General features: G+C 30.3%; 355 protein-coding genes, 9 tRNA genes, 1 other RNA gene, 1 pseudogene and 2 riboswitches. Of the genes and pseudogenes, 209 read left to right on the top strand and 157 right to left on the bottom strand.

Annotated features, from left to right (window positions below):
- Nucleotides 1–34: 34 nt before the first annotated feature.
- Together mce and IEW75_RS04625 are read right to left on the bottom strand one after the other, a co-directional pair.
- Complete coding sequence (mce, locus tag IEW75_RS04630) at nucleotides 35–439, bottom strand: methylmalonyl-CoA epimerase (RefSeq protein WP_134247257.1); 405 nt, start codon at nucleotides 437–439, stop codon at nucleotides 35–37.
- Between the two features lie 234 nt (nucleotides 440–673).
- A complete protein-coding gene (locus tag IEW75_RS04625) occupies nucleotides 674–1630 on the bottom strand; it encodes an NAD-dependent epimerase/dehydratase family protein (RefSeq protein ID WP_134247258.1) in 957 nt (318 codons plus the stop codon).
- A 140-nt stretch (nucleotides 1631–1770) separates the two neighbouring features.
- Between IEW75_RS04625 and IEW75_RS04620 the strand changes: the two genes are divergently transcribed.
- Nucleotides 1771–2376 (top strand): hypothetical protein, encoded by a 606-nt coding sequence (locus IEW75_RS04620; RefSeq protein ID WP_134247259.1) that lies wholly within the window; start codon nucleotides 1771–1773, stop codon nucleotides 2374–2376.
- 9 nt (nucleotides 2377–2385) lie between these two features.
- A complete protein-coding gene (locus IEW75_RS04615; RefSeq protein WP_134247260.1) occupies nucleotides 2386–2907 on the top strand; it encodes a nuclear transport factor 2 family protein in 522 nt (173 codons plus the stop codon).
- Nucleotides 2908–2922: 15 nt separating this feature from the next.
- Here the strand turns inward: IEW75_RS04615 and IEW75_RS04610 are convergent, their stop codons facing one another.
- From IEW75_RS04610 to IEW75_RS04590, 5 genes are read right to left on the bottom strand one after another with little or no spacing between them, the layout of a single operon-like run.
- Complete coding sequence (locus IEW75_RS04610) at nucleotides 2923–3393, bottom strand: regulatory protein RecX (RefSeq protein WP_134247261.1); 471 nt, start codon at nucleotides 3391–3393, stop codon at nucleotides 2923–2925.
- 54 nt (nucleotides 3394–3447) lie between these two features.
- Complete coding sequence (locus IEW75_RS04605) at nucleotides 3448–6873, bottom strand: efflux RND transporter permease subunit (protein ID WP_134247262.1); 3426 nt, start codon at nucleotides 6871–6873, stop codon at nucleotides 3448–3450.
- A gap of 25 nt (nucleotides 6874–6898) precedes the next feature.
- Nucleotides 6899–8032: an efflux RND transporter periplasmic adaptor subunit gene (locus IEW75_RS04600; protein WP_134247263.1), complete on the bottom strand. Its 1134-nt coding sequence runs from the start codon at nucleotides 8030–8032 to the stop codon at nucleotides 6899–6901.
- An 11-nt stretch (nucleotides 8033–8043) separates the two neighbouring features.
- On the bottom strand, nucleotides 8044–9384 hold the full coding sequence (locus IEW75_RS04595; RefSeq protein WP_134247264.1) for a TolC family protein: 1341 nt from the start codon (nucleotides 9382–9384) through the stop codon (nucleotides 8044–8046).
- 2 nt (nucleotides 9385–9386) lie between these two features.
- Complete coding sequence (locus IEW75_RS04590; protein ID WP_134247265.1) at nucleotides 9387–9995, bottom strand: TetR/AcrR family transcriptional regulator; 609 nt, start codon at nucleotides 9993–9995, stop codon at nucleotides 9387–9389.
- A gap of 164 nt (nucleotides 9996–10159) precedes the next feature.
- Between IEW75_RS04590 and IEW75_RS04585 the strand changes: the two genes are divergently transcribed.
- From IEW75_RS04585 to IEW75_RS04575, 3 genes are all read left to right on the top strand, one after another.
- Nucleotides 10160–11131, top strand: coding sequence for a polyprenyl synthetase family protein (locus IEW75_RS04585; RefSeq protein ID WP_134247266.1), 972 nt, complete (start codon nucleotides 10160–10162; stop codon nucleotides 11129–11131).
- Nucleotides 11131–11481: a hypothetical protein gene (locus IEW75_RS04580; protein ID WP_134247267.1), complete on the top strand. Its 351-nt coding sequence runs from the start codon at nucleotides 11131–11133 to the stop codon at nucleotides 11479–11481. The genes IEW75_RS04585 and IEW75_RS04580 overlap by 1 nt, the downstream gene beginning before the upstream one ends.
- Nucleotides 11482–11635: 154 nt before the next feature.
- Nucleotides 11636–11709, top strand: a tRNA-Ile gene (locus IEW75_RS04575).
- 229 nt (nucleotides 11710–11938) lie between these two features.
- On the opposite strand, the gene IEW75_RS04570 is transcribed toward IEW75_RS04575, so the two are convergent.
- On the bottom strand, nucleotides 11939–12523 hold the full coding sequence (locus tag IEW75_RS04570) for a riboflavin synthase (protein ID WP_134247268.1): 585 nt from the start codon (nucleotides 12521–12523) through the stop codon (nucleotides 11939–11941).
- Between the two features lie 61 nt (nucleotides 12524–12584).
- Between IEW75_RS04570 and pdxA the strand changes: the two genes are divergently transcribed.
- The 7 genes from pdxA to IEW75_RS04535 all read left to right on the top strand — a co-directional run bounded on the left by pdxA (nucleotide 12585) and on the right by IEW75_RS04535 (nucleotide 18102).
- Nucleotides 12585–13637, top strand: a complete 1053-nt coding sequence (gene pdxA, locus IEW75_RS04565) for a 4-hydroxythreonine-4-phosphate dehydrogenase PdxA (protein WP_134247269.1) — start codon at nucleotides 12585–12587, stop codon at nucleotides 13635–13637.
- Nucleotides 13638–13707: 70 nt separating this feature from the next.
- Nucleotides 13708–14283, top strand: coding sequence for a YceD family protein (locus IEW75_RS04560; protein ID WP_134247270.1), 576 nt, complete (start codon nucleotides 13708–13710; stop codon nucleotides 14281–14283).
- Nucleotides 14270–14464 carry a 50S ribosomal protein L32 gene (rpmF, locus tag IEW75_RS04555; protein ID WP_115877909.1) on the top strand — a complete coding sequence of 65 codons (195 nt, stop codon included), beginning with the start codon at nucleotides 14270–14272 and terminating at the stop codon, nucleotides 14462–14464. The genes IEW75_RS04560 and rpmF overlap by 14 nt, the downstream gene beginning before the upstream one ends.
- A gap of 151 nt (nucleotides 14465–14615) precedes the next feature.
- Nucleotides 14616–15611, top strand: a complete 996-nt coding sequence (locus IEW75_RS04550; protein WP_134247271.1) for a beta-ketoacyl-ACP synthase III — start codon at nucleotides 14616–14618, stop codon at nucleotides 15609–15611.
- 31 nt (nucleotides 15612–15642) lie between these two features.
- Nucleotides 15643–16125, top strand: a complete 483-nt coding sequence (accB, locus tag IEW75_RS04545; protein WP_134247272.1) for an acetyl-CoA carboxylase biotin carboxyl carrier protein — start codon at nucleotides 15643–15645, stop codon at nucleotides 16123–16125.
- A 79-nt stretch (nucleotides 16126–16204) separates the two neighbouring features.
- Complete coding sequence (accC, locus tag IEW75_RS04540; RefSeq protein ID WP_134247273.1) at nucleotides 16205–17560, top strand: acetyl-CoA carboxylase biotin carboxylase subunit; 1356 nt, start codon at nucleotides 16205–16207, stop codon at nucleotides 17558–17560.
- A gap of 77 nt (nucleotides 17561–17637) precedes the next feature.
- The gene (locus IEW75_RS04535) at nucleotides 17638–18102 is read left to right on the top strand and encodes an Lrp/AsnC ligand binding domain-containing protein (RefSeq protein ID WP_134247274.1); all 465 of its coding nucleotides are present in this window, start codon (nucleotides 17638–17640) and stop codon (nucleotides 18100–18102) included.
- 64 nt (nucleotides 18103–18166) lie between these two features.
- Here the strand turns inward: IEW75_RS04535 and IEW75_RS04530 are convergent, their stop codons facing one another.
- Nucleotides 18167–18865 carry a zinc metallopeptidase gene (locus IEW75_RS04530; protein WP_134247275.1) on the bottom strand — a complete coding sequence of 233 codons (699 nt, stop codon included), beginning with the start codon at nucleotides 18863–18865 and terminating at the stop codon, nucleotides 18167–18169.
- 77 nt (nucleotides 18866–18942) lie between these two features.
- Between IEW75_RS04530 and IEW75_RS04525 the strand changes: the two genes are divergently transcribed.
- The 6 genes from IEW75_RS04525 to IEW75_RS04500 all read left to right on the top strand — a co-directional run bounded on the left by IEW75_RS04525 (nucleotide 18943) and on the right by IEW75_RS04500 (nucleotide 23358).
- Nucleotides 18943–19980 carry an asparaginase gene (locus IEW75_RS04525; protein WP_134247276.1) on the top strand — a complete coding sequence of 346 codons (1038 nt, stop codon included), beginning with the start codon at nucleotides 18943–18945 and terminating at the stop codon, nucleotides 19978–19980.
- Between the two features lie 292 nt (nucleotides 19981–20272).
- The gene (locus IEW75_RS04520; RefSeq protein ID WP_134247277.1) at nucleotides 20273–21016 is read left to right on the top strand and encodes a MotA/TolQ/ExbB proton channel family protein; all 744 of its coding nucleotides are present in this window, start codon (nucleotides 20273–20275) and stop codon (nucleotides 21014–21016) included.
- 8 nt (nucleotides 21017–21024) lie between these two features.
- Nucleotides 21025–21486 (top strand): hypothetical protein, encoded by a 462-nt coding sequence (locus tag IEW75_RS04515; protein WP_188703972.1) that lies wholly within the window; start codon nucleotides 21025–21027, stop codon nucleotides 21484–21486.
- Between the two features lie 7 nt (nucleotides 21487–21493).
- Entirely contained in the window at nucleotides 21494–22114 is a 621-nt protein-coding gene (locus IEW75_RS04510; RefSeq protein ID WP_134247279.1) for an ExbD/TolR family protein, read from the top strand.
- A 9-nt stretch (nucleotides 22115–22123) separates the two neighbouring features.
- Entirely contained in the window at nucleotides 22124–22594 is a 471-nt protein-coding gene (locus IEW75_RS04505; RefSeq protein WP_134247280.1) for an ExbD/TolR family protein, read from the top strand.
- Between the two features lie 83 nt (nucleotides 22595–22677).
- Nucleotides 22678–23358, top strand: coding sequence for a porin family protein (locus IEW75_RS04500; protein WP_134247281.1), 681 nt, complete (start codon nucleotides 22678–22680; stop codon nucleotides 23356–23358).
- Here the strand turns inward: IEW75_RS04500 and IEW75_RS04495 are convergent.
- From IEW75_RS04495 to IEW75_RS04450, 10 genes are all read right to left on the bottom strand, one after another.
- Nucleotides 23346–23954, bottom strand: a complete 609-nt coding sequence (locus tag IEW75_RS04495; protein WP_134247282.1) for a hypothetical protein — start codon at nucleotides 23952–23954, stop codon at nucleotides 23346–23348. The genes IEW75_RS04500 and IEW75_RS04495 overlap by 13 nt on opposite strands.
- Nucleotides 23955–23970: 16 nt before the next feature.
- Complete coding sequence (gene rpoN / locus IEW75_RS04490; protein ID WP_134247283.1) at nucleotides 23971–25425, bottom strand: RNA polymerase factor sigma-54; 1455 nt, start codon at nucleotides 25423–25425, stop codon at nucleotides 23971–23973.
- 72 nt (nucleotides 25426–25497) lie between these two features.
- On the bottom strand, nucleotides 25498–26931 hold the full coding sequence (gene asnS, locus IEW75_RS04485) for an asparagine--tRNA ligase (RefSeq protein ID WP_134247284.1): 1434 nt from the start codon (nucleotides 26929–26931) through the stop codon (nucleotides 25498–25500).
- Nucleotides 26932–27069: 138 nt separating this feature from the next.
- On the bottom strand, nucleotides 27070–29445 hold the full coding sequence (locus IEW75_RS04480) for an efflux RND transporter permease subunit (RefSeq protein WP_134247285.1): 2376 nt from the start codon (nucleotides 29443–29445) through the stop codon (nucleotides 27070–27072).
- A 55-nt stretch (nucleotides 29446–29500) separates the two neighbouring features.
- Nucleotides 29501–32014: a DUF5686 and carboxypeptidase-like regulatory domain-containing protein gene (locus IEW75_RS04475; protein WP_134247286.1), complete on the bottom strand. Its 2514-nt coding sequence runs from the start codon at nucleotides 32012–32014 to the stop codon at nucleotides 29501–29503.
- Nucleotides 32015–32206: 192 nt separating this feature from the next.
- Entirely contained in the window at nucleotides 32207–32761 is a 555-nt protein-coding gene (frr, locus tag IEW75_RS04470) for a ribosome recycling factor (RefSeq protein ID WP_134247287.1), read from the bottom strand.
- Nucleotides 32762–32784: 23 nt separating this feature from the next.
- The gene (gene pyrH / locus IEW75_RS04465) at nucleotides 32785–33492 is read right to left on the bottom strand and encodes a UMP kinase (RefSeq protein WP_134247288.1); all 708 of its coding nucleotides are present in this window, start codon (nucleotides 33490–33492) and stop codon (nucleotides 32785–32787) included.
- A 114-nt stretch (nucleotides 33493–33606) separates the two neighbouring features.
- Nucleotides 33607–35640, bottom strand: coding sequence for a beta-N-acetylhexosaminidase (locus IEW75_RS04460; RefSeq protein ID WP_229714394.1), 2034 nt, complete (start codon nucleotides 35638–35640; stop codon nucleotides 33607–33609).
- Between the two features lie 282 nt (nucleotides 35641–35922).
- On the bottom strand, nucleotides 35923–37500 hold the full coding sequence (locus IEW75_RS04455) for a RagB/SusD family nutrient uptake outer membrane protein (RefSeq protein WP_134247289.1): 1578 nt from the start codon (nucleotides 37498–37500) through the stop codon (nucleotides 35923–35925).
- A gap of 4 nt (nucleotides 37501–37504) precedes the next feature.
- On the bottom strand, nucleotides 37505–40594 hold the full coding sequence (locus tag IEW75_RS04450) for a SusC/RagA family TonB-linked outer membrane protein (RefSeq protein WP_134247290.1): 3090 nt from the start codon (nucleotides 40592–40594) through the stop codon (nucleotides 37505–37507).
- 227 nt (nucleotides 40595–40821) lie between these two features.
- Between IEW75_RS04450 and IEW75_RS04445 the strand changes: the two genes are divergently transcribed.
- The 3 genes from IEW75_RS04445 to IEW75_RS04435 all read left to right on the top strand — a co-directional run bounded on the left by IEW75_RS04445 (nucleotide 40822) and on the right by IEW75_RS04435 (nucleotide 43823).
- A complete protein-coding gene (locus IEW75_RS04445; protein ID WP_229714393.1) occupies nucleotides 40822–41877 on the top strand; it encodes a sensor histidine kinase in 1056 nt (351 codons plus the stop codon).
- Nucleotides 41874–42596, top strand: a complete 723-nt coding sequence (locus IEW75_RS04440) for a LytR/AlgR family response regulator transcription factor (RefSeq protein WP_134247291.1) — start codon at nucleotides 41874–41876, stop codon at nucleotides 42594–42596. The genes IEW75_RS04445 and IEW75_RS04440 overlap by 4 nt, the downstream gene beginning before the upstream one ends.
- 120 nt (nucleotides 42597–42716) lie before the next feature.
- On the top strand, nucleotides 42717–43823 hold the full coding sequence (locus IEW75_RS04435) for an acyltransferase family protein (RefSeq protein ID WP_134247292.1): 1107 nt from the start codon (nucleotides 42717–42719) through the stop codon (nucleotides 43821–43823).
- A 51-nt stretch (nucleotides 43824–43874) separates the two neighbouring features.
- Here IEW75_RS04435 and tsf read toward each other — a convergent pair whose 3' ends face one another.
- From tsf to IEW75_RS04405, 6 genes are all read right to left on the bottom strand, one after another.
- Nucleotides 43875–44843 (bottom strand): translation elongation factor Ts, encoded by a 969-nt coding sequence (gene tsf / locus IEW75_RS04430; protein ID WP_134247293.1) that lies wholly within the window; start codon nucleotides 44841–44843, stop codon nucleotides 43875–43877.
- A 49-nt stretch (nucleotides 44844–44892) separates the two neighbouring features.
- Nucleotides 44893–45639: a 30S ribosomal protein S2 gene (gene rpsB / locus IEW75_RS04425; protein WP_134247294.1), complete on the bottom strand. Its 747-nt coding sequence runs from the start codon at nucleotides 45637–45639 to the stop codon at nucleotides 44893–44895.
- 170 nt (nucleotides 45640–45809) lie between these two features.
- Complete coding sequence (rpsI, locus tag IEW75_RS04420; protein ID WP_134247295.1) at nucleotides 45810–46196, bottom strand: 30S ribosomal protein S9; 387 nt, start codon at nucleotides 46194–46196, stop codon at nucleotides 45810–45812.
- Nucleotides 46196–46651, bottom strand: a complete 456-nt coding sequence (gene rplM, locus IEW75_RS04415) for a 50S ribosomal protein L13 (protein ID WP_134247296.1) — start codon at nucleotides 46649–46651, stop codon at nucleotides 46196–46198. Before rplM ends, rpsI begins: the two co-directional genes overlap by 1 nt.
- Before the next feature lie 196 nt (nucleotides 46652–46847).
- Complete coding sequence (gene polA / locus IEW75_RS04410; RefSeq protein ID WP_134247297.1) at nucleotides 46848–49682, bottom strand: DNA polymerase I; 2835 nt, start codon at nucleotides 49680–49682, stop codon at nucleotides 46848–46850.
- A gap of 137 nt (nucleotides 49683–49819) precedes the next feature.
- A complete protein-coding gene (locus IEW75_RS04405) occupies nucleotides 49820–50518 on the bottom strand; it encodes a T9SS type A sorting domain-containing protein (RefSeq protein WP_134247298.1) in 699 nt (232 codons plus the stop codon).
- A gap of 274 nt (nucleotides 50519–50792) precedes the next feature.
- Here IEW75_RS04405 and IEW75_RS04400 point away from each other — a divergent pair, with 274 nt between their 5' ends.
- The 5 genes from IEW75_RS04400 to IEW75_RS04380 all read left to right on the top strand — a co-directional run bounded on the left by IEW75_RS04400 (nucleotide 50793) and on the right by IEW75_RS04380 (nucleotide 55385).
- On the top strand, nucleotides 50793–51665 hold the full coding sequence (locus IEW75_RS04400) for a phage tail-like protein (RefSeq protein ID WP_134247299.1): 873 nt from the start codon (nucleotides 50793–50795) through the stop codon (nucleotides 51663–51665).
- 494 nt (nucleotides 51666–52159) lie between these two features.
- Nucleotides 52160–52447, top strand: coding sequence for an HU family DNA-binding protein (locus tag IEW75_RS04395; RefSeq protein ID WP_134247300.1), 288 nt, complete (start codon nucleotides 52160–52162; stop codon nucleotides 52445–52447).
- Nucleotides 52448–52586: 139 nt separating this feature from the next.
- Nucleotides 52587–53720, top strand: a complete 1134-nt coding sequence (locus IEW75_RS04390; RefSeq protein WP_134247301.1) for a phage tail-like protein — start codon at nucleotides 52587–52589, stop codon at nucleotides 53718–53720.
- Between the two features lie 69 nt (nucleotides 53721–53789).
- Entirely contained in the window at nucleotides 53790–55001 is a 1212-nt protein-coding gene (locus IEW75_RS04385) for a metallophosphoesterase (protein WP_134247302.1), read from the top strand.
- Nucleotides 55002–55088: 87 nt separating this feature from the next.
- On the top strand, nucleotides 55089–55385 hold the full coding sequence (locus IEW75_RS04380; protein ID WP_134247303.1) for a thioredoxin family protein: 297 nt from the start codon (nucleotides 55089–55091) through the stop codon (nucleotides 55383–55385).
- A 12-nt stretch (nucleotides 55386–55397) separates the two neighbouring features.
- On the opposite strand, the gene IEW75_RS04375 is transcribed toward IEW75_RS04380, so the two are convergent.
- Both IEW75_RS04375 and IEW75_RS04370 read right to left on the bottom strand, forming a co-directional pair.
- The gene (locus IEW75_RS04375; RefSeq protein ID WP_134247304.1) at nucleotides 55398–56057 is read right to left on the bottom strand and encodes a polysaccharide deacetylase family protein; all 660 of its coding nucleotides are present in this window, start codon (nucleotides 56055–56057) and stop codon (nucleotides 55398–55400) included.
- Between the two features lie 125 nt (nucleotides 56058–56182).
- A complete protein-coding gene (locus IEW75_RS04370) occupies nucleotides 56183–59272 on the bottom strand; it encodes a glycosyltransferase family 117 protein (protein WP_134247305.1) in 3090 nt (1029 codons plus the stop codon).
- Between the two features lie 173 nt (nucleotides 59273–59445).
- Between IEW75_RS04370 and IEW75_RS04365 the strand changes: the two genes are divergently transcribed.
- Both IEW75_RS04365 and IEW75_RS04360 read left to right on the top strand, forming a co-directional pair.
- Nucleotides 59446–59516: transfer RNA gene (locus IEW75_RS04365), tRNA-Gln, on the top strand.
- Between the two features lie 459 nt (nucleotides 59517–59975).
- The gene (locus IEW75_RS04360) at nucleotides 59976–60539 is read left to right on the top strand and encodes a DNA-3-methyladenine glycosylase I (RefSeq protein WP_134247306.1); all 564 of its coding nucleotides are present in this window, start codon (nucleotides 59976–59978) and stop codon (nucleotides 60537–60539) included.
- 17 nt (nucleotides 60540–60556) lie between these two features.
- On the opposite strand, the gene IEW75_RS04355 is transcribed toward IEW75_RS04360, so the two are convergent.
- The 3 genes from IEW75_RS04355 to IEW75_RS04345 are packed head-to-tail and all read right to left on the bottom strand — an operon-like array spanning nucleotide 60557 to nucleotide 63227.
- Nucleotides 60557–61924: an aldehyde dehydrogenase gene (locus tag IEW75_RS04355; protein ID WP_134247307.1), complete on the bottom strand. Its 1368-nt coding sequence runs from the start codon at nucleotides 61922–61924 to the stop codon at nucleotides 60557–60559.
- A 32-nt stretch (nucleotides 61925–61956) separates the two neighbouring features.
- Nucleotides 61957–62967 (bottom strand): SRPBCC family protein, encoded by a 1011-nt coding sequence (locus tag IEW75_RS04350; RefSeq protein WP_134247308.1) that lies wholly within the window; start codon nucleotides 62965–62967, stop codon nucleotides 61957–61959.
- Between the two features lie 29 nt (nucleotides 62968–62996).
- Nucleotides 62997–63227 (bottom strand): LemA family protein, encoded by a 231-nt coding sequence (locus IEW75_RS04345; RefSeq protein WP_134247309.1) that lies wholly within the window; start codon nucleotides 63225–63227, stop codon nucleotides 62997–62999.
- Between the two features lie 509 nt (nucleotides 63228–63736).
- On the opposite strand from IEW75_RS04345, the gene IEW75_RS04340 reads away from it, so the two are divergent.
- From IEW75_RS04340 to IEW75_RS04330, 3 genes are all read left to right on the top strand, one after another.
- A complete protein-coding gene (locus tag IEW75_RS04340; RefSeq protein WP_134247311.1) occupies nucleotides 63737–64381 on the top strand; it encodes an SDR family NAD(P)-dependent oxidoreductase in 645 nt (214 codons plus the stop codon).
- 99 nt (nucleotides 64382–64480) lie between these two features.
- The gene (locus tag IEW75_RS04335; RefSeq protein ID WP_134247312.1) at nucleotides 64481–64867 is read left to right on the top strand and encodes a pyrophosphohydrolase domain-containing protein; all 387 of its coding nucleotides are present in this window, start codon (nucleotides 64481–64483) and stop codon (nucleotides 64865–64867) included.
- A 97-nt stretch (nucleotides 64868–64964) separates the two neighbouring features.
- Nucleotides 64965–67061 (top strand): M13 family metallopeptidase, encoded by a 2097-nt coding sequence (locus tag IEW75_RS04330; protein ID WP_134247313.1) that lies wholly within the window; start codon nucleotides 64965–64967, stop codon nucleotides 67059–67061.
- Between the two features lie 223 nt (nucleotides 67062–67284).
- Here the strand turns inward: IEW75_RS04330 and nadB are convergent, their stop codons facing one another.
- From nadB to IEW75_RS04315, 3 genes are all read right to left on the bottom strand, one after another.
- Entirely contained in the window at nucleotides 67285–68868 is a 1584-nt protein-coding gene (gene nadB / locus IEW75_RS04325; RefSeq protein ID WP_229714392.1) for an L-aspartate oxidase, read from the bottom strand.
- 8 nt (nucleotides 68869–68876) lie between these two features.
- Entirely contained in the window at nucleotides 68877–69872 is a 996-nt protein-coding gene (nadA, locus tag IEW75_RS04320; RefSeq protein WP_134247314.1) for a quinolinate synthase NadA, read from the bottom strand.
- A 120-nt stretch (nucleotides 69873–69992) separates the two neighbouring features.
- Nucleotides 69993–71045, bottom strand: coding sequence for a branched-chain amino acid aminotransferase (locus tag IEW75_RS04315; protein WP_134247315.1), 1053 nt, complete (start codon nucleotides 71043–71045; stop codon nucleotides 69993–69995).
- 126 nt (nucleotides 71046–71171) lie between these two features.
- On the opposite strand from IEW75_RS04315, the gene IEW75_RS04310 reads away from it, so the two are divergent.
- Genes IEW75_RS04310 through mnmC2 form a run of 3 tightly spaced genes read left to right on the top strand, consistent with a single transcriptional unit; the run spans nucleotide 71172 to nucleotide 72772 of the window.
- Nucleotides 71172–71678, top strand: coding sequence for a DUF4920 domain-containing protein (locus IEW75_RS04310; protein ID WP_188703969.1), 507 nt, complete (start codon nucleotides 71172–71174; stop codon nucleotides 71676–71678).
- Nucleotides 71678–72109 carry a hypothetical protein gene (locus tag IEW75_RS04305; protein WP_134247316.1) on the top strand — a complete coding sequence of 144 codons (432 nt, stop codon included), beginning with the start codon at nucleotides 71678–71680 and terminating at the stop codon, nucleotides 72107–72109. The genes IEW75_RS04310 and IEW75_RS04305 overlap by 1 nt, the downstream gene beginning before the upstream one ends.
- Nucleotides 72110–72112: 3 nt before the next feature.
- Entirely contained in the window at nucleotides 72113–72772 is a 660-nt protein-coding gene (gene mnmC2 / locus IEW75_RS04300; RefSeq protein ID WP_134247317.1) for a tRNA (5-methylaminomethyl-2-thiouridine)(34)-methyltransferase MnmC2, read from the top strand.
- A 160-nt stretch (nucleotides 72773–72932) separates the two neighbouring features.
- Here the strand turns inward: mnmC2 and IEW75_RS04295 are convergent, their stop codons facing one another.
- Nucleotides 72933–74060, bottom strand: a complete 1128-nt coding sequence (locus IEW75_RS04295) for a glycosyltransferase (protein WP_134247318.1) — start codon at nucleotides 74058–74060, stop codon at nucleotides 72933–72935.
- Nucleotides 74060–74914, bottom strand: coding sequence for a lysylphosphatidylglycerol synthase domain-containing protein (locus tag IEW75_RS04290; protein ID WP_158283773.1), 855 nt, complete (start codon nucleotides 74912–74914; stop codon nucleotides 74060–74062). Before IEW75_RS04290 ends, IEW75_RS04295 begins: the two co-directional genes overlap by 1 nt.
- Nucleotides 74915–75019: 105 nt before the next feature.
- Between IEW75_RS04290 and ruvC the strand changes: the two genes are divergently transcribed.
- Nucleotides 75020–75574: a crossover junction endodeoxyribonuclease RuvC gene (gene ruvC / locus IEW75_RS04285; protein ID WP_134247320.1), complete on the top strand. Its 555-nt coding sequence runs from the start codon at nucleotides 75020–75022 to the stop codon at nucleotides 75572–75574.
- An 11-nt stretch (nucleotides 75575–75585) separates the two neighbouring features.
- Here the strand turns inward: ruvC and IEW75_RS04280 are convergent, their stop codons facing one another.
- Nucleotides 75586–75873 (bottom strand): putative quinol monooxygenase, encoded by a 288-nt coding sequence (locus IEW75_RS04280; protein ID WP_134247321.1) that lies wholly within the window; start codon nucleotides 75871–75873, stop codon nucleotides 75586–75588.
- Nucleotides 75874–75987: 114 nt separating this feature from the next.
- Here IEW75_RS04280 and hemW point away from each other — a divergent pair, with 114 nt between their 5' ends.
- From hemW to IEW75_RS04265, 3 genes are read left to right on the top strand one after another with little or no spacing between them, the layout of a single operon-like run.
- Nucleotides 75988–77115 carry a radical SAM family heme chaperone HemW gene (gene hemW / locus IEW75_RS04275; protein WP_134247322.1) on the top strand — a complete coding sequence of 376 codons (1128 nt, stop codon included), beginning with the start codon at nucleotides 75988–75990 and terminating at the stop codon, nucleotides 77113–77115.
- A 34-nt stretch (nucleotides 77116–77149) separates the two neighbouring features.
- Nucleotides 77150–77761 carry a DUF4230 domain-containing protein gene (locus tag IEW75_RS04270; RefSeq protein ID WP_134247323.1) on the top strand — a complete coding sequence of 204 codons (612 nt, stop codon included), beginning with the start codon at nucleotides 77150–77152 and terminating at the stop codon, nucleotides 77759–77761.
- 1 nt (nucleotide 77762) lies between these two features.
- A complete protein-coding gene (locus tag IEW75_RS04265; protein WP_134247324.1) occupies nucleotides 77763–78119 on the top strand; it encodes an MmcQ/YjbR family DNA-binding protein in 357 nt (118 codons plus the stop codon).
- 8 nt (nucleotides 78120–78127) lie between these two features.
- Here the strand turns inward: IEW75_RS04265 and IEW75_RS04260 are convergent, their stop codons facing one another.
- Nucleotides 78128–78712: a hypothetical protein gene (locus IEW75_RS04260; protein WP_134247325.1), complete on the bottom strand. Its 585-nt coding sequence runs from the start codon at nucleotides 78710–78712 to the stop codon at nucleotides 78128–78130.
- A gap of 293 nt (nucleotides 78713–79005) precedes the next feature.
- Nucleotides 79006–79848 (bottom strand): AraC family transcriptional regulator, encoded by an 843-nt coding sequence (locus tag IEW75_RS04255; protein WP_134247326.1) that lies wholly within the window; start codon nucleotides 79846–79848, stop codon nucleotides 79006–79008.
- Nucleotides 79849–80064: 216 nt separating this feature from the next.
- On the opposite strand from IEW75_RS04255, the gene IEW75_RS04250 reads away from it, so the two are divergent.
- The 7 genes from IEW75_RS04250 to IEW75_RS04220 all read left to right on the top strand — a co-directional run bounded on the left by IEW75_RS04250 (nucleotide 80065) and on the right by IEW75_RS04220 (nucleotide 87269).
- On the top strand, nucleotides 80065–81645 hold the full coding sequence (locus tag IEW75_RS04250; RefSeq protein WP_134247327.1) for an aldehyde dehydrogenase (NADP(+)): 1581 nt from the start codon (nucleotides 80065–80067) through the stop codon (nucleotides 81643–81645).
- 5 nt (nucleotides 81646–81650) lie between these two features.
- Nucleotides 81651–83378, top strand: coding sequence for a DUF885 domain-containing protein (locus IEW75_RS04245; RefSeq protein ID WP_134247328.1), 1728 nt, complete (start codon nucleotides 81651–81653; stop codon nucleotides 83376–83378).
- Nucleotides 83379–83453: 75 nt separating this feature from the next.
- On the top strand, nucleotides 83454–83933 hold the full coding sequence (locus tag IEW75_RS04240) for a MarR family winged helix-turn-helix transcriptional regulator (RefSeq protein WP_134247329.1): 480 nt from the start codon (nucleotides 83454–83456) through the stop codon (nucleotides 83931–83933).
- Between the two features lie 194 nt (nucleotides 83934–84127).
- Nucleotides 84128–84322 (top strand): 30S ribosomal protein S21, encoded by a 195-nt coding sequence (rpsU, locus tag IEW75_RS04235; RefSeq protein ID WP_134247330.1) that lies wholly within the window; start codon nucleotides 84128–84130, stop codon nucleotides 84320–84322.
- 10 nt (nucleotides 84323–84332) lie between these two features.
- Nucleotides 84333–84776 (top strand): GNAT family N-acetyltransferase, encoded by a 444-nt coding sequence (locus IEW75_RS04230; RefSeq protein ID WP_134247331.1) that lies wholly within the window; start codon nucleotides 84333–84335, stop codon nucleotides 84774–84776.
- Between the two features lie 48 nt (nucleotides 84777–84824).
- On the top strand, nucleotides 84825–86192 hold the full coding sequence (locus tag IEW75_RS04225; RefSeq protein WP_229714391.1) for a sodium:solute symporter family protein: 1368 nt from the start codon (nucleotides 84825–84827) through the stop codon (nucleotides 86190–86192).
- Nucleotides 86193–86195: 3 nt separating this feature from the next.
- Nucleotides 86196–87269 (top strand): alanine racemase, encoded by a 1074-nt coding sequence (locus tag IEW75_RS04220; RefSeq protein WP_134247333.1) that lies wholly within the window; start codon nucleotides 86196–86198, stop codon nucleotides 87267–87269.
- Here the strand turns inward: IEW75_RS04220 and IEW75_RS04215 are convergent.
- Nucleotides 87266–90292: an aminotransferase class III-fold pyridoxal phosphate-dependent enzyme gene (locus tag IEW75_RS04215; protein WP_134247334.1), complete on the bottom strand. Its 3027-nt coding sequence runs from the start codon at nucleotides 90290–90292 to the stop codon at nucleotides 87266–87268. The two genes, IEW75_RS04220 and IEW75_RS04215, sit on opposite strands and share 4 nt — an antisense overlap.
- Before the next feature lie 153 nt (nucleotides 90293–90445).
- Between IEW75_RS04215 and IEW75_RS04210 the strand changes: the two genes are divergently transcribed.
- The 5 genes from IEW75_RS04210 (at nucleotide 90446) to IEW75_RS04190 (ending at nucleotide 98028) form a co-directional block, all read left to right on the top strand.
- The gene (locus tag IEW75_RS04210) at nucleotides 90446–91765 is read left to right on the top strand and encodes a S28 family serine protease (protein WP_134247335.1); all 1320 of its coding nucleotides are present in this window, start codon (nucleotides 90446–90448) and stop codon (nucleotides 91763–91765) included.
- Between the two features lie 126 nt (nucleotides 91766–91891).
- On the top strand, nucleotides 91892–93004 hold the full coding sequence (locus tag IEW75_RS04205) for a DegT/DnrJ/EryC1/StrS family aminotransferase (protein ID WP_134247336.1): 1113 nt from the start codon (nucleotides 91892–91894) through the stop codon (nucleotides 93002–93004).
- A gap of 1 nt (nucleotide 93005) precedes the next feature.
- Entirely contained in the window at nucleotides 93006–94892 is a 1887-nt protein-coding gene (locus tag IEW75_RS04200; protein WP_134247337.1) for a polysaccharide biosynthesis protein, read from the top strand.
- A 36-nt stretch (nucleotides 94893–94928) separates the two neighbouring features.
- Nucleotides 94929–95678: a polysaccharide biosynthesis/export family protein gene (locus tag IEW75_RS04195; protein WP_134247338.1), complete on the top strand. Its 750-nt coding sequence runs from the start codon at nucleotides 94929–94931 to the stop codon at nucleotides 95676–95678.
- Between the two features lies 1 nt (nucleotide 95679).
- Complete coding sequence (locus IEW75_RS04190; protein ID WP_134247339.1) at nucleotides 95680–98028, top strand: GumC family protein; 2349 nt, start codon at nucleotides 95680–95682, stop codon at nucleotides 98026–98028.
- 22 nt (nucleotides 98029–98050) lie between these two features.
- Here IEW75_RS04190 and IEW75_RS04185 read toward each other — a convergent pair whose 3' ends face one another.
- Nucleotides 98051–98800 carry a tyrosine-protein phosphatase gene (locus IEW75_RS04185; RefSeq protein ID WP_134247340.1) on the bottom strand — a complete coding sequence of 250 codons (750 nt, stop codon included), beginning with the start codon at nucleotides 98798–98800 and terminating at the stop codon, nucleotides 98051–98053.
- Nucleotides 98801–98803: 3 nt separating this feature from the next.
- Nucleotides 98804–100174 carry a capsule assembly Wzi family protein gene (locus IEW75_RS04180; protein ID WP_134247341.1) on the bottom strand — a complete coding sequence of 457 codons (1371 nt, stop codon included), beginning with the start codon at nucleotides 100172–100174 and terminating at the stop codon, nucleotides 98804–98806.
- Between the two features lie 410 nt (nucleotides 100175–100584).
- Between IEW75_RS04180 and IEW75_RS04175 the strand changes: the two genes are divergently transcribed.
- From IEW75_RS04175 to IEW75_RS04160, 4 genes are read left to right on the top strand one after another with little or no spacing between them, the layout of a single operon-like run.
- Nucleotides 100585–101403 (top strand): prephenate dehydratase, encoded by an 819-nt coding sequence (locus tag IEW75_RS04175; protein ID WP_134247342.1) that lies wholly within the window; start codon nucleotides 100585–100587, stop codon nucleotides 101401–101403.
- Nucleotides 101403–102560 carry a pyridoxal phosphate-dependent aminotransferase gene (locus IEW75_RS04170; protein WP_134247343.1) on the top strand — a complete coding sequence of 386 codons (1158 nt, stop codon included), beginning with the start codon at nucleotides 101403–101405 and terminating at the stop codon, nucleotides 102558–102560. Before IEW75_RS04175 ends, IEW75_RS04170 begins: the two co-directional genes overlap by 1 nt.
- A 1-nt stretch (nucleotide 102561) precedes the next feature.
- The gene (locus tag IEW75_RS04165) at nucleotides 102562–103419 is read left to right on the top strand and encodes a prephenate dehydrogenase (RefSeq protein WP_134247344.1); all 858 of its coding nucleotides are present in this window, start codon (nucleotides 102562–102564) and stop codon (nucleotides 103417–103419) included.
- 18 nt (nucleotides 103420–103437) lie between these two features.
- Nucleotides 103438–104514, top strand: coding sequence for a bifunctional 3-deoxy-7-phosphoheptulonate synthase/chorismate mutase type II (locus IEW75_RS04160; RefSeq protein WP_134247345.1), 1077 nt, complete (start codon nucleotides 103438–103440; stop codon nucleotides 104512–104514).
- 84 nt (nucleotides 104515–104598) lie between these two features.
- On the opposite strand, the gene IEW75_RS04155 is transcribed toward IEW75_RS04160, so the two are convergent.
- Nucleotides 104599–105054 carry a hypothetical protein gene (locus IEW75_RS04155; RefSeq protein ID WP_134247346.1) on the bottom strand — a complete coding sequence of 152 codons (456 nt, stop codon included), beginning with the start codon at nucleotides 105052–105054 and terminating at the stop codon, nucleotides 104599–104601.
- 107 nt (nucleotides 105055–105161) lie between these two features.
- On the opposite strand from IEW75_RS04155, the gene IEW75_RS04150 reads away from it, so the two are divergent.
- Nucleotides 105162–106139 carry a polyprenyl synthetase family protein gene (locus IEW75_RS04150; RefSeq protein ID WP_134247347.1) on the top strand — a complete coding sequence of 326 codons (978 nt, stop codon included), beginning with the start codon at nucleotides 105162–105164 and terminating at the stop codon, nucleotides 106137–106139.
- A gap of 33 nt (nucleotides 106140–106172) precedes the next feature.
- Here the strand turns inward: IEW75_RS04150 and IEW75_RS04145 are convergent, their stop codons facing one another.
- Nucleotides 106173–107696, bottom strand: a complete 1524-nt coding sequence (locus IEW75_RS04145) for a GH3 auxin-responsive promoter family protein (RefSeq protein WP_134247348.1) — start codon at nucleotides 107694–107696, stop codon at nucleotides 106173–106175.
- 47 nt (nucleotides 107697–107743) lie between these two features.
- Here IEW75_RS04145 and IEW75_RS04140 point away from each other — a divergent pair, with 47 nt between their 5' ends.
- Complete coding sequence (locus IEW75_RS04140) at nucleotides 107744–108541, top strand: DUF2797 domain-containing protein (protein WP_134247349.1); 798 nt, start codon at nucleotides 107744–107746, stop codon at nucleotides 108539–108541.
- A gap of 26 nt (nucleotides 108542–108567) precedes the next feature.
- Nucleotides 108568–109533, top strand: a complete 966-nt coding sequence (locus tag IEW75_RS04135) for a YitT family protein (protein WP_134247350.1) — start codon at nucleotides 108568–108570, stop codon at nucleotides 109531–109533.
- 159 nt (nucleotides 109534–109692) lie between these two features.
- Here the strand turns inward: IEW75_RS04135 and IEW75_RS04130 are convergent, their stop codons facing one another.
- Nucleotides 109693–110385 (bottom strand): queuosine precursor transporter, encoded by a 693-nt coding sequence (locus tag IEW75_RS04130; protein ID WP_134247351.1) that lies wholly within the window; start codon nucleotides 110383–110385, stop codon nucleotides 109693–109695.
- A 78-nt stretch (nucleotides 110386–110463) separates the two neighbouring features.
- On the opposite strand from IEW75_RS04130, the gene fabD reads away from it, so the two are divergent.
- Complete coding sequence (gene fabD / locus IEW75_RS04125; RefSeq protein ID WP_134247352.1) at nucleotides 110464–111345, top strand: ACP S-malonyltransferase; 882 nt, start codon at nucleotides 110464–110466, stop codon at nucleotides 111343–111345.
- Between the two features lie 86 nt (nucleotides 111346–111431).
- Here fabD and galE read toward each other — a convergent pair whose 3' ends face one another.
- From galE to IEW75_RS04090, 7 genes are all read right to left on the bottom strand, one after another.
- Nucleotides 111432–112442: a UDP-glucose 4-epimerase GalE gene (gene galE / locus IEW75_RS04120; protein WP_134247353.1), complete on the bottom strand. Its 1011-nt coding sequence runs from the start codon at nucleotides 112440–112442 to the stop codon at nucleotides 111432–111434.
- Between the two features lie 2 nt (nucleotides 112443–112444).
- On the bottom strand, nucleotides 112445–113596 hold the full coding sequence (locus tag IEW75_RS04115; RefSeq protein ID WP_134247354.1) for a DegT/DnrJ/EryC1/StrS family aminotransferase: 1152 nt from the start codon (nucleotides 113594–113596) through the stop codon (nucleotides 112445–112447).
- Nucleotides 113597–113683: 87 nt separating this feature from the next.
- Nucleotides 113684–114571, bottom strand: a complete 888-nt coding sequence (gene cysM / locus IEW75_RS04110; RefSeq protein ID WP_134247355.1) for a cysteine synthase CysM — start codon at nucleotides 114569–114571, stop codon at nucleotides 113684–113686.
- A gap of 3 nt (nucleotides 114572–114574) precedes the next feature.
- Complete coding sequence (locus IEW75_RS04105; RefSeq protein WP_134247356.1) at nucleotides 114575–115363, bottom strand: serine O-acetyltransferase; 789 nt, start codon at nucleotides 115361–115363, stop codon at nucleotides 114575–114577.
- Nucleotides 115364–115411: 48 nt separating this feature from the next.
- Nucleotides 115412–116140, bottom strand: coding sequence for a nitroreductase family protein (locus tag IEW75_RS04100; RefSeq protein ID WP_134247357.1), 729 nt, complete (start codon nucleotides 116138–116140; stop codon nucleotides 115412–115414).
- Nucleotides 116141–116202: 62 nt separating this feature from the next.
- Entirely contained in the window at nucleotides 116203–117318 is a 1116-nt protein-coding gene (gene leuB / locus IEW75_RS04095; RefSeq protein WP_134247358.1) for a 3-isopropylmalate dehydrogenase, read from the bottom strand.
- Nucleotides 117319–117413: 95 nt separating this feature from the next.
- Nucleotides 117414–118589 (bottom strand): 2-isopropylmalate synthase, encoded by a 1176-nt coding sequence (locus IEW75_RS04090; RefSeq protein WP_134247359.1) that lies wholly within the window; start codon nucleotides 118587–118589, stop codon nucleotides 117414–117416.
- 149 nt (nucleotides 118590–118738) lie between these two features.
- Here IEW75_RS04090 and IEW75_RS04085 point away from each other — a divergent pair, with 149 nt between their 5' ends.
- The 17 genes from IEW75_RS04085 (at nucleotide 118739) to argH (ending at nucleotide 137991) form a co-directional block, all read left to right on the top strand.
- Entirely contained in the window at nucleotides 118739–120283 is a 1545-nt protein-coding gene (locus tag IEW75_RS04085) for a hypothetical protein (RefSeq protein WP_134247360.1), read from the top strand.
- Nucleotides 120284–120807: 524 nt separating this feature from the next.
- On the top strand, nucleotides 120808–122490 hold the full coding sequence (gene ilvD / locus IEW75_RS04080; protein WP_134247361.1) for a dihydroxy-acid dehydratase: 1683 nt from the start codon (nucleotides 120808–120810) through the stop codon (nucleotides 122488–122490).
- Nucleotides 122491–122494: 4 nt separating this feature from the next.
- The gene (gene ilvB / locus IEW75_RS04075) at nucleotides 122495–124228 is read left to right on the top strand and encodes a biosynthetic-type acetolactate synthase large subunit (protein WP_134247362.1); all 1734 of its coding nucleotides are present in this window, start codon (nucleotides 122495–122497) and stop codon (nucleotides 124226–124228) included.
- Nucleotides 124229–124230: 2 nt separating this feature from the next.
- Nucleotides 124231–124752: an acetolactate synthase small subunit gene (gene ilvN / locus IEW75_RS04070; protein ID WP_134247363.1), complete on the top strand. Its 522-nt coding sequence runs from the start codon at nucleotides 124231–124233 to the stop codon at nucleotides 124750–124752.
- Between the two features lie 126 nt (nucleotides 124753–124878).
- Entirely contained in the window at nucleotides 124879–126351 is a 1473-nt protein-coding gene (gene ilvC / locus IEW75_RS04065; protein ID WP_134247364.1) for a ketol-acid reductoisomerase, read from the top strand.
- Nucleotides 126352–126361: 10 nt separating this feature from the next.
- Nucleotides 126362–127624: a threonine ammonia-lyase IlvA gene (gene ilvA, locus IEW75_RS04060; protein ID WP_134247365.1), complete on the top strand. Its 1263-nt coding sequence runs from the start codon at nucleotides 126362–126364 to the stop codon at nucleotides 127622–127624.
- A 261-nt stretch (nucleotides 127625–127885) separates the two neighbouring features.
- Nucleotides 127886–128503 carry a GNAT family N-acetyltransferase gene (locus IEW75_RS04055; RefSeq protein ID WP_134247366.1) on the top strand — a complete coding sequence of 206 codons (618 nt, stop codon included), beginning with the start codon at nucleotides 127886–127888 and terminating at the stop codon, nucleotides 128501–128503.
- A gap of 4 nt (nucleotides 128504–128507) precedes the next feature.
- Nucleotides 128508–129695, top strand: a complete 1188-nt coding sequence (locus IEW75_RS04050) for an argininosuccinate synthase (protein ID WP_134247367.1) — start codon at nucleotides 128508–128510, stop codon at nucleotides 129693–129695.
- Nucleotides 129692–130669: an N-acetyl-gamma-glutamyl-phosphate reductase gene (gene argC, locus IEW75_RS04045; protein ID WP_134247368.1), complete on the top strand. Its 978-nt coding sequence runs from the start codon at nucleotides 129692–129694 to the stop codon at nucleotides 130667–130669. The genes IEW75_RS04050 and argC overlap by 4 nt, the downstream gene beginning before the upstream one ends.
- A 119-nt stretch (nucleotides 130670–130788) precedes the next feature.
- On the top strand, nucleotides 130789–131583 hold the full coding sequence (gene proC / locus IEW75_RS04040) for a pyrroline-5-carboxylate reductase (RefSeq protein WP_134247369.1): 795 nt from the start codon (nucleotides 130789–130791) through the stop codon (nucleotides 131581–131583).
- A gap of 10 nt (nucleotides 131584–131593) precedes the next feature.
- Nucleotides 131594–132721 carry an aspartate aminotransferase family protein gene (locus tag IEW75_RS04035; protein ID WP_134247370.1) on the top strand — a complete coding sequence of 376 codons (1128 nt, stop codon included), beginning with the start codon at nucleotides 131594–131596 and terminating at the stop codon, nucleotides 132719–132721.
- Nucleotides 132721–132951 carry a hypothetical protein gene (locus IEW75_RS04030; protein WP_134247371.1) on the top strand — a complete coding sequence of 77 codons (231 nt, stop codon included), beginning with the start codon at nucleotides 132721–132723 and terminating at the stop codon, nucleotides 132949–132951. The genes IEW75_RS04035 and IEW75_RS04030 overlap by 1 nt, the downstream gene beginning before the upstream one ends.
- A complete protein-coding gene (gene proB, locus IEW75_RS04025) occupies nucleotides 132935–133711 on the top strand; it encodes a glutamate 5-kinase (RefSeq protein ID WP_134247978.1) in 777 nt (258 codons plus the stop codon). Before IEW75_RS04030 ends, proB begins: the two co-directional genes overlap by 17 nt.
- Nucleotide 133712: 1 nt before the next feature.
- Entirely contained in the window at nucleotides 133713–134660 is a 948-nt protein-coding gene (locus IEW75_RS04020; protein ID WP_134247372.1) for an N-acetylornithine carbamoyltransferase, read from the top strand.
- 108 nt (nucleotides 134661–134768) lie between these two features.
- On the top strand, nucleotides 134769–135551 hold the full coding sequence (argB, locus tag IEW75_RS04015; protein ID WP_134247373.1) for an acetylglutamate kinase: 783 nt from the start codon (nucleotides 134769–134771) through the stop codon (nucleotides 135549–135551).
- A gap of 2 nt (nucleotides 135552–135553) precedes the next feature.
- Nucleotides 135554–136612 carry a M20 family metallo-hydrolase gene (locus IEW75_RS04010; RefSeq protein WP_134247374.1) on the top strand — a complete coding sequence of 353 codons (1059 nt, stop codon included), beginning with the start codon at nucleotides 135554–135556 and terminating at the stop codon, nucleotides 136610–136612.
- 92 nt (nucleotides 136613–136704) lie between these two features.
- Entirely contained in the window at nucleotides 136705–137991 is a 1287-nt protein-coding gene (argH, locus tag IEW75_RS04005) for an argininosuccinate lyase (protein ID WP_134247375.1), read from the top strand.
- Between the two features lie 77 nt (nucleotides 137992–138068).
- Here the strand turns inward: argH and IEW75_RS04000 are convergent, their stop codons facing one another.
- Genes IEW75_RS04000 through IEW75_RS03990 form a run of 3 tightly spaced genes read right to left on the bottom strand, consistent with a single transcriptional unit; the run spans nucleotide 138069 to nucleotide 140135 of the window.
- On the bottom strand, nucleotides 138069–138755 hold the full coding sequence (locus tag IEW75_RS04000) for an RluA family pseudouridine synthase (RefSeq protein WP_134247376.1): 687 nt from the start codon (nucleotides 138753–138755) through the stop codon (nucleotides 138069–138071).
- Nucleotides 138756–139367: a ribosome biogenesis GTP-binding protein YihA/YsxC gene (gene yihA / locus IEW75_RS03995; RefSeq protein ID WP_134247377.1), complete on the bottom strand. Its 612-nt coding sequence runs from the start codon at nucleotides 139365–139367 to the stop codon at nucleotides 138756–138758.
- Between the two features lie 3 nt (nucleotides 139368–139370).
- Nucleotides 139371–140135 (bottom strand): alpha/beta fold hydrolase, encoded by a 765-nt coding sequence (locus IEW75_RS03990; protein ID WP_134247378.1) that lies wholly within the window; start codon nucleotides 140133–140135, stop codon nucleotides 139371–139373.
- Between the two features lie 209 nt (nucleotides 140136–140344).
- On the opposite strand from IEW75_RS03990, the gene IEW75_RS03985 reads away from it, so the two are divergent.
- The 16 genes from IEW75_RS03985 to IEW75_RS03910 all read left to right on the top strand — a co-directional run bounded on the left by IEW75_RS03985 (nucleotide 140345) and on the right by IEW75_RS03910 (nucleotide 159610).
- Nucleotides 140345–140815, top strand: a complete 471-nt coding sequence (locus IEW75_RS03985; protein ID WP_134247379.1) for a division/cell wall cluster transcriptional repressor MraZ — start codon at nucleotides 140345–140347, stop codon at nucleotides 140813–140815.
- On the top strand, nucleotides 140802–141698 hold the full coding sequence (gene rsmH / locus IEW75_RS03980; RefSeq protein ID WP_134247380.1) for a 16S rRNA (cytosine(1402)-N(4))-methyltransferase RsmH: 897 nt from the start codon (nucleotides 140802–140804) through the stop codon (nucleotides 141696–141698). The genes IEW75_RS03985 and rsmH overlap by 14 nt, the downstream gene beginning before the upstream one ends.
- On the top strand, nucleotides 141699–142025 hold the full coding sequence (locus tag IEW75_RS03975) for an FtsL-like putative cell division protein (RefSeq protein WP_308423302.1): 327 nt from the start codon (nucleotides 141699–141701) through the stop codon (nucleotides 142023–142025).
- Between the two features lie 7 nt (nucleotides 142026–142032).
- On the top strand, nucleotides 142033–144024 hold the full coding sequence (locus tag IEW75_RS03970; RefSeq protein ID WP_134247381.1) for a PASTA domain-containing penicillin-binding protein: 1992 nt from the start codon (nucleotides 142033–142035) through the stop codon (nucleotides 144022–144024).
- A complete protein-coding gene (locus tag IEW75_RS03965) occupies nucleotides 144025–145488 on the top strand; it encodes a UDP-N-acetylmuramoyl-L-alanyl-D-glutamate--2,6-diaminopimelate ligase (RefSeq protein WP_134247382.1) in 1464 nt (487 codons plus the stop codon).
- Between the two features lie 4 nt (nucleotides 145489–145492).
- Nucleotides 145493–146719 carry a phospho-N-acetylmuramoyl-pentapeptide-transferase gene (gene mraY / locus IEW75_RS03960; protein WP_134247383.1) on the top strand — a complete coding sequence of 409 codons (1227 nt, stop codon included), beginning with the start codon at nucleotides 145493–145495 and terminating at the stop codon, nucleotides 146717–146719.
- Nucleotides 146720–148051, top strand: coding sequence for a UDP-N-acetylmuramoyl-L-alanine--D-glutamate ligase (gene murD, locus IEW75_RS03955; RefSeq protein ID WP_134247384.1), 1332 nt, complete (start codon nucleotides 146720–146722; stop codon nucleotides 148049–148051).
- Nucleotides 148052–149245 carry an FtsW/RodA/SpoVE family cell cycle protein gene (locus tag IEW75_RS03950; RefSeq protein ID WP_134247385.1) on the top strand — a complete coding sequence of 398 codons (1194 nt, stop codon included), beginning with the start codon at nucleotides 148052–148054 and terminating at the stop codon, nucleotides 149243–149245. It abuts the gene before it with no gap.
- Nucleotides 149229–150323, top strand: coding sequence for an undecaprenyldiphospho-muramoylpentapeptide beta-N-acetylglucosaminyltransferase (murG, locus tag IEW75_RS03945; RefSeq protein ID WP_134247386.1), 1095 nt, complete (start codon nucleotides 149229–149231; stop codon nucleotides 150321–150323). The genes IEW75_RS03950 and murG overlap by 17 nt, the downstream gene beginning before the upstream one ends.
- Entirely contained in the window at nucleotides 150324–151670 is a 1347-nt protein-coding gene (gene murC, locus IEW75_RS03940; RefSeq protein ID WP_134247387.1) for a UDP-N-acetylmuramate--L-alanine ligase, read from the top strand.
- On the top strand, nucleotides 151660–152382 hold the full coding sequence (locus tag IEW75_RS03935) for a cell division protein FtsQ/DivIB (RefSeq protein ID WP_134247388.1): 723 nt from the start codon (nucleotides 151660–151662) through the stop codon (nucleotides 152380–152382). The genes murC and IEW75_RS03935 overlap by 11 nt, the downstream gene beginning before the upstream one ends.
- A gap of 3 nt (nucleotides 152383–152385) precedes the next feature.
- On the top strand, nucleotides 152386–153714 hold the full coding sequence (gene ftsA / locus IEW75_RS03930; protein WP_134247389.1) for a cell division protein FtsA: 1329 nt from the start codon (nucleotides 152386–152388) through the stop codon (nucleotides 153712–153714).
- Nucleotides 153715–153760: 46 nt separating this feature from the next.
- The gene (gene ftsZ / locus IEW75_RS03925) at nucleotides 153761–155674 is read left to right on the top strand and encodes a cell division protein FtsZ (protein WP_188703967.1); all 1914 of its coding nucleotides are present in this window, start codon (nucleotides 153761–153763) and stop codon (nucleotides 155672–155674) included.
- 119 nt (nucleotides 155675–155793) lie between these two features.
- A complete protein-coding gene (locus IEW75_RS03920) occupies nucleotides 155794–156243 on the top strand; it encodes a GatB/YqeY domain-containing protein (RefSeq protein ID WP_134247391.1) in 450 nt (149 codons plus the stop codon).
- A 16-nt stretch (nucleotides 156244–156259) separates the two neighbouring features.
- Nucleotides 156260–156333, top strand: a tRNA-Arg gene (locus tag IEW75_RS03915).
- Nucleotides 156334–157000: 667 nt separating this feature from the next.
- On the top strand, nucleotides 157001–159610 hold the full coding sequence (locus tag IEW75_RS03910; protein ID WP_134247392.1) for a sodium:solute symporter family protein: 2610 nt from the start codon (nucleotides 157001–157003) through the stop codon (nucleotides 159608–159610).
- A 319-nt stretch (nucleotides 159611–159929) separates the two neighbouring features.
- Here the strand turns inward: IEW75_RS03910 and IEW75_RS03905 are convergent, their stop codons facing one another.
- From IEW75_RS03905 to IEW75_RS03870, 8 genes are all read right to left on the bottom strand, one after another.
- Nucleotides 159930–160586 carry a GDSL-type esterase/lipase family protein gene (locus IEW75_RS03905; RefSeq protein WP_134247393.1) on the bottom strand — a complete coding sequence of 219 codons (657 nt, stop codon included), beginning with the start codon at nucleotides 160584–160586 and terminating at the stop codon, nucleotides 159930–159932.
- A gap of 11 nt (nucleotides 160587–160597) precedes the next feature.
- Complete coding sequence (locus tag IEW75_RS03900) at nucleotides 160598–162643, bottom strand: beta-N-acetylhexosaminidase (RefSeq protein WP_134247394.1); 2046 nt, start codon at nucleotides 162641–162643, stop codon at nucleotides 160598–160600.
- Between the two features lie 12 nt (nucleotides 162644–162655).
- Nucleotides 162656–163840, bottom strand: coding sequence for a glycoside hydrolase family 27 protein (locus IEW75_RS03895; RefSeq protein ID WP_134247395.1), 1185 nt, complete (start codon nucleotides 163838–163840; stop codon nucleotides 162656–162658).
- A 15-nt stretch (nucleotides 163841–163855) separates the two neighbouring features.
- Nucleotides 163856–165940, bottom strand: coding sequence for a GDSL-type esterase/lipase family protein (locus IEW75_RS03890; RefSeq protein WP_134247396.1), 2085 nt, complete (start codon nucleotides 165938–165940; stop codon nucleotides 163856–163858).
- Between the two features lie 23 nt (nucleotides 165941–165963).
- Nucleotides 165964–169143: a beta-galactosidase, LacZ type gene (gene lacZ / locus IEW75_RS03885; RefSeq protein ID WP_134247397.1), complete on the bottom strand. Its 3180-nt coding sequence runs from the start codon at nucleotides 169141–169143 to the stop codon at nucleotides 165964–165966.
- 100 nt (nucleotides 169144–169243) lie between these two features.
- A complete protein-coding gene (locus IEW75_RS03880) occupies nucleotides 169244–170380 on the bottom strand; it encodes a sialidase family protein (RefSeq protein WP_134247398.1) in 1137 nt (378 codons plus the stop codon).
- Between the two features lie 20 nt (nucleotides 170381–170400).
- On the bottom strand, nucleotides 170401–171174 hold the full coding sequence (locus IEW75_RS03875) for a creatininase family protein (protein ID WP_229714390.1): 774 nt from the start codon (nucleotides 171172–171174) through the stop codon (nucleotides 170401–170403).
- A gap of 32 nt (nucleotides 171175–171206) precedes the next feature.
- Entirely contained in the window at nucleotides 171207–172385 is a 1179-nt protein-coding gene (locus IEW75_RS03870) for a n-acyl-d-glucosamine 2-epimerase (protein WP_134247399.1), read from the bottom strand.
- Between the two features lie 122 nt (nucleotides 172386–172507).
- Here IEW75_RS03870 and IEW75_RS03865 point away from each other — a divergent pair, with 122 nt between their 5' ends.
- Nucleotides 172508–173227, top strand: coding sequence for a FadR/GntR family transcriptional regulator (locus tag IEW75_RS03865; RefSeq protein WP_134247400.1), 720 nt, complete (start codon nucleotides 172508–172510; stop codon nucleotides 173225–173227).
- Here IEW75_RS03865 and IEW75_RS03860 read toward each other — a convergent pair.
- Entirely contained in the window at nucleotides 173217–173666 is a 450-nt protein-coding gene (locus tag IEW75_RS03860) for a NanQ anomerase/TabA/YiaL family protein (RefSeq protein ID WP_134247401.1), read from the bottom strand. The genes IEW75_RS03865 and IEW75_RS03860 overlap by 11 nt on opposite strands.
- 169 nt (nucleotides 173667–173835) lie before the next feature.
- On the bottom strand, nucleotides 173836–174741 hold the full coding sequence (locus tag IEW75_RS03855) for a dihydrodipicolinate synthase family protein (RefSeq protein ID WP_134247402.1): 906 nt from the start codon (nucleotides 174739–174741) through the stop codon (nucleotides 173836–173838).
- Nucleotides 174742–174986: 245 nt separating this feature from the next.
- Here IEW75_RS03855 and IEW75_RS03850 point away from each other — a divergent pair, with 245 nt between their 5' ends.
- The 7 genes from IEW75_RS03850 to IEW75_RS03820 all read left to right on the top strand — a co-directional run bounded on the left by IEW75_RS03850 (nucleotide 174987) and on the right by IEW75_RS03820 (nucleotide 188370).
- Entirely contained in the window at nucleotides 174987–178235 is a 3249-nt protein-coding gene (locus IEW75_RS03850) for a SusC/RagA family TonB-linked outer membrane protein (protein ID WP_134247403.1), read from the top strand.
- 11 nt (nucleotides 178236–178246) lie between these two features.
- Nucleotides 178247–179749 carry a RagB/SusD family nutrient uptake outer membrane protein gene (locus IEW75_RS03845; protein ID WP_134247404.1) on the top strand — a complete coding sequence of 501 codons (1503 nt, stop codon included), beginning with the start codon at nucleotides 178247–178249 and terminating at the stop codon, nucleotides 179747–179749.
- 370 nt (nucleotides 179750–180119) lie between these two features.
- Complete coding sequence (locus tag IEW75_RS03840) at nucleotides 180120–182390, top strand: alpha-L-fucosidase (RefSeq protein WP_134247405.1); 2271 nt, start codon at nucleotides 180120–180122, stop codon at nucleotides 182388–182390.
- Between the two features lie 92 nt (nucleotides 182391–182482).
- Nucleotides 182483–182692 carry a hypothetical protein gene (locus IEW75_RS03835; protein WP_134247406.1) on the top strand — a complete coding sequence of 70 codons (210 nt, stop codon included), beginning with the start codon at nucleotides 182483–182485 and terminating at the stop codon, nucleotides 182690–182692.
- A 158-nt stretch (nucleotides 182693–182850) separates the two neighbouring features.
- Nucleotides 182851–185166 (top strand): multiheme c-type cytochrome, encoded by a 2316-nt coding sequence (locus tag IEW75_RS03830; RefSeq protein WP_134247407.1) that lies wholly within the window; start codon nucleotides 182851–182853, stop codon nucleotides 185164–185166.
- Nucleotides 185167–185258: 92 nt separating this feature from the next.
- A complete protein-coding gene (locus IEW75_RS03825) occupies nucleotides 185259–185951 on the top strand; it encodes a hypothetical protein (RefSeq protein WP_134247408.1) in 693 nt (230 codons plus the stop codon).
- A 763-nt stretch (nucleotides 185952–186714) separates the two neighbouring features.
- Entirely contained in the window at nucleotides 186715–188370 is a 1656-nt protein-coding gene (locus IEW75_RS03820; RefSeq protein WP_134247410.1) for a dipeptidyl-peptidase 3 family protein, read from the top strand.
- Between the two features lie 64 nt (nucleotides 188371–188434).
- Here IEW75_RS03820 and IEW75_RS03815 read toward each other — a convergent pair whose 3' ends face one another.
- From IEW75_RS03815 to IEW75_RS03805, 3 genes are all read right to left on the bottom strand, one after another.
- A complete protein-coding gene (locus IEW75_RS03815; protein WP_134247411.1) occupies nucleotides 188435–190930 on the bottom strand; it encodes a zinc-dependent metalloprotease in 2496 nt (831 codons plus the stop codon).
- A gap of 167 nt (nucleotides 190931–191097) precedes the next feature.
- Complete coding sequence (locus tag IEW75_RS03810; RefSeq protein WP_134247412.1) at nucleotides 191098–192396, bottom strand: carboxypeptidase-like regulatory domain-containing protein; 1299 nt, start codon at nucleotides 192394–192396, stop codon at nucleotides 191098–191100.
- A 190-nt stretch (nucleotides 192397–192586) separates the two neighbouring features.
- The gene (locus IEW75_RS03805; protein ID WP_134247413.1) at nucleotides 192587–194740 is read right to left on the bottom strand and encodes a M3 family metallopeptidase; all 2154 of its coding nucleotides are present in this window, start codon (nucleotides 194738–194740) and stop codon (nucleotides 192587–192589) included.
- Nucleotides 194741–194986: 246 nt separating this feature from the next.
- On the opposite strand from IEW75_RS03805, the gene IEW75_RS03800 reads away from it, so the two are divergent.
- Nucleotides 194987–196291, top strand: coding sequence for a M18 family aminopeptidase (locus tag IEW75_RS03800; RefSeq protein WP_134247414.1), 1305 nt, complete (start codon nucleotides 194987–194989; stop codon nucleotides 196289–196291).
- Between the two features lie 86 nt (nucleotides 196292–196377).
- On the opposite strand, the gene IEW75_RS03795 is transcribed toward IEW75_RS03800, so the two are convergent.
- Both IEW75_RS03795 and metK read right to left on the bottom strand, forming a co-directional pair.
- Nucleotides 196378–197757 (bottom strand): MFS transporter, encoded by a 1380-nt coding sequence (locus IEW75_RS03795; protein WP_134247415.1) that lies wholly within the window; start codon nucleotides 197755–197757, stop codon nucleotides 196378–196380.
- 245 nt (nucleotides 197758–198002) lie between these two features.
- Nucleotides 198003–199259 carry a methionine adenosyltransferase gene (gene metK, locus IEW75_RS03790; RefSeq protein ID WP_134247416.1) on the bottom strand — a complete coding sequence of 419 codons (1257 nt, stop codon included), beginning with the start codon at nucleotides 199257–199259 and terminating at the stop codon, nucleotides 198003–198005.
- A gap of 251 nt (nucleotides 199260–199510) precedes the next feature.
- Between metK and IEW75_RS03785 the strand changes: the two genes are divergently transcribed.
- The 17 genes from IEW75_RS03785 to IEW75_RS03705 all read left to right on the top strand — a co-directional run bounded on the left by IEW75_RS03785 (nucleotide 199511) and on the right by IEW75_RS03705 (nucleotide 219985).
- Nucleotides 199511–199933 (top strand): DM13 domain-containing protein, encoded by a 423-nt coding sequence (locus IEW75_RS03785; protein WP_204744160.1) that lies wholly within the window; start codon nucleotides 199511–199513, stop codon nucleotides 199931–199933.
- A gap of 401 nt (nucleotides 199934–200334) precedes the next feature.
- The gene (locus tag IEW75_RS03780; protein ID WP_134247417.1) at nucleotides 200335–201624 is read left to right on the top strand and encodes an O-acetylhomoserine aminocarboxypropyltransferase/cysteine synthase family protein; all 1290 of its coding nucleotides are present in this window, start codon (nucleotides 200335–200337) and stop codon (nucleotides 201622–201624) included.
- Between the two features lie 61 nt (nucleotides 201625–201685).
- Nucleotides 201686–201787, top strand: a riboswitch (SAM riboswitch).
- A 95-nt stretch (nucleotides 201788–201882) separates the two neighbouring features.
- Nucleotides 201883–205272: a bifunctional aspartate kinase/homoserine dehydrogenase I gene (gene thrA, locus IEW75_RS03775; protein ID WP_229714389.1), complete on the top strand. Its 3390-nt coding sequence runs from the start codon at nucleotides 201883–201885 to the stop codon at nucleotides 205270–205272.
- A 69-nt stretch (nucleotides 205273–205341) separates the two neighbouring features.
- Complete coding sequence (locus tag IEW75_RS03770; RefSeq protein ID WP_134247419.1) at nucleotides 205342–206511, top strand: trans-sulfuration enzyme family protein; 1170 nt, start codon at nucleotides 205342–205344, stop codon at nucleotides 206509–206511.
- Nucleotides 206512–206633: 122 nt separating this feature from the next.
- Entirely contained in the window at nucleotides 206634–206900 is a 267-nt protein-coding gene (locus tag IEW75_RS03765) for a DUF2061 domain-containing protein (RefSeq protein WP_134247420.1), read from the top strand.
- Nucleotides 206900–207517 (top strand): phosphoadenosine phosphosulfate reductase domain-containing protein, encoded by a 618-nt coding sequence (locus IEW75_RS03760; protein WP_229714388.1) that lies wholly within the window; start codon nucleotides 206900–206902, stop codon nucleotides 207515–207517. The genes IEW75_RS03765 and IEW75_RS03760 overlap by 1 nt, the downstream gene beginning before the upstream one ends.
- Nucleotides 207518–207527: 10 nt before the next feature.
- The gene (gene cysD / locus IEW75_RS03755) at nucleotides 207528–208427 is read left to right on the top strand and encodes a sulfate adenylyltransferase subunit CysD (protein ID WP_134247422.1); all 900 of its coding nucleotides are present in this window, start codon (nucleotides 207528–207530) and stop codon (nucleotides 208425–208427) included.
- 111 nt (nucleotides 208428–208538) lie between these two features.
- Nucleotides 208539–209786 carry a sulfate adenylyltransferase subunit 1 gene (locus IEW75_RS03750; protein ID WP_134247423.1) on the top strand — a complete coding sequence of 416 codons (1248 nt, stop codon included), beginning with the start codon at nucleotides 208539–208541 and terminating at the stop codon, nucleotides 209784–209786.
- A 93-nt stretch (nucleotides 209787–209879) separates the two neighbouring features.
- Complete coding sequence (locus IEW75_RS03745) at nucleotides 209880–211970, top strand: ferredoxin-like domain-containing protein (RefSeq protein ID WP_134247424.1); 2091 nt, start codon at nucleotides 209880–209882, stop codon at nucleotides 211968–211970.
- Nucleotides 211960–212727, top strand: coding sequence for a uroporphyrinogen-III C-methyltransferase (cobA, locus tag IEW75_RS03740; RefSeq protein ID WP_134247425.1), 768 nt, complete (start codon nucleotides 211960–211962; stop codon nucleotides 212725–212727). The genes IEW75_RS03745 and cobA overlap by 11 nt, the downstream gene beginning before the upstream one ends.
- A gap of 18 nt (nucleotides 212728–212745) precedes the next feature.
- The gene (locus IEW75_RS03735; RefSeq protein ID WP_134247426.1) at nucleotides 212746–213315 is read left to right on the top strand and encodes a precorrin-2 dehydrogenase/sirohydrochlorin ferrochelatase family protein; all 570 of its coding nucleotides are present in this window, start codon (nucleotides 212746–212748) and stop codon (nucleotides 213313–213315) included.
- A gap of 78 nt (nucleotides 213316–213393) precedes the next feature.
- Nucleotides 213394–213493: riboswitch (SAM riboswitch) on the top strand.
- Between the two features lie 58 nt (nucleotides 213494–213551).
- Entirely contained in the window at nucleotides 213552–214544 is a 993-nt protein-coding gene (locus tag IEW75_RS03730; RefSeq protein ID WP_134247427.1) for a homocysteine S-methyltransferase family protein, read from the top strand.
- 53 nt (nucleotides 214545–214597) lie between these two features.
- Nucleotides 214598–217279: a methionine synthase gene (gene metH, locus IEW75_RS03725; RefSeq protein ID WP_134247428.1), complete on the top strand. Its 2682-nt coding sequence runs from the start codon at nucleotides 214598–214600 to the stop codon at nucleotides 217277–217279.
- 106 nt (nucleotides 217280–217385) lie between these two features.
- Nucleotides 217386–218342 (top strand): methylenetetrahydrofolate reductase [NAD(P)H], encoded by a 957-nt coding sequence (gene metF / locus IEW75_RS03720; RefSeq protein WP_134247429.1) that lies wholly within the window; start codon nucleotides 217386–217388, stop codon nucleotides 218340–218342.
- 171 nt (nucleotides 218343–218513) lie between these two features.
- Entirely contained in the window at nucleotides 218514–218831 is a 318-nt protein-coding gene (gene trxA / locus IEW75_RS03715) for a thioredoxin (RefSeq protein ID WP_134247430.1), read from the top strand.
- Between the two features lie 92 nt (nucleotides 218832–218923).
- Nucleotides 218924–219847, top strand: coding sequence for a DUF58 domain-containing protein (locus tag IEW75_RS03710; RefSeq protein ID WP_134247431.1), 924 nt, complete (start codon nucleotides 218924–218926; stop codon nucleotides 219845–219847).
- A gap of 64 nt (nucleotides 219848–219911) precedes the next feature.
- Nucleotides 219912–219985, top strand: a tRNA-Asp gene (locus IEW75_RS03705).
- Between the two features lie 99 nt (nucleotides 219986–220084).
- Here IEW75_RS03705 and IEW75_RS03700 read toward each other — a convergent pair.
- The 8 genes from IEW75_RS03700 to IEW75_RS03665 all read right to left on the bottom strand — a co-directional run bounded on the left by IEW75_RS03700 (nucleotide 220085) and on the right by IEW75_RS03665 (nucleotide 225834).
- Complete coding sequence (locus IEW75_RS03700; protein ID WP_134247432.1) at nucleotides 220085–220393, bottom strand: hypothetical protein; 309 nt, start codon at nucleotides 220391–220393, stop codon at nucleotides 220085–220087.
- A gap of 21 nt (nucleotides 220394–220414) precedes the next feature.
- A complete protein-coding gene (locus tag IEW75_RS03695; RefSeq protein ID WP_134247433.1) occupies nucleotides 220415–220975 on the bottom strand; it encodes a hypothetical protein in 561 nt (186 codons plus the stop codon).
- 525 nt (nucleotides 220976–221500) lie between these two features.
- Nucleotides 221501–222709 carry a hypothetical protein gene (locus IEW75_RS03690; RefSeq protein WP_134247434.1) on the bottom strand — a complete coding sequence of 403 codons (1209 nt, stop codon included), beginning with the start codon at nucleotides 222707–222709 and terminating at the stop codon, nucleotides 221501–221503.
- A 95-nt stretch (nucleotides 222710–222804) separates the two neighbouring features.
- A complete protein-coding gene (locus tag IEW75_RS03685) occupies nucleotides 222805–223194 on the bottom strand; it encodes a hypothetical protein (RefSeq protein ID WP_134247435.1) in 390 nt (129 codons plus the stop codon).
- A gap of 4 nt (nucleotides 223195–223198) precedes the next feature.
- Nucleotides 223199–223477, bottom strand: a complete 279-nt coding sequence (locus tag IEW75_RS03680) for a helix-turn-helix domain-containing protein (RefSeq protein WP_134247436.1) — start codon at nucleotides 223475–223477, stop codon at nucleotides 223199–223201.
- 78 nt (nucleotides 223478–223555) lie between these two features.
- Nucleotides 223556–224101, bottom strand: coding sequence for an RteC domain-containing protein (locus IEW75_RS03675; RefSeq protein WP_134247437.1), 546 nt, complete (start codon nucleotides 224099–224101; stop codon nucleotides 223556–223558).
- A 51-nt stretch (nucleotides 224102–224152) separates the two neighbouring features.
- The gene (locus IEW75_RS03670; protein WP_134247438.1) at nucleotides 224153–224476 is read right to left on the bottom strand and encodes a hypothetical protein; all 324 of its coding nucleotides are present in this window, start codon (nucleotides 224474–224476) and stop codon (nucleotides 224153–224155) included.
- Between the two features lie 14 nt (nucleotides 224477–224490).
- Nucleotides 224491–225834, bottom strand: a complete 1344-nt coding sequence (locus IEW75_RS03665) for a tyrosine-type recombinase/integrase (RefSeq protein ID WP_134247439.1) — start codon at nucleotides 225832–225834, stop codon at nucleotides 224491–224493.
- Between the two features lie 598 nt (nucleotides 225835–226432).
- On the opposite strand from IEW75_RS03665, the gene IEW75_RS03660 reads away from it, so the two are divergent.
- The 3 genes from IEW75_RS03660 (at nucleotide 226433) to IEW75_RS15745 (ending at nucleotide 227693) form a co-directional block, all read left to right on the top strand.
- Nucleotides 226433–227230: an endonuclease/exonuclease/phosphatase family protein gene (locus IEW75_RS03660; RefSeq protein WP_134247440.1), complete on the top strand. Its 798-nt coding sequence runs from the start codon at nucleotides 226433–226435 to the stop codon at nucleotides 227228–227230.
- 131 nt (nucleotides 227231–227361) lie between these two features.
- Entirely contained in the window at nucleotides 227362–227493 is a 132-nt protein-coding gene (locus IEW75_RS15890; protein ID WP_262711430.1) for a hypothetical protein, read from the top strand.
- A gap of 5 nt (nucleotides 227494–227498) precedes the next feature.
- Nucleotides 227499–227693 (top strand): hypothetical protein, encoded by a 195-nt coding sequence (locus tag IEW75_RS15745; protein ID WP_204744162.1) that lies wholly within the window; start codon nucleotides 227499–227501, stop codon nucleotides 227691–227693.
- 374 nt (nucleotides 227694–228067) lie between these two features.
- On the opposite strand, the gene IEW75_RS03650 is transcribed toward IEW75_RS15745, so the two are convergent.
- From IEW75_RS03650 to IEW75_RS03640, 3 genes are all read right to left on the bottom strand, one after another.
- A tRNA-Thr gene (locus IEW75_RS03650) sits at nucleotides 228068–228141 on the bottom strand.
- Between the two features lie 281 nt (nucleotides 228142–228422).
- A tRNA-Pro gene (locus IEW75_RS03645) sits at nucleotides 228423–228497 on the bottom strand.
- A 142-nt stretch (nucleotides 228498–228639) separates the two neighbouring features.
- Nucleotides 228640–228978, bottom strand: coding sequence for a thioredoxin family protein (locus IEW75_RS03640; protein WP_134247441.1), 339 nt, complete (start codon nucleotides 228976–228978; stop codon nucleotides 228640–228642).
- Nucleotides 228979–229144: 166 nt separating this feature from the next.
- Here IEW75_RS03640 and trxB point away from each other — a divergent pair, with 166 nt between their 5' ends.
- The gene (gene trxB, locus IEW75_RS03635) at nucleotides 229145–230092 is read left to right on the top strand and encodes a thioredoxin-disulfide reductase (protein WP_134247442.1); all 948 of its coding nucleotides are present in this window, start codon (nucleotides 229145–229147) and stop codon (nucleotides 230090–230092) included.
- A gap of 167 nt (nucleotides 230093–230259) precedes the next feature.
- On the top strand, nucleotides 230260–231843 hold the full coding sequence (locus IEW75_RS03630) for an aspartate:alanine exchanger family transporter (RefSeq protein WP_134247443.1): 1584 nt from the start codon (nucleotides 230260–230262) through the stop codon (nucleotides 231841–231843).
- A gap of 18 nt (nucleotides 231844–231861) precedes the next feature.
- Here the strand turns inward: IEW75_RS03630 and IEW75_RS03625 are convergent, their stop codons facing one another.
- Nucleotides 231862–232692 carry a GIN domain-containing protein gene (locus IEW75_RS03625; RefSeq protein ID WP_134247444.1) on the bottom strand — a complete coding sequence of 277 codons (831 nt, stop codon included), beginning with the start codon at nucleotides 232690–232692 and terminating at the stop codon, nucleotides 231862–231864.
- A gap of 222 nt (nucleotides 232693–232914) precedes the next feature.
- On the opposite strand from IEW75_RS03625, the gene IEW75_RS03620 reads away from it, so the two are divergent.
- From IEW75_RS03620 to trpA, 7 genes are all read left to right on the top strand, one after another.
- On the top strand, nucleotides 232915–234306 hold the full coding sequence (locus tag IEW75_RS03620; protein ID WP_134247445.1) for an anthranilate synthase component I family protein: 1392 nt from the start codon (nucleotides 232915–232917) through the stop codon (nucleotides 234304–234306).
- Nucleotides 234307–234309: 3 nt separating this feature from the next.
- Nucleotides 234310–234885 (top strand): anthranilate synthase component II, encoded by a 576-nt coding sequence (locus IEW75_RS03615; protein ID WP_134247446.1) that lies wholly within the window; start codon nucleotides 234310–234312, stop codon nucleotides 234883–234885.
- Between the two features lie 73 nt (nucleotides 234886–234958).
- Nucleotides 234959–235945 (top strand): anthranilate phosphoribosyltransferase, encoded by a 987-nt coding sequence (gene trpD / locus IEW75_RS03610; protein ID WP_134247447.1) that lies wholly within the window; start codon nucleotides 234959–234961, stop codon nucleotides 235943–235945.
- Nucleotides 235946–236150: 205 nt separating this feature from the next.
- The gene (gene trpC, locus IEW75_RS03605) at nucleotides 236151–236936 is read left to right on the top strand and encodes an indole-3-glycerol phosphate synthase TrpC (RefSeq protein WP_134247448.1); all 786 of its coding nucleotides are present in this window, start codon (nucleotides 236151–236153) and stop codon (nucleotides 236934–236936) included.
- A 130-nt stretch (nucleotides 236937–237066) separates the two neighbouring features.
- Nucleotides 237067–237681, top strand: coding sequence for a phosphoribosylanthranilate isomerase (locus tag IEW75_RS03600; protein WP_134247449.1), 615 nt, complete (start codon nucleotides 237067–237069; stop codon nucleotides 237679–237681).
- Complete coding sequence (trpB, locus tag IEW75_RS03595) at nucleotides 237681–238862, top strand: tryptophan synthase subunit beta (protein ID WP_134247450.1); 1182 nt, start codon at nucleotides 237681–237683, stop codon at nucleotides 238860–238862. Before IEW75_RS03600 ends, trpB begins: the two co-directional genes overlap by 1 nt.
- 3 nt (nucleotides 238863–238865) lie before the next feature.
- Entirely contained in the window at nucleotides 238866–239627 is a 762-nt protein-coding gene (trpA, locus tag IEW75_RS03590; protein ID WP_134247451.1) for a tryptophan synthase subunit alpha, read from the top strand.
- Between the two features lie 57 nt (nucleotides 239628–239684).
- Here trpA and IEW75_RS03585 read toward each other — a convergent pair whose 3' ends face one another.
- Nucleotides 239685–240509 carry an FKBP-type peptidyl-prolyl cis-trans isomerase gene (locus IEW75_RS03585; RefSeq protein WP_134247452.1) on the bottom strand — a complete coding sequence of 275 codons (825 nt, stop codon included), beginning with the start codon at nucleotides 240507–240509 and terminating at the stop codon, nucleotides 239685–239687.
- Between the two features lie 194 nt (nucleotides 240510–240703).
- On the opposite strand from IEW75_RS03585, the gene IEW75_RS03580 reads away from it, so the two are divergent.
- On the top strand, nucleotides 240704–240937 hold the full coding sequence (locus tag IEW75_RS03580) for a CDGSH iron-sulfur domain-containing protein (RefSeq protein ID WP_134247453.1): 234 nt from the start codon (nucleotides 240704–240706) through the stop codon (nucleotides 240935–240937).
- 21 nt (nucleotides 240938–240958) lie between these two features.
- Here the strand turns inward: IEW75_RS03580 and IEW75_RS03575 are convergent, their stop codons facing one another.
- A complete protein-coding gene (locus tag IEW75_RS03575; RefSeq protein WP_134247454.1) occupies nucleotides 240959–241612 on the bottom strand; it encodes a uracil-DNA glycosylase family protein in 654 nt (217 codons plus the stop codon).
- A gap of 83 nt (nucleotides 241613–241695) precedes the next feature.
- Between IEW75_RS03575 and IEW75_RS03570 the strand changes: the two genes are divergently transcribed.
- Nucleotides 241696–243939, top strand: coding sequence for an FUSC family protein (locus IEW75_RS03570; RefSeq protein WP_134247455.1), 2244 nt, complete (start codon nucleotides 241696–241698; stop codon nucleotides 243937–243939).
- A gap of 123 nt (nucleotides 243940–244062) precedes the next feature.
- Here IEW75_RS03570 and IEW75_RS03565 read toward each other — a convergent pair whose 3' ends face one another.
- From IEW75_RS03565 to IEW75_RS03555, 3 genes are all read right to left on the bottom strand, one after another.
- A complete protein-coding gene (locus IEW75_RS03565; RefSeq protein ID WP_134247456.1) occupies nucleotides 244063–245679 on the bottom strand; it encodes an amidohydrolase in 1617 nt (538 codons plus the stop codon).
- Nucleotides 245680–245737: 58 nt separating this feature from the next.
- Entirely contained in the window at nucleotides 245738–247462 is a 1725-nt protein-coding gene (locus IEW75_RS03560) for a porin family protein (RefSeq protein ID WP_134247457.1), read from the bottom strand.
- Nucleotides 247463–247529: 67 nt separating this feature from the next.
- A complete protein-coding gene (locus IEW75_RS03555) occupies nucleotides 247530–250610 on the bottom strand; it encodes a tetratricopeptide repeat protein (protein WP_308423301.1) in 3081 nt (1026 codons plus the stop codon).
- A gap of 152 nt (nucleotides 250611–250762) precedes the next feature.
- Here IEW75_RS03555 and IEW75_RS03550 point away from each other — a divergent pair, with 152 nt between their 5' ends.
- Both IEW75_RS03550 and IEW75_RS03545 read left to right on the top strand, forming a co-directional pair.
- Complete coding sequence (locus tag IEW75_RS03550) at nucleotides 250763–251452, top strand: cell division ATP-binding protein FtsE (protein ID WP_134247458.1); 690 nt, start codon at nucleotides 250763–250765, stop codon at nucleotides 251450–251452.
- Nucleotides 251453–251454: 2 nt separating this feature from the next.
- Complete coding sequence (locus IEW75_RS03545) at nucleotides 251455–252354, top strand: glycosyltransferase family 2 protein (protein ID WP_134247459.1); 900 nt, start codon at nucleotides 251455–251457, stop codon at nucleotides 252352–252354.
- 2 nt (nucleotides 252355–252356) lie between these two features.
- On the opposite strand, the gene IEW75_RS03540 is transcribed toward IEW75_RS03545, so the two are convergent.
- From IEW75_RS03540 to IEW75_RS03465, 16 genes are all read right to left on the bottom strand, one after another.
- The gene (locus tag IEW75_RS03540; protein ID WP_134247460.1) at nucleotides 252357–253667 is read right to left on the bottom strand and encodes a polysaccharide deacetylase family protein; all 1311 of its coding nucleotides are present in this window, start codon (nucleotides 253665–253667) and stop codon (nucleotides 252357–252359) included.
- The gene (locus IEW75_RS03535; protein ID WP_134247461.1) at nucleotides 253664–254776 is read right to left on the bottom strand and encodes a glycosyltransferase; all 1113 of its coding nucleotides are present in this window, start codon (nucleotides 254774–254776) and stop codon (nucleotides 253664–253666) included. The genes IEW75_RS03540 and IEW75_RS03535 overlap by 4 nt, the downstream gene beginning before the upstream one ends.
- A gap of 11 nt (nucleotides 254777–254787) precedes the next feature.
- Complete coding sequence (locus IEW75_RS03530) at nucleotides 254788–255036, bottom strand: uroporphyrinogen decarboxylase (protein ID WP_134247462.1); 249 nt, start codon at nucleotides 255034–255036, stop codon at nucleotides 254788–254790.
- 224 nt (nucleotides 255037–255260) lie between these two features.
- Nucleotides 255261–258173, bottom strand: a complete 2913-nt coding sequence (locus IEW75_RS03525) for a serine hydrolase domain-containing protein (RefSeq protein ID WP_134247463.1) — start codon at nucleotides 258171–258173, stop codon at nucleotides 255261–255263.
- Between the two features lie 13 nt (nucleotides 258174–258186).
- Entirely contained in the window at nucleotides 258187–259200 is a 1014-nt protein-coding gene (locus IEW75_RS03520) for a dipeptide epimerase (RefSeq protein ID WP_134247464.1), read from the bottom strand.
- A complete protein-coding gene (locus tag IEW75_RS03515) occupies nucleotides 259200–262115 on the bottom strand; it encodes an FAD-binding and (Fe-S)-binding domain-containing protein (RefSeq protein WP_134247465.1) in 2916 nt (971 codons plus the stop codon). Before IEW75_RS03515 ends, IEW75_RS03520 begins: the two co-directional genes overlap by 1 nt.
- Nucleotides 262116–262126: 11 nt before the next feature.
- Nucleotides 262127–263191, bottom strand: coding sequence for an anhydro-N-acetylmuramic acid kinase (locus IEW75_RS03510; protein ID WP_134247466.1), 1065 nt, complete (start codon nucleotides 263189–263191; stop codon nucleotides 262127–262129).
- Nucleotides 263192–263201: 10 nt separating this feature from the next.
- Entirely contained in the window at nucleotides 263202–264014 is an 813-nt protein-coding gene (murQ, locus tag IEW75_RS03505; RefSeq protein WP_134247467.1) for an N-acetylmuramic acid 6-phosphate etherase, read from the bottom strand.
- Nucleotides 264004–265461 carry a sodium:solute symporter gene (locus IEW75_RS03500; protein WP_134247468.1) on the bottom strand — a complete coding sequence of 486 codons (1458 nt, stop codon included), beginning with the start codon at nucleotides 265459–265461 and terminating at the stop codon, nucleotides 264004–264006. Before IEW75_RS03500 ends, murQ begins: the two co-directional genes overlap by 11 nt.
- Entirely contained in the window at nucleotides 265461–266645 is a 1185-nt protein-coding gene (locus IEW75_RS03495; RefSeq protein WP_134247469.1) for an exo-beta-N-acetylmuramidase NamZ family protein, read from the bottom strand. Before IEW75_RS03495 ends, IEW75_RS03500 begins: the two co-directional genes overlap by 1 nt.
- A gap of 110 nt (nucleotides 266646–266755) precedes the next feature.
- The gene (locus IEW75_RS03490; protein ID WP_134247470.1) at nucleotides 266756–268102 is read right to left on the bottom strand and encodes a RagB/SusD family nutrient uptake outer membrane protein; all 1347 of its coding nucleotides are present in this window, start codon (nucleotides 268100–268102) and stop codon (nucleotides 266756–266758) included.
- 20 nt (nucleotides 268103–268122) lie between these two features.
- Complete coding sequence (locus IEW75_RS03485) at nucleotides 268123–271125, bottom strand: SusC/RagA family TonB-linked outer membrane protein (protein WP_134247471.1); 3003 nt, start codon at nucleotides 271123–271125, stop codon at nucleotides 268123–268125.
- A 139-nt stretch (nucleotides 271126–271264) separates the two neighbouring features.
- Nucleotides 271265–272014 (bottom strand): DeoR/GlpR family DNA-binding transcription regulator, encoded by a 750-nt coding sequence (locus tag IEW75_RS03480; protein ID WP_134247472.1) that lies wholly within the window; start codon nucleotides 272012–272014, stop codon nucleotides 271265–271267.
- Nucleotides 272015–272183: 169 nt separating this feature from the next.
- The gene (locus IEW75_RS03475; protein ID WP_134247473.1) at nucleotides 272184–273203 is read right to left on the bottom strand and encodes an aminotransferase class I/II-fold pyridoxal phosphate-dependent enzyme; all 1020 of its coding nucleotides are present in this window, start codon (nucleotides 273201–273203) and stop codon (nucleotides 272184–272186) included.
- Nucleotides 273200–274219 (bottom strand): dipeptide epimerase, encoded by a 1020-nt coding sequence (locus IEW75_RS03470; RefSeq protein WP_134247474.1) that lies wholly within the window; start codon nucleotides 274217–274219, stop codon nucleotides 273200–273202. Before IEW75_RS03470 ends, IEW75_RS03475 begins: the two co-directional genes overlap by 4 nt.
- A 26-nt stretch (nucleotides 274220–274245) precedes the next feature.
- Nucleotides 274246–275268, bottom strand: a complete 1023-nt coding sequence (locus IEW75_RS03465) for a S66 peptidase family protein (RefSeq protein ID WP_229714387.1) — start codon at nucleotides 275266–275268, stop codon at nucleotides 274246–274248.
- A 235-nt stretch (nucleotides 275269–275503) separates the two neighbouring features.
- On the opposite strand from IEW75_RS03465, the gene IEW75_RS03460 reads away from it, so the two are divergent.
- Nucleotides 275504–276970, top strand: a complete 1467-nt coding sequence (locus IEW75_RS03460; protein WP_134247475.1) for a M14 family metallopeptidase — start codon at nucleotides 275504–275506, stop codon at nucleotides 276968–276970.
- 13 nt (nucleotides 276971–276983) lie between these two features.
- On the opposite strand, the gene IEW75_RS03455 is transcribed toward IEW75_RS03460, so the two are convergent.
- The gene (locus tag IEW75_RS03455; RefSeq protein ID WP_134247476.1) at nucleotides 276984–278249 is read right to left on the bottom strand and encodes a D-alanyl-D-alanine carboxypeptidase; all 1266 of its coding nucleotides are present in this window, start codon (nucleotides 278247–278249) and stop codon (nucleotides 276984–276986) included.
- 31 nt (nucleotides 278250–278280) lie between these two features.
- A complete protein-coding gene (locus IEW75_RS03450; protein WP_134247477.1) occupies nucleotides 278281–279759 on the bottom strand; it encodes a Na+/H+ antiporter NhaC family protein in 1479 nt (492 codons plus the stop codon).
- A gap of 465 nt (nucleotides 279760–280224) precedes the next feature.
- Between IEW75_RS03450 and IEW75_RS03445 the strand changes: the two genes are divergently transcribed.
- From IEW75_RS03445 to IEW75_RS03425, 5 genes are all read left to right on the top strand, one after another.
- Nucleotides 280225–281559, top strand: coding sequence for a site-specific integrase (locus IEW75_RS03445; protein WP_134247478.1), 1335 nt, complete (start codon nucleotides 280225–280227; stop codon nucleotides 281557–281559).
- Entirely contained in the window at nucleotides 281559–282323 is a 765-nt protein-coding gene (locus IEW75_RS03440; protein ID WP_134247479.1) for a hypothetical protein, read from the top strand. Before IEW75_RS03445 ends, IEW75_RS03440 begins: the two co-directional genes overlap by 1 nt.
- 107 nt (nucleotides 282324–282430) lie before the next feature.
- The gene (locus IEW75_RS03435; RefSeq protein ID WP_134247480.1) at nucleotides 282431–282712 is read left to right on the top strand and encodes a helix-turn-helix domain-containing protein; all 282 of its coding nucleotides are present in this window, start codon (nucleotides 282431–282433) and stop codon (nucleotides 282710–282712) included.
- Between the two features lie 14 nt (nucleotides 282713–282726).
- Nucleotides 282727–283509, top strand: a complete 783-nt coding sequence (locus IEW75_RS03430; RefSeq protein ID WP_134247481.1) for a hypothetical protein — start codon at nucleotides 282727–282729, stop codon at nucleotides 283507–283509.
- Nucleotides 283506–284162, top strand: a complete 657-nt coding sequence (locus tag IEW75_RS03425) for a hypothetical protein (protein ID WP_134247482.1) — start codon at nucleotides 283506–283508, stop codon at nucleotides 284160–284162. Before IEW75_RS03430 ends, IEW75_RS03425 begins: the two co-directional genes overlap by 4 nt.
- 18 nt (nucleotides 284163–284180) lie before the next feature.
- Here IEW75_RS03425 and IEW75_RS16040 read toward each other — a convergent pair whose 3' ends face one another.
- The gene (locus IEW75_RS16040) at nucleotides 284181–284402 is read right to left on the bottom strand and encodes a helix-turn-helix domain-containing protein (RefSeq protein ID WP_134247483.1); all 222 of its coding nucleotides are present in this window, start codon (nucleotides 284400–284402) and stop codon (nucleotides 284181–284183) included.
- Nucleotides 284403–284530: 128 nt separating this feature from the next.
- Between IEW75_RS16040 and IEW75_RS03420 the strand changes: the two genes are divergently transcribed.
- From IEW75_RS03420 to IEW75_RS03325, 20 genes are all read left to right on the top strand, one after another.
- Nucleotides 284531–284863: a hypothetical protein gene (locus IEW75_RS03420; protein ID WP_134247484.1), complete on the top strand. Its 333-nt coding sequence runs from the start codon at nucleotides 284531–284533 to the stop codon at nucleotides 284861–284863.
- 4 nt (nucleotides 284864–284867) lie between these two features.
- Nucleotides 284868–285569, top strand: coding sequence for a CFI-box-CTERM domain-containing protein (locus IEW75_RS03415; protein WP_134247485.1), 702 nt, complete (start codon nucleotides 284868–284870; stop codon nucleotides 285567–285569).
- An 11-nt stretch (nucleotides 285570–285580) separates the two neighbouring features.
- Complete coding sequence (locus tag IEW75_RS03410; protein WP_134247486.1) at nucleotides 285581–286450, top strand: hypothetical protein; 870 nt, start codon at nucleotides 285581–285583, stop codon at nucleotides 286448–286450.
- A 500-nt stretch (nucleotides 286451–286950) separates the two neighbouring features.
- Nucleotides 286951–287577, top strand: coding sequence for a hypothetical protein (locus IEW75_RS03405; protein WP_134247487.1), 627 nt, complete (start codon nucleotides 286951–286953; stop codon nucleotides 287575–287577).
- Entirely contained in the window at nucleotides 287574–288002 is a 429-nt protein-coding gene (locus IEW75_RS03400; RefSeq protein ID WP_134247488.1) for a hypothetical protein, read from the top strand. The genes IEW75_RS03405 and IEW75_RS03400 overlap by 4 nt, the downstream gene beginning before the upstream one ends.
- 83 nt (nucleotides 288003–288085) lie before the next feature.
- Nucleotides 288086–288526 carry a JAB domain-containing protein gene (locus tag IEW75_RS03395; RefSeq protein ID WP_134247489.1) on the top strand — a complete coding sequence of 147 codons (441 nt, stop codon included), beginning with the start codon at nucleotides 288086–288088 and terminating at the stop codon, nucleotides 288524–288526.
- Between the two features lie 78 nt (nucleotides 288527–288604).
- Nucleotides 288605–288892, top strand: coding sequence for a hypothetical protein (locus IEW75_RS03390; protein WP_134247490.1), 288 nt, complete (start codon nucleotides 288605–288607; stop codon nucleotides 288890–288892).
- Nucleotides 288893–288897: 5 nt separating this feature from the next.
- The gene (locus tag IEW75_RS03385; protein ID WP_134247491.1) at nucleotides 288898–289191 is read left to right on the top strand and encodes a helix-turn-helix domain-containing protein; all 294 of its coding nucleotides are present in this window, start codon (nucleotides 288898–288900) and stop codon (nucleotides 289189–289191) included.
- Between the two features lie 352 nt (nucleotides 289192–289543).
- Nucleotides 289544–292375: a helicase-related protein gene (locus IEW75_RS03380; RefSeq protein WP_134247492.1), complete on the top strand. Its 2832-nt coding sequence runs from the start codon at nucleotides 289544–289546 to the stop codon at nucleotides 292373–292375.
- A gap of 3 nt (nucleotides 292376–292378) precedes the next feature.
- Complete coding sequence (locus IEW75_RS03375; protein WP_134247493.1) at nucleotides 292379–297229, top strand: Eco57I restriction-modification methylase domain-containing protein; 4851 nt, start codon at nucleotides 292379–292381, stop codon at nucleotides 297227–297229.
- 88 nt (nucleotides 297230–297317) lie between these two features.
- The gene (locus IEW75_RS03370) at nucleotides 297318–297686 is read left to right on the top strand and encodes a hypothetical protein (protein WP_134247494.1); all 369 of its coding nucleotides are present in this window, start codon (nucleotides 297318–297320) and stop codon (nucleotides 297684–297686) included.
- A gap of 11 nt (nucleotides 297687–297697) precedes the next feature.
- Nucleotides 297698–298171: a hypothetical protein gene (locus IEW75_RS03365; protein WP_134247495.1), complete on the top strand. Its 474-nt coding sequence runs from the start codon at nucleotides 297698–297700 to the stop codon at nucleotides 298169–298171.
- A 7-nt stretch (nucleotides 298172–298178) separates the two neighbouring features.
- Complete coding sequence (locus IEW75_RS03360; RefSeq protein WP_134247496.1) at nucleotides 298179–298598, top strand: hypothetical protein; 420 nt, start codon at nucleotides 298179–298181, stop codon at nucleotides 298596–298598.
- A gap of 35 nt (nucleotides 298599–298633) precedes the next feature.
- Nucleotides 298634–303214 carry an ATP-binding protein gene (locus tag IEW75_RS03355; RefSeq protein ID WP_134247497.1) on the top strand — a complete coding sequence of 1527 codons (4581 nt, stop codon included), beginning with the start codon at nucleotides 298634–298636 and terminating at the stop codon, nucleotides 303212–303214.
- A 12-nt stretch (nucleotides 303215–303226) separates the two neighbouring features.
- A complete protein-coding gene (locus tag IEW75_RS03350; RefSeq protein WP_134247498.1) occupies nucleotides 303227–309481 on the top strand; it encodes a sacsin N-terminal ATP-binding-like domain-containing protein in 6255 nt (2084 codons plus the stop codon).
- Entirely contained in the window at nucleotides 309482–311200 is a 1719-nt protein-coding gene (locus tag IEW75_RS03345) for an AAA domain-containing protein (RefSeq protein WP_134247499.1), read from the top strand. It abuts the gene before it with no gap.
- Nucleotides 311201–317182 carry a DEAD/DEAH box helicase gene (locus IEW75_RS03340; protein WP_134247500.1) on the top strand — a complete coding sequence of 1994 codons (5982 nt, stop codon included), beginning with the start codon at nucleotides 311201–311203 and terminating at the stop codon, nucleotides 317180–317182.
- A gap of 172 nt (nucleotides 317183–317354) precedes the next feature.
- Nucleotides 317355–318749, top strand: a complete 1395-nt coding sequence (locus IEW75_RS03335; protein WP_134247501.1) for a hypothetical protein — start codon at nucleotides 317355–317357, stop codon at nucleotides 318747–318749.
- Nucleotides 318746–319072, top strand: coding sequence for a DUF4325 domain-containing protein (locus tag IEW75_RS03330; RefSeq protein ID WP_134247502.1), 327 nt, complete (start codon nucleotides 318746–318748; stop codon nucleotides 319070–319072). Before IEW75_RS03335 ends, IEW75_RS03330 begins: the two co-directional genes overlap by 4 nt.
- Nucleotides 319069–319647, top strand: coding sequence for a hypothetical protein (locus tag IEW75_RS03325; protein ID WP_134247503.1), 579 nt, complete (start codon nucleotides 319069–319071; stop codon nucleotides 319645–319647). The genes IEW75_RS03330 and IEW75_RS03325 overlap by 4 nt, the downstream gene beginning before the upstream one ends.
- 88 nt (nucleotides 319648–319735) lie before the next feature.
- Here the strand turns inward: IEW75_RS03325 and ssrA are convergent.
- Nucleotides 319736–320129: a transfer-messenger RNA gene (gene ssrA / locus IEW75_RS03320) on the bottom strand.
- 216 nt (nucleotides 320130–320345) lie between these two features.
- On the opposite strand from ssrA, the gene IEW75_RS03315 reads away from it, so the two are divergent.
- Nucleotides 320346–321548 carry an NAD(P)-dependent oxidoreductase gene (locus IEW75_RS03315; protein WP_134247504.1) on the top strand — a complete coding sequence of 401 codons (1203 nt, stop codon included), beginning with the start codon at nucleotides 320346–320348 and terminating at the stop codon, nucleotides 321546–321548.
- On the top strand, nucleotides 321538–321756 hold the full coding sequence (locus IEW75_RS03310) for a DUF3820 family protein (RefSeq protein ID WP_134247505.1): 219 nt from the start codon (nucleotides 321538–321540) through the stop codon (nucleotides 321754–321756). Before IEW75_RS03315 ends, IEW75_RS03310 begins: the two co-directional genes overlap by 11 nt.
- Here the strand turns inward: IEW75_RS03310 and IEW75_RS16000 are convergent.
- Genes IEW75_RS16000 through IEW75_RS03290 form a run of 4 tightly spaced genes read right to left on the bottom strand, consistent with a single transcriptional unit; the run spans nucleotide 321745 to nucleotide 324509 of the window.
- The gene (locus IEW75_RS16000) at nucleotides 321745–322113 is read right to left on the bottom strand and encodes a ribosomal maturation YjgA family protein (protein ID WP_134247506.1); all 369 of its coding nucleotides are present in this window, start codon (nucleotides 322111–322113) and stop codon (nucleotides 321745–321747) included. The two genes, IEW75_RS03310 and IEW75_RS16000, sit on opposite strands and share 12 nt — an antisense overlap.
- A 60-nt stretch (nucleotides 322114–322173) precedes the next feature.
- Nucleotides 322174–323532, bottom strand: coding sequence for a cell envelope integrity protein CreD (gene creD / locus IEW75_RS03300; RefSeq protein WP_308423300.1), 1359 nt, complete (start codon nucleotides 323530–323532; stop codon nucleotides 322174–322176).
- A 57-nt stretch (nucleotides 323533–323589) separates the two neighbouring features.
- The gene (locus IEW75_RS03295; protein ID WP_134247508.1) at nucleotides 323590–323886 is read right to left on the bottom strand and encodes a winged helix-turn-helix domain-containing protein; all 297 of its coding nucleotides are present in this window, start codon (nucleotides 323884–323886) and stop codon (nucleotides 323590–323592) included.
- A 2-nt stretch (nucleotides 323887–323888) separates the two neighbouring features.
- Nucleotides 323889–324509: a hypothetical protein gene (locus IEW75_RS03290; RefSeq protein WP_134247509.1), complete on the bottom strand. Its 621-nt coding sequence runs from the start codon at nucleotides 324507–324509 to the stop codon at nucleotides 323889–323891.
- A gap of 170 nt (nucleotides 324510–324679) precedes the next feature.
- Here IEW75_RS03290 and IEW75_RS03285 point away from each other — a divergent pair, with 170 nt between their 5' ends.
- Both IEW75_RS03285 and IEW75_RS03280 read left to right on the top strand, forming a co-directional pair.
- Complete coding sequence (locus IEW75_RS03285) at nucleotides 324680–327232, top strand: adenosylcobalamin-dependent ribonucleoside-diphosphate reductase (RefSeq protein ID WP_134247510.1); 2553 nt, start codon at nucleotides 324680–324682, stop codon at nucleotides 327230–327232.
- A 65-nt stretch (nucleotides 327233–327297) separates the two neighbouring features.
- Nucleotides 327298–327675 carry a DUF1801 domain-containing protein gene (locus IEW75_RS03280; RefSeq protein ID WP_134247511.1) on the top strand — a complete coding sequence of 126 codons (378 nt, stop codon included), beginning with the start codon at nucleotides 327298–327300 and terminating at the stop codon, nucleotides 327673–327675.
- Between the two features lie 4 nt (nucleotides 327676–327679).
- Here IEW75_RS03280 and IEW75_RS03275 read toward each other — a convergent pair whose 3' ends face one another.
- The 4 genes from IEW75_RS03275 to modA are packed head-to-tail and all read right to left on the bottom strand — an operon-like array spanning nucleotide 327680 to nucleotide 330398.
- The gene (locus tag IEW75_RS03275) at nucleotides 327680–328555 is read right to left on the bottom strand and encodes a sulfate/molybdate ABC transporter ATP-binding protein (protein ID WP_134247512.1); all 876 of its coding nucleotides are present in this window, start codon (nucleotides 328553–328555) and stop codon (nucleotides 327680–327682) included.
- A complete protein-coding gene (modB, locus tag IEW75_RS03270; protein ID WP_204744185.1) occupies nucleotides 328552–329223 on the bottom strand; it encodes a molybdate ABC transporter permease subunit in 672 nt (223 codons plus the stop codon). The genes IEW75_RS03275 and modB overlap by 4 nt, the downstream gene beginning before the upstream one ends.
- On the bottom strand, nucleotides 329223–329621 hold the full coding sequence (locus IEW75_RS03265; protein WP_134247514.1) for a TOBE domain-containing protein: 399 nt from the start codon (nucleotides 329619–329621) through the stop codon (nucleotides 329223–329225). The genes modB and IEW75_RS03265 overlap by 1 nt, the downstream gene beginning before the upstream one ends.
- Nucleotides 329622–330398, bottom strand: coding sequence for a molybdate ABC transporter substrate-binding protein (gene modA / locus IEW75_RS03260; protein ID WP_134247515.1), 777 nt, complete (start codon nucleotides 330396–330398; stop codon nucleotides 329622–329624).
- Nucleotides 330399–330599: 201 nt separating this feature from the next.
- Between modA and IEW75_RS03255 the strand changes: the two genes are divergently transcribed.
- Nucleotides 330600–331034 (top strand): CBS domain-containing protein, encoded by a 435-nt coding sequence (locus IEW75_RS03255; protein ID WP_134247516.1) that lies wholly within the window; start codon nucleotides 330600–330602, stop codon nucleotides 331032–331034.
- Here IEW75_RS03255 and rpe read toward each other — a convergent pair.
- From rpe to tamL, 7 genes are all read right to left on the bottom strand, one after another.
- Nucleotides 331031–331693: a ribulose-phosphate 3-epimerase gene (gene rpe / locus IEW75_RS03250; protein WP_134247517.1), complete on the bottom strand. Its 663-nt coding sequence runs from the start codon at nucleotides 331691–331693 to the stop codon at nucleotides 331031–331033. The genes IEW75_RS03255 and rpe overlap by 4 nt on opposite strands.
- Before the next feature lie 104 nt (nucleotides 331694–331797).
- Nucleotides 331798–332661, bottom strand: coding sequence for a sigma-70 family RNA polymerase sigma factor (locus IEW75_RS03245; protein WP_115877674.1), 864 nt, complete (start codon nucleotides 332659–332661; stop codon nucleotides 331798–331800).
- Between the two features lie 401 nt (nucleotides 332662–333062).
- Nucleotides 333063–335279, bottom strand: a complete 2217-nt coding sequence (locus tag IEW75_RS03240) for a polyribonucleotide nucleotidyltransferase (RefSeq protein WP_134247518.1) — start codon at nucleotides 335277–335279, stop codon at nucleotides 333063–333065.
- A gap of 139 nt (nucleotides 335280–335418) precedes the next feature.
- Nucleotides 335419–335688: a 30S ribosomal protein S15 gene (gene rpsO, locus IEW75_RS03235; protein WP_134247519.1), complete on the bottom strand. Its 270-nt coding sequence runs from the start codon at nucleotides 335686–335688 to the stop codon at nucleotides 335419–335421.
- Nucleotides 335689–335813: 125 nt separating this feature from the next.
- On the bottom strand, nucleotides 335814–336674 hold the full coding sequence (gene accD / locus IEW75_RS03230; RefSeq protein ID WP_134247520.1) for an acetyl-CoA carboxylase, carboxyltransferase subunit beta: 861 nt from the start codon (nucleotides 336672–336674) through the stop codon (nucleotides 335814–335816).
- 107 nt (nucleotides 336675–336781) lie between these two features.
- Nucleotides 336782–337849 carry a class II fructose-bisphosphate aldolase gene (gene fbaA, locus IEW75_RS03225; RefSeq protein ID WP_134247521.1) on the bottom strand — a complete coding sequence of 356 codons (1068 nt, stop codon included), beginning with the start codon at nucleotides 337847–337849 and terminating at the stop codon, nucleotides 336782–336784.
- 112 nt (nucleotides 337850–337961) lie between these two features.
- On the bottom strand, nucleotides 337962–340430 hold the full coding sequence (gene tamL / locus IEW75_RS03220; protein WP_229714386.1) for a translocation and assembly module lipoprotein TamL: 2469 nt from the start codon (nucleotides 340428–340430) through the stop codon (nucleotides 337962–337964).
- A gap of 76 nt (nucleotides 340431–340506) precedes the next feature.
- On the opposite strand from tamL, the gene IEW75_RS03215 reads away from it, so the two are divergent.
- Nucleotides 340507–341235, top strand: coding sequence for a TrmH family RNA methyltransferase (locus IEW75_RS03215; RefSeq protein WP_134247522.1), 729 nt, complete (start codon nucleotides 340507–340509; stop codon nucleotides 341233–341235).
- Here IEW75_RS03215 and porT read toward each other — a convergent pair.
- The 5 genes from porT to IEW75_RS03190 form a co-directional block, all read right to left on the bottom strand.
- Nucleotides 341232–341930, bottom strand: a complete 699-nt coding sequence (porT, locus tag IEW75_RS03210) for a type IX secretion/gliding motility protein PorT/SprT (protein ID WP_134247523.1) — start codon at nucleotides 341928–341930, stop codon at nucleotides 341232–341234. The genes IEW75_RS03215 and porT overlap by 4 nt on opposite strands.
- 3 nt (nucleotides 341931–341933) lie before the next feature.
- On the bottom strand, nucleotides 341934–342662 hold the full coding sequence (gene ubiE / locus IEW75_RS03205; protein ID WP_134247524.1) for a bifunctional demethylmenaquinone methyltransferase/2-methoxy-6-polyprenyl-1,4-benzoquinol methylase UbiE: 729 nt from the start codon (nucleotides 342660–342662) through the stop codon (nucleotides 341934–341936).
- A 4-nt stretch (nucleotides 342663–342666) separates the two neighbouring features.
- On the bottom strand, nucleotides 342667–343566 hold the full coding sequence (locus IEW75_RS03200) for a NifU family protein (protein WP_134247525.1): 900 nt from the start codon (nucleotides 343564–343566) through the stop codon (nucleotides 342667–342669).
- 105 nt (nucleotides 343567–343671) lie between these two features.
- Nucleotides 343672–345021: an OmpP1/FadL family transporter gene (locus IEW75_RS03195; protein WP_134247526.1), complete on the bottom strand. Its 1350-nt coding sequence runs from the start codon at nucleotides 345019–345021 to the stop codon at nucleotides 343672–343674.
- A 24-nt stretch (nucleotides 345022–345045) separates the two neighbouring features.
- Entirely contained in the window at nucleotides 345046–346317 is a 1272-nt protein-coding gene (locus tag IEW75_RS03190) for a hypothetical protein (protein WP_134247527.1), read from the bottom strand.
- A 104-nt stretch (nucleotides 346318–346421) separates the two neighbouring features.
- On the opposite strand from IEW75_RS03190, the gene proS reads away from it, so the two are divergent.
- From proS to rpsT, 3 genes are all read left to right on the top strand, one after another.
- On the top strand, nucleotides 346422–347900 hold the full coding sequence (proS, locus tag IEW75_RS03185) for a proline--tRNA ligase (RefSeq protein ID WP_134247528.1): 1479 nt from the start codon (nucleotides 346422–346424) through the stop codon (nucleotides 347898–347900).
- Between the two features lie 88 nt (nucleotides 347901–347988).
- Nucleotides 347989–348060, top strand: a tRNA-Glu gene (locus IEW75_RS03180).
- A 24-nt stretch (nucleotides 348061–348084) separates the two neighbouring features.
- Entirely contained in the window at nucleotides 348085–348336 is a 252-nt protein-coding gene (rpsT, locus tag IEW75_RS03175) for a 30S ribosomal protein S20 (protein ID WP_134247529.1), read from the top strand.
- Between the two features lie 123 nt (nucleotides 348337–348459).
- Here rpsT and rodA read toward each other — a convergent pair whose 3' ends face one another.
- The 7 genes from rodA to IEW75_RS03140 all read right to left on the bottom strand — a co-directional run bounded on the left by rodA (nucleotide 348460) and on the right by IEW75_RS03140 (nucleotide 356149).
- A complete protein-coding gene (rodA, locus tag IEW75_RS03170; protein ID WP_134247530.1) occupies nucleotides 348460–349737 on the bottom strand; it encodes a rod shape-determining protein RodA in 1278 nt (425 codons plus the stop codon).
- Entirely contained in the window at nucleotides 349727–351580 is a 1854-nt protein-coding gene (mrdA, locus tag IEW75_RS03165; RefSeq protein WP_134247531.1) for a penicillin-binding protein 2, read from the bottom strand. The genes rodA and mrdA overlap by 11 nt, the downstream gene beginning before the upstream one ends.
- On the bottom strand, nucleotides 351581–352087 hold the full coding sequence (mreD, locus tag IEW75_RS03160; protein WP_134247532.1) for a rod shape-determining protein MreD: 507 nt from the start codon (nucleotides 352085–352087) through the stop codon (nucleotides 351581–351583).
- Nucleotides 352080–352910, bottom strand: a complete 831-nt coding sequence (mreC, locus tag IEW75_RS03155; protein WP_134247533.1) for a rod shape-determining protein MreC — start codon at nucleotides 352908–352910, stop codon at nucleotides 352080–352082. The genes mreD and mreC overlap by 8 nt, the downstream gene beginning before the upstream one ends.
- A 21-nt stretch (nucleotides 352911–352931) precedes the next feature.
- Nucleotides 352932–353960 (bottom strand): rod shape-determining protein, encoded by a 1029-nt coding sequence (locus IEW75_RS03150; RefSeq protein ID WP_134247534.1) that lies wholly within the window; start codon nucleotides 353958–353960, stop codon nucleotides 352932–352934.
- A gap of 53 nt (nucleotides 353961–354013) precedes the next feature.
- A complete protein-coding gene (gene purH / locus IEW75_RS03145; protein ID WP_134247535.1) occupies nucleotides 354014–355540 on the bottom strand; it encodes a bifunctional phosphoribosylaminoimidazolecarboxamide formyltransferase/IMP cyclohydrolase in 1527 nt (508 codons plus the stop codon).
- 156 nt (nucleotides 355541–355696) lie between these two features.
- Complete coding sequence (locus IEW75_RS03140) at nucleotides 355697–356149, bottom strand: XrtF-associated fRMsr-like GAF protein (RefSeq protein ID WP_134247536.1); 453 nt, start codon at nucleotides 356147–356149, stop codon at nucleotides 355697–355699.
- Nucleotides 356150–356187: 38 nt separating this feature from the next.
- On the opposite strand from IEW75_RS03140, the gene xrtF reads away from it, so the two are divergent.
- From xrtF to IEW75_RS15740, 3 genes are all read left to right on the top strand, one after another.
- A complete protein-coding gene (gene xrtF, locus IEW75_RS03135) occupies nucleotides 356188–356724 on the top strand; it encodes an exosortase family protein XrtF (protein ID WP_134247537.1) in 537 nt (178 codons plus the stop codon).
- Entirely contained in the window at nucleotides 356721–357149 is a 429-nt protein-coding gene (locus IEW75_RS03130; protein ID WP_134247538.1) for an exosortase F system-associated membrane protein, read from the top strand. Before xrtF ends, IEW75_RS03130 begins: the two co-directional genes overlap by 4 nt.
- Nucleotides 357150–357229: 80 nt before the next feature.
- The gene (locus IEW75_RS15740; protein ID WP_204744199.1) at nucleotides 357230–357622 is read left to right on the top strand and encodes a heavy metal-binding domain-containing protein; all 393 of its coding nucleotides are present in this window, start codon (nucleotides 357230–357232) and stop codon (nucleotides 357620–357622) included.
- A gap of 87 nt (nucleotides 357623–357709) precedes the next feature.
- Here the strand turns inward: IEW75_RS15740 and lysS are convergent, their stop codons facing one another.
- The 6 genes and pseudogenes from lysS to IEW75_RS03100 all read right to left on the bottom strand — a co-directional run bounded on the left by lysS (nucleotide 357710) and on the right by IEW75_RS03100 (nucleotide 362289).
- Nucleotides 357710–359410, bottom strand: coding sequence for a lysine--tRNA ligase (gene lysS / locus IEW75_RS03120; protein ID WP_134247539.1), 1701 nt, complete (start codon nucleotides 359408–359410; stop codon nucleotides 357710–357712).
- 231 nt (nucleotides 359411–359641) lie between these two features.
- Nucleotides 359642–359881, bottom strand: a complete 240-nt coding sequence (locus IEW75_RS03115) for a hypothetical protein (protein ID WP_134247540.1) — start codon at nucleotides 359879–359881, stop codon at nucleotides 359642–359644.
- Nucleotides 359882–359891: 10 nt separating this feature from the next.
- A complete protein-coding gene (locus IEW75_RS03110; RefSeq protein WP_134247541.1) occupies nucleotides 359892–360500 on the bottom strand; it encodes a thiamine diphosphokinase in 609 nt (202 codons plus the stop codon).
- A gap of 33 nt (nucleotides 360501–360533) precedes the next feature.
- A pseudogene (locus tag IEW75_RS03105) lies at nucleotides 360534–361622 on the bottom strand (alpha/beta hydrolase-fold protein); the annotation flags it as partial.
- Between the two features lie 12 nt (nucleotides 361623–361634).
- Nucleotides 361635–361772 (bottom strand): hypothetical protein, encoded by a 138-nt coding sequence (locus IEW75_RS15735; protein WP_229714385.1) that lies wholly within the window; start codon nucleotides 361770–361772, stop codon nucleotides 361635–361637.
- Nucleotides 361773–361899: 127 nt separating this feature from the next.
- Nucleotides 361900–362289 carry a MotA/TolQ/ExbB proton channel family protein gene (locus IEW75_RS03100; protein ID WP_134247542.1) on the bottom strand — a complete coding sequence of 130 codons (390 nt, stop codon included), beginning with the start codon at nucleotides 362287–362289 and terminating at the stop codon, nucleotides 361900–361902.
- 210 nt (nucleotides 362290–362499) lie between these two features.
- Here IEW75_RS03100 and IEW75_RS03095 point away from each other — a divergent pair, with 210 nt between their 5' ends.
- The 7 genes from IEW75_RS03095 to IEW75_RS03065 all read left to right on the top strand — a co-directional run bounded on the left by IEW75_RS03095 (nucleotide 362500) and on the right by IEW75_RS03065 (nucleotide 368956).
- The gene (locus IEW75_RS03095) at nucleotides 362500–363570 is read left to right on the top strand and encodes a sensor histidine kinase (RefSeq protein WP_134247543.1); all 1071 of its coding nucleotides are present in this window, start codon (nucleotides 362500–362502) and stop codon (nucleotides 363568–363570) included.
- Complete coding sequence (locus IEW75_RS03090) at nucleotides 363563–364279, top strand: LytR/AlgR family response regulator transcription factor (RefSeq protein ID WP_134247544.1); 717 nt, start codon at nucleotides 363563–363565, stop codon at nucleotides 364277–364279. The genes IEW75_RS03095 and IEW75_RS03090 overlap by 8 nt, the downstream gene beginning before the upstream one ends.
- A gap of 92 nt (nucleotides 364280–364371) precedes the next feature.
- Complete coding sequence (gene mvaD / locus IEW75_RS03085; RefSeq protein ID WP_134247545.1) at nucleotides 364372–365463, top strand: diphosphomevalonate decarboxylase; 1092 nt, start codon at nucleotides 364372–364374, stop codon at nucleotides 365461–365463.
- A 4-nt stretch (nucleotides 365464–365467) separates the two neighbouring features.
- On the top strand, nucleotides 365468–366394 hold the full coding sequence (locus IEW75_RS03080; RefSeq protein WP_134247546.1) for a mevalonate kinase family protein: 927 nt from the start codon (nucleotides 365468–365470) through the stop codon (nucleotides 366392–366394).
- Nucleotides 366395–366453: 59 nt separating this feature from the next.
- Nucleotides 366454–367389, top strand: coding sequence for a geranylgeranylglycerol-phosphate geranylgeranyltransferase (locus IEW75_RS03075; RefSeq protein ID WP_134247547.1), 936 nt, complete (start codon nucleotides 366454–366456; stop codon nucleotides 367387–367389).
- A 121-nt stretch (nucleotides 367390–367510) separates the two neighbouring features.
- The gene (locus IEW75_RS03070; RefSeq protein WP_134247548.1) at nucleotides 367511–368377 is read left to right on the top strand and encodes a pseudouridine synthase; all 867 of its coding nucleotides are present in this window, start codon (nucleotides 367511–367513) and stop codon (nucleotides 368375–368377) included.
- 276 nt (nucleotides 368378–368653) lie between these two features.
- The gene (locus IEW75_RS03065) at nucleotides 368654–368956 is read left to right on the top strand and encodes a hypothetical protein (protein WP_134247549.1); all 303 of its coding nucleotides are present in this window, start codon (nucleotides 368654–368656) and stop codon (nucleotides 368954–368956) included.
- Nucleotides 368957–369055: 99 nt separating this feature from the next.
- On the opposite strand, the gene IEW75_RS03060 is transcribed toward IEW75_RS03065, so the two are convergent.
- A tRNA-Phe gene (locus IEW75_RS03060) sits at nucleotides 369056–369131 on the bottom strand.
- A gap of 98 nt (nucleotides 369132–369229) precedes the next feature.
- Here IEW75_RS03060 and IEW75_RS03055 point away from each other — a divergent pair.
- The 7 genes from IEW75_RS03055 to IEW75_RS03025 all read left to right on the top strand — a co-directional run bounded on the left by IEW75_RS03055 (nucleotide 369230) and on the right by IEW75_RS03025 (nucleotide 376945).
- The gene (locus tag IEW75_RS03055; protein WP_134247550.1) at nucleotides 369230–369955 is read left to right on the top strand and encodes a type III pantothenate kinase; all 726 of its coding nucleotides are present in this window, start codon (nucleotides 369230–369232) and stop codon (nucleotides 369953–369955) included.
- Nucleotides 369956–371239 carry a BamG family beta-barrel-assembly machinery protein gene (gene bamG / locus IEW75_RS03050; RefSeq protein ID WP_134247551.1) on the top strand — a complete coding sequence of 428 codons (1284 nt, stop codon included), beginning with the start codon at nucleotides 369956–369958 and terminating at the stop codon, nucleotides 371237–371239.
- A 15-nt stretch (nucleotides 371240–371254) separates the two neighbouring features.
- Nucleotides 371255–372604 carry a tetratricopeptide repeat protein gene (locus IEW75_RS03045; RefSeq protein WP_134247552.1) on the top strand — a complete coding sequence of 450 codons (1350 nt, stop codon included), beginning with the start codon at nucleotides 371255–371257 and terminating at the stop codon, nucleotides 372602–372604.
- Between the two features lie 36 nt (nucleotides 372605–372640).
- The gene (gene lptC / locus IEW75_RS03040) at nucleotides 372641–373201 is read left to right on the top strand and encodes an LPS export ABC transporter periplasmic protein LptC (RefSeq protein ID WP_134247553.1); all 561 of its coding nucleotides are present in this window, start codon (nucleotides 372641–372643) and stop codon (nucleotides 373199–373201) included.
- A gap of 7 nt (nucleotides 373202–373208) precedes the next feature.
- Nucleotides 373209–373403: a hypothetical protein gene (locus IEW75_RS03035; protein ID WP_134247554.1), complete on the top strand. Its 195-nt coding sequence runs from the start codon at nucleotides 373209–373211 to the stop codon at nucleotides 373401–373403.
- Nucleotides 373404–374669: a hemolysin family protein gene (locus tag IEW75_RS03030; protein ID WP_134247555.1), complete on the top strand. Its 1266-nt coding sequence runs from the start codon at nucleotides 373404–373406 to the stop codon at nucleotides 374667–374669.
- Nucleotides 374670–374782: 113 nt separating this feature from the next.
- Nucleotides 374783–376945 (top strand): peptidylprolyl isomerase, encoded by a 2163-nt coding sequence (locus IEW75_RS03025; protein WP_134247556.1) that lies wholly within the window; start codon nucleotides 374783–374785, stop codon nucleotides 376943–376945.
- A 312-nt stretch (nucleotides 376946–377257) separates the two neighbouring features.
- Here IEW75_RS03025 and rho read toward each other — a convergent pair whose 3' ends face one another.
- Nucleotides 377258–378985, bottom strand: a complete 1728-nt coding sequence (gene rho / locus IEW75_RS03020) for a transcription termination factor Rho (RefSeq protein ID WP_134247557.1) — start codon at nucleotides 378983–378985, stop codon at nucleotides 377258–377260.
- A gap of 216 nt (nucleotides 378986–379201) precedes the next feature.
- Here rho and IEW75_RS03015 point away from each other — a divergent pair, with 216 nt between their 5' ends.
- The 3 genes from IEW75_RS03015 (at nucleotide 379202) to IEW75_RS03005 (ending at nucleotide 382309) form a co-directional block, all read left to right on the top strand.
- Nucleotides 379202–379636 (top strand): DUF4293 domain-containing protein, encoded by a 435-nt coding sequence (locus IEW75_RS03015; protein ID WP_134247558.1) that lies wholly within the window; start codon nucleotides 379202–379204, stop codon nucleotides 379634–379636.
- Between the two features lie 155 nt (nucleotides 379637–379791).
- Nucleotides 379792–380451: a response regulator gene (locus IEW75_RS03010; RefSeq protein ID WP_308423298.1), complete on the top strand. Its 660-nt coding sequence runs from the start codon at nucleotides 379792–379794 to the stop codon at nucleotides 380449–380451.
- Between the two features lie 133 nt (nucleotides 380452–380584).
- Nucleotides 380585–382309: a tetratricopeptide repeat-containing sensor histidine kinase gene (locus IEW75_RS03005; protein WP_134247560.1), complete on the top strand. Its 1725-nt coding sequence runs from the start codon at nucleotides 380585–380587 to the stop codon at nucleotides 382307–382309.
- Here the strand turns inward: IEW75_RS03005 and IEW75_RS03000 are convergent.
- Nucleotides 382306–382800, bottom strand: a complete 495-nt coding sequence (locus IEW75_RS03000; protein ID WP_134247561.1) for a metallophosphoesterase family protein — start codon at nucleotides 382798–382800, stop codon at nucleotides 382306–382308. The genes IEW75_RS03005 and IEW75_RS03000 overlap by 4 nt on opposite strands.
- Before the next feature lie 72 nt (nucleotides 382801–382872).
- On the opposite strand from IEW75_RS03000, the gene truA reads away from it, so the two are divergent.
- Together truA and IEW75_RS02990 are read left to right on the top strand one after the other, a co-directional pair.
- On the top strand, nucleotides 382873–383652 hold the full coding sequence (gene truA / locus IEW75_RS02995) for a tRNA pseudouridine(38-40) synthase TruA (protein ID WP_308423297.1): 780 nt from the start codon (nucleotides 382873–382875) through the stop codon (nucleotides 383650–383652).
- On the top strand, nucleotides 383645–385408 hold the full coding sequence (locus IEW75_RS02990; protein ID WP_134247562.1) for an ABC transporter ATP-binding protein: 1764 nt from the start codon (nucleotides 383645–383647) through the stop codon (nucleotides 385406–385408). Before truA ends, IEW75_RS02990 begins: the two co-directional genes overlap by 8 nt.
- 263 nt (nucleotides 385409–385671) lie before the next feature.
- Here IEW75_RS02990 and cdaA read toward each other — a convergent pair whose 3' ends face one another.
- From cdaA to IEW75_RS02970, 4 genes are read right to left on the bottom strand one after another with little or no spacing between them, the layout of a single operon-like run.
- Nucleotides 385672–386445, bottom strand: a complete 774-nt coding sequence (gene cdaA, locus IEW75_RS02985; RefSeq protein ID WP_134247563.1) for a diadenylate cyclase CdaA — start codon at nucleotides 386443–386445, stop codon at nucleotides 385672–385674.
- A gap of 47 nt (nucleotides 386446–386492) precedes the next feature.
- Nucleotides 386493–387203 carry a hypothetical protein gene (locus IEW75_RS02980; protein ID WP_134247564.1) on the bottom strand — a complete coding sequence of 237 codons (711 nt, stop codon included), beginning with the start codon at nucleotides 387201–387203 and terminating at the stop codon, nucleotides 386493–386495.
- Nucleotides 387200–388024 carry a dihydropteroate synthase gene (folP, locus tag IEW75_RS02975; RefSeq protein WP_229714384.1) on the bottom strand — a complete coding sequence of 275 codons (825 nt, stop codon included), beginning with the start codon at nucleotides 388022–388024 and terminating at the stop codon, nucleotides 387200–387202. The genes IEW75_RS02980 and folP overlap by 4 nt, the downstream gene beginning before the upstream one ends.
- On the bottom strand, nucleotides 388021–388605 hold the full coding sequence (locus IEW75_RS02970) for an LOG family protein (RefSeq protein WP_134247565.1): 585 nt from the start codon (nucleotides 388603–388605) through the stop codon (nucleotides 388021–388023). The genes folP and IEW75_RS02970 overlap by 4 nt, the downstream gene beginning before the upstream one ends.
- A 65-nt stretch (nucleotides 388606–388670) precedes the next feature.
- On the opposite strand from IEW75_RS02970, the gene IEW75_RS02965 reads away from it, so the two are divergent.
- From IEW75_RS02965 to IEW75_RS02930, 8 genes are all read left to right on the top strand, one after another.
- The gene (locus IEW75_RS02965; RefSeq protein WP_134247566.1) at nucleotides 388671–389213 is read left to right on the top strand and encodes a DUF1599 domain-containing protein; all 543 of its coding nucleotides are present in this window, start codon (nucleotides 388671–388673) and stop codon (nucleotides 389211–389213) included.
- 100 nt (nucleotides 389214–389313) lie between these two features.
- Complete coding sequence (locus IEW75_RS02960) at nucleotides 389314–390279, top strand: BT_3928 family protein (protein ID WP_134247567.1); 966 nt, start codon at nucleotides 389314–389316, stop codon at nucleotides 390277–390279.
- 113 nt (nucleotides 390280–390392) lie between these two features.
- Nucleotides 390393–390764 (top strand): fluoride efflux transporter CrcB, encoded by a 372-nt coding sequence (crcB, locus tag IEW75_RS02955; RefSeq protein WP_134247568.1) that lies wholly within the window; start codon nucleotides 390393–390395, stop codon nucleotides 390762–390764.
- Nucleotides 390765–390985: 221 nt separating this feature from the next.
- Entirely contained in the window at nucleotides 390986–391324 is a 339-nt protein-coding gene (locus tag IEW75_RS02950; RefSeq protein WP_134247569.1) for a P-II family nitrogen regulator, read from the top strand.
- A 38-nt stretch (nucleotides 391325–391362) separates the two neighbouring features.
- A complete protein-coding gene (locus tag IEW75_RS02945; protein WP_134247570.1) occupies nucleotides 391363–392559 on the top strand; it encodes an ammonium transporter in 1197 nt (398 codons plus the stop codon).
- A 45-nt stretch (nucleotides 392560–392604) separates the two neighbouring features.
- Complete coding sequence (locus IEW75_RS02940; protein WP_134247571.1) at nucleotides 392605–393291, top strand: TorF family putative porin; 687 nt, start codon at nucleotides 392605–392607, stop codon at nucleotides 393289–393291.
- A gap of 230 nt (nucleotides 393292–393521) precedes the next feature.
- Entirely contained in the window at nucleotides 393522–393860 is a 339-nt protein-coding gene (locus IEW75_RS02935; RefSeq protein WP_134247572.1) for a P-II family nitrogen regulator, read from the top strand.
- Between the two features lie 19 nt (nucleotides 393861–393879).
- On the top strand, nucleotides 393880–395121 hold the full coding sequence (locus tag IEW75_RS02930) for an ammonium transporter (protein ID WP_134247573.1): 1242 nt from the start codon (nucleotides 393880–393882) through the stop codon (nucleotides 395119–395121).
- A 64-nt stretch (nucleotides 395122–395185) separates the two neighbouring features.
- Here IEW75_RS02930 and IEW75_RS02925 read toward each other — a convergent pair whose 3' ends face one another.
- The gene (locus IEW75_RS02925) at nucleotides 395186–395803 is read right to left on the bottom strand and encodes a DUF1684 domain-containing protein (RefSeq protein WP_134247574.1); all 618 of its coding nucleotides are present in this window, start codon (nucleotides 395801–395803) and stop codon (nucleotides 395186–395188) included.
- A 251-nt stretch (nucleotides 395804–396054) separates the two neighbouring features.
- Between IEW75_RS02925 and IEW75_RS02920 the strand changes: the two genes are divergently transcribed.
- The 3 genes from IEW75_RS02920 (at nucleotide 396055) to IEW75_RS15730 (ending at nucleotide 399008) form a co-directional block, all read left to right on the top strand.
- Nucleotides 396055–397278 carry an MDR family MFS transporter gene (locus IEW75_RS02920; RefSeq protein WP_134247575.1) on the top strand — a complete coding sequence of 408 codons (1224 nt, stop codon included), beginning with the start codon at nucleotides 396055–396057 and terminating at the stop codon, nucleotides 397276–397278.
- A gap of 244 nt (nucleotides 397279–397522) precedes the next feature.
- Nucleotides 397523–398626, top strand: coding sequence for a DUF4407 domain-containing protein (locus IEW75_RS02915; protein ID WP_134247576.1), 1104 nt, complete (start codon nucleotides 397523–397525; stop codon nucleotides 398624–398626).
- Nucleotides 398627–398675: 49 nt separating this feature from the next.
- Nucleotides 398676–399008, top strand: coding sequence for a GIY-YIG nuclease family protein (locus IEW75_RS15730; protein ID WP_229714383.1), 333 nt, complete (start codon nucleotides 398676–398678; stop codon nucleotides 399006–399008).
- Nucleotides 399009–399295: 287 nt separating this feature from the next.
- Here the strand turns inward: IEW75_RS15730 and IEW75_RS02905 are convergent, their stop codons facing one another.
- The 9 genes from IEW75_RS02905 to IEW75_RS02865 all read right to left on the bottom strand — a co-directional run bounded on the left by IEW75_RS02905 (nucleotide 399296) and on the right by IEW75_RS02865 (nucleotide 413337).
- Nucleotides 399296–399892 carry an acetyltransferase gene (locus IEW75_RS02905; protein WP_134247577.1) on the bottom strand — a complete coding sequence of 199 codons (597 nt, stop codon included), beginning with the start codon at nucleotides 399890–399892 and terminating at the stop codon, nucleotides 399296–399298.
- Between the two features lie 2 nt (nucleotides 399893–399894).
- The gene (locus tag IEW75_RS02900) at nucleotides 399895–400500 is read right to left on the bottom strand and encodes a sugar transferase (protein ID WP_134247578.1); all 606 of its coding nucleotides are present in this window, start codon (nucleotides 400498–400500) and stop codon (nucleotides 399895–399897) included.
- A 150-nt stretch (nucleotides 400501–400650) separates the two neighbouring features.
- Nucleotides 400651–402303 (bottom strand): sodium/sugar symporter, encoded by a 1653-nt coding sequence (locus IEW75_RS02895; protein WP_134247579.1) that lies wholly within the window; start codon nucleotides 402301–402303, stop codon nucleotides 400651–400653.
- 118 nt (nucleotides 402304–402421) lie between these two features.
- A complete protein-coding gene (gene galK / locus IEW75_RS02890) occupies nucleotides 402422–403549 on the bottom strand; it encodes a galactokinase (RefSeq protein ID WP_134247580.1) in 1128 nt (375 codons plus the stop codon).
- Between the two features lie 182 nt (nucleotides 403550–403731).
- Nucleotides 403732–404352 (bottom strand): gluconate 2-dehydrogenase subunit 3 family protein, encoded by a 621-nt coding sequence (locus IEW75_RS02885; RefSeq protein WP_134247581.1) that lies wholly within the window; start codon nucleotides 404350–404352, stop codon nucleotides 403732–403734.
- Nucleotides 404353–404394: 42 nt separating this feature from the next.
- Entirely contained in the window at nucleotides 404395–406095 is a 1701-nt protein-coding gene (locus IEW75_RS02880) for a GMC oxidoreductase (protein ID WP_134247582.1), read from the bottom strand.
- Nucleotides 406096–406124: 29 nt separating this feature from the next.
- On the bottom strand, nucleotides 406125–409529 hold the full coding sequence (locus IEW75_RS02875) for a DUF1080 domain-containing protein (RefSeq protein ID WP_134247583.1): 3405 nt from the start codon (nucleotides 409527–409529) through the stop codon (nucleotides 406125–406127).
- A gap of 21 nt (nucleotides 409530–409550) precedes the next feature.
- Nucleotides 409551–410819, bottom strand: a complete 1269-nt coding sequence (locus IEW75_RS02870; RefSeq protein WP_134247584.1) for a Gfo/Idh/MocA family oxidoreductase — start codon at nucleotides 410817–410819, stop codon at nucleotides 409551–409553.
- A 205-nt stretch (nucleotides 410820–411024) separates the two neighbouring features.
- Complete coding sequence (locus tag IEW75_RS02865; protein WP_134247585.1) at nucleotides 411025–413337, bottom strand: LamG domain-containing protein; 2313 nt, start codon at nucleotides 413335–413337, stop codon at nucleotides 411025–411027.
- Nucleotides 413338–413681: 344 nt separating this feature from the next.
- Between IEW75_RS02865 and IEW75_RS02860 the strand changes: the two genes are divergently transcribed.
- The 7 genes from IEW75_RS02860 to IEW75_RS02835 all read left to right on the top strand — a co-directional run bounded on the left by IEW75_RS02860 (nucleotide 413682) and on the right by IEW75_RS02835 (nucleotide 424095).
- Nucleotides 413682–414095: an HYC_CC_PP family protein gene (locus tag IEW75_RS02860; protein WP_134247586.1), complete on the top strand. Its 414-nt coding sequence runs from the start codon at nucleotides 413682–413684 to the stop codon at nucleotides 414093–414095.
- 128 nt (nucleotides 414096–414223) lie between these two features.
- Nucleotides 414224–418075 carry an efflux RND transporter permease subunit gene (locus IEW75_RS02855; RefSeq protein ID WP_134247587.1) on the top strand — a complete coding sequence of 1284 codons (3852 nt, stop codon included), beginning with the start codon at nucleotides 414224–414226 and terminating at the stop codon, nucleotides 418073–418075.
- Complete coding sequence (locus IEW75_RS15885; protein ID WP_262711432.1) at nucleotides 418068–418196, top strand: four helix bundle protein; 129 nt, start codon at nucleotides 418068–418070, stop codon at nucleotides 418194–418196. Before IEW75_RS02855 ends, IEW75_RS15885 begins: the two co-directional genes overlap by 8 nt.
- Nucleotide 418197: 1 nt before the next feature.
- Nucleotides 418198–419514, top strand: a complete 1317-nt coding sequence (locus IEW75_RS02850) for a TolC family protein (RefSeq protein ID WP_134247588.1) — start codon at nucleotides 418198–418200, stop codon at nucleotides 419512–419514.
- A gap of 27 nt (nucleotides 419515–419541) precedes the next feature.
- On the top strand, nucleotides 419542–422034 hold the full coding sequence (locus tag IEW75_RS02845; protein ID WP_134247589.1) for a heavy metal translocating P-type ATPase: 2493 nt from the start codon (nucleotides 419542–419544) through the stop codon (nucleotides 422032–422034).
- A 3-nt stretch (nucleotides 422035–422037) separates the two neighbouring features.
- Nucleotides 422038–423810: an efflux RND transporter periplasmic adaptor subunit gene (locus tag IEW75_RS02840; RefSeq protein ID WP_134247590.1), complete on the top strand. Its 1773-nt coding sequence runs from the start codon at nucleotides 422038–422040 to the stop codon at nucleotides 423808–423810.
- A gap of 21 nt (nucleotides 423811–423831) precedes the next feature.
- On the top strand, nucleotides 423832–424095 hold the full coding sequence (locus IEW75_RS02835; RefSeq protein WP_134247591.1) for a heavy metal-binding domain-containing protein: 264 nt from the start codon (nucleotides 423832–423834) through the stop codon (nucleotides 424093–424095).
- Between the two features lie 650 nt (nucleotides 424096–424745).
- Here the strand turns inward: IEW75_RS02835 and IEW75_RS02830 are convergent.
- A tRNA-Leu gene (locus IEW75_RS02830) sits at nucleotides 424746–424827 on the bottom strand.
- Between the two features lie 316 nt (nucleotides 424828–425143).
- Between IEW75_RS02830 and IEW75_RS02825 the strand changes: the two genes are divergently transcribed.
- Entirely contained in the window at nucleotides 425144–426532 is a 1389-nt protein-coding gene (locus IEW75_RS02825; protein WP_134247592.1) for a dipeptidase, read from the top strand.
- Nucleotides 426533–426661: the final 129 nt, after the last annotated feature.

Genomic DNA, 426661 nt, shown 5'->3' with positions numbered 1-426661 from the left:
TCTGTTAATTTTTTTAAGAAGCTAACTTAGTTTATTATTCTTTAGAACAAAGTTCAGTAAGTACTCCTTGTGTAGATTTTGGATGTAAAAATCCAATATTTAAACCCTCAGCTCCTTTTCTAGAAACTTTATCTACAAGTTTAACGCCGCGTTCTTCAGCAGTTTTTAATGCTTCAGATGCGTTTGGCACTGCAAAGGCAATATGATGAATTCCTTGTCCCTTTTTTTCGATAAATTTACCAATTGGTCCATCTGGTGAAGTGCTTTCTAACAATTCAATTTTTGTGTCACCTACCAAAAAAAAGGCTGTTTTCACTTTTTGATCAACAACCTCTTCAATATTATAACATTTTAGTCCTAATATTTTTTCGTAGTATTTAATTGATTCTTCTAGATTTTCTACTGCTATTCCTAAGTGTTCAATATGTGAAATGTTCATAATTATATAGTATTTTGTTATATTATCTATTGTGAAGTACAAAGTTAGTTGAACCCTAAAACTAAAGATATGATAGATGTCATATATTGGGTTAATCTACTAAAACGTTGTAGTTAAAAATCTGTTTATTTTCAAGGGTTTAAGATGTCTAAAAAGGGTTTTAAAATGGTTTATTTAAAGTTTTTGCTACATTAAAAAATATAATATTTTAAGTTTAATCCGAGAGTTAATTCTTTATTCAGATTTATATTTTAAAATGAGGTTGTCGAGCATTGTTTGGGATATCTTTTTAAGATTGTATTTATGCTGCCAATCCCAATCTGATCGGGCTCGTGAATCATCAATGCTTTTAGGCCAGCTATCTGCAATAGCTTGTCTAAAATCTGAATGGTATTTTATTTTAAATGCTGGTATTTTAGTTTTAATTTCATTTGCAATTTCTTCAGGAGTAAAACTAATTGCAGCTAAATTATAAGAAGATCTAATTTTAACCTTTTCAGCAGCTGTATCCATAATTTTTATGGTCGCATCAATGGCATCATCCATATACATCATTGGTAATTTAGAATTTTTATTTAAAAACGAAGTATACGTTCCTTTAAGTATTGCTTTATGGAAAATTTCAATAGCATAATCTGTTGTACCACCACCTGGGTTTGTTTTCCAGCTTATAATTCCGGGGTACCTTAAACTTCTAACATCTACATTGTATTTATTAAAATAATATTCGCACCAACGTTCGCCTGCTTGTTTGCTTATTCCATAAACGGTTGATGGTTCCATTACAGTTTCTTGGGGTGTGTTTTCTTTTGGTGTAGTTGGACCAAAAACCGCGATTGAACTTGGCCAAAATAATTTTTTAATTTTACCCTCTTTTGCTAAATTTAACACATTAAATAACGAGTTCATGTTTAACTCCCAAGCCTTATCTGGATATTTTTCTCCGGTTGCAGAAAGCATTGCGGCCATTAAATATACATCTGTTACTTTATATTTCTCTATAGTTTTTAAAATAGAATCATAATCCATTGCATTTACTATTTCAAAAGGACCAGATTTAGTTAGCTCTTTACTTCCTTTTCTAATATCTGCAGCAATTACAGCTTTTTCGCCATTTATTTTTCGTAATTTTAACGTTAATTCAGTTCCAATTTGACCACAAGCACCAATAATTAAAATACGTTTTTTCATGTAATTATAGTTGGTTTTTAAGAGTATCAAATATACAGAAATTAAATGTGGTATTTTCAAGTGCTTGTTTTTTATGAAAATAATAATTTTTATTTATAAGAGTTATTTTATTACTATTTTTGACAATAATTATTTTTACAATGAAGTATTTATACAGTTTTTTATTACTAATATTATTTTTGAGTTTCTCTTGTAATAAAACAAAAAAACTCGAAGAAGTTGTTGAAGTAGCGGATACATTAGTAGTTGAAGATACAGATAGAATAATAAATAATACGAGTGAAACACTTATTCCAGCAGCTAAGCGAAGTTTGAAAGATTGGAAAGAATATCAGAAATTAGACCAATTTATGTTAAAATATTACAATGTTTCTAATTTAGAAGCGCTTAATAATGCTAAAGAACTTTCAGGTTTGGTTAAAAATATGATAGATACTATTAGAGTAGAAAAGTTAACGGAGTTAAATGTTGTAGCTAGATTTAATGTATTGCATAATGAAACTTTAAGATTGGCTGATATGGCTACTATTCGCTCTATCTCTAAAGAGGAAGTTAAAGAAGAAGTTAAAAAAATAATCGATTTATATTCAGCTGTAAACTCAAAAATTAATACAATCTATGAGGCTGAAGATTTACAAAGTTCTTTAGAAGTAGATACAGAAGAACCTATTAATGATTTCGATGTTTTAAAAAAGAAACTAGAATCTAAGCGGAAAAGGCCTTCTCGTATAATATCAAGACAATAATTTAAACCTATGAAATTCTATTCTTTATTATTTATAATGTTATTAGTGGTTTCTTGTTCTATAAACGAGGAAAAGAAAGTTAATAAGGTAAACACGATTTCAGAAAAAGAAGCCATTGAAACGGTACTTCTTAATTGGCATAAAAATGCCTCTGAAGCAAATTTTGATGCTTATTTTAATGCAATGTCAGACAAAAGTATTTTTATTGGGACAGATGCTTCAGAAAATTGGAATATAGAAGCCTTCAAAAATTTCAGCAAACCACATTTTGATAAAGGAAAAGCTTGGAGTTTTACCGCAGTTGATAGAAATATTTATGTAGATACTGAGGGCAACATTGCTTGGTTCGACGAACTTTTAGACACTTGGATGGGGATTTGTAGAGGTTCTGGAGTATTAAAAAAGACAGGGGGTTCTTGGAAAATAGAGCATTATGTACTTTCATTAACAACACCAAATGATAATATTGAAGTGGTTAAAAGTATAAATGCAAAACACGATTCAATTTTTTTAAAGAAATTTAAAAAGTAATAGTTTAGGTATAAACTAAATTAAGGATTTTACAGTTTTAAAAACTAATTCAGATTCAAAGCCTTTTGATATTAAAAAAGCTGCTAATTTTGAACTTTTTTTATATGAATTAGACTCTTTTATCAATGGTGATTTTTTTTCCGCAATAGTTTGTAACACTGTTAAATATTCGTTTGAATCTATTTCGGTTAAACCAGATTTGATATTATATGCTGAAATACCTTTAAATTTTAGCTGATTTATAATTTTAATTCGTCCCCATTTTTTTATTGAAAACTTTCCTCTTACAAATGCTTTGGCGTAGCGTTCTTCGTTTAAAAAATTGTGCTGCAGTAAATGTAGAATTATATATTCTTTTGCTTCGGGAATCATATTTAAATCGTATAATTTTTGTTCAACTTCTTTATGACAGCGTTCCTGATAAGCACAGTAATTTTCTAACACTTTTGTAGCTTCATCTAAAGTATATGTTTTTTTATTTTTCATGCAACACAAAATAAAAGAAAAAAAGCGATTCAAAGGAACCGCTTTTTAAATAATTTACTGTTTTCTATTGAGTCTAAATTTTAAATTGTTCAGCATAGAATACATTATTGGAACAATAACTAAAGTTAAAAAAGTAGCAAAGGTTAAACCAAATATTATAGTCCAAGACATTGGACCCCAGAACACAACATTTTCTCCACCAATATAAAATTGTGGATCAAATTCTGTAAACAAGGTCATAAAATTAATATTAATTCCAATAGCTAAAGGAAGCAATCCTAAAATGGTAGTAATTGCTGTTAATAAAACAGGTCTTAAACGTGTTTTACCACCTTCAATAATACTTTCATAAATTAGTTCTTTTGTTAAAGTGCCAGGTTCTAAGTCTTGTTCTAAACGTTTACGTTTCATTATTAAATTGGTGTAATCAATTAAAACAATAGCGTTATTTACAACAATACCGGCTAATGAAATTACACCAATCATGGTCATCATAATTACAAATTCCATGTTAAAAATAATCAAACCAAATAATACTCCAATTAAACTTAATAATACAGATAATGAAATAATTACGGGTGTAGAGGTGGAGTTAAATTGTCCAACTAAGATTAAAAATATTAAGAAAACTGCTATTAATAACGCTTTGCTTAAAAATGCCATTTCTTCTGCTTGTGCTTCTTGTTCACCTGTAAATGAAATTGAAATATCTTTTGGTAATGCATATGTCTTAAGAGCTTCTTTAATTTGATCGTTTACATCCGTTGGATTGTAATTTTCAATTACATTAGATGATATAGTAATAACTCTATTTAAATCTTTTCGTTTTACAGCACTAAATGTTGACGACGTTTCTGCGTGTGCTACCGAAGAAATAGGAACTTGTACAATTTTCCCATTACTTGCATTTCTAAAAGTAATTTTTTGATTTACTAAAAGGTCTTTATTGTAGCGGTATTTATCCATTAAACGCAAATTAATTGGATAATCGTCTTCACCATCTTTAAATGTAGAAACTTCTTTTCCAAATAATGAAGTTCTTAAAGCATCACCAATTTGACCTGTAGAAATATTTAATCTTCTGGCTTTTTGGCGGTCGATTATAATAGGCATTTCAGGCTTTCCTTGTTCTACATCCAGTTTTAAATCTTCAATACCTAAAATTGTTGTTTTATTAATAAACTGACGAATATTATCGGCAGTTTCTAACAAATGTTCGTAATCATCTCCTGAAACTTCAATATTAATTGGAGCGCCGGCGGGAGGTCCATCTGCAGGTCTATCAACTGTAATATTTACGCCAGGAATTTCTTGCAACAGGTTTCGTATGTCAATTAAAACATCTTCTGTTGCTACGCCACCTCTGTCCATAAATTTTACAAAATCGACAGTAATACGCGCTTTATTTGGAGTTGTACCACCTTGCTGACCTTGATTTGGATCGCTTGTTCCTTCACCAACCTGACCAATAACCGAAGTTATAAGATTGTTCTCTCCATTAACTTCATATTTTTTTAAATAATCTTGAATTTTATTTTCAACTTCAATAGAGAGGTCGTTTGTTTTTTCAATATCGGTTCCAATAGGATATTCTAAATAAACATATACTTGTTTTGGAGGTGTTTCTGGGAAAAACAGTACTTTTGGCGGAAATGCTGCAAACAGCATAAAAGCAAAAATTAATAAGCCAAAAGTAGCAACAAAGAAATAACCAGATCTTCTTTTAAAAAGTACAAATTTTAAGGTTCTTTCGTATATAGTTTCCAACTTTGGTAAGAATATTTTTTGAAACCACTCGGTTCCTGGAGTTAATAATTTGGTGTTTATAACTCTCAGTATTCCAGCCAAAACCAATATTAAACCAAAAGCGTTTAAACCTCCGGATTTAGTAGTTAAACCTGCAATTATAAATAGAACACCAATTGCAAAAATTACAGAACTATATATTAAAATCTTTTTAAAATTAACTTCATCTTCTTTTATTTTCATATAAACTGAAGTTAACATTGGGTTAATAACCAAAGCAACAAATAATGAAGAAGTTAAAACGATAATTAACGTAATAGGCAAAAACCGCATAAATTCTCCCATCATACCTGGCCAAAAGGCAATAGGTAAGAACGCTGCTAATGTAGTTGCGGTAGAAGCAATAATAGGCATTGCAACTTCTCCAACTCCGTATTTTGCGGCATCTATATTAGAATAGCCTTCATCTAATAATCTATATACATTTTCAACAACAACAATTCCATTATCTACTAACATACCTAGTGCTATTACTAAAGAAAATAGTACCATTGTATTTAAAGTAACGCCTAAAGCATTTAAAATAATAAACGAAATAAACATAGATAAAGGAATAGCAATACCTACAAAAAGTGCATTTCTAATTCCAAGGAAAAATAGTAAAACAACAACTACTAAAATTATTCCTAGAATAATACTGTTTTCCAAATCGGCAACCATTGTTTTGGTGTCGTTTGTTTGGTCGTTTGTTTTAGAAATAGATAAGTTAGAAGGGAAATAATTTTCTTTAGCATCAGCAATAATTTTATCTATTTGAGTGGAAGCTTTTATTAAATTTTCACCACCTCTTTTGGTAACATCTAACATTACTACAGGCTGAGAGAACTCACGTGCGTAATTTTGTTTCTCTTGCTCTTTAAAGCTCACTTTAGCAATGTCTCTTAAGTAAACAATATTGTCATTTTCTTGTTTTACAATAATATCTTCAATTTCATCTGCGGATTTAAATTCTCCAATAATTCTTACATTTCTTCGAATACCGTTTTCTAATAAATCTCCACCAGAAATGGTCATATTCTCATTTTGAATAGCCATTGCAATATCATTAAAGCTGATTTTAGAAATTTCCATTTTGTATAAATCAACACTAATTTCCATTTCTTTATCTTGAATACCACGAATATCCACTTTAGAAATTTCAGGAACTTTTTCTATTTCATCTTCTAAATATTCTCCATATTCTTTAAGTTGATCCATAGAAAAATCTCCAGATAAATTAATATTCATTATTGGAATTAATTCTGAAAAGTTCATTTCTTGAACTGTTGGGTCTGCTGGCAAGTCAGTTGGAAAATCTTTATCAGATTTTGCAGCATCAACCTTATCTTTTACTTTTCGTAAAGCTTCGGTTGGAGAAACGCTAAAATCAAATTCTACTTGAATAGTTGAAAAACCTTCTATGGAAGTTGAAATTATTTCTTCAACTCCAGAAATTCCGTTTATTTCTTTTTCTAACGGTCTTGTAATTAGTTTTTCAATATCTAGTGCGGAATTTCCAGGATATGGAGTTGCCACATAAATTTGAGGTACTACAATTTCTGGAAAAGATTCTCTTGGCATACTTTGGTACGAAAATATACCTGCCAAAAAAATCATTCCTATAATTACAAACACAGTCATTTTATTACTAATGGACCATGTTGAAAGTTTAAATTCTTTTAATACTTTGTTCATTTTAATGTCTGTTAGTTAAATGATTTTAATTTGTGCGTATTTCAACAATATCGCCTTCTTTTATAAGTCTTGCTCCGGCATTCGCTAATACATCATTTTCTGCAATTCCTTCAGTAACAAAAACGTTATGTTGATATTCGTTCGTTATTGTAATTAAAGACTTTACTATTTTGTTTTGTCCATCTTCATTTTTAATGATGTACACATAATCTGCTCCGGTTTGATCTTGTTGTACTAAATTTGAAGGAATTGTAATTCCGGTAGCTTCAAAATCTAAAATTTTTAAATCAGCCAATAAATTTGGTTTTATACTTTGGTCTTTATTTGAAATATTAATTCGTGTTTTAAAACTTCTATTATCTGGATTTATATAATGTCCTATTTGAGCAATTTCTGAAGTTATTTCTTTGTTAATTGATGGGAAATTTAAAATGGCTTCTGTACCAACTTTAATTACAGGTAAGTAGGATTCTGTGATATCAGCTTCAACATATACTTTATCTAAGTTTATTAAGCGTATAACTGGCATTTGCGGATTGGTAAGTTCTCCATTTTTAGGGTAAATTACATCTACAATTCCACTGAAAGGGGCTATAATTTTCATTTTACGGGCCTGTGTTTTAATAGAGGCTAAATTATTTTCTAAACTTTCTTTCTGAGCTTTTACTTGTAAATATTGCATTTCTGAACCAATTTTTTGATTCCAAAGTCGTTCTTGTCTTTCAAAAGTAGTTTTTGCTAAACTTAATTGTGTGTTTAGTTCATCCATATTATTTTTTATAGAGGTATCGTCTAATTGAATTAACAATTGTCCGGCCGAAACTTTTTGACCTTCTTTTACTAAAATTGAGTTTACTGTACCTCCTAATTCTGGTCTAATTTCTATATTTTTATCTGCTTGTACCACACCTTGTATTTCTATATAGTGTTTAAAAATATCTTTTTTAACAGTAAAAGCGGTTACAATTGGTAGTTTTTTATTTGGATCTATTTTAGCAATTTCACTTTCAATAGTTTTTAATTTAGTATTTAAACTATCAAGTTGATTTGCTATAATTAAACGTTGTGAGTTCAATTCTTCTAATGAAGATTTTTTAACTTCTTCTCCACAAGAAATAGTTACAATACTTGCTATAATTAATGCTATATATTTTTTCATTTTAAATTTATTTAGTTGATTGAGATGTTTAATGCGTTGTCTAAAGCAGCTTTATTAGCAATTACATTTAGCATTGCCTGTAAGTAATTTTGCTGCATTGTGTATAATTGTCTTTGCGCTTCGGTCAATTCAAAGCTTGTAGAAATTCCTTCAAAAAATTTAATTTGTTGTTTGTTTTCTATGCGTTCTGCCAAAGCTAAATTTTGTTTAGAAGTTTCTAATTCTTCTAAACTATAATTGTATTCAGTTTTAGCAGATTCTAATTGAAGTAATAGTTTTTGTTCTGTTTCTGTTAGATTTGTACGTGCTTTTTCTAGTTCAATTTTAGCTTGTTGTGTTCTTGAATTTCTAGCCAAACTACTAAAAATTGGAATATTTAAGCTTACACCTAATAATGAGGAATCGAACCATTGTTGCTCCTTTTTAAAGAAATCAAAATTTTGACCAAAACCTGCGTACCCAAAATTTACAAAACTACTTAATGATGGTAATGCTTTACTTTGTTCTAGCTTTACCAAAAGTTCATTAGACTTTTCTGTGTTTTTAGCAATTTTGAAATCTATATGATTTTCTAAAGTTAATTCCGAAGAAAGTAAGCCTAAATCTATATTTTCTTTTGATAGATTGTTTAGTGAATCAGATAATAAAACAGTTTTATTAATTTCTAAACCTAAAGTTATATTTAACATTTTATAAGCAATGCTTTTTAATTTTTTAGTTTTAGAAAGTTGACTTTTTATAGTAGCAAGTGTAATTTGAAGTTGTTCAACATTTTCTTCTTCAGTAAACCCATTTAAATAAATTTGCTTGGTTTCTTTTAAGTTTTTTTCTAGAGTAGCAATATTTTTTTCTAAAATTAGAATACTTTCTTCACTTAATAATACATTTCCATAAGCGTTAATTACAGCCTCTCTAATACCAAGATTAGTTTTTTCTTTAGCATTTTCAGAAATTTGTAAATACACCTTAGCAGATTGTAACCCCACTAAATAGGAGCCATCAAAAATTAATTGATTTAAAGTAGCTGTGGCATTCATGTTTTGTTTTGTGCCAAAAGCAACTTCAGTAAATTCACCTTCAACACCGCCAAAAAATTCAGCTGGAAGTAAAGATACTTGTTGTTTAATCCAGTTTTGGTAATCTATAGTTGCACTTATTTGGGGCAATCCAATGGTTGTTGTTTCCCATTTTTTCTTTTTTGCTGCTTCAATATCTCTAGATGCATTTATTGATGAATAACTGTTTTCTATTGCATAATTTATTGCTTCTTTCAAAGAAAGTGTAATACTTTCTTGTGCATTTAAATTAATACCTAGCAGTATTCCAATAACTAATAGTATTGTTTTTTTCATTATTAAATAGTGTTTAGTTTGGCCAGTTGTTTTTCTAATTCCTTTATCCCTTTTTTTGTAGCGATAGCTCTTATATGATATTCAAGAACGTTTAACTCTAATTTGTTGATGGTGTTTTTACTATAGGTATATATATCGGAATCATGTACACTCATTATAAGTGAAAAGTAAAACTTTACAACCTGTTCAACATATAGATTTGCCCTAAATAATCCTTCTCTAATACCTTTTTCTACATTGGTTAAGAGACAATCCCTAAACATGCAAAATTCTCGCGACATTATTTTATTATAAGTTTCAGGATAATATTTTTTTAATTGATAAATAGGAGAGTCGTCTGAGTTTTGCATAAAACCTTTAAAAACCTTATTTGCTTCAAAATTCTCTTCAATGGCATTGTATTCCATATTGTAGACCTTTAAAACTTCAGTATGCATTAAGTTATGCATGTATTCTGTAGCTTGATCAACAAGTTCAACTTTATTTTTAAAATGTTTATAGATTGTTTTTTTTGAGATTCCTAAATCATTAGCAATATCGTCCATAGTGACACTTTTAAAGCCGTACTTTAAAAATGTTTCACCAGCTCTTTTTAAAATTGTTTCCTTCATGCTATTATACTTTTTTATAAAAAAAGCGAGTGCAAATATACGAAAGGAAACTTTAGATACCGAAAAAGTTTCTTGAGTTTTAACAGTTTTATAACATTCAAAAAAATAAATCAATTATAAAAAGTAACTTCAAAGATGTATTTTTACAAAAAAATAGAATTTAAATGAATATAGTTGATACTTATAAAGAAGATTTTATTAGTTATTTAAAAAAAGAAGTAACAGTAAAAGAACCTAAAAATTTATATGCACCAATACATTATATTTTGCAAATTGGAGGTAAGCGATTGCGCCCAATCTTAACAATAATGACCTGTGATTTGTTTGAAGGAAAGCCCAAAGATGCCTATGATGCAGCTTTGGCGATAGAACTTTTCCATAATTTTACATTAATACATGACGATATTATGGACAGTGCTCCAATTAGAAGGGGTAAACAAACTGTGCACGAAAAATGGGATGTCAATACAGGAATTTTATCGGGTGATGCTATGATGATTTTGGCCTCACAGTGTTTTAATAAATACGAACCAGAACTTTTTAAAAAATTAATACTTTTATTTAATAAAACGGCTTTAGAAGTATGCGAAGGACAACAATTAGATATTGATTTTGAAACCAGAAATAATGTTACAATTGCCGAGTACATTAGAATGATTACTTATAAAACCTCGGTTTTGGTTGCAGCTGCTATGGAAATGGGAGCTATTATTGCAAATGTTGAAAAAAGTGAAGCTGAAAAGATTTATAATTTTGGACTGAATTTAGGAATTGCATTTCAATTGCAAGACGATTTTTTAGATACTTTTGGAGATGCAGCAACTTTTGGAAAACAAATTGGAGGTGATATTTTAGAAAATAAAAAAACCTTTTTGTATCTAAAAGCATTGGAAGTTTGTGATAAAAAGGATAAAGAAAAATTATTGGGTTTTTATAACACTAAAATTAATTTTGAAACTAAAACGAAAGAAGTTACAGAGCTTTTTAATAGGAGTAAAATTGCAGAGATTACTACAAAAGAAATTGAAACTTACACGCAAAAGGCATTTATTATTCTTGAAACTTTAAGTATTCCAGAAAGTAAAAAAGAACAATTAAAGAACTTTGGCTTAAGTTTAATGAAACGTAGCATTTAATGTTGGAAGCACAAAATTCTTTAGAATTATTAAAAGTTGTTAAAACAGAAAACCTGCTATCTAAGCTGATAGAACAGCTTAATAAAGATTTTCAATTAAGCGGTATGTGTAAAAAAGTTGAAAGTACTTGTCTTATTGAAGATCTTATCAAAGAACTAACAGAAACAATTTTAAACTTAATTCAATTTAAATACGATGATTATTTAAATCTAATGTATAGAGTTGATGTTTCTGAAAAAGATTTGGCTACAATTACCAGCAATGATTTAACTACTACCGTAAATGAAATTGCGTTTCTTATTTTAAAAAGAGAGTTTCAAAAAGTTTGGTTAAAACAAAATTATAAGTAACATTTAAGTTATTTAAACTTTTAAATTTTAACTGAATATTTTGGGAATCAAAAAGTTAATAGAATCATAAAAAATTAAATAAATTTTATTTTTTAAAAATTGCACAAAAGAGTTGTACATAAAATAAAAAGTAGTAATTTTGCACCCAGTTTTAGGTCCCATAGCTCAGCTGGTTAGAGCACCTGACTCATAATCAGGGGGTCCTTGGTTCGAGCCCAAGTGGGACCACTTTTAAAACTCGAAAAGCCTTTCAAATTAATGAAAGGCTTTTTTTATTAGGATAAATGAATTAAGTTGAGTTTGAATCCAGTCTACACATTTTCAGTAGTATCTTTAAATAAAATCCTATCAATACTAAAATAATCTGAGACTCCGCCTTCAGACATTCCTACTATTGGTGGTAGTGTATTTATTTATGGTACAGTGTAAGAATTTTAATTGTGAAAGAAAAAAGTAATTATTTTTCTAACAGTTTTGCAACATATTTCCCAATAACATCAAACTCCAAATTTACTACTGTTCCTATTTTAAAGGTATGAAAGTTTGTAAAGTCATATGTGTATGGAATTATTGCAACTGAAAAAGTATTATTTTTAGAATTTACAACTGTTAGACTTGTTCCGTTTACTGTAACTGAACCTTTTTCTATGGTAATATTGTTTAAAGAGTTGTCATATTCAAAACTAAAAACCCAACTACCGTCTTCTTCAATAACGCCAGTACAAGTCGCAGTTTGATCTACATGGCCTTGTACAATATGTCCATCCAGCCTAGCTCCAAGAATCATTGCACGTTCTAAATTTATTTTATCACCAATTTTTAGGTGTTTAAAATTCGATTTTTCTAAGGTTTCTTTTATAGCTGTTACAGTATATTCATTTCCATTTATAGCAACGGTTGTTAAACAAACCCCGTTATGAGCAACACTTTGATCAATTTTTAATTCAGAAGTAAAATCACTTTCTATACTAATATGTATATTATCTCCTTCTTTAACAATATTTTTAACAATACCTAAGCTTTCTATTATACCTGTAAACATAATTTTATTAATTTATTTCATTACTTTTGAAGTCTCAAAATTAAGCATTATAACCGTATTTATGGATAAATTTGAAAAAATAAAATTAGGAATTTCTATTGGAGATTTTAATGGTATTGGAATAGAAATAATCTTGAAAGCCTTTTCAGACAAAAGAATGTTGGACTTTTGTACTCCTATAATATTTGGAAGCACAAAGTTAATTACAAACTATAAAAAAAACCTGAACATTAATATACCATTTAATGGAATTAAGCAAGTAGATAGAGCAATTAACGGTAAAGTAAATATTTTAAACCTTTGGAAAGAAGATATAGATTTAGAATTAGGCGAACCTACCGAACTATCAGGGAAACTAGCTTTTGAATCGCTTGAAGCAGCAACAAATGAACTGACAAAAGGGACTATAGATGTATTGGTAACAGCTCCAATTAATAAAGATAATATTCAGTCTGAAGATTTTAAATTTCCAGGTCATACCGAGTATCTAGAATCTAAATTAGATGGTGAAACTTTAATGATTTTAATGGCAGATACTTTAAGAATAGGTTTAATTACTGGTCATATCCCTATCGCTAAAGTTTCTGAAACAATTACACCAGAGTTGATAAAGAAAAAAGTAGAAATATTGTATAAAACCTTAGTGCAAGATTTTGCTATTTCAAAACCAAAAATTGCAATTTTAGGACTCAATCCGCATTGTGGAGACCATGGTGTTATTGGAAAAGAAGACGATGCTGTTATTAGACCAACTATTAACGAGATACAGAATGAAGGTAAATTAGTATATGGACCGTATGCGGCTGATAGCTTTTTTGGATCAAGTAATTATAAAAACTTCGATGCTATTTTAGCCATGTACCATGATCAAGGTTTAGCGCCGTTTAAAACCCTTTCTTTTGGTGAAGGAGTTAATTATACAGCAGGTTTAAGTAAAATTAGAACGTCTCCAGACCATGGTACTGCTTATGAACTTGCAGGCAAAGGTTTGGCAAACATAAACTCTTTTAAAGAAGCTATTTTTACAGCAATAAAAGTTTTTAAAACAAGAGAAGAATATAAAAGTTTGACAGAAAACACTTTAAAATCGAATCAAAGAAAAGAAAAATTGTAAATTTCTATATTTATTTAAAAAATGTATATATAATTTTTATATCTTTGCACGCTCAAATTGAAGTTCTAATATGAAAGATTTAAAAAATTTCGATATTTCTTTTATAGGTTTAAAAGATGGAGTTCACCAGTTTGATTACAATATAAGTAAAGAGTTCTTTGATTTTTTTAATTATGAAGAATTTTACAATTCAAATGTAAATGTAAGTTTGTCTTTTTTAAAGAAACCTACATTGTTTGAATTAAATTTTGAGTTTTCAGGAAGTTTAGAAGTAGCATGTGATATTACAAACGAGTTATTTCAACAACCAATTGCAACCAATATATTTTTAATTGTAAAATTTGGGGATGAATTTAATAACGAAAACGATGAGTTATTAATAATTCCACATTCAGATTTTAAACTAAATATTGCACAATATATATATGAAGCAATAGTTTTGGAGGTACCCATAAAAAGAGTACATCCAGGTGTAGAAGACGGCACCTTAAAATCTGAAATATTAGATAAATTAAACGAGTTTAAAATAAAAGATTTAAATAAAGAAGAAAATCATTTAGAAGTCGATTCAAATAATATAGACCCTAGATGGAATAAATTAAAGAGCATACTAATAGAAAAAAATAAGAGTAATGGCACATCCTAAAAGAAAAATTTCAAAAACAAGAAGAGATAAGAGAAGAACTCATTATAAAGCTGTAGCTCCTCAAGTAGCTGTTGATCCAACAACAGGAGAAGCGCATTTATATCACAGAGCTCACTGGCATGAAGGAAAACTTTATTATAGAGGCCAAATAGTAATAGATTCAGTTGAAAATCAAGCTTAATTTATTATAATATAACAATTTAAAAAAACTCTCATTTTGAGGGTTTTTTTTGTTTTTTATAATCATTTTGTTTAAAAAATGGTAAAATTCACTAATAATTAAAAATAAATTTCATTACTTTGAAACTCTTTTTTATTAAAAAGAAAACATTATGACAAAAATTACCGCAGCAATTACAGCCGTTGGAAAATATGTTCCAGAAGATGTTTTATCTAACAAAATGTTAGAAGAAATGGTTGATACCAATGATGAATGGATAACTTCAAGAACTGGAATTAAAGAGCGTAGGATTTTAAAAGGAGAAGGAAAAGGAACTTCTTATATGGCTATTAAAGCTGCTCAAGAACTAATTTATAAGAAAAAATTAGACCCAAAAAAAATTGAATTAGTTATAGTTGCAACAGCAACTCCAGATATGCAAGCGGCTGCTACAGCTGCCTATGTAGCAACAAAAATTGGAGCAATTAATGCTTTTGGATTTGATTTGGAAGCAGCATGTTCAAGCTTTTTATATGGAATGTCAGTAGCATCTAAATATATAGAATCTGGCAAATACAAAAAAGTTTTACTTATTGGTGCAGATAAATGTTCATCTATGATTGATTATACAGATAGAGCAACATGTATTATTTTTGGTGATGGAGCAGGAGCCGCACTATTTGAGCCAAATGAAGATGGGTTAGGTTTGCAAGATGAATATTTAAGAAGTGATGGTGCAGGAAGAGAATTTTTACGAGTAAAAGCTGGAGGCTCTTGTTTTCCTATTACAAAAGAAGTGATTGATAATAGAGAAAACTTTGTTTTTCAAGATGGAAAAACCGTATTTAAAAACGCAGTTTTTAATATGGCAGATGTTGCAGTAAAGATACTAGAGCGCAATAATTTAACGAAAGAAAGTATTGATTGGCTTGCGGCACATCAAGCTAATAAAAGAATAATTGAAGCAACTGCAAATAGAATTGAAGTAGATAAATCTAAAGTAATGATGAACATACAAAAGTATGGAAATACTACTTCAGCTACATTGCCATTGCTTTTGGCGGATTACGAAAATCAACTTAAAAAAGGAGATAAAATAATTTTTGCTGCATTTGGTGGAGGTTTCACGTGGGGATCTATTTACTTAAAATGGGCATACAACTCTTAAATTAATTAACAACAAAAACAAAGTGAATATTATGGAATTAAAAGATATTCAGAATCTAATTAAATTTGTAGCTAAATCTGGTGCAAGTGAGGTTAAGTTAGAAATGGAAGACATTAAAATTACCATTAAAACTGGATCTGAAAAAACCGAAACTACAATTGTACAGCAAGCCCCAATGGGAATGCCTCAAATGGGAATGCCAGGTCAAGTTGCAGCACCAGTTCAAGCTCAAGAAGCAGTATCAGGAACAAATACGGCCACTGAAGAATCTAAATTTATAGAAATTACTTCGCCAATAATTGGAACGTTTTATAGAAAACCTTCTCCAGACAAACCAGTATTTGTTGAAGTAGGTGATACTGTAAATAGTGATACCGTAGTTTGTATGGTCGAAGCAATGAAACTCTTTAATGAAATTGAAGCTGAAGTAACTGGTAAAATTGTGAAAATTCTTATAGAAGATGGTACGCCAGTTGAATTTGGTCAACCATTATTTTTAGTAGACCCGTCATAAATAAAATCACAATTTTTAATTTACAGATTCCAATTTTTTTTGGAGTTTGTTTTTTAAATTTTGATAAACAGAAGTAAGTATGTTTAAAAAAATATTAATCGCCAATAGAGGTGAAATAGCATTACGCGTTATTAGAACCTGTAAAGAAATTGGAGTTAAAACGGTAGCAGTATATTCAACGGCTGACTCAGAAAGCTTACATGTTCGTTTTGCAGATGAAGCAGTTTGTATTGGACCGCCTTCAAGCAGTGAATCATATTTAAAAATGTCTGCAATTTTAGCGGCAGCGGAAATTACAAATGCTGATGCAATTCATCCAGGGTATGGATTTTTAGCTGAAAATGCTAAATTTTCTAAATTATGTGAAGAGCATGGGATCAAATTTATAGGAGCTACCGCTGAAATGATAAGTCAAATGGGTGATAAAGCATCAGCTAGAGCAACAATGAAAGCAGCTGGTGTTCCAACAATTCCAGGTTCTGAAGGAATTTTAGAAACTTTTGAAGAAGCTGAAAGTTTAGCAGATGAAATGGGGTATCCTGTTATGTTAAAAGCAACTGCAGGTGGCGGAGGAAAAGGAATGCGTGCAGTATGGAAAAAAGAAAAGTTAAGAGACCTTTGGGATTCAGCACGTCAAGAAGCTGGAGCAGCATTTGGAAACGAAGACATGTATTTAGAAAAGTTAATTGAAGAACCTAGACATATAGAAATTCAGGTTATCGGAGATTCTTTTGGAAAAGCTTGTCATTTATCTGAAAGAGACTGTTCAATTCAACGTCGTCACCAAAAATTAACCGAAGAAGCTCCTTCACCATTTATGACTCCTCAATTAAGAAAAAAAATGGGAGAGGCTGCAGTAATGGCTGCTGAATATATATCTTATGAAGGTGCAGGTACCATAGAGTTCTTGGTTGATAAACATAAAAATTTCTATTTTATGGAAATGAATACTCGTATTCAGGTGGAGCACCCAATTACAGAACAAGTTATAGATTACGATCTAATTTATGAGCAAATTAAAGTAGCTGCTGGAATTCCTATTTCTGGGAAAAATTATTTTCCGAAATTACATTCAATCGAATGTCGAATTAATGCAGAAGATCCTTTTAATGATTTTAGACCATCACCAGGTAAAATAACAACATTACATATTCCAGGAGGTCACGGAGTAAGAGTAGATTCGCACGTATATGCAGGGTATTCGATTCCGCCAAATTACGATTCTATGATTGCTAAACTAATAACAACCGCTCAAACTAGAGAAGAAGCAATTAGTAAAATGCGTAGAGCACTTAATGAATTTGTTATTGAAGGTATAAAAACCACAATACCATTCCATAGACAGTTAATGGAGCATCCAGACTATATTGCTGGAAATTACACTACAAAGTTTATGGAAGATTTTGAAATTCAACCTGTTGAAGAAGATGAGTAAAGTTTTAGATATATAAAAAAAGGCTGTTTTAAATTATTAAAACAGCCTTTTTTTTAACTTTTTTAAGATTTAAAATTATGAAAAATCAAGTAGTAACTATAGATGGTATAGATAAAACTATTTTAAAATATTTGATGCAAGATGCTAGAACTTCAATTTTAGGAATTGCTCGTGAAATTGGAATCTCAGGAGCGGCTATTCATCAACGGTTACGAAAATTAGAGTCGAGTGGATTAATTTCAGGATCAAAGCTACTAATAAATCCAAAAGTTCTTGGGTATAATACCACTGCTTTTGTTGGAGTACATTTGGATAACGCTAGTAAATTTTCTTCAGCAATAAAAAGACTAAAAGAAATTCCAGAAGTAGTTGAGAGTCATTATACCACAGGAAATTGGTCTATCTTTATAAAATTACTTTGTAAAAACAATACACATTTAATGAAAGTTTTAAATGAAGAAATCCAATTTATTAAAGGTGTTGCACGTACGGAAACCTTTATTTCATTAGATCAGCAAATCGATAGACAATTAAAGTTATAAAAAACACCTAACAGTTTGTAAAAATCTGTTAGGCTTATGAATATAGTAACTTTTATTAGAAGTATTAATCTCGAGAGCCGAAAATTCTTAACCCCCAATAAAATAACATAGCTAACGATCCTAAAGCGGCAACCAGATAAGTTCTTGCAGCCCATTTTAAAGCATCTTTAGCGCCATCTTGCTCTGTATTGGTAAGCATATTATTGGTTTTTAACCAAGCTAGCGCTCTATTGCTTGCATCATATTCAACAGGTAAAGTAATAAAACTAAATAGCGTTGCCAAAGCCATCATTCCTAAACCTATAATTGCAATTGTAAATCCAATTGGAGAATTTCCAGATGCAGCACCTAAAACAACACCACCAATAACCAACCACATAGAAAAGTTTGAAGTAATACTTACAACAGGAACTAATTTAGAGCGCATTTGCAGCCATTGATAAGCTTGCGCATGTTGCACAGCATGTCCAACCTCGTGCGAGGCTACAGCAGCCGCAGAAGCATTACGTTCGTTGTAAACAGATTCACTTAAATTAACGGTTTTGTTTGCGGGGTTATAATGGTCTGTTAATCGTCCAGAAGTAGAAATAACTTTAACGTCATAAATGCCATTATCACTTAACATTTTTTCAGCAATTTCTCTACCACTTAATCCATTTTGTAATCTAATTTTTGAATAGTAGTTGAATTTTCTTTTCAATTGCTGGCTTACTAACCAGCTTAATAATGAAATACCACCAATTATTATATAATATCCAATCATAATTTCTTTTTAGTTAATGTATTTTAATTTGGTAAATTTACAACATAAATTATTCCAAATTTAAGCATTCAGACAAAATGACAAAAATGACAAAAATACTTTTAATTTATACTGGAGGAACCATAGGTATGGTTAAAGATTTTAAAACAGGTACATTAAAAACATTTAACTTTGATAAACTTTTAAAACATATACCAGAAATTAATCATATAAATTGTTTAATAGAAAGTATTTCATTTGAAGAGCCTATAGATTCTTCAAATATGAATATTTCAAATTGGGTTTTATTAGCAGAGCTAATCGAAAACAACTATAATAATTTTGATGGATTTGTAGTTTTACACGGTTCAGATACCATGTCTTATACGGCTTCAGCAATTAGTTTTATGTTTGAAAACTTAACAAAACCAATAATTTTTACAGGCTCTCAATTGCCTATTGGAGATTTAAGAACAGATGCCAAAGAAAATCTAATAACATCAATTCAGATTGCATCTTCAAAAGAGCAAGATAAACCTGTTATTTCTGAAGTATGCTTGTATTTTGAATATAAGTTGTATCGGGCAAATAGAACAACCAAAATAAATGCAGAACATTTTGAAGCTTTTGATTCACTAAATTTTCCGCCTTTAGGAGAAAGCGGTGTACATTTAAAGTTTTCTAAACAATTATTGTTGCAACCAAATATTTATAATAAACGTTTAAAAGTTAGAAAAAAACTAGACAATAATATTGTTGTTTTAAAAATTTTTCCAGGCATTACTAATGAAGTGGTAGAAACTATTGTATCGATAAATAGCCTAAAAGGAGTTATTATTGAAACTTATGGAGCGGGTAATGCTCCAACAGAAGCTTGGTTTGTTAATTTATTAAAAAAGACAATAGAAAGAGGTGTACATGTTGTAAACGTAACACAATGTATAGGAGGAAGTGTAATTTTAGGGCATTATGAAACAAGTGAACACTTAAAAAAAATTGGAATTATTAATGGAAAAGATATCACTACAGAATCTGCATTAGCCAAATTAATGTATCTTTTAGGTGAAAAAATCCCAAAAAGTGAATTTAAAACTATTTTTGAAACACCTTTGCGTGGTGAAATGAGTGAAGATTAATACTTTTATTTAAATTAATACTAATGTTTTAATTTTTTTTATAATATATTATGAAAAAAAAGTAAGATTGTTACAGAAATTAGAAAATAATATAATATTGCAAATAAATTATTTAAAGTGCTTCTAAAATTTTCAAAATTCAACATTTTTTTGTTACTTGCCATTCGCAAAAGTTTAATTAGAGACGAGTTTTTTGAGAAGCATTGGACTTTTAACTTACTCAATAAATGAACTATTTGTTTAAAAAAAATTATATATTTAACCGTAAAATTAATAAATTAACTATTACACGATGAAAAGAGTATTTACTATCCTTGCAATTACAGGGTTATTGTTATTTGGAGCAGCACCTAAAGCTATTGCACAAGATGCAGCAAACACAGAACAAGTTGCAGACGCAGAAACAAAAACATTTCACCAAGAATTAAAACAACGTTTTATAGAAGGTGGACCATTTTTTATGGGAATTGTATTAGTAGCCTTAATTTTAGGGTTAGCAATTGCTATTGAAAGAATTATTTATTTAAACATGGCTACAACCAATACTAAGAAATTAGTTGGTAAAGTAGATGATGCATTAGCATCTGGTGGTGTAGAGGCTGCTAAAGAGGTTTGTAGAAATACTAAAGGGCCTGTTGCTTCTATATTTTATCAAGGTTTAGATAGAATGGACGAAGGCGTAGATGCAGCTGAAAAAGCAGTTGTTGGTTATGGTGGAGTTCAAATGGGGCTGTTAGAGAAAAACATTTCTTGGCTTTCTTTATTTATCGCTTTAGCACCAATGCTTGGTTTCATGGGAACTGTAATTGGTATGATTAGTGCATTTGATTCAATCCAACAAGCTGGTGATATTTCTCCAACAGTTGTTGCTGGAGGTATTAAAGTAGCATTATTAACAACAGTGTTTGGTTTAATTGTTGCAATTATTCTTCAAATTTTTTATAATTATATTATTTCTAAAGTAGATAGTATTGTAAACAATATGGAAGATGCATCAATTTCACTTGTTGACCTTTTGGTTAAACACAAAAAATAAGAGAAATTATGAATAAGAAATTTTCAAAAATATTAACCTTAGTAGCAGGTCTTATTGGATTAATAGCTTTCTATTTTTTCATTAGAATTGTTATGGTAGGTGACGATATAATAGAAACGGATGCCGAATTACAGGCTAGCATTGTTTCGCCATTTATAAATTTTGCTAAATTTGTATTAATAGCAACTGGTTTAATTGCAGTAGTCTTTTCTATACTAAATCTAGTAAAACATCCACAAGTTTTAAAAAGAACATTATTGGGTATTGCTGCTTTAGCAGTAATATTAATAATAGCATATTCAGTATCTTCGGATGCAGCAGTTTTAGATGTTAGTGGTAGAGTTTTAGAGGATGGTGAAGCTGGAAGTGTTTCAAAATGGGTAAGTACAGGAATAAACTTTAGCGCAATTTTAGGCGTTATTGGTTTAGGATTCTTTGTAGTTGACTTTGTAAAAGGATTAGCAAAATAATAGCACTATGGCAAGAAGAGAAAATTCAGAAATAAATGCTGGTTCAATGGCAGACATTGCGTTCTTGCTTTTAATATTTTTCTTAGTTACAACAACTATGGATGTGGATTCTGGTATTTCTAGAAAATTACCAGAAAAATCGGAAGATACACCTGAAGTAACTATTAAACAAAAGAATGTTTTAGATATTACTGTAAATAGAAATAATCAAATTCTTATAGAAGGAACTGATTTTGTTCAAGTTACAGATATTAGAAGGATTGCAATGGATTTTATAGATAATGGTGGGGGTGAATCTGCACCAAAACCAGATGGTACTCCTGGAGTTCCATGTGATTATTGTCAAGGAGCAAAAGACCCAGCATCATCAGATCATCCATCAAAGGCAATTATATCTTTACAAAGCGATAGAGGAACAACCTACGGAATGTACGTTTCTATTCAAAATGAAATTGAAGCGGCATACAATGAGTTAAGAAACAGGTTGGCCTTAGAAAAATATAAAAGAACTTATAGTGATTTGTTAAAAGATTATAATGATAACGGAGGAGATAAACTAAAGGAAAAAATTGACTTTTTAAAAGACAGTTATCCTCAAATAATCACTGAACCAGAACCAATTAAATAATATCAGCACATGAGTAAGTTTAAAAAGAAGAAAAAAGGATTGCCTGCAATTTCTACAGCATCTTTACCAGATATTGTATTTATGTTGCTATTCTTTTTTATGGTATCAACTACTATGAGAGAAACTGATTTACTGATTAAAAAACCACTATTGCCTACGGCAAGTGAAGTAAAAAAGTTAGAAATGAAAAGTTTGGTTAGTACTATTTATGTTGGTAAATCAAAGGATACAAGAATTGGAGGAGATAAGATTCAGGTGAATGATAAAATTATTGATGTAAATGATGTCCCTAGTTTTATTTTCTCTGAAAGAGCCTTAAGAAAAGAAGAAGAAGTTAAATATATGACTACTTCTATTAAAGCTGATAAGGAGGCCAATGTAGGTACAATCTTAGATATTAAAGAACAATTAAGAGATATTAATGCACTAAAAGTTAGTTTTTCAACCACAAAAGGTAATGATATAAAAAATAACTTTTAATAAGTATATACTACTTAATTAACTTTTAAAGAGGCAATCAAATTTGATTGCCTCTTTTATTTTTATAAAGTATATTTGTTATTATGAAAAATGTATTTTCAATATTTTGTTTAATTTTTAGTATTTCAATACTTCAGGCTCAGGTTAATAATGATTCAATAAATATTGATGCATCATATCTAGAAGATCAACTTTATTTAACACTTACATATAATAGTTTAATTGATAAGCCCAAAGAGTTGGCCCAAAATGGTTTTTCAGGCGGTATTGCAACTGGTTTTATTAAAGATATTCCTTTAAATAGAAAAGGTACTTTTGGTTTAGCGCTTGGATTAGGATATCAATATAATGCTTATATTCAAAATTTAAAGATTTCAAAAGAAGGCAATAAGAACATTTGTGTTATTGCTGATGATTATAAATCCAATTGGTTAAAGTTGCATGCAATAGATGTACCTTTTGAGATACGTTGGAGAAACTCAACCCTCAATAAATATAAATTCTGGAGAATTTATACTGGAATTAAAGCATCTTATATTTTTTCTTCGAAATCTAAATTTAGCGATATAAATGAAACCATTCTAATTAATAATATTTCTGAAATAAAAAAAGTACAGTTTGGTATTATATTTTCTGCGGGATATAGTACTTGGAATCTTTATGTATATTATGGCTTAAACCCTATTTTTGATAATGTTGATTTAAATGCCGACCAACTTGATTTTAAAGATATAAGAATAGGTCTTAAATTTTATATCATGTAGTATATAAAAAAGAGTAAAAATTGAGTTATTAAGCCTGCAAAAAATCCTAAAAAAACTTCACTTATTGTATGTGCTTTTAATCGTAATCTTGCAGAAGCAATTATACCACTTAATATAAAAAAGAACGCTAAAAGAACTACTAGATTAATTTGATAATAGAAACTATAGTAAATTAAAAAACCAATTAAACCACCAACTGCGGCCGTATGTAAGCTAATTTTTTGTTTAAAATATAGTAATGCATAAGAAATTAGAAATGCGAATGCATATCCAAAAAATAGTAAAGCTAAAAGGTCTACAATTTTTGTTTTAAGTAACCAATTGCCAATAATAACCGAAATTGCAGTAAATAATAAAGTAGGAAATTTACGCTCCTCTATCGAAACCATGTGGTAGCTATGTATCATTTTATAGCGTTTTAAAACAATTAGAAATATAATTGGAAAAACATAAGTGCCAATTAAAATTACTGACATTATGGTATATTCTTGTGGTTTAAAAATATATTTTGGTCTAAAAAGAAAATAGATTAGCGCACCAATAATTGGAAAATTAATTGGATGAAAAAAAATTGAAATAAATTTTGAAATTTTCATAGGCTTTTTAATACTATTAAATCTTTTTTCTTAATCGAGCCACTGGAATATCTAGTTGCTCCCTATATTTTGCAACAGTTCTTCGTGCGATTGGATATCCTTTTTCTTTTAAAAGAACAGATAACTTGTCATCGGTTAAAGGTTTATTTTTATTTTCATTGGAAATAACAGTTTCTAAGATATTTTTAATTTCTCTGGTGGATACATCTTCACCTTGATCGTTTTTCATGGATTCAGAGAAGAATTCTTTAATTAATTTTGTACCATAAGGTGTGCTAACGTATTTGCTGTTAGCAACTCTAGATACCGTTGAAACATCCATATCAATTACATCTGCAATATCTTTTAAAATCATAGGCTTTAACTTGCGTTCGTCACCTGTTAAAAAATATTCTTTTTGATGGTGCATAATAGCATTCATATTTAGAAGCAAGGTTTGCTGGCGTTGTTTTATAGCATCAATAAACCATTTTGCAGAGTCTAACTTTTGTTTAATAAACTGTACAGCTTCTTTTTGAGATTTGGATTTTTCTTTTGAATCTTTATATCCGTGCAATAAATCGCTGTATTCTCTAGAAACATGTAGTTCTGGAGCATTTCTTGAGTTTAATGAAAGCTCTAATTCCCCTTCAATAATTTTTATGGTAAAATCTGGAACAATTTGCTCCGCTATTCTATTATTTCCAAGGTAAGATCCACCTGGTTTTGGATTTAGTTTTTCAATTTGTAAAATAGCCTCTTTTAGTTGCTCTTCTGAAATATGAAATTTTTGCAATAATTTTTTGTAATGCTTTTTAGCAAAATGATCAAAAGAATTTTCAAGAATATTTATTGCAAGAAGTACACTAGGTTTTTCTGTTTTTCTTTTTAATTGAAGAATTAAACACTCTTTTAAACTTCGTGCACCAACACCAGCTGGGTCTAATTGTTGCACCAAATGTAATAATCTTTCTAACTCTTCAATAGATGTAAAGATGTTTTGTGTAAATGCTAAATCGTCTAATACATCAACTAAATCACGTCTTAAATAACCGCTATCATCTATACTTCCAATTAGAAAATCTGTAATAGTTTCTTCATCTTCAGTTAAACGGTAGGTATTTATTTGAGTTTTTAGATGCTGTGTAAAAGAGGTTCCTGAAGCGTAGGGAATTTGTTTATCCTCATCATCTGAGGAATAATTATTTGCTTGAGTTTTGTAATTAGGTATTTCGTCGTCACTTAAATATTCATCAATATTTATATCATCTGTGCTTATATTTTCATTACCAGAATCATCGTATTCATCATTTTGAGAATCTTCAAAATTGTCTGTACTCTCCTTACCACCTTCTAAGGCAGGGTTTTCCTCTAATTCTTGTTTTAATTTTTGCTCAAATGCTTGTGTAGGCAATTGAATCAATTTCATTAATTGAATTTGCTGAGGCGATAATTTTTGTAATAACTTATAATGTAAGCTTTGTTTAAGCATATATTTATTGCGACTTTTTATAAAAATACAAAAAACATTGAATTATGTCTGTAAAATTTTTAATTGAACAATTTAAAACTCTGCGTTTTGAGGTGTTCTTGGAAATGGAATTACATCTCTAATATTCCCCATACCTGTTGTAAATTGAACTAAACGTTCAAATCCTAATCCAAAACCACTATGCTCTGCTGTTCCAAATTTTCGGGTATCTAAATACCACCATAATTCTTTTTCTTCAATATCTAAAGCAGCCATTTTTTGTTGTAAAACTTCTAAACGTTCTTCACGCTGACTTCCACCAACAATTTCTCCTATTCCTGGGAATAAAACGTCCATGGCTCTTACGGTTTTTCCATCGTCGTTTAAGCGCATGTAAAAAGCTTTAATATTTGCAGGATAATCAAATAAAATTACAGGGCATTTAAAATGCTTTTCAACTAAAAAGCGTTCATGTTCGCTTTGTAAGTCCGCACCCCATTCATTAATTATATATTGGAATTTTTTCTTTTTATTAGGTTTACTGTTTCTTAAAATATCAATGGCTTCTGTATAACTAACGCGTTTAAAATTGTTCTCAACTACAAAATTTAATTTTTCAAGTAAAGTCATTTCACTGCGTTGCAAAGCTGGTTTGGTTTTCTCTTCTTGATTGTACCTGCCATCGAGAAAAGCAATATCATCTTTGCTATGTTCTAAAACATAGTTAATTACAGATTTAATAAAATCTTCAGCTAAATCCATATTATCATCTAAATTATTGAACGCAACTTCAGGTTCAATCATCCAAAATTCAGATAAATGGCGTGTTGTATTAGAGTTTTCTGCCCTAAAGGTTGGTCCAAAAGTGTACACTTTACCTAAGGCCATTGCATATGTTTCGGCTTCTAATTGACCAGAAACGGTAAGATTGGTCATTTTACCAAAAAAGTCTTTTGAAGTATCTATCTTTCCATCTTCATTTTTCGGTGGATTTTCAATATCTAAGGTAGTAACTTTAAACATTTCCCCAGCTCCTTCAGCATCTGAACCTGTAATAATTGGGGCACTAAAATTATAAAATCCATTTTCAGTAAAATATTTATGAACAGCAAAAGAGAGTGCAGATCTAACACGCATTACTGCACTAAATGTATTTGTTCTGACTCTTAAATGTGCGTTTTCTCGTAAAAATTCGAAACTATGTTTTTTTGGTTGAATTGGGTATTCTTCAGGATTAGAATCTCCTAATATTTCAATTTTATTTACTTGAATTTCAATAGATTGTCCTTTTCCTTGACTCTCAATAAGTGTTCCCTTTACAGAAATTGCAGCTCCTGTAGTAATGCGTTTTAAAGTTGTTTCATCTGTTTTTTCAAAGTCAACAACACATTGAATATTGTTAATAGTTGAACCATCGTTTAATGCAATAAATCTATTGGCTCTAAAAGTTCTAACCCACCCTTTAAGTGTTACATCTTGTAAAAAATTATTTGAACCCAAAAGTTCAGCTACAGTAGTTCTAATCATGTTTAAAATTTTAAGAGTTACAAAGATACATGAACTAATGAAAGTTGGAAAGACTAATTGTGTAAAAGTGATTTTAAGAAAATTCTAAATTTTAATATTGGTATTTTGACCTATCTTGGGGTTTATATCAACTATTATTTAGGTGTCTCCATTCGTATCTTCAGGTGTTAAAATATCTAAAGTGGGTTCTTTAAAGGTTTTCTTATTGGCAATTTTCTTTTCTAAAGATAATAACAATGAAGGTAGTAATAGTAAGTTTGAAACCATTGCAAATAACAGCGTAATTGAAACCAAACCTCCTAATGCGATTGTTCCTCCAAAACTAGAAACGGTAAAAACTAAGAAACCAAAAAACAAAACAATAGAAGTATAAAACATGCTTACACCAGTCTCTCTTAAGGCTGCGTAAACAGATTGTTTAATTCTCCAATTATTGGCAATTAATTCTTGTCGGTATTTTGCTAAAAAGTGAATTGTATCATCTACAGAAATACCAAATGCGATACTAAAAACTAATATTGTTGATGGTTTTATTGGCACACCCAAATATCCCATTAAACCAGCTGTAATTAGCAAAGGGAAAATATTAGGAATTAGAGAAATTACAATCATTCTAAACGAACGAAACAGAAATGCCATAAAAACAGCAATTAATAAAATAGCTAATGATAGTGAAATAACTAAGTTATTTATTAAAAACGTAGTTCCTTTTAAAAATACCAACGCACCACCAGTCATAGAAACATCAAAATCTTCTTTTGGGAATTCCTTATCAATTTTTTGCTGAATGCGTTCTTCAATACCAGCCATTTTTTCTGTGCCAATATCTTTCATAAAAGTTGTTATTCTTGCATAACGTCCTGTAGAATCAACAAAATTATTTAATAAATCGGTATTTGATGTTGCATTTTTTGTGTATGCTAAAATCCAGTTTTTTTCTTGATTATTTGGCAATTGGTAATATTCTGGTTTTCCACTATAAAAAGCTTGTTTAGAGTATTTAACAATATTTAAAACTGAAATTGATTTTGAGAGCTGTGGAATTTCATCAATAGTTTCATCTAGTTTATTCATCCGTTGCAAGGTGGAAAGTTTCATCACACCTTTTTCAGCTTTTGTATCAATAATTATTTCCAAAGGCATAATGCCTCCAAATTCCTCTTCAAAAAATACAATATCTTTAAAAAATTGTTTGCCTTTTGGCATATCTTCAATTAAACTTCCTGATATTTTAATCATATAAACACCGATCATGCTAACAATAATTAAAACAATTGTTGAGGCATATACTGCTAATCTATGGTTTCTAACAATAGATTCCATCCAAGTAACAATAGCATCAATCCACCTGCGTTCTAAATGTTTTAAGTGTTTTTCTTTTGGTAATGGCAAAAAACTATACATAATAGGTATAATTAATAGTGCCAAAACAAAAATTGCTAGTATATTAATGGAAGCAATAGTACCAAATTCTCTTAACAACTGACTTTTAGTAAAAATAAATGTTGCAAAACCTGAGGCGGTTGTAACATTTGTCATTAAAGTGGCATTTCCAATTTTAGAAATTACACGTTGTAAAGATTTCGCCTGATTACCATGTTTTTTTACTTCTTGTTGGTATTTATTTATTAAAAATATTGCGTTTGGAACTCCAATTACAATAATTAATGGCGGAATTAAAGCCATTAAAACTGTTATTTCATATCTAAATAATCCAATAAAACCAAAAGCCCAAACAACACCAATACTTACTACAATTAAAGTTATAAAGGTTGCTCTAAAAGATCTAAAAAAGAAAAAGAAGATAAGTGCTGTAACCCCTAAAGCAAGTGCTACAAATATACCAATTTCATCAATAATATTTTGGGCATTCATGGTACGTATGTAGGGCATACCAGAAACTCTGATGTCTATATTATAGTCTTTTTCAAATTTTTCAATTGTTGGATTTAACGCATCAAAAATAAAATCTTTTCGAATTGAAGTATTTACAATGTCTTTTTTTAAATACACTATTGTTCTAATAGTTTCAGACTTTTTATTGTATAAAAAATTATCATAAAACGGCAAATTTTCAAAAAGTTCATTTTTTATTTTTAAAACATCTGCTGTTGTTTCTGGATCTTTTTCGTATAAAGGTTCTAGGTCAAATTTTTGTTCGTCTTTATTTTTTGTTAATTTTTGAATATCACCAATTGCAACAGTAAAATCTACTTCTGCAAAACTATCCAGCTTTTTAGATAAACTATTCCAAGCGTTAAACTTTTCGGGTGTAAATATTGAGGGGTCTTCTGTTGCTAAAATAATAAGGTTTCCTTCTTCTCCGAATAGCTCTAAAAATTTGTTGTAATCTATATTTATTTGATGATTTTCAGGCAGTAGATTTGCTTCTGTATAAGAAAAACGCATATATTGCATTTGAGAAGCTAAAAAATAAGTACAAGCTGCAATTAATAGTATTATAAAATACCTTCCTTTTAAAATTAATCTAGAAGTATGCGTCCAAAAATTCATTAAAAAAAATTTTTGCAAAGGTAACAAAATAGTTGATCTTTTAACTAACTGATACTTAAAAACCGAGCCTTAATTTATATGTTAATTTTATTGCCAAATTATCGCTCCATATTAGGTTTTTATAGGCACCATATCTATAAAATCCGCTTAACCCAAATCCTTTAAATAGGCTATTAAATTCTAATCCGCTTTCCAGATAGCCTTTGTTTAAATTTTTAAACACCAATCCGCTTTGGTATTCTGGATTCTTTATGGCGCCAATGGCAGCCCTGGTTACTAATGTTAATTGAGGTTTAAATTTTAATGAGATATTAAAAGGCTTTAATTGATGTTTAATGTGCAAGGCAGCAAATTTGTCGGATATAAATTCGTTATAACCCATAGTTTCAAAGCTGTTTTTACCAGCAAAAGTAATACGTTTTATCCATGGGTTTTTAAATGTATAATTTGGTGTAGCATTAAATAGATGTGAAATTGGAGCATCTCCAAAAACAATTCCTCCCTCAGCTAAAAGGGTAGTGGTTGCTTTTCTAAGAGGTTTAATTTCATGTAAAATTCTAAAATTTATCCGTGTAAAATCGAAATCACTTTCAAATAGGTTTTCAAAACTTTTTGTAAGTTGAAAAGTAAATTGCGGAAAAGCATTTTTTATAGAAAGTTTTCCAATAGGTGAATTCATATATTCGCTGTTGGGATTGTATTGTACTCCCAAAGTTGCTAGTGTTAATTTATAGTTAACAATTGCTTTGTTTAAAGTGTTGAATTGATAATTGAAAACGGGCAAATAATCTCCTGTACTAAGCTGAAGTTTAGCTTCTAAATTTGGCTGAATATCATGAGAAATAAAGGTATTTATAGTGTTGTAATTGTAAAATTTATTGATATTTAAATTTCTAGGATTGATAGGAGAAAAAGAGTTGTTTTCTTTAATAAAATCTAGTGAAGCTGCTTCTTTTAAATCGTTTGTTAAATTTACTCCTAACCATGTATTTGTGTTTTTATTTAGTCTGAAAGACGCTCCAACACTATACTTAATATCTTTATCTTTTGTTCCATACCCTATGTACGATTCTATTTTAAAAATAGTTGAAAACTCCTGATTTGTTTCTCCACCAAACCCCAAACGGACGCCTTCGTAATTATTTAAATTTAAAATCTTCCCAAGATCTAAATTAATATACTTTGTTGGAAAATAGCCTTTTAAAATGTTACGTGCTAAGTTTATTTTTTTTTCAACACCTTCACCTTTTGCTACACTATCTAAAAATGAATACGTAGTTTCTCCACGTTTTGTTAAAGAGTCTGATCGGTATAAATTCCAGAATTGTTCTGTTTTTTTATGAGCATCGTCTTTAAATTGAATAGTTGAAGCAGCTTTTTTTACAGATATGGGAGTGTTAATGTGAATATTTGAATTTGTGGTAGTTGAAATAAAATAAGTAACGTCACTTTCCTTTCTTGTACTTGTATTAACTATGGAGTCATTTTTTTTATTTTCTGAGAATTTAATTGTTCCTCCAAATAATGAAACATTTTCCTTAGTTGTCCCTTTTCTTAATACAATATTCATGATAGTAGGGAACCAAATTTTATACGTTTTTAAGTAATTGTAATTTTGCGATGCTTTTACATTTACAATCCCTTTTAATTCAGCAATTGCTTTTGTTATTGCAAATTGTTTTGTGTCTATGTATAAAACACCTTCAATACCTAAAACTTCTTTGTTTTCTTTCGGCTTGAAATATATAATAATTGATTTTCCGTTGCCATTATTTATAGTGTCTAAAATTTTATAGTTGTATTGTTTTAGGGCATTTTTAGCAATAGGGTTTGTATATTTTGTACCCGCTAATGTGTAAAATTCATTATAAAAAGAAAAATCTTGTAATGTAATTCCCAACAATTCATACACGGGTTGTTTTAAGCCCGCCATGCGCGATGCTAGCACAACTTCTTTTTTCTTCTTACCTTTTTGAAATTGATATTGAGAAATTTTTTCAGAAATGTATAAGTGTTGTTTTAAAATATCTTTTTTAAATTTAAAGTTTGAAGAATCTAATTTTGAGAATTCTTTAGATCCATCTTTTTTTAAGATAAAAACGGAGTCTATTTTGCCATCAATAGAGTCAGGATTTGCCGTAACTAAAATTTTATTATAAGCATTAAACTTAAAAGAATTTAATGCTATTTCTATATTGTTTTTCGGTTTATTTTTTATAGCATTTCTAATAATTTGTAAGGCAGGATTTTCTTTAGCAGTTATCAAAACTTCGTCTAAATTTTCTATTGAGGTAGTTAGTTTTACTCGAACAAATGTGTTTTTTGTGTTTGCCAGAACCTCTACTGGTGAATAGCCTATATAAGAAATTTTAATTGTATTAAACGAGTTTTTAGTTTCTATTGAAAACTTCCCATCAACATCAGTTAATACTCCAAAACCAGTATTTGTTATTATTGAAGCAAAAGGGAGTGGTTTGTTTGTTTTACTATCTGTAACAATTCCTTGAATTTGGTTTTGAGAGAAGACCAAAATGGGAAATAGGTATAATAATAAAAGTGCCTTTTTCATTAATTTATTTTTAGTGTATAAAAAAAACTATCTAAAAAGTTTTAATTAAAATCCATTAATACGAAAAATAGAATAATCTTTATGCTTTTAGTTTACAATTTAAGATTAAAATATGCTTTCGTAATTAGGTTAAATGTACTTTTTAGATAGCCTTTTTGTCTTTTAGAACCAGATAAATAAGGTTCATTTAAATTAAACCTTCATAATTTCTGCATCTTTCACTTTATAATGGTCATCAACTTCTTGACTAAATTTATCTGTTAACGCTTGAACATCTACTTCGGCATTAGCTTTCATATCTTCAGAAGCATCCGTTTTTTTAATTTCGTGCATTGCTTCTCTACGATCATTTCTTATACTAACTTTAGCATCTTCTGCAGCTGCTTTGGCTTGTTTAGATAAATTTCTACGTCGTTCTTCCGTTAATACAGGAACATTAATAATAACAACTTCACCATTATTCATAGGGTTAAAACCTAAATTTGCATTCATAATGGCTTTTTCAATTTCGTGTAACATGTTCTTTTCCCAAGGTTGCACAGTAATTGTATGAGCATCCATAGTACCCACATTGGCAACTTGAGCTAAAGGTGTTTGAGAACCATAATAATCTACAGTTACATTCCCTAACATTGCAGGACTTGCTTTTCCAGCTCTAATATTTCTGAATTCTTTTTCTAAATGCAAAATGGCTTCTTGCATTAATTCTTTTGTGCTATCTATAATAAAGTTTAATTCTTCATTCATAATTGAAAAATTTTAATTTAACATTAATTATCAACTATTGTTCCAATATTTTCTCCTGAAGTTACTTTTTCAAGATTACCTTTTGTATTCATATCAAAAACTATAATAGGTAAATTATTTTCTTGACTTAGGGCAAAAGCTGTCATATCCATAACCTTTAGACCTTTATTCATGACATCTTTATATGTAATAGAATCAAATTTAATAGCATTTACATTTTTTTCAGGATCGGAGTTGTAAATTCCGTCTACACGTGTTCCTTTTAAAATGACTTCAGCACCTATTTCTATTGCTCTTAAAACTGCAGCTGTGTCTGTTGTAAAATAAGGATTTCCCGTTCCGCAGCCAAAAATTACCACACGTCCTTTTTCTAAATGGCGTACCGCTCTTCTTTTTATAAAAGGCTCGGCAACTTGTTCCATTTTTATAGCAGTAAGTAATCTGGTTTTAACACCAGCAGTTTCAATAGCACTTTGTAATGCCAAACCGTTTATTGCAGTTGCAAGCATACCCATGTAGTCTCCCTGAACTCTATCGATACCGTTACTTGCTCCGGCAACACCTCTAAAAATATTTCCACCACCAATAACAATGGCAACTTCAATACCTTTATCTACAATATTTTTAATTTCTTGAGCGTAATCTGCTAATCTTTTTGGGTCTATTCCATGTTGGCGATCACCCATTAGAGCTTCACCACTTAATTTTAATAGAATTCTTTTATAAGTCATAATTTCTTTCAAAGTTATGCAAATATAATAAATACTTTAGAAGTTTAAATGGAATGTTAGTGATGAATTGAAGGATTAATAACAAGGGAGCAGGCTCCCTTGTTAATTTTGTTTTTATTCAAAAATAAATGAGGAAAGTTTTTCTAAACTTTTAAGAATTGCTAATTCAACATCGACTAAAGGTTTTTCTAGTTCTATTAATTGAGATTTTATAGATTGTTGCGATGCTTTTGAGGTTTCTTTTGTTTCAATAATTTTAATTAAATCTTTAGAAATTCTAGTAATATTTTTAGACAACGGTTCAATACTTTTTAAAATAGGATTTTTAACTTTTATTTTTGAAAATTGCTCTTGATTTTTAGCCCATTTGTTTAAAAATACAAGTATCTTATTTTTTGCAGCACTATTTTCAGTTTCAATATAGTCTGAAACTAAATTGTTAAACACAATAGCATCAGAAGCGTCTGCAGTACAAGCATCTGCAAATAAAGTAAAAGGTGAGTAAGTTTTATATTCTGTTCCTCCTTTATTTCTAGTGTAAATTTTTAAAGGTTCGTAAATTTTTGTCAATACTTCTAAAGCTTCAATACTTTGGTTATTTGTAATGTTTCTTAAAATTACGGCTTTGTTTTTAATATGATTTATTCCTAGTTCTTCTAACCTAAAACTAATTGTTTCTAGTCGGTTATACATACTTGAAATATCTTTAATTTCTTCTGAAGACCAAAATCGTTCTGCAATTGCTGCTGTTCTTGGCCATAATCTAGAGTCTAATGTTTCACTGGTTGCTAATTCACTCCACATTGTAGCTTCGCCACCTAAAACGCGTTTTCTTTCTTCGGAAGTTAATGTGTTGTTCTTTGGCATTGGATCCACAATATAATGTTCACTTGCAGGTTGCATTAAATCAACATAATAACCATTTGAAAGAATTGTATTGTATCCGTTTTTTGCAGCTGTGGCTAATGAACTTCCGGGTTTAACACCTTCATTTACACCTTTCCAAGAATGAATTAATGCTGTGGTTGGCATTTCATCAGTCATAATTTCTTCCCAACCCATTAAATTTTTTCCTAGTTTAGATAAAATGGTATCTAAACGAATATTCATGAATGTTTGTAAGTCGTGATTGGTTTTTAAATTATGTTTTCTTTTAAAATCTTGAATATGGTTATTTTCATCCCAATGTTTTCCTTCATTTTCATCGCCTCCAATATGAAAATACTTATCAGGAAATAGTGCAGCTATTTCTTCAAATAGATCTGCTAAAAAGGCATAGGTTTTTTCGTTTGTAGGGTCTAAAGTTGGGTCAAAGATACCTGAAAATCGTTCAATTGAATAAATAGTGTCTTTACTTCCAATTTCTGGATATGCAGTTAAAATAGCAGTTGCATGTCCAGGAACATCAATTTCTGGAACAACACGAATACCTCGGTCTCCTGCATATTTTACTACATCTTTAATCTGTTCTTGTGTATAAAAAAATCCGTCTGAACCTAATAGATGGAGTTTAGGATGTGTCTTAGACTCTACTCTAAATCCTTGATCGTCTGTTAAATGCCAATGAAGCACATTCATTTTAACAGAAGCCATTGCATCTAAATTTCTTTTTATTACGTCTACAGGATGAAAATGACGTGCAACATCAATCATTAAACCTCGCCAAGTAAATCTTGGGAAATCTTTAATAATAACTTCAGGAAAAAAATAGGTTGTTTCATTATTGTCAACCAACTGCAGTAAAGTTTCTAAGGCATAAATTACACCAATATCTGTAGTTGCTTCAATTGTAATTTTAGTTGGGAAGATATTTAATTGATACGATTCGTCTTCATTAATTTCTAAATTCCCCACTCTTTTATAGGTGATTTCTAAGGAAGGATTTTTAATTTCAGAATGCTTAAAAGCAAATCCATTTTCCAAGAAAATACCAGTTCTGCCACTTAGTCTTCTTAAAAATTTAGTGGTTGCAACCTCTATTCTTTCTGTTATTTCTTGATTTACAACAATTGTAAAATTCGGTTTAACTTCAACTATTGAATTTCCTAGAGTAATTTCTTGGGGCCAAGGCATTAAATTCATGTCTTTAGACTGACTGATGCCGATAATTGAATAGAATGCTAAAAATAATAATGTGAGATTCTTCATAATAAATTTTTGTAAGGTTTTTTTAAAGTATTTTATAACAATAAAATTGGGAAGTCCGAAGCTATAGTTAAATTAAAAAATATTACAATATGTGCTTTTCTAAGCTGGAATTCTTAAAATAATTCTCAGATTGATATTAATAATAGTTTGGGTTTAGTTATTTGGTTGGATAAAAACTTACGTAGTGTTTATTAGTTTAATGATTTTTTAAAAATAAACGGGAGTGGTTAACTCCCGTTTATAACATTTAACTAATTCAAATATAATTACTTATGTGTAATTTTAAAAATTGCTTCCAGCAATATCCCACCAAAGTCTGGTTCCTCCATTGTCTGGACCGTTTAAATAACCAACAGCAGTTGCAACATTTGCTCCATTTGTATTAACTTCATTACTAACAAAGTTTATTCTTCTAACTTGAATATCTGTATCAATTTTTCCACCGCTATTATTTACAACTACTGGATATATTTTGGGGTAACCAGTTCTTCTAAATTCGCTCCAAGCTTCTTGACCATCGGGAAACATCGCAATCCACTTTTGAGTAATTATTTGCTCTAATTGATCTTCATTTGTTCCAGAATTATCGTAAGCAATTTTTACATCACTAGGATATGCAATATTATTTATAGGGTTAAGTGCATCAACAAAATCTGCAGGCGTACTTGTGTTATCACTTAAATAAGAGTCAACACCTGAAACACCGTGTTGTGTAAACGAAGCGGTTACACCAGATTGGTAATTAGATTTAGCATTTCCAGCATTTGACCAGCCTCTTAATGCTGCTTCAGCGCGTAAAAACCAAACTTCGGCAGCAGTCATCCACTGCATAGTCTCTTCATCTACTAAACTTCCAACAGAAGCGTGATTTAAATATTGACCTTTTGCTTCAATTTCTATACCCATTCTAATTCCTTTATATTCACCAGGTAAACTAGGATCTGCAGAAGGAGTGAAATATCTTTCGATTCTACCATCATTAAAACCTGTTAAAATTGATTCCATTTCTGCGCTCATTCTAGTATCACCCCAAGAATTACTAAGAACACTAATTGGATGTTCAAAACCTGTGTTTATTACCATATCTGTAGTTTCTAAAAATCCAGCATCACTATTTAGAGCTAATTCACCTTGAGTTTTAGACAATGTAGGATTAACATTTACCACTCTCATTGCCAATCTTAATCTTAAAGAGTTGGCATATTTTCTCCACATTGCAATATCTCCATTAAGGGCAGACATATCAAAAGGTATAAATTGTGCATCGTTCTCAAATTGTTTTAAACCATCAATAGCGGCACCTAATTCATTAAAAAATGTAGTATATGCTACTTCCTGAGAATCATATTCTCCAGTAGTTTCAAAATCGTCAAATTTTGAATAACGAATTGGGCCATAAATATCCGATACGCGATGCATTGCAGATACTCTAATTATATTAGCTAAGTGTACAAACTTCACACCTGCTTCATCTCCACCTACCTCAACAGCATTTTTAATATCTAATACAAACGGCATTACACTTCCATAAGCATCTGCCCAAGGAAATCCATTCCAACCATCTACTAAAGAGTAGGTCATATTATTTACATTTCCAGCAAAGGGGGTAGGAGGTGTTAAATAGCCCGAAAATACATCACCCATTAAATTTTGTTGTAATTGGTAATTCCACGCAGGAGTAACATTAAAAACATTTAAAAACATTGGAGTAAATGAACCTCCAATATGATTGTTCATTTGGGTTAGGCTTTCGTTGGAAATTCCATTTGGATCTGTATTGATGTCTTCAAAGTCGCCAGTACAGTTAATTAAACCAACAGCAATTATAGTTGCTAGTGTATATTTTATTAGTTTCTTCATTTTCTTAAAAATTTACGTTAATGTTTAATCCAATACTTCTTGTAGATGGTTGACCATAAATGTCTACACCTTGTAAACCAATACCTGTACTTGAAGCAATGTTTGGGTCAAATGGAGCGTCTTTATAGATAAAGAAAAGGTTGTTTGCAATTAAAGAAAATTTAAGGTTTTCGATAAATTTTTCTTCGAATTTTAGATTATATCCAACAGAAACTTCTCTTAAGCTAACATTTGTTGCACTATATACATACTCGCCAAATAAACCAGCTCTACCACCAGATTGTAAGTAATAGTCTTGAGCTGTCATTTTTTTAGCCATCCCGTTAGAGTCCACAACATCAATCATTCCGTTATTTATATTTCTAGCATCAGCAGTTGCTTGTGAAACTCCGTAAAAATCGTTTATAGCTTCTGTAACACTAACAACATCTCCACCAATTTTTGCATCAACTAAAAAGTTTATTGTAAAGTTTTTATAGTCGAAGGAATTATTCCATCCTAGTGTAAAATCCGGTTGCGCGTGTGCAATTGTTTCAAAATCGGTACTTTCTAATGTTAAATTACCTGAATCGTCGGATACTATTGGAGTACCGTTTGAATCTCTTTGAATTGAACGACCACGAATACTTCCAAAGTCTTCACCTTCAATTAATGAATAAGCATACCCATTAACACCTGGAGCAGTTATAATTGCTTCTCCATTTTGTAATGATGGATGTACAGCTATTACTTTATTGCTGTTTTGAGCAAAGTTAATTGCAGTATTCCATTTAAAATTATCGTTTTCAATTGGTCTTCCGTTTAAAACTAATTCAATACCACTGTTAGAAATTTCACCGGCATTTACAATATTTTGTGTATATCCTTGTACGTTTGGCTCGGCAGCAATAAAGAATATTTGGTTGGTTGTTTTTGTATTGTAATATGTTAAGTCAACCCCAAGTCTATTATGAAAAAATCTCCATTCTGTACCAATTTCAAATGAATTTTGTTTTTCTGGTTCTAATGTTTCGCCTTCTTTAACACCAAAAGTTGGTTTTGTAAAATTACCTTGTTCTACAGGTATAGAGTTTAATGGAACTGTAGCATAGGTTGGAATATCTTTACCAACAATAGCATAAGAAGCTCTTATTTTTGCAAATGAGATAGCTTCAGGTAATTCAAACATATCTGAAAGCACACCCGTTAAACCAAATGATGGATAAAAAAATGATTCGGAATTTGTATTTACCAATGTTGAAGACCAGTCGTTTCTACCAGTTACATCTAAAAATAATAAATTTTTATAGCTAAAATTAGCAGATCCAAAAACAGATTGTACTTCTTTATTAAATACACTTTGTAAAATACTGTTAGTATCGGCAAAATTTCCAATTGTAAATACATTTGGATATGTTAAGCCTTTTCCATTTCCTGAATCTAGAGAAATTCTATCTCCAATTGATGATTTTGTTAAACTTGTACCTAACACTCCTGAGAAACTAAAATTCTCAGAAAGATCTTTATTATAAGTTGCAATTAAATCTATATACTGTTGTGTGTTTTCAGTTTTTTCTAAAATGTATCTACCAGTTGCAGGTACAAATGTTCTATCACTACCAGCATACATTCTTTTGTCGAATGTAAAAAATGATTTATCAAAACTACCTCTAGATTGAAGTGAAATATTTTCGTTAATTTGAAACTGTACACTTGCACTTGCAAGAACTCTTTGAGCAATATCTTTACTTGGGTTTTTGTTTACTAACCAGTAAGGATTTTGTTGTATGTTTTCATCAAAAGAAGTTGCGTATTGATCCATCATATTTGTAGATGAATTAAAGTATTCATAATTTTTATATGAATTTAAATCAATTCCTACAGGATGAAGGTAAAGTCCAGTTATTGGATTAGAATACAAACCATTTGTTGGTCTGTTGTTAATTCTTTGGTCAGATAAATTTATACTTGCAGAAACTTTAATTTTTTCATTTAAAAAATTAGCGGTTTCTCTTAAATTAAAGTTATTTCTAATCAATTTATTATTTGGTATTATTCCTCCGGCAGAAGTATTTGCATATGAAAAATAGGTTTGTGCTTTTTTATTTCCGGCAGTTAATGATAGCGATTGAATTGCAGTGTATCCAGTTTGAAAGAAATCATCAACATTATTAGACAATCCACTTGTTTTTGCCCCCCAAGATTTTGGGTCAGTTACATTACCATTTTCGGTAATTCGTTGTCCAACTGAATTTGATTGGTATTCTGTTTGTAATTTAGGTAAAGAAGTCACATTGTCAACAGTAATATTAGAGCTGAAATTAACGCTAACTTTTCCGTCTTTTCCGCTTTTTGTAGTAATAAGAATTACACCATTAGCACCCTGACTTCCGTATAATGCAGCAGCAGAAGCACCTTTTAATACAGACATACTTTCAATATCATCTGGATTTATTAAAGACATAGTGTCACCACCATCTCTGTTTCCAATATGACCTCCAAAAATACTTGTTCCTGGCTCTTCACCGTTTTGTCCGTTACCGCTATTAGACATTGGGATACCGTCAATAACATATAAAGGGTCGTTGTTAGTAGTAGAAGAGTTTCCTCTTAAAACAACTTTTGATGCTCCACCTGCTCCAGAGGCACTTTTTGTAATAGTTATACCAGCAGATTTACCAGATAAACTATTAATTGGGTTTGTTTGTTTTACCCTTGTTAGGTCTTCACCTTTAACTTCTTGGGCCGAATAGGTTAATGCTTTCTTTTCTTTTTTCATTCCTAAGGCCGTAATAATAACCTCATCTAAACTTTGAGCATCATCAGATAAAATAACATTTATTGTAATTTCATCTCCAATTGTAACTGATTTTGATTCCATACCAATAAAAGAAAATATTAAAACATCTCCTTTTGAAGCTTCAATAGTATAGTAACCATCAAAATTAGTTTGACTTCCTCTTGTTGTTCCTTGTATAAGGACATTTACTCCTGGTAAAGGAGTCTCATCTGATGCAGCGGTTACTGTACCAGAAATAGTTTTTACTTGTGCTTTTACTAAATGTGTATTAACAAGTGAAAAAACCAGAATTAATAGTGTTATTAATTTTTTCATAAATAAATTAAGTTAATTGTTAAAGTATAAACATAAAAAAGGAAGTAGCTTATTAAAAGAAATATCTATAAACAACAGAAAAATCACAATGAAAAGCAGAAATTGACACACAAGAGTTTTATTTAGTTGTGCTTCCTTATATTAAAAGATTGAAAATCATGAAATCAAAAATAAACGCCTTTTTATTTTAAAAATTCATTAATTTAGAAACCTTAAAATAACAACTATTGAAAGAAAAATGGTTTAAAAATACGAGTAGCTTTATTCCAGTAAAATATCATGTTCTTTTTTGGACTGGATACTTTACTTTTAATGTAATTAGGTGGGGTAGTTATTTTAATGATTATTGGTATTCGTTAAAATCAAACCTCGTAGAATTTCCTTTACATATAATATTAGTTTATATAAATATCTATTATTTAATTCCAAAATTTATTCTAACAAAAAAGTATATAACCTATATTACTTTATTTTTAGGTTTTCTTTTTGTTTTATATAGTGCACGTACGGGATTAAATTATGTTTTAGTAACAGAAAATATTTGGCCAGAAGCAGAAAGTCAGCAACAAGCATTTACATTTAACCACATAATAGCAGTAACATTAGGAGAAATATACGTTGTAGCGTTAGCAACTGCTATTAAACTTACGGCAGATTGGATTTATGAACGAAAAAGAAATGAAGACCTTCAGAAAATACAACTTAAAACTGAGTTAAAATTTTTAAAATCTCAAATACAACCACACTTTTTTTTTAATACACTAAATAATCTATATGCACTTACGCTAGAAAAATCTGATGTAGCCCCAGAAGTTGTACTAAAACTTTCAGACATTATGCAACATGTTCTGTACGACATGAAAGAACCTTTAGTGCGACTTTTTGATGTAATAAGATACATTCAAAATTATTTAGATTTAGAACGATTAAGATATGGAGATAAAATTATTTCAACTATTGAAATTATTGGAGAAATAGAAGATGTAAAAGTTCCGCCATTGCTTTTTTTACCGTTTATTGAAAACAGTTTTAAACATGGTGTAAAAAACGTGGAACATTTTAAAGTTAATATTACTTTTGAAAATATGGATAATAAATATCTTAATTTTACTGTTGAAAATGCGATTGATGAACAGCAAAATATTAATAATACAAGTAATCACGGTATTGGAAACCACAATGTAAAAAGAAGACTTGAATTACTTTTTAAAGATAATTTTGAATTAAAAACATATATAGCTAATGGAAACTATTGTGTTCAATTAAAAATACCAATTCAATGAAAATAAAATGTATAATTATTGATGATGAACCTTTGGCGATTTCAGTGCTAAAAAATCATTTAAATGATTTTGAAAATATACAATTGGTTGCTACATTTAATACAGCAATCTCAGCAATCCCAATAATTGAGAAGAATGAAATAGATCTTATTTTTTTAGACATTAATATGCCTAAAATGAGCGGGTTAGAGTTTTTAAAAACCCTTAATATAAAACCACATGTTATTATTACTACAGCGTATAGAGAATATGCAGTTGAAAGTTTTGATTTAGATGTTTTAGATTATTTAGTAAAACCAATTTCTTTTGGTAGATTTTTAAAAGCCATTAATAAGGGAACAAATAGAATAAGTTTAGAAAACGAAAAACAAAGTGATGTTGTTATTAAGGAAGAACCATTTATTTTTTTGAAAGTAGATAAAAAAATGATGAAAATTAAACTAAATGATATTTTATACATTGAAAGTTTAAAAGATTATATAAAAGTATTTACTGTAATAGAAAATTATATGGTACATAAATCTATGACTAGTATTTCTGAAGAATTACCAAGCGATAATTTTTTAAGAATTCATAGATCTTTTTCTATAGCCATAAATAAAATAACTTCCGTAGAAGGAAATACAGTTGAAATAGCTAAAAAAAGAATTCCAATTGGCAGAAATTATGCAATTGAAGCAAAACAAAAAATATTTAATAGTACCAATTTTATTGATTAATATAATTTATAAAAGTTGTTTTGTGCTTAAATAAGTTAAGTTTAACGATGTTTTAATGTTGAATATAGAAAATAATTTATAAAACATTTTTTTGATAGTATTTTAGAAAAAAATAACAATATGCAAACACAAAGATTAATTGCTTTAGACGTTTTAAGAGGTTTAACCATTGCATTAATGATTATGGTAAACACTCCGGGAAGTTGGAGTTACGTTTACCCTCCTTTACTACACGCAAAATGGCATGGGTGCACGCCAACGGATTTAGTATTTCCCTTTTTCCTTTTTATTGTTGGAGTTTCGATGTTTTATTCGTTTAAAAAATTTAAAAAGGGGATTACCTCTACTAGTTTTAAAAAAGTGATTAAACGCACTTTAATAATTTTTCTATTAGGATTATTTTTGAATTTATTTCCAAAGTTTGATTTTGAGCATGTAAGATATTTAGGTGTTTTACAACGTATAGCAATAGCTTACGGATTAACGGCGCTTTTATGTTTGCAGTTTAATGTAAAAGTTTTAAAGTATGTTTTTGTTTCAATCTTGTTAGGTTATTGGGGATTACTATATGTTGGTAATCCAATAGATCCTTTTGCCAAAATAGGTAATTTGGTTCAGCAATTAGACCTAACATTATTAGGTGAAAATCATATGTATAAAGGATTAGGTTTTACGTTTGACCCTGAAGGTTTGTTATCATCTTTACCATCAATTGCAACAGTTTTGTTAGGTTATTTCACAGGAAATATTATTGAGACTTCCAAAAATATTTTAGATACTATAAAAAAGCTAATACTATATGGTGTAATTCTAACTTTAGTTGGATTTGTTTGGGGAACTGTTTTTCCAATAAATAAATCACTTTGGACAAGTACCTATGTAATTTATACAGGTGGTTTAGCATTATTATTTTTAGCCTTTTTATTATGGATTATTGATGTAAAAGGATTAAAAAAATGGTCAACTCCATTTATTCATTTTGGGACAAATCCTTTATTTATTTTTATGTTCTCTGGAATTTACGTAAAAACAATTATTTATTTGGTATATGGTATAGATTCTTCAACTGGAGAAACATTAACAGGTTATAGTTACTTGTATAAACATATTTTTGTGCCAATTGCAGGGAACATGAATGGTTCTTTATTATTTGCAATTACACATATTATTTTCTTTTGGTTTTTGACCTATGTATTGTATAGAAAAAAGATTTTTATAAAAATATAGTAAAAAAAAACCTCGCTTTTAGCGAGGTTTTTTTTAAGCTTGAATAGTATATTATACTAAAGAAATTCTTTTAAAGTCACTTACTGTAACATCTCCAATAGATTTTACATATTCGGCAACTGTAATTTTTTCATCTTTAATAAAGTTTTGATCAAGAAGACATTGTTCGTGATCTAAAGTTGTATTATCAGAAATAAAACGTTCTAATTTTCCAGGAAGAATTCTATCCCAAATTGCTTCTGGTTTACCTTCAGCTTTTAATTCTTCTTGTAATTTTAATTTAGTTTGCTCAATAACTTCATCAGTTAATTGTGATCTTGAAATAAAACTAGGAATATTTTTAAGTGTTTTACCTAATCTAGCAAGTTCAATATTATCTTTCTCTATAACTGCTATTCTAGCTTCAGTTTCTGAAGCAACATAAGCAGGGTCAAAATCTTTATAAGATAATGTAGTTGCACCCATTGCAGCTACTTGCATAGATACATCTTTTGCAACAACATCTGCACCCTCAATATTAGCAGATAATACTGTTAAACTTGCAATTTTATTACCAACGTGAATGTAAGAACCAACATAAGGACCTGATACTTTTTCAAATCCACCAATTTCTAATTTTTCACCAATAACACCTGTTTGCTCAATTAATTTTTCAGCAACTGTCATTCCTCCAAAATCAGCAGCTAAAAAAGCTTCTTTTGAATCACAATTTACTGCAACTTTAGCAAATTCTGTAGCTAATGCAACAAAAGCATCGTTTTTAGCAACAAAATCTGTTTCACAGTTAAGAGAAATAATAGCACCTTGTGTATTGTCATCATTTACATATGCAATAACCGCACCTTCAGATGAATCTCTATCTGCTCTTTTAGCAGCAACTTTTTGTCCTTTTTTACGTAAAATATCAACTGCTTTGTCAAAATCTCCTTCCGCTTCAACAAGTGCATTTTTACAATCCATCATACCTGCACCTGTAGATTGTCTTAATTTATTTACTTCTTGGGCTGTAATTTTCGCCATCTTATTATTGTTTTTTGTTGAATTTAAGCATTCAACTATTTTACTTTAATTATTTTTTTACTTCTTTTTTTGTTTCAGCTTTCGCTTCAGCAACTTTTTCTTTACCAGCTTTTCTTTCAGATAAACCTTCAGCAACGGCGTCAGTAATATGTCCTAAAACTTTTTCAATAGATTTTGAAGCATCGTCATTTGCAGGTACCACATAATCAATTCCTCTTGGATCAGAGTTTGTATCTATCATTGCAAAAATTGGAATGTTTAGTTTTTTAGCTTCAGCAACAGCAATGTGTTCTTTTTTTACATCAACAACAAAAATTGCACCAGGTAAACGTGTCATATCTGTAATAGAACCTAAGTTTTTTTCCAGTTTTTCACGTTGACGGTTAATTTGTAATTTTTCTCTTTTAGAAAGTGCTTCAAAAGAACCATCTTGCTTCATTCTATCAATAGTAGCCATTTTTTTAACAGCTTTTCTAATAGTAATAAAGTTAGTTAACATTCCGCCCGGCCATCTTTCTGTAATGTAAGGCATGTTAACACTTTTAGATTTGTCTGAAATAATTTCTTTTGCTTGTTTTTTTGTAGCTACAAAAAGGATTTTTCTACCTGAAGATGCAATTTTCTTTAAAGCTTCTGAAGCTTCTTCGATTTTTGCAGCAGTTTTGTAAAGGTCAATAATATGTACACCGTTACGTTCTCCGTAAATGTAAGGAGCCATGTTAGGATCCCATTTTCTTGTTAGGTGACCAAAATGAACACCTGCGTCTAATAAATCTTTAATTTCAATATTTGCCATTTGTATTTAGTTTACGTTCCGTTGAGTTAGCAATAGGGAAGTAGCGAATATTCGATCTTCCCTATTTGGATGCTAAACTTATTACAGTCATTGACTGATCAACGACAACTTTGTTTTTAATTTCAATGAACCACCAAAAAAATTGGTGTACCAATATTTGTATAAAACGATTAACGTTTTGAGAATTGGAATTTTTTTCTTGCTTTCTTTTGACCGAATTTCTTACGTTCAACCATTCTTGGGTCTCTAGTAAGTAAACCTTCAGGCTTAAGAATTGTTCTATTTTCTGGGTCTAACTCAACTAAAACTCTAGAAATTCCTAAACGGATAGCTTCTGCTTGTCCTGTAATTCCACCTCCAAAAACATTAACTTTAATATCAAATGCAGTTGCATTATCAGTTAAGTTTAAAGCTTGTAAAATTTTGTATTGTAAGTGTGGAGTAGTAAAGTACTCTTTATAATCCTTTTTGTTAACTGTGATATTTCCTTTTCCTTCAGAAACATAAACACGAGCAACAGCTGTTTTTCTTCTACCTATTTTGTGAATTGTATCCATTATTTAAGATCGTTAAGGTTAATAACTTTAGGTGTTTGTGCAGTTTGGTTATGTTCAGCACCAGCATAAACATATAAATTTCTGTACAAAGCACTACCTAAAATATTTTTAGGTAACATTCCTTTTACTGCTTTTTCTACAAGACGTGTTGGGTCTTTTTCGAACATTTCTGTTGCAGTTAATGATCTTTGACCACCTGGATATCCTGTGTGACGAATGTAAGATTTGTCAGTCCACTTTTTACCAGTTAAATTAATTTTTTCCGCGTTGATAACCACTACATTGTCTCCACAATCTACGTGAGGAGTGTAATTTGGTTTGTATTTACCTCTAATTAGCATTGCTATTTTAGAAGCTAGACGACCCAACGTTTGGCCGTCTGCATCAACTAATACCCACTCTTTAGTAACGGTATTTTTGTTAGCTGACACTGTTTTGTAACTTAATTTACTCACAATTAAATTCTTTGTTATAGTTAAACATTTTTTTTTGTCCCTAAAAAGGGAGTGCAAATGTACAAACTATTATTTATATAACAAACAGTAAGTTAGCAATATTTTCTTCTGAAGTTATTTGGCAAAAATCAATAGGTAAAAGCTCGTTTTTAGTAACTGTAGACTTTGTTACTTTTACCCTTTGAAACTAATTTTTTTAATGCGCTTCTAGCCAATTTTGTCCCTGACCTAAATCTACGGTTAATGGAACAGAAAGTTTAAATGCGCTTTCCATTTTTTGTTTAATTATAGGTTTTAAAAGTTCGGCTTCCTCATTATGCATATCAAAAACCAATTCATCATGTACTTGCAGTAGCATTTTAGTTTTATAATTTCCTTCAGTTAAAAATGAATGAATATGAATCATGGCAATTTTAATGATGTCGGCTGCGCTTCCTTGAATTGGTGCATTTACAGCATTTCTTTCATCACCAGATCGTACAATTGCATTTTGAGAATTAATGTTTTTTAAATACCTACGGCGACCTAAGATTGTTTCAACATAACCATTTTCACGCGCAAAATCTACTTGATTGGCTATATATTGTCGTAATTTCGGGAAATTTTTATAGTAATTATCTATTAATTCTTTTGCCTCAGCTCTAGATTTATTTAATTGTTGCGCCAATGTAAAAGCACCTTGACCGTAAATAATTCCAAAGTTTACGGCTTTTGCATCTCCACGTTGAGCGCGAGTAACTTCCGCTAACGAAACACCAAAAACTTTTGCAGCAGTGGCGGCATGAATATCTTCACCTCTATTAAAGGATGCTATCATGCTTTCATCTTCACTTAATGCGGCAATAATACGAAGTTCTATTTGAGAATAATCGGCGGCAACCAAGGTGTAATTTTCGTTTCTTGGAATAAAAGCTTTTCTAACTTCTCTACCTCTTTCTGTTCTAATTGGAATATTTTGAAGGTTAGGATTGTTAGAACTTAATCTACCTGTTGCTGCAACTGCCTGACTGTAGGTGGTGTGTATTCTATTAGTAACAGAATTTACTTCTTTTGGCAATGCGTCTATATACGTATTTTTTAACTTTACTAAACCGCGCCACTCAAGTATTTCTTGAACAATTTGATGTTTAGGAGCTAATTTTGATAATATTTCCTCACCGGTTGCATACTGACCAGTTTTTGTTTTTTTAGGTTTGTCTAGTAATTTTAAATGGTCGAATAACACATCTCCTAATTGTTTTGGTGATGCTAAATTAAATTCAACGCCAGCTTCTTTATAGATAGTATCTTCTAATTTTTGAATATCTTCTGTTAATTTTTCTGACAATGAATTTAAAAATTCACAATCTAATTTAATACCTTCTAATTCCATAGAAGCTAATACTCTTAATATTGGAATTTCAATGTTATTGTAGAGTTTGGTTAAGTTAAATTTTTCTAAATCTTTTTGAAAAATCTCTTTTAATTGAAAAATAATTGCTGCATTTTCAACAGTATATTCAGTAAGTTTTTGAATGTCTATTTCTCTAATTGAAAGTTGATTTTTTCCTTTTTTTCCAACTAAATCCGTACTATTAATTGGTTGGTAATTTAAATAGGTTTCAGAAAGTACGTTCATATCATGGCGCATATCTGGATGCAATAAATAATGTGCCAATTGTGTGTCAAATAAATTTCCTTTTACTTGAATATTATAAGTGTTAAGAACTTTTATAGTAAATTTTAATTCATGACCAATTTTTTCAATAGTTTCATTTTCAAAAAACGGTCTAAATTCCTTTAAAATAGTTTTTTCTTTTTCTTTGTTTTCTACTGAAACAAAATAACCTTTTCCGTTTTCATAAGAAATAGCGATTCCAATTATTTCAGCTTCGAAAGCATTAAACCCAACAGTTTCAATATGAAAACTTACAGATTTTTGTTGTAATAATTTTTTAAGCAATAATTTTCTGGAAAGCGGTGTGTTAATATATTGATATAAATGATCTGTGTTTTCGTAAGTTTTAAATCCAGTAAGACCTTGCTCTTCAGTATTTATTGCAGCAGGTGTTGCAAATAAATCGAATTGTTGATTTACAATCTGAGGTGTTTTCGTTGTTGTATTTGTCTCTTTAGGATCTGTGTTTTTTGTAGTTTCTGTAACAGGAATTTTAAATATTTTATTTAGACTTTCTGCAATTCTTCTAAACTCTAATTCTTTAAAAACCTCGTTGGTTTTTTCAAAATCAGGAGTATTTAATTCAAAATCTTCTTCATGAAACTCAACTGGACAATCTAAAATTATGGTTGCTAATTCTTTAGAAAGTAAACCGAGTTCTTTATTGGCTTCAACTTTTTCTTTCATTTTACCTTTTAGCTCGTGTGTATGTGCCAAAAGATTTTCCATACTCCCGTATTGTTTTAAGAACTTTTTTGCGGTTTTTTCTCCAACTCCAGGTAAACCAGGAATATTATCAACTGCATCTCCCATCATTCCTAAAAAATCAATTACCTGTTCTGGGCGTTCTACTTCAAACTTTTTTTGAACCTCTGGAATTCCCCAAATTTCTATCCCATTTCCCATACGGGCAGGTTTGTACATAAAAATATTTTCTGAAACCAGTTGCGCAAAATCCTTATCTGGGGTTACCATAAAGGTTTGATATCCAGCTTTCTCTGCTTGTTTAGAAAGTGTTCCAATTAAATCATCAGCTTCATAACCTGGTTTTTCTATAATTGGAATGTGCATGGCTTCCAATATTTTATGAATGTACGGAATGGCAATTTTTATGGCTTCAGGAGTTTCGTTTCTATTAGATTTATATTCTGGAAAAGCTTCGGAGCGGGTAAGTGAACCTCCGTTGTCAAATGCCACAGCTAAATGATCTGGATTTTCTCTTTTAATTACATCTAATAAAGAATTTGTAAACCCTAATATTGCAGAAGTATCCATTCCTTTAGAATTGATTCTAGGATTTTTAATTAAAGCATAATAACCACGAAAAATTAAGGCATAAGCATCTAAAAGAAAAAGGCGTTTTTTACTCATAATAAATAAGGTAGCTTATTGTAATTAATAAAAGAATTTTTATAATTACGCACTATAATAGCAAAGATAAAATTTTATTTTTGGAAATTACCTATCTATTATTTTTTTGAAATTTTATAAGAGACTGAGGTATTTAAAAACTATAATTTAATTATTTGATAAGAATTAAAATTATTACTGTTAAGGTCCCTAATAATAATTAAATAAGTGCCTGCACTTAAGTTAGATATGTCAATGTCTTTCTGATTTGATTTAAAAATTACTTGTCCTAGATTATTATAAATTAAGGTTTCAATTGTTAAATCTGTAGTTATTTTAAAAGATGAAATAACAGGATTAGGAAAAAGATTTATTTTTAACTCATTAAATTTGTTTAGAGAAAGTGTAATGCCTGGTTTACTCGCCGTAAATACCGCAAAACTAGATGCTGAAAAAGTATATTTTAATGTATTTAACTCTGTATTTCTTTCAGGAGTTAGATCAGCACTCCAAGTAGTCCCGCTTTTGGTGCGCAGCACCAAGGTTGATTCATCTATGCCGTTTAACTCTCCTGTTTCATAATAAAAAGTTATATCGCCTGTAAAGTTGGTTATGGGATTGCTAAAATTAAAAACTCTATCAATGCTTTCAGTGTTTAAAGCGGTTGAAGACCGGGAGATATTTATGGGGCCTGATACTGTAAAATTGGTGCTGGGGTTAAAATTTAGACCGTTAACATAAAAATCTGTACCAGATACGATGGCTAATGAAGTTCCATTTGAAATAGTTAAATCTTGTGAATAGGAAAAGAAACTAATTAAGCACAATAAATAAGGGAAAATTTTAATAATTGTTTTCATAAAGTTTATTATTAAGATCCTGACAAAGAGGTGCTTGACTTAAGTTAGGTAAAATTAGTAAAAATTTTGAAAACAATACTGTTTATTGCTATTTTTCTACCAAATGTTTGAAAGATAGTGTTTTTTATTACAAAAGATAATTAAATTGTTTAAATAAAGGTAAAATAGTCTGTTTATTAAGCTGTTGCTTATTAATTAGTTACTCTATGATTTATGTCACTAAAGTTACATAAATAATTCATTAAATTCGCTTTAAATAAAAAATAAAAGCACAATGAAAACAAAAAGCATTAAGTTGGGTTTTGTATTAATTTTATTTTTGTCTGGTAATATAGCTTTTTCTCAAGTAGGGATAGGAACTACTACTCCAAATACATCAGCCATTCTTGATGTGGACGTAACTTCTTTAGCTGCAAATGGTAAAAAAGGGTTTTTACCCCCAAGAATGACTACAACAGAAAGGAATGATATTGCATCGCCAGCAACAGGTTTATTAATTTACAATACCGATACAAATATTTTAAATTATTATACCGGAAGTGGTTGGACAGTTATTGCTTCAACAGGTAGTTTTGTAGATTTATCAACTGAACAAACAGTTGCAGGAAATAAAACATTTACAGGTACTTTAACTGCTGAGGGTAGGTTAATGATTCCTATGGGAGAGATTAGTTATTATAGTTCTTCAGAACTAGGATTACTAATTGATATAACTGGACAGTCAACAGGGACTGCTTTAGGTACTGATAACATGATCAAAATAGATACAGGATCTGGGACAGAATTTGTTAATGATAATTTTGGACTTGGTGCTAACAGTACATTAACTTATCAAGGAGCAGTTGGTAGATATTTTCATATAGCATTAAGTTTTAGTTATAGACCAGTTAATGATAAAGATGTGTTTATTTTTGGAGTTGCAAGAACAACAGATCGTAACAATGATGGAAGTCGAACTACTGAAGTTGAAGATCAATCTAAGTTAGTGATTACAACAGGGGTTCAAGCAGATTATAATAGTTCTGCAATGCATGTGTTATTATGGTTAGATTCAGATGATTCTATCGATTTTTATGTAGGTAATATGAAAACATCTGGAGGTGATATTTATATCAAATCCTTCAATTTTGTAGCAATTGGTATGTAATATATAGGCTGTAATTTGTTAATAAATAAAGGAGTGAATACAACTTAGTAGTCATTTAATTTTACATATTTACCATGTAATTGTAAATTACTTAATTACAGAATATTAAAGAGCTTGCAATAATCAACTAAATTTAGCGTAGAACTTTTAAATTAAACTTATACAACTTTCTATAGAAAGTTGTATAAGTTTTTTTATGAACTTGTCTAAGTTTTTGTGCAACTGCTTATTAAATAATATTATTTATTACACAAAATAACCCAATTTAATAGGCAGTTTATCCTTATTTATTAGGGGGATACAAAACGGTTGCTTAAATAGTGAATTTTAAAGAGTTATTAATTTATAAAAAAAGAATGCTCCGGCGTTAAATTACTGCATTACCAAAAGAAAGAACAATATCAAAAACCCTGAACAAACACAGTACATTATGCAGGCGGTTAGTAAGGGTGTAATAGATTTAGAAAAAGTATGATATTAGCCATCAATGTGCCTTGGGCGAAAATGATGTTATTGGAGTGGTGACAGCTTTAGGGAATAAACTACATGATAGTTTGGAACAAGATTACACGGTAGACCTAGGTGACTTAGGGCGATTTAAACTTACTTTTAAAGGTACCACAGCGCCTGAGCCTAAATTACTTTCTAAAAGAAGCATTCAAAAATTTATATTAAATTACCAACCCTCTAAACGTGTGAAAAATAAATTAAAGAAATCTATTACTTTGGTAGAAGATAGAAAAGGTATTACTAAATTTAAAAATACAAGGAGCATTCAATAATTATTAAATGGACTTTTAGTTTAATTGAAATTTGTAACATATGTAACCTTTAAAAAGTATTAAGGTTGATATATATCATTAAAAGATCCTTAGTTTAATTATAATTTTATACAAGAAAAACTCTTAATAAATTATGATTATGAAAACGACCCTATTTAAAATGTTACTTTTTATTACTTTCTTTTGTTTAGGAACTTTTTCTTATGCCCAAGTTGGTATTGGAACTACAAATCCAGATGCTTCGGCAATGTTAGAGATACAGTCTAATTCTAAAGGTGTTTTAATTCCGAGAATGAATACTCTTGCAAGAACGGGTATAGCCAGCCCTGCAGCAGGTTTGTTAGTTTTTGACACTGTTACAAATAGTTTTTGGTATTATAACAGTGGTTGGGTAGAATTAGTTTCTGAAAAAACATTAGTTGATACTGATAATGATACAAAAATTGAAGTTGAAAAGGTTACGGATACAGACCCTAATGGAGATGAAATAAATTTTACAACAAGAAATGTGGAGCGTATGAAAATTGGAAATGATGGTGAAATCCTTATGGGAACTGATCTTTCCGATCAAGGTGACGGAAATCCACCTAAAACCTATTTTGAAATTGGCGCCGATGGTACGATAAAATTAGGAAATAAAGGAGGTTCAACAACTCCAGATTCGGATACCGATCAAGAAGAAAATTACACAAAAATCACATCAGATGGTTCTTTAAGTTATGTTGGAAACGCCACTAGATGGGAAGATTTAAAAGTACCAGTAAACACAATAAAAATAAAAGGCACTGTAGATGATGCTAAATGGGATGACTTTATAGGAAATACTGCTCTACTTTGGTTTGAAGGAGGTAAGAGTCAAGATGCAGTTTTTACTGTTCAAATGCCACATGGTTGGAAAGAAGGAACTGCTATTTATCCGCATGTACATTGGACAACAGGTAGAGCTGGAAGCTCTACAGGTCCAGAAGATAATAGAGTTGAGTGGAATTTAGAATATACTTGGGCAAAAGTTGGGGAAGCTTTTTCTGCTACAAGTACAAATACAGGAAGTGTTGTAGCAGCACCTAATACAGGTACTATTGCAGTAAAAGAGCATGTAATTACCCCATTAGGTCCTATTTCAGGTAATGGTAAGAATCTTTCTAGTATGTTAATATGTAGACTCTATAGAAGTAGCACAGATACATTTGGTGGTGACGCCGGTTTATTAGAAGTAGATTTTCACTATCAAGTTGATAGTGATGGGAGTAACCAAGAATATTCGAAGGAATAACGTGTTAAATCCATCTTAATATTTTTAATATCTTATAATTTATCATAAAATAAATTTAGATTTGTTTTTATGATAAGGTGGATAGTTTTTATAGTTTTTGTGCTTATTATAGATTTCTATGCGTTTCAAAGTATTAAAACTATAACAAAAAATAAAATTGTTTATATAGTGTATTGGTTGCTTTCTGTAGCCGTGGTTTTTAATGTTATTTATACCATATATGCTATAGGAGAATCTAGAGGATTAAGCCAACAAGTAATGTTATCTTTTGGCTTATTTATACTTACATTTTCACCAAAAATTATTGCGCTTATTGTATTATTTGGTGAAGATATTTTTAGAATATTTAAATCGGGATTCAACTATTTTTCGCGTACTACAACATCTAATTATTTTCCAGACAGAAGAGCATTTGTAAGTAAAATGGCGTTAGGTTTGGCGGCAATCCCGTTTAGTTCTGTGCTCTATGGAATGATGCGCGGTAAATACAATTACCAAGTTATTAAACACACCTTGTTTTTTGATGATTTACCAAATGCTTTTGATGGTTATAAATTAACGCATCTTTCCGATATACATAGTGGTAGTTTTGATGATGAAGAAAAAATAGCATACGGAATAGATTTAATTAATGAACAAGCATCTGATGTTATTTTATTTACTGGAGATATTGTAAATAATACTGCCGATGAAATGACTCCTTGGATTCCTCTATTTAGTAAATTAAAGGCAAAAGATGGTAAATATGCTGTTCTGGGAAACCACGATTATGGCGAATATGTGCGTTGGAAAACCCTAGAAGAAAAAGAACAAAATTTTCAAGCTATAAAGGATATTCATCCTAAAATTGGATTTAATTTATTGTTGAATGAGAGTGTTTATTTAGAAAAAGAAAACGAAAAAATAGCGTTGGTTGGTGTAGAAAATTGGGGCACACGTTTTAAAAAAGTGGGTGATTTAGATTTGGCTTCTTCAAAAATTAATAAAGAAGATTTTAAAATTTTAATGAGCCACGATCCGTCACATTGGGAACAAGAAATAAAAAGTCATACTAATAATTATCACTTAACTTTAAGTGGACATACACACGGAATGCAATTTGGAATTGAGGTTCCAGGAATAAAATGGAGTCCTGTGCAGTACATTTATAAGCATTGGGCTGGTATATATAAAGAATTTGGTAAATATATAAATGTTAATAGAGGTTTTGGTTTTTTAGCGTTTCCAGGAAGAATTGGGATTTGGCCAGAAATTACGGTAATTACACTGAAAAAGAAGTAACTATCTATTATTTTAATTTAAAATAGTACATTTGTATATATACGGCCTGTTTTTTTGCAGCTATAGTCTATAAAAATATAATAAATTATGACAAAATTTGGAGAATTAATAAGTTCTGAGATTCCTGTTTTAATCGATTTTTATGCAGAATGGGAAGAAGACTCTAATGATTTGCATTCTGTTTTGCGAGATGTTGCAGCTGCACTTGGTGATAAAGCTAAAGTGATTAAAATTGATATTGAAAAAAACGAAACATTAGCAAATGCTTTAAGAATTAAAGGAAATCCGACCTTTATTATTTATAAAGATGGTGAAATGAAATGGAGACAATCTGGAGATCAAGACGCAAATTCTTTAATTAGCTTAGTGCAGCAATACGTTTAGTAGGTTTATTTCTTAATCAATTGTTTTAAAACTATATCCTTTGTCCGAATAGTATTCCAATATTTTTGGCAATACATATTTTAGTTTTTCACTTGCTTTTTTGCTGTCATGAAAAACAACAATACTCCCATTTTTTATATTTTGAATAACATTTTTTAAACAATCTTTATTCGAAATTGTTGTGTCGAAATCTGCACTTAATACATCCCACATAATTATTTTATAACCGTCCTTTCTAATTTTTTCACTCTGTTTTAGTGAAATTCTTCCATAGGGTGGACGGAACAACTTTGTAAGTTTTTTTTGTGATTTTGAATACAGATTAAAATTATTAGATATGGTTTTATTGGCTTGTTTAAAATTTATAAAATAATCTTGGAAATTGGTTTTCCATCCGTTTAGGTGATTATACGTGTGATTACCTATAGCTTGTTTTGACTCAATTATTTTTTGAAAAATTTCAGGGTGCTTTTCTACATTTTTTCCAATACAAAAAAAAGTAGCTTTTGCATTGTGATTTTTTAATTGGTTTAATGTCCACTCCGTTATTTCGGGTGTTGGGCCATCATCAAAAGTTAGGTAAATAGTTTTTTCTTTTGAAGAAAAACTCCAAACCCATTTATTAAAGATGATTTTTAATAGGTTTGGAGTTTTTATAAAATAAGATTTCATGTGATTATATCTATTGTTTTTTATTATTCACACTTCGACTCCGCTCAGCACAGGCATGCTGTTCGCTATTAATCATTCCGTAGGGTGATAAAATTTGAACATGCTCGTTTCATTTTAGTAAATTGCTATTCTTCTTCAGCCATTAAAAAATCGAAGAGTTTTAAGTACTGCACATACTCGCTTTTAATTTCTTCGCCATATGTTTCATCATCAAATTTAACTGAAGACCTTACAATTTGGTCATACATTAAAAAATTACGTTCAATTTGATCAAAAACTATATCAATATTTGTTTCATCAAACTGACTAAAATACACTAGTTTTTCTTGTAGAACAGTTTTTAACTCTGAAGTTAATTTTCGTGCTTTTTCTGTTTCTTCTAAAATATAATACAAATCTATATAAGAAATTAACATACTGTAATGTCCAAATTTATTTACAGGCATTTTTTCTAAAGAAACATCTAAAATTTCAAGTGCTTTTTCAGGTTTATCTTCTCTTATTAATTCTCTTGCCAAGCGCTCCATATTATTTCGGTAAGTAACAGAATTTTTACGTGTTTCAATATCTAAATATATGTTGTCATCTGTGATGTTTCTCCAATCCCATTTTTTAACATTTTTATACATAATGTCTGTATTTATTCTACCCATTTCAAAGAAATTGCCATCGTTCTTAGTAAAAATTGGCACTAATTTATAGGTCATTCCGTCTAATTGTAAATAATCTTTAAGCCAAATATATTCTTCATCAGCTTGCGCACCACCTGTAAAATAGATTGGTTTTTCCCAATTGTTATTTGCTAAAATATCGAGCATTAAAATTCTATTTTTAGTAATAGCACTGCTAATTTCAATATCAATATAAGGCACAATTAAATGAGCGTCTTTTGCTGCAACAATACCATTATTTAAAACTGCTTCTTTGTTAACTGGAATTCTAATTTTATTAGAGGGCAATACTTTTTCTGGAATACCATCATCATCTAAATCGTAATAAGTTACGTCTTTGTCACTTGCAATCCATTTCATAAAATAATCAATATCTACTACAGAATCTTTTAATTGTGGAAATATTTCTTCAAAATAATATGCTACATCCAAAGAGCCAAGTTTGTATTGATTGTGTGTTAATTGAGATGGAATTGGATCAGCTTCATACGTTTTACGTTTCATTTGATCTATATACCAATCTGTTTGGAATAAACTGGTATTAACCAATTTCATGTCTGTTCTGTAATTTTCAACTTCTTGCATATACCAAAGTGGAAACGTATCGTTATCACCAATTGTAAATAAGATGGCATTTTCATCGCAAGAATCTAAATATGCTTTTGCATTTAAATGAGAAGTATATCTGTTAGATCTATCGTGATCGTCCCAGTTTTGTGAAGCCATAAGTGTAGGAACAGCTAATAAACTTAAAACAGAAACTGCTATAGCAACGGAATTTTGATTTGCATATTTTTTTAGTTTTTCGAAAATTGCAAGTACTCCAAATCCAACCCAAATTGCAAAAATATAGAAAGAACCAACCACTGCATAATCTCGTTCTCTAGGTTCAAAAGGTTTTGGATTTGTATAAAAAATAATTGCTAAACCTGTAAAGGCAAAGAATAAGAGCAGTACATAAAAATCGTTTTTATCTCTTTTAAGATGAAATAGAAGTCCTATAAAACCTAAAATAAACGGTAAGAAAAAATAGGTATTTCTTCCTTTGTTATTTTTTACATCGGAAGGCAAGTTAGATTGCGGCCCTAAATGTAATTCATCAATAAATTTAATACCGCTTAACCAATTTCCGTTTTGTAAATCTAGGTTTCCTTGTTCGTCGTTTTGCTTTCCAACAAAATTCCATAGAAAATATCTTCCATACATATAACCAAATTGAAAATCGATCATATATTTAATATTTTCAATAAAAGTTGGTCTTCTTTTACTGTTTTCAGGAATACCAGCAATAGCTTTGTAATTTTTTATTACAGATGCATCTGTACTTACCATTCTAGGAATTATACCTTTATGTTTATCGCTATAGTTTGGTAACGCATCTTTATAATGATTTACAATAACGTATTTTCCTAGTTTTTCATCCTTCTCGTATTTAGGTTTATCATCTTTAGTAGGATTGCTTTTATCGGTTTCTCTATTAAATATAATCGAATAATAGGTGTCGTAAAACACACTTGCGTCTCCATATTGTTCTCTATCGTAATAGGCAAGTAATTCTCGTGCACTAGAAGGATTGTTTTCGTTAATGGTGGTATTGGCGTTCGCTCTTATTGGAAGCATCATCCAAGAAGAAAAACCAATCATAATAAATAATATTGAAAGTAGTATAGTGTTGGCTTCAACTTTATTGTTTTTGTGTGTATAAGTTAATCCAACATAAAATGCCGCAATTAAAATAACACCCGCTATTATACTTCCAGAATTAAAAGGTAATCCGATTGAATTTACAAAAAACAACTCCAACGCACTAAAGTATTTTAAAGTGTAAGGGAACAGCATTTTAAAAACAAAAAGCAATACCAAAATTGCTATTGCATTAGCAATTATAAATTGTTTAGCATTTAAATTTTTATATTTTTTATAGATGTAAAGAAATACAATTGAAGGGATTACAAGCAATGATAATATGTGTACTCCAAAAGATAAACCTACCACAAAACTAATTAATAATAGCCATTTATCTCCACCAGGTTTTCCAATTTCGGCTTCCCAATGTAGGCCTAGCCAAAATAACAATGCCATTAAAAATGAAGACATTGCATAAACTTCTCCTTCAACTGCACTAAACCAAAAACTGTCGGAAAACGTAAAAGTTAAAGCACCAACAACAGCACTACCTAAAATAGCGATTGACGTACTTTTAGTGATCTCAGATGATTTTAAGATTAATTTTTGGGCCAACATTGTAATTGTCCAGAACATAAATAAAATGGTAAATGCACTAGCGAGTGCAGACATAAAGTTTACCATTTTGGCAATATGAGTTACATCAGAAGTAAACATTGCGAAAAAAGCACCTAACATTTGAAATAAAGGTGCTCCAGGCGGATGCCCAACTTGCAATTTTACAGATGTTGCAATATATTCACCGCAATCCCAATAACTAACCGTTGGCTCTAAAGTTAATGAATAAGTGATTAATGCAATTGTAAATGTTGCCCAACCAAGAATGGTGTTCCATTTTGTAAAATTTAATGAATTCATAGAATAAATTTAGTACGTGGCGAATTTAATAAAATTAAACGTAACTATTTAAGTTTACGTTTCTTTCAATAGTTAATAAAGTACTAAAATAAAGATGGAAATATTTTTATTAAAAAAAAATGTAAAATTTATTTGTGAAATAAAAACTTTACTCTAAATTTGCACCCGCAAAATGACCTATGGTGTAATGGTAGCACTCCGGTTTTTGGTATCGTCAGTCAAGGTTCGAGTCCTTGTAGGTCAACTGATAAGCCTGATAGTCTTTAGATTATCAGGCTTTTGCATTTTAAGAGAAATTAGTGTGTCGTATTTTACAATAAAATGCGCAAACTTTTTTAATCCTTTGCTAGTATCTTTTTTTATATTTCAGTGCTACTTCAATATAGGAATATTTATCCAACCTTCTTAGATATTTTTAAAGTTAATGATTAAACGGATGTATAACTTATATAATAGATTATTAAATTAGTGTATAAACTATGTATCCTATTATACTTATTATAATAAATATAAATGCCAAAAGCAGATTTCCTTTAAGGTTTAACATCTTATTCTGAAAATAATATTTCTTCCTTTTTTTGTTTTTCATAGCTATAATTTACAAAATTATATAGAATTAAAAAAATGCTTTAAAAGTTTACAAGATTTAGAAACTTCTTTTTGAGTTTTTTACCTATTTTAGTTTACTAAATTTTAATTAAATATGATTACGCAACGATGTGATTGGTGTGGAAACGATCCACTTTATGTTGAATACCACGATAAAGAATGGGGTGTTCCTGTTTTTGATGATGCAAAATTATTTGAATTTTTAATTTTGGAAACTTTTCAGGCTGGCCTAAGTTGGATAACAATTCTTAGAAAACGAGAGAATTTTAGAGCTGCTTTTGATGGTTTTGATTATAAAAAAATAGCAACCTATAATAAAGTTAAATTTAACGAACTAATTAAAAATAAAGGTATTATAAGAAATAAATTAAAAATTAAGGCAACAATTTCAAATGCAGTTGCTTTTATGGAAATTCAAAAGGAATTTGGTTCTTTTTCAAAGTATATTTGGGAGTTTGTAAATGAAAAGCCTTTAAAAAACACTTATAAAACGTTAAAAGAAGTTCCGGCAACTACAGCACTTTCAGATACTATTTCAAAAGATTTAAAAAAGCGTGGGTTTAAATTTGTTGGTTCAACAGTAATGTATGCACATATGCAAGCTACAGGAATGGTAAACGATCACGTTACAAGTTGTTTTAGACACCAAGAAGTTTAGAAAATCAACTATTAAATTTATAACTTAAAATGCATTAAAAACTTAATAATTTTTAGTTTTAAATCGGTAAGTGGAAAATATTTTAAATTAGGTTCAAACCAAGTGCTTTTTTTTAAAATGGATTTATAATGTGAAAATGTTTTAAACCCATATTCTCCGTGATACGATCCAATACCGCTGTGTCCAACACCTCCAAAAGGTAAATTTTCGTTTGATATTTGCATTATGGCATCGTTTATGGCACCAGAACCAAATGAAATTTCTTTTTCAATCTTTTTAATAAATGCAGTGCTGTTTGAAAAAATATAACACGCCAATGGCTTTGGTTTTAGTTTTATTTGCGTTATAATTTCATCAATATTTTTATAAGTTATAATTGGAAGTATAGGCCCAAATATTTCATCTTCCATAATTGTATCATAAAAACTTACATCGGTTAAAATAGTTGGGTCAATACTATTTTCTTCAAAATTATACAATCCTCCTAAATATATTTTTTCTGGATCTATTAATGAAACAAGTCGTTTCATATTTTTTTTATTAATTATTTGAACATAATTACTGTTTTCAATTTTAAAATTTGAAGCATTAATTTCAAGTGTAAGTTGTTTTAAAAATTCAGATTTAATTGAGGCATCAACACAAACATAATCTGGAGCAATGCAGGTTTGTCCGGCATTTAAAAATTTTGCCCAAACCAATCTTTTTACACAAATTTTTAAATTACATGTTTTATCAATTATTGCAGGGCTTTTTCCACCAAGTTCTAAAGTAACTGGGATTAAATTTTTTGCAGCAGCTTTATAAACTATCTTTCCGATAGTTGTGCTTCCTGTAAAAAATATTTTATCAAACTTTTCATTTAATAATTCAGTAGTTTCTGGAATTCCTCCTTCAACAACTGTAAAAATTGCAGGATCAAATGTGTTATTTATAATTTTTGTTAAAAGTGCGCTTGTAGCAATCGAAATCTCACTTGGTTTTAAGATAACTGTGTTTCCAGCTGCAATTGCTGAAATTGCAGGGGAAATAGACAATTGGTAAGGATAATTCCATGCACCAATAATAAGTGTAACACCTAATGGCTCAGGAATTATATAACTTTTTCCAGGAAAATTTAAAAAGTTTGTTGTTACTTTTTTTGTACTAGCCCATTTATGCAATTTTTTACAAGCTGTATTAATTTCACTATAAATTATCCCTAGTTCTGTGGCGTAATTCTCAAATTCAGATTTTTTAAAATCATTAAAAATAGCTTCATTTAAAAGCTGTTCATTTTTTTTTAGAACTTTTTCTAATTTTTGAAGTTGTTCAATTCTGAAGGATATATTTTTAGTGGCATTTGTATTAAAAAATGCTTTTTGTTTTGTTACAATTTGATGCATTAAAATTGTTTGAGAGGTTTTATTAGTTTAAATTAATTTATTGGAATGTAAATTTCAGTTACCCATTTTGCAGGATTTGGATTGTCGTTTGAACCTACAGTATACACTTCAAAAGGTTCGCTGTTTTCCAATGTAGTAAATCCTTGATTTGCTAATTCTTTGTATGCCGCTTCCCAAGCTTTGCTTGAATACTGATAGCTTCCATAAAAAATTGTTTTAAATGTTTTTTGAGGTTCTAAAAAACCTGTTAAAACATTTCCAGTTGTTATAACTCTTTCTTTAACAGGAACGCAAGTTGAGAACATTGTGGTGTTGTTCATCTCATCCCAATTATGTGTTAATAAAAAAGGTTTTCCTGAAGCTTCTATTGAGTTTTTATCCATATAATTTATAACAGATTCAAACATTTTCTTCATTTTTTTATTTACATCTTCAATTTTACAAGAAGTTGATTGATACATATAAAACCCACCTCCATAATCTACTTCACCAATAATTTTAAAAGAATGTTTATTCATTTCACTAAAAATATGTTGTTCCAATAATTTGAGACCTCTCTTATAAATTGGTATCATATTTTTTTCAATACCGCCTTGTGTTAACCAATATGCTTTTTCGGTAAAAGAACTCTCTCCACGCATTCCCCAAGTAACTTTATTCCCTAATTCGGTTTCGGTAATATCCCAATAAACTTCAGGCGTACTTCCTGTGCCAAAATCTATTTGTTGAATAAGCCCTTTATTTGGCACTAATGAAACTGTTTTAATAGAGCCAGTTCCGTCTTTACCTGTCCAAGAATAAGATGCGCCAACGCCAGATGTTATTTCTGGGTAACTTGCAACAATTGTTGGATCTATTTCGTACCAAGGTCCCCAATGTTGCCAGTTTTTAAGATTGTTGATGTTTTCAAAAATAAGTGCCGCTGGAGCCTTTATAACTCTTGAACTTTTTATGTCGTATTTGCCATTTAGCGTGGCAATATAAATTGCAGCTCCAATAGACACTATTAGTAGAAAAAGGATGAAGTATTTTAAAAATTTCATATTTTAAAAATTTAATGTTAACGCGATTACTAATTTCTGGTATGTATAACACATTCTAGTGTTGTTTTTTCGTGTTGGGCATAGCCTTTTAAAGTTTCATCAAGGATTGGAGTTAAATTGTAGTGATATTTTAAAGCAACAGCTATATTGCTCCATGCATCTTTAACTGCATTGTTGGTTTTTACAAAATGGTTAAAAGTTTTTACAAATAAAAAAGCTAAAACTAAAAGAATACCTAAATTAGAAATTATTAGATTCATAATTATATTGAATTTATAGGATTATTAATCTTTTAGATATGAAATACTAAGATACCATATTTTATTGGTTTTTAATAGTGTATTAAATTAAATTTAGGATGTATAAACGTTTATACAGTATTGTGAATTTTGAAATTAAGACAGTCTAATATATTGATACATTAGGTTTAAGAAAAAACAAACACAAGTTTAGTGTTAGTGTAAAGAAAAGGTGATTAACGTGAAAATAGCAATTATTAAAAAAACGGCAATTATAACAATAAAGGAATTTTTATAATGTTTTTTATGAATTTTTATATCTTTTCTATAGCTCCAAATCATTAAAATTGTAAATGCTATTACAAATAAAGCGGCGAAAATTAGTTGTCCTTTGCTAAACATATTGAATGTGTATATTTAGCCTCAAAAGTACATAAATTTTCAATAATACATGTTCAATTTAATAATTGAAAACCTACAAATAAAATAAAGTAACTATATCTATAGTTCATGAAAATAATTTTTAGTTTATGAAAACGGCATTAATAATTGGAGCAACATCTGGTATTGGTAAAGAACTTGCAAAACTTCTGGTAGCAGATAATTATAGGGTTATTATAACTGGTAGACGCGAAAAATTATTAAAAGAAATTGAGAAAACTGCGCCTGAAAATTATATTATAAAGGTACAGGATGTTACAGACTTAATTTTGTGCGATACATTATTTGAGAATTTAAAAAATGAATTTAAAACCATAGATTTAATAGTCTATAGTTCTGGGGTTGGAGAAGCAAATTATACATTAGATTGGGAAAAGGAATTGCCAACACTTAGTACCAATGTTTTAGCTGCATCTAAAATTTATGGGTTGGCCTATAACTTTTTTAGAGCACAAGGTTATGGTCATTTGGTCGGAATTTCATCGATCGCTTCAATTCGAGGAAATAGACACACACCGGTATATTTTGCCTCAAAAGCATTTCAAGCAAATTATTTAGAGTCACTTTATATGAAGGGAAAAAGAAGTAAAGCGAAAATTTATGTAACAGATATTCAGCCTGGATTTGTAGATACCGCAATCGCATTAGGAACTACTTTCTGGATGGCATCTTTAGAAAAAGCAACCAAACAAATTTACACAGCAATTAAACAAAAAAACGAAAAGCATATATAACAAAACGGTGGAGGTTAATTGCATTTGTTTTAAAAAATGTACCCACAAAATTACTGTATAAGTTTGCCTAACTTTAGAAATTAAAAAATTAGAATTTAAATGAACAAAAAATTAAAGGCAGTACAAGATTTTCATGAAGCTTTTGGATTGGGAATCCAACAAGAGCCAATTGCAAAATTATCAGATAGTAAATTAAAACTGAGGTTCGATTTAATGACAGAGGAAAATGAGGAATATTTAGAAGCTGCAAAAGACAATAACCTTGTTGAAGTCGCTGATGCTTTGGGTGATATGTTGTACATTTTGTGTGGTACAATTTTAGAACACGGAATGCAACATAAAATTGAAGACGTTTTTAACGAAATTCAGCGAAGCAATATGAGTAAATTGGGAGCAAATGGAATGCCAATTTATCGTGAAGATGGAAAAGTTATGAAAGGCCCAAATTACTTTAAGCCAAATATTATTAAAATTTTAGATGAGTAAATATTAACAATATTTTAGGTTAAAAAATAAATTTATTTGTGTTATTTTATAAGTTATTAAAATAACCAAATCAAAAAATTCAATCAATCTAAATATTATGAAAATTACACTTAAAAAATTAATGCTATGTACTTCAATTATAGCATTAACACTATTTGTTTCTTGTAAAGAAGAAAAACAAAATGAAGCAGAAAAAATACCTGGAATAATTGTTGAAAATATGGATACTTCTGTGAAGCCAAACGATGATTTTTTTAGATTCGTTAACGGAAGTTGGTTAGATAAAACAGAAATTCCTGCAGACAGAACTTCTTGGGGGAGTTTTAACGAATTAGTAAAAAAGACAGATGCAGATGTGCTAACAATTTTAAATGAAGCAATTGCAGAAGATAAATTTCCAAAATTAAAAGATGCTCAAGGAAATTTAACAATAGAATCCGATCAAAAAAAGGCAGTAAACTTTTACGAAACAATTATGGATACTGTTGCTAGAGATCAACAAGGAATTACTCCAATAATGCCTTTTTTAAATAAAATTGACGCCATTAAGAACATAGACGATTTACAAAATTTACTTACAGAAATGGCACCTTATGGTTATGGTGGTTTTTTTGGATTTGCAGTATTCAACGATTTAAAAGATAGCAAAATGAACGCTGGATATATTTCACCAGCTGGTTTAGGATTATCCCGAGATTATTATGTAGATCAAGATGAGGATACTAAAGAAAAGCGTGTAAAATATATTGCTCATATAGCTAGAATGTTACAATATTTTGGTGATACTGAAGAAGTAGCAAAAGCAAATGCTCAAAAGGTATTTGATTGCGAATATAACTTAGCCGAACCTAGATTTACCAAAGAAGAATCTAGAGATACCAGAAAATTGTACAATCCTAAAACTATGGAGGAAATTCAAAAACTAACACCTTCAATTAATTGGCAAATGTATTTTAAGGGTTTAGGTGTTGAAAATTTAGAAAGAGTTATTGTAATGCAGCCAAACTATATGGAAGCAGTTGAAAAAACACTTACTTCAAGTTCTATAGATGATATAAAATTGTATTTGCGTTGGACAGCAATTGATAGAGCTGCTAGTTTGCTAAATAAAGAGTTAGAAATTGCCAATTGGGAATTTTACAGCAAAGAATTAACAGGAGCAAAACAACAAAGACCTAGAGATGAAAGAGCATTAGCAAACCTTAATAATTCTATTGGAGAAGCATTGGGTAAATTGTATGTTGATGCAAAATTTCCACCTGAGGCGAAGGCAAAAGCTGAGGAAATGATTAAGAATGTAATGTTAGGTTTCGAAAAAAGAATTAATGCTTTAGAGTGGATGAGTCCAGAAACTAAGTTAAAAGCAATAGAAAAACTAGATAAAATGACAGTTAAGATTGCATATCCAGATAAATGGAAAGATTATTCTGAACTAGATGTAAAATCTATTGAAGATGGTGGTTCTTATTTTCAAAACTCTATTAATATTACAAAATGGAACTTTGAAGAATCTATGGCAAAATTAGGAAAAGAAGTTGATAGAACTGAATGGGGAATGGCGCCACAAATTGTAAATGCATATTTTAATCCTGTTAATAATGAAATTGTTTTTCCTGCGGCAATTTTGCAACCACCTTTCTATAATTATCAAGCTGATGAAGCAGTAAATTATGGTGGAATAGGAGCAGTTATCGGACATGAAATTTCGCATTGTTTTGATGATTCTGGTTCAAGATTTGATGCTGATGGAAATTTAAATAATTGGTGGACTGATCAAGATTTAGAACAATTCACAGCTTTGGGCAAACAATTAATAGATCAATATAGTGACGTTGTTGCTATTGATGATGTTAATTTAAATGGCGAATTTACTTTGGGTGAAAATATAGGAGATTTAGGAGGAATTAATGCTGCTTACGATGGATTGCAAATTTTTTATGAAAAAAATGGAAGACCAGACTCTATAGATGGATTTACGGCTGAACAACGTTTCTACATGTCTTGGGGAACTATTTGGAGAACTAAAACAAGAGATGAAGCGTTAAAGAATCAAATAAAAACAGATCCACATGCTCCTGGAATGTATAGAGCTTTTATGCCACTTCAAAATGTAGATGCTTTTTATACTGCATTTAATATTGTTGAAGGTGACAACATGTATCTAAAACCAGAAGATAGAGTTAAAATTTGGTAGTAATAAAATTCTTAAATTTAAAACCCACTAAAGTTAAAACTTTAGTGGTTTTTTTTTGCAATCTCCTCTAATATACAATAATGTGATCTTTTCCGTGGTGTAACCGTATAGCACTTTATCTATTTAATTCAGGGGATATTTCACCTTTTAATAAGGGGAAATATCCCCTATTTTTTACGATAGTAGCTTGTTATTGTTTTTTACCAGTAATTAAAGGACGTTATTATACTAAATCCGCACTATAAAATCCACCGCGGTTTTCTTTTCTATTTTTCGAAAATTGTGTAATTAAATAAGCGGTTGTAATTAGGTTTCTAAGTTCGCATAAATCTGTTGAAAGTTCAGAATGATCATATAAGCGTTTATTATCCTCATATAAAACTTTTAACCTTTTTTCAGCCCGCAATAGACGTTCGTTAGAGCGCACAATTCCAACATAATTACTCATAATAGTTTTTACTTCGTTTCTGTCATGTGTAATTAAAATTTTCTCCATATTTTTTACAACACCGCTATCATTCCACACAGGAACATTTTGAGGTATTGTAATTTTATGAAATCTTTTTTTAAGATTTTCAACAGCATTATGAGAAAAAACAAGGCCTTCTAATAGAGAATTTGAAGCCAATCTGTTTGCACCGTGCAAACCAGTTCGTGTAACTTCTCCAGAAGCATATAAGTTTTTGAGTGAAGTTTTTGCTTTTTTGTTTACGTTTACACCACCACAAATATAATGTTGGGCGGGTGAAACAGGGATATAATCTTTTCTAACATCAATACCTAAGCTCATACATTTTTCGGTAATATTAGGAAAATGCTTTTTAAACGCTTTATAATCTAAATGTGTACAATCTAAATAAACATTTGGAGTACCACTTTTTTTAAGTTCATTATCAATGGCTCTTGCAACAATATCGCGTGAAGCTAACTCTTCACGGTCATCGTATTTTTTCATAAAGCGTTCACCGTAATAATCTCTTAAAATAGCACCTTCACCACGCACAGCTTCAGAGATTAAAAATGCAGGATATTCTCCGGGATTATACAATGCGGTTGGATGAAATTGAATAAATTCAACATCAGAAATTTCTGCTTTTGCCCTATATGCCATTGCTATTCCGTCTCCAGTTGCCACAACTGGATTTGTAGTTGTATTATAAACCTGACCATTTCCACCAGTAGCCAGCATAGTTACTTTTGCTGAAAAAGTTTTAACTATATTCTTTTTCTCATCTAAAACATAAGCGCCAAAACAGGTTACTTTTTCCTTTCTTTTAATCTGTTTTTTCTTAACCTGATGCTCAGTAATTAAATCAATAGCGTAATGATAGGTTAAAAAAGTAATATTTTCCGCGTTTTCAACTTGTTCAATCAGCGCACGTTCAATTTCGGCACCGGTAATATCTTTATGATGTAAAATTCTATCTTGAGAATGGCCACCTTCTCTTCCTAATGAATATTCACCATTTGAAGTTTTATCAAATTGTGTTCCCCAATCAATTAATTCTTGCAATCGGTCAGGAGCACTTTTTACAACCATTTTTACAACTTTCTCATCGCAAATTCCATCTCCTGCAATTAAAGTGTCTTGCGTATGTTGTTCAAATGAATCTACCGTTTTATCCCAAACCGTTGAAATACCACCTTGAGCATATTTTGTATTACACTCATTTTTTTCGTTTTTTGTAATAATGGTAACTGTAGCATCTTTAAATTCTGTAGCCGCTTTAAGGGCGAAAGATAAGCCCGCAATACCCGAACCAATTACTAAAAAATCGGTTGTATGTATTTTTTTTTCGGCGTTCATTAAATAAATTATTTAGAAAGTTCTAACATACGCTCGATAGAGATTAATGCTTTTTTACTTAATTCTGAATCAACTTCAACATATGGTAATTCGTGTTTTAGACATAAATACAATTTTTTCATAGTATTCATTTTCATATAAAAACACTCGCTGCAATTACAGCTATCATCTTCAACAGGCGCAGGAATTAATATTTTATTTGGAGATTCTTGTCGCATTTTATGCAAAATACCAACTTCAGTAGCAACAATAAATGTTTTAGCCTTGCTGTTTTTTACATAATTTAGTAAGCCAGATGTTGAGCCAACATATTTGGCAACTTTTAATAAGTGCGCTTCAGATTCTGGATGCGCAATAATTTCTGCTCCCGGATTTTCGGCGTATAATTTTAAAATTTTGTCAATTGAAAAAGCTTCGTGTACCATGCAAGCACCATCCCAAAGTAGCATATCTCTGCCTGTTTTTTTAATTAACCAAGCACCTAAATTTCTATCTGGAGCAAAAATAATAGGTTGGTCTTTTGGAATAGAGTTTATAATTTTTTCTGCATTAGAAGAGGTACAAACAATATCAGTTAATGCTTTTATTTCTGCGGAAGTATTAACGTAAGAAACAACAATATGGTCTGGATATTTTTTCTTAAAAGCAGCAAAATCGGCTGGTGGACAAGAGTCAGCCAAAGAACAACCCGCTTTTAAATCGGGTAATAAAACTTTTTTTGTAGGGTTTAAAATTTTTGCGGTTTCTGCCATAAAATGTACTCCAGCAAAAACAATAATATCGGCCTCGGTTTTTGCGGCTTCTTGTGCTAACGCTAAACTATCACCAACAAAATCTGCAATATCTTGTATGGCATCTTCTTGATAATAATGTGCTAAAATTATGGCATTCTTCTTTTTTCGTAGTTTTTTAATTTCCTTTACAAAATCTATACTTTTTGGAATATCAATATCTAAAAACCCTTTTTCTTGTATATTTTGCTTTGCTTTTTCTAATGTTGTCATAAGTTTTTTTACTTGATTAAGACCAATAAATATGCCAAACAATCGGACTTTTAAATCCGATTGTTATAGCATTGCAATTTATAAAAAGTTATGATTTTAGACAAGTATTAACAAATTTGATTATTGTACCTTAAATCTCCAACCAAATTTATCTTCTGCAAGGTTTCTTTGAATGTCTGTTAAGCTCTTTTTTATAAATGAAGCATAACTATTTTCAACTTTAGGTAGTTCAAACTTTTCGTCTTTATGTGCAAATCCTAAAATTGGGCTAATTACTGCTGCGGTACCTGCACCAAACATTTCTAAAAGTTCACCGTTTTTTGCAGCTTCAACAATTTCTGTAACTTTAATAGGTCTTACTTCAACTTTTATTCCTTTATCTTCAGCAAATTGTATAATACTTTTACGTGTTACACCATCTAATATTCTTTCGCTAGTAGGGGCGGTTAATAAGGTATCATTCACTCTAAAAAATACATTCATTGTTCCTGCTTCTTCTAAATATTCGTGATTAGAAGCATCTGTCCATAAAACTTGTTGATATCCTTGTTCAGCAGCCAATTTTGCAGGATAAAAAGACGCTGCATAATTTCCAGCAGCTTTTGCATAACCAACACCGCCATTTGCAGATCTACTATATTTATCAGCAATTTGTACTCTAACTTCACCAGCATAATAGGCTTGCACTGGTGAGCAAATAATCATAAATTTATAGTTAGTTGAAGCTGATGCTGATACACAATTTTCTGTGGCAATTACAAATGGACGAATGTAAAGTGCATTTCCTTCACCTTTTTGAACCCATTCTTTATCTAATTTTAACAATTCTGTTAAGCCTTCAAAAAAATATTCCTTTGGAAAAGCAGGCATATCTAATCTTTCGGCAGATTTGTTAATACGCTCTTGATTTTGATCTGGTCTAAACAACCAAACATCATTATTTTCATCTTTATAAGCCTTCATTCCTTCAAAAACAGCTTGTCCGTAATGAAAAACTTTTGCAGAAGGATCAAAAGCCAATGCTTGATATGGTCTAATTTTTGGCGTTTGCCACGCACCATTTTCATAATCACATTCAAACATATGGTCAGTAAATACTTGACCAAATTTCAAATTATTAAAATCAACATCAGAGATTTTAGATTTTTTTATTTTTTCTATCTGTAAAGCCATAATTTGTTTAAATTTAATTTGAACAAAATTACTTATTTTTTTTCATTAAAAAGTTTTAAACCCCTTTTAGGTTAGTTTTTTATTTTTAATATATTTGCTTAAAATGTTGAATTTAAATAATTTGAAATGGTGAAAAATGTAGTATTGGTAGTTATGAGCTTCTTTTTTTTAGCTTCATGTAAAAATGATAAGGCTAAAAATGCTGAAAAACTTGTTGAAAACGAGGAGATTGCATACCATTCTTTTGGAAATGAAATAACAGATGCCGAAGTATTAACTAAAGAACAAATGGCAGAAAAGTATAAAGATTTAAAAGTAGGTGATACACTTAATGTAAAGTTTGCTTCAAAAATTAATGAAGTTTGTAAAAGTAAAGGTTGTTGGATGAATTTAGATTTAGGCAACGAAACTGAGTCTTTTGTGAAGTTTAAAGATTATGGTTTTTTTATGCCATTAAATGCTGATGGAAGAGAAGTAATAGTAAATGGAAAAGCGTTTGTAACAACAACTTCTGTTGATGAATTGCGCCATTTTGCTGAAGATGCTGGGGAATCTGAAGAAGAAATAGCTAAAATAAAAGACCCAAAGTATACATTGTCTTTTGAAGCAGATGGTGTTTTAATGAATAAATAATGAGAAAATTAACCATTCTAATTTTAGGAGGAATTTTCTTTTTATCATGTGATGCAACTAAAAAAGAAGCGCCTAGAAATAAGGAGGAGGAATTGGTAATGTACGAGTTTTCTGAAATGGCATTGCTTATGGAAGAAATGTGCAAAACCAATGAAGATCTGAAAAAGAAGATTGTTAATAAAGAGGGAATTGGTGAATTTTCAGATAAATTTTTAAACATACATTCAGCAGTTTTAACGAACCCAAAAGATAGAGATACCAGTTTTGAAATTTTTTCAAAAGCTTTTGTTGAAAATCAACAAGCTATTTTTTTAGCTTCACCAGATGAAGTTAAAGATCAGTTTAATCTTATGGTAAACTCATGTATTGCGTGTCATAAAACAACCTGTTCGGGTCCAATTCCTAGAATTAAAAAGTTACTTATTAAATAGCCTTTGAAACGAGAAATAATTATAACTTCAGATGGTTCTTCAACCATTCATCTACCAGAATGGGATGAACAATATCATTCTAAGTACGGAGCAATACAAGAAGCCAAACACGTTTTTATTAAAAGTGGGTTGTCGCTATTTTCAAATAAAAATATTTCCATTTTAGAAATAGGTTTTGGAACTGGATTAAACAGTTTTATAACTTTTTTAGAAGCTCCAAAATTTAATTTAGAGGTTGATTATGTAGGTGTAGAAGCATATCCTGTAGCTCCCGAAGAAATTAAAAAATTAAATTATGTTTCAGAGTTAGATGCTATAACTTTTGAAAACACTTTCGATCAAATGCATCAGCAGCAATGGGAAATTAAAAAAGAAATAGCTACTAATTTTACCCTTACTAAAAGAAAACAATTTTTTAATGAAATAAATGACGAGAATTCGTTTGATTTAATTTATTTTGATGCTTTTGGAGCGAGAGTTCAACCAGAATTATGGACTGAAAGTATTTTCAAAAAAATGTTTAACGCTTTAAATATAGGTGGAATTTTAGTAACTTACAGCGCAAAAGGAAGCGTAAGAAGAGCTATGCAATCTGTAGGGTTTGTAGTTGAAAGGTTACCTGGTCCTCCTGGAAAAAGAGAAATGTTACGTGCAACAAAATAAGAGTTTATTTTTATAAAAATATGGAAGGTCAACGATTTAAAAAACGAAAAAAACCAAATTACAAAAGGGGTATTATTTTAGCATTATTATTACTGCTAATTATTTTTTTATGGTTTAATATTGAGGATATTATTACAGGTTTTTTTAATTCTAAATAGCGTTACTTTTTAAAAACCCTATCTTTCCATTGGTAGTTTTTAAAAAGTGTTGAAAGCGCAATAAGAACTATAAAAGCGGAATAAATCACACTTATTATAAGGTAATAATGTAACCATTTTGGACTGTTGAAAAAATTAGCAGTTTTAAATATTAGTATAAAATCAAGTAAAATTTTTGATATAAATACTATAATAAAGTACATCCAATACTCTGAAATAAATAGAGAAGAACCCCCCAAAATAATTACTAATAAATTTTCAATAAAAACGATTAAACCAACAAACTTAGAAAACCAATTGTTGTAAGTGGTGGTTTTTGAAGCCCATCGCAATTGTTGATTAAAAAACTGACTCCAATTTTTTTCAGAAGAAGTTGCTACTATGGCTTCATTGGCTTTTAAATAACAAACCTTTTCTGAACTTTTTTGTGCTATTTTCTCTAATAAAAAAATATCATCGCCACTTGTAATAGCTTCATTTCCTTCAAAACCATTTAGTTCAAAAAAAGTGGCTTTATTATAACATAAATTTGCTCCGTTGCACATAATTGGTTTTTTAATACCAAAACTTCCAATTGTACTTCCCAACAAACTAATAAAATTTAAGTTTTGAAAATGATGTAAAAAAGTAGCTTCATATTTAAATTTTACCGGAGCAGCAATAAATAAAGCGTTTTTATCTTCAATAGTTTGATTGAATAAATTCAACCAATTCTTTTGAACGTTGCAATCTGCATCAGTTGTAACTATCCAATTAAATTTAGAAATTTTTATTGCAGTTGTTAATGCCTCTTTTTTAGGCGAATTTGTTATGTTAGTATTGTTAATTAGTGTATAATTAATTGTTGGGTTTTTAATCTTAAAGGCTTCAATTATTGGAATATAATTATCTGAAGAAGCATCATTTACTAAAATAATTTCAAACAATGTTTTTGGATATGCTATTTCAGAAAAGGAATGTAATAAAAGAGGTAGATTTTTAGCTTCATTTCTAAACGGAACAATTATTGAAAATTTGTTTTTTGGTATAGTATTTTTGTTTTCAATATTTTTAAGTTTATCAAAACCAATTATCAAACTACAAATAATTGAAAAATAACAAATTGATATTATTGCAGCTATAAAAATCATTAATTAGTTAAAGGTTTAAAATTTAACACAAAGATACTTCCAAAAAGTGCTGGAATTGCAAAATTCAACACATACATAAGGGTTGTTGTCGTAACTATTGTTAAAGCATTTATCCCTAAAAATCCGAATAAAAAAATGGCTACAGATCCTTTTATAGCCCAATCAAAAATTGTTAAACTTGGAAGAATAGAAGCAATAAAATACATACTAAATATTAAATAAAGTGCTCTAAAATAATCAATTTCTACACCTAACAGAAATAATAAAAAATAAAACTGATGTATAAAAATTAAGTAACGAAGAATTGCTAAAACAACAACAAAGGCATACGTTTTATGAGATATCTTATTTAGAAATGTTTTTACTTTTTTAAACTTAATTTTGTTTCTGAAATATATCAAAATGAATAAAAAAAGTATTAAGATTAAACTATTTTGAATATTAATTTTAGGAATTTCTATTGTATAATTCATTAAAAAATAACAAACTCCAATACACCCAAAAAATATGGTAACCGCTAACTGACTTAAATTTCCTATTAAATTTAGTGCCATAATATTTTTACGCTTTTCGCTATCAAAAAATAAAGCTTTCGCTCCATATTCACCAATTCTATTTGGTGTAATTATAGATGCGGTTAATGATGCGAAACATTGTTCAAAAGCTTCAAAAAATGTGATTTTTTTTTCAACAGAAGCCAATGTTTTCCACTTTACAATTTCTATCAACCAATTTGCATCTGTAAAAAAAAGCAACAAAATAAGTAGCCAACCATTATTTAAAAATAAAATAGAAAATTGATTTTTTAGTTGCTCAAAAGTTATAAGAGGGTTGGCGATAATTTTTTGGTACATAAAATAAAATGCCCCAAAAACAATTATTAATTTTAATAGTAAAATTAAGGAGACTCTATATTTGCGCAAGATTATGTACATTTGGTTTTACAAATAAACAACTAATTGAGCTCAGAAAAAATTATATTAGGAATTGATCCCGGAACAACCATTATGGGTTTTGGATTGATTAAAGTTGTCAATAAAAAGATGGAATTAATGCAGTTAGACGAACTGATGTTAAAAAAATATGACGACCATTATGTAAAGCTGAAATTGATTTTTGAGCGTACTATCCATTTAATTGAAACCTATCACCCAGACGAAATAGCTATTGAAGCTCCTTTTTTTGGTAAAAATGTACAATCAATGTTAAAATTAGGAAGAGCACAAGGAGTTGCAATGGCAGCAGGTTTGTCTCGTGAAGTTCCAATTACAGAATACTCTCCAAAAAAAATAAAAATGGCAATAACAGGTAATGGGAACGCTAGTAAAGAGCAGGTTGCAAAGATGTTACAAAGTTTACTAAAAATAAAAACCTTGCCAAAAAACCTGGATGCAACAGATGGTTTGGCCGCAGCAGTTTGTCATTTTTACAATAGTGGTAAAGTTACTTTAGGTAAAAATTATACAGGTTGGGGTGCTTTTGTAAAACAGAATGGTAAAAGAGTAAAAGAGTAATTTAATTCAAACTAAATTACGACATCACATTCGTATGTTTCGTATTTTTTATCAATTACAAGCTTTCTGTGTTCTCTAAAAAGTTGGTATTCTTTAGAGTTTTCCATTTTTACACGATCTTCCTTAGAATTCCAATATTCAACTAAAAAATAACGGTTTTTTTCATTTCTATCTTTAAAAATATGAAAATGATCTAATCCGGCAGGTTTGGCTTCAGTTAATTCTTCAAATTTTTGCAATTCAACAAAAGTAATTCCTTCGCCTTCTTTAACTTTGAATGAAACTATATAGGTATACATAATTGACGGTTTTTTTCAAATTTACATAAGTGATTTCATAAAAAAGGTAACTTAAATCACCTTTTACATTTTTTTATTAAGTTGTACTTTTGGAAAATCTAAAAATAATTTGAATTGGCAGGAATATATATTCACATACCTTTTTGTAAACAAGCATGTTTTTATTGCGATTTTCATTTTTCAACTTCAATAAAAAGAAAAGAGGAAATGTTACTAGCAATTTTAAATGAATTGCAATTGCGCAAAAACGAATTAAAAAACGAATTAATTGAAACCATTTATTTTGGTGGTGGTACGCCATCACTTCTAACTTCTGAAGAAATTACAGCTATTTTTAAAGTTATTTATAGCAATTACAATGTTATTGAAACTCCAGAAATTACGTTAGAAGCCAATCCAGACGATTTATCTGAAAGTAAAATTATAGAACTGTCAAATTCACCAATTAACAGGTTAAGCATTGGAATTCAATCTTTTTTTGAAGACGATTTACAATTTATGAATCGTGCGCATACAGCTGAAGAATCTAAAAGATGCTTGTCGGTTGCACTGCGTTATTTTGATAATATTACCATCGATTTAATTTATGGAGTTCCAAATATGAGCAACAAAAAGTGGAAAGAAAATTTAAAAATTGCATTTGAATTTGAAGTGCCACATATTTCTAGTTACGCACTTACTGTTGAAAAGAAAACAGCCTTGTATAATTTTATAAAAAAAGGCAAAGTTCCACCAGTTAACGAGCAACAAGCGTTAGAACAGTTTAATATTTTAGTTTCTGAAACTAAAAAACAAGGATTTATACATTATGAAATTTCAAATTTTGGAAAACCTGCATATTTTTCAAAACACAACACATCATATTGGTTAGGAAAAAAATATTTAGGAATTGGCCCATCAGCTCATTCATTTAATGGGAAACAACGCTCTTGGAATATTGCGAATAACGCAAAATATATAAAATTAATAGATAGCAATACGCTTCCAATAGAATTTGAAGAACTTTCTACTGAGAATAGATTTAACGAATATATTATGACTGGCTTGCGTACTATTTGGGGTGTTGATTTACTTAAAATTAAAGTAGATTTTGGTGAGATTTATTTTAATGAATTGATTAAAAACTCACAACAATTTATTGAAAAGGGATTGTTAAAAATAACTTTAGAAAATAAATTAGTAACTACTAATAGAGGAAAGTTTTTAGCGGACGGAATTGCAAGTGATTTATTTAAAGTTTAAAACAATTCTTATATTTGAATAACTACAAATGATTATGGAATTATTAACTGGAATATTATTAGGGGCAATTGCATCATATTGGGGATTTTCTTTTTTTAATAGAAAAAAAGGAGTTCATCAAGTAGAAAAACAATCTGTTGTATTAATTGAGAAAATTAAAAGCGTTTGCAAACTAATTTCTGTTGAAGGAGATTTTGCTGAAATTTATCATTTTGAAGACAGTAAAAATCGTTTCTTAAATTTATTTACAAGTCGAAAAAAGGCTGTTTTATTAATAAATGCCAAAGCTCATATTGGATTTGATTTATCACAAATTAAATTAGATGCCAATAATGAAACCAAAGAAATAATCTTGACACATTTTCCTGAACCAAAAATTTTATCGGTGGAGACAGACGTAAAATATTACGATAAAAGAGATGGTATTTTTAATAAATTCGAAGCTGCAGATTTAACCGAGCTACAAAAAGAAGCAAAATCTTTTATTGTAGCCAAAATACCTGAAACCGGTTTGTTAACCTCAGCAAAAAAAGAAGCTTTAGATACTATTTTAATGATTGAAAAAATGTTGGAAACTTCAGGCTGGAAGCTAAATTATTCTCAATTAGTTTTGCCAAATGGCGAACTTAAAGAAATAGCCAAATAGTATGAATATAGAGCACTTTAGAAATTATTGTTTATCTAAAAAATATGTTACTGAAAGCTTTCCTTTTGATGAAGTTACTTTGGTATTTAAAGTAGCCAATAAAATGTTTGCACTATCTGGATTGGAGCACCATCCTGCAACAGTAAATTTAAAATGTGATCCAGAAAAATCTATTGAGTTACGTGCTCAATATTCAGATGTTGTTGAAGGTTTTCATATGAGTAAAAAGCATTGGAATACAATAACAATTGAAGGTAATTTATCTAATAAACTAATTGAAGAATTGATAGATCATTCGTATAATTTAGTTGTAAATGGACTTACTAAAAAGTTGCAAAAAGAATTAGGATTTATCTAAAACTATATTTAAATCAATCCTCTTAGTTTCATTCTTTCTTTACCCATTGTATTTCCAATATATTTTCCCAATAATGTGAAAATTAAAGTTAAAACAATTATAGTAAACATAGACAACCAATTTGAACTAAAACTTTTTATTGAATTTAAAATAGCATCTGAATTTAATGAATTGAATACATTAAATGGAAAGCGAAAATATTCTATTAATCCTGTTTTAAAGTTATCAAAACCTGTGATAATATAGGCCAATGAAAAAATATTCCAAGCAGCTAATCCAGTAAAGTTTTTTACAAAATTAGAACAAGACTTAAGGTATTTATCACAAGTGCATTTTGTATATTCTGAATAGTGGATGATATCACTCGTGCAGATTCGAGTGTCTATTTCTTTTTTAAACTTATTAATATTAAAAAAGTTATCAATCATTGAAAAACACAAAATTGCTGGAATTAACATCATAATAAGTAATGCTATAATTATGCAAATGAATAGAAATAAGTATTCAGCAGAATTAAATAAAAGTGTTGCTTCACTATCTTCAATAATTTGAATTATTAAAGAATTATTGGCAAAAATTAAGGTCTTCAACATAGTGTTATTTTTTAGAATTGGTAACTTAAACTATTCTAAAGAACACTTTATACTTTGATTTAATTGGGGAAGAGAAAGTATACAAATATTCTTTAACTCACTTTATGTATTCTATTATAACTATAAAATAATTAAAAACTAACTGAAAAAATACACGAGAGAATCCCATGAATTATATTGATAATATTTGTTTGGTTCGGTTAGTAGTTGAAGTAAATATAGTTGAAAAAACGTTAAAAATCAAGAATAATTATTTTTAACTTGTTGTAGGTTAGAGTTTTGGTTGTTTTTTGTTATCGCTTCTTCCTATATTCCGAAGGGGTTATGCCTTTTATAGACTTAAACTTTCTATTAAAATTAGCTAAATTATTAAAGCCAGATTTATAGGATATTTCGGTAATACTTAAATCGTTGTTTTTAGCTAATAACTTACATGCATTTCCAATTCGTATGTCAATTAAAAAATTAACAAATGTTTTTGTGGTTCGTTGTTTAAAATACCTGCAAAAAGCATTGGGTGTCATATTTGCAATATTTGCAACATCGTGTAAAGTAACTTCTTTATGAAAATTATCCATGGTGTATTGAAAAATATCACTCATTCTTTTCCCTTCGTTACCAGCATATTTTTTTAAGTTAATTAAAGAAGAAAGTTCGCGTTTTTCAGCTTCAGAAATTAACCTTAAAACTTCTAAAAAATTAATAAATTGATAGTATTTTGAGAGTGTTTTAATTTTTGAAAGTATTAACGAAATCTCTTGTTTATAGGATTGTACTTTATAGCCTAAAACTGCGTTGTCAAAAAACTTTTTAAAAAAGGAGAACTCTGGTAAGTTGAAAAAATCTTCTCCAAAAGAATTTTTTGAAAAAAACAATGAAACCATTTCTGTTTTTTGTTTAAAAGCTTTATCACGTTTAAAAACATGAGGTAAATTTTCTCCTAAAACAAAAATATCATGCTGTTTAAAGTCACCAACACAATCGCCAATAACAAAAGTTCCTTCTCCCGCAATTACAACACTTATTTGTATTTCTTTATGCTGGTGTAATTTTTCATAAAAATTTTCACCTTTATAACGCTCAGTATACAAGGTTACATTTTCAGGTTTTGGAATTGTAAAGGGTAAAACTTTCATTAAATTAAAATATATATCAATATTAATCTATTTTTTTAAATAAATAAACATTACAAGGTAAAATAATACTATTAAGGGGTTAGAAAATGAATTTATTTAAAAAAGCATTTAAAAAGTGCAATAATTAATTAGCTAAATTAAGTACCTTTATCCATCTAACAATTTAGTTATTTAATTGTTATGTTTTATCACTAAGAAAAACAATAAACTATTTTTATGATTACAGGTAAAAATTACATAGGAAATGTTTTAACATCCACAGGAAAAAAAACTTTTAAAACCTTTAATCCGCAAACAAACCAAGAAAATGATGTTACTTTTACTGAAGTTTCTGATTTAGAAATTGAAGTAGCGTTAGAACTAGCAACTGAAGCTTTTACAACATTTAAAACAACTTCTGGGGCTAAAAAAAGTGAATTTTTAAACGAAATAGCAACCCAATTATTAGCCTTTGGAGACACATTAATAACAATATATTGTTCTGAATCTGGATTGTCTAAAGAAAGAGCCATTAGCGAAAGAAGTAGAACTATTTTTCAATTACAAACTTTTGCGAATTTAGTAAAAGAAGGTTCTTGGGTTGAAGCGACAATTGATACTGAAAACCTTGAAAGAACTCCAATTCCAAAAGTAGATTTACGTAAAATGTTAGTGCCTTTAGGTCCAATAGTTATTTTTGGAGCAAGTAATTTTCCGTTAGCATATTCAACAGCGGGAGGAGATACTGTTTCGGCACTGGCTGCTGGTTGTCCTGTAATTGTGAAATCACATCCAATGCATACTGGAACTGGAGAATTGGTTGCCTATGCAGTTATAAAAGCTGCGGAAATAACTGGAATGCCAAATGGTGTATTTTCAAATTTAAATAGTAGCGGAATTGAAGTAGGAAGTGCATTAGTAAAACATCCTGCAGTGAAAGCGGTTGGATTTACAGGAAGTATTAGTGGAGGAAGGAGTTTGTATAATCTAGCTGCAAAACGTCCAGAACCGATTCCAGTTTTTGCTGAAATGGGGAGCGTAAATCCTGTAATTTTATTACCAAATGCAGCCAGTATTAAGGGTGTACATTGGGCAAAAAAATATGCAAATTCAATAACTTTAGGTGCAGGGCAATTTTGTACAAATCCAGGATTAATTTTGGGAACTAAAGGAGAGGATTTAACGAACTTTATTAAGAATTTAGCAAAAGAGATTATAAAAATTGAACCAGTTTGCATGTTGCATCCAAATATTATTGGTGCTTTTGAAAATAATACATCTAGAATGCAGCAACAATTGGGTTTAGAAACAATTGTAAATTATACAAAAGATACTTTTAAGAATTATGGTAGTCAAATTATTACAACTGTTGATGGTGCTACTTTTTTGGAAAATACAACGTTGCATCAAGAAGTTTTTGGACCCTTTTCTATGGTTGTTCAATGTGAAAATGTTGAACAATTAGCAATAATAATTTCTAAATTAGAAGGACAATTAACTGGTACTATTTTAGCTGAAAATGAATTAGAATCATATTCTGAAATTGTAAACGCACTTCAAAATAGGGTAGGACGCATTATTTTTAATGGAGTTCCAACAGGAGTTGAAGTTTGTGACGCCATGGTGCACGGTGGACCATATCCTGCATCAACAGATAGCAGGTTTACAGCAGTTGGTATAAATTCAATAAAACGTTGGGTAAGACCGTTTTGTTATCAAAATTGGCCAAATATTTTATTGCCATACGAATTAAAAAATGAAAATCCATTAAATATTTCTCGTTTAGTTGATGGGAAACAAACCACTAAAAAGATTTAAAAAGTATGAAGTATATTCTTAGTTTATGTTGTTTAATAATAGTATTTATTTCTTGTAATCATGGAAATGAGGAATGTGATGATTCTTCTTCAGAATTAAATAACATAATTAGATCTTATGAAGAACATCAAGGTTTCGATAGAACAGAATTTCCTTTAGGAGTTTTTACAAAAGAATATTATAAAAATGAAGCTGATTTTGCCGAGCAACAATTACATTATTTTGGATGTATAAAATTAGAAGAACTTACCGAATCCGAACAAATTTCTGCTGCATTATTAAAATTTATACTTCAAGAAAAAATTGATTTTTATAAATATGAAGCTTATTTAAACCCATTGCTATCCGATGCAGGTTTCCATACAAGTTTACCTTATGAAGTTCGAGATTTTGCTACACATCAGCAATTTGTGAGTTATTTAAATAAATTAAATGCATTACCTAATTTTGTTTCGCAGCATATTGCATTAATGCGAGAAGGGTTAGAGAAAGGAATTTCGCAACCAAAAATAATTTTTAACAATTTTGAAGACACTTACAATAGCCAAATAGTTGAGAATTTTGAAGATAGTTTTTATTATTCACCATTCAAAAATTTGGCGACTAATAGTACTAAAGAACAAAAAGATTCTTTGTTAACTGCAGCTAAAATTGTTATTGAGACTAAAATAATCCCTCAGTTTAAAATAATAAGAGACTTTTTTGAAAACGAATATTTTGTTAAAACTAGAGAAAGTGGTGGAGTCTCAAATCAGCCAAATGGAAAAGCTTATTATCAAAACAGGGTTGAATATTATACAACGTTAAAAATCTCAGCCGAAGAGGTTCATCAAAAAGGATTAGAAGAAGTTGCTAGAATTAAAGCTGAAATGCAGCAAATAATTGATGAAGTTGAATTTAAAGGTTCTTTTTCTGATTTTTTAACTTTTTTAAGGACAGATGAGCAGTTTTATGCGAAAACGGGTAATGATTTATTAAAGGAAGCCCGCAATATTGCAAAGCAAGTTGATGCTCAGTTACCTAAGTTTTTTATAACATTACCTAGGAAACCTTATGGTGTAGCACCTGTTCCGGCAGTAATTGCACCAAAATACACAACAGGTAGATATAGTCCTCCAAGTAGTAGTACACAACCTGGTTATTATTGGGTTAATACCTATAATCTACCGAGTAGACCTTTGTATGTTTTGCCAGCATTAACATTGCATGAAGCCGTTCCTGGACACCATTTACAAATGAGTTTAAATAGCGAAATGGGTGATGAAATTCCACAATTTAGAAAGAATTTATACTTGTCGGCTTATGGTGAAGGTTGGGGATTGTATTCAGAATTTTTAGGTGATGAAATGGGAATATATACAACACCTTATGAAGAATTTGGGAAATATACCTACGAAATGTGGCGTGCATGTAGGTTGGTAGTAGATACTGGAATTCATATAAAAAATTGGACTAGAGCAGAAGCTGTTACATATTTAAAATCAAACACCGCGCTTTCTATCCATGAAGTAAATACAGAAATAGATCGCTATATTTCATGGCCAGGGCAAGCATTGTCTTATAAAATTGGAGAACTAAAAATAAGAGAACTTAGAGAGTTGGCAGAAAAGGAATTAGGTTCCAAATTTGATATTCGTCAATTTCATGAAATTATTTTAGAAGAGGGGACAGTTACGCTTAATATTCTTGAAAAAAGGATACATGATCTTATAGAAAAATTAAATGTTTCATAATGAAAGTATTGCAGAATTAATTTTGAGAAATTGCAATTTGGTAATCAACTAATCAATTTTTCGTAATTTTGGAAAATGAATTTTATTGATATCCTTATAAGGTTACGAAAAATTGTGCGCTCGGTTAACTTAGAAAGCAAGCGTGTAGAAAAAGAACAGGGCGTAAGTATTCCTCAACTTTTGTGTTTACAGTTTTTAGCAGAGCAAGAAGATTTTAAAACAAATGCAGCTAAACTTAAAGCGTTTTTAAATTTAAATGCCAGTACAATTTCAGGAATTTTAAGACGCTTAGAAAAAAAGGGATTCATTGCAAAACTTCCAAAAGCATCAGATAAACGAGTTACACTTATTTCATTAACTGCCAGTGGAATGGATTTACTGAAATCTGCTCCTATTACTTTTCAGCAAAAATTAAGTGAAAAACTGCAAGCACTTCCTCCAGAAAAATTGCAAACAATTATTGAAGGAATTGATTTATTAACTCAAATTATGGAGGTTGAAGAGTTAGATGCTTCGCCCATAATTACTGCAGAAGAATTTTCAAACGAAAAATAAGATCATTTTTATTATTCTTTAAATTTTCTGTAGAATCCATTGATTAATAGTTGATTTTTTGTATATTATTGTTATATGTGTTAAAATAAATACAGTAAATGTAATTAATCTTAAAATATATATCGTTGTTAAAAATAGTTTCTATAGAAACTATTTTGTATTTTAGCAGAAATCATAAAAAACAATAAAAATATATGTTAATAATTCCTGTAAAAGAAGGTGAAAATATTGATAGGGCTTTAAAGCGTTATAAAAGAAAAACTAGAAACACAAAGGTTTTGAATCAATTAAGAGAGAATAAACATTTTACTAAAAAATCTGTAAAAAGAAGAAGGCAAATCGAGAAAGCGGCCTATAAACAACATCTTAGAGATCAAGAAAATCAATAGTATAGTAGTAATGGAAAAATTTAAAATTTACAATGAAGATTCTAAACCAACTAAGCAAGAAAAGGAAACAATTGTAGAATTTCTATTTAATCATTTAGAAGAGTTTGGAGATGAAAGAGATGCTATTTTGAAATGTTTAAATTTTGCTGTAAAAGATTCAGAAAAGGGGTTGGGCGGTTTTGTTTTGGTTTTTAATGATGAAGATGAAGCATTAGGAATAACTATAGTAAATAAAACTGGAATGGAGGGTTATATTCCTGAAAATATTCTAGTTTATATAGCAGTGCACAATAAAGCTAGAGGTAAAGGAGTTGGGAAAAAAATAATGCAAAAGGCAATTGAGATTGCTGATGGAGATATAGCCTTACACGTTGAGCCAAATAATCCAGCAAAATTTTTGTACGAGAAACTAGGGTTTGAAAACAAATATTTAGAAATGCGCTTAAAAAAATAGTCGAAATTAGTTATGGAAATTATAGACATAATTGTCTTTGTAATATACATGATTTTAGTACTTGGAATAGGTTTTTACTATTTCAAAAAGAATAAAGATGTTAAGGATTATTATATTGGAGGTGGTAAAATGAGTAGCGCTCATATTGGACTTTCAGTAGTTGCTACAGATGTTGGTGGTGGGTTCTCAATTGGTTTAGGAGGGCTCGGTTTTATGATGGGCATATCTGGATCTTGGATGCTATTTACAGGTTTAATTGGGGCTTGGTTAAGTGCTGTTTTTTTAATACCAAAAGTAGTGCAGCAAGGTAATTTACATGGGTTTTTAACATTTCCTGAATTTTTAAAACACAACTATGGAGTTACTGTAGCCATGGTTGCGGGTATTATATCTTTTATAGGATATTTAGGTTTTACTTCGTCGCAATTTTTAGCAGGAGCTAAATTAGCTATCGGAACATTTCCTAGTTTAGATTTATTAGATGCCTTACTAATTATGGGTGGGATTGCACTCGTTTACACTGTCTTTGGAGGAATGAAAGCCGTCATTTACACTGATACTTTTCAGTGGATTATTTTAATGGCAGGTTTAATTTTTATTGGAATTCCTGTTGCCTATAATTATTTAGGCGGTTATCATGAAATTATAAATGTATTACCAAATAAATTTTACTCTTTACAAAATGTAACCTGGGTTCAGTTGGTTAATTGGTTTGTAATTATTGTACCCATTTGGTTTGTTGGTATGACGTTATACCAAAGAATATATGCTTGTAAAAACGAAAGAACTGCTAAAAAAGCTTGGTTTATTGCAGGTTTATTTGAATACCCTATTATGGCATTTATGGGGGTAATTTTAGGTCTATTTGCTCGAATAGCAGCTGCAAAAGGGTTATTTGCAGCAGAAGGTTTTGACAATGCACTATTAATGGATCCTGAAATTGGAATGCCTTTATTATTAAAAAAAGTGCTTCCTGTTGGTTTTATGGGTTTAATGTTATCAGCTTATTTTTCAGCAATTATGTCTACTGCAGACAGTTGTCTTTTAGCAGCGTCAGGAAATTTTGTCACAGATATTTTAGGTTTTAAAGATTTAAGCCCTAATACTATTAAAATTTCACAAATCACTACTTTTATAATTGGAGGATTGGCTATTTTAATTGCTAGTTCAATGCAAAGTGTATTAGAATTAATGCTTCTGTCCTATTCTTTTATGGTTTCCGGTTTGTTAATTCCCGTACTTGGTATTCTTATTTCAAAAAAAAGAAAACCAAAAGCGGCACTTGTTTCAATGTTATTAGGTGGGTTTTCTACATTAATATTATCCGTTTTACAAATACCAATTCCATTTGGTTTGGATCCTATTATAGTAGGAATTTCGCTCTCTTCAATTAGTTATTTATCCATTAAAAATTAAATTATGGCTTTTGTAACACTTAATAAAAAATCTTTAGAGACTAATTATAATTATTTAAAAAACCTCTTTAAAGAGCATGATAAAGAGTGGGCTCCAGTGGTAAAAATGCTATGTGGGCATAAACAGTTTTTGGAATATTTATTATCCTTAGGAGAAGAACAAGTATGTGATGCGAGGCTCACAAATTTAAAAACTATTAAGTCTATAAATTCAAAAGTTGAAACTATTTATATTAAGCCACCTGCAAAAAGAAGTATTAAAAATATAGTTAAATATGCCGATGTAAGTTTTAATACAGAGTTTACAACCATTAAATGGCTATCCGAAGAAGCTGAAAATCAAAATAAAGTACATCGTATAATTATTATGATAGAACTTGGAGATTTACGCGAAGGTATTTTGGGAGAACATTTATTGGAATTCTACAAAAAAGTATTTGAACTTCCTAATATAAAAGTTGTTGGTATTGGTGCAAATTTAAATTGTTTAAGTGGCGTTATGCCAAGTAAAGATAAATTAATACAGTTAAGTTTATACGAACAATTAATTGAAGCTAAATTCGGTAAAAAAATTGATTACGTTACTGGAGGTTCTTCGGTTATGATTCCTTTGTTACAAAAACAACAAATTCCTAAAGGAGTGAATCATTTTAGAATTGGAGAAACCTTATTTTTTGGAGTCGATTTATTTTCAAATAAGACAATTCCAAAAATGAAAAACGATGTTTTTTTATTGCATGCTGAAATAATTGAAATTACAGAAAAGCCGGTATTACCCTATGGTGATTTAGAAGAAAATCCATCAGGAGAATTACTAGAAATTAACCCTGATGATTATGGAAATACACATAGAAGAGCAATTTTAGATATTGGGTTATTAGATATTGCTACAACAGATTTTTTAATTCCTGTAGATAAAAAACTAACATTTATTGGTGCTAGTTCAGATATGTTGGTGGTAGATTTACAAGATACTAGAAAAAAATATAAGATAGGAGACGTTGTTTCATTTAAAATGAAATATATGGGAGCTTTAAGAATTATGAATTCTAGATATATTGAAAAACGATTGATTTAAATTGAGTGCATAAAATCTTCTGAAAGTATTTTTCGTAAATAAAATAAGAGTTCTTCTGTATTTTCTTTAGAAAAAACAATAGGAGGCTTTATTTTTAAAACATTATGGTCTGGACCATCAACACTCATTAAAATTTTGTGATCTTTCATCCTATTTGCTAAATAATCTGTTTGTGCAGCTAATGGCTTTAAATTATGGTCAACTAATTCAATTCCTAAGAATAATCCTTGCCCGCGAATAGCACCAATAATTGGAAAATCTTTGGCAAGCAGTTTCAGCTCATTCTTTAAAAATTCACCAACTTTTAAAGCGTTTTCTTGTAAATTTTCTCGTTTTATTGTTTTTAAAACTTCACTAGCAATAGCGCACGAAACTGGGTTTCCTCCAAACGTATTAAAATATTCCATTCCGTTGGCAAATTTATCAGCAATTTCTTGAGTACAAGCCACTGCTGCAATTGGATGTCCATTACCTAATGGTTTTCCTATAGTTACAATATCTGGAACTACATTATGTAATTGAAAACCCCAAAATGTATTCCCCATTCTTCCACAGCCAGTTTGCACTTCATCTGAAATACAAACACCTCCAGTTTTTCTAATTAATTTGTAAGATTGTGCTAAAAAATCTTCTGGTAATTCAATTTGTCCGCCACAACTTATTATTGGTTCAATAATAAATGCACATACGTTTCTGCCTTTATTATGAATATTTACAATACATTTTTCAACTTCGTGCACATATAATTTTCCAGTATTATTTCCAGTATATTTTCCTCTAAAATTATCTGGTATAGGAAAAACATGAGTATGTTCTGGCGCACCATCTCCTCCTTTACCATCAAATTTATACGAGCTAATTGCAACACACATATTAGAATTGCCGTGATACCCAACTTCCGAAGCAATTATATCTTTTTCTCCTGTGGCGGCTTTTGCCATTCTAATAGCAAGTTCATTGGCTTCGCTACCAGAATTTACAAAATGCAGCACATTTAATTCAGGCGGTAAGGTTTTTAATAATTCACTGGTAAGTGCATTTATATTTTCGTGTAAATAGCGTGAATTTGTGTTTATCAATGCCATTTGCTCTTGACCAGCTTTTACAACGGAAAAATGCTCATGACCAACATGTGCAACATTATTTACAGTATCTAAATATTTTGTTCCAATTTCATCCATTAAATATTGCCCTGCTCCACGAACCATTTTAATGGGAGTTTTATATTGCAGACTTAAACTTTTTCCTAAATATTGTTTTCTGAAATTAATTAATTCGGTATTTGAAGTTTCTTTTTTAGTTTGAAGCCCTTTTGTTTTAAACAATAAATTAGGATTAGGACAAATACTTTTCCAAACTTCAATTTCATTAAAATTTGCAACACCTGGGAAATCATTTTTAAAATCTAAAAGCGCAAGCAAAACTTGAAAATGTAAGTGAGGTACCCAACTGCCATTTTCTTTTCGATTTCCTAAATAACCAATGCAATCACCTTTTTTAATGGTATCTCCAATTTTTTTGTTGCTAACACTTTCTATACTTAAATGCCCGTATAATGTATAAAATTCAAAATTTTGAATAGTATGTTTTAAAATAATAAGTCCACCATATAATTTATTGCCGGCATTATTATAGCAAACTACAATTTCACCATTAAATAATGTGTGAACAGGAGTTTGTGAAGGTAACCAAAAATCAACTCCTAAATGAATGGTTCTACTTTCTCTTCCATTATTTCCAATGGTATCAAAATCTTCCGAGGTATATATTGGACGCGGTTCTAAATATCCCCCAGCAATTATTTTTGAAGGATTTTTAGCCTGTAATTTGTTGATTTTATATTCAAATAAATCTAAATCGTTAAACGCTTCTTGATGTCCAATCCATTTACTGGAAACGCTTAAATCTAAAGGTTGAATTTTATTTTTTTGAATTGTTGGAAATAATTCGGATAGTTGAAAATTATTTTCTAAAATCCAGTTATTAAGTTTTTTTTCATTTGGATGTGCTGTAAAACCGCACGCTTTTCTAAAACTGTATAGTGCAAAATCCGCAGGTATTTTATGCCATCTTTTTAAAATTTCCCAAGCAGGTTTTTCGCTTATTTGTAAATACTCATTGTCTGGTTCTTTTATTTTATTAATTGCCGATTTTGTAACTGAAATAATTAAGCGCATTGCCACAGCAGTATATAAATGTTCGAGTTCAGCTTCTTTTAATGGAAAAGAATTATGGTACCCTTTTACAATTGGTAAGGCTGCGGCTAACGGATTGTTCTCGTTTATTGTTGTGTACAAGGTTATTGCTACATCATTTATTATTTGCGTATTTATGGCATCTCCAAAGTCAATTATTGCTTCAACTTTTGGGTTAATCAAATTTTCTGAAACAATTATGTTATTGTCATTAGCATCATTATGAACTACCGATTTTCTTAATTTTGAGTAAGATTCAACGTTATTTTCAAATTTATGTTGAAAATAGGTTATGATTTCTTTTTCATCAAAATTAAATAGATTTAAATGTTTTTTTGTCCAAAGTGATTGCGCAATATCCCAATCAAAATTTCTTGTTGCTTTTGGGTGCTCAAATCCTTGTAGAGTTCGTGTTAACAAACCACATTTATTTCCTAAACTAAAACGTAAATTGTCTAATTGTGGATTAACCGAACTCCAAATACGTCCAGATATCCAAGTAAGTAATCTAACTTTTCTAGTTTTACCAAAACCATCAATAATTTGAGAAATGTTATTTCCTTTTGAATCTACAATAATTTTTGGAACAGTTAAATTTGAATCTTTTTTTACAATATATTTTAATAGCTTTTGTTGAAAATCGATGCAGTCTAAATCTTCATGGGGTCTTGAAATTTTTAAAATATAACTAGTTGAATTTTCAATTTTAACTCTAAAGTTGAAATCTACTTCTCCTGGAAGTTTAGTCGCTTTTCCTTTTAAATTATAAATATTTAAAAGTATTTTTTCGGCTTCAGTAGTAGTTATTTTAACGCTATTGTAATTCATTATTAGTTAATATTTTTTAAAACAGGATAAACTAAATTATTCAAAATTTATGTGAATTTAATTCTTATTTTTGTTAAGATATTAAATTATTAGTTGAAGTTAGTATGTTTAATCCTCTTTTAGTGGCTAACTTTAAATCTTTAAAAACATTTCATGAAAAAAATTAAAGCCTTATTTTTATTTATTGCCCTAAGTACAATTATTGTTGGTTGTAGAGTTCGTTTAGAACCTGTTGAAATATTAACATTTCAGCAGAAAATAGAAAAATTATTTCCAGCTGCTGAAATTACAAAAATAGAGGTAAAAGACCATTTTACAAAAGCTTACCAAATAGTATTAGACCAACCGTTAGATCATAAAAATCTAGCAGCTGGAACATTTAAACATTATTTTTATTTGTCTCATGTAGATGAATCTAAACCAACGGTTTTTATAACTGAAGGCTATAATGCGACTCCACGAACCTATGAATTAAGTAAAATATTTAAAGGGAATCAGGTACAAGTTGAATACCGTTTTTATGGAAAATCGCGCCCCGATACCATTCCTTGGCAGTATTTAAAAAATGATTTAGCTATTGAAGATTATCATAAAATAATTTCAAAATTAAAAAGGCTATATACTGGAAAATGGATTTCGACAGGAATTAGCAAAGGAGGCGAAACAGTTTTAATTCATAAAAGTAAATATCCTTGGGATGTTGATGTTGCAGTACCTTATGTAGCACCATTAATAAATACTCAAGAAGATATACGGACCCAAGCGCATATTAATACTGTTGGAAGTGATGAGTGTAGAGAAAAAATTAGACAATTTCAACGTCAGGTTTTAAAAAATAGAGATTCACTTTTAATTGAAATTTCAAAATATGCTAAAGAAAAGGAAATGAGTTTTACAGAGCTTTCTATTGAAGAAGCTTTAGAATATAGTGTTTTAGAATTTCCATTTTCGTTTTGGCAATGGGGAGGAAGTTGCGAAGAAATTCCTGCTGAAGATGCTTCTGCAAAACAAATGTTCAATTACATCAATACAATTGTTGGAATTAGTTTTTACAATGATAAAACCTATTATGATTTGTTGCCATCATATTACCAACATATTACGGAATTAGGATATTATGGATTCGATACCACGCCTGTAAAAGATTTATTACAAGTTGTTCATAACCCTACAAATTTACGTTTTGCGCCAAAAAATGTGGATTTAACTTACAACGCTAATTATATAAAAGAAGTACGAGATTTTGTTGAAAATAAAGGGAAAAAGATTCTTTATATCTATGGAGAATACGATACTTGGGGCGCTTGTGCTCCAAATCCTAAGCCTCATGTAGATGCTTTAAAAATGGTTCTAAGTGAAGGTTCACATAAAACAAGAATTAAAGATTTTTCTACACAAGACCAACAATTAATGTACGATAAATTACAAAATTGGCTAGGTTATAGTGTTACAATCTACCCTCTGGAAGACTAAAAAATATAAGTTAATCAACTTATAAATTTTACGGCAAACTAATTATATTTTTAAATAATATAGAAATTTCAATTCTGATGTTATAAAATAAATACAGTAATTTTGTGTTTTGAAAGGAAGAAGATAATGAAAAATAAAATTTGGCTATCATCTCCCCATATGGGTGGAGGAGAACAAAAATATGTTCAAGAGGCATTCGACACAAATTGGGTAGCTCCTTTAGGTCCAAATGTAAACGAATTTGAAAATAGTTTAGAGGATTATTTAAGTGAAGGTTCCTATATTGCAGCGCTAAATTCTGGAACTTCTGCAATACATTTAGCTTTAATTATATTAGGAGTTTCTAAGGGAGATGAGGTACTCTGTCAAAGTTTTACATTTTCAGCTTCAGCAAATCCAATTGTTTATCAAGGAGCGACACCTGTTTTTATTGATAGTGAATTGGAAACTTGGAATATGTGTCCCGAACAATTAGAAATTGCTATTTTGCACCGACTAAAACACGGAAAAAAACCAAAAGCAATTATTGCAGTTCACTTATATGGGATGCCTTATAATGTTGCAAAGATTAGTGAATTAGGTAAAAAATATGAAATTCCTGTTATTGAAGACAGTGCAGAAGCTTTGGGAAGTAAAGCAAACAATAAAAAATGTGGAACTTTTGGGGATTTTTCTATTTTATCTTTTAATGGGAATAAAATAATAACAACTTCTGGCGGAGGTGCAATCATAAGTAAGAATAAAAAACATAAAAAAACAGCCATATTTTTAGCAACACAAGCAAGGGATAATGCACCCCATTATCAACATTCTCAAATAGGTTATAATTATAGAATGTCTAATATTGTTGCGGGTATTGGAAGAGGACAATTAGAGGTTTTAAATGAAAGAGTAGCAGCAAGAAGAGCTAATTTTGATTTTTACAGATCGAATATTAAAAATACTAATTTCAAATTTTTAAAAGAACCTAAAGGTTATTATTCAAATAGGTGGTTAACTTGTATTTTAACGCAATCATTTAAAATAAGAGAAAATATTAGACTATCTTTCGAGAAAGAAAATATTGAATCTAGACCATTGTGGAAACCAATGCATATACAGCCAATATTTAAAAATTGCTTAAGTTTTTCAAATGGAAATTCTGAACAATTGTTTAATACGGGTTTATGCTTGCCAAGTGGGTCTAATATTACTGAAAATGAATTGGAGAAGGTTGTTGGGGTTCTAAACTGTTTTTAGTATGATAAGTAATGTATTTAGAGAATTATTAAAAAGAAATACACCAAGGTGGTTTGTATTAATTATCGATATCTATATTGTTTTCAATACATTTATTTTATCTTATTTAATACGATTTAATTTTAGTCTTAATTTTGATACTTCCAAGTTTATTATACAGCTTCCAGTGGTGGTAATTGCTGCATTAATAAGTTTTTTAATGGTTGGCTCCTATAAAGGAGTTATAAGACATACAGGGGTTAGAGACTCCATTAATGTAATTCTTGCCAGTTTTTTAATTTTTGGCACATTAATCGCAATTGTAATGTTAAATCATCAATTTAACTTCATAACAGAATTTACAATTCCAAAATCTATAATTGCAATTCATTTTTTACTAAACGTAATTGTCTTAATTGTTATTCGATTTTTATATAAAGAATTTTATTCACTTTTAACCTCGGGCTCTTCTGTAGAAAAGAGGGTTTTAATTTACGGTGCTGGTGAAGCAGGTATATTGGTACATTCTATATTGAAGGACGATAAAACTAGCAGAATTCATTTAGTTGGATTTGTTGATGATGATAAAAGAAAAGCAGGAAATAAACTAAATGGAATACGAATTTATAATTCCGATAAAATAAACATACACTTTGTTGAAAAAAAGAGTATCGACGAAGTTATTTTAGCAATTCAAAATATTAAACCTTCAAAATTAATTGAAATTGTTGACACATTATCTAAATTGCCGATAGAAGTTAAAATAGTTCCACCAGTTCAAACATGGATGAATGGAGATTTACAAGCAAAGCAGATAAAACCTGTTAAAATTGAGGATTTATTAGGTAGAGTTCCAATTGAGTTAAACAATCCAATGTTGCATAAAGAATATAGCGATAAAGTAATTATAGTAACTGGAGCGGCTGGCTCTATTGGAAGTGAAATTGTAAGGCAAGTTGCTAGTTTTAAAGTTAAACATTTAGTTTTAATAGATCAAGCTGAATCCGATCTTTACAATCTTCAACAGTATTTTTCAAATAAGAACATACAAAACATAATAGCAATTGTAGCAGATGTTCAAAATAAAAACCGAATTGCTACTATTTTTAAAAAGTACAAGCCTCAAATAGTTTTTCATGCAGCTGCCTACAAACACGTTCCTTTAATGGAAGAGAACCCATACGAAGCTGTCAGAACAAATGTAATGGGAAGTAAAAATTTAGCAGATCTTTCAGTAGAATATAATGTTGAAAAGTTTGTAATGATTTCTACAGATAAAGCAGTTAACCCAACAAATGTTATGGGGACTACAAAACGAATTGCAGAAATGTACATTAATTGTTTGAATGCAGTTGGTACAACAAAATTTATTACAACACGTTTTGGAAATGTGCTTGGCTCTAACGGCTCGGTTATTCCATTATTTCAATCGCAAATTAAAAGTGGAGGCCCAATTACGGTAACACATAAAGATGTAACAAGGTATTTTATGACCATTCCAGAGGCTTGTCAGTTAGTTCTTGAAGCTGGTTCTATGGGAAATGGTGGAGAAATTTTTGTTTTTGATATGGGGAAATCTATTAAAATTTACGATTTAGCAATAAACATGATTCGTTTATCGGGTCTAAAATATCCAGATGATATAGCTATTGAAATAAAAGGTTTACGACCTGGAGAAAAAATTTATGAAGAGTTATTAGCGACCACAGAAAACACCATTGAGACCCATCATGAAAAAATTATGATAGCTAAAGTTACTCCATTAGATGCTGAAACGGTAAAGGAACATATTAAAAATTTATGTGATATAAACAATAAGGATAATAATGAATTAACAGTTTTAAAAATGAAGCAAATTGTTCCAGAATTTATATCTAATAACTCAAAATATCAAGTGCTTGATAAATAACAAATTTTTATTAAATATATTTGTAAAAAACAGAAAATGAAAATAAACTACCTATATAAATTTACATTACTTTTTTTAATGTTAATTACTATTTCATCTTGTGTATCTAAAAAGGATATGATTTATTTTCAAAATGACGAAACAATTTCAAATGAATTGTATAAGAACTATGCTCCAAAAATACAAACTGCCGATATTCTTAATATTACAGTAAGCGCACGTGAACCTGACGCAGTAAAAGCATATAATTTAACCGGAGGAGGAGGACAAACTACAAAGCCAATTACTTATTTGGTAGATAAACAGGGGGATATCATCTTTCCAGAACTTGGTAAAATTAAAGTTGGTGGTTTAACAACCGAAGAACTAAAAGCTAATTTAATATCGAGATTAGAGGTGTATATTACAAACCCAATAGTTACAATTAGACTGGAGAACTTTAGAGTGTCTATTTTAGGAGAAGTAAAATCGCCCGGTCCTTATAATTTAGAAAATGAAAAAGTTTCAATACCGGAAGCACTTGCAATGGCTGGAGATTTAACTATTCAAGGAAAAAGAAAAAATATTCTGCTGTTAAGAACTACTGGAGATAAAGTAGAAAGTATTCGTTTAGATTTAACCGATAAATCTTTATTTAAATCGCCTTATTTTTATCTAGCCCAAAATGATATTGTTTATGTAGAACCTAATAAGGCAAAAGTTAACTCCTCTGCAATAGGTACAACTTCATCTTTAATTTCAATAGCATCTGCACTGCTTTCTTTAGTGCTAATTTTAACACGTTAATATGCAAGAAAATCAGCGAAATAGTCCTGTAAATTTTAATGAGGGTACCATAAATATTCGTGAAGAAATTGAAAAGTATGTGTACCACTGGAAATGGTTTGTTTTAAGTACTTTCTTAGCGTTAACAATTGTTTTTATATACTTACGTTATACACCAAATTTATACGAAGCTTCTGCGACCATATTAATAGAAGATGTAGAAAATAGTGAGCTTTCAGCATTTAAAGACTTAGGTTTGGTGGGTAATTCTCAGGCGTCTTTAGAAAATGAAATAGAATTGTTAAAATCTAGAAATTTAATTCAAAGAGTTGCTAAAGAATTACAATTAAATGTATCGTATTACAATCAGGGAAGAGTTATTGAGGCAGAATTTTTTCATAGTGGATCACCTTTTAATATCAATTTTTTAATTAGCGATTCAGTTTTTGACGAACTATACACAACATTTTCAATTATTATAAAGTCTAAAACACACATAATTTTAAAAACTACCCTGGAGGAAAAAGAATTTGCTTTTGGTGAAAAAATAAGCTTATCTTTTGGAGACATAGTAATTACGCCAAAAGATGTAAATAGGTTAAAAGTTAATGATGAAACAATAATTAAAATCATTCCTTTAAGATCAGTTGCAGAGAGTTATAGAAATCGAATTCAGGTTGAAGTTGTAAAAAATTCTAGTGTAATTCGTTTAAGTTTAAGAGATCGTGTGAACGAGAAAGCACAAGAAATTCTTGATAATTTAATAAAACAATACAATATAGATGCTGTAACAGACAAAAGTTTAATAGCCAAAAGAACCAATGAATTTATTAATGATAGAATTTCAATTATTGATGAAGATTTATCGCAAATAGAAGCTGGAGTTGAAGAATTTAAAATACAAAATAGATTAACAGATATTTCTTCGGAAGCAGGAATCGCCTTGCAATCTAAAAATGAACTTTCAAAACAAATTATAGCTTTAAGTACCCAATTAAAGTTAGTTGATTACGTAAATGAATATATTTCGTCAAATACTAAAGAACTTATTCCAGCTGGTTTGGGTATAGACAATAGTTCAATTACCGAGAGTATAAGTAAGTATAATGAATTGTTGTTAGAGCGAAATAGAATACTAAATAGTTCTAGTGAGTTACATCCAACAGTTATAAATTTAAATACACAATTAAACCAATTTAAAGAGAATATTTTACAAAGTTTATCTAATTTAAAATCTTCGTTAACAATTTCATTAAACGATATAAAAAATCAAGAAATTAGGTTTAATTCAAAAATTGCTGCGGTACCAAAACAGGAAAGGGAATATAGAGATATTCAAAGGCAGCAAGAAATAATAGAAGCATTGTATTTATATTTATTACAAAAAAGGGAAGAAAATGCAATAACTTTGGCAGTTACCCTGCCTAATGCTAAAATTGTAGATAAGGCTTATGGCGGTGGTTATCCAGTAGCCCCAAATCGCCGAATATTCTATTTAACGGCCTTATCAATAGGTTTAATTTTACCTTTTGGTGTCTTATACGTAATATTTTTATTAGATAATAAAATACATACGCGTAAAGATGTTGAAGATGCAATTAACATTCCTATATTAGGAGATATTCCTCAATCTAAATCAGAAAAAAAGGTGGTTATTTCAGATCGAGATCGAGATAGTACTTCAGAATCTTTTAGATTGTTAAGAACCAATGTTAATTTTATGCTTTCCAGTGTTAAAGGCAACTCTAAAACTATTTTTATTACATCAACTCTGGCAGGTGAAGGAAAAACCTTTATTGCCATAAATTTAGCTTCTGTTTTAGCATTAACCAATAAAAAAGTATTATTAATTGGAGGGGATATTAGAAAGCCTAAAATTGTTGAATATTTAAATATTAAATCTACAAAAAAAGGACTTTCACATTTTTTAATGGATACTTCATTAAATGTATATGATGTAATTGAACAATTTGAAGAAACTAATTTTGATATTTTAGAATCTGGAATTATTGCTCCTAATCCTTCAGAATTATTAATGAACGGACGTTTTGATGAGGTTTTAGCATATGGAAAAGCTAATTACGATTATGTTATTGTTGATACTGCTCCAATTAATATTGTTACAGATACTTTACTGTTTAGCCAACAAGCAGATTTATTTATTTATGTTATACGAGCAAATTACTTAGATAAACGTTTGCTTGAAATTCCAAATAAGTTATATAAAGAAAAACGTTTGCCAAATATGGCTGTTTTAATTAACGACACCGATTTAGAAAGAGGTTACGGCTATGGTTATGGCTATGGTTATGGTCATGCCGAAAAAGAAACTAAGAAAAATAGATGGTGGAGAAAAGTAATACCATTTTAAAGATTATAATAATTGTTATAATTTAATTGTGTTGAAGTAGTTTAGAATTATGCTCTAAAACTGGCGCAACCAGTTTTAATAATTTTCTATTGTTTATAGTTTCTAAAACATTTAAATGGTGATTATTGTGCGTATCCGTTCCTGTGAAATCTATAAGATTATCTTTTAATAACTGTTCAGCAATTTTAGTTGTTTTAGAACCATAATGTTGCGATAATGAAAGTAAATTTAACTGGAATAAGCAACCCCGCTCTTTTAATTTAAAAAACTCCTTATAATTTGAATGATAAAAAGTGTAACGTTCTGGATGTGCTAGAATAGGTTGATAGCCAGCAATTTGAATCTTGAAAAGAATTTCTTTTAAATTTATTGGTGGATTAAAATAAGAAAGTTCTATAAGTAAATACTTATCATTAATGGTAAGTAGTTTTTTTTTACTTAGTAATATTTCAAAATTTGCATCAATCATATATTCGGCAGCAGCTCTAATATTTATATCATAAATTTCTTGAGTTTTTAAATAATTAGTAAACTCAAACAGTTTTTGATTTATGTTTCGAGGTGTATTATTCCAAACACCATCCATTATGTGCGGTGTAATAACAAAGTTTTTTATACCGTAATTAGAAAGTCTTTTAATAAGTGCTACAGATTCTTCAAAACTTTTAGAACCATCATCTATATTTGGTAATAAATGCGAATGAATATCTACATAATTATCAGGAAATAATGTAGTAATAGAATTCTTATTTTTTCTGAAAAAAGACAGCATAATTTAAAAAATTCCAGATTTAGTTAATTTTAAAAAGCCTCCAAAATTAGTTGATAAAAAATCTCCAAAGTCAGCAGAGGCTCCAACTGTTATGTCAAAGGGAATGGATTTTTCCGTAATTAAAAATTCTAAATATGGAGCGAATAAAGATTTATTAATTGGCTTATTAAACCAACCAGCATACTTGGTATAAGTAATATTCGTTTTGTATTGAATGTTGTTGCTTAAATATCCTTTAACACCAAAATTAAATGAAGTAAATCTATTTTGATCAATTCCATAAGTAATACCGTTTTCAGGAACTTTGGTCGTAAAAAAAGGTGAACCAATAGTACGTCCAAAGAAAGTCCAACCACTTTTATAAACACTGTTGTTAAAGTAGTTGTCAATCAATCCATTTATAGAACTATTTTTCCCTTGGTGTTTGGTATATTGAAATTCAGTAATTAAGTGGGTTATAAGACTTTTAGGACTCTTTAAATCTACAAAAAAGCCATAAATAGCATCTGGATAATTGGCTAATTCTCTTCCAGATCTATCTTCAAAAGGGTGCGACCAATAAAAGCTCCAGTTAGAATTTTCTCCTTTATAATCTAACTGAACCAGATAATTACCTACGTGATTTCCCCATGCATTAGAAGAATTAATTTGGTCTTCAGTTTTATTTCCATCGCCTGTTCCTGTTATATATTTTAAATAAGTTTTAAAATTTGTAGGTTGTTTTCCAAATTCTTCAGAAGTTCCACCCCACTGAACATAGTGGTCTAAACCTGTAATTAAAAGGAGTTTGTCTGATAATTTAGATTTAAAAAATAAACTTTTATAATGTAAATGCGCCATGTCTACTGAGCGTTTATCATTTAAAAAATATTCAGCATAATTGGCTTTAAATTTTAACCAGTTTTTGGCGAATGGAAGTTCTAAATAACTTTTTGTTTTAAAATTTATACCCGGAAAAGCTCTTGTATTAATTGAATTTATAATATTTCCATTAGATACAGATAAGCCTTCAAATACAATGTCATCATTTTTACTTCCAAGGTCTATTTGCCAATTTTTTGAAGCAATACTTACATAAAGTTCATTAATTAAAACATTGTTCTTGTCAGCAATATAACCACTAATCGAAGCTTTATATGCAACATCTAACTTATTGTTCTTATTTTTAAAATCAGAAAAAATGGTTGTATTTAACAAAACATTATTGCTGTTTGGAATTGCACCAAATTTATTTGCTGTTAATAAAAAGGGCAGATTTTCTTTACTGCTAATGTTTGAGTTTAACTCCACCACATAATTTTGAGAATGCAATTCAAAAAATATGGTAAAAATTAAAGTTAAATTCAGTATAATTTTAACGGGTTTCAAAATCATAATATTTTATTAAAAAAATAAAAATCAAAGTTAATTAATTTTAGATTAAGGTTTGTATAAAGTGCAATATATCAATCATCAGTTAAAAACCAATAAGATAATAATCTTAATAATTTAGAGATTCTTGAAAATATCATTATTGATATTGTAAAAATTAAATTAAATGGTGTGCTTTTTTAAAGTATCAATAAGTATTGAAATTTTTTCATTAAAAAGAATGTTTTTATAAAATTTATGTATAGATTTGTCCGGTATTTACAAGATTATGATAACAAATAACACATTTAACAACTTCTATTTTTACTTTTATTTTATCAATAAAAGGTGAGACTTTGTATGTGTTGTTTAACAAAATATAATTATAGAGTCTCGAAATTTTTCGAGATTTTTTTTTGAATAAAAATTAAAAAATGAAGGTAGCAATTCAAGGTATAAAAGGATCTTTCCACCACATTGTGGCTCAACAGTATTTTGGAGAAAATATAGATTTATTAGAATGTTTATCTTTTTCTGAAATGCCAAATCTGTTGTCGGAAAAAAAGGCGGATGTACTTATAATGGCAATTGAAAATTCAATTGCTGGGGCAATTTTGCCTAATTACGCATTAATTGATGATCATCAGTTAACAATTTGTGGGGAGTTTCATTTACCAATTCAACATAATTTAATGGGGTTGAAAAATCAAAATATTGCAGATATTTCAGAAGTATATTCACATCCTATGGCACTATTACAGTGTCATAATTTTTTTAAGGACTATCCACATATTAAGCTTATAGAAGATAAAGATACGGCCTCGGTAGCTAAAAGAATTCAAGATAATAATTTAAAAGGAGTTGGTGCAATTGCAAGTGATTTAGCTGCAAAAATTTATAATCTAGAAATTATTGCACCTGGAATTCAAACCATAAAAGAAAATGCAACACGCTTTTTTATATTGAATAATAATTCAGATAAAAGTAGTGTTTCTGCAAATAAAGCTTCTATAAAATTTATAACAAGTAATGATACTGGTAGTTTGGCTGAAGTATTATCAATTTTGGCTAAACATAATTTAAATTTATCTAAAATCCAGTCTATGCCAGTTATAAATACACCTTGGAAATATGCTTTTTTTGCAGATTTTATTTTCAAAAGCTATGCAGATTATTTTAATGCGTTAAATGAAATAAAAGAAAAAGTTGAAACAATAAAAATATTAGGAGAATACACAAAGGGTAAAAGATAATGATACAAAAAGCTAATAGATTAAACGATGTAAAAGAATATTACTTCTCAAAAAAGTTGAGAGAAGTTGCGGCTTTAAGAAATGAAGGAAAACCAATTATAAATATTGCAATTGGAAGTCCAGATTTAGCACCTTCAAGTGCTGTAATTGAAGCAATTCAAAATGCGGTGAGCTTGCCAGATGCGCATCAATATCAGAGTTATCAAGGAATTCCAGAATTACGCGGTGGGATCGCTAATTTTTACAAAGAAAACTATAATGTTTCCTTAAATTCAGCTTCAGAAATTCTTCCTTTAATGGGTTCAAAAGAAGGAATTATGCATATTTCTATGGCATTTTTAAATAAAGGTGATAAAGTTTTAATTCCTAATCCAGGATATCCAACCTATGCTTCTGTAACTAATTTAGTAGAAGCTGAACCTGTTTTATACAATCTAAATGAAAGTACTAATTGGTTGCCTAATTTTAGTGAAATAGAACAACAAGATTTATCAAAAGTAAAAATTATGTGGATTAATTATCCGCATATGCCAACAGGAGCTGTTGCTTCAAAAGAAGATTTTAAACAATTGATTGCTTTTGCTAAAAAGCATCAAATTTTAATTGTAAACGACAATCCATATAGCTTTATTTTAAATGAAAAGCCACTTAGTATTCTCGAGATTGAAGGGGCAAAGGAAGTTGCTATTGAGTTAAATTCTTTAAGTAAAACCTTTAATATGGCAGGTTGGCGAGTTGGAATGGTTGTTGGAGATGCTGAAATTATTAAAACAATTTTACAAGTAAAAAGCAATATGGATTCTGGAATGTTTTTTGGAATTCAAAAAGGTGCGGTGGAAGCATTTAAATTATCGAGCGATTGGTTTAAAGCGCAAAACGAAATTTATAAAAGACGAAGAGCATTAGTTTGGCAAATTTTTGATGTATTAGATTGTACTTATAATAAAAAAATTGGAGGATTATTTGTATGGGCGAAACTTCCAAAAGGAATACAATCGGAAGACGTAACAGACGATTTATTATACAATAAGAATGTGTTTATAACACCTGGAACTATTTTTGGTTCTAACGGAGAAGGTTATTTAAGAGCATCTTTATGTGTCTCAGAAGAAGTGCTTACTGAAGTATTAAAAAGAATAGTAACTGTAAAAATATAACATGAAAAAATTAGTTGTTATAGGTTTAGGTTTAATTGGAGGCTCTTTAGCCTTGGATTTAAAAAAACGAGGAAACTATAAAGTCTATGGTGTTGATCAAAACCCAAATCATATTAAAAAGGCATTAAAACTAGGAGTAATTGATGAAGAAATTAGTTTTTCTGAAATTGTTGATGCAGCTGTAATAATTATTGCAGTACCAGTAAATATTATTCCAAATTTAACAACTCAGGTGTTAGATATTATTTCTGAAAATACGTTGGTTTTTGATGTAGGTTCTGTAAAAAATGAAATTTGTAAAGCAGTTGAAAATCATAAAAAGCGTAAAAACTTTGTAGCTGCACATCCACTTGCAGGAACAGAATTTTCTGGTCCAGAAGCTGCAATTTTAAATCTATTCGAGCATAAAGTAAATATTATTTGTGAAGCTGATAAAACAGATTGGAAAATTTTAGATGAAGCAATAAGTTTGTTTAAACAATTAAATATGCGCATTAAAATGATGCAGCCAGTGGAACACGATAGACATATTGCTTATGTTTCTCATTTATCACATATCAGTTCTTTTATGTTGGGGAAAACGGTATTGCAAATTGAAAAAAATGAACAAGCAATTTTTGATATGGCAAGTACAGGTTTTGCTTCAACTGTGAGGCTGGCCAAAAGTAACGCAGATACATGGGCACCTATTTTTTTAGAGAATAAGGATAATATTATAACATCTTTAAATGAGTATATTAAAAATTTAAATGAATTTAAAGACTTGATTGAAAATACAGATGATAGTGGTTTAAGAGAATCTATGAAAAACACAAATTATATAAAATCAATTTTAAACGGAATTAAAGAAAACGACTAAAAAAGAAAATAAAATAAGATGGAAATAACAAAAGAAAACAGAAAATGGTTAGATGGAATGGGACTTTCTCATCCAATTGTAATTGCTGGACCTTGTAGTGCAGAAACAGAAGAGCAAGTTTTAAAAACAGCTCATTTATTAAAAGATACTGATACAAACGTGTTTAGAGCAGGTATTTGGAAACCAAGAACAAGACCAGGAGGTTTTGAAGGTGTTGGTGGAATTGGATTGCCATGGCTACAAAGAGTTCGTGAGGAAACAGGACTTAAAATTACTACAGAAGTTGGAAACGCAAATCATGTAGAATTAGCTTTAAAGGCCGATGTTGATATTTTATGGATTGGAGCTAGAACTACTGTAAATCCTTTTGCTGTTCAAGAAATTGCAGATGCTTTAAAAGGTGTTGACAAACCAGTTTTAGTTAAAAACCCAGTAAATCCAGATTTAGCCTTGTGGTTAGGTGGTGTTGAACGTTTTCAAGCAAATGGAATTTCACAACTTGGTGTAATTCACCGTGGATTTTCAGCTTATCATACAGGACATTACAGAAATAAACCAAAATGGCATATTGCAATTGAATTGAAAAAAGAATTTCCAGATTTACCTTTAATTCTTGATCCATCTCATATTTGTGGTAGGAGAGATACTATTTTAGATGTTTCTCAAACGGCCTTAGATTTAAATTTTGATGGTTTTATGATTGAAACTCATATTGATCCAGACAATGCGTGGAGTGATGCTGCACAGCAAATTACACCAGCACAATTGCATAAAATTACTCAAGATTTAAAAATTCGTCAGAAAAGTAGTTCTAAAGAAAGTTTTCAAAGTAAATTAAACTTATACCGTAAAGAACTTGATTTAATTGATGGTAATATAATAGATATTTTAAGTGATAGAATGGTGATTGCAGAAAGTATTGGAAGATTAAAACATCAAGAAAATGTAGCAATTTTACAAAGTGGTAGATGGTCAGATATTTTATCAACTATGGTAGAAACTGGAAAAAGTAAAGGTTTAAGCGAAGAATTTGTAGAAGAAGTATTTAAGGCAATACACGTTGAGTCTATAAATATTCAACATAATGTAAAATAATTTTTTTAAAAGGCTTTTTGAAAAGTTTAGGTTGAAGAAATTATACCTTTTTCAAAAAGCCTTTTTTTTTTTATAATTTATTTATTACTCTCTCAATCTCTTAAAAATATAACGTGTAATATAAATTCCTTGCCCGTCATTTTTACCAGCATCACTTTCTACTCCACTAACAACAAATGCTAAATCCCAACCATTACTTGTCATTGTATTTATTTTTGAACTTATAATAGCGTCATTAGAGGCAACATTTTTAAAATTAATACCTGCAATACTAAAAAAGTTAAGTAATTTGGTTTCTTCAAAATTGTCAATTTTAATACTTGAGCGTTTCGATTTGTTTTGTTTATTGTTTTCGGTACTTCGTTCTGAGGTGAAATTGTTATAATCTTTGTCTTCTTCAGAAGAAATTATGCGAGATCTTCCTATGCCCATTGGTACAATAGATTCTATACTTGTAATAACTTTATACTCATAACTTTGAGCTTTTAAATCAATAAAAGATATTAAAATTAGTGTTGCTGTAAGTAAAATTAGTTTCATTTTTGATTAAATTAAATTGATTTTATAAAAGTACGAACTAATATTTTGAATAAGCAATCAAATTAATTTAGACGGATACAAAATATTCTGTTATTTTTGTAATTCTTATGAAGCCAGTAGAACAAATAAAACAACCTATATTTCAGGAAATGGAGCTCTTTGAAAGTAAATTCAGAGAGGCAATGATTACCAAGGTTCCACTTTTAAATAGAATTACACATTTTATAATTAGAAGAAAGGGAAAACAAATGCGACCTATGTTTGTTTTTTTAGTTGCCAAAATGGTTTCGAATGGTAGGTTTGATGAAAGAACATATAGGGGAGCTTCAATTATTGAATTAATTCATACTGCAACTTTAGTACACGACGATGTTGTTGACGATAGTAATAGAAGACGTGGTTTTTTCTCGGTAAACGCTCTTTGGAAAAATAAAATTGCTGTTTTAGTAGGTGATTTTTTATTGTCTAAAGGATTATTACTTTCAATTGATAATGAAGATTTTGATATATTAAAATTAATTTCTATTGCTGTTCGAGAAATGAGTGAAGGTGAGTTACTTCAAATCGAAAAGGCTCGAAAACTAGATATAACAGAAGCTGTTTATTTTGAAATTATTCGCCAGAAAACAGCAACTTTAATAGCAGCTTGTTGTGGTATTGGTGCCGCATCAGTTGGAAGCACCACAGAAGAAGTTGAAAAAATGAGGCTATTTGGTGAGTTAATTGGAATTGCTTTTCAAATTAAAGACGATTTATTTGATTATACAGAAGCACATATTGGAAAGCCAACAGGTATTGATATTAAAGAACAGAAAATGACTTTGCCATTAATTTATACGCTTAATAATTGTTCTGAAAAGGACAAAAAATGGTTAATTAATTCGGTTAAAAATCATAATAAAAATAAAAAAAGAGTAAAAGAGGTAATTGCTTTTGTTAAAGAAAATGGCGGTATAGAATATACAATCGCTAAAATGAAAGAATATCAAACAAAAGCCTTAGCAATTTTGAATGAATACCCAGACTCACCTTATAAAGAGTCATTACTTATTATGGTAAATTATGTTATTGAACGAAAAAAATAATATTTAAGGTATTCGTTAATAGCAAAGTTGATACTAAACTTTAAGGATACTTAACTCTAATAATTCGTCTAAATGTTTTCTTGAATTTGAAAGTCTTGGTATTTTATGTTGTCCACCTAATTTTCCTTTAAGTTTAAGCCAATTATAAAATAAACCCTCTTGAGCTACATTAATTTTTGGCATGGCTAAAGTTAAATTATTATACCTTTTAGCCTCATAATCAGAATTTATAGACTTTAATGCATTGTCTAATATTTCTGTAAAATAATTTATATTTTTTGGATGCTTTTTAAATTCTATCATCCATTCGTGGCCACCACCTTTTTTGTTTTTCATAAAAATAGGTGCTGCGGTATATTCAGAAATTTCAGCATTAGTTTTTAAACAGGCTTGTTTTAATGCTTCTTCTGCATTTTCAATAATTAATTCTTCGCCAAAAACATTTATAAAATGTTTTGTACGTCCAGTTATTCTAATTCTGTAGGGGTTTAAAGAAGTAAACTTTACGGTATCTCCAATTAAATAACGCCATAATCCACCATTTGTAGTGATAACAAGTGCGTAATTGGTATTTAATTTTACTTTTTCAAGAGGAATTGCTTTAGAATCTTCACCATCAAAAATATCCATTGGAATAAATTCGTAAAAAATTCCATAATCTAACATTAATAACATGTCTAAAGAATTATTTACATCTTGAATGGCAAAAAAACCTTCTGAAGCATTGTAAGTTTCATAGTATTTAAAGTTTTTTTTGGGAATTAATTTTTTAAACTGTTCTCTGTAAGGATTAAAATTTACACCTCCGTGAAAGTACACTTCTAAATTAGGCCAAACTTCTAAAATATGCTCTTTTCCAGTCTTTTCTAGAATCCTGTTTAATAGCACTAACATCCACGATGGAACGCCAACTAAACTTGTTATATCTTCATTAACTGTTTCTTCAACTATTGCATTTAGTTTTGTTTCCCATTCACCCATTAATGCCGTTTCTTGTTTTGGGGCACTGCTAAAATCTGCCCAAAATGGCATGTTTTCAATAATAATTGCTGACAAATCACCAAAATAAGTATCGTTATCTTCATAAACAGCACTGCTTCCTCCTAAGCGTAATCCTTTTCCAGTGAATAATTGAGCCTCTTCATTATTGTTAAAATACAAGCAAAGCATGTCTTTACCAGCTTTAAAATGGCAATCTTCTAAGGCTTCATCGCTTACAGGAATAAACTTACTTTTTGCATTGGTAGTGCCACTGGATTTTGCAAACCATTTAATTGGTGTAGGCCAAAAAACATTTTGCTCACCTTTTCGAGTACGATTAATTAAATATTCTATAGATTCATATTGTTGAATAGGTACATTTTTAGTAAAATCATTATAGTTGGTAATTGAGGAAAAGTTATATTTTAAGCCTACTTCTGTGTTTTTAGCTTTATGCACTAATTTAAACAATAACTCGTGCTGAACATTAATAGGATATTTTAAAAACAGTTCCATTTGATGTTTTCTTTTTTTTAGAAACCAAGATATTATTGAATTTACTATTTGAAATGGCATATTATAATCAGTATATTTGGAATGTTAAATTTAATAAAAAACTTTAGATGCAATATCAAACCGTACTAAAAAAAATGAAAACAGAACTTAACTATCAAGTTCAATATTATTTAGATGTTGAAAATGATTTTTTAGTTTTAAATCAATTATTAGATAAAAACATTGAGTTAAGTTTTGAAGGGTATCAATGTTTGTGTTGCGGTAAAGAAAAAAAAATATTTAGACAGGGTTTTTGTTACGACTGTTTCTATAATAGTGCTGCGGTTGGAGATTGGATTATGAAGCCAGAATTAAGTACGGCACATGAAGATATAGAGGATAGAGATTTAGATTACGAGAAAAGTGTACAATTACAACCGCATATTGTATATTTGGCACTTTCAAGTAATGTGAAAGTTGGTGTAACTAGAAAAACACAAGTTCCAACACGTTGGATAGATCAAGGAGCATCAAAAGCTATTGAAATTGTAGAAGTACCAAACAGGTATTTAGCAGGTATTACTGAAGTTGCTTTAAAAGAACATGTTGCCGATAAAACAAGTTGGCAAAAAATGTTAAAAAATGAGATTTCAACTGATGACTTAATTGAAGCAAGAGAAAAATTAAAACAATATCTTCCGGAAGACGCCCAGCCATATTTTTTAGCAAATAACGGTAAAATTACAGAGATAAATTATCCGGTTTTACAATACCCTAAAAAAATTAAAAGTTTAAATTTGGAAAAATCCCATGTGTATTCTGGAAAATTAAAAGGGATAAAAGGGCAGTATTTATTATTTGAGGACACTACCGTTTTTAATGTTAGAAATAATGAAGGTTTTAGAGTAATAATTACAATTAAGTAATTAATAAATAAAAAGTAACATAATATATGATTGCATTTATACATAACCTAGTTGTTAAAGCAGTAAAACGTAGATTCAAAAAAAATAGGGATAAACCTCGTAATAAACTTTCTGTAGAAGTTAAAAATATAGAGGTGAGCATTTCTCATAGTATCAGCGAAGTATTTTTTATCTTAATAGGAGTTGTTTCTGCAGGTTTTGGCTTAAAAGGGTTTTTATTACCAAATTCTTTTATTGATGGTGGAGCAATGGGAATATCTTTATTAATTTCAGAAACTACAGGCTTTTCACTATCTGTACTCATAATTATTGTGAATTTGCCATTTATTATATTGGGGTATTCCAACATTGGAAAACAATTTGCAATAAAAAGTATTTTAGCAATTATAGCCTTAGCATTAACAGTGCATTTTATTCCATATCCTTTAATTACATCAGATAAATTATTAATTGCTGTTTTTGGAGGTTTTTTCTTAGGGGGAGGTATTGGAATGGCAATTAGAGGAGGTGCTGTTATTGATGGAACAGAGGTGTTGGCAATTTATTTAAGTAAAAAAACAGGTCTTACAATTGGTGATATAATTTTAATTGGTAATGTTATTATATTTTCCTTTGGGGCTTATATTTTATCAATTGAAGTTGCTTTGTACGCGATGTTAACATATATGGCAGCCGCAAAAACTGTTGATTTTATTATAGAAGGTGTTGAGGAATACACGAGTATTACAATTATTTCTAGTCAAAGTGAAAAAATAAGATTAATGATAACCGAAAGTTTAGGACGTGGAGTTACTGTGTACGCTGGAAAAGGTGGTTTTGGTAAAAAGGGAGTAGACCTTACTGATTTTGATATTCTTTATACCATTGTAACACGACTTGAAATTGCCAAAATTAAAACTGAAATTGATAAAATAGATGAAGATGCTTTTATAATAATGAATAGTATAAAAGACACTAAAGGTGGAATGATAAAAAAACGACCTTTAAAATAATTGGGGTTATCATTTATTTTAATCTTTATTTAAATATGTAAATGTTTCTTTTTATTGATGGCTTAACCATTTACTTTATGTTTCACTTACATTTTTAAATCAATAACTTTTTTAATTTGTTACCCATTTAATTGAAATATCGCAAATTATATGCCAAAATTAGTCGAGTAGTTTAATTTCTTCTCCTTGTTTTAAATGAAAGCGTTTTCTAAATAAGTGTACAATAAAATATAAAATTGGCGTATCTAAAAGTGCAATTATAATTTTAAATAAAAATCCACTTAAAACTAACGAGCCAAATAGGCTCCAAGGCAACACCTTAAAAATACATAATAAACCTACTACGGTTGAAGTGTCGATTAACTGAGAAGAAAATGTAGAAAAATTATTTCGTAACCATAAATGTTTACTATTGGTTTTTCGTTTCCAAAAATGAAAAATTCGAATATCAACAAATTGTGCAAACAAATAGGCCAGCATAGACGCTAAAACAGCAATTGGCGATAATCCAAATACTTTTGTAAAAATTTCATTGTTAATTGGTGAGCTGTCAATTGCAGGTGTGAAATTTGCAATTAAAATAATACACATTGAAAAAAATGAAGCAAAAATCCCGGCAATTACAACTTGGTTTGCTTTTTTCCGTCCATAAATTTCCGAAATAATATCAGTAATTAAAAACGTAATTGGGTAAGGTAAAATTCCAACAGAAAGTTCAAATCTATACCAGCCAAAAGGATTCCAATAAAAAAACTTCTGAAAAATTAAATTTGAAGCCACCAGTGCTGCAATAAACATAGATGCTAAAATTAAATAGATTGTGAAAGCTTCAGATTTTAGTTTTGGATTCATTAGTAGCAAGTTGATACGAATATAGTAATTTATTCTTATTTTTGCTTTTTGAAATTTGAATTGAAATAAATATATAAAATGAAAGCATACATATTTCCAGGTCAAGGGGCACAATTTACAGGAATGGGTTTAGATTTATATCAAAACTCACCGTTAGCTCAAGAACTTTTTGAACAAGCAAACAATATTTTAGGTTTTTCTATAACAGACATTATGTTTGAAGGTTCTGCCGAAGATTTAAAACAAACTAAAGTAACACAACCTGCAATTTTTTTACACTCAGTAATTTTAGCAAAAACATTAGGAGAAGATTTTAAGCCAGAAATGGTTGCGGGTCATTCTTTAGGTGAATTTTCTGCATTGGTTGCCAATGGAGTGTTAACTTTTGAAGACGGGCTTAAGTTGGTTTCTAAGAGAGCTTTAGCAATGCAAAAAGCGTGTGAAGCTCAAGAATCTACAATGGCTGCAGTATTAGGTTTAGAAGATACCATTGTTGAAGAGGTTTGTGCTAGTATTGATGGAGTGGTGGTTGCAGCTAACTATAATTGCCCTGGGCAATTAGTAATTTCAGGAGAAATTACAGCAATAGACAAAGCATGTGCTGCACTTACTGAAAAAGGAGCAAAAAGAGCATTAAAATTACCAGTTGGTGGAGCGTTTCATTCACCTCTTATGGCGCCGGCTAGAGAAGAATTAGCTGAAGCTATTAACAATACAGTTTTTAGTGAGCCAATGTGTCCAGTATATCAAAATGTTGTGGCAAAAGCGGTTACAAATGCAGATGAAATTAAAGAAAATTTAATAGCACAATTAACGGCTCCTGTACGTTGGACACAATGTGTACAAGCTATGATTGCTGATGGAGGAACTGAATTTGTTGAAGTTGGTCCTGGAAAAGTTTTACAAGGATTAATGCGTAAAATAGATAGAAATGTTACCGCTAGTGGAGCAGGTAACTAATTCTTATATTAATCGAAACTAAAATAAAAAAGGCTGACTAAAATTTTAATTTTTTGTCAGCCTTTTTTCAAATTTAAAATTGTTATTTATTCCAATGTTTCTTGCCATTTCCAAGCAGAAAGTAAAGCAGCATCTAAACCTAATTCAGCTTTCCATCCAAGTTCTTTGTTAGCAAAATTTGTATCTGCATAAGCCGCGGTAATATCCCCTTCTCTTCGATCTACCAATTTATAATTTACTTTTTTACCGGTAACTTTTTCAAAAGTTTTAATTACTTCTAATACAGAATTTCCTTTACCTGTTCCTAAATTAAAAACTTCGAATTGAGATTTATTGTTGTTGTCAATCAATCTTTTTAAAGCAATAATATGTGCTTTTGCTAAATCTACTACATGAATATAATCACGAACAGCAGTGCCGTCTGGAGTTGGGTAATCGCTTCCAAAAACTGATAATTCTTTTCTAATGCCAGCTGCAGTTTGTACTACAAATGGAATTAAATTTTGAGGAACACCAATTGGTAATTCTCCAATTTTTGCAGATTCGTGCGCTCCAGTAGGATTAAAATATCTTAAGGCAATTGCTTTTAAATCAGTTACTTTGGTAGTATCTTTAATAATTTCTTCACCTATTTGTTTAGTGTTTCCATATGGAGATTCCGCAGGTTTTATTGGTGCTTTTTCGGTAATAGGTAATTCATCTGCTTGTCCATAAACAGTACAAGATGAACTAAATATAAAATTGTTTAAGTTATTGGTCTTCATTTCCTGAAGGATGTACACCAAACTACCAATATTATTTTCGTAATATTCTAAGGGCATTTGAACACTTTCTCCTACGGCTTTTGAGGCTGCAAAATGAATAACTCCATCTACTCTATTCTCTGCAAAAAAATCTTTAACACTTTTCTGATTTTTTAAATCAATATTAAAATATGTTGGTTTTATTCCTGTTATTGAAGTAATTTTATCTAGAACTTCTATAGAAGTATTTGACAAATTATCTATAATTAAAACTTCAAAACCTTCATTTTGTAATTCTACAACGGTATGGGATCCAATAAAACCTAACCCGCCTGTCACTAATATCTTTTTCATCTTTATTTAACGAAATTTAAAATTGTTGAAGAAATAAAATTTAATTGCTCTTCATCTAATTCTGTATGCATTGGTAAAGAAATTACAGTATCAATCAATTCATTGGTAACTTTAAAATCAGCTTCATTATAACGTTCGTCTGCATACGCTTTTTGACTATGTAAAGGGACAGGGTAGTAGATAGCATTTGGAATTCCGTTATCTAATAAATGTTGGTGTAATTCGTTTCTTTTACCATTTAAAATTTGCAAAGTATATTGATGAAAAACGTGGCAATCACAATTTTCACAGATAAATTCACAGCTATTTCCAGTCTTAGGAGTTACAATATTTGCATTGTTTTTAAATGCATTGTTGTAAAATATTGCTGCTTTTCTACGAGCATCACAATACCCATCTAAAAGTGGTAATTTTACATTTAAAACAGCTGCCTGAACACTATCTAATCTAGAGTTAACACCAACAACATCGTGGTAATAACGCTTGTACATTCCATGGTTAACAATTCCTCTAATCGTATGTGCTAAATCATCATCATCGGTGAAAATTGCACCTCCATCTCCATAACAACCTAAATTTTTAGAAGGAAAGAAAGAAGTAGTTCCAATAGTTCCAATGGTTCCTGCTTTCTTTTTAGTACCATCTTTAAATGTGTAATTAGCTCCAATTGCTTGTGCAGTATCCTCAATTACAAATAAGTTGTGTTCTTTTGCAACTTCCAAAACGGCTTCCATATTTGCACATTGTCCGAATAAATGAACAGGTACAATAGCTTTTGTTTTTGAGGTAATTGCTTTTTTTAATGCTGCAATATCCATGTTAAAAGTATCTTTTTCAACATCAACCAGAACAGGTGTTAAATGTAAAAGCGCAATAACTTCTACAGTTGCAGCAAATGTAAAGTCGGCTGTAATTACTTCATCACCAGGTTCTAGTCCTAAACCCATCATGGCAATTTGCAGCGCATCGGTTCCATTCGCACACGGAATGACGTGTTTTACATCTAAATATGTTTCTAAATTTTTTTGAAATGAATGGACTTCAGGTCCATTTATATAGGCAGCAGATTTTAAAACTTCTGAAATTTTTGAATCAACTTGTTCTTGAATTTTAGCGTATTGACTTTGGAGGTCAACCATCTGAATTTTTTTCATGGTAAGATTTGTATGTATTCTAACAAACAAAAATACAATAAAAGACATTCCTATCCAATCTAAAATACGGATAGTTGCTACAACGTTTTATTCAAATAAATCTGATGATAAATAACGATCTCCACGATCGCAAATAATGGCAACTATAATTCCTTTTTCTATAGTTTTAGATAATTTTATAGCTGCTGTAACTGATCCTCCACTGCTCATTCCTGCAAAAATTCCTTCTTCTTTTGCAAGTCTTTTAGTCATTTCTCGAGCTTCAGTTTCACTAACTTCAATAATGATATCTACTTTTTTAGGATTGAATATTTTTGGTAAAAATTCTGGAGACCATTTTCTAATTCCAGGAATTTTAGAATTATCTGTTGGCTGTGCACCAATAATTTGTATGTTCTTGTTTTTTTCTTTTAAGAAGGTTGAAGTTCCTATAACGGTTCCAGTTGTGCCCATAGCAGAAACAAAATGTGTTATTTCGCCATCGGTATCTCTCCAGATTTCGGGACCAGTAGTTTTGTAATGTGCTTTCCAATTATCTTCATTTGCAAATTGATTTAGCATTTTAAATCCTTTTTCTGCTACCATTTTTTCGGCGTAGATTCTAGAACCTTCAATACCAATATCGCTAGAAGTTAAAGTAACTTTAGCACCGTAAGCCTGCATAGTTTGTACACGTTCTTTGGTTGAATTTTCGGGCATAACCAATTCAATTTTAATTCCAAATTGCTGTGCAATCATAGCCAGTGCAATTCCTGTATTTCCGCTTGTAGCCTCTATTAGATAGTCGTTTTTTTGTAGATCACCTCTTTCTAAGGCAGTAGCAATCATATTGAAGGCAGCTCTATCTTTTACACTTCCTCCGGGATTGTTTCCTTCTAATTTAAGGTAGAGTGAAACACCTTCTTTTGATAAAATATTCTTGGCTTTTACTAATGGAGTGTTTCCAATAAAATCGAATAAATGTTTAGATGTCATTTGTTATTTTTTTTGTTTCAATCTAATTTCAGCTTTGTGATACACCAAAGAATTTTCCGGAATTGATTCTGTAATCCATACGTTACCACCAATTATACTGTTTTTGCCAATAACAGTTTTACCTCCTAATATAGTTGCGTTGGCATAAATTGTTACATTTTCTTCAACAGTTGGATGTCTTTTTACATTTTTTAATTCTTTTGAAACTTGCAATGCTCCTAAAGTAACTCCTTGGTAAATTTTCACATGGTCTTTAATGATACAAGTTTCACCAATTACGGTACCAGTTGCGTGATCTATAAAAAAACTGTTTCCAATGGTAGCTCCAGGATGAATGTCAGTCCCTGTTTTGCTATGCGCATATTCGCTCATTAGTCTTGGAATTAAAGGTGTCTTTAGTAAATGCAATTCGTGACTAAAACGGTAAATTGCAATTGCATAAAATCCAGGGTAAGCCATGTAAACTTCTTCAATAGTATTTGAAGCTGGATCGTTGTTTACCAATTCTAGTGCGTCTAAATTTAAGTTTTCTAAAATTTCTGGAAGTTTAGATAAAAATGTTTTCCAAATAGTGCTACAGGATTCTTTATCAACTATACAAGCTAATTTGTAAATTTCATCAAAATCAATTTCTAATTGTTCAATGTTTTCAGCTACGCAAGTTTCAGCATCAAATAAAGTTTGAAATAAGTTATCTGTAAATTTTTCAGTTTTATGTTTTAAGCTGAAATTTAAGTGTGGTCGATTTTCGCTCGATATTATTTTATGAATAATACTCTCTTTTGCAGTCATAATTTTTTTAAAGCTTTCTAATTCTTTGTCGTATTTAAATTTGTTTAATTACCATTGTTGGTAAACTTTTTCAAAAGGGATTCTAAAACGCTCCCCATAAATTCCTTCAGGCTTTCTAATTCCACAAGAAATAACCATATTTATTTCGCTGCTTAATGGAAGTTTTAATAGTTTTTTAATCCGTAAAGAATCTATTCCTTCCATTGGGCATGTATCGTATTTTTCAGCAGCCATACTTAACATAAAAGTTTGTGCTGCTAATCCAGCACTTTTGTGAGCAACAATGCGCATGTCAGAATTTCTAAGCTGACGATACGTTGGTTTAAATAATCCTGTAAGCCAAGAAAAAGCAAATTTTAGGTATCCAAAAATGCCTAAAAAATCACTGTAAATTATAGGCATTAGTTTACTGTAATAGTTTTTTGCAAATTTTTCTCTAGAACTATATTCGCTTTTATTTTTTTCACCATAAATGGCATTTAAATTATTTAAGTTAGCCTTTATACGTTGTTTCCATAAATCTTTTCTAACTACAATTACAACCATTTGTTTAGCTGTGGTTGCCGCATTTTGATTTAAACAAGCGATTGCTAATTTTTTTAAAATATCTTTTGAAGTTATATGGTGAAATTCCCATAATTGCATATTACTACTTGTTGGTGCGAGTGTAGCTTGCTGAATGCATTTTTTAACTATTTCAGAATCAATTTCTTTTTGACTATCATATACTCTAACCGAGCGACGGTAATTAATTGCTTCAATAAGATTTTTCCCCATAGAAAATTATAATTACGAGTTATTAATTATGCAAACTATTACTGAATACTGCCAACTGTTAACTATATTATAGTAGATTGCCCTAAGTCAATATTATTTTTATTATAAAATGTATTTTCATCATCTAAAATAAAATCGCTTAAAAAACTCCCAACGTTTGTTGTTGAAAAATGATTTGTACTATTTAAATCTGGTGTGGTTATGTTTAACTCAATAGATTTTTCAACTGCAGTTCTAATTGCTTCTGCCTCTTCGTGTAATTGAAAATGATCTAAAAGCATTGCTGCCGATAAAACTGCCGCTAAAGGATTGGCAATATTTTTGCCTTTTGCTTGAGGGAATGAGCCATGAATTGGCTCGAACATAGCAGAATTTATTCCAATTGAAGCAGAAGCTAATAAGCCAATAGACCCTGAAATTACACTAGCTTCATCAGATAAAATATCACCAAACATATTCTCAGTTAAAATTACATCAAATTGTTTAGGGTTTAATATAAGTTGCATAGCCGCATTGTCAACAAATAAAAAGTCTAAATTTATGGTAGGGTAATTTTTAGAAATTTCAATTATGCGTTTTCTCCATAATCGTGATGTTTCTAGTACGTTCGATTTATCAATCAAAGTAAGCTTTTTGCGTCTTATTTGTGCACTTTTAAAAGCTAAATGGGCAATTCTATCTATTTCTTCAACTGTATATTTACAAACATCAAAAGCTTCGGTACCGTCTGCACTTAGTTCTTTTTCTCCAAAATAAATTCCACTAGTTAATTCTCTAAAAATTACAAAATCTACACCTTTTATTACTTCTGCTTTTAAATTAGATTGATGTATTAAAGCGTCATAAATTGAGAGTGGGCGAATATTTGCAAATAAACCTAAGCTTTTTCTAAGTTTTAGTAAACCTTCCTCTGGACGTATTTTTGCTGTTGGATTGTTATCGTATTTAGGGTCTCCAATTGCACCAAATAGAATTGCATCAGCTTCTGTACAAATTTTTAAAGTTGCATCGGGCAATGGGCTTCCGGCTTCCTTTATTGCAATTGCACCAATACTAGCATATGTAAATATAAATTCATGATTATATTTTTCTGCAATTGCATCTAATGCTTTAACGGCTTGTTGAATTACTTCTGGACCAATTCCATCGCCTGGAAGCAAAGCGATATTTAACTTCATAACTTTATTTATTGAATGTTTTTATTTCAAAATTTCAGGTCAAGTTAAGTTATTCTTTTCAAAAAAAACTAAAAATATTAGGATTATCTTCTGTATTAAATATGGACGTTTGTTTTATGAATATGATTTAATTCCATTAAGTGATGAATGTCACTATCATTTACTTCTTTATGAAAATCTGCAAACTTTAAAAACTGAGGATATACATCATCTAACTGAATTTTTGTTAAATCATAACCAACATTTTTAGCTCTATAAGCCAATGCAGCTCTACCACTTCTTGCCGTTAAAACAATTGAAGATTCTGTTACACCAACATCTTCAGGGTTCATAATTTCGTAAGTTTCTCTGTTTTTTATAACACCATCTTGATGAATTCCTGAGCTATGAGCAAATGCATTTTCACCAATAACAGCTTTGTTTGGTTGCACTACCATTCCCATACTTCTTTGTACCAATAAACTAGTGTCATAAAGTAACTTTGTATTTATGTTAGTGTCTAAATTTAAATAAGGATGTTGTTTCATAATCATAACTACTTCTTCTAAAGCAGTATTTCCTGCGCGTTCTCCAATTCCATTAATTGTGCACTCTATTTGACGTGCACCATTTTGAATTCCAGCAATTGCATTTGCAGTGGCTAAACCTAAATCGTTATGACAGTGGCAAGAAATAATTACATTATCAATGCCTTTTACATTCTCTTTTAAATATTTTATTTTCGCTCCATATTCGTCTGGTAAACAGTACCCTGTGGTGTCTGGGATGTTTAAAACTGTTGCTCCAGCTTTAATCACTTGCTCTAAAACTTTTGCCAAATATTCGTTATCTGTTCTTCCTGCATCTTCTGCATAAAACTCAACATCTTCAACAAACTTTTTTGCATACGCAGTCGCTTCGAAAGCTCGCTCAATTATTTTATCTTGAGTAGAATTAAATTTATATTGAATATGAGATTCGGAAGTACCAATACCTGTATGTATTCTTGGTCGTTTTGCATATTTTAATGCTTGTGCAGCAACTTCTATATCCTTCTTATTCGCTCTAGTTAGGCCACAAACTATTGCGTTTTTTACTAATTTTGAAATTTCTTCAACAGATGTGAAATCACCTGGACTTGAAATTGGGAAACCCGCTTCAATAACATCTACTCCCAGTAAATCAAGTCGTTTGGCTATTACTAATTTTTGTTCTGTATTTAGCTTACATCCTGGGACTTGTTCTCCATCTCTTAACGTAGTGTCAAAAATTTGGACTCGATTTTTACTCATTTCTAATTTTTTTTTATCACTTTTGAATTTCAAAAATATGGGTATACGTTTCTTTAAGTAATAGTAAATACGGTTGTTTACTATATTCAAACGGATTGTATTTTTTGTAAACAATTAATTATCAATCAGATAAAAATAAAATAGTTACAATGGCTATTGATCAAAAAGATTCACTTTTTACTTTAATAAAGTCTCTTTCTAAATCTGAGAAACGACAATTTAAATTATATGTTGGCAGATTAGGCGGAAATGCAGAGGCAAATTTTATTTCTTTGTTTAATTTATTAGACAAAGTAAATGCATACGATGACAAGCTAATTTTAGAAAAGACCCAAATAAAAAAACAACAGATTTCTAATACCAAAGCGCATTTGTATCGTCAGATTTTGGTGAGTTTGCGTTTTAATCCTGTACATCAAAATACTAGAACTCAAATTAGAGAGCAATTTGATTTTGCGGCAATTTTGTATAATAAAGGACTTTATAAACAAAGTCTTAAAATATTAGATAAGGCAAAAGACATAGCAATTAATAATGATGAAAACAATCTAGCCTATGAAATTGTTGAATTTGAGAAAGTGATTGAATCTCAATACATTACACGAAGTATTAGCAATAGAGCTGATGAACTTACGATACAAGCAAAAGAATTGAGTTTACGAAATATTAGAATTAGTAAATTATCTAATTTATCGTTGCAATTATACAGTTTAATGTTAAAGGCGGGTTATATTAAAGATGATAAGGAGTCTAAATTATTAACTGAATATTTTCAAAAAAGATTGCCAAAATACAAATTGTCTGAACTCGGTTTTAAAGAAAAATTATTTTTATATAAGGCATATTTATGGCATAGTTTAATAAAACAAGATTTTGTTTCTAGTTTTAAATATGCTCAAAAATGGGTAGATTTATTTGATGAACAACCTGAAATGAAAAAACAAAATCCTGTTTTTTATCTAAAAGGTGTTAATTATCTAGCAGAATCTTTATACCTTATTAAGTATCGAAAAAAGTTTAAAAAAGTGCTTTCAAATCTTGATTTTGATATAAGAAACGATATGATTGTTTTAAATGAAAATACCAGAACATTAGCTTTCTTATATTACAATCAAAATAAGTTAAATCTATATTTTTTAGAAGGAAAGTTTACAAAAGGATTGGATTTTGTTCAAAAGCTATTATTGGAAATTCAGCAATATGAAGAACATATAGATGCGCATCATACGATGGTATTTTATTACAAAATTGGATGCATGTATTTTGGTGCTGGAGATAATGAAAGATGTATTTTTTATCTTGAAAAAATTATTCAGAATAAAGATTTAAAAATGAGAGAAGATTTGCTATGTTTTTCTCGAGTTTTAAATTTAGTTGCTCATTATGAAGCTGGAATTGATTCTAATATCGAAAAATTGATTGTTTCAACGTATAAATTTTTGTTGAAAATGAACGATTTACATCAAGTGCAAAGAAAAATGATAGAATTTTTAAAGAACTTAAGCAATATTTATCCACAAGACTTAAAGAAGGAATTTATAAAACTACATGAAGAATTAAAAAAATATGAAAATCATCCTTTTGAAAGGAGAGCATTCTTATATCTAGACATATTATCTTGGTTAGAAAGTAAAATATATAATGTGTCCGTAGAATCCATAATTCAAACGAAAGCTAAAAAACTTTTAAAATAAATTTGAATTAATTATTAGCATATTAAAAAATATGTTACATATTTGTAACTTAATTATGAAAAACAGTATTGTCAATATTATTTCTATAAATGTCTCTGTAATTATTTACAGATGATATAGGATTGTATTGTAATTTATAAATTATAAAACCTTCCTAAATTTTAGGAAGGTTTTTTTTATTAAAAAAAAATGAGTAGCATAAAAATAATTAGTGTCATTTTAATAAAAGTCATTATTAGGTATTTAATAAATTGATGCGCTATTATTTTTAAAATATTAAAAACCTGCATCAATGTTTTGATTCAGGTTTTTTTATAATATAATCATTGTAAAAAGAATGAAGTTAACTATCATAAAATCAAAATATTATGTAAAATTATTATAATGTGGCTATTGTAAAAAAAGCAAATGAAAAAATAATAAAATAAATGACTAAATTAAATTTGCGTCTTATTGAAAAATAAATAATAGAATCTAAATTACTTTAAATATAATTTAAGATAATTAAAAAAGTATTAAATTAAATGCAACTAAATAAATATAGTAAAAGAGTAACCCAAGACCCAACACAACCTGCAGCACAAGCTATGCTATATGGTGTGGGACTATCTGATGACGATATGAAGAAGCCTCAAATTGGTATTGCAAGTACTGGTTATGATGGTAATCCATGCAATATGCACTTAAATGGGTTGGCTGGAAAAATTAAAGAAGAAGTTAATAAAAATAACGAAGTCGGTTTAATATTTAACACCATTGGTGTTAGTGATGGTATTTCTATGGGAACTACAGGAATGAATTATTCCTTACCTTCTCGTGATGTAATTGCCGATTCTATTGAAATAGTGATGAATGCACAAAGTTACGACGGTTTGGTAACTGTGGTTGGTTGCGATAAAAATATGCCAGGAGCAATTATGGCAATGTTGCGCTTAAATCGTCCATCTTTAATGGTGTATGGAGGAACAATTGCTTCAGGAAAGTACGACGGAAAAAAATTAAATATTGTTTCTGCTTTTGAAGCATTAGGACAAAAAATTGCTGGTGAAATTACAGAAGAGGAATATAAAGAAATTATAAAAAACGCCATTCCAGGAGCAGGAGCTTGTGGAGGTATGTATACAGCAAATACTATGGCTTCATCAATTGAAGCATTGGGATTCGCATTGCCTTATAATTCATCTATTCCAGCTGAAAATCCAAATAAAGAATCTGAAAGTGAGCGTATTGCAGCAGCTATTAAAAATTTATTAGAATTAGATTTAAAACCATTAGACATTATTACAAAAAAGTCGTTAGAAAACGCCGTGGCTTTGGTAAATGCTTTGGGAGGTTCAACAAATGCGGTTTTACATTATTTAGCAATTGCTCATGCAGCAGAAATTGAATTTACACTAGAAGATTTTCAACGTGTAAGCGATAGAACTCCATTAATTGCAGATTTAAAACCAAGTGGAGAATACCTGATGGAAGATGTGCATGGAGTTGGAGGAACACCGGCTGTAATGAAATATTTATTAGAAAAAGGATTTTTACATGGAGAGTGTATGACTATTACAGGTAAAACATTGGCTGAAAATTTAGCAGATGTAAAACCTCTAAGTTTTGAAGAAGATCAACAAGTAATTCACCCAACAGAAAAAGCATTAAAATCGTCAGGAAATCTTCAAATACTTTATGGAAACTTAGCTACTGAAGGTTCTGTTGCAAAAATTAGTGGAAATGAAGGGAGTTTGTTCGAAGGAAAGGCAGTAGTTTTTAATAGTGAACAAGAAGCAAATGATGGAATTGGAGCAGGGAAAGTTTCAAGAGGAGATGTTGTTGTTATTAGATATGTTGGTCCAAAAGGAGGTCCAGGAATGCCAGAAATGTTAAAACCAACATCTATGATTATGGGTGCTGGTTTAGGAAAATCAGTTGCTTTAATAACAGATGGACGATTTTCTGGAGGAACACATGGTTTTGTAGTTGGACATATTACTCCAGAAGCTCAATCAGGCGGCGGAATTGGATTGGTAAAAGATGGCGATATTATTGTAATTGATGCAGTTAACAAAACCATAAATATGAAAATCTCAGATGCTGAATTGACAAAAAGAAAAGAGCAATGGAAAGCACCTGCATTAAAACATACAAAAGGAATATTATATAAATACGCAAAAACCGTTTCTTCTGCTTCAGAAGGTTGTGTAACGGATAAATTTTAAACCTATGGAGACATTGAAAAAAGAGGTTCAACAAAAAAATACTGCAACATCTGTTAAAATTACAGGAGCCGAAGCAGTTATTAAATGCTTGTTAGAAGAAAATGCTGATTTGGCATATGGTTATCCAGGAGGAGCCATTATGCCAGTATACGATGAGATTTATAATTATAGAAAAGATTTTCATCATGTATTAACGCGTCACGAACAAGGTGCTATCCATGCAGCTCAAGGTTTTGCGCGTGTTACGGGAAAACCAGGGATTGTTTTTGCTACTTCTGGTCCAGGCGCTACAAACTTAGTAACAGGCATTGCAGATGCGCAAATAGACTCTACACCTTTGGTTTGCATAACAGGTCAGGTTGCTTCTCATTTATTGGGTTCTGATGCTTTTCAGGAAACCGATATTATTGGAATTTCAACTCCAGTAACAAAATGGAATTATCAAATAACCAAAGCTTCAGAAATTCCTGAGGTAATGGCAAAAGCCTTTTATATCGCTAAATCTGGCCGTCCAGGGCCAGTGTTAATTGATATTACAAAAGATGCACAATTTGGAGAATTAGATTTTTCATATAAAAAATGTGAAAAAATTAGAAGTTATAGAGCAATTCCTGCATTTGAAACGGAAAAAGTTGCAGAAGCTGCTTCCATAATAAATAATGCAAAAAAACCTTTTATTGTTTGGGGGCAAGGTGTAATTATTGGTGAAGCAGAACAAGAATTTAAAAACTTTATAGAAAAAACAAATATTCCTTCTGCTTGTACAGGTTTAGGTCTTTCTGCTTTGGATACTGCACATCCACTAAATGTAGGAATGGTTGGTATGCACGGAAATTATGCGCCAAATGTATTAACTAATTCTTGTGATGTTTTAATTGCTATTGGTATGCGTTTTGACGACCGTGTTACGGGTAATTTAGCAACCTATGCAAAACAAGCAAAAGTAATTCATTTTGAAATTGACCCTGCAGAGATAGATAAAAATGTAAAAACCGATGTTGCAGTTTTAGGTTCGGTAAAGGAAACTTTAGTGGAAATAATGCAATATGTAAATAAAGCAGATCATAGCGTTTGGATGCAAGAATTTGATAAATTATATCAGATTGAAAAAGAAACTGTAATTGACGATCAATTAAATCCAACTAAAGTAGGCTTAACTATGGGAGAAGTTTTAGGAGGAATTAATAAGGAAACGAATGGAGATGCGGTAATTGTAACAGACGTTGGGCAGCACCAAATGTTTGCGTGGCGTTATGCCAATTTTACAAAAACTAGAAGTAATGTTACTTCTGGTGGATTGGGTACAATGGGATTTGCATTGCCAGCAGCAATTGGCGCAAAACTTGGTGTTCCAAATCGAGAAGTAATTGCAATTATTGGTGATGGAGGGTACCAAATGACAAATAATGAGTTGGGTACAATACTTCAAACAAAAGCGGCAGTTAAAATTGTTGTGTTAAATAATGGTTATTTAGGAATGGTGCGTCAATGGCAAGAATTGTTTTTTGACAAACGTTATGCTTCCACAGAAATGGTGAGTCCAGATTTTGTAAAATTAGCACAAGCTTATGATATTGAAGCACAAAAAGTTTCAAAGCGTGAAGATTTAGCAGAAGCAATAAAAACAATGGTACAATCCAAAGAAGCCTATTTTCTTGAAGTAGTTATTGAAAAAGAAGACAATGTTTTTCCAATGATTCCTACAGGAGCAAGTGTTTCAGATATAAGATTAAGTTAATTATGGATACAATTACAAATTATACATTTTCGGTATATACAGAAAATAACGTAGGAATATTAAATCGCCTTTCAGCAATATTTTTAAAACGTCATATAAATATAGAAAGTATGGCGGTTTCAAAATCTGAAATAGACAATGTACACAGGTTTACTTTTGTAGTAAATATTACGGAAGTACAAGCTTATAAATTAGTAGGACAATTAGAAAAGCAAATTGAAGTGATTCGTGCTTTTTACCATACTCTAGATGAAATAATTTATCATGAAACTGCTTTGTTTAAAATTTCAAACGAGCATTTATATGATGAAAATATTCAGAATAAATTAAAATTTAGAAGAGCTCATATTATTTCAATTACAGAACGCTATTTTGTGATAGAGGCTTCTGGTTTAAAGGAAGACATTGATAATATGTACGATAAATTAAAGCCTTATGGTTTGTTACAATTTGTACGTTCAGGTAGAATTGCAATAACAAAACCTAAAATGGCTATTTCAGAATTATTGCAAGAAATAAATTAGTTTTAAAGTCAGAATTCAGAAATTTTCAGAATTAAGTTTGAAGACAGAGAATTACAGTGACTGAGTGGAGTAGAAGCCATTATATTAAATAGAATAAATAATTAAATAGATTAACAAAAAATAAAAATGACAAATTATTTTAACACACTTTCATTAAGAGATAAATTAGATCAGTTAGGAAAATGTAGATTTATGGATCCAACAGAATTCAGTGAAGGTGTAACAGCTTTAAAAGGAAAGAAAATTGTAATTGTGGGCTGTGGAGCGCAAGGCTTAAACCAAGGTTTAAATATGAGAGATTCTGGTTTAGATGTTTCTTATACTCTAAGACCAGCGGCAATTTCAGAAAAAAGACAATCGTTTTTAAATGCTTCTGAAAACAATTTTGCAGTAGGTACTTACGAAGAAATGATTCCAACTGCCGATTTGTTAATCAATTTAACGCCAGATAAACAACATACCGCAGTAGTTTCAGCAGTAATGCCTTTAATGAAAAAAGGCGCAACTTTATCGTATTCTCACGGTTTCAATATTGTTGAAGAAGGAATGCAAATTCGAAAAGATATTACGGTAATTATGGTAGCGCCAAAATCACCAGGTTCTGAAGTTCGTGAAGAATTTAAAAGAGGTTTTGGAGTGCCAACTTTAATTGCTGTGCATCCTGAAAATGATCCTGAAGGAAAAGGTTGGGACTACGCAAAAGCATATGCCGTTGGAACAGGTGGACATACAGCAGGGGTTTTAGAATCTTCATTTGTTGCTGAGGTAAAATCGGATTTAATGGGTGAACAAACCATACTTTGTGGATTGCTACAAACAGGTTCTATTTTATGTTTCGATAAGATGGTTGCTGAAGGAGTTGATGCAGGTTATGCATCAAAATTAATTCAATATGGTTGGGAAACAATTACCGAAGCTTTAAAGCACGGTGGAATTACCAATATGATGGATCGTTTATCAAATCCAGCAAAAATTGCAGCATTTAATGCTTCCGAAGAATTAAAAGATATTATGCGTCCGTTATTTCAAAAACATATGGATGATATTATGAGTGGGCATTTCTCAAAAACAATGATGGAAGATTGGGCAAATGATGATGTAAACTTATTAACTTGGAGAGCAGCAACAGGTGAAACAGCATTTGAAAAAACACCTGCAGCTGATGTGGAAATTTCAGAACAAGAATATTTTGACAATGGAGTATTAATGATTGCGATGGTGAAAGCCGGTGTGGAATTAGCTTTTGAAGCAATGACTGAGTCTGGTATTATAGAAGAATCTGCTTATTACGAATCGTTGCATGAAACGCCATTAATTGCAAACACAATTGCACGTAAAAAATTATTTGAAATGAACCGTGTAATTTCTGACACTGCAGAATATGGTTGTTATTTATTTGACCACGCGTGTAAGCCTTTAATTGCTGATTACGTTAAAAAAACACCAAGTAATTTTGTTGGAAGACCATTTAATGATGGTTCTAATGGTGTTGATAATAAAGAATTAATTGAAGTGAATGATGTAATTAGAAATCATCCTGTTGAAGAAATTGGAGAGTTCTTAAGAGCATCTATGACAGCAATGATTAAAATAGTTTAAAGGGAAAATTTTGACTGAAACTATTAAAAATAGTATTTCATTAGAAGAAATATACAAAGCTCAACAGAGCATTAAAGGAGTTGTGCAAGCAACTCCTTTGGTGTTTATGAAGAATTTTTCTGAACATTATAATGCCAATATTTATTTTAAAAGAGAGGATTTACAGGTAGTCCGTTCATATAAAATTAGAGGCGCATATAATAAAATTCAGGGTTTGTCAAAAGAGCAGTTACAAAACGGAATAGTTTGTGCTAGTGCTGGAAACCACGCACAGGGGGTTGCTTTTGCTTGTAAAAAATTAGAAGTTCATGGAACAATTTTTATGCCTGTTACAACTCCGCTCCAAAAAATTGAACAAGTGCGCATGTTTGGTGGAAACTTTGTAGAAGTTAAATTGTTTGGAGACAGTTTTGATGATAGCCAAAAGTCCGCTGCCGAGTTTTGTGATCTTCATAAAAGCACTTTTGTGCATCCATTTGATGATTTAGCTGTAATTGCGGGACAAGGTACTATTGGATTAGAAATTATTAATGATATTGATACAGAAATAGACTATCTGTTTATGCCTGTTGGAGGCGGAGGTTTAGCATCGGGTGTTGGTAGTGTATTTAAAAATTTAAGTCCTGCTACAAAGTTAATTGGAGTTGAGCCTAAAGGAGCACCTTCATTAACAAATTCATTAGAAAAAGGAGAAAATATCACCTTAACTAAAATAGAAAAGTTTGTAGATGGTGCGGCTGTAAAACGCATTGGAGAGCTTACTTTTGAGTTTTGTAAAGAATTATTAGACGGAACAGATACTATTTGTGAAGGTTTAATTTGTGCTACAATTTTAAAAGTTTACAATGAAAATGCTCTGGTAGTAGAACCTGCAGGAGCACTTTCAATAGCTGCTTTAGAGCAACATAAGGAGCAAATTGAAGGGAAAACGGTTGTTTGTATAGTAAGCGGAGGTAATAATGATATTACCCGAATGGAAGAAATGAAGGAGCGTGCGTTATTATATCAAGGTTTAAAACATTATTTTATTATTCAATTTCCGCAAAGAGCAGGAGCTTTAAAGGAATTTGTGGTTGATGTTTTGGGGCCTAATGATGATATTGCGTATTTTGAATACACCAAGAAAAACAATAGAGATAAAGGTCCAGCGGTAGTCGGAATAGAATTGAAATCTAAAGATGATTTTGAGCCTTTGGTTCTAAGAATGGAACAAAAAGGATTTTTAGGAGAGTATTTAAATGACAATCCACAGTTATTTCAATTCCTAATTTAATAAAATGAAGGTCTTTGATAAATAATTTGTTAATTATAAGCAACGTTTAAATAAATATTGTTAAATATTAAACAAATTGATGTTTGCTTTAAAATATTTACGTACTATTGCACCAATGAAAGTAGAGAATTTTAAAATATTATTTACACGTCGCTTCACTCGTCGCCCCTTGAGGGCTTAAATTTCTATTGATTACGGTGCGTCCGTTTTCACATTTCAAAAAAACATCAAAATACATTTATAAAATTTAAAAAGTAATCAATGAAAGTTGTTATTGCTAATATATCGCATAGTAAATATGCAGAAATTATTTGTGAGACTATTGAAGAGTCTGCAAAAGTTAGAGGTACTGGTATTGCGCAAAGAACTCCAGAATACATTATAAAAAAAATTAGCACAGGAGATGCTGTAATAGCTATTGAAAATGATGAGTTTGCGGGGTTTTGTTATATAGAAACTTGGGACAATGCTTCTTTTGTTGTAAACTCTGGATTAATTGTACATCCAAATTATAGAAACCAAGGATTGGCAAAAACCATCAAAAAGAAAATCTTAGAATATTCAAAAGAAAAGTATCCTGACTCAAAGATTTTTGGAATTACTACTGGTTTGGCCGTCCTAAAAATTAATTACGAATTAGGCTACCAACCAGTAACTTTTTCTGAATTAACTACAGATGAAGCATTTTGGAATGGTTGTAGAACCTGTAAAAATTTTGATGTTTTAACTAGAACAGAGCGAAAAATGTGTTTGTGTACTGGAATGTTATACGATCCAAAACATGAAAAGAACCTAAAAACACACAAATACAATTCAAAAGTATTAAGTAGATTAAAAAGAATAAAACAAGCATTATTTTTAAAAAAGAATAATAAATAAAGTCATGGAAAAAGTTGTAGTTGCATATAGCGGAGGTTTAGACACATCATATTGTGTAAAATATTTACAAAACGAACTAAATTTAGAAGTTCATAGTGTATTGGTAAATACAGGAGGTTTTTCTTCAGAAGAATTAAAAATAGTTGAAGCAAAAGCTTATGATATGGGCGTAAAATCTCATACAAATCAAAATATCTTAGATATTTATTACGATAAAGCCATTAAATATATGGTCTATGGAAATGTATTAAAAAATAATACATATCCTTTGTCGGTAAGTGCAGAGCGTGTTTTTCAAGCAATTGAAGTAGTAGAATATGCTAAAAAAATAAATGCAAAATATATTGCTCACGGAAGCACGGGTGCAGGAAACGATCAGGTGCGTTTTGATATGATTTTTCAAACATTAGCGCCAAACATTGAAATTATTACGCCAATTAGAGATTTGAAATTATCTAGACAAGAAGAAATTTCATATTTAGAAAAGCATGGTGTAGATTACCCTTGGTCTAAAGCAAAATATTCTATTAATAAAGGAATTTGGGGCACAAGTGTTGGAGGTGTTGAAACATTAACATCACACCAAGCTTTGCCTGAGGAAGCATATCCAAGTCAGTTAGAAAAAACAGAACCAACGGATATTAAACTACATTTTGAAAAAGGACAAATTGTAGGTTTGAATGATGAATTTGATACGTCAGTAAATACTATTTTAAAGCTAGAAGCAATTGCTTCAAAATATGCTATTGGTAGAGATATTCATGTTGGTGATACAATTGTTGGAATTAAAGGTAGGGTTGGTTTTGAAGCTGCAGCGGCTACCGTAATTATTAAAGCCCATCATCTATTAGAAAAACATGTGCTTTCTAAATGGCAACAAAATTTAAAAGAAGGTTTAGGTAGTACTTACGGAATGTTATTGCACGATGGCCAATATTTTGAACCTGCAATGCGAGATATTGAAGCGTATTTAACCAATTCTCAAAAAACTGTAACAGGAGAAGTTTTTGTAACTTTAAAACCATATCATTTTAGTTTAAATGGAATTGAATCTAAACACGATTTAATGAAATCTAAATTCGGCGAATATGGAGAAACGAATAAAGCTTGGTCTGCAGAAGACGCCAAAGGATTTATTAAGATCTTGGGTACTGCAAACAAAATTTATCACAGTGTAAATTCAGAATTATGATTAAGGTAGGAATAGTTGGGGGAGCTGGCTATACAGCGGGTGAATTAATAAGATTGCTGGTAAATCACTCTCAAGTAGAACTGGATTTTGTGTACAGTACGTCAAATGCTGGGAATTTTATATATCAAGTACATCAAGATTTATTGGGAACATTAGACTTGAAATTTACCGATACAATAAATAAAAATGTAGATGTCTTATTTTTATGTCTAGGGCACGGAAATTCAACTGCTTTTTTAGAAAATAATTCCTTTTCTAAAAGCACTAAAGTTATTGATTTAAGCAATGATTTTAGATTAAAAGCAGATGCTGTTTTTCAAGGGAAAGAATTTGTATATGGACTTCCAGAACTTCAGAAAGACAACATTAAAATAGCAAATCATATAGCAAATCCAGGTTGTTTTGCAACATCAATTGAGTTGGCCTTGTTGCCTCTGGCAAATGCAGGTTTGTTAAATGGTTCTGTACATATTAATGCAACTACAGGAGCTACAGGAGCTGGAGCTTCTCCTGGGGCAACAACACATTTTGCGTGGAGAGATAATAATTTTTCGGTGTATAAAGCTTTTACACATCAGCATCTAGGTGAAATAGGAGAAAGTTTAAAAGCACTTCAAAATAATTTTAATAATGAGTTGTTTTTTATTCCAAATAGAGGGAATTTTAGTAGAGGAATTTTTACTTCTATCTATTTAAAATTTGATGAAAGAATAGAAAAAGCATATCAATTATTTGAAGATTATTATAAAGAAGCCGTTTTTACACACGTATCTAAAATACCAATTCATTTAAAACAAGTGGTAAATACCAATAATTGTTTCTTGCATTTACAAAAGCACGAAAGAATGTTGTTAATAACTTCAGAAATAGATAATTTATTAAAGGGAGCGTCTGGTCAAGCAATTCAAAATATGAATTTAATGCTTGGTTTTGAGGAAACAGAAGGATTAAAATTGAAAGCTAATTCATTTTAGTTTATTGATAATATGTAAAATGTTTGTCATTCCTGCGAAAGCAGGAAACCAGAACCAGACAAGCTATAGATTCTTGCTTTTGCAGGAATGATAAGTAATTAAGATATTAAACCAACAATATGAAAATAGCAATTTTAGGTACAGGAAATTTAGGATATTCAATAGCTATTGGTATTTTGTCTCAAGACAATTTTAAGTTCAAGAATTTATACCTAACAAAACGAAATACTGAATCTTTAGAAGGTTGGAGTAAATTGCCAAATGTTAAAATTTCAACCGAGAATAAAAGAGCAGTCCGCTTTTCTGATGTTATTATTATTGCGGTGCAACCAGCCCAAATACAGGGGGTTTTAGATGAAATTAAAGAAGTAATAAACCCTAAAAGGCATACAGTTATTTCCGTTGTAACTGGTAGGAAAATTGCCGATATTGAAGCTGTATTAGGAACTGAAGTGGCTATTGTTAGAAGTATGCCAAATACGGCTATTTCTGTGGGTCAATCAATGACTTGTTTAAGTGTCAATTCAAGAGGGAAAAAGAATATAGAATTTGCAAAAACAATTTTTAATTCTTTAGGCCAAACTATGTGTATCGAAGAAAATTTAATGCAAGCAGCAACTGTAATTTGTGCTAGTGGAATAGCATTTTGGATGCGTCTAATTAGGGCAACTACCCAAGGTGCTGTTCAGCTTGGTTTTGATGCTGAGGAAGCACAGGAATTGTCTATGCAAACTGCTTTAGGAGCTGCTAGTTTACTTATAAAATCTGGAAATCACCCAGAGCAAGAAATAGATAAAGTAACCACTCCAAGTGGTTGTACTATTGAAGGTTTAAACGAAATGGAACACCAAGGTTTAAGCTCTTCATTAATAAGAGGTTTAGTAACTTCGTTCGAAAAAATTAATCAGATTTAAAAATTGAATTATGGAATTATTTGATGTCTATCCGCTCTATAATGTAAAGCCTGTAAAAGCTGAGGGAGCATATGTTTGGGATGAAAATGGAATAAAATATTTGGATTTATATGGTGGTCACGGAGTTATTTCTGTGGGACATACACATCCAAAGTATGTTCAATCTATTACCCAACAATTAAATAAAATTGGGTTTTATTCAAATTCAATTCAAAATCCGTTGCAACAAGAATTAGCCGAAAAGTTAGGACGCATTTCTGGGTGTGAAAAATACAATTTATTTTTATGTAATTCTGGTGCTGAGGCAAATGAAAATGCATTGAAATTAGCTTCTTTTGTTACTGGAAAAAGTAGAATAGTGTCGTTTAAAAATGCCTTCCATGGTAGAACTTCTGCAGCAGTTGCCGCAACCGATAATTTAAATATTAATGCACCTATAAATTTACAGCAAGAAGTAACTTTTCTTCCTCTAAATGATATTGGATTGGTAATTCACGAATTGGGAAAAGGAGATGTCGCAGCAGTTATTATTGAAGGAATTCAGGGTGTTGGAGGTTTGGATGAAGGCGAGAAGAAATTCTTTAAAAAAGTTAAAAAGGCATGTAAAAAGAGTAAAACTTTATTGATTTTAGATGAAATTCAGTCGGGATACGCTAGAAGTGGTCAATTTTTTGCATTTCAACATCATAAAATAAAACCAGATATTATTACTACAGCCAAAGGAATGGCAAACGGTTTTCCAATAGGTGGCGTGTTAATTTCAAAAAGGATTAAAGCAAAATACGGAATGTTAGGTACAACTTTTGGTGGGAATCATTTAGCATGTGCCGCAGCAATTTCTGTATTAGATATTATTGAAGAAGAGCATTTAATGGACAATGTAAATGAAGTGTATAACTATTTTTTAAAAGAAATTAAATCCGTTCCAAAAATTAAAAAAGTAAAAGGAAAAGGCTTGATGTTAGGTCTTGAATTTGATTTTGAAGTAGGAGAATTAAGAAAAAAGCTAATTTTTGATAAGCATATTTTTACAGGTGGTTCTAGTAATAAAAATTTACTAAGAATATTGCCACCTTTAACAATAACAAAAGAGCAAGTAGCTATTTTTATAAATGCATTAAAAGAAGTTTTGGTATAATGAATTCACTATTATCAGAAAAACAGCGGAATGATGTTTTATATATGATGGCTGAATTAATAGCAGATGAAAAAGACGCTATTTTAGCAGTAAATAAAATTGAATTGGATTCATGTTTTGGTGACAAATTGTCTATAAGTATAGGTAAATTGCATCATAAGGGGTCAAAAGGTTTTAAGTATTTGGTAAAAAATAAATGGTATGTTTTTGGCGATGGGGAAATCAGGTAAAAAACGCATATTATTGAAGATTGGTTCCAATGTTTTAACAAAAGAAACCAATCAAATTTCTAGAGGTAAACTAGAGGATATTGCGCGTCAAATAGCTTCTTTAAAAGATGAGTATGAATTTATAATTGTAAGTTCAGGCGCAATTGCGGTTGCAAAGCAATTTGTTCAATTAGAAAGTAATGGCAAACCAATAAATGTAAAACAAGCATTGGCATCTATTGGACAACCCCATTTGATGCGTATTTTTCACGAGAATTTTTGGGAATTAGGCCTTCTAACGTCACAGTGCTTATTGTCGTATTCAGATTTTAAAGAGGAAGAATCAAAAACCAATATAAAAAACACAATTAATGTGTTGGTTAAAAATAATTACATTCCAATTATTAATGAAAATGATACCGTTGCAACCGATGAAATTAAATTTGGTGATAACGATAAACTATCTGCTTTAGCTGCAGCACTTTTAAAAGTAGATATGCTAATAATAGCAACAAATACTAACGGAATTTACACCAAAGAATCTATTGAAGCTAGAGGTTTTCAAACTATTAAAGAAACTTCAAATATTGAAGTTTTAAAAACTCAAATACAAAATGCTATTTCTATGCACGGAACAGGTGGAATGACTACAAAAATTGACGCAGCTGAAATTGCACAAAAAGCAAATATTGAAACTTGGATTGTAAACGGATTAAATGATAACTTTATAGTGAATGCGATTAATAATACATCAAAATTTACTAAAATAATTTTAAAATAAAATGCAAAATTACTTACATATCAACGATTTAGATAATCTGCAGGCAGTTGTAGATGAAGCTGTTGAATTAAAAAAGAATGAACTCGAATTTGGTTTTCTTGGTAAAGGAAAAACTATTTGTTTGCTTTTTTTTAATAATAGCCTTCGTACGCGTTTAAGCACTCAAAAAGCAGCTCAAAATTTAGGTTTAAACTGTATTGTTATGAATTTTGGGAGTGAAGGTTGGCAACTAGAGTATGAAGATGGAGTTAAAATGAATCAAGATAAATCTGAACACGTAAAAGAAGCTGCAAAAGTAATTGCACAGTATTGTGATATTGTTGCAATTAGAGCTTTTGCAAGTTTAACTGATAAAGAAAAGGATTTAGCAGAGGTTGTATTAAACAATTTTAAAAAGTACGCAGGAATACCGGTAGTAAATATGGAAAGTGCAACAGGGCACCCATTACAAGCTTTGGCTGATGCAATTACTATGGAAGAAAATAAAGTTCCACACAAACCAAAAGTAGTGCTTTCTTGGGCACCACATCCAAAAGCTTTACCACATGCAGTTGCAAATTCGTTTGTAGAAATGATGCAGTTGCAAGATGCAGATTTTGTAATTACACATCCAAAAGGGTATGAATTGGATCCGAAAATTACTAAAAATTCTAAAATTGAATACAACCAAGAAAAAGCCTTAGAAAATGCAGATTTTGTGTATGTAAAAAACTGGAGTTCTTTTAAAGAATATGGAGAAGTAATGATAAGTGATCCTAATTGGATGTTAACAGCGGATAAAATGAAATTAACAAACAGTGGAAAGTTTATGCATTGTTTGCCAGTTAGAAGAAATGTAATTGTAGCCGATGAAGTAATTGATTCAAGAAATTCTATTGTTATAGAACAAGCAAATAATAGAACATATGCTGCTCAAATTGTGTTGAAAAAAATACTTGAAAGTTTATAATTATGATTTTGTCATTCTGAATGAAGTGATAACGAAATGAAGAATCTCAATTAATGAGATGTGATACTTCGCTTTGGTTCAGTATGACATTCGAAATAAATTCAAATAATGAAAAACCAAATATTAAAAATTGTAAAAATAGGAGGAAACGTCATAAATAACGAAGATGCGTTGCGCTCCTTTTTAAAAGATTTTGCAGCTTTAGAAGGACCTAAAATATTGGTTCATGGGGGAGGGAGAAAAGCTTCAGAGGTTTCCGCAGCTATGGGATTGGAACCTAAAATGATTAATGGACGTAGGGTGACTGATGAAGCAACAGTTGAGGTTGTAACTATGGTGTATGCCGGTCTACTCAATAAGAAAATAATAGCCAATTTGCAAAGTTTTGGATGTAATGCAATGGGACTTTCTGGCGCCGATGCCAACTGTATTTTAGCACACAAACGTATTGTAAAAGATATTGATTATGGGTTTGCGGGCGATGTTGACGCTATAAATTCAGAAATAATAGGTGTGTTAATTAAAAATAATGTAACTCCAGTTTTTTGCGCGATTACCCACGATAAAAATGGACAATTATTAAATACAAATGCAGATACAATTGCATCAGAAGTTGCCATTGGAATGAGTAATCTATATAAAACAGAACTAAATTTTGTTTTTGAATTAAAAGGTGTCTTGGAGGATATAGAAGATAAAAATTCGGTTATAGAACAAATTAATTCAGAAAAATATGAACAACTAGTAGTTAAAGGAGTTATTGCTGATGGAATGCTTCCTAAAATGCACAATTGTTTTAATTCACTTGAGAAAGGTGTTGATAAGGTGAAAATAGGAGATGCTTCATTAGTAAAAAGTTCAACTAAATTATACACGACATTAAGTTTGTAAAAATGATAAAACAACTTACAGAAGAAGCTATTGAATTGCTTCAAAAATTAATTTCGAAACAATCGTTTTCAGGAGAAGAAAATGAAACAGCTTTGCTAATAATGCAATGGTTTTCAGATCATAATATAAAATTTGAAAGTGAAGTTCATAATGTTTGGGCAAAGAATAAATATTTTGATCCTTCAAAAAAAACAATTTTATTAAACTCTCATCACGACACTGTTAAACCGAACAAAGGATATACGCGTGATCCTCTGCTTCCAGAAATTATTGATGGAAAATTATACGGTTTGGGAAGTAATGATGCCGGAGGTTGTTTGGTTTCATTATTAGCAACATTTACATATTTATATGATAGAAAAGATTTAAAATATAATTTTGTAATGGTGGCTTCAGCAGAAGAAGAAAATACGGGGCCAAATAGTTTGGTAAGTATTATTCCTATATTGCCAAAAATTGATTTTGCCATTGTTGGGGAACCAACTTTAATGAATTTGGCAATTTCAGAAAAAGGATTGATGGTATTAAATTGTGAAGCTAAAGGAACTTCTGGACACGCAGCTCATGGAAATGCAGATAATGCAATTTACAATGCAATTAAAGATATAAATTGGTTTCAAACATATGAATTTCCAAAGATTTCAGAAACGCTAGGAAACGTTAGAATGACTGTTACACAAATTGAAGCAGGAAGCCAACACAATGTAATTCCTTCAAGTTGTAAATTTGTGGTAGATGTTCGTGTAACTGACTGTTATTCAAATCAAGAGGTTTTTGAAATTATACAGGAAAATGTAAGGGCAGAGGTTTGTCCAAGATCACAACGTTTAAACTCTTCATCAATTCCAAAAGAGCATGAGATAGTAAAAGCGGGTATTAAATTAGGAAGAACAACTTATGGTTCGCCAACAATCTCAGATCAGGCAATATTAACCTGTCCTTCTCTAAAATTAGGTCCAGGAGAAAGTTTACGTTCACACACAGCCGATGAATTTATTTATATTCGAGAAATTGAAGAAGGAATAGATTTGTATATTAAAATATTAGAAAAAATGATCTAGTTAAAAGTTGAAATGTGAAAAGGTTAAAAAGTTTAACTTAGATCTTAACACTATTAAACCATTCAACTATTTAACCATTAAACATACATAAAATGAAACTTTGGGATAAAGGATTTTCAACCGATAAAAAAATTGATATTTTCACTGTTGGAAACGATAGGGAATTAGATTTAATTTTAGCAAAATATGATGTAATTGGGAATTTAGCTCACGCTAAGATGTTACATAAAATAGGCTTGTTGACTTCAGAAGAAATTAAAAATTTAGAAGTTGAATTGAATGCTATTTTGAAAACTATTGAATCTGGAGAATTTACTATTGAAGATTCTTTTGAAGATGTACACTCTAAAGTTGAATATTTATTGACTGAAAAACTTGGAGATACTGGTAAAAAAATTCATACCTCACGTTCTAGAAACGATCAGGTTTTAGTCGATATACATTTATATTTAAAAGATGCTTTAACTGAAATAAATGAAGGAGTTGATGATTTATTTGATTTGTTGATTAAGTTGGCAGAACGTTACAAAAATGTATTATTACCTGGTTATACGCATTTACAAGTAGCAATGCCATCATCATTTGGATTGTGGTTTTCGGCGTATGCAGAAACCTTAATAGATGATATTTACTTTTTAAAAGCAGCATATAAAGTGGCGGATCAAAACCCTTTAGGTTCAGCTGCTGGTTATGGAAGTTCTTTTCCAATTGATAGAGATGAAACTACCAAATTGTTAAATTTTGAAACACTGAAATACAATTCTGTTGCAGCTCAAATGGGACGTGGAAAGTTGGAAAAATCGGTTTCATTTGGATTGAGTTCTGTAGCTGCAACGTTGGCTAAAATGAGTATGGATATTTGTTTGTATATGAGTCAGAATTTTAATTTTATTTCTTTTCCAGATGAATTAACAACTGGTTCAAGTATTATGCCTCATAAAAAAAATCCAGATGTTTTTGAGTTAATTCGAGGGAAATGTAATAAGCTACAGGCATTGCCAATTGAGTTTACAATGATTACTAATAATTTGCCAAGTGGTTATCACAGGGATTTACAATTGCTAAAAGAAGGATTAATTCCTTCATTTTCTACCTTAAAATCTTGTCTGGAAATGCTGACCTATTCATTGCAAAATATTAAAGTTAGAGAAGATATTGTTGAAGAAGATAAGTATTTGTATTTGTTTAGTGTTGAGGAGGTTAATAAGCTAGTGCAGAATGGAACTCCGTTTAGAGATGCTTATAAAATAGTAGGAAAAAATATAAATGATGGTAATTTTAATCCAGATAAAGCTGTAAATCACACCCATAAAGGAAGTTTAGGTAATTTATGTTTGGATGAAATTGTGGCTAAATTTAAAAGAGCAAATAGTTTTTAGTTGCAAGGATGTTGTAGAGTCATAAAACTATTGGTAATTAAGATGATTTGGGGCTTATATAGATTGAAAATTCGTAATTAATTACAAGCATTCCAAATAACTTCATTTGGAGTTGGGGCAATTATAGAAATAAGATCTTTAGTAACAGGATGTGTAAACTCAATTTTACGAGCGTGTAAATGTATACTTGCATCTTTATTGCTGCGATCAAAACCATATTTTAGATCACCTCTAATGGGACTTCCAATTGAGGATAATTGACAACGAATTTGATGATGACGACCCGTTTCTAAATCTACTTCTAATAAATGGTAATTATCTAGAGACTTAATTAATTTATAATGAAGAATGGCTTTTTTGCTTCCTTCAATTTCAGAAGTATAAGAAGTGGATTTATTGTTTTTAGGGTTTTTTCTTAAATAACCAATAAGGGTGTTTTGCAACTCTTTTGGTTTGTTCTTTACAACTGCCCAGTAGGTTTTGTGTACGTCTTTATTGCGTAACATTTTATTAAAACGTTCCAATGCTTTTGAGGTTCTTGCAAAAACTATAATGCCAGTTGTTGGCCTGTCTAAACGATGCACAACACCTAAAAAAACATTCCCTGGCTTGTTGTATTTTTCCTTTATATATTGTTTTATAATATCGCTTAATGGTGTGTCTCCAGTTTTATCTCCCTGAACGATATCACCAGATTTTTTATTGACTATTATAAGGTGATTATCCTCAAATAAAACTTCTAAATTACCTTTAGTTGAAGCCATTTAAGAAGATATTTCTAATTGTTGATTTATTTCATCAATATAGGTTAGTAGCTCTTCTTTTCCATCAGAAGAAGTTGCGGAGGTTATAAAATATTTAGGCATTTCTTCCCAAAGAGTTTGGGTCATTTTTTTTGAATAGTTTTTAATATTTCTATTCAATTCTGAAAGTTTTATTTTATCAGATTTTGTAAAAATAATTGAGAAAGGAATTTCATTCTCACCTAAAAACTCCATAAATTCCATATCAATTTTTTGAGGTTCATGCCTACAATCAATTAAAACAAATGTACAGATAAGTTGTTCTCTTTGTAGAAAGTAATTTTTTATAAAGCTTTGAAAGGTTTTTTTTACGCTTTTTGAAACTTTTGCATACCCGTACCCTGGTAAATCTACCAAAAACCAATTATTATTAATTTTAAAATGATTTATTAACTGGGTTTTTCCTGGTCTTCCAGAAGTTTTGGCTAATTTATTTTGACCAGTTAGCATATTGATTAAAGAAGATTTTCCAACATTAGAACGGCCAATAAAAGCATATTCAGCTAACCGTTCTTTTGGGCATTTAGCTACGTCACTATTGCTTATTACAAAATCAGCGGTTTTAATTTTCATTTTTTAAAGGTTTCTGTCTTTCAACCAAGAATCAAGAATTCGATTAAATTCATCAGGATGTTCCATCATAGGTGCATGTCCACATTTATCAATCCAAAACAAATCAGCATCAGGCATTAATTTTTCAAAATCTATGGCTACTCCTGGAGGAGTAACATTGTCATTTTTCCCCCAAATAACACAAGTTGGAATGTTCATTGCTGGTAAATCTTTTGCCATATTGTGTCTAATAGCACTTTTTGCAATTGCCAAGGTTCTTATTACCTTATGTCTATCATTTACAGATTCATATATTTCGTCGATAGCCTCTTTTGTAGCGACCTTTGGATCGTAAAAAACTTCTTCGGTTTTTTTCTTTATATATTCGTAATTTCCTCTTTTGGGGTAGGTATCACCCATAGATTTTTCATATAAACCTGAGCTGCCAGCTAACACTAAAGCGGTAACTTTTTTTGGATTTAATTTTGTAAAATACAATCCAATATGTCCTCCTAAAGAATTTCCAATTAGAATTGCTTTGTCAATTTTTTTATAAGCCATAAAGTCTTTTAAAAACTTTGATAAGTTCTTTACATTGGTTTTTAGGAGTGGTAAGGTGTATATCGGCAATACAGGAATTATAACTTTGTATCCTTGTTTAGAAAAATGGTTAAGTACTCCTTCAAAATTGCTTAAACCTCCCATAAGCCCATGAAGAACAATCATTGGTTGCCCTTCTCCAGCCTCTACATACTTGAATTTATTTTCTTCAATAAGATTTTTGCTCATTAATTTTTAAATTTTAAGCTTATTACAAAGGTAGTTTTTTTTTCTAAAAAAACCTTTTTTTATAAGTGCGTCTAATTTATTTATTAATTCCTTGTTTTTCAAAAAATTAGCCTTAAATACATTATAAGTGGTAAAAGTTATCAACAAAGTGGGGAAAAGTGGAAAAATGTGGGAAAAAATTTATATTTTTGATTTTATACAAAGTCGTAATGATAAATTTAATTGGAACATATGAGGGAAAAGCTGATGCCAAGGGGCGGCTATTGCTTTCTGCTGCTTTAAAGAAGCAGTTAAATCCAATTTTACAAGATGGTTTTGTGTTAAAACGTTCCTTATTTCAGCCGTGTTTAGAATTATATCCGATGAATGAATGGAATATTTTAATGGCAGAAGTAAATAAATTAAACAGATTTGTTAAAAAGAACAACGATTTTATTCGCCGATTTACAGCAGGTGTTAAAATTGTTGAATTAGATGCTTCAGGAAGGTTATTGATACCTAAAGATTTGCAATTTTTTGCAGGAATTTCAAAAAATGTTGTACTGTCTTCGGCAGTAAATATTATTGAAATCTGGGATAAAGATAAGTATGAAACAGCAATTGATGATGCAGCAGGAGATACCGCAGATTTGGCAGAAGAAGTAATGGGTAATGCAAATAATAACAATGGAATATCATAGTCCGGTTTTATTAAAAGAGAGTGTTGATGGTTTAAATATTAAACCAGACGGCATTTATGTGGATGTTACTTTTGGAGGTGGTGGACATTCAAAAGAGATTTTGAGTAGACTGAATGAGCACGGAAAGTTATTTGCTTTTGATCAGGATGAGGATGCGCAAAGAAATGAAATTGACGATCCAAGATTCACGTTGATTCCTCAAAATTTTAGATTCATAAAAAGATATTTAAGGTTCTATGGTGTTAAAAAAGTGGATGGGATTTTAGCTGATTTAGGTGTTTCATCACATCAATTTGATGAAGCTGAACGTGGATTTTCTACAAGGTTTGACGCGGATTTAGATATGCGAATGAATCAAACGAGTGGATTGTCTGCTTTTGAAGTGGTTAATACATATGAAGAAGAGAGGTTAAGCGATGTGTTATTTCAATACAGCGAGCTTAGAAATGCAAGAGCAATAGCAAAAAAAATAGTTGCAGCACGTTCTGAAAAAAAAATTAAAACAAGTTTTGAGCTTAAAGAAGTGTTAAGTGAGTTTGTGCCAAAATCTGTTGAGCATAAAATTTTAGCACAAATATTTCAAGGTATTCGTATAGAGGTAAATCAGGAAATAGAAGTATTGAAAGAATTTTTATTGCAAATACCTGAATTACTGAATAAAAATGGAAGGCTAAGCGTGATATCATACCATTCTTTAGAAGATAGATTGGTGAAAAGATTTATTAGAAGTGGATTGTTTGAGGGTGAGCCAGAAAAGGACATGTTTGGCCATGTAAGTGTGCCAATGAAAAAAGTTGGGAAATTAATAATTCCAAGCTTTTCTGAAATAAAGAAAAATAATAGAGCTAGAAGTGCCAAATTAAGAATTGCAACAATTAAATAAATGTCAGCTATAAAATCTAGCATATTCAACCTATTAAAAGGAGATTTTTTAGTAAACAAAGACTCCTTTAAAAACTGGCGATTTATACTGTTTGTAGTTGCTTTATTGTTGTTGATGATAGCAAGCTCCCATAGTTCTGATAAAAAAGTAATGGAAATTGCAAAATTAACAAATGAAATTAAAGAGCTAAGAGCAGAGTTTTTAGATAAACGTTCAATTTCAATGGGAATGCGATTGGAATCAACAGTTCGCAAAAAAGTGATTGATTTGGGTATAAAACCAAGTGAACAACCACCACAAGTAATAAAAGTAATTTCAAAAAAATAATCAAAAATTGGCAACAACCAAAAAGGGCATATTAAATAAATTGTACGTTGTAGTTATTATTATAGCGCTTTTTTTGGTGGCTATTATTTTTAGGTTAACCGATATTCAGTTTTCAGACGGAGATAAATACAGAAATTTATCGGAGCAATTAACATTAAGAAACGATACCATTTATGCAAATAGAGGTAGTGTTTTTTCTGCTGATGGCAGTTTGCTCGCAACTTCAATGTCTCAATATGAAATCAGGATGGATGCTTTTACTGTTAATAGTGAGGTATTCGAAAAAAATGTAAGAAGTTTATCGCAGGAGCTGTCTAAAATGTTGGGTAATACAACTGCGCATTGGGAACGAAAAATTAGAAAAGCTAGGAATACTAAGAATAGGTATTTATTTATAACTAGAAAATTGGGATATACGGAGTATATAAAAATTAAAAGTTTTCCAATTTTTAATTTAGGAATGTATAAAGGTGGATTTATAGCAGAGCAATCTACTGTTAGAGCACATCCTTTAAATAAAGTTGCAGAAAGAACCATTGGTTATGATGATTATAGAGGTGCGCCAGGAATTGAGGGAGCATATAGAAAATACTTAACAGGTAAAAATGGCTTAAGGTTAAAACAAAAAATAGCAAAAGGTCAATGGAAACCTATAAATGATAGAAATGAAAAAGAACCAATAAACGGTAAAGATATAGTAACAACGTTAAATGTGAATATTCAAGATATTGCACATCATTCTTTACTAAGGCAATTAGAGTATTATGAAGCTGAACATGGTTGCGTAGTTGTAATGGAAACCAAAACAGGAGAAGTTAAAGCAATTTCTAATTTAGGAAGAAGTTCAGAAGGAAAGTACTATGAAAAGCGAAATTACGCAGTTTATGAATCACATGAGCCAGGCTCAGCATTTAAATTAATGGCAATGGTTGCGGCTCTAGAATCTGGAGCTATTGATACAAGTACAATTGTTGATACTGGAACAGGAAGGTATAGAATGTATGGAAGGTATATTAATGATTCTAAACGTGGTGGTTATGGAGAAATATCAGCCGCTCGTGCATTGGAAGTGTCTTCAAATATTGCATTCGCTAGATTAATTGAAGAAAATTTTGGGGATAATCCAGAAAAATTTATCAATTCATTATATAAAATGAATTTGAACGATAAACTAGGACTGCCAATTAAAGGAGAAGGAGCGCCTTTAATTCCAGGGCCAGAACACAGTTTGTGGAGTAAAAATGCACTACCATCTATAGCTTATGGTTATAATTTAAAATTAACACCATTACAAACATTGACCTTTTACAATGCCATTGCTAATAACGGAGAAATGGTGAAACCTAGGTTTGTAAAAGAAATAAGATCTTGGAACAAGCACGTAGAATCTTTTGAAAAAGAAGTTATAAATAAAGCAATTTGTTCTAAAGAAACAATCGCTAAAATTCAAGAAATACTTAAAAATGTTGTGTTTCGAGGTACTGGAAGAAAATTATATTCTGAAGATTTTTCAATGGCAGGAAAAACAGGAACTGCACGTGTAGAATATGGAAATTATGAACAATGGTTAAAAGACAAGAAATATATCTCTTCGTTTACAGGATATTTTCCTGCAGAAAACCCCAAATACTCTTGCATTGTGGTAATTCATAAACCAAATACTAAAACAGGTTTTTATGGTGCAGATGTTTCTGGACCTGTTTTTAAAGATATTGCACAAAAAATTTATACAACAAATCATATAATTAACGAAGTTGAAAGTGAAACCCCAGATTTTGAAAGCGTTAAAAATGATTTCGAAAAATATTATACCCTAGCTAATAAGGAATTTAATTCAATCCCGAATGTAAAAGGAATGGCGGCTATGGACGCCATTTCTTTACTTGAAAATTTAGGATTAAAAGTGAATTATTCAGGAAATGGAAAAGTAGTGGAACAATCGCTTAATGAAGGTGAAAAATTAGTAAAAGGAACAACAATCAAAATAAAATTATCTTAGTTGAAAGTAGTTAAAGACATATTGTATAAGGTTAGAATTAATGCAATTCAGGGAAGTACGGAGGTGCTAATTAATTCCATACAATTTGATTCAAGAAAAATACAATCAAATGATTTATTTGTTGCTCAAAAGGGGTTGATTTTTGATGGACATAAATTTATAGATACTGCTATTAAATTAGGGGCTAAAGTAATTGTATGTGAGGAATTTCCAATAGATCTTGATGCTAATGTTACTTATATTAAGGTTGAAGATTCTAACGAGGCCTTAGCAATAATGGCGGCTAATTTTTATGACAATCCATCTTCAAAATTAAAATTAATTGGAATAACTGGAACAAATGGTAAAACAACCATTGCAACATTGTTATATAAATTATTTAAAAAAGCTGGTTTTAAAACAGGTTTGTTATCTACCGTTACTGTTTTTGTTGATAATCAGCAGTTTAATGCAACTCATACAACTCCAGATTCCATTGTAATAAATAGCTATTTATATAAAATGGTGGAAGCTGGTGTAGATTTTTGTTTTATGGAAGTGAGTTCACATGGAATTCATCAAAAAAGAACAACAGGTTTACATTTTGAGGGAGGCGTTTATACCAACTTAACGCACGATCATTTAGATTACCATTCTACATTTAAAGAATACAGAGATGTCAAAAAATCCTTTTTTGACAACTTACCGAAATCAGCATTTTCTTTGGTAAATATTGATGATAAAAATGGTATGGTTATGCTTCAAAATACACAAGCTAAAAAATATACCTATGCCTTAAAAACAATGGCAGATTACAAGGCCAAAATTTTAGAAAATCAATTTTCTGGATTGTTTTTAGCTATAAATGAAAATGAAGTTTGGATAAAATTAATTGGAAGTTTTAATGCCTATAATGTAGTTGCAGTTTATGGAGTTTCGCAATTATTAGGGCTGGAGTCTACTGAAGCTTTAACCTTAATTAGTGAATTAGAGAATGTGTCAGGAAGGTTTCAACACTTTACTTCAAACGAAGGGATTATTGCAATAATTGATTATGCACACACTCCCGACGCACTAAAAAACGTATTGGAAACTATTAACGATATAAGAACTGGAAACGAACAAGTTATTACCGTTGTGGGATGCGGTGGAAATCGAGATAAAGCTAAACGCCCTGTTATGGGGCGTATAGCATCTCAACTTAGTACACAAGTCATATTTACTTCAGATAACCCACGAAATGAAGATCCTCAAACAATTATTAACCAAATTGAAACGGGGGTAGAAGCACATAATTATAAAAAAACACTATCAGTTTTAGATAGAGAACAGGCGATAAAAACAGCAACTAAACTGGCAAAAAAAGGAGATATTATTTTAATTGCTGGAAAGGGACACGAAACGTATCAAGAAGTAAAAGGTGAACGCTCACATTTTGATGATTACGAAAAAATATCACAATTATTAAAAGCTATAGAAAACTAATACAATGCTATATTATTTATTTGAATATTTAGACACAAATTACGATTTAGCCGGAGCTGGTTTGTTTCAGTATATTTCGTTTCGCTCTGCAATGGCATTTATTGTTTCATTATTGTTTTCTACAATTTATGGGAAACGAATTATAAATTATTTGAGATATAAACAAGTTGGAGAGTCTGTTAGAGATTTAGGCTTAGAAGGCCAAGTTGAAAAAGCAGGAACACCAACAATGGGTGGTATTATAATTATTCTTGCCACAATAATACCTGTATTGTTAATCTCTAAAATCGACAATGTTTATATCATCATATTGTTAGTTACAACAATTTGGATGGGAACAATTGGTTTTATTGATGATTATATTAAAATTTTCAGAAAAAATAAGCAAGGTTTAAAAGGAAGATTTAAGGTTTTAGGTCAAATTACTCTTGGAATTTTTGTAGGAGTAATGTTGTATTTCCATCCAGATGTTACCATGAAAGAAAAATTACCTCAAAAATTTCAATATGAAACAGAAGAGGGGATTCCAGTTTTATTTGCTGATGCACAAAAATCAACAAAAACAACCATTCCATTCTTAAAAAATAATGAGTTAGATTATGCCGCAGTACTAGATTTATTTGGAGATGGATTAAGAAATTATGCATGGATAATTTTTATTCCTATTGTAATATTTATTATAACAGCAGTTTCAAACGGGGCAAATTTAACAGACGGTATAGATGGTTTGGCAGCAGGTTCTTCGGCTATAATTGTATTAACCTTAGGGATTTTCGCATGGGTTTCTGGAAACATCATTTTTGCAGATTATTTAGATGTAATGTACATACCGAACTCAGGAGAGATGACCATTTTTATTGCTGCTTTTGTTGGTGCTTTAGTCGGTTTTTTATGGTATAATACCTATCCAGCCCAAGTGTTTATGGGAGACACAGGAAGTTTAACTATTGGAGGGATTATTGCTGTTTTAGCAATTTCGGTTCGTAAAGAATTATTAATTCCAATTTTAGCGGGCATCTTTTTAATTGAAAATTTATCTGTTGTACTGCAAGTTGGATTTTTTAAATACACAAAGAAAAAATACGGAGAAGGAAGGCGCATTTTTAAAATGTCACCTTTGCATCATCATTATCAGAAATCTGGCTACCATGAGAGTAAGATTGTAACACGCTTTTGGATTGTAGGTATAATGTTAGCGGTGTTAACAATAGTAACATTAAAGTTGCGATAAATGAATTTAGTGGTTCTTGGGGCAGGTGAAAGTGGAGTAGGAGCAGCTATTCTTGGAAAACAGAAAGGGTATAACGTTTTTGTTTCTGATAAAGGAGAAATAACAAAAAAGTATAAAAAAGTTCTTTTAAATAATGAAATTCCTTTTGAAGAAGGAACACATTCAGAAAGTAAAATTTTTCAAGCTGATGTAGTAATGAAAAGCCCTGGAATTCCAGATAAGGTTGCTGTAATTCAAGAATTGATTGAAAGAAAAATTCCAGTGATTTCAGAAATTGAATTCGCTTCAAAATATACGAAGGGAATTATTGTGGGAATTACAGGATCAAATGGTAAAACCACCACAACTCTTTTAGTAAATCATATTTTAAAAAAGGCAAATTTAAATGTTGGAATGGGAGGAAATATTGGAGCAAGTTTTGCCCAGCAAGTTGCAGAAAACAACTTTGATATTCATGTTCTAGAACTAAGTAGTTTTCAGTTGGATGGTATAGTAAATTTTGCGCCACACATTGCAATAATTACAAATATTACACCCGATCATTTAGATAGGTACAACAATAAATTTGAAAACTATATCAATTCAAAATTTAGAATTACAGAGAATCAAACAGAAAATGATTTTTTAATATATGATGCAGATGATGAGGTAATTACAAACTGGTTAAAAAATAATAAGGTAAAAGCAACATTGCTTCCTTTTTCATTAGGAAAAGAATTAGAGGAAGGCGTTTTTTTAAAAGATAATAACATACAAATAAAATATAAAACCGAAGATATAATAATGGGAATAACAACTTTAGCATTAAAAGGCAAACACAATACTAAAAATGCAATGGCAGCTGCAATGACAGCTACATTATTAAAGGTTAGAAAAGATACAATTAGAGAAAGTTTAGAAGATTTTGAAGGTGCAGAGCATAGGCTAGAGTCAGTACTTAAGATTAATGGTGTACAGTATATAAACGATTCTAAGGCTACCAATGTAAATGCAACATTTTATGCATTAGATAGTATGAAAACTCCAACAGTTTGGATAGTTGGCGGGGTAGATAAAGGAAACGATTATTTAGATTTAATGCCGTTGGTTAGAGAAAAAGTAAAAGCAATTATTTGTTTAGGAGTTGACAATCATAAAATAGTACAAACTTTTAATAATGTTGTTGATTTAATTGTTGAAACCGCTGGAGCCGAAGAAGCAGTAAAAGTTGCTTATAAAATTGCAGAAAAGGGAGATGCTGTTTTATTATCACCAGCGTGTGCAAGTTTTGATTTATTTGAAAGTTACGAGGATAGAGGAAATCAATTTAAACAAGCAGTTAGAGAACTGTAAATGAAAAAAATATTAAAAAATATCGAAGGTGATCGTGCTATTTGGGCTATTGTAGTCTTTATGGCATTGTTGTCATTTATGCCAGTTTATAGCGCAAGTACTAATTTAGTATATGTTGCAAATTCTGGTACTACAACGTATCATTTGGTGAAACATGTGATATTGTTGTTTTTCGGGTTTTTAATAATTTATGGAGTGCATAAGGTGCCTTACAGATATTTTAGTGGAGGTTCAGTATTAATGCTTCCATTAGTGGTTGTTTTACTGATAGTTACCTTATCAAAAGGAACTGTTATTGGAGGTGCAAATGCAAGTAGATGGATTCAAATACCTTTTATTGGTGTAGGTTTTCAAACATCTACACTGGCAGGGGTTGTTTTAATGATTTTTGTAGCGAGATATTTAGCTAAAAATAAAGAAAAAACCATTTATTTTAAAGAAAGTCTTTGGAAGTTATGGTTGCCAGTAGCAATTACATTGGCTTTTATTTTACCCGCAAATTTTTCAACAACTGCTATTATTTTTTCAATGGTATTATTGTTAACTTTTTTAGGTGGATATCCTTTTAAATATTTGGCATCTATTATAGGAATGGGAATTGTAGCATTGGTGCTATTTGTATTAATAGCAAAAGCATTTCCAAATGCAATGCATAATAGAGTAGATACTTGGATTAGTAGAATTGAAAATTTTTCTGATAAAAATGCAGAGGAAGGGTATCAAGTCGAAAAAGCAAAAATTGCAATTGCAAGTGGTGGATTACAAGGTAGAGGGCCTGGGAAAAGTGTTCAAAAAAACTTTCTACCGCAATCTTCTTCCGATTTTATTTTTGCCATAATTGTTGAAGAATACGGGTTAATATTTGGCGCACTAACAGTTATATTAATGTATTTATTATTGTTAATAAGAATATTGGTAGCAGCTAAAAAAGCAACAACTATTTTTGCAACATTATTAATAATTGGTGTTGGTTTGCCTATTATTTTTCAAGCAATTATAAATATGGCGGTTGCCGTAAATTTATTTCCAGTTACAGGGCAAACATTGCCATTAATTAGCAGTGGAGGAACCTCTATTTGGATGACATGTTTTGCAATTGGTATTATTTTAAGTGTCACCGCAGAAAAGGAAAAGATTATAGATATTGAAAATGAAGATAACCCTTTAGATATTTTACATGAAGCAATCGATTAATATTATATTAAGTGGTGGTGGAACTGGTGGACATATTTATCCAGCAGTTTCAATAGCAAATCAGCTAAAGGAAAAATATCCTGAGGCTAATTTCTTGTTTGTGGGTGCAAAAGATAGAATGGAAATGGAAAAAGTACCTCAGGCTGGATATGAAATAAAGGGATTGTGGATTTCAGGAATACAAAGAAGTTTATCATTAAAGAATTTAGCATTTCCATTTAAACTAATCAGTAGTTTGTGGAACGCTTTTAAAATTATTAAAAAATTTAAACCAACAATTGTAATTGGAACCGGAGGCTTCGCAAGTGGCCCAACATTATATGCTGCAAGTATTAAAGGTGTTAAAACCGTAATTCAAGAACAAAATTCATACCCAGGAATTACAAATAAATTATTGAGTAAAAAAGCTGATACAATTTGTGTTGCTTATGATGGTTTAGAACGATTCTTTCCTGCCGATAAAATTGTAAAAACAGGAAACCCAGTTAGACAAGATTTATTAGCAATTGAAAGTAAACGAGAAGAGGCTATTGATTTTTTCGATTTAAAAACAGCTAAAAAGACCTTACTAATAATTGGAGGTAGTTTAGGAGCAAGAGCTATTAACAATTTAATTGAAAAATATATTAATTGGTTGGTTGAAAATAACATTCAGGTAATTTGGCAAACAGGAAAGCTATATTACAATGAATTTAAAAAGTACGATGCTTTAGAAGGAGTTCAAATACACGCATTTTTAAATCGAATGGATTTAACTTATGCCGCCGCAGACTTTATTATTAGTAGAGCAGGAGCAAGTTCAATTTCAGAGTTATGTATTGTTGGAAAGCCAGTTATTTTTATTCCATCTCCTAATGTTGCAGAAGACCATCAAACAAAAAATGCGCTATCTGTAGTCAACAAAAATGCTGCTTTATTATTGAAAGAATCGGAGCTAAACATGTTTGAAAATATGTTTTTAGAATTGAATAATAATCCAGAATTGCAACAAAGATTAAGTAAAAATATAAAAGAGTTGGCATTACCAAATGCTACAAAAGATATTGTATTAGAAATAGAAAAATTAATATATAATTAGTTGAATTTAAATAATATACATAACGTTTATTTTATAGGTATTGGAGGTATCGGTATGAGCGCTATTGCAATTTATTTTAAAAGCAATGGCAAAAATGTGGCTGGCTACGATAAAACACCGACTGAAATTACCATCACTCTTCAAAAAATGGGAATAAATATTCATTTTGAAGATACTGTAAATTTAATTGAAGATACTTTTAAAGACACTAAAAATACGATTGTAATTTATACGCCTGCTGTACCTAAAAATCATACAGAATTAAACTATTTTATTTCAAATAACTATACGGTTTTTAAGCGTTCAGAAATATTAGGAGAAATTACTAAAAATACTATTTGTTTAGCAGTTGCAGGAACACACGGAAAAACCACAACTTCAACAATTTTAGGTCATATTTTAAAAGAAGCCAATGTAAATGCAACTTCTTTTTTGGGTGGAATTTCAGAAAATTATAATTCAAATATAATTTTGGGAGGAACTGAAGTTTCAGTTGTTGAAGCGGATGAGTTTGATCGTTCATTTTTAAAATTGTCCCCAAACATTGCATGCATTACTTCTATGGATGCAGATCATTTAGATATTTATGGAGCACATTCCGAATTAGAAAAGTCATTTCAAAAATTCGCAAATAAAGTTTCAGATACATTAATTGTTAGAAAAGGATTATCGGTTCAAGGTCAGACGTATGGAATAGAGGAGGAAGCAGACTATAATGCATATAATATTAGAATAGAAAATGGAGCTTATATTTTTAATATAAAAACACCAAGAGAAACATTTGAGAATATAAAAATATATATACCAGGAAAACATAATGTGCTAAATGCAGTGGCGGCTTTGGCAATGGCAAATAGTTTTGGAATTTCAATACAAGTCATTGCTAAAGCTTTACTAACTTTTAAAGGTATAAAAAGACGTTTTTCTTATAAAATTAATACGGAAAACTTGGTTTTGATAGATGATTATGCTCATCATCCAACTGAGATAAATGCAGTTGTAGATTCCGTTAAAGAAATGTACCCAGAACAAAATGTTTTAGGCGTTTTTCAACCACATTTGTATAGCAGAACTAGAGATTTTGCAACAGATTTTGCACATAGTTTATCGCGTTTTGATGAGTTGATTTTATTAGATATTTACCCAGCGAGAGAATTGCCAATTGAAGGCGTAAATTCTAAGTGGTTATTGGATAAGATTTCATGTAAAAACAAGCAACTTTCTTCAAAAGAAAATTTAATAGATAACATAGTAAAATCTAACGCTCAAATTATCGTGGTAATTGGAGCGGGAGATATAGGTGAAGAAGTAGAAAATATAAAAAAAAGTTTGATAGTTGAAAATTAATTGGAATTACATAAAAGGGTTTTTATTACTAGGTTTAGTAGTTTTTTTGTATGGCTTTTCACATCAAAAGCATACTGCTAGAAAGGTATACAATATAACTGTAGAATTTGAACAGGGAGAAAACCTTTTTATGAATTATGAAATGGTTAATAAATTGTTAATACAAAATGGAAAATCTGTTCTAAATGAAGCAAAAACTGTTATAGATTTACAAAAACTTGAAGCAAAGGTTCTATCACATTCCATGGTAGAGGAAGCGGCTGTTTTTTTAACGGTTGATGGTGTGCTTAAAACAACGATAAAACAGCGAACACCAATTGCTAGAGTTATGTCTAACACTAATAGTTATTATATTGATAAACAGGCAACAATAATGCCTTTGTCAGGGAATCACTCAGCTAGAGTTTTATTAGTTTCAGGAAATATAACGGAAAAAGATATAGATGATATTTATCTTTTAGTAACAACAATTTTGGAAGATGAATTTTTAAAAAAACAAATAATTGGTGTGCAAAAGACGAAGCAACATCAGTATGTTTTAAAAACCAGAATTGGAGAGCAGAATATTGAATTAGGTAAAATTGAAAATTTAAATTCAAAATTTAAAAACCTAAAGTCGTTTTTTACCAAAACAATGGCTGATGAAACAATAGATAAATACACATCAATAAATTTAAAATATAACAACCAAGTTGTTTGCACAAAAAAATAGGGTATGGAACATAACGATATTTCGGTAGGATTAGATATAGGAACAACAAAAATTGTTGCTATGATAGGTCGTAGAAATGAATATGGGAAAATTGAGTTACTTGGTACAGGAAAAGCCAAGAGTTTAGGTGTGCACCGCGGTGTTGTAAATAATATAACGCAAACAATACAGTCTATTCAAATGGCTGTTGACGAGGCAATTGCGGTTTCGGGGATTAAGATAGATGAAGCTGTTGTTGGCATTGCTGGCCAGCATATTAGAAGTTTACAGCACAGCGATTATATTACACGTCCAAATGCTGAAGATGTAATTGATGAAGATGATCTAGAAAAATTAGAAAAGCAAGTTCATAAATTGGTAATGTTGCCAGGTGAAGAGATTATACATGTACTACCTCAAGAGTTTAAAGTAGATGGACAACCAGAGATTGCGCAACCAGTTGGTATGTATGGAGGTAGGCTAGAAGCAAATTTTCACGTAGTTGTTGGTCAGGTTTCTTCAATAAGAAACGTAGGAAGATGCATCAAAAGCGCAGGTTTAAATTTAGCGGGTATAACATTAGAGCCTTTAGCATCAGCAGAAGCAGTTTTAAGTAGTGAAGAAAAAGAAGCAGGTGTTGCTTTGATTGATATAGGTGGTGGAACAACTGATTTGGCGATTTTTAAAAATGGAATTATTCGTCATACAGCTGTTATTCCATTTGGAGGAAATGTAATTACTGAAGATATTAAAGAGGGTTGTTCTATTATTGAAAAACAGGCAGAATTATTAAAAACAAAATTCGGATCTGCTTGGCCAGGTGAAAATAAAGACAATGAAATTGTGTCAATTCCAGGCTTAAGAGGACGAGAGCCTAAAGAAATTACCTTAAAAAACTTGTCTAAAATTATTCATGCACGCGTAGTAGAAATAATTGAGCAAGTATTTTTAGAAATTAAAAATTACGGACACGAAGAACCGAAGAAAAAATTAATTGCAGGGATTGTTTTAACAGGTGGGGGAGCAAATTTAAAACACTTAAAACAGTTAGTTGAGTATATTACTGGAATGGATACTAGAATTGGTTATCCTAATGAAAATTTAGCTGGAGATTCGGATGAGATTTTTTCTAGTCCGCAATATGCAACTGCCGTAGGACTTTTAATGAATGGTTTAAATAGACTGGATAAGAAAAACTTAAAAACAATTCAGCAACAAGCAGTTCAAGAAGAGGAAGCAAGTGAAAAAGATAAAGAAGTTGTAGAAGAAATTGAAACACTAAAAGAACCAAAGAAATCAATTTTTGAAAAATGGGGAGATAGATTTAGAGATTTTTTAGACAACGCAGAATAACATAAAATAGTAAGAAAAGGACATATAACACCAATAAATTAATATTATGAGCAGTTCAGATTTTAGCAACATTTCATTCGATTTACCAAAAAATCAGTCAAACGTAATAAAAGTAATAGGCGTAGGAGGAGGCGGTAGTAATGCCGTAAACCATATGTACTCTCAAGGGATTAACGGAGTTGATTTTGTTATTTGTAATACGGATGCTCAAGCGTTACAAAATAGTCCAATTCCAACTAAAATCCAGTTGGGTGCTTCATTAACAGAGGGTTTAGGGGCTGGGGCAAATCCAGAGGTTGGAGAACAAGCTGCGTTAGAGAGTATTCAAGAAATTAAAGATATGTTATCTTCTAATTCAAAAATGGTGTTTATTACCGTTGGAATGGGAGGAGGAACAGGAACTGGTGCTGCGCCAATTATAGCTAGAGTTGCGCGTGAATTGGATTTGTTAACTATTGGTGTGGTTACAATTCCATTTACTTTTGAAGGTAAAATGCGTAACGATCAAGCTCAAAAAGGAATAGAAAGATTACGTGAATATGTTGATTCTTTAGTGGTAATAAATAATAATAAACTAAGAGAGGTTTACGGGAATCTAGGTTTTAAGGCAGGTTTTTCTAAAGCCGATGAAGTATTGTCAACAGCTTCTAGAGGAATTGCTGAAGTTATAACGCACCATTACACGCAAAATATAGATTTAAAAGATGCCAAAACGGTACTTTCTAATAGTGGAACTGCAATTATGGGATCTGCAACTGCATCGGGAGCTAATAGATCTTTAGAAGCAATTTCTAAAGCATTAGACTCTCCTTTATTAAACGATAATAAAATTACAGGCGCTAAAAATGTACTTTTATTAATTGTTTCTGGAGCAGAAGAAATTACCATTGATGAAATAGGCGAAATTAACGATTACATTCAATCAGAAGCCAAAACGAATGTAAATATTATAATGGGTGTTGGTGAAGATGAAAACTTAGGAGATGCTGTAGCTGTAACTGTTGTTGCAACGGGATTTAATAAAGATCAACAACACGAAATTTCGAATACTGAAGCTAAAAAAATAATTCATACTCTTGGTGAAGAGCAAGAAGCTTCTTTTGATTTTTCAGAAAAAAGCACAACTAAAACTACTCCAAATACTACAAATCAATCTTTAAATCATAATGATGAGGTTGTTGAAAATAAAATTGTATTTGAATTGGGAGACGAAGAAGAAGATGATTTTTCAATTATTCCAACTACAGAATTTATAAAAAATATAGATGTTGTTTATGAAGAAGTTTCAGTTAATGATGTTAGTGATGATGATTTTATAATTACTCCGGTACAGGCAGAAATTGAAGAAACAACTGTTGTTGAAGAAGAAAAGCAAATTGAATTTACATTTGATATGCCACTTTCTGAAAAACCAAAAAAACAGATTGTTGACGACTCAGAAATAGCTATAAACTCTATTGAAGTTGTAGATCATAAAGTGGTTGAACCTGAGAAAAAAGTTGAGGCAGATGTGTATTTTACTTTAGAAGACTATACCGAATTAGAAGATAATTTAACCAAAGCGACAAAACCAACTGCCAAAAAAAATAATGAAATTGAAAATGAGGAGTTAAATCTAACACTGCATTCTACAAAGAAATCGGAGGTTGATTTAAATAATCAAGTGGTTATAGACCATAAAGAGGTTTCTCCACTAGATTTAACAATTGCTGAATTACAAAAAAGAGCAGCAGATAGAAGAGAGAAAATGAAAAATTTCAACTATAAATTTATCAATAAGGTAAATAAAAATATAGATGAAATTGAAAAGGAACCAGCTTATAAAAGAATGGGAGTTCAATTAGATCAAACAGCACATTCCTCTGAAGTTAATCAGTCAAGAACCACATTGGACACTGATGAGAATGATGATTTAAAATTTAGATCAAACAACTCCTTTTTACATGATAATGTAGATTAAAAATATTGCCCAAAGACGGAAGCCCTTAGATTTATTTTCTAAGTTTAGACTCGGAAATCTTTATGAGAATTAAAGATTTTCGGGTTCTTTTTTTTATCTTCGTGCAATAAATCAATAGTATGAGTTTACAACAAAATTTAATGGTGAAAATTAAAGAAGCTATGAAATCTAAAGATAAAGTGGCTTTAGAATCTTTAAGAGCCATAAAGTCTGAAATATTATTAGCACAAACCAAAACTGGGGCTACAGAAGAGCTCACCGAAGATGAAGAAATAAAATTGCTTCAAAGATTGGTAAAACAGCGAAAAGATAGTGCGGTTCTTTATAAGGAACAAGGTCGTGCTGATTTAGCAGATCCAGAATTAGCACAAGTTGCAATTATTTCACAATTCTTGCCAGAGCAATTAGATCAAGTCGCCTTAAACAAAATTATAGCGGATATTATAGCTAAAGTTGGTGCAACTTCTATGAAAGATATGGGTAAAGTTATGGGTATGGCATCTAAACAATTGGCTGGTAAAGCAGATGGTAAAGCTATTTCTATAGCTGTAAAACAATTATTAGAATAAAATTATATATAATTATGGCCTCGTGGCGCAACTGAATAGCGCACTGGATTTCGGCTCCAGCGGTTGCAGGTTTGAATCCTGCCGGGGTCACTAGAATTAAACTTAAGGAGTTCAATTGTGTTTGAACCATTCCATATTGAAACTTGCTCAACAGAATCAGAAGAATCATTATCTAGATTCTTATCAATCCAAATATTAATTCTCTTGAAGAATTCATTGGCTAGAGATTTCCAATTCCAAAATTAAATTTAGAACTATTGCCTGAAACTAAGGTCACATCCCTATAACTGTTATTTTCCTAACCAAAATTGATAAATGAATGATTTAACTCAGCCACTTCCTATACAGTTTCTGAAGAAATCAAGCACGATATTAGTGGTAAGCTTTAAAATTATATTTTATCATAATTAATGTTATTTATTATAAAAATGGCGCAAATATTATTATGTTGTACATAATACATTTAAAGAATTTAACTATATTAGCAGAATCTATATGACTAATAACCATATATGATAGCTTTAGATCTAAAAAATATTGATTTTAACTGAGGGAACTAATATTATGTAAAAAATAGTGATGATACTTTTTATGGATTCAAAAAATATTTTAAAACAATTATATCAAGAACATTTGAATCTTTGCTCTAAATTTTCCAAAACCATCTTATTTTTGTTGAATGTGATAAATTTTTGGACAAATCAATATTGAATAGATCGATTTCAAAAAATTAATTATAATAAATAATTTTTCTAAAATGAAGAGAATTAAGAATATATTAATAGTAGTACTTGCTGTTCTAGCTTTTGCACAATCCTTTGGTCAGGAGGCAGTAAATAAATTAGATATTGTAAGTCTACCTAGTTTACCAGCTGAAAAGGGGGTAGATACTTCTCTTGGTTATGCAGGTATGTTAGGTGGAGTACACAATGAGGTTGTTGTGGTTGCAGGAGGAGCAAATTTTCCAAATGGACTTCCTTGGGAAGGTGGAAAAAAAGTTTGGAGTAAAAACATTTATATTCTCGAAAGTAACCATTGGAGGCTTTCCAGTAAAGAATTACCAATCCCTCTTGCTTATTCGGCTTCAGTATCAACAGAGAACGGAATTTTGTGTATAGGAGGTGACAATGAAGAATATACAAGTGATAAAGTATTTCTTTTATCTTACAATTCCACTACTAATGAAGTGGAAATCACAGAATATCCAGAATTGCCTGAACCAATAGCCTATACATCTGCTGTTGTGCTAGAAGATTTTGTGTATGTGGTAGGTGGTAAAAATTCTAAAAATAGCATTAATTCATTTTATAGATTAAACTTAAAGAGCAAACAAAAGTGGGAAAAATTAACTGATTTTCCAGGTCCCCCTAGAGCTGTCCACAGCGCAGTAATTCAAGAAACTTCTACAAATAAAAAGTTATTTGTTATAGGAGGAAGGAATCAAAAATCTGGACAAAAGTCACAAACCCTTACCAATTATTTATCTTATGATTTTAAGAAACAAACATGGCAAGATGAAGGTGATATTATTATAAATGACAAGTCTAGAGTATTGATGGGAGCTTCACCTGAAGCTATGGGTTCAATGCATATTATTTTATATGGTGGAAGTGATGAGGTTCTTTTTGATGAGTTGGAAAATATTTCCTTACAATTAGATACAACACAAAACGATGCCATAGCAGAATCTTTAAAAGTTAGAAGAAATAATATTCTTAATAACCACCCAGGCTTTTCAAAGGATATTTTGGGGTACAATACCATTACTAAAAAGTGGTTTGTTTATGACAGTCTTACAACTAAAATTCCTGTTACAGCACTCGCTTTTAAACACAATGATGATTTTACTATTGTTTCGGGAGAGTTATCTCCAGGCATTCGTACTCCAAACGTTAAAACTTTTAAAATTGCTGAAGCAGCTCATCCATTTGGAATTATAAATTATACTGTCTTAGCATTGTATTTATTAATATCCGTGCTAATAGGTCTTTATTTTGCTCGTAAACAGAAATCAACCAAAGATTATTTTACAGGAGGAGGCCGTATACCTTGGTGGGCTTCAGGTTTAAGTGTTTTTGGTACATTGTTAAGTGCTATAACCTTTATGGCTATTCCAGCCAAGGCTTTTGTAACAGATTGGTCTTTCTTTTTTCTAAACATAACAGCCATTCTTATAACACCTGTAATAGCATTTATTTTTATACCTTTTTTTAATAAACTAAAAATTAAAACAGCCTATGAATATCTTGAAGATAGGTTTAATTATAAGGCACGTGCTTTTGGAAGTCTATCTTTTATATTATTTCAGTTAGGAAGAATTGGGATAGTGTTATTATTACCATCATTGGCAATTTCAATTGTTACGGGCATACCAGTTGAAACCAGTATAATAATAATGGGTTTACTATGTATATTATATACAACTTTTGGAGGTATAGAGGCTGTGATATGGACAGATGTAATGCAAGTAGTTGTTCTTCTAGGAGGTAGTATTTTGGCAGTTATATGGATTATGCTACATACAGAAACTTCTTTTGTAGATATGATAAGTTATGCTTCTGAAAGAGACAAATTCAATCTTACAAATATGGAGTTTAACTTTACAGAATCAACCTTTTGGGTGGTCTTTTTAGGAGGACTCGCTTCTGCAATGGTTACACAGGGAACCGACCAAACCATAGTCCAGCGTTTTTTAACCAGTTCAAGCATTAAAGATTCCCAAAAAACACTATATACCAATGCTGTACTTACGCTACCTGCAACTATTATATTTTTTGGTATAGGTACACTTTTATTTATATTCTATACCGAAATGCCTAATGCACTTTCTCCTGCTATTTCTAATAACGATTCAATTTTTCCCTGGTATATCGTTAGAGAATTACCAATTGGGGTTTCAGGATTATTAGTGGCTGGTATTTTCTCTGCTGCTATGTCCAGCATAAGTAGTAGTTTAAATTCGGTATCTACTGCATATTGTAACGATTTTCATTCGCATTTTAAACCTAATGTTTCTGATATGAAATTGTTGCGAATTGCAAGGATGGCAACTATTATAACAGGTGTTCTTGGTTTATTGTTGGCGCTTTGGATGGCAAGTTCTAATATTAAATCTCTTTGGGATCAGTTCTATCGATTTTTAGGACTATTTACAGGAGGTTTAGGCGGGATGTTTCTTTTAGGAATGCTTACTAAAAAAGCCAATGCTAAGGGAACATTGTTAGGGTTGTTGGTTAGTGCTATTGTAATATGGTATATAAGTGTCTTTACTGAAATCAGTTTTTTAATGTATTCATTTTTTGGTGTAGTTTCGTGCTTTACTTTTGGGTACGTTTTTAGCTTAATCTTTAGTAAGAAATCGTCTTAGTTTTTATTAGATATATAAATAGCTGTATAACTTTGTGTTGAAAAGCATAAAGTTATACAGCTATATTTGAATAGAATAATAGTTATTCTTTTATTGAAATAATTTTTGAGTAAATTACTTCTTTAGCGTTGTTGTTTCCAACTTTAAAAATTATGATAACTTTCCAAAGCTTTAACAAAGCTAAGTCAGTATAAATAGTGTTATTGTAAAAAACGTTAATGCGATTGTCTTAACATTAATATTATAGCAGTTTTTAGAAGTAAATTTGATATTCGAAGAAAGAATGGAGCGCTAAAAAAACTCGATGAATAATTTTAAATTAGTTGACATGTTTTTTGATAATTTTAGCCCAAAAAACATAACCACTTTTATTCAGGTGTAAACCATCATAGGTTAAATTTGCCTTTAATTCACCTTTTTTATTCCTGAATTTTTTATGAATATTTAAGAACTTTACACCTTGGTCTCTGGCAAGTTTTTTAAGTTTTTTATTTAAAACCAACACATCTTGTTGCTTAGATTTATGACCTGAAAATTTAGTACCAATATTTGGATTATATGGCAACACACTTTGAAGGTAGATTTTTGTTTCTTTTGAAACTGCTTTAATTTTTTCAAGTAGTATTTTGCTATTATTCAAAACTTCATCAATACTTTTTCCTCTTGCCAAATCGTTTGTTCCAATCAATATGAATATTTTTTTAGGTTGAGAAGAAAGCACTTCATCTAATCTATTTAAAATCCCATCGGTTACGTCTCCGCTAATTCCACGGTTTACAGCATTTATATTTGGAAATAGAGCTTTCCAGTCACCACCCTCCGTAATACTGTTTCCTAAAAAAACGATCTCATTTTTTGTATCAGCTTCACTTTTAAAAAGTTCATACCTTTTGTAATAATGTTCTGAATATTTTTTTTGAGAATAACTGTTAATTGTTAAACAAAAAACAACTAGTAGGAGAATGTATTTTTTCATAAAATAATTTATTAATTTGTTCTAAATTTTAAATCCTTTACTTCCTTAATACCCGATTCATTAATATTAATGGGAATACAAGTAAACATCCATTTCCAAGAGCTTCTTCCGTGTGGAATTTTTAACAGTACTGTATTCCACCCTTTTTTAAGATGAATTTTAGTTGGACTTCTATAAAAATAATCTTCATCAACAAATGGTATTTCATCAGTTTTGGTTGCTAAATTTGGTTGTTTCCAAACGGGAGGTTCAATTTCTTGTTTGTTTACCCAAATTTTCGGGTTTGTGGTATGCCATTGACCAATATTTGGAAAAGGGCCAACACGTCGTCCACCAGAACGTGACCAACCTTGGAACCCAATCCAGAAATCTTGCACACGATTATTAGGTGAATAAATTTCTGAGTATGCATAGTACGTTCCACTATTTTTGTCTGTATATGAAGGAAATCCAAAAAAATGTTTTAAATGAATAGTACCTCCAACAATTAAATCGTTCCAAGTAAAAGTTTTACCTTCAACTTTATAGCTATTTTTTATGTTGTTTTCTACTTCAAAAGGAGTTTTGAAATCCCCTTTATGGTCAAAAGGGCCAATAATTTTCCAAGTAATATTGGTTTGTGCTGCATACGGAAATTCCTTTCCTTCAAAAAATAAATCTCTATGAGTAATAACTTTTTCTTCAAACAGTTTAAAATCGTTAAACTCTTTTGTGTGTTGTTTTGGTAATTTTGCCCAATACTCTTTATAATTCTTTTTCCTTCCTTTCCAAATGGCATCAGAATAAAACACCATAGACGGATATATTGGATTTTGTTTTAAAATATCACTTTCATGTGCTGTATTATTATCTGGCCATGCACATAAAATTCCGCCTAAAGCAATTTTATCGCCTTGCGGTTGCCTACAAGGTTGTTGAAAAAATAAGCGAGACATTCCTGCAAAAGGATCTAAATGATTGATGTAATTTGCTCTAGAATCTATAAAGCGATGTTCTTTTCTAGGTGAATGTTGCGCCCAAAGTTGATTTATTGATGTTGAATCTTCGGCTATTTCAATACCTTCTTTCCAAACAATTAATTCTCTATTGTTGGACTTGATAAGGTTCATAATTTCTAGAATAAAATCTTCTGAAACATACTCTTCTTTATTACGCACTTCATCGGTTCCAATATGAATATACGGCATATCTTCTGGAGTTGTTAAACTCATTAATTCCCTAAAAAGATCTAGTAAAACAGGTAATGCTTTTACATCGCGCATCGATTTAAAACCTAAGGCTGTTCTAAAGGCTCTAGAATGCCCTGGAATATCAAATTCAGGTATTACAGTAATATGCCTTTCCTTACAAAAAGCTACAATTTCTTTAAAATCTTCTTGCGTGTAAAACTTTCCTTTTTGACGGGTTGTTGCACTTTCATTTTGCAATTGTGGATATAATTTACTTTCCAATCGCCACGCCGGGTCATCTGTTAAATGCCAATGAAAAATATTGTATTTATAGTTTGAAAGGACTTCTATTTGCTCTTTTAATTGTGCAACCGATTGAAAGTTTCTTCCAGTATCGTGCATAAAACCTCTTATTTTAAATGCTGGCCAATCTGTAATATTTAGTGAAGGAAATTCACCTTTATTGTTATTTTTCCTGAAAATTTGTTTTAAAGTTTGAATTGCATAAAATGCACCCTTTCCAGTATTTGCAGTTATTGTAATTTCTGAATTAATTTGAATTTTGTATGCTTCTTCACTATTGTTTTTAGAAATATTTTGCTTAATGAAGTTAATTTTTAAACCATCATTAGACACTTCAATACCATTTTCTTTAAAAAAAGCAATCAACTGGTTCGCTTCAGGTTCAAAAACTGTATTTTGAATTGTAATTGTTTCAAAATAAAGTTCAGTTTCGCCATAACTAATTTCTTGAGGCGATGGAATAATTGGATATTTTGCTTGTAAAGTTGTACTATCAAATTTAACTGTTGCACACGCATTTAAACTAAATATAGTTCCGAAGCTACCAATAACTATAAACAAAAAGTTGAATAAAAAAAGACGCATGCTGAGAGAATTTTATGTTTTAATTAATCTAAAAACAACAACATCTCTGCTAGGTATTTCTATAGTAAATTCTTTGTTACTAGATCCAATAACTTTATCTTTCCAAAGGTCTTTTACTGTGTAAGATCCAGAAAAATCTTTGATTTTAAGGTTAGACCAATTAATTTTATATTTTTTATTAGTAATGTCTCTATTGAATAAACAAATTGCAATATCTCCGTTTTCTAACGGTTTTTGCCAAATTTCAAAATTTCCAAGATCTTCAATTTTAAAACCTTGTTTTCCTAAAACATCTTGATTAACAGCGATTAATGCTTTATTTGTTAAAATATCTTGATCATTTACAGACATTGCTCTTAAATCGTTTCCAGCCATAAGCGGAGCAGCCAACATGCACCACATACTAAAATGTGCCCTGGCTTCATTTTGTGGCATATCATTATTTCCAACAGCTAACATATCTGGATCGTTCCAATGCCCAGGACCGGCATATTTTTCTAATCCAACTTGCATATCTACAATATTTGTCCAACCGATATGATTGTCCCAAACATCTCCATCAAATCTACCTTTCATATCAATATCTAGTGTAGTTCTCCATAAATGTCCTACGTTTTCTGCCCATTCCCAGGGTTTGTTTTCGCCCCACTCGCACATACTAAAAACAATTGGTCTTCCAGCTTTATATAAAGCATCACGCATTTTTTTATAAGAAACTTTAGCATCTTGGCCTTCAGTAAAACACCAATCATACTTTAAATAATCCACATCCCATTTAGCATACGTTTTTGCATCTTCTAATTCAAAACCTTTACTACCTGGACGACCAGCACAGGTTTTTGTTCCAGCATCAGAATAGATACCAAACTTTAAGCCTTTTGAATGAATATAAGCTGCTAAACTTTTTATGCCTGAAGGGAATTTTTCTTTATCTACAATTATATAACCATCTTTGTCACGCCCAATTTGCCAGCAATCGTCAATTACAATATATTCATAACCAGCATCTTTTAGGCCATTTTTAACCATGGCATCAGCCATTTCTTTAATTACAGTTTCATTAACATTTTCACATTGAAAACTGTTCCAACTATTCCATCCCATTGGTGGAGTTTGTGCTAAGTTTTCAAATTTTTGCGCAAAAATAGTACTTGTGATTAACAAGATTGACACTAAGAAAAAAGATCTAAATTTCATTTATTTAATTTTAAGTTATTCTACTAGATTTGAGAATGTAGAAGCTGGTAAGCCGTGCTTATTTATCAAATTTCCGTTTGAAAATGGAGTATAGCCATACTTTACATACCTTGGGTTTTTAATTTCTGAGGACCAAACTTCTAATATATTGTTGTTTAATTTGGTTTTTGCAGGTACAAATATTTTATCTGAATTAGCAATAAAGATATCAGTTACCTGTTTGCCGTTTGAAGTTGTTAATGCTTCGGCATGTTTAAAATAAACCTGTAATTTGTTTCCTTTTACATTTACAAAATCGAGTAGTGGCCCTGAAAATTCCTTTGAGAAATTATAATTTTTATGAAGCGCAATTTTTGACAAGCGTTCACCAAGAATCCATTTCTTTTTTGGATGCACATCTGTTTTATTACCAACATCTAAAGAAACAGCCATTCCTGTATTTGGTATTTCTAATAATCTTCTTTGTGAATCTCTAAATGTTCCCCAAGTTGGTCTTTCAATACTGCTTAATTGTACAAAATAAAAAGATAATTCAGGATTTTTAAAATGAAATCGCCAATCTTTAACCAATAATTTAAACAATTTTGAATGCAATGTTGGTTTTTCAGCATTCGATTCACCTTGATACCAAATAACACCTTTTATTCCATAATTCTTAATAGGCATTATTCCAGCATCAAATAATAGCGTAGGTTGGTAAGGATGTCTTGCTTTTATGTTTGTGTTTTTCACATCCTCCATATTTAACTTAATTCTTTCAGCAACCCAGCTATCAACAAGCGGATTTAATTGTGTGTCGTTTAGCAAATTTACCGTTGTGTGTGTTTGCTCCATAGTTTCTCTACTAACCCAACTTTGTATAGGAGATCCACCAATGGCGTTGCAAATAATACCAACTGGAATATTTAAGTTTTTTTGAAGATTATAAGCGAAAGAATACGCAACTGCTGAAAAATTTTCAATATTTTTAGTTGTTGTATTTTGCCAACCAGAAGATTGAAAATAATTAGAAGCATTGCAAGTTAAAAGTTCTTCTTCTGCAAATTTCTGACCAGATAATGCTTTTCCATCTATAGAAAATAAGAAGATATTTTCATTTAATGAATCTTTTAAAACGGTTGCCGCACTTTCCATTGATTGTACCTTAAAATCCATATTGGATTGGCCCGAAGCCAACCAAACTTCACCAACATAAACATTGTTAATATCGATGGTTTTTTTATTTGAAGCAATTTTTAAAGGAAATGGACCGCCGGCAGGCATTGGATCAAAAGCTATTTTCCAATTACCATTAAAGTCTGTTATTGTCGTTTTTGTTTTGTTGTTAAATTCAATAGTAATTTTCTCATTATAATTGGCTGTACCTTCAAAATTTATAGTTTTATTTCTCTGTAATACCATATTTTCTCCATACAATAAAGGCACTTTTAAACTACCATAGTTACCAGTAATGGCGCCATAAACTTTTTCAGAAATTATTTTAGCACCTTCTTTTGTTGGGTGTAAATTATCTGGAAAATATTCAGGAAAACGATACAAGGGTTCGTGTAAATCTATAACATCAACATTTGCTATTTTAGCTATTTGCTCAATTTTAGTTTGAATTTCTTTGAAGTTTTCTCGCATTCCTTCTTCAAACCAATGATGTCCAGAAAAAGTAGGAGTCATTTTACAAATAATAACAGTAGGTTTTGAAGGGAGATTTCTATAGGTAGCAATCATATCTAAATAATCACTTTCAAACTCTTCTTTATGTTGTGGCCAATTATTGTTTCCTTGGTCGTTTAAACCTAAATGAATTATTATAATAGTTGGCTCAAACTCTTGAGATTTTATAAAAACTTCCTTATCCCAATAAGGTTTGTGACCATTTTTTAGCATGGTAGCACCGGAATATCCAAAATTGGCTACTTTATAATTAGCACCTAATAATTGTTGCAATTGAGCAGGATAACTGTTTTCTTCACGTTGTTTTATCCCATAACCGTAGGTAACACTGTCACCAATACATGCTACTTTAGTTGTTTGTGTATAAGAAATAGCAGTAAATGAAAGTGCTATTACTAGTGTAAAAAACAGATTAAAGCGTATAAAATTCATAATTATTAGATGCTAAATAAACCTTATTTTAGTTTTATAACTTCAATGGTATAACTATAATTATACTTTATTGCAGGTAGCCTAAATTGTTCATGAGGTCTAGCTTTCATAGACCAACTATCGTCTCCTCCAAGTCCTCTTTGCTTGTAATCAATATTTAAAGTTATAAGATCTCTATTTGGCAATTCGTTAATATGCTTTGCTGTTTCCAAATCCTTCATTAAATATGGCCAAGCACTTACACTTAGTAATTGTGGACTAGAAAATTTAATACCTTCTCCTTTATTATTGGTTAAAGTTGCCCATCTCACTTGCGTATAATTGTTGCTTTCTTGTGGTCTAACATATTGGAAGAAATCTTTTTTTACAGATTTTTTATACGTTCCAATTTTAGCACCACTTAATCTATCAATATAGTTTTCGTGTGGACCCATTCCAAACCAGGTAAAATTATCAAATTGTTTTGCTAATTGAACTTGGCTTCCAAATCTAGGAAGGTTTGGTAAGTCGCCTTCAGGATTAAAGAAATAGCTTACTTTAATTGTTCCATTACCTAAAATTAAATATTCGGTAGTTAGTTTGCTAAATATTTCCTTTTCATCTTTTTTACTGGTAGGTAAATTGTATACAGCAACGATTTTAACCATATTTTCATTTTCTTCTGAAATAGTAAAATCTGCAAGTGTGCTATTGTCAACAGCTGTTTTCCAAACTCCATGTCTTCCTACTAATTGAGAGCCTTCATCATTATCTGTTGGAGGTCTCCAAAAATTACCTTTTAATGGTGCTTTTAAAAACTCAACACCTTTTTTGTTTTTTAATGAAGTTAAATAACCACTTATTTTATCGAATGTAGCTTTGGTTTTAGCAGTAGTTATAGAAACTTGATTTTGAGTGTGAGAAATAAGTACTGCTTTATTGTTTTTTGGTGCATCTATACTTTTTGAAGATTCAAAAGGTAATTTAAACTGTTCCCATGCAATTTCGTGACCTTTTTCTGCCCAAGTAGTTCCATTTTTCAACTTAAAACTAATGTTTAAAAAGTATTCTTTTCCTACCTTAGTATTTATTTTTTTGAAAGGAATTGTTACTAGTGTTTCTTTAGCAGCATCCAAATCTAAACTTGGTAATTGCCCTTTTTGAATAACTTTTCCATTTTCTTCAATAGACCAAAATAAATCAAAATTATTAAGGTTTTTAAAATGATGCCAGTTCTTAATATTTAATTCCCCAGCAGCTAAATTACTAGCTTTAATAACAATTGGTTGGTGTACTTTTTTAGCCGCCCAAGTTGTAGGTTTTGGGGTTTGATCTGGATTAATAACGCCATTTATACAAAAGTTTCCTGAGTGAATTGGTTCACCATGATCACCACCATACAACCAATATTTAACACCATTTTCATCGGTTTTTGCGAGGCCTTGATCCGTCCAATCCCAAATAAATGCTCCAACAATGCGTTTTTCACGTCTAATAGCTTCCCAAAAGGCTTCAAAATTACCAAGTGAATTTCCCATAGCGTGTGCATATTCACACCATAAAACAGGTCTGTTGTCATTTTCTCTGTTAGCCAAGGTAACCATATACTCAATAGAATTGTACATTCTACTTGCAATATCTACATAAGAAGGATCTGGTGCAAATCTATCCATTTTATGTTTTTCGAAAGTGGGTTGAGCACCTTCGTAATGCACGGGTCTAGAAGGATCATATTCTCTAATCCAGCCAGACATTGCAGCGTGATTTGGTCCAGAACCACTTTCGTTTCCTAAAGACCAGAAAATAATAGAAGGGTGGTTTTTATCACGTTCCACCATTCTAACAGCTCTTTCCATAAAACTATTTAACCATAACTTGTTGTTAGAGGGTCTACCACCAAGTCCGTGAGTTTCTAAATTAGCTTCATCCATTACATAAATTCCGTATTCGTCGCACAATTCATACCATCTAGAATTGTTTGGATAATGCGAAGTTCTTACAGCATTAAAGTTAAACTGCTTTAGTAATAATATATCTTTTAACATAGTTTCTTCTGAAACTACCTTTCCAGTATATTCGTCGTGGTCGTGTCTGTTAACACCATACAAAAGAATTGATTCTCCATTAACATATAATTCTCCGTCTCTAAACTCTGTTTTTCTAAAGCCAATTTTACTACTTCTAGCCTCAATTAATTCACCTTTTTCGTTTTTTAAGTAAATTACTGTGGTATATAAATTTGGATATTCGGCAGACCATTTTAGTGGATTTTTAATTTCTGCGCGAAGAAAAGCGGGCGATAAATTACCACGTTGAGGAGAATAGGCACCATATAATTGACCTAAATTTTTCTTGATAGGAGCTTCCAATACAGGTTTTTTATTAGCGTCAAATAATTGTGCTTCAATAGTCCAGTTATTAATGTTTGTATTTGTGTAATTATTAACAATTGGTCTTATTTTTAAAATTGCATCTTCATAATTTTCATCTAATTCTGTTCTTACAAAATAGTCGTAAATATGTGCTTTTGGAACAGCTTCAAGATACACATCCCTGTGAATTCCACTTAAACGCCAATGATCTTGATCTTCTAAATAAGAACCGTCACTCCAACGATACACTTTTACTGCAATCGTGTTTTTACCTTCATTAAGGTATGGAGAAATATCAAATTCTGCTGGCAATCTACTTCCTTGGCTATATCCAACTTTCTCTCCATTTACCCAAATATAAAAAGCAGAACTAACACCTCCAAAATGAACAATTACGTTCATATCCTTCCAATCTACTGGGAGTGAAAATTCTTTTTTATAGGCTCCTACTGGATTGTCGTCAATAGGAACATTTGGTGGGTTTACAGGCGTAAATGGGTACGTAACATTAGTGTAAATTGGCATTCCGTAGCCTTCTAATTCCCAGTTTGCGGGTACTGTAATTTCTTCCCAGTTTGAAACATCAAAATCTTGTTTGTAAAAGTTTTCAGGACTTTTTTCTGGTACATCTGCCCAATTAAATTTCCATCTTCCATTTAAAGATTTATAGCGAGGGCTATTTTTAATGTTACCTTCTAAAGCTAACGATTCTGAATCGAAGGAGACAGAAGTGGCGCGAGCAGGTAATTTGTTTATCTGAACAACAGAAGGATTTTCCCAATCATTAATTTGAGCTTGCCCATTAAATGAGATACAAAATATTAGGAAAAAAATAAGATTAATTTGTTTCATTGAATTTATATTATTTTTTAATTTATTATTACTAATTATCTTTTCAAAATATTGATAATTTTATATTGTAAAAGTGTTGATATTGTTTTGTTGTAAAACCTTAGTTTGAAGATTTTTTATAGGTGTCTTCTCCATCGGTTAACCAATCTAAAGAAAAACTTACAAACGGATTTTTACTGTACTCATCTTGTTCAAAAAACAACCCGATATCTCCATTTTTTAAAATTGTTAAAGAAGAATAAGCAGAAGAACCGGCATAAATAGTTTTTCCTTCACTCCAAGTTTTACCTTCATCGTAACTTATTCTAACGCTCATATTTTTTCGTCCTTTTTCCATTTTTGCATTTGAAAAAAGGAGTCTGTTTTTATCATAACCATCTTCAATAGCAGTATAGCGAATAATACTGGCATTACAACCTGGGTCAATTAATTCTGGGGCTGCGTTGGTTTCCCAAGTTTGGCCTTCATCTGTTGAAGTATGCACATAACGTAGACCTTTTCCGTTTACTCTGGCATTTATCATTAAAGTTCCATCTACAAGTTCTATTATTTTAGATTCATCTGCTGGTTGAATAGGTACATCAATAAAATACCAAGTTTTTCCATGGTCATCACTTCCAAATACGTGCAACCCACTATTTAAATTTACCATAGTGTGTAATAATTTACCAGCTTTGGTTTGGATTCCTCTTCCTGAAGTAATAAATTTAAAATCTTTATGCCATTCAGGTTTTGCAATTTGAGAGGTGATATCTGTGGGTTCGCTCCAAGTTTTGCCATTATCGGCACTTTTTACAACATGTAAATAATAGATGTCTTTTTCAGTATCTAAATCCATATAGTTGTAAAATAAGAAAATCTCGTTGGTAACAGTATCAACGATCATTGAAGGATCTGAAGCTGACTTTCCATAAGGGAAATCTACAACAGTTTCAATTTCAGACCAAGTTTTACCATTATCAGAACTTCTTCTAACAATAATATTAATGTCTTTGCTCCATTTTAGGTCACCACACCCCGGCACACGTTCATCTATTGACGCAATTAAATCTCCGTTTGGGGCAGTAACTATTGCAGGAATTCTGTAACATTCTACATTTTCATCCATAGAAGAGTTGAACAAATCTTGAAACACCAATTCTTTTTTTTCTGTTGCTACTTTTAGTTCTTTATTTTGATTTTTGGTATTACAACTCAATAAACAGATAGAGATAATTAGTAAGGCTGTTTTTTTCATTTTAAATTTTTTTATATTATTTATTGGTACATATTATTTGTGTCGGCATTGTGAAGTTCTTCAAAAAAGGCTGCAATTTTTTTAATAACTACATTCAAAAACGTAATGCCTTTTTCTTTTGTTGCTAGTTTAGGATTTCCAACGCCTGTATCTTCACTTATTTTTGTCCATTGGCGTTGTGCAATTACCCAACCTTCTTTTAGTCCTTCAATTTTAAACTTTTTTGAGTTTCCATTTCCAGCTTGTTCTATAGGTAAAACAATATTAGGTGCAATTTTTAACATAGCAGAGGTTTCTAATTCACCTGCGTGGTCTCCAGGTGCATCAAAATATTTTGTAGCATCTGTAACTTGCCACCAGTTTATAGCACAAATAAAGACTTTTGGAAACTCTAAACTTAATTCTCTTATAATTTGTTTAAAATTATTTCCTCCGTGTGAATTTACAATTACTAATTTTTCAATATTTTGTCCATTTAGGGTTTGTAGAATATCTTTTAAAACAGCATATTGTGTACTTGGGTTCATATTTATACAAAACGGAATATCCATTTGACCTGTATTTACTCCAAATGGAATTATAGGTAAAACAATAACTTTTGCATTGTTTTGCCAAGCTATTTTTGCAGCTTTAATTGCAACATATTCTGCTTGAAAGTTATCTGTGCCATATGGTAAATGATAATTATGTGCTTCAGTTGCTCCCCAAGGTAAAATGGCAACAGTATAAGACTCTTGTTTTACATCTTTCCAGTTGGTTTCTGCCAATACATAGGGTCTTATTAAGTTTGCCATTATTTTAAATTTTAAGATGTAAGGGTACGTAATTATTTGTTGTTTTTAATATTTTCAAAAGATTTCCAACATTGGTACATTGCTCTAGGAACGTGGAAACAACCTTTCCATTTTCCTCCTTTTAAATCTAGTAAGACTTCGCCTTGTCTATTTAAATAACCAAACCATTCTCCATTTTCTGGATCTGAAAAATGAGACCAAGCGTAGTCGTGTACTTTATTATACCATAACAATAATTCTGGGTTTTGGGTTTGTTCATATCCTTTAGATAATGCAACTAAAGCTTCTAAATGTACCCACCATAATTTTTGATCCCATTCTAATTGCTGCGGTGGTTTTTGGTGTGCATCCATAAAGTATAAGATGCCCCCATATTTTTGATCCCAACTATATTCCAAAATATTTAAAATAGTAGTGGTTGCTTTGTTGATTAGTTTTTTGTCATTTCTACGAACTCCAATGTCAATCATAAACCACATAGCTTCAATCCCATGACCAGGATTTAAAAGTCGACCATTAAAACTATCTTCCAATGAGCCATCTGGACGGACAAATTCGTAAATAAGTCCTGATTTTTTATTCAAGAAAATCTCCATTACCTCATGAATACTAAAATCAATAGTTTTTTCAACTTCTTCCTTTGGAAGCACGTCTTCTAGTTCTAAAACTAAGTTAGATAATATCATTGGTAAGGCAAAACTTTTTAAAGGCCTTGCGTCAGTTCCTTTTTCGTAAATGCCTTTAGGATTATCCTTTTTCTTTAAAATATTAAAATAAGTGTCAATCGCTAATTGTTTTATTTCTTCGTCTCCAGAGGCGGTTGCATATTGACTAAATGCCATAGCGGCGAAGCAATCTGAAAATATATTATAAGGCTGTACTAGCGGCTTGCCATCTTCAGTTGTAGAAAAGTAGAAATTACCATCAGCATCCATTCCTTTATTTCTAATGAAATCAATACCATTTTTAGCAATTTTTAACCAATTTTCATTTTTTTTAACTTTATTATAAAGCATAGAAAATAACCAAGCTTGTCTACCTTGCAACCACATAAATTTATCTGTATCAAATACATTACCTTTAGTGTCTAAACATGTATAGTAACCTCCATTTTTAGTGTCAATAGAATTCTTTTCCCAAAACGGAATTACATTATCTAATAATGTATCTTTATAAAGTGATGAATTTTTTTCAGCTTTTATGTATAACATAACACAAATATATATTATATCTTGTATATTTGAAAGGAACTCTAATTAATTTATTTAATTATAATTTTTGTTCTACTTTTGTAAATTGAATTCTGAATAATTATACGCGTAAAAAATTATAAATGAAATATTTAAAAAAAATAAAGCCTTTAAAAAACTTGTCACTTGTTGATAAGGTAGAAATACGAATTATAGAATTTTTAAAAGAAAATAATCTTAAAGTTGGTGATTCAATTCCAAAAGAACTAGAGTTTGCTGAAGCTTTAGGAGTGAGTAGAACAGTGGTGCGGGAAGCAATTTTACGTTTAAGAACTCTAGGTATTATAGAATCTAAAAAACATAAAGGTATGGTTCTAACCGAGCCAGATATAATTTTAAATATTGAAAAAGCATTAGACACCAAGTTAATAGGTGAGGAAATGTTAAAGGATATTTTTGAATTACGTTTAATTTTAGAAATGGGAATGGCAGATTTATTATTTGCAAGAAAAACAGCAGAAGATCTTATAGAATTAGATAAAATTGTAAAAAAAGAAGAAAAAGATCTTTTTGATTCTACTATATTTAGTTTGGAATATGAAATACGTTTTCACGGTAAGTTATATGAAATGTCTGGCAATAACACGTTACAAAGATTTCAAAATTTATTATTACCAGTTTTTCAATATTATCACGATAAAAAATTACCTACTGACGAAAAATTTGAGTATTCCCAAAAGTTTGTGAGTCATAGGGATATATTAAATCATTTAGTAAATGGTTCTCCTGAATCTTTTAGAAATGCAATGCGTCAGCATCTAGAACCGCATTTTGATCGTGTTTTAAATTGGATTAAAGCTTAACTTTTACGACTACTTTTGTTACTTTTGAGACGGTATCGGCTATTAAACCAGGGATGTGAATATCACTCGGATAGAAAATTGCGAACATTCCTTCGTTTAAAGTAATTAGATTATAGGGTTCTTTAAATAACATATAGTCATCTGTACTATCATAAAATTTCTCAGGTATTTGGTTGTTAAAAGTAGTGAAACCAATTTGCTCAGTACCTTGCGCAATAAATTGTACATCAATATATTTTATATGAGACTCTAGCAGATTTTCTTCTTGATTCTTAGTTTTATATTCGTTTACAATTGCAAAAATTTCATCACCTTCAATTTCATGTCTTCCTTTAGTTAACTTAAAAAAGTTAGTATTTTTAATATAATTTAGTGCTTTATCGATACCACTATGTGAATTGGTATAAAGGTGAGCGTTTTCAATTTTATCTACTATCATTTTTATAAATTTAACTAATAGGCTGCTTGTGAAATGCTAATTTTAAGCCGAAAAAGGTAAAAATCCATTCGGATTGACAACATTTAATTAAAAGGCATATTCGTATTAAGTAAAAAACTAACTAAAAACTTTAATTTAAAGTTAGTTTTTACATCTAAACAAAATTTAATTATGAACTTAATAAGTTTAAAAAACCAATTTTATCTAGTTCCTTATTAATTTCTTTATAAGTATCTGGTGTTGGTGTTGTATGAGGAAATCTACTAGGTCCACAATCTATACCAAGATATTTCATATAACCTTTTGCGACTCCGTTAAACCCGCCATAACTATTTAAAATTTCAACAAACCTTATTGCTTTTGTTTGTAAGGCAGCTGCTTCTTTCATGTTACCTTTTTCAAATAAAGCTTTAATTTTGTAGTATATAGGTGCTAAATGGTTGTAAGTGCTACCGACCCAACCAGTTGCTCCTAAAGGTAAGCTGGAAATAAAGATTTCATCAAAACCAAATAAGATATTGTATTTTCCATTTTCATAATTTTTGCAATGTAAATAATCTATTAAATTATTATTAGTGAACTTAATACCTTCTAAAGTTGGAATTTCTTTTGATGCTATTTTTAAAAAATCTAGCATATTTAAATCAGCCCCACTTAATGCAGGAATATGATAATAGTAAAAAGGTAAGTTAGGTGCACTCAAAGCAACTTCTTTACAATAAGTCACCAATTTATCAATAGTATCTAATTTAAAATAATAAGGCGCTAAAACGGCAATTGCATCAACTTTATCCGATGCGTAAGCAGCTAGTTCTTTTGCGACTTTTAGGCTAGGGCTGCCTACGTGATCTATTAAATATAGGTCAGATGATTTGGTTTTAGACCAAGCCAATGTAATTTCTTTACGTTCTTCTATGGATAATGAAACAAAATCTCCAGTGGACCCATTCATAAAAACGCCTGTTACTTTATTTCTAATCAAAAATTCACTATAAGATTTTATGATTGCGGTATTTAAGGAACCATCTGGTTTCATTGGTGCATATGTAGCAGCCACTAAATTATTAATATTCATTTCTTTTATTTTATGTATAACATAATGCAATATTAGGTAAATATATCAAATAAACAAAATTAAATTATTTGGTAGTGTTGTTTTTTATGCTCTAATTCAATAATTTTTAGCTCTATATGATTGAAAATAGGTTTCATGAAAAAATATTTTTTTTATGAAATTTTTAAGAGTTTTCTAAGATTATTTGTTTTTTTGAATTTTAATCTTTAATATTGCTTTATGTTATACATAAAACTAACTTAATTATGAGGTACAAATTATTTAAAAGCATGTTAATGCTTGTTTTTATGATCTATGGCTTATCCGCAATAGGACAAGAGAAGGTTATAAGTGGAACAATCACAGATGGAAGCAATCAACCACTACCCGGGGCAAGTGTCCTAATTAAAGGTACTGTTACGGGTGCTCAAAGTGATTTTGACGGAAATTATGCTATCAATGCTAAAATGGGTGATATACTTGTTTTTAGTTATGTGGGGTATAAAATACAAGAGGTAAAAGTAGCTAATGAAACAGTAATTAATGTTTCTTTAACTGAAGATGCCAATGTACTAGACGAGGTAGTAATTACAGGTTATGGTTCACAAGCTAGAACCACACTAACAACTTCAGTATCTAAATTAGATACTGAAATTTTAGAAACTTCAACTAGATCAAATGCGGCTACGGCCTTACAAGGTACTATTGCTGGTTTAAGAGTAACAAACACAACAGGTCAGCCAGGCTCTACACCAAGTATTGTTTTACGTGGTGGTACAGATTTTAATGGCTCAGGATCTCCATTAATATTGGTAGATGGAATTCCAAGTTCTTTTTATGCTTTAAATTCTGATGATATTGAATCTATTGAAGTTTTAAAAGATGCTGCTGCAACTGCTATTTATGGTGCAAGGTCAGCCAACGGTGTTATTTTAGTAACAACTAAAACTGGTAAAGTTGGTAAAAGCTCAATAAACTATAAATTTAGGTATAGCACTAATAATGAAAGAAATGATCAACAATATCTGGAAGCTGAAGATTTTATAAATTATAACAGACAGTCTATTGCTTGGTTTAGAGAAGCTACAAATAACTCAGGTGCGTTTGGTGCATTTTTAAATGGTGCTAATTCTATGGGTACTGGAGGTAACGCAACAAATTCTCCTTTTACAACACAGTTGCTAAATTCATCTAATCAATACTTATTAAGTCAACCAGGTTGGAGTTCTATACCTGATATATTAAATCCAAGTCAAGAGATTTTATTTTATGATAATAAAGGTGTTGGTGATCGTATTTACCAAGATAGCGCCTCAAAAGATCATTATATTTCATTTGATGGAGGTAATGAAAATGGTTCTTACTATTTAGGTTTAGGAGCTTTAGATAATGAAGGTTTAATTTTGGGTTCAGGATTTAAAAGATATTCTGGTAAATTTAGTGGATCTTATAAAATTAGAGAAAATGTTCGTGTAAATTCAAATGTATTATATTCGCATTCTAATTTAGATAGAAGTCCATTAGGTGGTGATGATACGGTATTTAGAAGATTTCAGGGTCAAGCACCTACCTCTAGAACTTATGATAATAATGCAGACGGAACTTTGTCTGATCAATATGCTGTTGGGCAAAATCAAGGTTTTGGAAATCCATTATACTATCAAGACAAATTTGTTCGTAAAAATTTAGAACAACGTTTTTCAGCTTCTGTAGGTTTAGATTGGGATATTATAGAAGATTTAACTTTATCTCTAAAAGGAAGTCACTTTGCTATTAATAATCACAATGAAAGTTTTAATAGAGGATACAGAGTTGGAAGTACTACCGGACCATTAAGAACTGGTCGTGAAGCATCTGTAAGCTTAGGAAGAACTTTAAGAAATCAAGCGACAGCAACCTTAAATTATAAGAAAACCATTAATGATTTACATAACTTCAATGTATTAATAGGTACAGAATATTATAAAGATAATTATTTTACAACATCAGCAGGAACAAGAAATTCACCTACAGATTTAATAGAAACCTTAAACGCTGCTCCCGAGGCTAATGGTATTCCTTATAGTTTTGAAACAGAATATGTAATTGCATCTACTTTTGGAAGATTATTATACGACTATGATAGTAAATATCTAGTTGGGTTAACATTTAGAAATGATGGTTCTTCAAGATTAGGAAATAATAAGTTTGGATTCTTCCCAGGAGCTTCTTTTGGTTGGAATGCTCACAATGAAGAATTCTTTAGTGAATCTTCTCTATCAAAATATGTTAATAGATTAAAACCAAGATTAAGTTATGGTGTTAATGGTAATCAATCTGTATTAAGTAATTATGGTGTTTTTGGTTCTTACGGGGATCAAGGAGTTTATAACGGTCAAACAGGGTATGCAAATACTTCTTTAGCAACATTAGACCTTGCTTGGGAACGTTCAACAACATTTAATGCAGGTATAGATATTTCATTTTTAGATAATAGACTTACATTTATAGCAGATGTGTATTCTAGAGATGTAAAAGATAAAATTGCAAATCTTACTTTACCTTATTATACAGGGTTTAGTTCTATTAGAACAAATAACGGAACTATTAGAAATAAAGGTTTTGAATTGCAAGTTAATGGAGACATTATAAGAAATGATGATTTTACTTGGAGTGCCGGAGCTACTTTTACAACTAACAAAAATTATGTGGTAACACTTCCCGAAAACGCAAATGATTTAAATAGACAAGGTGGAACACTTATTTGGAACGCTAAAACTGGCGAAGAAGAATGGGTAGGTGGCTTGCAAGAAGGTCAGCGTGTTGGACTTGATCTTGTTGTTGCTTACGAACAGGCAGGTATTTATGCCAATCAGGCAGAAGCAGATGCTGATAACTCAATAACAGATGAACTGATGCCAGGAGCAAGTCGTAATAAGCGCTATGCAGGTGATGTAAAATGGGTGGATCAAAATAACGATGGCATAATTAATAGTTTAGATAGAAAAGTAATTGGACGCACAACACCAAGCTTAGTTGGTGGTTTAACTACAAGTTTTAAATATAAAAACTTTAGCTTATTTGTTAAAACGGATTTTGCAACGGGACATTTAGTATGGAACCATATTAGAAATAAAAGTTACGGACAAACGCAAGGTAATTTAAATCAACCTATTGAAGTTCTAAACTCTTGGACACCTACAAATACAGATACAGATTGGCCACGGTTTGTTTTTGTTAATGGAACTAAAAATGTGTGGAGAGGTAATGAAGGATCGGGAAGTTTACAAACAGCGGCAAATGACCGTTTTTGGGAAAAAGGAGATTATTTAGCACTTAGAGAAGTAACTTTTACTTATAACATACCTACTAAGCATTTTAATGATGTAATTAAAGGAATGAGCGTTTACGTAACAGGTACAAACCTACATTACTTTAAAAGTATGAGTGGAGATACCCCAGAAATTGGTGGTGTACAGTATGGAGCATTCCCAGTTCCAAAAACATACACAGTTGGACTAAATGTAACATTTTAAATAATTAAACAATGAAGAAATATATTTATATAATACTAGCGTTATTTGTTTTTAGTTCTTGTGAAAATGAACTTGAATTAACGAGCCCTAGTGAATTAACCGCAGCAGGTTTCTGGGATACAGAAACTGGAGCTAAAACAGCGCATACAGCCTTATATACTAACTTAAGGTCATCAGCCGGAAACTTATGGTTGTTAGGTGAAATGAGAAGTGATATTTGGGGTGGAAGAACCTACGAATCTCCATCTAATGAGAATTTAATTGAATCAAATATAACAGCAACAACAGCTCCTTTTGGTGGTTGGGCTGGTTTATATACTAGAATCCATAGAATAAATGATTTTTTAATTAATGTTCCGAATATTCAATTTTCTGATGAAGACGAAAAAAACCATTTGATGGGTCAGGCGTATGGATTGAGAGCATTGTATTATTATACGCTTTTAAAAACTTGGGGCGACGTGCCGATTATTTTGGAACCTTTTACCGATGTTGATCCAGCTACTTTAAGTAGAGCAAGGTCACCTCAAAGTGAAGTAATGAACTTAATAAAAACGGACATAACAGCGTCTTTAACAGCTTTTGGTTCTCAAGATGGATTCTATCAAGATACTAGAATATTTTGGTCTAAAGCAGCTACTCTGGCGCTTAAAGGAGATGTATATATATGGTCTGGAAATTTACTAGGTGGTGGAACTGCAGACTTTACAGAAGCAAAAACAGCGTTACAACAAATTGCATCTTTAGGTGTTAGTTTAGAAAGTAGTATAGCTGATTTGTGGACTGTTGGAAATGAAAATAATAACGAATTTATTTTTGCAATTCAATATAAAAGAGATGAGGCCTCTAATTTCTATAATAGTCTAACAGGAAGAAGTACAGAAATTAACCCAACATATAATGATAGTGGTAACTCTATGGGAGATTTTGTAATTGCGGGTGCAAATAGATATGGACAGTCTGAGAAAACAATTCTATTATTAGACGATAATGACGATGACCGTAAACAAGCTACATTTATTCGACTTTATGTTGATGATAATGGTGGTGTAGGTTATCCAACGTACAACGAGCCAGCTTATTTTGGATCTGTATTTAATAAATTTCTAGGTCAAGTTGATGGAACAGAAAGAATTTTTGAAAACGATGTGCCAGTTTATAGATACGCCGATGTGTTATTATTGTTAGCAGAAGCAAAAAATCATTTAGGAGAAGATCCTTCTGGTGAAATAAACCAAATTAGAGCAAGAGCCTATGGAGAGAACTATAATGCAGCAATACATGCGTATTCCAATGGATCTAAAGTTGACAATGCAAATGTAATATTAGATGAACGTTATAAAGAGTTTATAGGTGAAGGTAAAAGATGGTGGGATTTAAGGAGAGCTGGAGACAGTTATGTAATTAATAACATCAGTTTTTTATCATCTGGAGATACCTTTAAACTGCTATTACCAATTACAACTGATATGATTGGAAGAAATCCATTATTAGATCAAACATCGGGGTACTAAAAATATTTGTATAATAGATAATTTGAGTTAATTAAGTTTAGGGATGGTTTTAAACCATCTCTAAACTTTTTTTATTATATCGTTTTTTGAAACCTGCTTGCCAATCCAACAGAAATAGGAAACCATACCAACCTTCAGAAAGAAAGCCTATAAACCTAAAATAAAATAGTATAGATAGCTGCCTGCCTAAATGTTACAATATGGTAAATCAAAACTTAAAGAATAGCGATACATTTATTTACACTTTTAAAGTATATTGTTTCTTAAATAGGAATGAGGATTTTAAAAAATAAATGTATTTTGTACGTATAATGTCAAAAATATTTTACAATTTTATCCAAATTTTGAAAAACGAATAAATTATCTAATAATGAGGTTAAATTATAATTTTGTAAAGTCTTATTTTAATACAATTAAAAAGATTGGAGTTACTTTTGTGGGTTTATTTATTTTATCCGCTTGCTCTACAAATAAAGAAACTATTGCATTGCAAAATACTATAAAAGTTGAGCCAACAGATAGTAAAGAGCAAATTATTGAAAAAGCTGCGCATGTTGTTCCTACAGAAAATCAATTAGAAGCTTTAAAAAATGAATTTATTGCATTTATTCATTTTGGACCAAATACCTTTACTAGAATGGAATGGGGTAATGGTATGGAAGATCCTTCAATTTTTGAGTTAGAAACTTTAGACACCGATCAGTGGTGTAAATCACTAAAAAGTGCAGGTATTACTATGGTGATTTTAACTGTAAAACACCACGATGGTTTTGTTTTATGGCAATCTCGTTACACAAATCAAGGCGTTATGTCTTCACCTTTTAAAGATGGTAAAGGCGATATTTTACAAGAATTAACCGATTCTTTAAAAAAATACAATCTAAAACTAGGAATCTATCTTTCTCCTGCAGATTTATTTCAAATTGAAAGTGAAAACGGATTGTATGGTAACGGAAGTGAAATAACCGAACGCACAATTCCAACAACCGTTGAAGGACGTCCGTTTAGCAATAAAAAAACTTTTAAATTTAAAGTTGATGATTATAACGAGTATTTTTTAAATCAATTATTCGAATTACTTACCGAATATGGCGAAGTGCACGAAGTTTGGTTTGATGGTGCAAATCCAAAGCAAAAAGGCAATCAAAAATACAATTATTTAGCGTGGAGAGAACTTATTAGAACATTAGCACCTAAAGCTGTTATTTTTGGAAAAGAAGATATCCGTTGGTGTGGAAACGAATCTGGAAAAACACGTGTTTCTGAATGGAATATTATTCCATTTCAAAAAGATCCTATGCAGTTAAATAGTTTTTCAGATATAACTAATAGTGATATTGGGAGCAGAGAAAAATTGTACGATGCCAAATATTTACATTACCAAGCTACAGAAATAAACACATCTATTAGAGAAGGTTGGTTTTATAGAGACGAAACTTATCAAAAAGTTAGAAGTGCCGACGATGTTTTTGATATTTACGAGCGCAGTGTTGGAGGAAATTCTATATTTCTTTTAAATATTCCTCCTAATAGAAAAGGTAAATTTTCTCCTGAAGATGTTAAAGTTTTAGAGGAGGTAGGAAAACGGATTAAAGAAACCTACAAAGCTAATTTGTTTGAAAATGCAGATGGTCCAAAAAACCTATTGGATGAAGATTATAATTCAGTATATGATTTAAATAAGAGTAATGAAATTATTATAACTACAAAACAACCAATTACCATAAACAGATTGGTGCTGCAAGAAGCAATTGCAACACATAGCGAACGTATAGAAAAACACGCTGTTGATGCTTGGATTAACAATCAATGGACTCAAATATCCGAAGCTACAAATATTGGTTATAAAAGAATATTGCGTTTCCCTAAAACAACTTCAAGCAAGTTTAGAGTTCGTATTTTAGAAACACGTTCTACTCCAGCTTTAGTATCAATTTCTGCACATTATTACAAAACGCAACCACCACAACTTTCAATTTCTAGAACTTTTGATGGAATCTTAGAAATACAACCAAAAAAACAAGATTTTGGATGGAAGCCACACGGAATAGATGTAGCTAAAAACTTAAATACCAATTTTGAAATCCGTTATACAACCGACGGAACTGCTCCAACAAAAAATTCTTTAGAATTTAGAGAAGATGTTGTAATAAATTCTGGTGAAATAAAAGCTGTGGCAATAGATAATAATCAGGTAGGAAGTGTGGCTTCTAAAGTTTTTGGAATTTTAAAGAAAAACATTAAAATTATAGATGTTAGTAGTTCAGAAGAGAAGCAGCAAGCAATAATGGCAACAGATGAAAATGCGAAAACTTTTTGGCAGTCTAAACCAACAGGAAGTAAGCATTTTATTTCATTTGATTTAGGAACTGAAGTTGCGTTAAAAGGATTTTCATACACACCACAAACGTCAAATTCTGAAGGAATGATAGAGAGTGGAACCATTAAAATTAGTGCCAATGGTAAAACTTGGAAAACATTAGAGAATTTTAATTTTGGAAATTTAATTAACAATCCAACAACTAGGGAGTATTATTTTAAATCGCCTATAACTACTCAATACATAAAATTAGAAACCAGAAGTATTGCTGCAAATAAAAAAACAGCTGCAATTGCTGAAATAGATTTTATAAAAGAATAAGAGGTTAAATAAACCTTTTAAATAGTAATCTTAAGATTAAAAATCAATAAAAAGTATTTAAAACGTAGCCTTTTTTGCTGTGTTGTATTTTTGTGATAAACATAATACAATCACAAACATTAGAACCTGTTTTTGAAAACTCTGCTGTTGCAGCAATAAATAAATTATCCATACGTGAAACTTTATTATACAATGGAGTGCAATTAGCTTCAGAAAAGAATACTATTATACTTATTTTAATTACTATTGCTTGTCAATCTTTAGGTTTAATATTGATGACTATTTTACTGAATTCTTTATAAAACTCCTTTATAAAAATAAAAATAACATTAACTCTTCAAAGTGTATTAAGTTATGTTTTAGGAAGATTAGGATATATATAATTTTATAAAACCTTGCGTTAGTTGTATGTTATAAATTCATTAAATTAGCTTTTTTAAAGTGTTAATATTTCATTAGAATGAACATAAAAATCAATTTAACTATTACTGCTCATTTTTTATTTAAGTTTTCAATCGTACTCTTTATCTTTAGTTTCATTTCTTGTAACAAAAAAAAAGCAGAAGAGTACTCTCCACTTCAAGTTTCTCTGAATAATCATAAACATGATGAAGGTTTTATAGGATCTAAAAATTGTATTGAATGTCACCAAACTGAATATGATGAATGGATGGGTTCTGATCATCAATTAGCAATGCAATTACCAACGGATAGTAATGTATTAGGTGATTTCAATAACTCAAAATATACAAGTTTTGGTGTAACTAGTACTTTTTTTAAAAAGGACAGTTTGTTTATAATTAATACGCAAGGACCTGATGGGAAATATGCTGATTTTGAAGTAAAATATACCTTTGGAGTTTATCCTTTGCAACAGTACTTAGTTATTTTTCCTAAAGGAAAATTACAAGTGTTAACTCCTTTTTGGGATGCACGTTTAAAAGAAGAGGGTGGTCAAAAATGGCAGCATTTATATCCCGATGAATTTATTGCTTCACACGATGAATTAAATTGGGGGAGGCCATTACAAAATTGGAATTATATGTGTGCAGAATGCCATTCTACCAATGTTAAAAAAAATTACAATCCAGATACACAAACTTACAATACAACTTTTGATGAAATAAATGTTTCTTGTGAAGCGTGCCACGGACCTGGAGATTTACACGAAAAATGGGCACAAGACACGCTTCAAAAAGTAAAAAATATGGGATTGCTCTTTGATATAATGGACAGAGACCCAAGTTTATGGAATATTGATCCAGAAACTGCAAAAGTAACCCGTTCAAAACCCAGAACTTCAAATATGCAAGTAGAATGGTGTGGACGTTGTCATTCAAGAAGGTCTCAGTTAACAGATGAATATACTTTTGGGAAAATGTTAGAACATACGCATCAAGTGGCATATTTAGATTATCCTTTATATAATGATGATGGTACTAACAATGACGAAGATTATGTATATGGATCCTTTCTTCAAAGTAAAATGTATGCAAAAGGCGTAACTTGTAAAGATTGTCATAATGTGCATAGTGGACAATTAAAAGGTGGTAAAGAGAATGTTTGCTTTCAATGCCATATGCCAAGCAAATATAAAACTACTGAACATCACAAGCATAAAGAAGATGGTACTGGTGCAAGTTGTATTAGTTGTCATTTACCAAAAATTACCGTAATGGTTGTTGATCCACGTTCAGACCATAGTATGCGAATTCCAAGACCTGATATTAGTGTAAAGACGGGAGCTACAAATGCTTGTAATAATTGTCATAAAGATAAATCCAATGAATGGGCATCCGAAGAGTTTAAAAAATGGTATGGAAATAAATATGATACTATTTCACATTATGGTTTTGCTTTTCATAATATAAGAACAAATAAACCAGACGCTCAATCCGACTTAAATAAAGTTATTAATGATAAAGATATGGCTAATATTGTAGTTGGAACAGCTATTAGATTTCAAGATTATAGGAATAATCCATTGGCCTTTGAAAATTTAAAAATGACATTAACATCTCCAAGTCCATTAGTGAGAAGAGCTGGATTAGAATCTTTAAGAAATTTACCAAAACAACAACAATTTAAATATGCACTGCCTTTAGCAAAGGATACTGTTTACGGTGTAAGACATATGGCAAATAGCTTAATTTATGATATGTCTGCAACAAATTTATCCGCTGAACAACAACAGGTTGTTAAAGAAGCTAGAAAAGAATACATCAATCAGTTATTATATTGGCAAGACCGTTCTTTAGGTTTATCATCTGTAGGTGTTGCTGCTATCGGTTTGGGAAAACTAGAACAGGCTGAAGACTACTTTAAAAAAGCAATTGCATTAGATACCTTAAATTTAATAGCGAAAATTAATTATGCCGATTTAAAGCGGATGCAAGGTGAAAACGATGCCTGTATTACTTTATTAAAAGAAGTTTTAACAATAGATAATACTTTTTCGGCAGCATATCAAGCACTGGCTTTTGCTTATATTAGAAGTGGAGATAAGCCAAAAGCATTTAAAACATTAGAAACTGCTAAAACAATTGTTAAAAATGATGCTCAAAACCACTACTATTATGCGTTAATGCAAAATGATTCAGGAAAAAGTAAAGAAGCAATTGCAACTATTAGGAAAGCATTAAAAACCTATCCAAACAATGAGCAATTGTTAACATTAGCGCATTCTATTTATAGTGACAGAGGTGATGTTATTGAAGCTAAAAACGTTCTAAATATGTTGGTAAAAATATTTCCAAATAGTAAACAGTATCAGTAAATAAAAAAATATAAAAACTGCGTTTATCCGGAATTTGAAGATGATAAATTGAATGATATAATAGTTAACAACAAGGGCTGAAAAAGATCATATTGAAAGAAATATTTAATAATAGAGAAATTGCATTATTATTCTGGATAGGAATATTATTAATTTATGTTTTTCGAAAAAAGCATAATATTGAGAGCTTTGGAAAAGTTTTAGAAGCATTTTTTGTAAATAAAATTTCAACTATTTTCCTTCTTTCAGTAATTTATGTTGAATCACTTATATTGATTCTATCGTTAATCGAATTTTGGGATTTTACATTTATCAAAGATTCTATATTTTGGTACTTCGGAGTTGCTTTTATAACAATACTTAATCTTCACAAACAACCAGATCCTCGAAAATTTTTCAAAAAGACAATAATTGATAATTTCAAATTTGTAGTTCTTTTTGAATTTATATCAAACTTTTTCACCTTTAGTTTGATAACTGAATTTATTCTTATTCCTCTAATATCATTTTTTGTCATTTTAGATACATATTTGAGTATTTATAGTGAGAAAGATTCGGAAAAATCATTAAAAAAAATCACAAATAGAATATTGAGTATTTTCGGATTAATAATGATATTTTACTCACTTTACAGATTTAAAAATGACTATTCAAGCATAATGAGTTTAAGCTCATTAAAATTCTTTCTATTTCCAATTATCTTAACTCTATTTTTTATTCCCTTTCTTTACTTTTTAGCATTGTATTCTGAATATAATATTAGAAAGACTAAAACATCGATTTAAAGGAAATAAATCAGAAATAAATGGAATATTGAGAGCAATCTTAAGAAAATGTAATTTCCAGATTGACAAAGTTTCATCAATTAACATAATTACAAGAGCAAACTATTTCAAAGAAAAAGATGACCTTATTACAATAATTAGGAACTATAAACCCCCAGTTGATAACAACTCATGAATTTTATGCTTACTTTTAAACTAAATAACTAACCAACAATTGAAAACATACCAACTAAAAAATTGAAATATGGAAAATGTTTGGATTATTGCAATAGTACTATTTTTAATAATCATATTTCTTTATTGGAGAATTTCTAAGAATTATTTCAAAAATGAAGTTTTTAGCAAAGGAACATGGGAAAATTGGGGAACGAGATTATTTTATTGGCAAGGAGCAATTTTCGTCAGCATCTTGGTTACAACGCTAATATTTTTTCTCTTAAAGTGGACAAATATTTTGACTTTCTAAAAAAATTAACAACTAGGAATATTTGCAGTCAACAATTTGCCATATTTATAGCCAAGAAAAAGTTCATTTAAAAAAAAATTTATTCTTAAAAAATGAACGAATAACACAATTAAAAGAATTTAGAAAATTTACTTTATCGAATGATTTTAAAATAGATAGTTAGAGAATTGATAATTTTTTTACTTAATTTTAAACTTTAATTTACATAACTAATTTTGAAACGAACATGCTAATAATTTATCATTAATAAAATGATTATTAACCTAGCACATGACCCTAAAATAATAATAAATACACATGAAAAAAATAGTAGTACTACTAGTTTTAACAATTTTATTTTCTTGCAAGGAAGATAAAGAAGCTCGGAAACCTGTAAAACAAGTAACAGTTGAAGAAAATTTGACTGATATGGGTAAAAATTTAGGTAAATATGTGCCTTTTAAATTAACGTCAGACTTAAGTGTATTAACTGATAATGAACGCAAAATGTTGCCTTTATTAATAAAAGCTGCGGATAAAATGAATGCATTATTTTGGTTTGAAGCTTATGGAGATAAGGAGGCTTTGATGGCTAAAATTACTAACGAGGATACCAAAAAATTTGTAGAAATTAATTATGGACCTTGGGACAGATTAGACGGAAATAAACCTTTTGTTGAAGGTATAGGAGAGAAGCCATTAGGTGCAAATTATTATCCTAAAGAAATGACTAAAGATGAATTTGAAGCATTTTCCTCTGATAATAAATCAAGTTTATACACTTTTATTAGAAGAAATGATGATGGAAGTTTAAAAACAATTTGGTACCATAAGCAATTTGAAAGTCAGGTAAAAGAGGTTTCAGATTTATTAATAGAAGCATCAAAATTAGCTGATAATGCAGGGCTTAAAAACTACCTTGAATTGCGTGCAAAAGCATTTTTAGATGACGAATATCAAGCAAGTGATTTGGCTTGGATGGATATGAAAACAAATACACTCGATATTGTAATTGGACCAATTGAAACTTATGAGGATCAGCTTTTTGGAAATAAGGCATCGCACGAAGCTTATGTATTAATAAAAGACCAAGTTTGGAGTAAAAAATTAGAGAAATTTGCACAGTTTTTACCTGAATTACAAAAAGGATTGCCAGTTGATGAATTGTATAAAAAGGAAATCCCAGGAACAGATTCAGATTTAAATGCATATGATGTTGTTTATTACGCTGGAGACTGTAATTCTGGGGGAAAAACAATAGCTATTAATTTACCAAATGACGAAGAAGTTCAGTTACAAAAAGGAACAAGAAGATTGCAACTTAAAAATGCAATGCGTGCAAAATTTGATAAAATAATGCTTCCAATTTCGGAAATAATTATTGATGAAAGTCAACGTAGTTACGTTACATTTGATGCTTTTTTCGCTAATACAATGTTTCATGAGGTTGCCCATGGTTTAGGAATTAAAAACACTATTAATAATAAAGGAACTGTAAGAAATTCCTTAAAAGAATTGGCCTCTGCATTAGAAGAAGGGAAAGCTGATATTTTAGGTTTGTATATGGTACAACAATTGCACGAAAAAGGTGAAATAGAAGGAGATATAAAAGATTATATGACCACTTTTATGGCTGGAATTTTTCGCTCAGTTCGTTTTGGAGCTTCAAGTGCGCATGGAAAAGCTAATATGATTCGTTTTAATTTCTTTAAAGAAAAGGAGGCATTTACTAAAAATGAAGATGGAACTTATAAAGTGAATTATGACAAAATGCAGACTGCAATGGGAGAGTTATCAAATATAATTTTGACGTTACAAGGAAATGGTGATTATAATGGTGTTGCAAAATTGGTTGCTGAAAAAGGAATAATATCTGAAGATTTACAGAAAGATTTAGACATGCTAAGTGAACAAAATATTCCTGTAGATGTTATTTTTGAACAAGGTTTAAAAGCTTTAGGGTTAGAACAATAATATGAATTGTTATTGTAAAAAGCCTCCAATTTGGAGGCTTTTTTGGGTAATATGTTTATGTGTATTATTTTGGTTCCAAAATAGCATCTATGCGTTTGGAAATATCTTGTAAATGATATCTTGTAATTGTATTTGGTGCAGATGAGGCAGCTCTTTGGGCGTCTCTTTTAATGCGATTTAATTCACCTCTAACAACAGGAATAATATCAGATTGTTTTACAGTAACAGCAGTACTTTTAACATAACTAGAACCTCTAGACCCTTTAGTGTCTTTGGCAGTCATTAAGCTTGCAAGTTGTTCAATATGGGCTCTTTGTAAGTTTCTTCTGTAAGTGTCTATGCTTCTTCCAGAACGCAATTCTGTCCAAATTCCATTTCTTAAATCACTCATCATACTAACTAAGGTATAAGCTTCTGAACCATTTAAAGTTTCATTTTCAATCATTCGCATCATTCTTCCTAAACTTAAAACATTGTTTAATGATCTAACTTGCAAACCTCTAACGCGTTCTGTAATTCCAGAATATTCAGTTTTTCCAATAATATCTTTGTCAATTAACCAAGTTGGTGTTTTAAATAATTGATCTATTACAAATTTCAAACTATTTTTTTGACGGCTTTTATCAACATGTGTATATACAAGACCATCTTGGTCAGAAGTTTTATAGTTTTCATAAACACCACCAACATTAGATGAAACATGTCCCATATATCTGTTAAATTGAGAAACGACATGTCCGTACATTTCAGATAAATCGTCATAATTTTCACCTTTTTTAGAAGTCCAATCTATAAGATTTTCCATAATACGCTTTAAATTTGCAATTCCATATGAACTTGCCTTTATAGCATCATCTCCTAAATCTTCAGTTTGAGAACTTGGATCTACAACATCACTAGCTTGCTGATGTCCAAATCTATACCAAGGATCTCCTGCATGTTCTAAAATCCACCCATCTAATGTTTCTTTCTCATCTTCAGGAGTTTCTACATCTAAAATTGGGCGGTATCCCCAGTTCATTGCATATTTATCATACACACCAATATTTGGCATGAGTGCAACATCTTTATCTCCTGGTTGTGCAACATAATTAAAACGTGCGTAATCCATGATTGAAGGAGCAGTGCCATGTTTTTTAGTAAAAGTTGCAGAGCGCAACGAGTCAACAGGATATGAAGCACTACTTCCCATATTATGGGGTAAACCTAAGGTGTGCCCAACTTCGTGTGAAGAAACAAACTTTATTAATTCACCCATAACTTCATCTTTAAACCCAACACTTTGTGCTTCTGGATTAATTGCTGCAGTTTGTACAAAGAACCAGCCTTGTAATAAGCTCATTACGTTGTGATACCAATTGATATCGGATTCTAAAATTTCTCCAGATCTTGGGTCATTTACATGTGGTCCATTTGCATTTGGAATTGGTGATGCTAAATAACGCACTACCGAATAACGTGCATCTTCTGGGCTCCATTCTGGATCTTCTTCTTTTGTAGGTGGGTCTTTTGCAATAATGGCATTTTTAAAACCAGCTGCTTCAAAAGCAACTTGCCAATCTTCTATACCTTGTTTAATAAAAGGTCTCCATTTTTCAGGTGTAGCTCTGTCTATATAATAGACTATTTGTTTTTTTGGCTCAACCAATTCTCCACGTCTAAACTTTTCAAGATCTTCATCTTTTACTTCTAGTCTCCATCGGTTTAAATAGGTAACTTTTTCACTTTTTTGTGCTTCAGAACCATAATCTATCTGACTTGATGTAAACCAGCCAACACGTTCATCAAAAATTCTTCTTTTCATTGGAACTTCTGGAAGTAAAATCATAGAATTACTCATTTCAACAGAAACTGTTCCCGTACTAGAATTTGAAGGCGGAGCACCTGCACTATATGTTTTTACATGTCTACTTTCTATATTTAAAGGGTAACTTTGAATACTATCTATAAATGATTTTTTAGTATCTAATCTGGTAATTTTATAGCCTTTCCTAACATATTCTGGCAAACCTAATGCTTTTACATCGGTTGCAAATAAATCTGTAACATCAATCACGGTTGCTTTTTTATCTTCTGAAAAAGCTTTAATTGGAAAAGTAAACAAGACAGGTTCAAAGTTTGAATTTGTAACAGCTTCATGTACTGGAAGTGCTTCATCGGCTACAACTTTATGAGAAACAACTCTTAATAAAATTTGTTTTCCTTTTTTTTGCCAACGTAATACTTTTGTATTTGCTTTTTGTCCACCAAAACTTTGGTTGTTTGAAGTATTTTTTGCAATACGTGTTACCATTAACATTTCTCTTTCTAACAAAGAATCAGGTATTTCAAACAGATATTTGTCATCTACAACATGAACTTTAAATAAACCATCATCAGTTTTTGCATCTTTGGTAATCACCTTTGCATAGGGCTGAATTGCTCCTTTCTTTGGTTTTGGAGGAGGTGTCGGTTTAACAGTTTCTTTGTCTTTTTTCTTTTTTCGTTGAGCATCGGCTTGAGACGTAACACCAACAATAAGTAGTAGTGTTAAAACCGTGGTAAAAAATTTGCGAGTCATTTTATTAATTGGGTTTAATTATTGATATTTAAAATAAGAGCCCTAAATTATTAAACCCCAGCATAAAACTTCTTAAAAATTTGTTAAAGAAAAAACCGCAATTATCGAAATTACGGTTTAAGGTTTATGGTTTAAAAACTAGAAAGATTTTAGTTAAAAATATGAAATTATTTATTTTTTTCTAACTGTTTTTGAATTTTTTTGATGGCATTTTCAATTGGTTTTTCAGGCTCAATAACGTTGTATTCTCCCCAAAATTTTGGATCTGCAAAACCTTGAACTTCATCACTTAAAATAACAGATGGTTTTAACCGATCTCTAAACTTTATTGTAGTGTTTTCTGTTATTTCTTCCCAATCTGTAATTGCCATTTCCATAACAATATTATAAACAGAGTTAAATAACCGTTTGTCATAATCTATTTTAAATCCTAATTCAATTCTGCTATATCCAAAATGCCACTTTCCATTTTTTTCTCTGTAGTTAATTTGATAAATAGCTTGTGTTGGAATAACAGTTGCCTTTTTAGGTTTTTTAACTACAAATAAGCGACTGGCTTCCTTTTTATCTTCTAAATTTAGGTGAAATTTTGTACTTACTAAGGCAAAAGAATTGGCATCTATAAAAAGTTTACCATAATAAAGAGGGTCTTTAATATGTTTTTTTTGTTTAAATTTAACTACATATACAGGTTTATCATCAATTTTGGTGGATGTTTCAAAATTAAATTGATACCTATCAAAAATTTCGTTTCCAAAAAAGTCCAATGGGTTTTTCATAACATCAATCTTTAAAGTACTAGAAGGACCTCCTTTTAACTTTAATGTAATGGTGTCTAGTTTGTTATAGTCTGTGTTTTTGCGAGCTTTATATAGTTTTATGAGGTCGTTTTTACTATTGGTATATGCCTGCTTGTTAACTTCAACTACTGCTTCAGAAAGAGACACATAGTTTCTCCTTTTTTTTATGGTCTCTCTGTAAAAAGCAGTCATTGATGTAGGGAAATCGAAATAATTATCTCCTCTACTTTTTAACATTGCTCTTACTAAAGAATTTGCATCTTCAATATTTATTTTAATTTCAGAAAGCTCTTCAATATGTGTTTCAAGTTTAATTACAATATCACTTTCATTTAGATCGTTGAAGTCAATTACTTTACTAGTGTAACCTAAAAAAGAAATAGTTACTCTATGATTTATGTAATCAGTTGGGATTTTTAACAGAAATTCTCCTTGTGTATTGGTTATAGAACTTATGTTTGTGTTGTTTACTATAAGTGTTGCAAAAACTAATGGTTTTTTTGATTTACTATCTATAACTTTACCTTTATATTGTTTAAATTTTATGGTATCTTGAACAATTTCATTATTCGCGTATCCATTGTTTTGAAATACAATTAATGTTAAAAAAACACAGGCAACTAATCGATTTAGCATTTTTTTTAGGAAGCGATCTTTATTTTTCATAATGTAAGATTTAAAAAAATAGAATTAAGCTTTGACTTTACAAGTTAGTAATTATTTGTATTTTTTAATAAAACAAATTGTTAAAATTTTAAAACTCTATAAAATAAAAAAACACTTTAAATCCACTTCCTTAATTTAAGCGGATTTAAAGTGTTTGTTAGTATCTAAACTTTAGTTATCTATTTTAAAATTATTTAGTAACGGGAAATCCACGATCTCTCATTAGAGCATCAATTTTAGCATCGCGTCCTCTAAATTTTCTGTAAGCTTCAGCAGGATCCATTGAATTTCTTGGTGCAAATAAATATTTTACCATTTTTGCTGATAATTCTTTATCGTAAAACCCGCCTAGAGCTTCTGCAAATGCTTCAGCAGCATCGGCTGTTATAACATCTGCCCACATATACCCATAATATGCTGTTGCGTACCCTTCACCAGAAAATACATGTCCAAAATGCGGTGTTCTGTGGCGCATTACCAATTCTTTAGGCATATTCATAGCTTCTAAGGTTTCTTTTTCAAATGCATCAACATTAATATTTGTTGGATCGGCTAAATGAAATTTCATATCCATAATTGCTGAAGCCAAGTATTCTGTTGTAGAAAAACCTTGATTAAAAGTAGACGCTTTTTTAATTTTTTCAACCAATTCTTGTGGAATTGCTTCACCAGTTTTATAATGTACTAAAAACTGATTTATTACTTTATCAGTAGATAACCATCGTTCTAATACTTGCGATTGAAATTCTGTATAATCTCGAACGCCTCCATTTAAAGTTGGATATTTTACTTCAGAAGAAAAGAAATGTAATGCGTGTCCAAATTCGTGTAAAAAAGTAGTTGCGTCATCCCAAGAAACCAATAAAGCTTCTCCTGGGGCTGGTTTTACAAAATTAGAATTATTAGATGCTAATACCGTTTTTTTACCATCAAAAGTAGTATGACTTCTATAGGTTGTTGCCCAAGCTCCTGAACGTTTCCCTTGTCGTGCAAATGGGTCTAAATACCACAATCCAATATGGTCACCACTTGTTTTATCTGTAACTTCCCAAACTTTTACATCTTCATGAAAAACAGGTACGGTTCCTTCTGGAACTGGTGTAAAATTATAATTAAACACTTCGTCAGCTACAAAAAATAAAGCATCTGTTAATTTATCTAATTGTAAGTATTGTTTTACTTCATCGGAATTTAAATCGTATTTTTGTTTACGTACTTTTTCAGCATAAAAACGGTAATCCCAAGGTTCTATTGTAATATTATCTCCATTTGTATTTGCAACTGCCTGCATGTCTGCAACTTCTTCTTGCACTCTTGCAATGGCTGCAGGCCAAACAGCATTCATTAAATCCATAGCGTTTTCTGGTGTTTTAGCCATTCTATTTTGTAAACGCCAATCTCCAAAATTATCGTATCCTAATAATCCAACACGCTCTTTTCTCAATTGTAAGATTTTTGCAATATTTTCATTATTATCAAATTCATCGGCATTATCACCTCTTGAATAGTAGTTATTCCAAACTTTTTTACGTAATTCTCTTTCCGTTGAATAGGTTAAAAATGGATCCATATAAGAACGTGTGTTCGGAACTGCGTATTTTCCTTGTTGTCCTTTATCCGTAGCAATTTTTGCCATAGATTTTATCATTCCATCAGATAATCCACCTAATTGATCTTCAGTTAAAAAAACCACATAATTTTCTTCATCTGCTAAAACATTATTCGAAAAATTGGTGTAAAGTGTTGAAAGTTCTTTATTAATTGCAGCATAACGCAATTTTTTAGTTTCATCTAACTCTGCGCCATTCATTGCAAAGCTTTCATAAATTAGTTGAATAACACGCTGTTGATCAGTGTCTAAAGGTGTTTTTAATGAATTGTCGTAAACGGTTTTTATACGTTGAAACAATGCTGCATTTTGCGAAATTTTAGATCTGAAATCTGATAAAATTGGAGCCATCTCACTTTGAATTTTTCTAAATTCAGGCGAAGACATATTTGAACTCCAAATACCATAATAACTAAAAACTCTATCTAAAGCTTCACCAGATTTTTCTAAAGGAACAATAGTGTTTTCGAATGTAGGAGCCTCAGAATTTGACGTTATTTCATCAATTTCTTGAAGGTTTAATTCCATTCCTTTTTCAATTGCAGGTTTAATATCTGCGATATTCATTTTATCAAAAGCAGGAACACCGCCATAAGGCCCTGTCCACTCTTGCAACAATATATTGTTAGTTGTCATAGTTTCCTCTTTTTCCTTTGTTTGTTTGCAACTTATTAAAGCTAAAGCCACACAAAAAAGTGTAATAGTTGTTAATAGTTTAGGCGTTTTTTTATCCATAATTGTAAATTGTTAATTAGATTGATTTAATTATATCAAAATTAATTATTTAACAATTAAAAACATAAAGAATGGAGGTTTTTAAGGGGGTAAATTTAGTTAATGAAATGTTAATTCTTTTATAAAGAAACAACATGGTTTTTTTTACATTCTTAAACCAAAAAGAACGCTGTGTTTTTGATACTGTTTTTTTATAATATTCTATATTTGTTATTCAAAAATTCAATTTAATTTAAAGATTCTTTTATGAACTCAAACCTTAAACATGCTCAAGATTTAATAGATTTTATTGGGAAAAGTCAAAGTCCTTACCATGTAGTTAAAAATGTAAAAAACATTTTGTTAGAAAATAATTTTTCTGAACTAAATTTTAAAAATAAATGGGCTATTGAAAAAGAAGGAAAATATTTTGTAAGTCAGAATGATACTTCTTTATTCGCTTTTACAGTAGGTACTTCGGATATCGCATCAAGCGGTTTTAAAATTGTTGCAGCACATTCAGATTCTCCAACATTTAAAATAAAACCTTCTCCTGAAATTTCAGTGGAAGATAAATACATAAAGTTTAATACCGAAACCTACGGAAGTCCTATTTTAAATACTTGGTTAGACCGTCCATTATCTATTGCAGGTCGCGTAAGTTGTAAAGGTAAAAATAGTTTAAATCCAATTACACATTTGGTAACTATTGAGCAACCAATATTAATTATCCCAAATTTGCCAATTCACTTTAACAGAACTGTAAATGAAGGGATTGCACTAAATAAGCAAGTGGATATGTTGCCGGTTACAGCATTAATTAATAAAGATTTGAATAAAGATTTATTGTTAGCTACTAAATTATCGGAAATTATAAATGTTCCTATTGAGGATATTTTAGAAGTAGATTTAAACTTGTATGATGTAGCTAAAGGAAGTATAATTGGATTAAATAACGAGTTTATTTGCTCTGGAAAGTTAGACGATTTAGCAATGGTTCACGCTGGATTATCGGCAATTTTAGATTCAAACAATAAGAATTCAACCAATGTATTGGCAATTTTTGATAATGAAGAAGTTGGAAGTCGTTCTAAGCAAGGTGCTGGATCTCCAATACTTAAAGATGTTTTAAATAGAATTTTATCAATACAAGGTGAAAATGAAGAAGATAGCCAACGTGCAATTTACAATTCTTTTATGGTGAGTGCGGATATGGCGCATGCGTTGCATCCAAATCATCCAGATAAACACGACCCAGTAAATAGACCAATAATTAATGCTGGACCTGTAATTAAAATTGAAGGAAATCAAAAATATACAACAGATAGTAACTCGTGTGCTGTTTTTGAAATGATTTGTAAAGAAGCTTCTATTCCGTATCAAAAATTTGTAAATCGTTCAGATATGCTTGGTGGTGGAACTTTAGGAAATGTTTCCGCAGGTCAATTGGCAATATCTTCTGTGGATGTAGGTAACCCAATGTGGGCAATGCATTCCATTAGAGAGACAAGTGGAGTAGACGATCATACTTATATGACAAAAGCGTTGGAAGGTTTTTATAATGCTCAATAGTTGAAAATAATAAAGTTGTTTTAATAAAAAAGCTGTCTGAAAATTTTAAAATTTTCAGACAGCTTTTATTTATTTCAGAATAAAAATTATTGCTTTTTAGCGTCTAAACGCTCTATTACTTTTCCATAAACTATTAATGAAATTGCTGAAAATAATGCAATTCCGGCGAAGTAATACCAAATATAATGTGCATTTGCAGAGGCTGCTTGCCAAGCTTCGTGTGTTTCAAATAATTTTGGTTCAGGACAATATTTTGAAAGTAAATATCCAGACAAACCAAAACCTACAACAGAAGAGATAAATGAATGTAAATGGCTAAATCCTAAGTACAATCCTTCTTCTCCTTTTGGAGCTTGTAAGGAGAAAAATTGTAAAAATCTAGGAGATATAAACGATTCTGCTAAACCTTGTAAAACAATTCCTAGAACCATCATTAATGCAATTGGGTGCATACTCATAATACCAAGATCAATTTCACCTCCACTGATCCAATTTCCAGAAGCCATTACAAGAGCTGAAAAAGGCATAATAAACATACCAACTGTCATAGAGAATAATGGTGTCTTGCTTGCCATTAATCTTGTTACTAATGTAACAGTAAGTACTACAATCAATGGGTTTACGTTAGCATACCAAGACGGTGAAGCACCTTCACCAGCCATTCTCAATACATATTTTGGCATAGTTGCATACAATTGATGTTGCACCATCCAAAAACCTGTGATTATTAATATAAGTGTTATCAATCTTCCGTTAGAAACTACCTTTACTAATGCGGTCCAAATCTCTTTTAAAGTTTTTCCTTTTCCTTCGGTTTTAGAAGATTTATAGAAGAAAATAATCATTATTAAAGCAATAAATGTCATTGCGGCAGAGAAATAATTTAGGTAAACTAACCCCATATCTCCCATAGAAACACGTAGTGGTTTTACAATGGTTTTTCCTGAAAAGGCACCAATATTTACCATCATGTAAAATATTGAAAAACCTAATGCTCTATTGCTTTCAGTTGTTTCTTTAGCAACAGTACCTGTAATTACAGATTTTATAAAAGAACCACCAATCATTATTACCAACATTATCGGAACAATAGACCATCTTTGAGAGGATTCTAATAATCCTGTAAATTTAATTCCTTCGGAATAATCAACAAGTCCTATCGATTCTAGAACAGTTGGAAGTGCACCCAGTCCAAAATATCCAATACTTAATAATGAAAAAGCAATTACTAATGATGATTTAAATCCTATTTTATCAGCTAAAGCGCCAGTAAAAGTTGGTAATAAATACAGTCCTCCAGAAAAGATACCTGAAATTAATGCGGCTTCTACATCAGTAAAACCTAAAATTCTTGATAAATAAAGTGTAATAACAATAAATACACCGTAATATGCGCCTCTTTCTAAAAGTTCAACAATATTTGCTGTCCAAAAGGCACGCGTAAATCCCTTTAATTTTTGAAACATGTTTGGTTTTTTTAAATAATTTTCGAAGATAGTAATTTTACACGATTCATTATTTAATAATTTAAATTAATTAGAGTATTAATTTCTTAATAAACGTGGTTTAATTTTGTTGAGATTTATATTATTAATAATTGTTGAGCGATTTTCTAAGTTTGGAAACTTTTGTTTTTGCAAATTTATTTCATAAAAAAGACTGTCTAAAAAAATCAGACAGTCTTTAAGTATTATGTATATAACAGCGTTTTTTAAATATTAAAAGCTGATTTTATTTTATCTACGTAATCTAATTTTTCCCAAGTAAATAATTCAACATCAAAAGAAACTTCTGTGCCATCAACATTTCTAAATGTTTTATTTACAATGCGATTTTCTCTCCCCATATGTCCGTAAGCAGCTGTTTCTAAATACATTGGTTGACGTAATTTTAAACGTTCCTCAATAGAAGCTGGTCTCATATCAAATAGAGTTTCAATAATCTCTGCAATTTCACCATCAGCTTTATCAACATTAGAAGTTCCATACGTATTTACATAAATTCCCATTGGTTTTGCAACTCCAATTGCGTAAGAAACTTGAATTAATACTTCATCTGCAACACCAGCTGCAACCAAGTTTTTTGCAATGTGTCGCGTTGCATATGCAGCACTTCTATCTACTTTACTTGGGTCTTTTCCAGAAAAAGCACCACCACCGTGGGCTCCTTTTCCACCATAGGTGTCAACAATAATTTTTCTTCCTGTTAAACCAGTATCTCCGTGCGGTCCACCTATTACAAATTTTCCAGTTGGATTTACATGATATACTATACTATCGTTAAATAACGCTTGGATTGATGCAGGTAATTTTGCTATTACTCTAGGAATTAAAATACTAATGACATCAGCTTTAATTTTGGCTAACATTTCATTATCGTCTTCTAAAAATTGATCGTGCTGTGTCGATACAACTATATCTTTTATTCTAAAAGGAACGTTGTCATCGGTATATTCAATAGTAACCTGACTTTTAGAATCTGGACGTAAATAGGTAATTTCACTATTTTCTCGTCTTAAGGCTGCTAATTCGTGTAAAATTCTATGACTTAAATCCAACGCTAAAGGCATTAAATTTTCAGTTTCATTGGTAGCGTAACCAAACATCATCCCTTGGTCACCAGCTCCTTGCTCTTCTTTTTTAGCTCTATCAACACCTTGATTAATGTCTTGAGATTGTTCATGAATTGCAGAAAAAACACCACAAGAATTTCCATCGAACATATATTCGCTTTTGGTATAGCCAATGTTATTAATAACATCTCGTGCTATTTTTTGAACATCTAAATACGTGTTAGATTTTACTTCTCCAGCTAAAACAACTTGACCAGTTGTTACTAACGTTTCGCAGGCAACTTTTGAATTTGGATCAAAAGCTAAAAAGTTATCAACTAATGCATCTGAAATTTGATCTGATACTTTATCCGGATGTCCTTCCGATACAGATTCTGATGTGAATAAATATGACATAATTATTTAATTTTAAATTGTTTGAAGAAAATTTAGGTGATTGCGTTGGTCGCTAAAAGGAGTAAGTAATTACTGCTTTAGCATTTTTTAATGAGGTTGCAATCAGTTCAAATTTTTCCTCTTGAATATTTCGTTTGCAAATTTATGAAAATTTAAAAACTAAACGCAAAATAACTGTTAAATAATTTTTAAAAATATCTTTTGTAATTACTTTAAGCTTTTTACGACTTTTAATTATAAAACATATATTTATGATGAAAAAAATAACTTTTTTGATTCTTTTAGCTATAATATTTAGCAATTGCTCAGGAACCGATGAAATAGAAACTATTTTTGAGCAGATTGAAAATGAAGAAAATATTATGAATGAAACCATTTTTGTAATGGGAGATTTTATAGATGGAGCACACCCAACTTCTGGAAAGGTTGCTGTTAATTCTGATAAAACAGTGCTAACATTTACAGATTTTAAAACTGATAATGGACCAAAATTATTGGTTTATTTATCAACTGATGCTAACTCAACTCAATACATTGATCTTGGAGATTTAAAAGGTGTTTCGGATGATTTCACGTACTCAATTCCGTCAAATACAGATTTATTAAAGTATAAACTTGTTAATATTTGGTGTGTTGATTTTTCGGTTAGTTTTGGAACTGCGAAATTAAAATAAATAAAAAAAATATTGCAGATTAAAAAAATGTAATTACATTTGTCGCAACAAAAAGGTAAAAAATGAATAAAATGTTTAACAATATGCGTAATATGATGTGTGAAAATTTCAAAGAGTCTGCTATTGATTAAATATTAATAATATATAAAAATAGAGCCTCTGAAAAATCAGAGGCTTTTTTTTTATAAAAAAATTAGAAAAACAATGAACAGTTTCCAAAAAATGATGTTAAACCAATTTGAAATGTGTATGCAAATAATGCGTGACACAATGAACAGGTATTGCCAAATATAAATGGAAAAATAAAGTCTATATAGATAAAAGTCCCTTTGGTAATACCTAAAACCAAAGGGACTTTTTTATTTAACTAAACTAGAATTAAAATATAAAAAAATATAACAATGAGTACTCAAAAAATTTCAACACAAGCATTACACGCAGGACATGATACAGCACAAACTTCTGGAACTAGAGCAGTTCCTATTTATCAATCATCATCATATGTCTTTAATGATACAGAACACGCAGCAAATTTATTTTCATTAAAAGAATTAGGATTCATTTATACAAGATTAAACAATCCAACCAACGATATTTTACAACAACGTTTAGCTGCAATTGAAGGCGGAGTTGGAGCAGTTGTTTTTGCTTCTGGAACTTCGGCAATTTCTACCGGATTATTAACGTTGCTAAAAGCGGGAGATCATATTGTAGCTTCAAGTAGTTTGTACGGAGGAACTTTTACGCTGTTAAATGTTACGTTACCAAGATTGGGAATTACTACTACTTTTGTAGATGCTTCAAATCCTGAAAACTTTAAAGAAGCTGTTCAAGAAAATACAAGAGCATTTTTTGTAGAATCTTTAGGAAATCCAAAATTAGATGTTTTGGATCTGGAAGCAATTGCAGTTCATTCAAAAGCAGCCGGTGTTCCATTTATTGTTGATAATACAGTGGCAAGTCCAGCGTTGTTAAATCCTATAAAACACGGAGCAAATTTGGTAATTCATTCATTAACAAAATATATTGGGGGACAAGGTAACTCGTTAGGAGGGGCTATTATTGATGCTGGAACTTTTGATTGGACAAATGGTAAATTTCCTGAATTTACGGAACCTTCAGCAGGATACCATGGATTGGTTTATAGCGAAACTTTAGGTGCGGCAGCATTTACGTTTAAATTAATTTTAGAAGGATTACGTGATTTTGGAGGTGCATTAAGTCCGTTTAATGCATTCCAAATTATTCAAGGATTAGAGACCTTACCAATTCGTATAAAACAACACAGTAAAAACGCTTTGAAATTGGCACAATGGTTGGAAAGTAGAGAAGAAGTTGCTTGGGTAAATTATCCAGGTTTAGAAAGTAGCAAGTACAATACATTAGCAAAAAAATATTTATCTAAAGGGCAAAGTGGTTTGGTAACATTTGGATTAAAAGGAGGTTTTGAAGCGGCTAAAAAAGTAACAGATGCAACTCAACTATTTTCTTTATTAGCTAATATTGGAGACACAAAATCATTAATAATTCACCCTGCAAGTACCACACATCAACAATTAACTGATGAACAACAAGAATCTAGTGGAGTTTCAAAAGATTTAATAAGATTGTCTGTAGGACTTGAAGATATTGAAGATTTAAAACAAGATTTGCAAGAAGCTTTTAAAGAAATAAAAACATTAGTACATTAAATTTTGTTTGAGAAAGAATTATTGTGTTAATTTGCCGCTTAGTTCATAAACGTATTGACTATTGTTATCAAGAAAGGCAGAGGGAATAGACCCAGTGAAGCCTTAGCAACCCTTTAACTTTTAAAGAAGGTGCTAAATTCTACCCATTTTGGATAGATAACTAAACGAAATTACTTTGAGTAATTTTCTGCATTTCTCGTAACAATAATTTTTAAGCACAAATAATTCTGTAAAGGATGCTATTTTAAATAATTATTGATGAATCAATTAAAACACATAACACTCTCTAATTTTATTTCTGAAAAAGGAATAAAAAGCGAGTATCTTCAACTTTCTTATGAGATTTTTGGAAAAGAATTGTATTCTGCTCCAATCATTTTGGTAAACCATGCATTAACAGGAAATTCAAATGTTGCGGGGAAAGATGGTTGGTGGATTGATTTGGTGGGAGAGAATAAAGTAATAGACACCAATCATTATACTATTTTGTCATTTAATATCCCTGGAAATGGATATGATGGTTTTGTAATAGAAAATTATAAAGATTTTGAAGCCAGAGATATTGCTAATATTTTTGTTTTAGGGTTGAAAGCGTTAAAAATTGAGGGTTTATTTGCGTTGATTGGAGGTTCTTTAGGTGGTGGTATTGCCTGGGAAATGGCAGTTATCAATCCTGAAATTACAACACATTTAATTTTGGTTGCTACAGACTGGAAAGCTACGGATTGGTTAATTGCAAATTGCCAAATTCAAGAACAATTTTTAGTGAATTCGAGCAATCCAGTGCACGATGCACGTATGCATGCAATGTTGTGCTATCGAACTCCAGAATCTTTTAAGGCACGTTTTCAACGTTCTAAAAATGAGGAATTAGAAATTTTTAATGTAGAAAGTTGGCTGCTACATCACGGTAAAAAATTACAGGAACGTTTTCAATTGTCTGCTTATAGGTTAATGAATCAATTGTTAAAAACCATTGACGTTACAAAAGATAGAAGTGAAAATGTACTAGATACTATAAAAGCAAATATTCATATTGTTGGAGTAGATTCAGATTTATTTTTTACGGCAGAAGAGAACAAAGAAACACATAAACAATTAGCATTAACACATCCAAATGTTACCTATAACGAAATAAATTCGGTACACGGACATGATGCTTTTTTAATAGAATATAAACAATTAGGAAAAATTATAGAACCAATTTTTAACAAAAGTTCTAAACACAATAAGATGAAAGTAGTAAAATTTGGAGGAAAGTCGTTAGCAAATGGTTTAGGTTTAGAAAGCACCTTAGCTATTATTGAAAACAAAATTGCTAATAATGAAAACATAGCTGTAGTAGTTTCAGCACGTGGAAAAACAACAGATCATTTAGAATCTATTTTAGAAAAAGCAAAAAGTGGTTTGCCTTATATAGAAGAGTTTGAGCAAATGAAAAACTATCAGATAGAAGCTGATAGCACAGTCGATTTATCTAACGAATTTCAATTATTAGATGAAATTTTTAGAGGTGTAAATTTGTTAGGTGATTACAGCCCTAAAGTTAAAGATCAAGTACTTTCGCAAGGAGAAATACTATCTGCTAAATTAATTGCTAATTTACTGAATAAAAGAGGGACTAAAGCCAATTTTGCTGATACCCGTACATTAATTAAAACTAATAATCAGTTTGGAAAAGCACAGCCTTTTGAAAACACTTCAGAAGAAAATGTAATAGAATTTTTTAGAAATCAACCAGATGAAGTTACTCAAATTATTACAGGTTTTATTGGTTCTAATTTAAACGGAGAAACAACTACTTTAGGAAGAAATGGAAGTAATTATACAGCCTCATTAATTGCTAATTTTTTGAATGCTGAAGAATTTCAAAACTATACACACGTTGATGGAATTTATACTGCAAACCCAGATTTAGTTGAAAACTCAAAGAAAATAGAAAAATTGAGCTACCAAGAAGCCAATGAAATGGCAAATTTTGGAGCTAATATTTTGCATGCTAAAACTATTATTCCATTAATTGAGAAAAATATTCCATTACGAATTTTAAATACGTTTAATGCTGATAACACAGGTACTTTAATAGGCAAAGAAACGGAACGGGGAGGTATTAAATCCTTATCTGTTGATCAAGATGTAGCTTTGGTAAATTTAATTGGACGCGGTTTATTGGGGAAAGTTGGTGTTGATGGAAGAATTTTTGGAGCTTTAGGTAGAGAAAATATTAGTGTAAGTATTATTTCTCAAGGTTCAAGTGAACGAGGAATTGGTTTTATTGTTGATGCTAAAAATGGTTACAAAGCAAAAAAAGTATTAGAGCAAGAGTTTAAAACTGAATTTAAAAGTAAAGATGTAAGTCAGATATACGTAACCGAGAGCGTATCTGTAATTTCAATTATTGGACAAAGCTTGTATTCTTTCAATCAACCTTATGGTGCTTTAATAAAAAATCACATTACTCCAATACTAATAAACAATACTGTAACAGGTGAAAACGTATGTTTGGTTGTAAAACAAACCGATTTAAACAAAGCGGTAAATGTTATTCACGGTGAAATTTTTGAGATTTCAAAAAACATTAACATTGCAATTTTTGGAAAAGGACTTGTAGGCGGAACACTGATAAACCAAATTCTGAAAAGCAAAGAAAATATCATTGCTAGAAAAAACATCAACTTAAATATTTTTGCAGTGGCAAATTCTTCAAAAGTATTGCTGAATAAAAAAGGTATAAATGAAAGTTGGGAAACTGACTTAACAATTGCTTCTGAAGAAAATTCTGTTCAGAATATAATAGACTATGCCGAAAAAAACCATTTAGAAAATTTAATAGCTGTTGATAATACAGCAAATAGTGAATTTGTAAAAAATTATATTGATTTAGTTGAAAACGGATTCGATTTAATTTCATCAAATAAAATAGCAAATACCTTAGAGTATTCTTTTTATAAAGAATTGCGTAATAAATTAAGCGATAATAAAAAAGCCTACTTATATGAAACCAATGTGGGAGCGGGATTGCCATTAATAGATACCATAAAATTATTACACGATTCTGGTGAGAACATTACAGGAATTAGGGGTGTGTTTTCAGGATCTTTAAGTTATTTGTTTAACAATTATTCTGTGCAAGATCGTCCGTTTAGTGCGGTTTTAAAAGAGGCAATTGCAAACGGATATACAGAACCAGATCCGCGTGAAGATTTATGTGGAAATGATGTTGGACGTAAATTATTGATTTTAGCCCGTGAACTAGATTTACAAAATGAATTTAGCGATGTAGTTATTGAAAACTTAATTCCAGAAAATTTAAGAACGGGAGAAGCTTCTGAATTTTTACAAAAATTAACTGATTTAGACGCACATTATCAGGCAATAAAAGATACTCAAAAAGAAGGTCATGTATTGCGTTATATTGGAGATTTATCGGGTAATTTACAAGAAGATAAAGGAGTATTAGAGGTTAAATTAATTTCTGTACCAGCAAATAGTGCTTTGGGACAAATACAAGGGGCAGATGCTATTTTTGAAGTATTTACTGAATCTTATGGTGAAAAACCGATTGTAATTCAAGGTGCTGGAGCGGGAGCAGCTGTTACTGCACGTGGTGTTTTTGGTGATATTTTGCGTTTAGCACAAAAAAATTAATAATTAAAAATTAACTGTAACAAGTTTCCTTTCGTGTGGGAAGGATTAACGAGGGGAAAAATAGATAATATGAGCGATAAAAATTTTGAAACAACAGCAATTAGAACCCAATTAGAACGTTCACACTTTCAGGAACATTCAATCCCGATGTATGTAACTTCAAGTTTTATTTTTGAAGATGCTGAAGATATGAGGGCTTCTTTTAGTGAAGAAAAAAATAGAAACATTTATTCGCGTTTTAGCAACCCAAATACAACAGAGTTTGTAGAAAAAGTTGTAGCAATGGAAGGCGCACAAGATGGTTATGCCTTTGCTACAGGAATGGCGGCAATTTATGCGAGTTTTGCAGCGCTGTTAAGTAGTGGAGATCATATAGTTTCTGCGCGTTCGGTTTTTGGATCAACACATACTTTGTTTACAAAATATTTTCCAAAGTGGAATATTACGACCTCTTATTTTGATATAAATAATCCAGATGAAATTGAAGGGTTAATTACGCCTTCGACAAAAATTTTATATGCAGAATCTCCAACAAATCCTGGAGTAGATATTATAGATTTAGAGTTGTTAAGCAAAATAGCAAAAAAGCACAATTTAATTTTAATTATAGATAACTGTTTTGCAACTCCTTATATTCAGCAACCAATTAAATATGGAGCAGATTTGGTTGTGCATTCTGCAACAAAATTAATGGATGGGCAGGGTCGTGTGATGGGAGGTGTTGTGGTTGGTAATTCTGACTTGGTGCGTGAAATTTATCTATTTTCACGTAATACTGGTCCTGCAATGTCGCCATTTAACGCTTGGACTTTGAGTAAAAGTCTAGAAACTTTGGCTGTAAGAGTTGACAGACATTGCGAAAATGCAGTGAAAATAGCTGAAACTCTTGAAAATAATGAGCATATTTCAACAGTAAAATATCCTTTTTTAAAATCACATCCTCAATATAAAATTGCTAAAAAGCAAATGAAGTTAGGAGGAAATATTATTGCTATTGAGGTAAAAGGAGGAATTGAGGCAGGGCGAAATTTTTTAAATGCCATTAAAATGTGCTCTTTATCTGCAAATTTGGGAGATACAAGAACTATTGTAACGCATCCAGCATCCACTACACATAGTAAATTAAGTGAAGAAGAGCGTTTAGCAGCAGGAATTACGCCCGGGTTGGTGCGAATTTCTGTTGGCTTAGAAAATGTAAAAGATATACTTCAGGATATTGAACAGGCTTTAAATCATTAAAAATTAATACTTTTTTTAAGAATATGTTAAAAAGTTTAAATATTGCCAATCTATTAGTCTATCGAGTTGGTAGGCTTGTGAAAAAAGAGTAAGTTTGCCTCTTAAAATGACATAATCGAAAAATGATACTAGATCAGATCTTTATTTCAAATAAAAAACAAAATAAAAGTGGTGAAGTAGATGTTCAAAGTTCTGAAAAACCTATGCGTAGTATTTTAAAAACTATTAGTTGGAGAGTAATTGGAACTTTAGATACCATTGTAATTTCTTGGTTAATTACTGGGCATATTGCATTGGCATTATCAATAGGTTCTATAGAATTAGTAACAAAAATGGTATTGTACTTTTTTCACGAAAGAATCTGGAATAAAATAAAATGGGGAAAATAATGAAGCACATTAATATTGAACAAATAAATGAAGATTTAAAAGATAAATCTCCAACTGAAATTATTACTTGGGCACTGTCAGTTGCTAAAAATCCTGTAGTTACTACAAATTTTAGACCATACGAAGTGGCTATTTTACATGCGTGTACACAAGTAGATGCTGAGTTAAAAGTAATTTGGTGCGATACAGGGTACAATACACCGCAAACTTATAAACATGCAAATGAACTAATACATTCTTTAGGTTTAAATGTGCATTTATATGTACCACAACAAACAACAGCACATAGAGATTCAATAATGGGAATTCCTCAAATTGAAGATCCGCAGCATAAAATATTTACGGAACAAGTAAAACTTGAACCGTTTACTAGAGCAATGCAAGAACACAAGCCTGATGTTTGGTTTACAAATTTACGCAATGGTCAAACTGCTTTTAGAGATAGTATTAATGTAGTTTCTCTTAGTAAAGATGGTATTTTAAAAGTGAGTCCTTTTTATAATTATACGGATGCACAATTAGATGCCTATTTAGAAGGAAATGAATTACCTAATGAGTTTAAATACTTCGACCCAACAAAGGTATTAGAAAATAGAGAATGTGGTTTACATTCATAAAAAGCGAATTATGACAGATAAATTATACATAAATCAATTAGAAAACGAAGCAATTTATATTATGAGAGAAGTTGCTGCACAGTTTAAAAAACCTGTGCTGTTATTCTCAGGAGGAAAAGATTCAATCACATTGGTTAGATTGGCTCAAAAAGCTTTCTATCCAGCAAAAATTCCGTTTCCATTAATGCATATAGACACAGGACATAATTTTCCTGAAACTATTGAATTTAGAGATCGTTTGGTTGAAGAATTAGGATTGGAATTAATAGTACGTAATGTACAAGATTCTATAGATCAAGGCAAGGTAAAAGAAGAATCTGGAAGGTATTCTAGCAGAAATATGTTACAAACAACTACACTTTTAGATGCTATTGAAGAATTTAAATTTGATGCTTGTATTGGTGGTGCTCGAAGAGATGAAGAAAAGGCAAGAGCAAAAGAACGTATTTTTTCTGTACGTGACGATTTTGGTCAATGGGATGAAAAAAACCAACGTCCAGAATTATTTGATATGCTAAACGGACAAATAGATTTTGGTCAAAATGTACGTGTCTTTCCAATTTCTAACTGGACAGAGTTAGATGTTTGGACCTATATAGAGCGTGAAGATTTAGAAATTCCTTCTATTTATTTTGCACATAAACGTAATGTGTTTTTAAGAGATGGACTTATATGGTCGGCTTCAGAACATGTGTATAAAGATGAAGATGAGGAGGTTGAAGAGCGCATGGTTCGTTTTAGAACTGTAGGAGATATGAGTTGTACTGCAGCTGTAGATTCTTATGCTACCACAATTAGCAAAGTCGTTTCGGAAATTAGAGATTCAAGTATTTCAGAAAGAGGTGCAAGAATTGATGATAAAAGATCAGAAGCAGCAATGGAAGAACGTAAACAACAAGGGTATTTCTAAAATTTTCGAAAGAAAATTTTGCCTTTAGCTACTGGCTTTAGCCTTTAGCTTATTAACAACATAAATTTAAGCCAATAGCTAAAAGCGAATGGCAAAAAGCTAAACAAAAAAATGGAAGTTTTAAAAATAGCAACAGCAGGAAGTGTAGATGACGGAAAAAGTACATTAATTGGAAGATTGTTGTACGATACAAAATCGTTAACCGATGATAAGTTAGAGGCCATTGAACGCAGTTCTAAACAAAAAGGATACGATTATTTAGATTTTTCTCTAGCAACTGATGGTTTAGTAGCAGAAAGAGAACAAGGAATTACTATTGACGTAGCACATATTTATTTTTCAACAGCTACAAAAAGTTATATAATTGCTGATACTCCTGGTCACGTAGAATATACCCGTAATATGGTTACAGGAGCATCTACATCGCAAGTGGGAATTGTTTTAATAGATGCACGTCACGGCGTTATTGAACAAACTTATCGTCATTTTTTCATTAATAATTTATTAAGAATTAAGAATGTAATTGTAGCAGTAAATAAAATGGATTTAGTTGATTTTTCTGAAGAAAGATACAATGAAATTAAAGCTGATTTTCAAAAAGTAGTTGACAAAAGTGATTATGAAGATCAGAATATTACTTTTATTCCTGTAAGTGCTTTAAAAGGCGATAATGTTGTAGAGAAATCAACAAAAATGTCTTGGTTTACTGGTAAAACGTTACTACAACATTTAGAAGAGATTGATACTCAAGATATTTATAATTTAGGTAAAGTACGTTTTCCAGTTCAATATGTAATTCGTCCAAAAACTGAGGAATATCACGATTTTAGAGGATATGCTGGTAAAGTATATGGAGGTGAATTAAATGTTGGAGATGAAGTAGTTATTTTGCCATCAAAAACTAAATCTAAAATTAAAGAAATTTTCTTTTATGATAAAAAATATCAAACTGCTGCTCGTAGATCTTCGGTAACTGTTACTTTAGAAAATGATGTAAATGTAAGCAGAGGTGATATGATTGTTAAAGAAAACGAATTGCCAAAAATCGAAAAGAAGTTTACAGCAACTGTAACTTGGATGGATAACGAAAATTTAAGAGCTGGTTCTAAATATGTGTTACAACATGGCGTACATAAAGTGTTAGCTAAAGTTGGTGCTATTCATAATAAAATAAATCCAGATTATTCTGGAGTTGAAACAGGAGTTGATAGTTTAAAAATGAATGATATTGCAGCTGTTTCATTTCAACTGAACAAGCCAATTTTTTTAGATGCATTTAAAGAGCATAGAACTAACGGATCTTTTATTTTAATCGATCCACAAACTAATAACACTGCGGGTGTCGGTTTTATTGAATAACTAAAAGAAAATCAATTACATATAAATTATTAAAGCTCATATTTCCTTATGAACTAGGGAAACTATTATTACTAACTAAAAAAATCAAATAGCATGCAAAGCTTTAGAAGCGAGATCGAAAATCCGATCGTCGAGAGGGATATTATTGACCTAGAAAAAAAGATTCAACAGTTTTATAACGGAGAAATTGACGAGGCACGTTTTAGAAGTTTACGTCTTGCAAGAGGTGTTTATGGGCAACGTCAGTTTGGGGTTCAAATGATTCGTATTAAGCTACCATATGGAAAAGTAACCAGCGAACAGCTTCATAGGATTGCTAATGTTTCAGATGAATATTCAAGAGGAAGATTGCATATTACTACACGTCAAGATATTCAAATTCACCACGTAAGTTTAGATAGAACGCCAGAACTTTGGGCTGAATTGGAAAAAGATGATATTACATTACGTGAAGCTTGTGGAAATGCTGTTAGAAATGTAACGGCAAGTGAAACTGCAGGAATAGACCCTAATGAGCCATTTGATGTTTCGCTATATGCACACGCTACTTTTGAGTTCTTTTTACGAAATCCAATTTGCCAGGAATTAGGAAGAAAATTTAAAATTTCATTTTCTGGAACAGATGAGGACACAGCATTAAGTTTTATGCACGATTTAGGATTTATCGCCAAAATTAAGGATGGTGTTATTGGTTTTAAAGTAATGGTTGCTGGAGGTTTAGGTTCACAAGCGCGTTTAGCAGATACACTATTTGAATTTGTTGAAGCGGATAAAATTATTCCAATTACAGAAGCGGTTTTACGTGTCTTTGATAGATATGGAGAGCGTTCTAAAAGAGCGAAAGCCAGATTGAAATTTTTAATAAAAGATGTAGGTTTTAACGCTTTTATAAAATTGATTGAAGACGAGCAAAAGGCATTGTCGGTAACTTCTTTTCCTATTGATACGTCAGGGGTTAATAATGAGGTAAATTTACCTCACATTAAAGTTCCTTCAGTAGAAATTAAAGATGAGAAGGCTTTTGAATTGTGGAAAAAAACGAATGTAATTCACCAAAAACAAGATGGTTTTAGTGCTATTGGTATAAAAGTGTATTTAGGAGATTTTTATACAGATGAAGCTAGAATGTTAGCCGATTTAATTAAAAATTATGCAGGAAATGAAATCCGATTAACACTACGTCAAAATATATTAATTCGTCATGTTAAGAATGAATTATTGCCATTTTTTTATAACGAATTAAGCAAATTGGGTTTTGCAACTATTGGTTATAATAGCACCTTAGATATTACCTCATGCCCAGGAACAGATACGTGTAATTTAGGAATTGCGAGTAGTACTGGAATTTCTGCAGAACTTGAGAAAGTGTTGCGAAACGAGTACCCTCAATATGCAAACAATAAAGAAATTACCATAAAAATAAGTGGTTGTATGAATTCTTGTGGGCAACATACAATGGCTCATATTGGTTTTCAAGGAATGTCTATTAAATCAGGAAATCTAGTTGCTCCAGCATTGCAAGTATTGTTAGGAGGAAGTGTTTTAGGAAATGGAGCAGGAAGAATTGCCGATAAAGTGCTGAAAATACCAAGCAAACGTGGTCCTCAAGCTTTACGTTCAATCTTAAATGATTACGAAGCTAACGTTTCTGTAGATGAGTCTTTTATCAATTATTACGACAGGCAAGGAGAGCGTTATTTTTACAACTTGTTAAAACCTTTAGCAGATACTACAAATTTAGAACAAAGTGATTTTATTGATTGGGGAAGTGAAGAAGCTTATGAAAAAGCAGTTGGAGTTGGAGAATGTGCTGGGGTTGTTATAGATTTAATAGCAACATTGCTATTAGAAAGCGAAGAGAAATTAGAAAATGCTTTAGAATCATTAAAATTAAATCAATTTTCAGATAGTATTTATTACACCTATTCAAGTATTGTAAATACAGCAAAAGCCTTATTAACTTCAGAAGGAAAGAAAACGAATACACACGTTGGTATTATTTCTCAGTTTGATGAGTTTTTTGGAAAAGAAATTGATTTGGGAGTTCCGTTTTCAACTTTTATTTATCAAATAAAAAACAATGAACCAACAGAAGAATTTGCTGAAAAATATTTAGAAGAAGCACAGTTGTTTTATGAAAAAGTAAACGAGTTTAGAACTAAAACTGTGAGTAATGAAAACTAAATTAGCGAAAAAAGTAACATTAATTGGAGCAGGTCCAGGAGATCCAGATTTAATAACAGTTAAAGGTGTAAAAGCCTTACAAAAATCTAAGGTAATTTTGTATGATGCTTTAATAAATAGAGAATTATTGGAATATGCACCTACTGCAAAAAAGATTTTTGTAGGTAAACGTAAAGGTATGCACAGTTTTACACAAGATAAAATTAATGAGTTAATTGTAAAAAGTGCTTTTGAATATGGAAATGTAGTTCGTTTAAAAGGAGGTGATCCTTTTATTTTTGGTAGAGGTTCTGAAGAAGTTGAATTTATTGAATCTTTTGGAATAGAAACTGAAGTAATTTCCGGGATTTCATCAGCAATGGCTGTTCCGGCAAGTCAAGGGATTTCATTAACTAAAAGAGGAGTTGCAGAAAGTTTTTGGGTAATTACAGGCACAACATCGGAAAGACAACTTTCTACCGATGTTTATTTGGCTGCCCAATCTACGGCAACAGTTGTTATTTTAATGGGAATGAGTAAGTTGAATGAAATAGTTTCAATATTTAAAAAGTTCAACAAATCGGAAGTTCCAACAGCAATTATACAAAACGGAACAACAGCGAGTGAAAAAATTGGTTTAGGGACTATTAATTCTATTGAAGAGGTTGTGCATCAAAAGCAATTATCCTCTCCGGCTATAATTGTTATTGGGGAAGTTGTCAAGGAAAGTGCAAAATTGAATTCGTTTTATGAAAGTTATAAATCGGTAAGTGCTTAATCTTATTTTATTAAAGAAATGAATCAAAACCAATTATATCCAATTTTTTTAAAGGCGAATGTCTTAAACATATTAATTGTTGGAGGTGGAACAGTGGCCTTAGAAAAATTATCTTTTTTATTAAAATCAAGTCCTAATGCAACTGTTTTGGTAGTTTCAATAGATTTTGATGAAGATTTTTTAAGTTTAGCAAATAAATACCAAGTTTCATTATTAAAAGCACCTTATAATAAGTTGGCTTTAAAAAACAAGCAATTGGTAATAGCAGCGACAAATAATTTAGAAATTAATAAACAAATTTATGCTGATTGTAAAGCCAATAATATTATTGTAAATGTTGCCGATACACCAAGTTTATGTGATTTTTATTTAGGAGGAATTGTAACAAAAGGCAATATTAAAATAGCAATTTCAACCAACGGAAAATCACCAACTTTAGCAAAACGTTTACGTCAATTTTTTGAAGAAGTAATTCCAGAAAACATTGATGAGTTGGCTGAAAATTTAAATAAATTCAGAAAAACAATTAAGGGTGATTTTAGTGATAAAGTCAATCAATTGAACAAATTAACTGAAAGATTATTATAGAAAGGTATAAATTTGGATTGCAGTTTGTAATTCATAAGAATATGCCGTTTATTTGCAGAAAGTTCGTAAACATATAATTAGTTATTAAGAAAGGCAGAGGGAATAGACCTGTTGAAGCCTTGGCAACCCTTTAAAAAAGAAGGTGCTAAATTCTACCAAAATTATGGGAAGATAACATTCAATGCCTTAAAAGTATTTCTTTTTACTACTTCCTATGTTTATGTTAAAAAAATAAAATGGAAGACATTCGCAACATATTAAAGGATAAAATATTAGTGCTCGATGGTGCTATGGGAACTATGATTCAGCAGTATAAATTTACTGAAGAAGATTATAGAGGTGAAAAATTTAAAGATTTTCATGTTTCAGTAAAGGGAAATAACGATATGCTTTCCATTACGCAACCTGAAGCTATTAAATCTATTCACGGAAAATATTTAGAAGCTGGAGCTGATATTATTGAAACGAATACATTTTCTTCAACAACCATTGCAATGGCAGATTATGAAATGGAAGAATTTGTATATGAATTGAACTTTGAATCGGCTAAAATAGCTAAAGAAGTTGCTCAAGAATATACAGCAAAAAATCCTGATAAACCACGTTTTGTAGCTGGTTCAATAGGCCCAACAAATAGAACGGCTAGTATGTCTCCAGATGTAAATGATCCAGGTTTTAGAGCCGTAACTTTTGAAGATTTAAGAATAGCTTATAAACAACAAGCAGAAGCGTTAATTGATGGTGGAGTAGATTTATTATTGGTTGAAACGGTGTTTGACACATTAAATGCAAAAGCCGCATTATTTGCCATTGAAGAAATAAAAGACGAAAGAGATATTGATATTCCAATTATGTTAAGCGGAACTATTACAGATGCTAGCGGAAGAACATTATCCGGTCAAACAGCTGAAGCTTTTTTAATTTCAGTATCACATATTCCATTATTAACTGTTGGGTTTAATTGCGCGTTAGGTGCAAACCAGTTAACACCGCATTTAGAAGTTTTGGCACAAAAATCAGACTTAAGAATTTCTGCACATCCAAATGCTGGATTGCCAAATGCTTTTGGTGAATATGATGAAACGCCAGAAATGATGGCAGGTCAAATTAAAGAATATTTAGAAAAAAGTTTGATAAATATAATTGGTGGTTGTTGCGGAACAACTCCTGACCATATAAAAGCAATTGCAGAATTAGCTGAAGGATATCAACCGAGATTGGTTAAATAAAAGTTTTAATTTTACGTCATTCTGAACTTGATTCAGAATCTCATCACTATAGAATGAATACTGAAAAAAAATATTTAAAATTATCTGGACTTGAACCATTAATAATTACTCCAGAAAGTAATTTTATAAATGTTGGTGAACGCACCAATGTTGCTGGTTCTCGTAAGTTTTTACGATTGATAAAAGAAGAAAAATTTGATGAAGCTTTAGCCATTGCGCGTCATCAAGTTGAAGGTGGTGCCCAAATTATCGATATTAATATGGATGATGGTTTGTTAGAAGGAAAAGAAGCAATGGTTCGTTTTATGAATTTAATTGCTGCTGAACCGGACATTGCTCGTGTTCCAATTATGATTGATAGTTCTAAGTGGGAAATAATTGAAGCTGGTTTACAAGTTGCACAAGGTAAATGTGTGGTGAATTCTATCAGTTTAAAAGAAGGAGAAATGCAATTTATTGAGCAAGCCAGAAAGATTAAAATGTATGGAGCTGCTGTAATTGTAATGGCTTTTGATGAATTTGGACAAGCGGATACTTATGAAAGAAGAATTGAAATAGCGAAACGTTCGTATGATGTTTTAGTTAATAAAGTTGGCTTTCCTTCAGAAGATATTATTTTCGATTTAAATATATTTCCGGTAGCTACTGGAATGGATGAGCACAAACGAAATGCCATAGATTTTATTGAAGCGACACGATGGGTTCGAGAGAATTTACCAAATGCAAGCGTAAGTGGAGGTGTAAGTAATGTATCGTTTTCTTTTAGAGGAAACAATGCGGTTAGAGAGGCAATGCATTCAGTGTTTTTGTATTATGCTATAAAAGCAGGTATGAATATTGGAATTGTAAACCCTGCAATGTTAGAGGTGTATGATGATATTCCAAAAGACCTATTAGAACACGTTGAAGATGTTATTTTAGATAGAAGAGAAGATGCTACAGAGCGTTTATTAGATTTTGCAGAAAGTGTTGTTAGCACTTCAAAAGAGCGTAAAGTTGATTTAAGTTGGAGAGAAAAACCTTTGCAAGAACGAATTACACATTCTTTAGTAAAAGGCTTAGATGAATTTATTGTGGAAGATGTTGAAGCTGCCAGACTGGAAGCTGTAAAACCAATTGAAGTTATTGAAGGTAACTTAATGATTGGAATGAATGTAGTTGGAGATTTATTTGGTTCAGGTAAGATGTTCTTACCTCAGGTTGTAAAATCAGCACGTGTAATGAAAAAAGCCGTAGCCTATCTATTACCATTTATAGAACTTGATAAAGGTGGAGCAAGTCAGTCTAACGGAAAAATATTATTAGCAACGGTAAAAGGTGATGTACACGATATCGGAAAAAATATTGTGGGTGTTGTTTTAGGTTGTAATAATTATGATATTGTAGATTTAGGAGTAATGGTCGCTCCTGAAAAAATTATTCAAGCAGCAAAGGATAAAAATGTTGATGCTATTGGATTAAGTGGTTTAATTACACCGAGTTTAGATGAAATGGTGTATTTAGCGAAAGAAATGGAACGTCAAAATTTTGAAGTTCCATTGTTAATTGGTGGTGCAACTACCTCTAAAGCGCATACAGCAGTGAAGATTGATCCTCAATATAAAAATGCAGTTGTTCATGTGCACGATGCATCAAGAGCTGTAACGGTTGTTGGAGATTTATTAAATAAAAGAACCAATCAGAAATATGTTGGCGATATAAAAGCTGATTATGTAAAGGTTCGAGAAGGTTTTGCTAACAGATCTAGTAAAAAAGAATATGTTTCGTTAGTTAATGCTCGAAAAAATAAATTTAATATTGACTGGAATACAACAACAATAAAGAAACCTAATTTTGAAGGAATTCAGGTTTTTGAAGATTTTGATTTAACAAAACTAGTAGATTATATAGATTGGACGCCGTTTTTCAGAACTTGGGAATTGGCAGGTAAATATCCAGCTATTTTAAGCGATGAAGTTGTAGGAGAATCGGCTACTAATTTATTTAATGATGCAAAGTTAATGCTTGCAAAAGTATTGAATGAAAATTTATTAACTGCAAAAGCTGTTTTTGGAATTTTTCCTGCAAATTCTGTAAATGATGATGATGTTGAAATTTATGCACATACAGATAGAACTAAAGTAAATGTTCAATTTGTAACTTTGCGTCAACAATTAAAAAAGAAAGCAGGAATTCCAAATATAGCATTAGCAGATTTTGTAGCCCCAAAAGAAACGGGAATTGAAGATTATATGGGCGCTTTTTGTGTTTCTACAGGTTTTGGAACAGCAGAATTGGCTGCAGAGTTTGAGAGGGATCACGATGATTATAATTCGATTATGATTAAAGCAATAGCCGATAGATTGGCTGAAGCCTTTGCTGAATATTTACATGAAAAAGTACGTAAAGAATATTGGGGTTATGCTACAGATGAAGGGCTTTCAAATGAAGAGTTAATTAAAGAAAACTATAAAGGTATTCGTCCAGCGCCAGGCTATCCTGCGTGTCCAGATCATACAGAGAAGTGGACAATTTGGGATTTACTTAGTGTAAAAGAAACCATTGGAGTTGAGTTAACAGATAGTTTGGCTATGTGGCCCGCAGCATCGGTTTCGGGATATTATTTTGGGAATGAAAAAGCAAAATATTTTGGAGTAGGAAAGATTACTGAAGAACAATTGAAAAGTGTTGCTGATAGAAAAAATATAGATTTAGAAGTAATGAGAAAGTGGCTGAATCCGAATTTGGCTGAATAAATAGAATTTGCGTTAGCGATAGGAGTGACATCCTTTTTTGAAGTGCAACGCAAAAAAAGATATAACGGATAGCGCGACCTAAAAGGGAACGCCCAAATAAAAGAAAATGAAAGTTACAGATCATATTAAACAAGCAAACGGTAAAACGTTGTTTTCGTTTGAAATAGTACCACCTCAAAAAGGTCAAAACATTCACGATTTATATAATAATGTAGATCCGTTAATGGAATTTAAACCGCCTTTTATTGATGTAACAACCTCACGTGAAGAGTTTGTGTATATTAAAAAAGAAAATGGATTGTTAGAGCAAAAAATGACCAGAATGCGACCTGGAACAGTTGGAATTTGTGCCGCTTTGAAATATAAATATGATGTAGATGCAATTCCGCACGTATTGTGTGGAGGTTTTACCAAAGAAGAAACTGAATATGTGTTGGTTGATTGTCACTACCTTGGTTTAGATAATATTATGGCATTAAGAGGGGATGCCATGAAACATGAGCAGTATTTTATTCCAACCGTTGGAGGGAATAATTATGCTGCTGAGTTGGTTAAGCAAATTCATGAATTAAATCAAGGAAAATATTTACATGAGATTATTGAAACACCTCATAAATCGGATTTTTGTATTGGAGTTGCTGGTTATCCAGAAAAGCATTTAGAGGCACCAAGTATGGAAACAGATTTACGTAGGTTAAAAGAAAAAGTAGATGCTGGGGCAGATTATGTTGTTACGCAAATGTTCTTTGACAATCAGAAATACTTTAATTTTGTTGAAAAAGCTCGTAGTATTGGTATTACAGTTCCAATAATACCAGGAATTAAACCAATTGCAATAAAAAGACATCAGCAAGTATTGCCTCAAATTTTCAGATTAGATTTACCTGAAGAATTAATTTTAGAAATTGAAGCTTGTAAAGATAATAAGCAAGTTCGACAATTAGGAATTGAATGGGCTATTCAACAATCTAAAGATTTGATTGCAAATGGTGCGCCAGTAGTTCATTTTTATTCTATGGGGAAATCAGATAATATAAAAGCAATTGCAAAAGAAGTATTTTAAATGAAACCAATTAATTAGCTGAGAAAGAATTATTTTTTTAGAGTTACTTACTGTAAATCACTTTTGTAAATAGTTTCATAAATAAAAGTAATAAATGTTCAATTGTTTTGGGGAAATATTTGATTACTTTTGTATCAGTTTTATAATCGTTATTAATTAAAAATATATATCATGGCATTAGAAGTAACAGACGCAACTTTTAACGAAGTAGTTTTACAATCAGATAAACCAGTAATGGTTGACTTTTGGGCAGCTTGGTGTGGACCTTGTAGAATGGTTGCTCCAATAATGGATCAATTAACAGCTGAATATGAAGGGAAAGCAACAATTGCAAAAGTTGATGTTGATTCAAACCAAGAATTTGCAGCTAAATACGGGGTTCGTAATATTCCTACAGTTTTAGTATTTAAAGGTGGAGAAGTTGTTGAAAAGCAAGTTGGTGTTGCTCCTAAAGCAACATACGCTCAAAAAATTGACGCACATTTATAAAATGTAATCTCACATAAAATAAAAGGAAGCTCGACAAATTTGTCGAGCTTTTTGGTTTTTAACCCTATATTTACAAGAATTAAAATTTAAAAATGGAAACCTTATCAGTAAAACACCTTTCAGAATTAAATAACTTAGAGTTGTTAGCAAATCAGGTTGTTGAAGGATTTATTACTGGAATGCATAAAAGTCCGTTTCATGGATTTTCAGTGGAGTTTGCAGAGCACAGATTATATAATAAAGGAGAAAGTACACGACATATTGACTGGAAATTATACGCAAAAACAAAAAAGCTATTTGTAAAGCGCTACGAAGAAGAAACAAATTTGCGTTGTCATTTAATTATCGATAATTCTGCCTCTATGCATTATCCAATAATTAAGCAGCCAACAATAGATAATTTAACAAAAGTAGCATTTTCAGCTATTGCATCTGCGGCCTTAATTGAGATTTTAAAGCGTCAGAGAGATGCTGTTGGCTTAAGTGTATATAGTGATAAGAACGATTATTATGCGCCTGCTAAAGGAGGAGAGCGTCATAGAAGAATGTTATTAACACAGTTAGAAGGATTGTTTAAAGAACCATCAATAGCAACAACTGATACCTATAAAGTATTACATGAAATTTCAGAGAAGATACACAGAAGATCGTTAGTTTTTTTATTTACAGATATGTTTCAAACATCTAAAAACGAACAGGAATTGTTTGAAGCCTTAAGGCATTTAAAACATAATAAACATGAAGTGGTATTGTTTCATACATATGATGAAAAGTTAGAATTTAATTTTGATTTTGAAAATTCGCCAAAAAAGTTTGTAGATGTTGAAACAGGTGAACAAATTAATATGTATGCTTCAAACGTTAAAAAACAATATAAAGCATCGATGTCTCAATATTTTAACGATTTGAAAATGAAGTGTATGCAATATAAAATAGATTATGTTCCTGTAGATATAAATAAAGGTTTTAGTACGATACTTTTATCTTATTTAATTAGCAGAAAAAAAATATTATAAAAAATATTAAAAAAGCTTTGCAGATATCAAAAACACTCTTATATTTGCATCCGCTAAGAGCAACGGTCTGGTAGTTCAGCTGGTTAGAATACCTGCCTGTCACGCAGGGGGTCGCGGGTTCGAGTCCCGTCCAGACCGCTTAATAAAGCAAATTAAAACCTTAACAATCTAATTATTAGAGAGTTAAGGTTTTTTGATTTTTTATTTTGTACGGTTTTTGTACGGTTGATGTATTAGTTAATTCATTTTAACGATTATTGGTCCACCATGAGAGACATAGCCACCTCCTATTTCATCAATATTGACATCTAATTCATCTGAAGTGTCAATACTTGTAATATTAACATCTATTTCGCTAGTGTTTGTAATTTTTACATTTATACTTCCATCACTATTAATAGGTACTAAAGCGTATTCTTTATTAATAAGATTATTTGGAGTTTTAGCGTAGGCTTTTGGAATTAGGTCTAAAGATTTTATTGTTAGAATTGTTAAGCAAACTGCGATAACTGTTAAAACTGTTTTTAAATAAAGGTTTGTTTTCATAAGGTAGAATTTATTAGTTGTTTAATCTTTTGTTTTCTTTAATTCTTTTTGCGCTTTCGTCCATTCTGCGATTTTCTTGTACGCTTCCAACTTTTGTTCCAATGTTGGTTTTGGCTTTTGTGTTAGTTCTTTTCTCTCCTGAACGTTCTTGAACGCTTGTATTCTCGCTCTCTCGTTTTCCGACATTCTTTCTAACTCTATTTTTTTATCATTTTCAATAGTTTCAAGATACTTTTTTAATAATTGAATTTCAATTGATTGCCCTTCAATAGTATTTTCTTTTTTCTCCTTATCAAATTTTAAATCTTGCAAATAAATTCTATAACTGAAAAAGAGAGTAATAAACCCAAAAATCAATACTATTTGTTCCCAATAATTTCTAGTATCTAAAAATTCTAGAGTTACAAATACATTATTATAAAATAAATACATTAAAGTTAAACCAAAAGGGATAGCAACAATTGCAGCATAAATATATTGTAAAGTACTTATTTTTTTAAAGTTCCAATTTGATTTTTCATAAACATAATTTGAGAATATAAAAAACACAATTATTAAGATTACCTTAGAAATGAAAATCATTTTAGATTATTTAAGGTTAGCAATTTCATCTAAAATTAGATATTTTCGATTAAAGTGTAAATGATTTTTATCATAAACCTATAAGATTTAGATTTTTTAAAGATGTCTGCTCAATTCACTACAACACTAAATAAACACATTTACAACTCATATGCATAAACTATCTATTTAACATTAAAGTGTAATATATCAATGATTTAGGGAGTATATATGAGCCGAAGGCGAAGGGTAAAAGGGTTTTCAATTATTGAATAAATGGTGCTATAATTTTAAAAATATTCTATGCTAGTAACCTTGTAACCCTATCTATATATTAAGACTTTAGGGTAAAAAAGAAAATTAAAATATAATTAGGGAGGGGGTTATTATTACTTTGGAGTTTATAGAATTTTCAACTTTTTCTTGTTAGTATTACAACTAACTGTTTAATAACTTGATATAGAATTGATTAAGTTTTTTAATATGATTTTTTGTAATTGACTTTTGAAAATAAAAAAACATTGTTGTATTTGTGTGCTACAAAATTTAATTAATTGCTAATGAATATTGATTAGAATATTTCTTTTGTTTATATCCTATTTGTTTTATTTTGACTGGATTGTTAACTCTATTTCTTATTTGATGGTTTAAATGCTGTATTAGTTTTGGTTCATATTTTGTATGTCCTCCTTTAGTGTTGGATAACAACAAACTACATAGTTCTTGAAACTTGTTTGTATCATATTGACGCAAATATTTAAAGGTTGAAGTTCTGATGTATTTTGCACCTTCTTTTTCGTGGGTTAATTCTATGCCGGTAACTAAGCATTTTTTAGGTGGTTTTACAGGTTGTGCATTATGGGATTTATTTATAGTCCTATTATGCACAATTGTACTCTTATTGTCAGTTGTCAAATATGCACAATTAATAAATTTGTTTGTTTTGTTTTTTAACTGTTTTTCTAGGTTGTAGAATAGTGAGTTTTTAGGTAGGCTTTCGAAATATTCTCTTTTTCTATTACTAAAGGTGTTTCTACTTTTATTGATTATTGCATCTAACCAATATTCAGTAATATGCTTTTCACTTAATTCAATTACATCAAAATCAAATATTAATATACTACTCCATTCCTTTAAAATGCTTACTGCTAATTGCTTGTAAATAGATTTGCTCAATAAATCGTTAATTGTATTTATGCCTAACGTTCTTAAAAACTGACTTTCATTTGTTTTTACTTCAAATCTTAAAACATTAGGCTTTGCATATTTTGGGCAATCTTGGGTTTTATTGTAAATTTTAACAGATTTATATTTAGTTCCTGCTATATAAAAATTTTTATATTCTAAACTTTCAATTATCTTCTTTTTTCCATAGAATCTCAATAAACTTAAAATTTGATTTACTTCCTTTTGTGGGCAAATATTACAACCATATTCTAAGCCCATTACTTTAAATAGTTTCGGCCTAATATTAAAATGTTTTATTAATTCTTTAAAAGTACTTATACTGTCTGCTACATTAAAATCATTAGCATTATGCAATCCATCATTAAAAAAATAATGAATACTTCCACTTACCTCTAACCTATTATAAAACCTCTTAAATATTAAATTTTTATATGTTCTTACCTCCATATTTCTAACCTCATCTTCTACTCTATAATCTTTATCACATTTATACAATAATGAAGTATTACACCATATCTTATTTATTTGGCGTGAATTGAAAGTAACTATGTTAAAATTATCAATCATTATCCTTATATTTGTATATGGGTTGCGTTGCCAACGTTAAACCCAACATTTGAACAAAACACTAAAGAGAGGATTGAACACCTCTCTTTTTTGTTTTAGCCCTCTTTGTTTATTAATGATAAAACCTTGCTTAAATCGGTTGTAAAGTAGTTTTTGAAGTGATAAACGGTTAATGTGTCAACCTTATCGTTAAACTTAAAAATTACTAAGTGAGTGCGTTTATTGACATCGCCTTTGTAAATGTTTTTAAAGTCTGTATTAAACAGTCCAGTAATACATTTGCTCCATTTATTGCCCTGTCTAATCTTTAGCCAAAATTCAGGCATAGACAATGCACAATTACGGTTTTTACTTATATTTAAAAGTTTGGAAAGTGGAGGTTCATATTTTGTAACTTCTGCAAGTTCAAAATGTTTTACGCTTTTAAATTTACCCTTATTTACTTCTTTGTAAAAATGGATAGTAGGTTTAGATTGTGTCGCCATTGTCTTACTTTTTTAGTTTAACAATTGCTTTTTCAATTTCAGAACGTTTGTAATAAACACGACCCGAAATTCCGTAAGATTGAAGTATTCCTCTTTTAGTCCAATTATGAATTGAACTCACATCGACCTTTAAGAGGTCTGCAGTTTCTTGCCTTCCTAGATACTCTATTGGTGTCTTTGGTTCAAAATTCTTTTTAAGTTCTTCTAATTGAATTTTTACACCTTCAATAATAGCATTTTGTAGTTGCTCTGGTGTTACTTGGATGAATTGTACTGTTGGCATTTTGCTGAATATTTTAAATTATATTCGGCTAAATTGCAATGCTTTAAGTGTATTTAAAGATTACTAACTTTTAACTAACTAACGGTTTTTTTCTAATTTAGTCTTAATGTATTTAGATAGTGAACTTTTTAAAGAGTCTAAAAATTTAGTTTCGTTTTCTTGATTTCTTGAATTAAATTTCGTGATTGCCTGATCTATATTGTTTAATTTAATATTAAAGATTTTCTGAATTGTATTAAATATATCCTCCTGCTTTCCTTTTAAATTTCCATTTTCAATTAAGGCTTTTGTTAATTCAATTAATTCAGATTTACTCCCGTACCATTGTAATATATTATTATCGGTAATTTTGTTGACATCATTAACAAGTGTTTCGCTTTTATGCAGTGTTCTTAACTTGTCCTTAAAGTAGTTCAGGTATTTTTTGTATTCTATTAATTGTTTTTCTTTACTGTATTCATTATCATAAAGTTTCTCAAATGGCATTTCTTCAAATTCCTTTACGAAGTCCTCATAAAAGTCAATCTCATTTTTAATAAATTCTTTCTCATTGCTATTAGGATAATCTTTTAAATAATCGTCTAATAAATCATAATAATGTGCTTTAATATCTATCTGTTTCATTTGAACTTTTTTACGTTGCCTATGTAAATATACAAAACCCTCTTAGAAGTATTAAGATGGTTGCAAATACCGAATATTGCTTGTGTAATTTAGGTTATACTGGATTAATTCAATAACCATTTCTAAAACATCATTTTTAAATATTTCATTAGTTGATTTTAAGGAGTTTAAATATTCTAAATAAGAATTTCTGCGATTAACGGTTTCATATTCCATATTAAAATTTTCTAGTAGACTTATAGTCAAAATTAACACTGAATAATTTTGTGAATGTTCTCTACTAACTAATTTAGAATATTTATCCAACACATTAATAAGTTTTTCTTTTCCGCAATTTTCATTAATTATTTTTATCATTCTGTCTTTTAGTGCCATTGTATGTTTTATGTTTAATTATTATTAGATGCTTTTTTGCTAACTACTTTTAAATTAGTTTCTTTTTTCTCTTTTAGTTCCTCCTTTTTGTAATATTCCAAAAATGCGTCAATATGACTATCGTCTGACTGGTTAATGTAGGTTAAAAAGGTGCTTTCTTTGCTGTGTCCTGTAACTTTCATTATTATTGGCGTTGGTAGTTTGCCATAATGATTTGATGCAAATGACCGTCTTCCTATATGAGTGCTTATGTAAGCATATTTAGGGCGTACTTTTTTTATACCTCTTTTCTTTTTTATTTTAGTGTCTTCATTTGCTTCGATAATACGTCCCATTGTTGGGGTGTTTATTTCTGCAAGTTTGCCAATCTCTTTAAAATATTTATTTAGTTTTTGTGTAGAAACTTTGTAAGGTAAGCCAGTATTATATATTTCTCTAACTTTTGGTAGTATTGGAATTTCAACCTTTGTATTAGTTTTTTGTTGTGTTAATTCAATACATTCTTTGTTCTTAGTTTTTTTGAAATTACTTTCAGTTATTTTGATTAAATCACCTCCACGTTGTCCAGTATAACACGCCAAAATAAGCCATTTACGAGCGTTTATATGTGCACCCTTTAGAAGTATTACTTTTTCAATTTTTTCTATTTCTGCGGTGCTTAAAAATATAACGTCCATATCATTGTCATAGGCTGTAAGTTGCTTTGTTTTAATATCTGTTAATTCTGTTGAAGTTTCTATTCCGTTTGATCTTGCATCTTTACAAACTCCTTTTAAGTCGGATAATTTTTTAAATGCGTATGTACTTGAATAGTTTTGTTTATTGAATAACCATTTTTTAAAATCTTCAAATACTTTTTTATTTAGTTCCTTAACCTTGTATTGGTTTTTGCCTTGAAACTTATTGAAAAGTTCTAAAAGTCTGTTGTATGCGTTAATTCTGCATTGGCTTAAACCTATGCCACCTTTTCCATTATCTCTTAAATGTGCGTTATCAATAATATTTTGTATTGCATCGGTAACTGACTCACTTTTTTGATTTTCTTTTTTTGGGTTGTAGAAAAGTTCCATTTGTTCATCAAGCCATTTTTTATTTACCCTTGAAATTTTGGTTTCATTGAATTTAGTAAGTATGAAGTTTTCAATTTTTTTTAAATCGTTATTAACCTCAACTTGTTTATTTTGGATTGTTGCATCTCGTCTATTTTTGAAATGGTCATTTTCCCAGTAGTCTTTTTCTATTTCGTATTTTGTTTTAGTAGCAAATACAAAATCGTCTTCATTATGTCGAAATAATAATCGAAGTGTTAAGGGTGCTTTTTCCTTAGTTGAACGGTATAAAAAATTGATTGTAGCCATATTTAGAACATTTGAAGAATACAAATGTAATAAAATTGTACGGTATTTGTACGGTAAATTTCCATTTATTTAGATTTCATTCTATTTTATTAAATACCTCTTAAGTATTATAAAATAAGGGTTTAATTGATTTTGTAGGGATTGTGTAGGTTTTTAGGGGTTTTTATAATTGCGTAAAATAGATAGTTTCAAGTCCCGTCCAGACCGAAAAAAGCATCTCATTTGAGATGCTTTTTTTATGCAATAAATTTAGGTCTAGTGATATAATCTATGAGTATAAAGGGGAATTGTTTGGATAATGCAGCAGCAGAAACCTTCTTTAAAAACTTAAAAACAGAATGGGTTTATAAACACAAGTATTATAGCTAAATAAAATAAATGAGGAAGTTTATAAAAAAATGAAATCCCTTGACTTTAAGAAGGTTTATTTTAGTTACTTTTAAAAAAAGAAATTGGATTATCAGATGATAGTTGTATTGATGTTACTCACTCACCCATCAGATTTTAGGTATTCTTTATTACGCAAGAGTTTATGAAAACGTGTTAGACGTATTTTAAATTTATTGTATAGTTAAAATTAATTCTAAGTATAATTTATATGAGATTAAAAATAGTCATTTTAGTAGCGATAATATCCATTTGTGGATCTATTTATGGCCAAACAAACAAAAGTAAAAAAAGAATTGTTAAAGTACTAACCTTTAATATTCTTCATGGAGCAACTACCAAAGGAGATTTTAATTTGGATGTTTTAGCAAATGTTATTAAAAAATCTGATGCCGATTTTGTAGCATTACAGGAAGTAGACTTTAAGACTAAAAGAGCAAAACAATATGATTTAGTTACCGAATTGGGATGGAGAACTAAAATGGCTCCAATTTTTGCTAGAGCTATGAGCTTTGATGGAGGAGAATATGGTGAAGGAGTATTATCTAAGTACAGCTTTTTATCAACTAGAAATGTAGACTTACCTTATAGTAAAGGAAATGAACCAAGAGCTGCTTTGGAAGTAGCTACAGTTTTAAAATCAGGAGATACAATGTCTTTTGTAGCAACACATTTGGATCATTTGCAAGATGAAACAGATAGAATAGCACAAGTAAAAAAAGTAAATGAAGTATTTTCTAATAATAAATATCCTACAATCTTAGCAGGAGATTTGAATGCAATACCAGATAGTAAAACAATAAAAATTTTAGAAAAGTTATGGAAACCATCTTATGATAAAAAAAATGTTAAGTACACTTATCCATCCTCTAACCCATCTAAAAAAATAGATTATATAATGTTTTATCCTACAAATAGATGGAGGGTGATAAAAACTGAAGTCATTCAAGATATAATAGCTTCAGATCATTGCGCATATTTGGTAACTTTGGAATTACTCACAAAATAATTCAGATTAGTTATGTAAAGTCTTGAGTAAAAAAATGAATTTTATATGGATATTTGTTTATTGATGTTAAATCAAATGTTTGTTTAGAAGATGATTTTCTAATGAATTATATTTATTAATAAAGGAAAATTATGAAACGAAGAAAGTTTATTCAACAAATTGTAACTGGGGCAGCTGTAGCAATAATTCCACTAACATTATTATCCTATACACAAACTATTGATGGGGAGAAAAAAATGAAAAACTTACATTTGGAATTGTAACAGATGTGCATAAAGAATTAATACCAGGTGTTGATGAAAGATTAGAAACTTTTATAAATAAAGCGAATGAAAGAAAAGTTGATTTTATAATTCAGCTTGGTGATTTCTGTATGGCAGAAGGAAAGAATAGAGCGTTTTTAAATATTTGGAAAAGTTTTGAAGGTCGAAAATATCATGTTTTAGGAAATCTATATGGATAAACATTCTAAGCAAGAAATGTTAGATTTCTGGGGAAGCCAAAAACATATTATTTTTATGATTTTAATAATTATCATTATTATCATTTTATTGTTTTAGATGCTAATTTTTTATATCAAGAAGGGAAATATGTAGATTATAATAAAGCTAATAGAATCTACAAAATTTCTAACTGTAGTTTTTTTACATCAAAGTCTTTGGCATTACCAGTTGGGTGTTAAAAAATAGGTTAACTATATAAAAAAATAATGAGGTACATGGCGAAAAAGTTATTTGCTGTTTAAAGGGTTATAAACATATTGATTTTCAACATCATCAATCAACCAAAAAAAGTCGTCTAAAAATTACTTTTAAGACGACTTTCTTATTTTTTTTGAGCCGATGGAGGGACTCGAACCCACGACCTGCTGATTACAAATCAGCTGCTCTAGCCAGCTGAGCTACATCGGCTTTTAACGGGTGCAAATTAATTTAATTTATTTTATATGTGCAAGTATTTTCTAATATAAAATAAAAAAAATAGCACTTTCTTATTTTTATAGTATTCATAATTTTTTTTATTCAATTTTTGCCGATATATTACTGTTTCAATAAATAACTAAACGCTAAAATGCAGTAATTCCAATGAGTTTAGATGCTTTTATTTGAGATCAAATAGAATGTGTAAAAACAAAAAAACACTGATAATCATGTGATTAACAGTGTTTTGATTTGACCTATTACTAGGTTCGTCGGGGTGGCAGGATTCGAACCTGCGGCCTCCACGTCCCAAACGTGGCGCGATAACCGGGCTACGCTACACCCCGAGTTTTAAAAGAAGTTGAAATAAAAAAACTACTTTTTTACTCAAATTATTTGATTGTAATTTATAAATGCACTTTTAACTGTGCCTTACACCAAATAATTTTGGACTGCAAATATAAAACTAATAATATATTCTACAAGGTTTTATTCAAAAATAAGTTGATAAGGTCTTTTAATTGCTTCTTCCAACTCAAAAATGCTAATATTCCTGCTTCTTCTAATGGTTTCCTTTCCTTCAAAAAAGATGAGAATTGTAGGCTCTACAAATGCATTAAAGTGTGTAGCTATTTTTGCATTGTTATTTAAATCAGCTGAAATTAATTTAATTTTAGGAAATGAATCTGCTAATAAACTTTCAACTTTTGGTTCAAGAGCTTCGCCAACACTGCAAGAAGTTGTTGAAAAATATACAAGAACAGCGCTATTAGATTCTAAAAATGTATAAAAATCTTCAATTGAATTGTAAATGTTATTTGTTCTCATATTTTTTAATAAGTGTGATGTTTTTTATACAAATATAGGGGGTAAATTGATTTCCATCGACTTATTAATTATAATTATGTTTTCATTATTAAAAATTATAAACAATGGTGTTTATTATTAATAATAATGCCATAAATTTGCTTAATTAAAATAAAATAACATTACAATGTCTGATACAATTGAAAAAATAAAATGCTTAATAATAGGATCTGGTCCAGCAGGCTATACTGCTGCAATTTATGCTGCTCGCGCAGATTTAAAACCAGTAATGTACACTGGAATGCAAATGGGTGGCCAGTTAACTACCACTACTGAAGTTGATAATTTTCCGGGATATCCAAATGGAACTGATGGAACAGCAATGATGGAGGATTTTAAAAATCAAGCAGAGCGTTTTGGAACAGAAGTACGTTTTGGAATGGTTACTAAAGTTGAATTTAGTAAGGAAGTTGGAGGAATTCACAAAGTAATTGTTGATGAATCCATTGAAATTGAAGCAAATTCAGTTATAATATCTACCGGGGCAACTGCTAAATATTTAGGTATTGAAAGTGAACAACGTTTAATTGGCGGTGGTGTTTCGGCTTGCGCAACTTGTGATGGATTCTTTTACAAAGGACAAGATGTTGTTGTTGTTGGAGCTGGTGATACGGCTGCAGAAGAAGCAACATATTTAGCTAATATTTGTAAAAAAGTCACAATTTTAGTTAGAAAAGACTATATGAGAGCATCGAAAGCTATGCAACATAGAGTTGACAAAACTAAAAATATTGAAGTGAAATTCAATACTGAAATTGATGAGGTTTTAGGTGATAATGTAGTTGAAGGAGTTAGAGCAGTAAACAATATTACTGGAGAAAAGGAAATAATTGATGTAACAGGAGTTTTTATAGCCATAGGGCATAAGCCTAATACAGATATATTTAAAGGTATTTTAGATATGGATGAAACAGGTTATTTAATTACCAAAGGGAAGTCTACAAAAACAAATTTACCAGGTGTTTTTGCAGCTGGTGATGTACAAGATAAAGAATATAGACAGGCTGTTACAGCTGCAGGAACAGGCTGTATGGCAGCATTAGATTCGGAACGTTATTTAGGTTCTTTAGACTAAAATTCTGTATAAAGTTTAAAAGAGGTTGTTTTAACTTTTAAGTTTAAGACAACCTTTCTTAGTTATAGACAATATTGTTAAATAGCAATCGATTTCGTAAATTAAATTGTTTATTAAAAGTATTACTTATAATAAGTAGTTAATTTTGTGCTATAAAATTGAATCTTATGGAATTATTTTATAACAGTTATTTTGTATTATTTTTGATTATTGTAATTGGTTTTATAATTGGTCGAATCAAAATTAAAGGTATTTCACTTGATGTATCCGCTGTTATTTTTGTAGCATTAGTTTTTGGGCATTATGGAGTAGAGGTTCCTAAAGACTTCCATTATATAGGATTGGTACTTTTTATTTTTACTATTGGAATACAAGCTGGGCCAAGTTTTTTCGAATCTTTTAAAATGAATGGACGTGAACTGGCAGTATTGTCAACAATACTTATTACAAGTTCGGGTTTAATGGCTTTTGTAATCTTTTATTTTTTTGGTATCAATAAGAATTTAGTTATTGGTTTATTAAATGGAGCTTTAACTAGTACTCCAGGATTGGCAGCTGCAATTGATGCAACGGAATCGCCATTGGCTTCTATTGGTTATGGTATTGGTTATCCTTTTGGTGTAATTGGAGTTATACTTTTTGTAAGTTTTTTACCACGTATTTTAAAAGTAAATTTAAAAGATGAAGAGAAAAGATATAAAAAAGAATTATCAGCAGGGTTTCCAGAAATAGTTAAAAAACACTTTATTGTTGAAAACGAAAATGTTATTGGAAAAACATATGGCGAATTAAATATTCGGTTCATGACTAAAGCTGTTATTTCAAGAATAATGCATAAGAATATAGTAATTGTTCCTGAGCCTCAAATTGTTTTTCATAAAGGAGATATTATTAAAGCAGTTGGTACAAATGATGCTTTAGAGCGTGTTAAATTGTTAATAGGTTCCGAAACACAACAAGAAATTCCTTTAGATACTAATTTTGACATCCGATCTATTTTGGTAACAAATAAAGATGTTGTTAAAAAAACATTAGGGCAATTAAATATTTTAGATACTTACCATGCCACAATTACACGTATTAGAAGGTCTGGGATTAATATATCTCCTAGTCCTTCAACCAAATTACAGTTTGGAGATAAATTAGTTGTAGTATGCCATAAAACAAACATGAAACATGTGAGTCGTATTTTTGGAGACGATACAAGTAAACTTTCAAACACCGATTTTTTACCAATTGCCGCTGGAATAATTTTGGGAATTTTAGTTGGAAAATTAAGTATTAATTTTGATTCTTTTTCATTTAGTTTAGGATTAACTGGTGGGATTTTATTGGTAGCTCTTGTTTTGGGGAGAACTGGTAAAACAGGACCTATAATGTGGACTATGACAGGTGCTGCAAACCAATTGTTACGTCAGTTTGGATTGCTTTTCTTTTTAGCAGCAGTTGGTACAAGTGCAGGTTCTAGCTTGGTAAATACTTTTCAAGAATTTGGGTTGGAGTTGTTTATCTATGGAATATTAATAACTTTGATTCCAATGCTAATTACAACTTTTGTAGCTAGAACATTTTTTAAATTAAACATGCTTACCTTGTTAGGTACGTTAACCGGAAGTATGACAAGTACACCAGGATTGGCAGCCATTGATAATTTAGTTGATACAGATGCACCTTCTGTAGCTTATGCAACCGTATATCCTATTGCAATGGTTTTACTAATAATTGTTGTTCAAATATTGAGTTTGTTATAATTTTAAAAAAGTCTTAGGTTATTCTCTTTTGTAAAGAGCAGCTTTATCAAAAAATTCAGTCATTGTAATTTGTGGATTAGAATATAAGTATACTTTAGCAGAATTTTTTGCACGTATATCTATTGTTTTCAATGCGTTTATATAAGTATTAGATGAATTTGTAGCGTTTACTAAAGCTTTTTCAGACTTAAAATCTTTTCCTTTAAAGGAAGTGTTTCCTAATGTTTCAATTTCAAAAAAGGTTGTAGAGCCTTCTAAATCTATTGAAGCCTTATCTAACAATGTAAAGACTGCTTCTTTGGTATCAAAAGTCCCTTTGATATTTGAATTTTCTTCGGCGTTAATAGTTATAGAATTACTTAAAACTTCAAGTTTTAAATTGCTCGATTTTTTGCTGTTTATTTTTACATTATTAGAGTTTAATTTTAAGTTTATATCAGAATTGTCAAAAGAATTTATGGTTAAAGAATCAATTGCTAAAGAATTTTTTGATATGATTTTTGCACTATTATAACTGTTTATTACTTGTATTTTTTTATTCACTTTAACATAAACTGCCAACGTTTTTTTTCTAACAATTTTATCACTTATTTTAATTACAAGCGTTCCATTATTAACTTCAGTAATAACGGCTTCTTGCAGGTTAGAATCCGTTTCTACATTTACAGATTGTACATCATTATAACTTAAATAAACATCAATATTATCTATAACTTCTAATTTATTAAAGTCTGAAATAATTCTATTTTCAGTTGTAACTTCCTTATTTCCTTTTAATTTTTCTTGTGAATTAATTGTGGTAATTATTAATAATGTAAATAATATAGCGATTTTATGTGAAATTTTCATAAATAAGTTTTTGTTAAATTTAATAAATTAATTTTTAATAGAATAGTTTGCTCATTTAAAAATGTATGCTAAATTTGTGCCATAAATGAAGCAAAATATATTAAATAACAATTGGTGGTGGAACTCTCTTAATAATTAAGCGAGACGTATCCCTTATATTTAATTAACAATATATAACAAAAAGGACTTATCTCGTGATAAGTCCTTTTTTATTTTAAAAATATGAAGAAATTAAAATTTAAAACAATTTTAAAAAAACAGTTGGCAGATACGGTTACGCCGGTTGGTTTATACTCAAAAATTAGAGATAAATACGCCAATAGTTTATTATTAGAAAGCTCAGATTATCACAGTAAAGAAGATAGTTATACATTTATTTGTGCCGAACCAATAATTACGTTAAAAGCAGATAAAAATAACTTTACGTATAGTTATAAAAATAATCAATTAGATACAACAAAAATTAATCGTAATTTTTATTCAATTTTTGAAACTTATAAAAGTACTGTTGAGGTAGATTGTGATGAAAGTATAAAATCTTTCAATGGGTTTTATGGTTATATTTCTTACAATTCAATTCAATATTTTGAAACTATAAAATTAAAATCTGAAAAAGCTGCTTCAGAAATCCCAGATTTACAATTTAGTTTTTTCCGTTTTATTATTGCGATCAATCATTTTAATGATGAATTAACGTTAATTGAAAACGTTGAAGAAGATGAAACTTCTAGAATGCACGAGATAGAAACATTGATAAATGCACGTACTTTTGGCTTGTATAATTTTAGTATTCAGGGTGAAGAATCTTCAAATTGTACCGATGAGTATTTTAAAAATAATGTAACCAAAGCTAAGCAACATTGTAAACGTGGAGATGTTTTTCAATTGGTGTTATCACGCCAGTTTCAACAGTCTTTTTCGGGAGACGAGTTTAATGTTTACAGGGCATTGCGTTCTATAAATCCATCGCCATATTTGTTTTATTTCGATTATGGAAGTTTTAAATTAATGGGGTCTTCTCCAGAAGCACAAATTAAAATTGATGCAGAAAGTGCAGTTATCAATCCAATTGCTGGTACTTTTAGAAGAACTGGAGATATGGCACAAGATGTTTTATTGGGGGAGAAACTGTCTAACGATAAAAAAGAAACTGCCGAACACGTAATGTTGGTAGATTTAGCACGTAACGATTTAAGTAAACACGCAAGTAATGTTTTTGTAGATGTTTTTAAAGAAGTACAATACTTTAGTCACGTAATTCATTTAGTCTCAACTGTTCAAGGGAAACCAAAAGGAAAAGCTATTGAAATTGTGGGAGATACGTTCCCAGCAGGAACTTTAAGTGGAGCTCCAAAATATAAAGCAATGGAATTAATTGATAAATATGAAAATCAGACCAGAGGTTTTTACGGTGGAGCAGTTGGTTTTATTGGTTTAGATAATACTGTAAATTTAGCAATTGCAATCCGTTCATTTGTGAGTAAAAACAATACATTATTTTATCAAGCTGGAGCCGGAATTGTTATGAAATCTTCAGAAGAAGGAGAATTACAAGAAGTAAATAACAAATTAGCAGCTTTGAAAAAGGCGTTGATAATAGCAGAAAAAATTTAAAAAATGAAGATACTAATAATAGATAATTACGATTCATTTACTTACAACCTAGTTCATATGGTTGAAGATATTACAGGAAATCATCCAGCTGTTTTTAGAAATGATGAAATAGCTATTGAAGATATAAATTTGTACGATTTAATCATTCTATCCCCAGGTCCTGGAATTCCAGATGAAGCTGGAATTTTAAAAGATGTAATAAGAACGTTTGCAGGTAAAAAGCCAATTTTTGGAGTATGTCTAGGTTTGCAAGCAATTACTGAAGTTTTTGGAGGAAGTTTAAAAAATTTAGATACTGTTTTTCATGGTGTAGCAACTACCATGAAAGTTATAGATTTTGATGCTGAGATATATAAAAATGTTCCAACGGAATTTGAAGCTGGAAGATACCATTCTTGGAATGCATCAAAATCTGATTTTCCTGAAGAATTAACAATTACTTCTGTAGATGAATTTGGTGATATTATGAGTTTAGAACATAAAATACATAAAATTAGTGCAGTGCAGTTTCATCCAGAATCTATTTTAACACCAATTGGAGAGCAGTTAATCAGAAACTTTATTGAAGCGAATAACTAAGAATATTATTGCGAATATGGTTGTTGAACGGAGTCGAAACGCAATTGAACCAATCTTTATTTAAAAGAGAGATATGAAAAAAATACTAAACAAATTATTTGAACAGCAACAATTAACTAAAGCTGAAGCCAAAGAAGTACTTATTCAAATGGCAAATGAAAAGTACAATGCATCACAAATGGCATCTTTTTTAACAGTATATTTAATGCGTCCAATTTCAGTAAAAGAATTGGCTGGTTTTAGAGAAGCCTTATTAGAATTAGCTGTAAAAATTGATTTATCAGAATTTAATACGATAGATTTATGTGGAACTGGTGGTGATGGTAAAAACACCTTTAATATTTCAACATTAACCTCTTTTATTGTTGCAGGAACTGGTAACAAAGTTGCAAAACATGGAAATTATGGAGTTTCTTCGGTAAGTGGATCTTCAAATATGTTAGAATATTTAGGTTACAATTTTACTAATAATGAGGATGCGTTAAAGAAGCAAATTGACAAAGCAAATATTTGTTTTTTACATGCACCATTATTTCACCCGGCAATGAAAGCTGTTGGTCCAATTAGGAGAGAATTAGGTGTTAAAACATTTTTTAATATGTTGGGGCCATTGGTAAATCCAAGTAATCCGCAAAATCAATTAGTTGGTGTATTTAACTTAGAAGTTGCACGTATTTACAATTATTTATTACAAGAAACATCAAAAAATTATGGAATTGTATTTAGTTTAGATGGATACGATGAAATTTCATTAACAAGTAATTTTAAATTATTTACAAAAGGATACGAGCAATTGGTTTCGCCACAAGATTTGGGTTTAAAACGTTTAGAGCAGTCGGAGATATTTGGAGGAGATACTGTAGAAGAAGCTGCGAAAATATTTGTTTCAATTTTAGATGGAAAAGGAACAGAAGCTCAAAATAATGCTGTTTTAGCAAACGCAGCATATGCTTTAAAAACATTTGATACTAACAAGTCTTTTGAAACAGCTTTTGAAGAAGCAAAAGATTCATTATTAGGATTAAAAGCAAAAGGAAGTTTGAGTAAATTAATTAGTTAAATTGTCATGCTGAACTCGGTCATTAAGCGTAATCGAAATGTGATTGAGCAACACATCCTACTATTATATAGATTGAGGTAAAGGAATTAGATTTAAACTAATAAAAAGTAAAAAAGTGTCATTCCTGTGAAGACTGGAATCCAAGGAAATTAAAGTAAATATGAATAAGATTCCTGCCTACGCAGGAATGACAGAAACATAGAAAATGAATATTTTAGATAAAATAATAGCACATAAAAAGCAAGAAGTTGCTCAACTGAGAAAAGAAGTTCAAGTTGAAAACTTGGTTAAAAGTCCAAATTTTAAAAGAACACCATTGTCTTTAAAAAAGAGTTTGTTAACTATTGGTTCAACAGGGATTATTGCTGAATTTAAACGTCAATCTCCTTCTAAAGGAATTATTAACGACAAAGTAACTATTGAAGAAGTTACGAACGGATATTTAGATGCAAATGTAGCTGCACAATCAGTTTTAACAGATACGACATTTTTTGGAGGTACTATTTTAGATATTATAAAAGCACGTTCTATACAAAATACAACTCCAATTTTAAGAAAAGATTTTATTGTTGATGGTTTTCAAATTGTTGAAGCTAAAGCAATAGGAGCAGATGTTGTTTTGTTAATTGCGGCTTGTTTAACAAAAGCAGAATTGAAAAACTACGGTAAACTTGCAGAAGATTTAGGGATGGATGTGTTGTATGAAGTTCATAATAAAGAAGAGCTGGACAAAATAGAATTAGACAATAAAATTATTGGAATAAATAATAGAAATTTAAAAACATTTAAAGTGGATTTGGAGCACTCTATTGAGTTGGCAAGTCATATTCCTGATTCTTGTATTAAGGTTTCTGAAAGTGGGTTGAATGATCCAAGAGTTATAACAGGATTGAAAGAATACGGTTTTCAAGGATTTTTAATTGGAGAAAACTTTATGAAAACAGAAAATCCAGGTCAGGCATGTAAAGAGTTTATTGATCAAATTGGGTAAAAAAAAGTTGAAAGGTGTAAAAAGCAAAAGCGAAAGGACGCGTTGTTCCTACGAAGGTAGGAATTAAAGCTAACGTTGAACAGGTACCAGCCTAAGCAGGTATGACAAATAGAATAAAACATTAGTATAGATGAAAATTAAAGTTTGTGGAATGCGAGATGCTGAAAATATTTCGGAACTCATAAATTTAAAACCAGATTATATGGGGTTTATATTTTATGATAAATCGAAGCGTTTTGTTGCAAATTTTCCTGAAGTAGAAATTCCTTCTGAAATAAAGAAGGTGGGAGTTTTTGTAAATGAATCTATAGATAAACTAATTGAAATAGCTGAAGAAAACAATTTAGAAGCTATTCAATTACACGGAAATGAAACTCCAAAGTATATTGAAGAATTGAGAGTTCTGTTAATTAGAAATGTAGAAGTTTTTAAAGCATTTTCTGTTGATGATAATTTTGACTTCTCTAAAACTGACGCCTATCAAAACGTTTGTGATTATTTTATTTTTGACACAAAAGGAAAAGAATATGGAGGAAATGGCGTTAAGTTTAACTGGCAGGTTTTAGAAAATTACAAAGGAACTACTCCATTTTTATTAAGTGGAGGAATATCACAAAATGATGCTAAAGAAATTAATAAAATTTCACATAAAGCATTTGTAGGAATTGATATTAACAGTGGTTTTGAAATTGAACCAGCTTTAAAAAATATAACAAAAATTAAAAAATTTAAACAAAATTTATAATGAGTTATTTTGTAGATGAAAATGGATATTACGGACAATTTGGTGGAGCTTATATTCCAGAAATGTTGTATCCAAATGTAGAAGAATTACGTCAGAATTATTTAAAAATAATGAAAGAGGATTCTTTTAAAAAAGAATTTCATGATTTATTAAAAGAATATGTTGGAAGACCAACACCTTTGTATTTTGCAAAGAGGTTATCAGAAAAATACAATACAAAAATTTACTTAAAGCGAGAGGATTTATGTCATACTGGAGCTCACAAAGTAAATAATACTATCGGACAAATTTTAATGGCTAAAAAGCTAGGTAAAAATAGAATTATTGCAGAAACAGGAGCAGGGCAACACGGAGTTGCAACTGCTACAGTTTGTGCTTTAATGGGATTGGAATGTATTGTTTATATGGGCGAGATCGATATTGCTCGTCAGGCTCCAAATGTTGCTAGAATGAAAATGCTTGGAGCAACTGTTGTTCCTGCATTATCAGGTAGTAAAACATTGAAAGATGCTACAAATGAAGCGATTAGAGATTGGATTAATAATCCGTTAGATACACACTATATTATTGGTTCTGTTGTTGGGCCACATCCATATCCAGATATGGTTGCGCGTTTTCAATCTGTTATTTCAGAGGAAATGAAGTTGCAATTAAAAGAAAAAGAAGGAAATGAAAACCCAGATTATGTAATAGCCTGTGTTGGTGGAGGAAGTAATGCTGCGGGTGCTTTTTACCATTATTTAGACGAAGAAAATGTAAAATTAATTGCAGTTGAGGCTGCAGGTTTAGGTATAGACTCAGGAGAAAGTGCAGCAACAAGCGTTTTAGGAAATGAAGGAATAATTCACGGAAGTAAAACGCTGTTAATGCAAACAAAAGATGGTCAAATTACTGAGCCGTATTCTATTTCTGCAGGATTAGATTATCCTGGAGTTGGTCCTTTGCACGCACATTTATGTGAGAGTAAGCGCGCTGAGTTTATTTCAGTTTCTGATAAAGAAGCAATGGAAGCTGGTTTGGAGTTATGTGAACTAGAAGGGATTATTCCTGCCATAGAAAGTTCACATGCATTAGCAGTTTTTAAAACTAAAAAGTTTAAAAAAGATGACATTGTTATATTGAATTTATCTGGTCGTGGTGATAAAGATTTAGATACATATATTAAATATTTTAAGTTGTAGAAGATGAATAGAATAAATATAAAGTTGCAAGAAGATAAAAAGTTATTATCTATATATTTTACTGCAGGATATCCTAAATTAAATGATACTGTTTCAATTATTGAAAGTTTGGAAAAAAGTGGTGTTGATTTTATTGAAATTGGATTACCTTTTAGTGATCCGTTAGCTGATGGACCTACTATTCAAGCTAGCTCTACAGCTGCTTTAGAAAATGGAATGACTACAGAAATATTGTTCAACCAATTAAAAGATATAAGAAAAACAGTTTCAATTCCTTTAATTATTATGGGTTATTTTAATCCAATGATGCAATATGGTGTTGAAGAATTTTGTAAAAAATGTGCTGAAATTGGTGTAGATGGTTTAATAATTCCAGATTTACCTGTGCAAGATTACAGTGAAAACTATAAAGCTATATTTGAAAAATATGGAATAATTAATGTGTTTTTAATTACTCCACAAACATCCGATGAACGCATTCGTTTTATTGATAGTATTTCAAACGGATTTATTTATATGGTAAGTTCTGCAGGTGTAACTGGTGCTAAAAATAGTTTCGGAAACACACAGGAAATCTATTTTAATAGAATAGCGACAATGAATCTGAAAGCACCGCAAGTAATTGGTTTTGGTATTTCTAATAAAGCAACTTTTAGGCAGGCAACTTCAAATGCAAAAGGAGCCATTATTGGTTCTGCTTTTGTAAATTATCTTACAAAAAATGGAGTCGCTTCAATTCCAGATTTTATTGCTACAATACGATAAAAAAAAGAGGTTGAGAATTTAAATTCTCAACCTCTTTTTTTTATTTATAATTGCTAATTAGAGAATTTCAAAATCAAAAATTACAATTGCATTTCTAGGAACCACATTTGTAACTCCATTACTACCATATGCTAAATGCGGAGGTATTATTAGTTTTCCTTTTCCGCCATTTTTAAAAAGAGAAATTCCTTCAGCAAAACCGGGTATTACATTTTGAAGATAAAAATTACTACCAGTATCACTACTTTTGTCAAATTCTATTCCATTGGTTAAAGTTGCTGTGTATTTAACAGTAACAGATGAATTTTCAGTTATTTCAGTTCCTTCACCCAATGTTTCCACAATATAATAAACACCTGAATCTGTACGTTCGGCTTCCAAATTATTACTTAGAAGGTATTCCAAAATATCATCTTCGTTTTGAGCATTTAATACAGATTTTACTTCTATGTCAAAAATTACAACAGCCCCTCCAGGAATTAAATTAGAAATACCCGAATTACCATAGGCTAAACTTGGTGGAATTAAAATTTTTCCTTTTCCGCCTTCATTAAAATAGGTAATTCCTTCTGAAAAACCTGGAATAACAGCTAAAAGATCTAGCATTACACCTTCTTCCTTTTCACTTAAATCAAATACGGTTCCGTCTAAAAGATAGCCTTTATAAGTTAAAGTAACATAAGCATCTCTCATTGCTTTTTTTCCAGTTCCTTGTTCCTCAATAACATAATATACACCTGAATTTGTTTGTTGTGCATTTAAATTATTGATTTCTATATACTGAGTAATATCAGATTCAGTTTGATTAAGATTTTCCATAGAATCATCTCCATTGCAAGAAATAAATGAGACTAATAGTAGTAGTGAAATAAAATACTTCATAAATATTATTTTTTTATTTAGTGCGCAAATATACCACTAATTAAAGAAAATTGTTATGTATTTTGCGAGGTTCTAGATTATTAAATTCTGTAAAAATTTGTTAATTAATAGTGGTTTCTAAAATTTAGTAATAGTATAGCGTAGGAAATAATTTTAGAATGCTATCTTTAAGAACTAATTTTAAAAAAGAGACGATGGAATTACCAAAAAGAGCTGGAGATAATCCTTTGGCTATTAAATTAGAAGCTGGGAAAAAATATGCTTGGTGTACTTGTGGGCTTTCTTCAAGTCAACCTTTTTGTAATGGACAGCATAAGGGAAAAGGGATGGCTCCTCAAGTTTTTACAGCAGAAAAAACAGAAACTAAGTATTTATGTGTTTGTAAAGCAACTAAAAATGGGCCTTTTTGTGATGGCTCTCATAAATAAAGGAAAAGATTATTTTTTGAATCAAAAAAACTTTTTATACTGTAAAACCCTAAAATCAAATGTGTTGAAGTTGGGGTTTTTCTTTTTTTGAGATTTATATTTAAGATTGCTTCCAACTGCACGATTTGCAGCTCCAGAAGGCGCAGTAAGTGAAATACTTTTTAGAGTTCTTTTTTTAATATTGAATTGATGAATTCTTGGTGTATCTAAGTTAACTGGAATTAATTTAATATTTATACTTTTTAGCAGTTTTCTTAAATGATATTCTGGACCGTTTTTACTATTTCCACCTGTTAAAAGAAGTGTATCTATTTTCGGAAATTTGTTTAAATAATATAACAGATCTCTTAATTGAATGTTTTCCATAGCAAGATCTGAAGCGTCAATTTTTTTGCGTATACAAGATACGACAATATCACAAATACCAATATTATTAGTTATTAAAAATTCTTTGCGTTGTTGAATTGCAAATTCAGAAGTTTCAAACTTTAAGTTTAAATTATAAATTTTATCTAAAATTTTCCATAGTTGTCCGTCAATACTTCCATAACAAAAATTTACATCTCCTTTTTTTAAAACTCCTATAGAAAATCGAGGAGGAGGTAAGGTGCCAACAATTAATTTTGTGGCATTTTCTGGAATAAAAGGTTTGTATGGGTGTTTGTGAATGAACATAAATGCTTTTTTTACAATACTATAATTTTTTAAATCAATAGAATAAATAAATACATGTTAAATTTGCTTACTAATTTATACTAATGTTCGAAAAATTAAATCGATTTATTAAAAGTTTTAATTTTTTAAAAGCTTTTGTTTTAGCTTTTTCAATGGTAACTCCTATACTTATTTCAAATGCTTTTTTAAATGATATTTCTGTAGGTTTTAGTGTTGCGTTAGGTGTTCTATTTTGTTCTCCAACCGATGTTCCTGGAAGTCTAAAACATAAGTTTTATGGTATATTAATGGCTATCTTCTTGTCTTTTAGCTTAACTCTTTTATTTGGTGTGGTTACCTATAATAATTGGATGTTAGTTTTAGCTTTAGGAATTGTAGTTTTTTTGGTTTCTTACCTCTCAGTTTTTGGATTTAGAGCTTCGCTTATTTCGTTTGCAGGTTTGTTGGCAATTACATTAAGTTTTGCCTATGATAATTCTCAAATGACGCTACTAATTCACGCAGTGCTAGTTGCCTTAGGCGGGTTTTGGTATTTAATTTTATCTATGTCTACTTCATTATTACTTCCTAAAATACAAACAGATCAATTATTTGTTAGTATAATAGAGAAAACTTCTGAATTTTTAAAAGTTAGAGGAGAGCTACTAGTATGCAAAACTAATAGAGAAGTTTTGTTTCATAAAATGTTTGAATTACAAACTCAAATTAATGAAAGTCATGAATCTATTAGAGAAATTATATTAAGCAAACGTTCCAATTCAGGTTTTTCAAATAGAACCAGAAGACAACAATTGTTGTTTTCAGAATTAATGGAGATTTTAGAATTAGCGGTATCAAATCCAGTTAATTATGAGCAGTTTGATAAAGTTTTTGAAAAACACAGTAAAAATATTGAAGTGTTTAAAAAATTGAATTTTGAAATAGCAAATCAGCTTGAGCATATTTCAAAAGTGATTAGAAAGGAGGCAACATTAAAATTAAATACTAAGATTTCAGAAATTTTAAAGGAGATTCAAGAAACTATTGAATATTATAGGGGTTCAGTAGGCTTACCAAAATCTAGAATAGGTACTTTAATGCTTGTAAATCTTAAAAATTATCAAGAAAAACAGATTCAAAGTCTTATTGGTATAGAGCGTGTTCTCGGTAATTATATTTCAAACAATAAAATTTTAGGGATAAAAGATGCGAGTAGATTTATTACCCCTCAAGATTACGATTTAAATAAAATTGTAGAAAATTTTAGCTTTAAGTCACCTATTTTTAAGCATTCCTTGCGTTTAGCAATAATTGTTGTTATTGGTTTTTTAATAGGAAATTTTTTTTCTATGCAAAATCCTTACTGGATTTTAATTACAATAATAGTAATTATGCGTCCAAGTTATGGGTTAACCAAAGAACGTTCCATAAATAGGGTTATTGGGACTTTAATTGGAGCGGCCATTGCCACAATTATAATACTTATAACTCAAAATACTATAATTTATGGGGTTATTGCAATAATTTCATTACCGTTAGCTTTTTCTTTAATTCAGACTAACTATAGGAATGCTGCAATTTTTATAACGCTTAATGTAATTTTTGTATATGCAATTTTAGACCCTAATATTTTATCGGTTGTTAAGTTTAGAATTATAGATACTCTAATCGGAGCCACGTTGTCTTTTGGTGCAACTTATTTTTTATGGCCAGCTTGGCAATTTCAGAACATTCAAGAATATTTTATTGAAACCATACAATCGAATTGTAATTTTTTAAAGCAAATAGATATTTATTATCATAAAAAAGGAGAAGTACCAACCGTTTATAAACTGTCTAGAAAAAAAGCTTTTTTAGCTATTGGAAATTTGAATGCTGCTTTTCAGCGGATGCATCAAGATCCTAAATCAAAACAAAAGGAATTTGCTGTTATTTATAAATTAATCACTTTAAATAACACATTTTTATCTTCGTTAACAGCGTTAGGTATGTTTATTAGACATAATAAAACTGCATTAGTGCCATCGCATTTTGAAGTTATTGTAAGTCATATTATTACAAATTTAAAATTAGCAATACAACTACTTCAAGATAAGGAAAATGTGACTGTTTTGGAACATTCTGAAGTTGAAATTGCACAAAAAAAGTACGAAGAATATTTTGAAAATCTATCAAATAAGCGCGATAAAGAAATACAAGATGGAGTTGAAATCTCTGTTAAAATGAAAGCTCAATTAAAAGAAACACAACTGGTTTCCGAACAAATTAATTGGTTGTTTAATTTGTCGGAAAAATTAATCAATGCTATAAAAATTTATAAATCTAATAGTGAAAGTAAAGAGTTTTAGAAACTCGTAATTCTGAATTTATTTTAAAATTAAAGGATATAAGCCTGCTGTAATTTTAGTTCCGTAAACTTTTTATGAATATTGTCATTCCTGCGCAGGAATGACAAGTAATAAAGACAAAACCTACTTTACTTTTTCACCACCAACATAAGTTTCTTCAACTTGAATATATGGGATTTTATCAGCTTCTACAGTCATAATATCTTTATTCAAAATAATAAAATCAGCCATTTTTCCAATTTCAATACTTCCTTTTTCGTTTTCTTCAAAGTTAGCATATGCAGCCCAAATTGTCATTCCTTTTAGTGTTTCTTCTCTGGTAAGTGCATTTTCCATTTGAAAACCATTTTCAGGATAATTTTTTAAGTCTTTACGAGCAACAGCTGCATAAAAGGTTAAAAATGGACTTACTTTTTCTACAGGAAAATCAGTTCCTAAAGCAACTTTTCCGTATGCATTTAATAAATCTTTAAAGGCATAAGCACCTTTTATGCGTTCTGACCCAATTCGGTCTTCAGCCCAGTACATATCGGAAGTTGCATGCGTTGGTTGCACAGAAGGTAAAATATTATTGAAATAGGTAAAATCAGATTTATCTATAATTTGAGCATGTTCAATTCTCCAACGCCTGTCTTTTTGGTCTATTAAAACTTCTTTATAGGTTTTTAGCATTACATAATTTGCAGAATCACCTATTGCGTGAGTGTTCATTTGAAAATCTGATGCAGCAATTTTTTTGGCATAACGTTTCAAATCTTCCAAAGGAGTTACCAATGCGCCAAAATGATTGTGTTTGTCACTATACGATTTTTTCATAGCTGCTCCACGAGAACCCAAAGCACCATCGGAATACACTTTAAAAGAGCGCACATTTAAACGATTAGTTTTTAGAATTCCATTTTTAGTAAAATAATCTATGTTAGCATCACTAACAGAAACCATTGCATATATTCTCATTTTAAGTTCACCAGCTTGCTGCAAACTATCAATTATTTTAATAACGTTTTTTGGAAGCCCAGCATCATCCACAGTTGTTAATCCTAAATCGAAACAAATTTTTTCTGCGTCTTTTAGTCCTTGAGCAATTTCTTTGGTAGAAGCTTTTGGAATCTTAGAACTGATTAAACCCATTGGGCCATCAATAAAAATACCTGTTAATTTACCATCTTTTTTTACAATAAAACCACCATTTTCTGGGGAATCTACAGTTACATCTGCTAAATCTATAGCAGCTTGATTCGCCAATAAAGCGTGTCCGTCAATTCTTCTAACAGCAATAGGTGTATTTGGAAAAAGTTCATCTAATTTATCTTTGGTAGGAAATTCTTTTTCTTCCCAATCGTTTTGATCCCAACCACGACCTGTTATGTACGAAACGTTCTTTTCTTTTTGAAAATCTACAATACGTTGTACAACTTCATCGAAGCTTCTTGTACCTGACAAATCTACTTTTTGTTGTTGCATTCCCAATCCTAAAAAATGACAATGTGCGTCAATAAAACCAGGAATTATTGTTTTTCCTTTAACATCATTTATAAAAGTTGGTGAATATTTGGCTTGTATTTCAAGTGAAGATCCAACATCAATAATGTTACCTTTTTTAATTGCAAAAGCTTCAGCCTTGTCAAAATTAGTATTTACAGTATAAATATTTGCATTAATTATAATGCTATCTACTTTTTCCTTTTTTTGGCAAGAAAATAGGATAACACATAGAATTAAAATTGTTAGGTTTTTCATGGTGAAGTTTTTATAGATGTTAAAACTACACAAAAAAGTTTAAAAAAACACCTAACTATTATAAATCAAATTTGTAGGTAATACCCGCTAAAACTTGCAAAGGTTGTACTTGATAATTTACAAAAGGTTCGTATTTTTCTCCAAGTGCATTGTTCAATTTAGCAAAAGCTGTTAACCTATCAGAGAAAATATAACCACCATTTAGGTTTAAATCCATATACGATTTATTTGTTACAATGGGTGTAGTTATATTAATTATTCCAAAGTCTTGAACTATATCCTTTGTTTCACCGATATAAAATAATTTTGCACCAGCAAACCACTTTTTGTTTTGATAATCAGCAGAAATTGTAGCAGTAATTTCAGGTAAATTCCAAGCTTCAGAACTAAATTCAGTAGTATAATTATTGTAGTTAATAGTACCTCCAAAATTAAATTCTTCTGAAGCATCAATAGTTAATTCTCCAAAAAAGCCTAACGTTTTAACATTGTCGTAAATTACATTAAATGAGTTTCCGGCTTCGTATGCGTAAGTTGTATTGTGTGTGCCATCTGTTTTTGAAGGGTTTTGTAAAAACAATGGTTTGTTTAGTTCGTTTGTATGGCTTACATTAAAATTATAACCAATGTTTGAAGCTAGTTTTCCTTTTGCACCTGCAAAGGCTTTGTATTGCTTATCGGTTTGTTGAATGTTTAAAGTTGGTGAAACATATGGATTTAAAGTAGCATAATTCTGATACGTATTTTGTACTAAATCTCCTGTAGCGCCAGCAACCAAAATAAATACATCGTCTATTAGTTTAAATGAAGCAGTTACATTTGGATATGCATAAAATTTATTAGTTTTATTTTCTAAATCGCTAGAATAGTACAATTTTGCTCCTAAATTAACAGTTAAGTTATCGCGTAAAACTTCAAAATTAGGATTAACTCCTAAGTTTAAAAAGCTGTAGTTAATCTCGTCGTTTGTAGTATAATTTTGTTTAAATTTTCCATTTACCAAATCAACTAAAAATTCAGCATTTATTAATTCTGTAGAAATTGGAAATTCTAATTTTGGTGTTATTTTAAATCTGAACTCGTTACTGTTATAATTGTCAGAAAAATTTACTAATTCTGCAGTTGCACCTTTAAAAAAGGAGTCTTTAAAATCAACGTTCCCCCCAACATATACGTTTTTATAGATTTGTTTTTCATCTATTGTATTTAGAATTGCATCTTCAAAAGTTACACGAGTTCCGTAATAATTATAAACTTTGCGATGTACACCAGCATTAATTTGCCAGTTGTAATATTTGTCGAAAAACTTGTAAAATCCATCAAAACGAGTGTCTGCAAAACTATCGTTTAGTTGTAAATCTTTAATTCCATCTTCGGAAGAATGATGATTTATAAAAATCCCTAAATCACTATATCTTGGATCTCCTGTATGCAAATATGCTTCAAACAACGGACTTGTAAAATTTCCAAAACCTGCGGAAATATAGTTTTCGAACAAACGTTCTTTTGGAGCTCTTTTTACACCCTTTGCTTTTCCTTTTGAAGGTGTAAAAGTTGAAGCAACAGGAATTGAAAAAATACTGTATTTTACTTTTTCTTTTTGTATTGTTGAAGCTGTATCTATGCTAGGATTGGATTTTACTTTAAACGCATCAGAAATTTTTGGTGTATAAGGTTTTACAACTAAAATTTCTTCAGTTTTTAATGTGTCTACTTTATTTTCTTGTGAAAAAGAAGCACTAATTGAAAAAATAGATATTATAATTATAAGGAGCTTTCGCATAGTTTTTAGTTTAAAAGTTGAAAGTTTATAAAGCTTGAGGTTGGTATTGAATAAACTTGTCATTATTTTAATTTTTTACGGATTCGTTTGTTTTTGCTGCTTCAGTTTTAATTTTATTTAAAGCGGTTTTGGCTTCTTCAACAACATCTTTAAACTGGGCAAAGTTTTTAATTACACTTTCTAAAATATAGGTTGCCTGATATGCGTCATTTAATTCATAATAATTGTTTGCCATAATTATTAATCCTTTTGCGGCCCAATATTTATATGCTGAATAATCTGATGCAATCTTTTGAACGATTTGATTGGAAACTCTATGACTTCCATCTTTATTTTCAAAATAAGCATTGTAATACAAGGCTTCAGCTTTTAATTCTCCAGAAGCAATCTTTTCAACTTCGTTATAAGCGTTTCTAGCCTTGGATTCATTATTAGTTTTAATTGCTGATCGTGCAATTATAATTTGTGCATCTGATTTTACGCGATTTTCTAATTTAGAATTTTTTAATACCAATTCTGCATGGGCAACGGCTTTACTATATTCTTTATTTTCGTAATAACCTTTCATTAAATTTGATTCTGCAAATGTTTTATTTTGAGGTAAATTGGCTTCTTTTTCTAGGCGTTCTAAAACAGGAATCGCTTTTTGCCAATTATTCTTTTCTAAATACACCAACGCTAATCTGGAAAGCGCGTTTTCGGTAAATTCATTTTGTTGTTGCTCTATAACATACCCATAATGAGGAATAGTTTCTTTATGTTTATCTTCAGAAAATAGCGATTGTGCTAAATAAAAATGTGCTTTTAATGCGTGTAATCCTTTCGGAAAATTTAACAAGTACTTTTTAAAACTTGAAATAGATTTGCTATGATTATTTTGCAAGTATTGCTTTTCGGCAGATTCAAACATATCATTATCTAAATCGGCATTTGAAACATTTACAAAATCAACATTTTTTATCCATCGTGCATATTCATCAACATTCCCTAAATCAACATAAATTTGACGCGCATCTTTTACAGCTTGTCTGGCTTCTGCGGTATTTGGAAATCTATTCACCACAGATTTATAAGTTGTTAATGCTTGTTCACTTTGATCGGTATTGTAATAAATTAATCCTTTTTTAAGCAACGATTTAGAAACCAATGGACTTCTTTTATAAGTAGTAATTAAATTGTCGAAACTTGCAATTGCTTGCTGATTTGCTCCCTTTTTAATATAGGAATTACCTAAAACATAAAAAGCATCATCCCTATATGTTGAACGTGCGTGCTTGTTTAAAAAGGAATTTAAAGTTTCAATTTTTAAATTTTCATTACCTGTTAAACCATAACAAATTGCTTTTTGAAACTGTGCATAATCGCCATCAATTCCATTTGTTTCAATAGCTTTGTTATAGTAGTTTATAGCGTTGGAATAATCACTATTCACAAAGTAGCCATCTGCAACTCTTAAATAACTATCGTTTTTTCTAATTTCGTCATCTATCTTTTTAGAGATGTATTTTTTAAAAGCATCAGTGGCGTTTGCATACTCTTTTTGTTTGAAGTACGCATATGCAATATTGTAATCTACATGTTCAAATTCTGCGGTATCTGAGGCTTCTGATTTTGTTTTAAAATTATTAAAATCAGTTAAGGCATCTTTAAAATTATTTAGTCTATAATTAGATTCTCCTTTCCAAAAAGTAGCTTTTGCAGTAATGGTTTTATCTAATGAAACCGTTAAAGAATTTTCAAAATTTTCTAATGCTAGTTTGTAGTTTCCTTTAGAAAAAAGTTCAACACCTCTATAAAATGCAACTTTTTGAAATAATGCTTGTTCTTTTGTTCCTTTTTTGTTTTTTAAAAATTCTAAGGCACCTTTATAATCTTTTGAAGTAATGTATGCACTAATAATTAAATCGTTAACTTCTTCTTTGTGAGTTGAATTAGGGTACAATTCTATATATTCTTGTAAAACCTCTGGTACACTTTTGTATGGATTTCCAATTTCGTAACTTAATTTTGCATAGTTTAACCAAGCATCTTTCTTAATTTCAGGCTCAAACTTCATTTGAGCTGCGTTTCTAAAAGCATTTAAAGCTTCATTTTTTTGTTCTAATTTTAAATAGCATTCAGCTAAATGGTAGTATGCATTTTGTGCTACACCATTATTTCCGTCAATTATTTTATTAAAATTATTAATAGCATTTTCAAAATCATTTTGTTTGAAATATGAATATCCTAATAAATAATAATCTGTATTGTTCCATCTTCCGCGTTTTCCTTTATAATTTTTTAGATGAGGAATTGCTTTATTATATTTTTGAAGGTTAAAATAACTTTCACCTACAATTTTAGAAATTTCAGAGTGTTCTAAACCCCTCGATTTTTCTAGTAATGGTTCTCCTTTTTCAATTGCTATTTCGAATCTTCCTAATTTAAAGTTCATATCAGCCAAATAATATGAAACATCTTTTTTAAACGAGGTATCTTCTTCAACTTCACCTAAATATTTATCAGCAGTTTCATAATCATCTTGGTTGTAAGCAATAAAACCATAGTAATATTTGGCTTGCGCACCATATTCTTGCGAGTCTAATAAATTTAAAAAGTAATTTTTAGCTTCACTATAACTTTTGGTTGCAAATAATGAATACGCATAATTGAAATTATAAGTTTCTTCTTGTTTTATAGTTAAATTAGTAGTGTTTACTTTTTTGTACCATTTTGCAGCATAGGAGTATTTTCCAACTTTAAAATAATAGTCTGCAACATCTAAAAAAGCACTATTTCTTTTAGTACTTGTTGGATATTTATCTACAAATTGTTGCATTAAATCGTCCGAGTTTCGTTGTCCTAAAACAATTGCACAATTGGCGGCGTAATATTCGCAATTTGCTTTTAGTTCTGAAGCATTATTAAATTCACTTTTTAACGCATTAAATTTATGCTGGGCTGCAACATATGCTCTGTTTTGGTATAATTCAACAGCGTGGTTATATTCTTTAAGTGGATTGGTGTAAATGGCTGATTTTTGTGCAAAAGCAGTTCCGAAGATAAAAAATATGATGAAAGGTAATACACTATTTTTATAATTCATTTTAATAAAAATTGAAAGTTTAAAACTATAATCTAATAACGCAATATTTTTTTGAAATTGCATAGACTATTTGTTTTTTTATCAAAATGTTATCACAAAAACTATTCCCTAATTATATATTTTAACCCTACAATTCTCAAATTAATTAATTATTAGTTGTTTAGATGTTGAAAAATTATAATTAAATATTTAGATTTGTTAAAAATCATTTTTAAATGCCAGAAGCGATACTTTCCTTACAAAATGCTGAAATTTTTCAACGTGAAAATTTAGTTTTATCAAACGTAAATCTTACAATAAACACGGGTGAATTTGTTTATTTAATAGGTAAAACAGGAAGTGGAAAAAGTAGTTTAATGAAAACTTTGTATGGAGATTTAAACTTAGAAAAAGGAACAGGAAGTATTGTTGGTTTTAATTTAAATACTCTAAAAGAAAAGGAAATTCCTTTTTTAAGAAGGAAGTTAGGAATTGTTTTTCAGGACTTTAAATTATTAAATGATAGAAATGTATTTGAAAATTTAAAGTTTGTTTTGAAAGCTACTGGTTGGAAAGAACCAGTAAAAATAGAGTCTAAAATTAATGAAGTTTTGGCTAAAGTTGGTATGGAAACCAAAGGATTTAAAATGGCTTTTCAACTTTCGGGAGGAGAGCAGCAACGTGTTGCAATTGCCAGAGCTTTGTTAAATGATCCAGATTTAATTTTAGCAGATGAACCAACTGGAAATCTTGATCCTGCAACATCCGTTGGTGTTATGAATGTATTGAACGAAATACACAATGCAGGAAAAACCATTTTAATGGCAACCCACGATTATGCACTTATTTTAAAATATCCACATAAAACTATTAAATGTGAAGGTGGAGAATTATTTGAAGTAGTGCAACAGAAGAGTGCTACTTAATAATGATTTCAGTATTAATTCCAATATTTAATTACAACACTACACCTCTTGTTGCATCAATTCATCAACAGTTGGAGATGTTACCTTTTAATTTTGAAATAATTTGTATTTGTGATGCTTCAACAGAATTTTTGTCTGAAAACGAATCTATCAAAAGCTATGCACACACACAGTTAATTTCATTAAAAGATAATATTGGTAGAAGTAAAATTAGAAACCTTTTGGTTGAAAAATCTAATTATAATTGGTTGTTATTTTTAGATGCAGACGTATTTCCTAAGAGTAAATTATTTATTAAGAAGTATTTAGATTTAATAGAAAATCGGCATTCTGAGGTATATTGTGGAGGTTTAATTTACAAACAAGAAAAGCCTAAAAGTGAAAAGATTTTACGGTGGGTTTATGGTAAAAAACGTGAGGAAATTTCGGTTAAGAGGAGAAAAGAAAGACCTTTTCAGTTTGTTACGGGAGCCAATATTTTAATACATAAATCGGTTTTTAATAGTCTTAGATTTAATGAAGAAATTGTTAATTATGGTTATGAAGATGTTGTGTTTATTGAAGATTTGAAATTAAATTTGATTGAGGTTAATCATATTTATAATCCCGTATTTCATTTAGGAATTGAGAACAATCTTGTTTTTTTGAAAAAAACTAAAGAAGGTCTTGAGAATTTGTATTTATTAAATTCAAAGAATATTTTAAAAGGTGAAAACTTAAAATTATTAAGAACTTTTAGAGTATTAAAAATACTAAAATTAACTTGGTTTGTTGTTTTGTTTTTTAACATATTTGAAAAGTTATTGGAATATAACTTATTGAGTAGTAAGCCATATCTTTTATTATTTGATATTTATAAAATAGGATTCTTCTGCACTGTTTATAACGCTAAAAGGGAGTAGAATTAAACTTTGGTTGCGTTTTTAACAAGAGCTTTATACACCTTTGTCCAATTTTTCCATTCATTAACTTCACTTAAAGACGAATTATGCCAAAGCGACACAAATGTTCCATTAACATTTTTAACAGCAGTTATAATATCTTTAATTTTTTGGGTTGCTTGTTCTGGAGTTAAATTTTCATAATGGTTTAAAGTGCCATCCATAATTTGAAACGGGGTAATTTGCAACTTTTCTTCTTTGTTTTTTAGAATATCAAAAAATGGATAGGTAGTGCAAATTCCTGCCCTAAAACCAACTTTGTTAGGGTATCCCATTGTGTAATCGTGTTTAATGTTATTTTTAATAAGTTGTTGGTAAGTTTCAGGATGTTTGAGCATTAAATAATGTTGCCTGCTATTAGTAACCCACTTATTTGTAATTTTCTCTAACCTGTCTTTTTCTAATTTAATTTTCTGATAATCATAATTTGAGGCATAGGAGGGATGGATTCCAATGATTGTATTTGGAATAGAAATTAATTGTTGTATTAATTTTGTTAAAACCTTCTTTTTATGTGAAATGTTTTTATCCAATTTAGCATAATCACCTAAATTTATAAAATATAAGTTTTTTGTATTAAATTGAGTCTGGAGCTTTATTATTTTAGCGTAGGTATTGTAAAGATCTTCATTTTTATAAATATAGTTAAACCTATTTTTTACTTCCGAAAAATTTAGTTGAACTAAAGCTTTTAAAAAACCTCCAAAAAAACGAAAAAAACCTTTTCCTTTATAAGCATACGCAACATCTATATCTATAGAGTTTATAAAGTTATATTTTAAAATTGTAAAATCTGAATTTGGATACTTTTTAATGATTTCTTTTTTCAATTCTTGTGCCCATATATTAGCTACTGGAATTTCTAAAAAGTTGTTTTTGAAAGCAACAGAATCTCTAGCTTTAAATCGATTATGATTGTCGAGTTCTGTAGTAAAATATTCCTCGTACCTGCTTACTATATAAAAAGTACTTGCAAAAATATCGTAATTAAAAACTGTATTATCATTGGTTTTAAAGTAATAAGGAATAGTATCTATCCAATCAACTTTAATGAGTTGTTGTTTTAAATTGTTTTCAAAAAGAATTGAATGAGGTTTTACAGAAATACAATTATTAAGTGAGCGATTGCTATAATTTATTCTAATTGAATCTTTGCATTTATTAAATTTTTCAAAATTTACAAGAGAATAGTTAACCTTTAAAATGCTTTTAAAAATTACATTTAAAGTATAAGTTAATCTATTTGATATGTTATCACTATAAACAATTATCATTTTAGATTGTTGTATATGTTTTTTAAGTGTTCACTTTCATTTTCCCAATTATAAATATTTGCAGTTTTAATTAGGTTTTGGCACCATTTAGAATACAATTTTTTATTTTTAAAGATAGCAGATATACACGTAGCAATTTCTTTAGGGTTATGCGTTTCAATTACTTTTCCAATATTGTTGTTTTCTACAATTTCTTTAATAATTTTTCTATTTGAAACAAGTAATGGCGTTCCTGCCTGAATGTAATCAAATATTTTATTAGGTAAACTAAATTCGTAATTTAGGTTTGTATTTTTATCTAAAGATAGCCCAAGATCTGCAATTTGAGTATATTTCATCAATTCTAAATAAGGCATTTTAGGAAGTATAAAAACTTTTTCTTCTATATTTAGGTCTTTTATTTTGTTTTTTAAAGTACCAATAACATCTCCAGAACCAATTATGTATAATATGCAGTTTTCTATATACTGCATTGCTTCAACAGCTTCTTCGGCTCCTCTATCTACATTTATTCCAGCACCTTGTAGAATGAGCATCTTTTTTGCTCCTTTTATTTTTTCAGCAAAAGATTCAAGATGTACCTTTTTGTAATATTTGGGTGCTAGATTTCTAATTACGTTTACAGGAATATTATATTTCGTAGTATAAATTTGTGCTATTTCAGAATTTACAGTATAACAATTCTTAATATGTGGCAGTATATTCTTTTCTAGTGTTAACCAGAATTTTTTAATAAAAGGTCTGTTATTTAGTTCAGGAACTTCAGTAAATAATTCGTGACTATCATACACTAATTTTGATTTAAAAATCTTACTGATTAAAAAGTTAGGAAGCAATGTATCCAAATCATTACTTAATAAAATGTTTTTTTTTGTAAAAAATAATTTAAAGAACAAACGTAAATTATATTCAGCATAAAATAAAAAACCGTGATTAAATAAAAGTTTAAATCGAAACGTATTATAGTTCCTATTTAAATTTTCGCTGTTTTTAAATTTTCTGCCAATTAATAAAACTTTAAATCCCATTTCAGATAAAGTATTGCAAACTTTATCTACGCGTTGGTCTGTGGTTAAATCGTTTGTTACAGAAACAATTATAAGTTTCAATTTTATATTTTTTAGTGGTGTTCTTTAATTGTTTGTTTTCCTTTTATAATTAAATAGTAAATATTTGCCATTATAATAAAAGTATTGGTGATAATAATTGGCCAAGATATGGCTAGCATAAAACCGTAAACTACAAACAATAATGCCCCAATAGAGTTTATAATCCGAAGTGTTGATAAATTTTTCATTAAGAATGAAATAATAAGAGCCAAGGAAGCTAAATAGCCAACCCATTCAGTGTATGAGATATTAAAAAGCATATTTTTATATTTTAGAAATACAAATATAAATGAAAAGAAAGGAGTTTTTGTTTAAAAAAGGAAGGTTTATAAAAAAGAAACCTCACTCAAAAATGAGTGAGGAAAATTGCTATGAAAAAGATTGATAAATCTTGCGACTTATCAGGTACAAAGATACTAATTAATTTAGAAATACTCATTTTTTTTTGTTAAAAAATTATTAAATAAATTTAATTAGTTTTCTTTTAGTGCACCGCTTGGTAAATTAAATTGTGAATTTCGGATCTTATATCTTTTTCTATAAGTTTATTATTACTCATTACAGGGTATACTCTATTTGATAAAAATACATAAAGAAGCCCATTATCTGGATCTGCCCAAGCAAAGGTTCCTGTAAAACCGCTATGCCCAAAGCTGTTAGCAGAGGCATATTTACTACTTGCTTTAATTTCTGGGTCTAAACTAGGCTTATCAAAACCAAGCCCTCTTCTTATGCTGTCCTTTTCATAATATCGATGGTTAAATTTATCAATTGTTTTACTTTCAAAATATCTTTTACCCCCATAAAATCCTTTTTGTAAATACATTTGCATCATCTTGGCAACATCATTAGAATTTGAAAATAATCCAGCGTTTCCACTGACTCCATTCATCATTCCTGCACCCATGTCATGAACATCGCCCCTCAAGATTTGATGTCTGTAATAATCGTCAATCTCAGTAGGGGCTATTTCGGTTGCGTTAAATTTTTCTAAAGGATTGTAACCTAATGACGTTGCGCCTAAAGGCAAATAGAAATTTTCATGGTTTAATTCATTCATTTCTTTATGAAAAGTATCTTTAATGTATTTTTTAAACAAGTAAAATAGAAGCCCGCTGTATCTATATCCTTCAGTTTTTCTTTGAGGAGCTTCAGCAATTTTCTTGTAAATAGAATCGGTATAAGAATTAATTAAGAATAAATTTTCAGCAACTTTAATTGAAAATTCATCACTTCTAATTGTTCTATATAAGTTGTTATAAGGAACTTTTGAAATACTATCAACGGTTTCTAAATAATATGGAATCCAAGGTTTTATTTTACCTACATGAGATAAAGCTTCTGTTATAGTAATTGTATCTTTATTAGAGCCTTTTAAATAAGGCAACAATTCACCAAGAGTATTTTCTAAGTTAAATAAACCCATCTCTTCGCTTTTCATTATCATTGGAAGACCTCCTAAAATTTTTGTTACCGAAGCCAAATCGTATAAATCGGTTAATTTTACGGGTTGTTTTTTATCATAGGTATGGTAACCAAAACTTTTATGATAAACTACTTTTCCATAACGAGCCACTAACACTTGTCCGCCAGGTGCCATTGTTGAATCTACAACCATAGTTGTTAAAGAATCTATTTTAGAAAGTAATTTACTGTCCATGTCCACATCTTCAGGAATGGTATAGGATAATCTCATTAAATTTGAAGTTGTTATTCCAGTTCCTTCTGGAAAAGCATGGTTTATAGAAACTGGCAATTTTCCTTTTATCTCTATTGCTCCAAAAATCATTTGAGCTGAAATTTCTTGAGATGCTTTACTGTTTTGATAGGAAACTAAAACCGCTTCTATATGATTAAAATCTTGAATATCTAAAAGGGTATACGGACTTGCAAAAACATCAAGGATAACTTTGTTGTTTTTAGAGATTTCTTTTAGCCAAGTAAGCTCTTTTTCAGACATTTTAAAACTTTTCCAGGGAGTTTCATTGGATTTATGATAACCAATAATAACGGTTGTATAAGGTTTTAATTTTTGAAGTAATACGGATAAATTTTCCTCTGAAATTACATCAACTTGCGTGTACTTTTTTAAGGTAGTTGTAAAATCAACATTGTCAGAATCACCTAGTTTTACATATGCAATCTTATTATTAGTGAGTTCTTTTATAGGTACAATTGCTTTTTTATTTTGAACAAGCGTTATAGCATCTTTCATTAAAGTATTGTAAAGTAGCTGGTCTTTTACTGTAATTATATCATCTTGAATTCCTATTTTATTTATAGGTTCAAAGTTATTTAAACCAACCCAATATTTAGCTTTTAGTATTTTTCTAACAGATTCATCAAGTCGTTTTTCTGTAAATAGGTTATTTTTAAGCGCTCTTTTTATTTTTTTTACTGCTGCTTTTACATCTTCAGGAATTAGTAACATATCATTTCCGGCTAAAAAAGCTGCTAAATCAATGTCGCCAGGCTTAGCATAATTTGCAGCACCTTTCATATTTAAAGCATCTGTAAATATGAGCCCATTATAACCCATTTTTTCTTTTAAAAGTTCTGTAATAACTTTATATGAAATAGAAGTTGGTAATCCAGTTTTAGGTTCTAAGGCCGGTACATTTAAATGTGCTACCATTACACTAGCTAAATTGGTTTTAAACAATTCTTTATATGGAAACAATTCAATTGAATCTAGTCGTTCTATACTAAAATCAAGAAAAGGAAGTGTTTTATGAGAATCTGTTGAAGTGTCACCATGACCAGGGAAATGTTTGGCATTTGCTAAAACTCCTCTTCGTTGCATTCCATTGGTAAATGCAATTGATTTTTCAGTCACATTATATTTGTTTTCACCAAAGGAACGATTTCCAATAATTGGATTTTCAGGATTTGTGTTGATATCAACCACGGGAGCGAAATTAATATGGATTCCTATTCTTTTGCAATGCTCTCCTAATCGTTCTCCAAACTGCTCAATTAGTTTATTATTTCGAACAGCACCTAAAGTCATATTCCAAGGATATCTAAACGAATTTTTTAAACGCATATTTAAACCCCATTCACCATCGAAACCAATTAATAAAGGGATATTGGAAGTTGATTGATAGTAATTTGTTAATTCAGCCTGTTTTTCAGGCGTTCCTTGCATAAAAATTAAGCCACCAACATGGTACTTTTTAATCATTTTTTTTATGTAGGCTTTATGTTTTCTATCTTTATTTGAATAAGCTTGAATCATAAAAAGCTGACCAATTTTTTCATCTAAGCTTAATTTATTCATAGTGTTTTCAACCCACTTTTCTTGATTTTCAAGATCGGTTGTTAGTAAAGGGTCAATTTGTTGTCCATAACTTTTAATTAGCAATAAGAATAGACTTAAAATTATTATTTTTTTCATTTTAACTTAGATTTTATTTGTTTAATAGAACGCCAGTTCCGTTTAATTTAGAAAATACAATGTTCCCATTATTTAATGTAACTCCTTTAGCAATATCATTTTTAAGTAATAGTGCTCCATCCATATCTACATAATCTAATAATGGTGTTAAATGTGCAATTGCTGAAATGCCTACGGAAGATTCTGTCATACAACCAATCATAGTTTTTAAACCTAAAGATTTTGCTTTAGTAATCATTCTTTTTGCAGGTGTTAAGCCACCGCATTTCATCAGCTTTACATTTATACCATGAAAGTGATTATAACATTTTTCAACATCAGTTTCAACAATGCAACTTTCATCGGCTATAATTGGTAAATGTGAATTTTCGTAAACAACTTTTGCCCCTTTCCAATTATCAACTGGAAGGGGTTGTTCAATAAATTCTACACCTAATTTTTTTAATTCAACAGAGTTTTTTACTGTTTCTGTAACGTCCCAACCGCAATTTGCATCAATTCTAAAAATTGAATTTGAATGTTTTCTTAATTCAGTAACAATTTGAATATCATCTTTTGTTCCTAGTTTAATTTTGTAAATTGGCCAAGGTACTTCCTTCATTTTTGAAGTCATTTTTTCAACAGAATCAATTCCAATCGTATAATTGGTTAGAGGCATATTTTCAGGTTTAAAATTCCAATACTCATAAAGTTTTAGGTTTTTTAAACGACTGTATAAATCATTATAAGCTTCATCTAGAGCACATAATAAGAACATATTATTTGCAAAATAGGGAAGTAGATATGTCCAATATTCTTCTGGAGTTTGATTGGAAAAAGCTTCAATAATCTTATGATTCTCAATAAGTTCTTCTTCAAATTTTTCTACGGTTGTATTGTAGTAAGGATTAGCAGTTGCTTCTCCAAAACCCGATTTTCCATTATGTGAAAGCTCTACAATTATTGAAGGAATTTCCGTTCTTGTTCCTCTTGATATTGTAAACGGGTGCCTTAGCTTTAATTTAAAAGTGTGAATAATTAGTTTCATTATAATAAAGCTTCTTTTAAAATTGTAATGGGATGTTTAGAATTAACATTTGTGCCATCTTTAATTTGATGTCTGCAGCTTGTTCCTGAAGCAGCTATAATTGTTTCTTTACCCGCATTTCTTATTTTTGGAAATAAAGTATCTTCTCCAACCTGCATACTTATTTGGTAATGCTCTTTTTCATACCCAAAAGAGCCTGCCATACCACAACAGCCTGAATTTAAAATAGTAACACTATAATTTTTAGGAATTGTTAACATTTTAAAAGTAGGTTCTGTGCTACTTAATGATTTTTGTTGACAATGACCATGAATTTTTAGCGTTGCTGTTTTTGTTGTAAAACTTTTAGAAGAGATATTATTTTTCTCAAATTCTTGTTTTATAAATTCTTCAATAGTAAAAGTGTTTTTTGAAATTTCTTTAGCAGCATCTTTATCATCAGCCAATCTTAAATATTCATCTCTAAATGACAAAATTGCGGAAGGTTCTATTCCAACAAGAGGTTTGCTGTTAGTTATCTTAGCTTTAAAAAAATCAACATTGAAATCTGCTTTTTCTTTAGCTTTGTCTAAAATCCCTTTTGAAATAAAGCTTCTACCGCTTTCTTCGTGTTTAGTAATGGTTACTTTATAACCAAGTTTTGTTAATAATTCAATGGTGTCAATACCGATACTGGCATCGTAATAATTTGTAAACTCATCGACAAATAAGTATAACTCACCAAATTTTACTGGTTGTTCTGAAAGCCTTTTTTTGTTCTTTTTGTACCAGCTATAAACCGTTGTTTTTGCTAATTTAGGAATGCTTCTTTCTGTAGCAATTCCCATTATTTTTTTAGTAAGCTTAGTGTTTAATATTAAATTGGTAAATGTGGGTGTTAGACTTCCTAATTTATTCCATTTAACATTATCTGCAAATAGTTGAGTTCTAAACGGAACTCCGTTTTCTTTGTAATATTGATGTAGAAACTCAGCCTTTAATGCTGCTATATCTACATTACTTGGGCATTCACTGGCACATGCTTTACAGCTTAAACATAAATCAAAAACATCATATAACTCTTTGTGGTTAAATTTATTTTGTTGATTAGAGTTTGTTAAAAATTCTCTTAAAGCGTTGGCTCTAGCTCGTGTAGTATCCTTTTCGTTTTTGGTAGCTCTATAGCTTGGGCACATAGTTCCGCCAGCTTCTGGAAGCTTTCTACAATCGCCAGAACCATTACATTTTTCTGTAGCTCTTAAAATACCTAAACTATCTGAAAAATCTTGTATAGTTTCAATTTTAGGTTCTTTCCTATCGGCTTGATAACGCAAACTTTCATCCATTGGAAACGGATCCACAATTTTACCTTTATTGAAGATGTTATTTGGGTCAAAAGTTTGTTTAATGCGTTTTAAAAGTTCATAATTTTTTGCTCCAATCATTTGAGGAATAAACTCAGCTCTTACAATTCCATCACCATGTTCACCGCTAAATGATCCTCCATATTTTTTTACTAAATGGGCAGTTTTAGAAGTTATTTCTCTAAATAAAGCAACATCTTCTTTCTTTTTTAAATTAAGTATTGGACGTAAATGTAATTCACCAGCACCAGCATGTGCGTAATACACAGCTTCTTGTCCGAAATCTTCCATCATTTTAGTGAATTCTGCAATGTAATTTGGAAGGTCTTTTACTGTTACAGCTGTATCTTCAATACAAGCCACGGCTTTATTGTCTCCAACAATATTACCTAATAAACCTAGACCAGCTTTTCTTAAGTTTACAGCCTTATCAATGTCATTATTAACTAATTTAGGAAACGCATACCCGAAATTTTTAGCTTTTAAATCGTTAATTAATTCATCTGCTTTTTTATTGGATTCCTCTTCAGAATTAGTGCAGATTTCTAACATTAAAATAGCTTTTGGATCACCTTCAACAAAGAACCTATTTTTAAGTTGTTCTCGATTGTTTTTTGTGCAATCTAAAATGGTTTTATCCATTAGTTCACACGTAAATAAATTATGTTTCATTGCAATAACAACAGCTTCCATGCTTTCTTGGATGCTGCTAAAATGAGCTGCAATCATAATGTTTTTTGAGGGAGGTAATGGGTTTAACTTTAAAGTTATTTCTGTGGTAAAAGCTAATGTTCCTTCGCTTCCAGTTAAAAGTGTTGCTAAATTTATGGTTTCATTTTCACCTCCAAATTCTTCATAATTTAATAGTTCATCAATTGGATAACCATTATTTCTTCTGTGGATACTTTTCTTAGGAAACTGATTTATAATTTCTTGTTGATTATCTTTATTGGATAATTCATCAAAAACAGCCTTATATATGTTATTTTCTAAAGAATTTCCAAGCTGCTTTTGTTGAAATTGTTGAGAGGTTAATTCATTAAAAGTTACTTCAGAACCATCGCTTAAAATTGTCTTTAATTCAATAACTTTATCTCTTGTAACACCATATTTTATTGAGGTTGTTCCAGATGAATTATTTCCAACCATACCACCAATCATACAACGATTACTTGTTGAGGTGTTCGGTCCAAAAAATAATCCGTATGGTTTTAAAAAGTCGTTTAATTCGTCTCTAATTACTCCAGATTGAACAGTAACTGTTTTAGCGTGTTCATTAAATGCAATAATTTTGGTGAAATGTTTAGAAATATCAACAACTAAACCGTCACCAACACATTGTCCTGCTAAAGATGTTCCAGCAGCCCTAGGAATTAGGGAGAAGTTGTTTTCTGCAGCAAAACTAATAAGTAATTTTATATCGTCGTTATTTTTAGGATATGCAACTCCTAATGGTATTTTTCTATATACGGAAGCATCTGTTGCATAAATACTTTTATGCAAATTGTCAAAAAAAACCTCTCCTGATAATAAATTTGCTAATTGGTTTAAGTCTATTGTTTTTGTAGACATAAAAATATGTTTTAAGAAGTATAAATAATTCCGCTACTATGATCTTTACTTGCTCCGGTAACGCTTTTTAAGCAGTTGTTTTTTTCTTCATCTTTTAAATAACCCAACAAGGCAAAAACTAAAGCCTCTTTATAATCTATAATACTATTTTCAGGAATTATTAATTCAGTTTTTGTGAACTCTTTTAATCTTTCTATTAAAAAAATATTAAAGGCACCACCTCCAGTAATTAACATTCTTTTTGAAGAATCTGAAGCAATCTTTTTAGCTATTTGTTGAGCAATATGTTCTACAAAAGTTCTTAAAATATCTTTTATTTCGAGGTTGTATTTGTTTATAATAGGGAAAATTGTTTCTAAAATAAACTCATAACCTAAAGATTTTGGTTTAGAATCGTTGTAAAAAGGCAAAGAGTTTAGTTCGTTTAATAAAGTAGTATCTATATTTCCTTTTGACGCAATTTCACCATTTTCATCATATTCAAGGTCTAATGAATTTACATAATGGTTCATAACAATATTTACAGGGCAAATATCAAAAGCAATTCGTTGGTTATTTTTATTCATAGAAATGTTTGAAAAGCCTCCTAAGTTTAGACAATAATCGTATTCAGAAAATAATAGTGCATCTCCAATTGGAACTAAAGGAGCACCTTGACCGCCCAGGGCAACATCTTGTGTACGAAAATCACAAATTGTTTTTATACCAGTAATTGTGTTGATATATGGTCCATTTCCAATTTGAAGCGTATAATTGTCACTTGGGTTGTGGTAAATTGTATGTCCGTGGGAAGCTATAAAGTCTAAATTTTCAATGTTATTTTCGGTAATAAATTTTTTTAGAGTATTACCTAAATAAATCCCATAATCGGCATCGAGTTTAGTAAGTGCTTCGCCTGATATGTGAAAGCCGTTTTTTAGCATATTTTTCCAATCTGGATTGTACGGAATTGTAACTGCTTTTAGTATTTCAAATTGATATGAAGTTTGAGAATCAATTTTAAGATAAGCAATATCCAGCCCGTCTAGTGAGGTGCCGCTCATAACACCAAGACAGTATTTTGTTTTATTTTTCATACTATAAAAATTAAATTTTATAATTATCTAAGGCATTTTTTACACTTTTATATTGATTTAAAAGTGAAGCTGCTAATTCTTGATCTATATGCAATTCATCCATTAACATTAACACTCCACGATTTACGAGTTTTGCATTGGATAATTGCATATGAACCATTTTATTGTCTTTAACCCTGCCAAGCTTAATCATTACAGAAGTTGTTATCATGTTCAATACTAACTTTTGTGCTGTTCCAGATTTCATTCTAGTACTTCCAGTTACAAATTCTGGACCAACTACAATTTCAATAGGCAAATCTGCAACTTTAGCTACAGGACTGTTTGTATTGCAAACGATGCAACCAGTAATAATTCCATTCTTTTTTGCAGTTTCAAGACCTCCAATAACATATGGGGTAGTACCAGAAGCTGCAATTCCAACCAAAACATCTTTATCTGAAATATTGTAATTTTGCAAATCTTCCCAAGCTAATGTGGTATTATCTTCGGCATTTTCAACAGCTTTTCTCAGTGCAAAATCGCCACCAGCAATTAAACCAATTACCCAATTGTCGGGAACACCAAAGGTTGGTGGGCATTCTGAGGCATCTAAAACACCTAATCTTCCACTTGTTCCTGCTCCAATATAAAAAAGGCGTCCTCCATTTTTCATTTTAGTATAAATGGCATCAACCAATCTTTCAATTGAAGGAAGGGTTTTTTCTACAGCATATGGAACAGTTTTATCTTCATTATTTATATTTGAGAGTAACTCTAAAGTACTCATCTTTTCAAGGTTATTATAATTTGAAGCTTGTTCTGTGGTTGGTTTATTTTTCATTTTTAGTTGTTACAATAATTAAACTTAGTATTGTTAAAAGGGCATTTACCAATATATTCATAAATCCTAAATCAAAAGAGAATTTTGTTATAAAAAGGTAATTTAAATAATAAGTAAGAAGTGGCATAAGAACGCATATAAATGGAACCGCAGCATCTTTTATTTTTAATTTGGTAAAAATACCAAATAAATAGAGTCCCAACAAAGGTCCGTAAGTATAGCCAGCTACTTTGAAAATTGTTGAAATTACATCTCCCTTACTTTCAGAAAATAACATAATAATTGTGAAAATCAGAATTGAAAAACCTAATAGGACTTTGTTTTTTAATCTTTTTTGATCTTTTGAATTTTTATGTTGAATATCTAAAAAGTCATGTGTGAATGATGTGGTTAAAGCTGTTAATGATGAGTCTACACTTGAAAATGAAGCGGCCGTTATTCCTAAAATAAAACTAACACTAGCAATAATTCCAAAGTGATTTAGAGATAACATTGGAAATAGATCATCAGTATTTATAAATTTTCCATCTAAAATTTCTAATTGAATCCCAAATTTTTCAGCATATAAATAGAGCATTACTCCAAGTCCTAAAAATAAGAATTGAGCTATTGCTAAAAATAAACTAAAAGTTAAAATATTTCTTTGGGCTTCTTTTTTATTTTTACAAGTTAGCGTTTTTTGCATCATATTTTGGTCTAGTCCAATCATAGCAACTGCAATTAAAAAACCTGAAATAAATTGTTTAAAGAAGTTAGATCCAGAATTAAAATCCCAATCGAAAATTTTAAAATATTTGTGATTAGTTACAGAGGTGATTGTTTCTGAAATATCTAAATTTAATGACGTTTTTACAACATATATTGAAACAATTGCGGCTAATAGTAAAAAAAATGTTTGAAGCGTATCTGTCCATACAATTGTTTTAATACCAGATTTATGGGTGTAAAACCAAATGAGTATTAAAATTAGGATTACGGTAATGTAGAATGGAACATTAAAAGCATCAAATACTGCAAATTGTAATATTTTTGCCGCAAGTAATAAGCGAAGTGCTGCACCAAATGATTGTGAAATTAAAAAAAATAGGGAACCTGTTTTATAGGTTTTAACACCAAACCTGGTTTCAAGATATGTATATATAGAAATTAGTTTTAGATCATAATAGATAGGTAAAAGAACATATGTAATAAATACATAGCCCACTACATTTCCAAAAACAAATTGTAAATAGTAAAAATAATTTGTGCCAACCATTCCTGGTATTGATACAAATGTGACTCCAGACATTACAGCGCCAATCATTCCAAAGGCAACAACTTGCCATGGAGATTTTCTATCGCCAGTATAAAAAGAAGCATCACTTGAATTTTTTGAAGTGAGGTGAGAAATTAGCATGAGTATTCCAAAATAGGAAGCGATGATTATTAAAATTAGTGTAGCGCTCATTAATATAATTTTATTTCGTTAAGTTGTAATTTAAATTCTTTAAGATCCTCAAAAGAGTCAAGTATTTCAATTTTTTCATTATTTTCAACCCAGTGTCTTAATTTATCAGTACCGTTAAGAATATCAATAGGGAGTTGTGTGTGGTTGTACTCGTAAGGAGGGTTTTTCCATTGAAAATCATTTCCTAAAGCGTGGTATAATTCTCTAATAATAAATTGTCCAACTCTCCATGGTCTAAACGTTTTTTTATTTGTAATATGAATTTGAAAACCACCACAAACTATATTACAGTGTTTTTGAAAAGTAGGAAGAAATGTTATAGGCCTTATTTTAAAACCTTTTAATTTAGAATCTTTTATACTTTGTTCAAAGTGTTTTATATAAAGAGAATAAGGTTCAATTTTTGGATGCCCAACAATTTCTAAAGGTTGAGATGTTCCTCGGCCCTCACTTAAATTAGTGCCTTCAAATAAAACTGTTGCAGGAAATGTGCAGGCGCTTTCTGCTCTTGCAAGATTTGGTGAAGGTAAAATCCAAGGTAATTTTGTATTCTCAAAAAACATTTCTCGCTTCCAGTTAAGCATTTTTATTACTTTAAGGTTTGTTTTTTCTGTAGCCCATAAGCTTTGATGCATTAAAGCGACTTCACCAATAGTCATTCCATGTCTCATAGGAATAGGGTGAAGGCCTACAAATGATTCAAATTGTTTTTCTAAAATATTTCCTTCAATGTCTATACCATTTATTGGGTTTGGACGATCAAGAACAATTACTTCAATATTTTTATTTGAGCATTTATCAAGTAAGAGAGTTAGGGTATAAATATATGTATAGACTCTACAACCAACATCTTGTAAATCAACAAATAAATGGTCTATACCTTCAAGCATTTTATCTGTAGGAATTCGTGTTTCAGAGTAAAGAGAATATATAGGAATGTTAAAATACGGATGAATGGAGTGATCAGTTTCAATCATATTATCTTGAACATCAGTTGAGAATCCATGTTGAGGACCAAAAACCTTAATAAATCGGGAATTAAATATTTCTTTAAATTTTAAAATGGCATGTGAAAATGTTGAATCAACAGAAGCATTATGACAAAGTAAACCAACATTCCCTTTAAAAGTTTTTTGAATTTCTTTATCATGTATTAATACATCTAAACCTGTGAATACTTTCATAATTTTTATTAATATTTCATCATTTTTTGAATTTTATTTAGGGCAACAAATTTTGTTGCCCTAAATAAAAAATATCCAAATAACTAACTTAAAATTTATATTACTACTTTTTAAATGGCAGGGTCTGCTGGAGTATTAGGGTTATTTTCTCTTTCTATTGTTGGGTAAGGGTAAAAATTTCTATTTCTTTCGTTTGTTGTGTTGGCTGCGGCCGGAACAACAAAATTTGGGTGAAATCTTTTGCTATCTCCAAATCTTAATCCAGTTAAAAATAATTCGATACATCTATTTTTATAAATTTCTTCTAGAATAGCATTTTGATTTGTTTCGTCACCTGTCCAGGCAGGTAAGTTAGCATTAACACCTAGTGGATCATTATTTTTTTGTCTCACTAAATTTAGTTGAATAACAGCTTCAGGTAATTGATTTTGTCTTGCAAATGCTTCAGCTTTGTTCAAAAGCATTTCTCCATGAAGATAAATTGGTATTGCAGATGTGTTTGTCTCAAAGAATCCGATCATTTCACTAAGTGGTTGACCACCAGCATCGCCATTTGCGAAACCAGCATCGTTTCCTAAGTAGAAATTTACACGTCCATCACCCGTTTCAGGAATGTAGGTTCCAAGTAATCCAAAATTAGTTTGAGGATCTAAATCGGCCGAATTTACAGTACGATTCCATATAGGGTTTTGGTTGTTAGAATCGTAAATCCACATTGAATTTGTTGGATTACTACTGTTTATTACATCATTGGCTGCATTAATTGATTCGGTATAATTACCAGCCAATAAGTAGTATCTTGAAAGAAAGGCGTTTATAGTTTTTTCTAGGTTCATGTCTGACCATAAAACAGTTGATTTAAATTCATCAGAAATTGGTGCAGAAGACATGGCGTCTTTCGCTTCTTCTAATAATGAAATACAACTTGCCAGTACGGTGGCTCTGTCACTAAATTCGGCAGCTCCGTCAGCGGCATTGTCAATTGGGGCTTGTTCAAACATTTGAATGAGAGCACCTAAGCTCATAGCTTTAAAAAGGTTTCCATAAGCTAATACACCACTTCTTGAGCCTGCTGAAAGTTCAACTGTATTTGCGCCTTGAATTAATGATTCCGCCATCCCTTTGGCTCGCAATAAGTTTACCCAAGGATTTGTAATACCTCCACTTTCTCCTGGTAATTCAGCCCCTCCCTGAGCCAATTCATTAATATTTAAAAAAGTATTTGTAACTCCTAGCTCTCTAGTTGTAATTCCTGGAGCTTCAATAACTTGCCTTAATGCCGTCACTGAATAGTATTGTCGTATTCCGGTTGCTAAAGCAAATAAGCCTTCTTTCGTTCCCAAAACAACATCCTCAGTTGGGTTATTTGGGTTTTCAAAATCAGTGTCGCAAGCAGTAAATATACCACTGCTAATTAGCAAAGCACCTATAATTGTTAATATTTTTATATTTTTCATTTTATTATATTTTATAATTATTAAAAAGTAGCTGTTACACCAAATTTAATTACACTTGGTATCGGAACAAGCCCCATAATACCACCTCTAGCTCCGTTACTTTGTCCATCCATGTTTACTTCTGGATCATATCCTGAGAAATTATCTATAGAGAATAAATTACGTCCGGTTAAAGTAAATTTAATATTATCAACTCCTTGTAGAGGGGTTTTTAATAAATAGGAAGCAGAAACTTCTCTTAGTTTTATATAAGAACCATCTTCAATATAAGATTCTGCAATGCCAAAATTAGCAGCACCTGTTCCTCTTACACTTTCTCCACTTAATTCACTGCCTGTTTGGGCTCCTCCTCCAAATCTATAAAACATACGTGTGTCCCAACTTAATACATCAACACCTTGTACAGCGTCAAATTGTAATCTGAACGAGAAGTTTTTGTATTTCAATTCATTAATTAATGAGGCTATAAAATCTGGGTTTGGATCTCCAATTACTTTACTTAGTGAAGTACCAGTTGGTTGTCCTGATGCATCTCTTTCTGGAGCAGGATTCCCGTTTACATCGTAAGAACCTTTTTCTCTTTGAGGAATTCCTCCAGGAGTTAACAATAAACTTCCGTCATCATTTCTAGCATAAAATCCTTGGTAAAAAACTCCTAAAGGTTGTCCGTTTTTAGCAACTGAAAAACCGAAGTTTCCTATACCAAATTGTTCACCCTCAATTTTATTTACTTCATTTTTATTTGTTGAAAAAGTACCAGTAACAGACCAACTAAAGTTATTTGTTTGAATTGGGTTAGCTGTAATTAACGCTTCAAAACCATTATTAGTCATTGTTCCGATATTTTCAACTCTTGATCCAAAGCCTGTCGATGGTGACAATGTTCTAGCTAATAAAAGGTCTTTAATATCTTGTTTGTAATAAGTTAGTTCTACACCTATTTTATTATCAAATAGTCCCATGTCAATACCAAATTCTACTTCAGTTTGTCTTTCAGGTTTTAGGTCAGCATTACCCAATCTGGTAGGAGCGACTAACCCTGAAGTTCCGTCGATACCTATTGCTGAGTAATTTGACAATCTATCAAAAGGGCCGATTGCTGTTAAATTACCTGCTTGACCCCAAGCGGCTCTAACTTTAAAGCTATTAATTGAACTTCCAAAGTTGTTTTTCCAAAACTTTTCTTCAGAAACCAAATATGACATACTTGTTTTTGGATAGAATTGATTTCTTTCATCTTTACCAAATACTGAAGAACCATCCATCCTAATTGCTCCAGTAACAAAAAGTTTATCGTAAATACCAAATGTTTGTTGTAAAAAACCTCCCCAGAATGATCTTTCACTTCTACTTTCATTAGTTGAAATTGAGGCAGCTCCATTTGTAGTTTTTACACCTAAAGCTAATCCACTAGCAGAAATAGAACTTAATAATGTTTTATCTGTTTGCCAAGAAAATCCTCCTGTAGTTGTTGACTTTATATTATCATTAATATTTTTATCAAAAGAAGCATTTAAATCACTATTTAATTGTTTTGTATTAATAGTAGTATTTGTTGCACTTCCTAAGGCAATTGTAGTGGTTCCAATTGGGATGTATGAGTTTCCTAAAGATTCGGAATTGTCATAACCAAGAATATAATTTATTTTAAGTCCATCTGAAGGGTTTAAAGTAAGTTGTAAATCACTAATAGTTCTTTTATTTTCTTGATTGAAGTCAAATGTTTCGAGATACTCTAAAATATTTGGGTAAAAAGTCATTGTTGGATAATTACCATCTGCATCTGCACTTGGATCTATTGTATTGTTTGTAAATAAAATAGTCGGTAATATACCTGCAACATAACCTCCGTTGGGTTGGTCATTACTTTTACTTGCAGAAAAATAAGTCCCAAAAGAGGCGGAAGCCCAATCATTTATTGTTTGATTAATTCTAACTCTTCCACTTTGTCTTTCATAGTCTGTACTTTTTAAGATACCATTATTTTGTAAGTATGAAAATGAAGCAAAATAGTTTGTATTTTCCTTTCCTCCAGACATAGAAACGTAATTATCTGTTCCAGTTGAATTATTAAAAACCATATCTTGATAATCATATCTAGTAGCAGGAACCTTATCAAGAACGGTAATATCACTTGAGGCCCACTCAAAAGGCTCTTCGTTAAAAGCTCGTTTCTTTCTTAAAGAGTTAAAATTTATACTACTAGAAACTGTAATTACAGGTTCTCCAGATTGTCCTTTTTTTGTAAATATTTGAACAACACCATTACTTGCTCGTGAACCGTAAATGGCTGCTGCTGCTGCTCCTTTAATTACTTCAATTCTATCAATGTCTTGAGGGCTAATATCAGATAATCTATTTTGAACTACACTAGTTGTTCCTAAAACATCAATAGAGTTATTGTTTACTATTACACCATCAATAATATACAAAGGGTCAGAACTCCCATTAACGGTACTAGCACTTCTTAATCTAACACTAATACCACCTGCTGGATCCCCAGAATTTTGTGTAACTTGGATACCTGCCAATTTTCCAGAGAGACCTCCTGTAATATCTACAGATGCAGATTCAGTAATTGCTAAGCCTTTAACAGTAGAAATCGTATTACCTAACTGCTTTTTGGATGTTAATGCCCCAGCTCCAGTAATAACTACTTCGTCTAATCCAAGAATATCAGAATTCATTGTAACGTTATTTACTATTTGACTTTCATTGGTTAAAGTGATTTTTAACTCTTTACTAACTAGGCCTAGGGATCTAAATACTAGCGTATAGTTACCTGGATTTAGGTTGACTTTTAAAATATAATTTCCAGAAAAGTCTGTAATTTCACCCAAGTTGGTGTCTTTGAGTTGTACGCTAACACCAGGAACAGGACCAACATTATCAGTTACAGTACCTTTTAATGTGTACGAATTTGTTTGTGCTTGAAGGGAAATCCCCAGCATCATAAGCACAAATACGCTGCTCATAAATCGAAATCTCTTATAAAAAGAGAGGTTTTCATTTGTTTTGTTCATAAAAATGGTTTTAAAATAATAATAGATTACTCAAAAGTAGCATTTATTTTTGTAAAACGGCAATAAATCATTAAAAAAACGCACACATTAACATTTAAAAACGCATAAAAACGCATAAAATATTTTTAAGTAAGTGTTTCTAAAGAATTTTAACACCCTTTTCTTTGAACGGAATAAAGATTTCGTTTTTTGAATTCAAGTCGGTAATAAGCGTATTTATTTTAATTATTGGAGTAACAGGGTACCTTTTAACTTCATTGATTTTATTATTTGTACATAATACAATTACTTTTTCGCTAGCTTCAATCATGCACTTTTTGATATGCGAAACTTCCCAGTTGGGCTCAGTCATTCCGTTTTCAACATTGATACCTCCTGTTCCCATAAAGCATAAATCGGCTCTTAATTGTGAGATTGAAGAAACAACATCTAATCCAACAGTAACTTGTGCGGGTTTGTTCAGTTTTCCACCAATAAATATAATTTCTATAGAAGGATGTTCTGTAAGTTGCAGTGCTATTGGAAGACTATAAGTATAGATAGTTGCATTTATATCAGAAGGAATTATTTTAGCTAGTTGCAAATTTGTTGTGCTACCACTCATTATTATTACTTGGCCGTTTTTTATAAGGCTTACAGCCTTTTTGGCAATATTATTTTTTTCTTTTAAGTTTGAGAACTTCCTTTCTTCGTAGGATGGTGCTTTAGTATCTACTGGGAGCGCTCCTCCATGAACTTTTTTGATTAGTCCTTTTGCGGATAGTTCATTTAAATCTCTTCTTATGGTGTCTTCAGAAACCTGCAACTCAATGCTTAGATCTGCTGATAAAACTTTTCTATTTAGTTTAATCTTGTCTAATATAAGGTGTTGTCTTTCTTCTTTTAGCATATTATTTCATTAATTTATTATGTAAAAGTAATACAAATATGTAACTTTTTGTTTATGTGAAATGTCTTTTGTTTTTAATTGATTAAAGTTGAATGTTTTTAAATATTTAAGTGAAACTGCATTTTTAAAGCGGTTTTATGCATTCTTATTTAAAAGATTAATATGTATATTATTTAATTGTATTAGTTAATTTTTCTAAATCACTTTTAGTATGGTTTGCTGTAATTACAATTCTATTCATATAGCTTTCATAAGTAGGATATTTAAATCTAGCGATAATAATATTGTTTTGTAGTAACTTTTCATGTAAAACATCACTTGTTGAATAAATTACAGGGTATTTTTTATTAAATTGAAAGTTGTTGTTGGGTTTTAAAGCGTTCTCTAAAAAGTCTAAGTTATTAAAAAGCTTTTTTCGCTGATTTTTATAAAGATTATTACTTTTAAGAAAAGCCTCTAAATAAGCTGGATTTGCTCCAGATGACGATATAAAAATAGGCTCAGCACTAATTACTTTAATGAAATCCTTATCAGAAGCAATAATTCCGCCTGAAATACCAAAAGCTTTTCCTAAGGATGATATTAAAATTTTCCGATTTAATTTGTTAGAGTTTATTGAAGAAAAAACTCCCTTTCCATGTTTGCCAATAACACCCAGGCTATGTGACTCATCAATAACTAAAGTTATCTTTTTTTGTGGTGAAATAACATCTAAAAAATCAAATGAAGTGGGTTGTGTTTCTAAAGCTAATATAGCATCAGCTGTAATTATAATTTCTTCTAAAATATCATTCTGTAAAAGCGGATTTATTTTCCCATTTAAAAATAAAGACAAACTATCAGGATGCAAAACCGCAGGATGGGTTTTTGGATAATGAAAGAATTTCTGAGTGGTTTTAGATAAATAATCAATAACCATTTTACCAGCTAAAGTTCCAGAAGAAGTAGTAAGGCTGTCTTCACTTCCTAAGAAATTGGAGAAGTGTTTTTCAGCTTCTTCATAAATGGCTAATTTTATATTGGCGTTTCTTGAGCTTCCATAAAATGTTCCCCATTTTTTTAAACCTTCAAAAATGTTTTTTTGAAATTCTGTATTTGAAGCCATTCCTAAATATGAAGTCCCTCCAAAATATAAATATGGTTCTTTGTTTACAGAAATTTTTCTGTTTGGAAATTCATTTACAATCATTGATGTTTGGTTAAAGTAATGCCAGTTCCGTTTAAATCACTGTATTTAATAATTCCATCATTAATTGTAACTCCTGTAGCAATGTCTTCAGCTAATAACATAGCGCCATCCATATCTACATAATCTAATAATGGCAAAAGATGTGCAATTGCAGAAATCCCAACAGAAGATTCTGTCATACAGCCAACCATAGTTTTCATATTTAATTCTTTAGCTTGAATAAGCATTCTTTTGGCTGAAGTTAAGCCACCACATTTTACCAGTTTAACATTTACACCATGAAAGTGATTGTGGCATTTTAAAACATCTTCTTCAATTTGACAGCTTTCATCTGCTATGATGGGTAATACAGATTTTGAGAAAACTTCTTTATGGTCATCCCATTCATCAGCTTTTAGTGGTTGCTCAAGAAATTCAACTCCTAGTTTTTTGAGTTGAATTGAATTTTTTATGGTTTCCTCAACCGTCCAACCGCAGTTAGCATCAACTCTAAAAACTGCATTGGTATGTTTTCGTAACTCTTCAATTATTTTTATATCTTCTTTTGTGCCAAGTTTTATTTTATAAATAGGCCAAGGAACTTCTTTCATTTTAGCTACCATTTTCTCAATAGAATCAATTCCAATGGTATAATCAGTTAAAGGGTTTTTACTGATGTCATAGTTCCATAACTCATAAAGCTTTTTTCCTTGTTTTTTGGCAAATAAATCATTAAAAGCTAAATCTAAACCACATAAAGCAAACATATCATGTTTTAAGTGCGGATACATTTTATCCCAAAAAGCTTCTGTAGTTAAATGAGAGTTTTCTTTAATTAAAGGTTTTAATGAATTTAAATCATCTATCATTTTTGGAATGGTAATGTTGTAATATGGATTAGAAGTTGCTTCTCCATACCCAGAATATTCACCATCTTTTAATTCAATAATAAGCGTTGGTTGTACATCGTAAGATTCTCTTGAAATAGTGAACGTGTGGCGTAGTTTTAAATTATACGGTTTTAAGATTAGTTGCATATTGTAAATATTTAATATTTGATTTTTTATTTTTTGAATAAAACAGTAGAATTATCTTTGTTAACTTTTAACTCAATAGTTCTCCCTAAAATAAGCGCTAGATTTATGTCTTCATGACCCGCTGGAAAATTAAAAAGTACTGGAAAATCGTAGTCTTTAACAACATCTAAAATAAGTTGTTCTATAGTTGTTCCCCAATGTGTACTGTTTTTTTTAACATTGCTAATATCTCCAACAATAATACCGTTACAATTTTCAAAATATCCGGCGCGTTTTAGACTTTGTAACATGCGGTCTATATGATAAGCATATTCGCCAATTTCTTCAAAAAATAAAATTTTACCATCGGTTTTAATACTTGTTTTTGACCCGAGCATGGTGTGTAAAAGGGTTAAGTTTCCTCCAACAATTTGTCCAGTGGCTTCACCTAATTTATTATAATCTGAGCTTTTTATGGTGTAATATAATTGATTGCCAAAAAGGGACTTTTTTAGAGATGTAGCATTTTCTTCTAAAAATTCACAATTTTCATTCAAACTAATTCCCATCATCGCATGAATGGTTTCAAATCCTAAATTATGAATTTGATTATGAAAAGCTGTTATATCCGAATATCCAATAACCCATTTAGGATGTTTAATAAAGGTGCTATAATCTAATTTGTCTAAAATTCTTACAGAACCATAGCCACCACGTGCACACCAAATAGCTTTTATGTTTGGATTATCTAAAGCTTTTTGAAAGTCTGAGGCACGTTCATTATCTGTACCAGCAAATTGATTGTTTTGTGTGAAAATGTTTTTTCCTAAAACAACATTTAAACCCCAGCCGTTAAGTAATTTTTTTGCTTGTTGAATTTCAGCTTTTTTGTTAAATAAATTTCCAGCGGGAGAAATAATAACTACCGTATCTCCTTTTTTAAGATAAGGCAGTTTTTTTATTATTTGGGTTGTTTCATTTTTTGTAAAATTGGAATGTGTTTGTTGTTTAGATTTACAACTCACATTCACCATAAAGATTAATAAGATGCAGTAGAAAAATAGTTTCATAAATTTAATAAAAGTGTTCATGTAAATATAGGATTTTTCTTGTTGAAAGTCTAATTGAAGAACACAAAAAACACATATCAATAAAGGTTTTTTTAAGATTTTAATAATTTATGATTAGTTAAATTATTGTACAGTAAAATTGTTTTAAATTTGATTGTTAGTTGAATTTTAATAATTGGTTTTATTGAATTGTTATAGAGATTCAAATCATAAATAAATTCCAAAATAAAATAATATGAAACAAGTTTTTACTAGTGTAATGATGCTTTTTTTTATAAGTATTTCAAGTCAAAATAATGACTTCACATCAAATTTGTATGAAACCTATGATAATTACAAAGAAACTAGCTTAATAAATAGAAGGATAAAATATAAAAATATAAAGCCTTTAATTAATAAGTTGGAGGAGGATTCAAAATATACAGTAAAAAAAGTGGGTGAATCTATTGAAGGTAGAGATTTAAATTTAGTGAGTGTTGGTAAAGGAAATATAAATGTTTTTTTGTGGTCACAAATGCATGGAGATGAACCAACGGCAACACAAGCTATTTTTGATATTTTTAATTTTTTAAATAGCAATGATTTTTCTGAAGAAAAAGAAGCCATTTTAAGTAAGCTGACGCTTCATTTTTTACCGATGTTAAACCCTGATGGAGCTGAAAAATATACAAGACGCAATGCATTGGGAATTGATATGAATAGAGATGCTTTAAGATTGCAATCGCCAGAAGGGAGAACGTTAAAAAGTGTTCGCGATAGCTTAAAAGCAGATTTTGGATTTAATTTACATGACCAAAGTATTTATTATAATGCCGAACGGACAGATAAGGTTGCTACTATTTCATACTTAGCGCCTGCATATAATTTTGAAAAAGAGATTAATGGAGTTAGAGCGAACGCTATGAAAGTTATTGTTTTTATGAATCAAGTTATTCAAAAATATGCGCCAGGACAAGTTGGAAGATATAATGATGATTTTGAACCTCGTGCTTTTGGAGATAATATACAAAAATGGGGTACAAGTGCTATTTTAATTGAGTCTGGAGGTTATAAAAATGATGTAGAAAAACAAGAAATTAGAAAGTTAAACTATGTTTCCATTTTAGCTGCAATTTATACCATTGCTAATGGTACTTACAAAGATATTTCGGTTGAAGATTATGAAAAAATTCCTCAAAATGATCATAAATTATTTGATTTAAAAATACAAGGGGTAACCTATCATCTTTTAGATAAAGATTATGTTATTGATTTGGGAATCAATCGTTTTGAAGTTGATGATGAAAATTATTCTAGCTTTTATAATGTAGGTAGGATAATAGATCAAGGTGATTTATCTACTTTTTTTGGGTATGAGACTTTAGATGGAAACGGGTATATTATTGAGCAAGGAAAAGTATATCCAAAAACTTTGAAATCTATGGATAATCTGTTAGATTTAGATATTTATCAGCTTTTAAAAAATGGCTATACTTATTTAAGAATTGAGGATTTACCAGATAATAAAAAGTACTTGAATGCTCCAATTCATTTAATTGAAAGTGAATTTAAAGCTCCAGAGTTAAAAATTAACGTAGGAGCAAATCCTACTTTTTTGTTAAAAAAGGATGGAAAAATTAAATATGCAATTATTAATGGTTTTTTAATTGATTTAAATAGCAAACAAAACAATTTTAATAATGCGTTGATTTTTAGAAATTAACAATAAAGCTACTTTAATAGTTGTCTCTAATAAATTCAAAAACGGTTTGCATTTGTTTTCTAACATCATTTGTTTTGGTGGTGAAATGATTGTTCATGAAGCTGAAAATTAAAACTTTACCCGATTTTGTGATTAGGTATCCGCTTAAAGAGTAATTATTTCCAACGGTGCCAGATTTTGCGTAAATGTATGGTGTAGGATTACCTTCATACCAGTTTTTTAAGGTTCCAAGTTTTCCTCCAACTGGGAAGAAATTGAACAGTCGATCTTTAGGGATTTCTGAATGTAATTTAGTTAAAACTTGCACAAATGAAGTTGGTGTAAATAAATTGTACCTACTTAACCCTGAGCCATCTACCCATCTAGGTTGCTGCTTCAAATCTTTTAGTTGGGTTTTAAGAATTTCTTTTCTTATTGTGGTAGAATTTAATGTATCTGAAAGGGTAGAAGATGTTAAAATAAGTATTTGTTCGGCTAAAAAATTATCGCTTTCAAGCATCATTCGTTTATATAAAGAATCTGATGGAATGCTATAAGCAGTATGTTCCATTTTTTTTATAGAGTTGCTTTTGATTGTAACTTTGTTGGGTAAAAGATCATTCCATAATTTAGTTACTAATAAAGAATCCATAACCATAGGAATTTCTTTTAGTTTCTTGTTATTAGGTTGGTAGAAAAAATGGTTAGAACAATACGCTCTATTAAAGTTTGATTTTTTAAATTTCACATTATTCTTTAATATTTTAGGATTGATTAAAGAGTCTTTTTCAAAATCAACTGTAAGTATGTTTCCATACATTGGAAAACTACTTCTTTCAGGACTAAAATAAGTATCGTAATCTTCCCAAGCCCAACCAGGACCATATTTTTCATCTTTTATATTGTTAATTATTAAAGTTACATTTTTATAATTTTTAAACATTTTTAAAGCAGTACTATCTTTAAAATAGGAATGTAAAAAACTTGGATCTCCAGTTCCTAAAACTGTTAAAGTGTCTTTTTTAATAGTGTATTTAAATGCTGGAATTTTTTCTGGTAAATACTGTAATCCAGTATATAAAGTGAAAATTTTTGTATTACTAGCAGGTGTAAAATATTTATCAGCATTAAAACTAAATAAAGTATCATTTGATTTTGGATTGTAAATTAGTACTCCAGTGAATTGATTATTAAAGAAGCTACTATTGAGTTGTTTAGTGATTTTTTTTGAAACCTGTGCAGATTTACACCCGATTAGTAGAAATGTTAACCCTAAAAAAAGATATTTTAATTTAAGCATGTTTAGTTGTTTTGATACTTTTCGATTTAATTTAAAGGATAAAACCCATTATTATGTATATAACAACCGTAACTCCTCCTCCAATTAAAGCGTAAGGTAATTGTGTCTTAACATGGTCTATATGATCTGTTGCAGAAGCCATAGATGAAATAATTGTAGTGTCTGAAATAGGAGAACAATGATCTCCAAAAACACCACCTCCTAAAGTTGCAGCAATGACAAGCCCAAAATTAGCCTCGTGAATATTTGCCATAGGAATTGCAATAGCAATCATAATTGCAAAAGTTCCCCAAGATGTTCCAGTTGAGAATGCTATAAAAGCACTAATAATAAAAACTATTGCTGGTAAAAATTCCGGCGATAACCATTCTTTAGACCAGTTAGCTATAAATTGGCCAGTACCTAATTGATTGCATGCATCACTTATAGCAAATGCAAAAAGCATTAATAATGCAAGAGGTATTAATTCACTAATTCCTTTTAAAGTTAAATCTACCATTTCTTCTACTTTCATAATGCCTTGTATTTTGTATAATATCATAGCAACAAGTATAGCTGTAATAACAGCATATAGAACAGATGATGATCCAGAGCCTTCTCCTATGGCTTGAGATAAATGATTAGAAAAAGAGGTATATTCTTCGACTTTATTCCAACCGGTATAAGCAAGGTTTAAAGGCATCATTATTACCATTGTAAATAATGGAATAACCATATTGTATGCTTTTGCTTTAATGCCTTCTTTTGGTTTATAAGAAGTTATTGTTTCAGAAATCATAGGTTTGGCGTTGTCATTTAAAAATTTTCCAGTCTCTCGTATTCTTTTTTCTGCTTTTGCCATTGGACCAAAATCTTTTTTAGAAACGATTATAATAAATACAATTGCAATGGCAATAAAAGGATAAAAATTGTATTTAATTGAAGATAAAAGTACCGAAAAAGGCTGGTCTATACCCTGCGTAATTAACAATCCCATAATAAAAGCTCCCCAAGCATTAAAAGGAATAATAATTGAAGAGGGTGCAGAACTTGAATCTGCAATATAGGCTAGTTTTTCTCTAGAAATTTTTAGTTTATCAAAGATTGGTCTGTAAAGTGTACCAACTGTTAAGGAACTTATACTGGTTTCAACAAATAGAATAATACCTGTTAATAAAGCTAAAATTTGAACAATAATTCGACTATAACCACTTTGTTTTTTTTCAAAATAATCAATAAGTATATTAATTTTATTTACAAAGCCTTCAACCCCTTTAGAGTATTGAATAAATAGTAAAAGAGCACCAACAAGTGCACTAAACATAATGGTTCTAGTATTTCCTTCAGATTTAAATACATTTACCATTCCTTCTATGGCGGCAATAGTACCTTTAATGAAATTCCAGTCATTCATAATAAGCCAAGATGACCATATTCCAAAAAGTAATGCTATATAAACTTGTTTAGTTCTTAAAGCAAGTACAATTGCAATTAGTGGAGGTAAAATTGATAGAAATCCGTAGTTGTCCATTGGCATAATAATTATAAATAATTTTTTTCTAAAAGAATATATGAGAATGTGAATATAATCAAACTAAATAATTTGATTACATTTTATTCAAAAATCCTTAATGTTTTTTATTGTGTTAAAAGACTTCTGTTTTTTAAAAGAAGATAGTAAAGGGCTTAAAATCAAGGTAAAATAATCTAGAAAAAGATTGTTTGAATGAATAATAAAATAAAAAGTATAATTAATAAAACTTATAATAGTGGAGACGCCGGGAGATTCTTGGGCTCACATTTATATTTACGATTACACTACTAGAGAGTAGCAGGCATCAATAAAATCAATACTTCACATTGCATTTCAAATAACATATTTGTTGAATGGTATTTAATACTATTTAACGGGATGGATATAATGCTGACTAAATGCTGACTAAACTTTGGTCAGTAACTAAATAACCTATAATTTTATTAATCAAAATCATCGCAGATGGCAACAATTAAATATTTACTTCAAAGTAAATCAGATAGTGCACCTATTTATTTAAGATTATCTATTGATAGAACTACATCATTTAAGAGGAAAATTGGACAAACCATTGACTCAAAAGATTGGAGTGGGAGAACAGGGTTACCGAAACAAAACAATACCGATAACAAGGGATTATTAACTAAGTTAAAGAATTTATCTGCTGTAATTCTGAAAAATCTTAACGAAGGTAACAGTTCTGGAGAAATTATTTCGGGTGATTGGTTGCAGCAAAAAATTGATATTCATTTTAAAAGAATTGTTCTTAATGAATTAGATTATTTAACTGTTTATGGAGATAATTTTGTAAAAGAACTAAATTATAGGGTTTCTCAAGATAATAAAAAGGGAGTTTCATTATCAACAAAAAAGAAATATCAGACAATAGTTAACAAGCTAAAGAATTTTGAAAAGATCAGAGGAAAGAAACTTTTAGTTACCGATGTTGATTTAAAATTTCATAAGGAATTTATGAAGTATTTGAGTGAGGTTGATAAGCTTTCGGATAATACTGTAGGTAGATATCTAAAAGTTGTAAAAACAATATGTTTAGATGCTCAACGTAATGGCATTCAAATTAGTAGTCAAATTCAACATTTTAAAGGGTTTACTGTAAAATCTCCTATTGTGACGTTGTCTTTTGAAGATATTGGAAAAATTAAAAATAAAGAATTTATAAATGAAAATCACCAGGTTGCAAGAGACTGGCTTTTGATAGGTTGCTATACGGGGCAGCGGGTATCCGATTTAATGCGAATGAATAAAAGTATGATTCAGCGTATTCAAAATTTTGAGTTCATTGTTTTGACACAAACTAAAACCAATAAACTAGTTCAAATACCAATTCATCAAGAAGTAAGAAGTGTTTTAGATAAATATAATGGTGAATTCCCTCCTTTATTCAATAAGCTTCTAGAGACCAATAATGTTTTGTTTAATAGATATTTAAAGCAATTAAGTCAAATAGCTGAAATTAATGATGTAGTTGAAGGAAATAGATATAATGATAAAACTGATAGATATGAAAGTGGTAAATATGAGAAGTACAAATTGATTTCATCTCATATATGTAGGAGAAGTTTTGCCAGTAACTTTTATGCTAATAGAAAATATCCTACTCCGTTACTTATGAATATAACAGCTCACAGTACTGAGAAAATGTTTCTAGAATATATTGGAAAGAAACCTATAGATTATGGATTACAATTGGCTGAAATTTGGTCAAAAGAAGCTATTAAAGGATCTAAGGAGAATAAAGTTCATGTAGTTTCAAATAATTTAAAAGTTAATGAATAATGGAATATGGTGAGCTAAATAAATTAACGGATTTATTAAAATATCAATTAATAGATGATAATACATTTTGTGATTTTTTAGATGAAATAAATAATCTAATTCAAAATCTAAAAAATGAAATTGAAATCAATTGGGAGGCAGCGGAGAACAAAGATTTTATACGTTATGCGGACGAGGAAATAATTGCATTGAAAAAAGCCCTTGAAGATCCTGTACTCAAAGTAACCTCTGAAGCGATAAATAAATATTTTTTTATTAATAATTCAGGATATTATAGAATTGATGATATTTTGAAAATGGATAAAAAAACAAAATTATATACAGATTTATCTTTTCCTCATAAAAGAGCGCAATATGAAAAACTAGCGGACTATTACTATTTTATTCAAAAAGATTTTTTGGGGTTTACTAAGTCGTATTTTATTACTGAAGTAATTACTTATCTTAAATTTTATTTAAACAAAGCAAAAGACACAGATTTCCCTGAACTATTTAGTTCGTTTAGTGATTATAATAATTTTAAGATTTATGTAAAAAGTTATATTATTAATTCGTTTCCAGATTATAGTTATTTAATTCAAAGAATGAAAAGAGAAGAGAGGATCAAAAAAAGATCTCATACTCAGTATATGACGTGGTTAAATGAAAATAAATTCATTAATGAAAAGACATTAGATTATATGTTAGAAAAGGAATCCTTCTCTACCGAAAAAAAATCAAATGCTCTATTTAGAATAAATAATTATGACTTAGTTTTCAATTAGTTTAGAGTGTATTCAATACTTTACCGATTTATCGGAAAAAACAACTGTTGATAGGAATTGATTCCGTCTGAAATTTGTCGAAAGTTTAACAATTAAAATTTTCGATAATGAAGACTATTCAATTAATTCAGATTACTCCTGAACAACTGCAAGATGGTATTATCAAAGCCATTAATTCTAAAATAGAGGATTTAAAAAAGAATTTCAAACCTAAAGAACCAGAAGAATTACTTACACGTAATGAAGTCGCTGAAATGTTTAAGGTCGACTTAAGTAGCATTCATAATTGGTCCAAAAAGGGCAAGTTAAAAAGCTATGGTATTTCTGGTTCAGGAAGAATCTATTACAAAAGGAGTGAAATAGAAGAGTTATTAATTCGAACAAACTGATTATGAGAATATACTTGCCTCATAATTTAGATTTAGATGAATTGATAGAAAGGAATCCAGTTCAAATAAAGGCTTTTAAGAAGGATAAATTGGCATATGTAATCAACTTGTTGACGATTTGTAATTATCCTGTAGAAGGCTTAAAAACGAATTTCTTTATTCCTTTAAACTCTAGAAAACTTAAGGTTGTAGTAAATAACTACAAAGCTTATTTGAATTATTTAATTGATTCAAAAGTTATTAAGTCAGATAATTATTATAGACCAGGTGAAAAGTCAAAAGGCTATAGATTGTCAAAAAGGTATTTTACAAAAATTAAGGTTTATTTAATGGAAGATTTCACACTTATTCAAACATTAAAAAGGGAAGAAAAAGCTAAGCTCAAAACTGTGAGAACCTATAAATACTTGTCAAATTTTTTTTTTAATTCTAAATTGGAAATAGATGAAGATTATGCTCTTAAATTTATTGCTGAGGAATATTGGTTATGTTCAAATGAAATCAAAATTTGTAATGAGAGAAAAAATAGATGTGTAAATAAATATAATAATTCTATGTTGACTATATCCAAAATCAAAAATCAAAATTTTTCTTTAAGTATAGATAATACTTCTCGCAGATTTCATTCTAATTTAACAAATTTAAGAAGTATATTAAGAAATACTTTGACCTATAACGGGGAAAAATTAATTTCAATAGATATTAAAAATAGTCAACCATATCTTAGCTTATTATTGTTTAATTATGATTTTTGGTCAAAAAAAAAAAAAAAAAACAAAAAAAAACAAAATTATTGAATATTCAAGATATTATGCATAAAGTACCAAGGAGAAATCCAATAAATAGAAATAAATTAAATATTTATAAGATATTTTCAGATATAGATTCTTACATTATGTGGGGAGAAATTGATAGAGCTATTGAATTTAAAGGGTTTGACGAGTATATGCTATTAGTTTTAAAAGGAGAGTTGTATGAGTATTTAGAGCATGTTTTTGTTGATGAATTAGGCGAAGAATTTAAGGATAGGGAGAGTGTCAAAAGCGTTGTGTTTGAAGTTCTATTTACTGACAACAGGTTTATTGGTCAAAAAGGTGCTGAGAAAAAAAGATTGTTTAAAAAGAAATTTACTGAAGTTTATAATTTATTCTCAATATTAAAGCGTAAAAACAAAACTGTATTGCCTATTCTGTTACAAAGAATTGAGAGTTATTTGATTATTGATGTAATTGCAAAGAGGATCTCAAAAGAAATTCCAGAAGCGCCAATTTTCACTATTCATGATAGTATAACAACAACCGAAGAGTATTATTTTAAAGTGCGTAAAATTATGGATGAAGAATTGACTCTTGCAGTTGGGTTTAAACCAAGTTTAAAAAGAGAGGAGTGGTGTAAATCAAATATAGAAAAATATTTAGAAGAGTTGAGAGGTAAGAAAAAAAGTGCTTAAAAAAAAGAAGTATACGCTTTAAATTTCCAATAACTTAAAAAAAGAAGACAACTTCAATTCTCTTGATTCACAAATTTTATGAAGTGTATTTATAGGGATTCTATAGCCCTCTTCTTTTAAAATCTTTCTTACAGTCTTTTCATCAATATTATGATCGATAGCAAAACTCCTATTTGATTTACTTTCACTAATCCAATTATCAGAAATATAATTACAAATTTTTTTGTTAATATCAATCATACAACAAAAGAATATTTTGTTTGTATAAAAAGCGCGGACTATAGGACGCGTTCCTGTGATTATTTATTATATTTGATATGATAATTACTTTGAAATTGCTCATCACGTATTATTTAAAAATTTAACAAATGGGAACATTTATAGCAATACTTGTTATTCTTGGAATAATTGGAGGTTTTATGTCACGATCTAAACCTACCATACCTGTTGAAAAAACAAGGTTTCAATCTTCAAATCAATTCTCAACTGAACATTACAACAGCATACCTAATGAAATTAGGAAGCTGATTGATGAAGAAAAATCTTTAGAATTGGCAGAATTATTAGTAAAAATTGAAAAAGATGGACATAATCAAAATCTAAATGCTCTTTTGAAAGCAATAAAATTTAGGAATTATGAATTGAGTAAATCTATGGAGGTTATTAGACAAGATTTAAGAAAAAGAAATTACTTAAAATAAATATATGGCAACAGAAATAGTAAATTCAATTAAAAGACTAGATAAAAGAAGTTTTTCAGATTATAATTTTTTAGTCACAGAAGTAAGTAGATCTATAACTGATTTAGCTGAGCAAAATACAGCTGTTTTAAGAAATAATAAAAATCTAGAGGATTATACTTTAAGATCGAATACGGTTGACTTTTTGAAAAGTGAATACAACAATAAATTAAGAGAATTTGTTAATGTCTTTTTATGGGCAGGTGGTGAAGAATTGATTAGAGAGGAATTATCAACTAATCCTGAAATTTTAAATACAATTTTAAGACAATCATATAAGTACTTAGAACCTTGCATTGAGCAATCTATGAGTGCTGGTTTAAATGGACCCTCCTCTATCCACACTGGAAAGGTTTGGACGGATCATTTTAAAAGAAATTATGATTCTGGATATTATTTAAAACCTAAAAACGCAAATTCCGAAGAAAAATCAGAAGGATGTTTTATTGCAACATATGCCTACAATTCATATGAACATAAAGAGGTTCTTATACTAAGGAAATATAGGGATGAGGTTTTATTTAAAACAGAATTAGGAAGGAAGTTTATTGAGATATATTATAGATATTCTCCTTTTCTAGTGGGTTTATTTGAATTTGTCAATTTCCCAAAGACTCTTGTTAAGAGCCTTTTGAAGGTTATTATATTTGTGATTAAAAGAAAATAGAGAGAGGAACTATGGAAAAAGTTATTGTTTTAAATTCTCAGCAAAAATTTATTTTAGAACAAATTATTGATGAGTTAAAATTTGCTTTAAGGAAAACTTATTCTGAAGAGGATCTAATAAAATTGTCATTGCTAATAATAAAAGAAAGTGGTAAGCAAACTTATTTTTCTAAAAAAGAGACTCTTTCAAATCTTTTAGACAATCTAGGAAATTATTCTAGTAAAGCTTGTGATATTTCAAAAGTCAAATATTCTAAATATAGAAAGAATGGATTTGAAAGTGAGTTTAAAAAGGATCTATTTTTCACTACAAAAGCAATAGAAAATTCTCCTGAAAAGATTTCAAGTTTTGTTTCAAAAGTTAAAGATAAGTCGATGATCTTTAAAAATGAATTTATATTAAAATCTAAAGAAGAAAAAATTGAAATAATATCAGCCTATACAATTGGAATCTTAGTATACTTTGCTAGTGCAGGAGGTATTGATCACGAAGGGGGTTTGCCAGATTCAGATTTAAGCGTAGGTATAGGTTTTCATAGGCATATATTAAGTCATTCAATTATTTTAGGTTTTGTAGTTGAATTTATTATGAGAAGTGGCATAGAATTATTTAATGCTATTAATAAAAACTTACCTGAATTTCATCATTCATTTTGGGATAGGACTAATACGTTTATAGATAATAATAAAGGGATCGCGATAGGTTCTATGTGGTTAGGAATAGGAACTCATTTAATAAAAGACTCAGGTGTTTTTGGACATGGTGTTAAAGCATATACAGGACTGCCATTTGAAATGTCCATGGCTGGACATCAAGGTTTATTTATGGCTAATGGTGTTGCTTCAGCAATGGCTTCATATAGTGAACAAAAAAAGAAATGATTTTTAGCTTCATTTTTTTTGAGGTCTCCAAACAAAAATTTCAAAAAAAATAAAAATTTGTACTCTCATTTGGCTATAATGAAAACAGACCACCTATTTTTCCGTTTTTGGTATACGCCCCTTGTTTCTAAAACTCAAAAAAGAGAGTTTATTTTGACTATAAATTAAATTCTTATTTCTATTTTTTTTGTGTTTAAAGACTTACTAACTTTTTCAGTCATTCAAACACATCAACTACTATCCAATACTTCGATAAATAAAAGAAATATAATGTTCCGTTTAATCCTATTACTTCTATAACATAGATATAATAGCCATTAGAATAGTTCACGTCTTATTCTAATTCAAACTATAAAAACTCTAAAACTTAGGTTCTATTTATAATTATTTATGTTTTATAAATTTTTGTTAGAGTTAAAAATAGCATCATTAGTTTTAAAAACTTCTTAACCATTAATCCACTTATTAATAAACAAAGTCCTGGAAACAGGCATATTCATATGAGAACAAATGAGATTTTAGTTTTACACACAGACAAAGGCTATGTTGCCATTGAAGGAAATCAAATTTTTGATTTATGGAAAATCAAATCCTTGAAAATAATCTATGAAGAATTAAGGCAGAGGTATCCAACCTACAAGGTTCACTTATTTAGTATGAATCGAATAAAATATCAAAAGGCGGTTGAGGTATCTGTTGAGTACCTGAAAGATTACAATCAATTAAACACATTTAATACACAGAATATTAATCTTAAAAACAATAACAAAATGAAACATTCAACATTTAACACAGAAACAGCTAAAACATTAGCAAAAGTATCAGTGGGTTTTACAACTCAGAAATTGGCAGGAGCATTGCATCTGTCACTACAAACTGGAGCGGATATTCTGCAATTCAGTGCTAATACTGTAGCGAACGGAGAAGCATCAATTTTAACCAAATTAAAGACCTACAACGAGCCTTTTGAAGATTTAGTTAAGATAAGGCAAGAAAGAACCAAAGGTTACCAAAAAGCTTTAAAAAGCACTTCTAAAAAGGTTATAGAATCTTCTACAGTTCTGAAAAATAAAATAGAGAATCTATTAGTTAATTATAGAATGAAACCAGTAAATCAATCAGTATGAGACGAGCAACATTAAAACCAGAAGTTATTGAAATTCTAAAAAGAAAGAAATGCGTAAAACCTCCTAAAGAAAAGAAGAAAACATTTCTAAATCAAATACCCGAAATCAAGCCCTTGCCTTTTAAGTCAGGGGCTTTTTTATTTGTTGGACTTATTTTGGTAGGGTTGTCAATTGGATCTACAATTGGAACCTATGTGTTTTTTGGAACAATAACCTTAGTAGGCTTAATTGCTTTAGTCGAGAGCAATAAATACATTAGATATATAGTTGAAAAAAGCAATAGATTATTAGACATCCTTATTTTTGGAGTGACCTTGTTTGCGACTATATCATTAGGGATTACAATCACTGCAGTACTAACATTTGCAGGGCTTGGCTACTCATTAGTATATGCGCCTTATTTAAGATCTCAAAATAAAAATTGATCTAATTTATTATCAAATAATTAATACAAACCTTCAAAAGGGTGATGCTTCAATGTATTGCCCTTTTTTAATGTCATAAAATTATGAAACATACAATCGCAGAAGTAAAAATTTCGTACCATCCAAATCGATTAAAAGGAGCAGTTAAAATTACAAGTAGTGAATACGCTGGAAAAGTCATTCGTGAAAATTGGAACCAAGGAACTTTAAACCTATACGAAGAATTTAAAATACTGCTGATGAACAATAGCAATGAAGTTTTGGGGTTGGCACCTTTATCACGAGGAGGAATGACTGGAACACTTGTAGATATGAGAATTCTATTTGCTACGGTGATAAAATCTGGAGCAACTAGTATTATAACGGTCCACAATCATCCTAGCGGAAAGTTGAAACCTAGTCAAGCAGATATCAATATTTATAACAAAATCAAAGATGCAGCAAAGCTCTTAGATATTAACTATTTAGATAATCTGATTATCACTGAAGATGGTAAATTCAGCTTTATGGATGAAGGTTACTAAGTGTTTTTAGTATAAGGCATTTGTCGACAGTAGAAATTCATTCAATAGATTTTTTTATTAATTATAAAACTAAAGATTATGTTAGTAACAAACTTTAAAGTATTCATCTCAAGAAATGGAAGTGGTAATATTTCATACTCGAAGAATAAATTAAATTACAAAGTTATTATTTATAAAGAAGATAAAATACTCAAAGAAATATTTGATAAATATTATTTTCAATTAGAACAGTTTAAACTTCGACATTATGCAATTGCAAAATGGATAGCACGTGATATAAGAAAGGAAGGCTATACTTTTAAAGCTTTTGCTAGTAATAAACAAAACATTAGGCCAATTAAAATAAAAAGTAATATTAAAAACTGAATATTATGAAAAACAAGGAAACAATTTTACTTTACAACATTACTCCAGTTGAGCTGAAAGAAATGATTATTGAAGATTTAAAAATTGAATTAGAAAAACTTATTCTAAAATCTAATATGCCTGAATTCTATAGTGTGAGTGAAGTTTCAGAACTTTTAGGGTTATCTAATCTGACAATTTACAATTATATAAAAAAAGGATTTTTACCTGCTAATAAAATTGGTCGAAAAATTCAGATTAAAAGAACAGATGTTGAACATGCTCTAAAAGAAGGAAAATCATTGAAATATAGAAGATGAATATATTTTAATAAAAAAGCCCACCTCAAAAGAGGTGGGCAAAAATTGCTATGAAAAAGAAGAGCTACCAAGCGGCAACTCTCATATTCAAATATACAAAATTTTACTTTTAATGAAGCTATTTATATTAGCTTTTGAAACTTTTTAAGTAATAATCACATTCAAACAAAAACTCTCAATTCTTGCATACTACCTCATTTATTTTAGCTATTTTTAACCTTGTTTGAGAAACTAGCTTATGCTTTCCCAAATAATTAAAAAGCTATGAAGGAAAAGGTGACTGCTTGCAAAGCATTTGGCCCATACTACCTTCTTTTATATCACAAAAATTAAAAAGAAATTATTGCTTTAAATGAGTTTAAAATCCATTGCCCCAGGACAAAGAATTACCACAAGAGGAGAAGACTTCTTAATAACCAACATAGTCACAAATAAGGATGGCAGTCAATTATTAGACTCCGAAGGCATCAGCGAATTGGTAAAAGGAAAACGTTTTTGTTTCGATACTAGCATAGACACTGACATTAAAGCTGTAGATCCTATCAACACAAAGTTCATTGCTGATACTGATAACGGGTACCGAAAAAGTAAATTATATATAGAAACGCACATTCGTAATTCTACCATCTATTCAGATAAAATTACCATAGCTACAAAAGCAGCATTCAACACTTCCGAATTTCAATTAACGCCAACATTAAAAGCGTTACAATTACCAAGACCTCGACTGTTAATAGCAGATGGTGTTGGATTGGGTAAAACAATTGAAGCAGGAATTTTCTTGGCCGAAATGATAAAACGTGGCAAAGGAAAACGAATAATGGTGTTGGCACTTAAATCAATTTTAGGACAGTTTCAACAGGAATTATGGAATCGATTTGCAATTCCGTTGGTTCGTTTAGACAGTGAGGGAATTGCCAGAATTAAAACACAATTACCAGCAAATAAAAATCCGTTCGATTATTACGACAAAACAATTGTTTCAATTGACACTTTAAAAAACAATGCAAAATTCAGGCATTATATAGAAAAATCAAATTGGGATATCATTGTGATAGACGAATGTCATACGGTAGCTAATGCGCAAAGTCAACGAGGAGATTTAGCGCAATTCTTAGCAAAAAAATGTGAATCGTTAATTTTGACTTCGGCTACGCCGCACAACGGACGAAAAGAAAGTTTTGCGAACCTCATAAATATGATTGAGCCCACAGCAATTCCAAAAAGTGGAGATTATACAAAAGAAGATGTAGAACCTTATTATGTGCGTAGATTCAAAAATGACATTGAAGATGCCACCGTAAGAGAAAATTTTCAAGATCGAGAAATTGTACGGTTACAAACTGAATTATCTCCCGAGGAAGTCGACTTTTTAAGTTTTCAGCAAGAATTAAAAATTCAAGCATTAAGTGCTTTAAAAAGAGGTAAATCTAAAGATGATGTATTATTTTCTATAATGATATTCAAAGCATTTATGTCTTCTCCAATGGCGGCTTTAAGCTCTATTGAAAACAGGTTAGAAAAAGTAAAAGGACTATCAAGTAACTCAAATAAATATGAAGACAGCTTAGATATTTTAAAAGAGCATCAATCTTTATTAAAAAATATTTTAGATAAAAAAGCAGACAGTAAATACAAAAAGTTCAAAACAACTTTAATGGAATTGGGTTGGTCTGGGAAAAAGAAAGACGAACGATTCGTAGTGTTTTCTGAACGTATAGCAACACTAAAATACTTGGAAGAAAACCTCATCAAAGATTTTGGCTTAAGTCCAGAATCCATAAAATCATTCAGTGGTAGCGATAGTGACGTTGAACAACAAGCTATTATTGAAGATTTCGGAAAGGCAGATAGTAATGTAAGAATACTGCTTTGTTCTGATGCTGGTTCTCAGGGAGTAAACTTGCATTTTTACTGTAACCGAATGATCAATTACGACATTCCTTGGTCGTTAATTACCTTGGAACAACGTAACGGACGAATTGATAGATACGGTCAAAAGAAAACGCCTTACATCTATTATTTAATTGCCCACACCAATCAGGAAGCTATTAAAACAGATTTACACATCATCAATAAGCTAACTATAAAAGAAGAAGAAGTTTATAAAACATTGGGTGATGCAGGTTCGGTAATGCATTTACACGATTCTTATGAAGAAGAGAAAAAAACAATCAATGCACTTGAAAACAGTGATGAAGATTTCTTAGAAAAAATTGAGGAATTCGATTACTTAGCGGCTTTAAATACTGCTGCGGTAATAACCAACAGTCCTTTTGAAGAGCAAACCACTATTTACAACAACGACTTTGAATATTACAAACAACTGCTAAGTCAATTGGAAAGTGCTAATTTATTAAAGAACTCCGATTATGAAATTAATGAAGTGGACACCTATTTAGAATTAGCGAACACCAAAGAACTCAACAACATTCTGTATGATATGCCTCCAGAGGCAAAACCAAAAGTGAATGAATTGTTTAAATTAACAATGGACAAAGATCTAGTGCAAGAGGCCATTGAGAATGCAAGAAAAAAGAAAGGTGATTGGGCCGAATTTCAAATCTTGTACGATTTACATCCAGCCATTAAATATTACATGACCAAGTTGGAAGCTAGTGTACCTAAAGAACAGGCTCTAGCTGTGAAGCTTACTACAAAATTACCAAAAAATACAGCTTGGTACGTATTACACGGTCAAGTTTCAAACAACTTAGGACAGCCAGTTATTTCAGATTTCTTTGTAGTAGGTTATAATGGGAGTGAAATTATTGAAAGTCTTCCTATTGCCAATTTCATTGAAAAATTTGAGCTAAATAAACAGCTGTTCAACGAAAATATGAGTCCTGAAGAGTTGGAAGCATTACACGAAGATTTGCCCAATATAATTTCTTACGCGACTAATACCCATATGAGTAAACGTCAAAAAGTATTGAGCGCTAAAATGTTTGATAAGGCGGTTGAATACGAAGAAAAATTACAGAAATGGGAAGCAGCTTCTATAAAACAAGTAGAACTCAACTTTAAAGAAATGGAGGAAACAGCTGCAGTAAAAAGAAGAAGAGAAAATCAAACAGCAGAAATTGAAAGCATTGTAAGCGAGTCAAGTCAATATTTCAAAAACTTGTTAGTTTTAAACAACGAAGCATATATTAAAGTAATGGCAGTATTTTTTAACAACTAAGAGATGATAAAATTTATAAACAACATAGGTGATTTCTTCTCTTCAAATTATTTTGATGAAGATTTTGTAAAAAAGGTACACGATAAATCTGGCTATAGTTTTGATGATCAAAAAGGATTGCAACAACGTATCACTCCATTAAAAAATAAGTACTACAATTACAAACAAGAAATTATTGAAGGTCGCCTACGTACTAGAGATAAAATCAACAAAACGCACCACTTTCATACATTGTTATTAAATGCGCTCGGCTACGATGGTGAAAATAACAATTACAAAGATCCATTTTATTTTAGTGATACAGAAGTATTACCCGTTCGGCATAAATTATTCAGAGGTGAAAAATTGCATATGCTCATTATGGAAATGCAACCCCTCATTAAGGACAGTGATGAAGAACCAGATGGTTTGTTTGAGCAGCGATACAATATTGAAGAAGAGGAATTCGAATCCAAAGAACAACGCTACCATCGTTCACAATGGAAAGATATATTCCAGGTGGCAGACGACTTAAAAATTTCTCCAGTAATCATCAACAAAGCAATCTCAGAGCTGTGTTTGCTAGAACAAAAAGAACGTCCACAATATATTATGCTATTGGCGGGTAATACGGTGTTTTTAATTGAAGTTGAAAAATGGTTTAGAGGTTCTTATTTGCAATTTGATATTGAAGAATTGTTTTCTGAAGGAACCATCAATAAAAAGTATTATTCCTTATTCTATTTACTGCTTTCTAAAGAAATGTTGGCGCCCGACAGTGATATGGTGCTAATGGATCAATTGGAAGAAGACAGCCATAAAAGTGCCTACGAAGTAACCAAAGATCTTAAAGAAGGAATCATTCACGCAGTAGAAGCCTTGGCAAATGAAGCGCTTTATTATAAAAAGTCAATTTTAAACGAAGAATTTGATGAAACCGATGATACTTTTGAACGTGACGTAAAAGACGATTGTTTAAGCATTGTATACCGTTTGTTATTTGTGTTTTATGCAGAATCCAGAGGTGATTTAGACATTCTTCCAATTTCAGATAAAGTCTACCAAAAAGGCTATTCCTTGGAAATGCTGAGAGATTTGGAGCAAACCCAATTAATTACCGACCATAGCAGAAACGGTTATTTCTTCCACGAATCCTTGCACAAACTATTTCAGTTAATGAGTTCTGGGTATCGCGAAGGTGAAAATGGAGCAAACAAAAGTTTTAGAATACGCCACATTGATTCTCCTTTATTTGATGATGAAAAATTACACCAACTAAAAGACATACAATTCCGAAACTTTGTATGGCAAGATGTAATTTGTCAATTATCATTATCACGCAAACAAAAAGGAAAAGCACGTGGACGTATTTCCTATGCCAATTTGGGTATTAACCAATTAGGGAGTGTATATGAAAGCTTACTTGCTTATCGTGGTTTTTATGCTGAGGTTGATTATATAGAAGTACATCCAAAAAACAAACCAAAAGAAGGCACACTCTTAGTACAACGTTCACGAAGAGACGATTTTCATACCGACGAAGTATTAAAAGATGAGCAAGGCAAGGAAGTAGTCATTCCAAAAGGACAATTTGTGTACCGCTTAAGTGGGCGCGATCGTCAAAAATCGGCATCCTATTATACGCCAGAAGTGTTAACGCAATGCACCGTAAAATACACCCTAAAATCTATTTTAGAAAAAGTAGAAAGTGGGGAAATGAAAGCTTTGGAATTGCTAGATTTGAAATTATTAGAACCTGCAATGGGTGCTGCTGCTTTTCACAACGAGCTCATCAACCAATTAGCAGAAGCCTATTTAAATTATCGCCAAAAAGAGAAGAAAGAAAAAATATCGCCTGAAAAATACCGAGACCAACTTCAAAAAGTAAAAGCATACATAGCTACCAACAATGCCTATGGAGTCGATTTAAACCCAACGGCCATTGAGTTAGGTAAACTATCCTTATGGCTCAACGTAATCCATAAAGATATGGAAACACCGTTTTTTGGCTACCGTTTAGGTGTTGGGAATGCCGTAGTAGGCGCTTGGTTAAAAGCATATAAAAAGAAAGACATAATAGTCGAGTTTCCTAAAAAAGGAACCACAGCACAACGCAACAAGCCAATTAAAAAAGAATGGTGGGACAAAGCGCCTAAACATTTACAATTCAAATTAAATGATGACCTTCAGCGAAAAGAAGATGAAATCTATCACTTCTTGTTACCTGATAAAAATATGGTGCCCTCGGCAAGCATCAAATTGTTAAAAAATGAGTTTGACGATGAAGCAAAACGAGTAAGCACTTGGCGAAGCGATTTTTGTATGCCAATTACAGGGGGTGAATACAGCAGACTACAAAAAATATCGAAAGCCATTGATGTATTATTAGACGAGCATTATAAGTTCCAAGCTTCTATAAATGCACAAACTAAGCTTAAAGGAAACTTTTTTGGCGCTTATGAAGATGAGGAACAAGGGCAATTAGGCTTGCGTAGTTACGACGAAAAAGAACAATTAGCAGCACAACGTAACAACACCAACGCACCCTATTACAAACTAAAACTAATAATGGACTACTGGTGTAGCTTATGGTTTTGGGATATGCGCGAAGCGGTTGAACTACCAACACGCCAACAATGGTACGATGATTTAGAAAAAATTATAAACATAGACCTCAATCTGTTTGAAAAAGAAGAGAAAATAGAAAAAACAGGTTTTGAACCAGCAGCAGAACAAGTAAGTTTATTTGAAGAACCAAGCCAACAATTAAACTTAAAAAATTATAGAAAAGACAAATCACTTACCCTTAAAAAACTTGGAGAAGCGCTACAAGCAAACCCAGATTCGTTATTTAAAAACAAGCGTAGTGAAATAGTTAACAAACTAGCAAATCAATACAAATTTTTTCATAACCAATTAGAGTTTATTGAAGTGTTTAAAGAACGTGGTGGTTTTGATGTGGCTGTAGGGAATCCTCCTTGGTTAAAACTTCAATTTGAAGAAAAAAGCTTGATGAGTGAAGTATATCCTGAGTTGGAAATTCGTAAGGTTTCAGCTTCTGAAGTTAGAAAATTACAAAAATCATTTTTAGAATTTCCACTTCAAAAAAACAATTATTTTGACGAATATATTGAAGCAGAATCATCAGCTGGCTTTATGAATTCACATCAAAATTATCCTTTGAAAAAAGGGCAATCACAAGCTTCAAATTTATACAAAGGAATACTTGAGAACACTTTTCTTATAATTTCACCTATTGGATATATTGGTTTAGTGCATCCTGAAAGTGTATTTGATGATCCTAAAGGAGGTGTTTTAAGAAAAGAAATCTTTCAAAGATTAAAATATCATTTTCAATTTAAAAATGAATTAGTATTATTTGCTGAAGTTCATCATGAAACGATTTATGGAATCCAAATTTATTCTGGCACAAAAGGAGAAGTTGATTTTATTTCAATTAATAATTTGTTTCATCCATCAACTATTGATGGATGTTTTATACATAAAGGACAAGGATTACCGGGAGGTTTTAAAATAAAAGATAATCAAGACGGCAAGATGATTTGGAACACAAATCCTCATAAAGACCGCATCATTAGGTTTAAAAATGAAGAATTAAGAATAATTGCTAAAACATTTGAAAATACAAATGACTGGGATAGTGTTAAATTAGTTTCTATACACACTTCTCAAATAGTTAGTGTATTAAAAAAGTTAAGTTTATTTGAAGGTAAACTTGAAAACCATTCATATTACATAACTGATGGTTGGAGAGAAACGGACGCAATTAATGCTGGTTACATCACAAGAGAAACAAAATGGGCAATTATTGACAATTATGAACTCATTGTTAGTGGACCGCATTTCTTTGTTGGTAATCCTCTTTATAAAAACCCTTATGAAAATTGTAAGTTGAATTCTGATTATGATAACATAGATCTTATGTCTATTGATTCAAATTTTGTTCAGAGAACTGTTTTTCTGCCTAAAATGGACAACAATAAATTCTCTAAAAAATTTATTTGGAAAAAAGGTGATAAGTCTATTTATTGGATTAATGAATTTAAACTAGCCTTTAGTAAAATGCTATCTATTTCTGGCGAACGTACTCTTCAACCAGCTCTTCTAGCTCCAAAAGTTTCTCATAACAGTGGAGTGATTTCTGTTATATTAGAAAATGAAACAAAATTGATTGAACTCATGGCACTTTGCTCTTCATTAGTGTTAGATTTCTATATAAAGACTTTAGGAAGAGGGAATCTTTATGAAAGTTCTATAAAAATGCTTTTAATTGGAATAAATTCAAATTATATAAAAAAATTATTTGGAAGAGTTTTGATGCTTAATTGTTTAAATGATTCTTATATCGATTTTTGGGAACGTAATTTTCAAGAAGCCTTTAAACAAGATACTTGGAGCAAACCAGATACACGCTTAAAGCCTTTTAGTACTTTAACCCAAGAATGGCAATGGGAAACACCCTTACGCAATTGGTTTGAGCGCAGACAAGCATTGGTAGAGATAGATGTTATTACCGCAATGGCATTAGGTTTAACCTTAGAAGAGTTAATACTTATTTACAATGTCCAGTTTCCAGTATTGCAACAGAATGAAGATGATACTTGGTACGATACTACGGGTAATATTGTATTTACCTGCTCTAAAGGGTTAACAGGAGTTGGTGTAGACCGCCCAGTTTGGGAAACCATAAAAGATTTAAAAACCGGAGAAACGTACTTGCATACCATAGAAAAAAGTGAACTATACAAAGGCAAACAAATAACCTACCACGCTCCTTATGATAAATGCGACCGTGTAGAAGATTATAAAACCGCTTGGGCACATTTTGAGAAGGTGTTTAAGGAAAAAGAATAAACCAAAACCAGTCAGTTCGAGTGTCCCAATTTTTTCAGTTGGGATGTATCGAGAACAAAGTGCTTTGATAAGATAAATTAAAAAAAATATGGAAAGAAAAATATTTGAAGTTAAATATGGAGGTAGTTATAAACAACCTGAGCATCTGAAAGATTTAGTAAAGCTTTTTATTGATTTTGAAAACAAATTTAAGTTTGTTGAAAAAATTAAAGTCACAATAGATGAAATAATAATTTCTGACACTAAATATATAAATAAAGATAGTTTTGAAATTTTAGATGATGGAAAGAGAATTACTTGCCAATTTTACGGAAATAGATACCGAGGTCCTAAACCTAAATATAAACTTAATGATGCTCCCAATCTCTTCTCACATATAAAAAGTAAACTTGAAGTATTCCTAAAAGACGATTTAGAGAGGTTTGAGGAATTAAACACGAATCAAGAGGAAGAATAATTGAGATTGATATGAGTAAAAAGCCAAATAAAATAAGAGCGACAGCTAATGCGACAGATGGTGTTGGAATGCAAAGGTATGCAACCTACAAAGCTGCAATTAGCAGAATTTCAGAATCAATTAAAAAAGGCTTTTATTTAGAAGCTATTACATTATGCGAGAGTCTTATAGCTGACAGACTTGAAAGTAGGTTGAAATATTTAACCGATAGTGATGTATACTCTTTTAAAACATTAGGAAAATTGCAAGAAGGTATTGGAATTCACGAAACTAATAAATCTTTAATTGATTTGGTTAAGTTTAAAACAGGAACGTTAGATAAATGGCGTGATTCTAGGAATAAAGTATTACACGCAATGGCTAAAATTGAAAACGGAGATTCACGAGAATGGGAAGATAAAATGGAAGAATGCAAACGAATTGCATTGGCTGGTGAAGAATTAAGAAAAGAGATTTTTAAAATTATAGATAAATTGAAAAGGTAAATAAACAATGAAAAATTACATCATCAACCCCAATACTCAAAACTTAATTAAGGAAACAATAGCGACCGAATCTTTTGTAGAAGCCATTGCTCTTTGTGAAAGTTTTATAGCCTCAAAACTAAAAATGTTGTTAAGAGGTCAAACAAATAGCGATCGCTATTTAGATAAGGATATAATAAGTACTTGTAGGGCCATCAATAGATATTCTTGGGATAAAAGAATAACGCCATTTGTAAATGAAGAAGTTATAACTTGGTGGAACAGGCGTAATATATTATTCCATTATCAAGATGATTTTTTATACACACCGAAACAAAGAATTGAAGAATTAAAAAAATTGGCAATTAGAGGTGAAATGGTTGTTGAGCATTTGGTTTTTATTCTTCAAAATTATAAAGAACCTGGATATATTAATGTAACAATATAATTTAATGAGATAATAATTAAGAGTAAATTGAAAATATGCTAGAAGAAGAAATGACATTAGAAAAAGAAGTTACGGATCTTATAAACAAGAACATTGAAACGTACAAGATAAACCCCAGCAGAATCATTTCTGATTTTAGAGGAGAAAAACAAACAACTGACGATTATAGGGGGCGTCAATTATTAGAATTATTACAAAATGCGGATGATGCCAAAACTTCAGAAATTGGAATATTCCTTGATACTGAAAATAACAAGTTAAGTGTTGCTAATAATGGAGAACCTTTTGATTTAAAAGGAATAGAATCTCTATTACTCGCTAATTTTAGTCCAAAAAATAAAAAAGAGTTTATAGGGAATAAAGGACTTGGTTTTCGTTCTATTTTAAACTGGACTACAGAAATTAATGTAAAAACAAAAGAGTTTGTATTAACCTTCTCTCCTGATTTAGCAAAAGAAAATTTTGAAAAATTTATTCCTAATTATCTTGAAAGAACTAACCTAATCCAAGAAAATAAAAAATACCTAAATAAAGGAGAAGTTCCAATGGCTATATTGGCATTGCCAAAATACAGGAATGGAAATTTAAATCAGGAATGGGATACAATTATTGAATTAACCTATGACAAAGAAATTGAAGGTGAAATTATAGAACAATTAAAAACAATTTCGCCAAGGATTTTATTATTTCTGAACCACACCAACCAAATTGAAATTTCTGGCGCGGGTGATCTAGATACGCTTATTACAAGAAGTTTTATTAAAGAAGATAAAACTGAAATTGAAATTAATGAAAAACAATGGCATATTGAAGACTCAGGAGAAATAGCCTATCCCGATGATGATGAAAAATTTTACCAATATAAAATTGCTTGGCAAGATGATTTAAGTGATGAGGATTCAAAATTCTTTACGTATTTCCCTACGGAAGTAAATACTCAATTACCTTACTTAATTCACGCAACATTTGAGTTAAATCAATCTAGAAATGATTTATTAAAAGGAGATGAAAATCAATTTCTACTACTAGAAATAGCAGAGACAATTGGAAATATTGCACTTACTAAAATTAGAAATGAAGAAAAGAGTGATTGGCAGGCATTTCAGTTTCTAGAGCCCTTATATTCAAATAGCAATCCCAAATTGAATACATTCTTCGAAAAACTTTTAGCGCTGCAAAATGAGATGGAAATATTCCCTTGCGTTGATGGAAGTTATTGCATATTAGAGAATGCTGTATTTTATGGAGATGAATTTTCTAACTGGGTAATTCGAAATAATGTAGGAATGTTCTTTCCAAATTTAATGAAGCCATTAGAAAGTAATGAAATTTCGGGGCATTATTATAAAGTGTACACAGCCAAGTATTGGCTAGAAATTATAAAAGCTTTAGATGCTAATATCAATATAAATGAAAGAGCCTTATTAATAAAACATTTAACAGATTCAAAATTTAACGAGATTCACAAATCTGATGTGAAATTACCATTACTGATTGATAATTTTGATAAAGTTATACCTGAAAACGAACAGGCTTTTATGTTATCAAAGGAGGATATTGAACAATATAATATTCCAAAATATGTTGATATCTCTTTTATGTCTGGAGAGTTATATGAAGAATTAACTGCTGTATTGGAAAATGAAATACAACTTAAACGCATAGAAAAAGAACATCAATCGCGACCTTTAAAAAGGATAATTTCTCAAATAGTTAATATTGGGTCAAACGATATTACGGATGTAATAAGAAATATTATAACAACTTCAGAAAAACAAATTAAAGAAGTTAAAGGAAATGAACAAACCAATATTATTGAAGGCTTGGTTAATTCATTATTCTCTATCTACAAGGTAAATCCTGACAGAAGAAATAGTATAAATTTAAATATTCCATTGCTCTCAAAAGATCTTGAAATTTGCAATGCCAAAGACTTATATTTAGGAGAAGATTTTGAATTTGGAAAATCTACCTCAATAATTTTTGAAGGTATCTTTTCTAACAACGATTATATAATCGGAAATGATTTTTGGGGTTTAGAAGAGGATGGTATTGGTTATTTAGAAAACTTTTTTATCTGGCTAGGCGTCAATAGAATTACTAGAAAGAATCAGGTTAGGAATTATTTGGATAGATATGAAGAAAATCAATTCACAAAATTTGTATTTAACAATACGCATTGGCCAGAAAATAAATCACATAAAGAATATCAAGTTACTGAGATTTTAAATTTCAACAGTCTTGTTGAAAATACTCAATTTTCAATTGAGATTTTAATAGCTTGGATACTAAAGGATCCCGATTTACTAAGGCAATTAAATTTCGAAAATGATGACAATTTCAGTTATAAGTACAATACAAAAACTACACCTATAAACTACAAACCATCCTATATTTATTATCAAATAAAAGAATTATACCTCAACAAAATTAATAAGCAATTTATTGTTGATTCAGAATTCCCTAAAGAACTTGGATACGATGCTATTGATTTTGAACATAGAGTATTTAAAAAACTAGGTATACTAGAAAGCGATATTATTACAATATTAAACCAACTTCAAATTAGTTTAACGTTTAATGATTTAGGCGTTGAAGATGTTTTTCAAATTATAAAAGACTTGCCAGAAACAGATCTAGAGGGAAAATATGCTCGAAAAGTTTATAATTTGGCTTTTAAATATTTTAAAACAAAGGAAGATGTTGATTTTAGTATGATTGATAAAGAATATAAGTTATTAGCAAAAAATAAAAATATAAAAGAATATAAAAATATAAATAAGGTTTATTACAGTGATAATTCTACATTACCGTCTAAAATTTCTGAAGAATTTTGGATGTTTGATTTTCCAAAAAGAGCTGGTGAAAGTCAAATTTCTAAATATTTTGGAGTCAAAACATTTAAAGATGTTCAACTGAAAATTAAAGAAGAAACAATTGTTCAAAGCAACGTTTTTTCGGAATTTGAAGCTTGGTTTAATAAAACTAAACCTTTTATATTAGCATATCGATTAAGTTCAATAAAAAATTCTATAGAAAAATCACAAGCACACGATTTAAAATATAATAAAATTAATATAGTTTCATCTTTGATGTATGAAATTGAAAATGGAGAAGAAAAACAATTACTACCTGGTGAATTTTTACCCCAACCAAATGATAAAGGGTATTATTTATGTGTTGAACAAAATAGCACATTAGAGAACTTAAAAGACACTCCATCAGTTTGTGAGGCTTTTGCCGAAATTTTATGTATGATTTTTAAAGTGAATGATCATAAAGATGATTATAGAGCCATTTTTAAGGATAGGAAAAGCTTAAGAGATTCCAAATACTTAATAGATGTAAAATCGTTAATTGAATCTTTTTCATTAGCACAAGAGTTATTAGGAATTTCCAGTAGTGAAATTGATTTTTGGAGAAAGATATATCAATTTTGGGATGTTGATTTTCCCGAGAATCTGAGTGATTCAACTGAATTATCAAACAAAATAGCTACAGATTTAGGCTTTGAGGTTTCAAAAAAGTATCTCAATATCGATTTTGAAAATTTAGATTCTATTGAAGGTGTTGATTTTTTAAAGGATATTACTGAGCATTTTAAAATTCCGCTAACTGAAGTTTTTGCTCCATTATCTAATGGAGCAATCAATTATCACAAAAGCAATTTTGAGACTACAATTAGAGATAACAAAAAATATTTTGATTCGTGCTTATGGGAGGAATTAAATGCAAATCCAAAAAAGCAAAAGAATCTTATTAATTTTCAGGAGAAATATGAAGATATCATTAACTCGAAAGAAATAGAGAATCTGTTATTTGAGCATAGATTTGAGCTGGAAGTAAATTATTTACAATTCTTAAAAGCAGAGGTAAAAAGAATTTTTGATATAGAGTTGTTAGAAGAACAAACCACCATAATCTTATTGCAGCCAGAAAATCAAGAAATTCTTAATGAAAACAAAATAGAAGAAGCTGAAATTGAAGACCCACAGATTAGAAGTTTACTATATTTTAAAGGGAATGTAGCTAAACTAAAATTAGCTTTGGAAGTTGAGAACCAAGAAAGTACCGATATTGAATTAGATGATAACCCTACTGAAAAAATAACTGGAGAAATCATTTATAGTAGCTCTTCTAAAATAGTTCCTAAGGCACCAACTAATAAAGGTGTTAAACGAGGCGGCTGGAATCATAGTGATAAAGATACAAAACGCAATAAAAAGGCAGGTAAAAAAGCAGAGGAGCGCGTATATAATTCTTTAATGGATAGTGAAGATGTTGTTGAGGTCGAATGGGTATCAAGTTTTTCAAATACTTCTGATAAATCAGACAACAAACATTATGATATAAGATATAAACCTGTTAATAGCGCTAGTTGGAAATATCTAGAAGTAAAATCATTTAACGGCTCATATTTTCATTTAAGCCAGTCAGAAAAGGAAGAAGGAATAAAAAGAGGGAAAGATTTCGAAATAGCATTAGTGCTGGATGATAAAATACACATACTTGAAGATTATTTTAAAGAGGATATTGATTTTGAGAATAATAAATTCTTTTATGCAACTCCTGCAGATTATATAATTACATTGAAATTAAAAAAAGAAAATGAATAAAAAAATATTACTATGTCAAACTCTGATAAAACCATCCGTTTAAACAAAGTATTAAGAGAATTAAATATCTCATTGGATAAAGCCATTGAGTATTTAGCTACTAAGGGTTTTGAAATTGAAGCAAGACCAACTACAAAAATATCCCTGGAAGAGTATCAAATATTAATCGATGGTTTTCATATTGACAGAAGTAAAAAGGCAGCAACAAAAGAAATAAATGAAGTAAGAAGAAAAGAAAAGGAAGCGCTCAGTTTAGCGTTAGATGAAGAGCAAGAAAAACTGAGGATTGCGGAATACAGTAAACACGTTGTTGTTAAGGCGAAAACTGAAAGATTAGAAATTAAACCAGTTGGTAAAATTAATATAGAGCCAAAATCGAGTGTGGTTGAAAGTACAAACTCTCTAAAGCAATCAGAACAGTCATTAGATATAAAAAAAGTCCACCTCAATGATTTTTTAAAAGATCACAATGTATCATTAAAGAAAGCCGTTCATTTTTTAAAAGATCTTGGTTATGAAGTTATAATTGATGATGATATAAAAATAAGCGTGGCTGAATTAAGATTACTTGCACAAGAATTCAAGAACATAAAATCTGAAGGAGAATCAAGATTAAAAATAGAAACTGAATATAAAAAAGTATCCAGACCTAAAGCAACGGGTAAAACAATTGATTTAAAACAATTTGAGCGGCCAAAAAAAATTATATCAGATCAAGAAAATATTGAAGGGGCAAATAATTTTAAAAAACGTCGTAGAATTATAAAAAAACCAATAAAAAAGACAGTTGAACCTGAATTAAAAACTTCAATTCAAATAGAAAATGACCTTAAAGATTATTGGCGAATGGACACCTTTAGCTTTATGGGTCAGTTTAAAAAAAGTAACAATGGAAAAACATGTTCATTTATTGACTTAAGGGATTTAAATGGTGATTTACTTTACTTTCCACATATAGAAGGAACTGAAATTGAAGGTGGCATATCTAATGCGTTTTCAGGAAGATTATTCAATCTTGAAGAAGGAGAATATTATCAATTTGAAGCGGAAATAAATTCAAATGAAGAGTTTGCAAAGAAGGTTCCACTTTATTTTAGAAGTCAATCATTTGGAAAAGTAAGCCACTTGATTTTAGAAAGACTAAAAAAAGAAGCTTTAGTCAAGCAAATATTTAAAGATACTGCTCCCAATGAACGTGTCGCACGTAATCAAGCAAATGCCATAAAAAAAGTAACTGAAGACGCATACGAAGAGGATGAACGCTTTATTTTTGAATTAATTCAAAATGCCGATGATTCAGGCTCTGAGGATAATTCGGTTGACCTAAAGTTTAAATTTAAATTTGGACATATTATTGTTAATCACAATGGTACACCTTTTTCTAAACAAGATGTAGAGTCTATTACAAGTATTGGTTATTCAAGTCCTGAAAAATCTAAAAACATTAAAAAAACTGGTTATAAAGGAATAGGATTTAAGGCTGTCTTTATCGTTTCAGATAAGGTTGCCATAATTTCAGGAGGATATACTTTTGAATTTTCTAAGGATCACATTTTTCACAAGAAAACAAATTGGGGAATAGAAAATATACCATGGGAAATTCAGCCAATTTGGTTACAAAAATATAGAATACCAACACAGATTTCAAGAAATATTTCTTTTCATCAGGATTCAACATCATTTCTTCTTGAATTAAAAAAAAATAGAGAAATTAACCCAAAAAAGGTAGAAGAGGATGCATATAAGATATTCCAGCAACCTCGTTTTTCTCTATTTTTAAGAAATATAGCAAAAATTGAATTGGAGGGAGGAAATGGGAAATTAAGCATTGAAAAAAGAGTTGAGAAAAATTCACACCTTACTGATTTATTAATAAATGGAGAAACTGATTCTTCTTGGATTATATGGAAAAAAAGTGATGTTTTTATTCCTGAAGAAGTTAAAGAATCTTTGCAAGATGACAACACAACTCCAAATAAGCTAAAAGAGGCGAATGAAGTATCTATTTCTTTTGCAGCAAAAGTCAATGATAACAAGATCATTAAACTTAAAGAGCAAGAGAGTATTTTATTTACTTATCTGCCAACAAGCGTAAATGATTATCATTTACCTTATTTGGTTAATGCTGATTTTCTTACAATACTAAATCGACAATCCATAAAAACTAAAAAAGCTTGGAATATATTTTTATTTGAGCAGATTGGTTATCATCAATTTAGTTGGGCAATTGATATTTGGAAAGAAGATGGCCCTTCACGATTTTACTGCTTAAAGGTTATTAAAGCGCCGTATGAAAATATGGATGGTCCAACTTTCGACGCTTTTAATAAAGGTTTTGAACAGGCAATAACAGAGTTATGTTTTATACCTGACATAAATAATAACCTATGCCTCTTATCTGATGTAATTATAGATGAAAGTGGGATTTCAATTCTAATTGGGGATAAATTATTTTTGGAACTTTATGGAGATGAGAAGAATTTAATCAATCCTAACTTAAAATCTATAGAGTTGTTAAAAAATCTAATAAAAGTCAAAGAAGTAGGTACTGTATTTTCATTGGAGAATCTGGTTAATCAAATTGAAGATTTAGTAGATTGGCTAAAACTACCAGAAAACAACTTAAATTTTTTAGAATTTCTTATTAAAAATAATGAGTTAGAAAGTTTTAAAGATGAAGCAATATTCTTAGATTCTTATAAAGAATTAAGAGTTGCTTCTGAGATATTTTTTGAAATTCCAGAAGATGAAGTAGTATTATTAAGTTTATTAGATATCCATGTGCTACATGAAAAAGTACGCAATGGTATTGAAAATTTAGAAAAATTAAGTTTACTTGAATATTCTGGTCCAAAATTTCTAGTGGATTATATCATTCCTAATTGTAGTATAGTTGATGGATTAATTGAAGATAAAAATAATTCAATTATATTTTTTAACTATTTAGCGCGATATGGAAATAAAATATCACCGGAAAACATTGAAAGATTAAAGTATTTTCAATTTTATGATTCTCATGAGAACTTAGTAAATAAAATTGAAGGTGAAGTACTTTATTTTCCAAATGAAAAATTAGAAGAATTCATTAATGAAAAATGTATACCAAGCGGTCAATTTCGCTTAATTTTAAAGGAATACTTAGTTGCAGAAAATAGCTATACTTTATGGAAGTCTTTAGGAGTAAAGGAATACAATGATAGTAATGTCTCAATCTTTTTCATTAATGAAATAGTTAATAAGATAAATGTTATTAATAAACACTTACAGAAATTATTCCTAATAAATAAAGAGTCTGCATTTAATGCAACAAATCATATTTTAACATATTTTTTTGAACATCAAGAACATCTAATACAATCAGAATTAGCAGCTGTAAAAGAAAAACTTGGAGAAATGTTCATTATAACAAAGGGCAATGAGTTAGAGGCAATCAATGAATGCTTTTTATCTCAGGCATATACTGAAAGTAATGATATTGAAAAATTATTAAAAAATTTTCCAGAAATAGAAATCAATTTTTTATCAGAGAAATATGTTGAAAAAGGCAATCTTTCAAAGTCTAAATGGAAAAAAACATTTGTTGATCTAGGCTGTAATTATGATCACTTAAATTTTATAAATGAGTCCCTCTTATATAATTTAAAATCACTTGATCCTGAAACAATAATTCCGGCAACAAGATTGCTTTTTGATTATAGAAAACAATTAAAGGATGAGATAAGCGACTTGTCAAAATTCCCTGTATTAACAAAAGATGGTATAATTAAAATTGAAGATGCAATTTTCAGTAATCATTATCTCAAATTTGATGATGTGATTTCATCATTATGGAATATATGCGAATCACAAAACCAAATTTCAGTAGAATATTCAGATGATAAGTTGGATGATTGGACGATATTTTTTATTTCTTTGGGGTTAAACAGCTTTGATGAAACTGGAGTAATTACCCATTGCCTAGAATATGTTATTGATAGTCAGGACTCACCTCTTCTAAGTGCTTCCCATTATGAAATTATTTCTATTTTATTTCAATTACATCAGAAAAATAGTTTGAGTGCTGAACATTATGAAATGCTAAGAAGTATTTATTTAATGCTTGATTCAGATGAAACAACTTTTGATATTGGTACAAATATTATTCTTAGTTCGCCTTATAAACCAAAAGTTGATTTTCAAGTGTTGTCTAAAAGTAATTCAATAGCCTTTCTATCTTCAAAATACATAAATATTCATGATAAACTTTCTGATTTAAAAGTATTTTTATTCAAATTTGGTATCCAAGATTCTTTTAAATACATAAAACATGAAGTTTGTTATAGAAAGGATCTACCAAATTGGCTTATAGAACAAATAGATACTGATTTCAAGAATATTAAAAACAATGCTCCAGGATGGTCAAGGCAGCATAAAGTTAGTCCCTATATAGAAATCCCTTATATTGAGTTAATTCTCGAAAAGGAATTGAATAACTTATTTTGGAGTAAAGTATTTCAAGAAGATTCTTTTCGAGAGCTAATATTTAGTGAAATGAAGTATAGCTGGTTCGGTGGGATTACTAAAATTAAAGGTTTTGCAACAACATACTGTTCAAACAATGAAGTTGTCTTGAATTTAGAAGGAAAATTATGCTATCCTTTTAATCTTTACGATAATTCTTTGACGGAATTAATAAAAGACCATTCTCTTGTTTCAGATCTAAAGTTGTCTGATGTTGCTATTAAGGATGGTGAGAACCTATCTAAATTAATAGGTATTAAACAGCAATTAGATTTATTTGCCTGTATTCTTATTTTGAAACGTGAAGAAAATTTATCATTTTTATATAAGAATAAGGTGGTAGAAATTTTAGTAGAGTTGCTTAATAAAGTACTCACCGATTCAGAAGAAACAATATTGAAAGAGTTTATTAATACCGGAACTATTTTAAATCAAGTTAATAAATGGGTGCCTATTCAAAACTTATATATTCCAGAGAAAGGGTTTGAACTTAGTATTTCAAAAAGCGAATGGCTTGTTCACGCTTCTTTTGAACCACTAGCCTCATATTTGAATGTTAAGAAGCTTAGTCAAGAAGATTTTATTTTTAAATCCGTAAACACAGGTAAAGGAAATGAGTTTAAACAAAGGCTTATCAATAGATCCAAATATTTAGCATTTTTAATAAATCAAGATAATTACAATGAAAAAGAGACTGAATTAATTAATAAAATTCAACCTTTAACTTTTCAACAATCTAAAAAAATTAGTTTAGAATATTCTAATAGTGTTGTTAAAATTGAAAAGAGTAATTATAACTTTTTTGAACAGGATACAAATTTGTATTATAAAGGAGCTTGGAATGAAGTTAGAGCTGCTGAGATGTTTAAATGGTTATGCGCCTATCTTAATTTTAAAAATGAAAAATTAGAAAAAGCATTTGAGGATATTCTGTTGGCTTATTCTGAAGGGGAAATTATTGAATATCTATTAGAGCACAATTTTGAATTACCTGAGGAATGGTTACCAACAAAAATAGAGGATGATAAATCTTCTGAAGGTAATGTAGAAAATGAAGTTGTCGATGAAATAGAAGATAATAATAAATCTATAAACAAAGATGAAGAATCTGAGGAAGAGGATGAAAGGGCTAAGTCAAAAGAAATTAAGGATGTAAATATTCCCGATGAAATATATGAAACAATTCGAACTCAATATTCAGTAGATGAGGAAAATACTTTAAAGAAGTTATTCGGAGATAGTTTGTCTGATGATGATAAGTTTAATGAAAATATGGTGGCACATATAAAGGCATTGCACTATTATGAATCATTAGGATATGATGTTTCTGAAGCTGAATCAAATTTCAAAGAAAATATTGAGAAAAAATTCTTATATCCAATTGTAAAAGGTGATATAAATCTTAAAGTGATGTGCAGAAAGGCTACTAGTGGATTACTTTATTTGGGGGCATATGCATGGTTGAATTTAGAAGAGGAAAATACAATAATGTATATACTTATTGGCAATACTTTTCAAGATTGCAAAATAATTACAACTCAAAAAGAATTAGAATCAGAAGAAGCTGATTATTGGATATTAAGAAGAGATCTTGAGGACGAGATATCTGCCTTAAATAATATTATTGAATCAGAAAAAGATATAAGCAAGTTACAAGTGCTATTCAATTTAAGTAAATCCAAATATTCTGGTGTATTTTCGAAATGGGTAACAACACCAATAGACGGGAACATAGAGGGCAATTATGGTAACGAAAATGAAATTTAGATGAGTTTACCAATTTCAAAACATATTGATTTCTTTGATCATCAACTTCTAGAAATGGAGAATGAAAGACGAGCATATATGAGAACTCCTGTCCGAAATCTATGGAAAGATGGAAAGCTATTTATAGGAAGAATATGGGGATTTGATAAAGTAAGGGGCCAATTAATTATAAGATTTAAAAATGGTCGACTACCTAGGTTAAAGGTACCATATCAAATGTGTTTAATTAGCTCTACAGCAGGGACTATCCCAGATGAATGGTTTTTTTCTTATGATAACTTTAGACAAAAACACTCAAAAATTAATTCTAAGATAACCCCGGTTTATTTTATGAAACCGGAAGGACAATGGAGATATCAAGGCTGCAACCAGATTTCTTCGGAGTTTTTATCTGCAATTAATAATGACTTAGAAAATTCCAAACATCCAATGGTAATAATAGCGGAAGAAGATCCGCCTTTTCGCTATTTGGAAAATTTAAAAAAATTCGTTTTTTCTAACCCGAATAACAAGATTTTGAATCTGGATGTTGATTTAAACCCTGCCAATTGGAATCCATTTATTTTACCTAAACATGATATTTTAGCCGATTATGTTTTAAAGTTAATTGAGAAACAACCTATTACGATTATTCAAGGCCCCCCAGGAACAGGTAAAACTTATTTGGTTTCACAAATATGTGAGTCGTTTTTAAAAGCTAGCAAAAGTGTTTGCGTAACAACTTTAACTAACAAAACACTAACAGAGATTGCTAAAGAGAAGCCACTAACTTTCTTATTGAATAGTGGTAGGATTTCTAAAAGAAATTTGAGTTTAGATGAAATGAGAAATATCCCGAATCTTCATCAAGCTAAAGACACAACGGCTATTCCCGGTGAAATGATATTAAGTACTTATTTTTTATTGTCGGATGAAATTAATGAACTCGAAGGCAAAAGTAAAAAATTCGATTTGATTATAATTGAAGAGGCGTCCCAAGCATATCTAGCAACAATTGCTGCTTTTATTGAGCTTGGGGTAAAAGTATTGGTCGTAGGGGATCCTATGCAATTATATCCAATAGTATTAGAAGAAGAAATTTGTAGCTTAATACATCCAAAAATTAATTTGGCAATTAAAGGATTACAAACTTTTGCTTATTCAAATGTAGATATTTCTTGTATAATCAAAGACACCTATAGATTGACAAAAAAGGCAGCAAGTCAAACAGGAGTATTCTATAATAACCAACTTGAATCTGTTTCACCATTAAATGAAAAAAAATTAATTACAACAAAATATTCAGAATTAATCTGTTCAGAAGGCGGTACCTCTGTCATTAAATATGCATTAATTTCAAAAACAAATGAATACATTAATATGGCTGTTAAAATTGCTATAGATATTCAAGAAAAGAATGAAAATTTTGAAATTGCAATTCTTTCTAATCTAAAAAGAACTGTTGAATTAATTTATGATGAGATTTTTAATTTAGAAGGTAATTTAGACCAATTTACAATAGAAACAATTGATAGAATTCAAGGACTTACCTGTGATGTTTGTATTGTTATTTTAGAGGATAAAATTCACTTTGGCCTTCAACAAAATAGATTTAATGTTGCAACTAGTCGTGCAAAAAGAGGAACTATTATTTTGACTAGGAGTATCATTAATGATTTAAAGGGGATTAGTCCTAATGTTCAGCAATTCATTAATCAATCTAAAACAATAACAAACTAAATGCTCCCACTACAACAAGCATACGAAGTAAAACAGTCTATCATTGAATACTTAAAAGCAACTTTTACTTTTAAGGAAAAGAAGGTATCTGATGCTTTTTATAATTTTATAGAAGACCCAAAAGAAGGAATCTTTAAAGGACCTTATGTTTCCTTGAAATTACCATTTGAGACAGCGCAAGAAACAGAAGAATTACCTTTGGATATCTCACCAAACTTTCCACCTTACAAACATCAACACGAAGCGTTCAAAAGATTGCACACCAATAATGGTCATCTACCACAAGCAACACTTTTAACAACAGGAACTGGATCAGGTAAAACAGAGTCTTTCTTATTTCCAATATTAGATTATTGTTTCAAGCATAAGAATGAAAGAGGCGTGAAAGTGATCATCCTTTACCCTATGAATGCCTTGGCAACAGATCAAGCAAAACGTTTAGCAGAAGCCATTTATGAAGATGATAGATTAAGAGGAGCAATAACTGCGGGACTGTTTATTGGAGAAGGTAAAGACAAAAGTAAATTTCCCAAAAATATGGGTGAAACCCATATTATAGAAAATAGGGATGAAATAATCGCCAATCCACCCGACATTCTCTTAACCAATTTTAAAATGTTAGATTATGGATTGATGCGTCATAATTTCCATAAGTTATGGTCACACAATTTTGACAACCCAGAACTATTACGTTTTTTAGTTTTGGATGAATTGCATACCTATGATGGTGCTCAAGGAACTGATGTAGCAAATTTAATTCGTCGATTAAAACTTAAATTAAACATTCCTAAAGATTATTTATGTCCTATCGGTACTTCAGCAACCATAGGAAAAGGAGAAGATTCTGTACAATTACTTACCAAATATGCTACAGATGTTTTTGGAGAAACATTTACCCCAGAATCAGTAATTATTGAACACCGTTTAAGCCCAAACCAGTTTTTCACAGTTCCCGAAAATGAATTGGATGCCTTTATTCCAAGAATAGTAGGTTTACAGCAAAGTAGACTAGGAATCAATGAAAATTATTACGAATACATTGTCCGTCAAAAAAAGTTATGGCAGTTACCTGAGACTATGGATCCTTACAATCTAAGTAAGGAACTAAAAAAACTAAAAGTTGTAAAAGACATCAGTAGTGCGTGTTCAGATAATATTGTATCCGTTGCTGAATTAATTAAAAAAATTGACTCAATAAACCCTATTTTCGAAAAATTACCTAGTTATGTGGAAGATGGTGACTTCGCTCCAAAAGAAGAAATCATTACCTCTATTTTAGCTTTAATAGCAGAAGCAAAGTCCTATAAAAAAGGACGTTTCCCTTTTCTTTTCTTACAAATCCAAATCTGGGTAAGAGAATTGAGTGGTTTGCTGCGTGAATTTAATGAAGAACCAACCTTCACTTGGAGAGATAAAATTGCAGGTAAAGATGAAAATGCTGCATTACCTCCTTATTTCTGTCGTGAATGTGGTGCAAGCGGTTGGCTGGCTATCAAACATGATAACAGGAATCAATTTGAACCAGATCCTCTAGAAGTCTATGATCATTATTTCACAAACCATAAAAATATTTATTTAGTAAACACTAATAGTGAAGCTCATAAGGAAATCGAAGAGTACGCTCCAACAACAACATTATCACCTTATGTTCATCAGGTCGATTTAAAACATCACGATCATATTGCAGATCGTCGAATGCATATGTTAGCGTATAGAAGGGTAAAAGATAAAAAAAGTATTCACACTTGCCCTGAATGTAATTCTACAAATGAATTGAGTATCATTGGAACACGTATTGCAACCTTAAATTCAATTTCAGTAAGTCAGGTATTGGCATCTGATTTAGACGAGCGTGGTGAGAAATACAGAAAAGTATTAGCCTTTACCAATGGAGTTCAAGATGCCGCGCATCATGCTGGTTTTGTACAAGCGAGAAATTATCGTTTCACGTTTAGAGCTTCCTTACAAAAGGTAATAAATAGCATTGGTGCTCCAACCGATCTAAATACACTAAAAAATAAGTTCATTGAATATTGGAAATCAAATGCCGATCCATCTGGCGCCAATCACTTAGAATCCTATTACTATCGTTTTTTTCCATCAGATTATATTGGAAAAGCAGAGGTTGAAGATTATCGAAATTCAACAACCAATGAATTTTCTAAGGCATTTGAAAAAGAATTCGATGAACGTATCGGATGGGAAATAATTTCAGAGTTTGGTTACAATGCAGCCATTGGTCGTACATTAGAAAAAACAGGGTCATCGGCTGTAAGTTTCAATCAAGAACAATTAGAAGAAATATTTGATGCTTTAGAGAATTGGATGCAAAATAATATGCTGGAAAGTATTGATAAAGCAACATTTGTAAAATTTTTGAATGCAATATTACATCGTATGAGAATAAGAGGCGCCGTAGATCACGAATATCTATCCAAATTCAGGACTAAAGAATTGAAACTTTGGGATCTAAATTGGACAAAAGATTCAAGGCATTTTTTAAATCGTAAATACCATCCTAAGTCACGTATTCCTAAATTGGTAGGAAATAAGTCACACACCAGAGGTGTGTTAGATACAACCTTTGCAAAAACCACCAATTGGTACCATAGATATTTTTTAAAATCATTTTCAATGGTACCCAATAACAATGCAATCATCAATGAGTTCTATGAACTATTGTTTGACCAGTTGTCTTCTCAAGAAATCTTAAGTCAACAAGAAACAAATGATGGAGGCAATTATGCCATTTTAGCAGAAAATATAATTGTGAGTAATAAAGTGTCAAATTACAATTGCAATACCTGCTCTTCTATAATACACGTAACTGAAGATGACAAAATGATTGAAGGAGCTTCTTGTCTAGATTACAAATGTTCTGGCAAGTACCAAAAAGCAGAGGTAAAGGAATTAAATTATTACAATTTAGTTTATAATCGTGCAAATGCCCCAAGAATATATGCTTCAGAACATACAGGTATTTTAGAAAGAAAAGTACGTGAAGCCACAGAATATGATTTTAAGGAACGTCCAAAATTCAATTCTTTAAATACATTGGTGGCAACCTCAACACTTGAAATGGGTATTGATGTTGGATCTCTAAATACTGCTATAAATACGAGTATTCCTCCGTTACCTTCAAACTTTTTACAAAGAATTGGTCGTGCAGGACGTTCTTCGGGTACCGCATTAATTGAAAATTTCGCACAAAATAAAGCACATGATTTATTCTATTATGCTGAACCATTAGAAATGATGGAAGGCGATATCAATACCCCTGGTTGCTTTTTAAACGCGAAAGATATTTTGGTCCGTCATTTTACAGCCTATTGTTTTGATAGTTGGACTAAACAAGATCCTGAAGTAAATCAAATTCCAGGATTAATAAAAACCTTGAAACTGCTAACTACAAAAACAACGGACAAAGGTTTTTTCATAAATCAACTATTAGATTTTGTCTTTGAGAATCAAAAAGAATTGTTTAGTGCTTTTGAAAAAGTATATGAAGGTCAAATTGACGAATCATTAATAGAGGATATTAAAACATCTCTTCAACATGGTGCCTTTCAACAAAAATTAATAAACGTTTTTGACAATTTAAGAAATGAATTCTTCTTTTTAAAACAAAAAGAAAAAGAAATAGAGGATTATATAAAAGAGAAAAAATTAGGTAAAGAAGATAAAGAAGGAAAGGAATTAGACCAAGAAAAAAGAGCTCTTTGGCAACTAAAAAAAGCATTAGAATTAAGGCAAGTCATTGAGCATCTTACAAATGTGGGTATATTACCTAATTACGCATTCCCCGAAACGGGCGTTACATTAAATGCACACGTATTTGGCTTCAAACCAGAGGGCGCCGAACAAGAACCTATGAGCAAATCATATGAAATTGTACGTTCAGCAACAGGTGCTTTAAAAGAATTTGCCCCAGATAATTTTTTCTACAGTCAAGGAAATAAATTAGAAATATCGGGGTTAAACACTTTTGATTGGTCTGGCCAGAAGTCAAGTTTAAGCACAATGAGATTCTGTTCGAATTGTGATCATTTGGAGGATGAATTATTAATAAAAGAAAAAGGATCTTGTCCTAAATGCGACCACGAATCTTGGAACTCGGCAACGAATAAACATAAGTTTGCGCGTTTACAAGGTGTGAAATCTGTGAATTCTAGAAGTAAATCAGCTCTGAATGATTCAAAAGATGAACGAGAGCAAAAAAATTATAAAATTTCAACACACTTTAAATTCAACCCAAAGTCAATTGAAGGCACTTGGGGTATGACCAAAATTCCATTCGGAATTGAATATGTGAAAGATGTAGAAATAACCAAAGTAAATTTAGGTGCTGGTGTCCCTAATTCAAGCCATCTATCCATCAATCAAATAGATGAAGTTGCACGTCATGGATTTGTGACCTGCAAGAGTTGTGGAAAATCGACCTCTAAACCTAGAGAGGTTATTCAGTTTGAACAAAAGAAATTTCATTATGGATATTGTAAACACAAAGAAGAGGATTATAATAATGTACCTAATGACATCTTTGAAGAAGTTTTTTTATATCGAAATGTAAAAACAGAAGCTATTAAAATATTATTGCCAGTTCAAGAATTTTTGAATGAAGCAACGCAACAAATGTTCAAATCTGGGTTGGAGCTTGGATTAAAAAAATATTACAAAGGAAATCCAGATCATATCGCATTTGAGTTTTATTCAGAATATAATACTTCGAATGATAGATTTGATAGATATCTAATTGCATATGATACCATTCCTGGAGGAACTGGATATTTACAAAAAATATTTGATCCTAAAGAATTTACAGAAGTTTTAAAGGAAGCATATGACGCAATCAAAAGTTGCTCTTGTAAAAATCAGGGAAAGGATGGTTGTTACCGTTGTATATTATCTTACGGCAATCAATATATAAGAGAAGACTTAAGCCGTGAAAGTGCTGAAGAACTTTTTGGAAGAATAGTGCGTTCTGCAAAAGAATGGGAAGAAGTAAATCAAGGGATATCTTCGCTAACCAAAACTGGTATGATAGAGGAAAGCGAATTGGAATTAAAGTTTATATACGCTTTAAAAAAGTATGCCAATAAAAATTCCAATGTTATTCTAAGATTTGATGAATTTAAAGAAAATGGTATTAATACGTATAGAATAACATTACCAATTAAAGATGGCCAAATAACATACCTAATTAGACCACAATTTAATTTAGGTGAAAAAGATGGACTTGTAGTTAATACAAGAACAGATTTTTATTTTAAATGCATTGAATTACAAAAAAATGGAGAAATAATTGATGATGTTGATGCATTGCAAAGCTATAAAGATGTTGCAATTTATTTAGATGGATATACCTATCATGCCTCAGAAAAACATATGCGATTTTACAATGATATTGAAATTCGAAATAACATTGCTGAAACACCAAATATAGCCAGTTGGTCTTTAAGTTGGAATGATGTGCGACTATTTGAAGCTGAAAAAGAAGAGGATCGTATAGATGGTTTATTTCCAAATCTAAATAGGTATTCAAAAGCAATCAATCTCTTGAATACCTTACCAATAACTACAACATTAAAAAAAGGTCTTTTAGAATCTAAAAATTCAATAGAAAGATTGTTATGGTATCTAACAAATAGCTCAAATAAAAACACAAACTCAGAGGTTGGATTATTTGGAGCTGCTTTTCAAGAACAGTTTGCTCAAAATTCATTTTCTGAAGAGAATGCAAATAAAATGCTACAAAAAGGGCAAGATGTTTTGGCTATAGAAAAAACAAAACCTTCAGGTGAAACCTATATGCTTTCAGATTTAACCTGTGCAAATGAACTGTATAAGGCTAAGATATTAGTTAGAGTAAAAGATTTAAAGATGATTTCATCATTAGAAGTATCAACATTAGATACCATTGAAAAAAGTGTCTGGGAAGAATTTTTACAGCTATATTCATTAATGAAATTAATAAAAAAATAATAAAGAGGACAATACGAATTCTTTTGGAACTGTCATAATATATAATGCTTATAATTAATATGATGATTTGACTGATGAAGAATTGAAAGTTGAATTAAATAAATTTAAAATATGTATAAGTAGATTTATTTAACTCATTTTAATTAGTTTTGAGTTTTAAAAATTGCTTGAGATGAAAAACATTAAACTCATTAAAGTTCGGATAGCAGAAAAAAGACATAAAAAAAAACTTAGAAGAAGAAGAAAGAAGAGCGGTTTTAAACATGTTTTTAATAGGACAAGTGAAAGAAATTATGAAGATGCTGCAAGAATTAAACATGATTTGCTATCGGACAATTTGAGATATATTTCTGATAATCCTAAGACCAAATTATTAAAACATGCCTTGTTCTTCAGATCTGGCCTTAGTAAATTAAAAGTTATAAAAGTTCCAAAGATTTTTTCTTTAGTTGATAATTCGGAAGAGAGTTATAAATTTATTGAAGAAGTAATAAATTGTATCTATCATAATAGAGTTAGAAAATTAAGACTTGATTATTCTCAATGCGAAGTAATCCATTTAGGAGCACAAGTTTATTTAGATGTTCTTTTGAAGGAAATATTTGTTTATGCAAAAACTCTTGCATCAAGATTCAAGAATCATAGTCTTTTAGAAAATGTAAGATCAATAAATGTTGAAAATGAGAATGTTGATAAACTCCTTTACTCAATTGGCTCATTTGCTATTCACACCAATGAAGGGAAGGATTTTGATGATATAATTCCCTATCAGCTATGCGAATTTAGAAAGAAAAAATCATCTGACCCACTATTTAATATTGAGACTAAAGAAAGGCATGTTACAGATATGGTTCAGTATGTTATGGATAGTGTTAATAGAGTTGGGAAGCAATTATCTCCTGATAGTATTGAAAGTTTAAGTATTATTATTGGAGAAGTGTTGATAAATGCTGAAGAGCATTCTACAAATAACCATAGGTTTTCTATTGGGTATTTTCAAGAGCACAATGGAAATAAGAAACATTATGGAATTTTTAATTTGACAATATTAAATTTTGGGCATACTATCTATGATAGTTTTAAAAATGAAAATTGCCCAAGAAAAGATATTGTGTCAAAAATGAATGAACTTTCAAAGTATTATACGTCAAACAAATTATTTAGTTCGTCAATAAAAGAAGAAACCTTGTGGACTTTGTATGCGTTGCAAGAAGAAATTACTTCAGTTTCACCTGAAAAAAATATAAAAAGAGGGAATGGTTCAATTAAGTTTATTGAAAACTTTTTTAATTTGAAAGGAAGTGGTAAGAAAAGTGACAAAATATCAAGATTAGCAGTATTGTCTGGAAATGCATCAATCGTTTTTGATGGCAAGTATGGTATTGGTGAAAAGATAAAAATAAATGAAAAAACAGGAGAAGAAGAGAAGTTCCAAGTAATGACATTTAATGATTCAGGTAATATTTCTGACAAACCTGACAAAAATTATGTTAAATTTGTTAAAAATCACTTTCCTGGCACAATTATTAGTGCTCAAATATTAATAAGTAAAGATGATATAGTATGAAAGAATCAGTTTTTAAATTAGAGAAATATAGAGCAACCGGTTCAAAAGTATTTACGGGGCGTGATAAGGGTAAGTACGTTAGAGAAAAATCAAAATTTGATCAAATTGAAGAGGATAGCGAAAAAGTGATTTTTGTTATTCCGGATAATTTGTTTTCAATAAATCCATCTTTCTTTGAAGAATTGTTAATTAATGTAGTTTTGAAACTTGGAAAAAAAGGTTTTTTTGAAAAGTTTGAATTTAGAAATGCAGGTGTTTATAAATATGAAAAACCATTAATGGATGCAGTTGATAGAATTCTAAGAGAAAATCATGCATTATGATGTTTATACAGACCTCTGCTGATTTAAGTCCATTTGAAATTATTGAAAAATTATCTACTATTATTATTGCGGCTTGTACACTTGTACTTTCTTTTTATATTTATTATTATCAACTGAAAAAGGATAATAAAAATTTGAAGTTAGATTGGTATAAAGTGATAATAATTGAATCTAAGTTTGAAGATTTCTTTAATTTTTTTGAAGGGCTAAACTTAACATTAATACCAATGAAAAATAATCCTAATTTATCAGTTAATGATAAAGAAAGGATTAATACTGCAATGGTTAATAGTTTGATTGAATTAAGATTAGACTTTATTACATTGTTGCTTTCGGTTGATGATATGCTTTATCAATGCGTATTAACTCAATTTGATGAGTTGGTTGATGGAATAACTACAAAACTTTCAAATGAAGACCTTAATTTAAATGACCCAGAAATTTATGACGAGGAAATATCAAAACATATTTCACAATATAGAACTCAGTTATTGAAAATATTTGTTGAATTTAGAGGGGATAATGACTCATATAAAAGATTAATTAAAAGAGTCAAAGATTATTTCAATTGGTAAGAGGTTTTATAGATGCTGACTATATATTGACTAAAAAACATATAAAAACTATTTAAAATGTTAATAAACAGTGTTTTGCAAAATATAATAGTGGAGACGCCGGGAATCGAACCCGGGTCCAAACAAGCAACCAAAGTACTTTCTACATGCTTAGTTTTCTTTTAATTTTTGTCCTAATGCTAATCGAAAACAATTTACGTTAGGCTTAGTTTCTTTAGTTTCAAAATGCTAGCGAAACAATAGCAAATCTATGTTAACTTTTACGATGTCTCTTAGCTGACCGCCGCTAACCAAGGCTTTCAAGAGACATTTAGCTTGCACACCTTGTGTGCCGAGGCAAATTCTACTATAATTCGAATTATGCAGCTAAAGCGTAGTTATCTTCGCCGTTTAAAATGTTGAAATTGAGATTTACGAGTGCTATTTCATTACTCGACATGCTTATAGTTTAATTGACCTTGCAGTCAAAACCAGTCGTCCCCAATAAGTCAAAGAACAAGTTCTTTTAAAGATGGCAAATGTATAAATTTTATATGAAATAAGCCATAACAATTATAAGGATACCAATTGATGTTGTTTTAAATTTTAGTTTATGAAACTAAAAACTGTTTATCCTAAAGCTTATAGTTTAAATGGTATTACTTGCTTCATCTTTTAATTCGTAATATATTAGAGCAAAATTTATACCAGTTTAAACAATGAAGATAGGAATTATAACAGAACGAAAAAATCCACCAGACAAACGCGTAGTTTTAACACCCAAAGAATGTAAACGATTGTTAAAAAAATACCCGAGACTTTCTATTAAGGTTGAAAGTTCAGATAATCGATTTTTCACCGATGAAGATTATGTAAACCAAGGGATTACTGTGGTTGATTCTGTTTCAGATTGTGATGTTTTGTTAGGTGTAAAAGAAGTGCCAATTGAAAATTTAATTCCGAATAAAAAATATTTTTTCTTTTCTCATACCATTAAGAAGCAGTCTTATAATAGAAAATTATTGCAAGCCATTTTGGCAAAAAATATAGAATTGTATGATCATGAAGTTATTGTAAATGAAAAAGGAAACCGTTTGGTCGCCTTTGGAAGGTATGCAGGAATTGTTGGCGCATACAACGGTTTTAGAACGTATGGATTAAAATTCAATACATTTAAATTACCTAAAGCAGAAGATTTACACGATCAATTAATGTTAATTCATGAATTACAAAAAATTGAATTACCAGCTATTAAAGTTGTTCTAACCGGTAAGGGTAGAGTAGGGAATGGTGCAAAAGAAATGTTAAACGGAATGAGAATGCGGGAAGTTTCTGTAAAAGAATTCTTAAATGAAACTTTTTCAGAACCTGTTTTTGTGCAAATAGATGTGTTAGATTATAATAAAAGAAAGGACGGACAGACAAAAAATCAACAAGACTTTTTTAATAATCCAGCAGATTATGAAAGCAATTTTATGCGTTTTGCAAAAGTTGCCGATTTGTATATTGCTTGTCATTTCTTTGGAAGTGGTTCTCCATATATTTTTACACGTGAAGATGCAAAAAATAAAAATTTTAATATAAAAGTTATTGCAGATATTAGTTGTGATATTGATGGCCCAGTAGCCTCTACAATAAGATCTTCAACAATTGCCAATCCAATTTATGGTTATAACCCCCTAACAGAACAAGAAGTTGATTTTAAAAATAAAGATGCAATTGCCGTTATGGCAGTAGATAATTTACCTTGTGAATTGCCAAAAGATGCTTCAGAAGGATTTGGAGAAAGTTTTTCAAAACATGTGATTCCTGCTTTTTTTAATAATGATGCTGATGGTGTTTTGCAACGTGCTAGAATGACACAAAACGGAAGATTAACAGAGCGTTTTAATTATTTACAAGATTTTGTTGATGGAAAATAATCAAAAGCACGAACTGGAAAAGTTGGCAAATACTAAAATGCCTTATGGGAAATATAAGAATTATTACCTAATAGATTTACCAGAGCATTATATTGTTTGGTATAATAATAAAGGCTTTCCTGAAGGAAAACTTGGAAATCAATTGCGTTTGGTGTATGAGCTAAAATTAAATGGGTTGGAAGATTTGGTTAGAAAATTAAGAGTTTAAATATTTTTCAATAATAAGAACTGTACAAATACCAAGAGTGTAAGCTATTAAATCTTCAATTGAAAAAGTTGTTCCAAAAATGACTCTTAGAGTTGTGTTTTTCTGAAGATTTAAAATTTCTAAAATATTAATAGGTTGTATAGATTCAATGAAATATGAAAAAAATAACACTGTTAAAGCTAAATGTAAAGTTTTTATCTTTAGAAAACTTTTTAAAAAGTAATACAGCATAATTACTACTAAAAAATCTCCAAAAGTAAATCGAATAAACCCTTTTTTTAGATTAACTGCGATTAAAATTTCAATTGTAAAAAGTATTGCAAAGGCAAGGAAACTACGATTGTTAAATTTGAACATTCTATAATTTAGTAATGAAGAGCCAGGAAAGGATCTTCATTTGTATTTAATAATCAACTTTTAATTCCAATCAATTTTTCTAGACGCATACATAACAGCTGCTAATATTGAAAATAAACCTATACTTCCAACCAACAATGCGTAATTTTCTAATTGTATTATTATAAAAATAAAAGAGTACAAGGCTGTTAATGAGATCCCTATAAACAAAGGAAATTTAAACGTCTTTAAAATTGATTTTGAATATAAAGTAATCAATATTATTACTGATGCACCTGCAATTAAATAAGCTTTTAAAAAATTACTATGTTCGGAAATTGATATTAATAATGTATAAAACATTGTAAGTGCCAATCCGATCATTAAATATTGAAACGGATGAATGTTTATTTTACTAATACTTTGAATTAAAAAGAAAATCAAGAATGTAAGTGCAATTACTAAAAAACCATATTTAACAGAACGTTCACTTTTTTGATATTCATCAACAGGTATTTTAAAATTTACACCGAAAGAATATTCATTTAAATTGGGTAAATTTTTAAAATATTCCTGTGAAAAAGGTCTATTTATATGTAAAACATTCCATTTAGCATCAAAACCACTTGTAGTAATTTTATCTGAATTTAGGGGTAAGAATTCACCTGTAAAATTAGCGGTTTTCCAATTAGAGGTAATATTTAAATTCGTTTCTTTTCCAATAGGAATAATTTTAAATTGTTCACTTCCGCTTACCGTTAATTTAATTGAAAAAGGTTGTTTTTCTAAATTTAGTTCCTCTTTTTTTAAATAGGAAGTCTCTAATTTATGAAGTGAAATATCATCATTAATAAAATTGTTTTTTGTTCGCTCTTCATATTTTGGAACAAAGGCATAAGAATTTGAATTTATAGAAATTTCAACTTGATTGTTTATTCCTTTTAAATTTGAAGTTTTTATAATTACGGTAGCTTTATTCCACATTACATCTTTATCTTCAACTCCAATACTAGTAAAGTTAGGTTTTGTAAAATTTCCTTGTAGATCTATTGCGCTTTTATAAACAGAAGTTTTATAGATGCCTCTTTTTTTAACTTCAGGATTTATTTCACTATTTATTGCTAATTTTTCTGGAAAGAAGTATGCATAGTTTATATGCGAAATAGTTTCTGTTGTTACTTTTTTAGTTTCACTATTAGTTACTAATTTTTCAACGTAAGTTTTATAGGGTACTTTTAATATTGGGCCGTAAAGAAGCACTTCACTTCCCCATTTTTCATTAATTTCACTCACTACAGATTCTTGTCTGTTCGCACGCTCACGAATTAAACTTTCAATAAATGACAACGGAATTAGTAATACAATTATTAAAATACCAATCATTAACATTCTTGCTGTAATAGAGTTTTTAATCCAGTTTCCAAATTTATTTTGTTGCATGTTCATAATTTTTAGTTTTAAAAGCACTTTGAAAAACAAAGTAAATGGTTAAATTTTTTAGGTGTTTTTAATTAAATTTTCTAAAGCTTCAATGTGTTTTTTAAAAGCGTGTATTCCTGTTGAATTAGCACTGTATTTTGTGTTCGGTTTTCTTCCAATAAATTGTTTGTGAATAGTAATATAATTCATTTTTTCAAGGGCCTTAATATGACTTGCTAAATTACCATCCGTTACCCCTAAAATTTCTTTTAGAGTATTAAAGTCAACGGCTTCATTAACAACTAATGCAGACATAATGCCTAATCTAATTCTGTGATCAAACGCCTTATTAATATTTTTTAAAATGTCTTTCAAACTTATTTTTTACCGTATTTATTATATAACACCGTTCCATATACAATGTGGAATACACCAAAACCTAGAGCCCAAAAATACAATCCGTATCCAATAAATTGTGTGGCAATTAATCCTAACACAATATTTATAATTCCTAAATACCGAATGTCACCTAACGTGTATTTACTTGCATTTAAACAAGCTAAGCCATAAAAAATTAAGGTGCTTGGGGCAATTAAGCCAATTAAATTGTTTTGATAAAGAACAAGGCAAAATACACCTCCAGTAAATAATGGTATTGCAAAATTAATTAAAAGTCTTTTTGAAGTAGCATGCCATAATTTTTCTCCGCTCTTTTTAGCTTTTTTAGACGATAATACAAAAGCAGTTAAAATAGCCAAAACTAAAACAACTAATGCAATTGAAAGGAGTAAATATTCTAAATAAGAAATTGGTAGCAACGAAACACCACTATATGAGTTTTTATAGTTTTCTAAAATGTATATTGCAATTGCTGCTCCAATTAAAGCATAAATACCAGCTAAAATTCCAGACAAGCCACTTAATGATATAAACCGAGATGATTTATTCATTATAGATTTAATTTCTGAAATTTCTTTTAAATAATTTTTTTCAACCATTTTTAAAGTACTTTGAAATGCAAAGTAAGTGAAAAAAAATCATTTTGCAATAAAAAAATTAACTTTTCAACAATAAAATGTTATTAACTAATTTTATAAAAGATGAAATGGTTTTAAATATTCAATAATTTTATTTTCTGAAAAATCAACCATAAAAAATAAATTTGAAAATGACAGAAGAATTAGTTTTTCCGAAAGTATATACGTATAAAGAGGTGTTAAACAGTTGTTTAGCTTATTTTAATAATGATGAGCTTGCGGCAACTACCTGGATGAACAAGTATGCAGTTAAAAATAAGAAAGGCGAATATTTAGAAGCCTCTCCAAGTGAAATGCATAGAAGAATGGCAATTGAATTTGGAAGAATTGAACAAAAATATTTAGAAACTGAGGTCGCCAAAGAAGGACTTTCTGAATACGGAAAAACACGTGAATTTTTATCTGAAGATGCAATTTTCGACTTGTTTAAAGATTTTAAATATATAATTCCGCAAGGAAGTGTTATGTCTTCTTTAGGGAATAAGAATGTAATTGCATCACTTTCAAATTGTGTTGTAGTGCCTCCAGTTTACGATTCTTACGGTGGTATTTTTCATACAGATCAACAATTAGCACAATTATTTAAACGTAGATGTGGGGTAGGTGTAGATTTATCAAATTTAAGACCAAGAGGGGCTCAAGTTTCAAACTCTGCAGGAACAACAACAGGAGCTGTTTCTTTTATGGATCGTTTTTCAAATACTACTAGAGAGGTTGCTCAAAATGGAAGAAGAGGTGCATTAATGTTGACAATGGATATTGCCCATCCAGATATTGAAGAATTTGTTACAATAAAACAAGATTTAACAAAAATTACGGGTGCAAATATTTCGTTAAGACTGTCGGATGAATTTATGTTGGCAGTTGTTAAAGATGAAGAATACACATTACGCTGGCCAATTGACAGTGAAAAGCCAACCTATTCAAAAAAAATAAAAGCTCAAGAATTATGGAACACCATAATTAAATCTGCACATAATACAGCAGAACCAGGGTTGATATTTTGGGATCGTCAACATTATTATTCAACATCTTCTATGTATCCTGGCTTTAAAAATAGTTCTACAAATCCGTGTTCAGAAATTGCAATGCAAGGTGGTGATAGTTGTAGGTTAATTGCCCTAAACTTATACAGTTTTGTAGACAATCCATTTACAGAAGAGGCTTCCTTCGATTTTGAGAAATTTTATAAAGTTACTTATGAATCGCAACGATTAATGGATGATTTGGTTGATTTAGAGCTTGAAGCAGTTGATAAGATTTTCAACAAAATAATGCATGATAAAGAACCAAACGATATTAAACAAGTTGAAATAGATACTTGGAAATTACTCTATAAAACAGGTAAGAAAGGAAGAAGAACAGGTTTAGGCTTTACAGCTTTGGCAGATTGTATGGCAGCTTTAGGTAAAAAATTCGACACTGATGAGGCCATTGCAGTAGTTGATGAAATTATGAAAACCAAACTTAGAGGTGAGTTTGATAGTAGTATTGATATGGCAATTACCCGTGGTAAATTTGAAGTGTTTAATCCAGAAATTGAAAACTTCTCTGAATTTGTACAAATGATGGAAGCTGAATTTCCTGATCTTTATAAAAGAATGATGGAGCACGGAAGACGAAATATATCAATAAGTACCGTTGCGCCAACTGGAAGTTTAAGTATGTTAGCGCAAACTTCATCTGGAATTGAACCTGTATTTTTACTTTCATATAAAAGAAGAAGAAAAGTAAACGAAAGTGATGCAAATGCAAAAGTTGCCTACGTAGATGATATGGGAGATGCTTTTGAAGAATTTGAAGTTTATCACAATAAATTAAAGCAATGGATGGACGCAACTGGCGAAACGGATATTAGTAAAAGTCCGTATGCTGGTGCAACTGCTCCAGAAATTAATTGGGAAAAGCGTGTAGAAATGCAAGCGTTGGTTCAAAAATATACAACCCATTCAATTAGCTCAACCATAAATTTAGCTTCAGATGTTCCTGTAGATTTGGTTGGTAATATTTATATAGAATCTTGGAAAAAAGGTCTGAAAGGTATTACTGTTTATAGAGATGGTTCTAGAAGTGGAATTTTAGTAGCAAGTGATGATGCTAAAAAAGAAAAGAAAGATGGAGAATGTTATGCTGACACAATTTTTCCAAAGCGTCCTAAAAGAATTAAAGCAAAAGTAGTTCGTTTTCAAAACGATTACGATAAATGGGTAGCAGTTGTAGGTTTAATTAATAATAGACCGTACGAAGTATTTACGGGTAAATTAGAAGATGCATTTTTGTTACCAACCTGGTTAGAAGAAGGTTGGGTAATTAAAAATAAAGATGAAAAAGGAGCTTCACGCTACGATTTTCAATTTGAAGACAGACAAGGCTATAAAGTAACAATGGAAGGATTGTCGCGTACTTTTGATAAAGAATATTGGAATTATGCCAAATTAATTTCTGGTGTATTACGTCACGGAATGCCAATACCATATGTAGTTGATTTGATTAACAACCTAAATATGTACGACGAAAATATTAATACCTGGAAAAACGGTATTGCACGTACCTTAAAACAATTTGTTGAAGATGGTACACAAGCAGTTGATAAAAAATGCCCTGAATGTGGAGATCCAGATGGATTAATTTATGAAGAAGGTTGTTTAAAATGTAAAAATTGCGGGCATACTAAATGTGGATAGTATTTTAAATTAATGTTAAACAGTAGAAACACCAACAAAATTTTATATATTGTTGGTGTTTTTTTATGAATCCAATAGACCAATATTTTTACAATCAGACTGAACCTTATCAGTCAATTATGCTTTATTTAAGAAGTTTAATATTAAAAGTTGTGCCAAGAATTGAAGAAAAGTACAGTTATAAAATACCTTTTTTTTGTATTGACAAAAAACCTGTATTGTATTTAAATGTGTTAAAAGGAACTGATTATGTAGATGTTGCCATTGTTCATGGTATTATTTTAGAGGAAAAATATCCGCAACTTAAGAACTATAATAATAGAAAGCAAGTTAGATCACTTCAAGTAAAATCATTAGAATATTTTGATGAATTAATGTTTTCGCAATTATTAAAAGATGCAGTTGCTTCAGTTGAAAATAGTAAAAGAGCCTGGTTTGTTTAAGCCACTATCCAATTTTATGAATGATAGGATTAAATGCTTTAGATGAAACAAGAATTTTGTCTCCAATAATTAATTGCGCACCTTCGCTTTCATCTGCAACAACTTTTACTAAATCTTTTCCAATTCTAACGGTAAGTATAAATAAAAAATCTTGTTTTTCAATTTCAATAATAGTTCCAGTAAATTGAAATTTAGCATTTAATTCTTTATGGTTAAAAACTTCATTTGGAGTTCCTTGTCGAACAATTTTACCATGCTCTAATTCTAATACTTTATCCGACATTCTTAGTATTTCAGAAATATCATGACTAATTAATAGGGTAGTAAGGTTGTACTCTTTGTGTACGGCTAAAATGTATTGCTGTAATTTAAATCGAATTTCAGCATCTAATGCAGAAAGTGGTTCATCGAGCATTAAAATACTTGGTTTTTGAACCAATGCTCGTGCTAATGCAACACGTTGTTTTTGTCCTCCAGAAAGGGTGTCAGGTTTTCTATGTTGTAATTCTCCTAATTCAATAATTTCAATTAAATGATTTACAATTGAAGAGTTTTGTCCTTTATTTAATGCAAATAATAAATTTTCTTTTACATTCATATTAGGAAATAATGCATAATCTTGAAAAACAAATCCTACTTTTCTTTTTTGAGGTTTTAAGTTAATTTTAGTTGTAGTATTTAACCAAGTATCTCCATTTACTATAATTTTTCCAGAATCTGGATACAATAAACCTGCCAATATTCTAAGAATTGTAGTTTTTCCAACACCAGATTTTCCATAAAGTGTTACTAAACTTCCTTTATTTATTGTGGTGTTTATATCTAAAAGCATTTCACCTAAAGCAGCTGTTAATTTTTTTTGAATACTGATTTCAATCATTTTTTAAACTGTTTTAAGTAGCCGCCATTAATTAAATAAACCGCCAACAAAATACTAAATGTTAAGGCAACCAAAATTAAGGAATAAGTATTAGCAGCGGCATAATTTAAAGATTCAACTTCATCATAGATTGCTATTGAGGCAACTTTTGTTTTACCTGGAATATTACCACCAATCATTAAAACAACTCCAAATTCACCAATCGTATGGGCAAAAGCAAGTACAATTCCTGTTAATAAAGATGATTTAATATTAGGTAATAATATTTTAAATAATGTTGTTGTTCTAGATTTTCCTAATACGTAGGACATGTCTTTTAACGAACTTGATAAGTTTGTAAAACCAGCTTGTATAGGATGCACCATAAAAGGTAAACTATAAATTATAGATGCAATTAATAAACCTTCAAAAGAAAAAACAAGTTTTAAACCCAACCAATTGTTGAGCCAATTTCCAAAAGAATTTGCAGGAGAAAAAGCGATTAGTAAATAAAAACCAATAACAGTTGGAGGCAGCACAAGTGGCATACTTACAATGGTTTCACAAATGGGTTTTAATTTAGATTTTGTGTAGGCCAACCAATACGCTAATGGAATCGAAATTGCTAACAATAAAACCGTAGTTATAAATGCAAGTTTAAAAGTTAATATTAACGGTTCCCAATCTATCATTCTGAAATTAGTATTTCGTTTGTTTTAACCATTGCCGTAACAGCTGTTCCCAATTTTAATTTTAATTGTTTTACTGCATTTGTAGTAATAATAGAACTAATTTTTCCAACGTTGGTATTTATGGTAAGCTTACTTAATAGTTCTTTTGACTCTAATAGTTCAATAGTTCCTTTAAATTTATTCCGTAGACTTATTTCATCAGTATTCCCTTTTCCAATAATGACTTCGGTTTCTTTAAAAACCACAGTAATTGTATTTCCAGCTTTTAAGAAAGGTGCTGTTTTTGGCGTGTCTATTACAATTGCAGACATATCAGTTGTGTTAACTTTAATACCAATTAAAGTTAGACTTCCAGACACTGTAAGTTTTTCAATAGTTCCTTTTAAAATATTCATTTATTGTTTGGTTGCGTACCCAAATTTATTCAAAATAGCTGATCCTTTATTTGAAAATAGGAAGTTATAAAATAATTCTTTTTTTTCTGAAGAACTTGGACTGTTTTTTATAATTACAATACCTTGTTTAATAGGTGTATAAGTGTTTTCGTCTATAGCAATCCAATTTCCCTTTCCTTTTACAATGGGAGATAGCACTACAGATTTAGCTGTAAATCCAATTTCGGTAGCTTTAGTGGTAATAAATTGGTTTGTTTGTGCTATGCTTTCCCCATAAACTAATTTGTTTTTTATACGATCAAAAATTTTATAATGATTTAAAACTTCTTCGGTAGCTATTCCGTAAGGTGCTGTTTTGGGGTTTGCAGAAGCAATATGTTTAATATCTTTTTGATGCAATAAATCTATAGTGGGTTTAATGCTATCAATCATAGACCATAAAATAAGTTTTCCATAGGCGTAAACTACTGGTTTACTTTTTGAAAAACCGGTATTGTATAATTCTAATGGGTACTTCATATCTGCCGAGACAAAGATATCGTAGGGAGCTCCTTCTTTAATTTGAGCCGTTAATTTTCCAGAAGAACTTATAATTATTTCACATTTAATACCGCTTTCTTGTGTAAATGCAGAGGTAATTTTTTCCATCGCAAATTGCATGTTTGCAGCAGTTGCAATAGTAAGTTTAGGTTCTTTTTGTTGTTTACAAGAAAAACTTATAAATAAAATTGTAAATAGAATAATTATTGTTTTAAAAAAGCGTGATAGTTGCTTCATAATTATATAGTGCATTTAGAAGTGCTAATATAATGCTTCTTTTTTTTAGGCGATCTTAATTTATTTTCAAAAAAATTACTTTAAAACAACAACAATATTGAAAGTATAAAATATTTAAAAATTAAATAGGTTAAAATGATTTTAATCATAATTACTTTAGTTCAATTTTTCGAACTTTAAAGTACTTAAAAAATACTATTTATGAAACGTCTTGAGCCAGTATCTAAAATTATGACAAAGGAGCTTGTTACGTTATGTTTACGTGATGATTTATACCAAGCAGAGAAATTATTTAAAGAAAATCATATTAGACATATTCCTGTTGTTAAAAATAGACATATTGTTGGTATGCTAAGCCTTACCGATTTAAAGCGCATTAGTTTTTTAGATTCGTATGATGCTAATGAAATTAAAATAGACAATGCTATTTACAATATGTTAAGTATTGAACAAATAATGGTAAAAAAACCAATAATGGTAACTTCAAATATTTCTATAAAATCCGTTGTTGAAATTTTATCTCAGAATGAATTTCATGCATTACCTGTTGTTGATAATGACATTTTAGTTGGTATTGTTACAACTACGGATATTTTAAGGTATTTATTAAAGCAATACGAATTAGAATCTGTTTAACTAGGTGATACCAAATTTTTTAAATCTGAAATTGTCTTACTTGGATCTTCACCTTTAAATACAAAACTTCCAGCTACAAAGGCGTCTACACCTACTTCAGAAAGTTGTTCAATGTTTTGGTCGGTTACACCTCCATCAACCTCAATAAGTGCTTTAGAACCGCTAAATTCTATTAATGCTTTTAATTGTTGTACTTTTTTATAGGTGTTTTCAATAAAACTTTGTCCACCAAATCCTGGATTTACACTCATAATTAATACTAAATCTAAATCCTCTATAATATCTTCTAAAACAGCAATTGGCGTATGTGGATTTAAGGAAACTCCAGCTTTCATTCCTGCTGCTTTTATTGCCTGAACAGTTCTGTGTAAATGCGGACAAGCCTCATAATGTACAGTTAAAATATCGGCTCCTACTTTTTTAAAATCAGCAATAAATTTATCTGGATTAACAATCATTAAATGCACATCCATTGTTTTAGTCGCATGTTTCTTAATTGCGCTAATTACTGGCATACCAAAAGAAATATTTGGAACAAAAACACCATCCATAACGTCTATATGAAACCAATCTGCTTTACTGTTATTAACCATTTCAATATCGCGTTGAAGGTTACCGAAATCAGCCGCTAGCATCGAAGGTGCAATATATTTGTTCATTTTTTGAAATTTTTGTTATAAGTTTTTGCAAATATATAAAAAGGCTGCTTGAAAATTTGTTTCAAACAGCCTTTTTTAATTGTAATTATTAATTCGTAATTAACTTATCCTAAATAAGTTTTCAATATTTTACTTCTTGAAGTATGTTTTAATCTTCTAATTGCTTTTTCTTTAATTTGTCGAACACGTTCACGTGTTAAATCAAAAGTTTCACCAATTTCTTCTAAAGTCATTGGATGTGCATCACCTAAACCAAAGTACAATTGAACAACATCAGCTTCTCTCGGAGTTAAGGTCTCAAGAGCACGTTCAATTTCAACTTTTAAAGATTCGTGTAACAATGATTTGTCTGGATTTGGAGATTCACCTGTATTTAATACATCATATAAGTTAGAATCTTCACCTTCAATTAATGGAGCATCCATAGATACGTGACGACCTGAGTTTTTCATAGACTCTTTAACGTCGTTCACAGTCATATCTAATTTCTTTGCAATTTCTTCAGCAGAAGGAGGTCTTTCGTTCTCTTGCTCAAGAAAAGCATACATTTTATTAATTTTGTTAATAGAACCAATTTTGTTTAAAGGTAAACGTACAATTCGAGATTGTTCTGCTAATGCTTGTAAAATTGATTGACGAATCCACCATACAGCATATGAAATAAATTTGAAACCACGTGTTTCATCAAACCTTTTTGCTGCTTTTATTAATCCTAAATTACCTTCATTAATTAAATCTGGCAATGTTAATCCTTGATTTTGATATTGTTTTGCCACCGATACAACGAAACGTAAATTTGCTTTTGTTAATCTTTCTAAAGCAACTTGATCTCCTGCTTTAATGCGTTGTGCTAATTCTACCTCCATTTCGGCAGTAATTAAATCTACCTTTCCTATTTCTTGTAAGTATTTATCTAAAGATGCGGTTTCTCTATTAGTAACCTGTTTTGTTATTTTAAGTTGTCTCATTTAAAAGCTAAAATTTTTGTGTTTATACAAAGCGTACATTATATATACGTTGTATTTTTTAAAATGTTACAAAATAACTACTATTTAATTTTTTTTTTGTGACTATTTAACATTTAAAGTACGTTAAATCTATAATTCATTACTAAATTTTTGAAATTAATAAACGACAAAACATTATTTATTGTTGTGAGTTTGTACAAAATATAGTAAATTCAAATGAACATATCTGTTTGGTGTTTTGTAAGACAGACTATTTTTTATGAGAATTATGTTACTTCTTTTCTAAGAAATCAATAATTACAGAGAGTTCTAAATAATTAGTGCTTTTCTATTTTAATATAATTTATAAATAAAAAAAAGCCCCTCAAAATGAGGAGCTTTTAAAAATATTATCTTGAGAATTAATCTCTAGATCTTGGTTTTCTATCGTCTCTACGGTTATCTCTTCCGCGGTTATCACGTCCTCTGTTATTATCTCTAGGAGGTCTTTCAACAAAACCTTCAGGTTTTGGTAACAATGCTTTTCTAGATACTTTGTCTTTACGAGTTTTTGGATCTTTTCCAAAGTATTTTACATCAAAAACATCACCCATATTAACAACATCAGTTACATTTTCAGTACGTGCCCAAGCTAATTCAGAAATATGTAATAAAACTTCATTTCCAGGAGCTTCTGTATATTCAACTACAGCACCAAAATCTAACATTTTGATTACTTTCACTTCATAAACACTTCCAACTTGTGGTTTGAATAATAAAGAATCTATTTTTGCTAAAACAGCTTCGATTCCAGCTGGATCTGTTCCTAAAATTTCAACAATTCCTTCTTCAGTTACTGGGTCTTCATTTATTACTATGGTACATCCAGTTTCTTTTTGCATTTCTTGAATTACTTTTCCTCCTGGTCCAATTAATGCACCAATAAATTCGTTAGGAATTCTTCTTGAAACCATTTTTGGAGCGTGTGCTTTTACGTCAGCACTAGGTGCAGCAATTGTATCAGTTATTTTTCCTAAAATGTGTAAACGACCATCACGAGCTTGTTTTAATGCACTCACTAAAATTTCGTATGATAATCCTTTTACTTTAATATCCATTTGACAAGCAGTAATACCGTCGGCAGTTCCTGTAACTTTAAAGTCCATATCACCTAAGTGATCTTCATCGCCTAAAATATCACTTAATACAGCATAACGATCACCATCAGAAATTAATCCCATAGCAATACCAGAAACTGGTTTAGTCATTTGAACCCCAGCATCCATTAATGCCATTGTACCAGCACATACAGTTGCCATTGAAGAAGAACCGTTAGATTCTAATACTTCAGATACAATTCTTACTGTGTATGGACAATTATCAGGAATCATTCCTTTTAATGCACGTTGTGCCAGGTTTCCGTGTCCTACTTCTCTACGTGAAGTTCCTCTTAAAGGTCTTGCTTCACCTGTACAGAAAGGAGGAAAGTTATAATGTAAATAGAATGTTTCCTCACCTTGGTAAGTTGGCATATCTATTTGGTTTGCTTCTCTAGATGTTCCTAAAGTAACTGTTGCTAATGCTTGAGTTTCTCCACGCGTAAAGATTGCAGAACCGTGTGTTGATGGCAAATAATCTACTTCACACCAAATTGGTCTAATTTCAGTAGTTTTTCTTCCATCTAAACGTAAACCTTCACTTAAAGTTAATTCGCGAACAGCTGTTTTTTGAGCTTTATCGAAATATTTTCCGATTAACCCTCCAAATTCAGCTAATTCTTCTTCAGTAAATGAAGCTTTAATTTCTTCTTTTACGGCATCAAAAGCGGCACTTCTTTCGTGTTTAGCAGTTCCTTGTTTCGCAATGTCATAACATTTTTGGTATGCAGCATCGTGTATTCTTGCAGCTAAATCTTCATTTTCTTCTTCTGGCTCATAAGTACGTGTTTCTTTTTTGCCAAAAGATTCTGCTAATGCGACTTGCGCAGCACATTGTACTTTAATAGCTTCGTGAGCAAATTTAATAGCTTCTGCCATTTCTTCTTCGCTACATTCATCCATTTCACCTTCTACCATCATTACAGAATCTGCAGAAGCACCAATAGTCATATCAATGTCAGCTTGTTCTAATAATTCTCTACTTGGGTTGATGATAAATTCACCATTTACTCTTGCAACTCTAACTTCAGAAATTGGAGTTTCAAAAGGAATATCACTTAATTGAATGGCAGCAGAAGCAGCTAATCCAGCTAAAGCATCTGGCATAACATTATCATCAGCACTCATTAACTGAATCATTACTTGTGTTTCAGCGTGGTAATCTTTTGGGAATAATGGACGTAATACTCTATCCACTAAACGCATTGTTAAAACTTCAGCATCCGTTGGTCTTGCTTCTCTTTTAAAGAAACCACCTGGATAACGACCAGCAGCAGCAAACTTTTCTCTGTAGTCAACTGTTAATGGTAAAAAATCAACATCACTTTGTTTGTAGTTAGATACTACTGTACAAAGCAACATAGCATTGCCCATTTGTACAACAACCGAACCATGCGCTTGTTTTGCTAATTTTCCTGTTTCAATAGAGATGGTTCTTCCATCTCCTAAATCAATAATTTGTGTATGTACCTTAGGTATCATAAATAATTTTTTAAAATTTAATTAAACAATTGGTTGTTGTTGTGTTGTGTTTACCAATGAAAAGTTTAATTTATGCTTTCTTTATATAAGAATATTTTAAAAAAAAAGAGGCAATAGTTTTGCCTCTTAATTTGTAAAATTATTTTCTTATTCCTAGTTCTTTAATTATCTCACGATATCTTACAATATCTGTTTTAATTAGATAATCAAGTAAATTTCTTCTTTTACCTACCAACCTTACTAGTGAACGTTCTGTATTATAATCTTTACGATTTCTTTTTAAGTGTTCTGTCAAGTGGTTAATTCTAAAAGTAAATAAGGCAATTTGACCTTCTGAAGAACCAGTGTTTGTCGCTGATTCGTTGTGCTTTGCAAAAATTTCTGCTTTTTTCTCTTTTGTTAAGTACATGCTAACATTAATTTTATTAATAATTTTTATGTATTAATACTGCACTATGCAGTTAATAGTCGGCAAAGATACTATTATTATTTTGAATATTAATTGTTTGAGGAAATAAGTTGTTTTAAATTTAATTACTTTCTAATAGGTAAATTTTCAATTAAATCAATATATAAGTTAATTTGCTTTTTTAAATTTTTACGTTCTATTATTTTATCTAAAAAACCATGTTCAAGAACAAATTCAGATTTTTGAAATCCAGGAGGTAGGTCTTTTCCTGTTGTGTCTTTTACAACTCTTGGTCCAGCAAAGGCAACTAATGCGTTTGGTTCTGCAAAGTTTACATCACCTAACATTGCGTAAGAGGCAGTTGTTCCGCCAGTTGTTGGATCTGTACATAAAGAAATGTATGGAATATTAGCATCTGCAAGTTGTGCTAATTTAGCTGAAGTTTTTACCAATTGCATTAAAGAATACGACGCCTCCATCATTCTTGCTCCTCCAGATTTTGAAATCATTAAAAAAGGAACTTTATTTTTTATTGAATAATCAATTGCTCGTGAAATTTTTTCTCCAACAACACTTCCCATAGACCCTCCAATAAAAGCAAAATCCATGGCTGCTATAACTAAATCTTTTCCTAAAGATTTTCCAACAGCAGTTCTAACGGCATCTTTTAGTTTTGTTTTTTCGTAAGCTTGTTTTAAACGCTCTGTATATTTTTTGGTATCAGTAAATTTTAATGGATCTTTAGAAACCATGTTTTTGTCAAACTCTTTAAATTTATTATCATCAAAAAGAATTTCAAAATATTCTGCACTACCAATTCTTACGTGGTAGCCATCTTCTGGACTCACATAATAATTGGCTTTTAATTCATCGGTATCAATTACTTTTCCGCTAGGGGTTTTGTACCATAAACCTTTTGGTACATCCTTTTTATTTTCGGTAGGAGTTTGAATTCCTTTATCTTTTCTTTTAAACCAAGACGACATATGTATATAATTTTATATTGCGAAATAGAGGTGCAAATTACTAAAAAAAACAAAGAGAACATATTTTTATATGTTCTCTTTGAAAATTTATAGTATAAATTTATGTTTTATAGTGTATCTACACAGTTTAAATCTTTAAAAGCCTGAATTAAACGAGCTTTAAAAGTTTCTTCACCTTTTCGTAACCAACCACGTGGATCGTAGTATTTTTTGTTTGGTTGATCAGCTCCATCAGGATTTCCTATTTGTGTTCTTAAATAGTCAATTTTCTCATTCATATAATCTCTAATTCCTTCTGTAAAAGCAAATTGAAGGTCAGTGTCAATGTTCATTTTAATAACGCCATAACCAATAGCTTCTCTAATTTCTTCTAATGATGAACCAGATCCTCCGTGGAATACAAAATCTACAGGATTTGTTTCTGTTCCATTTTTATTTTCAATATATTTTTGAGAATTGTCTAATATTTTTGGAGTTAATTTAACGTTTCCTGGTTTGTAAACACCGTGAACATTTCCAAAAGAAGCAGCAATTGTAAAGTTATCACTTACTTTTTTAAGTTCATCATAAGCATAAGCAACTTCTTCAGGTTGTGTATAAAGTTTAGAAACATCTATATCAGAATTATCTACACCATCTTCTTCACCACCTGTAATACCTAATTCAATTTCTAAAGTCATTCCCATTTTAGCCATACGTGCTAAATAGGTTTTACAAATTTCGATATTTTCTTCTAAAGGTTCTTCAGATAAATCTATCATATGAGAACTATATAACGGTTTGCCAGTTTCTTTAAAAAATTGTTCTCCAGCATCTAATAATCCATCAATCCAAGGTAATAATTTTTTTGCGCAGTGGTCTGTATGTAAAATTACAGGAACTCCATAAGCTTCAGCTAAAGTATGTATGTGTTTTGCACCGGCAATACCACCAGCGATTGCTGCTTTTTGACCGTCGTTAGACAATCCTTTTCCGGCATTAAATTGAGCTCCTCCGTTAGAGAATTGAATAATTACAGGAGAATTTAATTCTTTTGCAGTTTCTAAAACAGCATTAATTGTGTTTGACCCAATAACATTTACAGCTGGTAATGCGAAATTTTTTGATTTTGCTAATTTGAAAATTGCTTGTACTTCACTTCCTGTCGCAACTCCCGGTTTAATAGTATGACTCATAATTATTTAGTTGTATTAATTGTGTATTATTTGATGGTAACAAAATTAAGGATTTATACCTATTTATTATGCTTAGAATTGAAAAAAAACGAAAACGAAATAGTATTTTCTACTAAAAAGGGTAACTAATTCCAAAATTATAAACATTATTTTTAAAGTTTATGTGTTGAAACCATTTATTATTTTCTAAGTAGGGTTCGTAGGTTTTAAAACCTAAGTCTAACCTTAATAAAATAAAGCTTAAATCATATCGAATTCCAAAACCAGACCCTATTGCTATATCTTTTAAAGAATTAAAACCATTAAATTTTCCTTCAGCAGTTGTTACGGTGGCATTTGAGATGTCCCAAATATTCCCTGCATCAATAAATAAAGCTCCTTTTACACTATTAATTACCTTAAATCGATATTCTAAACTTGTAAGAAATTTGAGATTACCCACATTGTATTCTAAACCTGTTTTTGTAGAACCTGGTCCTAAATCGTAAATTCTCCAAGCTCTTAAATCGTTAGGCCCACCAATAAAATAACTTCTACTAAAAGGAATGGTTTTGGAATTGTTATATGGAAAAGCAATTCCTAAAAAACTTCTAAAAGCAAGTACGTTCTCCAAAGTTAAATTCCAGAATTTTTTATATTCTAAATCTGTTCTAATATATTGAGCTATTGGCGTATTAAATAATAAGTTAACATTGTTGTTATCTTTTTTGCTTGAAAGTAAAGTTGTTAAATTACCAGCTGACACTATACGTGCCCTAAAAAAAGAAAAATCGGTATCTTTATAACTTTCGCTATTGTTAAAAGTAAAAGTATATGCGGCTGAAGGTATGTAAACATCTTCAGTTATAATTGAATAACGATTTTTAATATTTTGAGCTATTTTAAATTCGTTTGGGTTGGTTTGTTCAAAATTGGAATCGATATTTTCATTAATAAAAGGAATTACTTTTGTGGTTTCTAAAGCATTTTCATTAAAATATGTGGAAGCGATATTTTGGATTTCATTAAATTCAGACTTATAAATATTAAAGTATGAGTCTATATTTAAGTTTTTAATAAATTGAGCATTTAAAAGTTGAAGACTGTGTTTTTTTGTTTGAGTAGATTCCCAAGTATAATCAATTATACCTGTAAATTTTTGTTTATCTAATCCAATGTTTTTTTGCAATGAAGTACCCAATGTTAAAATTGTATTGGGTGCCATATTTTTTGGAATAATATTGTCTGGTTTAAAAGGAAAAAGAATACGCGGAATTTCTAACGAAACATCACCTCCAACTTCCCATGCATTTAGTAACTTCTCTTTGTCGGCTGCATCTTTAGAGTCTAAGAAAGAACCTTGTACAGAGAACTTTAAGATTTCAGCTCCTTTAAATATGTTGAGGTTGGAAAAAGATAATTTTCCAGAAATACCGAGTTGCCTTATATTAGAATGTGTAAGTTCTGCACTGGTTCCAATGGAATATTTTTTTAAAGGCGACAAATAAATGGAAGCTTCTAATAAGTCATTTTCTAACTCTTTGTACTTTATAGTAATGTTTTTAAAATTATTTAATCTTCTTAAGTTTTTACGAGTTAATTCTCTAGTTTGGTCTTTATATATGGTGTTTGGTTCAATAAACACGCTTTCTAAAAGAAGTTTAGGATTGTATCTGAGGTTTTTTTGGGATAAAAATAAATAGCCTTTATAATTTAAACTATCTTTTATAGGTTCATCTTTTGTATTATAAAAATAATCGGTATAAATATTTACATTGTTAATTTTTTGAATTTTAAAAGGGACATTTGCTATACTATCATTTATTATTAAGTTAATATTAGATTTGTAATTAGCGGTATCAGCTTCTACTAATATGGCGTTTTTATTAAAACGATAAATTCCTGAATTTCTAAAGAGTTCGTTAATTCTGTCTTGTTCGTCAAAAAAGAGTTCGTATTTAAACTGCTCTCCCTTTTTTAAAAATGATTTTTCTTTATTTTCAGCATAAATAGAGTCTAAAACTTTAGATTCTATATTTGTTGTAATTGTGTCTAAGGTATAGGGTTTTCCTGTGTTAATATTGTAATTTATAGTAATTTTTTTGCGTTTGCTTTTTATTTCTTCAAAATTTACCTCAGCATTAAAATAGCCTTGATTATAATAATGTAATTTTAAATTCTCTATTGTTTGCTTCGCTTTTTTAACATCAAAAATAACTGGAGGTTCGCCATTGTTTAAAAACCAATTGTTCGATCCCTTTTTAAAATTGTGTAATCCTTTTGTTTGTTTTTCGGAAAATATTGATGTTACAAATTTTGAAGTATTCGGATGCGTTGTTTTCCAAATATTGTAATCGGTTTCAAAATTTTTATTTCCAATATTATAAAAATGTAGTGGGAAAGCAACTCCTAAAACCAATTGATTAGGGCGTTGCGCAATATAATCTGTTATTTCAGAATCAACATTTTTTTTATTATTTACAAAAACTGAATTTTTGGTAAGTAGGAAATCTTCATCCGAAACATACTTTAAAGTGTTGCAAGATGAAAAGTTTAAGGTTATACTTATTAAAATTAGTAATATTATAAAATTGTTTTTCAAAAATAAGAGTTTAAATTTGTTCAAATGTAAAACTTTTCGGAGTATTACCCAATTACTATTTTATATATAAAGATAAATGAGTTTAAGTAAAAATCAACTAAAATTAATAACGAGTTTACGAAAAAAAAAGTACAGAATTGCTACTAATTTATTTATTGTTGAAGGAATTAAAGTTGTAAATGAATTTTTAAATTCAACATTTGAGCTAGAGCAGCTATTTTGCGTTGACGCTACTGAGTATATAAATTACAAGAATAAAACAATAATTCCTCAATCCGATTTAAAGAAAATAAGCAACTTAATAACACCAAATAATGTATTGGCAATTTTTAAAATTCCTACTGCTAATTTTATTGAAAAAGAAGGATTGGTTTTAGCTTTAGACGAAATTAATGACCCTGGAAATTTAGGAACAATTATTAGATTGTGTGATTGGTTTGGAATAGACCAGCTTATATGCTCTAAAGATACGGTAGATTGTTATAACGCAAAAGTTGTACAAGCATCTATGGGCTCTTTAACTAGAGTTTCCATATTTTATACAGATTTAAAGGTTTATTTAAAAAGTACGAATAAGCCAACTTATGCTTCTTTAATGAATGGTGACAATTTGTATAAAACAGTGTTGCCAACTAATGCGGTTTTAGTTATGGGAAATGAAGCCAACGGAATTAGTAAACCTGTTTTAGAACTGTTAGAAAATGCTGTTTCAATTCCAAGGTTTGGAAATTTACAACAAACTGAAAGTTTAAATGTTGCAACTGCAACTGCAATTTTATTAAGTGAGTTTAAAAGAGGAAATTAATGAAAAGCTAGTTTTAAAAAAACACCTCTTGTTCCAAAATAATCTACATTTCCAGTCCAAGGACTATAACCATTAGTCGCATTATCTCTAATAAGTTCATCATTTATAGCGAAAACACCTCTAATTGATGGTGAAAATATAAAATAAGGAAGATAAAAATCTACGCCAACACCAATTTCATAAGTGAAATTACTTTTTTTCATTCTAAACTCACTATTAAAATTATCGTCGGGATTATCTTGATTGCTCGAAAAATTATAATCATAAGAAACACCGCCAATTAGATAAGGGCGAATATTATATAGCCTATTTGTACTTAATTTTAATAATAAAGGAATCCTTAAGTAGGTGGCGCTTACAGCTCTTATGCTATCTTTTGGACCGCCCTCAATATGTGTAAATGCAAGTTCTTTGGTATTGCTCGAAAGTCCAGGCTCTAATCTTAAGTTGATGTTTTTATGCAAACGCAAATCACCAATTAAGCCAACATTAAACCCCGTATTGGATGTCACATCAATAAAAGAACCTTCAGATTTATAGCTTATTTTGTAGCCTTTTTTGTTGAGTCCTAGGTAATAACCCCAAAAAACAGTTTGTTTATCCCATGTTTGTTTGTAAATTACTTTATCTCGTTTTTGAGCATTAATACTGTTAATACTAAAAATAAAAATAATTAATAAAACAATTTTTCTCATACATTATTTTTTAGCTATATATATTGAAGAAACCCCAAATGTCTGTGGTTTGTTTTCAATATTTATAAACCCAATTTTTGCTAAAATATTGTTGAAAGTTTTTCCATAAGGAAAAGCAGCAGCAGAATCAGACAAATATTTGTAAGCCGTTTTATCTTTTGAAAAAAGTTTTCCAATGGTAGGAAGTATATATTTTGCGTAAAATTTATAACCTTGTTTGTAGGGTGTTTTTGTTGGAATAGAGGTTTCTAAAACTACAAAAGTTCCGTTCGGTTTTAAAACACGATAAATTTCTGACAAGCCTTTCTCTAAATTTTCAAAATTACGAACCCCAAACGCTACCGTTATGGCATCGAAATAGTTAGCTTCAAAAGGAATGTTTTCTGAATCACCAAAAATCATTTCAATTTGATTGTTTAATTTCAATTCTTCAATTTTTTTTCGCCCAACATCTAGCATTCCTTCAGAAATGTCTAATCCAATTATTTTTGAAGCATTTGTTTCGGTTAAATTAATTGCCAAATCTCCTGTACCAGTTGCAATATCTAATATTTTATCTGGATTAGTTGCGCCAATTATTTTAACCACTTTTTTACGCCATTTAATATCAATTCCAAAAGAAATTACACGGTTTAAGCCGTCATATTCATTAGAAATAGTATCGAACATTTGGGCAACTTGCTGTTTTTTTCCTAAATCGGAATCTTTGTAAGGGTTTACTTTTTTTACCATTAATTTACTGATTTAAGGCTATAACTTGTTCAATTTGACCAGGGATTAACTGTTTTAGCATATTTTCAATACCATTTTTTAAGGTAATTGTTGAAGACGGACAACCACTACAGGCTCCTTGTAAAATAACATTAACAACTTTTGTTTTTTGCTCGTAAGATTGGAATAAAATGTTACCTCCATCAGCCGCTACAGCAGGTTTTATATATTCATCTAAGATTGCAATAATTTGCTTAGAAACATCATCTAAGTCTTCTAATTGAATACCTTGACTTTGTTCGTTCTTTTTTGGTTGTACACTTTTATCTACAATTGATTTGCCGTCTGCAATAAATTGTTTTATAAAGCTTCTAATTTCATTGGTTATTTCACTCCATTCAACAATATCAAATTTTGTGATAGAAACATAATTTTCTGAAATAAAAATTTCTTTTACAAACGAGAAATTATATAATTCGGTAGCTAAAGGAGAATTTTTAGCTTCTTCAATATTTTTATATTCTAAATCAAATTCTACAAGCTTTTTGTTTGCAACAAATTTTAAAACACTTGGGTTTGGTGTTACTTCAGAATATATTTCAACAGGAACTTTTTTAGTTGTTGCCGTTTCTTCTAATACTAAAACACCTCCAGGGCTGTTTAAATAATTTTCTATTTGCTCTTTAACTTCTTCTTGTACATCTGCCCATTCAATAATTGAAAAACGTTCTAAAGCAATAAAGTTTGCTGAAATTAAAACACGTTTAATAAATGGTAAATGAAATAATTGTTGCGCTAAAGGTGAGTTTTTAGCTTCATCAATATTATTAAATTGATAACTACCACTAATTAAAATTGTATTTGCTGTAAATTTAAGTATAGTATCGTTTGTTGTTTTCTCTATTTTTAAAGTAACTGAATCCATTTTTTTAAGTATTTGTGCAAAAGTACTAAAACAATTTTAGGTAATTGCGTAAAATTAAAAAACGCCCCCTTTAACAGAGACGTTTATATTTATATGTAATTAAAATTAAATATTTAAAACCAATGTAACTGTAAATTTTGAAGTGTCAATGTCTAATTCAGCTGCATTAATATTGTTGTATTGTGGATAAAAATTATAAGCTGCTGTATTTGTATCTTTTTGATAAGAAGCATCAATTTTTCCACCTCTAAATTTATATCCTGCACCTAAAGAAAAACCTTCAATAGCATCTGAGTCTAAAGCATTTTTGTAGGGGCTTTTTTCAAAATGATATCCACCTCTTATCGAGAGTTTATCAAAGCGCCATTCTGTACCCATTCTTAATTCTCCCCTAGCTTCTAAATCTGTATTAAAAGCTTTATTTTCTTCAATAAATCCAAAATTACCCGCCATATCCAACTCTATATTACTGTAATTTTTATAAATATAATCGATGCTTATTAAACCTTTTTTTTCAAAAATATAGGAAAAACTTCCGGTTAATTTGCTTGGGGTTCTTAATTTATAATCGAAAGCGTTGTATCCAGAAAAATCAGTTATTAGTTCGTCTGTGTTACTAACATAAACTTCTAAATCAGAATCTAAATAATCTTCAGAAAGTGTGTACCAAACAGGTGACTGGTATGCCAAACCTAAACGCATATTTTCTGTTGCTTTTGAAATTAAACCTACATTAAATGAAAATCCTTCACCATAAGTATATAATTCTTGAATTAAAGATGCTTCTAAATTATTTCCTTGGCCGTCTGTATTGTATTCTTCTAATAAAATTCTTTGTAAATTTTCAATGTCATACGTACTAAAAGAAGCACCTAAATACATTTTGTTGTTTAATTCTGAAGCAAATGTAAATGAATATTTGTCATTTCTGCCTTCAGTAAAATTTTCAAAATACTGTCCGTCAGAATTTAAATATTGAATATTGGCATCATTTGGATCATCTATCCAAGTAGGGTAGTTATTGTTTCCTCTAGCAAACCATTGGGTTTCAAAATCGTTAGCAATACTATAGTTAAAAGCAAGAGCTACTTTTCCCCAATCTGAATTTCTTGAATAACTTTCAAAAACAAATACTCCACCAGCTTGGGATAAGCTTGTGATATCATTTTCTGAATACTCATTATTTCCATAATAATTTGTAATAGTTTCAGTATTGTTCATGTTTAATGAAATTGCAAATTCACTATTTAGAAAAACTGCAGCTCCAGCAGGATTAGTTTCAATGGCCGATAAATCTCCACCTAATGCTCCAAAAGCACCACTCATAGCATTGTATCTAGCAGTACCATTAATTTTTTCTTTTGAGAATAATACGCCAATGTCATTATAACCTAAAGTTTGAGCATTGGAGACGAAAGCAATACAAAGCATTGCTGCTAAAAATAATTTTTTCATAATGTTAAAGAATTATTATTTATATTAATTTCTGCGAGATGAACCTCTTGAAGCACTTCTAGATGATGAACTTGAGGATCTAGATGTTGTTGCAGATGATCTTGAAGATGATGATCTGGACGACGAATATGAGCTATTATTGTTAGTGGATTTAGAGGATCTACTATAATTATTAGAAGAACTATTTTTAGGAGGTGCATAATTTTTTGTAGACCTTCTTGTGTTAGTAGCTCTAGTTTTAGTATTACTATAATTAGAAACTGATCCTTTAATCGTTCTTACTCTACTATTTGGTACATATTTAATATTTCTATCTCTAGATGTATTTGTAGAATATCTGCTAGTTGAAGGTGTATTATTGTATGAAGAATTCCCTCTTGTTCTTGTAGAAGATTGTCTAGTAGAAGATTGCTGTCTGGTAGAAGATTGTTGTCTTGTTGGATTAATGCTTCTAGTTGAACCACTTCTTTGAATAGTTCTTGTAGGAACTCTATTAATAGATCTCGTGTTTAAACTTTCATCAACAGATTTTGTTCTATTACTTGTGTTTGAAGATCTCCTAGTTGTGCTGTTTGTTGTTCTATTATTTTGTGCATTTGTAGCACTGCTTCTTCTGCTTATAGCAGCGTTAGAGGTAGCAGCTCTTCTTGTGTTTGTATTATAAGTAGTTCTTTTTCCATAAGAATCATATCTTTTATAATTATTATTAGTATAATAGTTATATGGGTAATAATTATTGTAACCATAGTATCTAAAAGGGTTATTATAATAATGCCCGCCATAATATGGATAATAATTGTAAGAATAATAATCTCCGTAATAACCGTTGTAATACCATGGTCTATAGGATCTCCATGGACTATAATAGTTGTAATAGTAAGGGTAATAATTATAAGAATAGTTATAATAAAATGGGTTGTGCCAATAATATCCATGACTACCAAAACCAGAGTTAATATTGATAGTTATATTATCGGTATGTTCCCATGGCTCATAATAATTTGAAGCATCTTCGTCATACGTTTCATCATCGTAGTAATACTCATCAATATCTGTAAAAACGTCTTCTTCACCAATATTTTGAATTTCTTCTAATTGATGAGAGAAATAGTTTTTATCAAATTCAGACTTTTCAACAATAACAATTTCTTCATTAGCTTTTTGATTACTAGAACCATAGATTCCGTCATCGTTGTAGGCACTTTGGTAAGTACCACAAGAATACAAACTAACAAATAGTATAAAAAGCAATGCTATTCGAGAGCTTTTTTGGATAAAGATATTTGAAACTGTCATAATCAATTGAATTTTTTATTGTTACCTATTGAAAAAAAACTAATTTTGTCGAAATTAGCATTTTCTAATAAAAAAGGTGCAATATTTATGCCAAACTTTTGATTATGAGTAAGAATTTAACAAAGAGAGAAGTAGATTATTCCAAATGGTACAATGAGTTAGTTGTAAAAGCTGATTTAGCTGAAAATTCTGCAGTTAGAGGCTGTATGGTAATTAAACCTTATGGTTATGCGATATGGGAGAAAATGCAAGCTGAATTAGATAGGATGTTTAAGGAAACAGGTCATGAAAATGCTTATTTTCCGTTATTTGTTCCAAAAAGTTTATTTGAAGCAGAAGAAAAAAATGCTGAAGGGTTTGCAAAAGAATGTGCTGTTGTAACTCATTATAGATTACAAAATGATCCGGATAAGCCAGGGAAACTTCGAGTTGATCCAACTGCTAAATTAGAAGAAGAATTAGTTGTTCGCCCAACTTCTGAAGCAATTATATGGAATACATTTAAAGGTTGGATTCAATCCTATAGAGATTTACCTTTATTAATAAACCAATGGGCAAATGTTGTGCGTTGGGAAATGCGTACGCGTTTATTTTTAAGAACAGCAGAATTTTTATGGCAAGAAGGTCATACTGCACATGCAACCAAAAAGGAAGCTATTACAGAGGCAGAGTTGATTTTAGATGTTTATGGCGAGTTTGCTGAAAAATTTATGGCAATGCCAGTTATAAAAGGATTAAAGACGGAAAGTGAACGCTTTGCAGGGGCTGTTGAAACTTATTGTATAGAAGGTTTAATGCAAGACGGAAAAGCATTACAGGCAGGAACCTCGCATTTTTTAGGGCAAAATTTTGCTGAAGCTTTTGATGTTAAATACACCTCTAAAGAAGGAAAACAAGAATATGTTTGGGCAACTTCTTGGGGAGTTTCTACACGTTTAATTGGCGGATTAATAATGACTCATTCCGATGATTTAGGATTGGTATTACCACCAAGATTAGCACCAATTCAGGTTGTAATTGTGCCAATATACAAAGGAGATGAACAATTGGCTGAAATATCTAGTAAAGTTGATGTATTTATAAAAGAATTTAGAAAATTAGGTATTTCTGTTAAGTTTGATGATAGAGATACATTTAGACCAGGTGCAAAATTTGCAGAATACGAATTAAAAGGGGTTCCGGTAAGAATTGCAATTGGAAAAAGAGATATGGAAAATAACACTGTTGAAATTGCGAGAAGAGATACTTTAGAAAAGCAATCAGTTTCTCAGGATGATGTCGTTTCTGTTGTTTCTAAGCTTTTAGTTGAAATTCAGGATAATTTATTTAATAAGGCTATTTCTTTTAGAGAAACGCACACAACAGAGGTGGATACCTTTGAGGAGTTTAAAGAAGCTATAAAAACAAAGGGAGGTTTTGTATCTGCACATTGGGATGGAACAACCGAAACTGAAGATAAAATTAAAGAATTAACAAAAGCAACCATTAGATGCATTCCTTTGAAAAATAAAATTGAGTCTGGAACCTGTGTGTTTACTGGGAAAAATTCATCTCAAAGAGTATTATTTGCAAAAGCTTATTAATTTTTTTGAAAAATATTTTGCAGAATAAAAAATAGTTGTATTTTTGCATCCGCAATGACGAAATAATGTCATCGACAAAAAAAATAATGGTCCGTTCGTCTAGGGGTTAGGACGCCAGGTTTTCATCCTGGTAACAGGGGTTCGATTCCCCTACGGACTACAAAATTTAATAAAAAATTTTATAATGGCAAATCACAAGTCAGCTTTAAAGAGAATTAGAAGTAATCGCGCTAAGCAATTAAGAAATAAATATCAGCATAAAACTACGCGTAATGCTGTAAGAGACTTACGTGCTACAACGGAAAAGAAAGAAGCTGAAGAGTTATTTCCTAAAGTTATCGCAATGGTAGATAAATTAGCGAAGAAAAATATTATTCACAAAAATAAAGCGAGTAATTTAAAATCTAAATTAGCAAAGCAAGTAGCTGCGTTATAATATTTTTTAACACATAATTAAAGGCATTCTAATTAATATTAGGATGTTTTTTTTGTGATATAGTTTTTTGCTTAATACCTAAATCAGACAGCTAGAATAGTCATTGTTTTTATAATATTTTAATTACCATTCATAAGACCTATTAGCATCTAATCTTACTAAAAGAAAAAGCAATATAGTAAAGCCCCATAAGGCTGAGCCTCCATAGCTAAAAAAGGGTAGCGGAATTCCAATAGTTGGAAGTAGTCCAAGTACCATACCTATATTTATAGTATAGTGAGTAAAGAATATTGCAGCAATACTATATCCATAGACCCTGCTGAATTTTGATTTCTGACGTTCGGCTATCTGTATGATTCTAAGTAAAAAAAGTGTAAAAATAAGTATAACAATAGTTGTACCTAAAAAACCCCACTCTTCACCAACAATGGTAAAAATATAGTCGGTTTGTTGTTCTGGAACGAAATTACCTTGGGTGCGTTCACCTTCTAAAAAACCTCTTCCAGTTAATCCCCCTGATGCTATTGTTGTAACAGATTGATTTGTATTATAACCAATATTTTTTATATCTGTTGTTTTACCTAATAAAATATTGAACCTGTCTCTGTGGCGTTGTTCAAAAACGTGGTTAAAAACGAGATCAACACTAAAAATAAAAAAAGCAGCAACAAAATAGATTCCTAAAATTTTAACCCATCCCTTTTTTAAGGCTCTTTTTCTATAAAAAATAAAATAAAATAATATGATTACAAACAATAAAAAAGATCCTAATAAAGTATAAGAAAACCCAAAATACAAGGTAATAACAAAGAGAATTAGTGTAATAAAACCTACTGTAATATAATAGAAAGGTAGCCCTTCACGATACAAAACAAAAATAAACGCGGTATATACTAATGCTGAACCAGGATCGGGTTGCAACGTAATTAATATTGCTGGAAAAAACAAAATTAAAAACGCTTGTAACTGGGTGTTTATTTTCTTTAAATTGAATTGTTTATCGCTTACTAATTTTGCAATAGCCAATGCAGTTGCAGCTTTAGCAAATTCTGAAGGTTGCAGTCCAAAACTACCAAAGTTATACCATGATGTTGCTCCATTTATGTTTTTACCAAATATAAAAAGTCCAGCTAAAGATATTAAACAAATTAGATAAATTAATGAAGCATATTTTTCGTAGAATTTTGCATCAAAAAGAAGAATTAAAAGAATTATGGGGAAGCTTAAGCCAATCCAAATAAGTTGTTTACCATATTCAGTAGAAAAATTTATAATATCAAATTGTTCCTCGGTAATGGTTGCAGAATAAATATTTATCCAACCAAATAAGACAAGCATAAAATAAAAGAGTATTAAAACCCAATCAATTCCATAAAATATATTAGTTTTTCTACTTCTCAATGTCTATAGTTTCTTGTAGTAGTTCTTTTTCGTACTCATGTTGTAAACTACCGTTAAACATATTTTGTTCTACCCAAGGTCTAGTTGTTGCACCATTTAAATACTTTTCTATCATTAAACTCGCTATTGGACCAGCCCATCTAGATCCCCAGTATCCATTTTCAACAAAAACGGCAATGGCTATTTTAGGATTGTCTTTCGGAGCAAAGGCAATAAATATTGAATGGTCTTGTCCGTGTGGATTTTCAGCCGTACCAGTTTTACCACAAATTTCTATTCCGCTTACTTTTGAGCCTCTTGCAGTACCTCTTGGATTTTCAAAAACATTAAAAAGTCCTTCAATTACTGGTTCAAAATGTTCCTTATTAATGGTGGTATTTATAGGCGTAGTAAACTTTGAATTTAATTCTTTATCTTTTATTGTTTTTACAATGTGTGGAATAAAATAGAATCCTCTGTTGGCAACAGCTACAGTCATGTTTGCTAATTGTATAGGTGTTGTTAAAATTTCACCTTGTCCTATAGCATTGGAAATGTTATAAGTAGCTGTCCATCTATTATTGGGATACCATTTATTATAGAAATTACCATCGGGAACTAAACCTTTTTGACCAACTGATAAATCGTTATTTAAATAATTTCCTAAACCAAAACTTTTTACATGGTTACTCCAAACATCCATTCCTTCGGTTGAAGTAGGATATTTTTCAATTGCTTTTTTGTAGGCATTGGCAAAATAACTATTACACGAACGATAAATAGCTTTATTTAATTCAATAGGGCTACCAAATGTATTGCAATGGCAATCCATAGTTCTATTTCCATAATGATATTTATTATTAATACACCGAATGGTGGTAGATGGTGTAATAACATTTTCTTGCAAAGCAGCGAGTGCTGTAATAACTTTAAAAGGAGATCCAGGAGGATACTCTCCTTGTAAGCCGCGATCTAATAATGGATTACTAATAGTATCTAAATATAATTTTGTAAAATTTTTAGAGCGTTCCCTGCCTACCATTAAATTAGGATCAAATGTTGGGGTAGAAACCAATGCTAAAATTTCTCCAGAAGAAGGCTCAATTGCAACTATTCCTCCTCGTTTATTTACCATTAATGCTTCACCGTATTGTTGTAATTTACTATCAAGAGTTAAAGTTATATCTTTTCCAGGTACTGGTAGTGTGTCATATATTCCATTTTTATAAGAGCCAATTTCTTTATTAAATCGATCTCTTTGTATGTATTTTACGCCCTTAGTTCCTCTTAAAATATCTTCATAAGTTTTTTCGATACCTGCAGTTCCAATTAATTCACCAAGTTGATAATAAGGGTTCTTTTTAATCATACTTTCATTTACCTCACTAATATAACCGAGTACATTTGGTGCAGCATTTATTGGGTATTCTCTAAGAGACCTTTTTATAATAAAGAAACCTTTGAACTTATGCATTTTTTCTTGTAAATAGGCGTAATCATTTTTTGACAATTCTATCAAAAATGGCGAAGGAATTCTTGTGGAATAATGTGTTGCTTTATCCAATTTTCTAATAAAATCTTCCTTGGTAATTTTAAGTAAACTGCAAAATTCTAGAGTGTCTAAAGGTTTCACCTCTCTAGGTATTACCATAATATCATAAGATAGTTGGTTGGCAACTAATAAAGTTCCATTTCTGTCATACACATAACCTCTTGCAGGATAATCGTAAGTTGTTTTTACAGCAGAGCTATTTAATGCTGGGACGGCGTACGAATTATTTAAAACTTGTAAATAAAACAAACGCCCAATAAATATAAGTGCCGTAAAAATAATTAAAAAGGTTAATAAGCCAGATCGTTTCATTTACTTCTTTTTTGTAAATAATATAATACCTAAAATACTTATAATTATTGTTATAATACTTGTTAAAATTGTGTTAGAAATAATTGTTGAAAAAGAATCTAGACTAAAATATGTTAAACTAAAAATTATAAAGTGATGTATAAAGGTTAAAATAGTTATGAATAAAAAAGCTTTCCCAAATGAAATAGCTCTTAAATTAAATAGTAAATAATCAAAATCTGTTTTTTTAAGTACAATTTTTAAAACAGGAAGTCTTATAAATGCTATAAATAAAGTTGCAGCAGCATTAATTCCGCCCGAATCTGAGAAAAAATCTATACTTAAACCAAGCAAAAAACTTAATATTAAAAAAATACTTTTATTTTTTCGAATTGGAAATAATACCACCCAAACTATATAAACGATGGGATTTAAATATCCAAATAAATTGAGATGATTTAAAACTAATACTTGTAAAAGTACGAGTGCTAAAAAGCGTACTGAATTATTTAAAATTAAGTTATTCATTTAAGATACTAGTTTCTAAATTTTGTTGCTCAATTCTTTCAAGGTTTTTAACAATTTGAACATAACCAATGGAACTCATATCATTAAACAATTCAATGTCTATATTTTTATATTGATTGCTTTCAAATTTAAAATTCTTAATAGTTCCAATTTTTATGCCTTCAGGAAAAATGGCTGATTTCCCACCTGTTATAATGGTATCACCAACTTTAATTTTTGCTTGTCTTGGAATATCAATTAATTGTAAAATGTTATAATCTTTTCCATTCCAAATCAATGTTCCATAATGGTTGCTATTTTTTAAACGAACATTAATTTTAGAATTTTTATTTAAAATAGATAAAACAGTTGAATAATTTTTTGAGGTACTTTTTGTTACCCCAATAATCCCATTACTATTTATAACACCTAAATCTGCTGTGATTCCTTGGTTGGTTCCCTTGTTTAAAGTAAGTGTATTGTTTCTTTTTGTAAAATTATTATTTATAATTTTTGCAAACGAATATTTGTATTTCTGTCCATATTTTGAGGAATCATTTAGTATAAATGTATCTTTATTTAAATTGAGTTCGCTTTTATTTAATAAGTTTCTTAAACGGATATTTTCTTCTATCAATCTGTGATTTTCAGATTTTAAATAAAAAAAATCATTTATAGAACTTACAGTATTATATATACCTCCCGTAATATAATTTGAGGAGTTAATAAACTTACTTTTATGAAAAGAATGGTGCTGAATTATAAAAATAAAAGCTATGCTTTCTAGAAGTATAAATAGCAGAAAGTATTTAAATTTTCTAATAAAATAAATTAATTGCTGCATATTTTAATTAAAAGTATAGTATTATTTCATTAATACATTCTTGTATTTTTCTAAATCTTTTAAGGCAATTCCAGTACCTCTAACAACAGCTCTTAAAGGATCTTCTGCAACGTATACAGGTAAGTCTGTTTTTCGAGATAAACGCTTATCTAAACCGCGTAACATGGAACCGCCACCTGCTAAATAAATGCCAGTATTGTATATGTCGGCTGCTAATTCCGGAGGTGTTTTTGAAAGTGTTTCCATTACAGCATCTTCAATTCTTAAAATAGATTTGTCTAATGCTTTAGATATTTCTCTAAAAGAAACTTGTACTTGTTTTGGTTTGCCGCTTAATAAATCGCGCCCCTGAACCAACATTTCCTCAGGAGGAGTCTCTAAATCTTCTGTTGCAGCACCAATTTGGATTTTTATTTTTTCAGCAGTGCGTTCACCAACATATAAATTGTGTTGTGTTCGCATATAATAAGCAATATCAGACGTAAAAACATCACCCGCAACTTTTACAGATTTATCGCAAACAATTCCACCTAAAGCAATTACAGCAATTTCTGTTGTACCTCCACCTATATCAATAATCATATTTCCTTTTGGTTGCATAATATCAATTCCAATACCAATTGCAGCAGCCATTGGCTCATGAATTAGATAAATTTCTTTAGCATTCATATGCTCAGCAGAATCAATAACTGCACGTTTTTCAACTTCAGTTATACCTGAAGGAATACAAACGACCATACGTAATGAAGGTGTGAAAAAACGCTTTTTTATGCTTGGTATATTTTTGATAAATTCCTTTATCATTTGTTCCGAAGCTTCAAAATCTGCAATTACACCATCTTTTAAAGGTCTAATTGTTTTTATGTTTTCATGAGTTTTTCCTTGCATTAAACTGGCTTTTTTCCCAGTTGCAATTATTTTCCCAGTTGACCTATCTCTGGCTACAATTGAAGGTGCATCAATTACTACTTTACCATCATGTATAATTAGGGTATTTGCAGTACCTAAATCAATGGCAATGTCTTCGGTCATAAAGTCGAAAAAACCCATATATTTTATTATTTATTTAATTTTTATTTCGGAACCTTACAAAGTTAATGAAATTAGTGTTTAAAATGACGTGTTCCTGTAAATATCATTGACATTTTATTGTTATTACAATAATCTATAGATAATTGATCTTTTATTGAACCTCCTGGTTGAATAACAGCATTTATTCCAGCATTTTTTGCTATTTCTACACAATCTGGGAATGGGAAAAAAGCATCACTTGCCATTACTGCATTTGTTAAATCAAAATTAAAATGTATTGCTTTTGCAATTGCCTGTTCCAAAGCATCAACTCTACTTGTTTGTCCTGTGCCACTTGCAAACAATTGTTTGTTTTTTACTAAAACAATGGTGTTAGATTTTGTGTGTTTGCAAATTTTAGATGCAAAAAATAAATCTTCCAACTCCCTTTCTGAAGGTGTTGCAATAGTTGCAGTTGACATAACGCTCGCATTATCTGTTTTGTTGTCTTTTTCTTGATAAAGCACTCCGTTTAACGCAGTTCTATATTGATAATTAGGCAATTCAATATCTTTTTGAATTAAAATAATTCTATTTTTCTTACCTTTAAGAAGTGAAAGAGCTTCATTAGAATAACTAGGAGCAATTACAACCTCACAAAATAATTTATGAATTTCGGCAGCGGTTTCTTCATCAATTTCTTTGTTTGAAATTAAAACGCCTCCGAAAGCAGAAGTTGGATCACCAGCTAAAGCATCTGTATAAGCTTGTTTTAAAGTTGTTCTTTGTGCTAATCCACAGGCGTTATTGTGTTTTAAAATTGCAAATGTTGGAGCATCATTTTTAAATTCACTTATTAAATTTAAAGCAGCATCAACATCTAATAAATTATTATATGAAAGTTCTTTTCCATGTAATTTTTCAAATAAAGCGTCTAAGTCTCCAAAAAAGTAACCTTTTTGATGCGGATTTTCGCCATATCTTAAAGTTGAAGCATTGTCAAAAATTTCTCTAAAAGCCAATTCGTTTTTATTCAAATATTTAAAAATAGCACTATCATAATGACTAGAAACTGCAAAAGATTTTGCGGCGAAATTTTTACGTTCTTCTATCGTAGTTGCTCCGTTTCTTTCGGTTATAATTTGTAAAAACTCATTGTATTGATTCATAGATGAAACGCAAATAACATCTTTATAATTTTTTGCAGCAGCTCTAATTAAAGAAATTCCACCGATATCAATTTTTTCAATAATATCTTGCTCTGGAGCTCCACTAGCAACTGTTTTTTCAAAAGGGTATAAATCAACAATTACAATATCTAATTCAGGAATTTCATATTCTCCAAGTTGAGATACATCATTTTCATTGTCTCTTCTTGCTAAAATTCCACCAAAAACTTTTGGATGTAAGGTTTTAACACGACCGCCTAAGATAGAAGGGTACGATGTTAAATCTTCAACAGGAATAACATCTATTCCTAAATTTTTTATAAAACTTTCAGTTCCACCAGTAGAATAAATGGTAACTCCGAGGTTGTTTAATTTTTTAACAATTGGTTCTAATCCATCTTTGTGGAATACAGAAATTAATGCAGATGTTGCTTTTTTAGTAGTGGTCATAAGTGGTATTGTTGCTGTTGCGCAAAGCTAATAATTATCAATAGTTTACACAATATAAATTACATTGATTTTTATAGTTTTCTATTTACTAATTTAACAAGAACTCAATCTTATTTTTATGTTTTTTTATTGATAAATGATGTATTGTAAAAAAGATTATAAAATTTCGGCTATTTTTTCACAAACAAATTCTAATAAATTTTCATCATCTTTTGTAAACGGGTTTACAGAATGTGAATCTATATCGATTTGTCCAACATTATTATTGTTTACAAAAATTGGAATTACAATTTCACTTTTAACTTTCCAGCCACAAGAAATATAATTATCTTGACTAGCAACATCTTGAACCACAAAGTTTTGATTGCTTAAAGCAACTTGTCCGCAAATTCCTTTACCGAATGGAATGATGGTATGCTCTGTTGGTTCACCAGCAAATTGCGCTAATTTTAATTCGTTTTTATCACCGTTTTTAAAATAAAAACCAACCCAATCGTAATATTCAATTTCTTGTTTTAAGAGGTTGCACATATTTTGAAGTATAGTTTCAACTTCGGTTGAACTTTCAACTATAGTTGTAATCGATTTTTTTAATTCAGAGATATTCATATTAATTTGTAATTTTAGGCAAAAATAATATTCTTTTAGTGCAAAGTAATAAAACAGTAATAATTTTTCTCATTAAGTTTTTTGGAACTTATATGCTGTTGTTTTTAATATATTCTTTTTATTTATCAAAGAACCAAAAAACGGCTGCTGTTTTGGCGTGCGCACCTATTACAAAAACTGTGGCTGAGCAATCTCAATTCTTGTTGAATTCGGTGGGGTTTAATGCAGAAATTGAACAACATTCTTCGGAAATGTCTATAAAATTATTTATTAATAATACCTATGTGGCAAGGGTTGTTGAAGGATGCAACGCCATAAGTATTATAATTTTGTTTATAGCGTTTATTGTAGCTTTTGCAAGTGGATTAAAAAAAACAGCGTTGTATATATTATTTGGAAGTTTAGTTATCTACTTTATTAACATTGTTAGAATTGCTGTAATAGCATTGGCAATTTATAAGTATCCAGCCTATGAAAATGTGCTACATTCTATAGTTTTCCCAGGGATAATTTATGGAATCACATTTTTACTTTGGTTTATTTGGATTCAGAAGTTTTCAAAATTAAAAGGATGAAAAAAAGCATAAGTATAATCTTAATTGTAATACTTCTAGCTGTTTTAGTAGCAGTAAGAGCTTTTGTAGAACCTTTTTTTTACGACCCATTAATTGCTTATTTTAAGAGTGATTCTCTAACTAAAACACTTCCTACAATAGATTTAGGAAATTATTTTTGGAATATTTTTTTAAGATATACCTTAAATTCCATAGTCTCTTTAGCAATTATTTATTTAATTTTTCAAAACATCAAAACCCTATTTTTTTCTATAAAATTTTTTGTGATTTTATTTATAGGGTTATGTTTGGTGTTATTTCTTTTATTAAACTTTGAAGCCTTAGCCAATAACTTGCTCATTTTTTATGTGAGAAGATTTTTAATACAACCGCTATTTCTATTTATTTTAGCTTTTGCTTTTTACTATCAAAAACTTCAAAAGTAAAAAACAAAAAAACCAAGATCAGTTATTTTTAGTACTTTAGGTGACTAATATTTGATTAAACAATTTTAATTACAAACAACATGAAAAAAACAATTTTACTTTTATCTGCAGTTTTTACTTTTGCCATCCTGTTTACTGCTTGTAAAGAAACAAAGAAAGAAGATGCTAAAATGGAATCTCACGAAGGTCACGACCATGCCAGTGATGAAATGGCTTCAAAAGATGTTTACCAATGTCCAATGGATTGTGAAAAAGGGAAAACTTATGAAAAAACAGGTTCTTGTCCAGTATGTAAAATGGATTTAAAAACGAAAGCTGTTGATACAGATGTTAAACACGCCGAAGGTTGTAAATGTATAGAAGGTGGAGAGTGCAAGTGTGAAGACGGAAAATGTACTTGCCAAAAGGAAATGGCTAAAATGGAAAAGGAATGTACAATGTGTGCGCCTGGTTCTTGCGAGTGCAAGGCTTAAATTTTGGTTTATAAAAATCTAAAAGGCTGTTTAAAAGAAAAATCTTTAAACAGCCTTTTTTAATTTATTTTTATGAAAGATACGTGTTTAAACTAACTCAACAAACAAACCTTCATCGGTATTATTTACTTTTGCTAGATTGTGTTTTGTTAAGCCTTTTATAGTTTTATCCCATTTTTTATTGCTCAAGCCACTTTTGGTTTTTAATGCTGGTAGCTCAATTTTTTCTATTCTCTTTAGAATTTCAAAAACAGCTTTTTCATCATCATTTAATTCAATAGAAGGAGCTTTTTTCTCTGGTTTCATTTGAGGGAAGAACAGCACTTCTTGTATAGATGCATTGTTTGTCATAAACATAACTAAACGGTCAATTCCTATTCCAATACCAGATGTTGGAGGCATACCATATTCTAAAGCTCTAATAAAATCTTGATCAATAAACATGGCTTCATCATCTCCTTTTTCAGATAATTTTAATTGATCTTCAAAGCGTTCGCGTTGATCTATTGGGTCGTTTAATTCTGAATATGCATTTGCTAATTCTTTTCCGTTAACCATTAATTCAAAACGTTCGGTTAAAGCAGGATTTGTTCTGTGCTCTTTTGTTAACGGACTCATTTCCTTTGGATAATCCGTAATAAATGTTGGTTGAATGTATAGGTGTTCACATTTTTCACCGAATAATTCATCAATTAATTTACCAACACCCATTGTTTCATCCACTTCAAGTCCAACCTTTCTACAAACATCCCTTAATTCAACTTCGCCCATTCCAGCAACATCATATCCAGTATGAATTTTAATAGCTTCTAAAATTGGAACTCTTGGATAAGGAGCTTTAAAACTTACTTTATTTTCTCCAATTTGTACTTCTGTTGTTCCGTTTGTATCAATTGCAATTTTTTCGAGTAATTCTTCAGTCATATTCATCATCCAGTTGTAATCTTTGTATGCAACATACAATTCCATTACCGTAAACTCTGGATTGTGAGTTCTGTCCATTCCTTCATTTCTAAAGTCTTTTGCAAATTCGTATACGGCATCAAAACCACCTACAATTAATCTTTTTAGGTATAATTCGTTAGCAATACGCAAGTACAACGGCATATCTAATGCGTTATGATGTGTCATAAATGGTCTGGCCGCGGCACCTCCAGGAATTGGCTGTAAAATTGGAGTCTCAACTTCTAAATATCCTTTTTTATTGAAAAAATCACGCATTGAATTTGTGATTTTTGTGCGTTTTATAAACGTTTCTTTTACGTGGTCGTTAACAATTAAATCTACATAACGTTGGCGATAGCGTTGTTCAGCATCAGAAAAAGCGTCGTGTACTTTACCATCTGCATCAGTTTTTACAACTGGTAGTGGACGTAAACTTTTAGAAAGTACTGTTAATTCTTTAACGTTTACAGAAACTTCACCAACTTTTGTTTTAAAAACTTCACCTCTGATACCAATAATATCTCCCATATCCAATAATTTTTTGAATACAGTATTGTACATTGTTGGGTCTTCTTCAGAAGAAATTTCGTCTCTGTTTATGTAAATTTGCATGCGTCCAGATGCATCTTTTAATTCGGCAAAAGAAGCTTTACCCATAATTCTTCGACTCATCATTCTTCCAGCTAATACAACTTCTTTACCTTCAAAAGAATTAAAATTAGAAGTAATTTCCTTAATGGATGCAGTAGTTTTGAACTCTTCTGCTGGATACGGATTAATACCTAATTCGCGTAGTTTTTGTAAAGATTCTCTTCTAACTATTTCAAGTGGTGATAATTGCATGATGCTATATTTATAATTTATTTTTTATTTTCGGTGTGCAAAGATACAATCAATTAAGAAATAACAGTAATTTAGAAAGAAAAAGAATATTGAATTTAAAATCAAATTAAAATTTATATATTTGCGTATCGCATTTTATGTGATAGTTGTGTTGTAATGACGTTTTTACGTCATAGGTTTTAAACCGATGGAAAGCTTCCCGAAAAACCGGGACGCTTTTTTTATGTCTTTTTATTTCAAAACCAACTCACCTCTGTGAGGTTTTAATGCATCTCTGTAGGTTTTCATGTCATTTTCATCTACAATAATAAAAGCAATAGAATGCATCTCAGAAATTATGGTAAAATCTATCTTATAAAAATATAATTTTTCTATTTGTGCATATTCATTTAAATGAATACAATGATGTTCTGCTGTTTTTTGTGAAACAGGACCTCTAAAATCCCAAATCAATTTTAGTTTTTTACTCAAAATTAAAGGTTTAATTATGACTTATATATACTAATAAATCTCCGCTGTCAAAAGCAATAAAAACGCTTTTTTCAGTAGCGGTGTTGCGTGTTCCAATGCGTTCTCCAAAGGATAAAGTCTCATTTTGAAGGGGAAACTTGAGTCCTTTAGTAACAATTCCATTTGCGGTTGGAAAAGGAATTAATGAAATGTTTTTCCCTTTAACATTGTTGATTACAATACTTTCTTCAATAAATAGATATTTTCCATAATCATCAAAAAAAGAAATGGTTAAACCCATTTTCCATTGCAATGCTGTACTTATATTTCCTAAAAAATGATCGTGTTCTTTGCCGCTTCCGCCATAAACATCTACGTGTGAAAAACCACGGTGTTTTAGAATTTGTAGGGCCTTTTCAAAATCTGTAAATTCTTGATTTGGAGTTTTTATAACTTCAACAGTTGTTGGGATAGTGTTTATAGAATCGAAGTCTCCTGTAACTAAATCTGGTACAATATTATTTTTTTCAAAATGATTGTATGCGCCATCTATAGCACAAACAATGTCGTAATTACTTAGGTTTGGGAAGTTTGAAGGTTCCGAACCATTGAGTAGAATAAATGCCTTTTTCGTTTTCATAGGATACAAAAATAATGAAAAAGACCGTATAAATTAGTTTTTTTGTTGAAGCTTTTCTAGTTTTCTCTTGTAAATGTCATTTCCACTTATAACATAAGCTATTGATACATAATTAATAGCGTTTTGCGTATCGTTTTGTGATTCATAATAATCTGCCATTGAGTCGTAAGAATTAGAGTTTTTTGGATAGTATTTTACACCCATTTCAAAAAATAATTTGGCTTTTTCAGGTGCTCCCATTTGCAGGTTCATATAACCATAACCATTGAATAATTCTTCAACCATTGGTGGCACAGCATAACAAAGGTTTTCTAAATAAATTTTAGCTTGATCGCTTAATAATTCAGTTAGTTCTGCAACTGTAGTTTCAGGATTGTTATATTTTGGAGGGTTTTTAAATTGAAACCATTTAAATAAAAAAATCAAACCATCTCTAATTGATGGTAAGGGAACAGTGCCATGTAAATCTTCAGGATATATTTTCCAAGTAAAATTTAAGTCATTCTCTTTATGTGTTTCAGCAAAGTTTGAAAACTCCATAATTGAACGTGGAAACAAGGTGAATTCTGAAGTGTTTTCCATTAAATTATTTATAGTTACACTTTCATCCATCATGTGTAATTGTTCTGCTGCCATAGAAACAAAGAGCGATTTTCCCTTAAAATTTTCAGAAGTCAGTTTTTCTTTTGCCTGTTTTAATAATTTTTGATTATCCCAGTCTAAACTTGGGTCAATGGCAATATAATTTTTAAAAAATTTAGTATGATTTATTAGCATATTTACAGTGAACAAGCCAGCGTAGGAATGCCCAATTAATGTTCTGTAGGAAGTTGTTGGATAGGTTTTATCAACATAAGGAATTAATTCTTTGGTAATATATTCAGTAAATTTATCTGCTCCACCTGTTTCTTGATCAAATTCTGCACCGCAACGCATTTTTATTTGTGAGGTAGTTAAATCTCGTGTTCTGTTGGTCTGATTTGAAATCCCAACCAATATCATGTGAGGTAAATAATGTCCCCAATAATTATTGTAAACAGTTTCTAAAGTATTTAGCATTACTCCCCCATCTAAAATATAGATAACTGGATATTTCTCTGAACTATTCGGATTGTAATTCTCTGGTAATTGAACTCAAATATTTTTGTATTCATTAAAAGTGTTTGAAAAAATACTATCTTTTTTTGCTGAATTATTTATTTGAGCTTGAATTTGAGTTGTAGAAATTAACAAAAATATAATTTTTAATGCTCTAGAAATATGTTTAGTCATTTTTGATGTTTTAGTAGTAGATTAAAGGTAACTTGAAGAAGTTGTTTTATGTATTACAATTATTCATGATTAAAGTGAAGCTTTGAAATGTACTTCACTTTAATATAGAATTCAAATAATAAGTTTTTTACTTTTTCAATAGGTTTAAAATTATTATTCCAATGCGTGCAATTAAGAAAACAATCATTCCAAATAATGGTGAAAGTATTGCTATTTTTAATCCTCCTGCTAATACTGATGGAGAGATATCACCTGCAGCTTCAATTGCATCAAATGCACCAATCAAACCTAACATTTGACCTAAAAAACCCCAAACAAGTACAAATAAACTTATAGAGCTTACCAAAGTAATGGTTTTATCTCGTGCAGTAGGTTTCAAAAAGCCTCTAATTAATAGTATAATAATTACAATTAAAATCAGAAGAGTGGTGTACATAAATAATGGCCCTCCTTCATTTAATCTAGTTAAAATTGAGTTTGCAATAAAAGGTCTAATGCTTTGTAACGCTAATAACATAATTTTGATTTTTTAAATTTATATGTCAAATATAAAATGATATTTAAAGGATTATTTCTATTTGCGATAGTTAACAAGAAAGTTACGATAAGTAACCGATTAAAGCCAAATTTTGCCGAATAAAGTTTAAAACTTGTAAAAAGCACGACTATTTTCTGTGTCTATCGCTAAAATAAATTTAACTTTAGCATTAATTGCATATTGCACTTTATGAATATAAAAAAAACCATAATAAAATATTTCTTAACCGTTATTGGCCATTCAATATTTTGGTTGGTTATTTACTATTTTTATGCTTATTTTTTAGGTTATGGTAGTTCTAATACAAAGTATGTTAACTTGTTTTCAGGATTTTTAATGCCTGCAACTATCTTAATTAGCTATTTTTTAATTTACTATTTAATTCCAAATTTTTTACTAACAAAAAAGTATAAATATTTTATTTTATACAGTATTTATACGTTTATAATTTCAGTATATGTAATTATTTTATCAATTCTATATGGATTAATTTATTCTGAAGGCTATAAAGAGGTTGAAACAGTACCGCTAACTAAAACATTACCGTTTATAGTGTTAGGAGTATATTTTGTGGTTTTAATTGTAGTTTCGCTAAGTTTAGTAATGCATAATTATAATTCAATTGTAAATAACGAAAATTTAAAGAACAAAATTTTACAAACACAACTTCAAATAAAAGATCAAGAATTACGGTTTTTAAAAGCGCAAATCCATCCTCATTTTTTGTTTAACTCTTTAAATACAATTTATGGTTTTGCATTAAAAAAGAAGGATGAAGCCCCTGAAATGATTCTAAAGTTATCTAATTTATTAGATTATATTTTATATCAAATAGAAAAACCACAAGTGCTTTTAATGGATGAAGTAAATCATTTATTAGATTATGTTTCTCTGGAAAAAATGCGTTTTCATGACACATTAACCATTGAAACTAATATTAGAGTAGCTAACCCCACTATCCAAATTGCTCCTATGTTGTTAATTCCATTTGTTGAAAATGCTTTTAAACATGGTGATATTATTAAGGGAAGTCTAAGGGTAATTATTGATATAAAAACTGAAGCCGATATGTTATGCTTCAGAATAGAAAACTCAAGTCTAAATGAACATTCAGATAATAAAGGAATTGGATTAGAAAATATTACCAAACGATTGGAGATGCAATATCCAGATTCCTACACATTAGAAACTAATCAAGAAGCAAACACTTTTAAGGTTGAATTAATGATTAGAAATTTTAAATATTTAAAAAATGAATAAGAACATTCAATGCATTATTGTTGATGATGAACCCGTTGCACGCGAAATTTTAGAAAATCATTTAAATAAAATTGAAGCAGTTACGGTTGTAGCAACCTGTAAAAATGCCATTGAAGCTTTTAATCAGCTTAATGCTAACGACATCGATTTAATTTTTTTAGATATAAATATGCCCGAAATTTCAGGGTTGTCTTTTGCAAAATCTATCAATACAAATATTAAGGTAATTTTTACAACTGCTTATAGAGAGTATGCCGTAGATGGTTTTAATTTACAAGCGGTAGATTACTTACTAAAACCAATTTCTTTTGAACGTTTGTTGCAAGCAGTTAATAAATATTTAGGAGAAACTCCTTCTGAAGTTATTGAAAATGCTACTGAAATTGTTCCAGAAAAGAGTGATTTTATTTTTGTGCGTGCAGATAGAAAAATGATAAAAATTAATTTTTCTGAAATTAATTATATAGAAAGTTTAAGCGATTATATAAAAATTCATTTATTAAATAAAATTATAGTTACAAGAGAAACCATTACAAATATAGAGGCTAAATTACCTCAAAAAGAGTTTCTAAGAATTCATAGATCTTATATTATAGCTATTTCAAAAATAGATTCATTTACAAATGAATTTATTGAAATTAATAAAAAAGCACTGCCAATAAGCAGAAGTTATAAAAAAGAAGTGCTATTTAAATTAGAAAACATTTAAAAATGAGTGTTTTTTGAAGTTTGAGCGAATTTTAGTTTTGTTTTATCTTTTTTATTAAATATTAAACAGTATATTTGTTCAAATTTTAAAATTTGATAGAAACAGATTTCATTTTAAAAGCGTATAGCCTTGAAAAAAATACAAAAGGAAGCATTACTTGGAAAACCCCAAGTAATATTGCTTTGGTAAAATATTGGGGAAAACAAGAACCTCAAATTCCAGAAAATGCATCAATTAGTTTTACACTAGATGCTTGTTTTACATTAACAACTTTAGAGTATTCAAAATCTAAATCAACCCAAGGAGGAAGTTTTGAAGTTTATTTTGAAGGTGAGAAAAAGGATGATTTTAAACCTAAAATTCAACAATTTTTTGAAAGAATTGAGCAATATGTGCCTTTTTTAAATTATTTTGATTTTGTAATTAAATCAAGAAATTCTTTTCCTCACAGTAGTGGAATTGCTTCTTCAGCAAGTGGAATGAGTGCTTTAGCTTTATGTGTAATGAGTATTGAAAAAGCGTTGAATCCGGAGATGACAGATGAATATTTTAATAAAAAAGCATCTTTTTTAGCACGATTAGGCTCTGGAAGTGCTTGTAGAAGTATTGAGGGTGAATTAATTGTTTGGGGAAAACATAACAAAATTAAAGAAAGTTCTAATCTATTCGGTGTAAAATTCCCATATAAGATTCATAATAATTTCAAAAATTATCATGATACCATTTTATTAGTAGATGAAGGAGAAAAACAAGTTTCAAGTACAGTTGGGCATAAATTAATGCACAACCATCCTTTTGCAAAACAACGTTTTAAACAAGCAAATGATAATATTTCTAAAATTTCAGAAGTGTTAAAAAATGGTGATTTAAAACAATTTATTGAAATTGTTGAAAGTGAAGCGTTGAGTTTACATGCAATGATGATGACAAGTAATCCGTATTTTATTTTAATGAAACCAAATACGTTGAAAATTATCAATAAAATCTGGGAGTTTAGAACTAAAACAAAGAGTAAAATTTGCTTTACATTAGATGCTGGAGCAAATGTGCATGTATTGTTCCCAGAGCACGAAAAAGAACAAGTTAACAATTTTATAATAAATGAGTTAATTCAGTTTTGTCAAGAAAAACATTATATTTGCGACAGAATTGGGTTTGGAGCGAAACAACTATCCAATATTTAAACTTATGAAAGGACCTTTATTTTACGCGAAAATTTTACTTTTTGGAGAATATGGAATTATTAAAGATTCCAAAGGCTTGGCAATCCCATACAATAGTTATCAAGGAGCTTTAAAAAAGTCTAAAAAATTCACTACTAAAACTAAAGAGTCTAATAAGAATTTATTAAGATTTTATACTTATTTGGCAAGTTTAGATACAGATCTAGTGCATTTTAATTTAGATGAATTTAAAAAAGATATAGAGCAAGGTATGTATTTTGATTCTAGTATTCCTCAGGGTTACGGAGTGGGAAGTTCAGGTGCTTTAGTTGCTTCAATTTACGATAAATATGCGTTTGAAAAAATAACAGTTCTAGAAAATTTGACACGAGATAAATTATTGAAATTAAAGGGCGTTTTTTCTTTGATGGAGTCTTTTTTTCATGGTAAAAGCTCAGGTTTAGATCCTTTAAACTCGTATTTAAGCATTCCTATTTTAATTAATTCAAAAGATAATTTAGAAGCCACAGGTATTCCATCTCAAAAGGAAGGTAAAGGAGCTGTATTTTTATTAGATTCGGAAATTGTTGGAGAAACGGAACCAATGGTAAGCATTTTTATGAATAAAATGAAAAACGAAGGTTTTAGGAAAATGATTGACGAAGACTTTGCAAAATGTACCGATGCTTGTATTGACGACTTTTTACACGGAAATATGAAATCGTTATTTGGTAATGTTAAAAATTTATCTAAAATAGTACTGGATAACTTTAAACCAATGATTCCTCAACGTTTTCATACTATTTGGCAAAAAGGAATAGAATCTAACGACTATTATTTGAAACTTTGTGGATCTGGTGGTGGCGGTTATATTTTAGGTTTTACCAAAGATTTTAACAAAACTAAAACTATTTTAAAAGATTATAGGCTAGAGCTAGTTTATAGATTTTAGTAGTTGTATTTTAAAATCAAAAAATTCTTATAATTACCAGTTTGTTTGGTTACTTTTTTATGGATTTACTCGAGATTTCTAAAAATAATAGTAAAAAAAAGACACCATTTTATATTAAAATGTTAAGCTTGTTTTCTGCTGTTCGCGGATATAATATTTTGCTAATTGTAATTGCACAATATTTAGCTTCTATTTTTATTTTTGCTCCTGAAAAATCACTGAAAAACATATTGTTAGATGTTGATTTGTATTTTATTGTTTTGGCAACAATGTGTGTAATCGCTGCGGGGTATATTATCAATAATTTTTACGATTTTGAAACCGATAAAATAAACAAACCTTTAAAAACAAAAATTGATGCAATTGTAGATCAGAAAACAAAACTGCCTATATATTTTGTGCTAAATTTTTTAGGATTTATTTTTGGATTGTTAGTTTCCTGGCGAGCAGCATTATTTTTTTCAGTATACATATTTTCAATTTGGTTGTATTCACATAAACTTAAAAAATATCCTTTAATGGGTTTGTTTTCGGCAGCCGTATTATCCTTATTGCCTTTTTTTGCAGTTTTTGTGTATTATAAAAATTTTTCAGAAATTATTTTTACACATGCAGCATTTTTATTTTTTATATTATTAATTAGGCAATTAGCAAAAGATTTAGAAAGTCTTAAAGGAGATTTTGTGAAAAATTACCAAACAATAGCTGTTAAATATGGTGAACATTTTACAAAAATATTAATTTCTTTTTTAGTTATTTTAACACTTAATCCTATTTACTTTTTATTAAAATATCCAGAAATTGGAGGTATGAAATATTATTTTTACGGAAGTATTTTAACTTTAATTGTATTCTTATTGTTTTTATGGTTTAGTAAAAGTAAAAGAAATTACGTGTTACTTCATTGGATTTTAAAACTACTTATATTTGCTGGAGTTTTTAGTCTTGCTTTAATAGATACTTCAGTTTTAATTGAACGAATTTTGCCTAGTTAATAGATTCTGTAGGGCTTTTAAATTCTTCGTTTTAATAATCTTTAATTGTTATTTATATTTATAGAGCACTATTTATTAGATTATTAAAGTATTAAACTTATTTTTGCAAAAAATAAATATAATGAATTCAAATAAAAACTCGTCGAGAGGACGACAAACAGGAAAAAAGAAACCTCAAAATACGTTTACTAGAAAGTTTGATAGTAAAAAGAAATTTTCAAAGGAAAGAACGGTTTCTTCTAAAGTATCAAAAAAACAAGTTGCTGGTAATACAGAAGTTGATGGAATACGTTTAAACAAGTATATAGCAAATTCAGGGATTTGTTCTCGTAGAGAAGCTGATGTGTTTATTGCGGCAGGAAGTGCTGCTGTTAACGGAAAAATAGTTACAGAAATGGGCTATAAAGTTAAATTAACAGATGAGGTTAGGTTTGATGGTTCTTTAATTAGTCCTGAAAAAAAACGGTATGTTCTTTTAAATAAACCAAAGAATTTTATCACCACTATGGACGATGATAGAGGTAGAAAAACGGTTATGGAATTGGTTGGTAACGCCTCAAAAGAACGCATTTATCCTGTTGGAAGATTAGATAGAAATACCACTGGTCTGCTATTGTTTACAAATGACGGTGAACTTGCTAAAAAATTAACACATCCAAAACATAATATCCAAAAAATTTACCATGCGTCTTTAGATAAAAAACTTACGAGTAAAGACTTAAACAGTATTGCTGAAGGTTTTGTTTTAGATGAAAGGAAGGTAATAGTTGATGAAATATCTTATATATTAAACCAACCAAAAAGTGAGGTAGGAGTTAAAATTCATTCAGGAAGGAACAGAATTGTGCGTAGAATTTTTGAGCATTTTAACTATAAGGTAGTAAAATTAGATAGAGTTATATTTGCAGGATTAACCAAAAAAGATTTACCAAGAGGGCATTGGAGGCATTTAACAGAAATGGAAGTGAATAACCTAAAAATGCTTTAATACAATATTTAATAAGTATTAAACAGGCTGAAAAAAATTTATTTTTTTCAGCCTGTTTTTTATTACCTAAAATTCTAAAAGTTAGAGTTCCTCATAAATTTGCTTAATTGTTTTTTAGCATACCAATTATTCTAGTATTTTTTTACAGTTAAAAAAAACATATATTTTTTTTGACTGGTAGCTTTTCATTCAATTATTTTTTTATATTTGAACATCTTGAATAAGAAAATAACAGTACTATTAAGATAGTGAATATATAACTTTAACTAATTTATTTTGAAGAGAATACTAGTAGACTATAAAAAATTAACACCCGAAATTCTTAATTTATTGGTAGAAAAATTTCCCGATGGTTATGGGTTACGCGATATCATACATTTTACCAATCATAAAGGACAATACGTAGACGCAGTAGAGGTGAAGACCGAGGATACTATTTATTTAGTAAAAATTAGTGAGCAGTTAGCCGACAGTATGGAAAATCATGAAGAGGATGAAGATGACGACCCAGTAATTAACGATGATTTAGATATTGATGTAGATGATGCTGCTATTGAAGATGATATGGATGAGGATTAAAGAATAATCTTATTAAAAAAAGGCTGTTTAAAATATTTTAAACAGCCTTTTTTTATTACCCAAAAATTAAAAAACCCGAACAATTTGTTCGGGTTTTTATGGTGGTGCCTCCAGGAATCGAACCAGGGACACAAGGATTTTCAGTCCTTTGCTCTACCAACTGAGCTAAGGCACCATTGCGTTAGCGGATGCAAATATAAATGTATTTTTTATACTAATCAAAACAATTTTAAAAAAATCTGTTGTATTTTTGAATCTCCTTAAAAAAACTAAATGAATTTAATAGTAGATATTGGAAATTCAAGAATTAAAATTGCAATTTTTAATAAAGATGAACTAATTTATAATGAAGTAATTACAAATGATTTTTTTGTAGGAACTGCTATAAATCTTATCGAAAAATTTAATTGTAAAAATGCAATTATTTCTTCTGTAGGAAATTTAAAAAAAAGTGAAATGGATCAAATTAAGGTAAAAATTAAGGTATTTGAGCTTCGTACAACTACCAAAATTCCGTTTTTTAACAATTATGCGACGCCAAAAACGCTAGGAGTTGATAGAATTGCGTTAGTTGCTGCTGCAGTTTCAAAATATCAAAATCAAAATGTTTTAATAATTGACGCTGGAACTTGTATTACTTTCGATTTTGTCACAACTTCAAAAAATTACCTTGGAGGTGCAATTTCTCCAGGTATTGAAATGAGGTATAAATCTCTTCATAAATTTACAAAAAGGTTGCCTTTGTTAATGCGTGAAGAGTCCACTAGTTTAATTGGAACTTCAACAGAAACATGTATACATTCGGGAGTAATAAATGGTGTTATAAGTGAAATTGATAGTATTATAAATAAGTATAGAAAAAAAAATAAAGATTTAACAGTAGTTTTAACAGGAGGAGATGCAAATTTCTTGTCAAATAGATTAAAAAATGGCATATTTGCCAATCCTTTTTTTTTATTAGAAGGATTAAACACAATTTTGACTTATAACTTAAAATAAATGATCAAAAAAATAATAGTAATTCTAACGCTATTTATATCAGTTGCAAGTTTTGCACAAAAAAATAATGCTTCTGCATATTCATTTTTTGGAATTGGCGATAAAAACACTTCCAATACAGTTGAGCAAATTAGTATGGGTGGAATTGGAGTTTCTTTAACAGATCAATTTCGGTTAAACTTATCAAACCCAGCTTCTTTATCCGGTTTAAAGTTTACAACCTATGCATTAGCAATAGAGAATAAAAATATTTGGGCAAAAGACAACCAAGGTAAAGAGCAAGGTGCTGCAACATATCTTTCGTACCTAGCAATGGGAATACCTTTAGGAGAAAATGCAGGAATGACTTTTGGTCTGCTACCAAATACTTCTGTTGGTTATTCATTAGTTGCAAATAGTTTTAACGCTAGTAACGAATTAACAGAAATATCTGCCTATAATGGAGAAGGAGGAACCAATAAAGTATTTTTGGGTGTTGGTTTCCAGATTTTTAAAGGATTTAGTGTTGGGTTACAAGGAAATTATATTTTTGGAAAAATAGAAAATAATATAACAAATCAGTTAAAAGATGTTGCTTTAGCAACTAAATACGAAACTTTTTCTAGAATAAAAGGCTTCGCTATTAATTCAGGCTTTCAATACAAAACCAAGTTAACGGAAAATGTAAACTTACATCTAGGTGCAAATTTTGATTTAGAAAGTGAAGTAGATACTGAAGACGAAGAGTATATTTATTCATTATCAATTGCGTCAGGAGAAATACCGCGTGATACCTTATTAACAAATAAAGGTAATGGTATTTTAAAATCACCTTTAAAAACATCTTTAGGAATCGGTTTTGGAAAAGAAAATAAATGGTTTGCAGGAATCGATTATAGTTTTCAAGATGCACTTCAACTTCAAGGAAATATATACAACAACTTTACAAAAATAGCCTACGATAGTTATAGTAAAATTTCAATAGGAGGTTTTTACACACCTAAATTTACATCAATAACAAGCTATTGGGAAAGAGTAACATATAGAGCTGGTTTAAAAATGGAAAAGACTGGTTTAATGGTGAATTCTTCTGGAACTGGAAACGATTTTACTGCAATAGATGATTTTGGCATATCTTTTGGAGTAGGTTTGCCAGTTAGTAATCAATTATCAAATTTAAATATTGGTTTTGAATTAGGAAAAAGAGGAAAAATAAACAATGGTCTAATTCAGGAAAACTATATAAACTTTAGATTAAGCTTTTCTTTAAACGATAAATGGTTTAAAAAACGCGAAATATTATAATTAAAACTTTAGAAAATGAAAAAAATAAGACAATTTTTAACCTTGCTAATTTTAGTAGTTTCTACGCAGTTGGTTTTTGCTCAAGCCAGCCAAGAGTGTACTATAAAATACAACCTTTTTAAAGGTGATTATAATGCCAATAATTACGACAAGGCATATGAAAACTGGATTTGGTGTATGGATAACTGTCCTACGCTATCGGTAAATATCTATAAATTAGGTATTAAAATTGCTGAACATAAATTAGAGGCTGCTTCTCAAGCCGATAAACCAGCTGCTAAGGAGCTTGTAATGAGAGTTTATACACAAAGATTAGAACATTATCCTAAAGATAAAGCAGGAATTTATGATGATATTGCTAGCTTTAAAAGAGAGCAGGGTGCTTCTGATGACGAAGTGTATGAATGGTTAGATAAAACGTTTAAAGAAGACCCAACAGCATTGTCTCCAAAAAATATCTATAAATATTTCGATATTATTTTAATAAAGTATAAAGATTCAGATACACAGAAAGTTTTTGACACATATGATGAGGTTGGTGAAGCTCTTGAACTAAAAAGACAAGACTATACAAAAACAATTGATGCAATAAATGCGAAAGATTCTACAACTTTAAGTAAAAAAGATATTAAGAAAAGAAAAGTTTCACAACAAATTATAACAAACCTAACAATAGTTGAAAGCGGATTAGATCAAAAATTAGCTTCAATTTCAACTTGTGAGAGATTAATTCCGTTTAACAGAAAGAATTTTCCTACAAATAAAAATGATGCAATTTGGTTAAAAAGAGCAGTATCTAGAATGTACAATAAAGAATGTACAGACGACCCTTTATACGATGAGTTAGTTGAAGCTTATGTGCACGCTGACCCTTCACCACAAGCATCGGTATTTTATGCAGATATTTTATTGAAAAATGGTGAAACAAATAAAGCAATGGAGTACTTTAATAGAGCCGTTAAGCAAGAAACAGATGACTACAAAAAAGCGGGTTATTTATACAAAATAGCTGTAAACTTAAATAAAAAAGGAAGAAAATCTGAAGCTAGAAGCTATTGTTATCAAGCATTAAAATTTCAACCTTCAATGGGAAGAGCTTATTTATTAATTGCTAGTATGTATGCAACAAGTGCTAATTCTTGTGGAGATGATATTGTTTCTAAAAGAATGGTATATGTAGCTGCTTTAAATAAAGCTAGAAAAGCCAAATCAGTAGATCCAAGTATAGGTTCACTGGCTAATAGATTTATTAGATCATATTCAGACCATATTCCAACAACAAAAGATTTATTTGTTGCTGGTGTAAAATCTGGTTCAACTCATAAAATTGGATGTTGGATTAATGAAACAGTAATAGTTCCATAATTCTAATTAAAATATAATAATTGGTATATTTGTTATATGACAAAATCAATTGTACATAAAATAACGAACATTGCTATTGTTTTTTCAATAGCAATGTTTTTTTCATGTACCAACAGCGCTAAAGAAGTAAGAGATTTTTTAGCAGATAAAAATTTACCAATTGGTGAAGCCATAGACATCAATTTAAAACATACAGATTCTGGTAGAGTTGACATTAAAATGAAAGCTCCTTTAATGTTAGATTTTGCAAATAGAGAAAATCATCCATATTCAGAATTTCCAAAAGGGATATTTATAACTACTATTGAAAAAAATGGTGATTCTACAACTATAAAAGGAAATTATGCTAAAACTTATAGCAAAACATCAGTTTCTGAAATAAAAGGTGATGTTGAAATTGTAAATTATACGAAAAAAAATAAGTTAGAAACATCTGAGATCTATTGGGATCAAAAAACACATTATTTTTTTACAGAGAAAAGATTTGTATTTTATACCTTAACGGATACAATATATGGTACAGGGTTTGAAGCTTCTGAAGACCTTGATGTTTGGTGGGTTAAGAATCAAAGTGGAGTTATAGAAATTAAAGACTAGAAGAGAGATGAGTAAAATTTGGAAAATATTTGAATACGGTTATTTAATAATTGCAATAGTTTTTATTGTAGAAACGGTTTTAAATTGGAATTTAGATAGAGAAAAAGCCTATCTTTTTTTACTTTTTGCGGTTTTGGCAATTTTCATGTACTTTTTTAGAAAAAGATTTAGAACGAGATTAGAAAAGAGAAATAAACAATAAATGGAATTTCAGATAGCTGTAATCCTTATTTCAATATTACTTTCAGCCTTTTTTTCGGGGATGGAAATTGCGTATGTTTCAGCTAATAAATTTCAAGTAGAACTTGAAAAAAGAAAAGAAGGCTTTACCTCTAAAATTTTAAGCAGAATTACCTTAAAATCATCTAAATTTATTACCACAATGTTAGTTGGTAATAATATTGCTTTAGTGGTGTATAGTTTTTTTATGGGCGAATTAATAATTGGTTTTATCCCAGATAATACGTTTAATGAATTTTCTATTCTACTTATTCAAACAGTTATTTCTACATTAATAATTTTAATTACAGCAGAGTTTTTACCAAAAGCCTTATTTAGAATTTATGCAAACGAAACCCTATGGTTTTTTGCACCTTTAGCATACTTTTTTTATATAATTTTTCATTTTATATCAAGTTTTATTACGGTCATTTCCGACTTCTTTTTAAGATTTTTTTTTAATTCAACAAAAGATGAAAAGCAGTCAGAATTTACAAAAGTGGAACTTGGACATTATATTTCAAAACAATTAGAAAATGCAAAAGATTTTGAAGAAGTTGATTCCGAAATACAAATATTTCAAAATGCTTTAGAATTTGATACTGTGAAAGCCCGTGAGATAATGATTCCACGAACAGAAGTTGTAGCTGTTGATATAAATGAAAGTATTACAAATTTAAAAAACCTATTTATTAAAACGGGCTATTCTAAAATTCTGATCTATAAAAACTCTTTAGATGATGTTTTAGGCTATGTGCATGCATTTGAATTGTTTAAAAAACCTAAAAATATTAAATCTATAATACTGCCAGTGGAGTTTGTTCCTGAAAGTATGATGATAAATAATGTGTTGAATATTTTAACTAAAAAGAAACGAAGTTTATCAGTTGTTTTAGATGAGTTTGGAGGAACTTCAGGAGTAATTACTGTTGAAGATATAGTAGAAGAACTTTTTGGAGAAATAATTGATGAACACGACACTGTAGAATTATTAGAAAATAAAATTAACGATAGAGAATTTGAATTTTCAGCGCGTTTAGAAGTCGATTATTTAAATGAAACATATAACCTAAATATTAAAGAAGATGAGGCTTATGAAACACTTGGAGGTTATATAGTTAACTATAATGAAGACATTCCAAAAGAAGGAGAAATAATAGAAATAGACAACTTGTATTTTAAAATGTTGAAGGTAGGCTCTTCTAAAATAATGGAAGTTTACCTCAAAGTTTTAGATAAAGCAGATTAAAAATAGAAAGTACATACAAATAGCTGTTTTTTTCGTGCTTAATTATATCAAATCACTTTCATAATTAAATACTTAATTGTATTTTCGCAAACTGTAATAAAACAACTTATATAATGGCAATTTTATCAAAAATTAGAGATCGTTCAATGTTCTTAATCCTAATAGTAGGATTAGCACTTTTTGCATTTGTACTAGATCCAAGTTCAATACAACAATTTTTCAGTTCAAGTAAGGTTAACTCTATAGGAGAAGTTAATGGTGAAGATATTGATAGAGAGGAATTTGCACGTCAAGTAGAAGCTTATAGAACACAAAGTGGAGGTAGAGCTTCTCAAATGCAAGCAGTAAATGCAGTTTGGAGTGGAATGATTAGTGAAAAAATATTTGAAGACCAACTTGAAAAAGCTGGAATTGTAATTGGAGAAAAAGATATCTGGGATGCAATGACATCTTTACAAGAAATTCAAAATTCACCACTTTTCAAGAATGAGGCAAATCTTTTTGATGAAGAAAAGTTAAAAGAATATATTGCTAATATGAAAGATGATGCCGAGTCTGGAAATAGTCAAGCTTGGATGAATTGGTTAGCAACAGAAAAAAATATTAAACAAAATTTACAGCGTCAAGCCTATACTTCTTTGGTAAAAGCTGGGCTAGGGGCTTCTTTAAAAGAAGGTGAAAGAGATTATTTGTTTAATAATACTAAGATGGATGCAGAATTTGTTTATGTGCCTTATAGTACAATAGCAGATAGTTTAGCGTATGTTTCAAAACAAGAAATTCAAAATTATTTAAAAGATAACTCTAAAAGATTTAAGACTGAAGCGGGAAGAACCTTAAAATATGTAAAATTTGATATTTTACCTTCTGAAGCTGATGATGCTGAAGCGAAAAAACTTGTAGAAAGCTATATTGAAGATAGAGAGGAGTATAGTAATGCTGCTAAAGCTACTGTAAAAATTGCAGGTTTAAAAAATACTACTAAATATGAGAGTTTTTTAAATGACAATAGATCTGATTTAGCGATTGATAATGGTTATAAATATAAGAACCAAATATTAGCAGAAATTTCTGATGAAGTGTTTAACGCTGAAGTGGGAACTGTTGTTGGTCCATACAAACAAAATGGTTATTATAAAATTTCTAAAGTTGTTGAAACCATACAATTGCCAGATTCAGTAAAATCTAGTCATATTATTGTTCCTTATGCAGGAACAACAAGGTCAACTTCTTTAAAAACCAAAGAACAAGCTAAAAAAACTGCAGATAGTGTTTTTGCATTGGTAAAAAACAATAAATCTAAATTTACTGAGATAGCTGATGAAATAAATTCAGATGGTACTAAAGGTAAAGGTGGTGATATTGGATGGGTAAGAAAAGACCAAGCTTTTTCTCCATCATTTGATGCAGATTTTGCAAATTTTATTTATAAAAATAAAGTTGGTAGTATAGATGTGGTTGAAACTGCTTTTGGTTTCCATATTATTAGAATTGACGATCAAACTAAAGCAGAGAAAGCTGTTAAGCTGGTGACTTTTGCACGTTTAGTTGAGGCTTCAGAAGAAACTGAAAATAGAATTTTTGAAGAAGCTGAAACATTAAACGCAAACCTTTCAGAAGGAAGAGATATAGATGAAATTGCTACAGAAATGAACTATAATGTTCAAATGGCGCTTAATTTAAAAGTGTTGGATGAAGTAATTCCAGGTTTAGGAGCTCAAAGACAAATGGTAACTTGGGCTTTTGAAAATGAAAGAGAATTAGATGATTCTAAAAGATTTGATATTGATGTAGCTGGAAAAAGAGGATATGCAGTAGCGGTATTAAGTGGTAAAGTTGAAAAAGACGGTATTGCAGTGAGTTCAGAATTATTAGGAAGTATACGTCCGGAGTTAGTTGATAAGAAAAAAGCAGATATAATTAAAAAGAAAATGTCAGGAGCAACTCTTGAAGAAATTGCAACAAATAGTGGTGTAACTGTTCGCAGTGCATCTGGTATAAATTTATCAAGTCCTTTAATCTCAGGAGTAGGAAACGAACCAGCAGTTGTTGGTGCAATGTCTACAATTAAGTTAAATGAGGTTTCTGATATTTTAAATGGAGAAAAAGGTGTATTTGTTTTTAAAGTTACAAAACGTGACGCTCCAATTGCTTTAGAAAATTATGATACTTTCCGTAAAAAAATTGTAACTCAATTACAAGCAAGAGGAAATCAAATATTTAATGTTCTAGAAGAAACAGCTGATATTAAAGATAATAGAGGTAAGTTTTTCTAGAGATTTTAGATAATATAATTTATAAAAGATCGTCTAAAAGTAATTTTAGACGATTTTTTTTATGCCTAAGATCCATACCTTATAATTGTCATTTTAACCAAATTATAGTATTATGCTCAAACCAGTCCTGTTCCTTTGACAGCAACGGTCTATTAGCTTTTCGATTGCACTAAAGGAAACTAAATAGTTGGTTAATCATAAATCTATGTTCAAAGAATCTAATAAGTAAAGAAATGAAAATAATAAAAGTGCATAAAAAAAGCTGTTTAAAATTTTTAAACAGCTTTTGTATTATGTTGAATTATTTATAAATTAACCATTCATAGAGATTAGAAACTCTTCATTTGAATTGGTAAATTGAATTTTATCTTTAATAAATTCCATTGCTTCAACAGGATTCATATCAGCTAAATATTTTCTAAGAACCCACATACGTTTAACTGTCTTAGGATCTAATAATAAATCGTCTCTACGTGTACTAGATTTAACCAAGTCAATTGCTGGATAAATTCTACGGTTTGCAATATTCCTTTCTAATTGAAGTTCCATATTACCAGTACCTTTAAATTCTTCAAATATAACTTCATCCATTTTAGAACCAGTTTCAGTTAACGCAGTAGCTATAATTGAAAGAGAACCTCCGTTTTCAATATTACGTGCAGCTCCAAAAAAGCGTTTTGGTTTGTGTAATGCATTGGCATCAATACCACCTGATAATATTTTTCCTGATGCTGGAGCAACAGTATTATATGCTCTAGCTAAACGTGTAACTGAGTCTAATAGAATAACTACATCGTGACCGCATTCAACCAATCTTTTTGCTTTTTCTAAAACTATATTGGCAACTTTAACGTGTTTTTCTGCAGGTTCATCAAATGTAGAAGCTACAACTTCTCCACGCACGCTACGTTGCATATCTGTAACCTCTTCTGGACGTTCATCTATTAATAAAATGATTTGATAAACTTCAGGATGGTTTGATGCAATTGAATTCGCAATATCTTTAAGTAACATTGTTTTACCCGTTTTAGGTTGCGAAACAATCATACCTCTTTGTCCTTTTCCAATTGGACAAAATAAATCCATAATTCTAGTAGATAGGGTACTTCCTTTACCTGCTAAATTAAACTTCTCTTGTGGAAATAGAGGTGTTAAGTGTTCAAAAGAAACACGATCTCTAACTACATTAGGGTTTAATCCATTAATTTTAGAAACTCTAATTAAAGGAAAATATTTTTCACCTTCTTTTGGAGGTCGAACTACTCCTTTAACGGTATCTCCAGTTTTTAAACCAAATAATTTTATTTGAGATTGAGATAAGTAAATATCATCTGGAGAAGATAAATAATTATAATCAGAAGAACGTAAAAAGCCATAACCATCTGGCATCATTTCTAAAACACCTTCACTTTCAATAATCCCATCAAACTCATAATCAGGATCTCTATAACGGTTTCCGCTTTTGCGCTGCCCTTTATTAGTATTTGATTGTTGTTGATTATTTTGTTGTTTGTTCTGATTTGGGTTTTGTTGTTGCTTCTGCTTGTTTTGCTGATTTACTTGAGGTTGTTTTTGCGGAACATGCTTAGCTTGAGGTTTGTTTTTTGGCGCATTTGGTTTATCAGTTACTTCGGTAACTTCCTGTTTTACTCCCGACTCCGTTTTTTGTTTCGGTTGCGCTTTAACTACCTTTCTAGGTTTAGGTTTTGGCTGAACAGCTTTTGCAACAATTTCTTTTGGTACATCTTGCTTAACAACTTCTTTAATTTCTTCTTCTTTTTTTTGTGTTTCAGAATTTAAAGGTTTACTATCTTTAGCAGGATTAGTCGCTTTTTTTACAATTCTTCTTCGTTTTGGCTTGTTATCACTAGGTGTAGATTCTTTTTTAGTGATTTTTGAAGGGTTTGAAGCTTGTATGTCTAATATTAAATAAACTAAATCTAATTTTTTTAATTGACTGTATTTTTTTGCTCCAATAGTTTTTGCTATCTCCTGTAATTCAACAAGAGTTTTCTCCTTTAGTTGGGAAATTTCAAACATTATGTTAATTTGTAATTAGTGTTAATATGTATATATTAAATATTGTGTTTTTTAAAACTATATTATTGTGAATTAAACTAAGTGGTGATTCTTTGTTTTAGTTGTAGTTGGATTGTGTTGCTAATACAATTGATTGCAAATATATAAAAATATTTCACATATTAATATTTAAATCTTTAAAAATAAAACGTATTTTTGTGCTCCATTATTATAATTATGATTCAAAGAATACAAACTATTTATTTATTATTAGCAACTTTATTGTCTGGGGGAGGTATTTTCCTTTTTAATTTATGGACTGTTAATGAGGGAATTAATTTTTTTGTTATGGATTCTTTCAGTTCAAATAATACATTATTAATTATAATGGCAGTATTATTTTTTCTATCTGCTACATTAACATTTGTTGCCGTTTTTCAATTTAAAAAACGCCAATTACAATTTGTTTTAGGCAGATTAACTATTTTGACCAATTTTATTTTATTAGGTATTCTCGTATATTTTTCACAAAACTTATCTGGAGAAATTAATGTTTCTGAGAAGGGTATTGGGTTGTTTATTCCAATTTTAACAATAGTATTAGTTGTTATGGCTAATAAAGCAATTAAAAAGGATGAAGAACTTGTAAAATCTGTTGACAGATTGCGTTAATCCTAACATCTTAGTATATTTAGTGCAAGGAAAACCATTTTAATTTTTATTAAAATGGTTTTTTGCTTCTAACGGTTTTTAGTGATGTAAAAATATCACTATATTTAAGTATAGTTTTAACGTTTTAATAATAATATATTTGAGAAGGGAAAATTATGAGAAAGATCAAAGTTCATATTGCAGATGATCATCAATTATTAATAGATGGTATTGAAGCAGTTTTATCCTCAGAAGAAAATATTGAAGTTGTTGGAAGTTCTCTCAATGGTGAAGATGTTTTAGATTGGTTTGCTTCGAATGAAGCTGATATCTTAATTTTAGATATTAATATGCCTAAGATTGATGGAATTGCTGTGCTGCAAAGTTTTTTGAAAAACGGTATTCAACAAAAAGTTATTGTGCTATCAAGCTATGATGATACGAAACTTATTAAAGAAGTGTTGAAAATTGGAGCAAGTGGGTTTTTAGCTAAAAAATGTGCTGGGGAACATATTGTAGAAGCAATAAATGCTATTTATTGCAACAAACAATATTTTAGTGAAAGTGTAAAAGATAAATTATTATCAACTTTTACTAACAATCTTTCGAGCATTGAAGAGATGTCTAAGGAAAGTTCATTTTTTAGTTCATTAACTCCAAGGGAAACAGATGTTCTTAAATTAATTTGCAAGCAATTTAATTCAAAGGAAATTAGTATAGCACTTCATATTAGTACTAATACTGTTGAAACCCATAGAAAAAATTTAATTAATAAATTAAAAGTAAAAAATGTTGTTGGTTTGGCAATCTATGCCATGAAAAATAATATTGTTTAATTTTTTTTAATATTATTTCATAAATGCTTTATGGTACAAAATATTCTAAAAAGGATAGCGATTATTACAATGAGAAAAGATCAACTTACTTGTGGCAGGAACGCTGTTGGAGACCTTTAAATAATATTATCACATGAAATTTATAAAACTCATAATTTCTTTAATCACTTATTTAACAGTAGTTAATTCCACTATTTTTGCTCATAATTTGTATGTTATAGATTTAAAAAAAATTGAAAATAAATTATTAGATTCTGATGAAGAAGTTTTAAAAGCAATAAAAGCGTTATTAGAAAGCGGAAATTCTGAAGAAGCTTTAGAAAAATTATACTTGTTTATAGAAACAGCTGAGGAAAATAATGAACAGCAATTAATTATAGATGGAAACCTGTTGTTAGCAGATATTTTTCGTGAACATGGAGATTATAAAAAATCGACTGAAATGTTCGATAACTTAATTCCTTTAGTTTTAAATGATGCTAAAAATTTACAATATATCTATTTTAAAAAAGGTGGAAATTTTCAATTAGACAATCAAATAGATTCCGCTAAAGTTAATTATGAAAAAGCAATATTAACGGGTAAGGATGTTAAAAAAAATGAAAATTTAAAAGCTAAGATATTTGCTAATTTATCGGGTGTATATTATTTAAAAGGCGATTATGATAAAGCAATTGAAAATTATAAAATTGCGGCTAACTATCAACAGATTTTAGGAAATAAAGAGATAGAGGCTGGAATTTTAAATAATTTAGGAGGTGTTTATTATATGCAAGGAAAATTCACGGAAGCTCTTGATGTTTTTCAACAAGCATTTAATTTAGTAGGCTATGGACAAGAGGATTTGCAAAAACAGACAAGAAGTCGTTCTTATATAAATATGGCATATGCTTATAGTGGTTTAAATAATTTCAAAAAAGCTTTTGAATATCAAGATAAATTTTTTTCGTTAAATGATTCGTTACAACAAGAACTCAAATATAAAGAAATTGCATTAATTCAATCCAAATATAGCGTAGCAACAAAAGAGAAAGAGGCAGAAATAGAAAAGGTAAAAAGAAAAGATGCCGAGGTATTAGCTTATGGATTAGGCTTTGCAATTTTAGTGCTTTTATCTGGAATTTACGCTTTGTATAAAGTATATAAGTTGAATAAAAAAAATTACGCATTGCAAATTAGCCAAGAGCAATTATTAAATCAAAATAAAATTGATAACATAAAAAGCAACTTACAAGCTAAAATTTTGGCAGCTACTTTAGATGGAAGATTAGAAGAACGAAAAAAAATAGCAAACGTATTACATGACAATGTAAGCGCATTACTTTCTGCAATAAATTTGCATTTATACGCTAGCAAAAAGAAAATTAAAGAAGAAATTCCTGTGGAAATTGAAAAAGCACAAAGTATTTTAGAAGAAGCTTCAGAACAAATTAGAGATTTGTCGCACAACTTAATTTCTGCTGTACTTTTAAAATTCGGTTTGGGTTATGCTGTTCAAGATTTATGCGAAAAATTATCAAATTCTAAAATAACTTTTACAAGTAGTGCTAAAAACATTGAACGTTTTAATCAAAATTTTGAAATAAAAATGTTTAATATTATTAATGAGCTTGTAAATAATATTATTAAACATAGTAAAGCCAAAAATGGAACAATTAAATTAGAACAGCTAAATGGCAATTTACAAATTATTGTTTTTGATAATGGGATGGGGTTTGACATGAATGAAATTGAACTACAAAGCGGAATTGGTTTAAGTCAAATTAAAGCTAGAATAAAAGTTTTAAATGGCTTATTAAATATAAAATCAAACAAGGAAGGAACACGAATCTATATTTCGATACCAATAGAATACTAACGTTTTTCTAATTCAATAATTTCTAAATTAGTAATGTTTCCTTTATCAATTTCAAAACGAAGCATTGTTCTAATGTTGTGAAACCCATGTTTTCCAGCTGCACCAGGATTTAAATGAAGTAGATTTAATTTTTTATCATAAATAACTTTTAAAATATGAGAATGACCACTTATAAAAATTTTAGGTGGGTTTCTAGTTATTTCTTCTTTAATTCTTATATCGTACCTTTTTGGGTAGCCACCAATATGTGTCATCCATACAGCAACTCCTTCTAGTTCAAATTTATTATCTAAAGGAAATTCATTTCTAATTATATTGTTGTCAATATTTCCAAAAACAGCTCTTACTGGTTTTATGTTTGAAATGGCGTCCGTAATTGCTATATCTCCAATATCGCCTGCATGCCAAACTTCGTCTGCCTGATTTACATATTTTAATATGGTATCATCAATATAGCTATGTGTATCGGAAAGAAGTAGTATTTTTTTCATGAACTGTAAAAACTTAAACTGGTAAATATCCCTTATATTTGCACCTCCAATTAAAATTTAAAAGCTTAATTGGTGGCAGCAACAAAATTAGCATTTCAATTGAGATATTTTATAGAAATAACATATAAAGGTACAAATTATCATGGCTGGCAATTTCAGCCCAATGCAGTTACAGTTCAAGAATTAATAAATAATGCATTTTCGTTAATTTTTAAGAAAAAGATAGATGTCTTTGGAGCAGGAAGAACTGATGCAGGTGTGCATGCAGAGCAGTTATATGCGCATTTAGATGTAGAGAAAGATATTGATATTGATGAAGTTATTTATAAACTAAATTCATTATTGCCAAAAGATATTGCTATTCTAAATATTTTAAAAGTTACTGATGAAGCACATGCACGGTTTAATGCTGTAAGTAGAAGTTATCAGTACCGTATCTATTTTGGTAAAAATCCTTTTTTAACGGATGTAACTTGGCAAGTTATTAATAAAAAGTTAAATGTAGATTTAATGAATGAAGCAGCTAAAATTTTGCTAACTTACACCAACTTTAAATGTTTTTCTAGATCGAATAGCGATGTAAAAACGTATAATTGTGATGTTTCAAAGGCTGTTTGGGTGCAAGAAAATAAATCGTTAATTTTTCATATAACAGCAGATCGATTTTTAAGAAATATGGTGCGAGCCATTGTTGGTACTTTAATTGAAGTTGGGACAGGAAAAACAACATTAGAAGAATTTAAAAAAATTATTGAAAGTAAGGATAGAAAAAATGCAGGTCCTTCTGCGCCAGCGCAAGGATTATTTTTAACTGAAGTAAACTATCCAAAAAATATATTTATAAATGAGTGAAAAAGTTACAGGCAAAGCTTTTGATTTAAACATCTTTGGCAGGTTAATGTCTTTTGCAAAAATATACCGTTGGGAGTTTATTATAAGTACTTTAGCGGCAATATTACTTTCGTTGGTTTCTGTAGCGAAACCTATTTTATTACAAGAAATTGTAAACACCTATTTTGAGAATAAAGATAAAGAGGGTATTTTATTTTTCTCATTGCTAATGGTCGCTTTTTTGGTTGCCGAAGTATTACTTCAATTTTTATTTATCTATAAGGTAAATTGGTTAGGACAACATATTATTATGGATATTAGAGTGAAATTGCAAAAGCATATGTTGCAATTTAAAATGGCTTATTTTGATAAATCCTCCGTTGGAAAATTAGTTACCAGGTTGGTTTCAGATACAGAAACCATCGCACAGTTTTTTGGACAAGGGTTGTTTATGATCATAAGCGATTTATTAAAAATGTTGGTGGTTGCAATTGTTATGTTATTTATGAATTGGAAATTAGCATTAATCGCTTTTATAATTCTGCCAATAATGATTTACGCTACTAAATTATTTCAAATAGCTATAAAGTCTGCTTTTCAAGAAGTAAGAACTCAGGTGGCAAATTTAAACGGATTTGTGCAAGAGCGTGTTACAGGTATGAATATTGTGCAACTTTTTAATCGTGAAAAATTAGAATATGAGAATTTTGTAAAAATTAATGAAAAGCATAAAAAAGCACATGTTAGAACCGTATGGTATTATTCAATATTTTTTCCAATTGCAGAAATTTTAACATCCATTGCTGTCGGTTTAATGGTTTGGTTTGGTGGTTTGGATATTGTAGATTCAGGAATTACAAATGCAGGTGAAATTATTGCTTTTATAATGATGTCTCAAATGTTGTTTAGACCGTTAAGACAAATTGCAGATAAATTTAATACACTTCAAATGGGAATGGTTGCTGGTGATCGTGTTTTTGAAGTGTTAGATACTAAAAGTCAGATTGATAAAACAGGAAATGTTGAAGCAACTAATTTCAGAGGTGATATTGCATTTAAAAATGTTCGATTTAGTTATATAAAAGGAGAAGAAGTTTTAAAAGGGATTTCTTTTAACGTTAAGGCTGGGGAAACCGTGGCAATTGTTGGTGCAACTGGAGCAGGAAAATCAACTATAATTAATTTAGTAAACCGGTTTTATGAAATTAATGAAGGAGAGATTTGTATCGACAATCATAATATTAAACAATATACATTACAATCGCTAAGAAATCAAATTGCGGTTGTTCTGCAAGATGTGTTTTTATTTTCAGACACCATTTTTAATAATATTGTGCTTAATAAAGAAGGGATTACTTTAGATGATGTTAAAAATGCTGCTAAAGAAATTGGGATTCACGAATTTATTATGAGTTTGCCAGGAGATTATAATTACAATGTAAAAGAGCGCGGTGCAATGCTTTCTTCTGGACAACGTCAATTAATTGCTTTTTTACGTGCTTATGTAAGTGATCCGAGTGTGTTAATTCTAGATGAAGCAACGTCTTCTATAGATTCTTATTCTGAAAAATTAATTCAAGAAGCAACTGATAAAATTACCAAACATCAAACTTCTATTATAATAGCACACAGATTAACTACGATAAAAAATGCTGATAGAATTATTGTAATGGATAAAGGTGAAATTGTAGAGCAAGGTTCTCACCTAGAATTGTTAGAAAAAGATGGCTATTATAAAAACTTGTATGATATGCAATTTGCTAGTGAAGTTGCTTAATAACTTGAAAAGGTTATAAAGTTGAAAAGGTGCGTAGGGACAAAGTTTCAAATTTTTACAACGGCTGAGCGCGGTTACTGAGCGGAGTCGAATTAGCGTCGAAGCCATTCTTAAAGATGTTGAAAAATTCAAATTAGAAAGTATAAAAAAACGTCTTTGCGAGGAGTTTTATAAAACGACGTGGTAATCTCATTTTTTGAAGTTAGAAAGTTATAGCAACTTATTAATTAAAAATACTTATTTTTAGCTACCAGCTAACAAAACTAATTCAAATCATAACGAATCTTTTCAACCAATTCATTGTAATTTTTATAGAGTACAAATTCTCCATCTTTTATATACGATATTTTTCCAGTTTCTTCAGATACAGCTAAGCACAATGCATCTGTTTTTTCTGTAATACCAATTGCAGCGCGGTGTCTTAAACCAAAGCGAGAGGGCAATTGTTTTTTGGAAAGTGGTAAAATAATACGTGTTGCAATTATAAAATTATCTTTTACAATCATAGCGCCATCGTGCAAAGGACTATTTTTATAAAAAATACTTTCTAAAATAGGCTGGTTTATTTCTGCATACATAGTATCTCCAGTATTTTTTACAAAATCTAGATTATGAGTACGCTCTAAAACAATTAAAGCTCCAGTTCTTGCGGCAGCCATAGATTCGCACGCGGCTACAATAACTTCTACATTCATAGTAGTATGAATTTCAGTGTTAAGAAATTTTAGTTGTTTTAAAAAGCTCCGTTTATTTGTAAAATTTGTAGATCCTAACATTAATAAAAACTTCCGAACCTCTGGTTGAAATACAATTAAAATTGCAATTGCTCCTAAACTAATTAAAGTACCCAATAAGCCACTAAGCATTTCCATTTGAAGTGCTTGGGTTACTTTCCAGATTAACACAATTAGTGCAATACCAATAAATATATTTATAGCTACTGTTCCTTTTAATAATTTGTAGATGTAATACAGTAGCACCGCAACCAATACTATATCTAGTGCATCAAGAAAGTTAAAATCTAAAAAATCTAGCATTGGAATTGTTTTTGGTAAAAATATAAAAAAGATTGCATACTAAATAACTAATCGCAACCGCAATCTGGAACTTTTGCTGGATCAAAAATAAATTCTATAGTATTGATTAAAATACCAGGGTTTGAAATTGATTTTATAAGCGTTAAATAATATAAATAATCTTGATACAATAAATCTTGATTAAAGTTTAAATGAAGCATTGTTTTAGCACCTTCTGAAGAGAAATCTATAAATTCCAGTAAGGTAGTTGTTAGTTCTCCGTCTTCCATTTTAGCATCATTAATCCATGTGTTTTTCGGATTAAAAGTTAGGCTTATATTGTTGTAATTAAAATAGTTGTCGCTATTTTTTTTAATGTACGTTTTAGATAAAACGCTGTCTTGTTTAAAAACTACACCATCAAACTTAATAAATGATAACTTGTCTGAAATAGTATCTGCATAGCTAAAATAATCGAATCGTCCTTCTTTAGAATGGATGCCATTCGCGTGTTTGTATTGAAATTTAGTAATAGATGGAATAATTGCTTTTAGGGGTAATTTTCTATCGATGTTATAAATCCAATGTGTTGAACTTATAGTGTTCTTCCTATTTATATTAGCAATAGTGTCGTTGTTTTTAATTTCAAAAAACATCCATATTTGAGAATGATCTTGCAGTTCTTGGATTCCTTTTACCGCTAACACTGGAACTTTGAGCTCTTTTTTGTTACAGCTTAGTAGTATTGTTGAGATAAATATGAATAAGAGTTTTTTCATTTTATTAAGTCTATAATTTTAATTGATTCGACAGCTTCTTTTACATCGTGAACCCTTAAAATATTAGTTCCTTTTAATAATGCAATTGTATTAACAACGGTTGTAGCGTTTAATGCTTTTTTAGGTGTAATTTCTAGCGGTATATAAAGCATAGATTTTCTAGATACACCGGTTAAAATTGGTGTTTCAAGATTTTTAAACAGGTCTAAATTTTTTAATAATGTATAATTTTGTTCTATAGTTTTACCAAATCCAAAACCAACATCTGCAATAATATCGTTTACACCCAAGGCGCGTAATTCGTGTATTTTTTTAGAAAAATAATATAAAATATCGGTGACTACATTTTTATAAGTTGGGTTTGCCTGCATAATTTGCGGTGTATCTTGCATATGCATCATAATATAAGGTACTTGAAGTTTTGCAATGGTTTTAAACATTGTGGGATCCATACTTCCTGCCGAAATATCATTTATAATACAGGCGCTATGTTCTATACATTTTTCTGCAATGTTACTTCTAAAAGTGTCAATTGAAATTAGTATTTCTGGAAATTCTTTTACTAATGTTCTTACAACAGGTAAAATGCGTTCTAATTCTTCTTGTTCAGAAATATGTTTAGCTCCTGGACGCGATGAATATGCACCAATATCAATAAAAGTAGCACCCTCAACAAGCATTTTCTCAACTTGAGCAATAATTGCTTTGTCATTTTTGTATTTTCCACCGTCAAAAAAAGAATCAGGAGTTATATTTAAAATTCCCATTACTTTTGGTGAAGTTAAATCGATTAAAGTGCCGTTACAATTAATTGACTTCATTGTTTTACCACTTTATTTATAACTTCTGTTTGCATTGGAGCTTTATAGCTAAACATTTTCGCCAATAAGTCTTCTGTAGAATCACTAATAATTAGCATTTCTTTGTTAGATTGTTTTAAATACCCTTCCGTTACCATAACATCTAATTGTTTGATTAAATGATTAAAAAAACCATTGGTGTTTAAAATTCCCACAGGTTTTTGCTCAATACCTAGCTGACTTAATGTAAGTGCTTCAAAAATTTCATCTAAAGTACCAAATCCACCAGGCATGGCAATATAACCATCAGCCAATCGGCTAATTTTAACTTTCCGTTTACTCATTGTTTTGGTAACAATCATCTCGGTAATATTTGTATGAGCCACTTCTTCGTGGCGCAATAATCCTGGAATTACACCAATAACTTCGCCTTTTTTTGCAATAATTGTATCAGCTATAACACCCATCATTCCAATTTTTCCCCCACCATAAACCAATCCAATATTATTATCAGCAAAATACAGACCAAGCTTTATGGCATCATTTTTATAAACTTCATTAAAACCAAGGCTAGAGCCACAAAAAACGGCAACTTTCTTCATTATTTTATAATTGATTTTTTAATTCATTAAATTTGTTCGAAATTTACGCAAATAATTAAAGTTACATGCAACAAACTTCAAAACAATATAACGACGTTATTAAAAAATGCCGTTCACTCTATATAAATAAGTTACAAGATTATGGTGCTGCTTGGCGTATTTTGAGGCTACCATCTTTAACAGATCAAATTTTTATTAAAGCCCAACGCATACGTCAATTGCAACAAAATAGTGTTCGAAAAGTGGACGAAGGTGAAGTTTCGGAGTTTATTGGAATTATTAATTATTCGGTAATGGCTTTAATTCAATTGGAAAAAGGAGTTGTTGAACAACCTGATATTTCTAATGAACAAGCCGTAGAATTATACGATAAGCATATTGCAATTACAAAGCAATTGATGGAAGATAAAAACCATGATTATGGAGAAGCTTGGAGAGATATGCGTATAAGCTCTTTAACAGATTTAATTCTACAAAAATTATTGCGCGTTAAACAAATTGAAGATAATAAAGGAAAAACTATTGTTTCTGAAGGAATCGATGCAAATTATCAAGATATGATTAATTATGCTGTTTTTGCTTTAATACATATAAATGAACAACAATAAATTTTTATAAATGAAACGAGCATGCTAAAATGTTTATCACTCAAGGGGATGATTAAAAGCGAACAGCATGTGACCATTGAAAAACAATAAAAATAAACACATGAAATTACTTGTACACCTATCTCGATTAATTGTTTCTATAACATTCATTTTTTCAGGTTTTGTAAAATTAGTAGATCCTTTAGGTTCGGCTTATAAATTTCAAGAGTATTTTGGAGCAGATGTATTAAATCTAGAATTTTTAATTCCATATGCATTGCCATTTTCTATAATATTAATTTTGGCTGAAATAGTTTTAGGTGTAATGCTTTTGGTGGGCTACTTGCCAAAACTGACAGTATGGAGCTTATTAGCAATAATTAGTATTTTTCTATTTTTAACCTGGTACTCAGCGTATTACAATAAGGTTACAGATTGTGGTTGTTTTGGAGATGCGGTAAAATTATCGACCTGGGGAACATTCTATAAGAATATTGTGTTAATTGTGTTTATTCTAATTTTAGTAAAAGGTTATAAACATATAATGCCATTGTTTAATCTTGCATTTGCAAAATGGACAACCTTTCTTTCATTTTTTATATTTCTTTATATTGTATATTATGTATTAATTCATTTACCTATAATTGATTTTAGACCTTATGCAATTGGTAAAAATATTCCTGCCGAAATGGAATATGTAGGGAATAAAGAACCTGCAATTCACGATTTCTTTTTAGAAGCTGAAGATGGAGAAGAATTAACAAATGCTGTTTTAGAAGCTGATAGAATAATGCTAGTAGTTAGCTACAACCTTAATGTTAGCGACAAGGAAGGTTTTACTGTAATAAAAAAAACTACAGATGAAGCTTTAAAAAGCGGTTATAAAGTATATGCATTATCAGCTTCAATGAATGAAGATTTTATGGAAATTAAAGATGAATACGATCTTAATTTTGAGATGCTTTTTGGTGATGAAACCATGTTGAAGACTATTATTAGGTCTAATCCAGGAATTATAACATTAAATAAAGGTACTGTAATGGGTAAATGGAGTTGGACTGATGCGGATGAAATTACATTCAATTAATAAAACGGTGTCTAAAAAGTTTAAAACTAAATAAATTAACTAATAGTGAACAAAAACTTGCCTGTACTTAACGAAGTCGAAGCATGTCCTATACAAAAGAATGATAAAGATATATGAAACCACTATTATTAATCTTTTTTGGAGGGGGACTTGGAAGTGTACTAAGATATGTAATTGGTAAGTGGCTGAATAATACTGAAAATGCCCTACCTTATGGTACTTTACTAGTAAATATTTTAGGAAGTTTAATTATAGGTATTGTTTTAGGTTATGCAGCAAAGGTTGCAAATACTTCCAATACCTATGTTTTTTTATTAGCTACTGGTTTTTGTGGTGGGTTTACCACATTTTCTACTTTTGCTTATGAAAACCACCTTTTACTTAGAGATGGCGATTACTTTTCTTTTCTAATATATGCCTTAGGATCTATTGTTTTAGGTTTACTGGCAGTTTTTATAGGACTCTACTTTTCAAAAGTATTTTAATTTACCTTTTTTATGTGCTTATTTAACCTCTATATTGAATAGAGGTGTTTTCTTACGTCCTAATATGATAAAATAGCACATTAATATTTGTTTACCCTGTAAAAAAACAGGGTGTAAAATTAAATATATGTAAAAATTAACCAACACCCCCTAAAAAATTAGGGGGTGTTAATTTATAAATATATTTTTGTCACAGAATCAATTATGAAAATCACTTTATTATGAAGAAAATTGAAGTTATTATTAGAAAATCAAAATTTGATGAAGTAAAAGAAGCTTTGCATCAAATTGAGGTCAATTTTTTTAGTTACTGGGACGTAACTGGAGTTGGAAATGAAAAACAAGGTCATGTTTATAGGGGTGTTAGTTATAGCACATCAGATATTCAGCGAAGATTTTTATCAATTGTTGTTTCTGATCCTTTTTTGGAAATTACTATTGATGCAATTTTAAAATCTGCAGGAACAGGTTTTGTTGGAGATGGTAAATTGTTTATTTCAACAATAGATGAGGCTTATAGAATAAGAACCAAAGAAAAAGGTATAAAGGCTATAAACTAAAAACTAAAAAAAATTAACTAATTATAAAAATATAAATTATGGAAGCTAACGCTGTATTAGACTTAATGTGGATTGTAATCTGTGGGATTTTAGTGTTTTTTATGCAGGCTGGATTTACACTAGTGGAAACTGGATTTACCAGGGGGAAAAATGCCGGAAATATAATAATGAAAAATATAATGGACTTGTGTATTGGTAGTCTTGGTTTCTGGGCCATTGGTTATACAGTAATGTATGGGGAGTCAATAGGGTCATTAATAGGTACACCAACATTATTTTTTGATAATGTTGATGATATGCATAATTTGTTTTTTCAAACTGTGTTTGCTGCTACTGCGGCAACAATTGTATCAGGAGCAGTTGCGGGAAGAACAAAATTCTCTACTTATATTATATTCTCATTTGTAATGACTGTAGTAATATATCCAATTTCTGGCCACTGGGTGTGGCAAGGTGATGGTTGGTTAACTGAGCTTGGGTTTGTAGACTTTGCAGGTTCTACTGTTGTGCATTCTGTGGGTGGATGGGCAGCTTTGGTTGGTGCAATTTTAGTTGGGCCAAGATTGGGAAAATATACTAATGGAAAATCAAATGCAATACCAGGGCATAACTTGTTATTAGGTGCTTTAGGTATTTTTATTCTTTGGTTAGGTTGGTTCGGCTTTAATGCTGGTTCACAATTGGCGATATCTGGGGATAATGCAAATGCGGTTGCAGGTATTGTAATTACAACAAATCTTGCAGCTGCTGCTGGAGCGATGGTCGCAATGTTTGTATCATGGATGTTGTATGGTAAGCCTGATATTTCTATGACTTTGAATGGGGCTTTGGCTGGACTAGTTGGTATTACAGCTGGTTGTGCCGCTGTAAGTCCTGCAGGTGCTGCTATTATTGGGGCTATTGCAGGAGGTGTAGTTGTGCTTTCTATTGAATTTATTGATAAAAGATTAAAAGTAGATGACCCTGTGGGTGCGGTTTCAGTGCATGGTGTATGTGGTGCTCTGGGGACTTTACTGGTAGGTGTATTTGCGCTAGATGGTGGTTTGTTGTATGGTGGTGGATTCTCATTATTGGGAGTTCAAGCAATAGGAGTATTGTCAATAGGAGCTTGGGCAGCTGGAACGGCATTTGTTGTTTTATATGTGTTAAAGAAAACAATTGGCTTAAGAGTTTCTAAAGAGGAAGAGGTTGATGGATTAGATATCCATGAGCATAAATCAAACGTGTACAATTAATTAAGTTAAATATAAAAGAACATTATTAAATTAAAACTAAAAAAGATGAAAACAATTAAAAGAATTATAGTAGTATTTGTGGCTATTTTATCAGTATCTACAATGAACGCTCAAGAAGAAGAAAAATCAAAAGCTACTTTTGATATAGGTGTAGATTATGCAAGTAGATATGTATGGAGAGGTGGAGCGTATTCGGATTCTCCAGTTTTACAGCCGTATGCAGAGTTGGCGTCTGGTAATTTTACATTTGGAGTTTGGGCTTCATATGAAACGGGTGGGGAAGTTGTTGGACAAGAGTTTGATTTTTATGCAGGTTATTCATTTGGTGCAATCTCAGTTGGTTTTACAGATTATGCTTTCCCGACTGATGCAAATTCAGATGGTTATTTTATGATGAAAAATCATATTGGAGAGGCGTCGTTAAGTTTCAATGGCGTGGATTCTTTTCCAGTTTCGTTAGCGGTGTTTGCTAATGTATACAATGATGATGCTAATTCAATCTATACAGAGCTTGGAGTTCCGTTTAAAATTGGAAGTACTGAAATGGGAGCCTTTGTTGGAGGTGGAAATGAAATTTATACCACAGATGGTGATTTCGCATTAACAAATGTGGGGGTTTCTGCGTCAAAAGATGTTAAGATTACGGATGCATTTAGTTTGGGAGTTTCTGCTTCTGCAATATTTAATCCTAATAGTGATGATGCGTATTTAGTGTTTGTTTTATCTCTATAATAATATTATGGTTAAGGTTTGTTGAAAATTGCCTAACGACAAATTGTTGTTAGGCGATTTTATTTTAAGCACTTTTACATAAAAAATATTATAATTATCTGTATATAGTTAAAAAATACAGGGTAAAATTAAAAATATACTAAAAAATATATTTTGAACCCCTAAAAATTAGGGGGTTCAATTATTTTATTTATTTTTGTGACCAAATAAATTATAAACTATCTATTAAAATGAAAAAAATTGAAGCAATTATAAGAAAATCAAAATTTGTTGAAGTTAAAGAGGCTTTGCATGAAATTGAAGTGAATTTTTTTAGTTACTGGGATGTAACTGGAGTAGGAAATGAAAAAGAAGGCCATGTTTATCGAGGGGTAAGTTATAGTACTTCGGAATTACAAAGAAGATTTTTATCTATTGTTGTCTCAGATTCTTTTTTAGACAGAACAATTGAAGTTCTTTTAAATAATGCTTATACAGGAGCTGTTGGAGACGGTAAAATATTTGTTTCAAATATAGAAGAAGCATATAGGATTAGAACAAAGGAAAAAGGATCAGAATCTTTAAAATAAAAAGTAGAATATTACAATTATGGAAGAAACGTTATTTACAGTGAACAATGTATGGATGATGATTTGTACAGCTTTGGTATTTTTAATGCATTTAGGATTTTCACTTTTAGAAATTGGATTAACAAGACAAAAAAACACAATAAATATTTTATTTAAGAATGTATTTATTATTTGTATAGGATTAGTTTTATATGCCTTAGTTGGTTTTAATCTAATGTACCCAGGATCATTTATTGCTGGAATTATACCAGATTATTTTGTCGATTTATTTGGATTAAGTATGCCTGAGAATGGTTTAACAGCTGGTTATGCAGATGGAGGCTATACCTATTGGACTGACTTTTTGTTTCAGGGAATGTTTGCGGCAACTGCGGCTACAATTGTCTCTGGGGCTGTAGCGGAAAGAATTAAACTTGGTGCATTTATGATATTTACAATTATTTATGTTGGTTTAGTTTACCCTATTGTAGGTTCTTGGAAATGGGGAGCAGGTTGGTTAGACTCCCTAGGGTTTTACGATTTTGCAGGATCAACTTTAGTACATTCAGTTGGTGGTTGGGCTGCACTTGTTGCGGTTTGGTTATTGGGTGCAAGAATTGGTAAGTTTAAGAAAGATGGTTCTGTAGGAGCAATTCCTGGACATAATATGCCATTTGCAACTGCAGGTGTATTCATTCTATGGTTGGGCTGGTTTGGGTTTAATGGAGGTTCTGTGCTTTCTGCAGCTCCAGGTGCAACTTCACTAGTTTTAGTAACAACTTGTATTGCAGCAGCATCTGGTGGATTGGGTGCTTTCTTAGTATCGTTATTTAAATATAAACAATATGATTTGTCTATGTTTTTAAACGGTGTATTAGGAGGATTGGTTGGTATTACAGCTGGTGCGGATTTAATGAGTGTAACCGATGCTATTTTAATTGGTTTTATAGCAGGTGCCTTAATAGTATTGGGTGTTGCTTTAATCGATAAACTAAAATTAGATGACCCAGTTGGGGCAATTGCAGTACATTTAATTTGCGGAATTTGGGGAACCTTAGCAGTTGGAATATTTGGAGATTTAGCTGGTTGGGCGCAATTAGGATACCAAGCAGTTGGAATTTTTGCTATAGGAGCCACCTGTTTAATTTCGGCTTATGCTATAATAAAAACATTAAAAAGCACTGTTGGAATAAGAGTTTCTAAAGAAGAAGAACAAGAAGGTTTAGATATACACGAACACGGTATGGATGCGTACCCAGATTTTCGTTTAAACCAACATTAATTATAGTATTTCACAAGAATATAGTAATAAAAAAGCCTGTTCAATTTAATTGGACAGGCTTTTTTTAATGAGTCTTATCATACGCTTTTACTCCCGCCAAAATTGCAATTGGTAAATTGTTTTCACTTGGAGGAATTGGACACGAATATTTATAATTATAGGCACAGTAGGGATTGTAAGATTTATTAAAATCTATTACAACGGTATTGCTACTTTTTTTTGGTATTTCAATATCTATATAACGTCCGCCACCATAAGAAGTTGTTCCATTTGTAGTATCGTTAAAGGGTAAAAACAGTTGATTTTCATCATCAAAAGAAGTCATAGAATTTTGATGCTGGTATAAACTTAGTTCTAAACTTTCACCGTTTAAAGTAAAAGTTGCAATACCATATTTTCTGTATAAAGGTAATCGATCGGTTGTAGTTGGTATTGCAAATACGGGTGTGTTTGGAGTTAATTTAAAACTCGCCTCAACTTTATAAGTTTCATTAATATCGAAGAAAGCTAATGATTTAAATGTTTTTAAATCTTCTTTTGTTAATGGAGAAACTTCTGCGCTTGCATATTGTGTATTTAATTTATACTGAAATAGTTTAACTTCATCTCTATAAGTATGGGCTTTTTGGGTACAATTTGTAAATAGAAAAAATGAACATATAATAATTGTAAGCTGCTTCATTGCTATAGAATTTAATATTTAATGCACAAAAGTAGCATAGTTACATTTAAAAAGTATATTAAATAAAAAAAATAGTGTAGCTTTGAACTAAATAGTTAGCATTCACATGAAATATTATAAACAATATAATACGGTATGTACGTGGTTTTTAAAAAACTGCTGGGCAATGTATATGTTATAATTATTCCTAAATAAATAATATCAATTCATTCTAAACTCAGCAATTTGCTGGGTTTTTTTAGTTTTAAGTAATGGTACTAAAAATAGTAAAATCATATAAAGATTCGTTTAGCGGATTGTCACAAGAAATTTGGTGGTTGGCATTAATAACGTTTATAAATAGGGCAGGAACAATGGTGTTGCCTTTTCTTTCGTTGTATTTAACAAAAGATTTAAAATTGTCGTTATCTGAAGTTGGTTGGATTATGTCTTGTTTTGGTGTTGGATCTTTGTTAGGATCTTGGTTAGGTGGAAAATTAACAGATAAAGTGGGGTTTTATAAAGTAATGTTCTGGAGTTTATTAACTACGGGCTTTTTATTTATTGCATTACAATTTGTACATACTTTTATTGGGTTTGCAATCGGAATTTTTATTACAATGACGGTGGCAGATACCTTTAGACCAGCAATGTTTGTATCGCTAAAAGCCTATAGTAAACCAGAAAATCAAACACGATCTTTAACATTAGTTCGTTTGGCAATTAATTTAGGCTTTTCTTTTGGACCTTTTTTAGGTGGAATTATTATTGCAACAATAAATTATTCAGGTTTATTTTGGGTTGATGGTATCACTTGTATTGCCGCAATTTTTTTAATGAAATTAGTGTTACACCCTAAAAAACTTAAAAAAACTTCCGAAAAGTCTATTGAAATTTTTTCTGAAAATAGCGCAACTTCTGTCTTTAAGGATTATCCGTATATAGTGTTTTTAACAGTAGTTTTTATAATGGGTTTTATTTTTTTACAATTATTTACAACAATGCCTTTGTATTATAAAGAAGTTCATGCGTTATCCGAAGTTCAAATTGGATTGTTAATGTCGCTTAATGGTTTTTTTATTTTTTTATTTGAAATGCCTTTAATACATGCAATAGAAAAAACACTAATTAATAGAATGAAAATTATTACGTGGAGTTTAGTTTTAATGGCTTTAAGCTTTTTAGTGCTAAATGTTTCAAATTGGTTTGGGATTTTAATTGTTGGAATGTTGTTAATAACCATTGGAGAAATGTTGGCATTCCCTTTTACAAATAATTTTGCAATGAATAGAGCTCCAAAAGGAAAAGACGGTATGTATTTGGCATATTATACCATGGCGTTTTCTTGGGCTCATATTTTTAGTGCTAAAACTGGGATGGAAATAATAGATAGATATGGTTTCAATGTGAATTGGTTTTTTATGGGAAGTTTAGGTTTAATTGCGGTTGTTTTAATGCTTTTTTTAAAACAATTATTAAACAAAGAGAAAGTGTAAAGTGGTTTTTTTAGAAAAGGTTAAAAATTAGTTTGATGGAAAACTTTATAATTATATTTTAAGTACCTAAAATGTAAATGTGGTATAATTTATTAGTTGGTTGTAAATTGGAAAAAACACGCATGTTTTAAACAATAAAAAGACAGATATAAAAGTTTAGTAGTAATCTCATTTCTTTTTTAATACTATTAAAACACAACATTTTTAAAAAGACTGCGTTATTTGCATTACAAACTACTATGTTATGCTTAAACAATTCTTTTGGATGTGCTCTGGCGCTGATACCGATATTTTAAAAAATAGTTCAAAGGCTGAACAAACAAAATTTGCTGGGATAGGCGGTACTGTTTTTTTTACGGCTGTAATGGCATTTATTGCAACTAGCTATGCGTTGTATACGGTATTTGATTCGTATGTTACAGCAATTATATTTGGCTTGGTTTGGGGTCTTCTTATTTTTAATTTAGATCGTTTTATTGTTTCAACTATAAAAAAACAAGACAATAAATGGAAAGAAGTTTTACAAGCCACACCACGAATTATTCTTGCTGTAATTATAGCAATAGTTATTTCTAAACCATTGGAAATGAAGATTTTTGAAAAGGAAGTCAATCAAGTTTTGCTAACTCAAAAAAACGACCTCACACTTGCAAATAAAAATCAAATTGCAAATCAGTTTTCACCAGAAATTACTGCATATCAAACAGAAATTGAGCAATTAAAACAAGAAATAATTACAAAAGAAGACGAAACCAATGCCTTGTATAACACATATATTTCTGAAGCCGAAGGAACAGCAGGTACAAAATTGTTAGGGAAAGGTCCTGTTTACAAAGAAAAACGAGAGAAACACGATGCCGCCTTGGCTGAATTACAGCAATTAAAAACGGATAATAAATTAAAGATTAGTGAAAAAGAAAGTCAAATTTTAGCATTAACAAATCAGCAAAAAGAACAGGTAATTACAACCCAACCAATTATTGATGGTTTTGATGGTTTAATGGCAAGAATAAACGCATTGAATGAACTACCTTGGTTACCTTCGTTTTTTATTTTCTTATTATTTTTAGCAATAGAAACTTCTCCTATCTTTTCAAAATTGATTGCTCCAAAAGGCGAATATGATTTTAAAATACAGGATATAGAAAATGCTGTAAAAACTTGGGTTTCTCAAAAGGAACAACAACGCAGTAATGTATTAAATACAGATATAATTCTTAACGAAAAAATTTATAACGATCTTTCCGAAGAGGAAGAATTGTACAACTATAAAAAACAAAAAGCCCGAGAAATTTTACAATTTCAGGCAGATGCTTTTTATAAATCTCAAAAAAATACAGTTGGGTAAAGTTTTTTATCATAAAGATAGAAGTTATTTCAGTAGTAACGAGCTCTAAATGACGTCATCTCAAACTTGTTCTATACGTCATCCTGAATTTAGTTCAGGATCTCATGATGTGAAGTTAGAATTTTACAAAATATGTAAAAGTACAAAGCAGTACCTTCCAAAAAAAATTATGAAAGAAAGTTATATTTATATAGTCTCTAATAAAAATAGAACTGTATTATATATTGGAATATCAGCTAATCTTAAAAAAAGAATTGAAGAACATAAAAATCATAAAGGTTCAATTTTTACAAAAAAATACAATTGTAATGAATTATTATATTTTGAAAAATTCACTGATATTACTCTTGCATTAAAAAGAGAGAAACAACTAAAGAACTAGCATTCGGACTGGAAATGGAATTTGGTTAAAGACTTTAATCCTAATTTAATTGATTTATATTTTGAATTGTAGTATTTGTAATGTGGTATGATTTTGTTCTGTAATACACAGATGCTGAACTAAATTCAGCAAGACGGGGGTTATATAATGTTACCCTAAACCAGTTTGTTACTGAGCGGACTCGAAGTCTTGATCCGGGGCTCAAGAAGTAAATCGAAACATGATGTAGTTATTTTTTTATGATCTCGCAAACAGTTGTTTGTTGTTAGGAAACACAGTAAAAAAGGTTATTTCTTAATTTCACGCGCAGGATTTCCCACAAACAAACTATTGTCTGGTACATTTCTAATAACCACGGTTCCAGCACCAATAGTTACCCATTTGCCAATGGTAATTCCTTGAATAATTTGAGCGCCTATTCCGATATGACTTCCTTCTCCAATTTTCACATTTCCAGCAAGAGAAGCATTAGGCGAAATATGAACATAATCTTCCAATTCGCAATCGTGCTCAACAATAGCTCCTGTATTAATAATACAATGTTTACCTATTTTAGCAGAAGTATTTACAACTGCATTTGCTAATACAGCAGTACCTTTATTAATTGAGGCATATTTAGATACATACGCACTTACATGAATTACAGTACCATATGTTGCTTTAATACTTTCGGCAATTATTTTTCTAACACTGTTATTGCCAACACTTATAAATAATTCATGAATTTGATGCTTATCAAAGTTGTCATACTTTAAAATAGGGATATTTAATATTTTTTTTAAGTTAATATCATCATCGAATACACCCTCAATTTTTTTTGAATTTGAGGACTCAATACTATCTATAATCACTTTGCAGTGACCACTTGCTCCATATAAATACATACTTAGTTATTTCCTTTAAATCGATTCATTACAATAGTTGAACTTGCATAAATACCTTCAGATTTTAACACTTTCTGAAATGTTTGAATTAAAATTTTTACATCTAATTTAAAACTGAGATGTTGCACATACCAAACGTCGAATACAAATTTTTGTTGCCAGTTTATGGCATTTCTACCATTTACTTGTGCCCAACCAGTAATACCTGGTTTTACATTATGACGTTTTTTTTGTTCCTCATTATATAAAGGTAAGTATTCTGGCAGTAATGGTCTAGGACCAATTAAACTCATATCTCCTTTAAGCACGTTTATGAGTTGTGGAATTTCATCTAAAGAAGTTTTTCTAACAAAATTTCCAACTTTTGTCAGTCGTTTGCTGTCATTTAATAAATTACCTTTGCTGTCTTTTTTATCATTCATTGTTTTAAACTTGATAATTTTAAACAAGTGTCCATTTAACCCAGGACGCATTTGAAAAAAAAAAGGTTTTCCATTATTTGCAATTGTTAATAATAATATAACAATTAATAAAATAGGAGAGAGCACAAGTAACCCAATAAACGAAAGTACTACATCAAAAAATCTCTTAAGGTAGGTTTTATACACTTCTTTTTAAGTGTAAATTTAATGGTTTTTATCGTATGAAAAAAAATTATAATAAAACCCTATTTCAGTAAATGAATAATAAAGAAGTCTGCTCACATAGTTTTTATAAAAAATACATGAACAGACATTTATATTTTGGTAAGATTTATTTTATTTCCAGAAAACTGCATACAATGCAACTAAAATTATCATAATTGCAAAGGCTCCAATATTAAATAACGGACTTGTTTTAAACAATTCTTTAGAAATTTCAATACCTTTTTCATCATCTTTTCCTTTATGTTGTAAATAACTTACAAGCATAATTATTATAGAGGTAAGTATGGCAGTATAACCCATTTGATCCATCCAAGGTAAGTCTAAAAAGATAGTACTTGTTGACCATCCTTTAGGGGCAACTTTAAAGTACATTGCAATTGGAATAGAAGCTAAAGCTCCAATAATAGCACCTTTGTTGGTTGTTTTTTTCCAGAACAACCCTAACATAAATACTGCTAAAATACCGGGAGATACAATTCCTGTATATTCTTGTATAAATTGGAAAGCCTGATCTATACCACCTAATAAAGGTGCCATAATACTTCCAATTATCAATGCTACAGCTGCAGAAATTCTACCAACATTTACGGTAGCTTTATCACTTGCATTAGGGTTTATATACTGTTTGTAAATATCCATTGTGAAAATGGTTGATGTTGAATTTAACATAGAAGCTAAAGAAGATACAATGGCTGCTGCTAACGCCGCAAATGCCACACCTTTCATTCCGGTTGGTAAAAATTGTAACAACCAAGGGTATGCTCTATCAGCTTGTTCTAATGAAGGTAAGTTTTTTAATCCTGCTGCTCCTAAGCGCGTCATAATCTCTGGGTCATTTACCATTACATAAGCCGCAATACCTGGAACAACTACAATTAAAGGAATTACTAACTTTAATCCAGCTGCTAATAAGATGCCTTTTTGAGATTCTTTTAAAGATTTTGCTGCCAAAGTTCTTTGGATTATATATTGATTAAAACCCCAGTAGTATAAGTTCGCTACCCATAAACCACCAACTAAAACCCCGATTCCTGGTAAGTTTTTAAATTCTGGGTTCGATTTATCCAAGATCATAGCAAAGCGATCTGGAGCAGCTTCATAAACAGTTTTTATTCCTGCTAGAACACCTTCACCACCAGATACAGTATTTAAAGCAATATAGGTTGTAACCAATCCTCCTAAAATTAAAAATACTACCTGAATTACATCTGTCCATGCAACCGCCGAAAGTCCACCATAGAGTGAATAAGCTGCAGCAAATAAAGCCAAACCAATTACACCATAAACCATTGGTACGCCCATGATGGTTTCTAAAGCTAAAGAACCTAAGTACAATACCGAAGCTAAGTTTACAAACACATATAACCCAATCCAAAATACAGCTAAAATGGTTTTTAAGTTGGTTGAAAATCTTTTTTCTACAAACTCTGGTATGGTATAGAGTCCTTTTTCAATAAAAATTGGTAAAAAGTATTTCCCTACAATTATTAAGGTAATTGCCGCCATCCATTCGTAGGAAGCAATGGCTAAACCTAAAGCAAATCCAGATCCTGACATTCCAATAAATTGTTCTGCTGAAATATTTGCTGCAATTAATGAAGCTCCAATCGCCCACCAAGGAAGCGATTTACTAGCCAAAAAATAATCTTCTGCATTTTTTTCATGTCCTTTTTTATCTCTAGATACCCATAATCCAACTCCTAGGATTAAAATGGCATAGGCTATAAAGATAAAATAATCCCAAAATCCGAAATGTGATGTCATAATAATTGTTATAGTTTAGTTGATTTTCCTTTATTTTTATTCCTCTTTGTATAAAAATGTATGTTTTTAATATAGTCAAGCGAATTTAGTTATTTTCTTTAAGTTGGTACTCCCAAATTTAATTTTCAATAGCTGTCCCTTCACTTGGATTTGCTTCAAAGGCGGTTAATTTAATGTTGAATTTATTAAAATATGCCTGAGATGCTGCTTCCGTAAATGCAGCTACTTCGTCTTGATGAATAATATTTATAGTACAGCCTCCAAAACCACCACCCATCATACGTGCGCCAATTACGGCATCAAAATTTTTTGAAAATGCCACTAAGAAATCTAATTCCGGACAACTTACCTCATATAAATTAGACAACCCATTATGAGTTGCATACATATTTGCTCCTAAAATAGCGAGATTTTTGTTTTTTAATGCTTCAACAGAGTCTAATACCCGTGTTTTTTCTTCAACAACATAGGTGCATTTGTTAAACATATCTTCTGTAAATGTTTCTTTAAATTCGGCTAACATTTCCAAAGACACATCGCGTAATGATGTTACATTTGGGTAATTCTTTTGAATAATTGCAACCCCTTGTTCACATAAACTTCTTCGTTTATTGTATTCACCGTCGGCTAAATTATGTGATACATTTGTGTTTAACAATAGTATTTTATAAGGTTTAATATGAATAGGGACATGCTGGTACTCTAGAGATTGGCAGTCTAATAATATTACATGACCAACCTTGCTCATTACTGAAGCAAATTGGTCCATAATACCACATTTTGTACCTACATAATTATGCTCAGCTCTTTGCCCAATTTCTACAAGGGTAATTTTAGACAATCCTAAATTAAATAATTCATTTAAACCAAACGCAAAACCACATTCTAACGCAGCCGAAGAGCTAATTCCAGAACCAACAGGAATATCACTTGTAAATATGCAATCGAAACCTTCTAGTTTGTCTGTAAGTTGTTGTATTTCAAATATTACGCCTAAAATATAATTTTCCCACTGGTGTTTACTTGGTTTTATAGTGTTTAGATCAAATGTAACACTGGTATCAAAATTTTTACTATAAACGTTGCAAGTAGTTGGGGTTCCGTTCTTTTTAAATTTAAACTGAATTTTTTTATCAATTGCAGTTGGTAGTACAAATCCATTATTATAATCTGTATGTTCTCCAATTAAATTAATTCTTCCAGGAGAATTTATGGTTAGGTTATAATGCTGCTCATTTAAATCCATTATAATTAGCTCTTTAAAATAAATGTTTTATTTACATTTAATAAATTAGAGTGCTAATTTACATCTTTTTGTAAAATATTAATATGTTTTTTAAAAAAAAGATGAAAAGGTACAATACCTAAAATTATAGTTTATATTTTAGACTGTATCATAAGGCACTGAAGTAAATTTATTATAAAAATTTAAATAGACGAACTATTTCCAACTTCTGAAACAGGAACACATCCATTATATTCGCCGGGAACTGGATTGTAATTTAAAATTTCAGTACCGACCTCTTTAGAAGTATAATACCCAAATAAAGTATAATATCGAATACACGTTAGATATTTGTAAATAACATATAACTCAATATTTTCAATCGATTTTTCATCTTTTTCTAATAATTTGAAAACATTCTTTTGGTCTTCAGCAGAGAGTTTAAAATACTTAGAAAGTAGTGTTAAAAACTCATCTTTGCTTCCCTCTAAAACAGCTTTGTTAAACATGGCTTCAAATTTATGATGAAAAAATTGTGCGCCTTTTATAAAAATAGTTTGTTCGTTTTTTGGAAGTACATCGTTTAAAACTAAATCTATAAATTTTGGTATCTGCAACTCTAAAGCGCCAACAGTACTTGAAGCTGGTAGAATTAAATCCACTAAGTTTTCAACTACAAAAGCTTGTTTTTTATCTAAAAAAAGTGGTTTCCAACTTAAAGTTGGTTGTTCTTGACAAGAAACCAACAATTCTAATAATGTAGGAGTTGCAACAATACAACCGGAAGCTAATGCCGTTTTTTTAAGTAATTCCCTTCTTTTCATCTTAAACTATTTTTCACTTAAATATTGTGTCCTTTTTTATCTCTAAAATTTCTTATTTCTAAGTTGGTCAACTGCATGTTTTGCTGCTCTTGCGGTTAAAGCCATATAGGTTAGTGACGGATTTTGATAAGCAGCTGAGGTCATACAGGCACCATCGGTTACGTACACATTTAATACACTATGTAGTTGATTATTCTTATTTAAAACAGACGTTTTTGGATCTCTTCCCATGCGTGCAGTTCCCATTTCATGGATGGCATTTCCTGGAAAACAAGGTTCGTCATATCCTGCTACGTTTTTAAAACCAGCAGCTTTAAACATTTTTACAGCTTCCTGCATCATATCTTTCCGCATTTCCTTTTCGTTTTCTTTAAATTCACAATCAAAATCAACAGTTGGCAATCCCCATTCATTTAGTTTTTTATGATTTAAAACCATTTTATTTTCATGATAGGGTAGGCATTCTCCAAAACCAGTCATTCCAATTTTCCAAGGTCCAGGTTTAAAAAGTTCTTCTTTTAAATCTGCTCCAAAACTCAATTCTTTTATTGCCCTGCTCCAACCTGTTCTGCTGGCACTTCCTTGAAAACTATAACCTCTTAAAAAGTTGTGTTTTTCAGTTTCTTTTAAATTTCTAAATCTAGGGATATGAAAACTTGCAGGTCTTCTTCCTGTGTAAAATTTATCGTCAAAACCCTCTATGGTAGCTGTAGCGCCAACTTTAAAATGATGGTCCATTAAATTATGTCCTAATTCACCACTGTCATTTCCCAAACCATTTGGAAATCTTTTTGAAGTAGAATTTAATAAAATGGCAGTACTTGCAACTGTTGAAGCACAACAAAAAATTATTTTTGCCGAAAAGGTTATTTTTTCATGCGATTCGGAATCGATAATCTCAACACCTGTTGCTAGCTTTTTTTGAGTGTCATATACAATTTTATGAACTATAGAATGTGGTCTTAATGTCATATTTCCAGTTCTTTGAGCTGCTGGAAGTGTTGAGGAATTACTGCTAAAATAAGCTCCAAAAGGACAGCCTCTAATACATCTGTTTCTATACATACATTTACTACGACCCACGTGTACTTTGTCTCCTGTTAAATTTGCAAAACGACCAATTGTTAAATATCTATCGCTATAGTTTTTAGAAATTTTAGTTCTAAACTCATCTTCAACACAGTTTAAGTCCATAGGTGGGGAAAAGATGCCATCTGGTAAATGTGGTAATCCTAATTTTTCTCCAGAAACACCAATAAATTCTTCAACTTTATCGTACCAGGGTGCAATATCTTTGTATCTAATAGGCCAATCTACTGCAATATTTTCCTTTTTATTGGCTTCAAAATCTAAATCGCTTAATCGTAAACATTGCCTCCCCCAAGTTATAGAACGACCACCAACATGGTAACCTCTAATCCAATCGAATCGTTTTGTTTCACTATAGGGATGTTCCAAGTCGTTGACAAACCAATGCTTGCTTTTGTCTTGAGTTACATATCCAGATCTTTCTTGTTTTAGTTGTGTTTTAGCATCATTATTGTTGTTTAAACCTCTATATTTAAAATCCCAAGGATCCACAGTCGCTGTTGGATAATCTGTAATATGATTTACCATGCGCCCTCTTTCTAACACCAAAACCTTTAAACCTTGTTCGCAAAGTTCTTTTGCTGCCCATCCTCCAGAAATTCCAGTACCAATCACTATGGCATCGTAAATTTCTGTATTATCAATTGTATTCATTCAAAAAATTACTAAATAAATTATTAGTTTTATTTGCTTAAATCTTTAATTCTTATGTTTCTAAACTCCAATTCAGAACCGTGACCTAAAAATGCGATATGCCCTTTATTTCTTTTTAATCCAGGATGTTCTAGACCGTCAATTGTTCCATTTATTGAAGCTTCTTTCATGTTTCCATCTACAATTACTTTGCCATTTAATATAATTTTTATAGCATCACCTTTTACAATAACTTCTTGCTGATTCCATTGTCCAAGAGGTTTTAAATGTCCTCTTTTTGCTGCAATAACGCCATAAACCGAACCGTGGTATTGGTAAGCTTCTAAATTTGCATAAATACTAGCAGTATTATCTAAAATTTGTAATTCTTTACCAACATAAGCAGCATCACCTTCAAGCGGTGTATGAATACCTAAACCATTGTTTGCTCCAGCTGTTAATTTGAATTCAAATCTAAAATTAAAATCTGAATATTCTTCGGCTGTATATAAATTTCCGTGTCCGCCTTGTTTTGGACGCACTGCTATTTCATTGTTTTCGACAGTATAATCGGTTTTATTTCCAATCCAATGGTCTAAATCCCTACCATTAAATAACGATTTAAAACCTGCTACTTTTTCTGCATCAGATAATAAATCTGTACCCGATTTAATTTCACGTACATAGATATTTTTAAATCCTAAATCCTCACCATGTGCTTGTAATTCAATAGCTTCTTTTGTAAAAATTGGCAGTGCTCTGTCCCAGTAATTTTCTAAAATTACATTATCTGTTACCAATACGCCATTCAAATAAACCGTTACACGTTCACCAACCATTTTAATTCTAAATGTATTCCATTCGTCCACTGGATTATCGGCTACTTCTAACGGAATTCGTTCGTTTTTCTGATTGTTATACAAACCACCACTACCTACTTGGGCACCAACCTGTGTAAGCGCAATATCCCAAATTTGAACTTGTGGCGTACCTCTTAAATAAATTCCGCTATCGCCTCCATTGGTAATTTTCCAATCTACAAGCATTTCAAAATCGCCATAATCTTTAATAGTACAAATATTATTATAACCTTCTCCTTTAAAACCAATAATACCATCTTTTATATACCAATCTTTCATCATTTGGGCATTTGCTTTTGCTTGAGCTTTTGCCAATGCTTTTTTAGACATTTTATTTCTGGCAATTGGATTTTGTACCAATCCTTCCCAGCCAGAAAAATCTTTACCATTAAATATAGATACAAAACCTTTTTCTTGTGGCATATTATTTAAAAACTCAGTAACATCAATTTTTATATATTGACTATCAGGTCCTGTTAAATTATCAACGCTATTTGTAACAATTTCTCTTACCAAATCTCCCTTTAATGCATCTTTTTTTCCCGGTGTTGGCAAGGCAATTTTAATAGCGGCGTTTGATGCGGTAGCTTTTAGTTCTTGATTGTTTAAATATTCTGAAACAAAAACCAATGCTAAAAATGTTTTAACATTCCCTATATTATTCAAAATACTTTTTTGCTCATCAACGGAATTTGCTAAAGGCATTAATTTTTTATAAAGCAGTAGTTTTTGATCATCTGGATGCGATGAATTACGTACTTGCACTAAATAATTGTTAAATGCAGTTTTTCTTAATTCGCTATTATTCAAACTTGTAACGGCAGTAAACAAATAAGGTAATGCACTATTTGTTCTCCAATTAGCCAAAGCATTTAAAGCTGCCACTTGTTGCTTTTTATTAGTAGAGCTTAATGAATTTGCAACTAATTTTAAAGCTTCGTCATTATTTAATACTGGTAACACTGGTAATAAAACCTCGTTATCTTTAATGGTTTTAAAGGTGTTGAATATTAATTCTGAATGATCTTTTTCTGAAGCATCTATAGTTGTAACAATTGCTTTTTGAATATTTTTAATATTCGTTGGATTTTTTTCAGAAGTTAACAGGGTTACAATTGCTGTAAGATTTTCAGTAGCTGCTAATGAAGGTAACGCTTCAAAAATAACGGTGTTTAAAGTTGCATCTTTCAAATTTAATAAGTTCAATATTTCTGTAAAATGACTTGAAGCTCTTTTTGCAGCTAAAACTTGAATTAAAACTTTTTTACCTTCAATAGTTGATTTTTCTAAATTATCGGCTAATACAGCACCATCTTCTAGACTAGAAACTCTTAACAAAGTTTCTTTAATAGCAGCAACTTTAGTCTCATTTTTAGTGTTAGCTAATAACTTTAATAACAAAGGCAGTGCTTTTTCTTTTGGTTGATATGCCAAAGATTTAATTCCTGCAATGTTCACAAACTCATTTTTATCATGAATTGCTGGAACAATACATTTTTCAAAAACAACTGTTTCTTTACTGTTTTGAAGAAGTCTTAATAGTTGAGGTTTGGCCTCTGGAGACATTTTTTTATAGGCTTTTGCCCATTTAACAATTTCAGAACTTGTAATAGTATGTGCAGCTGAGTTAAAAACAGCGCCTCTATAATTTGTATTTGTATGTTTTGCTTCTTTTAAAAGGGTCTTTATAAAATTAGCTTCATTATTTTCTCTCAATAATTGAATTCCAGCAGCTCTAAAATGCAATTGGTTCTCCGTAGTACAATTTTTAAGTAATAATTTACCTACTTCTTTACTTAGCTCAACTTTGCCTTGCTCTTTTAATCTGTTTCCATAATTAATTAATGCTAAAATTGCTTTGGAATCGTCTAAGGTGTAATTTGCGTTTTTTGCAGCTTCAATTAATTCTCCCATAGCATTTACAGAAGCAATTTCTGACAATGCCTCTAAAGCAGTTTGTTGAAGATCGATTGAATTAGCTTCCGCTAATTCTTGAATGTAAGCCGCAGCAGGCACATATTGCAACTTTCCTAAAGCGCTTATTAATGATGGTTTTATAGTATTATCGGATGTTTTTAAAGCTTTAAAAATAACTTTTGCAGCGTTATCTGTTCCAATAGAAGTAATAGTAGCTAACGCAACATTGTATAATCTAGGTTTTGATAAATATGGACTTAAAGCAGTTGCGCTGTAATCACTACCACAAAGGGCCAAACGCTCAATTAAAAAGGATTGTATTTCAATATCCGTTTCTTTTTGAAGTGCAGACAAGAATGCTTTTTCTACTATATTTTTAGTGATTTCTTGTGCTGTTCCACCGCTATAAGTTGCTAAACTATTTAAAGCAAACCTAACTTGGGTGTCATTTCCTGTTCCTAGAGGCACCAACATATCGCAAAATTGTAAGATTCCTTCAGAATTTAGTTCTAAAATGTCATTCATTAATTGGTTGGTATGGTTGGCATTTTCGGTTGGAAACTGCGCTAATATATCGGCAACTTTAGTCTCTAAAGTTCTATTTATTTGTGCAGATGTAGTAGAGACAACGCAAATAATTAATATAAATGTAATTAGCATTTTTTGTGTATTTTTCATTTTTAATAAGTTTTATGCTTTTTAATATGCCCAAGAATTTCTTGAAGGTTGGTCCATTAGTCTGTTTGCTTCTTCATCGTTAATAAATACTTGTTTAACAGGATCGAACTCTAAAGTTCTTCCTAAACGCAAGGCAATAATTCCCATATTTACGATGGTTCCAGAACGATGTCCATTTTCTTCATTTAAAGCAAATTTTTCGCGAGTTCTTACAGATTCAGAAAAGGTTGTAATCTGTTCCATTGGATCTGGAAGACTATCTATTAACCCCTCAATATTAGGTATTGTAGATTTAAATCCGTTAAATATTTTACCATTCGGACCTTCAATATATGCTGCGTTTTTATCTTTATTTTCTCCGTCTAAAATAATCTGACAGCCATCTGCGTAGGTAAATGTTATTTTTCTCCAAGTTCCAATAGCATCATAATGTTGCTGTGGCGCGTCTACTTCAACTTTTACTGGACTGGTTTCATCTTTTCCTAAAAAATATTGAACAGGATCTATATAATGTTGTCCCATATCACCTAAACCACCACCATCATAATCCCAATATCCTCTAAATGTTGAGTGTACTCTATGTGCATTGTAAGGTTTTTCTGCTGCTGGGCCTAACCACATATTATAATCTAAATGTGAGGGAATAGTTTGTGGAGCTAAATTTTCTTTACCAACCCAATAGAATTTCCAATTAAAACCTGTAACGCCACTAATAGTAACTTTTAGTGGCCAGCCTAAAACACCACTATCCACTACTTTTTTAAGTTTTTTAACTTCTGTATTTAAGCCGTAAAAATTATCTTTAAATCTAAACCAGGTGTTAAGTCTAAACATTTTTCCGTGGACTTTCATAGCTTCAACAACTCTTTTACCTTCACCAATTGTTCTAGTCATTGGTTTTTCACACCACACATCTTTTCCAGCTTCCGCAGCCATAATTGACATAATTCCGTGCCAATGCGGTGGTGTTGCAATATGTACAATATCAATATCTGGTCTTGCTAAAACAGCTCTAAAATCTCGATAACCTTTTACATCTCCTCCAACTTTTTTTAGTGTATTTGCTAAATGATTTCCGTCAGCATCGCAAACTGCAAGTAATTTTGTGCCTTCGTATCCCAAATGTGCTTGTCCCATTCCTCCAACACCAATTACAGCTTTTGTAAGTTGATCACTTGGAGCTAGAAAACCATTTCCTCCCATTACATATCTTGGTATTATTGAAATTCCAGCAGCAATTGCTACGGATTTTTTAACAAAATCTCTACGACTCTTTTTTTGTGAATTCATATATTAAAATTTTAGATCCTAAATTGTCAATTAAAAAAAACCTAAAACAACATTAATAATAAAAACAGTTATAATATTGTTTTAAAACGTATTATTTTATAATTCGCTAACAAAGAAAGATGTTGTAGTATAAAAATGGGGGTAACAAATGGGGTAATAAATTAAAAAAATGAAAATTTTTATAAGTTTTATTATAATATTGATTTTACAAACTAACGCTTTCTGAAATCAATTCATCAAAAGTTGGTTTGTAATTTTCGTTATATACATTTTTATAGAGTTTTACAAAATTGTCATAAACTTTCCTTGCTAAACTTAACTTACCTTGATATCTTAAAACTTGTAATTTTAATTGTAATGATTTTTCATTTAAATCATCATAAATATTAGTTACTTCTGCTATATCAAATAATAGTTCATTATGTTCTTCAAGCTTTAATTCATTAACAAAGGCGTTGTTATTTTCTATAAGTTTGTTGCTGAATTTTTCTATAAAGGGGTCTAACCAAGCATCGTTCGAATTTACCAAAAAACGCCCTCTCTTTAAAAGTGTAATTAGTTTTATATATTCTGAATTTAAGAATTCTTTAGTAGTTGATTTTGTTGAAAATGATTCAAAAAAATGATATGCAATATGGTAATCACAGAAACAATTTTCTGTTAAATCTATACGCCATTTTTTAGCTTCAAAAACGAGTTCAATTTCTGAACATAAGGCAAGTAAACCTCTTAAATTTTGAATATTTGTTCCTCGTGTGTTTTTTGCATTTTTAGCGGTCATTCCAGGCCACAATATTTCTGTTAATTTTTTAGAGCTAATTCCGTTTTGATTTCCTGTGCTATGCAAAAAAATAAGTAAAAAAAGGTTTTTTAGCTTAGGAGATAATTTTGTAGCTACATCAAATCCTTTATTGTTAATTATTTCTAATTCTCCAAAGCAGTATATTTTTTCAATACTAGTTTCATTATCTATTAAAACAGATGGCTTACTATTTATAGTTGTTTTAGTATAATTCTGTAGTTTTAGATTCTTTTTTCTTTTTTTGAAAAATAAAACAATTAACAGACTTACAATAGCAATGCCACTAATTAAAAACAACGCAGTATTGTTTTTTAAATTTTTATTCTTTGGTATTTTATATTGAGCTAAGATCTCAGCAGTATTAAGCTCTCTTTCCCAAACCTTAATCTCGCCAATTGCACCCACAAAAAACTCTTCCCATAAATTACTGCCTATTAATAAATTGAAGTCTGAAATGTTATAATCTGCAATAAGTTGAACAGTATCTGTTAAAGCTCCGTTTACAAAGAATTGGAGATTGTTGTTAATTTTGGAATGAACTAAAGTAATATGTGACCATTTATTTAACTGTATTGGAGAAGTTTTAGAAATATAATCTTTAACATCTGCCATTGTAAATGTTAAAAATCCATTGTGTAATTTTAAAACCAAATTATCTCCTTTTCCTATAATACTATTATTTTTAGTTAACTGAGTTGGTTTAATCCAAGAGGCAATTGTAAAACTGCCTTGCAAAGAAGATCTGCTAGCGATTCCAGCATCTATATAAGCTCTGTTTTCAAAAAAACCTACTTTACCAAACTCATTGTCTTTAATAACCTTAACATTATTTGAAATTATTTCTGAATTATTTTTCCGTATTCGATTGTGTATCGTTGTGCCAAAATCAAAATAATCTGTTAAACCAAAATCAGCTTTTAATTTAAAAGCTTTAAATTCTTTAAGGTTATTTAAATTTTCGTGAGTTATATAAATAATATCTGGAGAAAAATGATATCCTACTTTATAAGGAATAATTAATGGTAACGTTTTGGAACTATCAATAGGAAAAGAAAAGAGACCAGTAATCGCCCTATTTTTAACGTTTTTAAAAGTGACATTCTCCAATAATATGTTTTCTGAACTAATTTTACCTAGTATTCTTTTTGTTTTATTAAGCTGTGTAACAACGCTATCAACCAATTTAAGGTTTAACTTATTGCTATAAATAAAATTAGGCACCTTTCCAGAATACTGCCATAATTTTAAAAATAAACTATCAGGAATTGTGTTGAAATTTTCTATAATTACACTTCCATATTGTTTATTTTCTCTAAAACTCGGAAATTTATCATCTTTAAATTGTTTATTGTTTAATGTAAGAGATTCTATCTGTTCGGGTTTAATTTGATTAATAGTAGGATATTTAATTTGGATGCTGTCATTAATATCCTCCGTAATTAGCACTAATTTAGTGTTGTGTTTCAAAAATTCTTTCAAAAAAACATGTTGCAATGCCTCATTTTTGTTCAGCTGAATGGCAATGGGTGTTTTTTTATTTAAAATTGATTGTAATGCTTGTATTGTAATGCTATCTTGATGAATTAGAATATGAGACTGTAACCGTGTAGGTGTCTTTTTATCTTTAGTTGAAGAAACTGAAGTTTGTGCATAACTACTAAAAGTAAGTATTAGCAATAATAGTATTGTAAAATAATATGAAACTTTTTTATACAATGTTGACTTTTAGAAACAAACAAATCTAAAAAAAATATACTATATAGCGGCACCTAATTTTAATAGGTTTTAGCATGTGCCTTATTTCACTTTTTAAAATATAGAACAACTAGTTGAAGAGTAATTTCTAAGAAATTAATTCTTTTTAAAGTGTTGTTAGATTCTAAAGAACACTTCAAAATTATTAGAATCTATAAAAGCTTGAGGAGTTTAGAAATGGGACCTTAGTGTACGAATTTAATCAGCATAAAGGGATTGTTTAAGGGTTGCATAAATAAAAATAAACTACTAAAAATTTGTTAAACTTATTTAGAATCATTATAATTTATTACTTTTGTAACAATATGAAGCAAGTAATCCATAAAATAATGTCATTTGTAATGGCTGTTGTAGTGTTATGCTCTACAATGTCATTTACTATTGATATGCATTATTGTGGAGATGCTTTAGTTGATTCGGCTATTTTTCATAAAGCAGCAACGTGCGGTATGGAAATGGAGAATTCTTTAAACGATGGTTGTTCAACTTCTAAAAAGAATTGTTGTAACAACGAAAAATTGATAGTTAAAGGCCAAGATGAATTGCAATTTTCAATAGCTAAAATAGCTTTTGAACAGCAAGTATTTATAGCTTCTTTTGTGTACACTTATAGTTCGCCTTTTACAAGTTCAGATAAAAGTGTTACTTTTTATAAAGACTACAAACCACCACTCGTCATAAGGCAAATCTACAAGATTGACGAGACTTATTTAATTTGATTTTTTAAACAATAAACTGTGTTATCCTTTGGCATTTATGCCATACGGATATTTTATTGTTTGTCTTTGTACAGACAAGTATTCGGTGTATTTCTAACACCTATGTTTCATTGTTTAAATCATTTAATATGCTCAATAAAAGCATCAAATTTTTAATAGAAAACAAATTGGTTGCGGTACTACTTTTAGTTCTTTTTATAGGATGGGGAACGGTAAACGCACCTTTTAATTGGGATACTGGTTTTTTACCAAGTAATCCTGTAGCGGTAGATGCCATTCCAGATATTGGAGAAAACCAACAAATTGTATTTACCAAATGGGATGGTCGTTCACCACAAGATATTGAAGACCAAATTACCTACCCTCTAACCACTTCATTACTTGGTATTCCTGGAGTAAAAACAATTCGTAGTTCTTCTATGTTTGGCATCTCGAGTATCTATATCATTTTTGAAGAAGATATCGAATTTTATTGGAGTCGCAGTCGTATTTTGGAAAAATTAAATTCATTGCCAAATAATTTATTGCCAGATGGCATCAACCCAACTTTAGGCCCTGATGCAACGGGCTTAGGTCAAATATTTTGGTATACTTTAGAAGGACGCGATACTCAAGGAAATGTGACCGGAGGATGGGATTTACAAGAATTACGAAGCATTCAAGATTACTATGTAAAGCCTGCTTTATCAGCTGCAAGTGGTGTTTCTGAAGTAGCTTCTATTGGTGGTTTTGTTCAGGAATATCAAGTCGATGTAAATCCAGAATTAATGCGACAATACAATATTGGTTTAGAACAAGTTGTAAATGCAGTTAAGGAAAGTAATAAAGACATTGGAGCACAAACCTTAGAAATTAACCAAGTTGAATATTTAGTGCGTGGTTTAGGTTATATAAAATCAATTTCAGATATAGAAAATGCGGTTGTTACCTCTGAAAACTATACGGCCATCAAAATTAAAGATATTGGAAAAGTATCTTTAGGTCCCGCAGCCCGAAGAGGAATTCTAGATAAAGAAGGTGCAGAGGTTGTTGGAGCTGTAGTAGTGGCTCGGTATGGTGCAAATCCTATGGAAGTTATTAACAACGTAAAAGAAAAAATAAACGAATTAAGTCCAGGGTTACCTTCAAAAGTGTTAGGTGATGGTAGTACCTCGCAAGTGACTATTGTGCCATTTTATGACAGAACTGAATTGATTCAAGAAACACTAGGAACTCTAAACGAAGCCTTGTCCTTAGAGATTTTAATAACCATTTTAGTTATAATCATTATGGTGTTTAATCTGCGGGCTTCTGTATTAATTTCAGGGTTATTACCTGTTGCAGTGTTAATGGTGTTTATTGCAATGAAGTTTTTTGGTGTAGATGCTAATATTGTAGCACTTTCAGGTATTGCGATTGCTATTGGTACAATGGTAGATGTTGGTGTAATTCTTTCTGAAAATATTATCCGTCATCTTGATGAAAATGAGAATGTGATTCCGAAAGAGCGAGGTAAGAGCGATGAGAAACGTGAGCTCAGCGAAGCTAAATCTCATAAAGAGATTCTCCACGATGTTAAGAACGACAAAAAAAGCATTAATCAAATTGTTTACAATGCAACAATAGAAGTATCTGGTGCAATTGTAACCGCTGTTATGACCACCATTATAAGTTTTATTCCAGTTTTTACAATGATAGGTGCGGAAGGTAAATTGTTTAGACCCTTAGCATTTACAAAGACTTTTGCTTTAACTGCCTCCGTTATTGTGGCCTTATTTTTAATTCCGCCGTTTGCGGCCTTTTTATTCAGAAGGAAACCTATTAAAAAGCACCTTAGTTATGCTTTAAATTTAGCCTTAATTCTATGTGGAATAATGGGAGTTACTTTTGGTTATTGGCTAGGATTAATATTAGTTGGTTTTGGTGCAATAGCAATATTAAGTTTGCTTTTAGATAAAAATGAATGGAACTTTTCACTTTCCACTTTTCACTTTTCACTTTCAAAAAACCTAATCAATATTATAATTTCTGTTGCAGCAATTGTATTCTTATTAGCTGAATACTGGCGACCATTGGGAGTGGATAAAAGCATCTTTTGGAACGTTGTTTTTGTAAGTATTATTTGTTTTGGATTGTTAGGTGTTTTCTCATTTTTTATAAAGTTTTATACCCGTATTCTAGAATGGTGTTTAAACAATAAACTGTTGTTTCTAGCGGTTCCTACAGCGATTGTGATTGCAGGTGTTTTTATTATGAAAAATACAGGGAAAGAGTTTATGCCATCTTTAAATGAAGGTTCATTTTTATTAATGCCAACTTCAATGCCACATTCAGGTGTAGCCGAAAATAAACGGGTTTTACAACAATTAGATATGGCTGTAGCCAGTATTCCAGAGATTAAAACTGTTGTAGGAAAAGCAGGAAGAACCGAATCTGCCTTAGATCCAGCGCCTTTATCTATGTACGAGAATATTATTCAGTACAAACCTGAATATATGCTGAATGAACAAGGAGAACGACAACGCTACAGAGTAAATGATGATGGTTTGTTTCAATTGAAAGATGGTCGTTTTATAGCAAATATAAATAATTCTAAGAATGTCAACTTTAGTGTAGTGGAAAGGTCTCAACTCATCCCAGACAGCAATGGGGAGTTCTACCGCAACTGGCGACCAGAAATAAAATCACCAGATGATATTTGGAACGAAATTGTAAAAGTTACCAAATTGCCCGGAGTTACTTCTGCACCTAAATTACAACCTATTGAAACACGATTGGTAATGCTTCAGACTGGAATGCGTGCGCCTATGGGTATTAAAGTGAAAGGACAAGATTTAAAACAAATAGAGGCATTTGGTGTGCAATTAGAAACTATATTAAAACAAGTCGAAGGTGTTAAACCAGCAGCTGTTTTTGCAGATCGTATAGTTGGTAAACCGTATTTGTTAATAGATATAGATAGAACGAAAATTGCACGTTATGGTATTTCAATACAAGATGTACAAGCTGTATTAGAAGTTGCGGTTGGCGGAATGGTGTTAACACAAACCGTAGAAGGCAGAGAGCGTTACGGAGTTCGAGTGCGCTATCCAAGAGAATTACGATCAAATCCAACAGATTTAGAACAGATTTATATTCCAGTTGCCAATGGTAGTCAGGTTCCTTTAAGTGAATTGGCAACCATTAAATACCAACAAGGACCTCAAGTTATTAAAAGTGAAGATACCTTTTTAGTAGGCTATGTGTTGTTTGATAAATTGGATGGTTTTGCCGAAGTAAGTGTGGTTGAAAATGCACAAGCCTTAATACAGCAAAAAATTGATTCAGGTGCATTGGTAGTGCCTAAAGGTATCAATTACCAATTTACAGGAACCTACGAAAACCAAGTGCGAGCAGAAAAAACATTGGCTGTAGTTGTGCCATTAGCATTGGCAATAATTTTCTTGATTTTGTATTTCCAATTTCGTTCTGTTACAACATCAATGATGGTTTTTACAGGAATAGCTGTTGCCTTTGCAGGTGGTTTTATAATGATATGGTTGTACGGGCAAGAATGGTTTTTAAACGTGAATGTTTTTGGTGAAAATCTACGTGATTTATTTCAAATACACCCAATTAATTTAAGTGTAGCTGTTTGGGTTGGTTTTATTGCACTTTTTGGAATTGCGACCGATGATGGGGTTGTAATGGCAACCTATTTAACGCAGACTTTTAATAGAAATACACCCAAAAATAAAAAGGAAATTAGAGCAGCAGTAGTTGAAGCAGGCGAAAAACGAATCAGACCTTGTTTAATGACTACGGCAACTACCATTTTAGCGTTACTGCCAGTTTTAACTTCATCAGGACGCGGAAGTGATATTATGATTCCTATGGCAATACCAAGTTTTGGTGGTATGTTAATTGCCTTAATTACTTTATTTGTTGTTCCAGTACTGTACAGCTGGAAAGCTGAGTTTAAAGTGAAAAGCGAAAATCTAAAAGTAAAAAGTTATGAGTAAAAGTATCTTAAAAGACACAGATTATGTAACTGAAGAAACACACCTAACTCATTGCAACTTAAATAGGGAATTGGTTGCAATGTTGGTTAGTTCAATTAAAACAACAAAATCAAAAATATAATATGAATTTATTCGAAACATATAAACAAAAACTAAAGAAGGAAAATGAAAAGAGAATTTTTCACTTTTCACTTTTCACTTTTCACTTAAGAAGTGTTATAATTTTTAGTTTTTCACTTTTCACTTTTCACTTTTCAAGTGCTCAACAACTAGAAACCTTTATTGAAGAAGCATTAGCAAACAATCCTGCAATTCAAAAATTTGAACTGAAATACAGTATTGCATCAGAAAAGGTAAACGAAGTAAATACCATCCCTAATACGGAATTTGGAGTTGGTTATTTTGCAAGCGAACCTGAAACGCGCACCGGAGCGCAACGTTTTAAAGTGTCGGCTAAACAAATGATTCCATGGTTTGGTACCATCGCTTCACGTGAAAACTATGTAAGGTCTTTAGCAGATGCTACTTACGAGGAAATTGTAATTGCTAAAAGGAAATTAATAACAGCGGTTTCACAAAGCTATTTTAAGCTATATGCTAACAAAGCAACACAAGATGTTGTAGCTGAAAATATTAAACTACTGGAAACGTATGAGACTTTAGCATTAACAGCTGTTGAAGTTGGTAAAGCATCTGCTGTAGATGTGCTGCGATTGCAAATGCGCCAAAATGAATTAGTGGAATCGCAGCAAATATTAGAACAACAGTATTTAGCGGAACAAACCGCTTTTAACAACCTCTTGAATCGGGAAAATGAGGTGTCGGTAACTGTGGTTGGTACATTAGGTATTCCACTAGAAGCTATTGATATCAATACTGAAAATTTAGTGCTACATCCTGAATTATTGCAATACGAAAAACGTTATACCGCTATTGAGCAATCTGAATTATTGAATCAAAAAGAAAGCAACCCATTGATTGGGTTTGGCTTAGATTATATCAATGTTGCATCACGTCCAGATATGGTTTTTAATGATAATGGTAAAGATATTATAATGCCAATGCTAGCTGTGTCAATACCAATTTTTAATAAAAAATTCAAATCAAAATCCAAACAAAATAAACTAGAACAGCAGGAAATTCTATCGCAAAAGCAAGAACTCCTAAATACATTAGAAACCCTTTTAGATAAAGCGATAAAAGATAGGATTTCTTCAAAAATAAGTTACAACACACAAATAAAAAATTTGAGACAAGCTAAAAATGCAGAGGAAATTTTAAATAAAAGTTACGAAACAGGTACTATTGATTTTAACGATGTATTAGACATTCAAGAATTACAATTGAAGTTTCAGATGAAACAAATAGAAGCTGTAAATACTTATTATGTGCAAACTACAATTATTAATTATTTAACTAAAGACCCAACAGGTATCTAGAACTTGTTAGGTTTCAAAAACAATAAAATGGAACACACATATCATATACACGGAATGACCTGTAATGGTTGTCGAAATCACGTTGAAGAAACGCTTTCAAAATTAGAGGGTGTTTCAAAAGCTACTGTAAATTTAGAAAAAGCACTGGCAACTATAGAAATGGAATCTCATATTCCAATAGAAAAGTTTCAAAACGCTCTTAAAAATGATGGTGGGCGTTATAGCATTCATAATTTAGGAGAACATCATCATAGTAACCAAAAAGAGGAAAAACCGAAAGGTAAAGGAACTGGCATATTTTATTGTCCAATGCATTGCGAAGGTGATAAAACCTATGATAAAGCAGCAGATTGTCCTGTTTGTGGAATGGATTTAGTTGAAGAACAAAATATAACTGCCACTAATGTAGAACAATGGACATGTCCAATGCATCCAGAAATAGTTAAAGACGAGCCAAGATCTTGTCCAATTTGCGGAATGGATTTAGTACCAATGGAAGCCGACAATTCTGCAGAAGAGAAAACCTATAAAAAACTATTAGAAAAATTTTGGATTGCAGTCGTTTTTACGGTGCCTATATTTTTAATAGCAATGTCTGAAATGTTAGACAATAATCCAATATATGCTGTTTTAGAACAAAAATATTGGAATTGGATTCAATTTGCATTGTCAATTCCTGTGGTGTTTTATGCCACTTGGATGTTTTTTAAACGCGCTTGGAATTCTATAAAAACAATGCACCTAAATATGTTTACACTTATAGGCATTGGTTCAGGAATTGCTTGGGTTTTTAGTGTATTTGCAATGTTGTTTCCAGAGGTGTTTCCGTCGGATTTTAAAACTGCTGATGGAAATGTATTTGTGTATTTTGAGGCTACAACCGTTATTTTAACACTGGTTTTATTAGGTCAATTATTAGAAGCAAAAGCACATAGCCAAACAAGTGGAGCAATAAAGGAATTATTAAAATTAGTGCCATCAACAGCAACATTAGTAGAGGATGGTGAAGATAAAATAATTGCGATTGATAAAATCAAACAAGGTGATTTATTACGCGTAAAGCCTGGCGAAAAAATACCTGTTGATGGCAGTATTGTTGAAGGAAATAGCAGTATAGATGAATCTATGATTACTGGCGAGCCAATCCCAATAGATAAAAATGTGGATGATAAAGTAAGTTCAGGAACTATAAACGGAACTAAATCTTTTGTGATGAAAGCAGAAAAAGTAGGTTCAGAAACGTTGCTTTCTAAAATTATTCAAATGGTAAATAGTGCTAGTCGTTCTAAAGCACCTATTCAAAAATTAGCAGATAAAATCTCTAAATATTTTGTACCTATTGTATTAATTATTTCAATAATCACCTTTATTGTTTGGGCAATTTTTGGTCCTGAACCTGCGTATGTTTTTGCTTTTGTAAATGCAATTGCAGTATTAATTATTGCGTGTCCTTGCGCATTAGGCTTGGCTACACCAATGTCGGTAATGGTGGGTGTGGGTAGAGGCGCACAATCTGGTATATTAATTAAAAATGCAGAAGCCTTAGAGAAAATGAATAAGGTTGATACGCTTATTGTAGATAAAACAGGAACAATTACAGAAGGAAAACCATCTGTAGAGAAAGTGATATCTATACATGAAATAGATAAAAAAGTGCTGCTTAAATACATTGCATCTTTAAACCAATATAGCGAACATCCTTTGGCGGAAGCCATTGTAAATTATGGTAAATCAAAGGCTATTTCAATCACTAAAGTAAACGATTTTGAAGCAATAGCAGGAAAAGGCGTTATTGGAACAGTTGAAAATAACAAAATAACCTTAGGAAATGCTAAATTATTAGACCAGTTTTCTATTACAATATCAAAAGATTTAAACAACAAAGTTGTGGCAGAGCAAGAGCAAGGTAAAACAGTCTCATACATAACTGTAGAAAATGAAGCAGTAGGTTATGTTACTATTTTTGATGCCATTAAAAAAACAAGTCAAAAAGCTATTGCTGAACTTCAAAATAATGGTGTTGAAGTGATAATGCTAACAGGAGATAACAAAAATACTGCTAAAGCTGTTGCCGAACAATTAAATATAAAAAATTACAAAGCGGAATGTCTTCCAGAAGACAAACTCAATGAAATAAAGGCACTTCAAAAAGAAGGTAAAATAGTTGCTATGGCTGGAGACGGCATTAATGATGCGCCGGCATTAGCACAATCTGATGTTGGTATTGCCATGGGCACAGGAACTGATGTTGCTATTGAAAGTGCTACTATAACTTTAGTAAAAGGCGATCTGCAAGGCATTGTAAATGCTAAAAAATTAAGCCATAAGGTGGTAAAAAACATTCAGCAGAATCTCTTTTTTGCATTTATATACAATGTATTTGGAGTTCCAATTGCTGCTGGAGTTTTATACCCAATTTTTGGATTATTACTATCGCCAATGATTGCTGCTTTGGCAATGAGTTTTAGTTCTGTATCAGTTATTACAAATGCTTTAAGATTAAGAAAAATTAAAATATAGAAAATGAAAAAATATATAATTTACATCGGAATATTGGCTCTAGGGCTACTTTTTGGCTGGTTACTTTTTGGTGGTTCACCAACTGTAGCAACACAAAACCACAATACGGAAGTGGTAACAAATCAACAATGGACCTGCTCTATGCATCCACAAATTATGCAACCAGAAGCTGGCGATTGTCCTATTTGTGGAATGGATTTAATTCCTGCTGAAAGTGGGAGTGATGGTTTGTTGGCAGATCAATTTAAATTAACAGAAAACGCCATGGCTTTGGCAAATATTCAGACCACAATTGTGGGTAATGTAAACGCTGAAGCTACTAATATGAAACTATCGGGAAAGATTGTAGAAAATGAAGAAGCGAATGCAGTTCAAGTCAGTTATTTTTCAGGAAGAATTGAACGATTGCATATCAATTTTACAGGAGAAGCAGTGCGCAAAGGTCAATTATTAGCAAGCATCTATTCACCACAATTGTATGCAGCACAACAAGAATTGATAACGGCAGCATCCTTAAAGATAGCGCAACCTGCATTGTACAAAGCGGTACGTAACAAGTTGAAAATATGGAAGCTTTCTGAAAATCAAATCAATCAAATTGAGGCAACAGGAAAAGTACAAGAAAATATTCCTGTTTATGCAACAGTTTCGGGGACCGTATCCGAAAAATTAGTTGCACAAGGCGATTATATAAAAGAAGGACAGCCTCTATTTAAGATTTCAAATTTCAATACGGTTTGGGCAAATTTTGATGTGTATGAAAACCAAATAGCTGCCTTTAAAAAAGGACAAGAAGTTACGGTAACAACAACTACCTACCCGAATAAACAATTTATGGGGAAGGTAGATTTTATAGACCCAGTTTTAGATACAAAAACGCGTATTGTTGCTTTACGAGTAGTGCTAAACAATAAAAATAATTTATTAAAACCAGGAATGTTTGTAGCAGGCGAAATTAAAAGTAATAACCTTAAAAATAACAATAGCTTTACCATTCCATCATCGGCTGTTTTATGGACAGGTAAGCGTTCTTTGGTGTATATAAAACCGAATCCCGAACAATCAATTTTTCAGATGCAACAAGTGCAATTAGGAAATCAGATAGGAGAAAACTATGCTGTTTTAGAAGGGTTGAAACAGGGAGACGAGATAGTTACCAACGGAACTTTTACAGTTGATGCAGCGGCGCAATTACAAGGTAAAAAATCGATGATGAATGTAAAAGTAGGTAAGGTTAGTACTGGACATGAAGACCATTTAGGAACAAATGCCACACCAACAAACGCTACTAATAACCATACTCAAGTGCAAGAGCGCATTCAAGTAGCTCCTCAATTTCAACAGCAGTTAAATACAGTATTTTCAGACTATATTAATTTAAAAAATGCACTGGTGAAAGATAAGTTTGAAGCTGTTCTGGAGCATTCAAAAAGCATTTTAAAGAGCCTATCGCAAGTTGACATGAAATTGTTAAAAGAGCACAATACGCATGACTCTTGGATGTCTTTTGAGAAAGAACTGCAGGCAGCTGCAACAGCTATTTCAACATCAATGGATATACAAGAGCAACGAAATCATTTTATACATCTTTCAACCCATTTAACAAAAGCGGTAGAAATGTTTGGAGTAAACGAAACAGTATATCAACAATTTTGTCCAATGGTAGCTAATAACAAGGGTGCATTTTGGTTGAGTAAAGAAGCGCAAATTTTAAATCCATATTTTGGTGATGCTATGTTAAAATGTGGAGAAGTAAAACAAGTAATAGCTAAATAATAATTAAATAAATTTTTAAAAATGAAGAAAGTAATTTTAAGTATCGCTGTGCTGGCTATGTTTTCAGTAACAGGATGTAAAACAGAAGTTAAAAAAGAAAATGAATCTGTTAAAACAGAAGAAAAAATGGAAATGGCAACATCAGATGTGTACCAATGTCCTATGGATTGTGAAAAAGGCAAAACGTATGAAAAAGAGGGTACCTGTCCTGTCTGTAAAATGGATTTAAAAAAGGTAGCAAGCCAAGCTAAAGAAACGGAAGATCATTCCGGTCATAATCATTAATATAAAAATGGCTGTATGACAATGTTAACATGCAGCCATTTTTAATTATTACGAACACCTTGATACGTTCCACCTTAACTCGTCAGTTCGAGTAATTTTTGATATAAAATTGTATCGAGAACTATTCCACAGCTATTAGAAAGATAAAATCCCATTACTTGTCATGTCTGACAAAGGAGGAAATCGAAGATTCGACGTGGTCAATCACATAAAGGAACTGACTCCAAGTAGTATGTGATTTTTCACTACCGTTCAAAATGACAAATAACTATAGTATGTTATTTGTTTTTTTGTATAAAAAAAACTGTCTATCACTGTTGTTTTTTAATCAAGTACGCTTCTCGCTACAAAATTCTAAAAAAGAATTTCACTCGAAGAGACGTTTTTATATGTTCGTATCGTCAGTTCGAGTAATTTTTGATAAAAAACTGTATCGAGAACTATTCCACAGCTATTAGAAAGATAAAATCCCATTACTTGTCATGTCTGACAAAGGAGGAAATCGAAGATTCGACGCAGTCAATCACATAAAGGAACTGACTCCAAGTAGTATGTGATTTTTCACTACCGTTCAAAATGACAAATAACTATAAGTATGTTATTTGTTTTTTTGCATAAAAAAAGCTCCTCGAAAATTCGAAGAGCCTTAGTGCGGGCGGAGAGACTCGAACTCTCACACCTTGCGGCACTAGATCCTAAGTCTAGCGTGTCTACCAATTCCACCACGCCCGCTTTTGTTAAAGTGGATGCAAATATACACAATAGTTTAAAATTGCAAAGCAGTTTTTCAATAATTTTTTTAGAGTCATAATTCCAAATAAAATTATGTATTTTTGAATAAAATAAAACACGTTGTGCATTTTGAATAAATAAACTTAATGTATCGTCAGTTCGAGTGATTTTTGATAAAAAATTGTATCGAGAACTATTGTCTTTTATAGAATAACTATTCTCGATACTAATTTTAAGCCAGTAAAAGGCTGAAAATTAACTCGAATTGACGAAATTTAATCATGATACATAATAAATAAAACAAATTATAATTTTAATGGAAAATATTAAATCGTACGTTAGTGAACACAAAGACCGTTTTATAAACGAACTTGTAGAATTACTTAAAATACCATCAATTAGTGCAGACTCTGCTTACAGCCAAGATGTTTTAAATACTGCGGATGCTATAAAAGAAGCTCTTTTAAAGGCAGGATGCGACCAAGTAGAAATATGTGAAACTCCGGGGTATCCCATAGTTTATGGAGATAAAATAATAGATCCAGAATTACCAACGGTCTTGGTGTATGGACATTATGATGTACAACCTGCCGATCCAATTGACTTATGGACCTCTCCACCTTTTGAGCCAGTAATTAAAACTACCGAAAAACACCCTGATGGTGCTATTTTTGCGCGCGGTGCTTGCGACGATAAAGGTCAGATGTACATGCATGTAAAAGCTTTAGAGTATATGACCGTAAATGGTAATTTACCGTGTAATGTAAAATTTATGATTGAAGGTGAAGAAGAAATTGGATCTTCTAGTTTGGCGTGGTTTGTAGAACGCAATCAGGAAAAATTAGCCAATGATGTTATATTAATTTCAGATACAGGGATGATTTCGAATTCACAACCATCCATTACAACTGGTTTACGTGGATTGAGTTATGTTGAGGTTGAAGTTACAGGTCCAAATAGAGATTTACACTCTGGATTGTATGGTGGCGCCGTAGCAAATCCTATTAACGTTTTAACTAAAATGATTGCTTCTTTACACGATGAAAACAATCATATTACAATTCCAGGTTTTTATGATAAGGTGGAAGAGTTATCAAAAGAAGAAAGAGCTGAAATGGCAAAAGCTCCTTTTTCTTTAGAAGCTTATAAAAATGCCTTGGATATTGATGAAGTGTATGGCGAAAAAGGATATACTACCAACGAACGTAATTCTATTAGACCAACATTAGATGTAAATGGTATTTGGGGTGGCTATACAGGTGAAGGCGCAAAAACGGTAATTGCCAGTAAAGCCTATGCAAAAATCTCAATGCGTTTGGTTCCTAATCAAGATTGGAGAGACATTACAGAACTTTTTAAAGCGCATTTTGAAAGTATTGCTCCAAAAGCGGTAAAGGTAAAAGTGACACCCCACCATGGAGGTCAAGGGTATGTAACTCCAATTGATAATATTGGATACAAAGCAGCTAATAAGGCATATACAGAAACATTTGGAATTCCTGCAATTCCACAACGATCAGGAGGAAGTATTCCTATTGTAGCGTTGTTTGAAAAAGAATTGAAAAGTAAAACTATTTTAATGGGCTTCGGATTAGACAGTGATGCCATTCACTCGCCAAACGAACATTTTGGAATTTTCAACTACCTAAAAGGAATTGAAACCATTCCGCTTTTTTATAAGTATTTTACTGAAATGAGTAAGTAAAACAAAAAAGCTCAAATTTTAGCAATAAAATTTGAGCTTTTTTTGGCTTTTTAGTGCCGTTTAATTGTTAAAGCGTCATTTCGAACGCCGTGAAGTAGTAGTCTGTTGCTTTGGAACTAAATCTAAAAT

Source organism: Lutibacter litoralis (assembly GCF_014646675.1).
Taxonomy (GTDB): domain Bacteria; phylum Bacteroidota; class Bacteroidia; order Flavobacteriales; family Flavobacteriaceae; genus Lutibacter; species Lutibacter litoralis.
Note: the sequence above shows the minus strand (reverse complement) of the source record. Positions and strands in the feature narration are given on the sequence as shown.

Excerpts from the sequence above, each read along its gene's own strand:
- mce (WP_134247257.1), bottom strand. The coding sequence starts at position 439 with ATGAACATTTCACATATTGAACACTTAGGAATAGCAGTAGAAAATCTA.
- IEW75_RS04625 (WP_134247258.1), bottom strand. The coding sequence starts at position 1,630 with ATGAAAAAACGTATTTTAATTATTGGTGCTTGTGGTCAAATTGGAACT.
- IEW75_RS04620 (WP_134247259.1), top strand. The coding sequence starts at position 1,771 with ATGAAGTATTTATACAGTTTTTTATTACTAATATTATTTTTGAGTTTC.
- IEW75_RS04615 (WP_134247260.1), top strand. The coding sequence starts at position 2,386 with ATGAAATTCTATTCTTTATTATTTATAATGTTATTAGTGGTTTCTTGT.
- IEW75_RS04610 (WP_134247261.1), bottom strand. The coding sequence starts at position 3,393 with ATGAAAAATAAAAAAACATATACTTTAGATGAAGCTACAAAAGTGTTA.
- IEW75_RS04605 (WP_134247262.1), bottom strand. The coding sequence starts at position 6,873 with ATGAACAAAGTATTAAAAGAATTTAAACTTTCAACATGGTCCATTAGT.
- IEW75_RS04600 (WP_134247263.1), bottom strand. The coding sequence starts at position 8,032 with ATGAAAAAATATATAGCATTAATTATAGCAAGTATTGTAACTATTTCT.
- IEW75_RS04595 (WP_134247264.1), bottom strand. The coding sequence starts at position 9,384 with ATGAAAAAAACAATACTATTAGTTATTGGAATACTGCTAGGTATTAAT.
- IEW75_RS04590 (WP_134247265.1), bottom strand. The coding sequence starts at position 9,995 with ATGAAGGAAACAATTTTAAAAAGAGCTGGTGAAACATTTTTAAAGTAC.
- IEW75_RS04585 (WP_134247266.1), top strand. The coding sequence starts at position 10,160 with ATGAATATAGTTGATACTTATAAAGAAGATTTTATTAGTTATTTAAAA.
- IEW75_RS04580 (WP_134247267.1), top strand. The coding sequence starts at position 11,131 with ATGTTGGAAGCACAAAATTCTTTAGAATTATTAAAAGTTGTTAAAACA.
- IEW75_RS04570 (WP_134247268.1), bottom strand. The coding sequence starts at position 12,523 with ATGTTTACAGGTATAATAGAAAGCTTAGGTATTGTTAAAAATATTGTT.
- pdxA (WP_134247269.1), top strand. The coding sequence starts at position 12,585 with ATGGATAAATTTGAAAAAATAAAATTAGGAATTTCTATTGGAGATTTT.
- IEW75_RS04560 (WP_134247270.1), top strand. The coding sequence starts at position 13,708 with ATGAAAGATTTAAAAAATTTCGATATTTCTTTTATAGGTTTAAAAGAT.
- rpmF (WP_115877909.1), top strand. The coding sequence starts at position 14,270 with ATGGCACATCCTAAAAGAAAAATTTCAAAAACAAGAAGAGATAAGAGA.
- IEW75_RS04550 (WP_134247271.1), top strand. The coding sequence starts at position 14,616 with ATGACAAAAATTACCGCAGCAATTACAGCCGTTGGAAAATATGTTCCA.
- accB (WP_134247272.1), top strand. The coding sequence starts at position 15,643 with ATGGAATTAAAAGATATTCAGAATCTAATTAAATTTGTAGCTAAATCT.
- accC (WP_134247273.1), top strand. The coding sequence starts at position 16,205 with ATGTTTAAAAAAATATTAATCGCCAATAGAGGTGAAATAGCATTACGC.
- IEW75_RS04535 (WP_134247274.1), top strand. The coding sequence starts at position 17,638 with ATGAAAAATCAAGTAGTAACTATAGATGGTATAGATAAAACTATTTTA.
- IEW75_RS04530 (WP_134247275.1), bottom strand. The coding sequence starts at position 18,865 with ATGATTGGATATTATATAATAATTGGTGGTATTTCATTATTAAGCTGG.
- IEW75_RS04525 (WP_134247276.1), top strand. The coding sequence starts at position 18,943 with ATGACAAAAATGACAAAAATACTTTTAATTTATACTGGAGGAACCATA.
- IEW75_RS04520 (WP_134247277.1), top strand. The coding sequence starts at position 20,273 with ATGAAAAGAGTATTTACTATCCTTGCAATTACAGGGTTATTGTTATTT.
- IEW75_RS04515 (WP_188703972.1), top strand. The coding sequence starts at position 21,025 with ATGAATAAGAAATTTTCAAAAATATTAACCTTAGTAGCAGGTCTTATT.
- IEW75_RS04510 (WP_134247279.1), top strand. The coding sequence starts at position 21,494 with ATGGCAAGAAGAGAAAATTCAGAAATAAATGCTGGTTCAATGGCAGAC.
- IEW75_RS04505 (WP_134247280.1), top strand. The coding sequence starts at position 22,124 with ATGAGTAAGTTTAAAAAGAAGAAAAAAGGATTGCCTGCAATTTCTACA.
- IEW75_RS04500 (WP_134247281.1), top strand. The coding sequence starts at position 22,678 with ATGAAAAATGTATTTTCAATATTTTGTTTAATTTTTAGTATTTCAATA.
- IEW75_RS04495 (WP_134247282.1), bottom strand. The coding sequence starts at position 23,954 with ATGAAAATTTCAAAATTTATTTCAATTTTTTTTCATCCAATTAATTTT.
- rpoN (WP_134247283.1), bottom strand. The coding sequence starts at position 25,425 with ATGCTTAAACAAAGCTTACATTATAAGTTATTACAAAAATTATCGCCT.
- asnS (WP_134247284.1), bottom strand. The coding sequence starts at position 26,931 with ATGATTAGAACTACTGTAGCTGAACTTTTGGGTTCAAATAATTTTTTA.
- IEW75_RS04480 (WP_134247285.1), bottom strand. The coding sequence starts at position 29,445 with ATGAATTTTTGGACGCATACTTCTAGATTAATTTTAAAAGGAAGGTAT.
- IEW75_RS04475 (WP_134247286.1), bottom strand. The coding sequence starts at position 32,014 with ATGAAAAAGGCACTTTTATTATTATACCTATTTCCCATTTTGGTCTTC.
- frr (WP_134247287.1), bottom strand. The coding sequence starts at position 32,761 with ATGAATGAAGAATTAAACTTTATTATAGATAGCACAAAAGAATTAATG.
- pyrH (WP_134247288.1), bottom strand. The coding sequence starts at position 33,492 with ATGACTTATAAAAGAATTCTATTAAAATTAAGTGGTGAAGCTCTAATG.
- IEW75_RS04460 (WP_229714394.1), bottom strand. The coding sequence starts at position 35,640 with ATGAAGAATCTCACATTATTATTTTTAGCATTCTATTCAATTATCGGC.
- IEW75_RS04455 (WP_134247289.1), bottom strand. The coding sequence starts at position 37,500 with ATGAAGAAACTAATAAAATATACACTAGCAACTATAATTGCTGTTGGT.
- IEW75_RS04450 (WP_134247290.1), bottom strand. The coding sequence starts at position 40,594 with ATGAAAAAATTAATAACACTATTAATTCTGGTTTTTTCACTTGTTAAT.
- IEW75_RS04440 (WP_134247291.1), top strand. The coding sequence starts at position 41,874 with ATGAAAATAAAATGTATAATTATTGATGATGAACCTTTGGCGATTTCA.
- IEW75_RS04435 (WP_134247292.1), top strand. The coding sequence starts at position 42,717 with ATGCAAACACAAAGATTAATTGCTTTAGACGTTTTAAGAGGTTTAACC.
- tsf (WP_134247293.1), bottom strand. The coding sequence starts at position 44,843 with ATGGCGAAAATTACAGCCCAAGAAGTAAATAAATTAAGACAATCTACA.
- rpsB (WP_134247294.1), bottom strand. The coding sequence starts at position 45,639 with ATGGCAAATATTGAAATTAAAGATTTATTAGACGCAGGTGTTCATTTT.
- rpsI (WP_134247295.1), bottom strand. The coding sequence starts at position 46,196 with ATGGATACAATTCACAAAATAGGTAGAAGAAAAACAGCTGTTGCTCGT.
- IEW75_RS04405 (WP_134247298.1), bottom strand. The coding sequence starts at position 50,518 with ATGAAAACAATTATTAAAATTTTCCCTTATTTATTGTGCTTAATTAGT.
- IEW75_RS04400 (WP_134247299.1), top strand. The coding sequence starts at position 50,793 with ATGAAAACAAAAAGCATTAAGTTGGGTTTTGTATTAATTTTATTTTTG.
- IEW75_RS04390 (WP_134247301.1), top strand. The coding sequence starts at position 52,587 with ATGAAAACGACCCTATTTAAAATGTTACTTTTTATTACTTTCTTTTGT.
- IEW75_RS04385 (WP_134247302.1), top strand. The coding sequence starts at position 53,790 with ATGATAAGGTGGATAGTTTTTATAGTTTTTGTGCTTATTATAGATTTC.
- IEW75_RS04380 (WP_134247303.1), top strand. The coding sequence starts at position 55,089 with ATGACAAAATTTGGAGAATTAATAAGTTCTGAGATTCCTGTTTTAATC.
- IEW75_RS04375 (WP_134247304.1), bottom strand. The coding sequence starts at position 56,057 with ATGAAATCTTATTTTATAAAAACTCCAAACCTATTAAAAATCATCTTT.
- IEW75_RS04370 (WP_134247305.1), bottom strand. The coding sequence starts at position 59,272 with ATGAATTCATTAAATTTTACAAAATGGAACACCATTCTTGGTTGGGCA.
- IEW75_RS04360 (WP_134247306.1), top strand. The coding sequence starts at position 59,976 with ATGATTACGCAACGATGTGATTGGTGTGGAAACGATCCACTTTATGTT.
- IEW75_RS04355 (WP_134247307.1), bottom strand. The coding sequence starts at position 61,924 with ATGCATCAAATTGTAACAAAACAAAAAGCATTTTTTAATACAAATGCC.
- IEW75_RS04350 (WP_134247308.1), bottom strand. The coding sequence starts at position 62,967 with ATGAAATTTTTAAAATACTTCATCCTTTTTCTACTAATAGTGTCTATT.
- IEW75_RS04345 (WP_134247309.1), bottom strand. The coding sequence starts at position 63,227 with ATGAATCTAATAATTTCTAATTTAGGTATTCTTTTAGTTTTAGCTTTT.
- IEW75_RS04340 (WP_134247311.1), top strand. The coding sequence starts at position 63,737 with ATGAAAACGGCATTAATAATTGGAGCAACATCTGGTATTGGTAAAGAA.
- IEW75_RS04335 (WP_134247312.1), top strand. The coding sequence starts at position 64,481 with ATGAACAAAAAATTAAAGGCAGTACAAGATTTTCATGAAGCTTTTGGA.
- IEW75_RS04330 (WP_134247313.1), top strand. The coding sequence starts at position 64,965 with ATGAAAATTACACTTAAAAAATTAATGCTATGTACTTCAATTATAGCA.
- nadB (WP_229714392.1), bottom strand. The coding sequence starts at position 68,868 with ATGAACGCCGAAAAAAAAATACATACAACCGATTTTTTAGTAATTGGT.
- nadA (WP_134247314.1), bottom strand. The coding sequence starts at position 69,872 with ATGACAACATTAGAAAAAGCAAAGCAAAATATACAAGAAAAAGGGTTT.
- IEW75_RS04315 (WP_134247315.1), bottom strand. The coding sequence starts at position 71,045 with ATGGCTTTACAGATAGAAAAAATAAAAAAATCTAAAATCTCTGATGTT.
- IEW75_RS04310 (WP_188703969.1), top strand. The coding sequence starts at position 71,172 with ATGGTGAAAAATGTAGTATTGGTAGTTATGAGCTTCTTTTTTTTAGCT.
- IEW75_RS04305 (WP_134247316.1), top strand. The coding sequence starts at position 71,678 with ATGAGAAAATTAACCATTCTAATTTTAGGAGGAATTTTCTTTTTATCA.
- IEW75_RS04295 (WP_134247318.1), bottom strand. The coding sequence starts at position 74,060 with ATGATTTTTATAGCTGCAATAATATCAATTTGTTATTTTTCAATTATT.
- IEW75_RS04290 (WP_158283773.1), bottom strand. The coding sequence starts at position 74,914 with ATGTACCAAAAAATTATCGCCAACCCTCTTATAACTTTTGAGCAACTA.
- IEW75_RS04280 (WP_134247321.1), bottom strand. The coding sequence starts at position 75,873 with ATGTATACCTATATAGTTTCATTCAAAGTTAAAGAAGGCGAAGGAATT.
- IEW75_RS04270 (WP_134247323.1), top strand. The coding sequence starts at position 77,150 with ATGGAATTATTAACTGGAATATTATTAGGGGCAATTGCATCATATTGG.
- IEW75_RS04265 (WP_134247324.1), top strand. The coding sequence starts at position 77,763 with ATGAATATAGAGCACTTTAGAAATTATTGTTTATCTAAAAAATATGTT.
- IEW75_RS04260 (WP_134247325.1), bottom strand. The coding sequence starts at position 78,712 with ATGTTGAAGACCTTAATTTTTGCCAATAATTCTTTAATAATTCAAATT.
- IEW75_RS04255 (WP_134247326.1), bottom strand. The coding sequence starts at position 79,848 with ATGAAAGTTTTACCCTTTACAATTCCAAAACCTGAAAATGTAACCTTG.
- IEW75_RS04250 (WP_134247327.1), top strand. The coding sequence starts at position 80,065 with ATGATTACAGGTAAAAATTACATAGGAAATGTTTTAACATCCACAGGA.
- IEW75_RS04245 (WP_134247328.1), top strand. The coding sequence starts at position 81,651 with ATGAAGTATATTCTTAGTTTATGTTGTTTAATAATAGTATTTATTTCT.
- IEW75_RS04240 (WP_134247329.1), top strand. The coding sequence starts at position 83,454 with ATGAATTTTATTGATATCCTTATAAGGTTACGAAAAATTGTGCGCTCG.
- rpsU (WP_134247330.1), top strand. The coding sequence starts at position 84,128 with ATGTTAATAATTCCTGTAAAAGAAGGTGAAAATATTGATAGGGCTTTA.
- IEW75_RS04230 (WP_134247331.1), top strand. The coding sequence starts at position 84,333 with ATGGAAAAATTTAAAATTTACAATGAAGATTCTAAACCAACTAAGCAA.
- IEW75_RS04225 (WP_229714391.1), top strand. The coding sequence starts at position 84,825 with ATGATTTTAGTACTTGGAATAGGTTTTTACTATTTCAAAAAGAATAAA.
- IEW75_RS04220 (WP_134247333.1), top strand. The coding sequence starts at position 86,196 with ATGGCTTTTGTAACACTTAATAAAAAATCTTTAGAGACTAATTATAAT.
- IEW75_RS04215 (WP_134247334.1), bottom strand. The coding sequence starts at position 90,292 with ATGAATTACAATAGCGTTAAAATAACTACTACTGAAGCCGAAAAAATA.
- IEW75_RS04210 (WP_134247335.1), top strand. The coding sequence starts at position 90,446 with ATGAAAAAAATTAAAGCCTTATTTTTATTTATTGCCCTAAGTACAATT.
- IEW75_RS04205 (WP_134247336.1), top strand. The coding sequence starts at position 91,892 with ATGAAAAATAAAATTTGGCTATCATCTCCCCATATGGGTGGAGGAGAA.
- IEW75_RS04200 (WP_134247337.1), top strand. The coding sequence starts at position 93,006 with ATGATAAGTAATGTATTTAGAGAATTATTAAAAAGAAATACACCAAGG.
- IEW75_RS04195 (WP_134247338.1), top strand. The coding sequence starts at position 94,929 with ATGAAAATAAACTACCTATATAAATTTACATTACTTTTTTTAATGTTA.
- IEW75_RS04190 (WP_134247339.1), top strand. The coding sequence starts at position 95,680 with ATGCAAGAAAATCAGCGAAATAGTCCTGTAAATTTTAATGAGGGTACC.
- IEW75_RS04185 (WP_134247340.1), bottom strand. The coding sequence starts at position 98,800 with ATGCTGTCTTTTTTCAGAAAAAATAAGAATTCTATTACTACATTATTT.
- IEW75_RS04180 (WP_134247341.1), bottom strand. The coding sequence starts at position 100,174 with ATGATTTTGAAACCCGTTAAAATTATACTGAATTTAACTTTAATTTTT.
- IEW75_RS04175 (WP_134247342.1), top strand. The coding sequence starts at position 100,585 with ATGAAGGTAGCAATTCAAGGTATAAAAGGATCTTTCCACCACATTGTG.
- IEW75_RS04170 (WP_134247343.1), top strand. The coding sequence starts at position 101,403 with ATGATACAAAAAGCTAATAGATTAAACGATGTAAAAGAATATTACTTC.
- IEW75_RS04165 (WP_134247344.1), top strand. The coding sequence starts at position 102,562 with ATGAAAAAATTAGTTGTTATAGGTTTAGGTTTAATTGGAGGCTCTTTA.
- IEW75_RS04160 (WP_134247345.1), top strand. The coding sequence starts at position 103,438 with ATGGAAATAACAAAAGAAAACAGAAAATGGTTAGATGGAATGGGACTT.
- IEW75_RS04155 (WP_134247346.1), bottom strand. The coding sequence starts at position 105,054 with ATGAAACTAATTTTACTTACAGCAACACTAATTTTAATATCTTTTATT.
- IEW75_RS04150 (WP_134247347.1), top strand. The coding sequence starts at position 105,162 with ATGAAGCCAGTAGAACAAATAAAACAACCTATATTTCAGGAAATGGAG.
- IEW75_RS04145 (WP_134247348.1), bottom strand. The coding sequence starts at position 107,696 with ATGCCATTTCAAATAGTAAATTCAATAATATCTTGGTTTCTAAAAAAA.
- IEW75_RS04140 (WP_134247349.1), top strand. The coding sequence starts at position 107,744 with ATGCAATATCAAACCGTACTAAAAAAAATGAAAACAGAACTTAACTAT.
- IEW75_RS04135 (WP_134247350.1), top strand. The coding sequence starts at position 108,568 with ATGATTGCATTTATACATAACCTAGTTGTTAAAGCAGTAAAACGTAGA.
- IEW75_RS04130 (WP_134247351.1), bottom strand. The coding sequence starts at position 110,385 with ATGAATCCAAAACTAAAATCTGAAGCTTTCACAATCTATTTAATTTTA.
- fabD (WP_134247352.1), top strand. The coding sequence starts at position 110,464 with ATGAAAGCATACATATTTCCAGGTCAAGGGGCACAATTTACAGGAATG.
- galE (WP_134247353.1), bottom strand. The coding sequence starts at position 112,442 with ATGAAAAAGATATTAGTGACAGGCGGGTTAGGTTTTATTGGATCCCAT.
- IEW75_RS04115 (WP_134247354.1), bottom strand. The coding sequence starts at position 113,596 with ATGAAAAAAATTCAGATGGTTGACCTCCAAAGTCAATACGCTAAAATT.
- cysM (WP_134247355.1), bottom strand. The coding sequence starts at position 114,571 with ATGACATCTAAACATTTATTCGATTTTATTGGAAACACTCCATTAGTA.
- IEW75_RS04105 (WP_134247356.1), bottom strand. The coding sequence starts at position 115,363 with ATGACTGCAAAAGAGAGTATTATTCATAAAATAATATCGAGCGAAAAT.
- IEW75_RS04100 (WP_134247357.1), bottom strand. The coding sequence starts at position 116,140 with ATGGGGAAAAATCTTATTGAAGCAATTAATTACCGTCGCTCGGTTAGA.
- leuB (WP_134247358.1), bottom strand. The coding sequence starts at position 117,318 with ATGAAGTTAAATATCGCTTTGCTTCCAGGCGATGGAATTGGTCCAGAA.
- IEW75_RS04090 (WP_134247359.1), bottom strand. The coding sequence starts at position 118,589 with ATGAGTAAAAATCGAGTCCAAATTTTTGACACTACGTTAAGAGATGGA.
- IEW75_RS04085 (WP_134247360.1), top strand. The coding sequence starts at position 118,739 with ATGGCTATTGATCAAAAAGATTCACTTTTTACTTTAATAAAGTCTCTT.
- ilvD (WP_134247361.1), top strand. The coding sequence starts at position 120,808 with ATGCAACTAAATAAATATAGTAAAAGAGTAACCCAAGACCCAACACAA.
- ilvB (WP_134247362.1), top strand. The coding sequence starts at position 122,495 with ATGGAGACATTGAAAAAAGAGGTTCAACAAAAAAATACTGCAACATCT.
- ilvN (WP_134247363.1), top strand. The coding sequence starts at position 124,231 with ATGGATACAATTACAAATTATACATTTTCGGTATATACAGAAAATAAC.
- ilvC (WP_134247364.1), top strand. The coding sequence starts at position 124,879 with ATGACAAATTATTTTAACACACTTTCATTAAGAGATAAATTAGATCAG.
- IEW75_RS04055 (WP_134247366.1), top strand. The coding sequence starts at position 127,886 with ATGAAAGTTGTTATTGCTAATATATCGCATAGTAAATATGCAGAAATT.
- IEW75_RS04050 (WP_134247367.1), top strand. The coding sequence starts at position 128,508 with ATGGAAAAAGTTGTAGTTGCATATAGCGGAGGTTTAGACACATCATAT.
- argC (WP_134247368.1), top strand. The coding sequence starts at position 129,692 with ATGATTAAGGTAGGAATAGTTGGGGGAGCTGGCTATACAGCGGGTGAA.
- proC (WP_134247369.1), top strand. The coding sequence starts at position 130,789 with ATGAAAATAGCAATTTTAGGTACAGGAAATTTAGGATATTCAATAGCT.
- IEW75_RS04035 (WP_134247370.1), top strand. The coding sequence starts at position 131,594 with ATGGAATTATTTGATGTCTATCCGCTCTATAATGTAAAGCCTGTAAAA.
- IEW75_RS04030 (WP_134247371.1), top strand. The coding sequence starts at position 132,721 with ATGAATTCACTATTATCAGAAAAACAGCGGAATGATGTTTTATATATG.
- proB (WP_134247978.1), top strand. The coding sequence starts at position 132,935 with ATGGGGAAATCAGGTAAAAAACGCATATTATTGAAGATTGGTTCCAAT.
- IEW75_RS04020 (WP_134247372.1), top strand. The coding sequence starts at position 133,713 with ATGCAAAATTACTTACATATCAACGATTTAGATAATCTGCAGGCAGTT.
- argB (WP_134247373.1), top strand. The coding sequence starts at position 134,769 with ATGAAAAACCAAATATTAAAAATTGTAAAAATAGGAGGAAACGTCATA.
- IEW75_RS04010 (WP_134247374.1), top strand. The coding sequence starts at position 135,554 with ATGATAAAACAACTTACAGAAGAAGCTATTGAATTGCTTCAAAAATTA.
- argH (WP_134247375.1), top strand. The coding sequence starts at position 136,705 with ATGAAACTTTGGGATAAAGGATTTTCAACCGATAAAAAAATTGATATT.
- IEW75_RS04000 (WP_134247376.1), bottom strand. The coding sequence starts at position 138,755 with ATGGCTTCAACTAAAGGTAATTTAGAAGTTTTATTTGAGGATAATCAC.
- yihA (WP_134247377.1), bottom strand. The coding sequence starts at position 139,367 with ATGAAAATTAAAACCGCTGATTTTGTAATAAGCAATAGTGACGTAGCT.
- IEW75_RS03990 (WP_134247378.1), bottom strand. The coding sequence starts at position 140,135 with ATGAGCAAAAATCTTATTGAAGAAAATAAATTCAAGTATGTAGAGGCT.
- IEW75_RS03985 (WP_134247379.1), top strand. The coding sequence starts at position 140,345 with ATGATAAATTTAATTGGAACATATGAGGGAAAAGCTGATGCCAAGGGG.
- rsmH (WP_134247380.1), top strand. The coding sequence starts at position 140,802 with ATGGAATATCATAGTCCGGTTTTATTAAAAGAGAGTGTTGATGGTTTA.
- IEW75_RS03975 (WP_308423302.1), top strand. The coding sequence starts at position 141,699 with ATGTCAGCTATAAAATCTAGCATATTCAACCTATTAAAAGGAGATTTT.
- mraY (WP_134247383.1), top strand. The coding sequence starts at position 145,493 with ATGCTATATTATTTATTTGAATATTTAGACACAAATTACGATTTAGCC.
- murD (WP_134247384.1), top strand. The coding sequence starts at position 146,720 with ATGAATTTAGTGGTTCTTGGGGCAGGTGAAAGTGGAGTAGGAGCAGCT.
- IEW75_RS03950 (WP_134247385.1), top strand. The coding sequence starts at position 148,052 with ATGAAAAAAATATTAAAAAATATCGAAGGTGATCGTGCTATTTGGGCT.
- murG (WP_134247386.1), top strand. The coding sequence starts at position 149,229 with ATGAAGCAATCGATTAATATTATATTAAGTGGTGGTGGAACTGGTGGA.
- ftsA (WP_134247389.1), top strand. The coding sequence starts at position 152,386 with ATGGAACATAACGATATTTCGGTAGGATTAGATATAGGAACAACAAAA.
- ftsZ (WP_188703967.1), top strand. The coding sequence starts at position 153,761 with ATGAGCAGTTCAGATTTTAGCAACATTTCATTCGATTTACCAAAAAAT.
- IEW75_RS03920 (WP_134247391.1), top strand. The coding sequence starts at position 155,794 with ATGAGTTTACAACAAAATTTAATGGTGAAAATTAAAGAAGCTATGAAA.
- IEW75_RS03910 (WP_134247392.1), top strand. The coding sequence starts at position 157,001 with ATGAAGAGAATTAAGAATATATTAATAGTAGTACTTGCTGTTCTAGCT.
- IEW75_RS03905 (WP_134247393.1), bottom strand. The coding sequence starts at position 160,586 with ATGAAAAAATACATTCTCCTACTAGTTGTTTTTTGTTTAACAATTAAC.
- IEW75_RS03900 (WP_134247394.1), bottom strand. The coding sequence starts at position 162,643 with ATGCGTCTTTTTTTATTCAACTTTTTGTTTATAGTTATTGGTAGCTTC.
- IEW75_RS03895 (WP_134247395.1), bottom strand. The coding sequence starts at position 163,840 with ATGAAATTTAGATCTTTTTTCTTAGTGTCAATCTTGTTAATCACAAGT.
- IEW75_RS03890 (WP_134247396.1), bottom strand. The coding sequence starts at position 165,940 with ATGAATTTTATACGCTTTAATCTGTTTTTTACACTAGTAATAGCACTT.
- lacZ (WP_134247397.1), bottom strand. The coding sequence starts at position 169,143 with ATGAAACAAATTAATCTTATTTTTTTCCTAATATTTTGTATCTCATTT.
- IEW75_RS03880 (WP_134247398.1), bottom strand. The coding sequence starts at position 170,380 with ATGAAAAAAACAGCCTTACTAATTATCTCTATCTGTTTATTGAGTTGT.
- IEW75_RS03875 (WP_229714390.1), bottom strand. The coding sequence starts at position 171,174 with ATGGCAAACTTAATAAGACCCTATGTATTGGCAGAAACCAACTGGAAA.
- IEW75_RS03870 (WP_134247399.1), bottom strand. The coding sequence starts at position 172,385 with ATGTTATACATAAAAGCTGAAAAAAATTCATCACTTTATAAAGATACA.
- IEW75_RS03865 (WP_134247400.1), top strand. The coding sequence starts at position 172,508 with ATGAAATATTTAAAAAAAATAAAGCCTTTAAAAAACTTGTCACTTGTT.
- IEW75_RS03860 (WP_134247401.1), bottom strand. The coding sequence starts at position 173,666 with ATGATAGTAGATAAAATTGAAAACGCTCACCTTTATACCAATTCACAT.
- IEW75_RS03855 (WP_134247402.1), bottom strand. The coding sequence starts at position 174,741 with ATGAATATTAATAATTTAGTGGCTGCTACATATGCACCAATGAAACCA.
- IEW75_RS03850 (WP_134247403.1), top strand. The coding sequence starts at position 174,987 with ATGAGGTACAAATTATTTAAAAGCATGTTAATGCTTGTTTTTATGATC.
- IEW75_RS03845 (WP_134247404.1), top strand. The coding sequence starts at position 178,247 with ATGAAGAAATATATTTATATAATACTAGCGTTATTTGTTTTTAGTTCT.
- IEW75_RS03840 (WP_134247405.1), top strand. The coding sequence starts at position 180,120 with ATGAGGTTAAATTATAATTTTGTAAAGTCTTATTTTAATACAATTAAA.
- IEW75_RS03830 (WP_134247407.1), top strand. The coding sequence starts at position 182,851 with ATGAACATAAAAATCAATTTAACTATTACTGCTCATTTTTTATTTAAG.
- IEW75_RS03820 (WP_134247410.1), top strand. The coding sequence starts at position 186,715 with ATGAAAAAAATAGTAGTACTACTAGTTTTAACAATTTTATTTTCTTGC.
- IEW75_RS03815 (WP_134247411.1), bottom strand. The coding sequence starts at position 190,930 with ATGACTCGCAAATTTTTTACCACGGTTTTAACACTACTACTTATTGTT.
- IEW75_RS03810 (WP_134247412.1), bottom strand. The coding sequence starts at position 192,396 with ATGAAAAATAAAGATCGCTTCCTAAAAAAAATGCTAAATCGATTAGTT.
- IEW75_RS03805 (WP_134247413.1), bottom strand. The coding sequence starts at position 194,740 with ATGGATAAAAAAACGCCTAAACTATTAACAACTATTACACTTTTTTGT.
- IEW75_RS03800 (WP_134247414.1), top strand. The coding sequence starts at position 194,987 with ATGAACTCAAACCTTAAACATGCTCAAGATTTAATAGATTTTATTGGG.
- IEW75_RS03795 (WP_134247415.1), bottom strand. The coding sequence starts at position 197,757 with ATGTTTCAAAAATTAAAGGGATTTACGCGTGCCTTTTGGACAGCAAAT.
- metK (WP_134247416.1), bottom strand. The coding sequence starts at position 199,259 with ATGTCATATTTATTCACATCAGAATCTGTATCGGAAGGACATCCGGAT.
- IEW75_RS03785 (WP_204744160.1), top strand. The coding sequence starts at position 199,511 with ATGATGAAAAAAATAACTTTTTTGATTCTTTTAGCTATAATATTTAGC.
- IEW75_RS03780 (WP_134247417.1), top strand. The coding sequence starts at position 200,335 with ATGAGTACTCAAAAAATTTCAACACAAGCATTACACGCAGGACATGAT.
- thrA (WP_229714389.1), top strand. The coding sequence starts at position 201,883 with ATGAATCAATTAAAACACATAACACTCTCTAATTTTATTTCTGAAAAA.
- IEW75_RS03770 (WP_134247419.1), top strand. The coding sequence starts at position 205,342 with ATGAGCGATAAAAATTTTGAAACAACAGCAATTAGAACCCAATTAGAA.
- IEW75_RS03765 (WP_134247420.1), top strand. The coding sequence starts at position 206,634 with ATGATACTAGATCAGATCTTTATTTCAAATAAAAAACAAAATAAAAGT.
- IEW75_RS03760 (WP_229714388.1), top strand. The coding sequence starts at position 206,900 with ATGAAGCACATTAATATTGAACAAATAAATGAAGATTTAAAAGATAAA.
- cysD (WP_134247422.1), top strand. The coding sequence starts at position 207,528 with ATGACAGATAAATTATACATAAATCAATTAGAAAACGAAGCAATTTAT.
- IEW75_RS03750 (WP_134247423.1), top strand. The coding sequence starts at position 208,539 with ATGGAAGTTTTAAAAATAGCAACAGCAGGAAGTGTAGATGACGGAAAA.
- IEW75_RS03745 (WP_134247424.1), top strand. The coding sequence starts at position 209,880 with ATGCAAAGCTTTAGAAGCGAGATCGAAAATCCGATCGTCGAGAGGGAT.
- cobA (WP_134247425.1), top strand. The coding sequence starts at position 211,960 with ATGAAAACTAAATTAGCGAAAAAAGTAACATTAATTGGAGCAGGTCCA.
- IEW75_RS03735 (WP_134247426.1), top strand. The coding sequence starts at position 212,746 with ATGAATCAAAACCAATTATATCCAATTTTTTTAAAGGCGAATGTCTTA.
- IEW75_RS03730 (WP_134247427.1), top strand. The coding sequence starts at position 213,552 with ATGGAAGACATTCGCAACATATTAAAGGATAAAATATTAGTGCTCGAT.
- metH (WP_134247428.1), top strand. The coding sequence starts at position 214,598 with ATGAATACTGAAAAAAAATATTTAAAATTATCTGGACTTGAACCATTA.
- metF (WP_134247429.1), top strand. The coding sequence starts at position 217,386 with ATGAAAGTTACAGATCATATTAAACAAGCAAACGGTAAAACGTTGTTT.
- trxA (WP_134247430.1), top strand. The coding sequence starts at position 218,514 with ATGGCATTAGAAGTAACAGACGCAACTTTTAACGAAGTAGTTTTACAA.
- IEW75_RS03710 (WP_134247431.1), top strand. The coding sequence starts at position 218,924 with ATGGAAACCTTATCAGTAAAACACCTTTCAGAATTAAATAACTTAGAG.
- IEW75_RS03700 (WP_134247432.1), bottom strand. The coding sequence starts at position 220,393 with ATGAAAACAAACCTTTATTTAAAAACAGTTTTAACAGTTATCGCAGTT.
- IEW75_RS03695 (WP_134247433.1), bottom strand. The coding sequence starts at position 220,975 with ATGATTTTCATTTCTAAGGTAATCTTAATAATTGTGTTTTTTATATTC.
- IEW75_RS03690 (WP_134247434.1), bottom strand. The coding sequence starts at position 222,709 with ATGATTGATAATTTTAACATAGTTACTTTCAATTCACGCCAAATAAAT.
- IEW75_RS03685 (WP_134247435.1), bottom strand. The coding sequence starts at position 223,194 with ATGGCGACACAATCTAAACCTACTATCCATTTTTACAAAGAAGTAAAT.
- IEW75_RS03680 (WP_134247436.1), bottom strand. The coding sequence starts at position 223,477 with ATGCCAACAGTACAATTCATCCAAGTAACACCAGAGCAACTACAAAAT.
- IEW75_RS03675 (WP_134247437.1), bottom strand. The coding sequence starts at position 224,101 with ATGAAACAGATAGATATTAAAGCACATTATTATGATTTATTAGACGAT.
- IEW75_RS03670 (WP_134247438.1), bottom strand. The coding sequence starts at position 224,476 with ATGGCACTAAAAGACAGAATGATAAAAATAATTAATGAAAATTGCGGA.
- IEW75_RS03665 (WP_134247439.1), bottom strand. The coding sequence starts at position 225,834 with ATGGCTACAATCAATTTTTTATACCGTTCAACTAAGGAAAAAGCACCC.
- IEW75_RS03660 (WP_134247440.1), top strand. The coding sequence starts at position 226,433 with ATGAGATTAAAAATAGTCATTTTAGTAGCGATAATATCCATTTGTGGA.
- IEW75_RS15890 (WP_262711430.1), top strand. The coding sequence starts at position 227,362 with ATGAAACGAAGAAAGTTTATTCAACAAATTGTAACTGGGGCAGCTGTA.
- IEW75_RS03640 (WP_134247441.1), bottom strand. The coding sequence starts at position 228,978 with ATGAGAACAAATAACATTTACAATTCAATTGAAGATTTTTATACATTT.
- trxB (WP_134247442.1), top strand. The coding sequence starts at position 229,145 with ATGTCTGATACAATTGAAAAAATAAAATGCTTAATAATAGGATCTGGT.
- IEW75_RS03630 (WP_134247443.1), top strand. The coding sequence starts at position 230,260 with ATGGAATTATTTTATAACAGTTATTTTGTATTATTTTTGATTATTGTA.
- IEW75_RS03625 (WP_134247444.1), bottom strand. The coding sequence starts at position 232,692 with ATGAAAATTTCACATAAAATCGCTATATTATTTACATTATTAATAATT.
- IEW75_RS03620 (WP_134247445.1), top strand. The coding sequence starts at position 232,915 with ATGAAGAAATTAAAATTTAAAACAATTTTAAAAAAACAGTTGGCAGAT.
- IEW75_RS03615 (WP_134247446.1), top strand. The coding sequence starts at position 234,310 with ATGAAGATACTAATAATAGATAATTACGATTCATTTACTTACAACCTA.
- trpD (WP_134247447.1), top strand. The coding sequence starts at position 234,959 with ATGAAAAAAATACTAAACAAATTATTTGAACAGCAACAATTAACTAAA.
- trpC (WP_134247448.1), top strand. The coding sequence starts at position 236,151 with ATGAATATTTTAGATAAAATAATAGCACATAAAAAGCAAGAAGTTGCT.
- IEW75_RS03600 (WP_134247449.1), top strand. The coding sequence starts at position 237,067 with ATGAAAATTAAAGTTTGTGGAATGCGAGATGCTGAAAATATTTCGGAA.
- trpB (WP_134247450.1), top strand. The coding sequence starts at position 237,681 with ATGAGTTATTTTGTAGATGAAAATGGATATTACGGACAATTTGGTGGA.
- trpA (WP_134247451.1), top strand. The coding sequence starts at position 238,866 with ATGAATAGAATAAATATAAAGTTGCAAGAAGATAAAAAGTTATTATCT.
- IEW75_RS03585 (WP_134247452.1), bottom strand. The coding sequence starts at position 240,509 with ATGAAGTATTTTATTTCACTACTACTATTAGTCTCATTTATTTCTTGC.
- IEW75_RS03580 (WP_134247453.1), top strand. The coding sequence starts at position 240,704 with ATGGAATTACCAAAAAGAGCTGGAGATAATCCTTTGGCTATTAAATTA.
- IEW75_RS03575 (WP_134247454.1), bottom strand. The coding sequence starts at position 241,612 with ATGTTCATTCACAAACACCCATACAAACCTTTTATTCCAGAAAATGCC.
- IEW75_RS03570 (WP_134247455.1), top strand. The coding sequence starts at position 241,696 with ATGTTCGAAAAATTAAATCGATTTATTAAAAGTTTTAATTTTTTAAAA.
- IEW75_RS03565 (WP_134247456.1), bottom strand. The coding sequence starts at position 245,679 with ATGAAAAACCTAACAATTTTAATTCTATGTGTTATCCTATTTTCTTGC.
- IEW75_RS03560 (WP_134247457.1), bottom strand. The coding sequence starts at position 247,462 with ATGCGAAAGCTCCTTATAATTATAATATCTATTTTTTCAATTAGTGCT.
- IEW75_RS03555 (WP_308423301.1), bottom strand. The coding sequence starts at position 250,610 with ATGCAATTTCAAAAAAATATTGCGTTATTAGATTATAGTTTTAAACTT.
- IEW75_RS03550 (WP_134247458.1), top strand. The coding sequence starts at position 250,763 with ATGCCAGAAGCGATACTTTCCTTACAAAATGCTGAAATTTTTCAACGT.
- IEW75_RS03545 (WP_134247459.1), top strand. The coding sequence starts at position 251,455 with ATGATTTCAGTATTAATTCCAATATTTAATTACAACACTACACCTCTT.
- IEW75_RS03540 (WP_134247460.1), bottom strand. The coding sequence starts at position 253,667 with ATGATAATTGTTTATAGTGATAACATATCAAATAGATTAACTTATACT.
- IEW75_RS03530 (WP_134247462.1), bottom strand. The coding sequence starts at position 255,036 with ATGCTTTTTAATATCTCATACACTGAATGGGTTGGCTATTTAGCTTCC.
- IEW75_RS03525 (WP_134247463.1), bottom strand. The coding sequence starts at position 258,173 with ATGAAAAAAATAATAATTTTAAGTCTATTCTTATTGCTAATTAAAAGT.
- IEW75_RS03520 (WP_134247464.1), bottom strand. The coding sequence starts at position 259,200 with ATGAAACTAATTATTCACACTTTTAAATTAAAGCTAAGGCACCCGTTT.
- IEW75_RS03515 (WP_134247465.1), bottom strand. The coding sequence starts at position 262,115 with ATGTCTACAAAAACAATAGACTTAAACCAATTAGCAAATTTATTATCA.
- IEW75_RS03510 (WP_134247466.1), bottom strand. The coding sequence starts at position 263,191 with ATGAAAAATAAAACAAAATACTGTCTTGGTGTTATGAGCGGCACCTCA.
- murQ (WP_134247467.1), bottom strand. The coding sequence starts at position 264,014 with ATGAAAAATAAACCAACCACAGAACAAGCTTCAAATTATAATAACCTT.
- IEW75_RS03500 (WP_134247468.1), bottom strand. The coding sequence starts at position 265,461 with ATGAGCGCTACACTAATTTTAATAATCATCGCTTCCTATTTTGGAATA.
- IEW75_RS03495 (WP_134247469.1), bottom strand. The coding sequence starts at position 266,645 with ATGAAAGTATTCACAGGTTTAGATGTATTAATACATGATAAAGAAATT.
- IEW75_RS03490 (WP_134247470.1), bottom strand. The coding sequence starts at position 268,102 with ATGAAAAATATAAAAATATTAACAATTATAGGTGCTTTGCTAATTAGC.
- IEW75_RS03485 (WP_134247471.1), bottom strand. The coding sequence starts at position 271,125 with ATGAACAAAACAAATGAAAACCTCTCTTTTTATAAGAGATTTCGATTT.
- IEW75_RS03480 (WP_134247472.1), bottom strand. The coding sequence starts at position 272,014 with ATGCTAAAAGAAGAAAGACAACACCTTATATTAGACAAGATTAAACTA.
- IEW75_RS03475 (WP_134247473.1), bottom strand. The coding sequence starts at position 273,203 with ATGATTGTAAATGAATTTCCAAACAGAAAAATTTCTGTAAACAAAGAA.
- IEW75_RS03470 (WP_134247474.1), bottom strand. The coding sequence starts at position 274,219 with ATGCAACTAATCTTAAAACCGTATAATTTAAAACTACGCCACACGTTC.
- IEW75_RS03465 (WP_229714387.1), bottom strand. The coding sequence starts at position 275,268 with ATGAAACTATTTTTCTACTGCATCTTATTAATCTTTATGGTGAATGTG.
- IEW75_RS03460 (WP_134247475.1), top strand. The coding sequence starts at position 275,504 with ATGAAACAAGTTTTTACTAGTGTAATGATGCTTTTTTTTATAAGTATT.
- IEW75_RS03455 (WP_134247476.1), bottom strand. The coding sequence starts at position 278,249 with ATGCTTAAATTAAAATATCTTTTTTTAGGGTTAACATTTCTACTAATC.
- IEW75_RS03450 (WP_134247477.1), bottom strand. The coding sequence starts at position 279,759 with ATGGACAACTACGGATTTCTATCAATTTTACCTCCACTAATTGCAATT.
- IEW75_RS03445 (WP_134247478.1), top strand. The coding sequence starts at position 280,225 with ATGGCAACAATTAAATATTTACTTCAAAGTAAATCAGATAGTGCACCT.
- IEW75_RS03440 (WP_134247479.1), top strand. The coding sequence starts at position 281,559 with ATGGAATATGGTGAGCTAAATAAATTAACGGATTTATTAAAATATCAA.
- IEW75_RS03435 (WP_134247480.1), top strand. The coding sequence starts at position 282,431 with ATGAAGACTATTCAATTAATTCAGATTACTCCTGAACAACTGCAAGAT.
- IEW75_RS16040 (WP_134247483.1), bottom strand. The coding sequence starts at position 284,402 with ATGATTGATATTAACAAAAAAATTTGTAATTATATTTCTGATAATTGG.
- IEW75_RS03420 (WP_134247484.1), top strand. The coding sequence starts at position 284,531 with ATGGGAACATTTATAGCAATACTTGTTATTCTTGGAATAATTGGAGGT.
- IEW75_RS03415 (WP_134247485.1), top strand. The coding sequence starts at position 284,868 with ATGGCAACAGAAATAGTAAATTCAATTAAAAGACTAGATAAAAGAAGT.
- IEW75_RS03410 (WP_134247486.1), top strand. The coding sequence starts at position 285,581 with ATGGAAAAAGTTATTGTTTTAAATTCTCAGCAAAAATTTATTTTAGAA.
- IEW75_RS03405 (WP_134247487.1), top strand. The coding sequence starts at position 286,951 with ATGAGAACAAATGAGATTTTAGTTTTACACACAGACAAAGGCTATGTT.
- IEW75_RS03400 (WP_134247488.1), top strand. The coding sequence starts at position 287,574 with ATGAGACGAGCAACATTAAAACCAGAAGTTATTGAAATTCTAAAAAGA.
- IEW75_RS03395 (WP_134247489.1), top strand. The coding sequence starts at position 288,086 with ATGAAACATACAATCGCAGAAGTAAAAATTTCGTACCATCCAAATCGA.
- IEW75_RS03390 (WP_134247490.1), top strand. The coding sequence starts at position 288,605 with ATGTTAGTAACAAACTTTAAAGTATTCATCTCAAGAAATGGAAGTGGT.
- IEW75_RS03385 (WP_134247491.1), top strand. The coding sequence starts at position 288,898 with ATGAAAAACAAGGAAACAATTTTACTTTACAACATTACTCCAGTTGAG.
- IEW75_RS03380 (WP_134247492.1), top strand. The coding sequence starts at position 289,544 with ATGAGTTTAAAATCCATTGCCCCAGGACAAAGAATTACCACAAGAGGA.
- IEW75_RS03375 (WP_134247493.1), top strand. The coding sequence starts at position 292,379 with ATGATAAAATTTATAAACAACATAGGTGATTTCTTCTCTTCAAATTAT.
- IEW75_RS03370 (WP_134247494.1), top strand. The coding sequence starts at position 297,318 with ATGGAAAGAAAAATATTTGAAGTTAAATATGGAGGTAGTTATAAACAA.
- IEW75_RS03365 (WP_134247495.1), top strand. The coding sequence starts at position 297,698 with ATGAGTAAAAAGCCAAATAAAATAAGAGCGACAGCTAATGCGACAGAT.
- IEW75_RS03360 (WP_134247496.1), top strand. The coding sequence starts at position 298,179 with ATGAAAAATTACATCATCAACCCCAATACTCAAAACTTAATTAAGGAA.
- IEW75_RS03355 (WP_134247497.1), top strand. The coding sequence starts at position 298,634 with ATGCTAGAAGAAGAAATGACATTAGAAAAAGAAGTTACGGATCTTATA.
- IEW75_RS03350 (WP_134247498.1), top strand. The coding sequence starts at position 303,227 with ATGTCAAACTCTGATAAAACCATCCGTTTAAACAAAGTATTAAGAGAA.
- IEW75_RS03345 (WP_134247499.1), top strand. The coding sequence starts at position 309,482 with ATGAGTTTACCAATTTCAAAACATATTGATTTCTTTGATCATCAACTT.
- IEW75_RS03340 (WP_134247500.1), top strand. The coding sequence starts at position 311,201 with ATGCTCCCACTACAACAAGCATACGAAGTAAAACAGTCTATCATTGAA.
- IEW75_RS03335 (WP_134247501.1), top strand. The coding sequence starts at position 317,355 with ATGAAAAACATTAAACTCATTAAAGTTCGGATAGCAGAAAAAAGACAT.
- IEW75_RS03330 (WP_134247502.1), top strand. The coding sequence starts at position 318,746 with ATGAAAGAATCAGTTTTTAAATTAGAGAAATATAGAGCAACCGGTTCA.
- IEW75_RS03325 (WP_134247503.1), top strand. The coding sequence starts at position 319,069 with ATGATGTTTATACAGACCTCTGCTGATTTAAGTCCATTTGAAATTATT.
- IEW75_RS03315 (WP_134247504.1), top strand. The coding sequence starts at position 320,346 with ATGAAGATAGGAATTATAACAGAACGAAAAAATCCACCAGACAAACGC.
- IEW75_RS03310 (WP_134247505.1), top strand. The coding sequence starts at position 321,538 with ATGGAAAATAATCAAAAGCACGAACTGGAAAAGTTGGCAAATACTAAA.
- IEW75_RS16000 (WP_134247506.1), bottom strand. The coding sequence starts at position 322,113 with ATGTTCAAATTTAACAATCGTAGTTTCCTTGCCTTTGCAATACTTTTT.
- creD (WP_308423300.1), bottom strand. The coding sequence starts at position 323,532 with ATGCAACAAAATAAATTTGGAAACTGGATTAAAAACTCTATTACAGCA.
- IEW75_RS03290 (WP_134247509.1), bottom strand. The coding sequence starts at position 324,509 with ATGGTTGAAAAAAATTATTTAAAAGAAATTTCAGAAATTAAATCTATA.
- IEW75_RS03285 (WP_134247510.1), top strand. The coding sequence starts at position 324,680 with ATGACAGAAGAATTAGTTTTTCCGAAAGTATATACGTATAAAGAGGTG.
- IEW75_RS03280 (WP_134247511.1), top strand. The coding sequence starts at position 327,298 with ATGAATCCAATAGACCAATATTTTTACAATCAGACTGAACCTTATCAG.
- IEW75_RS03275 (WP_134247512.1), bottom strand. The coding sequence starts at position 328,555 with ATGATTGAAATCAGTATTCAAAAAAAATTAACAGCTGCTTTAGGTGAA.
- IEW75_RS03265 (WP_134247514.1), bottom strand. The coding sequence starts at position 329,621 with ATGAATATTTTAAAAGGAACTATTGAAAAACTTACAGTGTCTGGAAGT.
- modA (WP_134247515.1), bottom strand. The coding sequence starts at position 330,398 with ATGAAGCAACTATCACGCTTTTTTAAAACAATAATTATTCTATTTACA.
- IEW75_RS03255 (WP_134247516.1), top strand. The coding sequence starts at position 330,600 with ATGAAACGTCTTGAGCCAGTATCTAAAATTATGACAAAGGAGCTTGTT.
- rpe (WP_134247517.1), bottom strand. The coding sequence starts at position 331,693 with ATGAACAAATATATTGCACCTTCGATGCTAGCGGCTGATTTCGGTAAC.
- IEW75_RS03245 (WP_115877674.1), bottom strand. The coding sequence starts at position 332,661 with ATGAGACAACTTAAAATAACAAAACAGGTTACTAATAGAGAAACCGCA.
- IEW75_RS03240 (WP_134247518.1), bottom strand. The coding sequence starts at position 335,279 with ATGATACCTAAGGTACATACACAAATTATTGATTTAGGAGATGGAAGA.
- rpsO (WP_134247519.1), bottom strand. The coding sequence starts at position 335,688 with ATGTACTTAACAAAAGAGAAAAAAGCAGAAATTTTTGCAAAGCACAAC.
- accD (WP_134247520.1), bottom strand. The coding sequence starts at position 336,674 with ATGTCGTCTTGGTTTAAAAGAAAAGATAAAGGAATTCAAACTCCTACC.
- fbaA (WP_134247521.1), bottom strand. The coding sequence starts at position 337,849 with ATGAGTCATACTATTAAACCGGGAGTTGCGACAGGAAGTGAAGTACAA.
- IEW75_RS03215 (WP_134247522.1), top strand. The coding sequence starts at position 340,507 with ATGAGTTTAAGTAAAAATCAACTAAAATTAATAACGAGTTTACGAAAA.
- porT (WP_134247523.1), bottom strand. The coding sequence starts at position 341,930 with ATGAGAAAAATTGTTTTATTAATTATTTTTATTTTTAGTATTAACAGT.
- ubiE (WP_134247524.1), bottom strand. The coding sequence starts at position 342,662 with ATGGTAAAAAAAGTAAACCCTTACAAAGATTCCGATTTAGGAAAAAAA.
- IEW75_RS03200 (WP_134247525.1), bottom strand. The coding sequence starts at position 343,566 with ATGGATTCAGTTACTTTAAAAATAGAGAAAACAACAAACGATACTATA.
- IEW75_RS03195 (WP_134247526.1), bottom strand. The coding sequence starts at position 345,021 with ATGAAAAAATTATTTTTAGCAGCAATGCTTTGTATTGCTTTCGTCTCC.
- IEW75_RS03190 (WP_134247527.1), bottom strand. The coding sequence starts at position 346,317 with ATGACAGTTTCAAATATCTTTATCCAAAAAAGCTCTCGAATAGCATTG.
- proS (WP_134247528.1), top strand. The coding sequence starts at position 346,422 with ATGAGTAAGAATTTAACAAAGAGAGAAGTAGATTATTCCAAATGGTAC.
- rpsT (WP_134247529.1), top strand. The coding sequence starts at position 348,085 with ATGGCAAATCACAAGTCAGCTTTAAAGAGAATTAGAAGTAATCGCGCT.
- mrdA (WP_134247531.1), bottom strand. The coding sequence starts at position 351,580 with ATGAAACGATCTGGCTTATTAACCTTTTTAATTATTTTTACGGCACTT.
- mreD (WP_134247532.1), bottom strand. The coding sequence starts at position 352,087 with ATGAATAACTTAATTTTAAATAATTCAGTACGCTTTTTAGCACTCGTA.
- mreC (WP_134247533.1), bottom strand. The coding sequence starts at position 352,910 with ATGCAGCAATTAATTTATTTTATTAGAAAATTTAAATACTTTCTGCTA.
- IEW75_RS03150 (WP_134247534.1), bottom strand. The coding sequence starts at position 353,960 with ATGGGTTTTTTCGACTTTATGACCGAAGACATTGCCATTGATTTAGGT.
- purH (WP_134247535.1), bottom strand. The coding sequence starts at position 355,540 with ATGACCACTACTAAAAAAGCAACATCTGCATTAATTTCTGTATTCCAC.
- IEW75_RS03140 (WP_134247536.1), bottom strand. The coding sequence starts at position 356,149 with ATGAATATCTCTGAATTAAAAAAATCGATTACAACTATAGTTGAAAGT.
- IEW75_RS03130 (WP_134247538.1), top strand. The coding sequence starts at position 356,721 with ATGAAAAAAAGCATAAGTATAATCTTAATTGTAATACTTCTAGCTGTT.
- IEW75_RS15740 (WP_204744199.1), top strand. The coding sequence starts at position 357,230 with ATGAAAAAAACAATTTTACTTTTATCTGCAGTTTTTACTTTTGCCATC.
- lysS (WP_134247539.1), bottom strand. The coding sequence starts at position 359,410 with ATGCAATTATCACCACTTGAAATAGTTAGAAGAGAATCTTTACAAAAA.
- IEW75_RS03110 (WP_134247541.1), bottom strand. The coding sequence starts at position 360,500 with ATGAAAACGAAAAAGGCATTTATTCTACTCAATGGTTCGGAACCTTCA.
- IEW75_RS15735 (WP_229714385.1), bottom strand. The coding sequence starts at position 361,772 with ATGACTAAACATATTTCTAGAGCATTAAAAATTATATTTTTGTTAATT.
- IEW75_RS03100 (WP_134247542.1), bottom strand. The coding sequence starts at position 362,289 with ATGTTATTAGCGTTACAAAGCATTAGACCTTTTATTGCAAACTCAATT.
- IEW75_RS03095 (WP_134247543.1), top strand. The coding sequence starts at position 362,500 with ATGAATATAAAAAAAACCATAATAAAATATTTCTTAACCGTTATTGGC.
- IEW75_RS03090 (WP_134247544.1), top strand. The coding sequence starts at position 363,563 with ATGAATAAGAACATTCAATGCATTATTGTTGATGATGAACCCGTTGCA.
- IEW75_RS03080 (WP_134247546.1), top strand. The coding sequence starts at position 365,468 with ATGAAAGGACCTTTATTTTACGCGAAAATTTTACTTTTTGGAGAATAT.
- IEW75_RS03075 (WP_134247547.1), top strand. The coding sequence starts at position 366,454 with ATGGATTTACTCGAGATTTCTAAAAATAATAGTAAAAAAAAGACACCA.
- IEW75_RS03070 (WP_134247548.1), top strand. The coding sequence starts at position 367,511 with ATGAATTCAAATAAAAACTCGTCGAGAGGACGACAAACAGGAAAAAAG.
- IEW75_RS03055 (WP_134247550.1), top strand. The coding sequence starts at position 369,230 with ATGAATTTAATAGTAGATATTGGAAATTCAAGAATTAAAATTGCAATT.
- bamG (WP_134247551.1), top strand. The coding sequence starts at position 369,956 with ATGATCAAAAAAATAATAGTAATTCTAACGCTATTTATATCAGTTGCA.
- IEW75_RS03045 (WP_134247552.1), top strand. The coding sequence starts at position 371,255 with ATGAAAAAAATAAGACAATTTTTAACCTTGCTAATTTTAGTAGTTTCT.
- lptC (WP_134247553.1), top strand. The coding sequence starts at position 372,641 with ATGACAAAATCAATTGTACATAAAATAACGAACATTGCTATTGTTTTT.
- IEW75_RS03035 (WP_134247554.1), top strand. The coding sequence starts at position 373,209 with ATGAGTAAAATTTGGAAAATATTTGAATACGGTTATTTAATAATTGCA.
- IEW75_RS03030 (WP_134247555.1), top strand. The coding sequence starts at position 373,404 with ATGGAATTTCAGATAGCTGTAATCCTTATTTCAATATTACTTTCAGCC.
- IEW75_RS03025 (WP_134247556.1), top strand. The coding sequence starts at position 374,783 with ATGGCAATTTTATCAAAAATTAGAGATCGTTCAATGTTCTTAATCCTA.
- rho (WP_134247557.1), bottom strand. The coding sequence starts at position 378,985 with ATGTTTGAAATTTCCCAACTAAAGGAGAAAACTCTTGTTGAATTACAG.
- IEW75_RS03015 (WP_134247558.1), top strand. The coding sequence starts at position 379,202 with ATGATTCAAAGAATACAAACTATTTATTTATTATTAGCAACTTTATTG.
- IEW75_RS03010 (WP_308423298.1), top strand. The coding sequence starts at position 379,792 with ATGAGAAAGATCAAAGTTCATATTGCAGATGATCATCAATTATTAATA.
- IEW75_RS03005 (WP_134247560.1), top strand. The coding sequence starts at position 380,585 with ATGAAATTTATAAAACTCATAATTTCTTTAATCACTTATTTAACAGTA.
- IEW75_RS03000 (WP_134247561.1), bottom strand. The coding sequence starts at position 382,800 with ATGAAAAAAATACTACTTCTTTCCGATACACATAGCTATATTGATGAT.
- IEW75_RS02990 (WP_134247562.1), top strand. The coding sequence starts at position 383,645 with ATGAGTGAAAAAGTTACAGGCAAAGCTTTTGATTTAAACATCTTTGGC.
- cdaA (WP_134247563.1), bottom strand. The coding sequence starts at position 386,445 with ATGCTAGATTTTTTAGATTTTAACTTTCTTGATGCACTAGATATAGTA.
- IEW75_RS02980 (WP_134247564.1), bottom strand. The coding sequence starts at position 387,203 with ATGAAAAAACTCTTATTCATATTTATCTCAACAATACTACTAAGCTGT.
- folP (WP_229714384.1), bottom strand. The coding sequence starts at position 388,024 with ATGAAGTCAATTAATTGTAACGGCACTTTAATCGATTTAACTTCACCA.
- IEW75_RS02970 (WP_134247565.1), bottom strand. The coding sequence starts at position 388,605 with ATGAAGAAAGTTGCCGTTTTTTGTGGCTCTAGCCTTGGTTTTAATGAA.
- IEW75_RS02965 (WP_134247566.1), top strand. The coding sequence starts at position 388,671 with ATGCAACAAACTTCAAAACAATATAACGACGTTATTAAAAAATGCCGT.
- IEW75_RS02960 (WP_134247567.1), top strand. The coding sequence starts at position 389,314 with ATGAAATTACTTGTACACCTATCTCGATTAATTGTTTCTATAACATTC.
- crcB (WP_134247568.1), top strand. The coding sequence starts at position 390,393 with ATGAAACCACTATTATTAATCTTTTTTGGAGGGGGACTTGGAAGTGTA.
- IEW75_RS02950 (WP_134247569.1), top strand. The coding sequence starts at position 390,986 with ATGAAGAAAATTGAAGTTATTATTAGAAAATCAAAATTTGATGAAGTA.
- IEW75_RS02945 (WP_134247570.1), top strand. The coding sequence starts at position 391,363 with ATGGAAGCTAACGCTGTATTAGACTTAATGTGGATTGTAATCTGTGGG.
- IEW75_RS02940 (WP_134247571.1), top strand. The coding sequence starts at position 392,605 with ATGAAAACAATTAAAAGAATTATAGTAGTATTTGTGGCTATTTTATCA.
- IEW75_RS02935 (WP_134247572.1), top strand. The coding sequence starts at position 393,522 with ATGAAAAAAATTGAAGCAATTATAAGAAAATCAAAATTTGTTGAAGTT.
- IEW75_RS02930 (WP_134247573.1), top strand. The coding sequence starts at position 393,880 with ATGGAAGAAACGTTATTTACAGTGAACAATGTATGGATGATGATTTGT.
- IEW75_RS02925 (WP_134247574.1), bottom strand. The coding sequence starts at position 395,803 with ATGAAGCAGCTTACAATTATTATATGTTCATTTTTTCTATTTACAAAT.
- IEW75_RS02920 (WP_134247575.1), top strand. The coding sequence starts at position 396,055 with ATGGTACTAAAAATAGTAAAATCATATAAAGATTCGTTTAGCGGATTG.
- IEW75_RS02915 (WP_134247576.1), top strand. The coding sequence starts at position 397,523 with ATGCTTAAACAATTCTTTTGGATGTGCTCTGGCGCTGATACCGATATT.
- IEW75_RS15730 (WP_229714383.1), top strand. The coding sequence starts at position 398,676 with ATGACGTCATCTCAAACTTGTTCTATACGTCATCCTGAATTTAGTTCA.
- IEW75_RS02905 (WP_134247577.1), bottom strand. The coding sequence starts at position 399,892 with ATGTATTTATATGGAGCAAGTGGTCACTGCAAAGTGATTATAGATAGT.
- IEW75_RS02895 (WP_134247579.1), bottom strand. The coding sequence starts at position 402,303 with ATGACATCACATTTCGGATTTTGGGATTATTTTATCTTTATAGCCTAT.
- galK (WP_134247580.1), bottom strand. The coding sequence starts at position 403,549 with ATGGATTTAAATGAGCAGCATTATAACCTAACCATAAATTCTCCTGGA.
- IEW75_RS02885 (WP_134247581.1), bottom strand. The coding sequence starts at position 404,352 with ATGAAAAGAAGGGAATTACTTAAAAAAACGGCATTAGCTTCCGGTTGT.
- IEW75_RS02880 (WP_134247582.1), bottom strand. The coding sequence starts at position 406,095 with ATGAATACAATTGATAATACAGAAATTTACGATGCCATAGTGATTGGT.
- IEW75_RS02875 (WP_134247583.1), bottom strand. The coding sequence starts at position 409,529 with ATGAAAAATACACAAAAAATGCTAATTACATTTATATTAATTATTTGC.
- IEW75_RS02870 (WP_134247584.1), bottom strand. The coding sequence starts at position 410,819 with ATGAATTCACAAAAAAAGAGTCGTAGAGATTTTGTTAAAAAATCCGTA.
- IEW75_RS02860 (WP_134247586.1), top strand. The coding sequence starts at position 413,682 with ATGAAGCAAGTAATCCATAAAATAATGTCATTTGTAATGGCTGTTGTA.
- IEW75_RS02855 (WP_134247587.1), top strand. The coding sequence starts at position 414,224 with ATGCTCAATAAAAGCATCAAATTTTTAATAGAAAACAAATTGGTTGCG.
- IEW75_RS15885 (WP_262711432.1), top strand. The coding sequence starts at position 418,068 with ATGAGTAAAAGTATCTTAAAAGACACAGATTATGTAACTGAAGAAACA.
- IEW75_RS02850 (WP_134247588.1), top strand. The coding sequence starts at position 418,198 with ATGAATTTATTCGAAACATATAAACAAAAACTAAAGAAGGAAAATGAA.
- IEW75_RS02845 (WP_134247589.1), top strand. The coding sequence starts at position 419,542 with ATGGAACACACATATCATATACACGGAATGACCTGTAATGGTTGTCGA.
- IEW75_RS02840 (WP_134247590.1), top strand. The coding sequence starts at position 422,038 with ATGAAAAAATATATAATTTACATCGGAATATTGGCTCTAGGGCTACTT.
- IEW75_RS02835 (WP_134247591.1), top strand. The coding sequence starts at position 423,832 with ATGAAGAAAGTAATTTTAAGTATCGCTGTGCTGGCTATGTTTTCAGTA.
- IEW75_RS02825 (WP_134247592.1), top strand. The coding sequence starts at position 425,144 with ATGGAAAATATTAAATCGTACGTTAGTGAACACAAAGACCGTTTTATA.